413 protein-coding genes, 3 tRNA genes, 3 pseudogenes and 2 riboswitches (2 of these 421 cut by a window edge) are annotated in these 456,819 nt (G+C 71.4%); of the genes and pseudogenes, 166 read left to right on the top strand and 253 right to left on the bottom strand.

The genetic code is table 11. The features are described 5' to 3' along the window. Both OG488_RS26660 and OG488_RS26655 read right to left on the bottom strand, forming a co-directional pair. Positions 1-1,327 carry the 5' portion of an ABC transporter substrate-binding protein gene (locus OG488_RS26660; protein WP_329233167.1) on the bottom strand. Its footprint begins 353 nt before the window's first position, so the window shows 1,327 of its 1,680 coding nt (coding positions 1-1,327); the start codon lies at positions 1,325-1,327; the stop codon falls past the left edge of the window. 131 nt (positions 1,328-1,458) lie between these two features. Continuing rightward, a complete protein-coding gene (locus OG488_RS26655; protein ID WP_329233165.1) occupies positions 1,459-2,433 on the bottom strand; it encodes a LacI family DNA-binding transcriptional regulator in 975 nt (324 codons plus the stop codon). Between the two features lie 284 nt (positions 2,434-2,717). On the opposite strand from OG488_RS26655, the gene OG488_RS26650 reads away from it, so the two are divergent. Then, on the top strand, positions 2,718-4,586 hold the full coding sequence (locus tag OG488_RS26650; RefSeq protein ID WP_329233162.1) for a lectin: 1,869 nt from the start codon (positions 2,718-2,720) through the stop codon (positions 4,584-4,586). Positions 4,587-4,729: 143 nt separating this feature from the next. Here the strand turns inward: OG488_RS26650 and cimA are convergent, their stop codons facing one another. The 9 genes from cimA to OG488_RS26605 form a co-directional block, all read right to left on the bottom strand. Next, entirely contained in the window at positions 4,730-6,337 is a 1,608-nt protein-coding gene (cimA, locus tag OG488_RS26645) for a citramalate synthase (RefSeq protein WP_329233160.1), read from the bottom strand. A 278-nt stretch (positions 6,338-6,615) separates the two neighbouring features. Further along, positions 6,616-7,260, bottom strand: a complete 645-nt coding sequence (locus OG488_RS26640; protein WP_329233159.1) for a TetR/AcrR family transcriptional regulator — start codon at positions 7,258-7,260, stop codon at positions 6,616-6,618. Between the two features lie 4 nt (positions 7,261-7,264). Continuing rightward, on the bottom strand, positions 7,265-8,287 hold the full coding sequence (locus OG488_RS26635) for an agmatine deiminase family protein (protein ID WP_329233158.1): 1,023 nt from the start codon (positions 8,285-8,287) through the stop codon (positions 7,265-7,267). Between the two features lie 8 nt (positions 8,288-8,295). Continuing rightward, on the bottom strand, positions 8,296-9,978 hold the full coding sequence (locus OG488_RS26630; RefSeq protein ID WP_329233157.1) for an urease subunit alpha: 1,683 nt from the start codon (positions 9,976-9,978) through the stop codon (positions 8,296-8,298). Then, a complete protein-coding gene (ureA, locus tag OG488_RS26625) occupies positions 9,978-10,664 on the bottom strand; it encodes an urease subunit gamma (RefSeq protein ID WP_329233156.1) in 687 nt (228 codons plus the stop codon). The genes OG488_RS26630 and ureA overlap by 1 nt, the downstream gene beginning before the upstream one ends. Before the next feature lie 170 nt (positions 10,665-10,834). After that, positions 10,835-11,938 carry a branched-chain amino acid aminotransferase gene (locus tag OG488_RS26620; RefSeq protein WP_329233155.1) on the bottom strand — a complete coding sequence of 368 codons (1,104 nt, stop codon included), beginning with the start codon at positions 11,936-11,938 and terminating at the stop codon, positions 10,835-10,837. A gap of 282 nt (positions 11,939-12,220) precedes the next feature. Then, positions 12,221-13,264 carry a 3-isopropylmalate dehydrogenase gene (locus OG488_RS26615; protein ID WP_329233153.1) on the bottom strand — a complete coding sequence of 348 codons (1,044 nt, stop codon included), beginning with the start codon at positions 13,262-13,264 and terminating at the stop codon, positions 12,221-12,223. 105 nt (positions 13,265-13,369) lie between these two features. Further along, a complete protein-coding gene (locus OG488_RS26610; protein WP_329233152.1) occupies positions 13,370-13,498 on the bottom strand; it encodes a hypothetical protein in 129 nt (42 codons plus the stop codon). 279 nt (positions 13,499-13,777) lie between these two features. Further along, positions 13,778-14,377, bottom strand: coding sequence for a TetR/AcrR family transcriptional regulator (locus OG488_RS26605; protein ID WP_329233151.1), 600 nt, complete (start codon positions 14,375-14,377; stop codon positions 13,778-13,780). A 137-nt stretch (positions 14,378-14,514) separates the two neighbouring features. Between OG488_RS26605 and OG488_RS26600 the strand changes: the two genes are divergently transcribed. Beyond that, positions 14,515-16,836 (top strand): glycoside hydrolase family 3 N-terminal domain-containing protein, encoded by a 2,322-nt coding sequence (locus OG488_RS26600; RefSeq protein ID WP_329233149.1) that lies wholly within the window; start codon positions 14,515-14,517, stop codon positions 16,834-16,836. Here OG488_RS26600 and OG488_RS26595 read toward each other — a convergent pair. After that, the gene (locus OG488_RS26595; protein WP_329239032.1) at positions 16,820-17,692 is read right to left on the bottom strand and encodes a helix-turn-helix transcriptional regulator; all 873 of its coding nucleotides are present in this window, start codon (positions 17,690-17,692) and stop codon (positions 16,820-16,822) included. The two genes, OG488_RS26600 and OG488_RS26595, sit on opposite strands and share 17 nt — an antisense overlap. A gap of 149 nt (positions 17,693-17,841) precedes the next feature. Here OG488_RS26595 and OG488_RS26590 point away from each other — a divergent pair, with 149 nt between their 5' ends. Further along, positions 17,842-18,705, top strand: coding sequence for an NAD-dependent epimerase/dehydratase family protein (locus tag OG488_RS26590; protein WP_329233147.1), 864 nt, complete (start codon positions 17,842-17,844; stop codon positions 18,703-18,705). 104 nt (positions 18,706-18,809) lie between these two features. Here the strand turns inward: OG488_RS26590 and pruA are convergent, their stop codons facing one another. Next, positions 18,810-20,441 carry an L-glutamate gamma-semialdehyde dehydrogenase gene (gene pruA / locus OG488_RS26585; protein ID WP_329233145.1) on the bottom strand — a complete coding sequence of 544 codons (1,632 nt, stop codon included), beginning with the start codon at positions 20,439-20,441 and terminating at the stop codon, positions 18,810-18,812. A gap of 86 nt (positions 20,442-20,527) precedes the next feature. Beyond that, positions 20,528-21,454 (bottom strand): proline dehydrogenase family protein, encoded by a 927-nt coding sequence (locus OG488_RS26580; RefSeq protein WP_329233143.1) that lies wholly within the window; start codon positions 21,452-21,454, stop codon positions 20,528-20,530. Between the two features lie 177 nt (positions 21,455-21,631). Between OG488_RS26580 and OG488_RS26575 the strand changes: the two genes are divergently transcribed. Beyond that, positions 21,632-22,771 (top strand): PucR family transcriptional regulator, encoded by a 1,140-nt coding sequence (locus OG488_RS26575; protein WP_329233141.1) that lies wholly within the window; start codon positions 21,632-21,634, stop codon positions 22,769-22,771. 85 nt (positions 22,772-22,856) lie between these two features. Further along, positions 22,857-23,210, top strand: a complete 354-nt coding sequence (locus tag OG488_RS26570; protein ID WP_329233139.1) for a hypothetical protein — start codon at positions 22,857-22,859, stop codon at positions 23,208-23,210. 94 nt (positions 23,211-23,304) lie between these two features. Here OG488_RS26570 and serA read toward each other — a convergent pair whose 3' ends face one another. The 6 genes from serA to OG488_RS26540 all read right to left on the bottom strand — a co-directional run bounded on the left by serA (position 23,305) and on the right by OG488_RS26540 (position 32,981). Next, a complete protein-coding gene (gene serA / locus OG488_RS26565; RefSeq protein ID WP_329233137.1) occupies positions 23,305-24,897 on the bottom strand; it encodes a phosphoglycerate dehydrogenase in 1,593 nt (530 codons plus the stop codon). A 299-nt stretch (positions 24,898-25,196) separates the two neighbouring features. Next, positions 25,197-26,198 (bottom strand): ketol-acid reductoisomerase, encoded by a 1,002-nt coding sequence (gene ilvC / locus OG488_RS26560; RefSeq protein ID WP_329233136.1) that lies wholly within the window; start codon positions 26,196-26,198, stop codon positions 25,197-25,199. Positions 26,199-26,304: 106 nt separating this feature from the next. Then, positions 26,305-26,832: an acetolactate synthase small subunit gene (gene ilvN / locus OG488_RS26555; protein ID WP_103760243.1), complete on the bottom strand. Its 528-nt coding sequence runs from the start codon at positions 26,830-26,832 to the stop codon at positions 26,305-26,307. A 22-nt stretch (positions 26,833-26,854) separates the two neighbouring features. Beyond that, entirely contained in the window at positions 26,855-28,711 is a 1,857-nt protein-coding gene (locus OG488_RS26550) for an acetolactate synthase large subunit (RefSeq protein ID WP_329233133.1), read from the bottom strand. A 217-nt stretch (positions 28,712-28,928) separates the two neighbouring features. After that, complete coding sequence (locus OG488_RS26545) at positions 28,929-31,760, bottom strand: EAL domain-containing protein (RefSeq protein ID WP_329233130.1); 2,832 nt, start codon at positions 31,758-31,760, stop codon at positions 28,929-28,931. A gap of 264 nt (positions 31,761-32,024) precedes the next feature. Next, a complete protein-coding gene (locus OG488_RS26540; protein WP_329233128.1) occupies positions 32,025-32,981 on the bottom strand; it encodes a 2-hydroxyacid dehydrogenase in 957 nt (318 codons plus the stop codon). Between the two features lie 130 nt (positions 32,982-33,111). Here OG488_RS26540 and OG488_RS26535 point away from each other — a divergent pair, with 130 nt between their 5' ends. The 3 genes from OG488_RS26535 (at position 33,112) to OG488_RS26525 (ending at position 35,736) form a co-directional block, all read left to right on the top strand. Continuing rightward, a complete protein-coding gene (locus tag OG488_RS26535; RefSeq protein ID WP_329239029.1) occupies positions 33,112-34,068 on the top strand; it encodes an aldo/keto reductase in 957 nt (318 codons plus the stop codon). Between the two features lie 194 nt (positions 34,069-34,262). Next, on the top strand, positions 34,263-35,435 hold the full coding sequence (locus OG488_RS26530) for a PQQ-dependent sugar dehydrogenase (RefSeq protein WP_329233126.1): 1,173 nt from the start codon (positions 34,263-34,265) through the stop codon (positions 35,433-35,435). Between the two features lie 82 nt (positions 35,436-35,517). Continuing rightward, positions 35,518-35,736, top strand: coding sequence for a DUF6191 domain-containing protein (locus tag OG488_RS26525; RefSeq protein WP_329233124.1), 219 nt, complete (start codon positions 35,518-35,520; stop codon positions 35,734-35,736). A gap of 92 nt (positions 35,737-35,828) precedes the next feature. Here OG488_RS26525 and OG488_RS26520 read toward each other — a convergent pair whose 3' ends face one another. From OG488_RS26520 to OG488_RS26450, 15 genes and pseudogenes are all read right to left on the bottom strand, one after another. After that, positions 35,829-38,873 (bottom strand): helix-turn-helix transcriptional regulator, encoded by a 3,045-nt coding sequence (locus tag OG488_RS26520; RefSeq protein WP_329239026.1) that lies wholly within the window; start codon positions 38,871-38,873, stop codon positions 35,829-35,831. 92 nt (positions 38,874-38,965) lie between these two features. Further along, positions 38,966-39,175 carry a hypothetical protein gene (locus tag OG488_RS26515; RefSeq protein WP_329239339.1) on the bottom strand — a complete coding sequence of 70 codons (210 nt, stop codon included), beginning with the start codon at positions 39,173-39,175 and terminating at the stop codon, positions 38,966-38,968. Between the two features lie 127 nt (positions 39,176-39,302). Next, complete coding sequence (locus OG488_RS26510) at positions 39,303-39,956, bottom strand: hypothetical protein (protein ID WP_403912825.1); 654 nt, start codon at positions 39,954-39,956, stop codon at positions 39,303-39,305. Positions 39,957-40,006: 50 nt separating this feature from the next. Continuing rightward, positions 40,007-40,561 (bottom strand): GNAT family N-acetyltransferase, encoded by a 555-nt coding sequence (locus tag OG488_RS26505; RefSeq protein WP_329233120.1) that lies wholly within the window; start codon positions 40,559-40,561, stop codon positions 40,007-40,009. A gap of 27 nt (positions 40,562-40,588) precedes the next feature. Continuing rightward, positions 40,589-40,812: pseudogene (locus OG488_RS26500) on the bottom strand (hypothetical protein); the annotation flags it as partial. Between the two features lie 150 nt (positions 40,813-40,962). After that, positions 40,963-43,074, bottom strand: a complete 2,112-nt coding sequence (locus tag OG488_RS26495) for a phosphocholine-specific phospholipase C (protein ID WP_329233119.1) — start codon at positions 43,072-43,074, stop codon at positions 40,963-40,965. A gap of 196 nt (positions 43,075-43,270) precedes the next feature. Then, on the bottom strand, positions 43,271-44,779 hold the full coding sequence (gatB, locus tag OG488_RS26490; RefSeq protein ID WP_329233117.1) for an Asp-tRNA(Asn)/Glu-tRNA(Gln) amidotransferase subunit GatB: 1,509 nt from the start codon (positions 44,777-44,779) through the stop codon (positions 43,271-43,273). A 16-nt stretch (positions 44,780-44,795) separates the two neighbouring features. Continuing rightward, positions 44,796-45,029, bottom strand: a complete 234-nt coding sequence (locus OG488_RS26485; protein WP_329239023.1) for a hypothetical protein — start codon at positions 45,027-45,029, stop codon at positions 44,796-44,798. Positions 45,030-45,034: 5 nt separating this feature from the next. Further along, positions 45,035-46,537 carry an Asp-tRNA(Asn)/Glu-tRNA(Gln) amidotransferase subunit GatA gene (gene gatA / locus OG488_RS26480; RefSeq protein ID WP_329233115.1) on the bottom strand — a complete coding sequence of 501 codons (1,503 nt, stop codon included), beginning with the start codon at positions 46,535-46,537 and terminating at the stop codon, positions 45,035-45,037. Positions 46,538-46,542: 5 nt separating this feature from the next. Next, positions 46,543-46,839, bottom strand: a complete 297-nt coding sequence (gene gatC, locus OG488_RS26475) for an Asp-tRNA(Asn)/Glu-tRNA(Gln) amidotransferase subunit GatC (protein ID WP_014153935.1) — start codon at positions 46,837-46,839, stop codon at positions 46,543-46,545. 154 nt (positions 46,840-46,993) lie between these two features. Beyond that, positions 46,994-49,138: a putative bifunctional diguanylate cyclase/phosphodiesterase gene (locus tag OG488_RS26470; protein WP_329233113.1), complete on the bottom strand. Its 2,145-nt coding sequence runs from the start codon at positions 49,136-49,138 to the stop codon at positions 46,994-46,996. A gap of 336 nt (positions 49,139-49,474) precedes the next feature. Then, complete coding sequence (ligA, locus tag OG488_RS26465; RefSeq protein ID WP_329233112.1) at positions 49,475-51,670, bottom strand: NAD-dependent DNA ligase LigA; 2,196 nt, start codon at positions 51,668-51,670, stop codon at positions 49,475-49,477. 40 nt (positions 51,671-51,710) lie between these two features. Further along, positions 51,711-52,736 carry a methionine synthase gene (locus OG488_RS26460; RefSeq protein ID WP_329233110.1) on the bottom strand — a complete coding sequence of 342 codons (1,026 nt, stop codon included), beginning with the start codon at positions 52,734-52,736 and terminating at the stop codon, positions 51,711-51,713. Positions 52,737-52,856: 120 nt separating this feature from the next. Continuing rightward, a complete protein-coding gene (locus tag OG488_RS26455) occupies positions 52,857-53,546 on the bottom strand; it encodes an SDR family oxidoreductase (RefSeq protein WP_329233109.1) in 690 nt (229 codons plus the stop codon). A 15-nt stretch (positions 53,547-53,561) separates the two neighbouring features. Then, on the bottom strand, positions 53,562-54,101 hold the full coding sequence (locus OG488_RS26450; RefSeq protein ID WP_329233107.1) for a TIGR00730 family Rossman fold protein: 540 nt from the start codon (positions 54,099-54,101) through the stop codon (positions 53,562-53,564). A 65-nt stretch (positions 54,102-54,166) separates the two neighbouring features. On the opposite strand from OG488_RS26450, the gene OG488_RS26445 reads away from it, so the two are divergent. Together OG488_RS26445 and OG488_RS26440 are read left to right on the top strand one after the other, a co-directional pair. Next, positions 54,167-54,502 carry a DUF427 domain-containing protein gene (locus tag OG488_RS26445; RefSeq protein ID WP_329233106.1) on the top strand — a complete coding sequence of 112 codons (336 nt, stop codon included), beginning with the start codon at positions 54,167-54,169 and terminating at the stop codon, positions 54,500-54,502. Positions 54,503-54,578: 76 nt separating this feature from the next. Continuing rightward, positions 54,579-55,379 carry an alpha/beta fold hydrolase gene (locus tag OG488_RS26440; protein ID WP_329233104.1) on the top strand — a complete coding sequence of 267 codons (801 nt, stop codon included), beginning with the start codon at positions 54,579-54,581 and terminating at the stop codon, positions 55,377-55,379. A 55-nt stretch (positions 55,380-55,434) separates the two neighbouring features. On the opposite strand, the gene mnmA is transcribed toward OG488_RS26440, so the two are convergent. Beyond that, a complete protein-coding gene (mnmA, locus tag OG488_RS26435) occupies positions 55,435-56,568 on the bottom strand; it encodes a tRNA 2-thiouridine(34) synthase MnmA (RefSeq protein WP_329233102.1) in 1,134 nt (377 codons plus the stop codon). A 61-nt stretch (positions 56,569-56,629) separates the two neighbouring features. Between mnmA and OG488_RS26430 the strand changes: the two genes are divergently transcribed. Next, entirely contained in the window at positions 56,630-57,316 is a 687-nt protein-coding gene (locus OG488_RS26430; RefSeq protein WP_329233100.1) for an N-acetylmuramoyl-L-alanine amidase, read from the top strand. Here the strand turns inward: OG488_RS26430 and OG488_RS26425 are convergent. Both OG488_RS26425 and OG488_RS26420 read right to left on the bottom strand, forming a co-directional pair. Continuing rightward, positions 57,309-58,478 (bottom strand): cysteine desulfurase family protein, encoded by a 1,170-nt coding sequence (locus OG488_RS26425; RefSeq protein ID WP_329233098.1) that lies wholly within the window; start codon positions 58,476-58,478, stop codon positions 57,309-57,311. The genes OG488_RS26430 and OG488_RS26425 overlap by 8 nt on opposite strands. Positions 58,479-58,633: 155 nt before the next feature. Then, a complete protein-coding gene (locus tag OG488_RS26420) occupies positions 58,634-60,511 on the bottom strand; it encodes a serine/threonine-protein kinase (RefSeq protein ID WP_329233096.1) in 1,878 nt (625 codons plus the stop codon). 142 nt (positions 60,512-60,653) lie between these two features. Here OG488_RS26420 and OG488_RS26415 point away from each other — a divergent pair, with 142 nt between their 5' ends. Next, on the top strand, positions 60,654-61,247 hold the full coding sequence (locus tag OG488_RS26415) for a TetR/AcrR family transcriptional regulator (RefSeq protein WP_329233094.1): 594 nt from the start codon (positions 60,654-60,656) through the stop codon (positions 61,245-61,247). A gap of 22 nt (positions 61,248-61,269) precedes the next feature. On the opposite strand, the gene OG488_RS26410 is transcribed toward OG488_RS26415, so the two are convergent. Both OG488_RS26410 and OG488_RS26405 read right to left on the bottom strand, forming a co-directional pair. Beyond that, a complete protein-coding gene (locus tag OG488_RS26410) occupies positions 61,270-61,617 on the bottom strand; it encodes a DUF4190 domain-containing protein (protein ID WP_329233092.1) in 348 nt (115 codons plus the stop codon). A 16-nt stretch (positions 61,618-61,633) separates the two neighbouring features. Beyond that, the gene (locus OG488_RS26405) at positions 61,634-61,789 is read right to left on the bottom strand and encodes a hypothetical protein (RefSeq protein WP_329233091.1); all 156 of its coding nucleotides are present in this window, start codon (positions 61,787-61,789) and stop codon (positions 61,634-61,636) included. Positions 61,790-61,893: 104 nt separating this feature from the next. Between OG488_RS26405 and OG488_RS26400 the strand changes: the two genes are divergently transcribed. Then, positions 61,894-62,517 (top strand): TetR family transcriptional regulator, encoded by a 624-nt coding sequence (locus tag OG488_RS26400; protein ID WP_329233088.1) that lies wholly within the window; start codon positions 61,894-61,896, stop codon positions 62,515-62,517. A 10-nt stretch (positions 62,518-62,527) separates the two neighbouring features. Further along, positions 62,528-63,361 carry an alpha/beta fold hydrolase gene (locus OG488_RS26395; RefSeq protein ID WP_329233086.1) on the top strand — a complete coding sequence of 278 codons (834 nt, stop codon included), beginning with the start codon at positions 62,528-62,530 and terminating at the stop codon, positions 63,359-63,361. Here OG488_RS26395 and OG488_RS26390 read toward each other — a convergent pair. From OG488_RS26390 to OG488_RS26340, 11 genes are all read right to left on the bottom strand, one after another. Further along, positions 63,333-64,304: a helix-turn-helix transcriptional regulator gene (locus OG488_RS26390; RefSeq protein ID WP_329233085.1), complete on the bottom strand. Its 972-nt coding sequence runs from the start codon at positions 64,302-64,304 to the stop codon at positions 63,333-63,335. The genes OG488_RS26395 and OG488_RS26390 overlap by 29 nt on opposite strands. A gap of 21 nt (positions 64,305-64,325) precedes the next feature. Then, complete coding sequence (locus OG488_RS26385; RefSeq protein WP_329233083.1) at positions 64,326-65,192, bottom strand: thioesterase family protein; 867 nt, start codon at positions 65,190-65,192, stop codon at positions 64,326-64,328. A 51-nt stretch (positions 65,193-65,243) separates the two neighbouring features. Continuing rightward, positions 65,244-65,915, bottom strand: a complete 672-nt coding sequence (locus OG488_RS26380; protein ID WP_329233081.1) for a trimeric intracellular cation channel family protein — start codon at positions 65,913-65,915, stop codon at positions 65,244-65,246. 18 nt (positions 65,916-65,933) lie between these two features. Beyond that, positions 65,934-67,295, bottom strand: a complete 1,362-nt coding sequence (locus tag OG488_RS26375; RefSeq protein ID WP_329233079.1) for an ABC transporter ATP-binding protein — start codon at positions 67,293-67,295, stop codon at positions 65,934-65,936. Beyond that, on the bottom strand, positions 67,292-68,383 hold the full coding sequence (locus OG488_RS26370; RefSeq protein ID WP_329233077.1) for an ABC transporter ATP-binding protein: 1,092 nt from the start codon (positions 68,381-68,383) through the stop codon (positions 67,292-67,294). Before OG488_RS26370 ends, OG488_RS26375 begins: the two co-directional genes overlap by 4 nt. Beyond that, positions 68,380-69,369 carry an ABC transporter permease gene (locus tag OG488_RS26365; RefSeq protein WP_329233075.1) on the bottom strand — a complete coding sequence of 330 codons (990 nt, stop codon included), beginning with the start codon at positions 69,367-69,369 and terminating at the stop codon, positions 68,380-68,382. The genes OG488_RS26370 and OG488_RS26365 overlap by 4 nt, the downstream gene beginning before the upstream one ends. 91 nt (positions 69,370-69,460) lie before the next feature. Then, positions 69,461-71,221 (bottom strand): ABC transporter substrate-binding protein, encoded by a 1,761-nt coding sequence (locus OG488_RS26360; protein ID WP_329233073.1) that lies wholly within the window; start codon positions 71,219-71,221, stop codon positions 69,461-69,463. Positions 71,222-71,265: 44 nt separating this feature from the next. Next, on the bottom strand, positions 71,266-72,258 hold the full coding sequence (locus OG488_RS26355; RefSeq protein ID WP_329233072.1) for an ABC transporter permease: 993 nt from the start codon (positions 72,256-72,258) through the stop codon (positions 71,266-71,268). A gap of 356 nt (positions 72,259-72,614) precedes the next feature. Further along, positions 72,615-73,409 carry an enhanced serine sensitivity protein SseB C-terminal domain-containing protein gene (locus OG488_RS26350; protein ID WP_329233070.1) on the bottom strand — a complete coding sequence of 265 codons (795 nt, stop codon included), beginning with the start codon at positions 73,407-73,409 and terminating at the stop codon, positions 72,615-72,617. Positions 73,410-73,561: 152 nt separating this feature from the next. Next, on the bottom strand, positions 73,562-74,335 hold the full coding sequence (locus OG488_RS26345) for an enhanced serine sensitivity protein SseB (RefSeq protein WP_329233068.1): 774 nt from the start codon (positions 74,333-74,335) through the stop codon (positions 73,562-73,564). Between the two features lie 235 nt (positions 74,336-74,570). Continuing rightward, positions 74,571-75,260 (bottom strand): AAA family ATPase, encoded by a 690-nt coding sequence (locus OG488_RS26340; RefSeq protein WP_329233067.1) that lies wholly within the window; start codon positions 75,258-75,260, stop codon positions 74,571-74,573. A gap of 173 nt (positions 75,261-75,433) precedes the next feature. Next, a riboswitch (glycine riboswitch) is annotated at positions 75,434-75,531 on the top strand. A gap of 168 nt (positions 75,532-75,699) precedes the next feature. Here OG488_RS26340 and gcvT point away from each other — a divergent pair. The 6 genes from gcvT to OG488_RS26310 all read left to right on the top strand — a co-directional run bounded on the left by gcvT (position 75,700) and on the right by OG488_RS26310 (position 81,694). Beyond that, positions 75,700-76,827: a glycine cleavage system aminomethyltransferase GcvT gene (gene gcvT, locus OG488_RS26335; RefSeq protein ID WP_329233065.1), complete on the top strand. Its 1,128-nt coding sequence runs from the start codon at positions 75,700-75,702 to the stop codon at positions 76,825-76,827. 89 nt (positions 76,828-76,916) lie between these two features. Then, positions 76,917-77,294, top strand: coding sequence for a glycine cleavage system protein GcvH (gcvH, locus tag OG488_RS26330; protein ID WP_329233063.1), 378 nt, complete (start codon positions 76,917-76,919; stop codon positions 77,292-77,294). Between the two features lie 18 nt (positions 77,295-77,312). After that, positions 77,313-78,572 carry a serine hydroxymethyltransferase gene (gene glyA, locus OG488_RS26325; RefSeq protein ID WP_329233061.1) on the top strand — a complete coding sequence of 420 codons (1,260 nt, stop codon included), beginning with the start codon at positions 77,313-77,315 and terminating at the stop codon, positions 78,570-78,572. A gap of 156 nt (positions 78,573-78,728) precedes the next feature. Then, positions 78,729-80,114, top strand: a complete 1,386-nt coding sequence (locus OG488_RS26320; protein WP_329233059.1) for an L-serine ammonia-lyase — start codon at positions 78,729-78,731, stop codon at positions 80,112-80,114. 300 nt (positions 80,115-80,414) lie between these two features. After that, positions 80,415-81,014, top strand: a complete 600-nt coding sequence (locus tag OG488_RS26315) for a BLIP family beta-lactamase inhibitor (RefSeq protein WP_329233057.1) — start codon at positions 80,415-80,417, stop codon at positions 81,012-81,014. A gap of 233 nt (positions 81,015-81,247) precedes the next feature. Beyond that, the gene (locus OG488_RS26310) at positions 81,248-81,694 is read left to right on the top strand and encodes a VOC family protein (RefSeq protein WP_329233055.1); all 447 of its coding nucleotides are present in this window, start codon (positions 81,248-81,250) and stop codon (positions 81,692-81,694) included. 89 nt (positions 81,695-81,783) lie between these two features. Here OG488_RS26310 and OG488_RS26305 read toward each other — a convergent pair whose 3' ends face one another. From OG488_RS26305 to OG488_RS26290, 4 genes are all read right to left on the bottom strand, one after another. Beyond that, positions 81,784-82,809: a C40 family peptidase gene (locus OG488_RS26305; RefSeq protein WP_329233054.1), complete on the bottom strand. Its 1,026-nt coding sequence runs from the start codon at positions 82,807-82,809 to the stop codon at positions 81,784-81,786. Positions 82,810-83,107: 298 nt separating this feature from the next. Continuing rightward, complete coding sequence (locus tag OG488_RS26300) at positions 83,108-83,521, bottom strand: RidA family protein (RefSeq protein ID WP_329233052.1); 414 nt, start codon at positions 83,519-83,521, stop codon at positions 83,108-83,110. Next, positions 83,518-84,645, bottom strand: coding sequence for a mandelate racemase/muconate lactonizing enzyme family protein (locus tag OG488_RS26295; protein WP_329233049.1), 1,128 nt, complete (start codon positions 84,643-84,645; stop codon positions 83,518-83,520). Before OG488_RS26295 ends, OG488_RS26300 begins: the two co-directional genes overlap by 4 nt. Before the next feature lie 49 nt (positions 84,646-84,694). Beyond that, a complete protein-coding gene (locus tag OG488_RS26290) occupies positions 84,695-85,474 on the bottom strand; it encodes a creatininase family protein (protein ID WP_329233047.1) in 780 nt (259 codons plus the stop codon). A 62-nt stretch (positions 85,475-85,536) separates the two neighbouring features. Between OG488_RS26290 and OG488_RS26285 the strand changes: the two genes are divergently transcribed. Further along, on the top strand, positions 85,537-86,475 hold the full coding sequence (locus tag OG488_RS26285; protein ID WP_329239019.1) for an ROK family protein: 939 nt from the start codon (positions 85,537-85,539) through the stop codon (positions 86,473-86,475). A gap of 14 nt (positions 86,476-86,489) precedes the next feature. Here the strand turns inward: OG488_RS26285 and OG488_RS26280 are convergent, their stop codons facing one another. The 5 genes from OG488_RS26280 to OG488_RS26260 are packed head-to-tail and all read right to left on the bottom strand — an operon-like array spanning position 86,490 to position 91,648. Then, a complete protein-coding gene (locus tag OG488_RS26280; protein ID WP_329233045.1) occupies positions 86,490-87,362 on the bottom strand; it encodes an ATP-binding cassette domain-containing protein in 873 nt (290 codons plus the stop codon). Further along, on the bottom strand, positions 87,359-88,177 hold the full coding sequence (locus OG488_RS26275; protein ID WP_329233043.1) for an ABC transporter ATP-binding protein: 819 nt from the start codon (positions 88,175-88,177) through the stop codon (positions 87,359-87,361). The genes OG488_RS26280 and OG488_RS26275 overlap by 4 nt, the downstream gene beginning before the upstream one ends. After that, entirely contained in the window at positions 88,174-89,082 is a 909-nt protein-coding gene (locus tag OG488_RS26270; protein ID WP_329233041.1) for an ABC transporter permease, read from the bottom strand. The genes OG488_RS26275 and OG488_RS26270 overlap by 4 nt, the downstream gene beginning before the upstream one ends. Beyond that, positions 89,079-90,077, bottom strand: coding sequence for an ABC transporter permease (locus OG488_RS26265; protein ID WP_406464618.1), 999 nt, complete (start codon positions 90,075-90,077; stop codon positions 89,079-89,081). The genes OG488_RS26270 and OG488_RS26265 overlap by 4 nt, the downstream gene beginning before the upstream one ends. Beyond that, a complete protein-coding gene (locus OG488_RS26260) occupies positions 90,074-91,648 on the bottom strand; it encodes an ABC transporter substrate-binding protein (RefSeq protein ID WP_329233039.1) in 1,575 nt (524 codons plus the stop codon). Before OG488_RS26260 ends, OG488_RS26265 begins: the two co-directional genes overlap by 4 nt. 54 nt (positions 91,649-91,702) lie before the next feature. Between OG488_RS26260 and OG488_RS26255 the strand changes: the two genes are divergently transcribed. The 5 genes from OG488_RS26255 (at position 91,703) to OG488_RS26235 (ending at position 96,121) form a co-directional block, all read left to right on the top strand. Further along, a complete protein-coding gene (locus tag OG488_RS26255) occupies positions 91,703-92,569 on the top strand; it encodes an IclR family transcriptional regulator (RefSeq protein WP_329233037.1) in 867 nt (288 codons plus the stop codon). Beyond that, positions 92,566-93,615: a serine hydrolase domain-containing protein gene (locus OG488_RS26250; RefSeq protein WP_329233035.1), complete on the top strand. Its 1,050-nt coding sequence runs from the start codon at positions 92,566-92,568 to the stop codon at positions 93,613-93,615. The genes OG488_RS26255 and OG488_RS26250 overlap by 4 nt, the downstream gene beginning before the upstream one ends. Positions 93,616-93,760: 145 nt before the next feature. Beyond that, a complete protein-coding gene (locus OG488_RS26245; protein WP_329233033.1) occupies positions 93,761-94,705 on the top strand; it encodes an ABC transporter ATP-binding protein in 945 nt (314 codons plus the stop codon). Next, positions 94,702-95,670, top strand: coding sequence for an ABC transporter permease subunit (locus OG488_RS26240; RefSeq protein WP_329233031.1), 969 nt, complete (start codon positions 94,702-94,704; stop codon positions 95,668-95,670). The genes OG488_RS26245 and OG488_RS26240 overlap by 4 nt, the downstream gene beginning before the upstream one ends. Positions 95,671-95,719: 49 nt before the next feature. Further along, positions 95,720-96,121 (top strand): GntR family transcriptional regulator, encoded by a 402-nt coding sequence (locus OG488_RS26235; protein ID WP_329239013.1) that lies wholly within the window; start codon positions 95,720-95,722, stop codon positions 96,119-96,121. A gap of 158 nt (positions 96,122-96,279) precedes the next feature. Here the strand turns inward: OG488_RS26235 and OG488_RS26230 are convergent, their stop codons facing one another. The 7 genes from OG488_RS26230 to OG488_RS26200 form a co-directional block, all read right to left on the bottom strand. Then, positions 96,280-96,495 carry an EF-hand domain-containing protein gene (locus OG488_RS26230; protein WP_329233029.1) on the bottom strand — a complete coding sequence of 72 codons (216 nt, stop codon included), beginning with the start codon at positions 96,493-96,495 and terminating at the stop codon, positions 96,280-96,282. Between the two features lie 102 nt (positions 96,496-96,597). Then, entirely contained in the window at positions 96,598-97,770 is a 1,173-nt protein-coding gene (locus tag OG488_RS26225; RefSeq protein ID WP_329233028.1) for a YncE family protein, read from the bottom strand. Further along, on the bottom strand, positions 97,770-98,576 hold the full coding sequence (locus OG488_RS26220; RefSeq protein WP_329233026.1) for a polysaccharide deacetylase family protein: 807 nt from the start codon (positions 98,574-98,576) through the stop codon (positions 97,770-97,772). Before OG488_RS26220 ends, OG488_RS26225 begins: the two co-directional genes overlap by 1 nt. A 385-nt stretch (positions 98,577-98,961) precedes the next feature. Next, positions 98,962-99,477, bottom strand: a complete 516-nt coding sequence (locus OG488_RS26215; RefSeq protein WP_329233024.1) for an ATP-binding protein — start codon at positions 99,475-99,477, stop codon at positions 98,962-98,964. 251 nt (positions 99,478-99,728) lie between these two features. Then, entirely contained in the window at positions 99,729-100,496 is a 768-nt protein-coding gene (locus OG488_RS26210; protein ID WP_329233022.1) for an enoyl-CoA hydratase/isomerase family protein, read from the bottom strand. Positions 100,497-100,576: 80 nt separating this feature from the next. Further along, positions 100,577-101,827, bottom strand: coding sequence for a L,D-transpeptidase (locus OG488_RS26205; protein ID WP_329233020.1), 1,251 nt, complete (start codon positions 101,825-101,827; stop codon positions 100,577-100,579). Between the two features lie 226 nt (positions 101,828-102,053). Beyond that, positions 102,054-103,274, bottom strand: coding sequence for a L,D-transpeptidase (locus tag OG488_RS26200; RefSeq protein WP_329233018.1), 1,221 nt, complete (start codon positions 103,272-103,274; stop codon positions 102,054-102,056). A gap of 269 nt (positions 103,275-103,543) precedes the next feature. Between OG488_RS26200 and glgX the strand changes: the two genes are divergently transcribed. Then, positions 103,544-105,664 (top strand): glycogen debranching protein GlgX, encoded by a 2,121-nt coding sequence (gene glgX / locus OG488_RS26195; protein WP_329239011.1) that lies wholly within the window; start codon positions 103,544-103,546, stop codon positions 105,662-105,664. 9 nt (positions 105,665-105,673) lie between these two features. Here the strand turns inward: glgX and OG488_RS26190 are convergent, their stop codons facing one another. From OG488_RS26190 to OG488_RS26175, 4 genes are read right to left on the bottom strand one after another with little or no spacing between them, the layout of a single operon-like run. After that, positions 105,674-106,330 carry a response regulator transcription factor gene (locus tag OG488_RS26190; protein ID WP_329233016.1) on the bottom strand — a complete coding sequence of 219 codons (657 nt, stop codon included), beginning with the start codon at positions 106,328-106,330 and terminating at the stop codon, positions 105,674-105,676. Positions 106,331-106,351: 21 nt separating this feature from the next. Next, positions 106,352-107,605, bottom strand: coding sequence for a sensor histidine kinase (locus OG488_RS26185; RefSeq protein ID WP_329233014.1), 1,254 nt, complete (start codon positions 107,603-107,605; stop codon positions 106,352-106,354). Between the two features lie 57 nt (positions 107,606-107,662). Then, positions 107,663-108,433, bottom strand: a complete 771-nt coding sequence (locus OG488_RS26180) for an ABC transporter permease (protein ID WP_329233012.1) — start codon at positions 108,431-108,433, stop codon at positions 107,663-107,665. A gap of 2 nt (positions 108,434-108,435) precedes the next feature. Continuing rightward, positions 108,436-109,344, bottom strand: coding sequence for an ABC transporter ATP-binding protein (locus OG488_RS26175; RefSeq protein ID WP_329233010.1), 909 nt, complete (start codon positions 109,342-109,344; stop codon positions 108,436-108,438). Positions 109,345-109,497: 153 nt separating this feature from the next. On the opposite strand from OG488_RS26175, the gene OG488_RS26170 reads away from it, so the two are divergent. The 3 genes from OG488_RS26170 to OG488_RS26160 all read left to right on the top strand — a co-directional run bounded on the left by OG488_RS26170 (position 109,498) and on the right by OG488_RS26160 (position 115,623). Then, on the top strand, positions 109,498-111,300 hold the full coding sequence (locus tag OG488_RS26170; RefSeq protein WP_329233008.1) for an ABC transporter ATP-binding protein: 1,803 nt from the start codon (positions 109,498-109,500) through the stop codon (positions 111,298-111,300). Then, positions 111,297-113,168 carry an ABC transporter ATP-binding protein gene (locus tag OG488_RS26165; protein ID WP_329233007.1) on the top strand — a complete coding sequence of 624 codons (1,872 nt, stop codon included), beginning with the start codon at positions 111,297-111,299 and terminating at the stop codon, positions 113,166-113,168. Before OG488_RS26170 ends, OG488_RS26165 begins: the two co-directional genes overlap by 4 nt. A 418-nt stretch (positions 113,169-113,586) precedes the next feature. Beyond that, the gene (locus tag OG488_RS26160; protein ID WP_329233006.1) at positions 113,587-115,623 is read left to right on the top strand and encodes a M4 family metallopeptidase; all 2,037 of its coding nucleotides are present in this window, start codon (positions 113,587-113,589) and stop codon (positions 115,621-115,623) included. Positions 115,624-115,723: 100 nt separating this feature from the next. On the opposite strand, the gene OG488_RS26155 is transcribed toward OG488_RS26160, so the two are convergent. Beyond that, positions 115,724-117,535, bottom strand: a complete 1,812-nt coding sequence (locus tag OG488_RS26155; protein WP_443074245.1) for a SpoIIE family protein phosphatase — start codon at positions 117,533-117,535, stop codon at positions 115,724-115,726. Between the two features lie 191 nt (positions 117,536-117,726). Continuing rightward, positions 117,727-120,399, bottom strand: coding sequence for an alpha-glucan family phosphorylase (glgP, locus tag OG488_RS26150; protein WP_329233003.1), 2,673 nt, complete (start codon positions 120,397-120,399; stop codon positions 117,727-117,729). 708 nt (positions 120,400-121,107) lie between these two features. Between glgP and OG488_RS26145 the strand changes: the two genes are divergently transcribed. The 4 genes from OG488_RS26145 to glgB all read left to right on the top strand — a co-directional run bounded on the left by OG488_RS26145 (position 121,108) and on the right by glgB (position 129,053). After that, positions 121,108-123,204 (top strand): alpha-1,4-glucan--maltose-1-phosphate maltosyltransferase, encoded by a 2,097-nt coding sequence (locus OG488_RS26145; protein WP_329233001.1) that lies wholly within the window; start codon positions 121,108-121,110, stop codon positions 123,202-123,204. Continuing rightward, entirely contained in the window at positions 123,201-124,907 is a 1,707-nt protein-coding gene (gene treS, locus OG488_RS26140; protein ID WP_329232999.1) for a maltose alpha-D-glucosyltransferase, read from the top strand. Before OG488_RS26145 ends, treS begins: the two co-directional genes overlap by 4 nt. A gap of 250 nt (positions 124,908-125,157) precedes the next feature. Beyond that, positions 125,158-126,600 (top strand): maltokinase N-terminal cap-like domain-containing protein, encoded by a 1,443-nt coding sequence (locus OG488_RS26135; RefSeq protein ID WP_329232997.1) that lies wholly within the window; start codon positions 125,158-125,160, stop codon positions 126,598-126,600. Positions 126,601-126,641: 41 nt separating this feature from the next. After that, entirely contained in the window at positions 126,642-129,053 is a 2,412-nt protein-coding gene (glgB, locus tag OG488_RS26130; protein WP_329232995.1) for a 1,4-alpha-glucan branching enzyme, read from the top strand. Between the two features lie 70 nt (positions 129,054-129,123). Here the strand turns inward: glgB and trxA are convergent, their stop codons facing one another. Both trxA and OG488_RS26120 read right to left on the bottom strand, forming a co-directional pair. Next, complete coding sequence (gene trxA / locus OG488_RS26125; RefSeq protein WP_329232993.1) at positions 129,124-129,486, bottom strand: thioredoxin; 363 nt, start codon at positions 129,484-129,486, stop codon at positions 129,124-129,126. Further along, positions 129,483-129,899: a MerR family transcriptional regulator gene (locus OG488_RS26120; protein WP_329232992.1), complete on the bottom strand. Its 417-nt coding sequence runs from the start codon at positions 129,897-129,899 to the stop codon at positions 129,483-129,485. The genes trxA and OG488_RS26120 overlap by 4 nt, the downstream gene beginning before the upstream one ends. A gap of 201 nt (positions 129,900-130,100) precedes the next feature. Here OG488_RS26120 and OG488_RS26115 point away from each other — a divergent pair, with 201 nt between their 5' ends. Then, positions 130,101-130,373 (top strand): type II toxin-antitoxin system Phd/YefM family antitoxin, encoded by a 273-nt coding sequence (locus OG488_RS26115; protein WP_329232990.1) that lies wholly within the window; start codon positions 130,101-130,103, stop codon positions 130,371-130,373. Further along, the gene (locus OG488_RS26110) at positions 130,366-130,818 is read left to right on the top strand and encodes a PIN domain-containing protein (protein WP_329232988.1); all 453 of its coding nucleotides are present in this window, start codon (positions 130,366-130,368) and stop codon (positions 130,816-130,818) included. The genes OG488_RS26115 and OG488_RS26110 overlap by 8 nt, the downstream gene beginning before the upstream one ends. 90 nt (positions 130,819-130,908) lie before the next feature. Here OG488_RS26110 and OG488_RS26105 read toward each other — a convergent pair whose 3' ends face one another. After that, on the bottom strand, positions 130,909-132,276 hold the full coding sequence (locus tag OG488_RS26105) for a cation:dicarboxylate symporter family transporter (RefSeq protein ID WP_329232987.1): 1,368 nt from the start codon (positions 132,274-132,276) through the stop codon (positions 130,909-130,911). 154 nt (positions 132,277-132,430) lie between these two features. On the opposite strand from OG488_RS26105, the gene OG488_RS26100 reads away from it, so the two are divergent. The 3 genes from OG488_RS26100 (at position 132,431) to OG488_RS26090 (ending at position 135,542) form a co-directional block, all read left to right on the top strand. Continuing rightward, on the top strand, positions 132,431-134,083 hold the full coding sequence (locus tag OG488_RS26100) for a sensor histidine kinase (RefSeq protein WP_329232985.1): 1,653 nt from the start codon (positions 132,431-132,433) through the stop codon (positions 134,081-134,083). Further along, positions 134,080-134,754, top strand: coding sequence for a response regulator (locus tag OG488_RS26095; protein ID WP_329232983.1), 675 nt, complete (start codon positions 134,080-134,082; stop codon positions 134,752-134,754). Before OG488_RS26100 ends, OG488_RS26095 begins: the two co-directional genes overlap by 4 nt. 164 nt (positions 134,755-134,918) lie before the next feature. Then, complete coding sequence (locus tag OG488_RS26090) at positions 134,919-135,542, top strand: helix-turn-helix transcriptional regulator (protein ID WP_329239008.1); 624 nt, start codon at positions 134,919-134,921, stop codon at positions 135,540-135,542. Positions 135,543-135,619: 77 nt separating this feature from the next. Here the strand turns inward: OG488_RS26090 and OG488_RS26085 are convergent, their stop codons facing one another. After that, positions 135,620-136,645 (bottom strand): ATP-dependent 6-phosphofructokinase, encoded by a 1,026-nt coding sequence (locus tag OG488_RS26085; protein WP_329232981.1) that lies wholly within the window; start codon positions 136,643-136,645, stop codon positions 135,620-135,622. A gap of 241 nt (positions 136,646-136,886) precedes the next feature. Between OG488_RS26085 and pta the strand changes: the two genes are divergently transcribed. The 3 genes from pta to pyk all read left to right on the top strand — a co-directional run bounded on the left by pta (position 136,887) and on the right by pyk (position 141,708). Continuing rightward, positions 136,887-138,959: a phosphate acetyltransferase gene (gene pta / locus OG488_RS26080; protein ID WP_329232979.1), complete on the top strand. Its 2,073-nt coding sequence runs from the start codon at positions 136,887-136,889 to the stop codon at positions 138,957-138,959. Continuing rightward, complete coding sequence (locus tag OG488_RS26075) at positions 138,956-140,206, top strand: acetate kinase (RefSeq protein WP_329232977.1); 1,251 nt, start codon at positions 138,956-138,958, stop codon at positions 140,204-140,206. Before pta ends, OG488_RS26075 begins: the two co-directional genes overlap by 4 nt. A 74-nt stretch (positions 140,207-140,280) precedes the next feature. Continuing rightward, a complete protein-coding gene (gene pyk / locus OG488_RS26070) occupies positions 140,281-141,708 on the top strand; it encodes a pyruvate kinase (protein WP_329232975.1) in 1,428 nt (475 codons plus the stop codon). Between the two features lie 97 nt (positions 141,709-141,805). On the opposite strand, the gene OG488_RS26065 is transcribed toward pyk, so the two are convergent. From OG488_RS26065 to OG488_RS26050, 4 genes are all read right to left on the bottom strand, one after another. Beyond that, positions 141,806-143,104 (bottom strand): hypothetical protein, encoded by a 1,299-nt coding sequence (locus OG488_RS26065; protein WP_329239005.1) that lies wholly within the window; start codon positions 143,102-143,104, stop codon positions 141,806-141,808. Continuing rightward, positions 143,094-143,651, bottom strand: a complete 558-nt coding sequence (locus tag OG488_RS26060) for a DUF6114 domain-containing protein (protein ID WP_329232974.1) — start codon at positions 143,649-143,651, stop codon at positions 143,094-143,096. The genes OG488_RS26065 and OG488_RS26060 overlap by 11 nt, the downstream gene beginning before the upstream one ends. Before the next feature lie 92 nt (positions 143,652-143,743). Continuing rightward, entirely contained in the window at positions 143,744-144,385 is a 642-nt protein-coding gene (locus tag OG488_RS26055) for a DUF6230 family protein (RefSeq protein WP_329232972.1), read from the bottom strand. A 601-nt stretch (positions 144,386-144,986) separates the two neighbouring features. Then, a complete protein-coding gene (locus OG488_RS26050; protein WP_329232970.1) occupies positions 144,987-145,964 on the bottom strand; it encodes a tetratricopeptide repeat protein in 978 nt (325 codons plus the stop codon). 319 nt (positions 145,965-146,283) lie between these two features. Here OG488_RS26050 and OG488_RS26045 point away from each other — a divergent pair, with 319 nt between their 5' ends. Continuing rightward, positions 146,284-146,919 carry a TetR/AcrR family transcriptional regulator gene (locus tag OG488_RS26045; RefSeq protein WP_329232968.1) on the top strand — a complete coding sequence of 212 codons (636 nt, stop codon included), beginning with the start codon at positions 146,284-146,286 and terminating at the stop codon, positions 146,917-146,919. A gap of 36 nt (positions 146,920-146,955) precedes the next feature. Here the strand turns inward: OG488_RS26045 and OG488_RS26040 are convergent, their stop codons facing one another. The 4 genes and pseudogenes from OG488_RS26040 to OG488_RS26025 all read right to left on the bottom strand — a co-directional run bounded on the left by OG488_RS26040 (position 146,956) and on the right by OG488_RS26025 (position 150,977). Continuing rightward, positions 146,956-148,656 (bottom strand): acyl-CoA mutase large subunit family protein, encoded by a 1,701-nt coding sequence (locus OG488_RS26040; RefSeq protein ID WP_329232966.1) that lies wholly within the window; start codon positions 148,654-148,656, stop codon positions 146,956-146,958. 83 nt (positions 148,657-148,739) lie between these two features. Beyond that, the gene (locus OG488_RS26035) at positions 148,740-149,072 is read right to left on the bottom strand and encodes a DUF3817 domain-containing protein (protein ID WP_329232964.1); all 333 of its coding nucleotides are present in this window, start codon (positions 149,070-149,072) and stop codon (positions 148,740-148,742) included. A 50-nt stretch (positions 149,073-149,122) separates the two neighbouring features. Continuing rightward, complete coding sequence (locus OG488_RS26030; RefSeq protein WP_103760468.1) at positions 149,123-149,638, bottom strand: MarR family winged helix-turn-helix transcriptional regulator; 516 nt, start codon at positions 149,636-149,638, stop codon at positions 149,123-149,125. Between the two features lie 9 nt (positions 149,639-149,647). Then, positions 149,648-150,977 (bottom strand): annotated as a pseudogene (locus tag OG488_RS26025) (MFS transporter). A 69-nt stretch (positions 150,978-151,046) separates the two neighbouring features. Here OG488_RS26025 and OG488_RS26020 point away from each other — a divergent pair. Continuing rightward, a complete protein-coding gene (locus tag OG488_RS26020; RefSeq protein ID WP_329232963.1) occupies positions 151,047-152,033 on the top strand; it encodes an ArsR/SmtB family transcription factor in 987 nt (328 codons plus the stop codon). 19 nt (positions 152,034-152,052) lie between these two features. Here the strand turns inward: OG488_RS26020 and OG488_RS26015 are convergent, their stop codons facing one another. The 3 genes from OG488_RS26015 to OG488_RS26005 all read right to left on the bottom strand — a co-directional run bounded on the left by OG488_RS26015 (position 152,053) and on the right by OG488_RS26005 (position 154,262). Continuing rightward, a complete protein-coding gene (locus tag OG488_RS26015) occupies positions 152,053-153,378 on the bottom strand; it encodes a glycosyl transferase (RefSeq protein ID WP_329232961.1) in 1,326 nt (441 codons plus the stop codon). Positions 153,379-153,621: 243 nt separating this feature from the next. Beyond that, the gene (locus OG488_RS26010) at positions 153,622-153,915 is read right to left on the bottom strand and encodes an MTH1187 family thiamine-binding protein (RefSeq protein WP_015578763.1); all 294 of its coding nucleotides are present in this window, start codon (positions 153,913-153,915) and stop codon (positions 153,622-153,624) included. Beyond that, the gene (locus tag OG488_RS26005) at positions 153,912-154,262 is read right to left on the bottom strand and encodes a DUF3817 domain-containing protein (RefSeq protein WP_329232959.1); all 351 of its coding nucleotides are present in this window, start codon (positions 154,260-154,262) and stop codon (positions 153,912-153,914) included. The genes OG488_RS26010 and OG488_RS26005 overlap by 4 nt, the downstream gene beginning before the upstream one ends. A 209-nt stretch (positions 154,263-154,471) precedes the next feature. On the opposite strand from OG488_RS26005, the gene OG488_RS26000 reads away from it, so the two are divergent. From OG488_RS26000 to OG488_RS25985, 4 genes are all read left to right on the top strand, one after another. After that, positions 154,472-155,104 carry an AIM24 family protein gene (locus OG488_RS26000; protein ID WP_329239002.1) on the top strand — a complete coding sequence of 211 codons (633 nt, stop codon included), beginning with the start codon at positions 154,472-154,474 and terminating at the stop codon, positions 155,102-155,104. Then, the gene (locus OG488_RS25995) at positions 155,104-155,754 is read left to right on the top strand and encodes an AIM24 family protein (protein WP_329232956.1); all 651 of its coding nucleotides are present in this window, start codon (positions 155,104-155,106) and stop codon (positions 155,752-155,754) included. The genes OG488_RS26000 and OG488_RS25995 overlap by 1 nt, the downstream gene beginning before the upstream one ends. Further along, the gene (locus OG488_RS25990) at positions 155,751-156,524 is read left to right on the top strand and encodes an AIM24 family protein (protein ID WP_329232954.1); all 774 of its coding nucleotides are present in this window, start codon (positions 155,751-155,753) and stop codon (positions 156,522-156,524) included. Before OG488_RS25995 ends, OG488_RS25990 begins: the two co-directional genes overlap by 4 nt. Before the next feature lie 95 nt (positions 156,525-156,619). Next, on the top strand, positions 156,620-157,096 hold the full coding sequence (locus OG488_RS25985; RefSeq protein WP_329232952.1) for a MarR family winged helix-turn-helix transcriptional regulator: 477 nt from the start codon (positions 156,620-156,622) through the stop codon (positions 157,094-157,096). A gap of 12 nt (positions 157,097-157,108) precedes the next feature. On the opposite strand, the gene OG488_RS25980 is transcribed toward OG488_RS25985, so the two are convergent. Both OG488_RS25980 and OG488_RS25975 read right to left on the bottom strand, forming a co-directional pair. Then, on the bottom strand, positions 157,109-158,563 hold the full coding sequence (locus OG488_RS25980) for a sensor histidine kinase (RefSeq protein ID WP_329232950.1): 1,455 nt from the start codon (positions 158,561-158,563) through the stop codon (positions 157,109-157,111). Further along, entirely contained in the window at positions 158,560-159,219 is a 660-nt protein-coding gene (locus OG488_RS25975) for a response regulator transcription factor (RefSeq protein ID WP_329232949.1), read from the bottom strand. The genes OG488_RS25980 and OG488_RS25975 overlap by 4 nt, the downstream gene beginning before the upstream one ends. A 124-nt stretch (positions 159,220-159,343) precedes the next feature. Here OG488_RS25975 and OG488_RS25970 point away from each other — a divergent pair, with 124 nt between their 5' ends. Beyond that, a complete protein-coding gene (locus OG488_RS25970; protein ID WP_329232947.1) occupies positions 159,344-159,970 on the top strand; it encodes a PepSY domain-containing protein in 627 nt (208 codons plus the stop codon). 77 nt (positions 159,971-160,047) lie between these two features. On the opposite strand, the gene meaB is transcribed toward OG488_RS25970, so the two are convergent. Further along, positions 160,048-161,010 (bottom strand): methylmalonyl Co-A mutase-associated GTPase MeaB, encoded by a 963-nt coding sequence (gene meaB, locus OG488_RS25965; protein ID WP_329232946.1) that lies wholly within the window; start codon positions 161,008-161,010, stop codon positions 160,048-160,050. A gap of 31 nt (positions 161,011-161,041) precedes the next feature. After that, positions 161,042-162,244: an acetyl-CoA C-acetyltransferase gene (locus OG488_RS25960; RefSeq protein WP_329232944.1), complete on the bottom strand. Its 1,203-nt coding sequence runs from the start codon at positions 162,242-162,244 to the stop codon at positions 161,042-161,044. 134 nt (positions 162,245-162,378) lie between these two features. Between OG488_RS25960 and mce the strand changes: the two genes are divergently transcribed. The 7 genes from mce (at position 162,379) to OG488_RS25925 (ending at position 171,957) form a co-directional block, all read left to right on the top strand. After that, on the top strand, positions 162,379-162,807 hold the full coding sequence (gene mce / locus OG488_RS25955; RefSeq protein ID WP_329232943.1) for a methylmalonyl-CoA epimerase: 429 nt from the start codon (positions 162,379-162,381) through the stop codon (positions 162,805-162,807). Positions 162,808-163,008: 201 nt separating this feature from the next. Further along, positions 163,009-166,803: a polarized growth protein Scy gene (scy, locus tag OG488_RS25950; protein ID WP_329232941.1), complete on the top strand. Its 3,795-nt coding sequence runs from the start codon at positions 163,009-163,011 to the stop codon at positions 166,801-166,803. Positions 166,804-166,978: 175 nt separating this feature from the next. Beyond that, positions 166,979-167,917, top strand: coding sequence for a cellulose-binding protein (locus tag OG488_RS25945; protein ID WP_329232939.1), 939 nt, complete (start codon positions 166,979-166,981; stop codon positions 167,915-167,917). A 91-nt stretch (positions 167,918-168,008) separates the two neighbouring features. Then, positions 168,009-169,019, top strand: coding sequence for an ATP-binding cassette domain-containing protein (locus OG488_RS25940; RefSeq protein WP_329232937.1), 1,011 nt, complete (start codon positions 168,009-168,011; stop codon positions 169,017-169,019). A gap of 5 nt (positions 169,020-169,024) precedes the next feature. Beyond that, positions 169,025-169,804 (top strand): ABC transporter permease subunit, encoded by a 780-nt coding sequence (locus tag OG488_RS25935; protein ID WP_329232936.1) that lies wholly within the window; start codon positions 169,025-169,027, stop codon positions 169,802-169,804. Positions 169,805-169,939: 135 nt separating this feature from the next. After that, complete coding sequence (locus OG488_RS25930) at positions 169,940-171,070, top strand: ABC transporter ATP-binding protein (protein WP_329232934.1); 1,131 nt, start codon at positions 169,940-169,942, stop codon at positions 171,068-171,070. Beyond that, positions 171,067-171,957, top strand: a complete 891-nt coding sequence (locus tag OG488_RS25925; protein WP_329232932.1) for an ABC transporter permease subunit — start codon at positions 171,067-171,069, stop codon at positions 171,955-171,957. Before OG488_RS25930 ends, OG488_RS25925 begins: the two co-directional genes overlap by 4 nt. A 1-nt stretch (position 171,958) precedes the next feature. Here OG488_RS25925 and OG488_RS25920 read toward each other — a convergent pair whose 3' ends face one another. Beyond that, positions 171,959-172,288: an ATP/GTP-binding protein gene (locus OG488_RS25920; RefSeq protein WP_329232930.1), complete on the bottom strand. Its 330-nt coding sequence runs from the start codon at positions 172,286-172,288 to the stop codon at positions 171,959-171,961. Positions 172,289-172,503: 215 nt separating this feature from the next. On the opposite strand from OG488_RS25920, the gene OG488_RS25915 reads away from it, so the two are divergent. Then, a complete protein-coding gene (locus tag OG488_RS25915) occupies positions 172,504-173,535 on the top strand; it encodes an LLM class flavin-dependent oxidoreductase (RefSeq protein WP_329232928.1) in 1,032 nt (343 codons plus the stop codon). Between the two features lie 89 nt (positions 173,536-173,624). Here OG488_RS25915 and OG488_RS25910 read toward each other — a convergent pair whose 3' ends face one another. Then, on the bottom strand, positions 173,625-174,017 hold the full coding sequence (locus OG488_RS25910; protein WP_205022376.1) for an SCO5389 family protein: 393 nt from the start codon (positions 174,015-174,017) through the stop codon (positions 173,625-173,627). Positions 174,018-174,277: 260 nt separating this feature from the next. Here OG488_RS25910 and nucS point away from each other — a divergent pair, with 260 nt between their 5' ends. Further along, entirely contained in the window at positions 174,278-174,949 is a 672-nt protein-coding gene (gene nucS, locus OG488_RS25905) for an endonuclease NucS (RefSeq protein ID WP_099174445.1), read from the top strand. Positions 174,950-175,034: 85 nt separating this feature from the next. Here the strand turns inward: nucS and OG488_RS25900 are convergent, their stop codons facing one another. The 4 genes from OG488_RS25900 to OG488_RS25885 all read right to left on the bottom strand — a co-directional run bounded on the left by OG488_RS25900 (position 175,035) and on the right by OG488_RS25885 (position 179,906). Further along, positions 175,035-177,506, bottom strand: coding sequence for an ATP-binding protein (locus OG488_RS25900; RefSeq protein ID WP_329232925.1), 2,472 nt, complete (start codon positions 177,504-177,506; stop codon positions 175,035-175,037). A gap of 215 nt (positions 177,507-177,721) precedes the next feature. Then, complete coding sequence (locus OG488_RS25895; protein ID WP_073745281.1) at positions 177,722-178,045, bottom strand: STAS domain-containing protein; 324 nt, start codon at positions 178,043-178,045, stop codon at positions 177,722-177,724. A 242-nt stretch (positions 178,046-178,287) separates the two neighbouring features. Then, complete coding sequence (locus OG488_RS25890) at positions 178,288-179,136, bottom strand: 3-hydroxyacyl-CoA dehydrogenase family protein (RefSeq protein ID WP_329232923.1); 849 nt, start codon at positions 179,134-179,136, stop codon at positions 178,288-178,290. A 128-nt stretch (positions 179,137-179,264) separates the two neighbouring features. After that, on the bottom strand, positions 179,265-179,906 hold the full coding sequence (locus tag OG488_RS25885) for a TetR/AcrR family transcriptional regulator (RefSeq protein ID WP_329232922.1): 642 nt from the start codon (positions 179,904-179,906) through the stop codon (positions 179,265-179,267). A gap of 82 nt (positions 179,907-179,988) precedes the next feature. On the opposite strand from OG488_RS25885, the gene OG488_RS25880 reads away from it, so the two are divergent. The 3 genes from OG488_RS25880 to OG488_RS25870 are packed head-to-tail and all read left to right on the top strand — an operon-like array spanning position 179,989 to position 182,115. After that, a complete protein-coding gene (locus OG488_RS25880) occupies positions 179,989-180,804 on the top strand; it encodes an ABC transporter ATP-binding protein (protein WP_329232919.1) in 816 nt (271 codons plus the stop codon). Beyond that, complete coding sequence (locus OG488_RS25875; RefSeq protein ID WP_329232917.1) at positions 180,780-181,529, top strand: ABC transporter permease; 750 nt, start codon at positions 180,780-180,782, stop codon at positions 181,527-181,529. Before OG488_RS25880 ends, OG488_RS25875 begins: the two co-directional genes overlap by 25 nt. Before the next feature lie 13 nt (positions 181,530-181,542). Beyond that, a complete protein-coding gene (locus tag OG488_RS25870) occupies positions 181,543-182,115 on the top strand; it encodes a cob(I)yrinic acid a,c-diamide adenosyltransferase (protein ID WP_329232915.1) in 573 nt (190 codons plus the stop codon). Here the strand turns inward: OG488_RS25870 and OG488_RS25865 are convergent, their stop codons facing one another. After that, the gene (locus OG488_RS25865) at positions 182,116-182,673 is read right to left on the bottom strand and encodes a hypothetical protein (RefSeq protein ID WP_329232914.1); all 558 of its coding nucleotides are present in this window, start codon (positions 182,671-182,673) and stop codon (positions 182,116-182,118) included. It lies immediately after the preceding gene. A gap of 151 nt (positions 182,674-182,824) precedes the next feature. Between OG488_RS25865 and OG488_RS25860 the strand changes: the two genes are divergently transcribed. From OG488_RS25860 to OG488_RS25850, 3 genes are all read left to right on the top strand, one after another. Further along, a complete protein-coding gene (locus tag OG488_RS25860) occupies positions 182,825-184,021 on the top strand; it encodes a sensor histidine kinase (protein WP_329232911.1) in 1,197 nt (398 codons plus the stop codon). Then, entirely contained in the window at positions 184,018-184,668 is a 651-nt protein-coding gene (locus OG488_RS25855; RefSeq protein WP_329232909.1) for a response regulator transcription factor, read from the top strand. Before OG488_RS25860 ends, OG488_RS25855 begins: the two co-directional genes overlap by 4 nt. Before the next feature lie 155 nt (positions 184,669-184,823). Further along, positions 184,824-186,710, top strand: a complete 1,887-nt coding sequence (locus tag OG488_RS25850) for a glycoside hydrolase family 18 chitinase (RefSeq protein WP_329232907.1) — start codon at positions 184,824-184,826, stop codon at positions 186,708-186,710. A 270-nt stretch (positions 186,711-186,980) separates the two neighbouring features. On the opposite strand, the gene OG488_RS25845 is transcribed toward OG488_RS25850, so the two are convergent. From OG488_RS25845 to OG488_RS25715, 27 genes are all read right to left on the bottom strand, one after another. Further along, on the bottom strand, positions 186,981-187,427 hold the full coding sequence (locus tag OG488_RS25845) for a DUF2550 domain-containing protein (protein ID WP_014154045.1): 447 nt from the start codon (positions 187,425-187,427) through the stop codon (positions 186,981-186,983). A gap of 142 nt (positions 187,428-187,569) precedes the next feature. Beyond that, positions 187,570-187,944: a F0F1 ATP synthase subunit epsilon gene (locus OG488_RS25840; RefSeq protein WP_014154046.1), complete on the bottom strand. Its 375-nt coding sequence runs from the start codon at positions 187,942-187,944 to the stop codon at positions 187,570-187,572. Positions 187,945-188,053: 109 nt separating this feature from the next. Next, the gene (gene atpD, locus OG488_RS25835; RefSeq protein WP_103515352.1) at positions 188,054-189,496 is read right to left on the bottom strand and encodes a F0F1 ATP synthase subunit beta; all 1,443 of its coding nucleotides are present in this window, start codon (positions 189,494-189,496) and stop codon (positions 188,054-188,056) included. After that, positions 189,496-190,413 carry a F0F1 ATP synthase subunit gamma gene (locus OG488_RS25830; RefSeq protein WP_329232905.1) on the bottom strand — a complete coding sequence of 306 codons (918 nt, stop codon included), beginning with the start codon at positions 190,411-190,413 and terminating at the stop codon, positions 189,496-189,498. The genes atpD and OG488_RS25830 overlap by 1 nt, the downstream gene beginning before the upstream one ends. Positions 190,414-190,416: 3 nt before the next feature. After that, on the bottom strand, positions 190,417-191,988 hold the full coding sequence (gene atpA, locus OG488_RS25825; protein WP_073745255.1) for a F0F1 ATP synthase subunit alpha: 1,572 nt from the start codon (positions 191,986-191,988) through the stop codon (positions 190,417-190,419). 147 nt (positions 191,989-192,135) lie between these two features. Next, positions 192,136-192,951 (bottom strand): F0F1 ATP synthase subunit delta, encoded by an 816-nt coding sequence (locus OG488_RS25820; protein WP_329232903.1) that lies wholly within the window; start codon positions 192,949-192,951, stop codon positions 192,136-192,138. Further along, positions 192,948-193,493 carry a F0F1 ATP synthase subunit B gene (locus OG488_RS25815; protein ID WP_329232901.1) on the bottom strand — a complete coding sequence of 182 codons (546 nt, stop codon included), beginning with the start codon at positions 193,491-193,493 and terminating at the stop codon, positions 192,948-192,950. The genes OG488_RS25820 and OG488_RS25815 overlap by 4 nt, the downstream gene beginning before the upstream one ends. A gap of 42 nt (positions 193,494-193,535) precedes the next feature. After that, entirely contained in the window at positions 193,536-193,781 is a 246-nt protein-coding gene (gene atpE / locus OG488_RS25810; RefSeq protein ID WP_014048348.1) for an ATP synthase F0 subunit C, read from the bottom strand. Between the two features lie 77 nt (positions 193,782-193,858). Continuing rightward, positions 193,859-194,674: a F0F1 ATP synthase subunit A gene (atpB, locus tag OG488_RS25805; RefSeq protein WP_329232899.1), complete on the bottom strand. Its 816-nt coding sequence runs from the start codon at positions 194,672-194,674 to the stop codon at positions 193,859-193,861. 222 nt (positions 194,675-194,896) lie between these two features. Then, positions 194,897-195,334 (bottom strand): hypothetical protein, encoded by a 438-nt coding sequence (locus tag OG488_RS25800; RefSeq protein WP_329232898.1) that lies wholly within the window; start codon positions 195,332-195,334, stop codon positions 194,897-194,899. Between the two features lie 263 nt (positions 195,335-195,597). After that, positions 195,598-196,968: an MraY family glycosyltransferase gene (locus tag OG488_RS25795; RefSeq protein WP_329232896.1), complete on the bottom strand. Its 1,371-nt coding sequence runs from the start codon at positions 196,966-196,968 to the stop codon at positions 195,598-195,600. A 105-nt stretch (positions 196,969-197,073) separates the two neighbouring features. Continuing rightward, a complete protein-coding gene (gene glyA, locus OG488_RS25790) occupies positions 197,074-198,345 on the bottom strand; it encodes a serine hydroxymethyltransferase (RefSeq protein ID WP_329232894.1) in 1,272 nt (423 codons plus the stop codon). Positions 198,346-198,451: 106 nt separating this feature from the next. After that, positions 198,452-199,093 (bottom strand): arsenate reductase/protein-tyrosine-phosphatase family protein, encoded by a 642-nt coding sequence (locus OG488_RS25785; protein ID WP_033298366.1) that lies wholly within the window; start codon positions 199,091-199,093, stop codon positions 198,452-198,454. Beyond that, a complete protein-coding gene (locus OG488_RS25780; protein ID WP_329232891.1) occupies positions 199,090-199,737 on the bottom strand; it encodes an L-threonylcarbamoyladenylate synthase in 648 nt (215 codons plus the stop codon). Before OG488_RS25780 ends, OG488_RS25785 begins: the two co-directional genes overlap by 4 nt. A gap of 67 nt (positions 199,738-199,804) precedes the next feature. Continuing rightward, positions 199,805-200,650, bottom strand: coding sequence for a peptide chain release factor N(5)-glutamine methyltransferase (prmC, locus tag OG488_RS25775; RefSeq protein WP_329232890.1), 846 nt, complete (start codon positions 200,648-200,650; stop codon positions 199,805-199,807). Positions 200,651-200,696: 46 nt separating this feature from the next. Beyond that, positions 200,697-201,773 carry a peptide chain release factor 1 gene (prfA, locus tag OG488_RS25770; protein ID WP_205022357.1) on the bottom strand — a complete coding sequence of 359 codons (1,077 nt, stop codon included), beginning with the start codon at positions 201,771-201,773 and terminating at the stop codon, positions 200,697-200,699. A 153-nt stretch (positions 201,774-201,926) separates the two neighbouring features. After that, on the bottom strand, positions 201,927-202,151 hold the full coding sequence (gene rpmE, locus OG488_RS25765; protein ID WP_329232888.1) for a 50S ribosomal protein L31: 225 nt from the start codon (positions 202,149-202,151) through the stop codon (positions 201,927-201,929). 177 nt (positions 202,152-202,328) lie between these two features. Continuing rightward, entirely contained in the window at positions 202,329-203,432 is a 1,104-nt protein-coding gene (locus OG488_RS25760) for an LCP family protein (RefSeq protein WP_329232886.1), read from the bottom strand. A 183-nt stretch (positions 203,433-203,615) separates the two neighbouring features. Then, positions 203,616-203,765, bottom strand: a complete 150-nt coding sequence (locus OG488_RS25755; RefSeq protein ID WP_329232884.1) for a hypothetical protein — start codon at positions 203,763-203,765, stop codon at positions 203,616-203,618. A gap of 1 nt (position 203,766) precedes the next feature. Beyond that, positions 203,767-203,988, bottom strand: coding sequence for a hypothetical protein (locus OG488_RS25750; protein ID WP_329232882.1), 222 nt, complete (start codon positions 203,986-203,988; stop codon positions 203,767-203,769). Positions 203,989-204,175: 187 nt separating this feature from the next. Further along, positions 204,176-206,245 (bottom strand): transcription termination factor Rho, encoded by a 2,070-nt coding sequence (gene rho / locus OG488_RS25745; RefSeq protein ID WP_329232880.1) that lies wholly within the window; start codon positions 206,243-206,245, stop codon positions 204,176-204,178. A 388-nt stretch (positions 206,246-206,633) separates the two neighbouring features. Further along, positions 206,634-207,551 (bottom strand): homoserine kinase, encoded by a 918-nt coding sequence (gene thrB, locus OG488_RS25740; protein ID WP_329232878.1) that lies wholly within the window; start codon positions 207,549-207,551, stop codon positions 206,634-206,636. Positions 207,552-207,815: 264 nt separating this feature from the next. Next, positions 207,816-208,886 carry a threonine synthase gene (gene thrC / locus OG488_RS25735; protein WP_329232877.1) on the bottom strand — a complete coding sequence of 357 codons (1,071 nt, stop codon included), beginning with the start codon at positions 208,884-208,886 and terminating at the stop codon, positions 207,816-207,818. A gap of 6 nt (positions 208,887-208,892) precedes the next feature. Next, entirely contained in the window at positions 208,893-210,203 is a 1,311-nt protein-coding gene (locus OG488_RS25730; RefSeq protein WP_329232876.1) for a homoserine dehydrogenase, read from the bottom strand. 95 nt (positions 210,204-210,298) lie between these two features. Next, positions 210,299-211,690 (bottom strand): diaminopimelate decarboxylase, encoded by a 1,392-nt coding sequence (gene lysA / locus OG488_RS25725; RefSeq protein WP_329232874.1) that lies wholly within the window; start codon positions 211,688-211,690, stop codon positions 210,299-210,301. Between the two features lie 24 nt (positions 211,691-211,714). Beyond that, positions 211,715-212,794 carry an ArgS-related anticodon-binding protein NrtL gene (gene nrtL / locus OG488_RS25720; RefSeq protein WP_329232872.1) on the bottom strand — a complete coding sequence of 360 codons (1,080 nt, stop codon included), beginning with the start codon at positions 212,792-212,794 and terminating at the stop codon, positions 211,715-211,717. Between the two features lie 80 nt (positions 212,795-212,874). After that, on the bottom strand, positions 212,875-213,357 hold the full coding sequence (locus tag OG488_RS25715; RefSeq protein ID WP_329232871.1) for a response regulator: 483 nt from the start codon (positions 213,355-213,357) through the stop codon (positions 212,875-212,877). Between the two features lie 209 nt (positions 213,358-213,566). Between OG488_RS25715 and OG488_RS25710 the strand changes: the two genes are divergently transcribed. Further along, positions 213,567-213,638, top strand: a tRNA-Arg gene (locus OG488_RS25710). A 145-nt stretch (positions 213,639-213,783) separates the two neighbouring features. On the opposite strand, the gene OG488_RS25705 is transcribed toward OG488_RS25710, so the two are convergent. Continuing rightward, on the bottom strand, positions 213,784-214,710 hold the full coding sequence (locus OG488_RS25705) for a 3'-5' exonuclease (RefSeq protein ID WP_329238999.1): 927 nt from the start codon (positions 214,708-214,710) through the stop codon (positions 213,784-213,786). On the opposite strand from OG488_RS25705, the gene OG488_RS25700 reads away from it, so the two are divergent. Together OG488_RS25700 and OG488_RS25695 are read left to right on the top strand one after the other, a co-directional pair. Continuing rightward, positions 214,696-214,875, top strand: coding sequence for a hypothetical protein (locus OG488_RS25700; RefSeq protein ID WP_329239336.1), 180 nt, complete (start codon positions 214,696-214,698; stop codon positions 214,873-214,875). The two genes, OG488_RS25705 and OG488_RS25700, sit on opposite strands and share 15 nt — an antisense overlap. Before the next feature lie 7 nt (positions 214,876-214,882). Further along, the gene (locus OG488_RS25695; protein WP_329232869.1) at positions 214,883-215,509 is read left to right on the top strand and encodes a hypothetical protein; all 627 of its coding nucleotides are present in this window, start codon (positions 214,883-214,885) and stop codon (positions 215,507-215,509) included. Between the two features lie 525 nt (positions 215,510-216,034). Here the strand turns inward: OG488_RS25695 and OG488_RS25690 are convergent. The 6 genes from OG488_RS25690 to OG488_RS25665 all read right to left on the bottom strand — a co-directional run bounded on the left by OG488_RS25690 (position 216,035) and on the right by OG488_RS25665 (position 222,974). After that, positions 216,035-216,766, bottom strand: coding sequence for a DUF7873 family protein (locus tag OG488_RS25690; RefSeq protein WP_329232867.1), 732 nt, complete (start codon positions 216,764-216,766; stop codon positions 216,035-216,037). A gap of 56 nt (positions 216,767-216,822) precedes the next feature. After that, a complete protein-coding gene (locus OG488_RS25685; protein ID WP_329232865.1) occupies positions 216,823-217,518 on the bottom strand; it encodes a formylglycine-generating enzyme family protein in 696 nt (231 codons plus the stop codon). 81 nt (positions 217,519-217,599) lie between these two features. Further along, positions 217,600-218,559, bottom strand: coding sequence for a D-2-hydroxyacid dehydrogenase family protein (locus OG488_RS25680; protein ID WP_329232863.1), 960 nt, complete (start codon positions 218,557-218,559; stop codon positions 217,600-217,602). A 97-nt stretch (positions 218,560-218,656) separates the two neighbouring features. After that, positions 218,657-219,748, bottom strand: a complete 1,092-nt coding sequence (locus tag OG488_RS25675; RefSeq protein WP_329232861.1) for a nuclease-related domain-containing protein — start codon at positions 219,746-219,748, stop codon at positions 218,657-218,659. Positions 219,749-219,910: 162 nt separating this feature from the next. Further along, a complete protein-coding gene (glyA, locus tag OG488_RS25670; protein WP_329232859.1) occupies positions 219,911-221,191 on the bottom strand; it encodes a serine hydroxymethyltransferase in 1,281 nt (426 codons plus the stop codon). A gap of 295 nt (positions 221,192-221,486) precedes the next feature. Then, a complete protein-coding gene (locus tag OG488_RS25665; protein WP_329232857.1) occupies positions 221,487-222,974 on the bottom strand; it encodes a lipase/acyltransferase domain-containing protein in 1,488 nt (495 codons plus the stop codon). Between the two features lie 20 nt (positions 222,975-222,994). Between OG488_RS25665 and OG488_RS25660 the strand changes: the two genes are divergently transcribed. From OG488_RS25660 to OG488_RS25645, 4 genes are all read left to right on the top strand, one after another. Then, positions 222,995-227,461, top strand: coding sequence for a WD40 repeat domain-containing protein (locus OG488_RS25660; RefSeq protein ID WP_329232856.1), 4,467 nt, complete (start codon positions 222,995-222,997; stop codon positions 227,459-227,461). 243 nt (positions 227,462-227,704) lie between these two features. Then, a complete protein-coding gene (locus OG488_RS25655; protein WP_329232854.1) occupies positions 227,705-228,388 on the top strand; it encodes an RES domain-containing protein in 684 nt (227 codons plus the stop codon). A 676-nt stretch (positions 228,389-229,064) separates the two neighbouring features. After that, complete coding sequence (locus OG488_RS25650) at positions 229,065-229,472, top strand: XRE family transcriptional regulator (RefSeq protein ID WP_329232852.1); 408 nt, start codon at positions 229,065-229,067, stop codon at positions 229,470-229,472. 180 nt (positions 229,473-229,652) lie between these two features. Then, the gene (locus OG488_RS25645) at positions 229,653-231,326 is read left to right on the top strand and encodes a hypothetical protein (RefSeq protein ID WP_329232850.1); all 1,674 of its coding nucleotides are present in this window, start codon (positions 229,653-229,655) and stop codon (positions 231,324-231,326) included. A gap of 31 nt (positions 231,327-231,357) precedes the next feature. On the opposite strand, the gene ku is transcribed toward OG488_RS25645, so the two are convergent. Continuing rightward, positions 231,358-232,404 (bottom strand): non-homologous end joining protein Ku, encoded by a 1,047-nt coding sequence (gene ku, locus OG488_RS25640; RefSeq protein ID WP_329232848.1) that lies wholly within the window; start codon positions 232,402-232,404, stop codon positions 231,358-231,360. Positions 232,405-232,465: 61 nt separating this feature from the next. On the opposite strand from ku, the gene ligD reads away from it, so the two are divergent. The 6 genes from ligD to OG488_RS25610 all read left to right on the top strand — a co-directional run bounded on the left by ligD (position 232,466) and on the right by OG488_RS25610 (position 239,983). Then, entirely contained in the window at positions 232,466-233,359 is an 894-nt protein-coding gene (gene ligD, locus OG488_RS25635; RefSeq protein ID WP_329232846.1) for a non-homologous end-joining DNA ligase, read from the top strand. A gap of 184 nt (positions 233,360-233,543) precedes the next feature. Next, positions 233,544-235,673, top strand: coding sequence for a PBS lyase (locus OG488_RS25630; RefSeq protein ID WP_329232844.1), 2,130 nt, complete (start codon positions 233,544-233,546; stop codon positions 235,671-235,673). Next, entirely contained in the window at positions 235,670-235,990 is a 321-nt protein-coding gene (locus tag OG488_RS25625; RefSeq protein WP_329232843.1) for a zinc-ribbon domain-containing protein, read from the top strand. The genes OG488_RS25630 and OG488_RS25625 overlap by 4 nt, the downstream gene beginning before the upstream one ends. A gap of 82 nt (positions 235,991-236,072) precedes the next feature. Beyond that, on the top strand, positions 236,073-237,437 hold the full coding sequence (locus OG488_RS25620; RefSeq protein WP_329232841.1) for an FtsW/RodA/SpoVE family cell cycle protein: 1,365 nt from the start codon (positions 236,073-236,075) through the stop codon (positions 237,435-237,437). Then, positions 237,434-238,891, top strand: coding sequence for a peptidoglycan D,D-transpeptidase FtsI family protein (locus tag OG488_RS25615; RefSeq protein ID WP_329232839.1), 1,458 nt, complete (start codon positions 237,434-237,436; stop codon positions 238,889-238,891). Before OG488_RS25620 ends, OG488_RS25615 begins: the two co-directional genes overlap by 4 nt. 24 nt (positions 238,892-238,915) lie before the next feature. Then, positions 238,916-239,983 (top strand): amidase, encoded by a 1,068-nt coding sequence (locus OG488_RS25610; protein WP_329232837.1) that lies wholly within the window; start codon positions 238,916-238,918, stop codon positions 239,981-239,983. Here OG488_RS25610 and OG488_RS25605 read toward each other — a convergent pair. The 3 genes from OG488_RS25605 to OG488_RS25595 form a co-directional block, all read right to left on the bottom strand. Then, complete coding sequence (locus tag OG488_RS25605; RefSeq protein ID WP_329232835.1) at positions 239,968-240,813, bottom strand: hypothetical protein; 846 nt, start codon at positions 240,811-240,813, stop codon at positions 239,968-239,970. The genes OG488_RS25610 and OG488_RS25605 overlap by 16 nt on opposite strands. Positions 240,814-240,921: 108 nt before the next feature. Next, positions 240,922-241,842 (bottom strand): ADP-ribosylglycohydrolase family protein, encoded by a 921-nt coding sequence (locus OG488_RS25600; RefSeq protein WP_443074244.1) that lies wholly within the window; start codon positions 241,840-241,842, stop codon positions 240,922-240,924. A gap of 78 nt (positions 241,843-241,920) precedes the next feature. Next, positions 241,921-243,030 (bottom strand): ferritin-like domain-containing protein, encoded by a 1,110-nt coding sequence (locus tag OG488_RS25595; protein WP_329232831.1) that lies wholly within the window; start codon positions 243,028-243,030, stop codon positions 241,921-241,923. Between the two features lie 190 nt (positions 243,031-243,220). On the opposite strand from OG488_RS25595, the gene OG488_RS25590 reads away from it, so the two are divergent. The 5 genes from OG488_RS25590 (at position 243,221) to OG488_RS25570 (ending at position 249,312) form a co-directional block, all read left to right on the top strand. Beyond that, positions 243,221-244,156 carry an AurF N-oxygenase family protein gene (locus tag OG488_RS25590; protein WP_329232830.1) on the top strand — a complete coding sequence of 312 codons (936 nt, stop codon included), beginning with the start codon at positions 243,221-243,223 and terminating at the stop codon, positions 244,154-244,156. 74 nt (positions 244,157-244,230) lie between these two features. Next, positions 244,231-244,992 carry a TetR/AcrR family transcriptional regulator gene (locus tag OG488_RS25585; protein ID WP_329232828.1) on the top strand — a complete coding sequence of 254 codons (762 nt, stop codon included), beginning with the start codon at positions 244,231-244,233 and terminating at the stop codon, positions 244,990-244,992. Between the two features lie 24 nt (positions 244,993-245,016). Next, entirely contained in the window at positions 245,017-245,292 is a 276-nt protein-coding gene (locus OG488_RS25580; protein WP_329232826.1) for a hypothetical protein, read from the top strand. 71 nt (positions 245,293-245,363) lie between these two features. Further along, complete coding sequence (locus OG488_RS25575; RefSeq protein WP_329232824.1) at positions 245,364-247,997, top strand: outer membrane protein assembly factor BamB family protein; 2,634 nt, start codon at positions 245,364-245,366, stop codon at positions 247,995-247,997. A 151-nt stretch (positions 247,998-248,148) separates the two neighbouring features. Beyond that, positions 248,149-249,312 carry a C40 family peptidase gene (locus OG488_RS25570; RefSeq protein ID WP_329232822.1) on the top strand — a complete coding sequence of 388 codons (1,164 nt, stop codon included), beginning with the start codon at positions 248,149-248,151 and terminating at the stop codon, positions 249,310-249,312. Positions 249,313-249,390: 78 nt separating this feature from the next. Here the strand turns inward: OG488_RS25570 and OG488_RS25565 are convergent, their stop codons facing one another. Genes OG488_RS25565 through OG488_RS25545 form a run of 5 tightly spaced genes read right to left on the bottom strand, consistent with a single transcriptional unit; the run spans position 249,391 to position 255,056 of the window. Then, positions 249,391-250,632, bottom strand: a complete 1,242-nt coding sequence (locus OG488_RS25565; RefSeq protein WP_329232820.1) for a styrene monooxygenase/indole monooxygenase family protein — start codon at positions 250,630-250,632, stop codon at positions 249,391-249,393. Between the two features lie 36 nt (positions 250,633-250,668). Then, positions 250,669-251,319 (bottom strand): GTP-binding protein, encoded by a 651-nt coding sequence (locus OG488_RS25560; RefSeq protein ID WP_329232819.1) that lies wholly within the window; start codon positions 251,317-251,319, stop codon positions 250,669-250,671. Next, the gene (locus tag OG488_RS25555) at positions 251,300-251,713 is read right to left on the bottom strand and encodes a DUF742 domain-containing protein (RefSeq protein ID WP_103513691.1); all 414 of its coding nucleotides are present in this window, start codon (positions 251,711-251,713) and stop codon (positions 251,300-251,302) included. The genes OG488_RS25560 and OG488_RS25555 overlap by 20 nt, the downstream gene beginning before the upstream one ends. Then, on the bottom strand, positions 251,710-252,189 hold the full coding sequence (locus tag OG488_RS25550) for a roadblock/LC7 domain-containing protein (protein ID WP_329232816.1): 480 nt from the start codon (positions 252,187-252,189) through the stop codon (positions 251,710-251,712). The genes OG488_RS25555 and OG488_RS25550 overlap by 4 nt, the downstream gene beginning before the upstream one ends. Beyond that, a complete protein-coding gene (locus OG488_RS25545; RefSeq protein WP_329232814.1) occupies positions 252,186-255,056 on the bottom strand; it encodes a sensor histidine kinase in 2,871 nt (956 codons plus the stop codon). The genes OG488_RS25550 and OG488_RS25545 overlap by 4 nt, the downstream gene beginning before the upstream one ends. A gap of 372 nt (positions 255,057-255,428) precedes the next feature. On the opposite strand from OG488_RS25545, the gene OG488_RS25540 reads away from it, so the two are divergent. Then, positions 255,429-256,214, top strand: coding sequence for a protein phosphatase 2C domain-containing protein (locus OG488_RS25540; RefSeq protein WP_329232812.1), 786 nt, complete (start codon positions 255,429-255,431; stop codon positions 256,212-256,214). A 27-nt stretch (positions 256,215-256,241) separates the two neighbouring features. Here OG488_RS25540 and OG488_RS25535 read toward each other — a convergent pair whose 3' ends face one another. Beyond that, positions 256,242-256,739, bottom strand: coding sequence for a MarR family winged helix-turn-helix transcriptional regulator (locus tag OG488_RS25535; RefSeq protein WP_329232810.1), 498 nt, complete (start codon positions 256,737-256,739; stop codon positions 256,242-256,244). A gap of 302 nt (positions 256,740-257,041) precedes the next feature. Between OG488_RS25535 and OG488_RS25530 the strand changes: the two genes are divergently transcribed. After that, complete coding sequence (locus OG488_RS25530; RefSeq protein WP_329238996.1) at positions 257,042-257,794, top strand: polysaccharide deacetylase family protein; 753 nt, start codon at positions 257,042-257,044, stop codon at positions 257,792-257,794. 119 nt (positions 257,795-257,913) lie between these two features. Here OG488_RS25530 and lon read toward each other — a convergent pair whose 3' ends face one another. After that, positions 257,914-260,343 carry an endopeptidase La gene (gene lon, locus OG488_RS25525; RefSeq protein WP_329232808.1) on the bottom strand — a complete coding sequence of 810 codons (2,430 nt, stop codon included), beginning with the start codon at positions 260,341-260,343 and terminating at the stop codon, positions 257,914-257,916. Between the two features lie 338 nt (positions 260,344-260,681). On the opposite strand from lon, the gene OG488_RS25520 reads away from it, so the two are divergent. From OG488_RS25520 to OG488_RS25500, 5 genes are all read left to right on the top strand, one after another. Further along, positions 260,682-261,365 (top strand): spermidine synthase, encoded by a 684-nt coding sequence (locus OG488_RS25520; RefSeq protein ID WP_329232806.1) that lies wholly within the window; start codon positions 260,682-260,684, stop codon positions 261,363-261,365. Between the two features lie 232 nt (positions 261,366-261,597). Further along, the gene (locus tag OG488_RS25515; RefSeq protein ID WP_014154105.1) at positions 261,598-262,335 is read left to right on the top strand and encodes a response regulator transcription factor; all 738 of its coding nucleotides are present in this window, start codon (positions 261,598-261,600) and stop codon (positions 262,333-262,335) included. Beyond that, positions 262,332-263,408 carry a HAMP domain-containing sensor histidine kinase gene (locus OG488_RS25510; RefSeq protein WP_329232804.1) on the top strand — a complete coding sequence of 359 codons (1,077 nt, stop codon included), beginning with the start codon at positions 262,332-262,334 and terminating at the stop codon, positions 263,406-263,408. The genes OG488_RS25515 and OG488_RS25510 overlap by 4 nt, the downstream gene beginning before the upstream one ends. Positions 263,409-263,668: 260 nt before the next feature. Further along, positions 263,669-267,475, top strand: coding sequence for a multifunctional oxoglutarate decarboxylase/oxoglutarate dehydrogenase thiamine pyrophosphate-binding subunit/dihydrolipoyllysine-residue succinyltransferase subunit (locus tag OG488_RS25505; RefSeq protein ID WP_329232802.1), 3,807 nt, complete (start codon positions 263,669-263,671; stop codon positions 267,473-267,475). A gap of 90 nt (positions 267,476-267,565) precedes the next feature. After that, entirely contained in the window at positions 267,566-267,748 is a 183-nt protein-coding gene (locus OG488_RS25500; RefSeq protein WP_003961784.1) for a DUF6104 family protein, read from the top strand. On the opposite strand, the gene OG488_RS25495 is transcribed toward OG488_RS25500, so the two are convergent. After that, complete coding sequence (locus OG488_RS25495; protein WP_329232800.1) at positions 267,749-268,666, bottom strand: hypothetical protein; 918 nt, start codon at positions 268,664-268,666, stop codon at positions 267,749-267,751. It abuts the gene before it with no gap. A 168-nt stretch (positions 268,667-268,834) separates the two neighbouring features. On the opposite strand from OG488_RS25495, the gene OG488_RS25490 reads away from it, so the two are divergent. After that, positions 268,835-269,692 carry a DUF4097 family beta strand repeat-containing protein gene (locus OG488_RS25490; protein ID WP_329232798.1) on the top strand — a complete coding sequence of 286 codons (858 nt, stop codon included), beginning with the start codon at positions 268,835-268,837 and terminating at the stop codon, positions 269,690-269,692. Position 269,693: 1 nt separating this feature from the next. Continuing rightward, entirely contained in the window at positions 269,694-270,671 is a 978-nt protein-coding gene (locus OG488_RS25485) for a PadR family transcriptional regulator (protein ID WP_329232797.1), read from the top strand. 88 nt (positions 270,672-270,759) lie between these two features. Here OG488_RS25485 and OG488_RS25480 read toward each other — a convergent pair whose 3' ends face one another. From OG488_RS25480 to OG488_RS25460, 5 genes are all read right to left on the bottom strand, one after another. Then, the gene (locus tag OG488_RS25480; protein ID WP_329232795.1) at positions 270,760-271,332 is read right to left on the bottom strand and encodes a Clp protease N-terminal domain-containing protein; all 573 of its coding nucleotides are present in this window, start codon (positions 271,330-271,332) and stop codon (positions 270,760-270,762) included. Beyond that, positions 271,332-271,541 (bottom strand): sigma factor-like helix-turn-helix DNA-binding protein, encoded by a 210-nt coding sequence (locus OG488_RS25475; protein WP_033298277.1) that lies wholly within the window; start codon positions 271,539-271,541, stop codon positions 271,332-271,334. The genes OG488_RS25480 and OG488_RS25475 overlap by 1 nt, the downstream gene beginning before the upstream one ends. A gap of 31 nt (positions 271,542-271,572) precedes the next feature. Beyond that, a complete protein-coding gene (locus OG488_RS25470; RefSeq protein ID WP_329232792.1) occupies positions 271,573-272,118 on the bottom strand; it encodes a GNAT family N-acetyltransferase in 546 nt (181 codons plus the stop codon). Continuing rightward, the gene (locus tag OG488_RS25465; protein WP_329232790.1) at positions 272,118-273,080 is read right to left on the bottom strand and encodes a zinc-binding dehydrogenase; all 963 of its coding nucleotides are present in this window, start codon (positions 273,078-273,080) and stop codon (positions 272,118-272,120) included. The genes OG488_RS25470 and OG488_RS25465 overlap by 1 nt, the downstream gene beginning before the upstream one ends. Before the next feature lie 272 nt (positions 273,081-273,352). Then, entirely contained in the window at positions 273,353-274,579 is a 1,227-nt protein-coding gene (locus OG488_RS25460) for an NAD(P)-dependent malic enzyme (RefSeq protein ID WP_329232788.1), read from the bottom strand. A 526-nt stretch (positions 274,580-275,105) separates the two neighbouring features. On the opposite strand from OG488_RS25460, the gene OG488_RS25455 reads away from it, so the two are divergent. From OG488_RS25455 to OG488_RS25445, 3 genes are read left to right on the top strand one after another with little or no spacing between them, the layout of a single operon-like run. Beyond that, complete coding sequence (locus OG488_RS25455; protein ID WP_329232785.1) at positions 275,106-276,065, top strand: ABC transporter substrate-binding protein; 960 nt, start codon at positions 275,106-275,108, stop codon at positions 276,063-276,065. A gap of 29 nt (positions 276,066-276,094) precedes the next feature. Further along, positions 276,095-277,036 carry an amino acid ABC transporter permease gene (locus OG488_RS25450; protein ID WP_329232783.1) on the top strand — a complete coding sequence of 314 codons (942 nt, stop codon included), beginning with the start codon at positions 276,095-276,097 and terminating at the stop codon, positions 277,034-277,036. Beyond that, positions 277,033-277,794, top strand: a complete 762-nt coding sequence (locus OG488_RS25445; protein ID WP_329232781.1) for an amino acid ABC transporter ATP-binding protein — start codon at positions 277,033-277,035, stop codon at positions 277,792-277,794. The genes OG488_RS25450 and OG488_RS25445 overlap by 4 nt, the downstream gene beginning before the upstream one ends. 71 nt (positions 277,795-277,865) lie before the next feature. Here OG488_RS25445 and OG488_RS25440 read toward each other — a convergent pair whose 3' ends face one another. Further along, the gene (locus OG488_RS25440) at positions 277,866-278,675 is read right to left on the bottom strand and encodes a class I SAM-dependent methyltransferase (RefSeq protein ID WP_329238994.1); all 810 of its coding nucleotides are present in this window, start codon (positions 278,673-278,675) and stop codon (positions 277,866-277,868) included. 48 nt (positions 278,676-278,723) lie between these two features. Between OG488_RS25440 and OG488_RS25435 the strand changes: the two genes are divergently transcribed. Next, complete coding sequence (locus tag OG488_RS25435; protein ID WP_329232779.1) at positions 278,724-279,353, top strand: CGNR zinc finger domain-containing protein; 630 nt, start codon at positions 278,724-278,726, stop codon at positions 279,351-279,353. On the opposite strand, the gene sodX is transcribed toward OG488_RS25435, so the two are convergent. Then, the gene (gene sodX / locus OG488_RS25430) at positions 279,257-279,694 is read right to left on the bottom strand and encodes a nickel-type superoxide dismutase maturation protease (protein ID WP_329232778.1); all 438 of its coding nucleotides are present in this window, start codon (positions 279,692-279,694) and stop codon (positions 279,257-279,259) included. The genes OG488_RS25435 and sodX overlap by 97 nt on opposite strands. Positions 279,695-279,874: 180 nt before the next feature. Between sodX and sodN the strand changes: the two genes are divergently transcribed. Then, entirely contained in the window at positions 279,875-280,270 is a 396-nt protein-coding gene (sodN, locus tag OG488_RS25425) for a superoxide dismutase, Ni (protein ID WP_033298259.1), read from the top strand. Between the two features lie 7 nt (positions 280,271-280,277). Here sodN and OG488_RS25420 read toward each other — a convergent pair whose 3' ends face one another. After that, positions 280,278-281,432 (bottom strand): tyrosine-type recombinase/integrase, encoded by a 1,155-nt coding sequence (locus OG488_RS25420; RefSeq protein ID WP_329232777.1) that lies wholly within the window; start codon positions 281,430-281,432, stop codon positions 280,278-280,280. Positions 281,433-281,456: 24 nt separating this feature from the next. Continuing rightward, positions 281,457-281,957, bottom strand: coding sequence for a helix-turn-helix transcriptional regulator (locus tag OG488_RS25415; protein ID WP_329232775.1), 501 nt, complete (start codon positions 281,955-281,957; stop codon positions 281,457-281,459). Positions 281,958-282,077: 120 nt separating this feature from the next. Between OG488_RS25415 and OG488_RS25410 the strand changes: the two genes are divergently transcribed. The 4 genes from OG488_RS25410 to OG488_RS25395 all read left to right on the top strand — a co-directional run bounded on the left by OG488_RS25410 (position 282,078) and on the right by OG488_RS25395 (position 286,428). Next, positions 282,078-282,272 (top strand): helix-turn-helix transcriptional regulator, encoded by a 195-nt coding sequence (locus tag OG488_RS25410; protein WP_329232773.1) that lies wholly within the window; start codon positions 282,078-282,080, stop codon positions 282,270-282,272. Between the two features lie 143 nt (positions 282,273-282,415). After that, positions 282,416-283,855: a DUF3631 domain-containing protein gene (locus tag OG488_RS25405; protein ID WP_329232772.1), complete on the top strand. Its 1,440-nt coding sequence runs from the start codon at positions 282,416-282,418 to the stop codon at positions 283,853-283,855. A 313-nt stretch (positions 283,856-284,168) separates the two neighbouring features. Further along, positions 284,169-284,738 (top strand): hypothetical protein, encoded by a 570-nt coding sequence (locus OG488_RS25400; protein ID WP_329232770.1) that lies wholly within the window; start codon positions 284,169-284,171, stop codon positions 284,736-284,738. Next, complete coding sequence (locus OG488_RS25395) at positions 284,728-286,428, top strand: relaxase/mobilization nuclease domain-containing protein (RefSeq protein WP_329232769.1); 1,701 nt, start codon at positions 284,728-284,730, stop codon at positions 286,426-286,428. Before OG488_RS25400 ends, OG488_RS25395 begins: the two co-directional genes overlap by 11 nt. A 257-nt stretch (positions 286,429-286,685) precedes the next feature. On the opposite strand, the gene OG488_RS25390 is transcribed toward OG488_RS25395, so the two are convergent. Further along, entirely contained in the window at positions 286,686-287,339 is a 654-nt protein-coding gene (locus tag OG488_RS25390) for a TetR/AcrR family transcriptional regulator (protein ID WP_329232767.1), read from the bottom strand. A 106-nt stretch (positions 287,340-287,445) separates the two neighbouring features. On the opposite strand from OG488_RS25390, the gene OG488_RS25385 reads away from it, so the two are divergent. The 4 genes from OG488_RS25385 (at position 287,446) to OG488_RS25370 (ending at position 288,850) form a co-directional block, all read left to right on the top strand. Continuing rightward, positions 287,446-287,628: a hypothetical protein gene (locus tag OG488_RS25385; protein ID WP_329232765.1), complete on the top strand. Its 183-nt coding sequence runs from the start codon at positions 287,446-287,448 to the stop codon at positions 287,626-287,628. A gap of 58 nt (positions 287,629-287,686) precedes the next feature. After that, positions 287,687-288,088 (top strand): VOC family protein, encoded by a 402-nt coding sequence (locus OG488_RS25380; RefSeq protein WP_329232764.1) that lies wholly within the window; start codon positions 287,687-287,689, stop codon positions 288,086-288,088. Positions 288,089-288,147: 59 nt separating this feature from the next. Continuing rightward, entirely contained in the window at positions 288,148-288,405 is a 258-nt protein-coding gene (locus OG488_RS25375) for a hypothetical protein (RefSeq protein WP_329232762.1), read from the top strand. 97 nt (positions 288,406-288,502) lie between these two features. Further along, the gene (locus OG488_RS25370) at positions 288,503-288,850 is read left to right on the top strand and encodes a DUF1330 domain-containing protein (RefSeq protein WP_329232760.1); all 348 of its coding nucleotides are present in this window, start codon (positions 288,503-288,505) and stop codon (positions 288,848-288,850) included. 144 nt (positions 288,851-288,994) lie between these two features. On the opposite strand, the gene OG488_RS25365 is transcribed toward OG488_RS25370, so the two are convergent. The 4 genes from OG488_RS25365 to OG488_RS25350 all read right to left on the bottom strand — a co-directional run bounded on the left by OG488_RS25365 (position 288,995) and on the right by OG488_RS25350 (position 291,986). Then, positions 288,995-289,540, bottom strand: coding sequence for an HAD domain-containing protein (locus tag OG488_RS25365; protein ID WP_329232758.1), 546 nt, complete (start codon positions 289,538-289,540; stop codon positions 288,995-288,997). Between the two features lie 15 nt (positions 289,541-289,555). Continuing rightward, positions 289,556-290,248 carry a class I SAM-dependent methyltransferase gene (locus tag OG488_RS25360; protein ID WP_329232756.1) on the bottom strand — a complete coding sequence of 231 codons (693 nt, stop codon included), beginning with the start codon at positions 290,246-290,248 and terminating at the stop codon, positions 289,556-289,558. A 1-nt stretch (position 290,249) separates the two neighbouring features. Continuing rightward, a complete protein-coding gene (locus OG488_RS25355; protein ID WP_329232755.1) occupies positions 290,250-291,161 on the bottom strand; it encodes an aminoglycoside phosphotransferase family protein in 912 nt (303 codons plus the stop codon). Between the two features lie 75 nt (positions 291,162-291,236). Next, positions 291,237-291,986 (bottom strand): hypothetical protein, encoded by a 750-nt coding sequence (locus OG488_RS25350; protein ID WP_329232753.1) that lies wholly within the window; start codon positions 291,984-291,986, stop codon positions 291,237-291,239. A gap of 202 nt (positions 291,987-292,188) precedes the next feature. Between OG488_RS25350 and OG488_RS25345 the strand changes: the two genes are divergently transcribed. Continuing rightward, positions 292,189-293,544: a tetratricopeptide repeat protein gene (locus OG488_RS25345; RefSeq protein ID WP_329232751.1), complete on the top strand. Its 1,356-nt coding sequence runs from the start codon at positions 292,189-292,191 to the stop codon at positions 293,542-293,544. A gap of 1 nt (position 293,545) precedes the next feature. After that, complete coding sequence (locus OG488_RS25340) at positions 293,546-294,076, top strand: NUDIX domain-containing protein (RefSeq protein ID WP_329232750.1); 531 nt, start codon at positions 293,546-293,548, stop codon at positions 294,074-294,076. A gap of 204 nt (positions 294,077-294,280) precedes the next feature. Here OG488_RS25340 and OG488_RS25335 read toward each other — a convergent pair whose 3' ends face one another. Beyond that, positions 294,281-295,411 carry a DUF5677 domain-containing protein gene (locus OG488_RS25335; protein WP_329232748.1) on the bottom strand — a complete coding sequence of 377 codons (1,131 nt, stop codon included), beginning with the start codon at positions 295,409-295,411 and terminating at the stop codon, positions 294,281-294,283. Positions 295,412-295,603: 192 nt separating this feature from the next. Between OG488_RS25335 and OG488_RS25330 the strand changes: the two genes are divergently transcribed. Genes OG488_RS25330 through OG488_RS25320 form a run of 3 tightly spaced genes read left to right on the top strand, consistent with a single transcriptional unit; the run spans position 295,604 to position 297,219 of the window. Then, complete coding sequence (locus OG488_RS25330) at positions 295,604-295,798, top strand: hypothetical protein (RefSeq protein WP_329232747.1); 195 nt, start codon at positions 295,604-295,606, stop codon at positions 295,796-295,798. Beyond that, a complete protein-coding gene (locus OG488_RS25325; RefSeq protein WP_329232746.1) occupies positions 295,795-296,160 on the top strand; it encodes an ASCH domain-containing protein in 366 nt (121 codons plus the stop codon). Before OG488_RS25330 ends, OG488_RS25325 begins: the two co-directional genes overlap by 4 nt. A gap of 39 nt (positions 296,161-296,199) precedes the next feature. Then, positions 296,200-297,219 carry an AlbA family DNA-binding domain-containing protein gene (locus tag OG488_RS25320; protein ID WP_329232744.1) on the top strand — a complete coding sequence of 340 codons (1,020 nt, stop codon included), beginning with the start codon at positions 296,200-296,202 and terminating at the stop codon, positions 297,217-297,219. A 426-nt stretch (positions 297,220-297,645) separates the two neighbouring features. Here the strand turns inward: OG488_RS25320 and OG488_RS25315 are convergent, their stop codons facing one another. The 4 genes from OG488_RS25315 to OG488_RS25300 all read right to left on the bottom strand — a co-directional run bounded on the left by OG488_RS25315 (position 297,646) and on the right by OG488_RS25300 (position 300,933). Continuing rightward, positions 297,646-298,533: an SDR family oxidoreductase gene (locus tag OG488_RS25315; protein ID WP_329232743.1), complete on the bottom strand. Its 888-nt coding sequence runs from the start codon at positions 298,531-298,533 to the stop codon at positions 297,646-297,648. Next, positions 298,530-298,892, bottom strand: coding sequence for a DUF952 domain-containing protein (locus tag OG488_RS25310; RefSeq protein WP_329232741.1), 363 nt, complete (start codon positions 298,890-298,892; stop codon positions 298,530-298,532). Before OG488_RS25310 ends, OG488_RS25315 begins: the two co-directional genes overlap by 4 nt. 9 nt (positions 298,893-298,901) lie before the next feature. Further along, positions 298,902-299,906 carry an NAD-dependent epimerase/dehydratase family protein gene (locus OG488_RS25305; RefSeq protein ID WP_329232739.1) on the bottom strand — a complete coding sequence of 335 codons (1,005 nt, stop codon included), beginning with the start codon at positions 299,904-299,906 and terminating at the stop codon, positions 298,902-298,904. A gap of 73 nt (positions 299,907-299,979) precedes the next feature. Then, complete coding sequence (locus OG488_RS25300) at positions 299,980-300,933, bottom strand: LysR family transcriptional regulator (protein ID WP_329232737.1); 954 nt, start codon at positions 300,931-300,933, stop codon at positions 299,980-299,982. A 255-nt stretch (positions 300,934-301,188) separates the two neighbouring features. Between OG488_RS25300 and snpA the strand changes: the two genes are divergently transcribed. Continuing rightward, positions 301,189-301,872, top strand: coding sequence for a snapalysin (snpA, locus tag OG488_RS25295; protein ID WP_329232735.1), 684 nt, complete (start codon positions 301,189-301,191; stop codon positions 301,870-301,872). Positions 301,873-301,956: 84 nt separating this feature from the next. On the opposite strand, the gene OG488_RS25290 is transcribed toward snpA, so the two are convergent. The 4 genes from OG488_RS25290 to OG488_RS25275 all read right to left on the bottom strand — a co-directional run bounded on the left by OG488_RS25290 (position 301,957) and on the right by OG488_RS25275 (position 305,984). Continuing rightward, the gene (locus OG488_RS25290) at positions 301,957-302,625 is read right to left on the bottom strand and encodes a DUF6304 family protein (RefSeq protein ID WP_329232733.1); all 669 of its coding nucleotides are present in this window, start codon (positions 302,623-302,625) and stop codon (positions 301,957-301,959) included. A gap of 109 nt (positions 302,626-302,734) precedes the next feature. Beyond that, positions 302,735-303,331 (bottom strand): GNAT family N-acetyltransferase, encoded by a 597-nt coding sequence (locus OG488_RS25285; protein ID WP_329232732.1) that lies wholly within the window; start codon positions 303,329-303,331, stop codon positions 302,735-302,737. Between the two features lie 107 nt (positions 303,332-303,438). After that, positions 303,439-304,482, bottom strand: coding sequence for a family 2 encapsulin nanocompartment cargo protein polyprenyl transferase (locus OG488_RS25280; RefSeq protein WP_329232730.1), 1,044 nt, complete (start codon positions 304,480-304,482; stop codon positions 303,439-303,441). Between the two features lie 95 nt (positions 304,483-304,577). After that, entirely contained in the window at positions 304,578-305,984 is a 1,407-nt protein-coding gene (locus OG488_RS25275; protein ID WP_329232729.1) for a family 2B encapsulin nanocompartment shell protein, read from the bottom strand. Between the two features lie 269 nt (positions 305,985-306,253). Between OG488_RS25275 and OG488_RS25270 the strand changes: the two genes are divergently transcribed. Continuing rightward, entirely contained in the window at positions 306,254-307,264 is a 1,011-nt protein-coding gene (locus OG488_RS25270; RefSeq protein WP_329232727.1) for a questin oxidase family protein, read from the top strand. A gap of 6 nt (positions 307,265-307,270) precedes the next feature. On the opposite strand, the gene OG488_RS25265 is transcribed toward OG488_RS25270, so the two are convergent. After that, a complete protein-coding gene (locus tag OG488_RS25265) occupies positions 307,271-308,698 on the bottom strand; it encodes an FAD-binding oxidoreductase (protein WP_406464474.1) in 1,428 nt (475 codons plus the stop codon). Positions 308,699-308,796: 98 nt separating this feature from the next. Between OG488_RS25265 and OG488_RS25260 the strand changes: the two genes are divergently transcribed. The 4 genes from OG488_RS25260 to OG488_RS25245 all read left to right on the top strand — a co-directional run bounded on the left by OG488_RS25260 (position 308,797) and on the right by OG488_RS25245 (position 312,273). Further along, entirely contained in the window at positions 308,797-309,249 is a 453-nt protein-coding gene (locus OG488_RS25260; protein WP_329232723.1) for an RrF2 family transcriptional regulator, read from the top strand. A 128-nt stretch (positions 309,250-309,377) separates the two neighbouring features. Continuing rightward, entirely contained in the window at positions 309,378-310,574 is a 1,197-nt protein-coding gene (locus OG488_RS25255; RefSeq protein WP_329232721.1) for a globin domain-containing protein, read from the top strand. 144 nt (positions 310,575-310,718) lie between these two features. Further along, entirely contained in the window at positions 310,719-311,309 is a 591-nt protein-coding gene (locus tag OG488_RS25250; protein ID WP_329232719.1) for an N-acetylmuramoyl-L-alanine amidase, read from the top strand. A gap of 28 nt (positions 311,310-311,337) precedes the next feature. Further along, positions 311,338-312,273 (top strand): 1-aminocyclopropane-1-carboxylate deaminase/D-cysteine desulfhydrase, encoded by a 936-nt coding sequence (locus tag OG488_RS25245; RefSeq protein WP_329232717.1) that lies wholly within the window; start codon positions 311,338-311,340, stop codon positions 312,271-312,273. Here the strand turns inward: OG488_RS25245 and OG488_RS25240 are convergent. After that, positions 312,249-313,850 (bottom strand): Na+/H+ antiporter, encoded by a 1,602-nt coding sequence (locus OG488_RS25240; protein WP_329232716.1) that lies wholly within the window; start codon positions 313,848-313,850, stop codon positions 312,249-312,251. The genes OG488_RS25245 and OG488_RS25240 overlap by 25 nt on opposite strands. Before the next feature lie 35 nt (positions 313,851-313,885). Here OG488_RS25240 and OG488_RS25235 point away from each other — a divergent pair, with 35 nt between their 5' ends. From OG488_RS25235 to OG488_RS25225, 3 genes are all read left to right on the top strand, one after another. Continuing rightward, positions 313,886-314,146, top strand: a complete 261-nt coding sequence (locus OG488_RS25235) for a UBP-type zinc finger domain-containing protein (RefSeq protein ID WP_329232714.1) — start codon at positions 313,886-313,888, stop codon at positions 314,144-314,146. 230 nt (positions 314,147-314,376) lie between these two features. Further along, positions 314,377-314,790 carry an anti-sigma regulatory factor gene (locus OG488_RS25230; protein WP_014154139.1) on the top strand — a complete coding sequence of 138 codons (414 nt, stop codon included), beginning with the start codon at positions 314,377-314,379 and terminating at the stop codon, positions 314,788-314,790. 23 nt (positions 314,791-314,813) lie between these two features. Continuing rightward, positions 314,814-315,749 (top strand): RNA polymerase sigma factor SigF, encoded by a 936-nt coding sequence (locus tag OG488_RS25225; RefSeq protein WP_329238991.1) that lies wholly within the window; start codon positions 314,814-314,816, stop codon positions 315,747-315,749. A gap of 50 nt (positions 315,750-315,799) precedes the next feature. Here the strand turns inward: OG488_RS25225 and OG488_RS25220 are convergent, their stop codons facing one another. Beyond that, positions 315,800-316,249, bottom strand: a complete 450-nt coding sequence (locus tag OG488_RS25220) for a hypothetical protein (protein ID WP_329232713.1) — start codon at positions 316,247-316,249, stop codon at positions 315,800-315,802. Positions 316,250-316,398: 149 nt separating this feature from the next. On the opposite strand from OG488_RS25220, the gene OG488_RS25215 reads away from it, so the two are divergent. Continuing rightward, positions 316,399-317,367: a diacylglycerol/lipid kinase family protein gene (locus OG488_RS25215; RefSeq protein ID WP_329232711.1), complete on the top strand. Its 969-nt coding sequence runs from the start codon at positions 316,399-316,401 to the stop codon at positions 317,365-317,367. A 320-nt stretch (positions 317,368-317,687) separates the two neighbouring features. Next, complete coding sequence (locus OG488_RS25210) at positions 317,688-317,945, top strand: WhiB family transcriptional regulator (protein WP_003953983.1); 258 nt, start codon at positions 317,688-317,690, stop codon at positions 317,943-317,945. A 199-nt stretch (positions 317,946-318,144) separates the two neighbouring features. On the opposite strand, the gene OG488_RS25205 is transcribed toward OG488_RS25210, so the two are convergent. Next, positions 318,145-319,611 carry a sensor histidine kinase gene (locus OG488_RS25205; RefSeq protein ID WP_329238988.1) on the bottom strand — a complete coding sequence of 489 codons (1,467 nt, stop codon included), beginning with the start codon at positions 319,609-319,611 and terminating at the stop codon, positions 318,145-318,147. 548 nt (positions 319,612-320,159) lie between these two features. On the opposite strand from OG488_RS25205, the gene nagB reads away from it, so the two are divergent. After that, positions 320,160-320,945 carry a glucosamine-6-phosphate deaminase gene (gene nagB / locus OG488_RS25200; RefSeq protein WP_329232709.1) on the top strand — a complete coding sequence of 262 codons (786 nt, stop codon included), beginning with the start codon at positions 320,160-320,162 and terminating at the stop codon, positions 320,943-320,945. Positions 320,946-321,019: 74 nt separating this feature from the next. Here the strand turns inward: nagB and OG488_RS25195 are convergent, their stop codons facing one another. The 4 genes from OG488_RS25195 to OG488_RS25180 form a co-directional block, all read right to left on the bottom strand. Further along, on the bottom strand, positions 321,020-322,543 hold the full coding sequence (locus OG488_RS25195) for a glycoside hydrolase family 3 protein (RefSeq protein WP_329232707.1): 1,524 nt from the start codon (positions 322,541-322,543) through the stop codon (positions 321,020-321,022). A gap of 9 nt (positions 322,544-322,552) precedes the next feature. Further along, positions 322,553-323,425, bottom strand: coding sequence for a carbohydrate ABC transporter permease (locus OG488_RS25190; RefSeq protein WP_329232705.1), 873 nt, complete (start codon positions 323,423-323,425; stop codon positions 322,553-322,555). Continuing rightward, positions 323,422-324,438, bottom strand: coding sequence for a carbohydrate ABC transporter permease (locus tag OG488_RS25185; RefSeq protein WP_329232703.1), 1,017 nt, complete (start codon positions 324,436-324,438; stop codon positions 323,422-323,424). The genes OG488_RS25190 and OG488_RS25185 overlap by 4 nt, the downstream gene beginning before the upstream one ends. Before the next feature lie 123 nt (positions 324,439-324,561). Next, on the bottom strand, positions 324,562-325,860 hold the full coding sequence (locus OG488_RS25180; protein WP_329232702.1) for a sugar ABC transporter substrate-binding protein: 1,299 nt from the start codon (positions 325,858-325,860) through the stop codon (positions 324,562-324,564). A gap of 285 nt (positions 325,861-326,145) precedes the next feature. Between OG488_RS25180 and OG488_RS25175 the strand changes: the two genes are divergently transcribed. The 6 genes from OG488_RS25175 to OG488_RS25150 all read left to right on the top strand — a co-directional run bounded on the left by OG488_RS25175 (position 326,146) and on the right by OG488_RS25150 (position 333,372). Further along, complete coding sequence (locus tag OG488_RS25175) at positions 326,146-326,916, top strand: GntR family transcriptional regulator (protein WP_329238986.1); 771 nt, start codon at positions 326,146-326,148, stop codon at positions 326,914-326,916. A gap of 253 nt (positions 326,917-327,169) precedes the next feature. Then, positions 327,170-327,376 carry a DUF3311 domain-containing protein gene (locus OG488_RS25170; RefSeq protein ID WP_386856570.1) on the top strand — a complete coding sequence of 69 codons (207 nt, stop codon included), beginning with the start codon at positions 327,170-327,172 and terminating at the stop codon, positions 327,374-327,376. Continuing rightward, positions 327,373-329,025, top strand: coding sequence for a monocarboxylate uptake permease MctP (gene mctP / locus OG488_RS25165; RefSeq protein ID WP_329232700.1), 1,653 nt, complete (start codon positions 327,373-327,375; stop codon positions 329,023-329,025). Before OG488_RS25170 ends, mctP begins: the two co-directional genes overlap by 4 nt. Positions 329,026-329,143: 118 nt before the next feature. Next, entirely contained in the window at positions 329,144-329,644 is a 501-nt protein-coding gene (locus OG488_RS25160) for a GNAT family N-acetyltransferase (RefSeq protein ID WP_329232698.1), read from the top strand. A gap of 52 nt (positions 329,645-329,696) precedes the next feature. After that, positions 329,697-329,820, top strand: a riboswitch (cobalamin riboswitch). Between the two features lie 139 nt (positions 329,821-329,959). Then, positions 329,960-332,356: a ribonucleoside-diphosphate reductase subunit alpha gene (locus OG488_RS25155; RefSeq protein WP_329232696.1), complete on the top strand. Its 2,397-nt coding sequence runs from the start codon at positions 329,960-329,962 to the stop codon at positions 332,354-332,356. Then, a complete protein-coding gene (locus OG488_RS25150) occupies positions 332,356-333,372 on the top strand; it encodes a ribonucleotide-diphosphate reductase subunit beta (protein ID WP_329232694.1) in 1,017 nt (338 codons plus the stop codon). Before OG488_RS25155 ends, OG488_RS25150 begins: the two co-directional genes overlap by 1 nt. On the opposite strand, the gene OG488_RS25145 is transcribed toward OG488_RS25150, so the two are convergent. After that, positions 333,369-333,584 carry a hypothetical protein gene (locus tag OG488_RS25145; RefSeq protein ID WP_329232692.1) on the bottom strand — a complete coding sequence of 72 codons (216 nt, stop codon included), beginning with the start codon at positions 333,582-333,584 and terminating at the stop codon, positions 333,369-333,371. The two genes, OG488_RS25150 and OG488_RS25145, sit on opposite strands and share 4 nt — an antisense overlap. Positions 333,585-333,665: 81 nt before the next feature. On the opposite strand from OG488_RS25145, the gene OG488_RS25140 reads away from it, so the two are divergent. Continuing rightward, complete coding sequence (locus OG488_RS25140) at positions 333,666-334,640, top strand: GlxA family transcriptional regulator (RefSeq protein ID WP_329232690.1); 975 nt, start codon at positions 333,666-333,668, stop codon at positions 334,638-334,640. A gap of 23 nt (positions 334,641-334,663) precedes the next feature. Here OG488_RS25140 and OG488_RS25135 read toward each other — a convergent pair whose 3' ends face one another. The 9 genes from OG488_RS25135 to OG488_RS25095 all read right to left on the bottom strand — a co-directional run bounded on the left by OG488_RS25135 (position 334,664) and on the right by OG488_RS25095 (position 342,912). Next, the gene (locus OG488_RS25135) at positions 334,664-335,401 is read right to left on the bottom strand and encodes a D-Ala-D-Ala carboxypeptidase family metallohydrolase (protein WP_329232688.1); all 738 of its coding nucleotides are present in this window, start codon (positions 335,399-335,401) and stop codon (positions 334,664-334,666) included. A 167-nt stretch (positions 335,402-335,568) separates the two neighbouring features. Continuing rightward, positions 335,569-336,207, bottom strand: a complete 639-nt coding sequence (gene def, locus OG488_RS25130; RefSeq protein WP_329232686.1) for a peptide deformylase — start codon at positions 336,205-336,207, stop codon at positions 335,569-335,571. Between the two features lie 80 nt (positions 336,208-336,287). Then, positions 336,288-337,280 (bottom strand): tetratricopeptide repeat protein, encoded by a 993-nt coding sequence (locus tag OG488_RS25125; protein ID WP_329232684.1) that lies wholly within the window; start codon positions 337,278-337,280, stop codon positions 336,288-336,290. A 91-nt stretch (positions 337,281-337,371) separates the two neighbouring features. Continuing rightward, complete coding sequence (locus OG488_RS25120) at positions 337,372-338,619, bottom strand: HD-GYP domain-containing protein (RefSeq protein ID WP_329232682.1); 1,248 nt, start codon at positions 338,617-338,619, stop codon at positions 337,372-337,374. After that, the gene (locus OG488_RS25115) at positions 338,616-340,007 is read right to left on the bottom strand and encodes an HD-GYP domain-containing protein (protein ID WP_329232680.1); all 1,392 of its coding nucleotides are present in this window, start codon (positions 340,005-340,007) and stop codon (positions 338,616-338,618) included. Before OG488_RS25115 ends, OG488_RS25120 begins: the two co-directional genes overlap by 4 nt. Before the next feature lie 143 nt (positions 340,008-340,150). Then, complete coding sequence (gene rsrA / locus OG488_RS25110) at positions 340,151-340,471, bottom strand: mycothiol system anti-sigma-R factor (protein ID WP_329232678.1); 321 nt, start codon at positions 340,469-340,471, stop codon at positions 340,151-340,153. Further along, positions 340,468-341,124 (bottom strand): sigma-70 family RNA polymerase sigma factor, encoded by a 657-nt coding sequence (locus tag OG488_RS25105; RefSeq protein WP_187281824.1) that lies wholly within the window; start codon positions 341,122-341,124, stop codon positions 340,468-340,470. The genes rsrA and OG488_RS25105 overlap by 4 nt, the downstream gene beginning before the upstream one ends. 301 nt (positions 341,125-341,425) lie before the next feature. Beyond that, complete coding sequence (locus OG488_RS25100) at positions 341,426-342,079, bottom strand: alpha/beta hydrolase family protein (RefSeq protein ID WP_329232676.1); 654 nt, start codon at positions 342,077-342,079, stop codon at positions 341,426-341,428. Between the two features lie 17 nt (positions 342,080-342,096). Further along, a complete protein-coding gene (locus OG488_RS25095; RefSeq protein WP_329232674.1) occupies positions 342,097-342,912 on the bottom strand; it encodes an SOS response-associated peptidase in 816 nt (271 codons plus the stop codon). A 74-nt stretch (positions 342,913-342,986) separates the two neighbouring features. On the opposite strand from OG488_RS25095, the gene OG488_RS25090 reads away from it, so the two are divergent. The 4 genes from OG488_RS25090 (at position 342,987) to OG488_RS25075 (ending at position 346,636) form a co-directional block, all read left to right on the top strand. Next, positions 342,987-343,700: a M50 family metallopeptidase gene (locus OG488_RS25090; protein ID WP_329232673.1), complete on the top strand. Its 714-nt coding sequence runs from the start codon at positions 342,987-342,989 to the stop codon at positions 343,698-343,700. Between the two features lie 103 nt (positions 343,701-343,803). After that, a complete protein-coding gene (gene aroA, locus OG488_RS25085) occupies positions 343,804-345,183 on the top strand; it encodes a 3-phosphoshikimate 1-carboxyvinyltransferase (protein ID WP_329232671.1) in 1,380 nt (459 codons plus the stop codon). Between the two features lie 4 nt (positions 345,184-345,187). Beyond that, positions 345,188-346,204, top strand: coding sequence for a ribosome small subunit-dependent GTPase A (gene rsgA, locus OG488_RS25080; protein ID WP_329232669.1), 1,017 nt, complete (start codon positions 345,188-345,190; stop codon positions 346,202-346,204). A gap of 108 nt (positions 346,205-346,312) precedes the next feature. After that, positions 346,313-346,636: a DMT family transporter gene (locus OG488_RS25075; RefSeq protein ID WP_329232667.1), complete on the top strand. Its 324-nt coding sequence runs from the start codon at positions 346,313-346,315 to the stop codon at positions 346,634-346,636. Here OG488_RS25075 and OG488_RS25070 read toward each other — a convergent pair. Further along, a complete protein-coding gene (locus OG488_RS25070) occupies positions 346,528-347,166 on the bottom strand; it encodes a TetR/AcrR family transcriptional regulator (protein WP_329232666.1) in 639 nt (212 codons plus the stop codon). The two genes, OG488_RS25075 and OG488_RS25070, sit on opposite strands and share 109 nt — an antisense overlap. Positions 347,167-347,303: 137 nt before the next feature. Here OG488_RS25070 and hisN point away from each other — a divergent pair, with 137 nt between their 5' ends. Together hisN and OG488_RS25060 are read left to right on the top strand one after the other, a co-directional pair. Further along, entirely contained in the window at positions 347,304-348,104 is an 801-nt protein-coding gene (hisN, locus tag OG488_RS25065; protein ID WP_329232664.1) for a histidinol-phosphatase, read from the top strand. A gap of 172 nt (positions 348,105-348,276) precedes the next feature. Beyond that, positions 348,277-348,678, top strand: coding sequence for a CBS domain-containing protein (locus OG488_RS25060; protein ID WP_329232662.1), 402 nt, complete (start codon positions 348,277-348,279; stop codon positions 348,676-348,678). A gap of 95 nt (positions 348,679-348,773) precedes the next feature. On the opposite strand, the pseudogene OG488_RS25055 reads toward OG488_RS25060, so the two are convergent. Next, positions 348,774-350,222, bottom strand: a pseudogene (locus OG488_RS25055) (catalase); the annotation flags it as partial. 176 nt (positions 350,223-350,398) lie between these two features. On the opposite strand from OG488_RS25055, the gene OG488_RS25050 reads away from it, so the two are divergent. Continuing rightward, positions 350,399-350,818, top strand: a complete 420-nt coding sequence (locus OG488_RS25050; RefSeq protein ID WP_329232661.1) for a Fur family transcriptional regulator — start codon at positions 350,399-350,401, stop codon at positions 350,816-350,818. A 97-nt stretch (positions 350,819-350,915) separates the two neighbouring features. Here the strand turns inward: OG488_RS25050 and OG488_RS25045 are convergent. The 4 genes from OG488_RS25045 to OG488_RS25030 all read right to left on the bottom strand — a co-directional run bounded on the left by OG488_RS25045 (position 350,916) and on the right by OG488_RS25030 (position 356,466). After that, positions 350,916-350,989 (bottom strand) — tRNA-Met (locus OG488_RS25045). A 148-nt stretch (positions 350,990-351,137) separates the two neighbouring features. Next, on the bottom strand, positions 351,138-353,213 hold the full coding sequence (locus OG488_RS25040) for a tetratricopeptide repeat protein (protein WP_329232659.1): 2,076 nt from the start codon (positions 353,211-353,213) through the stop codon (positions 351,138-351,140). Positions 353,214-353,425: 212 nt separating this feature from the next. Beyond that, a tRNA-Met gene (locus OG488_RS25035) sits at positions 353,426-353,499 on the bottom strand. A gap of 42 nt (positions 353,500-353,541) precedes the next feature. Beyond that, positions 353,542-356,466: a UPF0182 family membrane protein gene (locus tag OG488_RS25030; RefSeq protein ID WP_329238981.1), complete on the bottom strand. Its 2,925-nt coding sequence runs from the start codon at positions 356,464-356,466 to the stop codon at positions 353,542-353,544. 127 nt (positions 356,467-356,593) lie between these two features. On the opposite strand from OG488_RS25030, the gene OG488_RS25025 reads away from it, so the two are divergent. Beyond that, the gene (locus OG488_RS25025) at positions 356,594-357,163 is read left to right on the top strand and encodes a PPA1309 family protein (protein WP_329232657.1); all 570 of its coding nucleotides are present in this window, start codon (positions 356,594-356,596) and stop codon (positions 357,161-357,163) included. Between the two features lie 21 nt (positions 357,164-357,184). Here OG488_RS25025 and OG488_RS25020 read toward each other — a convergent pair whose 3' ends face one another. The 4 genes from OG488_RS25020 to OG488_RS25005 all read right to left on the bottom strand — a co-directional run bounded on the left by OG488_RS25020 (position 357,185) and on the right by OG488_RS25005 (position 360,498). Next, positions 357,185-358,291, bottom strand: a complete 1,107-nt coding sequence (locus OG488_RS25020; RefSeq protein ID WP_329232655.1) for a YlbL family protein — start codon at positions 358,289-358,291, stop codon at positions 357,185-357,187. A 169-nt stretch (positions 358,292-358,460) separates the two neighbouring features. Continuing rightward, the gene (locus OG488_RS25015; RefSeq protein ID WP_014048224.1) at positions 358,461-358,631 is read right to left on the bottom strand and encodes a hypothetical protein; all 171 of its coding nucleotides are present in this window, start codon (positions 358,629-358,631) and stop codon (positions 358,461-358,463) included. Between the two features lie 127 nt (positions 358,632-358,758). Beyond that, on the bottom strand, positions 358,759-359,220 hold the full coding sequence (locus tag OG488_RS25010) for a molybdenum cofactor biosynthesis protein MoaE (protein ID WP_329232653.1): 462 nt from the start codon (positions 359,218-359,220) through the stop codon (positions 358,759-358,761). Between the two features lie 135 nt (positions 359,221-359,355). Then, on the bottom strand, positions 359,356-360,498 hold the full coding sequence (locus OG488_RS25005) for an SDR family oxidoreductase (protein WP_329232651.1): 1,143 nt from the start codon (positions 360,496-360,498) through the stop codon (positions 359,356-359,358). Between the two features lie 191 nt (positions 360,499-360,689). Here OG488_RS25005 and OG488_RS25000 point away from each other — a divergent pair, with 191 nt between their 5' ends. After that, complete coding sequence (locus tag OG488_RS25000; protein ID WP_329232649.1) at positions 360,690-362,141, top strand: zinc-dependent metalloprotease; 1,452 nt, start codon at positions 360,690-360,692, stop codon at positions 362,139-362,141. After that, on the top strand, positions 362,138-362,683 hold the full coding sequence (locus OG488_RS24995) for an NUDIX hydrolase (RefSeq protein WP_329232647.1): 546 nt from the start codon (positions 362,138-362,140) through the stop codon (positions 362,681-362,683). The genes OG488_RS25000 and OG488_RS24995 overlap by 4 nt, the downstream gene beginning before the upstream one ends. A 64-nt stretch (positions 362,684-362,747) precedes the next feature. Here OG488_RS24995 and OG488_RS24990 read toward each other — a convergent pair whose 3' ends face one another. From OG488_RS24990 to OG488_RS24975, 4 genes are all read right to left on the bottom strand, one after another. Further along, a complete protein-coding gene (locus OG488_RS24990) occupies positions 362,748-363,503 on the bottom strand; it encodes an AIM24 family protein (protein WP_329232645.1) in 756 nt (251 codons plus the stop codon). Between the two features lie 19 nt (positions 363,504-363,522). Further along, positions 363,523-364,203: an AIM24 family protein gene (locus OG488_RS24985; RefSeq protein WP_329232644.1), complete on the bottom strand. Its 681-nt coding sequence runs from the start codon at positions 364,201-364,203 to the stop codon at positions 363,523-363,525. A gap of 11 nt (positions 364,204-364,214) precedes the next feature. Beyond that, positions 364,215-365,822 (bottom strand): TerD family protein, encoded by a 1,608-nt coding sequence (locus OG488_RS24980; RefSeq protein ID WP_329232642.1) that lies wholly within the window; start codon positions 365,820-365,822, stop codon positions 364,215-364,217. A gap of 105 nt (positions 365,823-365,927) precedes the next feature. Further along, on the bottom strand, positions 365,928-366,551 hold the full coding sequence (locus tag OG488_RS24975) for a M48 metallopeptidase family protein (RefSeq protein WP_329232640.1): 624 nt from the start codon (positions 366,549-366,551) through the stop codon (positions 365,928-365,930). A gap of 180 nt (positions 366,552-366,731) precedes the next feature. Here OG488_RS24975 and OG488_RS24970 point away from each other — a divergent pair, with 180 nt between their 5' ends. Together OG488_RS24970 and OG488_RS24965 are read left to right on the top strand one after the other, a co-directional pair. Beyond that, positions 366,732-367,877: a TOMM precursor leader peptide-binding protein gene (locus OG488_RS24970; RefSeq protein WP_329232638.1), complete on the top strand. Its 1,146-nt coding sequence runs from the start codon at positions 366,732-366,734 to the stop codon at positions 367,875-367,877. A gap of 64 nt (positions 367,878-367,941) precedes the next feature. Beyond that, the gene (locus tag OG488_RS24965; protein ID WP_329232636.1) at positions 367,942-369,525 is read left to right on the top strand and encodes an ABC1 kinase family protein; all 1,584 of its coding nucleotides are present in this window, start codon (positions 367,942-367,944) and stop codon (positions 369,523-369,525) included. A gap of 44 nt (positions 369,526-369,569) precedes the next feature. On the opposite strand, the gene OG488_RS24960 is transcribed toward OG488_RS24965, so the two are convergent. From OG488_RS24960 to OG488_RS24940, 5 genes are all read right to left on the bottom strand, one after another. After that, on the bottom strand, positions 369,570-369,773 hold the full coding sequence (locus OG488_RS24960) for a hypothetical protein (RefSeq protein WP_329232634.1): 204 nt from the start codon (positions 369,771-369,773) through the stop codon (positions 369,570-369,572). A 143-nt stretch (positions 369,774-369,916) separates the two neighbouring features. Then, positions 369,917-370,276 carry a hypothetical protein gene (locus OG488_RS24955; RefSeq protein ID WP_329232632.1) on the bottom strand — a complete coding sequence of 120 codons (360 nt, stop codon included), beginning with the start codon at positions 370,274-370,276 and terminating at the stop codon, positions 369,917-369,919. Next, the gene (locus tag OG488_RS24950; protein ID WP_329232630.1) at positions 370,273-370,641 is read right to left on the bottom strand and encodes a WhiB family transcriptional regulator; all 369 of its coding nucleotides are present in this window, start codon (positions 370,639-370,641) and stop codon (positions 370,273-370,275) included. Before OG488_RS24950 ends, OG488_RS24955 begins: the two co-directional genes overlap by 4 nt. 170 nt (positions 370,642-370,811) lie before the next feature. Then, positions 370,812-371,144 (bottom strand): hypothetical protein, encoded by a 333-nt coding sequence (locus OG488_RS24945; protein ID WP_329232628.1) that lies wholly within the window; start codon positions 371,142-371,144, stop codon positions 370,812-370,814. A 168-nt stretch (positions 371,145-371,312) separates the two neighbouring features. Next, on the bottom strand, positions 371,313-373,535 hold the full coding sequence (locus OG488_RS24940; RefSeq protein ID WP_329232626.1) for an ATP-dependent DNA helicase UvrD2: 2,223 nt from the start codon (positions 373,533-373,535) through the stop codon (positions 371,313-371,315). A 322-nt stretch (positions 373,536-373,857) separates the two neighbouring features. On the opposite strand from OG488_RS24940, the gene OG488_RS24935 reads away from it, so the two are divergent. Continuing rightward, a complete protein-coding gene (locus OG488_RS24935) occupies positions 373,858-374,100 on the top strand; it encodes a mycoredoxin (protein WP_014154194.1) in 243 nt (80 codons plus the stop codon). 127 nt (positions 374,101-374,227) lie between these two features. Here the strand turns inward: OG488_RS24935 and nudC are convergent, their stop codons facing one another. From nudC to OG488_RS24910, 5 genes are all read right to left on the bottom strand, one after another. Further along, positions 374,228-375,175: an NAD(+) diphosphatase gene (gene nudC / locus OG488_RS24930; protein ID WP_329232624.1), complete on the bottom strand. Its 948-nt coding sequence runs from the start codon at positions 375,173-375,175 to the stop codon at positions 374,228-374,230. Positions 375,176-375,221: 46 nt separating this feature from the next. After that, a complete protein-coding gene (locus OG488_RS24925) occupies positions 375,222-376,616 on the bottom strand; it encodes a dipeptidase (protein ID WP_329232623.1) in 1,395 nt (464 codons plus the stop codon). A gap of 10 nt (positions 376,617-376,626) precedes the next feature. Further along, positions 376,627-380,172, bottom strand: a complete 3,546-nt coding sequence (locus OG488_RS24920; RefSeq protein WP_329232621.1) for an ATP-dependent DNA helicase — start codon at positions 380,170-380,172, stop codon at positions 376,627-376,629. A gap of 60 nt (positions 380,173-380,232) precedes the next feature. Then, entirely contained in the window at positions 380,233-383,595 is a 3,363-nt protein-coding gene (locus OG488_RS24915; RefSeq protein ID WP_329232619.1) for an ATP-dependent helicase, read from the bottom strand. Between the two features lie 280 nt (positions 383,596-383,875). Continuing rightward, the gene (locus OG488_RS24910) at positions 383,876-384,286 is read right to left on the bottom strand and encodes an MGMT family protein (RefSeq protein WP_329232618.1); all 411 of its coding nucleotides are present in this window, start codon (positions 384,284-384,286) and stop codon (positions 383,876-383,878) included. 216 nt (positions 384,287-384,502) lie between these two features. On the opposite strand from OG488_RS24910, the gene OG488_RS24905 reads away from it, so the two are divergent. The 3 genes from OG488_RS24905 to OG488_RS24895 all read left to right on the top strand — a co-directional run bounded on the left by OG488_RS24905 (position 384,503) and on the right by OG488_RS24895 (position 390,627). After that, positions 384,503-387,328, top strand: a complete 2,826-nt coding sequence (locus OG488_RS24905; RefSeq protein ID WP_329232616.1) for a lysylphosphatidylglycerol synthase domain-containing protein — start codon at positions 384,503-384,505, stop codon at positions 387,326-387,328. Between the two features lie 76 nt (positions 387,329-387,404). Continuing rightward, on the top strand, positions 387,405-388,997 hold the full coding sequence (locus OG488_RS24900; protein WP_329232614.1) for an alpha/beta fold hydrolase: 1,593 nt from the start codon (positions 387,405-387,407) through the stop codon (positions 388,995-388,997). Positions 388,998-389,076: 79 nt separating this feature from the next. Next, on the top strand, positions 389,077-390,627 hold the full coding sequence (locus OG488_RS24895) for an alpha/beta hydrolase (RefSeq protein WP_329232613.1): 1,551 nt from the start codon (positions 389,077-389,079) through the stop codon (positions 390,625-390,627). Positions 390,628-390,697: 70 nt separating this feature from the next. On the opposite strand, the gene moeZ is transcribed toward OG488_RS24895, so the two are convergent. The 12 genes from moeZ to OG488_RS24835 form a co-directional block, all read right to left on the bottom strand. Further along, the gene (moeZ, locus tag OG488_RS24890; protein WP_329232611.1) at positions 390,698-391,876 is read right to left on the bottom strand and encodes an adenylyltransferase/sulfurtransferase MoeZ; all 1,179 of its coding nucleotides are present in this window, start codon (positions 391,874-391,876) and stop codon (positions 390,698-390,700) included. An 84-nt stretch (positions 391,877-391,960) separates the two neighbouring features. After that, positions 391,961-392,788 (bottom strand): spherulation-specific family 4 protein, encoded by an 828-nt coding sequence (locus OG488_RS24885; RefSeq protein ID WP_329232609.1) that lies wholly within the window; start codon positions 392,786-392,788, stop codon positions 391,961-391,963. Further along, positions 392,776-393,741 (bottom strand): NAD-dependent epimerase/dehydratase family protein, encoded by a 966-nt coding sequence (locus tag OG488_RS24880; RefSeq protein WP_329232606.1) that lies wholly within the window; start codon positions 393,739-393,741, stop codon positions 392,776-392,778. Before OG488_RS24880 ends, OG488_RS24885 begins: the two co-directional genes overlap by 13 nt. Before the next feature lie 131 nt (positions 393,742-393,872). Then, positions 393,873-395,072 (bottom strand): hypothetical protein, encoded by a 1,200-nt coding sequence (locus tag OG488_RS24875; RefSeq protein ID WP_329232605.1) that lies wholly within the window; start codon positions 395,070-395,072, stop codon positions 393,873-393,875. Between the two features lie 34 nt (positions 395,073-395,106). Continuing rightward, complete coding sequence (locus OG488_RS24870) at positions 395,107-396,897, bottom strand: DUF3492 domain-containing protein (protein WP_329238978.1); 1,791 nt, start codon at positions 396,895-396,897, stop codon at positions 395,107-395,109. Positions 396,898-397,086: 189 nt separating this feature from the next. Further along, positions 397,087-398,727 (bottom strand): ABC transporter ATP-binding protein, encoded by a 1,641-nt coding sequence (locus tag OG488_RS24865; RefSeq protein WP_329232603.1) that lies wholly within the window; start codon positions 398,725-398,727, stop codon positions 397,087-397,089. After that, positions 398,724-399,713, bottom strand: coding sequence for an ABC transporter permease (locus OG488_RS24860; RefSeq protein ID WP_329232601.1), 990 nt, complete (start codon positions 399,711-399,713; stop codon positions 398,724-398,726). The genes OG488_RS24865 and OG488_RS24860 overlap by 4 nt, the downstream gene beginning before the upstream one ends. Then, complete coding sequence (locus tag OG488_RS24855) at positions 399,710-400,717, bottom strand: ABC transporter permease (RefSeq protein WP_329232599.1); 1,008 nt, start codon at positions 400,715-400,717, stop codon at positions 399,710-399,712. Before OG488_RS24855 ends, OG488_RS24860 begins: the two co-directional genes overlap by 4 nt. A gap of 2 nt (positions 400,718-400,719) precedes the next feature. Next, complete coding sequence (locus OG488_RS24850; protein ID WP_329232597.1) at positions 400,720-402,450, bottom strand: ABC transporter substrate-binding protein; 1,731 nt, start codon at positions 402,448-402,450, stop codon at positions 400,720-400,722. A 204-nt stretch (positions 402,451-402,654) separates the two neighbouring features. After that, positions 402,655-402,750 (bottom strand): Ms4533A family Cys-rich leader peptide, encoded by a 96-nt coding sequence (locus OG488_RS24845; RefSeq protein ID WP_315985674.1) that lies wholly within the window; start codon positions 402,748-402,750, stop codon positions 402,655-402,657. An 88-nt stretch (positions 402,751-402,838) separates the two neighbouring features. Beyond that, the gene (locus OG488_RS24840; protein WP_329232596.1) at positions 402,839-404,164 is read right to left on the bottom strand and encodes a DUF3152 domain-containing protein; all 1,326 of its coding nucleotides are present in this window, start codon (positions 404,162-404,164) and stop codon (positions 402,839-402,841) included. 8 nt (positions 404,165-404,172) lie between these two features. Beyond that, entirely contained in the window at positions 404,173-405,141 is a 969-nt protein-coding gene (locus OG488_RS24835) for an alpha/beta fold hydrolase (RefSeq protein ID WP_329232594.1), read from the bottom strand. 110 nt (positions 405,142-405,251) lie between these two features. Between OG488_RS24835 and OG488_RS24830 the strand changes: the two genes are divergently transcribed. The 4 genes from OG488_RS24830 to OG488_RS24815 all read left to right on the top strand — a co-directional run bounded on the left by OG488_RS24830 (position 405,252) and on the right by OG488_RS24815 (position 407,111). After that, on the top strand, positions 405,252-405,467 hold the full coding sequence (locus tag OG488_RS24830; RefSeq protein ID WP_329232592.1) for a hypothetical protein: 216 nt from the start codon (positions 405,252-405,254) through the stop codon (positions 405,465-405,467). Between the two features lie 168 nt (positions 405,468-405,635). Further along, positions 405,636-406,277 carry a TetR/AcrR family transcriptional regulator gene (locus tag OG488_RS24825; protein ID WP_329232591.1) on the top strand — a complete coding sequence of 214 codons (642 nt, stop codon included), beginning with the start codon at positions 405,636-405,638 and terminating at the stop codon, positions 406,275-406,277. A gap of 136 nt (positions 406,278-406,413) precedes the next feature. Further along, positions 406,414-406,641, top strand: coding sequence for a DUF3107 domain-containing protein (locus OG488_RS24820; protein WP_056793994.1), 228 nt, complete (start codon positions 406,414-406,416; stop codon positions 406,639-406,641). A 197-nt stretch (positions 406,642-406,838) separates the two neighbouring features. Continuing rightward, the gene (locus OG488_RS24815) at positions 406,839-407,111 is read left to right on the top strand and encodes a hypothetical protein (protein ID WP_329232589.1); all 273 of its coding nucleotides are present in this window, start codon (positions 406,839-406,841) and stop codon (positions 407,109-407,111) included. A gap of 18 nt (positions 407,112-407,129) precedes the next feature. Here the strand turns inward: OG488_RS24815 and OG488_RS24810 are convergent, their stop codons facing one another. Next, positions 407,130-407,876, bottom strand: a complete 747-nt coding sequence (locus tag OG488_RS24810) for a ferritin-like fold-containing protein (protein WP_329232588.1) — start codon at positions 407,874-407,876, stop codon at positions 407,130-407,132. A 473-nt stretch (positions 407,877-408,349) separates the two neighbouring features. Here OG488_RS24810 and OG488_RS24805 point away from each other — a divergent pair, with 473 nt between their 5' ends. Further along, positions 408,350-410,320: a DEAD/DEAH box helicase gene (locus tag OG488_RS24805; RefSeq protein ID WP_329232586.1), complete on the top strand. Its 1,971-nt coding sequence runs from the start codon at positions 408,350-408,352 to the stop codon at positions 410,318-410,320. Positions 410,321-410,426: 106 nt separating this feature from the next. Then, the gene (locus OG488_RS24800; RefSeq protein ID WP_329232585.1) at positions 410,427-411,281 is read left to right on the top strand and encodes an alpha/beta fold hydrolase; all 855 of its coding nucleotides are present in this window, start codon (positions 410,427-410,429) and stop codon (positions 411,279-411,281) included. 59 nt (positions 411,282-411,340) lie between these two features. Here the strand turns inward: OG488_RS24800 and OG488_RS24795 are convergent, their stop codons facing one another. After that, entirely contained in the window at positions 411,341-412,252 is a 912-nt protein-coding gene (locus OG488_RS24795) for an NYN domain-containing protein (protein WP_329232583.1), read from the bottom strand. Positions 412,253-412,462: 210 nt separating this feature from the next. Here OG488_RS24795 and OG488_RS24790 point away from each other — a divergent pair, with 210 nt between their 5' ends. After that, positions 412,463-412,615, top strand: coding sequence for a hypothetical protein (locus OG488_RS24790; RefSeq protein WP_014154223.1), 153 nt, complete (start codon positions 412,463-412,465; stop codon positions 412,613-412,615). A gap of 111 nt (positions 412,616-412,726) precedes the next feature. Here OG488_RS24790 and OG488_RS24785 read toward each other — a convergent pair whose 3' ends face one another. The 3 genes from OG488_RS24785 to OG488_RS24775 all read right to left on the bottom strand — a co-directional run bounded on the left by OG488_RS24785 (position 412,727) and on the right by OG488_RS24775 (position 415,048). Then, positions 412,727-413,332, bottom strand: coding sequence for a MarC family protein (locus OG488_RS24785; protein ID WP_329232581.1), 606 nt, complete (start codon positions 413,330-413,332; stop codon positions 412,727-412,729). 113 nt (positions 413,333-413,445) lie between these two features. Then, positions 413,446-414,312, bottom strand: coding sequence for a PHP domain-containing protein (locus tag OG488_RS24780; protein ID WP_329232579.1), 867 nt, complete (start codon positions 414,310-414,312; stop codon positions 413,446-413,448). A gap of 91 nt (positions 414,313-414,403) precedes the next feature. Next, complete coding sequence (locus tag OG488_RS24775) at positions 414,404-415,048, bottom strand: DUF6758 family protein (RefSeq protein ID WP_329232577.1); 645 nt, start codon at positions 415,046-415,048, stop codon at positions 414,404-414,406. 157 nt (positions 415,049-415,205) lie between these two features. Here OG488_RS24775 and OG488_RS24770 point away from each other — a divergent pair, with 157 nt between their 5' ends. Next, positions 415,206-416,438, top strand: a complete 1,233-nt coding sequence (locus OG488_RS24770) for an MFS transporter (RefSeq protein ID WP_329232575.1) — start codon at positions 415,206-415,208, stop codon at positions 416,436-416,438. 98 nt (positions 416,439-416,536) lie between these two features. On the opposite strand, the gene OG488_RS24765 is transcribed toward OG488_RS24770, so the two are convergent. After that, entirely contained in the window at positions 416,537-417,121 is a 585-nt protein-coding gene (locus tag OG488_RS24765; RefSeq protein ID WP_329232573.1) for a suppressor of fused domain protein, read from the bottom strand. Between the two features lie 412 nt (positions 417,122-417,533). Between OG488_RS24765 and OG488_RS24760 the strand changes: the two genes are divergently transcribed. Both OG488_RS24760 and OG488_RS24755 read left to right on the top strand, forming a co-directional pair. Continuing rightward, on the top strand, positions 417,534-418,649 hold the full coding sequence (locus OG488_RS24760) for a magnesium and cobalt transport protein CorA (RefSeq protein ID WP_329232571.1): 1,116 nt from the start codon (positions 417,534-417,536) through the stop codon (positions 418,647-418,649). 12 nt (positions 418,650-418,661) lie between these two features. Continuing rightward, complete coding sequence (locus tag OG488_RS24755; RefSeq protein ID WP_329232569.1) at positions 418,662-419,180, top strand: hypothetical protein; 519 nt, start codon at positions 418,662-418,664, stop codon at positions 419,178-419,180. Positions 419,181-419,204: 24 nt separating this feature from the next. On the opposite strand, the gene OG488_RS24750 is transcribed toward OG488_RS24755, so the two are convergent. Beyond that, the gene (locus tag OG488_RS24750) at positions 419,205-419,957 is read right to left on the bottom strand and encodes a hypothetical protein (RefSeq protein WP_329232567.1); all 753 of its coding nucleotides are present in this window, start codon (positions 419,955-419,957) and stop codon (positions 419,205-419,207) included. A 173-nt stretch (positions 419,958-420,130) separates the two neighbouring features. On the opposite strand from OG488_RS24750, the gene OG488_RS24745 reads away from it, so the two are divergent. From OG488_RS24745 to OG488_RS24735, 3 genes are read left to right on the top strand one after another with little or no spacing between them, the layout of a single operon-like run. Beyond that, positions 420,131-421,405: a magnesium transporter MgtE N-terminal domain-containing protein gene (locus OG488_RS24745; protein ID WP_329232565.1), complete on the top strand. Its 1,275-nt coding sequence runs from the start codon at positions 420,131-420,133 to the stop codon at positions 421,403-421,405. Next, complete coding sequence (locus OG488_RS24740; protein ID WP_329232564.1) at positions 421,395-421,973, top strand: DUF1003 domain-containing protein; 579 nt, start codon at positions 421,395-421,397, stop codon at positions 421,971-421,973. Before OG488_RS24745 ends, OG488_RS24740 begins: the two co-directional genes overlap by 11 nt. Before the next feature lie 24 nt (positions 421,974-421,997). Further along, positions 421,998-423,131, top strand: a complete 1,134-nt coding sequence (locus OG488_RS24735) for an Mrp/NBP35 family ATP-binding protein (protein WP_329232561.1) — start codon at positions 421,998-422,000, stop codon at positions 423,129-423,131. A gap of 67 nt (positions 423,132-423,198) precedes the next feature. Here OG488_RS24735 and OG488_RS24730 read toward each other — a convergent pair whose 3' ends face one another. The 5 genes from OG488_RS24730 to sigE form a co-directional block, all read right to left on the bottom strand. Next, on the bottom strand, positions 423,199-423,861 hold the full coding sequence (locus tag OG488_RS24730) for a hypothetical protein (RefSeq protein WP_329232558.1): 663 nt from the start codon (positions 423,859-423,861) through the stop codon (positions 423,199-423,201). 125 nt (positions 423,862-423,986) lie between these two features. Further along, positions 423,987-424,442 (bottom strand): sec-independent translocase, encoded by a 456-nt coding sequence (locus OG488_RS24725; RefSeq protein ID WP_329232556.1) that lies wholly within the window; start codon positions 424,440-424,442, stop codon positions 423,987-423,989. Positions 424,443-424,562: 120 nt separating this feature from the next. After that, positions 424,563-426,401, bottom strand: a complete 1,839-nt coding sequence (locus OG488_RS24720) for a S1C family serine protease (RefSeq protein ID WP_329232554.1) — start codon at positions 426,399-426,401, stop codon at positions 424,563-424,565. Positions 426,402-426,490: 89 nt separating this feature from the next. Further along, positions 426,491-427,456: an anti-sigma factor family protein gene (locus OG488_RS24715; RefSeq protein WP_329232553.1), complete on the bottom strand. Its 966-nt coding sequence runs from the start codon at positions 427,454-427,456 to the stop codon at positions 426,491-426,493. Further along, positions 427,453-428,214, bottom strand: a complete 762-nt coding sequence (gene sigE / locus OG488_RS24710) for an RNA polymerase sigma factor SigE (RefSeq protein ID WP_329232551.1) — start codon at positions 428,212-428,214, stop codon at positions 427,453-427,455. The genes OG488_RS24715 and sigE overlap by 4 nt, the downstream gene beginning before the upstream one ends. A 178-nt stretch (positions 428,215-428,392) precedes the next feature. Between sigE and OG488_RS24705 the strand changes: the two genes are divergently transcribed. After that, the gene (locus OG488_RS24705) at positions 428,393-429,058 is read left to right on the top strand and encodes an O-methyltransferase (RefSeq protein WP_078597687.1); all 666 of its coding nucleotides are present in this window, start codon (positions 428,393-428,395) and stop codon (positions 429,056-429,058) included. A 164-nt stretch (positions 429,059-429,222) separates the two neighbouring features. Here the strand turns inward: OG488_RS24705 and OG488_RS24700 are convergent, their stop codons facing one another. Further along, positions 429,223-429,390 (bottom strand): DUF3117 domain-containing protein, encoded by a 168-nt coding sequence (locus tag OG488_RS24700; RefSeq protein WP_003966491.1) that lies wholly within the window; start codon positions 429,388-429,390, stop codon positions 429,223-429,225. A 314-nt stretch (positions 429,391-429,704) separates the two neighbouring features. Between OG488_RS24700 and OG488_RS24695 the strand changes: the two genes are divergently transcribed. Then, positions 429,705-430,517 (top strand): enoyl-CoA hydratase/isomerase family protein, encoded by an 813-nt coding sequence (locus OG488_RS24695; protein WP_329232549.1) that lies wholly within the window; start codon positions 429,705-429,707, stop codon positions 430,515-430,517. Positions 430,518-430,519: 2 nt separating this feature from the next. Here OG488_RS24695 and OG488_RS24690 read toward each other — a convergent pair whose 3' ends face one another. After that, positions 430,520-431,104 (bottom strand): DNA-3-methyladenine glycosylase I, encoded by a 585-nt coding sequence (locus OG488_RS24690; protein ID WP_329232547.1) that lies wholly within the window; start codon positions 431,102-431,104, stop codon positions 430,520-430,522. Beyond that, positions 431,101-431,493, bottom strand: coding sequence for a DivIVA domain-containing protein (locus tag OG488_RS24685; protein ID WP_329238976.1), 393 nt, complete (start codon positions 431,491-431,493; stop codon positions 431,101-431,103). Before OG488_RS24685 ends, OG488_RS24690 begins: the two co-directional genes overlap by 4 nt. A 96-nt stretch (positions 431,494-431,589) precedes the next feature. Here OG488_RS24685 and folP point away from each other — a divergent pair, with 96 nt between their 5' ends. After that, positions 431,590-432,462, top strand: a complete 873-nt coding sequence (gene folP / locus OG488_RS24680) for a dihydropteroate synthase (RefSeq protein WP_329232545.1) — start codon at positions 431,590-431,592, stop codon at positions 432,460-432,462. A 119-nt stretch (positions 432,463-432,581) separates the two neighbouring features. Here the strand turns inward: folP and OG488_RS24675 are convergent, their stop codons facing one another. Together OG488_RS24675 and dapE are read right to left on the bottom strand one after the other, a co-directional pair. Next, positions 432,582-433,367: a TIGR00730 family Rossman fold protein gene (locus OG488_RS24675; RefSeq protein ID WP_329232544.1), complete on the bottom strand. Its 786-nt coding sequence runs from the start codon at positions 433,365-433,367 to the stop codon at positions 432,582-432,584. A gap of 85 nt (positions 433,368-433,452) precedes the next feature. After that, on the bottom strand, positions 433,453-434,532 hold the full coding sequence (gene dapE, locus OG488_RS24670) for a succinyl-diaminopimelate desuccinylase (protein WP_329232542.1): 1,080 nt from the start codon (positions 434,530-434,532) through the stop codon (positions 433,453-433,455). 63 nt (positions 434,533-434,595) lie between these two features. Here dapE and OG488_RS24665 point away from each other — a divergent pair, with 63 nt between their 5' ends. After that, complete coding sequence (locus OG488_RS24665) at positions 434,596-435,501, top strand: hypothetical protein (RefSeq protein ID WP_329232540.1); 906 nt, start codon at positions 434,596-434,598, stop codon at positions 435,499-435,501. Between the two features lie 307 nt (positions 435,502-435,808). Continuing rightward, complete coding sequence (locus tag OG488_RS24660; RefSeq protein WP_329232538.1) at positions 435,809-436,150, top strand: ATP-binding protein; 342 nt, start codon at positions 435,809-435,811, stop codon at positions 436,148-436,150. 114 nt (positions 436,151-436,264) lie between these two features. Here OG488_RS24660 and OG488_RS24655 read toward each other — a convergent pair whose 3' ends face one another. Further along, complete coding sequence (locus tag OG488_RS24655; RefSeq protein WP_329232536.1) at positions 436,265-437,368, bottom strand: bifunctional succinyldiaminopimelate transaminase/glutamate-prephenate aminotransferase; 1,104 nt, start codon at positions 437,366-437,368, stop codon at positions 436,265-436,267. Between the two features lie 98 nt (positions 437,369-437,466). Next, positions 437,467-437,787 carry a ferredoxin gene (gene fdxA, locus OG488_RS24650; protein WP_014154250.1) on the bottom strand — a complete coding sequence of 107 codons (321 nt, stop codon included), beginning with the start codon at positions 437,785-437,787 and terminating at the stop codon, positions 437,467-437,469. A 117-nt stretch (positions 437,788-437,904) separates the two neighbouring features. Between fdxA and OG488_RS24645 the strand changes: the two genes are divergently transcribed. The 3 genes from OG488_RS24645 (at position 437,905) to OG488_RS24635 (ending at position 441,875) form a co-directional block, all read left to right on the top strand. Beyond that, a complete protein-coding gene (locus tag OG488_RS24645) occupies positions 437,905-438,906 on the top strand; it encodes a GNAT family N-acetyltransferase (RefSeq protein ID WP_329232534.1) in 1,002 nt (333 codons plus the stop codon). Positions 438,907-438,936: 30 nt separating this feature from the next. After that, positions 438,937-439,788: a transglutaminase-like domain-containing protein gene (locus OG488_RS24640; RefSeq protein WP_329232532.1), complete on the top strand. Its 852-nt coding sequence runs from the start codon at positions 438,937-438,939 to the stop codon at positions 439,786-439,788. A 284-nt stretch (positions 439,789-440,072) separates the two neighbouring features. Next, a complete protein-coding gene (locus tag OG488_RS24635) occupies positions 440,073-441,875 on the top strand; it encodes a coagulation factor 5/8 type domain-containing protein (protein WP_329232530.1) in 1,803 nt (600 codons plus the stop codon). A gap of 76 nt (positions 441,876-441,951) precedes the next feature. Here the strand turns inward: OG488_RS24635 and OG488_RS24630 are convergent, their stop codons facing one another. The 5 genes from OG488_RS24630 to OG488_RS24610 form a co-directional block, all read right to left on the bottom strand. Then, positions 441,952-442,389 carry a VOC family protein gene (locus OG488_RS24630; protein ID WP_329232528.1) on the bottom strand — a complete coding sequence of 146 codons (438 nt, stop codon included), beginning with the start codon at positions 442,387-442,389 and terminating at the stop codon, positions 441,952-441,954. 120 nt (positions 442,390-442,509) lie between these two features. Further along, the gene (locus OG488_RS24625; RefSeq protein WP_443074243.1) at positions 442,510-444,594 is read right to left on the bottom strand and encodes a hypothetical protein; all 2,085 of its coding nucleotides are present in this window, start codon (positions 444,592-444,594) and stop codon (positions 442,510-442,512) included. 175 nt (positions 444,595-444,769) lie between these two features. After that, positions 444,770-445,231, bottom strand: a complete 462-nt coding sequence (locus tag OG488_RS24620; protein WP_329232525.1) for a DUF6113 family protein — start codon at positions 445,229-445,231, stop codon at positions 444,770-444,772. Further along, positions 445,228-446,145: an N-acetyl-1-D-myo-inositol-2-amino-2-deoxy-alpha-D-glucopyranoside deacetylase gene (gene mshB, locus OG488_RS24615; RefSeq protein WP_329232523.1), complete on the bottom strand. Its 918-nt coding sequence runs from the start codon at positions 446,143-446,145 to the stop codon at positions 445,228-445,230. Before mshB ends, OG488_RS24620 begins: the two co-directional genes overlap by 4 nt. Before the next feature lie 92 nt (positions 446,146-446,237). After that, positions 446,238-446,432: a hypothetical protein gene (locus OG488_RS24610; protein ID WP_014154257.1), complete on the bottom strand. Its 195-nt coding sequence runs from the start codon at positions 446,430-446,432 to the stop codon at positions 446,238-446,240. A gap of 166 nt (positions 446,433-446,598) precedes the next feature. Between OG488_RS24610 and OG488_RS24605 the strand changes: the two genes are divergently transcribed. Further along, positions 446,599-448,725 carry an alpha/beta fold hydrolase gene (locus OG488_RS24605; protein WP_329232521.1) on the top strand — a complete coding sequence of 709 codons (2,127 nt, stop codon included), beginning with the start codon at positions 446,599-446,601 and terminating at the stop codon, positions 448,723-448,725. Positions 448,726-448,734: 9 nt separating this feature from the next. Here the strand turns inward: OG488_RS24605 and OG488_RS24600 are convergent, their stop codons facing one another. The 7 genes from OG488_RS24600 to OG488_RS24570 all read right to left on the bottom strand — a co-directional run. Continuing rightward, complete coding sequence (locus OG488_RS24600; RefSeq protein WP_329232519.1) at positions 448,735-449,880, bottom strand: hypothetical protein; 1,146 nt, start codon at positions 449,878-449,880, stop codon at positions 448,735-448,737. Between the two features lie 203 nt (positions 449,881-450,083). Continuing rightward, a complete protein-coding gene (locus OG488_RS24595) occupies positions 450,084-451,292 on the bottom strand; it encodes an ABC transporter ATP-binding protein (RefSeq protein WP_329232517.1) in 1,209 nt (402 codons plus the stop codon). Then, on the bottom strand, positions 451,282-452,259 hold the full coding sequence (locus OG488_RS24590; protein WP_329232515.1) for an ABC transporter ATP-binding protein: 978 nt from the start codon (positions 452,257-452,259) through the stop codon (positions 451,282-451,284). Before OG488_RS24590 ends, OG488_RS24595 begins: the two co-directional genes overlap by 11 nt. Positions 452,260-452,272: 13 nt before the next feature. After that, positions 452,273-453,265, bottom strand: a complete 993-nt coding sequence (locus tag OG488_RS24585) for an ABC transporter permease (protein WP_329232514.1) — start codon at positions 453,263-453,265, stop codon at positions 452,273-452,275. Beyond that, positions 453,258-454,181 carry an ABC transporter permease gene (locus tag OG488_RS24580; protein ID WP_203182282.1) on the bottom strand — a complete coding sequence of 308 codons (924 nt, stop codon included), beginning with the start codon at positions 454,179-454,181 and terminating at the stop codon, positions 453,258-453,260. The genes OG488_RS24585 and OG488_RS24580 overlap by 8 nt, the downstream gene beginning before the upstream one ends. 128 nt (positions 454,182-454,309) lie before the next feature. Continuing rightward, positions 454,310-455,938, bottom strand: a complete 1,629-nt coding sequence (locus OG488_RS24575) for a peptide ABC transporter substrate-binding protein (protein ID WP_329232511.1) — start codon at positions 455,936-455,938, stop codon at positions 454,310-454,312. 153 nt (positions 455,939-456,091) lie between these two features. Then, on the bottom strand, positions 456,092-456,819 hold the 3' portion of the coding sequence (locus tag OG488_RS24570) for an ABC transporter ATP-binding protein (RefSeq protein WP_329232509.1). Its footprint extends 415 nt past the window's final position; the window shows 728 of its 1,143 coding nt (coding positions 416-1,143); the start codon falls outside the window, past its right edge; the stop codon is at positions 456,092-456,094.

Raw genomic sequence — 456,819 nt, 5'->3', positions numbered from 1 at the left:
CGCCGCTGTTGGTCCAGTGCAGGGTGGCGTCGAAGTTGCCGACGGCGACGTCGTTGGTCCAGGCCTCGGCGGTCTGGGTCTTGACCTTGGCCTCGATGCCCAGCTGCTTGATGCTGTCCTTGATGATCGAGAGCCCGGTGATGTAGTCGTTCCAGCCGGCCGGGTCGGTGAAGGTCAGCTTCACGGGCTTGCCGCCCGGGTCCTTCAGGACGCCGCCGCTGAGCTTGAAGCCGGCCTCGTCGAGGATCTTCTTGGCCCCCGCGACATCGGGCTTCGTGGTGGCGCTCTTGTACTCCGGGGCGAGGAACGGGTCACCGGCGGGCAGCGGGATGCCGGTCGGGTTGGTGATCTCCGGGTAGAGCGTCGCCTGCGCCTGCACGTGGATCGCGTTGCGGTCGACGACCATGGCCATCGCCTTGCGCAGCGCCGGGTTGTCGAACGGCTTGCGGGCGGTGTTGAACCACAGGCCGTGGATGCCGAGCCCCGAGGGGAACCAGAGCTTGTGGTTCTTCTGGTCCTTGGCGACGTACAGCTGCTTGTAGTTCGGCATGAAGACGAACGACCACTCGAGCTTGCCGTTCGCCAGGGCCGTGGTCGCGGCGCTGTTGTCGTTGTACGTGCTGTAGCGCAGCTCCTTGACCTTGGTCTTGCCCTTCCAGTAGGTGGGCGTCGCGGTCAGGGTGGTGGTCTGCGGGGTGAAGGTCTTCAGCTTGTACGGGCCGGAGCCGACCGGGGTGCGGTTGGGCCAGGTCTCCGGGTTCTCGACCTTCTCCCAGATGTGCTTGGGCACGACATAGGTCGAGATGATCTTGTTCTGGTTGACGAACTGCGATTCCTTGAACGTCAGGACGACCTTCTCGCCCTCGACGGCGATGCCGTCGTAGGGGATGCCGTTGCCGTTGAGCGCGGGGTGCTTCTTGAGCAGCTCGAAGGTGAAGGCGACGTCGGCCGCGGTGAGCGGCTTGCCGTCGGCCCACTTGGCCCGCTCGTCCAGGGTGAAGGTGAGCTCGGTGAAGTTGGACTCCCAGTCCCACGCGGTCGCGAGCCAGGGGTCCGCCTTGTCGGTGGGGCGGATCATGTTGGTCATCGCCAGCGGCTCGTAGATCATGTACCGGTAGCCGAGCGTGGCGCTCGCGGAGGTGGCGAGGAACGGGTTGCTGTTGTTCGTCTGCGGCCCGTCGGGCTTCCCGATGTTCAGCACGCCGGAGGCGCCGGCGCCGCCCCCCTTGTTGGCGCCCGAGTTGGCGGACGAGCAGCCCGCGGCGAGCGCGACCACGGCAGTGGCGACTGAGAGCGCTCTCAGAGTGTGACGACGGCGTACGGACATGGCGACTCCAGGAGGACTGCGGGTCTGGGAGATCCGGTGTGGACAGCGCTCGACGCGCCGGGGCGGGTGGTGCGGGTGCCGGGTGCGGCTGGTTCGGGGATGCGGACGGACGACCGGCGGGGCCGGGTCCGTTACGGCGCCGAGTGGCGCACGACCAGTTCGGTGGGCAGCACGACCGGTCCGGCCGGTACGGCGGTGCCGCCGAGGTGGGAGAGCAGCAGACGGGCCGCCGCCACACCCATCTGCCGGGTGGGCTGGTGCACGGTCGTCAGCGGCGGTTCGGTGTGTTCGGCCATCGGGATGTCGTCGAAGCCGACCACCGCGATGTCGTCGGGTACGCGGCGGCCGGCGGCTCTCAGGGCCCGCAGGACCCCGGCCGCGCTGATGTCGTTGAGGGCGAAGACGGAGTCGAACTCGGTCCCTGCGGCCAGGAGTTCCTCCACGACCAGGCGACCCCGGCGTTCCGTGAAGTCCCCGTCCACGACCAGCTCGGTGGGCAGGACCGAGCGGAAGCCCGCGAGCCGGTCCCGTACGCAGCCGAAGTGCTGCGGGCCGGTGACGACCAGCGGCCTGGTGCGCCCCGCCGCTCGCAGATGACGGGCGACGGACGCACCTCCCTCGCGATTGGTGGTCACGACGGAGGGGAATTCGGGATGGTGTCCCCGGTCGTCGATCAGGACGATCGGCAGCCCGGAGCGGTGCAGTTCGGTGAGCTGGTCGAGCGTGTTCTCCGGTTCGACGACGACGAGCCCGTCGAAGGCGCGCGCCGACACCTGGGTGGTGAAGCGCTTGACGGACTCCGCCCCCCGGGTGCACGTGAAGAGCAGCAGCCCGTAGTCGGCTGCCTCGACCGTGTCGACGATCCCCTGGAGCACCTCACCCATCCACGGCCAGGTGAACGACGGCACCAGCAGCCCGACCGTACGGCTGCGGCCACGTGCCAGCCCGACGGCGCCGGAGCTGGGTACGTAGCCGAGGTCCGCGATCACTTCACGAACACGGGCGGCCGTCGAACCGTCCACTTCGCCCTTGAGGTTGATGACCCGGGACACGGTCGTCTTGCTGACGCCGGCCTCGCGGGCGACATCGGCGATGGTGACACGCAACGGGGCCTCCAGGGACAAGGCAGGACAGGGGGTCGGACGGGCTTCGGTACCGGTTCCGGAACCGGTACCGGCGTTGCGGCTGGAGTTAACCCCGCCGGAACAGAGGCGTCAATACTTCACACCGAGATTGGTCCGTACCGATCATCGAAGCAGCTCCGACGAGGCTTTCGTTCACTTCTTGAACACCCATGTCGGAGGGACCTCTTGACGTGAGCACGTAAGAGCAGTTCACTCACGGCTCGTTCGACGGCACTTCCCCCACCCTGCCGAGAAAGGCAGCAGCCATGATTCGGACCAGCAGAACGGCGAGGGTCCTCGTCGCGACGGCGCTCGCGACCGCGGGACTCGCCGGGCTCTCCCCGGGCACCGCGCAGGCGGCCGGCGAGACCGTGAACATCGCGCTGACCACCACGGACGACTCCGGCGGCCGCCATGTCACCCGCGGCCTCCAGGCACAGACACCGGTCGCCTTCGGCGCGGGCAACGGCGGCTCCGGCACGAACATCACGGTCGACGAGAACACCCGCTACCAGACCTTCACCGGTGGCGGCGCCTCGTTCACGGACACGGCGGCCTGGCTGATGAAGGGCAGCGGGGCGCTGAGCCAGGCGACCCGCGACGCGACGATGAAGAAGCTCTTCTCGCCCACCGAGGGCATCGGACTGTCGTTCGTACGCAATCCGATGGGCGGATCCGACCTCGCGCGGTTCGGCTACACCTACGACGACATGCCGGCCGGGCAGACCGACCCGAACCTCGCCAACTTCTCGATCGCACACGATCTGCAGGACGTACTGCCGCTCACCAAGCAGGCCGAGCAGCTCAATCCCGCCCTCACGACGGTCGCCTCCCCGTGGACGGCCCCGGCGTGGATGAAGGACAACGGACGGCTCGACGGCGGCTGGCTGAAGGCCGAGAACTACGGCGCCTACGCGAACTACTTCGTGAAGTACCTCCAGGCGTGGAAGGCCCAGGGCGTCCCGGTCGACTACGTCACCGCGCAGAACGAGCCGACCTGCTGCTCCGGGTACCCCTCGATGAGCTGGAACGGGTCGGGGCTGGCCTACTTCACGAAGAGCGAGCTTCTGCCGAAGCTCCAGGCGGCCGGCCTGGCCACCAAGGTGCTGGCGCACGACTGGAACTGGGACACCTACGACGCCTACGCCGCGCAGACCGTCGACGACGCCGCGGTGCGCAGCCACCCGAACTTCGGCGGGATCGCCTGGCACGGCTACGGCGGTGACATCGCGAAGCAGACCACCGTGCACAACCAGTACCCGGGGCTGGACGCCTTCCAGACCGAGCACTCGGGCGGGACCTGGATCGCCGACCAGCAGCGCGAGGACATGCTTAACATCATCGACTACACCCGCAACTGGGCGAAGTCGGTGACCAAGTGGTCGCTCGCGGTCGACCAGAACAGGGGGCCGCACAACGGCGGTTGCGGCACCTGCGACGGACTGGTCACCGTGCACAACGGGGACAGCAGGCACGGCCAGGTCGACTACACCGTCGAGTACTACACGATGGGCCACCTGACCAAGTACGTCCGGCCGGGAGCCGCCCGCATCTCCTCCACCGCGAGCTCCACCGTGCCCAACGTGGCCTGGCGCAACCCGGACGGCTCGAAGGCCCTGATCGCCTACAACGGTTCGACGTCGGCGCAGCAGGTGACCGTCAACTGGGGCGGGCAGAAGTTCACCTACTCCCTGCCCGGCCGCACCTCGGCGACGTTCACCTGGTCGGGCACCCAGTCCGGCTCCTCGGGCAGCGGCGGCGCCCTCTCGGGCATCGGCGGCAGGTGCCTCGACGCCACGGGCAACTCCGGGGCCGACGGGACCCCGGTCCAGATCTGGGACTGCACCGGCGCGGCCAACCAGCGCTGGACGGTCGGCGGCGACGGCAGTATCAAGGTGCTGGGCGCCTGCCTCGACGTCACCTCGGGCTCCACGGCCGACGGAGCAAAGGTCCAGCTGTACACCTGCAACGGATCCGGCGCACAGCGGTGGACGTACAACTCCTCGACGGGGGACGTGGTCAACACGGCGGCGGACAAGTGCCTCGACGTGACGGACCAGTCCTCGGCGAACGGCGCGCGCGTCCAGATCTGGACCTGCACCGGGGCCGCCAACCAGAAGTGGCGTCTCCAGTAGGAGCACGTCCGGGCCCCGGTCCGGCGGAACGCGCGACGGCGGTCGCGCGTTCCGCCGGACCGGGGCCCGGGACTTCGACGGTTGACGGCAGGACCGCCCGGCCACCGGCCGGAGGGCTCGGGCGGCGGTGCCCGCCGGCCCTCCTAGTCGGTGGGCTCGACGCCGGCCCGCAGCAGGCCGTAGGTGTAGGCGTCCTCAAGCGCCTGCCAGGACGCGGCGATGACGTTCTCCGCCACACCGACCGTCGCCCAGTCCCCCGTCCCGTCGCCCGTGGTGATCAGGACGCGGGTGGTGGAGTCGGTGCCGGTGCGCCCTTCCAGGATGCGGACCTTGTAGTCGATCAGCTCCAGCTTGGCCAGCTGCGGGTAGATCCGCTCCAGGCCGACGCGCAGGGCGCGGTCCAGTGCGTTGACGGGACCGTTCCCCTCGGCGGTGGCGACGATCCGCTCACCCTTGGCCCAGAGCTTCACGGTCGCCTCGTTGGCGTGGGTGCCGTCCGGGCGGTCCTCGACGATCGCCCGCCAGGACTCGACGCGGAAGTAGCGGCGGGGCCTGCCGTCGACCTCGGCGCGCAGCAGCAGCTCGAAGGAGGCGTCGGCCGCCTCGTAGGTGTAGCCCTTGAGCTCACGCTCCTTGACCCGCTCGACGACGCGCCCGACGAGCGCGCGGTCGTCGCCCAGGTCGATGCCGAGCTCCTTGCCCTTGAGCTCGATGGAGGCCCGGCCGGCCATGTCGGAGACGAGCATCCGCATGGTGTTGCCGACGCGCTCCGGGTCGATGTGCTGGTAGAGGTCCGGGTCGACCTTGATCGCGGAGGCGTGCAGACCGGCCTTGTGCGCGAACGCGGAGACGCCCACGTACGGCTGATGGGTCGAGGGCGTGAGGTTGACGACCTCGGCGATGGCGTGGGAGATCCGCGTCATGTCGGCGAGCGCGCCCTCGGGCAGGACGGTCTTGCCGTACTTGAGTTCCAGGGCGGCGACGACGGGGAAGAGGTTGGCGTTGCCCACCCGCTCGCCGTAGCCGTTGGCGGTGCACTGCACATGGGTGGCGCCGGCGTCGACGGCGGCCAGGGTGTTGGCGACGGCGCAGCCCGTGTCGTCCTGCGCGTGGATGCCGAGTCGGGCGCCGGTGTCGGCGAGGACGGTCGAGACGACGGCCTGGACCTGGGCCGGGAGCATCCCGCCGTTGGTGTCGCAGAGGATGACGACGTCGGCGCCGGCCTCGTGGGCGGTGCGCACGACCGACTTGGCGTACTCGGCGTTGGCGCGGTAGCCGTCGAAGAAGTGCTCGCAGTCGACGAAGACCCGGCGGCCCTGCTCCCGGAGGTGGGAGACGGTGTCGCGGACCATCTCCAGGTTCTCCTCGAGGGTGGTGCGCAGGGCCAGCTCCACATGGCGGTCGTGGGACTTGGCGACCAGGGTGATCACCGGGGCGCCCGATTCCAGGAGCGCCCGCACCTGCGGGTCCTCGGCGGCCTTGCCACCGGCCCTGCGGGTGGCGCCGAACGCGACGAGCTGGGCGTGCTCGAAGTCGATCTCCTGCCGGGCGCGCGCGAAGAACTCGGTGTCACGGGGGTTGGCGCCGGGCCAGCCGCCCTCGATGAAGCCCACGCCGAAGTCGTCCAGATGCCGGGCAATGGTCAGCTTGTCCGCGACCGTCAGGTTGATGCCTTCACGCTGCGCACCGTCGCGCAGGGTGGTGTCGAAGACATGGAAGGTGTCGTCGGGGGCCGTGGCCTTGGTGGTCATGCTGATCTGACTCCTGTCGGGTGAGCGGATCCGGACGAATCGGCTCCACTTGCCCCCATCATCTCGCGTGCCTCGCCCCGGCCGTGGTGTGGGCCGGAAAACGAAAAAACCCCTCGCGGGTGCGAGAGGTCTGCGCGCGGGTCTGGGGCACGATGTCCGTTCCGTACGTGGTGGTACGGGACGGTCACTGCGGACCGGCGCGCCTGCTGCCGATAATCATGGCGAACGAGGACACGCTCGCAGTGTGGCACAGCGCCGTTCCCGCGTCTCGGGCCGTCTCAGGATGCGGGCGTGACGCCCGTCGCACGGGTGGCCGGAGCGGGGCGCGCGAGCGTCTCGTCCGCGTACGCGCGCATCTCGTCCAGCACCCGGTCCCGTCCGGTGCCGGGGATCCCGACGGTGACGTGGACGCTGAACCCGTCCATCAGGGCCCGCAGGCGGGTCGCCGCCCGGTCCGTGTCGACCGCGGCGAACTCGCCGCGCGCGATGCCGTCGGCCAGCAGCTCCGTCAGGTCGCGGTGCCAGGCGTCCTCGATGGCCGCCTGCCGGGCGCGGGCGTCGTCGTCGGCGTCCTGCGAGCGGTTCCAGACCTCCAGCCAGAGCGTCCAGTGCGGGTCGCGGTGGCCGTCGGGCACGTACAGCGCGATGTAGGCGTCGAGCCGCTCCCGGGCGGTGCCGGGCCCGGTGAGCAGGGCCCGGCGCTCGGCGCCGAGCCGTGCCTCGCTCCACTCCAGGGTCTGCAGCAGCAGTTCGTCCTTGGTGCGGAAGTAGTAGAGGAGGTGCCCGCTGCTCATCCGGACCTCGCGGCCGAGCCCCGCCATGGTGAGCCCGTCGAGCCCGCGCTCCGCGACGGTGGCCATGACGGCGGCGAGCACGTCCTCCCTGGGCGGGGCGATGTTACGACGGCGCGGGGTTCGGGTCACGGTCTCAGGTCCTGGGCTGTTGCTGCGTGATGCAGTGGATGCCTCCACCACCGGCAAAGATCGTACGGGCGTCGACGGGTGTCACCGTACGGTCGGGGAAGAGGTCACCGAGGACGGCGGCCGCCTCCGCGTCCCTCGGGTCGTCGAAGGCGCAGAGGACCACCCCGCCGTTGCAGAGGTAGTGGTTGATGTAGGAGTAGTCGGCCCATGCGCCGTCGGCGTCCCGGAGCACGGTCGGCGCCGGTATCTCCACCACCTCCAGCCGGCGGCCCCGGGCGTCGGTGGCGGCCCGCAGGAGCCGGACCGTCTCACGGGTGATCTCGTGGTCCGGGTGGGAGGGGTCGGGCTGGACGTGGGCGACGACGACCCCGGGGCGGGCGAAGGCGGCGACGATGTCGACGTGGCCGAGGGTGCCGTAGGTGCCGTAGTCCCCCGCCAGGCCCCGCGGCAGCCAGATCGCCTTCTCGGTCCCGAGGCGGGCGTGGATCTCGTCCTCGACGGCCTGCCTGCTCCAGCCGGGGTTGCGCTCCTGGCCCAGCTGGACGGTCTCGGTGAGCAGCACGGTGCCCTCGCCGTCCACGTGGATCGCGCCGCCCTCGTTGACGAGCGGCGAGCTGTGCACGGGCACTCCGGCCAGCTCGGCGACGCCCCGCGCGATGTGCCGGTCGTGCTCCCAGCGCGCCCAGCCCTGAGCGCCCCATCCGTTGAACGTCCAGTCCACCGCCGCGAGTTGACCGCTCTCGTCGTCGACCACGAAGGTCGGTCCGATGTCCCGCATCCAGGCGTCGTCCAGGGGGCGTACGGCCGTCTCGACGTCCGGGCCGAGGAGCGCGCGGGCACTGTCCTCCTGGCCGGGCCCGACGATCACGGTGACCGGCTCGAAGCGGCGTACGGCCCGGGCGACGGAGGCCCAGGCGGCACGGGCCTCGTCGAGCTCGGCGTCGGTGTCGAAGGTGGGGTTGGGGCCGGGCCAGGCCATCCAGGTGCGCTCGTGCGGGGCCCACTCGGGCGGCATACGGAAGGTCATCGCGGGTCCTAGAGGAAGTAGAGGCGGTTGAGGGAGACGGATTCGGCGGCCGGGGAGCGCAAAGGGTCGCCGTCGAGCGTGACGAGCCCGGTCTCGCCGTCGACGCCGACCTGTCCGGTACGGGAGTTGAGGCGCAGGTCGGCGGGGCCGATGCCGCGCGTCCCCCGGACGCCCACCCGGCGGCGGCGGGTGGGCATCAGGTCGGAGCCGAGCTGGGTGGCGGCCTCCGCGACGAAGGCGACGGAGAGATCGGCGGCCGTCGCCCCGTACGCACCGAACTGCGGTCCGAGGACGAGGGGTTCGCAGGTGTCCGTGGCGGCGTTGGGGTCACCGGTGACCCCGTAGGCGGGGAAGCCGGCCTTCAGGACCAGCTGGGGCTTCGCGCCGAAGAACTCGGGGCGCCAGAGGACGATGTCGGCGAGCTTCCCCGTCTCGATCGACCCGACCTCGTGGGAGAGGCCGTGGGCGAGGGCGGGGTTGATGGTGAGCTTGGCCATGTAGCGCAGCACCCGGGCGTTGTCGTCGCCGGGGCCGTCGCCCTCCATCGGGCCGAGCTCGGCCTTCATCTTCGCCGCCATGGCGAAGGTGCGGCGCACGGTCTCCCCGGCCCGGCCCATGCCCTGCGCGTCGGACGAGGTGATGCCGATCGCGCCCAGGTCGTGCAGCACGTCCTCGGCGCCCATGGTCCCGGCCCTGATCCGGTCGCGGGCCATGGCGGCGTCACCGGGGAGGTCGGTCTTGAGGTCGTGGACGGAGACGATCATCCCGTAGTGCTCGGCGACGGCGTCCCGGCCGAAGGGGAGCGTCGGGTTGGTGGAGGAGCCGATGACGTTCGGGACGCCCGCCATCTTCAGCACGTTGGGGACGTGCCCGCCGCCGCAGCCCTCGATGTGGAAGGCGTGGATCGTGCGCCCTTCGAGCACGCTCAGGGTGTCCTCCACGGACAGGCACTCGTTGAGCCCGTCGCTGTGCAGGGCGACCTGGACGTCGTACTCCTCGGCGACCCGCAGGGCGGTGTCAAGGGCGCGGGTGTGGGCGCCCATGTCCTCGTGGACCTTGAAGCCGCAGGCGCCGCCCTCGGCGAGCGCCTCGACCAGCGGGGCTTCGTGGGAGGAGGAGCCGCGGCCCAGGAAGCCGATGTTGACGGGCCAGGCGTCGAAGGCGTTGAAGGCGTGTCGCAGCGCCCACGGGGAGTTGACGCCGACGCCCCAGACCGGGCCGAACTCCTGGCCGATGATCGTGGTGACTCCGGAGGCGAGGGACGCCTCCATGATGCGCGGGGAGAGCAGGTGGACGTGGGGGTCCACCGCACCCGCCGTCGCGATCAGGCCCTCGCCCGAGACGATGGTCGTGCCCGTGCCGACGACCACGTCGACCCCGTCGAGGGTGTCCGGGTTGCCGGCCCGCCCGATCGCGGCGATCCGGCCCTCGCGGATGCCGACCGAGACCTTCCGGATCCCCAGCACGGCATCGATGACCAGGACGTTGCTGATGACGACGTCACAGGTGTCCCGGACCGCCGCGGCCTTGAGGTGCAGGCCGTCGCGGGCCGTCTTGCCGAACCCGGCGAGGAACTCGTCGCCCTGCTTCTGGGAGTCGGACTCCACGCGGACGGTCAGCCCGGAGTCGCCGAGCCTGACCCGGTCGCCCGCGCGCGGGCCGTGCACGGAGGCGTACTCGTAGGGATCCATCAGCTCTCCTCCGCACCGAGGTAGCCGCAGGCCGCCGCCCTGCGCAGCGCCTCCTCCTTCGCGCCCGGCGCGTCCAGGGGCCCGTCGACGAGCCCGGCGAAACCGATCGCGATCCGGTCGCCGCCGATGGGGACGAGCGCCGCCTCGGCGGTCTCCCCCGGGCCGAAGCGGACGGAGGACCCGGCCGGCACGCCCAGCCGCATCCCGTACGCCGCGGAGCGGTCGAAGTGGAGCCGGGGGTTGGCCTCGAAGAAGTGGAAGTGGGACGTGACGCTGACCGGGACGGTCGCGGTGTTGCGGACGGTGAGCCGCACGGCGGGCTCAGGACCCGGCGCCGCGGGCCCGGGGAGCAGCGCTCCGGGGGCCTCGTCGCCGAGCGTGCCGCCGGCGAGGGGATCGCTGACGACCGCGAGACGGGAACCGTCGTCGAACACGGCCTCCACATGGACCTCGGTGACGACGTCGGCCACGCCGGGCAGCACGTCGTCGGGCCCCAGCACGGCACGGGCGGCCTCGATCGCCTCGGCCAGCCTCCGTCCGTCCCTGGCGGCCTCGCAGACGGTGTCCGCGATCAGGGCCGTGGCCTCGGGGACGTTGAGCCGCAGGCCGCGGGCGCGCCGCGCCCGGGCAAGCTCGGCGGCGCCGAAGAGCAGCAGCCGGTCGCGTTCGGTCGGGGTCAGTCGCACGTCACGGCACCTCCTGGTCGGAGCGGCTCTCCCACTGGTTGGAGCAGCACTCTAACCATGTTTTGAGCGTCGCTCAAAACTCTGGACGCGCGGGTGCCCGGACGGGACGCGGAACGGCGAAGGCCGCGCCCCCGGTGAGGGGGCGCGGCCTTCGTGGGCGGGAGCGGTGACTAGCCGAGCTCGTGCATCCAGCCGTGGGTGTCCTCGGCGATGCCGCGCTGGATGTCCAGCAGGCGCTCGCGCAGCTTGAGGGTGACCTCGCCGGGGGTGCCGTCGCCCTGGATCCACTGGCCGTCCGCGGACTTCACGGTGCCGACGGGGGTGATCACGGCGGCCGTGCCGCAGGCGAAGACCTCGGTGAGGGTGCCGTTCTCGGTGTCGGCGCGCCACTGGTCGATGGAGATGCGGCCCTCCTCGGAGGCGTAACCGAGGTCGCGGGCGACGGTCAGCAGGGAGTCACGGGTGACGCCGGCGAGCAGCGAGCCCGTGAGGGAGGGGGTGACGATCCGCTTGCTGCCGTCCTCCTGCCCGTACACGAAGTAGAGGTTCATGCCGCCCAGCTCCTCGACCCACTTGTGCTCGACGGCGTCGAGGTAGGCGACCTGGTCGCAGCCCTGCGCGGCGGCCTCGGCCTGGGCGAGGAGGGAGGCGGCGTAGTTGCCGCCGGTCTTGGCGTCGCCCATGCCGCCGGGGACGGCGCGGACCCGGTCCTGGGAGAGCCAGATGGAGACCGGCTTCACACCGCCGGGGAAGTAGGCGCCGGCGGGAGAGGCGATGACGAGGAAGAGGTACTCGTTGGCGGGCCGGACACCCAGGCCGACCTCGGCGGCGATCATGAAGGGGCGCAGGTAGAGGGACTCCTCGCCACCGTGCGCCGGGACCCAGGCCCGGTCCTGCCGGACCAGCACGTCGCAGGCCTCGATGAAGGTCTCCGCCGGCAGCTCGGGCATCGCGAGGCGGGCCGCGGAGCGCTGGAAGCGCGCGGCGTTCGCCTCCGGGCGGAAGGTGGCGACGGTGCCGTCGGGCTGCCGGTAGGCCTTGAGGCCCTCGAAGATCTCCTGCGCGTAGTGCAGGGTCATGTTGGCCGGGTCCATCGACAGCGGCCCGTAGGGCACGAGCTGGGCGTCGTGCCAGCCGCGTCCCTCGGTCCAGCGGATCGTCACCATGTGATCGGTGAAGTAACGGCCGAAGCCGGGGCTCACCAGGATCGCCTCGCGCTCCGCGTCGGACAGCGGGGTCGAGGAGGGCTTGAGCTCGATCGTGGGCGTCGTCATGAGTGCGTGTCCTTCACCGGTCTTGTGTGTGATGGACCGCGCTCACGCCCGCTCCCGCCCGGCGGCAGCCCGGCAGGTCGTAGGACGTCCGAGCTTCACCGCGAGCCGCGGTCCCGTTCGATTATCTCCCGGGGGCGGCTCTGCACGAAATGACGTGATTGCGGTGGGGCGCGAGGGCGACGCGAAAACGCGGTCCAGGGGTCGATGGTGGCACCCGGAGACCGCGAGGTGAAGCCGCCGGGTGCGGTTGCGACCCGGCGGCTTCGAAGTGGAGGCGTCGGGTCAGCTCGCTACGCGTACCGCGAGCGCGTCGCCGATCTCGTCGGTGGTGCGTGCGTTCTGCCCGTCACGCTCCGCAAGGTCGGCGGAGACGGCCTCCTCGATGCGCACGGCCTCGGCCTCGTAGCCGAGGTGGCGCAGCAGGAGGGCGACGGAGAGGATCGTGGCGGTCGGGTCCGCCTTGCCCTGGCCCGCGATGTCGGGCGCGGTGCCGTGCACCGGCTCGAACATGGACGGGAAGGCGCCCGTCGGGTTGATGTTGCCGGACGCGGCCAGGCCGATACCGCCGGTCACGGCCGCGGCGAGGTCGGTGAGGATGTCACCGAAGAGGTTGTCGGTGACGATGACGTCGAAGCGCTCCGGCTGCGTCACGAAGAAGATCGTCGCGGCGTCGACGTGCAGGTAGTCGGTGCTGACCTCGGGGAACTCGGCCGCGACCTTGTCGAAGGTGTTCTTCCACAGGTGGCCCGCGTACACGAGGACGTTGTTCTTGTGGACCAGCGTCAGCTTCTTGCGCGGGCGGGCGGCGGCACGCGCGAAGGCGTCACGCACGACGCGCTCGACGCCGTAGGCGGTGTTGACGCTGACCTCGGTGGCGACCTCGTGCTCCGTGCCGGTGCGCAGGGAACCGCCGTTGCCCGTGTACGGGCCCTCGGTGCCCTCGCGGACGACGACGAAGTCGATCTCGGGGCGGCCGGCCAGCGGGGTCGCCGTGTTCGGGAAGAGCTTCGACGGCCGCAGGTTGATGAAGTGGTCGAAGGCGAAGCGGAGCTTCAGCAGCAGCCCGCGCTCCAGCACACCCGACGGGACCGACGGGTCCCCGATGGCGCCGAGCAGGATGGCGTCGTGGCCCTTGAGGGCTTCGAGCTCCGCGTCCGGAAGGGTCTCACCGGTGCGGTGCCATCGCTGGGCGCCGAGGTCGTACTCCTTGGTCTCCAGCTTCACATCCTGCGGGAGAACAGCGTTGAGAACCTTGAGGCCCTGGGTGACGACCTCCTGGCCGATACCGTCGCCGGGGATCACTGCGAGATCGATGCTGCGAGACATGGAGGCAGCCTAGCCTTCCGTCCCACCCCATGACATTCGACGTCCACGATACGGACATGTCGCGGGTCCGCGCGGGACCCGGCGCCATAGGGCGGGGACGCGCCCTCAGTGGCCCGTGGAACCGCCGTTGTCCCGGCGGTCGAGGGCCCGCTGCAGTGCGGCGGCGGCGTTCTTGCGCTCCGACTCGGCGGGGCGGGGGGTGTGACGGACGCGGCGGACAGAGGTCTCGGCCATGGGGGATCGACTCCTTGGGATCGCGTGGATTTCGGGATCGGGACTTCGCGCAACGGATGTCGAGATCGGGATTTCGAGGCGCCTGAGAGGGCGGGGAGCGAAGGCCGCAGGGGTTGCCTGCTTCGGGCACGCTCACGCACGCCGGTCGCTGGATCAGCGATTCGTTCGGCTCCTACAACGCTAGGACAGCTGAGGCCATCTGTCTCTACAGATACTCGGACTTCCTACTATCTGAGACGGCCGCACGGACGGACCCCGCCGGCGAGGGGCGGCAGGGCCTCAGAGATCCACGGTGAGCTGCGCCTCGATGTGCGCGCGCAGCACACCCGCCATGTCCGCCGTGCAGTCGCTGAGCAGCCACTGCACCTGGAGCCCGTCCATCAGGGCGATCAGCTGCGGCCCGGCGTCGTCGGGCTCGATGCCGGGCCGCAGGGCACCCTCCAGGCGCACCTGCTCGTAGGCGAGCCGGGCGCCCGCGACGGAGTTCGCGTAGCGGCGCACGAAGTAACCGTGGGCGGGGTGGTCGGCGGCCGTCGCCTCGGTGGAGACCACCGAGAACAGTTCGACGATCCCCCGCCGGGCGGCGTTCAGCTCGGCCAGCTCGGCGAACCGGCGCAGCCGCCGCACACCCGTGGTGCCGCCGAGGGAGAGCCACTCGTCGTCCACGTCGTCACGGTGTTCGAGCACCGCGAGCAGCAGCGCCTCCTTGGTCGGGAAGTGGTGCAGCAGTCCGGTGTGCGAGATGCCGCACCGGGTGGCGATCACCCGCAGCGACGCGCCCCGGTAGCCGGCCTCGCCGAACAGGGACATGGCCTGGTCGAGGATCTCGCGCCGCTTCGCACGGCCCTTCGCGTAGCCGCGCCTCGTCTCGGCGGTCACTCGCCACTCTCCCGGTCCGCCGGCATCGGTCCGCCCGGCACTTCGGTGCATCTGATTCCCATTCAACCCTCCGGTGGATTCCACCCCCGGGGATCCGATTCCCGGGAGATACTTACCAGGTGGTCGGTATTGACTCTATGGTGAAGGCGAACCGTGTCGCGAAAGGACCCCCCGTGTCCCCCTCCCTGCCCTACCTCGACCCCGCGCTCCCCGTGGCGGAGCGGGTCGCCGACCTCCTGGGGCGCATGACGCTGCCCGAGAAGGTCGGCCAGATGCTCCAGCTGAACGCGAAGGAAGGGGTGCGGCACTTCGTCGAGGACCTGCACGTGGGGTCGATCCTGCACACCTCCCCCGAGCGGGTCCTGGAGGCCGCCGAGCTGACCGACCGGTCCCGGCTGCGCATCCCCCTGCTCGTCGCGGAGGACTGCATCCACGGGCACTCCTTCTGGGAGGGCGCCACCATCTACCCCACCCAGCTCGGCATGGCCGCCACCTGGGACGCGGAGCTCGTGGAGCGGATCGCGCGGGCCACGGCGGTGGAGGTCGCGGCGACCGGCGTGCACTGGACGTTCTCACCGGTCCTCTGCATCACCCGGGACCTGCGCTGGGGCCGGGTCAGCGAGACGTTCGGCGAGGACCCCCATCTGATCGGGGAGCTCGCCTCGGCGATGGTGCGCGGGTACCAGGGCGACGGCCTGGCCGACCCGACCGCGGTCCTGGCCTCGGCCAAGCACTTCGCGGGCTACTCCGAGACCCAGGGCGGCCGGGACGCCAGCGAGGCGGACATCTCGCGGCGCAAGCTGCGGTCCTGGTTCCTTCCGCCGTTCGAGCGGGTCGCCAAGGAGGGCTGCCGGACGTTCATGCTCGGCTACCAGTCCATGGACGGCGTCCCCATCACGGTGAACGACTGGCTGCTCAACGACGTGCTGCGCGAGGAGTGGGGCTACACCGGGACGCTGGTGACCGACTGGGACAACGTCGGCCGCATGGTGTGGGAGCAGAAGGTGTACGCCGACTACGCCCAGGCCGCAGCGGCGGCGGTCCGCGCCGGCAACGACATGGTGATGGCGACCGAGGGGTTCTTCGAGGGCGCCCTGGAAGCGGTCGGGAACGGCACGCTGGGCGAGGCCGAGATCGACGCGGCCGTGCGCCGCGTCCTCACGCTCAAGTTCGAGCTCGGCCTGTTCGAGAACCCGCGCCGCCCCGACGCCGCCCTCCAGGCCGGGATCATCGGCAGCGCCGAGCACGCCGTACTGAACCTGGAGGCCGCCCGGCGCTCCCTGGTGCTGCTGACCAACGACGGCACACTGCCGCTGGCCGGCGGTCTCACGGCGGGGGACGACGGCCGGGCCGCCGGGTCCCCCGGCCCCCGTACGGTCGCCGTGATCGGGCCGAACGCGGACGACGCGCAGACCCAGCTGGGCGACTGGGCGGGCTCGTCGGGCCAGGTGGACTGGCTCCCGGACGGCCAGCCGCGCGCCATGATCCGTACCGTCCTCGACGGCTTCCGCGCGCACGCGCCCGCCGACTGGACGGTCTCGTACGCGCGGGGCGCCAGGATCCTCGGGGTGGGCGCGGACCCGGAGGGGCAGTTCTTCCCCGACGGCCAGCCCCGCCCGGAGGTGGTCGTCCCCGCCGAACCCGACGCCGCGCTGATCGGTGAGGCGGTCGCCGCCGCCGAGGCCGCCGACTACGTCGTCGCCGTGGTCGGCGACCGCATCGAGCTGGTCGGCGAGGGCAAGTCCACCGCCACCCTGGAGCTCGTCGGCGACCAGGTCGCGCTGCTCGACGCGCTCGCCGCGACCGGCAAACCACTCGTCGTCGTGGTCATCAGTTCCAAGCCGCTGGTGCTCCCGCCGTCCGCGCTCGGCGCGGCCGCGGTCGTGCACGCCTTCAACCCGGGGATGCAGGGCGGCCGTGCGGTCGCCGAGGTCCTGCTGGGCCTCGTCGAGCCGTCGGGCCGGCTGCCCCTCTCCTTCGCGCGGCACGCGGGCCAGCAGCCGACGTACTACAACCAGATCCGGGGCCAGCACGGCTCCCGGTACGCCGACCTGACCCAGCGTCCGGCGTTCGTCTTCGGCGAGGGCCTGAGCTACACGGACGTGGAGTACTCCGGCCTGGAGATGCTCACCGCGAGTGTCGGGGAGAACGACACGCTGCGGGCGCGCGTCACCGTCCACAACACCGGCGCGCGGCCGGCCCTGGAGACGGTGCAGGTGTACATCAGCGACACCGTGACGTCGGTGACGTGGGCGGAGAAGGAGCTCAAGACCTACCGGCAGGTGGCACTCGCGCCCGGCGAGTCCCGCGAGGTGGTGCTCGAACTGCCGGTCTCCGAGTGCACCCTCGTGGACGCGGCGGGCCGGCGGGTCGTCGAGCCCGGCGCCTTCGAGCTGCTCGTCGGCCCGTCCTCCGCCGAGGAGAGGCTCCTGCGGGCCGGTTTCACCGTGAAGGGCTGAGGTCGCCCGGGGCGTCCGGCGGCCCGTCCGCCCCGAGCTCCTGCAGCCCGACGACGCGCAGCAGCCGCAGCCGCTCGTAGGACTCGCTGCCGGGCTCCGCCGTGTGGACGACCAGGCGCTGTCCGCAGTCCGCGGTGAGCAGCACCTCGCAGCCGAGCTCCAGCAGCCCGACGACCGGGTGCAGGAACCGCTTGCGCTCCGCGCGCCGCATCGCCACCCGGTGCTCCGTCCAGAGCGTGTCGAACTCCTTCGACGCGGAACGCAGTTCGCGTACGAGCGCGAGGAGCTGCGGATCGTCGGGCCGTGCGGCGGACACGGCCCGGAGCTGGGCGACGTGGGTCAGTGACTGGGCGGCGTGGTCCTCCGGCGGGTACAGCCGGCGGGCGGTGGGGCCGGTGAACCAGGCCCGGATCACGTTGTGCCCCGGGTCGGCCTCCCCGGTGAGCGCGGTCGCCAGCGCGTTCTGCGCGAGCAGTTCGCCCCGGTCGCTGTAGACGTGCGCGGGGGCGTCGTGCAGCCGGTCGAGGATCATCAGCAGTCCGGGCCGGACGTGCTGGGCGGGGCCCGTCCCCGTCCGGGGCGGCTCCTCCCCCGCCAGGTGGAAGAGGTGGTCGCGCTCGTCCTCGGTGAGCCGCAGCGCCCTGGCGAGGGCGGCGAGCATCTGCCGCGACGGCCTGGAGCCACGGCCCTGTTCCAGGCGGGTGTAGTGGTCCACGGACGCGCCCGTCAGCCCGGCCGCCTCCTCCCGGCGGAGACCGGGCGTACGGCGCCGGGAGCCGACGACGAGTCCTACGGCGGCCGGGTCCAGGCGGGTGCGGCAGCGGCGCAGGAAGTCGGCGAGTTCGGCTCGGTCCAGGTCCATCCGTCCAGCATGGCCCGCCGGGCCCGGCCGCTCCAGGGCGTATCCGGGGACTGCCGGTCCCTGGATACGCGGGTCTCTCCCGTGATCACGGCGCCGGCCCCAGGCTGAGGCCGTTCAGGAGATCGACGAGGAGGGGACCGACGATGAGGATTCTGGTGACGGGCGCGACGGGTGAGGTGGGGCGCCGGTTCGTACCGCGGCTGCTCCGGAGGGCCGCTCCCGGTGACACGGTGCGGGTGATCGTGCGCGACGGGCGCCGGGGGGACGCCTTCGCGGCGCTGGGCGCGGAGGTCGTCACGGGCGATCTCCGCGACGCGGGCGACGTGGGCGAGGCCCTCATGGGCGTGGACGCCGTCGTGAACATCGCGGCGGCCTTCCGGGACGTCCCGGAGGACGAGATGTGGGCCGTCAACCGCGACGCGGCCGTCGCCCTGGGGCGAGCCGCCGTCCGGTCGGGCACGGGCAGGTTCGTGCACGTCGGCACGAACCTCTCGTACGGCGCCGGGCGCGGCCGTCCGCTGACCGAGGACGACCCGACGGTGCCGGGCGGTCCCAAGTGGGGGGCGTACGCACAGTCGAAGGCGGGGGCGGACGAGGGGCTGCTCGCCCTGCACCGCGCGCACGGGCTGGACGTGCGGATCGCCGTTCTGCCGTTCGTGTACGGGGAGGGTGACCCGCACCTCGCGGAGACGATGAGCTGGGTGGGCGGCTGGGCGGCGGCGCAGCGGCTGGCGGTGGTGCACCACGCCGATGTGGCCCAGGGGCTGCTGCGCCTGCTGTACGCGCGCGAGGTGGCCGGCCGCCGCTACCACATCTGCGACGACGCCCCGGTGACGGCGGTGGACCTGCACCACCTGAACGGGGTGCCGGTGCCGCCGGAACTGGCGGACCGCACCGATCCCGATCCCTGGTACGGCCAGATGTCGACGCGGCGGATCCGGGACGAGCTGGGCTTCCGGCCGCTGTATCCGTCGGTGTGGACGGCCCGGGACGCGGGGGCTCTCTGAACGGCCCCGGCGCGGAATGGAAACCGCCTCCCGGCCGGCGGGGGGAGCCGGTCGGGAGGCGGAGTGCGGGGTGGGGCGCCCGATGCGGGCGCCCCGGAGGGCGGTCAGCCCTGGTGGGGGTAGGTGTAGTCGGTCGGCGGGACCAGCGTCTCCTTGATGGCGCGGGTCAGCGTCCAGCGCTGCAGGTTCTGCGGGGCGCCCGCCTTGTCGTTGGTCCCCGAGCCACGGCCGCCGCCGAAGGGCTGCTGGCCGACGACGGCACCGGTCGACTTGTCGTTGATGTAGAAGTTGCCCGCGGCGTAGCGGAGCTTGTCCATCGTGTACGCGGCGGCCGCACGGTCGTTGGAGATGACGGCGCCGGTGAGGGCGTAGTCGGAGACCGACTCCATCTGCTCCAGCATGGTGTCGTACTTCTCGTCCTCGTAGACGTGGACGGCGAGGATCGGGCCGAAGTACTCGGTGGTGAAGACCTCGTTGGCCGGGTCGTCGCAGACGATGACCGTCGGGCGGACGAAGTAGCCGACGGAGTCGTCGTACGTGCCACCGGCGACGATCGTGCAGGTCGGGTCGGCGGCGGCGCGGTCGATCGCGGCCTTGTTCTTGGCGAACGAACGCGCGTCGATGACGGCGCCCATGAAGTGCGACAGGTCGGTGACGTCACCCATGGTGATGCCGTCGACCTCGGCCGCGAACTCCTCCTTGAACCCGGAGTTCCAGATGGAGGCCGGGACGTACGCACGGGAGGAGGCCGAGCACTTCTGGCCCTGGTACTCGAAGGAACCGCGGGTCAGCGCGGTCTTCAGCACGGCGCGGTCGGCGCTGGGGTGCGCGACGACGAAGTCCTTGCCGCCGGTCTCGCCGACGAGCCGCGGGTAGGTGCGGTAGTTGGCGATGTTGTTGCCGACCGTCTTCCACAGGTGCTGGAAGGTGGGGGTCGAGCCGGTGAAGTGGACACCGGCCAGGTCGCGGTGGTTCAGCGCGACCTCGGAGACGGCGATGCCGTCACCGGTGACCAGGTTGATGACGCCCTTGGGCAGCCCGGCCTCCTCCAGCAGCTGCATCAGCAGCACGGCGGCGTGGGTCTGCGTCGGGGACGGCTTCCACACCACGACGTTGCCCATGAGGGCGGGCGCGGTGGGCAGGTTGGCCGCGATGGCCGAGAAGTTGAACGGCGTGATCGCGTAGACGAAGCCCTCGAGCGGACGGTGGTCCATGCGGTTCCACACGCCGGGAGAGTTCGCCGGCGGCTGCTCGGCGAGGATCTGGCGCGCGTAGTGCACGTTGAAGCGCCAGAAGTCGACGAGCTCGCAGGGGCAGTCGATCTCGGCCTGCTGGGCGGTCTTGCCCTGGCCCAGCATCGTGGAGGCGGCCAGCGTCTCGCGCCAGGGGCCGGACAGCAGCTCGGCGGCGCGCAGGATGATGGCGGCGCGGTCGTCGAAGGACATGGCGCGCCAGGCCGGAGCGGCGGCGAGGGCCGCGTCGACGGCGTCCTGGGCGTCCTGCTCGGTGGCACCGGCGAAGGTGCCGATGACGGCCTTGTGGTTGTGCGGCTGCACGACGTCGACACGCTCGCCGCCGCCCATGCGCCTCTCGCCGCCGATGGTCATCGGCAGGTCGATCGGGTTCTCGGCGAGCTCCTTGAGCTTCGCCTCCAGACGGGCGCGCTCCGCGGTGCCGGGGGCGTAGGAGTGGACCGGCTCGTTGACCGGCGCGGGGACCTGGGTGACAGCGTCCATGAGTGCCTTGTCTCCTTGGTTGAGGTGGGTGGTCGGCCGGGCAGGTCAGCCCTGGTTCAGCCCTGTGGTTCGAGCTATCGGCGGTTTCAGCCCTTGGTGAGGACGGAGCGGCCGAAGAACAGCAGGTTGGCCGGCTTCTCCGCGAGGCGGCGCATGAAGTATCCGTACCAGTCGGTGCCGTACGCCGTGTAGACGCGCATCCGGTGGCCCTCGGCCGCGAGCCGGACGTGCTCCTCGCTGCGGATGCCGTACAGCATCTGGAACTCGTACTCGTCCAGTTTGCGCCCGGCCTGGCGTGCGAGCTCCTGGCCGATGGCGATGAGACGGGGATCGTGAGAGCCGATCATCGGGTAGCCCTCGCCCAGCATCAGGGTCTTCAGGATGCGGACGTACGCCTTGTCGATCTCCGGCTTGCTCTGGTACGCGACCGAGGCGGGCTCCTTGTAGGCGCCCTTCACCAGGCGGACCCGGCTGCCCGCGGCGGCGAGGCGCCGGGCGTCGGCCTCCGTGCGGAACAGGTAGGACTGGATCACGCAGCCGGTCTGCGGGAAGTCCTTCCGCAGCTCCTCGTGGATGGCGAACATCGAGTCGAGGGTGGTGTGGTCCTCGGCGTCCAGCGTGACCGTGGTGCCGATCGCGGCGGCGGCCTCGACGACGGGACGGACGTTGGCGAGGGCCAGCTCGTGGCCGCCCTCCAGCGCCTGGCCGAACATGGAGAGCTTGACGGACATCTCGGCCCGGGCGCCGAGCCCGAGCTCCTTCAGACGGCCGACGAGCTCCAGGTAGGCGTCGCGCGCGGCAGCGGCCTGCTCGGGGGTGGTGATGTCCTCACCCACGACGTCCAGGGTGACCTCGAGGCCCTTGGAGGCCGCGTCCTCGATGACGGGGACGACCTGGTCGACGCTCTCACCGGCGATGAAGCGGTCGACGACCTGCTTGGTGCCGGGCGCGGCCGAGATGAAACGACGCATCTTGTCGCTGCGTGACGCGGCGAGAATCACGGGACCCAGCACGGGGCACCTCCACGGAGTACGGACGGGGCCGGACCGGTACACGGGTGAACGGACCGGGACGGCACGGAGAACCACTGTGAAATCTAGGTACCCCCGCGATGCCGTGCCATCGACACCTGTCACGCATCCGTGGGCCGGATCTCAGACATATGTCTGAAGGGGTGCGAGAATGGCGGGGTGAAGGGCGATTACCAGGAGCTGGTCGACGAGATCTCCGCGCTGCTCAGCGCCCCCGCGACCCTGGAGAACCGCGATTTCGGGCTGGTCGCCTTCGGGGCCCACGACAGCGACGACGACACCGCCATGGACCCCGTCCGTACCCGCTCGATCCTCACCCGGCGCTCCACCCCGGCGGTGCGCGCCTGGTTCGAGGGGTTCGGCATCACCCGTGCGACGGGGCCCGTCCGCATCCCGGCCGCCCCGGAGGCCGGGGTCTTCCGGGACCGCATCTGCCTGCCGGTACGCCATCGGGGTGTCGTCCTGGGCTATGTGTGGCTGCTGGACGCGGACCCCGGACCGACGGACGCACAGCTGACGGCTGCCATGGAGGTGGCGGCCCGCATCGGCGCCCTGCTCGCCGACGAGGAGCGGGCCGGTACGGACCTGTCGCGGGAGTTCGGCGCGGTGCTCGTCGCCGGACACGGCTGGCAGCGCGACATGGCGGTGGCCGCGCTGCACGAGGCCCTCGGCGCCGACGCGGACGGGCTGCACACGGTGGTGTGCGTGGCCCCCTGGCCGGGCGAGACGCCGTCCGTGCGTACGGTGCCCTCGGCGGCGGCTCTCGCCACGGCCCCCGGAGCCGGTGCCCAGGCCCTGGCCGCCCTGGTCCGGCTGCGCTCCCCCGAGGCCCTCGGTCCGGCGACGACCGCGGCGGAGCGGCTGCGTGCCACCGCCGGGCCCGCCGCCACCGGCGGCCTCGCCGCTCCCCGCCGGGGCCTGGCGGAGCTGGCCGACTCCTGGCACGAGGCGCTGTCCGCCGCCCGCGCGGCCTCGGCGGAATCCCGCTTCGGCCCGGTCGCCGCCTGGTCGGCCATCGGCCCGTACCGCATCCTGGCGGGCCTGCCCCGCACTCCGGGCACCGCTCCCGACCCTGCCGTCCGCCCTCTGCTCGCCCCTGCCCACGCCGAACTGGCCCGTACCGCCGAGGTGTTCCTCGACCGTGCGGGCCAGGCGAGCCGGACGGCCACCGAGCTGGGCATCCACCGCCAGACGCTCTACTACCGCCTCGGCCGCGTCCAGCAGCTCACCGGCCTCGATCTGAACGACGGCGAGGACCGGCTGCTCCTTCACATGGCGCTGAAGCAGGCCCGGCTGTGAGCCACACCCCGGATGAGTACGGCGCCGCGACGGCGTGAGTACGCCGACGGAGTGATCGCGAGGTCACGCACGGTGAAATGGGTCCATGAGCACCGACGCCAGGACCCCCTTCCCCCTCGCTACGCGACCGGAGCCCGAACGGCGCTGGTGGGCGGCCCCGTTGACCGGCACCGTGCTGGCACCGGCGCTGGCCGCCGCCGTGTCGTCGGTGGAGAACACCTTCGCCGACCGGACGTTCCTGCTGACCGGAGGCCTGCTGCTCTCCTACGCGCTGATCCTGCCCAGCTGGTTCCTCGCCCGCACCCCCGCGCGTCGGCAGCGGCGCATCGGCCTCGTCCTCTCCGGCTGCGCGATCGCCGCCTGGTTCCCCGTGCTGATCTCCACGACGGGGTGGGCCGTCTTCCTGATCGCGCTCTTCACCGGGCAGGTGGACGGATAGGCCGTCGGGCCGGCCGCCCCCGGAACCACGGACGACCGCGCCCGGCGGACAGAGGGTCTCTGTCCGCCGGGCGCGGTCGTGGTGTCACTGCCGATCAGTCGGTGAGGTTCACCGAACGCGCCGAGGCGGCACCGATCTCGTCGGCGATCTCGGTGAGGACCGACTGCGGGATGGTGTCGTCGACGGTGAGGACGACCAGCGCCTCGCCGCCCGCGTCCTGGCGCGAGACCTGCATGCCGGCGATGTTCAGCCCGGCCTCGCCGAGGATCTTGCCGACGGCGCCGACGACGCCGGGGCGGTCCTCGTAGCGCAGGACGACCATGTGGTCGGCGAGCGCCAGGTCCACGTCGTGCTCGCCGATCGCGACGATCTTCTGGAGGTGCTTGGGGCCGGCGAGCGTGCCGGACACCGCGACCTCCTCGCCGTTCGACAGGGTGCCGCGGACGGTCACCACGTTGCGGTGGTCCGGCGACTCGGAGCTCGTGGTGAGGCGGACCTCGACACCGCGCTCCTGCGCGAAGAGCGGGGCGTTGACGTAGCTGACGGTCTCGTCGACGACGTCCTCGAACACGCCCTTGAGCGCGGAGAGTTCGAGCACCTTCACGTCGTGCTGGGTGATCTCGCCGTAGACCTCGACGTCGAGACGGGCCGCGACCTCACCGGCGAGGGCCGTGAAGATCCGGCCGAGCTTCTCGGCGAGCGGCAGGCCGGGGCGCACGTCCTCGGCGATGACCCCGCCCTGGACGTTGACCGCGTCGGGCACGAGCTCACCGGCGAGGGCCAGACGGACGGACTTGGCGACGGCGATGCCGGCCTTCTCCTGCGCCTCGTCGGTGGAGGCACCGAGGTGCGGGGTGCAGACGACCTGGTCGAACTGGAACAGCGGGGAGTCCGTGCAGGGCTCCTTGGTGTACACGTCCAGACCGGCGCCGGCGACACGGCCCTCCTTGAGGGCGGAGGCGAGCGCCTCCTCGTCGACGATGCCGCCGCGCGCGGCGTTGACGATGCGCACCGAGGGCTTCACCTTGTGCAGCGCCTCGTCGCCGATCAGGCCGAGCGTCTCGGGGGTCTTGGGCAGGTGGACCGTGATGAAGTCGGAGACCTCGAGCAGCTCGTCCAGCGTGAGGAGCTTGACGCCCATCTGGGCCGCGCGGGCGGGCTGCACGTAGGGGTCGTACGCCACGATCTTCATGCCGAAGGCCGACATGCGCTGGGCGACCAGGACGCCGATGCGGCCGAGGCCGACGACGCCGAGGGTCTTCTCGCTGAGCTCGACACCCGTGTACTTGGAGCGCTTCCACTCGCCGTTCTTCAGGGCGGTGTTGGCCTGCGGGATGTTGCGCGCCGTGGCGACGAGCAGACCACAGGCCAGCTCGGCGGCGGTGACGATGTTGGAGGTCGGGGCGTTGACGACCATCACGCCGGCCTTGGTGGCCGAGGAGACGTCGACGTTGTCCAGACCGACACCGGCGCGGGCGACGACCTTGAGCTTCTTCGCGGCGGCGATGGCCTCGGCGTCGACCTTGGTGGCGGAGCGCACCAGGATCGCGTCGACGTCGGCGATCGCGGGGAGGAGTTCGGCGCGGTCCGCGCCGTTGCAGTGCCGGATCTCGAAATCCGGACCCAGGGCGTCGACCGTGGCGGGCGACAGCTCTTCGGCGATGAGTACGACAGGTTTCGAGCTCACGTGTGTCCTCACAAGTCCAGTGCGGACGGCCGTCCCGACGGCCGCAGGCGGTGGAGGGGCTAGCCGCGTGGAAGACGCACGACACTGTGGGCCCTGACGCGTGTATGTGTTGAGAAGTGTAGTCATGCGGCCGGGCATCGACTGCGCCCCGGTGGAAGGATCACCCTCACGGGGTGGACGGTCTGTACAGACGTACGGCGCCGTCTCCTGCCACCCACCTCTCCCCGCAGTGACACGGGGTGTGAGGCCGGCCTTGCGCCGGGGGGCGGGCCCGTACGGACCCGCCCCCCGGCGTCAACTCAGGCGTCCTCGTTGTCGACCCAGCTCATGAGCTTGCGGAGCTCCTTGCCGGTGGTCTCCAGCAGGGACTCGCTGTCGGCCTTCTTGTACTCGTTGTACTTGGGCAGACCGTTGTGGTACTCGGCCATCCAGGCCTTGGCGAAGGTGCCGTCCTGGATCTCGGCGAGGACCTTCTTCATCTCGGCCTTGGTGGCGTCCGTGATGATGCGCGGGCCGGTGACGTAGTCGCCCCACTCGGCGGTCTCCGAGATGGACCAGCGCATCTTCTCCAGGCCGCCCTCGTACATGAGGTCCACGATGAGCTTCAGCTCGTGGAGGCACTCGAAGTACGCGATCTCCGGCTGGTAGCCGGCCTCGGTCAGCGTCTCGAAACCGGCCTTGACCAGGGCGGCGGTGCCACCGCAGAGGACGGCCTGCTCACCGAACAGGTCGGTCTCGGTCTCCTCGGTGAAGGTCGTCTTGATGACGCCGGCGCGGGTGCCGCCGATGCCCTTCGCGTAGCTGAGCGCCAGCTCCAGGCCCTTGCCGGTGGCGTCCTGCTCGACGGCCACGATGCACGGGACGCCGCGGCCCTCCTCGTACTGGCGGCGGACCAGGTGGCCCGGGCCCTTCGGGGCGACCATGCAGACGTCGACGTTGGCCGGCGGCTTGATGAAGTCGAAGCGGATGTTCAGGCCGTGGCCGAAGAACAGCGCGTCGCCGTCCTTGAGGTTGTCCTTGACGGACTCCTCGTAGACCTGGGCCTGGATCGGGTCCGGGACGAGGATCATGATGACGTCGGCCTCGGCCGCGGCCTCGGACGGGGTCACCACGCGCAGGCCCTGCTCCTCGGCCTTGGCCTTGGACTTCGAACCCTCGTGCAGACCGACACGGACGTCGACACCCGAGTCACGCAGCGACAGCGCGTGGGCGTGCCCCTGGCTGCCGTAACCGAGGACCGCGACCTTACGGCCCTGGATGATGGACAGGTCGGCATCGTCGTCGTAGAACAGCTCGGCCACTGGGTCTTCTCCTTGGTGTGCAGGTGTTGCGTCCCACCGTACGGCGGGGTGCGTCGGATACATTGCCGGGTCTCGCCATGCGAGCGGCGAGGCGGCCCGTGAGGTGTTACGCCGTACGGTCGAGTGCGCGCAGGGAACGGTCGGTGATCGAGCGCGCGCCGCGCCCTATGGCGATGGTGCCGGACTGGACGAGCTCCTTGATGCCGAACTGCTCGAGCATCTTGAGCATGGCCTCCAGCTTGTCGGCGCCCCCTGTCGCCTCGATCGTGACGGCCTCCGGGGAGACGTCCACGGTCTTGGCGCGGAACAGCTGGACGATCTCGACGATCTGGGAGCGGGTCTCGTTGTCGGCGCGGACCTTCACCAGGACGAGCTCCCGCTGGATCGCTGCGGTGGGCTCGAGTTCGACGATCTTCAGGACGTTGACCAGCTTGTTGAGCTGCTTGGTCACCTGCTCCAGGGGCAGTCCCTCGACGTTCACGACAATGGTGATGCGTGAGATGTCGGGATGTTCGGTGGTACCGACCGCGAGCGAGTCGATGTTGAAGCCGCGCCGGGAGAACAGGGCCGTGATCCGGGCGAGGACACCCGGCTTGTTCTCGACCAGGACGGAGAGGGTGTGCTTACTGGACATGGAGTCGGTCTCTCTCTGTCTCTCAGTCGTCTTCGTTGTCGCCGAAGTCGGGGCGGACGCCGCGCGCCGCCATGACCTCGTCGTTGGAGGTGCCGGCGGCGACCATCGGCCACACCATGGCGTCCTCGTGGACGATGAAGTCGATGACGACCGGGCGGTCGTTGATCGCGTTGGCCTCGGCGATGACCTTGTCCAGGTCGGCCGGGTCCTCGCAGCGGATCGCGTAGCAGCCCATGGCCTCGGACAGCTTGACGAAGTCCGGGACGCGGGTGCCCTTGGCCGCGTTGCCGTCCGCGTCCGGGCCGGAGTGCAGCACGGTGTTGGAGTACCGCTGGTTGTAGAACAGGGTCTGCCACTGGCGGACCATCCCGAGGGCGCCGTTGTTGATGATGGCGACCTTGATCGGGATGTTGTTGAGCGCGCAGGTGGTGAGTTCCTGGTTGGTCATCTGGAAGCAGCCGTCGCCGTCGATCGCCCAGACGGCACGCTCGGGCATGCCCGCCTTGGCGCCCATGGCCGCCGGGACGGCGTACCCCATGGTCCCGGCACCACCGGAGTTGAGCCAGGTCGCGGGCTGCTCGTACTGGATGAAGTGCGAGGCCCACATCTGGTGCTGTCCGACGCCCGCCGCGAAGATCGTGCCCTCGGGGGCGAGTTCGCCGATGCGCTGGATGACCTGCTGCGGCGAGAGGCTGCCGTCCTCCGGCAGGTCGTAGCCGACGGGGTAGGTCTCGCGCCAGCGGTTGAGGTCCTTCCACCAGGCGCTGTAGTCGCCGGTGTTGCCCTCGGTGTGCTCGGCCTGGACCGCCTGGACGAGGTCGGCGATGACCTCGCGGGCGTCACCGACGATCGGGACGTCGGCGGCACGGTTCTTGCCGATCTCCGCCGGGTCGATGTCCGCGTGGACGATCTTGGCGTACGGGGCGAAGCTGTCCAGCTTGCCGGTGACGCGGTCGTCGAACCTGGCCCCGAGCGCGACGATCAGGTCGGCCTTCTGCAGCGCGGTGACGGCGGTGACCGATCCGTGCATGCCGGGCATTCCCACGTGCAGCGGGTGGCTGTCGGGGAAGGAGCCGAGCGCCATCAGGGTGGTGGTGACGGGCGCTCCGGTGAGCTCTGCCAGGACCTTCAGCTCGGCGGTCGCGCCGGCCTTCATGACGCCGCCGCCGACGTACAGCACCGGGCGCCTGGCCTGGGCGATGAGCTTGGCCGCCTCGCGGATCTGCTTGGCGTGCGGCTTCGTGACCGGACGGTAGCCGGGCAGGTCCAGCGACGGCGGCCAGCTGAAGGCGGTCTTCGCCTGCAGCGCGTCCTTGGCGATGTCGACGAGGACCGGGCCCGGGCGACCGGTCGAGGCGATGTGGAAGGCCTCGGCGATCGTGTGGGCGATGTCCTCGGCACGGGTGACCAGGAAGTTGTGCTTCGTGATCGGCATCGTGATGCCGCAGATGTCGGCTTCCTGGAAGGCGTCCGTACCGATGGCGGCGGAGGCCACCTGGCCGGTGATCGCGACCATGGGCACGGAGTCCATGGCGGCGTCGGCGATCGGGGTGACCAGGTTGGTGGCACCGGGACCCGAGGTGACCATGCAGACCCCGACCTTGCCGGTCGCCTGGGCGTAACCGGTGGCCGCGTGACCGGCACCCTGCTCGTGGCGGACCAGGATGTGACGGACCCGGGTGGAGTCCATCAGCGGGTCGTACGCCGGCAGGATGCAGCCGCCAGGGAGGCCGAATACGGTGTCGGCCCCGACTTCCTCGAGAGAACGGATGAGGGACTGCGCGCCCGTGAGGTGCTCAACGGAGGCGGAGGACGGTCCGCCGTTACGGGCCCGCGGCTGCGGGTGCTGGGCCCCGGTGGCCTGCTCGGTCATCGGCATTCTCTTCTCGAAGCTGAGGGTTTATGCGGTGTTTTTACGGGGTTTTGACAGGTCCCGGTGCAACAAAAAACCCCTCGTGCCGTGAGGCAAGCGAGGGGAGCGCGCCGGTGCGGTCTGCAGGGTGTCCGTGAGTGACCCTGCTTCAGCCGACGCGCTTTCCAAGTACGAGAATTCGGGTGCGCATGGCATTGACCCTCTCTCCGGCACACACACGGTGTCAAGTGGGTGGGACGGGAGTCTCATCATGTGAGCGGCTCTGGAGCGGGATCGCACCGCCCGCCAGCACGGGTTGAGCGGCCCCTCCGGCGCCCGGGACGGGGTACTTCCCACGGATCAGCGTGTGCCGCAGCCGGTACTCGTCCAACGGGCCCGCGAAGGCCATTCCCTGGCCGTGCGTGCACCCCATGGCGCGCAGCGCGCGCACCTGCTCGGGCACGTCCACCCCGTCGGCGACGGACTGCATACCGAGGTCGCCGGCGATGCGCAGCAGGCCACTGGTGATCTTGTGGAGCCTCGCCGACTCGACGACGCCCTCCACCAGGCACCGGTCCAGTTTCAGTACGTCGATGGGGAGCCGGCGCAGGGCGTTGACGGCGGCGTACCCGCTGCCGAAGCCGTCGAGCGCGATCCGGACCCCGAGACGGCGCAGGGCGACCAGCCGCTGCTCCAGCTCGTCGAAGGAGATCCGCGGGTCGCTGTCGGCCACTTCGATCATCAGGGCCCCGGACGGCAGCCCGTGCCGGGTCAGGAGCGCCTCGACGGAGCCCGGGGGGAACGCCCGGTCGAGGAGACGGGCGGCCGACACGCGCACGGAGACGGAGACCGGATGGCCGGCCAGGAACCGGTCCGCGGCCTGCTCGACGGCCTCCTCCAGCAGCCAGGTGCCCAGCTCGGCCGCGCGGTCGCTGTCCTCGGACACCCGGAGGAATTCGGCCGGGGTGAACAGGATGCCCTGGGCGGAGCGCCAGCGGGCCTGGGCGGAGACGGCCGCGACCGTGCCGCTGGCCAGGTGCACCACGGGCTGGTGGAGCAGCGCGAACTCGCCGTCGCGCAGGGCGGTGCGCAGCCGTGTGGCGAGCTCGGAGCGGCGCACGACGTCGGCCTGCATCTGCGGGGCGTACAGCTCGACCCGGTCCTTGCCGCCGGCCTTCGCCCGGTACATGGCGAGGTCGGCGTTGCGCATCAGGTCCTTGGGTGTGATGGAGGGCTCGGCGAAGGCGACCCCGATGGAAGCGGCCACCCGGACCTCTCCGGTGCCGATCCGGTACGGCTGGGAGAGCCTGAGGCGCAGCCGGTCGGCGATCTCGTGGACCTGGCACTCACGGGCGGCCTGGTCGCGGGTGCCGTCGCCGACGATGAGCGCGGCGAACTCGTCGCCCCCGAGGCGTGCCGCGGTGTCCGAGGTGCGCACGGACTCCTGCAGGCGGCGGGCGGCCTGGACGAGGAGCTCGTCGCCCGCCTGGTGGCCGATGGAGTCGTTGACGGCCTTGAAGCCGTCGAGGTCGATGAAGAGCACGGCGGTGCCCGGGTCCCCGGCCCGGCGGCCGCCCAGCGCCTGTCCGACCCGGGCGGTGAAGAGGGCGCGGTTGGGCAGGTCGGTGAGCGGGTCGTGTTCGGCGTTGTGCTGGAGCTGCGCCTGCAGCCTGACCCGCTCGGTCACGTCGCGGCTGTTGAGCAGCAGACCGCCCTGGTGGCGGTTGACCGTGGACTCGACGTGGAGCCAGTCGCCCGTGCCCGATCCGAAGCGGCACTCGATCCGGGTGGTGGGCTCCTCGCGGGAGGGCGCGGCGAGGAAGCGCCGGAGTTCGTGGACGACTCCCCCGAGGTCGTCGGGATGGATGATCGAGGACAGCTCCGCGCCGACGAGGTCCTCGGCGTCGCGGCGGTAGACGCCGGCGGCCGCCGGGCTGACGTAGCGGAGCACACCGCTCGGCTCGGCGATCATGATGACGTCGCTGGAGCCCTGCACCAGGGAGCGGAAGTGGTTCTCCTTCTGGGCCAGTTCCTGGGTGAGCGCGATGTTGTCGAGGAGCATGATGGCCTGCCGCAGGACCAGGGCGAGCACGACCGCGCAGCCGGTGAGGACGACGACCCGGTCGACCCTCCGCCCCTCCACGACGTTGTAGAGGATGCCGAGGGTGCAGACCGCCGCGGCCAGGTACGGCGTGAGCGCGGCGAGCGAGCCGGCGATGGGGCGGCTCACGGCACGTGGCTCGGGGGCGGGGGCCTCGACAGCGTTGTCCTGGTCGCGGCGGACCCCCCAGGGGGCGTACGCGAGGATCAGCGAACCGGCGAACCACCCGGCGTCCAGCAACTGGCCCGAGTGGTACACCGAGCGCAGCAGCGGGGCGGTGAACAGGGCGTCGCAGACCACGGTCAGCGCGAGTCCGGCGATGGCGGTGTTGACCGCGGAGCGGTTCAGGTTGATCCGCCGGAAGTGCAGCGCGAGGACCATGGAGACGAGCACGATGTCGAGCAGCGGATAGGCCAGCGAGAGCGCGGCCCTGGCCACGCTCTCCCCTTCGGCGTTCGCGACGTGGGCGGTGTGGGCCAGCGCGAGGCTCCAGGAGAGCGTCAGCAGGGATCCGCCGATCAACCAGGCGTCCAGCACCAGGCAGACCCAGCCCGCGCGCGTGACGGGCCGTTTGGCGAGGACGAGCAGTCCGACGATGGCGGGCGGCGCGAAACAGAGGAAGAAGAGGTCCGCCAGGGAGGGGGTGGGCACCGGGCGCCCGAGCACCACCTCGTACCACCCCCAGACCGCGTTGCCTCCGGCCGCCATGGCCGAGGAGAGCGAGAAGAGGAGCCAGGCGGGCCGGAACCGGCTGCCGGCGGCGCGTGCGTAGAGGAAGCAGGAGACAGCGGCGATCAGGGCGGCGGCACTGAGGCCGAAGTCACCCATGAACAGGGCGAGTCCGGGCGAACCCCAGCCGACGGCGGCCCCCACGGCGTATCCGGCACAGACGGCGGCGAGGGCGAGTTGGGAGCGCAGCCCCATGGTCCGCCCGGAGGACGGCTGCTGGGAGAGCAGGGCTCCGAGGGCGCTCACCGGTGCGCTCCGTCGACGGACCCCGGCGCCCTCGCCGGCGGCCTCTCCCGCCCGCGCCGCCGCGTCGGATCGTCTCTCCACTGGCCGAACATCGATTGTCGCCCCCTCGCGTTCCGCTTCCCTCCCGGCACCGTCCCTTCCACGGCGCTGCCCTCCTGGGGACGATACACCAGAGTCGTCACTCAGGGACATAGTCTCTCTACTCTCCGTGACGACCTGGGGTGTTGGCGGAACTCCGTGCGGCCGAGCGGGTCCGGAGCGTGGTCAGCCGGTGGTGAGCACGAGGTTGTCGACCGGCTCCCCGGCGGCGAACCGGGTGAGCTGTCCGGCCAGCAGCCGCTTGGCCCGGGGCAGGAACGCGGAGGTGCTGCCGCCCACATGGGGGGTGATCAGCGTGTGGGGAGCATGCCAGAGGGGGTGGCCGGCGGGCAGCGGTTCGGGGTCGGTCACGTCGAGTGCGGCGCGCAAGCGCCCGGACTCGAGTTCGGACAGGAGGGCCTCGGTGTCGACGACGGCCCCCCGCGCGACGTTCACGAGGAGCGCGCCGTCCCGCATCGCGGCGAGGAAGGCGGGGCCCACCAGCCCTTGTGTGGACGGGTTCAGCGGAGTGGACAGGATGACGATGTCGGCCTCGGGCAGCAGGGCCGGAAGCTCGTCGATCGCGTGTACGGGGCCGCGCGCGGTTGCCCGGGCCGAGCGTGCGACGCGCACCACCCGCGCGCACTCGAAGGGTGCGAGCCGGTCCTCGATGGCCGCGCCGATCGATCCGTAGCCCACCACGAGAACGGACTTGTCGGCGAGCGCCGGGTAGAAGCCGGAACGCCACTCCTCCTTGTCCTGCCCGTGCACGAAGCCCGGGAAGCCGCGGAGGGAGGCGAGGACCAGGGCGAGCGCGAGCTCGGCGGTCGAGGCCTCGTGCACACCCTTGGCGTTGCACAGCCGCACCCCAGCGGGCAGCAGGCCGAGCCCGGGCTCCACGTGGTCGATGCCGGCGGAGAGGGTCTGGACGACCTGGACCGACCGCATCGCCTCGAGCGGACGGACCGCGACCTCGGGGCCCTTCATGTACGGGACGACGTAGAAGGCGCAGTCGGAGGGGTCCGCCGGGTACTCCCGGCCTCCGTCCCAGAAACGGTAGTTGAGACCCTCGGGGAGGCCGTCGACCTCTTCGGCGGCGAACGGGAGCCATATGTCGGTGGCGGATGCGGGTGCGGAAGTCATGGTCAGGAGGCTATGCGAAGAGCACGGAACGGCAGAGGTTACTTTGGGGTGCTGGTGGTCCCGTGATCACGGGACCGAGGAAGGGTACGGGGAGTTGGAGCGCAGGACTATCGGTGCGGCGGCACTGGCCGTGGGCGCGGTCGGGCTGGGCTGTATGCCGATGAGCTGGGCCTACACCACGTCGCAGCAGCGCGGTGACCGCTCGGTGCGGACCGTGCACGCCGCGCTGGACGCGGGCGTCCAGCTGCTCGACACCGCCGACATGTACGGCCCCTTCACCAACGAGCTGCTCGTCGGACGGGCGCTCAAGGGGCGCCGCCACGAAGCCTTCCTCTCCACCAAGTGCGGGCTGCTGGTGGGCGATCAGCACATCGTGGCCAACGGCCGCCCCGGGTACGTGCGCCGCGCCTGCGACGCCTCGCTGCGGCGTCTCCAGACCGATGTGATCGATCTCTACCAGCTGCACCGGGCGGACCCCGAGGTCCCGGTGGAGGAGACCTGGGGCGCCATGGCGGACCTGGTGACCGCGGGCAAGGTGCGGTCGCTCGGACTCTGCGCGATCGGCGCCCGCGCGGGCCGCCGGCCGGGGGCGCGGATGCACGACGGGACCATCCGGCAGCTGGAGCGTGTCCAGCAGGTCTTCCCCGTCAGCGCGGTCCAGGCGGAGCTCTCGGTGTGGTCGCCCCAGGCTCTGGACGATCTGCTGCCGTGGTGCGCGGCCCGGGGGGTGGGCGTGCTGGCGGCGATGCCGCTGGGCAGCGGCTATCTCACGGGGACGCTCAAGCCGGGCCAGGGTTTCGAACCGGACGACCCGCGGGCGAGGCACCCCCGCTTCACCGCGGAGATGATGGCGGCCAACCAGCCGGTGGTGGTGGGGCTCCGCAGGATCGCGGAGCGGCACGGCGCGACTCCGGCGCAGGTGGCTCTCGCGTGGGTCCTGCGCCAGGGCCGCCATGTGGTGCCCGTGCCCGGCGCGAAGCGGGAGCGGTGGGCCGTGGAGAACGCGGGAGCCGCGGGGCTGGTGCTCACGGACGGGGATCTGGCCGAGATGGCCGGGCTGCCGCCCGCCCGCGGCTCGTGGGACTGAGCGCGCGGCGGGAGAGGACGCGCGCGGGAGAATCGGCGGGGACGGGGACCCTGGTCGGTCGGCGGGCGGCGGCCAGCGGTCGGCTGGCGGCGGAGCTCGGGGCGGAGAATGGCGCGGATCGGGAACCCGTGACGGAGCGGCGGTGTAAGAACAGTGGAAGTGCGACCGTCGGAACCGTCGAAAGGATCGGTGCTGTGCAAACTCCCGTGCTGCGCAAGGGGGTGGTGGCCTTGCTCGCCTCGGCCTCCCTCCTGCTCTCCGCCTGTTCGTCCGGTGACGGCCCGGCGGGCGGCGGGGGCCCCTCCTCCTCCCCTGCGAGCGCCACCCCGGCCCCCGCGAGCCCTTCGGCGGACCTGCCGCCGGCCAAGGGCTCGGTGGAGGTGGTGAAGACGCTCACGGACGGCCTCGCGTCTCCCTGGGGCCTCGCGGCGCTGCCCGGAGGTGATCTGCTGGTCTCCTCGCGTGACGAGGCGACGATCACCCGGATCGACGGGGAGAGCGGCAGGAAGACCTTGCTGGGCTCGGTGCCCGGGGTCGCGCCCGCAGGTGAGGGCGGTCTGCTCGGTCTCGCCGTCGCCCCGACCTTCGGCGCGGACCATCTGATCTACGCCTACCTCACCACCGAGTCGGACAACCGCATCGTCCGCCTCCAGTACGACGAGAAGAAGCCCGCCGGCCAGCAGCTGGGAGCACCGGACACCATCCTGCGGGGAATCCCGAAGGGCTCCATCCACAACGGCGGACGGATCGCCTTCGGTCCCGACCGCATGCTGTACGCGGGCACGGGTGAGACGGGCGACACGGGCCTCGCCCAGGACAGGTCGTCGCTCTCGGGCAAGATCCTTCGGATGACACCCGACGGCGAGCCGGTGCACGGCAATCCCGAGGGCGACTCCCTGGTCTATTCGTACGGGCACCGCAACGTGCAGGGCCTGGCCTGGGACAGCGGGAAGCGACTCTGGGCGGCGGAGTTCGGCCAGGACACCTGGGACGAGCTGAATCTGATCGAGCCGGGCCGGAACTACGGCTGGCCGGACGTCGAGGGGAAGGAAGGGAAGAAGGGTTTCGTCGACCCGGTGGCCCAGTGGAAGACCTCCGAGGCCTCACCGAGCGGCATCGCGTACGCCGAGGGGTCGGTCTGGATGGCGGGGCTGCGGGGCGAGCGGCTCTGGCGCATCCCGTTGTCGGGCCGGGCCGACGGGGAACCACTCGCCGCCCCCCAGGCGTTCCTCGAAGGGAAGTACGGCCGTCTGCGCACGGTGCTCGCCGCGGGTGGCGACAGACTGTGGCTGGTCACGAGCAACACGGACGGCCGTGGCACCCCGAAGTCGGGCGACGACCGGATCCTGCTGCTGAAGGTGCGGTAGCCGACGGCCGGAGCCCGTCAGGCGCGGCCGCCGGCCCACGACCGGGGCCGGCGGCGGCACGAGGCCGGAGGGAGCACGATCTGTGTTCAGTTTCTTCGAGGAGCTGTTCGCACCGGGCCGTAAGCACGCCGCCGAGGAGGAGAAGCGGCTGGAGCTGAGCCGGGTGGACCTGGGAATCGGCGATCCCGCGCGGGGCCCGATAGACCTCACCTCGGGAAAGGTGACCCTCCACCGCCCCGCGCCCGGGGCCGCCGCCGGGGAGGACGACGACCGGCCCGGGGCCGGCGGAGAACAGCCGTAGCGGCCGCGGGCAGGACCCTCCCGTCGGCCGGGCGCCCCGGGGACCGCCCCAGGGCGTCCCGCCCCGAGGCCAGGCCCCGGGGCGGCCGTGTCTCACGCCGCCGCGTACAGGCGGAAGCGGTGCGCCAGGGCGGCCGCCTCCCCACGGCTGGAGACGCCCAGCTTGGCCAGGATGTTGGAGACGTGGACACTCGCGGTCTTCGGCGAGATGTAGAGCTCCTCCGCGATCCGGCGGTTGGTGTAGCCCGCCGCGACCAGCCGGTGCACCTCCTGCTCCCGCGAGGTCAGCCCGAACGACTCGATCGCGTCCACCACCGGCACCGGATCGCCCGGGTCGGCGGCCTCGTCCTCGGCCGCGGGGGCCGGCGCGGCGAGCGCGATACGGGCCCGGCCCGCCAGCAGCTCGACGCTCTCCGCGAGCGGCCGCGCGCCCAGTCGCAGCGCCACGGCGTGGGCTTCGCGCAGGAGGCCCGCGGCAGGAGCCCTGTCACCCGAGGCGGTGAGGATCGCCTCCGCCCAGCGGTGACGGATCTGGGCCAGTTCGTAGGGGCGCCGGAGCGGGGTGAAGGCCGCGGCGGCCCGGCACCAGTGGTCCGGGGTGTCCGCCCCTTCCGCGCGGGCCAGTTCCGCCTCGATCAGCAGGCCGTAGGCGGACCAGACGGGCACCACCATGGGCAACTGCTTGAGGTGGCCGCGTATCCGCCGCAGCATCGCGGGCCGCCCGGGGTCCGTGGCGGGCAGTCCCCGCGCGTCGGCCTCGATCGCGGCGGCGGCGTGGAGCAGCGGCAGCGCGTACCGCTGGGTTCCCGCGGGCAGGCCGGTGTCGGACTGCGCCTCGAACATGGCCCGTGCCTCGGGGATCCTGCCCTGCTGGGCCGCGAGGGTCATGGCGTGCCGGACCGGGCAGATCAGGTGCTGCGGCTGGGGGTCGTGGAGGCCGAGATGGCGTCGGTTCAGGGCCAGTTGCTCCTCGGCCTCCTCGAAGTCGCCGCGGGCCAGGGCCAGATCGGCACGGCGGGCGGCGACGAGTCCGTTCGACTTGCGGGACCGGGCCAGCGGGGCCGCGGCGTCCGCCGCCGCCCGGCTCTCCTCCCAGAGGCCGAGCGAGAAGTACGACTGGGCCTGGTTGGCCCGTACCCAGGCCTCGGACTCGGGGAGCCCGTGGCCGTTGCAGATCCGGATGCCGTGGTCGGCGGCGGTCACCGCCTCCTGGGAGCGGCCGGTGGATTCGAGCGAGGAGGGAAGATTGATGGCGGCGCGGCTCATGACGCCCACCAGGTGCAGCTCCTCGGACCGGTCCCGGACGTCGTACATCTCGGCGACGCCCTCCTCGACGCCGCCGGCGTCGATGGTGAGCCAGCCGCGGGTGAGCCTGGCGTGCAGCTCGATGGACTCCTCGCCGACGAGCCGTGCGTACTCCACGGCCCGGTCGGCCGCGACGAGGGTCTCGGGTCCCGGCCGGTGCAGGGCGCCCCAGCTCGCGACGGAGGCCAGGACGTCGGCGTGCACCGCGGACGGCTGCAGCCCTCGCACCAGCTCCTCGGCGGTGGCCAGTTCCTGTCGGCCGTCGCCCCGGGAGAGGCTCTGCATCAGCAGGGAGCGCTGTACCCAGAACCACGCGGCGCGCAGCGGGTCCCTCTCCCCGTCCAGGATGCGCAGGGCCTTCTTCGCCACGGCCAGGGCCCGTTCGCGGTCACCGCCGAAGCGGGCGGCCACCGTGGCCTCGGCCATCAGGTCGAGGTAGCGCAGCGGGTCGGCCGGCTCGCAGCCGCAGCCCGGGTAGGCCTCGGCGTGGTCGAGGGGCCGCAGGGTGGCGCGTACCGCGTCGGGGACGTCGTCCCAGAGCTCCATGGCCCGCTCCAGCAGCCGGAGCTGCTCGCTGTACGCGTAGCGGCGTCTGGCCTCCACGGCTGCGCGGAGCACGGCGGGCAGTGCCCTTACGGCGTCGTGCGCGGCGTACCAGTAGCTGGCGAGGCGTGCGGCGCGCTCGTCGGCACGTACGAGCGCGGGGTCGGCCTCCAGCGCTTCGGCGTAGCGGCGGTTGAGGCGCGTGCGTTCGCCGGGGAGCAGGTCGTCGCTGACGGCCTCGCGGACCAGGGAGTGGCGGAAGCGGTACCCGTCGGTGTCGGGGGCGGGCAGCAGGAGGTTGGCGCCGACAGCGGCCCGCAGCGCTTCGTCGAGATCGTCCTCGGCGAGACCGGCGACGGCGGCGAGGAGCGGATGCTCCACCGTGGAGCCGCCTTCGGCGATGATCCGGGCGATCCTCTGCGCGTCCTCGGGGAGTGCCTCCACCCGTACGAGGAGGAGGTCGCGCAGCGAGTCGGAGAGCCCGGAGCTGTCGCCGCAGCACTCCACGCTGCGGGCCAGCTCCTCGACGAAGAAGGCGTTGCCGTCGGAGCGGTCGAAGATGTCGTCGACCAGCGAGGCGTCGGGGACCATCGCGAGGATCCCGGTGAGCTGCCTGCCGACCTCGGAGCGGCTGAAGCGGTCGAGCTCGATGCGGCGGACCGTGCGGAGCCGGTCCATCTCGGCGAGGAGCGGGCGCAGGGGGTGGCGGCGGTGGACGTCGTCCGCGCGGTACGTGGCGATCACGACGAGCCTGCCGTTGCGCAGGACGCGGAAGAGGTACGCGAGCAGATGCCGGGTGGAGGCGTCGGCCCAGTGCAGGTCCTCCAGGACGAGGACGACCGTGCGGGTCGCGGAGACGCGTTCCAGCAGCCGGGCGGCGAGCTCGAAGAGCCGGGCGGTGCCGTGCTCGTCGGTCGGCGCCCGGTCGGCCTCGCCCAGTTCGGGCAGCAGCCGGGCGAGCTCGCCCTCCTGCCCGGCCAGGGCCTCGGCCAGTTCCTCGGGCATCGCGCGGCGCAGGGCGCGGAGCGCCGTCGCGAACGGTGCGTAGGGCAGGCCGTCGGCCCCGATCTCCACGCACCCGCCGACCGCGACGACGGCCTCACGGCGGCAGGCCGCCGTGACGAACTCCTCGACCAGCCGGGTCTTTCCGACGCCCGCCTCACCGCCGAGGAGCACGGCCTGCGGCTCTCCGGCGGCGGCACGGGCGAGCGTAGCGGTGAGCGCGGCCAGCTCTCCGGCCCGGCCGACGAAGACGGGGCTGACGGTGTTGGTCTCCACGTCGCTGAGCATCGCATACGCGTACGACACCCCGGCCACCGTTTTACGCGGGACGTCCACCGTTTTACGCGGGACGTCCACCGTTCCTCGCGGGACGTCCACCGTCACGCGGCACGGACGAACCAGCTCCGGTTCTTTCCCGCCTGCCCCTCGGTGTCGTCCCGTCCGGCACGGCGGGCGGCGCGGCGGGCACGCACGGCCTGCCGGACGGTGCGCTGCTCCTCGGCCCTGCGGATCAGCTCGGCGACGGCGAGCTGGTGGATCTCGTACTCGTACATGGTCTTCTCCCTGATGCGGAAAGACAGTTGGGGCACGGCTTCTTGCCGTGCCCCAACTGTCGTACGCCAGGGGGTTCCGCCACATCGGGCGAGTGCCGCATCTCTGCGGGTGGGGGTCCTTAGGCCCGGGTGCCGGATGCCTTAGGCGGCTGCCGGTGGGTCCTCAGCCTCCGGCGGCGGACGGCAGGGCGACGAACAGGTCGAGGTACATGCCTACGGAGATCAGCACGCCCAGCACGCCGAGCGCGACGCCCGCGAAGGCGACGGAGCGGACCCAGCCCGCCTGCGGACGGAGGGAGGGAGTGCCGAAGGCCGGCCGGACCAGGACGAAGACGCCCACGAGCAGCGCCAGCAGCGCGAAGAGCCCGTTGACGAGAGCCGTGGTGTGCCAGGCGTCGCCGTAGATCTCGGAGATCTGCTGGGCGGCGCTGCCGCCGCCGGAGGTCTTGATCTGGCCGAGCAGGGTCTCGCGCTCGGCGGCGACCCGGCCGGTCCACGCTCCGGAGAGCGAGATGACGCCGAGCCCGGCGGACACGACGGCCGCGGCGCCGGTGCCGACCCCGGCGGCCGCCGCCGCCTCGGCCTCGGCGTAGGGGTCCGGCTCCAGGTCGACCTCCAGGCCGTCCTCCGCCGCCGCGTCCGTCGCGGCGACGTCCATCTCGGTCACGTCCGACGGCGTCACACCCGGTGCGACGTCGCCCGGCACGGCGTCCTCGGCGGGGCCGGCCTTCTTCGTCAGGTCAGGCGCGGGGGCGGTCCCGGCGGCCGCCTTCTTCTCGGTGTCGTCAGTGGTCGGGGTGGAGGGGGTGGTGTTCATGCGCCGCACGCTAGGGGGCCCGTATGAGAACCTCCTTAACACTGAGCGCCTCAGCCCCGTGCGGAACGCCATTCGGGCGCCAGGACGGCCCAGATCTCTTCGTCGTGACGCTTGCCGCGGTACGGGTAGGCCTCGCGCAGCACGCCCTCGCGGGTCATGCCGAGCCGCTCGGCCACCGCGACGCTGCGGGTGTTGGCGGAGGAGGCGATCCACTCCACCCGGTGCATGCCCCGCACGTCGACGGCCCAGTCGATCAGCTTCCGTGACGCGCGGGTCACCAGGCCCCTTCCCTCGGCCGCGGACTCCAGCCAGCAGCCGATCTCGCAGTTGCCGGCCTCCGCCTCGAATATCCGGAACAGGACGCCGCCGACCAGGGTTCCGTCCAGCCAGATGCCGTAGAGCCGTCCGGTGTCGGCCGCCTGCTTGTCCGCGTAGCGCTGGAGCAGTGCCCGGGCGGAGGGGAGGTCCGTGGCGGCCGCCGCGAACGGGATCCAGGGATCGACCAGGGCACGCGCCCGGTCCATGTGCGCCAGGAACTCCTCCGCCTGCCAGGGCTCCAGCGGGCGGAGCTCCGTCCCGTCGTCGCCCAGTGACACGGTGAACACAGTGGCTCTCCTCGGTCTTCGTGATGCTCAGGGGACACGCTGCGCGACCGGCCGGTCCGCGTGGTCGCGCTCCCCCGGGATTTTCGCACGCGGTCCCGCGCGGTCCGGCGGCTCGATGCCGATGCGGGGGAGCAGCCGGTCCAACCGGGCGGGCAGCCACCGGTTCGCGCCCCGAGGAGGTGCATCAGGGCCGGCACCAGCAGGGTGCGCAGGACGAAGGCGTCGAGTACGACGGCGGCGGCCGGCGCGATGGCAGCCGACCCTGATCGCGGGTCACCTTCGTGTCCGGGTTCACACCACCGGCCTCCTCACCCGCGGCCGGCCCGGCCGCCCCCGCGCCTGCCCGAACCCGGTCAGCCGGTCAGCCGGTCAGCCGGTCAGCCGGTCAGCCGGTCAGCCGGTCAGCCGGTGACGCTCGCCCTCCCGTTCTCGATGTGCCCCATCAGCCGGCGGCGGAACGAGCCCTCCGCGTCGACCGTCACCAGCAGGTCGTACCAGCCGTGGGCATCGGCCGCCGAGTGCACGAGCGTGCGGCTGCGCCCCGGCTTGACCTTGATGGTGCGGCTCCAGTCCCTCAGGTCGTCCTCGTCGACGTAGCCGAGCGGCCGGACGGTGTAGGTCAGTGTCCGCCGGCCGTTGTTGCGCAGCGTGAGGTGCAGGTCCCGTTCGTGGGCGTCGATACGGGAGGCGAGTTCGGCGGCGCCGTCGGCCGCTCCCCCGAACTCGCGCCGGAAGCCGTTCGGGCCGGTGACGGTGAAGCGGTACCCGTCACCGGTCAGGGGCACGGTCCACTGCGCGGTGCCCCTGACGTCCCGGTGCTGCGGAGCGGGGAACTCCCCGGCGTAGGGGTGGAGCGCGAAGTGGGCGGAGGACCGGCCGGTGTTGCTGAGGCTCACCCGCAGCTCCCCGCCCACGCGCCGCGCCTGCGCGTCGGGCTGGTACGGCAGGGGCCTGGCGGGGCGGACGCCCGGCTCCTGGACGGGCATCGTCTGGACGGCGGGCGGCTTCGGCTGCCAGCGTCCGCCGAACGGCGGGATCGCCGCCGCGGGCGCCGTCTCCGGCTGCCGCCGTGCCCGGGTGAAGTCGAAGGCGGACGTGAGGTCCCCGGTGACCCGGCGCCGCCAGTCGCCGATGTTGGGCTCCTCCACGCCCGTCCAGCGCTCCAGGAGACGGATCACGGAGGTGTGGTCGAAGACCTCGGAGCAGACGTGTCCGCCGACGCTCCAGGGAGAGACGACGAGAAGGGGCACCCGCATCCCGAGTCCGGTCGGCCTGCCCTCCCACTGCTCCTCGGTCACCTCGGCGGGGGCGACCGGTGGCGGCACGTGGTCGAAGAAGCCGTCGTTCTCGTCATAGGTGACAAGGACGACGGTGCGCCGCCAGACGTCGGGGTGTCTGCCGAGCGCGTCGAGGATCTTGTAGACGATCGTCGCGCTGTGCACCGGCGAGGAGACGCTCGGATGCTCGGAGTCCAGGGCCGACGGCACCAGATAGGAGACCTCGGGCAGCGTCCCCGCCGCCACGTCCCGGGCGAACTCGTCGGCGAGGGTGCCCGTCTCGACCCGGCGGAGCCCCCGCTCGAAGAGACTGCGCTCGGCCGCCGTCAGCGTGGCGACACCGTCGTCGAGCAGACCGAGCAGCCGCGCGCGCTCGCCCGCCTCCTCCGCGTCGCGCACCGCCGCGTAGAAGGACTCCATGTAGGTGTGCCCACCGGTCCTCACCAGCGCCTTGCGGGCGATCGCCTTGAAGGTGGTGAAGAACTCGATCTGGTTGTCGGTGAAGTTCTCCCACTCCGTGTACGTCTTCCAGGTCCGCCCGGCCTTCTCCAGCCGCTCGGCGTAGGTGCCCCAGTCGTATCCGGGGTGGGTGCCCTCGTCGTAGGCGTCGTTGCCCACGGCACGCCTGCCGTCGGCCTCGTGGCCCGTCCTGCCGCTCCACAGGTGGTTGCGGTTCGGGCTGGTGGAGGTGTGGATCGAGGAGTGGTAGGCGTCGCAGATCGTGAAGGTGTCGGCGAGCTCGTAGTGCAGCGGGATGTCCCGGCGGTCGTAGTACGCCATGGTCGCGGCCGACTTCGCGGTGATCCAGCCGTTCATCCAGCCGCCGGCCCAGGCCTTGGCGCCCCCGTTCCAGGAGTGGTCGAGGGCCCCGATGTACTGCAGGTCCTTCTTCTGCGCCTCGGCCGCCCCGCGCACGGGGAACGGCAGCACGGTGGTCCCCGCCGGCCCGGGCTGCTCGAAGACGGACGCGCCGGAGGGGAGCTCGATCGCGTTGCGGTCGGCGAAGCCGCGCACCCCGCGCAGCGTCCCGAAGTAGTGATCGAAGGAACGGTTCTCCTGCATCAGGATCACCACATGCTCGACGGCGTCGAGCCCTTCGCCCCCGGCCTTCCCGTCGGCGGGCTGTGCGGCGATGGCCGCCTGGAGCGACGGAGGGAGGAACGATCCCGCCGCCGCGGCGCCGAGGGCGCCACCGCCGAGCGCGAAGAGCCGCCGCCGTGACATGTCCGTGGTCAAGTGAGCCTCCCGATTCCGTGTCTACGCCGGGAAACTAGTCAGGGCGGATGGCGGCGGGAAGACCGCCGCAGGGCGTCACGGTGAACGTCCGGCCCGCCGTCACGGGCGTCGCGGGCCGCCGGGAACAGCAGGTGGGGACGCGAAAGGGGCGGCGCACCCCGGGATGGGATGCACCGCCCCTCGGACGTATCGGGGGTCAGCCCTCGACGCCGAGCCTCTCCAGGATCAGCTCGCGCACGCGCGCCGCGTCCGCCTGGCCACGGGTGGCCTTCATGACCGCCCCGACCAGCGCACCGGCCGCGGCGACCTTGCCGGCGCGGATCTTGTCGGCGATCGCCGCGTTGGCCGCGATGGCCTCGTCGACGGCGGTGCCCAGGGCGCCCTCGTCGGAGACGACCTTCAGGCCGCGCTTCTCGACGACGGTGTCCGGGTCGCCCTCGCCCGCGAGGACACCCTCGAGGACCTGGCGCGCCAGCTTGTCGTTGAGGTCGCCGGAGGCGACGAGCTCCGCCACCCGGGCGACCTGCGCCGGGGTGACCGGCAGCTCGTCCAGGCTGCGGCCGGTCTCGTTGGCGTTACGGGCGAGCTCGCCCATCCACCACTTGCGGGCCTGGTCCGAAGGGGCGCCCGCGTCCGTCGTCGCGACGATCAGGTCGACCGCGCCGGCGTTGAGGATGGACTGCATGTCGTGCTCGTTGACACCCCACTCCTCCTTCAGCCGCTTGCGGCGCAGCCGGGGCAGCTCGGGGAGTCCCTTGCGGAGCTCCTCGACCCAGTCGCGGGCAGGGGCGACCGGCACCAGGTCCGGCTCGGGGAAGTAGCGGTAGTCCTCGGCGTTGTCCTTGATGCGGCCGGCCGTGGTGGAGCCGTCCTCCTCGTGGAAGTGCCGGGTCTCCTGCACGATCGTCCCGCCGGAGTTCAGCACCGCGGCGTGGCGCTGGATCTCGAAGCGGGCGGCACGCTCGACGGAGCGCAGCGAGTTGACGTTCTTCGTCTCGGAGCGCGTGCCGAAGGTCTCGGTGCCGTGGGGACGCAGCGACAGGTTGACGTCGCAGCGCATCTGGCCCATCTCCATGCGGGCCTCCGAGACGCCGAGCGCCTTGATGAGCTCGCGGAGCTCGGCGACGTACGCCTTGGCTACCTCGGGGGCGCGTGCGCCGGCCCCCTCGATCGGCTTGGTGACGATCTCGATGAGAGGGATGCCCGCGCGGTTGTAGTCGAGCAGCGAGTGGGAGGCGCCGTGGATGCGGCCGGTGGCTCCGCCGACGTGCGTCGACTTGCCGGTGTCCTCCTCCATGTGGGCGCGCTCGATCTGCACGCGGAAGATCTCCCCGTCCTCCAGCTGGACGTCCAGATAGCCGTCGAAGGCGATCGGCTCGTCGTACTGGGAGGTCTGGAAGTTCTTCGGCATGTCCGGATAGAAGTAGTTCTTCCGGGCGAAGCGGCACCACTCGGCGATCTCGCAGTTCAGCGCGAGCCCGATCTTGATGGCGGACTCGACGCCGATCTCGTTGACGACCGGGAGCGCGCCCGGCAGCCCGAGGCAGACCGGACAGGTCTGCGAGTTGGCGCCCTGCTTGAGCTCGGTGGAGCAGCCGCAGAACATCTTGGTCTTGGTGCCGAGCTCGACATGGACCTCGAGGCCCATGACGGGGTCGTACGTCGCGAGGGCGTCCTCGTACGACTCCAGGTCAATGACAGTCACGGTGTAACTTTCCCTCTCAGCCCAGCAGGACGTCGTCGTCGCCGAGACGCTTGAGTTCGCGGTAGAGGATCGCCAGACCGGTCACGATCGCCGCGGCCGAGACGGCGGCGTCGATCAGCCGGAGGGTGTCGTTCTCCGACCGGGCGAGCTTGGCCTGCTTCGCGACGCTCAGCGCGCCGAAGGCAGTGGTGCCGAGCGACAGGTACACGCCGGACTTGGACTTCTTGAAGTTCTTGGCCTTCTTGGTCATTGCACTCACAGTGACGGAGCCTCCTCGAGCAGCGGGTGTCCCCACTTTTCCACGAAGGCGGCCTCGACGGCGGCTCCGACCTTGTACAGCCGGTCGTCCTTCATGGCGGGGGCGATGATCTGCAGCCCGACCGGCAGGCCGTCCTCCGGGGCCAGGCCGCAGGGCAGCGACATGGCGGAGTTGCCGGCGAGGTTGGTCGGAATGGTGCACAGGTCCGCGAGGTACATCGCCATCGGGTCGTCGGCCCGCTCGCCGATCGGGAAGGCGGTGGTGGGCGTCGTCGGCGAGACGATGACGTCCACCTGCTCGAACGCCTTCTCGAAGTCCTGCGTGATGAGGGTGCGGACCTTCTGCGCCGAGCCGTAGTACGCGTCGTAGTAGCCGGAGCTGAGCGCGTACGTACCGAGGATGATGCGGCGCTTGACCTCGTCGCCGAAGCCGGCCTCACGCGTGAGGGCGGTGACGTCCTCGGCGGAGCGCGTGCCGTCGTCGCCGACCCGCAGCCCGTAGCGCATGGCGTCGAAGCGGGCCAGGTTCGAGGAGCACTCGGACGGCGCGATCAGGTAGTACGCCGAGAGAGCGAGGTCGAAGGACGGGCAGTCCAGCTCGACGACCGTCGCGCCGAGGGACTTCAGCAGCTCGACCGACTCGTCGAACCGCTGGACGACCCCGGCCTGGTAGCCCTCGCCCGAGAACTGCTTGACCACACCGACGCGCATGCCCTGTACGGAGCCGTTGCGCGCGGCCTCGACGACCGGCGGGACCGGCGCGTCGATGGAGGTCGAGTCCATCGGGTCGTGTCCGGCGATCGCCTCGTGCAGCAGCGCGGCGTCCAGGACCGTACGGGCGCAGGGGCCGCCCTGGTCGAGGGAGGACGAGAAGGCGACCATGCCGTAGCGCGAGACGCCGCCGTAGGTGGGCTTGACGCCGACGGTGCCGGTGACGGCGGCGGGCTGACGGATGGAGCCGCCGGTGTCCGTGCCGATGGCCAGCGGGGCCTCGAAGGAGGCCAGTGCGGCGGCGGAGCCACCGCCGGAGCCGCCCGGGATGCGGGTGAGGTCCCAGGGGTTGCCGGTCGGGCCGTAGGCGCTGTTCTCGGTGGAGGACCCCATGGCGAACTCGTCCATGTTGGTCTTGCCGAGGATGACGACGTCGGCCGCCCTCAGCTTCGTGGTGAGGGTCGCGTCGTACGGCGGGACCCAGCCCTCCAGGATCTTGGAACCGACGGTGGTCGGCATGTCCTGGGTGGTGAAGATGTCCTTGAGCGCGAGCGGGACGCCGGCCAGCGGGCCGAGCTTCTCGCCCGCCTCACGCTTGGCGTCGACGGCGCGGGCCTGCGCGAGCGCGCCCTCACGGTCGACGTGCAGGAAGGCGTGGACCTTCTCGTCGACGGCGTCGATCCGGGCCAGGTGGGCCTCGGTGACCTCGACGGCCGTCAGCTCGCCGGAGGCGATCTTCGCGGCGGTCTGGGCCGCGGTGAGCTTGATGATGGTGCTGATGTCCGTCATGGCTGTTAGTCCTCCCCCAGGATCTGCGGCACCTTGAAACGCTGCTGCTCCTGGGCCGGGGCGCCGGAGAGCGCCTGCTCGGGGGTGAGCGACGGACGGACCTCGTCCGCGCGCATGACGTTCGTCAGCGGCAGCGGGTGGGAGGTCGGCGGTACGTCTTGGTCGGCGACCTCGGAGACGCGGGCGACCGCGCCGATGATGTCGTCGAGCTGACCGGCGAAGTGCTCGAGCTCTTCGCCCTTCAGCTCCAGACGCGCCAGCCGGGCGAGGTGGGCGACCTCCTCGCGCGTGATGCCAGGCATGCAGCGATCCTCAGGGGTTGGTGTGCGGTTTTGGCCCAATCCTATGGGGTCGCCGGGCACCTCTGCGGCGAGCGGACCGACCCCGGCCCACGATTGAGGACAAAACGGCCACCGGGCGGCCCGTCGTCCCCGTGTGCCCGGTCCGTCCGCGGCCTCAGGCCGTGGCCGGGCCGGGATTCAGCGCGCGCCTCGCGGAACCGGGCGCCGGCTCGACGGCCGCCGCCGGGGCGGCCGCGGCCTCCCGCTCCACGGGCCGCCGCCATCCGTGCTCGCCCCGCGCCCGGAGCCAGGCCGTCGTCTCCTGCGGCGGCATCGCGGCGGCGACGAGCCATCCCTGCACCGCGTCGCAGTGCAGGTCGCGCAGCCGCTCCCAGGTCTCGTCGTCCTCGACCCCTTCGGCGACGACGATCAGCCCGAGCGAGTGGGCCAGGTCGATGGTGCAGCGGACGATCTCCGCGTCCTCGTGGTCCACCGCGAGCCGCGCCACGAACGAACGGTCGATCTTGAGCTCGCTGACCGGGAGCTTGCGCAGATGGACGAGGGAGGAGTAGCCGGTGCCGAAGTCGTCCAGGGACATCTTCACCCCGTGCCCCGTCAGTCCGGCCAGGGTGTCGGCGGCCCGCTGCGGGTCCTCCAGGAGGACGTGCTCGGTTATCTCCAGTTGCAGCGCTCCGGCCGGGACGCCGTGCCGGGCGAGCCGTGCGGCGACGCTGCCCGCGAAACCGGGGGTGTGGACGTCGCGCGGCGAGACGTTGACCGCGACGGGGACGAACAGCCCCTGGGCCCGCCACCGGGCCACCTGGGCCAGCGCCGTCTCCAGCACGTACTCGGTGAGGTGCGGCATCAGCCCGGAGGATTCCGCGATCGCGATGAACTCGTCCGGGGGGACCCGGCCACGCTCGGGGTGCACCCAGCGCACGAGCGCTTCGAGACCGGCCACCTGGCCGTCGAAGCGGACCTTCGGCTGGTAGTGGAGCTCCACCTCCTGGGCGTCCAGGGCGCGGCGCAGGTCGCCGAGCAGGCCGAGCCGGTCCGGGGTGTTGCTGTCCCGCTTCGACTCGTACACCTCGACGCCCGTGCGGTCGCGCTTGGCCTGGTACATCGCCACGTCCGCCCGCCGGAGCAGGCCTTCGGCGTCCAGCGCGTGGTCGGGGTGGACGGCGACGCCCGCGCTCGCCTCCAGGACGAGCGTGAGCCCGTCGAGGTCGAGCGGCGAGGAGAGTGCGGCGACCAGGTGGCGGGCGATCCGCTGGGCGCTGGTGGTCGAGTCCGCGGTCGGCAGCAGCACGGCGAACTCGTCGCCCCCCAGTCGCGCGGCCTCGGCGCCGCGTGGCAGGGCGAGCCGCAGCCGCTCCGCTATCTGGAGCAGGAGCCGGTCCCCGGCGAGATGGCCGAGGGTGTCGTTGACGGCCCGGAAGCGGTCGAGGTCGATGAGGACGAGCGCGGAGCGGGTGCCGGTGCCGTCCGCCTCCTCCAGGGCCGTCCAGGTGCGCTCCAGGAGCCACTGACGGTTGGGCAGGCCGGTCAGCGGGTCCCGCAGTTGCTCCTCGGCCCGGGCCCGGGCGATCCAGAGCGTCGAGTCCAGGGCGATCAGGGGGACGGCGAAGAGCGGCAGCAGCACGGGCATGGCCGACGCCACCACGCAGATCAGCGGGGCGATGCCGAGCAGGGCGACGGCGACGAGGCCCTGGCGCAGCAGCGCGGTCCGGGCGACCGTCGGCAGACCGCCGCTCTGGGACGCCCTGGCGTACCAGAGCAGGAGGCGGGTGACCAGGAGGTACGTGCCGGCGGCGAGCAGCACTTCCGGCACGGCGTCGATGCCCCAGTGGAGTGGCCGCCAGGGTGTCTCGACGGTCGGCACGTCACCGAAGGCGGACAGGACGAGGGCGGCCGCCCCTATCCCGAGTATGTCCACCGCCCCGTGCAGCAGACCCTGCCACCAGCGGTGGCGCCTGGCCGTGCCGACGAGCACCACGACGACGAGGCTGACCAGCCCGGCGGCCACCCAGCCGTAGAGGAGTAAGACGGCGAGGGTGAGGGCGGCGCCGGATCCGGTGCCGCCCCACCAGCGGTCGCGCCCGAGGGCGACCAGGTGCCCCACGATGATCCCGGTGAGCACGGCGAGCGACCAGCCCGCGGTGCCGGCGGGGAAGAGCGCGCGGCCGTCGGCGACCGTCCGGTAGAAGCCGGCGGCGAGCTGCACCGCGGCGACCGCCACGACGACGGCGCCCACTTTTGACGTGAGGCCCACGAAACCTTGCAGCCGCGACACCGTTGCGGCGCTCTCGGTCGGTTTCATTCCGTCCCTCTCACAGCCGGCGGTGCCGATGTCCCACGGTGGCCCCCGCTCCCATGCCACCACGACCCGATTCCCACCACGCGGCCGGGCACGGCAGGTGCTCGTTCAACAGTAGGCCGCCGAAGGCCCCCGCGGGCAGCGCTCTGCAGCTCTCGCCCGAATGGGGAGCTGACGCCCCTCACTGTCTGCTATGTGCCGAACGGGTGATGCGCGTGTGTGCCGAACGGGTGACGCGAACGAGGGGGAGCGGGCCCCGGCACCTCGCGTCCGCCCCGTCCGCATACTTCCCCCCACACTCGCGGCCACGCGCCGCCGTGCGTCTCGATCGCGCCTCGATCAGGCCTCGGCGGGAACGGCGGCCTCCCTGGCCGCGTCCGGCCCCTCCGCCAGGAGCACGGCGAAGCCCTCCTCGTCCAGGACGGGCACCTTCAGCTGCATCGCCTTGTCGTACTTGGAGCCCGGGTTGTCGCCCACCACCACGAACGAGGTCTTCTTCGAGACGGATCCGGTGACCTTGGCCCCGAGGCTCTGGAGGGCGTCCTTCGCGCCGTCCCTGGTGTGCGTCGCCAACGTGCCGGTGACCACGACGGTGAGCCCCTCCAGGGGCCGCGGGCCCTCGTCCTCGCCGACGCCCTCGTCCTCCATCCGGACCCCGGCCTCCCGCCACTTGCGCAGGATCTCGCGGTGCCAGTCCTCGGCGAACCACTGCTTGACGGAGGCGGCGATGATCGGCCCCACGCCGTCCGCGGCGGCCAGCTCCTCCTCGGACGCCTCGTCGATCCGGTCGACGGACCGGAACTGCCGGGCCAGCTCCACGGCGGCCACCGGACCCACATGACGGATCGAGAGGCCGGTGAGGATCCGGGCGAGCGGGGCCTGCCGGGCCTCCGCGATGCCCTCCAGCATGCCGAGGGCGTTCTTCCTCGGCTCGCCCTGCTGGTTGGCGAAGACGGTGGCGATCTTCTCCTCGCCCGTCTTCGGGTCGCGCTTGGGCAGCCCGCTGTCCGTGTCCAGGACGTACGCACGGATCGGCAGCAGCTGCTCCACCGTCAGCCCGAAGAGGTCGCCCTCGTCCAGCAGCGGCGGCTCCGCGGGCTCCAGCGGCTTGGTCAGGGCGGCGGCGGCCACATAGCCGAAGTGGTCGATGTCCAGGCACTTACGGCCCGCGAGGTAGGCGAGCCGCTCCCGCAACTGGGCCGGGCAGGAACGGGCGTTGGGGCAGCGGAGGTCGATGTCGGCCTCCTTCATGGGCCGCAGCGCCGTCCCGCACTCGGGGCACTCGGACGGCATGACGAACTCCCGCTCGCTGCCGTCGCGCAGGTCGACGACGGGCCCGAGGATCTCGGGGATGACGTCACCCGCCTTGCGGAGCACCACCGTGTCGCCGATGAGGACGCCCTTGGCCTTCACCACGTTCTGGTTGTGCAGGGTGGCGAACTCGACCTCCGAGCCCGCCACCTCGACGGGCTCGACCTGGGCGTAGGGCGTGACCCGCCCGGTGCGTCCGACGCCGACGCGGATGTTGACCAGCTTGGTGTTGACCTCCTGCGGGGCGTACTTCCAGGCGATCGCCCAGCGCGGCGCGCGCGAGGTGGAGCCCAGCCTGCCCTGGAGGGGGATCTCGTCGAGCTTGATGACCACGCCGTCGATCTCGTGCTCGACGGACTGGCGGTTCTCACCGAAGTAGGCGATGAACTCCCGCACCTCGTCGAGGGACCGGACCACCTTGTTGTGCCTGGCCGTCGGCAGGCCCCACTCCCTCAGCAGGTCGTAGGCCTGGGAGAGCCGGTCGATGTCGAAGCCCTCGCGGGCACCGATGCCGTGCACCACCATGTGGAGCGGGCGGGTGGCGGTGACCTTGGGGTCCTTCTGCCGCAGCGATCCGGCCGCCGCGTTGCGCGGGTTGGCGAAGGGCTTGTCGCCCGCCTCGACCAGCCGGGCGTTGAGCCCCTCGAAGGCCTCCATGGGGAAGAAGACCTCACCGCGGATCTCGACGAGCGCGGGGACGTCGTCGCCCTTGAGGCGGAGCGGGATCTCGGCGATCGTACGGACGTTGGGGGTGATGTCCTCCCCCGTCCTGCCGTCGCCACGGGTCGCCGCGCGGGTCAGCCGGCCGTGCTCGTAGGTGAGGTTGACGGCGAGGCCGTCCACCTTGAGCTCGCACAGGAAGTGGTACCCGCCCCTGCCCACGTCCTTGGCCACGCGCTCGGCCCAGGCCGCGAGCTCCTCGTCGTCGAAGGCGTTGTCGAGGGAGAGCAGGCGTTCGCGGTGCTCGACGGAGGTGAACTCCGTGGTGTAGGGGCCCGCGACCTTCTGGGTCGGGGAGTCCGGTGTGCGCAGCTCGGGGTGCTCGTCCTCGATGGCCTCCAGGGCGCGCATCTGCCGGTCGAACTCGGCGTCGTCGACGACCGGCTGGTCCTTCACGTAGTACCGGAAGCGGTGCTCCTCGATCTGCTCGGCGAGGAGTGCGTGCTGTTCCCGCACCTCCGCCGGCACACCCGTCAGCTGCCGCGCCTGCTGTTCGCCGGCCATCGCCTGTTCCTCCCGTTTGCCCTGTTGACTCCGCGACCCGTTACTCAGGGTTGTCCGCGAGCGACTTCGCGGCCCGGGCGCAGTGGGCGAGCGCGGCGCGCGCGTACGCGGGTGACGCTCCCGCCAGCCCGCAGGACGGGGTGATCACGACGGACTCGCTGAGAGTCCCCGGATTCAGCCCCAGCCTGCTCCACAACGTCCTGACCTCCTTGACGCTACCGCCCGGGTCCGACAATGCGGTCGAGGCGGCGTCGGTGCCGGGCACCACGCCGAGGAAGAGCTGGGTACCGGCTTCGACGGCTTCCCCGATCGCCTCCTCCTCACGCTCGGTGAGCAGGGAGAAATCGAAGGAGACCGCGTCCGCCCCGGCGCGGCGCAGCAGCGCGAAGGGCACTTCGGGGGCGCACGAGTGGACGGCCGTGAGTCCCCCGTCGTGGACGGCGAGCACCTCGCGGAGGGTTCCCTCCACGACCTGGCGGTCCACGGCGCGGTAGGTGCGGTAGCCGCTCGCCGACCTGACCCGCCCCAGCAGTACGGCGGTCAGGGAGGGTTCGTCGAGCTGGAGGACGACCTCGGCGCCGGGGATCCTGCGCCGCACCTCGGCGAGGTGGGAGCGCAGCCCTTCGGCCAGCGAGCCCGCCAGGTCGCGGCAGGCCCCCGGGTCGCCGAGCATGGCCTCGCCGCCCCGCAGTTCCAGCCCGGCGGCCAGCGTCCAGGGCCCGACGGCCTGGACCTTGAGCAGCCCCTCGTAGCCCTGGGTGAACTCCTCCAGCGCGTCGAGGTCCTCGCCGAGCCAGGAGCGGGCCCGGCGGGTGTCGCGGCCGGGGCGGTCGCTGATCCGCCAGCCGCTGGGCTCGACGTGGCCGTACATCTCGACGAGGAGGCCGATGGTCCGCCCGGTCATGTCGGCGCCGGGGCCCCGCGCGGGCAGCTCCGCCAGATACGGCATGCCCTGGCCGGCGGCGAAGGACCCGGTGACGGTCTTCGCCGCCTCCCGGGCATCTCCCCCCGGCATGGATCCGATCCCGGTGGCCGCACTCGTGCTGAACCCGCTCTTCTCGCTCACGCGGAAAGCCTACGGGCCCGGGGTGCGGGCTCCGGGCGGCCGGGTGCGGGACCGCCGGATCCCGCGTCCCGGCAGCCGGTCCCAGCGGCCGGTCCCAGCGGCCGGTCCCAGCGGCCGGTCTCAGCGGCCGGGACGGACCGTCAGGTCGTTGATCTCGGCGTCCCGCGGCAGATCGAGCGCGAGCAGGATCGTGGTGGCCACCGACTCCGGGTCGATCCAGCGCGAGGCGTCGTACTCCTTGCCCTCCTGCTGGTGGACCTTGGCCTGCATCGGGCTGGCGGTGCGGCCGGGATAGACGGAGGTGACCCTGACCCCGTTGCCGTGCTCCTCGTGGCGCAGCGAGTCGGCGAGCGCCTTGAGCCCGTGCTTGCTCGCGGCGTACGCCCCCCACTCGGCATGCGCCGTGAGTCCCGCGCCGGAGTTCACGAAGACGACCTGGCCCTGGGCGACGCGCAGTTGCGGCAGCAGCAGACGCGTCAGCTCGGCCGGGGAGACCAGGTTGGCGTTGAGCTGGAAGTGCCAGGCCTTGGGGGTGAGGTCGCCGATCGTGCCGAGCTCGACGACGCCCGCGATGTGCAGCAGCGAGTCGAGGCGGTCGGGCATGGTCTGCTGCCCGAAGGCCCAGGAGAGCCGGTCGGGGTTGCCGAGGTCGCCGACGAGCGTGCGGGCACCGGGGTGGAGGGCGGCCAGTTCCTTGGCGCGTCCGGCGTCCCGGGCCAGCAGCACGAGGTCGTCGCCGCGCTCCAGGAGGCGGCGCGCGACGGCCGCGCCGATACCGGAGCCGGCGCCGGTGATGAGGTGAGTAGGCATGCCCTCATGCTCGCATCACTGCTGACCGGCGGACTCCTCCAGGTAGGCCAGCGCCCCGACGCCGTCCTTGGCGAAGAAGACCAGCTCGGTCAGGGGCAGCGGCAGGAAGCCCTCGTCCTCCATGCGCAGGAACTGCTGGTGCAGACCGTCGTAGAAGCCGGCGGTGTTCAGCAGGACGACGGGCTTGGTGTGCTTGCCGTGCTTCTTGAGCTCCAGGATCTCCGTCGCCTCGTCGAGCGTGCCCGTGCCGCCGACCATGATCACGATCGCGTCCGACTTCTCCAGGAGCAGCGCCTTGCGCTCGGCCAGGTCCTTGGCGATCACCATCTCGTCGGCGTTCGTGCGCGCCTTGGCGGCCAGGAAGTCCACCGACACGCCCACCAGCCGCCCGCCGGACTCCTGCACACCGTCGGCGACGACCTTCATGAGGCCGCTCTCCGACCCTCCCCAGACGAGGGTGTGTCCGCCCCGGCCCAGCAGCTCGGCGAATTCGCGGGCGGGCACGGTGTAGCGGGCGTCGAGGTCGGCGGCGGAGAGGAAGACGCAGATGTTCATACGGACACCGTACGACCGGCCCCCGGCACGGGAAGAAACCGGGCTCCCGCACGGCTGAACCAGGTATGGCTTCCACCACAGGACACATCATCACCGTCGAACCCGCGGACGTACACGTGCGCGCCGTCCACGACGGGCAGGTGCTCGCCGACAGCCGCCGCCCGCTGGTGCTGCGCGAGACGGGCTGTCCGGACCGCTACTACCTGCCGCCCGAGGACGTCCGCGGTGAACTGCTGACGCCGTCGGACACCCGCACGCACTGCCCCTTCAAGGGGGACGCGTCGTACTGGTCGGTTCCGGGTGCGGCGGACCTCGTCTGGGGCTATCCGGACCCCAAGGAACAAGTCCAGGACATCAAGGGGCACTTCTGCTTCTACGCGACGGAGGTCGTGTCCGACTGACCGTGCCCGACTGACCGTCAGAAATATTTTCCCGGCGCGGCGATGAGTTCTGCGGGCCGCGGCGGTCCACCCTCACATGGACAAGACTCTCTCCCGTGACGGCACGTCGATCGCGTACCGCCGCCGCGGCGACGGGCCGCCGGTGATCCTGGTCGGCGGGGCCCTGAGCACCGCGGCCGACGGGGCGCCGCTGGCCGCTCTGCTGGCCCCGCGCTTCACGGTCGTCACGTACGACCGGCGGGGCCGCGGGGCGAGCGGCGACGGCGGGCCGTACGCGCTCCGCCGCGAGATCGAGGACCTGACGGCGGTGGCGGCCGCGACGGGTGGGCGCGTCTCGCTGTTCGGGATGCTGTCCGGCGGGGCCCTGGCCCTGGAGGCGCACGCCGCGGGGCTGCCGGTGGACCTGCTCGCGGTCTACGAGCCGCCGTACACCCCCGGTGCCACGGGTCTCCTGTACAAGTCCCGCTGCACGGCGCTGCTGCACCGGCTGCTGGCGGGCGGCGACCGGGGCGGCGCCGTCGAGCTGTACCTGTCGCGGACCGGGGTCCCGGAGGCGACGATCGCCCGCATGCGGCGCGCCCCGCTGTGGCCCGGCCTCGAAGCGCTGGCGCACACCCTCGCGTACGACGACGCGCTGCTCGGGGACGGCTCGGTTCCCACAGCGAGGTTCGGGTCCCTCACGGCCCGCACCCTGGTGGTGACGGGCGGCTTCAGCACCGCAGAGGCCCAGGAGACGACCCTCGCCCTCGCCGCCGCGATCCCCCGGGCCAGGCACCGCACGCTGACGGGCCAGACGCGCGACCTGGCACCCCATGTGATCGCCCCGGTGCTGGCGGACTTCTTCGCCAGGGACAGGATCCTGCGCGCCGCGTCCTGACGGGGGCCCTGAGCAGGGCCGGGTCGTCGCAGGGGAGCGACCCGGCCCGGAGGTGTCAGCCCGCCGCCGCGGCCGTCTCCCGGCGCACGGTCGTCGCGATGGTGGCCGAGCCGACGACCCGGGTGCCGTCGTACAGCACGACCGCCTGGCCGGGGGCGACGCCCCGGACCGGCTCGGCGAAGGTGACGGACAGGGTGCCGTCCACCAGCTCCGCCGTCACCTCGGTCTCGCCGCCGTGGGCGCGGAGCTGGGCGGTGTACGTGCCGGGGCCCGTGGGGGCGGTGCCGCACCAGCGGGGCCTGATGGCGGTCAGGGCGGTGACGTCGAGGGCCTCCGCCGGGCCGACCGTCACCGTGTTGTTCACCGGGGAGATGTCCAGGACGTAGCGGGGCTTGCCGTCGGGGGCCGGGTGGCCGATGCGCAGACCCTTGCGCTGGCCGATGGTGAAGCCGAAGGCGCCCTCGTGGGTGCCCACCTTGGCGCCCTCCTCGTCGAGGATGTCGCCCTGGGCCGGGCCGCCGAGGCGGCCGGCCAGGAAGCCCTGGGTGTCGCCGTCGGCGATGAAGCAGATGTCGTGGCTGTCCGGCTTCTTGGCGACCGCCAGGCCCCGGCGCTCGGCCTCGGCCCGGATCTCGTCCTTGGTGGTGAGGGTGTCACCGAGCGGGAACATCGCGTGGGCGAGCTGCTTCTCGTCCAGGACGCCGAGGACGTAGCTCTGGTCCTTGGCCATGTCCGAGGCGCGGTGCATCTCCCGGGTGCCGTCCTCCTTGAGCACGACGGTGGCGTAGTGGCCGGTGCACACCGCGTCGAAGCCGAGGGCGAGCGCCTTGTCGAGCAGCGCGGCGAACTTGATCTTCTCGTTGCAGCGCAGGCAGGGGTTGGGCGTGCGCCCCGCCTCGTACTCGGCGACGAAGTCGTCCACGACGTCCTCGCGGAAGCGTTCCGCCAGGTCCCAGACGTAGAACGGGATGCCGATGACGTCCGCCGCGCGGCGGGCGTCCCGGGAGTCCTCGATGGTGCAACAGCCGCGGGCGCCCGTGCGGAAGGACTGCGGGTTCGCGGAGAGGGCGAGGTGCACACCGGTCACGTCGTGGCCGGCCTCGGCGGCTCGGGCGGCCGCGACGGCGGAGTCGACTCCGCCCGACATGGCGGCGAGCACACGGAGGGGGCGCTGGGAGGTCTGAGTCATAGCTTCACCAGAGTACGGGGCGCCGGGAACCGAATGCTCGCGGATAAGCGTTGAGGAGCACATGGGGAACAACGGGAGTGCCGGCGGATCGGGTAAAAGCCCCGGTCACGGCATCAGCCGACGCTCGCTGCTGATCGGCGGCGGTGTCGCAGCAGCGGGCACGGCCGTACTGGCGGCGGACGAGATCCGGCGCGTGTGGTGGCGGGTGCCGGGTGTGGAGAAGCCACGCGAGGCCGGCGAGCTGGACTACTCCCCGGCACGCTGGGTGGCCGCCTCCGAGGCGAACTGGCGGCGGGCCGACCGCCCCGACGACTACGGCGTGGACCGGGTGATCATCCATGTCACCCAGGGCAGCTACGCGAGCGCGGTCAAGGTCTTCCAGGACCCCGCGCACCAGGCGGCGACGCACTACATCGTCGGGCAGAACGGCCGGGTGACGCAGATGATCCGCGAGCTGGACGTGGCGTACCACGCGGGCAACCGCTCGTTCAACGAGCGCAGCGTCGGCATCGAGCACGAGGGCTTCGTCGACCGCCCGCAGGACTTCACCGCGAAGATGTACGAGTCGTCGGCCCGGCTGACGGCGGCGATATGCAGGCGGTACGAGATCCCGGTGGACCGGGAGCACATCATCGGGCACGTCGAGGTGCCCGGCACGGACCACACCGATCCCGGACCGCACTGGGACTGGCCGCGCTACATGGAGCTGGTGCGCGCGGCGTCCACAGGGGGTTCCCGGGCTAGCTGAGCCCCGCCGTCCGGGCCCGCTCGACAGCAGGGCCGATCGCCCGCGCGAGCTCCTCGACGTCCTGCCCGGTCGAGGTGTGGCCGAGCGAGAAGCGCAGCGTGCCGCGCGCGAGGGCGGGGTCGGTTCCCGTGGCCAGCAGCACATGACTGGGCTGCGCGATCCCGGCGGTGCACGCGGACCCGGTGGAGCACTCGATGCCCTGGGCGTCGAGCAGCAGCAGCAGGGAGTCGCCCTCGCAGCCGGGGAAGGTGAAGTGGGCGTTGGCCGGAAGCCGCCCGCCGGGCGCGGGGTCGCCGCCGAGGAGGGCGTCGGGGACGGCCTTCAGGACGGCGGCGGCCAGCTCGTCCCGGAGCGCGCCGATCCTGCCGGCGAAGCCCTCGCGTCCGTCGGCGGCGTGCCGCCCGGCCACGGCGAACGCGGCCACGGCGGGTACGTCGAGCGTGCCGGAGCGCACATGGCGCTCCTGTCCGCCGCCGTGCAGGACGGGCACGGGGGTGTACTCGCGCCCGAGCAGGAGCGCGCCGATGCCGAACGGGCCGCCGATCTTGTGGGCGCTGACCGTCATCGCGGCCAGCCCCGAGCGGGCGAAGTCGACCTCCAGCTGCCCGAACGCCTGCACCGCGTCGGCGTGCATGGGGACGTCGAACTCGCGCGCCACCTGGGCGAGTTCACGTATCGGCATGATGGTGCCGATCTCGTTGTTGGCCCACATCACGGTGACCAGGGCGACGTCGTCGGGGTCGCGGGCGAGCGCCTCACGCAGCGCGTCCGGGTGCACCCTCCCGTACGCGTCGACGGGGAGGTATTCGACGGTGGCGCCCTCGTGCTCGGCGAGCCAGTCCACGGCGTCGAGGACGGCGTGGTGCTCGACGGGGCTGGCGAGGACGCGCGTGCGCCGGGGGTCGGCGTCGCGGCGGGCCCAGTAGAGCCCCTTCACGGCGAGGTTGTCCGCCTCGGTGCCGCCGGAGGTCAGGACCACCTCGCTGGGGCGTGCGCCGAGCGCGTCGGCGAGGGTCTCTCTGGACTCCTCGACGGTACGGCGGGCCCGGCGCCCGGCTGCGTGCAGGGAGGACGCGTTACCGGTGACGGCGAGCTGCGTGGTCATCGCCGCGATCGCCTCCGGAAGCATCGGCGTGGTCGCGGCGTGGTCGAGGTAAGCCATGGTGGTGACGATTCTACGAGCCCGTGGAGCGAAGCGTGCCGGGCGTATCGCGCTGCGGACGGCGCGGACGCTCCCGGGCCGGTGCCCTGCCGGGCAGGGCCGGGGTGGCGGGCACCCCGGACCTGCTGCGGAGGAGAGCGCTCATGGTGCTGTGGTCACAGGGCCGTCCAGCGTTGCGACGCCTCCCCCGCGCAGCTGTTCGCGGCGATGCCGCCGCCGAAGGCCAGGTCGAGACAGCCACTGTTGTAGACGCTGACGAAGCCGCCCCCCGACCCCGCACGCCAGCGGCGCGGACCCGCGCCGTCGCACGCACCCACGAAGACGGCCTGGTTGAGCATGTTCGCGGACAGGCACCGGCCGCTCTGCTTGTTGACGAGCTCGAAGCTCCCCCCGGACAGGTTCCGGACGGTCCAGGTCGCGCTCGGGTCGGCGCAGTCGCCGTCGTCCGTACTGCCGTACACGGTGACGAGGCACTTGTTGTTGTCGCCGTTGCGGTACCGGTGGGTCCCGGAGGGTGTGGTGGTGCCACCGGAGCCGGTACCGCCGCCGGACGTGGTGGATCCCCCCGCCGTGCCCGACCCACCGGAAGTGCCGGACCCGCTTCCGCCGGTACTGCCGCTTGCGCCGCTCGCGGAGCCGGAAACGCTCGCGCCGTCCGCGCCACCCGAACCGTCCTGAGAGCCGCTCCCCGCGTCGCCCGCTCCCGGGGCGGGAGAGGAAGCACCGTCCTCCGTCTCACGCTCCTCCTCCCCGGCCCCTTCGTCCTTCTCCTTGCCCTTCGGCGTCTTCCCCGGTGACGCCGACCCGGACGGGCGGGGCCCCGACGGGGACGCCGTGGGCACGGCCGGGCCTGCGGCCGACACGGACGGGCCGGCGGCCGCCGCGCGGTCGTCCGGCCCGAAGGTGTAGGGCAGGAGCTGGACGGCGAGTGTCGCTCCGCCCACCGTCACGACCACGGGAATCACGGCGAGGAACACGCGGGTCCGTCGTCGGCGCTCACGGGACTTCGGGTGCGACGCGGCCTCCTGGCCCTCCCTCCGGGAACGGGAGCCGTCCTTCCCGCCGAGGCGCAGCGTCTCCACGGACTCGGACTCGGGCAGCTCGATCTCCTGGACGTGCGCGGCGAACGCGGCCTTCTCCGCGAGGTTCCCGTTGATGGAATCCGGCCACAGCGGAGCCGGGAACGGCCCGCGCTCCGCGGCACGCCGTACCAGCTCGGACGCCGTGGGACGGGCCTCGGCGTCCTTGTCGAGACAGGCCGCGACGACCTCGGCGAGACCGGGGTCCAGCCGCCGCACCGCTTCCAGGTCGGGCTCCTCGTGCACGATGCGGTAGAGCACGGCGGGGCCGGACTCCTCGCCGAAGGGCGGACTGCCGCTCGCGGCGTACGCGATGACCGAACCCAGCGCGAACACATCGGCCGCGCCGCTCAGATCCCGCCTCGTCGTGGCCTGTTCGGGAGCCATGTAGGCCGGCGTGCCGACCACCATCCCGCTCCTGGTCAGCTGGCTCTGCTCGGCGGCCCGCGCCACGCCGAAGTCGATGACGGTGGCGCCTCCCGCGGTCAGCATGATGTTGGACGGCTTGAGGTCCCGGTGCACCATGCCCCGCTCGTGCACGGACACCAGCCCTGCCGCGGCCTCGCGCAGCAGCAGCCACAGGGTGTCGGCGGGCAGCGGGCCCCTGTGCAGCTCGATGGCCTTGCTCAGGGTGAGCCCGGGAACGTACGCCGTCGCCAGCCAGGGAGGCCGTGCGTTCCGGTCGCTGGCCAGCAGGGGCGCGGTGGCCTCCTCGGGCAGCTGGGCGAGGTTGTCCAGCTCGTGCCCGAAACGGCGGACGAAGTCCTGGTCCTCACCCGCGATCGAGGGGAGCACCTGCTTGACGGCGACGTACCGCCCCTCGTGGACACCGAGGTACACGCGGCCCATCCCACCGGAGCCGAGGCGCCCCGCGAGCGGAATTCCGCCGATCTGCCGCGGATCGTCCGCTTCCAGCGGCTTGGCCCCGCTGCCCGTCAGGTCTGACGCACCCACACTGTCTCCCCCTGCTACGCCACATCCGTTCCAGGGGAAGTCTGACCAGTGGATACTGGAAGCGGAAGCATTTTCTAGAAAGTAACTCTAGAAATTCACCGCGGAAGAGCCCCGCTTCACGAACCACAGGGACGGTCACTCGATGAGCCCCAAGCAGCATCGCGGCGAAGTGACGTCCGACGCCCTCCTGGACGCCGCGCTCCGGGTGTTCGTCACGTCGGGTGAGCAGGGCCTCACGGTCAACGCCGTCACCCGGGCCAGCGGCATCAGCCTGGGCAGTCTCTACCACCACTTCGGCAGCCTCGACGGTCTGATCGGCGCCCTCGGTCACCGCTGGCTGGGCCGGCTGCTGGGCGGTCTGGCCGAAGCCCTGAAGGACACGGACACCGCACGGGAGGGCATCGCCGCCGCCGTGGAGGCCTACCTGGCCTTCGTCCAGGAGCATCCGGGGCCCGCCCTGCTCCTGCACTCCCCGCTCTCCGACCGCAAGGGCATGGCCCAGGGCAAGGAGGTCCGCGATTCCCAGGAGGCCAGGGTCTCGGACATGGCGGCCTGGATCCGGCTGCGCGTGGACTCCGGGGAGCTCGCCCCGCTCCCGCAGCCGCTGATCGAGTCCCTCGTCCTGGGCCCCGTCGTGGCCGTCGCCCGCCGGTCGCTGTCGGGCATCGACGACGTGGACCTCGACGAAGCGGCACGCCTCCTGCCGGAGCAGATCTGGCGTTCGGTCCGGGCGTAGACCCGCACCGCGGCCGAAGGGATCAGCCCGCGAGGCTCCAGGAGACCGTGCCGTTGGCGGTGACCAGCACGGCGAGGACGGCCAGATCCGCGACCCCCAGGGCCAGTCCGAGCAGGGCGCGGCCACGGCGGGTGGTGGAGCGGGCGAGAGCCAGCAGTGCCATGACGATGGCGACCGGCCCCAGCAGGACGTTCATCACGAGCAGGCCGAGGAGCCCGAGCACGAACGAGGCGACAGCGAGCCCGTCGGCCTCCCGGCCGGCCGGGCGGGTGCCTGCCGGGCGGGTGCCGGAAGAGGGCGCGTCGACGGTGCGGGCGTCACGCGGAGCGGTGTGCGGGATGCGTCCGGTACGTGCGGTGGTGAGTGCCATGGTGGGGGCTCCTTCCTCAGCGGGTGCGGCGGGCGAGGCGCTCACGGGCGCCGAAGACCGCCAGCCAGAGACCGATCACGGCGGCGGCGGCCAGGGCCACGGGGAGCGGCAGGTGGGCGACCGCTCCGAGGACGACCCCCAGCAGGAGCAGCGCGGCGACGAGCACGAACATGTCCGGCCTTTCTGCGAGCTTTGAGAGTACGACTGTTCACTGACTCCTCAGTCTAGACCCTGCGCCCCTACCAAGACTCGGAGAACGGTTGTTTACTGAATGGCATGAGTCACACCATCGGCATCCGCCAGGCCCAGAAGCTGAAGACGCGTCAGGCGCTGCTCGACGCCGCCCTGGAGCTGCTGGAGCACCAGAGCCTCAGCAGCCTGGGCCTGCGCGAGGTCACCCGGGCCGTGGGAGTGACCCCGACCGCCTTCTACCGCCACTTCGACGGCACGGCGTCCCTGGGCGTCGCCCTCGTCGAGGAGACCCTCGGGAGCCTGCACGGCATGATCGGCGCGATCCTCACCGACACGGGGGACAGCGAGGAGAGGCTCGACCGCAGCGTCGGCCTGATAGCCCGTCATGTCACCGCACAGCCGGCCCACTTCCGCTTCATCGCCCGTGAGCAGCACGGCGGCGTGGTCCAGGTCCGCGAAGCCATCGACGCCCAGCTGCGCGGCTTCGCCGAGGAGGTCGCCCATGTCCTCGGAACGGAGCCGGAGTCGGCGGGCTGGGACCGGGAGGACCTGCTGATGCTGGGCGGCCTGTACGTCGACCACATGGTGCTCACCGCGTCGGCCCTGCTGGACGCCGGCCCCCGGGGCGAGCAGGAGGTCGTCCGGGTCGCGCGGCGCAGGCTGCGCCTGGTCACGCTGGGCCGGGCCCACTGGCTGGACACGCCGTAGGGTCGGCTCCATGAGCGACTGGACACTCGACCGGACCTTCACCAGCTCCTCGGGCGAGGTGCGCTGGACCGCCCTCGGCCCGGAACAGGCCCCTCCCGTCGTCCTCGTGCACGGCACGCCCTTCTCCTCGTACGTCTGGCGGGGCATCGCACGGGGGCTCGCCCAGGACCACCGCGTCCATGTGTGGGACCTCCCGGGGTACGGCGCCTCCGCGCAGTACCCCGGCCAGGACGTGTCGCTGGGCGCCCAGGCCGGGGTGCTCACCGAGCTCCTCGATCACTGGGGGCTCGGCGAACCGGCTTTGATCGCCCACGACTTCGGGGGCTGCGTGGCCCTGCGCGCCCACCTTCTGCACGGCGCCCGCTACCGGCGTCTGGCCCTCGTCGACCCGGTGGCGCTGGCCCCCTGGGGTTCGCCCGCCTACCGGCTCCTCGGCGGGCGGGCCGAGGTGTTCGGCGCGCTGCCGCCCGAGCTGCACCGCGCGCTGGTGACCGAGTACGTCGGCTCGGCCAGCCACCGGGGGCTGCATCCGGCGGTGCTCGACCGGCTCGTCGCCCCCTGGTGCACCGAGGCCGGGCAGCCCGCGTTCTACCGGCAGATCTCGCAGAACGACCAGAGGTTCACCGACGAGATCCAGCACCGCTACGGGGAGCTGGATCTGCCCGTGCTGATCTGCTGGGGTACGGAGGACACCTGGATCCCGGTCGCCCGCGGCCATGAGCTGGCCGGGACGATCCCCGGTGCCGAGCTGCGGCTGATCGACGGGGCGGGGCACCTGGTCCAGGAGGACGCGCCCGCCGAGCTCACGGCGGCGCTCACCCGTTTCCTGCGTACAGCTCCGTGACCGCGGCCGCGGCCTCGGCGAGCACGCGGCGCGCCCGGGGCGGGGACAGCACTTCGAGGTTCGACCCGAAGGAGAGCAGGGAACGCGCCCACGCCACCTCGGGCACGTCGAGCTCGGCGAGCAGCCACTCCCCCGCCGGCCCCCCTTCCGGCTCCGGACGGCCGGTCAGCACCCCGCCGTGGAGGCGCACGAAGAGGTCCAGCCGGGAGCGGTGGACGCGCACCCCGAGCCGTACGCCGCCCGGCCGCTCCTCGACCTGCCGGCGCAGTTCCTCCCAGACGTCGGCGAGCTCCACACCGTGCCTGCGCACCACGGGCTCCCCGGTGGGAGCCGCCCGCTCCACCCGGTCCGCGCGGAAGAGCCGGGGCGCGCCGTCCAGGTCGGCGGTCAGGTACCAGACGCCCGCCTTCACGACGAGGCCGTACGGGTCGACGGTGTAGACGCGCGGGGTGTCGGTGCCGCTGTGCCGGTAGTGGAGCGACAGCCGCCGGTCGGCGAAGACCGCGTCGTGCAGCTCGCCCACGTCGACGGCGGCCGGCGGCCCGCTCATCCAGCGGACAGGGTCCACCAGGATGCGCCGGCTGGTCTGTTCGGCGGCGGGCCGGTGCGGAGCCGGGAGCGCCGCCATCACCTTGCGCAGCGCGGACCCCAGCGCGGCGTCCAGCCCGAGCGCCGCGTGGGCGCCCTGTGCGGCGACGACGAACAGGGCGCGCGCCTCGTCGGCGGTGAGCCCGGAGACGTCCGTACGGAAGCCCGGCAGCAGGGCGATCCCCCCGTTGCGCCCCCGCTCCGCGTAGACGGGCACGCCCGAGGCGGAGAGCGCCTCGACGTCCCGGTAGATGGTGCGTACGGAGACTTCGAGGCGCTCGGCCAGCTCGCCGGCGGGCACCAGGCCACGGGTCTGGAGCAGCAGCAGGATGGAGAGCAGCCGGTCGGACTTCACCGCACCATCATGGCGCGGAGGTCAGCCGCGGGGTGCGCGGGCCAGCTGGCGGGACTGGGCGACGAGCCGGTCGGCGCTGTCCCAGACCTCCGCGTCCTCCTCCAGGAAACCGCCCGCGAGGTTGCGGGTGGTGATGGAGACGCGCAGCGGGCCGGGGGCCGGGCGGCAGCGGATGTGGGTGGTGAGCTCGATGGTGGGGGTCCAGCCCTTCAGCCCCAGCTCGAAGGAGGTGGGCGGCAGCGCGTCGACGGTGAGGAGCAGCGAGAGGGGGTCCGCGTCGCGGCCGTCCGCAAGCCCGAACCAGCCCCGCATCTCCCCCTTGCCCGAGGGTGCGCCGACGGCCCAGCCGACCGTCGCCGGGTCGAGCTTGATGTCGAGCCGCTCGGTGATGGCGGAGCTGCCGGGGATCGGCGCCGTGCCGTCGCTCGCCCCGAGGCACTGGTCCAGGGGCGGGATGGCCGGCGGCCGGGCCGTCGTACGGACCTCGTCGGTCAGGCCGTCCAGCTCGCCGTAGGTGGCCAGCACCCGGATGCGCTCGATCTCCGAGCCGTCCTCCGCGAACTGGAAGAGCGAGGCCTCGCCGGTGGAGAGGGTCCGGCCGGTGCGGACGACCTGGGTGCGGATCACGGCGGGGCCGGGCACGGAGGCCGTGAGGTAGTGGGCGGAGACCGAGAAGGGGTCGGAGTGCGGGAGCGCCTCGCCGAGCGCGCGGCCGAGCATGGCGAGCAGGTAGCCGCCGTTGACCGCGTGGATGATCGTCCAGCCCGCGGAGAGCTCCGCGTCGTAGACGCCTTCCTCCCGGAGGGCGACGGCGGTGTCGCGGTCGAACTCGCTGTCACCGATGGTCGCCTGTACTGCGCGCGACTCCTGCGCTGCTGCCTGTGCCATGGCATGCACGGTACACCGACCGTATTACTGAGCGGTAGCTTTTTGTTGCGGTCAGATGACGGCCGGACTCTCCTCCGCCGTGGCCGAGCGCCGGTTGTAGGCCCGCGGGGCCCTCCAGTGGAAGCGCATGGCCAGCAGCCTCAGGACGAACGCGGCGATGACGGCGGTGCCGCTCGTGTAGGCGTTGAGGGCCTCGAAACGGATGCAGAGGACCACCATGACGGCCCCGACGATCGCGGGCACGGCGTACAGGTCGCGGTCCCAGCGCAGCAGCGAGGGCACCTCGTTGGCCAGGACGTCGCGCAGGACACCACCGCCGACCGCGGTCGCCAGCCCGAGGGCGGCGGAGGAGGTGAGGCCGAGGCCGTAGTCGTACGCCTTGACCGTGCCGGACACGGAGAACAGACCCAGCCCCGCCGCGTCGAAGACGTTGACGCCGACCTGGATCCGCTCCACGTGCGGGTGCAGGAAGAAGACCAGACCGGCGGCGATCAGCGGGGTCAGGAAGTAGCCGAGGTCCGTGAACGCCGCCGGCGGGATCGCGCCGATCATCACATCACGGAAGATCCCCCCGCCCAGCGCTGTCACCTCGGCGAGGACCGCGATGCCGAAGACATCGAAGTTCTTGCGTACGGCGAGCAGGGCGCCCGAGATCGCGAAGACGAAGATCCCGACGAGGTCGAGCGCATGCTGGACGGAGGGGGTGAAGAGTTCGTTGAGCACCGGGCAATTGTGCCGGTACTACTCCTTCGGCTCGGCCTCCGCACCCTTGGACGGTGCGGCGGGGGCCTCACCGGACCCGCCCGACGCGGCAGGCTCGTCCGACGTGACCGGCCCAGCAGCGGCCCCGGGCTCGTCCGACGCCGCCGACTCAGCAGCGGCCCCGGTCGTGTCCGACACGACAGGCTCGGCAGCGGCCTCGTCCGGCACCTCGGCCTCGGCGGGCTTCCCCGCCGGCGCCCCGGCCTCCTCCGCCTTCGCCACCGCGGCCGGCTCGGCGGCGACCGTCGACTTCACGGTGATGCGGTCCGCGACGAGCGGCGCGTCCCCCGGTGCCTGGTCCTCGCCGTTCTCCGGGTGGTGGCACGCCACCTGGTGCCCGGTCTTCAGCTGGAGCAGTGGCGGCTCGGTCGTCGCGCAGACCTGCGTCGCCTTCCAGCACCGGGTGTGGAAGCGGCAGCCGCTCGGCGGTGAGATCGGTGACGGAACGTCGCCCTTGAGCAGGATGCGCTCGCTCTTCGCACCGCGCCGGCGCGGGTCCGGCACCGGTACCGCGGACATCAGCGCGTTCGTGTACGGGTGCATCGGAGCCGTGTACAGCGACGTACGGTCCGCCAGCTCGACGATCTTGCCGAGGTACATGACCGCGATCCGGTCCGAGACATGGCGGATGACCGACAGGTCGTGCGCGATGATCATGTACGTGAGGCCGAGCTCCTCCTGGAGGTCGTCCAGCAGGTTCACGACCTGCGCCTGGATCGACACGTCCAGCGCCGAGACCGGCTCGTCCGCGACGACCAGCTTCGGCTTCAACGCGAGCGCCCGGGCGATCCCGATGCGCTGACGCTGACCGCCGGAGAACTCGTGCGGGTAGCGGTTGTAGTGCTCGGGGTTGAGCCCCACCAGCTCCAGCAGCCGCTGGACCTCCGCCTTCACGCCGTCCTCGGGCTTGACGCCCTGGAGGCGGAAGGGGGTGCCGACGATCCCGCCGACCGTGTGGCGCGGATTCAGCGAGCCGTACGGGTCCTGGAAGATCATCTGGATGTCGCGGCGCATCGGCCGCAGGCGTCCCGCGGACATGTGCGTGATGTCGCGCCCCTGGAACTCCACCTTGCCGCCGGTCGGCTCCAGCAGGCGGGTCACCAGCCGCCCCATGGTCGACTTGCCGCAGCCCGACTCGCCGACGACGCCGAGGGTCTCCCCTGGACGCACGTCGAAGGTGAGTCCGTCCACGGCCTGGACCGCGCCGACCTTGCGCTTCAGCACGCCCTTGGTGATCGGGAAGTGCTTGACGAGGCCCTCGACCTTGAGGAGCGGCTCCGACCCGGACCCGTCCGACCCGGCCGCGGGAGACGCGGGAGTCTTCTTGTTCAGATCAGTCACAGCTTCGGCGCAATCTCTTCGGTCCAGATCCGGTCACGCTGCTCACGCGACATGTGGCACGCGGAGTAGTGCCCGTCGCTGACCTGCTGCAGCTCCGGACGCTCGGTGCGGGTGATGTTGTCCGGCGGGACGTCGGCGTACGGGCAGCGCGGGTGGAAGGCGCAGCCCGACGGGACGTTGATGAGGCTGGGCGGCGAACCCTTGACGGGGATGAGCCGCTCGGTCTGCTCCCGGTCGATGCGCGGCATCGAGCCGAGCAGCCCCCAGGTGTAGGGGTGCTGGGGCTCGTAGAAGACCTTCTCGGCGCTGCCGCGCTCGATGCAGCGTCCCGCGTACATCACGAGCAGGTGGTCCGCGATCTCGGCGACGACGCCGAGGTCGTGGGTGATCATGACGACCGCGGAGCCGAACTCCTTCTGGAGGTCGCGGATGAGGTCGAGGATCTGCGCCTGGACGGTGACGTCGAGGGCGGTCGTCGGCTCGTCCGCGATGAGCAGCTGCGGGTTGTTGACCAGGGCCATCGCGATCATGGCGCGCTGGCGCATGCCGCCGGAGAACTGGTGCGGGTAGTCCTCGTAGCGGCGGTGCGGCTCGGGGATCCCCACACGGTCGAGCATCTCGACCGCGCGCTTCTTCGCGGTCTTCTTGTCGACCTTGTTGTGGACCCGGTGGGCCTCCACGATCTGCGCGCCGATGCTGTAGTACGGGTGCAGGGCGGACAGCGGGTCCTGGAAGATCATGGCCATCTTCTGGCCGCGCAGCTTGCGCACGCGCTCGGGGCCGGCCCCGATGAGCTCCTCGCCGTCGAGCCAGATCTCCCCGCCGATGCGGGCGCGCTCCGAGGTGTGCAGGCCCATGATCCCCAGCGAGGTCACGGACTTGCCGGAGCCGGACTCGCCGACGATGCCGAGGGTCTGACCGGCCTTCAGGTCGAAGCTGACGCCGTCGACGGACTTGACCAGCCCGTCGTCGGTGTCGAAGTGGACGCTGAGATTCCGTACGGAGAGGAACTCGTGGCCGTCGCCGGACCGCGGGGCCGGGACGGTGGTGTCCGCCGCCGGGGCGTCCTTCTTGATTGCGTCGCTCATGAGAGCCTCACCCGGGGGTCGATCGCGGCGTACACGAGGTCCACCAGCAGGTTGCAGATGACGATGAAGAAGGCGGCGACCAGGGTCACGCCCATCACCTTGGGCAGGTCGGCGGTGGTCACGCCCTGGATGGCGAAGGCACCCAGCCCCTGGAAGGAGAAGACCCGTTCGGTGATGACCGCGCCGCCGAGCAGCAGTGCGAAGTCCATGCCGAAGATCGTGACGAGCGGGGTGAGCGCCGAGCGCAGACCGTGCTTGACCACGACCTTGCGCTCCTTGAGGCCCTTGGCCCGCGCGGTTCTGATGTAGTCCTCACCCATCGTCTCCAGCATCCCCGCCCGGGTGAGCCGGGCGTAGAGCGCGGAGTACAGGAGGGCGAGTGTGCACCAGGGCAGCACCAGGCTGCCCGCCCATGCGATCGGATCGTCCGCGAAGGGGACGTACTCCCCGTTGCCGAAGAGCGCCAGCACGACGAGGCCGGTGAAGAACATCGGCAGCGAGACACCGGCGAGGGCGACACCCATGGAGACACGGTCGAAGAACGAGCCCCGCTTCAGCGCGGAGACGACACCGATGGCGACACCGGAGACGACCCAGAGGACCGCGGCACCGACGGCCAGCGACAGCGTGACCGGAATGCGGTCGACGAGCTGCGGCCAGATCTCGGTGTGGGTCTTGAAGGAGTAGCCGAAGCACGGGGCGTTGCAGGTGACCGGGTCGGGACCGAACTGGTAGTCGGCGCCGACGACGATGCCCTTGACGAAGTTCCAGTACTGGAGATAGAGGGGCTGGTCGAGCCCCAGGTTCTTCTTGACCGCGGCGATCACGTCGGGGTCGGGGCTCTTCCCGACGTACTGGGCGGCCATCGAGTCGAGGGTCTGCCCGCCGAGGCGGGGCACCAGGAAGAAGATCGCGAACGTGACTGCGCTGACCACCAGCAGCAGCAACACCGCGGCGAATACGCGTCGGATGATGTACGCAGCCACAGCCGTGCGGCGCCGGGCGGGCGGGCGGGGTTACGCCCGCCGGCCCGGCGCCTTCACCTGCCTTTCAAGGGATGCTGTCGATGAACAGGTGTTACTTGCTGGACGTCAGCAGCACGTAGTCGTACATGCCGAGGTACGCGTCCGTGACCGTGACGTTCGCCGCGGAGTCCGGGCGGTACAGCAGGTTCTTGCGGTAGACGAGCGGGACGAGGGAGGCGTTCTCCATGACCTTCTGGTCGACGTCGCCCCAGGCGGCGTTACGGGCCGTGGCGTCCACGGTGCCGATGCCCTTGACCAGGGCCTCGTTGACACCCTTGTCGTCGAGCTCCATCAGGTTCGTGCCACCGGACGGCTTGATGGCCGTGCCGTTCACGATCTGGTCCAGGAAGCCGAAGCCGGTCGGCCAGTCGGCGCCCCACTGCATCATCATCATGCCGGCGTTGTTCTTGTGGACCCACTCGGGGACGCCCGCGAAGTCGGTGAAGTACTTGTCCGACGGGAACTGCTTGATCTCGGCGGTGATGCCGATCGCCTTCAGGCTGCCCTGGAGCTGCGTGGCGGCGGTGATCTCGTCAGGACGGTCGGAGCGCGCCGTCAGCGTGGTCTTGAAGCCCTTGGGCTGACCGCACTTGGTCAGGTGCTCCTTCGCCTTGGCGGCGTCGCCCTTGCTGCCCTCGGTCGGGTACAGGTCGAACTTCTTGTAGCCGGCGACGGTCGGGGGGATGACCGTGGAGGCCGGGTCGCCCTTGACCGAGCCACCGATCGAGTCGATCAGGCTCTGCTTGTCGACGGCGTACTGGACCGCCTTGCGGCACTCGATGTTGTCGAACGGCTTCACGTTGACGTTCAGCGCCATGTACTGCAGGGCGCCGGCGTACGGGTTGTCCGTCTTCGCCTTCTCGGCGGCCTTGACCAGGACCTTGGGCTGGGTCTTGGACTGCAGACCCGTGCCGTTCGCGTCCGCGGTGGTCACGTCGTTGAGCAGGTGGTCGTCGACCGTGGTGGGGTTGACGTTGAGCTTCAGCTCGATCTTGTCCGGCAGGGCCTTGCGGATCGGGTCCGTCTTCGGGTCCCACTCCGGGTTGCGGACGAGCGTCGCGCCCTTGCTCTCGTCGTACGCCGAGATCTTGTACGGACCCGAGGAGACCATCTTCTGGACGTAGCTGGCGCCCGTGTCGGCCTTCTGCTGGATCGGCGCGGTCTGCGAGAACGCGGCCAGGTAGTCCATGTCCGCGAACGGCTTGTTCAGCTTGAAGACGATCGTGTGGTCGTCCGGGGTCTCGATGGACTTGAGGCCCTCGGCGGACTTGTCCTTGTACGGACCCTTGTACTTGTCGCCGCCCTCGAGGTACGCCTTGAAGTACGTCGGGCCGTTGGACAGTGCCTCCGGCGCGAAGTTGGAGCGCTCGACGGCGTACTTGACGTCCTTCGAGGTGATCTCGGTGCCGTCCTCGAACTTCACGCCCTTGCGGAGCGTGTACGTCCAGGTCTTGGCGTCCGCGCTGGCCTTGCCGAGGCCCGTGGCGAGGTCAGGGACGACCTCCAGGCTCTCCTTGCCGGCGGCCGGCTTGAAGGTCACCAGGGAACGGGCGTACAGGCGGGAGAAGTTCTGCACCCAGCCGTAGTACGTGTTGCCCGGGTCCAGGGAGTCCGGGCCACTGGCGTGCTCGAAGGTGACCGTCCCCCCCTTCTTGTCGGTGGCGTTGACGATGCTCGTCAGCGCGGCGTCCGCCTTGGCGTTGCCCCCACCGCCGTTGCTGTCACCGCCCGAGTCGCTGCCGCTGCAGGCCGATGCGCCGAGCGATACCGCCACGGCCACGGCTATGGCCGCTGCTGTCTTTCTGTTCTGCATGCTGAGGAAAGCCCCCTCGCTAGTCCGGTGCGGCACAGCCGCGATTACTTGCCACGAGGGTCGAGTGCGTCACGCAGCCCGTCCCCCAGCAGATTGAAGGCCAGCACGGTGATGAAGATCGCCATGCCGGGGATGACCATGAACATCGGGTCCACCTCGTAGAGGTCGACCGCCTGCGTGAGCATGCCGCCCCACGACGCCTGCGGCGGTGCGATACCCACGCCGAGGAAGGACAGGGACGCCTCGAAGAGGATGTTCGTGGGGATCAGCAGCGTCGCGTAGACGAGGATCGGCGCGATCAGGTTCGGCAGCAGCTCGCGGAAGAGGATGAACGGACCGCGTGCGCCGAGCGACCTGGCGGCCTCGACGAACTCCCGCTCGCGCAGGGACAGGGTCTGCGCGCGGACGATCCGGCCGATGTAGGGCCAGCTGAAGAAGCCGATCACGAAGATCAGGACCGCGATCCGCAGCGTGAGGCCTTCCAACCCGAAGGCGTTGCCCTGCAGGGAGGCGGAGATGGAGATCGCGAAGAGGAGGAGCGGGAAGGCCAGGAAGGTGTCCATCAGGCGGCTGATGAAGCTGTCCACCCAGCCGCCGTAGAACCCGGCCACGACGCCCATGACGACGCCGATGACCACCGAGAGCAGCGTGGAGCCGACGGCGACCACGAGGGAGACCCAGGAACCTTCGAGGATGCGCGCCAGGATGTCGCGCCCGGTCTGCGGCTCGACGCCGAGGGGGTGGTCCCAACTCATGCCGCCCAGGGAACCCTTGGGCGCCAGCAGGACGGGGTCGACCAGGCTCTGGTTGAACGCGTCGGGGTCGAGCCCGAGGAGCGACTGCAGCGGCTTGGACAGCACCGCGACGAGGATCAGCAGCACGACAACGATGCCACCGGCCATCGCGGCCTTGTCCCGCTTGAAGCGCGTCCAGGCGATGCGGCCGAGCGAGCGGCCCTCGATCTCCTTGCGCCCGGCGCCTTCCAGCACCGTTTCGGGCCGTACATCCGCCCCGGTGGTCTCGATCGGTGCCGTCATTGCGCTGGAGACCCCTCTCGGCCGACGGTGGCCGGCCTGTGACCGCCGCTGTAGCGGCTCGTATCAACATGTGATGCATGTGGTGGTGCACGCCCGGACGAACCCTGTTTGAAAGAGGGATACGCGGGCATGGAGCACCTGCTGTAGGGAGTCTTCAACCACTTTGCGATCACCCGCCAGACCTGACGGGGAATGTTTGCTCAAACGTGATGCTGTCAGAGGGCTTCCGTTATCCGGACAGTCGTGCTTACTGAGCGGACCTCTCGGTCGCTAATCCGCTATAGCGGACATGCCGCCCAACAGCGTTGAACCTGTGCTTAATTGCCTCGGAGCATCCGGCGCCGCCTGACGCCGTCTCAGTACGCGCGCGGGGCCTGTCCGGTGGCCGGCGGGTAGCCGTAGCCGGGCCCGGTGGGTGCCGGGGCGTGTGCCTCGCGGTCGTAGAACGGCCGTGCGTTGGCGTTCAGCCACATCGCGACCGGGTCGTACTCGTCGGACAGCGAGACCGTGGAGACGGGCAGTCCGTCGGGGACGACGCCGATCGACTGCTGCATCATCGCGCGGACGGCGTCGACGGACGGGCGCCCGGTGTCGTAGAGGTCGAGCCCGATCGCGAGGTACGGGACCCCGAGCGCCGGCTGCACCCAGGCGCGCCGCAGCGCGCGGACGGCGGGGGTGCGGTGGGCGTTCTGCGACAGCAGGGCGTAGAACTGCGGGATCTCGACGGCGGGTTCGGTGAGCCTCAGCGGCCCCGCCGGCATCCGGTCGAGGCCGGTGGCGATGCGGCGCAGGTCCAGCCAGGGAATGCCCACTCCGCCGCCGGGGGCGTGCGGGTTGAGCCAGATGCCCCAGCGGTCGGGGAAGAGGGCGCGGGCGACGTCCCGGCCCGTGGTGACCTCGTGGGCCCTGTTCCAGCCGCTCGCCGAGAGCTCCTGGGCGGAGGTCACGCACGGGGCGTAACCCAGGCCGTCGACCTCCATGTTGCCGTACTGGGCGTCGGGGGAGCCCGCCGTGCCGTGCCAGAGCAGCATCCAGACCTGGCCGTCCGACAGTGACCGCAGCAGCGACTCGTAGGTGTCGAGGCGCCCGGGGGCCACTTGGCGCAGCATGTGCTCGACCTGCCCGGCCGCCGCGGTGCCTGACGCACTCACCTGGGTCCCGCCCCTCTTCGATCCGCTGTTCCCGCATGCCTCGCGGTGCTGTGGCGCCGCTCCCGGGCACACGGGGCGGCCTCGTCATCCAACCAGCTTATGCGCCGCCCCCGACACCGACTCGACGCCATGTGCCCGTACGGGTACGGCCCTCAGTGCCCGTCGTGCCGGTAGAACGGGCGCACCTTCTCCAGCATCCAGTCGCCGACCGGATCCTGCGCCACGTCGAGCAGGAGGAGATTGACCGGCCAGGGGACCTGGGCCCGGCCCAGCGCACGCCCCAGGGCGTCCATCGGGACGCTCTGCGTCGCCGCGTCCAGGACGGCGAGTTCGACGCCGACGAAGAGGACGGGGCTGTCGCCCTCGATGCTGGCCAGCACCCTGCGCGCGGTGCCCACGACACCGGTCGCCTGGAATTCGGCGGACACCGCGGACAGGAAGTCGACGGGGTCCTCCTTCCAGTCCGGCTCGTACAGCCGGACCCGGCCACCGCTCGCGGGGCCGTCCAGCGCGGTGCGCCCGGCCCGGCAGAGCTCGGCGACGGCGGGCGGCGGCAGGGGTATCCCGACCGCGCCGCCCGGATTGACCGCGATGCCGAGCTGCGGCGGGAGCCCGCGGGCGAACTCGCGCGCGGGTGCGACGGTGAAGGAGAGATGGGGGCCGACGCACTGGAGGAACTGCGCCTCGGAACTGAAGACGGGAACGTACGCGCCGCCCTCGATGTCGACCGTCGGCAGGTCGAGGGCGGTGCTGTCGGGTCCGCCGCCGTTCGGCAGCGGCACCCAGATCTGGCTGCGGCCGAGCACCTCGACCAGCCGTCCCCCCGCGCCGGGGACGCCGAGCGAGGCGCTGAGCACTTCTTCGAGCTCGTTGGCCGGCCATCCCTGCGACGGATGCGGAGCCTGGGCCTGAGCCGGAATGTCCACGGTGTCTGTGTCCCTTTCTCGCCGTGCGGTGCGGCTGAAACCTTAGACCGGCTCGCGCCGTGAAGGCAGTGCCGCAGGCGGGAGCGGCCTCCGGGGCCACCGCACCGTCCAGATTCCGGACACCGGACGGGAGGGGTGCGAACTGTGCGTATGCGAATGGTGACGCCTCGGACCACACCTCCGGCTGCCCCGGAACCGCACGGTCCGCCCCCGTCATGAATCGACCCCCGACCGCCTACTCCTGCGGGAGCCGGGCCGCCGGGAAGGAGATCCGGAGGATCGCCGCAGCGGCCTCGCGGTCGAGCAGGACCGCCGAGGCGCACCCCGGTGGCAGCACCCCGCTCTCGGTGTCGCGCAGCAGCCGCCCGACCGCGCGCCGGTGCCGGGCGAACGCGTATCCGGAGACTCCGCGCCCCCGCTCCCGCTGCCCCTGCCTGGCCACCCGGGGGGTGACGTCGAGCAGCACGAGGTGCAGGGTGCTGCCCCGGCGCCGGGCCTCGCGCGCCAGCCAGCGCCGCACCCAGGCCTGCGTGCCGCAGTCGTGCACGACGACGGAGCCGCCCGCCCGCAGGGCCCGCCACAGCCCGGCGTAGTGCGCGACGCGCACCAGGGGGCGGTAGAGGGCGTACGGGAGTAATCCGGGCAGGGCGGCCGCCCAGCGGTCCCTGGTGTCCTGGGAGTCGATCGCGTGCTCCAGGACCGCCCGCCGGATCAGCGTCGACTTGCCGCTGCCGGGCAGCCCCGAGACCACCACCACGTCACCGGCCGCGAAGTCCAGCCCGCGCGGACCGGCGCCGCCCTTGCCCCGCAGGTCACTGACCACCGGAGCACCCCCGTCCACCGGCTCTCGGGCGGGCACGCCCGGCTGCCGCGGCATCGCACCGCGTGCCGCCCCCGCCGTTGTCGCGTAGCGCTGCAACGTCATCGCCTTCCCCCTGCCGATTCACCCACCGACCTGTCCACGAAGTGTAAAGAAAAGGTAATGCGGCACAACCGCTTCCGGCTCCACGTGTCGGCGCCGGCACCCGTAAGGACCGGGACGCCCCACTCTCCCCCAAGGCGTGCGATGATGACCCCGCCAACTGCATACCGGCCGTTTGAATCCGCGCGGGAGAGTCCCGGTCACTGTGTGCGCCGGGCGCCGAAGGAGCAAGTTCCTCCCTTGAATCTCTCAGGCCCCGTACCGCGTGGATGAGGCAGATCTGAAAAGCGGGCCGCTGTGCGGCTCCACCCAAGGTGCAAGCCGACCCTGACGGGGCTGTCCCCGTCAGGACCCTTTCAGGGGCTCTCGGCGAACCTCTCAGGTTCCGATGACAGATGGGGAGGGAACCACCCCCCTGTCGTCATGCCCTGGAGCCATGTCCATGAGCACTGCCCCGAGCGCCGCCCCCCGCCTGACCGCCCTCGATGCCCTGCATCGCTCCCTGGGCGCGACCATGACCGACTTCGCCGGCTGGGACATGCCGCTGCGCTACGCCAGCGAGCGCGACGAGCACAACGCCGTGCGCACCCGGGCCGGACTCTTCGACCTGTCGCACATGGGCGAGATCACCGTCACCGGACCGCAGGCCGCGGCCTTCCTGAGCTTCGCGCTGGTGGGCAACATCGCCACCGTCGGCGTGGGCCGGGCCCGCTACACGATGATCGTCGCGGAGGACGGCGGGATCCTGGACGACCTGATCGTCTACCGCCTGGCCGACAGCGAGTACATGGTGGTCGCCAACGCGGGCAACGCCCAGCTCGTCCTGGACACCCTGACCGGGCGCGCCGGCGGCTTCGACGCCGAGGTGCGGGACGACCGCGACGCGTACGCGCTGATCGCCGTCCAGGGCCCCGACTCCCCCGCCGTACTGAAGTCGGTCACGGACGCCGACCTGGACGGACTGAAGTACTACGCCGGGCTCCCCGGGACGGTCGCCGGCGTCCCCGCGCTCATCGCCCGTACCGGCTACACCGGTGAGGACGGCTTCGAGCTCTTCGTCGCCCCCGCCCACGCCGAGCAGCTGTGGACGGCCCTCACCGAGGCCGGCGCGCCGTACGGGCTGATCCCCTGTGGGCTCTCCTGCCGCGACACGCTCCGCCTGGAGGCGGGCATGCCTCTGTACGGACACGAGCTGACCACCGCGCTGACGCCCTTCGACGCGGGCCTGGGCAGGGTCGTGAAGTTCGAGAAGGAGGGCGACTTCGTGGGCCGCGAGGCGCTGACCGCCGCGGCGGAGCGGGCGGAGACCGCGCCGCCGCGCAAGCTCGTCGGCCTGGTCGCCGAGGGCCGCCGGGTCCCGCGGGCGGGCTTCCCGGTCGTCGTCGGCGGGGAGGTCGTGGGCGAGGTCACGTCCGGCGCGCCGTCGCCCACCCTGGGCAAGCCGATCGCCATGGCCTACGTGGACGCGGCGCACGCCGAGCCCGGCACCGAGGGTGTCGGGGTCGACATCCGGGGCACGCACGAACCGTACGAGGTCGTGGCGCTGCCCTTCTACAAGCGCCGTAAGTGACACAGCGCCCGCGCACGTGACGCAGTCGTGTCTCACACCGTAAGACCACCGTTCATCAGCACTCCCCCGCGTACAGGAGAATTCAGGTCATGAGCAACCCCCAGCAGCTGCGGTACAGCAAGGAGCACGAGTGGCTGTCGGCCCTCGAGGACGGCGTGGCCACGGTCGGCATCACCGAGTTCGCGGCCAACGCGCTCGGTGACGTCGTCTACGCCCAGCTCCCGGAGGTCGGTGACGCGGTGACCGCGGGCGAGACCTGCGGTGAGCTGGAGTCGACCAAGTCGGTCAGCGACCTGTACTCGCCGGTGACCGGCGAGGTGACCGCGGCCAACCAGGACGTCGTGGACGACCCGTCGCTGGTGAACTCCGCCCCCTTCGAGGGCGGCTGGCTGTTCAAGGTGCGCGTCGCGGAGGAGCCGAACGACCTTCTCTCCGCCGACGAGTACACCGCGTTCTCCGGCAACTGAGACCTTAGGGACCCACTGATGTCGCTTCTCAACTCCTCCCTCCACGAGCTGGACCCGGACGTCGCCGCCGCCGTCGACGCCGAGCTCCACCGCCAGCAGTCCACCCTCGAGATGATCGCCTCGGAGAACTTCGCTCCGGTCGCGGTCATGGAGGCGCAGGGCTCCGTCCTCACCAACAAGTACGCCGAGGGCTACCCCGGCCGCCGCTACTACGGTGGCTGTGAGCACGTCGACGTGGTCGAGCAGATCGCGATCGACCGCATCAAGGCGCTCTTCGGTGCCGAGGCCGCGAACGTCCAGCCGCACTCGGGTGCGCAGGCCAACGCCGCCGCGATGTTCGCGCTGCTGAAGCCGGGCGACACGATCATGGGTCTGAACCTGGCCCACGGCGGTCACCTGACCCACGGCATGAAGATCAACTTCTCCGGCAAGCTCTACAACGTGGTCCCGTACCACGTCGACGACACCGGCGTCGTGGACATGGCCGAGGTCGAGCGCCTCGCCAAGGAGTCGAAGCCGAAGCTCATCGTGGCCGGCTGGTCCGCCTACCCGCGCCAGCTGGACTTCGCCGCCTTCCGCCGCATCGCGGACGAGGTCGGCGCGTACCTGATGGTCGACATGGCGCACTTCGCGGGCCTGGTCGCCGCGGGTCTGCACCCCAACCCGGTGCCGCACGCCCACGTCGTCACGACCACCACGCACAAGACCCTCGGCGGTCCGCGCGGTGGCGTCATCCTGTCGACGCAGGAGCTCGCCAAGAAGATCAACTCGGCGGTCTTCCCCGGTCAGCAGGGCGGCCCGCTGGAGCACGTGATCGCGGCCAAGGCCGTCTCCTTCAAGGTCGCGGCGACCGAAGAGTTCAAGGAGCGCCAGCAGCGCACCCTGGACGGCGCCCGCATCCTCGCCGAGCGCCTGGTGCAGCCGGACGTCACCGAGGTGGGTGTCTCCGTCCTCTCCGGCGGCACGGACGTCCACCTGGTCCTCGTCGACCTGCGCAACTCGGAGCTGGACGGCCAGCAGGCCGAGGACCGGCTCCACGAGCTGGGCATCACGGTCAACCGGAACGCCATCCCGAACGACCCGCGGCCCCCGATGGTCACCTCGGGTCTGCGCATCGGCACGCCCGCCCTGGCCACCCGTGGCTTCCAGGCCGAGGACTTCACCGAGGTCGCCGAGATCATCGCGGCCGCCCTGAAGCCCGCGTACGACGCCGAGGCCCTCAAGGCCCGTGTGATCGCGCTGGCCGAGAAGTTCCCGCTGTACCCCGGCGTCAAGTAGTCACCCAGGATTTGCACGCCGGGTGGGGGCACCGCGCACACTGAACACAGTGTGCGCGGTGCCCCCACCCCTTTGCCCCGCGTACCCGGGCCCACCGGCCCGTCCCCGCACCACCCGGCGGACAACGACGTCCACCAACGCCTTAGGAGTACTCCCGTGGCCCTCTCGGTCTTCGACCTCTTCTCGGTCGGTATCGGCCCGTCCAGTTCCCACACGGTCGGCCCGATGCGCGCGGCCCGCATGTTCGCCCGCCGCCTCAAGAACGAGGGCCTGCTCGTCCACACCGCGTCGGTGCGGGCCGAGCTCTACGGCTCGCTCGGCGCGACCGGCCACGGCCACGGCACGCCCAAGGCCGTGCTGCTCGGCCTGGAGGGCGAGTCGCCCCGCACGGTCGACGTCGAGGGCGCCGACGCCCGCGTCGAGGAGATCCGCGCCTCGGGGCGCATCAGTCTCCTGGGCGTGCACGAGATCCCCTTCGACGCCGACGAACAGCTGGTCCTGCACCGGCGCAAGGCCCTGCCGTACCACGCCAACGGGATGACGGTCCTCGCTTACGACCGTGACGGCGCCCCGCTGCTGGAGAAGACCTACTACTCGGTGGGCGGCGGCTTCGTCGTCGACGAGGACGCCGTGGCCGGCGAGAACCCGATCATCCCGGACGACACCGTCCTCAAGCACCCCTTCCGCACCGGCGACGAGCTGCTGCGCCTCGCCGGTGAGACCGGCCTCTCCATCTCCTCCCTCATGCTGGAGAACGAGAAGGCCTGGCGCACGGAGGACGAGATCCGCGCCGGCCTCCTGGAGATATGGCGCGTCATGGAGGCCTGCATCGCGCGCGGCATGTCCCGTGAGGGCATCCTCCCCGGCGGCCTGAAGGTCCGCCGCCGCGCCGCGAACTCGGCCAGGCAGCTGCGCGCCGAGGGCGACCCCCAGGCGCACGCGATGGAGTGGATCACCCTCTACGCGATGGCCGTCAACGAGGAGAACGCCGCCGGGGGCCGCGTCGTCACCGCCCCGACCAACGGCGCGGCGGGCATCATCCCCGCCGTCCTGCACTACTACCTGAACTTCGCGGCGGGCGGCTGCACCCAGGCCGAGAAGGAGGACGGCGTCGTCCGCTTCCTCCTGGCCGCCGGGGCCATCGGCATGCTCTTCAAGGAGAACGCCTCCATCTCCGGCGCCGAGGTCGGCTGCCAGGGCGAGGTGGGCTCCGCCTGCTCCATGGCCGCGGGAGCCCTCGCCGAGGTCCTGGGCGGCTCCCCCGAGCAGGTGGAGAACGCCGCGGAGATCGGCATGGAGCACAACCTGGGCCTCACCTGCGACCCGGTCGGCGGCCTCGTACAGATCCCCTGCATCGAGCGCAACGGCATGGCGGCGGTCAAGGCGGTCACGGCGGCGAAGATGGCGCTGCGCGGCGACGGCAGCCACAAGGTCTCCCTGGACAAGGTCATCAAGACCATGAAGGAGACGGGCGCGGACATGAGCGTCAAGTACAAGGAGACGGCCCGCGGCGGGCTCGCGGTGAACATCATCGAGTGCTGAGGCCGCACGCCCCGGCCGTCGCTCACCCCTGCGCCGCGGTCGGATCCGGGGATCGCTACCGGGCCCTGGCCACCGGTGCCGGCAGCGCGATGTACGGACGGCGGGAACTCGGCCGAACCGCACGCCCGGCCCCCGCACGGGGCGGGCGGGGGCCGGCCGGGCGGTGGAGCGTTCCCGGCCACCGGGCGGCGGGCGGAGAGCGCGGTGAGAGGCCCGGGTCCCAGGATGCCCCTGGTCGTTGTGGCCGCCATCCGTCCGAGTCGTACGCGGACGTCCGCCGCCTTCGTCAGGAGCACGCGCATGCGCCTTCGCCCTCTGGTCACCGTCGCCGTTCTGGCGGCCGCCGTGGTCGGCTCCACCGCGACGTCCTCGTCGGCCGATCCCAAGCCCGATCCGGACACGAACTACCTCACCGACACCAAGTACGACGCCGTGGCCTTCGGTATGAGCAGACAGCAGGTCGAGGCCGTCATCGGCACACGGCCGTACTGCTCCGCGATCGGGGTCGGCGGCGCCCTGGTCTGCTGGGCGAAGAACCAGTTCGTCGACCAGACGGCGTCGTTCACCTTCAACACCTCCGACCAGCTGGTCAGGAAGGAGAAGGACTATGCCTTCGCCTACGCCTGGTACACGTACGACCTGCCCCGGACCATGACCGAGGTCCAGTACGAGCAGGGGTTCGCGGTGGGTGACACGCTGGCGGAGGTCAACGCCGTCGTCGCCGGTACGGCATGCACCGACATATGGGCCGAGCGCCCCGACCACCCGTCGTCCAGCGGGTGGAAGACCATGATCCATTGCACCGGGACCGTCGAGGAGTCCTACCCGGAGATCGAGTTCTTCTTCACCGACGGCGTGCTGACGAGTAAGACCTACTCGTCCCGCGACGACGTCCGCTGACCCCGCCGGTCCGCCGGAACCCGTGTCCCGCGTGGTGAGCCGCGCGCCCTTCTCAGCGGCGGCGGCACCCACGTCCTCTTGACGTCGCGGCTTCCCGGGCCGGCCGGAGAAGACCGTGCCGCATCCCGAGAGCGGTCCCGCTCCGGACGCCGTGTGCCGGGGCGCCGTCGGTCCCGACGGCGCCCCGTACGCGGCTGCGTCCTTCCCGTACCCGGTCCGCACGGCTCGGTAGCATGCGGCGCGTGGCCATCAGACTTGAGAACGTCGGCATCGCCGTCCGCGACCTCGAAGCAACGATCTCCTTCTTCACCGACCTGGGCCTCACGGTCGTCGGCCGTGACACGGTCAGTGGGGAGTGGACCGACACCGCCGTGGGCCTGGACGGCAATCACGCCAACATCGCGATGCTCCGGACGCCGGACGGCCACGGCTGCCTCGAACTCTTCGAGTACATCCACCCCGAGGCGATCGAGACGGAGCCCACGCGTCCCCACGAGATCGGCATGCACCGCGTCGCCTTCTCGGTCGACGACATCGACGAAGCCCTTGCGACGGCCGCGAGGCACGGATGCCATCCGCTGCGTGGGGTGGCGACCTACGGTGACGTCTACAAGCTCACCTACCTCCGCGGCCCCAGCGGCATCCTCGTGATGCTCGCCGAGGAGCTGAAGAAGGGCTGACGTCCCGCATCGAAGACGACACACGAGGAGACCGCCCGGGGGCGGTCTCCTCGTGTCTGTCGTCCGGTGGGCCGGGGGACGGCGCTCGATCAGATGCGTACGGCGGCCTGGTAGCTGCCGACGGTGTCCATCGACTCGTAACGGACGTAGGCGCCCGGGTACGGCGCGTGCAGCACGGTGTTGTTGCCGGCGTAGAGGCCCACGTGCGAGGTGTTGCTGAAGAAGACCAGGTCTCCGGGCTTCAGCTGACCGCGCCCGATGCGGGTGCCCTCGTTGATCTGGGTGAACGTGGTGCGGGTGATGTCGGCACCGGCCTGGGCGTACGCCCACATGGTCAGGCCCGAGCAGTCGAAGGAGTCGGGGCCCGTGGCCGCGCGGACGTAGGGCTTGCCCACCCGTGTGTCGGCGGCCGCGAGCGCCGCCGCCCCGAGGGCGGAGGCCGGGACCTCGTTGCCCAGCTCGACCCGGTCGCCGGCGGAACGGCTGGCGCGCTGCTCCTGCTCCGCCATCTTGGCGCGCTCGGCGGTGGTGAGTGTGTTCAGCAGCTTCTGGGCCTCGGCCAGCTTGCCCTGGAACTTCTTCTTGTTCTCGCCGAGCGCCGTGCGGACCTCGGTCAGATCCGCGAGCTTGCCCTGCGCCTCCTTGCGCTGCTGCGCGAGGGTGCGCTGCTTCGCCTGGATCTTGCGCAGCGACTCGGCCTGCTTGGCCGTCAGCTGGTCGAGCGCGGAGGCCTGGTCGAGGAAGCTGTCCGGGTCCGAGGAGAGCAGCAGCTGGACCGACGGGTCGAGACCGCCGGAGCGGTACTGCGCGGTGGCGAGCGAACCGAGTTCGTTCCTCAGGGTGTTGAGCTCCTCCTGGCCGCGGGCGACGGTGTCCTGGAGCGCGTCGGCCTGCTTCTTGAGCTTGTCCTGCTGCTCCTTGGCGCCGTTGTACTTCTCCGTGGCCTCCTCGGCCTCGTGGTAGAGCTTGTCGACCTTCGCCTTGACCTCGCTCTTCGTCGGCTTGGGGTCGGCGTGGGCCGCCTGGGAGGTCAGGGCCACGGCTGCGGCGGCGGTCGCGGTGAGCACGGTCACGCGGGTGCGGCTCGGCTGCTTGGGACGACGGTGGGACGCCACGGAGGCGAGCTCCTTCTTCCTCGAGCCGCCTACCGGGCTGCGGGGGAAGCGTCCCCGGCTCCGCGCACGTCACGGACTCGGCGGTTCCTTCGCTGCCACCCCGGGTGGGCGATCAACCGTACGAAGGTTCGGAGCTCGACCTTAGTGACCATCCTGTGACCAGTTCAATGTTTCGGTGAAGATTGTCGACACACCGGGGTGATCTTTACTCACCTCGCACGCCGCGTAGCCGTGACCTGACGGACCGTCCGCTCATGGGCAAGCTTCTTGACGACTCGTCAGGTCACGCTCTGCGCTCCTACGGGACCGGTGGCGCGTCCCGGCGGAGGGCGACGACGTCGATCTCCACCAGGATGTCCATGAGGTCGGAGCCGACGGTCGTGCGGACCGGGTGCGGCGCGGTGAAGAAGGTGCGGTACACGGCGTCGTAGGCGGCGAAGTCGCGGCGCAGGTGCTGCAGATGGGCCGTGACCTTGACGACGTCCTGCGTCCCGAGACCTTCCGCCTCCAGTACGGCGCGGACGTTCCGCAGAACCTGCGCGGTCTGCTCCTCGACGGTGCCGGCGACCGCACCGGTGTCCGGGTCCTGCGGGCCGAAGCCCGAGGTGAAGAGGTAGGGGCCCGCGGCGATGCCCTGGCTGTAGGCGCCGGCCGGGTCGGGGGCGCGGTCGGTGCGGACCGCGCGCCGGGCGCCGGGAGGGGTCGCGGTCATCGGGTGAGGTCTCCTTCGCGGGCGTTGACCTCCGCGTAGTGGCGGAGCTTGTCCTCGTCGACGGTGACGCCGAGTCCGGGGCCGGCCGGGACGCGCAGGCTGCCGTTCTCGAGCGTGAGGGGCTCGATGATGTCGTCGGCGTGCAGGTAGTACATGGAGTCGATGGCGCGGGAGAGGACGGGCGTACTGGCGACGACCGCGAGATGGGCGGCGGTCGCGATGCCGAGTTCGCCGCCGCTGTGCAGGTTCATGCCGAGCCCGAAGGTCTCGCAGTGGGCCGCGAGTGCCTTCGTGGCCGCGATGCCGCCCCACTTGTAGACGTCCCCGTGGATGACGTCCACGGCTCCCAGGCGCATGGCCGGCGCGAAGTCCTCGAAGCGTACGACGCACATGTTGGTGCACAGCGGGATGCGGACCTTGGCGCGGACCTGGCTCATGCCCTCGATGCCGACGCACGGGTCCTCGAGGTATTCGAGGTCCAGCTCCTCCAGGGCTATGCCGGCGCGGATCGAGTCGGGCACGGACCAGGCCGCGTTGGGGTCGACGCGCAGGCTCACCGCGGGCAGCGCGGCGCGCAGCGCGCGGAGGATCTCGACGTCCCCCTGGACGTCCTTGGTGCCCTTGAGCTTGACGGCCCGGAAGCCTCCCTCGGTGACGACGCGGAGGGTGTGCTCGGCGAGCGCGGCGGGCAGGTCGGCCGGCCCGGCGCCGGGGGCGTCGGCCCGGGTGACGAGCGCGGTGAGCGGGACCTCCTCGCGCACCGGGCCGCCGAGGAGGTCGGTGACGGACTGTCCGGTGGCCTTGCCCATGGCGTCCCAGCACGCGACGTCCAGGGCGGCGATCGCGGCGTAGCCGAGGTAGCCGTAGAAGAAGGGCACCATGTGCTGCTTGCGGTGGAAGGCCTCCAGGGCGAAGGGGCTCATGCCGATGAGGTCCTCGGCGAGGATCTTGACGATGGCGGCGACGGGCCGGCCCCACATGGTCTCGCCCCAGCCCTCGACCCCGGTGTCGGTCCGGATGCGCACGACGGTGCGGGTCTCCCCGGTCTTCGTCTCGAAGGAGCTGGTGAACGGGTTGACCAGGGGCAGGTTCACGACGTGGACGTCGACATCGGTGATCTTCATGCTGTTCCTCGTTCGGTTCGGATGGTGCGGTGGGTGCGGGCCCGCCCGGTCACGGCCCGGTGCGGGTCGCGTTGTCGAAGGCCTGGACGGCGCGCGCCAGGCCGAGGGCGCGGTCGTCCAGGAGCCTGCGGCCGTGCGCGGCGTCGGCGCCGGAGGCGTCGTCGGTGGAGCCTCCGACGCGTTCCCATTCGCCGTGCCGCTCGACGGTGAGCCCCGGGTAGGGCGGGCGGTCGAAGAGCGGAGGCGGGTCGACCGGGGCCCGCGAGGGGACGGGCGTGCGCACCAGGGAGGGGTGCGCGGCGAGCATGAGGGAGGTCTCGAACCAGCCCGCGTGCCCGGGCGTGACGTCGGGGCGGCCGCCGTCCTCACCCCCGCCGGTCACCGTCCAGTACGAGCAGGCCGCGGCGGTGACCTCGGCGCGCAGCGCGAAGCGCTTGACGGCGAGCTTCATGATCTCGTCGTTGCCGCCGTGCCCGTTGACGACGAGGATGCGCCGGTGTCCGCACGCGGCGAGGGAGTCGAGTATCTCGCCGAGGACGGCTCCCAGCGTGGGGGCGGACAGGGTCAGGGCCGCCGCGAACAGGTGGTGCGGGCTGTGGCCGTAGGGCAGCGTCGGCAGCCGGACGAGGGACGGGGCCCCGCCCGTGGCGTCCTCGTCCAGCAGGGCGAGCGCCCGGTCCACCACGGCGTCGACGAGGAGGGTGTCGGTGCCCATCGGCAGATGCCCGGCGTGCTGCTCCTGGGAGCCGATGGGGAGCAGTGCGATGGCCCCGGGTGCCGCCTCGCGGGTCTCCTGCCAGGTGGTTTCGGTGAGGTGCCGGTGGCTCATACGGCTATCTCCCCGGAACACGGACGTGGCAGAGTCGGCGTATGGCGCATGAACGTTCTCCCTTGCGGTTGGTGCCGGAACCCGTGCCGGGTCCGGAGGTGCGGGCGGTTCCCCGCACGCTGGGGGCCGTGGAGCTGCTGCCCGGCCGGATCCGCGCGGCGCTGCTCGACCGCTCGGGTGCCGTGCTCGACCGGACCGAGGCGGAGTTCGACGCGTCGTCCCCGAGCCCCGCGGGGCCCGACGAGGCGCTCGCGCGGGTGGCGGCCGTGTTCGAGGGGCACCGTCCGTCCGGGATCGGAGTCGCCGCGGCCGGGGTGATCGATCCGGCGGGGGGCCGGGTGATCGAGGTCAACGAGGCGCCGGCGCTGCGCGGCTACCGGGTGGCCGAGCGGCTGGAGAAGCTGACCGGTGCGCCGGTGCGGGTCGAGCACCGCGCCCGGGTCCAGGTGCTCGGGGACCGGTGGTTCGGGCCGGGCCGGGGCCGGCGTTCCTTCGCCTCGGTGTCGACCGGCGAGGTGCTGGGGGTGGGCATCCTGTACGACGGTGAGGTGCTGGCCCCCGAGGGCGGCCGCAGCGGCGCCCATATGACGGTGTCGGCCAGTGGCGAACCGTGCACGTGCGGCCGGCGGGGCTGCTGGAAGACGGTGGCCACCACCCGCTGGCTGCGGCAGCGGGCCGAGGCGCTCGGCCTCGGGGCCGCGGGCGCCTCGCTCGGCGCTCTGGTGGCGTCGCGGGACGAGGCGGCGCGGACGCTGGTGGCGGAGTACGCGGAGAATCTGGTGCTGGGGCTCGCCACGGTCCAGCAGCTGTTCGCCTGCGGCCTCTTCGTCCTGCACGGGGAGGCCCGGGAGGGCGGGGAGCCGTTCCGGGCCCTGGTGGAGTCCCGGCTGCGCTCGGACGCCCTGGGCGGCGGCGAGCTCCCCCGGGTGGTGGTGAGCGAGGCGGCGGTGGACGACGTCGTACTGCTGGGCGGGGCGGGGCTCGTCCTGTCGGGCAGGTAGGTGCGGGGCGGCGCTCATGCGGTGCCGTCGTGCGCGGGGTGCGGGCCGGCCGGTGCCGTCTCCGTGCCGTCGGTGGCGGCGCGCCGGGTCCTGCGGGCCCTCGCCGGGTCCGGGATCGGTACGGCGTCGAGGAGCCGGCGTGTGTACGGGTGCTCCGGGGCGGTGAACACCTGGTGAGCGGTTCCCACCTCGACCAGGCGGCCCTGGCGCATGACGGCGACCCGGTCGGCGACCTGCTGGACGACCGCGAGGTTGTGGCTCACGAAGACGTAGGTGAGGCCGAGGCGTCGCTGGAGGTCGGCGAGCAGGTCCAGGACACGGGCCTGGACGGACACGTCGAGGGCGCTGGTGGGTTCGTCGAGGACGACGAGGCGGGGTTCGAGGCCGATCGCCCGGGCGATGGAGATGCGCTGGCGCTGGCCGCCGGAGAACTCGTGGGGGTAGCGGTCGAGGATCGTGTCGTCGAGGCCGACGGCTTCGAGGAGTTCACCGACGCGCTGCCGGACGTGGGCCCGGCCGCGCCGGCCCCGGGCCCGCGGGTCGTGGGTGACGAGGGGTTCGGCGACGATGTCGACGATCCGCAGCCGCGGGTTCATGCTGGAGTAGGGGTCCTGGAGGACGACCTGCATCTGGCGGCGGACCTTGCGCATCGCGGCGGCGTCGAGGCCGAAGAGGTCGGCGCCCTCGAAGCGCACGGTGCCCGAGGTCGGCTCCAGCAGGCGGAGCAGCAGCCGGGTCAGTGTGGTCTTCCCGCAGCCGGACTCCCCCACCAGCGCGAGGGTCTCGCCCTCACGGACGGTGAGGCTCACGTCGTCGACGGCGACACTGGTGCCGAACTCCTTGCGCAGCGAGTCGAGTTGGAGAAGAGGCGGGGCTGTGTCGGTCATCCGGCGGTCTCCAGTCGGGGTGTCGCGTCGAGCAGTCGGCGGGTGTAGGGGTCCTGGGGACGGGCGAACACGTCGTGGACGTCCCCGCTCTCGACGGCCTCGCCGTGGTGCATGACCACCACACGGTCGGCGGTCTCCGCGACGACGCCGAGGTCGTGGGTGATGAGGACGACGGCCATGCCGTGCCGTTGCTGGAGCCGGACGAGGAGGTCGAGGATCTGGCGCTGCACGGTGACGTCGAGCGCCGTGGTGGGCTCGTCGGCGATGAGGACGCGGGGCCGGGCCACGAGTGCGGCGGCGATCATGACGCGCTGGCGCAGGCCGCCGGAGAGCTCGTGGGGGTACTGGCGGTAGCGGCGCTCGGGGTCGGGGATGCCCACCTCGTCCAGCGCGGCCAGGGCCGCGGCCCTGGCCTCGGCCCGGCTGTGGCCTCCGTGGTGGCGGAGCACCTCGGCGACCTGGCTGCCGATGCGCTGCAGCGGGTCGAGGCTGGTCATCGGGTCCTGGAAGATCATGGACAGTTCGGCGCCCCGGATCCGGCCCATTTCGCGTTCACTGCGGGTGAGGAGGTCCTTGCCGTCGAGGAGGATGTGGCCGCCGGCGTAGACGCAGGGCGGTTCCGGGTTGAGGCGGAGCGCGGACAGCGCGGTCGCGGACTTGCCGCTGCCCGACTCGCCCACGACGGCGAGGGTCTCCCCCGGCGCCACGGCGAGGCTGACACCCCGGACCGCGTGGACGGTCGTGGTCGCGAGGCGGAAGTCGACGCGCAGGTCGTGGATCTCGAGGACCGGCGCTGCAAAGGTGGTGGAGGTCATCGGCGGTAGGCCTTCGGGTCCGCGACGTCGCGCAGGGCGTCGCCGGTGATGTTGACGGCGAGGGAGGTGAGCATGAGGGCGATGCCGGGGAAGACGGCGACCCACCACGAGGTGCCGAGGTAGAGCTGTCCGTCGGCGAGCATCGAGCCCCAGGTCACCGTCTCCTTGGGGACGCCGAGGCCCAGGTAGCTGAGCGAGGCCTCGGCGACGACGGCGGCCGCGATGTGGAGGGTGCCGATGGTGGCGAGCGGGGCCATCACGTTGGGCAGCAGGTGGCGGCGCATGATCGCGGTGTGGCCGACGCCGATGGCACGGGCCTCGGTGATGAAGTCCCGGGAGCGCAGGGACAGCACCTCGGAGCGTACGACGCGGGCGTACGACACCCAGCCGGTCACGCCGAGGACGAGGATGACGTACCAGAGGCCCGAGCCGAGGAAGCCGACGATCGCGAGCGCGAGCAGGATCGCGGGGAAGGCGAGCTGGACGTCGGCGAGGCGCATGAGGACACGGTCGGGCCAGCCGCCGAAGTACCCGGAGGCGAGGCCGATGACGGTGCCGATGACCCCGGCGAGCAGGGCCGCGCCCGCGCCGACGAGCAGCGAGACACGGGTGCCGTAGACGACGCGGGAGAGCAGGTCACGGCCGAGCTGGTCGGTGCCGAGGAGGTGGGCGCCGCTGCCGCCGTCCTGCCAGGCGGGCGGCCGGAGCCGGGCCAGCAGGTCCTGCGCGTTGGGGTCGGTGGGCGCGACGAGCGGGGCGAGGAGCGCGCAGATCACGACGAGGGCGAGGAAGGCGAGCGCGGCCAGGGCGAGCCGGTTGCGCAGCAGCGTCCGCAGGGCGGCGGTCCGGTGCGCGGGGGCGGCGCGGTCGGGCGCGGGAGCCGGGGTCCGGGAGGCAGTGGTCATCGGGAGGTCCTCACCCTCGGGTCGAGGAGGCTGTAGGAGAGGTCCACGAGCAGGTTCACCACGACGAAGGTGGCGGCGAAGAGCAGCACGGTGGCCTGGACGAGGGGGAAGTCGCGGTTGGAGATGGCCTCGATCGTGAGCTGTCCGACGCCCGGCCAGGAGAAGACCTGCTCGGTGAGGATCGCGCCGCCGAGGAGGCTGCCGACCTCCAGGCCGACGACGGTGACGACGGGCAGGGAGGCGTTCCGCAGCCCGTGGGTGAGGACGACCTTGACGGGTCCGAAGCCCTTGGCGCGCGCGGTGCGGATGTGGTCGGCGCCCAGTACGTCGATGAGGGACGAGCGCAGGAGCCGGGCGACGACGGCGACGGAGTACACGGCGAGGGTCACGGCGGGCAGGACGAGGTTGGCGAAGGTCCCGTAGCCCGAGGCGGGCAGGGCGTGCAGGCCGACCGCGAAGACGAGGATGAGCAGGATGCCGATCCAGAAGGGCGGGGTGGACTGGCCGAGCAGCACACCGGTCATGACGGTGCGGTCGGCGGCCCGGCCCCGGCGCATCGCGGCGACGGTCCCGGCCGGGAGGGCGACGACGAGGGTGACGACGAGCGCACCGGCGGCCAGGAGGAGGGTCGCGGGGATGCGGTCGGCGAGGACCGCGCGCACCGGCTGGTTGTAGAAGAGCGAGTCGCCGAAGTCGAGGCGCGGGATGCCCCACAGGTAGTCGAGGTACTGGGTGAGGAGGGGGCGGTCGAGTCCGAGGCCGTGACGCAGGACGCTCTCCTGCTGGGCCGTGGCGTCCGGCGGCAGGAGGACCTTGACCGGGTCGCCGGAGAGCCGTACGAGGAAGAACGCGACGGTGGCCGTGCAGAGCAGGACCAGCAGCGCGGTGCCGATACGGGACGCGGTCATGCGGAGGACGCGGAGCGCGTCGCGGCGCGGTGCGACCGGCCGCTCGGACTCATCGCCCGGGGCCGGGAGGGTCAGGAGCTCGCTCATCGGGAGACCTCCGCGCTCGCCATGTCGAGGACGCCGGCGAAGCCGGGGGTCCAGCGGGGCCTGCTGTTGCGGGCGTAGATGTTGTCGATCTGGTAGAGGGGCACGAAGGGCGCCTCCGTCCTGATCAGCCGCTGGAGGCCGGAGAAGGCGCGCCGGCGGGTCTCCGGGTCGACGGAGAGTTCCTCGAGGTCGACGAGCCGGTCGGCCTCCTTGTCGTGCCAGCGGCTCTGCCGCCGGTCGCTGCGCACGTTGGACTGGATCATGCTCTCGCCGTCGAGGGTCCAGACCGTGGACGCGGCCAGGTACATCGGGCCCAGCGCACCGTGGTTGTCCGAGGTGAGGCGCTGCGCGTAGGTGCCGGGGTCGAGGAGGTCGACCTTCGCGTGCACTCCGGCGCGGTCGAGGAGTCCGGCGATCGCCTCCGCCACGTTGGCGTCCACGTTCGACGCGGTGAGGGTCGTGACGATGCCGTCCGGGTGCCCGGCCTCGGCGAGCAGGGCGCGGGCCCTGGCGACGGAGCGGGTGAAGGGCTTGACGGACGGGTCGAAGCCGAAGGCGCCGCGGGGGATCATCGCGGGGACCTCGGCCCCCTTCCCGCCGAGGACGGCCTTGATGAGCAGGGGCACGTCGATCGCGTGGTTGAGCGCCTGGCGCACCCGGCGGTCCCGGAGCGGCCCCTCGGTGAGGGTGTCGAGGGAGAGGTACGAGGTGCGGATGCCGGTGTGGTGGTCGAGGCTCACGCCGGTGTAGCCGTCGAGCTGCTGGGCCGCGTCGGGGGTGAGTCCGGCGACGAGGTCGACACCGCCGCTCTGGAGGGCGGCGAGCGCGGAGGACGGGTTCGGGGCGGGGGTGAAAACGAGTTCGTCGACGGCCGGCCTGCCCTCCCAGTGCTTCTCGTTGGCGCGCATCCGCAGCCGGTGGTCGCGTTGCCAGCTCGCGAAGGTGAAGGGCCCGGTGCCGACGGGACGGGCGGCGAAACCCTCGTCACCGACCCGGCCGATGTAGCGCGGGGGGACCACGACTCCACCGAAGAGGGACACCTTGTCGGGCAGGATCGGGTCGTGGACGGTGGTGTGGAGGTCCACGGTGAGCCGGTCGACGACGGTGACGCCCTCGACGTAACGCAGCTCGACGATGGGCGACTTGGTCGCCGGGTCGAGGAGGCGTTCGATGCTGAAGCGCACGGCCTCCGCGTCGCAGGGCTCACCGTTGTGGAAGGTGACGCCGGGCCGCAGGCGGAAGCGCCAGACGCGGGGCGAGACCGCCTTCCAGGACAGGGCGAGGCGGGGGACCAGGGTGTTGTCCCGGCCCCGTGCCGTGAGGGTGTCGAACATGTTGACCAGGGCGTTCATCGAGATCATGTCGCCCTGCTTCTGCGGGTCCATGGTCTTGGGGTCACCCGTCTGGGAGACCCGCAGGACGTTGCCGGCGCCCTCCGCGGGATCGGTGCCGCAGCCGGTGAGCAGCGCCGGTGCGGCCGTAGCGGGGAGCAGTGCGCTGCCGTACCGCAGGATCGTGCGGCGGGAGGGGCGACTGCGGTCCCCGGTCCACCCTCCACGTATTCGTTCCATTGAACAACACATCCGTTCCGGCAGATGGAATGCAGTGGGGGTAAGCTAAGCGACATGGGGAAACCGGTCAATAGCCGTCCGAAGGAGCAGCCGCCTGCGGGCCGGGCTGTCGAACACTCCGTCATGGGCCCGGTGGACAAGGCGATGGAGGTCCTGTCCGCGCTGGTGGAGACGGGTGCGCCGCACCGGCTGGCCGATCTGGCCCGCCGCACGGGGCTCACCAAACCCACCGTGCACCGCGTGCTGCGCGGACTCGCCGCCTCCGGCTTCGCCGAGCCCGCCGAAGGAGGGAGCTACCGGGCGGGGCCCCGGCTGCTGGGCATGGCCGCCGCCGCCCTCGACAGCGGTCCGGGACTGCGCCTGATCCGGCCCGTACTGGCCGAGCTCCGCACCCGCACCGGACTCCTCGCGCACTACGCCGTGCGCGACGGGGACTCCACCGTCTGCCTGGAGGTGTCGGAACCGGCCCGGGAGTACGCACTGGAGTTGCGGCCCGGCACCCGTTCCCCGCTGCTCCTCTCCGCGCCGGGGCTCGCGACGCTGTCCGCCCTTCCGGCCGCCGAGACCGAGGAGGCCGTCGCCGCCGCCGAGGCGGCCGGCCACCCGCTGCCGGTACCCGCGGCAGACCTGCGGGCCGCGATCGCCGCGGCGGCGGAGCGCGGGTACGCGCTCGACGACCAGTACGAGCGGGAGGACCGGCGCGCGGTCGCCGCGGCGGTACGGGACGAGGAGGGCCGGGTCGTCGGGGCCCTGGCGCTGACCGGCCTGGTCTTCACCCTGGACCGGGCGGCTGTCGAGCTCTACGGCCCGATGGTCCGGGCCGCCGCGGGCGTGGTCTCCACGGGACCGGGATCCGGCGGACGGGCCCGCCTCACGGTGGCCCGCGACGGCGACACCGGCACCCCGGGCGTGGGCCTGTGAGCGCCGGGATCCCGGAGGTGACGGGCGCGGGCGGGCGTGCCGCACTGCTGGCCGAGGGCAGGGCGCGGCGCCTCTACTCGGGTGCCGCCTGGTCGGTGGGTTCCGCTCACGGCCCCGTGGACCGGGGGTCACTGGGCACCAGGAGCTGGGACGGGGCGGAGCTGGACGGCACCGACCTGTGGGACCTCGCCTCCGTCACCAAGCCTGTCATCGGCCTGGTCGTCATGGCACTCGCCGAGCGCGGCGCACTGTCCCTGACCGCCACGGTGGGGGACCTCCTCCCCCGCTACCGGGGCACCGACAAGGCGGGCCTGACCGTCACCGGCCTCCTCGCCCACACCTCGGGCCTGCCCGGCGGGGTGCCGATGTACCGCGACCACGGCACCCGGGAGTCGCTGCTCGCCGCCCTCGGCACACTGCCGCTGCTCGCGGCGCCCGGCGAGCGGGTCACGTACTCCTCCCAGGGCTTCATGCTGCTCGGCCTCATCGCCGAACAGGCGGGCGGGCAGGGGCTGGACACCCTGGTGGCCGAGCTGGTGTGCGCGCCGCTCGGCCTGAGGGACACCGGCTTCGCCCCGGGCGCCGCCGACCGGGAGCGTGCCGTCGCGACCGAGCGGTGCGCCTGGCGGGGAAGGACCGTCGCGGGCGAGGTGCACGACGAGAACGCCGCCGTGCTCGGCGGTGTCGCCGGCCACGCGGGGCTGTTCGCCACCCTCGCCGACATGGAGCGGCTCGCCGTCTCCCTGGCGGGCGGGGCCCGCGAGCTGCTGCGCCCGGAGACCTACGCCCTGATGACCGCCCCGCACACCGACGGGCTGAACCTCCGCCGCACCCTCGCCTGGCAGGGCCAGGACCCGGCCGGCTCCCCCGTCGGCCCGTCCTTCGGCCCCGCCGCGTACGGCCACACCGGCTTCACCGGGACGAGCATCTGGGTCGATCCCGGCACGGGTCGCTACGCGGTGCTGCTCACCAACCGGGTCCATCCGACGCGGGAGGGCGACGGCATCGTCGCCCTCCGCAGGGAGTTCCACTCCCTGCCGGAGTAGACCCGGCGGGAGGCCGGTCACAGGAAGCACCCGAGCTCCGGGGTCCGCACCGCGAAGGGTGTGGGCCCCGGAGCTCGTGCTTGACAGGCATGTCCCCGCATGACCATGATTCCATTAATTGACTAATGGAATTGAGGTGAGGCGCGTGGCAGGGACGGTCAACCCCGTCGGTGATGCGGGCACATGGGCCCTGGAGGCCTCCGGGCTGGGCAAGCGCTACCGGCGCGGATGGGCGCTGAGTGACTGCTCCTTCCGGCTGCCGGCCGGAAGGATCTGCGGCCTCGTCGGACCCAACGGGGCGGGCAAGAGCACCCTGCTGGGCCTGGCATCGCGTCAGATGAGACCGACGCGCGGCGAACTGCGGGTGTTCGGCGTACCGGTGGACGACCCCGGGGTGATGCCGAGGTTCGCGTTCCTCGGTCAGGACAAGCCGATGTTCAAGCGGTTCAGCGTGGCGGAGACCCTGCGGATCGGCAGCGAGCTCAACCCCGGCTGGGACGCGGAGGCGGCGGAGCGCATCGTGCGCTCGGGCGATGTGCCGATGAACGCCGCCGTGGGGACGCTCTCCGGCGGTCAGCGCACCCGGGTCGCCCTCGCGCTGGCCTTCGGCAAGCGGCCCGACCTGCTGCTGCTCGACGAGCCGATGGCGGACCTCGACCCGCTCGCCCGGGACGAGATGGGCGCCCTGCTGATGGCGGAGGCGGTCGAGCGCGGCACCACGGTGGTGATGTCCTCGCACATCCTGGCCGAGCTGGAGGACATGTGCGACTACCTGCTGGTGCTCGCCGACGGCCGGGTCCGCATGGCCGGCGACGCCGACGCGCTCGTCCCGGCCCACGTCCTGGTGACCGGGGTGACCAGGGACGGCGAGCTGCCCGCCGCCCTCTCCGCCCACACGGTCGTCGAGAAGCGCGTGCAGGGGCGTCAGTTCCGGGCCATGGTGCGGCCCGACGGCCCGCTGTCCGGTGACTGGCAGGTGGCCGAGCCCAGCCTGGAGGAAGTGCTGCTCGCGCATCTGCGCTCACCGGAAGCACCCGCGCTGTACACACCCGGCGCCGGCATCGAGACCGAGGGGACCCGGACCGCATGAGCACGACCCTGACCGGCACACCGGCCGCACGCACCGCCCGTCCGAGGATGCTGCGCGGCCTGACCTGGCTCGTCCTGCGCCAGCACCGGGCCACCCTGGGCTTCGTCCTGGCCCTGGTGGTGCTCGGATCGCTCTGGATCGTCTACCAGCGCGCCCAGTTGAACGACCTGCTGGACGCCGCGGGCTGGCCCGCGAAGGCCGTGCCCCAGCCGGTGGTGGGCGAGGGCTACCGGAACCTCACCACGCTGCTGGGCCTGTTGCCCGGCGTCCTCGCCGTCTTCTTCGGCGCCCCGCTGATCGCCGCCGACCAGGAACAGGGCACCGCCCTGCTCGTCACCACCCAGTCGGTGACCCGCCGGCGCTGGATCGTCGCGAAGGTCGGCTGGTGCCTCCTGGTCGCGCTCGTGGCCGGCTCGGTGCTCTCCGCGGTCTTCACCTGGTGGTGGCGGCCCCACCACTCGGTCCTGCCCGACATCTGGATGGACACCTCGGTCTTCGACACCACGGGCCCCGTCCTCCCCGCCTTCGCCCTGTTCCTCACGGCGGCCGGCATCACGATCGGCGTCCTGCTGCGGCGGGTCCTCGCCTCCATGGTCGTCACGTTCGTCTTCTGTGTGGCCGCCCAGGTCGCGTGGGGCATGCTCCGGGTCCACCTGGGATCCCCGCGCACGATCACCTACCCGCTGGAGGCCCCCCTCCCCGCCCGCCTCGACGGCGCGTACGAGGTGGACCGCTGGGTCGCCGACGCCGACGGGCAGCTCTACGGGTGGGGTTCCTGCGCCGAGGTGACCCAGAAGGCCACCGACGCGTGCATCAAGGAGAAGGGCATCGTCGACAACGTCTTCCAGTACCTCGAGTACGACCAGATGACGGCCATGCAGTGGACCGGGTCCGGCATCCTGCTGGCCGGCACCGCCGCGCTGACCGCGTTCGCCCTGTGGTGGGCCTCCCGGCGTCCCCTGTAGGACAGCCCGCCGTCCTCTACGTAAAGTGTCATCGATCGAGCGGAAGGTGATGTCCGTGGTCGTGTTCCGCATCGACCGGCGCAGCGGAGTGGCGACGTATCTCCAGATCGTCCGGCAGGTCGAACAGGCCCTGCGCATGGGCGCCCTGGAGGAGGGTGACCGGCTGCCCACGGCGGCGCAGGTCGCCGCCACCACGAAGGTCAACCCGAATACGACGCTCAAGGCCTACCGGGAGCTGGAGCGCGCGGGCCTCGCGGAAGTGCGCCAGGGGGCGGGGACCTTCATCACCCGCACCCTCGCCGAGCCGGGGTCCGGACCCGAGTGGCCGCTGCGCACCGCGCTGAACGAGTGGCTGCACCAGGCGCGCGAGGAGGGTCTCGGCGCCGAGGAGGTCCGGGCCCTCTTCCGGACCTCGTTCGAGAGCGCCTACCCCTCCGGCCCCGAGGGCTGAGCGCCGGGCCACCTGCGGCCGGCCTCCGCCGAGCACACCGTCAGGATCGTGGTGGCCGGCACGAAGGGCCGGCCCACCCTCACCACCGACGGCCTGGTCCACCTCAGGTAGCCGGGCCGCACACCGCACCGGGCCGGCGTCCGCCGGTCCGGTGCGGGTCAGGCCTTGTTCTGCGAGGCCCAGAACTCGTCGAACGTGAGCTCGCCGTCACCGTTGGCGTCGTGGGCGTTGATGACGGCCTGCGCCACCGTCTCGGTGACGTAGGGGTCACCGAGCTGCGCCATGGCGCTCTTGTACTCGGCGGCCGTGATGCTGCCGTCGCTGTTCTGGTCGAAGCGCTCGAATGCCTTGCGTGCCGACTCGATGTCCGCCACTGTTCCGCCCCTTCGTTGAGCCTTGCTGACGGGGGTCAGATTATCCGGCAGTCGGCGCGGCGGATCCGGCGGGCGGCGGGCAGGCCCGCCCCCGGGCGTCTCTCAGCGGAAGACCCCGGTGTGGCCCAGCGAGTAGCGGCCCGGCTGCGGGTAGACGGCCAGCCCGTGCGGCCCGCTGCCGACCGGGATCCTGGCGAGCTCCTTGCCGCTCGCCGTGTCGATGGCGTACACCTCGGCGTCGTAGCGCCCGGAGAGCCAGAGCACCTTGCCGTCGGCCGAGACCCCGCCCATGTCGGGGCTGCCGCCGCCGGGGAGGTGCCACTTCTTGGTGAGCTGGTTCCTGGCGAAGTCGAAGACCGACACGGATCCCTCGCCCCGGTTGGAGATGTACATCTCCCGGGAGTCCCGGCTCACGTAGAGGCCGTGGGCGCCCTTGCCCGTCGGCAGCAGCTCCGGGGTGGTGAACGCCTTGCCGTCGAGCACCCACATGCCGTGCGCCATCATGTCGGCGATGTAGAAGGTGCTGCCGTCGGGCGAGAGCTTCACGTCCTGCGGCATCGCGCCCTGCAGCGGCAGCTTCTGCTGCCCGACGACCTTCATCCTCTCCGTGTCGACCTTGAGCAGTTCGCCGGAGAACTCGCAGGAGACGATGAAGTACCGGCCGTCCGCCGAGAAGTCCGCGTGGTTGACTCCCGCGCAGTCCACCGGCACGGTTCTGGCGACCTTCATGGTCTGCGGGTCGCGGAAGACCAGCTCACGGTCCATCGAGGCCATGACGACGGCGTACCGGCCGTTCGGGGTGAAGTAGAGGTTGTACGGATCGGAGACGTCGACCGTCCGCCCCTTCCTCCCGGTCGCCGGATCGATCGCGGTGAGGCTGTCCCCGAGGTCGTTGTTGACCCAGAGCGTCTTCAGGTCCCAGGAGGGCACGACGTGCTGGGGCTGGTTCCCGACGGGAACGGTCTCGATGACCTTGTACGTCGCCGGGTCGATCACCGTCACCGTGTGGGAGTTGGTGTTGGGGACGTAGACACGGGAGGGGAAGTCCTTGACGGCCGGGGCCAGCTTTCCCGCGCGGTCCGCCGCGTAGACGTCCCGGGGGTCGAGCACGGGAGGCATGCCGGGCAGCCCGGGCGGGCCGGCCGGCCGGTCGGGCCGGGCCGCAGCCTCGGTGCGGGACGGCTCGGACCGGGCACCGCCGGAAGGAGCGGCGCAGCCGGCGAGCGCGGCGACGAGCAGGGTGGCGGCGGCGAGGGCGCGTGGGGAGGGAGGCATCAGGTCAACAGCTCCGTGGTGGTCACCGCGCGCAGTTGGCGCCGGTCGATCTCGGTGAGGAGGAGGGGGAGTGCGGCGACGGTGTCCCGGTAGCCGAAGTGCAGGCTCACCACGGAGCCGTTGCGGAGCTCACCGGCGACCTTCCGGGTCACGGCCGCGACCCCGGGGGACGTGAAGTCGAGGGAGTCCACGTCGTAGGAGAGCACGTGCGGGTAACCGGCCCGGCGGGCGAGGGCCTGGACGAGCGGGGTGGCGTACTGGGCGCGCGAGGGCCTGAACCAGGTGCCGGCCGAGCCGGTGAGCCGGCGCAGCCGCCGGGCGCAGCCGGTGATCTCCTCGTACGCCCGCTTCTCGTCCATGGCGTTGATGTCGAGGTGGCTCTGGGTGTGGTTGCCGAGCTCGTGGCCGCCGTCCAGGATCCGGCGGGCCATGTCCGGGTACCGGTCGAGCCAGCTGCCGACGGCCAGGACGGTGAGTCGGGCGGTGGCCCGCTCCGCTTCGGCGAGGACGGCGCGGGCCAGGCGGGGGTCCCCCTGACCGTGGAAGGTGAGGGCGACCCGGGGGCGGTCGCGGGGGCCGTGCGCGATCTGGACCGGCTGCCCGGGGAAGCGGCGTGCGGTGGCGGCCGGGCGAGCGGCCCCGTGGGCCTTCCGGACGTTCTCCGCACTGTCGGGGCTCGGCGCCCCCGGGGCGGTCCGGGGTGCTTCGCCCGGTGCGCAGCCCGCGGCGGCCGCGCCTGCCAGGAGCGCGCCCGCACCCGTACGCAGGGCGCTGCGGCGGGGCACCGGTGCCCTGCGACCGTCCATGGCCGTCCACCTCGCGGGTCGGTCGGGTGCTGATTCCCCGAGACCCGAGACACAGTAGGGCGAAATGGACTGCATGGGCGGAATATGTGAAGAGATGGGGCCACCGAGTGCTCAATGAATCACCCAGTGAAGTCATTTATTACACAAAGAATGCCAGGTTCGTGACCCATCGCACCTTCGATTCGGAAACCAAATGTGCGAGATAGGGACACTTTGCCCGTTTTGCGGCTTTGGCTCCGGGGTCGCCCGTCTGCCATAGTCGGAGGCACGACCTCCTCCGACCCGAGCCAGGTCCCCCGTGCGGCCGTGGACACACCCCCCATTCCATGGCCCCCTCAGGAGCCCCCGACGCGCCCCACACCGGCCGACCGGGGGCTTCTGCGTGTCATCGGTCCGTGGTGCGCATCTCGAACCAGGTGGTCTTGCCCCGGGGTAAGAGGTCCACGCCCCACCGGTCGGAGAGCTTGTCGACCAGGAAGAGGCCCCGCCCGCTGACGTCCATCTCACCGACGGGCATCAGACACGGCAGCCCGCGCGAGGGGTCGCGCACCTCGACGCGGATCCACCCGCGGCGCCGCAGCATCCGCAGGCCGAAGATCCGGGCCCCGGTGTGCCGTACCGCGTTGCCCACGAGCTCGGAGACCAGTAGCACTCCGTATTCGGCGGTCTGCGGCGGAAGCTGCCATTGACGCAGCATCACGCACGAGGTGATCCGCCGGGCGGTCGCCGCGGACTCCGGACGGGAGGGCAGCCGGACTTCGCCCTCCGTCGGATTTCCGAACAACTCCAGCGCCTTGAACGCCTGTTCGTCTTCGACGGCAGTCGTCCAGCGCGCCGCTGTCGCGCCACTGCGCGGTCGCGGCTGTTCCACACCCTCCAGGCCCGCCATGTCCACCATCATGGCCGCACAGAACGCTCTCCGTGACCGTTCCCGCAGAATCCCTCTCCCGGAACCAGTCATTCCGGGCCGGTTCTCCGGCATATGCCAGGGGCAGAACAGGAGCCCGTACGGCCACACCCACCTGCGGCGACGGAGGTGGACCGAGCAATTGCACGGGCGGGAAGCGCGCCGGACCTTAAGGTTCTCTTAAGGTCCGGCTGGTCCGCCCGCACGGATGAACGCACACTCCCGTGTGCGCGACTCACGCTCGGTCAGAGGAATTCGGCCTTGCCCGGGCCCTCCTCCACGAAGCTGCGCATGCCGCGCTCCCGGTCCTCGGTGGCGAACAGACCGGCGAACCAGTTCCGTTCGACCGTCAGGCCCGTGTCGATGTCCGTCTCCAGCCCCGCGTCCACGGATTCCTTGGCGGCCCGCAGAGCGAGCGCCGGCCCCCGGGCCAGCCGGGCAGCCCAGGCGTGCGCCTGCTCGTACACCTCCGCGGCGGGGACCACGCGGTCCACCAGGCCGATCGCGAGCGCCTCCTCGGCCTTCACCTGACGGCCCGTGAAGATGAGGTCCTTGGCCCGCGACGGACCCACCAGCCTGGCCAGGCGCTGGGTGCCGCCGGCGCCGGGGATGAGCCCCAGAAGGATCTCGGGCTGGCCCAGCTTCGCGTTGTCCGCGGCGATCCTGAAGTCGGCGCAGAGCGCCAGCTCGCAGCCGCCGCCCAGCGCGTAGCCGGTGACGGCCGCGACGACGGGCTTGGGGATGCGCGCCACCGCGGTGAAGGACTCCTGGAGGGCCCTGGAGCGCACCACCATCGCGGGGTGGTCCATGGCCTGCATCTCCTTGATGTCCGCGCCCGCCGCGAACACCTTCTCGCCGCCGTAGAGGATCACCGCGCGCACGTCGTCGCGTCGGCCCGCCTCCTCGGCGAGCTCGCGCAGCCGGTCCTGGACCGCGACGTCCAGAGCGTTCATGGGCGGCCGGTCCAGCCGGATCGTGCCGACGTTGTCGCGTACTTCGAGGGTTACGGTCATGGGAGGCAGGTTAACCGCCGCTAACGCGGAGGGACCCGGTGCCGTTGGTCACAGCGCCGGGCCCCTCCGTACGGCGGGATCTACTTGATCCACTCCGACCAGTCCATGTTCCAGCCGTTGAGGCCGTTGTCGGGCTGGATCACCTTGTCCTCGGAGTTCTTCACGATGACGACGTCGCCGATCAGGGAGTTGTCGAAGAGCCAGGCGGCCGGGGTCTTGCTGTCCCAGGCCCCGCGCACGTCCCGCAGACCGACGCAGCCGTGGCTGGTGTTGGTCGTGCCGAAGATGCCCGACCCGCCCCAGTAGTTGCCGTGGATGAAGGTCCCCGACGTCGACAGGCGCATCGCGTGCGGCACGTCCTTGATGTCGTACTCGCCGCCGAAGCCGACGGTGTCACCGTTCATCCGGGTCACCTTGAGCTTCTCGCTGATGACCATCTGGCCGTTGTACGTGGTCGTGGCCGGGGCACCCGCGGAGATCGGGATGTCCTTGATCTGCTTGCCGTCGCGGACGACCTTCATCCGGTGGGAACTCGCGTCGACCGTGGAGACCTGGCTGCGGCCGACGGTGAACTTCACGGTCTTGGCCTGCTTGCCGTAGACCCCGGGCCGTCCCTCGACGCCGTCGAGGTCGAGGCGCAGGGTGACCTTCGTGCCCGCCGCCCAGTAGTCCTCGGGGCGGAAGTCGAGGCGGTCGTTGCCGAACCAGTGGGGTTCGATCTCCACGGCGGGCTCGGCCGTGACGGCGATCGCCTTCTCGACGGCTGCCGGGTCGGTGATGCCGCGGGTGAAGTGGATCGACACCGGCATGCCCACGCCGACGGTCGAACCGTCCTCGGGCGTGTACTGGCCGATGAAGGTGTTCTGCGGGACCAGCGTGGTGAAACTGGTGTCCTTGGCCGACTGGCGGCCCTTCGCGTCCTTGGCGACCGCGTGCACGGTGTACTTGGTCGCGGCGGCCAGGTGGCGGTCGGGCACCCAGCTCAGGCCGTCCTTGGCGATCCTGCCCCCGACCTCCTTGCCTTTGGGGTCGGCGACCTTGACCGTGCTCAGCGTGCCCTTGGCCGCCGAGACCTTCAGTGCCCCGCTGGTCGCCACGTCGTCGGCGCCGTCCTTGGGCGCGATGGTCACCACCGCCTGCGAGGCGCTGGTGTCCTCGGTCTTCGCGCCCGCCCCCTTGCCGTCCTTCTCGGCGGCGGCTCCGCTGCCGCCGCACGCGGTCACCAGCAACAGCAGCGCGCCCAGTGCCAGTGCCGGGAGTGCGCGGGCTCCGCGCCCGCGCCGTTCCCCGCTCGCGCCGGCCCATGCCCCCGATATCGGCTGCCCGTTCAATGTGGTCGTCTCCCCTCGCACGGCCTGGCCCCGCCATGGCCCGCACTCCCGCACGCTGTACATGCGTGCTCGGCGCAAGATAATCACACCGCGCGCGAGGAGAACTCCCCCGGAATGTCACCGTTCCGTCCCAAGTGGTCCCGGACCACTGTCCGATGGTCCCGGAGGCGCCGCCTCCGGGACCGTCGCGGGCCGGACCCGGGACCTTCGCAGGTCGGACCCGGGGTCAGCGCAGGGCCGAACCCGCCTTCCACCGCGCCCAGCCGACGTTCCAGCCGCCGAGGCCGTTGTCCGGAGCGACGGTGGCGTCCGCGGAGTTGATCACCTCGACGACGTCGCCCACGAGCGTCCGCTCGAAGAACCAGCCGGCCGGTGTGTCCGAGCCGCCTCCCTTCACGTCGCGGAGTCCGATGCACCCGTGGCTGGTGTTCTCGGAGCCGAAGATGTCCGGGGACTCCCAGTAGTTGCCGTGCAGGAACGTGCCGGACTTCGTCAGCCGGATGGCGTGCGGGACGTCCTTGATGTCGTACTCACCGCCGAAGCCGACGGTGCTGCCGTCCATGCGGGTCACGTCGTGCAGCTCGGAGACCACCATCTTCCCGTTGTACGTCGTGGTCTTCGCCGCGCCCGCCGTGATCGGCACGCTGCTGACGACCTCGCCGTCGCGGCTCACCTCCATGGTGTGCGCCGCCGCGTCCACCACGGACGTCTGGGAGCGTCCCACCCGGAAGGTCACCTTCTTCCGCTGACTGCCGTACACGCCCGCCGCGCCCTCGACGTCGCGCAGGCCCACGTCGACGGTGACCTCGGTGCCCGGTTCCCAGTAGGCGGCGGGGCGGAAGTCCAGGCGGTCCTTGCCGAACCAGTGGCCGACCACCTCGACCTCGGGATCCGTGGTGATCCTGATGGCCTTCTCCACCGCGGCACGGTGGGTGACGGGCCGGTTGAAGTCGAAGGAGACGATCATGCCGGTGCCCACGGTGGAGCGGTTCTCCGGCTTGAAGTAGCCGATGAAGCGGTCCTTGGGGACCAGCGTGGTGAACGTGGTGCTGCGGGCCGAGCGATGGCCGTCGCCGTCGACGGCGACGGCCTCCACGCTGTACTTTCCGGCCAGCCCGAGCCGGTACCCGTCGTCCCGGGGCTTCCAGGAACGGCCGTCCCCGGCGATCCGGCCCGGCACCTCCTGATGCTCCGCGTCCTCCGTCCGCACCACCTTCACCCGCTCCAGGCGCCCGTCGGGGACGGTCACCTCCAGCCGGCTGCCCGCCCCGACGTTCTCGGCGCCGTCCTCGGGGACGATCCGGATGGCGTCCCCGGGTGCGCGGTCGTCCCCGAAGAACGACCCGGTCCCGGTGCAGCCGGTCAGTACGGCCAGCACGGTGAACAGTCCTGCCCATGTCAGCACGGCGGCCGAGCCGGCCCGCGCTCTCTTCGCTACGTGGTTCACGCTCCCCCAACGACACCGCCGCTCCGGGGAAACGTGAGTGCGGGCCCCCCGGTGGGCAGAACAGAGGGGAGGACACCGCCAGGAAGGCCGCGGCCGGGACGCCGCGTACTCCTCCCTACGGGTGGCCGCTCCTACGAGCCGCAGGAGGCTGAGAGGTGTCGAGCACAGCCGAGCAGGAGGAAACGCCGCGTACGACGGGGCGGGTGGTGGCGACCGGACCGGCCCTCGGGGAGGGGCCGGACAGACCACCCGTATGGCCGGGTGCCCCGATGCCGCTGGGAGCGCGCTACCGGGTCGGACCGGACGGCGTGGCCGGCACCAACTTCGCCCTCTGGGCCGGCGGGGCGGAGGCCGTCGAGCTCTGCCTCTTCGACGAGCGGGGCACCGAGACCCGGCTGCCGCTCACCGAGCTGACCCATGAGATCTGGCACGGATTCGTCCCCGGCGTGCCTCCGGGACAGCGCTACGGCTACCGGGTGCACGGCCGCTGGGACCCCTGGACCGGGGCCCGGTGGAACGCCGCGAAGCTGCTCCTCGACCCCTACGCCCGAGCGGTGGACGGCTCGTTCACCCTGCCGCCCGAGGTGTACGGCCATGTGAGGGACTGGCCCGAGCAGCACGTCGCCGACACCGTGCGTGACGACCGCGACTCCGCGCCGTACGTCCCCAAGGCCGTCGTCGTGCACGACGACGACGACTGGGCGGAGGACCGCAGGCCCAAGACACCGTGGGCCGACTCGGTCATCTACGAACTCCACGTGCGCGGCTTCACCAAGCTCCACCCGGACATCCCGCCGGAGCTGCGCGGCACCTACGCCGGGCTCGCCCACCCCGCCGCGATCGGCCACCTGCGGCGCCTCGGGGTCACGGCGGTCGAGCTGCTCCCGGTCCACCAGTTCGCGCACGAGGACCATCTGCTGCGGCGCGGACTGCACAACTACTGGGGCTACAACTCGATCGGCTACTTCGCCCCGCACGCCGGCTACGCGGCGAACGGCACCGCCGGACAGCAGGTCGGCGAGTTCAAGCAGATGGTGCGCGCCCTGCACGACGCCGGGATCGAGGTGATCCTGGACGTGGTCTACAACCACACGGCCGAGGCCGGGGAGCTCGGCCCGATGCTGTCCCTGCGCGGGATCGACAACCGCGGCTACTACCGCCTCCAGCCGGACGCCCGCCGCTACGCGGACTACACCGGCTGCGGCAACACCCTGCACGTGGTGCAGCCGCAGGTCCTGCGGCTGATCACGGACTCGCTCCGCTACTGGGTGACGGAGATGGGCGTGGACGGCTTCCGCTTCGACCTGGCGGCCGCGCTCGCCCGCTCGATGCACGACGTCGACATGCTCTCCCCCTTCCTCGCGGTGATCGCCCAGGACCCCGTCCTGCGCCGGGTCAAGCTGATCGCCGAGCCGTGGGACGTCGGCAACGGCGGCTACCAGGTGGGGGCGTTCCCGCCGCTGTGGACCGAGTGGAACGACCGCTACCGCGACGCCGTACGCGACTTCTGGCGCGGCGCGCTCCCGGACGTGCGCGACATCGGGTACCGGCTGACGGGATCGAGCGACCTGTACGCCTGGGGCGGCAGACGCCCGTACGCCTCGGTCAACTTCGTCACCGCGCACGACGGTTTCACCCTGCGCGACCTGGTCAGCTACGACCACAAGCACAACGAGGCCAACGGGGAGGGCAACCGGGACGGCACGAACGACAACCGCTCCTGGAACGGAGGCGCGGAGGGCGAGACCGACGACGCCGAGGTCAACGCCCTGCGCCGGCGGCAGCTGCGCAACCTCCTGACCACCCTCCTCCTCTCGACCGGGGTGCCGATGCTGGTGGCCGGTGACGAGATGGGGCGTACGCAGGGCGGCAACAACAACGCCTACTGCCAGGACAACGAGGTCAGCTGGCTGGACTGGTCGCTCCTGGAGGACCCCCGGTGGCGGGAGCTGACCGAGCTGACCGCCCGGGTGCTCGCCCTGCGCCACCGCCATCCGGTGCTGCGCCGCCGCGCCTTCTTCGCCGGGACGCCGCAGGCCCCCGACGGGCTGCGGGACCTGGCGTGGTTCACCCCGCAGGGCGAGGAGATGACGGACGGCGACTGGTACGCGCCGGCGGCCACGCTCGCGCTCTACCTCTCCGGGCGCGACATCCCGGGCCGGGACGCCCGGGGCGGGCAGATCACCGACGACAGCTTCCTCGCCGTCCTCCACGCGGACCACCGGCCCCGCGCCTTCCGGCTCCCCGGCCCTCCCTGGGCCCAGACCTACGAGCTGGTGCTGGACACCTCGCGCGAGGACCAGTCCACGGCGCCCGGCACCCTCCACCGGGGCGGCACGGAACTCACGGTGGAGGGGAGGTCGGTGCTGCTGCTGCGGGTGGCGGGGTGACGGACCGGGTCAGCCGAGGATGCCCCGCTCGTAGGCGGTGGCGACGGCGGCGGCCCGGTCCTTCGCGCCCAGCTTGGCGAAGACGTGGGTGAGATGGGTCTTCACGGTCGCCTCGCTGATGAACAGCTCGGCGGCGATCTCCCGGTTCGAGGTTCCCCGGGCGACGAGCCGGAGCACCTCGCGCTCGCGCGCGGACAGCGGTTCGCGCGCGGGTGCGGCCGGGGTGCGCACCCGCGAGATGAGGCGTGAGGCCACGGCCGGCGACAGCACCGCGCGGCCCTCCGCGGCCGCGCGCACGGCGGTGAAGAGCTCCTCGCGGGGCGCGTCCTTGAGCAGGTAGCCGGTCGCGCCCGCCTCGATGGCGGGCAGGGTGTCGGAGTCGGTGTCGTACGTGGTGAGGACGAGCACCCTGGACCGGGCGCCGAGCCGGGCCAGTTCGGCGATGGCGGCCACACCGCCGCCGCCGGGCATCCGCAGGTCCATCAGGACGACGTCGGGGTCCAGAGCGGCCGTGAGCTCCACGGCGGCCACCCCGTCGGCGGCCTCGCCGAGCACCTCGAAGCCGGGGGCCGAGGCGAACATCCCGCGCAGACCGTCCCGTACGACGGGGTGGTCGTCGACGACGAGCAGGGTGATGACGCGCGCGTTTCCCGTGGTCCCGGTCATGGCGGCCCAGGTTACCGGCCGTCAGTTACGCCGCACCAGCGGCACCCGGGCGGAGACGGCCGTGCCCTGCCCGGGCTCCGTCTCGATCTCGGCCGTCCCCGCGATCCGCTCGGCGCGGGCCCGCATCCCGCCGAGTCCGAAGCCTCCCGTGCCGCTGCGCGGGGGCAGGGCCGCCGGGTCGAAGCCGCAGCCGTCGTCGCGGATGTCCAGGGTGACCTCGTCGCCCATGTAGGAGAGGGTCACGCCGGCCCGTGCCGCCCCGGCGTGCCGGGCCGTGTTGGCGAGTGCCTCCTCCGCGATGCGGAGCAGGGTGGCGCCGACCTCGTCGTGGAGCGGCTCGACGGTGCCGGTGACGGTGAGGTCCGCCCGTACGCCGGTGCGCTCCGCCCATCCGGTGACCGTCTTCTTCAGCGCTCCGGGCAGGTCGTCGTGGACCAGCGCGGCCGGTACGAGGTCGTGCACGGAGCGGCGGGCCTCGCCGAGGCTGTGCCGGGCGAGCCCTGCCGCGCGGTCGAGGTGCTCACGGGCCTGGGCGGGGTCCTCGGTCGAGGTGACGGCCTGGAGCTGGGCGATGATCCCGGTGAGGCCCTGCGCGAGGGTGTCGTGGATCTCTGCGGCGAGCCGCCTCCGCTCGTCGGCCACGCCGGCCTCCCGTGCCTGGAGCAGGAGCTGGGCGTGCAGGGCCGCGTTCTCGGAGAGTGCTTGCTCCAGACGGTTGTTGGCGCGCTCCAGCTCGGTGATGGTCGCGGTCTGACGCTCGGTCCGCTCCGTCTCCCGGGCGCTGATGTTGCCGAAGAGCAGGGCGAGGGAGAAGTGCAGGACCAACAGCGCTCCGAAGGCGGCCCAGTTGGTGAGGGAGGCGGGAGGCATGCCGCTGCCGGACTGACTGCCGGCCATGGTGACGGCGGTGCAGAACAGACCGGCGCGCACGAAGCGTCCGGGCACCAGTTCGACGATGTCGAAGTAGCCGGATATGGCGAAGACGGAGAAGAACGGGTTGTACCAGCAGAGCGCGAACGCGATCAGGGTCCGCAGCACGTAGTAGCTCCGGGCGGCGGTCCCTCGCGCGGGGGCCCGGGACCTGGCCCGGCCCCACCACAGCTGGAGCGCGGAGGCCGCCACGAGGAGGCCGGCCGTGGTGTACCGGTCGGCTCCGGACATCCCGATGAGGTCCGCGGAGAGCGCGGCCATCAGGGCGCCGATGCCGAGCAGTGCGTTCGGACCGTGCCGGTGGAACTGCTCCCAGCGCTGCTCGACCGTCCTGACGCCGCCCATGACACCCCTCCCCCGGTCCCGCCCCCGGCCCAGTCTCCCCCGTACACGGTGCCGCGGTCACTCCCAGCGGAAGAGCCGGGTCGAGGCGGTGCCCAGGGCCGCGGTCCACACCACCATGACGCCGAGGTGCGCGAGGCCCGGCCAGTCGCCCGAGGCCGCCTGGTCGAGGGCCTGGGAGGCGGCGCCGAACGGAGTGAGCTCGACGATGCCGCGCAGCAGGTCCGGCATGGTCTGGACGGGCACCCAGACCCCGGCGGTGAACATCATCAGGAGGTAGGCCACCGATCCGACCGCCGTCGCGATCCTGGACGTCCGGGACAGCGCGCAGATGGTCGCGCCGAGGGCGAGGACGCAGGCGACGGCGAGGAGGAGGGCCAGCAGGTAGCCGAACACCTGCCCCGGCAGCCGTACACCGAACGCGACGCGTCCGACGGCCAGGACGAGGGCCGCGGAGCCCAGGGACGCCGCGCCGTGCAGCACGATCTGGGCGGCGAGCAGGGCCGAGGGACGCACCGGCGTGGCCGACATCCGGCGCAGGATGCCGCGTTCCCGGTATCCGGTGAGGACCGGCGGCATGGCCTGGAGCCCGGCCATGATCATGGCCAGCAGGACGGCCACCGGTACGTACAGGTCGATGACGCTGCGGCCGCCGAGGGCCTCGTCGGCCTTCCTGAAGGAGGGGATCAGGCCCAGGATCGTCATCAGGACGGCCGGGAAGACGAGGATCCAGAACAGGCTGCCGGGTTCACGCAGGAAGAGCCGGGTCTCCGTCCTGAGGACGGCGGCGAGCGGGGCGGGGCGGGGCGCGGTCGTGTTCATGGCGGTCATGGTCAGGAGGCCTGTTCCGTGAGGTCGAGGAATACGTCGTCCAGGCCCGCCTCCGCGACGCGCAGCCGGCGGGCCGTGATGCGGTGGCGGGCGAGGAGCGTGATCACGGCGTTGGCGGTGTCGTCCGTGCCGTGGATCACCACCTGGCCGCCGGGGTCGGTCATGTCGACGGAGACGGTGCCGGGCAGCGCGTCGAGTTCGGTGTACGCGATCGGCTCCGAGGGGATGAAGGAGATGGCGGTCGATCCCGCCGCTCCGCCGATCAGCCCGCCCGGGGTGTCGAGCGCGACGACCCGGCCCTTGTCGATCACCGCGACCCGGTCGCAGAGCCGCTGGGCCTCCTCCATGAAGTGGGTGACCAGCAGGACGGTCACCCCGCTGTCCCGGATCTCCTCGATGAGGCGCCAGGTGTCCCTGCGCGCGCGGGGGTCGAGGCCGGTGGTGAGCTCGTCCAGCACGACCACCCTCGGGTTGCCGATGAGCGCGAGCGCGATGAAGAGCCGCTGCTTCTGGCCGCCGGACAGCTTGCCGAAGCGGCGGCCGAGGTGCTCGGTGAGCCCGAGCCGTTCGGCGAGCGCGTTCCGGTCCGCGGGACGCGGATAGAAGGCGCTGTAGAGCTCCAGGGCCTCACCGACGGTCAGCTTGGGCTGGAGCTCGCTCTCCTGGAGCTGCGCCCCCAGCAGCTGGGTGACCGCGTGGCGTTCGGTGGCGGGATCGAGCCCGGCGACCCGGACGGTGCCCGAGTCCGGGACCCGCAGCCCCTCGACGCATTCGACGGTGGTGGTCTTGCCGGCTCCGTTGGGTCCGAGGATCCCGAAGATCTCCCCCTCCTCGACGGAGAAACCGACCCCGTCGACCGCGGGGCGGCCGCCGTAGGCCTTGTGGACCCCGTGCACTTCGATGATTGCCATGCCCGCAAGGATTCCGGCGGACGGGCGGCGCCGGTATCCGCCGTCACGCTCGGAAGCGCATCAGCCGATCGGTTGACCGGCTGCTCCGACCACCGGCGGGTGACCGGAAAATCACGTGAGCGATGTCAGTGGTGAACCATAAGCTCGGTCCTGATGCCCGAAAAGCCTGCAGAGCCCACGGAACGGTCCGCCGTGCGCTCACTCCTGCGACTGTGGCCCTACGTCAGACCGGTGCGTGCGCGCTGGATCGGTGCCGCCCTCGTGGCGGTGCTCGCCTCCTGTCTCACCCTGGTGATCCCGCTGGTCCTGAAGTGGATGGTGGACGGCCCCGTCGCGGACCGCGATCCGGGCGGGGTATGGCTGGGGGCGCTCTACCTGCTGCTGCTGGGGATCGTCGAGGCGGGGCTGTTCGGGCTCCGGCGGTGGCTCGTGGCCCGGCCGCTGGCCGGTGTGGAGGCGTCGATGCGCGCCGACCTCTACCGCCATCTGCAGCGGCTGCCCGTGGCGTTCCACGACCGCTGGCCGTCGGGGCAGCTGCTCTCGCGCGGGACCACGGATCTGATGCTGATGAGGATGTTCCTGGCCTTCCCGCTGACGTTCCTCCTGGTCAACAGCACGACGATCCTGGTCGGTTTCGTCATCCTCTTCGCCCAGGAGTGGTCCCTGGGGCTGGTGCTGCTCGCTCCCGCGGTCCCCCTGATGATCCTGTGCTCGCTCTTCGAGACGAAGTACGCGCTGGTGGCGCGCAGGGCCCAGGACCAGGTCGGCGATCTGACGACGGTCGTCGAGGAGAGCGTGCTGGGCATCCGCATCGTCAAGGGGTTCGGCCGCAACCGCAGCCAGGCGCTGGCCTTCCGCTCGCTCGCCCGGCGGCTGCGTACGACGGAGCTGGGCAAGGCCCGTCTGCTCGCGGGCATCTGGGCGCTCGTCACCGCCATCCCCGAACTGGCGATCGGCGCCGCGCTGGTGCTCGGCACGATCGAGGTCGCGGACGGCGGTCTGTCGGCGGGGACACTCGTCGCGTTCCTCTCGACGGCCCTGGCCCTGCGCTGGCCCGTCGACTCGATCGGCTTCCTGCTCGCGATGAGCCAGGAGTCGGCGACGGCCGCCGACCGCTACTTCGAGGTCATGGACGCCGCGGAGGAGCAGGAGCCCGAGGGGCCGGGCGCCGGGGCCGGGGAGGCGGGAGCGGGCATCGTCTTCGACGGGGTCGAATTCCGCTACCCCGACGCCGAGCCGGGCTCACCGCCCGTCCTGGCCCGGATCGACCTGCGGATCCGCCCCGGGGAGACGATGGCCCTGGTGGGGGCCACGGGGTCCGGGAAGACGACGCTGACGGCGCTCGTCCCCCGGCTGCACGAGGTCACCGGAGGCCGGATCCTGCTGGACGGTGAGGACATCGCCGGCATGGAGCGGTCCCGGCTGCGCGAGCTGGTGTCGGTGGCCTTCGAGGAACCGACCCTCTTCTCGGCGACCGTCGGGGAGAACGTGCTGATGGGCGCGGAGGGCGCGAGCGCGCAGGAGCTGCACCGGGCGCTGTCGGTCGCCCAGGCCGACTTCGTGCACGACCTCCCGCAGGGCGTCGACACGCAGGTCGGCGAGCAGGGCCTGAGCCTCTCCGGGGGCCAGCGGCAGCGCCTCGCCCTGGCCCGCGCCGTCGTCGGCACACCGCGCTTCCTGGTCCTCGACGACCCGCTCTCCGCCCTGGACGTGCATACGGAGACGCTGGTGGAGGCGGCGCTGCGGCGCGTACTGGAGGAGACGACCGCGGTGGTCGTCGCCCACCGGCCGTCCACCGTGATGCTGGCCGACCGGGTGGCCCTGCTGTCCGAGGGCCGGATCAGCGCCGTGGGGACCCATCAGGAACTCCTGCGCACCAACGCCGAGTACGCCTGGCTGATGTCGGGCGCCGGGGACGGACACGTCCTCGTTCCCGAGGAGGGCAGCACCCGATGACCAGCACGACCGCCGACGGACCGGCCCTCGCCGACGAGGACCTGCCCGGGAAGGGCCCCGGACGGGGCGCGGAGGGCGAGGACCCGTTCGACGCCGACGCCCTGCCCACTCCTCCCGGTGCCACCCGGTCCCTGCTCGCCTCCCTGCTGGCACCGCTGCGGGCCAGGGTGGTGGTGGCGTCGCTCCTGCTGCTCGTCCAGCAGGCCGCCGTGCAGGCCGGCCCGCTGCTGGTGGCGTACGCCATCGACAGCGGTGTACCCGCGTTCCGCGCCCACGACTACGGGCCGCTGGTGGCCGTGGGCATCGGGTACGCGGTGTGCGCGGCCGGCGCGGGGCTGCTCCAGTACGCCTTCATCCGGGCGGCCGCGCGGATCAACCAGGACGTGCTGCTCGACCTGCGCGGCCGGATCTTCCGTCACGCGCAGTCGCTGAGCGTGGACTTCCACGAGCGCTACACCTCGGGCCGGCTGATCTCCCGCTCGACCACGGACGTGGAATCCCTGCGGGAACTGCTCAGCGAAGGGCTGCAGGAGCTCATCGGGGTGGTCCTGTCGTTCGTGGCGATCTCCCTGATGCTGCTCTGGCTCGACCTCGGTATCGGCGCCATCGCGGTGGCCTCCTTCGCCCCCCTGTACCTGCTGGTGCGGAGTTACCGCCGGAGGGCCGCCGACGCCTACTCGGCACGCTCCTCGGCGATGGCCGCGGTGATCGTGAAGTTCGCCGAGACGATGAACGGGATCCGTCCGGTGCAGGCCTTCCGCAGGGAGCGCGCCAACGACGAGGACTTCGCGGTGTCCAACCGCCGCCACGAGCGGAGGAACGGCGACGCGCTGCTGGAGATGGCCCGTTACGTCGTCGGCTCCCGGCTCGTCGCCAACACGGCGGTCGCCGCGATGGTGCTGTGGGGTGCCCACCGGGTGGCGTCGGGGACGCTGGCGCTCGGCGTGCTGGCCGCGGCGGTGCTGTACCTGCGCCGGCTCTACGACCCGATCGACCGGCTGGCGATGTTCCTCAACTCCTACCAGTCGGCGGCCGCTTCGCTGGAGAAGATCGCGGGCCTGCTCGCGCAGACGCCCGCCGTGCCGGAGCCCGCCACACCGAGGACGCTGCCCGTCCTGGCCGGGGAGCACCCCGGCCGCGAGGTCGTCTTCGACGGGGTGCGGTTCGCCTACCGCACGGGGGGCGAGGTCCTGCCGCGCTTCGATCTGACGGTCCCGGCCGGCCAGACCGTGGCCGTGGTCGGCTCGACGGGCGCGGGCAAGTCGACGCTGGCCAAGCTGCTGGCCCGCTTCTACGACCCGACGGAGGGCCGGGTCCTGCTGGACGGCACCGATCTGCGCGACCTCGCCACGCCCGAGCTGCGGCGGGGTGTGGTGATGGTGACCCAGGAGGCGTTCCTCTTCTCCGGGACGATCGCCGAGAACATCGCGATCGGCCGTCCGGAGGCGACGCCCGAGGAGATCGAGCACGCGGCCAAGGCCATCGGGGCGCACGACTTCATCAGCGCCCTGCCCGACGGGTACGGGACGGACGTCCGCAAGCGGGGCGGCCGCATCTCGGCGGGGCAGCGGCAACTGGTCGCGTTCGCACGGGCCCTGCTGGCCGATCCCGCCGTACTGATCCTCGACGAGGCCACCAGCTCGCTGGACGTCCCCGGTGAGCGGGCGGTGCAGCGGGCGATGGACACCGTCCTGCACGGCCGTACCGCGGTGGTGATCGCGCACCGCCTGTCGACCGTGGAGATCGCGGACCGGGTGCTGGTGATGGAGCACGGCCGGATCGTGGAGGACGGCGCCCCGGCCGGCCTCATCGGCGGTACGGGACGCTTCGCGGGCCTGCACAGGGCCTGGCGGGAGAGCCTGGCCTGATCCCGGCCGGACCCCGGACCGACCACGACGAGGGCTTCCCGCCGGGCGCGGGGAGCCCTCGTCGTCGGGGCGGACCGGAAACTGGCCACAGTTCCTCGCCGTCTCAGCCCGTGGTCCACCTCCGCTCCACGTCTGCCAGTTCGAACACGGCACATTCGAACGGAATCTCAACTCACCCTGCGACGCAAGGCCTGTCGGCCCCTCGACACCGCCCTCGTGGCGTCCGGATGACACACGGCGAAACGTCCGCTTAACGAACACGGCATTTCCGGCAACGGACGACTTTTGGCCAATGTGTTGACGCGGTCCTGACACGCACACGCTCCGGCTGGCACTCTTCCCCCGTTCCACGCACCGCCTGCTCTGCCCGGTCCGCTCACCCAGTGGTCCGTAAGCCCCCCTCGCAGAAGGAGTCCGCGTGAGACCCACGCCCAGCCGTCGTGCCACCGCGACCGGCGCTCTGATAGCCGCAGCAGCTCTCCTCGCCGTCGGAATGCAGGGCGGTGCCGCAACGGCCGCCCCCGAAGGCGCGTCCGCGGCCCCCGCCGCCGCGGTGAAGGGCGCCGACCCCGGCGCGCTCCCCGCGAAGCTCTCCCCCGCCCAGCGGGCCGAACTGCTCCAGGAGGCCAACGCCACCAAGGCGGCCACCGCCGAGGAGCTGGGGCTCGGCGCCACGGAGAAGCTCGTGGTCCGCGACGTCGTCAAGGATGTCGACGGCACCACCCACACCCGCTACGAGCGCACCCTCGACGGCCTCCCCGTCCTCGGCGGCGACCTGGTCGTCGCGGAGAAGGCCGGGAAGACCGAGGGCGTCAGCAAGGCGTCCAAGGCGACCGGCGCGCAGCTGAAGGCGGTCGGCACCACCGCCGACGTCGCGCCGGCCACCGCCGAGAAGCAGGCGCTCACCGCGGCCCGGGCGGACGGCTCGAAGAGCACCGAGGCGAGCAAGGCCCCGCGCAAGGTCGTCTGGGCGGCGAGCGGCACCCCGCAGCTCGCGTACGAGACCGTGGTCGGCGGCCTCCAGCACGACGGCACCCCGAACGAGCTGCACGTCATCACGGACGCCTCCTCGGGCGCCAAGCTGTACGAGTGGCAGGCCATCGAGACCGGCACCGGCAACACCCAGTACAGCGGCCAGGTCACGCTGGGCACCTCGGGCTCCTCGGGTTCGTACAACCTGACCGACGCCGCGCGAGGCAGCCACAAGACGTACAACCTGAACCGCGGCACCTCGGGCACCGGGACGCTCTTCTCCGGCGCGGACGACATCTGGGGCAACGGCAGCGCGTCGAACACCGAGACGGCCGCCGCCGACGCGCACTACGGGGCCGCGGAGACCTGGGACTTCTACAAGAACGTCATGGGCCGCACCGGCATCAAGGGCAACGGCGTCGGCGCGTATTCCCGCGTCCACTACGGCAACAGCTACGTCAACGCCTTCTGGTCCGACAGCTGCTTCTGCATGACCTACGGCGACGGCAGCGGCAACCTCGCGCCCCTGACCTCGCTGGACGTGGCGGCCCACGAGATGACGCACGGCGTCACCTCCAACACCGCCGGTCTCAACTACAGCGGTGAGTCCGGCGGCCTCAACGAGGCCACCTCGGACATCTTCGCGGCGGGTGTGGAGTTCTACTCCAACACCGCCACGGACCCGGGCGACTACCTCGTCGGCGAGAAGATCGACATCAACGGCGACGGCACCCCGCTGCGTTACATGGACAAGCCGAGCAAGGACGGGGCGTCCAAGGACGCCTGGTACTCCGGCCTCGGCTCGATCGACGTCCACTACTCCTCGGGCCCGGCGAACCACTTCTTCTACCTGCTCTCCGAGGGCAGTGGCGCCAAGACCGTCAACGGGGTGTCGTACAACTCCCCGACCTCCGACGGCCTCCCGGTGACCGGCATCGGCCGGGACAAGGCGCTGCAGATCTGGTTCAAGGCGCTCACCACGAAGTTCACCACCACCACGAACTACGCGGCGGCCCGCACCGGCACCCTCGCCGTGGCGAGTGAGCTGTACGGCGCCACGAGCGCCGAGTACGCCGGCGTGGCCAACGCCTGGGCCGCCATCGCCGTCGGCTCCCGTCCCGGCGGCACCGACCCGGGCGGCAAGGTCTTCCAGAACACGACCGTCAAGGCGATCGCCGACCTGAGCACCACCAACTTCCCGGTCGTCGTCAGCGGCGTCACCGGCAACGCGCCCAGCACGCTGTCCGTGGCGGTCAACATCACCCACACCTACCGCGGTGACCTCGTCCTCGACCTGGTCGCCCCGGACGGGACGGCGTACCGCCTGAAGAACTCCTCGTCGAGCGACTCCGCGGACAACGTGGTGGCGACCTACACGGTCAACGCCTCCTCCGAGGTGGCCAACGGCACGTGGAACCTCAAGGTCCAGGACGCCTACTCGGGCGACACCGGCACCTTCAACAGCGTCAAGCTCACCTTCTGAGCACCGCCCGGGGACGCTGAGGTCCGGCGGCCCCGGAACGGACACCCGAACGCACAGGACGGCCCCGGGGAGCACGCTCCCCGGGGCCGTCCCGCGTGTGTCAGCGCGCGGAGTCCGGGCCCCGCCCGGGGATGTTCTGCTCCGCCCAGACGATCTTTCCGGTCGCCGTGCGGCACGAACCCCACCTGCGGCACAGCAGGTTGATGAGCTGGAGCCCCCGGCCGCCCTCGTCGCTGACGTCGGCGTGCTGGATCTGCGGCAGGTCCGGCCCGGTGTCCGCCAGCTCCACCTGGAGCCGCTCGTCGCACAGCAGCCGCAGCCTGCCGGGGCCGCCGCCGTACCGCAGGGCGTTGCCCACCAGTTCGCTGACCACCAGCTCCGTCACGTCCGCGAGCTCGGCGAGGCCCCACCGCGAGAGCTGTTCGGTGACCAGCTTGCGGGCGGTGGAGGCCGGGTTGCCCTCCGTGGGCAGGTCCCACTCCCGCAGCCGGACCCCGTCGGTGAGCTCGTGGCCCCCGGCGACCAGCAGCACCGCCTCGTCGAAGCGACCGTCGTCGTGCCGCGGCGAGGTGAGGGGACCCCCGGCGTCGAGCCGCTCGGGCGCCATCGCGGCCACCGACGAGCGCAGCCCCTCCAGTTGGACGTCCACGTCGTCGGTGCGCGTCTTGATCAGGCCGTCGGTGTAGAAGACCAGCCGGCCGCCCACCGGGCCGCGCACCCGCAGCGGGTCGTAGGGGATGACCCCCGCGCCCAGCGGCGCTCCGACCGGCACGTCGAGGTAGCGGGCGGTGCCGCCCGCGTCCACCAGCAGGGGCGGCGGATGGCCCGCGCTCGCGAGCGTGTAGCTCGAGTCCGCGGGGTCGTAGACGGCGCACAGGCACGTGGCGACCTGGTCGTCCTCCAGGTCGCGGGTGGCCAGGTCGAGCCGGGCGAGCAACCGGTCGGGGGCGATGTCCAGCATCATGAGCGTACGGGCGACGGTCCGCAGCCGGCCCATCGTGGCGGCGGCGGGAAGGCCGTGACCGGTGACGTCGCCGACGACCAGCGCCGTGCGTCCGCTGGGGAGCGCCACCACGTCGTACCAGTCGCCGCCCACCCCGTGCGCGTCGACGGCGGGCGCGTAGTGGGCGTGCACCCGCAGGCCGGGGGTGTGCGGGGTGGCGCGCGGGAGGAGGGAGCGCTGGAGCGAGAGGACGTGCTGGCGCTCACGCCCGTAGAGCCGTGCGTTGTCCATGAACACGGCTGCCATGGAAGCGAGTTGGGTCGCCAGCTCCAGATCGGCCCGGTTGAAGGGCGGACGGTCTCCGGCGCGTACGAAGTCGGCGGAGCCCAGCAGGACGCCGCGGGCGACCAGCGGCACGGCCAGGTAGCTGTGGACGCCCTGGCGGCGCATCGCCGCCTCCGCGCTGTCCGTCGGCGCGACGAGCGCGAAGTCCTGCGGTGTCATCCGGCTGACCAGCACGGGCCGGCCGTTGCGCAGGCATTCGGTGGTCAGCAGGGTCTCGCGGCGCTCCCGCCGGTCCACCACCTCGCCCACCGGGGAGGGTTCGAGCTCCTGCAGCGCGTCGACGGCCCGGACCGCCATGGCGCGGGTGACGGGCACCGCGGCTCCGGTGACGCGCTCGCCCTCCTCGCCGCGCAGCACGGACTCCAGCAGGTCGACGGCGGCGGCGTCGGCCAGCCGGGGGACGCTGAACGCGGCCAGTTCCTCGGCGGTCCGCTCGAGGTCGAGGGTCGTGCCGATCCGGGTGCCCGCCGCGTTGAGCCAGCGCATCCGGGCGGCGGTGGTGAAGCGGTCGACCCGGGGTGACACGTCGGGTTCCGGACTCCGGGGGTGCAGGTGCCGGGACGTCCCCTTCTGCGCGGCCAGCCGACGGGTCAGGCGTCTCGCTCGGCCTCCGCCGCCGTTCACCGTGCTGACCTCCACTCGCGTCCGCAGGACGCCTCGCTGTCACGTCGGTGGCCGCGAGGCCACACGGGCAGGGGTGTCATGGTAGCGAGATCACGGCGAAAGCACCCCCGCCGGTCGACCGGTGGCCGCGTGAGCACAGGGACGGGCCCGGCGCGCAGGACGCGCCGGGCCCACCGTGGGAACCGGGGGTGTCAGCGCAGCAGCACCCCGCCGCCGTCGCCCGTGGACGCGTTCGGCACCGCGACCAGGCCCAGTTCCGCGCCCGAGGCGAGCAGCGGGTGCGCGGGCAGGACGCGCACCGTGTAGCCGTAAGGGCCGGTGCGGTCGAGGGCGAGCGGGCCCTCGTACAGCCAGCGGCCCTCCAGGTCGTGACCGCCCGCCGGCTTGAGCGGAAACGTCTGGGCCTCCGCGATCGCGTCCCCGGAGTCGACCCGCCCGGCGACGACCTGCACCTCCACGTCCTCCGGGTCCAGGCCGCCCAGGGCGATCCGGACCCGGAGCGCCAGGGTGGACCCCAGCTCGGCGGAACCGCCGACGACCGAGTCGGCCGTGGCCTCCACGTGGTCGACGGCCACCTGCGGCCAGGCGGCCCGGATCCTGGTCTTCCAGGAGGCGAGCGCGCGGGCGGCCGCGGGCTCCAGCGCCCGGCGGGACAGCGCCGCGGGCGCGTAGAGCCGTTCCACGTACTCCCGCACCATGCGGCCCGCGAGGACCTTGGGCCCCAGGGTGACCAGGGTGCGGCGGACCATCTCGATCCACCGCTGGGGCAGGTCCTCCGCGTCACGGTCGTAGAAGCGGGGGGCGACCCGGTCCTCCAGCAGCGCGTAGAGGGCGTTGGCCTCCAGTTCGTCGCGCCGCTCCTCGTCGGTGGCGGAGCCGTCGGCGGTGGGGATCGCCCAGCCGAAGTCGGGCTCGAACCACTCGTCCCACCAGCCGTCCCGCACGGAGAGGTTGAGGCAGCCGTTGAGCGCGGCCTTCATCCCGCTGGTGCCGCAGGCCTCCAGCGGGCGCAGCGGGTTGTTGAGCCAGACGTCGCAGCCCGGATAGAGCTTCTGCGCCATCCCCATGCCGTAGTCCGGCAGGAAGACGATGCGGTGGCGCACGCGCGGGTCGTCCGCGAACCTCACCAGCTCCTGGACCAGCCGTTTGCCGCCGTCGTCGGCGGGGTGGGCCTTGCCGGCGACGACGATCTGGATCGGACGCGTCGGATGGAGCAGCAGCTCCCGCAGCCGGTCCCGGTCGTGCAGCATGAGCGTCAGCCGCTTGTACGAGGGCACCCGGCGGGCGAAGCCGACCGTCAGCACGTCCGGGTCGAGTACGTCGTCGATCCAGCCCAGTTCGGCGGTGCCCGCGCCGCGCCTGCGCCAGGAGGCGTAGAGCCGCTTGCGCACCTCGGTGACGAGCTGTTCGCGCAGACCCCGGCGGAGCTCCCAGATGTCCCGGTCGGGGACGCGGGCCACGGCGTCCCACCGTCTGGGCGTGCCCGCCGTCCCGGCGCCGGTCTCCGTGCCGACGTCGGCTCCGGCGAGGGCGTTCTCCGCGCGCTCGGAGCCGAAGGTGCCGGCTCCGAGCCGGAGAACCTCGGGTGCGACCCAGGTCGGGGCGTGCACCCCGTTGGTCACCGAGGTGATCGGCACCTCGGAGGGGTCGAATCCCGGCCACAGCCCGGAGAACATCTCCCGGCTGACGGCACCGTGCAGGGTGGAGACCCCGTTGGCCCGCTGGGCGAGCCGCAGCCCCATCACCGCCATGTTGAAGAGGTCGGGCTCACCGCCGGGGTAGGTCTCCATGCCCAGGCGCAGGATCCGCTCCACCCCGACCCCGGGCAGCTCGCCGTCGTCCCCGAAGTGACGGGCCACGAGCTGGCGTTCGAAGCGGTCTATCCCGGCGGGCACGGGGGTGTGGGTGGTGAAGACCGCGCCGGCCCGCACGACCTCCAGGGCGGCGTCGAAGTCCAGGCCCGTCTCGGAGAGTTCCCGGATGCGCTCCAGGCCGAGGAATCCGGCGTGGCCCTCGTTGGTGTGGAACACCTCGGGGGCGGCGTGCCCGGTCAGCCGGCAGTAGGTGCGCACCGCGCGCACCCCGCCGATGCCGAGCAGCATCTCCTGGAGCAGCCGGTGGTCGCTGCCGCCGCCGTAGAGCCGGTCGGTGACGTCGCGCTCCCCCGGCGCGTTCTCCTCGACGTCGGAGTCGAGGAGGAGCAGGGGGACACGCCCGACCTGGGCCTGCCAGACCGAGGCGTACAGCGAGCGGCCGCCGGGCAGGGCGAGCACCACCCTGCTGGGGGTGCCGTCGGCCTCCCGCAGGAGGGTGAGCGGCAGCTCGTTGGGGTCGAGGACGGGGTAGTGCTCCTGCTGCCAGCCGTCCCGGGAGAGGCTCTGGCGGAAGTAGCCGTGCCGGTAGAGCAGGCCGACCCCGATGAGGGGCACGCCCAGGTCACTGGCGGCCTTCAGGTGGTCGCCGGCCAGGATGCCGAGGCCGCCCGAGTACTGGGGCAGGGCGGCGGTGACCCCGAACTCGGGGGAGAAGTAGGCGATGGCCGCGGGGAGCTCCGCGCCCTGGGAGAGCTGGTCCTGATACCACCTCGGTCCGTCGAGGTACTCCCGGAGGTCCTCGGACACCTCGGTGAGCCGGCGCAGGAAGTGCTGGTCCCCGGCGAGCTCGCCGAGGCGCGCGGCGGAGACGGCACCGAGCAGACGCACGGGATCGGCGTCCGCGGGCCGCCAGCCCTCCGGGTCGGCCGCCTGGAAGAGCTGTTGGGTCTCGTTGTGCCAGGACCAGCGCAGGTTGCGGGCGAGGTCGCTGAGCGGTCGCAGGGGTTCGGGGAGGACGGGACGCACGGTGAATCGACGAATGGCCTTCACGTATCCCACCTTTACAGGGGACGTACGGATCCGAGGGGACGCACGACGGTGGGCGCCCTCTCCGTCACCCTCGACGGTAGCGGTGTGCCGCCGTACGCGACCACGGCGCGCGCCCGGCTCAGTGGGTTCCCCGCCGCGCGGTCCGGACGCCCCCGCCCCTGGCACAGCACCGTGCGCGCCCTCCCTCCGCAGGCTCCTGCGCCACTCCTGTCACGGGCTTCACGCCGACACCTGCGGTCCCTCCCGCCCCATGGGCCAGATGCGCCAGTTACGCACCCTTCTGTCACGGGCGATATGGCTGATTTCCCCTCCTCACGCGGACTTGTGGCACCCCGCACCACAGGGAAGGCTGCGGAGGTGCCCGCGTGACGGCCGGGGGACCGGCGCGCGGCCCACAGCGCGTGCGCCAGATGCACCCAGGAGTTAACACGCCGCCGGGTTGGCCGCCCGAGAACGGTGGGAAGGCTCCCCCGGTAACACCCCCCGCGCTGCACATCCCAGGTGCCCCGGTCCGAGGTCGAACCCCCGTGCACCTGCCATTCGAGTCCATTCGAGTGAACGCGGACAGGAGCGGCCATGCCCACAGCCCGCCAGCCGACGACCGAGCAGCTACAAAGGACGCAACCCCACCATCGCGGCGCGCGCGGTCAGCCCTTCACGCCCACGTCGCGCGCCGTGCATGCCGAGCTCCGACCCCCAGGTGATTCCATGATCGGTCGCATTCCCGTCCTGGACGTCCGTCCGCTCGTCGACTGCGGCAGACGGCCCGCCAAAGCCGTCGCGGGCGAGACCTTCGAGGTCAGCGCCACCGTGTTCCGCGAGGGACACGACGCCGTGGCCGCCAACGTCGTCCTGTGCGACGCCAACGGACGGCCCGGACCCTGGACGCCGATGCGCGAGCTCGCTCCCGGCACGGACCGGTGGGGCGCCGACGTCACCCCGGGGGCGGAAGGCCGCTGGACGTACACGGTCGAGGCGTGGAGCGACCCGGTCACCACCTGGCGCGACCACGCGCAGATCAAGATCCCGGCGGGCATCGACACGGAGCTGGTCCTGGAGGAGGGCGCCGAGCTCTACGCCCGCGCCGCCGAGGGCGTGCCCAAGCAGGACGGGCGCGAGGCCGTGCTGGCCGCCGTCGACGCGCTCCGCGACACGGGCCGGCCGGCGGCCTCCCGGCTCGCGGCCGCGCTGGCCGCCGAGGTGGACGAGGCGCTCGGCCGCCATCCCCTGCGCGAGCTGGTCACCGCGTCCCGGCCGCTGCCGCTGACCGTCGAGCGCCGGCGCGCCCTGTACGGCTCCTGGTACGAGCTGTTCCCCCGCTCCGAGGGAGCCCGCTGGGAGGAGACGGCACCCCCGAAGCCCGCCCGGAAGCCGCGGGCCACGAAGACGGCGAAGACGGCCGCCGCCACGCGGAGGAAGAGCCCGGCGGTCTCCGCGGAGCTCCCCCCGCCCGCTCCCCGGCTGGTCAGCGGCACGTTCCGCACCGCTGCCGAGCGGCTTCCCGCCGTGGCCGCGATGGGGTTCGACGTCGTCTACCTCCCGCCGATCCACCCCATCGGGACGACCCACCGCAAGGGCCCGAACAACAGCCTCTCCCCCGGGGCCGACGACCCCGGTGTGCCCTGGGCCATCGGCTCGGCCGAGGGCGGGCACGACGCCGTGCACCCGGACCTGGGCACGATCGAGGACTTCGACCACTTCGTCGCGACCGCCCGCACCCTGCGGATGGAGATCGCGCTCGACTTCGCCCTCCAGTGCTCCCCGGACCACCCCTGGGTGACGGAGCACCCGGAGTGGTTCCACCACCGCTCCGACGGGTCCATCGCCTACGCCGAGAACCCGCCCAAGAAGTACCAGGACATCTATCCGATCGCGTTCGACGCGGACCTGCGCGGGATCGTCACGGAGAGCGTGCGCGTCCTGAGGTTCTGGATGGACCACGGCGTACGGATCTTCCGCGTCGACAACCCGCACACCAAGCCGGTGGTCTTCTGGGAGAAGGTGATCGCCGACATCAACCGCACCGACCCGGACGTGATCTTCCTGGCGGAGGCCTTCACCCGCCCGGCGATGATGCGCACGCTGGCCTCGGTCGGCTTCCAGCAGTCCTACACGTACTTCACCTGGCGTAACACGAAGCAGGAACTGACCGAGTACGTGACCGAGCTCTCGGGCGAGAGTTCCTCGTACATGCGGCCCAACTTCTTCGTGAACACGCCCGACATTCTTCCCGGTTACCTCCAGGAGGGCGGGCGGGCGGCCTTCGCGGCCCGGGCCGTGCTGGCCGCGACGCTGTCCCCCTCCTGGGGCGTGTACGCGGGCTTCGAGCTGTACGAGAACACCCCGGTGCGTCCCGGGAGCGAGGAGTACCAGGACTCCGAGAAGTACCAACTCAGGCCCAGGGACTGGGAGTCCGCGGAACGTGAGGGCCGCTCGCTCGCTCCCCTGATCACCTCCCTCAACCGGATCAGGCGCCGCCATCCGGCACTCCAGCAACTGCGTGACGTCCACTTCCACGCGGTCGACAACGAGGCGCTGATCGTCTACAGCAAGCGCTCCGGTCCCGACACCGTCCTGGTGGTCGTCAACCTCGACCCTCACCACACCCAGGAGGCCACGGTCTCGTTGGACATGCCGCGGCTCGGCCTCGACCGGCACGAGCGCGTGCCGGTGCGCGACGAGCTCACCGGCGACACCTATCACTGGGGCAGGACCTTCTATGTGCGCCTCGAGCCGGGCGTCACGCCCGCGCACATCGCGGTCCTGCGACCGTCCCCGCCGACCGGAGGGTCACCCACACCATGATCGTCAATGAGCCTGTCCACGACCTGTTCGAGGACACTCCCGCCAAGGACCGCGATCCCGACTGGTTCAAGCGCGCCGTCTTCTACGAGGTACTCGTACGGTCCTTCCAGGACTCCAACGGGGACGGCGTCGGTGACCTCAAGGGCCTCACCGCCAAGCTCGACTACCTGCAGTGGCTGGGCGTCGACTGCCTCTGGCTGCCGCCGTTCTTCAAGTCGCCGCTGCGCGACGGTGGTTACGACGTCTCGGACTACACGGCCGTGCTGCCCGAGTTCGGCGACCTCGCCGACTTCGTGGAGTTCGTCGACGCCGCGCACCAGCGCGGCATGCGCGTGATCATCGACTTCGTCATGAACCACACGAGCGACCAGCACGACTGGTTCCAGCAGTCCCGCACCGACCCGGACGGGCCGTACGGCGACTACTACGTCTGGGCCGACGACGACAAGCAGTTCCCGGACGCCCGGATCATCTTCGTCGACACCGAGACGTCCAACTGGACCTTCGACCCGGTCCGCAAGCAGTACTACTGGCACCGGTTCTTCTCGCACCAGCCCGACCTCAACTACGAGAACCCGGCGGTGCAGGAAGAGATCATCTCGGCCCTGCGCTTCTGGCTGGACCTCGGCATCGACGGCTTCCGGGTCGACGCCGTGCCGTACCTCTACCAGCGTGAGGGCACCAACTGCGAGAACCTCCCCGAGACCCACGACTTCCTCAAGCGGGTCCGCAAGGAGATCGACGCCAACTACCCGGACACGGTGCTGCTGGCCGAGGCCAACCAGTGGCCGGAGGACGTCGTCGACTACTTCGGCGACTACACGGCCGGCGGCGACGAGTGCCACATGGCCTTCCACTTCCCGGTGATGCCCCGCATCTTCATGGCCGTACGGCGCGAGAGCCGCTACCCGGTCTCGGAGATCCTGGCGAAGACCCCGGAGATCCCGTCGGGCTGTCAGTGGGGCATCTTCCTGCGCAACCACGACGAGCTGACGCTCGAGATGGTCACGGACGAAGAGCGCGACTACATGTACGCGGAGTACGCCAAGGATCCGCGGATGCGGGCCAACATCGGCATCCGCCGGCGCCTCGCACCGCTCCTGGACAACGACCGCAACCAGATCGAGCTGTTCACGGCGCTGCTGCTCTCCCTGCCCGGCTCCCCGATCCTCTACTACGGGGACGAGATCGGGATGGGCGACAACATCTGGCTGGGCGACCGTGACGCCGTGCGCACCCCGATGCAGTGGACGCCCGACCGCAACGCCGGTTTCTCCTCCAGCGATCCGGGGCGGCTCTACCTCCCCACGATCATGGACCCGGTCTACGGCTACCAGGTCACCAACGTCGAGGCGTCGATGGCGTCGCCGTCCTCGCTGCTGCACTGGACACGGCGGATGATCGAGATCCGGAAGCAGAATCCGGCGTTCGGCCTCGGCTCGTACAGCGAGCTGCCGTCGTCGAACCCGTCCGTCCTCGCGTTCACCCGCGAGTACAAGGACGACCTCGTGATGTGCGTCCACAACTTCTCGCGGTTCGCCCAGCCCACCGAGCTCGATCTGCGGGACTTCGACGGGCGCCACCCGGTGGAGCTGATCGGCGGGGTGCGCTTCCCGGCCGTCGGCCGGTGGCCCTACCTGCTGACCCTGGCGGGGCACGGCTTCTACTGGTTCCGGATGCGGAAGGATGACCCGGTCGGCTGACCGCCGGTGACGGCCGGCTGACGGCGCCTCACCGTCGAGGCGCCACCCGCGGGGCGGTTTCCGCCGCCCCGCACGGGGCACTCTCCCCCATATCGAGCGCTTCCGGGCTCCATCGGGCTCTCCGTGGCCCCTTGATCGAGTCCGTACGGACTTTCCTCACCCGACACGTCCCGCACAGCCGGACAGCCATTGCCGCAATCCGGGACACTCTTCGCATCCTGTGGTGTGCCCGGGGAAAGGACGCGATGCCATGTCGGAGGCTGCATCCACTCGAGTCGCCCTGGCGAAGAGCACAACATCGAGAAAGACGACAAGAAGACACTCGACGAGCGCCACGGGAACGACGGCCCTGCTGCCGTCGCTCGCCCCGCTGCTCCACGAGTGGGTGCCCCGGCAGCGGTGGTTCGCGGGCAAGGGGCAGCCCGTCACCGGGTTCTCTCTCGTCGCCGCCACCGAGATACTGCCTCTGGACACCGCGGGCACGGGCCCCGGGCTGCTGCACCTGCTCGTCCGGGTCCACCAGCCGAACGGCCGCCCCGCCCCGGACCGGGGGGACTGCTACCAGCTCCTGCTCGGTGTGCGCACCACCCTGCCCCCACGGCTGGCCGACGCACGCATCGGCCAGGTCTCGGAAGGCCCGCTGGCGGGCCGCACCCTGTACGAGGGGCTGCACGACCCGCGCGTCGCCGACCTTCTGCTGGAACGATTCCGTAACCCCGGATCCCTCGGCCCGCTCCGCTTCGACCGGGCGGCACCGATCCCGCCGGGACTGACCCCGCGCGTCCTGGACACCGAACAGTCCAACTCCTCGCTCGTGTACGGCGACGCCTTCATCCTGAAGATCTTCCGGCGGGTCTTCCCCGGCACCAACCCCGATCTCGAACTGCCCCTCGCGCTCGGCCGTGAGGGCTGCGGCCGGGTACCCGCACCGGTGGCCTGGTTCGAGGCGACGACGAGTCCGGAGCCGCTCACGCTCGGCGTGCTGCAGCCCTTCCTGCGCGGCGCGCAGGACGGGTGGCAGCTCGCGCTCGCCGCCCTGGCCGCCGGGCGGGACTTCGTCCCCGAGGCGCACGCGCTCGGCCGGGCCACCGCCGAGGTGCACACGGCGCTCGCCGCCGCGTTGCCGACCCCTCCGCTGGCGCAGGAACGGACCAGGGACCTGGTGGCCGGCATGGTGGAGCGCCTGGAGGCAGCCGCCCAGGCGGTCCCTGCGCTCGTCCCGTACGTACCGGGGCTGCGCACCGCCTTCGACGCCGTCGCGGCGCTCGGGGAGACGGGGCGCGGCTGGCCCGCTCAGCGGGTCCACGGGGACCTGCACCTGGGCCAGACCCTGCGGGGCGAGGACGGCTTCTGGTCGCTGATCGACTTCGAGGGCGAGCCGGCCAGGCCGCTGCCCGAACGCCGCAGCCCGCAGCCGCCGGTGCGCGACGTCGCGGGGATGCTCCGGTCGTTCGACTACGCGGCGCGCTCGCACCATCCGTGGAACCCCGAATGGGCGGCCCGCTGCCGGGCCGCGTACTGCGAGGGCTACGCGAGCGCGGCGGGCTCCGACCCGCGCGGCGAGCCCGAGCTGCTGCGCGCCCATGAGACCGACAAGGCGGTGTACGAGGTGCTGTACGAGGCCCGGCACCGCCCCGACTGGCTGCCGGTTCCGATGGCCGCGATCCAGCGCCTGGCCGCCACACCCGCGTGACCTCCGCTCCCCACCACCCACCTTCCGAGGAGGCAGTCTCTGTGACCGCCCGCAAGCCGTCCCGCAAGTCGCCCGAACCCATCGAGGTCCCGCCCACGGCCAAGCCGGTGACCACCGAGGTCACGGCTGCCGCCCCGGCCGAACCCGCCGCCGCCCCGGCGGCCGAGCCCTCCGCCCCGTCTCCCGCCAAGCGCCCGCGGGCCCGGAAGACGGCCGCGGCGGCCACCGGCGCTCCGCCCCGCCCCCGGCGCGGGGGAGGCAGCAAGAACGTCCTGCCCGCGACCGCCCTGGACGACGCGGACCGGGGCCGGCTGCTCGCCGGTGAGCACCACGACCCGCACGGCGTCCTCGGCGCGCACCCGGTCCCGTCCGGCGTGCTCTTCCGGGTGCTGCGCCCCTTCGCGCGCTCGGTGACCGTGCTGGTCGAGGGCAAGCGGACCGGGGCCGAACTGCAGAGCGACGGCGACGGCTTCTTCTCCGGGGTGCTGGCCCTGCCGGCGGTGCCCGAGGGCTACCGTCTGCGGGTCGCCTACGAGGACGACACGATCGAGGTGGACGACCCGTACCGCTTCCTGCCGGCCATCGGTGAACTGGACCTCCACCTGATCGGCGAGGGCCGGCACGAGGAGCTCTGGAAGGCGCTCGGGTCCCAGCCGGTGGAGCACCAGGGCGTGACCGGCACCCGCTTCACCGTGTGGGCGCCGGACGCCCGCGGGGTCCGGGTCGCGGGCGACTTCAACTACTGGGACGGCACGGTCTTCCCGATGCGCTCGCTCGGCTCCACCGGCGTCTGGGAGGTGTTCGTCCCCGGTGTCGGCGAGGGCGCCGTCTACAAGTACGACATCTGCCGGCCCGACGGGTCGCACACCCAGCGGGCGGACCCGATGGCCCGCCACACGGAGGTCCCTCCGGCCACCGCCTCGGTGGTCACCGCCTCGCACCACGCGTGGCAGGACGCGGACTGGATGGCGCACCGGGGCGACCGCCCGGTGCACGAGGCACCCTTCTCCGTCTACGAGCTCCACCTCCCCTCGTGGCGGCCGGGGCTGTCCTACCGTCAGCTCGCCGCCCAGCTCCCCTCGTACGTGAAGGAGCTGGGCTTCACCCACGTCGAGCTGATGCCGGTCGCCGAGCACCCCTTCGGGGGGTCCTGGGGCTACCAGGTCACCGGCTTCTACGCGCCGACGTCCCGCATGGGCAGCCCGGACGACTTCCGCTTCCTGGTCGACGCGCTGCACGCGGCGGGCATCGGCGTCCTCATGGACTGGGTCCCGGCCCACTTCCCGCGCGACGACTGGGCGCTCGCCGAGTTCGACGGCCGCCCGCTGTACGAGCACTCCGACCCGAACCGGGCCGCGCACCCGGACTGGGGGACCCTGGAGTTCGACTACGGCCGCAAGGAGGTCCGCAACTTCCTGGTCTCCAACGCCACCTACTGGTGCGAGGAGTTCCACATCGACGGCCTGCGGGTCGACGCGGTCGCCTCCATGCTCTACCTCGACTACTCCCGCGAGGACGGCCAGTGGTCGCCGAACGAGTTCGGGGGCCGGGAGAACCTGGACGCGGTCGCCTTCCTCCAGGAGATGAACGCGACGGTCTACCGGCGCAACCCGGGTGTCGTCACGATGGCGGAGGAGTCCACCGCCTGGGACGGTGTCACCCGCGCCACGGACTCCGGCGGCCTGGGCTTCGGCCTGAAGTGGAACATGGGCTGGATGCACGACTCCCTCGTGTACATGTCGAAGGAGCCCATCCACCGCAAGTACCACCACAACGAGATGACATTCTCGATGGTGTACGCGTACAGCGAGAACTACGTGCTGCCGATCTCGCACGACGAGGTGGTGCACGGCAAGCAGGCACTGGTCAGCAAGATGCCCGGCGACTGGTGGCAGCAGCGCGCCAACCACCGCGCCTACCTCGGCTTCATGTGGGCGCACCCGGGCAAGCAACTCCTCTTCATGGGGCAGGAGTTCGCCCAGGGAGCGGAGTGGTCGGAGGGCCACGGCCCGGACTGGTGGCTGCTCGACGAGACGTACGAGGCCTCCGCCGACCACCGGGGCGTACGCACCCTGGTCACGGACCTCAACGCGGTCTACAACGCCCTGCCCGCACTGTGGCAGCGGGACACGTCGCCCGAGGGCTTCAGCTGGATCGACGGCGGCGCCGCGGAGGACAACGCCTTCTCGTTCGTCCGCTACGACGCGGACGGATCCCCCCTGATCGCGGTCTCGCACTTCTCCCCGGTGGTGCGGCAGGACTACCGCATCGGCGTTCCGGACGGCCCGGAGGCCTGGGTGGAGGTCGTGAACACGGACGCCGCCCGCTACGGCGGGAGCGACGTACGCAACGAGGAACCGCTGAAGCCGGAGGCGGTGCCGGCCCACGGCAGGGACACCAGCATCACGCTGACACTCCCGCCACTGGCGACGGTCTGGCTGCGGCCGGCCTGACGGCACGAGCGGCCGGAGGGCCCGCACCGCCCGGAGCGGTGCGGGCCCTCGCTGTGCGCGGCGCGTGGGGTCAGCCGCCGAGCGGCGCCCCGGCCGCCGCCGGAAGCACGTCCTCCAGCTCCTGGAGAAGCCGGCGCTTCGGGCGGGCTCCCACCATCGACCTCACCGGTTCGCCGTCCTGGAACACCATCAGCGTCGGCATCGACAGCACCGCGTACCGGCTGGTGATGCCCGGGTTGTGGTCCACGTCGATCTGCACGACCTTCAAGCGGTCCGCCTCCTCCCTGGCGATCGCGCCGAGCACCGGGGCCAGCTGGCGGCAGGGGCCGCACCAGTCGGCGGTGAATTCGACCAGGACCGGCAGACCGGCTCCCAGGACCTCGGCGTCGAACGTCGCGTCGGTGACCTCGGCGACACCTTCTGCGTGGATCATCCCTCGTCCTCCCAGTTCAGTTCACATCGTGGTTCGGGGCCGCCCGGAATCCCGGCGGACGCCTCCAGCTCGGCGCGGGCCAGTTGTGCGCCCACCTCGGCCCGGACGCCCTGGAGCTGGCCGATGAGCGCGTCCAGCTCACCGAGCTTGCGCCGGTAGACGGCCAGCGAGGCGGGGCAGGCGTCACCCGCCGGGTGGCCGGCGCGCAGGCAGTCGACGAAGGGGCGGGTCTCCTCCAGGTCGAACCCGAAGTCCTGGAGGGTCCGGATCTGGTGGACCAGCCGCAGATCGCTCTCGTCGTACGTGCGGTAGCCGTTCTCCGCGCGGCGTGCGTGCAGCAGTCCGCGCGATTCGTAGTACCGCAGCGTACGTGTCGTCGTTCCGGCGCGTTCGGCCAGCTCCCCGATTCGCATACCGCGACGGTAATCCTTGACGTCGGCGTCAAGGCAAGGAGTGGCGGGCGAGGCCGAGGACGGCGATACCGCTCCACGGCACCCTGCCGAACCAGCACGGAACGATCACACCGGGCCGCCCTCCGCGAGCCCCCGACCTGGCAGGCACTCACGGCTACCCGGTCGACCCCTCCGGTGTAGTACAGGTAGTACGCTGTATGCATGGGTGACACCAACGAAGTCCCGCTCCGCGAGCTGAATCAGCAGACCTCACGTGTGATGGCCCGCGTGCAGGCCGGGGAAACGCTCACCATCACCAAGGACGGTGTTCCCATAGGGGACATCGTCCCCCGGGGACTGCCGCTGGGAAGGCCCGTCTACCCGTTCCGCACCGAACCCATGGGACATCTGGACCTCCCCGACCTGGGCGGCCCCGGGCTGACCGACGACGAGATCGACGCCACTCTGCGGCGCATGGGCTCGATCGATGACTGACATCCCCGTCGCGATCGCGGACACGAACGCGCTGTACCGCCTCTTCACCCCCAAGGATCCTCGGCACACGGCGCACAGATCGGCCCTGAGCAAGGTCGGCCACCTCGTGGTGTCCCCGATGGTCCTCACCGAACTGGACTACCTGCTGACCACGAAGATCGGCGCCAGTGCCTCGATGAACGCGCTGGACTTCGTTGCGCGTCAAGTGGAGGTCCGCCGCTTCGAAATCCCGGATGTCGCGCCCCACCTGCGGAGCACCATGGCTGTCATGCGCGGGTACCAGGACGCCGACAACGGCCAGGGGGTGGGTCTGACCGACGCGATGAACGTCGTGCTCGCCGCCGCCTACCGCACAGCCGATCTCCTCACGTCCGACCGGCACTTCCGAATCATGCGTCCGCTCACCGGCCACTCCGCGTTCCGGCTCCTGCCGGACGATCTGTGAGCCGACGCCCCGGGCGGGCGGCCGAGGATGTGGGGCGGACACACGGACGCGGCCGGTACGGGAACCCCGTACCGGCCGCGTCGTCAGGTGCTACGCCTTGACCAGCGAGGGCTGTTCCTCGCCGCCGTCCCGGGCGTCGGGGACGTGCGGCTCGCCGCCGTTGTGCACGTCGTCGGTCATCGTCTGCTCGTCGAACGGGAGGGCGCCGGAGAGGACCTGGTCCACCCGCTCCCTGTCGATCTCCTTGGTCCAGGTGCCGACCAGCACCGTGGCCACCGCGTTGCCCGCGAAGTTCGTCAGGGCGCGGGCCTCGCTCATGAACCGGTCGATGCCGACGATCAGCCCGACGCCGTCGACCAGCTCGGGGCGGTGCGACTGGAGGCCGCCCGCGAGGGTCGCGAGCCCGGCGCCGGTGACGCCCGCCGCGCCCTTCGACGCGATCACCATGAAGACCAGCAGCGAGATCTGCTCACCGATGCTCAGCGGGTCGCCCGTGGCGTTGGCGATGAAGAGCGAGGCCATCGTCAGGTAGATCGCGGTGCCGTCGAGGTTGAAGGAGTAACCGGTCGGCACGGTGATGCCGACGACGGGCTTGCTGACGCCCATGTGCTCCATCTTCGCGATCAGCCGCGGCAGGGCCGACTCGGACGAGGAGGTGGAGAGGATCAGCAGGAACTCCCGGCCCAGGTACTTCAGCAGCGAGAGGATGTTGACCCCGGCCACCAGGCGCAGGATCGCGCCCAGGACCACGAACACGAAGAGCGCGCAGGTGACGTAGAAGCCGATCATGATGATCGCCAGGGACTTCAGCGCGTCCACGCCGGTCTCCCCGACCACCGCCGCCATCGCGCCGAACGCGCCGACCGGAGCCGCCCACATGATCATGGCGAGGATGCGGAACACGAGGCGCTGGATGTGGCCGATGCCGCGGATGACCGGCTCTCCGGCCGCACCCATGGCCTGGAGCGCGAAACCCGCCAGCAGGGCGATGAGCAGGGTCTGGAGGACCTCGCCCTCGGTGAAGGCGGAGACCATGGTGGTGGGGATGATGCCGAGCAGGAAGTCCACGGTGGACTCGCTGTCGCCGGCCTGCGCCTCACCCGCGGCGCGGGCCGCCTCGGTGAGGTGGAGGCTGGAGCCCGGCTCCAGGATGTTGCCGACGACCAGGCCGATGGCCAGGGCGACGGTCGACATCACCAGGAAGTAGCCGAGGGCCAGACCGCCGACGGCGCCGACCTTGGCGGCCTTCCGTACGGAGCCGACCCCCAGCACGATCGTGCAGAAGATGATCGGCGAGATCATCATCTTGATGAGGTTGACGAAGCCGGTGCCGATGGGCTTGAGCTCCACGGCGAAGTCCGGAGCCACCAGACCCACCGTGATGCCGAGCACCACGGCGGCGATCACGGCCAGGTAGAGGTAGTGGGTGCGGTCCCGTCGTGCGGCTTTCTCTGCCACGGGGGTCTCCTCGGGTATGCGTCGGCTCCCCGTCCCTGGGGGCCCCGGTGACTATTCACTGCCCTGTGACGGCCGTCACCCTTGCGTTCATATCGTTCACGGACGCTTATCGGCCACCTTGGGCGGGTGGGCCCCGCCAGGCAGACTGTGAGCCATGCGCCTGCCCCGGACCCTCCCCCGCAGCCTGGCCGGTCAGCTGTTCGCGATGCAGGCCCTGCTCGTGGCAGCGGTCGTGGCCGGATGCGCCGTCTTCGCGTACGCCTCCGGCCGCTCCCAGGCGGAGGAGACCGCGGCCCGCCAGGTGCGGGCGGCCGCCCTCGCCATGGCCGGATCACCATCGGTGCGGGAGGCGATCCGTACCCCGGACCCCTCCGCCGCACTCCAGCCGTACGCGGAGCGGGTCCGCGAGGACACCGGGATCGCGTTCGTCACGATCATGGATCCCCAGGGCGTCCGGTGGACCCACCCCGACCCCTCCCAGATCGGCCGCCGGTTCATCGGGCACACCGAGCGCGCCCTGCTCGGCGAGACGTTCGAGGAGACCTACACCGGGACGCTGGGGCCGTCGATACGCGTGGTCACCCCGGTCCGCGACGAGGGCAGGATCGTGGGCCTGGTGAGCGCGGGCATCACCGTCGAGCGGGTGTCCACGCAGGTACGGGAGCAGCTGGGCGCCCTGGGCACGGCTGCGGGCGCCGCCCTGGCGCTCGGGGCGCTCGGGACGTACGTGATCAACGCCAGGCTGCGGCGGCACACGCACGGGATGAACGCCCGGGAGCTGAGCCGGATGCACACGTACCACGAGGCCACGCTGCACGCGGTGCGCGAAGGGCTCCTCATGCTGGACGGGCAGCGCAGGGTCGCCCTGATCAACGACGCCGGCCGGGAGCTGCTGGGGCTGGCCCCGGGGTCGGTCGGGCGCCGGGTCGACGAGCTCGCGCTGCCGGCGCCGCTGACCGGCGCGCTCCTGGCGTCCGAGCCGCGGGTGGACGAGGTCCACCTCACGGCGGACCGGGTCGTCGTCGTCAACACCAGCCCGGTGGTGGGCGGTGAGCGACGGGGCACCGTCGTGACGCTGCGGGACCACACGGAGCTGCAGGCTCTGTCCGGCGAGCTGGACTCGGAACGCGGCTTCACCCAGGCGCTGCGCTCGCAGGCGCACGAGGCGGCGAACCGGCTGCACACCGTGGTCTCGCTCATCGAGCTGGGCCGGGCCGACGAGGCCGTGGACTTCGCGACGGCGGAGCTGGAGCTGGCGCAGGTGCTCACCGACCGGGTCGTGGGCGCGGTCGCCGAACCGGTGCTGGCCGCCCTGCTGCTCGGCAAGGCGGCGCAGGCCCACGAGCGGGGTGTGGAACTGGTGCTCGCCGAGGACAGCCTGATCGACGACGGGGCCCTGCCGCGCTCGCCGTCCCCGCGGGACCTGGTCACGATCCTCGGCAACCTCATCGACAACGCGGTGGACGCCGCGTCCGAGACGGCGACGGGCACCGCCGGGTCGCCCGTCCCCGCGCAGCGCTCCGCCGCGCGGGCCCTGGTCACCGTGACCGCGCGGACGGAGGCAGGGGAGCTGCTGCTGCGGGTGGCGGACACCGGCGCCGGGATCGGCCCGGACGACGCCGACGAGGTGTTCCGGCGCGGCTGGACGACCCATGGCACGGGCCGCGGCCTGGGCCTGGCCCTCGTACGGCAGGCGGTGCACCGCAACGGCGGGACGGTGACGCTGGGGCGGGCCCCGGACGGCGGCGCGGAGTTCACGGTGCGGCTGCCGCTCTCCGGGCGTACGGCGGAGGCGGTCGCGCCGTGATCCGGGTGCTGGTCGTGGAGGACGACCCGGTGGCCGCCGACGCCCATCAGCTGTACGTGGACCGGGTGCCGGGGTTCGAGGTGGCGGCCGTCACCCACTCCCGGGCCGAGGCCGTACGGGCGCTGGAGCGCACGGAGGTCGACCTGCTGCTGCTCGACCTGTACCTGCCCGACGGGCACGGTCTGCAGCTGCTGCGGTCGCTGCGGGCGGCGGGGCACGCGGCGGACGTCATCGCGGTGACGTCGGCGCGCGACCTGGCGGTGGTGCGGGAGGGCGTGTCCCTCGGGGTCGTGCAGTACGTGCTGAAGCCGTTCACGTATCCCACGCTCCGGGACCGGCTCGTGCGGTACGCCGAGTTCCGGGCGGCGGCCGGTGAGGCGAGCGGCCAGGAGGAGGTGGACCGGGCGCTGGGCGCGCTGCGGGTCTCGGACCCGGCCGCCCTGCCCAAGGGCCTCAGCGGCCCGACGCTGGAGGCGGTGACCCGGGCGCTGCGGGAGGCGCAGGACGGGGTCACCGCGGCGGCCGCCGGCGAGGAGCTGGGGATCTCCCGGATCACCGCCCGCCGCTATCTGGAGCACCTGGTGACGGTGGGGCGGGCCGTGCGGCGGCCCAGCTACGGTCAGGTCGGCAGGCCCGAGCTGCATTACCACTGGGTGGCTGAAACCCGCTGATGGTCCGGGGGGCCGCCAGGAGGCACCCTAGGAGGATCGTACGAAGGGTGAACTGATAGGAACAGCCTGTAGCCAGGCCGTTCCCGGCCTTCTACGGTGGGGCCGTGCATCCCACCCCGCCCTTCAACGCCCCCGCCGCGCGCCGCCTCCGCGAGGCGCTGGGAATGGCTCCCGGACATGTTGCGTACGGACTCGGCGCCCAGTACGGACTGCGGATCACGGCCGAGACCGTGATGGCCTGGGAGCGCGGCACCGCCCTGCCCGGCGAACGCGAACTCATGGCGCTGGCCGGTGTGCTGTGGTGCGCGCCGGGCGAACTGCTGGCCGCGGCGAGCACGTTGCGCGACCACCGGCTGGCCCGGGACGTGGCGGTGGACGACCTGGCGCGGACGCTCGGGATGACCGTCGCCGCGTACCAGCGGATCGAGGACACGGGCCGCTGGCGCGGCAACGAGCGTCAGGCCGTGTCCCTCTGCGAGGCGCTCGACATGTCGGCCGCCCAGTTCCTGACCGCGACCGGCCGCAACGAGGAGCTGGCGGGCCTGCTGACCAGGGCGGTCACGACCCGCTGGCAGGCGTACGTACGTCCCGTGGACAAGCTGGTCCCGCTGGACCGGATCCTGGTCCAGGACGTGCTGGAGCAGTTGCACAGCGACTACCAGAGCCTGATGGTGTCGACGCTGAGCTGGAACACCACGGGCCGGGACCGGGCCGGGACCGGGGGCGAGGAGGGCCGGGTGTTCCTGGACCGGGTGGTCGAGGAGTTCTGGCGGACGGCGGGCATCTGAGCCCTCCGCCTGTTCCCCCGCGGGGGAACAGGCGCGTACCGCGGGGCGTGGTCGGGAGCGCGGGGCGCGGGGCGCGATCAGAAGACGGACTCGGCCTCGTACATCCGGTCGCTGGGAACCGTCTTCAGGCGGGTCACGGCGTCCGCCAGCGGGGCCATCACGATCTCGGTCCCGCGCAGCGCCGTCATCCGGCCGAAGTCGCCGCGGTGCACGGCCTCCACGGCGTTCCACCCGAAGCGGGTCGCGAGCACCCGGTCGTAGGCGGTCGGCGTGCCACCGCGCTGCACATGGCCGAGGATGACCGGCCGGGCCTCCTTGCCGAGGCGCAGTTCCAGCTCGGCGGCGAGGCGGTTGCCGATGCCCTTGAACCGCTCGTGGCCGAACTGGTCGATCTCGCCCTTGGCGTACGGCATGGAGCCCTCCGCCGGGTGCGCGCCCTCGGCGACGCAGATGACGGCGAACTTCTTGCCGCGCGCGAAGCGTTCCTCGACCATCTTGACCAGGTCGTCGACCTGGAAGGGCCGCTCCGGCAGGCAGATGCCGTGGGCACCGCCGGCCATGCCGGACTCCAGCGCGATCCAGCCCGCGTGGCGCCCCATGACCTCGACGACCATGACCCGCTGGTGCGATTCGGCCGTCGTCTTGAGCCGGTCTATGGCCTCGGTCGCGACGCCCACGGCGGTGTCGAAGCCGAAGGTCCGGTCGGTGGCGGAGATGTCGTTGTCGATGGTCTTCGGTACGCCGACGACGGGCATCCCGGCCTCGGCGAGCATGCGGGCCGCGGTGAGCGTGCCCTCGCCGCCGATCGGGATGAGCGCGTCGATGCCGTAACGCAGGGAGAGCTCCGCGCAGTTCTCGGCGGCCTCGCGCAGCCGGTCGCGCTCCAGCCGCGCCGAGCCGAGGATCGTGCCGCCGCGCGCCAGGATGCCGCTGACCGCGTTCAGGTCGAGGGGCCGGAAGTGGCCGTCGAGCAGCCCCTTGAAGCCGTCCTCGAAGCCGATGACCTCATCGCCGTGCCCCACGACGGCGCGGTGCACGACCGACCGGATCACAGCGTTCAGGCCTGGGCAGTCGCCGCCTGCGGTGAGAATTCCGATGCGCATCCTGCTCTGTCTCCTGCTCGCTAGTGCCATGCATTCCGGGGACCCGTCGAGAAACCCCCGTACCGTGAGCCACGACGATTGTCCCACGCCGAGCCGGGCACCCGCGCTTCCGGCTCCGTCCGCGGGGACCGGCGGGTGCCCCGGGCACCCGCTCCGGGCACGGTGCCCGGGGGGCGGCCGACCTGGCCCGGTAGGTATCGTCAAAGGGACAATGCCAGCCAAAGAGGACGGGAGACCACGCGTGGCGCGCAGCGTGTACGTGACCGGGATCGACCGGGGAGACGGCCGTCAGGTCGTCGATCTGGGAGTCATGGAGCTACTGACGCGTCAGGTGGACCGGGTCGGCGTCTTCCGCCCTCTGGTCCACGACGGACCCGACCGGCTGTTCGAGCTGCTGCGGGCCCGCTACCGGCTCTCGCAGAGCGCCGAGACCGTCTTCGGCCTGGACTACCACGAGGCCTCGGCGGTCCAGGCGGAGAAGGGTACCGACGAGCTGGTCTCCCTGCTCGTCGAGCGGTTCCACCGGGTGGCCCGCGACTACGAGGTGGTGCTGGTCCTCGGCAGCGACTTCGCCGCCACCCAGCTCCCCGACGAACTGGCCCTGAACGCGCGCCTCGCCAACGAGTTCGGCGCCTCGGTCATCGCGGTGGTCGGCGGCAAGGGCCAGGACGCCGGGTCCGTACGGGCCGAGACGCGCAACGCCTACCGGGCGTACGCGGGGCTCGGCTGCGACGTCCTGGCGATGATCGTGAACCGGGTGGCGTCCGAGGACCGCGCGGGCATCGCCGAGCGCCTGAGGGAGCAGCTCCCGGTCCCCTGCTCGGTGCTGCCCGACGACCCCGCCCTCTCCGCGCCCACCGTCGCCCAGATCACCACCGCACTGGACGGAACGGTCCTGCTCGGCGACGACTCGGGCCTGGCCAGGGACGCGCTGGACTTCGTGTTCGGCGGGGCCATGCTGCCGAACCTGCTGAAGGCCCTGACCCCGGGATGCATGGTCGTCACCCCCGGCGACCGCGCGGACCTGGTCATCGGTTCGCTCGCCGCGCACAGCGCCGGCACGCCGCCCATCGCGGGCGTCCTGCTCACCCTGAACGAGCGCCCCGGCGAGGAGATACTCCGGCTGGCGACCCGCCTGGCACCGGGCACCCCGGTCGTCGCGGTGGCCGGGGGCTCCTTCCCCACCGCCGCGGAACTCTTCGCCCTCGAAGGCAAGTTGAACGCGGCGACGCCCCGCAAGGCGGAGACCGCCCTCGGCCTGTTCGAGCGCCATGTGGACACCGCCGCGCTGCTGGAGCGGATCTCCGTGGCCCGCAGCGGCCGGGTCACCCCGATGATGTTCGAGCACGAGCTGCTGGAACAGGCCCGCTCCGACCGGCGCCGGGTCGTCCTGCCCGAGGGCACCGAGGAGCGCGTCCTGCGCGCCGCGGACGTGCTGCTGCGCCGCGACGTCTGCGACCTGACCCTGCTCGGGGACACCGACGTCATCCGTAAGAAAGCCGCCGACCTGGGCATCGACCTCGGAGAGACCCAGCTCGTCGACCCCCGGACCTCGGAGCTGCGCCAGAGCTTCGCCGAGCGGTACGCCGAGCTGCGCGCCCACCGCGGGGTCACGGTGGAGCTGGCGTACGACGTCGTCTCGGACGTCAACTACTTCGGCACCCTGATGGTCCAGGAGGGCCACGCCGACGGCATGGTCTCCGGCTCGGTGCACTCCACCGCCGCGACGATCCGCCCGGCGTTCGAGATCATCAAGACGAAGCCGGACGCCTCGATCGTCTCCTCCGTCTTCTTCATGTGCCTCGCCGACCGGGTGCTGGTGTACGGCGACTGCGCGGTCAACCCGGATCCGGACGCGGAGCAGCTCGCGGACATCGCGGTGCAGTCGGCGGCCACCGCGTCCCGCTTCGGCGTGGACCCCCGGATCGCGATGCTCTCGTACTCGACGGGCACCTCGGGAACGGGCGCCGACGTCGACAAGGTGCGGGAGGCGACGGAGCGGGTACGCGCCTCACGTCCGGACCTGAGGATCGAGGGTCCGATCCAGTACGACGCGGCGGTCGAGCCGTCCGTCGCCGCGACCAAGCTGCCGGCGTCGGAGGTGGCGGGCCGGGCGACCGTGCTGATCTTCCCGGACCTCAACACCGGCAACAACACCTACAAGGCGGTCCAGCGTTCCGCCGGCGCGGTCGCGGTCGGCCCGGTCATGCAGGGACTGCGCAAGCCGGTCAACGACCTGTCGCGCGGCGCCCTGGTCCAGGACATCGTCACCACGGTGGCCATCACGGCGATCCAGGCGCAGAGCGAGGAATGACCGCGATGACCACCGACCCGACCAGCGAAGGTTCCCGCTCCATGAACGACGCCCACCGCGTACTCGTGCTCAACTCCGGCTCCTCGTCGGTGAAGTACCAGCTGCTGGACATGCGCGACCGGTCGCGGCTGGCCACCGGCCTGGTCGAGCGGATCGGCGAGTCCTCCTCCCGGCTGGTGCACACCCCGCTGACCGGCGGGGAACCCCGCGAGCGCACCGGCAGGATCGCCGACCACGAGGAGGCGCTGAAGGCCGCGGCCGACGAGCTGGCGGCCGACCGGCTCGGGCTGGACTCCCCCGACCTCGCGGCGATCGGGCACCGGGTGGTGCACGGCGGGCTGAGGTTCAGCGAGCCGACCGTGATCACCGACGAGGTGCTGGAGGAGATCGAACGGCTCGTCCCGGTGGCCCCGCTGCACAACCCGGCGAACATCACCGGGATCCGCACCGCGCAGGCGCTGCGCCCGGACCTGCCGCAGGTGGCGGTCTTCGACACGGCCTTCCACACGACGATGCCGGAGTCCGCGGCGCGGTACGCGATCGACGTCGAGACCGCCGACGCGCACCGCATCCGCCGCTACGGCTTCCACGGCACCTCGCACGCCTACGTCTCGCGCAGGACGGCGGAGCTGCTGGGCCGGCCGGTGGCCGACGTGAACGTGATCGTGCTGCATCTGGGGAACGGCGCCTCGGCCTCCGCGGTGAAGGGCGGCCGCTGCGTGGAGACGTCCATGGGACTGACCCCCCTGGAGGGGCTGGTGATGGGGACGCGTTCGGGGGACGTCGACCCCGCCGTCACCTTCCACCTGAAGCGGGTGGCGGGGATGTCGGCGGACGAGATCGACGTCCTGCTCAACAAGCGGAGCGGCCTGGTGGGTCTCTGCGGTGACAACGACATGCGGGAGATCCGGCGGAGGGTGGACGAGGGCGACGAGCGGGCCACGCTCGCGTTCGACATCTACATCCACCGGCTGAAGAAGTACATCGGCGCCTATTCGGCGGTCCTCGGCCGGGTGGACGCCGTGGTGTTCACGGCCGGGGTGGGGGAGAACTCGGCTCCGGTGCGGGAGGCTGCGCTCGCGGGACTGGAGGGCTTCGGCCTGGTCGTGGACGCGGACCGCAACGCCGTGCGGTCGGGCGAACCGCGGCTGATCTCGCCCGACGGCGCACGGGTCGCGGTCGCCGTCGTGCCCACCGACGAGGAGCTGGAGATCGCCGGACAGGCCTTCGCGCTGGTCCACAACTGAGCGGCCCTGCGCCCCTTTGTATCTTCCACCAGACGGAATATTCCGCAGTGAAACAAACCGATAGGATCCGCCTCATGCGCCGTTCCAAAATCGTCTGCACCCTCGGTCCCGCCGTCGACTCCCATGAGCAGCTCGTCGCTCTGATCGAGGCCGGCATGAGCGTGGCCCGTTTCAATTTCAGTCACGGTACCCACGAGGAGCACCAAGGCCGTTACGACCGGGTCCGCAAGGCCGCCGCCGAGACCGGCCGCGCGGTCGGTGTGCTCGCCGACCTCCAGGGCCCCAAGATCCGCCTCGCGAAGTTCGCCGAGGGTCCCGTCGAGCTGGTCCGCGGGGACGAGTTCGTCATCACGTCCGAGGACGTCCCCGGCGACAAGTCGATCTGCGGCACCACCTACAAGGGGCTGCCCGGCGACGTCACCAAGGGTGACCCGATCCTGATCAACGACGGCAACGTCGAGCTGAAGGTCGTCTCGGTCGACGGCCCGCGGGTCACCACCATCGTCATCGAGGGCGGTGTCATCTCCGACCACAAGGGGATCAACCTCCCGGGTGCGGCGGTCAACGTCCCCGCGCTGTCCGAGAAGGACGTCGAGGACCTGCGGTTCGCCCTGCGGATGGGCTGCGACATGGTCGCGCTGTCCTTCGTCCGGGACGCCGAGGACGTCAAGGACGTGCACAAGGTGATGGACGAGGAGGGCCGCCGGGTCCCCGTCATCGCCAAGGTCGAGAAGCCGCAGGCCGTCGAGCACATGGAGGGCGTCGTCGCCGCCTTCGACGCCGTGATGGTCGCCCGCGGTGACCTCGCCGTCGAGTACCCGCTCGAGAAGGTCCCGATGGTGCAGAAGCGCCTCATCGAGCTGTGCCGCCGCAACGCCAAGCCGGTGATCGTGGCGACCCAGATGATGGAGTCGATGATCACCAACTCGCGGCCGACCCGCGCCGAGGCGTCCGACGTCGCCAACGCGATCCTGGACGGCGCGGACGCGGTCATGCTGTCGGCGGAGTCCTCGGTCGGCGCGTACCCGATCGAGACGGTCAAGACGATGTCGAAGATCGTCGTCGCCGCCGAGGAGGAGCTCCTGTCCAAGGGCCTCCAGCCGCTGGTGCCGGGCAAGAAGCCCCGTACCCAGGGCGGTTCCGTGGCGCGCGCGGCCTGCGAGATCGCGGACTTCCTGGACGGCAAGGCGCTGGTGGCCTTCACCAAGTCCGGTGACACCGCCCGCCGCCTCTCCCGCTACCGCACGGCGCAGCCGATCCTCGCCTTCACCACGGAGGAGTCGACCCGCAACCAGCTCGCGCTGAGCTGGGGCGTCGAGTCCTACGTCGTGCCGCACGTGGACAACACGGACGCCATGGTCGACCTGGTGGACGCCGAGCTGCTGAAGCTGAACCGCTACAGCGACGGCGACACGATGGTCATCACGGCCGGCTCGCCCCCCGGTGTCCCCGGCACCACCAACATGGTCCGGGTGCACCACCTGAGCGGCGAGCGCGCCTGACGCCCCGCGCCGGACACGACTGTGGCCCGCACCCCCGTGAGAACGGGGGTGCGGGCCACAGTCGTGTTGCGGCTCCCGGACGGGTCCGGACCACCGGTCAGCTGTTGCCACCGGTGAAGTAGTTCTGCAGGCCGGGGACCTTGAGCGATCCGCCGAACTGGCCGGCCTGCTTCACCGTCGCGTCGGTGAAGAACGCGAACGGCACGTTCAGCGGCGGCGGGGTCTCCGGGCTGAAGGTGATGGGGATGATCCCGAAGAGGTTGCCCTTCAGGCTCTCCGTGTACATCGTCACCGTGCCGTTGCGGATGGTGGAGGTCGAGCCCTCAGCCGCCTTGACGTGGCCGGTGGTGCCGGCCGGGCCCGTCGTCAGCTGGTGGAGGTCCTTGATGTCGATGGTGTCGGCGGTGAACTTCAGCACCTTCTTGACGCTGCCGTTGTACGTCTTCACCTCGACGATGCCCGCGTAGTCGAGCCCGGTGAGCGTGAGCTTCGAGGTCTCCAGCGTCCACGGGTCGTCCGGGAGCAGCGGGATGCCCTGCTCCAGGTCGGCCGCGGCGAGCGCGTCCGGATCGGCGGTCGGGCAGGGGAAGCGCTCCTTGGCGCCGTCCGGGATGTCCTCGTCCTTCACCGGGTCGAGGCCCTTGACGTCGTCGTCGAGCTCCTCGACGTCCTCGCCCGCCTTCTCGGCCGCGTCACGGATGGCGTCGGTGGTCTTGTCGACCGTGTCCTTCGCCGTCTCCGTGGCCTTCTCCACCGGCTCGGTGGCGGCCGCGCTCTCCGACGGCTCCGGGCTCTCCGCGGTGGGCTCGGCGGACGGCTCGGCCGTCTCCTTGTCCGGTCCGTCGAAGAGGTCCTTGAGCGCGTCACCGACGCCGAGCGGGTCGAGCGGGTTCTTCGACTCGGTGGGCGTGGGAGTGGCCGAGGTGGCGGCCTTGTCCCCGGAGGTCTCCGCGGGCGTGTCCTCCTCGGACGCGCTCGCACTGGCGGAGGGCTTCGGTGTGGCGCCCGCGTCGTCCTTGCCGGCGTCGTCCTTGCCCGCGTCGTCCTTGCCCGCGTCGTCCTTGCCCGCGTCGTCCTTGCCCGCGTCCTCGGAGGCCGTGGCGCTCGGGGTCGGCTCGGCCTCGGGCTCCTGCGACTCGGACGGCTCGTCGGACCGGGTCACGCAGGGCCCGGGCGCGAAGGGGATGTCCGAGCTGTCGTCGGCCATGGCGAGCTTGGGGGTGAGCCCCATTCCCACGAAGACGGCCGTCGGCATCGCGGCGAGCGCGAACGCCTTCTTGCCCGCGGGCATGTGCAGCTTCGTCAGGAGTGACTTCCTGGGCGCCGCGTGGCGGGGCCCTCTTCGCTCCGGGACGTCCTCCGGCCCGAAGTCGTCGGTCTGCTCGTCACCCCGCACGATGCCTCCCACCGTCGGCCTCCGCCGCGGCCTCGAACAGCATGGGCTTCCGCGGGGCCTCGGCCGTGCCGTAGGTCTCCTGCGTGTACTCCGGGGCCTCGCCGAGGAGCCTCGGCTCCTCGTGGACCTCGGGCGCCGGGGCGCCCTTCGCGTCGGCCGGGGCCCAGGATATGGAGAGGGCACCACCGAGGAGCGAGAGCACGAAGCCGACGATGAAGCCGCCAATGTTGGCGACGGGTATGGAGATCAGCGCGAGCAGGATCGCGGCGACACCGGCGAACACCCGCACGATGCTGTGGAACCACATCGTGAGGCCCAGCGTGATGAGCAGGACCCCGATGATCAGCGACCCCGCACCGGCGGTGGTGGACATCGCGATCGTCATGTTGCCGAGGTGCATGTTGGCGTACGGGAAGTACGCGATGGGTAGACCACCCAAGATGGTGAACAGGCCCGCCCAGAACGGCCGGTTACCCCGCCAGGTGCGGAATCCCCGCCGGTAGACGGTGAGGTGGTGCTCGTTCTGCCCTGTGGACTCGGGGCTCATGGAAAACAGCTCCCTGGAACCGGTACTGCTGTGAGAAGAGAAGGGGTGGGTGACCGGAGACCCTCACGGAGCTCCGGCCACCCGGGCGAGTGCTAGAAGCACTCCTTGACGCCCTTGTGCAGCTTCAGGCTCAGGTTGCTGAGCTTGAAGGTGCCGGCCGTGGTCGCCCACGCCGTCTGCTCCACGTTGGACAGCGTGGCCTTCTTGGCACGCTGGGCGAAGCCGTTCGGGTTGACGGCCTTCTCCGTACCGGTCTGGATGCCGGGCTTGCCCATCGAACCGGCCGCGACGCCGATGTCGATCTGCTCGAAGTACGCGTCAGCGTCGAGCTGCGCGACGTCGAGGTAGAGGTTCGTCGCCTCGACGGGCTTCTTCGGGTCGGTGCCCGCGTTCAGCTCCAGGCTGACGCTGCCGAGACCGAAGGGCAGGTCGGGGGTGACCACCGACTGGCACATGTTGGTGATCGTGGCCTTGCTGAAGCCCGACACCGCCACCGGGTGCGCCGCGTCGTTGCCCTTGAGGTCCTTGCCGACAGCGACGCTGCCGTACTGGACGAAGTCCTCACCGACGAGCTTGTCGGTGGAGACCTTGAAGCTCTGGCCGGAGACGCTGAACGACGCGGCGAGCGCGCCCTGCGCCAGGCCGACGCCTACAGCGGCGGTCGCGACGACGCTCGGCACCATGACCAGAGCGAAACGCTTCCATCTGGTACCACCGCGAACCTGCGAACTCATAAATTTCCTCCTTCTCGGACGTACATCTCCGGTACGGGCATCGTGCCCGCCCTGGGATGGGAGAAGTGCTACGTCCTCGGGAAGGAGAGCGCCCGGACCGGAGGCGCGTACCGCATCCGAATCACCGGCGATCACCCCCGAGCGACAACCACTGGCCGCGCGTCTGCGCAACCCGTTTCGGACAGGCCCTGCCCAGGGGCAGGAACCCCCCTGTCCGCGATCGGCGCCACTGCCGCCGACCACCCGGTGGGGACCCAACGGACCCACCTGCGCCGACTGGTTGTCGGGCTGACGGGTATTGGACCGAGCGTGGCCGATCGTGGTGCATTCGCGGCCGTGACACAAGGGGGGTCGTTACTCGCTAGTAACGACCCGATAACCAGGACACGACAAAGGGGTACCGACCGGCCACACAGGGTGGCACCGGGGGGACGCGCGAATGGCGGGATTCATGTCCGAAACAGGACAGATCCATGGAGGCGGTTTACTGCCAGTAACAGTGCGTACTTTTATCAAGTTTTGGTAAAGCGGACCGGTTCCTTGTCGTTCGCCCGCGAAAACGGCCGTGGCGCCCAGAGGGCTCCACGGCCGTGTTGTCACATCAGAACAAGACGCGCGCCAGGGCGGTCCGGGCGGCGGTGACCCTGGGGTCATCGGGCCCGATCACCTCGAAGAGCTCCAGGAGCCGCACCCGTACGACATCCCGGTCGTCGCCGAAATTACGGCGGACCGTCTCGACGAGCCGGCCGAAGGCGTCCTCCACGTGGCCGCCCACGAGGTCCAGATCGGCGGCGGCCAGCTGCGCGGCCGGCGCGGCCGGGTTCTCCGCGGCCTCCTTGCGGACCTGCTGCGGGTCCATGCCCGCGACCCGGCCCAGCAGTTCGGCCTGCGCGAGGCCCAGCTTCGCCTCGGTGTTGGCCGGGTCGTCCGAGAGGACGCCCTTGTACGCCTGGACCGCGCCGTCGAAGTCGTTCTCGTCCAGCGCCTGCGCGGCCGCCTCCAGCTGCGCGTCGTACGGTCCCGCCGGCACCTCGGCGGGGGCGCTCTCCTCGCCTTCGGACCCGGCGCCCTCCTCCACGACGATCCCGGTGAGGCCGAACCGCTCCTCGCCGACCTGGATCAGCTGGTCCAGGGTCTGGCGGATCTGGCTCTCGGGGGCCGCGCCCTGGAAGAGCGGGAGGGCCTGCCCGGCCACCACGGCGAACACCGCCGGGATGCCCTGGATCCCGAACTGCTGCATCAGCATCTGGTTGGCGTCGACATCGACCTTGGCCAGCACGAAGCGGCCGTTGTACTCGGCGGCGAGGCGTTCGAGGAGCGGGCCGAGCTGCTTGCACGGCTCGCACCACTCGGCCCAGAAGTCGATGACGACGGGGACTTCGGTGGAGCGCTGGAGGACGTCGGTCTCGAAGCCCGCCTCGTCGACGTCGATCACCAGGGAGGCGGGTGCGACGGCACCGCCGCCCCCCTGCCGGGCGGACTCCGCGCGGGCCTGCTCCGCCTTCGCCTTGGCGTCGCCGGCCGCCTTCACAGCGGCGAGGTCGACGACGCCGCTCATGGACATGTTCCTAGGCTGCATACGTACATCCTCCCCCCTGGGCGCACCGTTCCGGAAAGCGATCCGTGAACCGCCTCCGTCCACAGCCACGCCGGTGTGCGCGGCGCGTGGACGGAAACGGTCCCGAGGCCCTGAATTACCCCGTGCTCGGTGCCGGGTCCCCACCCGGCGCCTGTGGCTGTCGATCGGTCGTGGCGCAACGACGGACGGACCGTCGCTTCTTACGCTACGACCCGTAGCGTAACTGTCCGCACCCCCTGCGGGGCAAGAGGGCACGGTGATCTGTCTCACGGGCTCCGGGGCCGGTCAGCTGTACTTACCGGCCGGTATGGTCACCCGCATGCTGAGCCGCAGCCCCACCGAACCCACCCGATCCGGACGTCCCCGCAGCGCCGAGGCCGACGCCGCGATCCTGGAGGCGACCCGTGCGTCGCTGGTCGACCTCGGGTGGTCGAAGCTGACGATGGGCGACGTGGCGACGCGGGCCGGGGTCGCCAAGACGACCCTCTACCGTCGGTGGGCCGGCAAGAACGAGCTGGTCGTGGACGCGGTGGCGGTGCTCTTCGACGAGCTGGAGCTGCCCGACCTCGGCAGCCTCGCGGCGGACGTGGAGGCCGTGGTCCTCCAGTTCGCGGCCCTGCTGGAGCGGCCGGAGACCAAGACGGCGCTGATGGCCGTGGTCGCGGAGTCGACGCGCGACGAGGCGCTGCGGGACCGGATAAGGAATTCGATCGTCGCCCGGCAGAAGCGGCTGGTCCTGCAGGGACGCGAACGGGCGCAGGGCCGCGGGGAACTCCCCCTCGAGCCGGACCCGGAGGCGGCGGCCCGCACCGTCGACCTGATCTTCGACGTGATCGCCGGCGCGGTGGTGCACCGCGCGCTGGTGAGCGCCGAGCCCGTCGACGCCGACTGGGCCCAGCGCTTCACCCTGCTGCTGCTCTCGGGGCTGGGAGCGGAGTCCCCGCAGGAGGACTGACCCCTCGCCAGGAGCCGGGCGGTCCCCGATCCGGCGTCAGAAGCCGGGCGGCTCCGTGTAGACGCCCCACTCGTCGCGCAGCACGCCGCAGATCTCGCCGAGCGTCGCCTCGGCCCGTACGGCCTCCAGCATCGGTGCGATCATGTTCGAACCGTCGCGCGCCGCGGCCAGCATCGCGTCCAGCGCGCCCCGCACCCTCGCCTCCTCGCGGTCCGCCTTGCGCCCGGCGAGCTCGCGCACCTGCTCCCGCTCGACCTCGTGGCTGACCCGCAGGATCTCCAGGTCGCCGGTGACGGACCCGTGGTGGACGTTGACCCCGACGACCCTCTTCTCGCCCTTCTCCAGCGACTGCTGGTACCGGAAGGCCGACTCGGCGGTCTCGCCGGTGAACCAGCCGTCCTCGATGCCGCGCAGGATGCCGGAGGTCATCGGGCCGATGGGGTGCGTGCCGTCCGGATGTGCCCGGGTCCCCCGCTCCCTGATCTGCTCGAAGATCTTCTCGGCGTCGGCCTCGATGCGGTCGGTGAGCTGCTCGACGTACCACGAACCGCCCAGCGGGTCGGCGACGTTGGCGACGCCGGTCTCCTCCATGAGCACCTGCTGGGTCCGCAGCGCGATCTCGGCGGCCTGCTCGGAGGGCAGGGCGAGCGTCTCGTCCAGGGCGTTGGTGTGCAGGGAGTTGGTGCCGCCGAGAACCGCCGAGAGCGCCTCCACGGCCGTGCGTACGACGTTGTTGTACGGCTGCTGGGCGGTGAGCGAGACACCGGCGGTCTGGGTGTGGAAGCGGAGCCACTGCGCCTTGTCGGTCCGCGCCCCGTACGTCTCCTTCATCCAGCGGGCCCAGATCCGGCGGGCGGCGCGGAACTTGGCGATCTCCTCGAAGAAGTCGAGGTGGGCGTCGAAGAAGAAGGAGAGCCCGGGGGCGAAGGTGTCGACGTCAAGCCCGCGGGAGAGACCGAGCTCCACGTACCCGAAGCCGTCGGCGAGGGTGTACGCGAGCTCCTGCGCGGCCGTGGCCCCGGCCTCGCGGATGTGGTAGCCGGAGACCGAGAGCGGCTTGTAGGCCGGGATGTCGCGGGCGCAGTGCTCCATCAGGTCACCGATGAGCCGCAGATGGGGCTCGGGCTGGAAGAGCCACTCCTTCTGCGCGATGTACTCCTTGAAGATGTCGGTCTGGAGGGTGCCGTTGAGCACCGCCGGGTCGACGCCCTGGCGCTCGGCGGCGACCAGGTACATGCAGAAGACCGGGACGGCGGGGCCGCTGATCGTCATCGACGTGGTGACGTCCCCGAGCGGGATGTCCTTGAAGAGGACCTCCATGTCGGCGGCGGAGTCGATGGCGACACCGCAGTGGCCGACCTCGCCGAGCGAGCGGGCGTCGTCGGAGTCGCGGCCCATCAGGGTCGGCATGTCGAAGGCGACGCTGAGCCCGCCACCGCCGTTGGCCAGGATGGTCTTGTACCGCTCGTTGGTCTGCTCGGCGTTGCCGAAGCCCGCGAACTGGCGGATGGTCCAGGTACGGCCCCGGTAGCCGGTGGCGTGGAGCCCCCGGGTGAAGGGGTACTCGCCGGGCCAGCCGATGCGCTCGAACCCCTCGTACGTGTCGCCGGGACGGGGCCCGTAGACGGGCTCCACCGGGTCCCCGGAGAGCGTGGTGAAGTCCGCGTCGCGCTTGCGGGCCTTGTCGTAACGGGCCTGCCAGCGGAGGCGGCCTTCCTCGATCGCGTGAGCGTCCATGGATCAAATTTACTAGGACGTCCTAGTAAATGTCGACGGCAAACCGCCCGGCGCTTCGCGCGGGGCGGTTCGGGTGGTGCGGATCAGGCCTTGACGGCCTGCGGGGAGCCCTCGGCGACCAGCGGCTCGATCTCGCGGACGACCTTCCGCTCGACGAAGAACGCGGCGGTCGGGATCGTGCCCGAGACGAGCACCCAGAGCAGCTTGCCGATCGGCCACTTCGCCTTGGAGCCGAGGTCGAAGGCGAAGACCAGGTAGATGATGAACAGGACACCGTGGAGCTGCGAGACGACGAGGGTCAGACCCTCACCGGTGTCGAATCCGTACTTGAAGACCATGCACACGCACAGGATCATCAACATGACGGCGGTGACGTAGGCCATCACCCGATAGCGGGTCAGCACGCTGCGTTTCATGACATCGAGACTAACCGGGCGGCCGGGGCGATCTTCAGGCGCCCCGCCCCTCACTCCCGCTTGTCGTCGAAGTCCTGCGCGGCCACCCGGAGCGGGCGCAGCATGGCGAAGATCTCGGCGCACTCCTCCGCGTCGTACGCCCCGAGCCCGAAGTCCATCTCCATCAGGTCCTGGCTGGCCGCCTCGACGACCTCGCGCCCCTTGTCCGTGATGGAGGCGAGGGTTCCGCGCCCGTCGTTGGGGTTGGGGCGCTTGTCGACCAGTCCCGAGCGCACCAGCCGGTCGACCGTGTTCGTCACCGAGGTGGGGTGGACCATCAGGCGCTCGCCGATCTTGGACATCGGCAGCTCACCGGCCTGCGAGAAGGTGAGCAGGACCAGCGCCTCGTACCGGGCGAAGGTCAGCCCGTACGGCTTGACCACCGCGTCCACCTCGGCGAGCAGGATCTGCTGCGCACGCATGATCGACGTGATCGCGCCCATCGAGGGCACCGGCCCCCAGCGCCGGTGCCAGAGTTCCTCGGCGCGGGCGATGGGATCGAAGGGGAGGCTGAGCGGCTTCGGCACGGCACGACCTTACCCACTGGTCACATGGCGGTCAGCCCTGTCTCGCACTTCGGTACCGGACACGCGTTCTCCGCACCTCCACGACGAGCAGGAGCGTGCAGGCGGTGCCGATCGCACCCGAGTACGCCACCACCTGGTGCACCGGGAGGAATTCCGCGGCCAGGCCGGCGAGCGCCATGCCGAGCCCCTGCACCGTCATCAGGCCGGCGGTGAGGATCGTCATGGCCCGGCCCCGCAGCTCCTCCGGGACCGCCTCGACGAACCACTGGTCGAGCCCGATGACGTACGCGGCACCGGCTCCGGCGAGCACGAGAGCCGCCAGGGCCAGGGCCGTGCCCGGGCGGAACGCGTAGAGAACGAGGGGCAGCAGGCCGAGGGCGGCGACCGGCAGGACGAGCCGGGAGCGGGCGGCCGGGCCGAGGGCGGTGCCCACGTACAGCTCGGCACCGATGTGGCCGACGGCCATCGCGCACATCAGCAGTCCGACGCCCGCGGGGCCGACGCCGATCTCGTCCGCGTACGGCGCCGCGAGCGCCTCCGGGGCGACCACGAAGAAGGCCGGTACCCAGAAGAGCAGCAGCAGGGCCCGGGTCCCGCGGTCGCCGAGGACGGCCCTGGCCCCGGCGAAGGACTCCTTGAGCAGCCCGCCGCCGGTGTCCGCGGCCGTGCGCGCGGGCCGGTCCGCCGTACCCAGGCGCAGCAGGGCGGCCGAGCAGAGGAAGGTCAGCACGGTGACGGTGATCGCCCCGCGCGGGGAGAACGCGGTGAGCAGCACCCCTCCCGCGCCGAACCCGACGAGCAGGGCGCTCTGCGAGACGAGACGGAGCAGCGAGCGCCCGAGGACGTAGAGGTCGCCCTCGCCCAGGATGTCGGCGAGGGCCGCCGTGCGGGTCCCCGTGAAGACGGGCGCCACCGCGGCCACCACGCAGCGCAGCAGGAGCAGCCCCGCGACGGGTGTGCCGGGGAGGACCATCACGGCGACGCAGACGGCGCAGACCAGGTCGCAGGTGACGAGGACGCGGCGGGCCGGGTAGCGGTCGGCGACCCCGGCGAAGAGGGTGCCGCCGACGACGTACGGGAGGAAGCCGAGCGCGAAGGTGAGGGCGGAGAGCAGGGGCGAACCGGTGAGGTCGTAGACGAGCACGGTGAGCGCCAGCTCGCTGACGACCACGCCGAGGAGCGAGAGGAGGTGCGCGGCGAAGACCGCCCGGAACTCCCGCACGGCGAACACGGCCCGGTATCCGGCGGCCGTGGCGCCCTCCGGGGCAGGGACCGGGACCGGCGCCTCGGCGGGCTCCTCGCGGGGTGTGTGCGCGTGGGTGGTGGTGTCGTTCGGCATGGACGCAGCGTGGAGCAGCTCCCCCGTCCGTCCGTACACTTTCGGCTCACGCCGAAAGTTGGGTGTCCCATGCCGTTCCATCTGCACTTCGACGAGAGCGACCTGCTCCGCTGCCGCTTCGCGCTCTCGCCGCTCTGGGAGACGCAGGAGGCGGTGCGCACCCTGCACCGGCCCGGCCGGCACGGCTACCACCTGCCCTGGCTGCGGCGGGTCGCGGAAGGCGCCGCCGGGCTGGATCTCGGACCCCTGTGGGCGCTGATGCCGGACGGCGGCCACAACCCCGACTTCATCTGCCCGCCGCCGCTCGGACCGCTCGCCACCTTCGCCGAGGAGATCGCGGCGGTACGCGCGACGGACCCGGCAACCGCCCGCGACGACATGGCGCTCGCCCTCGCCGATACCCCGGACGGCCCGCACTCCCCCGTCGGGCGGCGGCTGCTCGGCGATCCCGCCCGAGCGGTCCAGGAGCTGGCGGACCTGCTGGAGCGGGCCTGGCAGGTGATGGTCGAGCCGCACTGGCCCCGGCTGCGTGCCCTGCTGGAGGCGGACATCGCCTTCCACTCGCGCCGCCTCGCCGAGACCGGCTTCGAGCGGCTGCTCGGCGAGATCAGTCCGCAGCTGCGCTGGGCGGACTCGACCCTGACCGTGGCCGGCACCCGGGGGAACCACAGCCGGGTCCTCGGCGGTCAGGGGCTCGTCCTGATGCCCAGCGTCTTCGTGTGGCCGGATGTGGTCGGCGGCTACGAAGCGCCCTGGCAGCCTGCCGTGATCTACCCCGCGCGCGGCATCGGCGGGCTGTGGACGGAGTCCGCCGACCGGACGCCGGAGGCGCTCGCCCGGCTGCTGGGGCGGGCGCGCGCCGATGTGCTGTGCGCCCTGGGGGAACCGGCCGGGACGAGCGCGCTGGCGCACCGGCTCTCGCTCGCCCCGTCCTCCGTGTCGGCGCATCTGTCGGCGCTGCGCGCGGCGGGCCTGCTGACCTCACGGCGGTACGGCCATCAGGTGCTGTACGAGCGCACCCCGCTCGGCATCGCGCTGGCGGGCCAGGAGTCCTGAGCGCACGTGGCCGCGCGGGTCAGTGGCCTCCGGCCGGGGTGGTGGCCAGGGTGGGCTCCGCCTCCTGCGCGGGGCGCACCGGGCGCGACCGGTCCTCGACGGGGCGGCTCCCCCGGCTCCCCCGCTCGCGCACGACCGTGACGAGCAGCACCACGCACGGCACGACGGCGGTCACCAGGGGAAGTACGGCCCGGACGCCCGAGGCCGCGTGCGTGCAGGCGAGCAGGAGACTCAGCGGGGCGAGCAGGCACGTGACGGCGGCCACGGGGCGGCGGAGCAGCGTCAGGGTGTAGCCGAGCAGCCGCCCGGGCCCCACGCGGAGCAGCGCCCTCCCGTACGGCCGCAGAAGCACCCCGGCCGTCCACCGGGAGCGGTCCGGCCGGGAAGCCGCACCCTCCCCGGCCACCTGGACCTCCGCGGTCCGCACGGAACTCCAGTGCCGTCCGGTCAGCGGGTCGCGCAGGCGGTGGATCCCGAGACCGGTGGCCGGCCCGGCCGCGGCCGAGTCGTGGAAGCCTCCGGCCTGGCGCAGCGCCGCGACGCGCACGACGGTCCCGGCTCCGGCCAGCAGGGGTGTGCCGTGCCGGTTGGCCGCGCGCTGGACCAGCGTGTCGAAGCGGGTGGCCCCGGTGGCGGCCTCCGCGTCACTCCGGTCGGCCGGCGGGCCTACGACGAAGGCGGTGCCCGGGTCGTGGAAGTACCCCGTCGTCCGCTCCAGGAAGCCCGGCCGCGGGACGTGGCCGGTGTCCACGGAGGCCAGGACCTCGTAACCGTCCCCGTGCTTGGCGAGCCAGGCGTTGAGGTTGCCGTGCTTCGCGCCGGCCCGGTGCGGGCCCGCCCCCTGGTTCCACTCGGGCACCCCGAGGCGGGTGAAGTGGTGCACTCCCAGTTCGGCGCAGAGCATCCTGGCCTCGGGGTCGTCACCCTCGTCGAGGAGCCACACGTCCAGCGGGCCGGGGTGGCGCATCCGTACGGCACCCGCCAGGGTCGCCCGCACCGCGGAGAGCGGTTCCCTGCCCGGCGTGTACGTGACGAGGAAGGCGACCCCGAGGCCCGGCTCGGGCGCCATCGGGGCCGGGTCCCTCGCGACCGACACGGCGTAGGCGACGGCGACCGCGTTGACCAGCAGGAACAGCTCGATCAGACCGACGGACACCAAGGTCACGGAGTCGGCGAGCACCAGCCATCTCCGGCCTTCCCCGCGCGTGGCCCAGTGCGTGGGCCACAGGAGGTGGACCAGCAGCAGTCCGGTGAGCGCGGGGGCGAGCGCCATCAGGAGCACCGCCCCTGCCCGGTGCGCCCCCGCGCCCGGGAAGGCGCGGTGCCCCGGGGGGCGTCCCGTCACGGGCGGTTCCGCGGCACGGCCGCGGCTGTCGTGGTCGTGACCCTGCGACGGCATCACGCCTCCCATGGTCGGAATATGCCGGTACGCCCACAGAAGGGGAGATGCCGCACAGTGTCGACCCGGCAGGTCCGAGTGAGGGGATTTCTTCGCCCGAACGGGAGGAGCCCCCGCCTCCGGGGGCTCCTCGTCCGCGCAGGGCGGGGGTACGGATCGTCCGCGCGGGGCGGGGGTACGGACGGTGCGTCAGCCCGCCAGGTGCCGTTCCACCGTCTCCACCTTGGAGGTCAGGCCGTCGGTGACGCCGGGCCGGATGTCGGCCTTGAGCACCAACGAGACACGGCCCGCACGCGCCTCGACGGCGGCGACGGCCCGCTTGACGACGTCCATGACCTCGTCCCACTCACCCTCGATCGAGGTGAACATCGCGTCCGTACGGTTGGGCAGGCCCGATTCGCGGACGACGCGCACGGCGTCGGCGACGTACTCACCGACGTCCTCGCCCACACCCAGCGGACTGACGGAGAAGGCGACGATCACGCGCTGACCGTCCCCTCGGCGCGGGCACGGGCGGCGATGACGCCGTCGGCCTCGTACTTCTTGAGCAGCTTCTCGCCGTAGAGGCCGCCGAAGGGGACGACCGCCAGGAGGAAGAACAGCGCGACGCGCTTGAGCGGCCACTTGGCCTTGACCCACACGTCCACGAGGAAGATCACGTAGATCGTGAAGAGCAGGCCGTGCAGCGCGCCGAGGGGCGGCATCAGGAAGTCGATGTCCGAGACCCGCATGAGCAGCGAGCCGAAGATGAGCAGCGCCGGGAAGGACAGCGCCTCGGGAAGCGAGATGAGGCGCAGCCGGTGCAGGGCGGAAGCGGTCTTGATGTCCACGAGGGCACCTTCGGTGGGAGGGGCGTGTCGGCTTGTGAACGCAGGCACAAGCACAGCCATTGTGGCATCGGCCGCGGCCCCCGGCGGCAGGGGGTCCGCGCCCGGCGCCCACGGCACGTATCGGCCCATATCAGGGTCGTGCGGGGGCGGGGACCGGCGACCTGGCTCTGTCCGCGGGACCCTCCTGCGGCTACCGTCGCACCGTGGCGATGTTCCGACTCCAAGGCAGCAAGACGCTCGCCGTCGATCTGACGGGCGATGCCGTCAAGGCGAAGAACGGCTCGATGGTCGCGTACGACGGCCGGATGGCGTTCAAGAAGATGTCCGGGGGCGGTGAGGGCCTCCGCGGCATGGTGACCCGCCGGCTGACCGGCGAACAGATGGTGATGATGGAGGTGACGGGGCAGGGCACCTGCTATTTCGCCGACCGTGCGAGCGAGATCAACCTCGTCTCGCTGCACGGCGAGACGCTGTACGTCGAGGCCAGCAATCTGCTGGCCACCGACGCCGCGCTGCGCACCGGGACCTCCTTCACGGGGCTGCGGGGCGGGGCGAGCGGCAACGGTCTGTTCACCACGACCGTCGAGGGCACCGGCCAGGCGGCGATCATGTCGGACGGCTCGGCCGTGGTGCTGCGGGTGACGCCCCAGTACCCGCTGAACGTCGACCCGGGGGCGTACATCGCCCATCAGGGCAGGCTCCAGCAGCACTTCCAGTCCGGGGTGAACTTCCGGACGCTCATGGGTGAGGGGTCCGGCGAGTCCTTCCAGATCCGCTTCGAGGGCGACGGACTCGTCTATGTCCAGCCCAGCGAGCGGAACACCGTCGGGGGCGATGTCTGATGCCGTTCCGTGAGATCAACGCGAAGATGGTCGAGGCCGTGGTGGGGCCCGGCCAGAAGATGTACAGCCAGCGGGGCGCGATGATCGCGTACCGGGGCGAGGTCTCCTTCACCCCGAACATCCAGGGCGGGCAGGGCGGCCTGGGGTCGATGATCGGCCGGCGCATGGCCAACGAGGCGACCCCGCTGATGACGGTCGAGGGCGACGGCACGGTGATGTTCGGCCACGGCGGCCACCACATCCAGGTGATCGGCCTGGCGGGCGACACCCTCTACGTGGAGGCCGACCGGCTGCTCGCGTTCGACGGGACGCTCACCCAGGGCACGATGTTCATGGGCTCGCAGGGCGGGGTGATGGGCATGGTGCGCGGCCAGGTGACCGGGCAGGGGCTGTTCACGACGACGCTCAAGGGCCACGGCGCCGTCGCGGTGATGGCGCACGGCGGGGTGATCGAGCTGCCGATCACCCCGGGGAGGCCCGTGCACGTGGACCCGCAGGCCTACGTCGCCCACCACGGGGACGTGACCAACAAGCTGTCCACCGCGCTCGGCTGGCGCGACATGGTGGGGCGCGGTTCCGGTGAGGCGTTCCAGCTGGAGCTCAGCGGCAACGGAGCGGTGTACGTCCAGGCGTCGGAGGAGAAGCTGTGAGCACGCCCGTGATCTTCGACCCGATGACGCTGCCGTCGGACGACAACGTCAACGCCTACACCTTCTGCGTGGAGCTCAAGGGGAGCCAGTGGTTCCTGCAGAAGGGCAAGATGATCGCCTACTACGGGCGGATCGACTTCAACGGCATCGGACACGGGCGCTTCGAGCGGCTGATCCGCACGAGCTTCCACTCCCCGCTGCACGCGAGCGACTGGGTGGTGGCCGAGGGCAGCGGCAAGATGCTGCTCGCCGACCGGGCCTTCGACGTGAACTCCTTCGACCTGGAGGACGGCAACCTCACGATCCGGTCCGGGAACCTGCTGGCGTACCAGCCGACACTGGCGCTGAAGCAGTCCATCGTGCCGGGGTTCCTCACCCTGATCGGGACGGGGAAGTTCGTCGCCGCGTCCAACGGCCCGGTGGTCTTCATGGAGCCGCCGCTGCGGGTGGACCCGCAGGCGCTGGTGGGGTGGGCGGACTGCCCCTCGCCCTGCCACCACTACGATCACGGCTACATGACCGGGGTCATGGGCGGGCTCCGCTCGCTCACCGGGATCGGCGGGACCTCGGGCGAGGAGCACCAGTTCGAGTTCGTCGGGGCGGGTACGGTCCTGCTCCAGTCGACCGAGGTGCTCATGCCCGAGCAGGCCACCGGCGCCGTTCCGCACGAACCGGGGGTGCCGGGGGGCGGTCCCGGGGCCGGTCAACACGGCTCCACACCCCGCATGCCCGGTCAGCTGGGGGACCTCCAGCGTCGCTTCGGGCTGTGAACGGTAGTCTGCGGAGTGTGACGCCCGGCAGTACGTGCGAGGGGTCACACTCCCAGACTTCGTCCGTCTTTCAACATCTTAGGTAGAATCCATACATGGAGACCGAGACGGCCACTCGCTGGCTGACCGACGCGGAGCAGTGCGCCTGGCGCACCCACCTGGACGTCAGCAGGCTGCTGACGCACCAGCTGGAGAAGGACCTCCAGCCGTTCGGCCTGACCATGAACGACTACGAGATCCTGGTCAACCTCTCGGAGTCGGAAGAGCAGCGGATGCGGATGAGCGACCTCGCCGCCGCCACCCTGCAGTCCAAGAGCAGGCTCTCGCACCAGATCACCCGCATGGAGAACGCCGGCATGGTGCGGCGCCAGCACTGCGAGTCGGACCGGCGCGGACTGTTCGCGGTCCTCACGGACCTCGGCGCGGAGACGATGAAGAAGGTCGCGCCGCACCATGTCGAGTCCGTGCGCAGGCACTTCATGGACCTGCTCTCCCCCGAGGAGCTCTCCGCACTGCACGCGGCCCTGACCCCGATCGCGGACCATCTGCGCGGGCGGCGCGGCAAGCCGTAGCGGGGCCGGCCCTCAGCCGTCGCCGGCCGCCCTCGCCCCGGGCCGCCCCGGCAGCCGCAGGCTGAACCGGGCGCCGCCGCCCGGCGCCGTACCCACCGTGAGCGTGCCTCCGTGCCGGGAGGCCACGTCACGGGCGATGGCCAGACCGAGCCCTGCTCCGCCGTCGTCACGGCTGCGGGCGTCGTCCAGGCGTACGAAACGCTCGAAGATCCGGGCCCGTTCGGCCTCGGGCACGCCCGCTCCGTCGTCCGTGACCTCGACGAGCACGTCGCCCCGGTCCGCCCGCACCGAGACGGCGACCGAACGCTCCGCGTGACGCTCGGCGTTGTCCAGCAGATTGCCGACGACCCGGGCCAACTGGCCGCGTGAACCGCCGACTTCGAGCAGCTCGGCGTCCGTCACGGAAACCTCCGGCGGGATGCGGTCCGCCGCGCGCTGGGAGACCTCCTCGCGCACCAGCGCGCCCAGGTCGACCGCCGTACGCCCCGGACGCTCCCCCGCGTCCAGGCGGGCGAGCAGCAGCAGGTCGGCGGCCAGCACCTGCAGCCGTACGGTGTCGGCGACCGCTCCGGGCACGTCCAGCAGCTCCGGGTGGGCGGCCCCCACCTCCAGCTGCGTGCGCAGCGAGGCGATCGGGCTGCGCAGCTCGTGCGAGGCGTCGGCCACGAAGCGCCGCTGCCGGTCGACCGATCCCTCCAGCACCGTGAGGGTCTCGTTGGTGGTGCGGGCCAGCCGCGCGATCTCGTCCCGCGAGTCCGGCTCGGGCACCCGGCGGCCGAGGTCCTCGGACGCGGTGATCGCGGCCAGCTCCCGCCGGATGCCCTCCACCGGGCGCAGTGCGCGCCGGGTGACCAGCCAGGTCACCCCGGCGACCACGAGCAGCATGACGGGAAGCCCGGCCAGCATGGAGGTGCGTACGGTGTTCACGGCCTCCTGCTCGGCCGCGAGGGGGGCGCCCGCGTGGACGGTCAGGGTGACGTCCTTCTGCGTGGTCACCTCGACGGTGGCGAAGCGGTAGTCCGCCGTCTCGCCGTCGACCGTGGCGGTGCCGTTCGTGAAGTCCGGCGGGTCGGAGGAGACCTCGCTCCGGGGCGGGGCGGTCCCGTCGTCGTCATCGTCGTCATCCTCGTCACCCGGGCTGGGGACCGGTGCCGGGGAGGCCGGTACCACCTGTGACGCGCCCGTCCCCGAGATCGCCTCCAGGTCCTTGGAGACGGCCACCACGCGCCCCTCCTCGTCGGTCACCTGGACGGGGTGGCTGTCGTCGTCGCTCGCCTCCAGCTCCGCGTACGCCTTGCCAAGGGCCAGCTCCCCCGCCACCTCCCGCGCGGTCACCTCGGCCTCCAGGCCGGCCCGGTCCGTCAGGTTGCCGCGCAGCACCAGCAGTACGGCCAGCCCCGCGACGGTCAGGGCGACGGCGACGACCAGCGTGGCGCCCAGGGCCGCCCTGGCGCGCACGGACCTCACGAGGTCTCCAGCCGGTAGCCCGCGCCCCGTACCGTACGGATCGACGCGGCGCCGAGCTTGCGGCGCAGGGTGCTGACGTAGACCTCGACGATGTTCGGGTCGCCGTCGTAGGCGAAGTCCCAGACGTGCTCCAGGATGTCCGCCTTGCTGACCACCTCGCCCGCCCGCAGCACGAGCTGCTCCAGGACGGCGAACTCCTTGGCGGTGAGGACGACTTCGTCCTCACCCAGGCGGACCCTGCGGGCCGCGGTGTCCATCCGCAGCGCGCCGGCGGTGAGCACCGGGGAGGCGGAGCCGCCGCGACGGCGCAGCAGGGCCCGGATCCGGGCGACGAGCACCACGTACGAGAACGGCTTGGTCAGGTAGTCGTCGGCGCCCGTGTCGAGGCCCTCCGCCTCGTCGTACTCCCCGTCCTTGGCGGTCAGCATCAGGATCGGCGTCTCGTGCCCGGCGGCGCGCAGGGCGGCGCAGATCCGGTAGCCGTTCATCCCGGGCAGCATGATGTCCAGGACGACGAGGTCGTGGACGCCCTGACCGGCCAGGTGCAGGCCCTCCAGGCCGTCGTGCACGACGTCGACGGCGAAGCCCTCGGCGGTGAGTCCCCTCGCGAGGGACGTCGCGAGCCGCTTCTCGTCCTCCACGATCAACAGGCGCATGGGGACAGCTTCCCAAACCGGACCTGAAGACGCCTTCAGGTGGCTTCAGGCTGCGTTCAGCATCGCCGGGCCAGTGTGGTTCCCGTCGCTCAGCACAGCACATCCCATCGGGGAGGAACCCACCATGAAGCGCAAGATCGCCATCGCCACCCTCACCGCGGCCGTACTGGTCGGCGGCGGACTCGTCACGACCGCCGCGTTCGCGGACTCCGACAGCGGAAGCAGGGACGACCGGACGGCCACCGCGGACCGGGCGGCGGACGGCACCAAGGAGCAGCGGACCGGGCGCACCACCGTCGACGAGGCCGTCGGCGCCGCCCTGAAGGCCGTCCCCGGCACGGTCACCGAGGCCGAGCTGGACGATGACGACGACTCCCGTACGGTCTGGGAGCTCGACGTGTACGGCTCGGACAAGGTCTGGCACGACGTGACCGTCGACGCGGGCGACGGCACGGTGCTGTCCGACCGCGAGGACGACGACAACGACGACCGCGACCGCCACGCGCCCCGCTCGGCGGCCGTGTCCCTGGACGCCGCGGTGAAGGCGGCGCTCGGCGCGCAGCCCGGCACGGTGACGTCGGTGGACCTGGACGACAACGACGACGATGACGACGACGGCAAGCGCGGTGCGCCGCGCTGGGACGTCGACGTCGCGGGCAAGGGCGGCCAGGAGCACGAGCTGCACGTGGATGCCACGAGCGGCAAGGTCACCGTGGACCGGGACGACGACGGTGCCGACGACGACGACTGATCCGCCGGACGGGACGCGCTGCTCCGGGGAGGGCGGCGGTGCGGTTCCCGGGCGGCCCGCACGCCGCCCGGGGACCGTCAGTTCCCGCCCGTGAGCCCCGCGACCAGCTCGTCCGCCGCCGCGTACGGGTCGAGGCCTCCGGCCACGATCCGTTCCGCGAGGGCGTCCAGCCGGCGGTCGCCGTGCAGATCGGCGATCCGTTCGCGGAGCGCGGTGACGGCGATCGTCTCGACCTCGCGGGCCGCACGCGCCGTGCGCCGCTCGGCCAGCACGCCGTGCTCCTCCATCCACGCCCGGTGCTTCTCCAGGGCCTCGACGACCTCGTCGATGCCCTCGCCCCGGGCGGCGACCGTCTTCACGATCGGCGGCCGCCAGTCGCCGGGACCCCGGGACTCCCCCAGGCCCAGCATGTGGTTGAGCTCGCGGGCGGTGGCGTCCGCACCGTCCCGGTCGGCCTTGTTCACGACGTAGACGTCGCCGATCTCCAGGATTCCGGCCTTGGCCGCCTGAATGCCGTCTCCCATGCCGGGGGCGAGGAGGACGACGGAGGTGTCGGCCTGGGAGGCGATCTCCACCTCCGACTGGCCGACCCCCACCGTCTCCACGAGGATCACGTCGCAGCCCGCCGCGTCCAGCACCCGGATCGCCTGTGGCGCCGACCAGGCCAGCCCGCCCAGATGGCCGCGCGTGGCCATCGAGCGGATGTAGACGCCGGGGTCGGAGGCGTGCTCCGACATCCGGACCCGGTCACCGAGGAGCGCGCCCCCGGAGAACGGCGACGACGGGTCGACGGCCAGGACCCCGACCCGCTTGCCGGCCGTGCGGTAGGCGGAGACCAGCGCCGAGGTCGAGGTGGACTTGCCGACACCCGGCGATCCGGTCAGGCCGACGACGTAGGCGTGACCCGCGAGGGGTGCCAGGGCGGCCATCACCTCGCGCAGCTGCGGCGAGGCACCCTCCACCAGGGAGATGAGCCGGGCCACCGCACGCGGCCTGCCCTCCCGCGCCTGCTCGACCAGGGTGGGGACGTCCACCTTCACGCTCGGCCTCCTCGCTCGCTCGTACGGTGTACTACTTGCCCGGTACGCGGATGATCAACGCGTCGCCCTGACCGCCGCCGCCGCACAGGGCCGCCGCTCCGGTGCCGCCTCCGCGCCGCTTCAGCTCCAGCGCCAGGTGCAGCACCACGCGGGCGCCGGACATGCCGATGGGGTGGCCGAGCGCGATCGCGCCGCCGTTCACGTTCACCTTGTCGGAGGTGACGCCGAGGTCCTTCATCGACTGGACCGCGACGGCCGCGAACGCCTCGTTGATCTCGATGAGGTCGAGGTCCTCGACGCCGATGCCCTCCTTCTTCAGGGCGTGCCGGATGGCGTTGGACGGCTGCGACTGGAGCGAGTTGTCCGGGCCCGCCACGTTGCCGTGGGCGCCGATCTCGGCGATCCAGTCCAGGCCCAGCTCCTCGGCCTTGGCCTTGCTCATGACGACGACGGCGGCGGCGCCGTCGGAGATCTGCGAGGAGGTCCCCGCCGTGATCGTGCCGTCCTTGGTGAAGGCCGGGCGCAGCTTCCCGAGGGACTCCGCGGTCGTCTCCGGGCGGATGCCCTCGTCCTTGGAGAAGAGGACCGGGTCACCCTTGCGCTGCGGGATCTCGACCGGGGTGATCTCGGCCTCGAAGATGCCGTTCTTCTGTGCGGCGGCGGCGCGCTGGTGGGACAGGGCGCCGATCTCGTCCTGGTCGGCGCGGGCCAGGCCCAGGCGGGTGTTGTGCTTCTCGGTGGACTCGCCCATCGGGATGTTCTCGTAGGCGTCCGTCAGGCCGTCGTACGCCATCGAGTCGAGCACCTCGACCGCACCGTACTTGTATCCCTCGCGGGACTTCGGGAGCAGGTGCGGGGCGTTGGTCATGGACTCCTGGCCGCCGGCCACGACGACGTCGAACTCGCCGGCGCGGATCAGCTGGTCCGCCAGGGCGATCGCGTCGAGCCCCGAGAGGCAGACCTTGTTGACGGTGAGCGCGGGGACGTTCAGCGGGATTCCGGCCTTGACCGCCGCCTGGCGCGCCGGGATCTGCCCCGCCCCGGCCTGGAGCACCTGGCCCATGATCACGTACTCGACCTGGTCGCCGCCGATCCCGGCCCGGTCCAGCGCCGCCTTGATGGCGAAGCCCCCGAGGTCGGCCCCGGAGAAGCTCTTCAGCGAGCCCAGGAGACGGCCCATGGGCGTACGGGCGCCCGCGACGATCACTGAGGTGGTTCCGGTCGTTCCTGACATGAGGCGCAGCCCCTTGGATTGGTTGTGAACGAGGGTTTACCTGAATGTACTGAGCGGTACCGCGCCCGTCATCCGGCTGTCGGTGTGATCGCGCGCACGTTGCGTAACCATCACCGGGGCGCTGCACTGGTTCCATGCTGACGCGAATCGACCACATCGGAATCGCCTGCTTCGACCTCGACAGGACGGTGGAGTTCTACCGCGCGACCTACGGCTTCGAGGTGCACCACTCCGAGATCAACGAGGAGCAGGGTGTCCGCGAGGCCATGCTGAAGATCAACGACACCTCGGACGGCGGGGCTTCCTACCTCCAGCTGCTGGAGCCGACCCGTGAGGACTCGGCTGTCGGGAAGTGGCTGGCGAAGAACGGGGAGGGGGTGCACCACATCGCCTTCGGGACCGCGGACGTCGACGGGGACGCCGCGGACATCCGCGGGAAGGGCGTCCGGGTGCTGTACGACGAGCCCAGGACCGGGTCCATGGGCTCCCGGATCACGTTCCTCCATCCCAAGGACTGCCACGGCGTGCTGACCGAACTGGTCACCTCGGCGACGGAGCACTGACCCGACCGATACCGGCCCGGTAGAGTGGGTGGTTCCGGGCCGGGGCCGGGTCGGGGCCGTGCCGCGTCCTCGCCGTTGATCTGTCACCATTCCCCGGGGGGACCGCTCGTCGGCGAGCGGTACTCGCTTGGATTTGCGACAGGGTTGGGGTCTCCCCTGCTCGAACAGAGTTGAGAGCTCGGGGAAGGATGGGACCGCGCAGTGCGGGGCTACGAGAGCCAGCAGAGCCACCGAGCTGACGACGACCATCTCTCGCGGTTCGAAGCCGAGATGGACCGGCTGAAGACCGACCGGGAGAAGGCCGTCCAGCACGCCGAGGACCTCGGTTACCAGGTCGAGGTCTTGCGCGCCAAGCTGCACGAGGCGCGGCGCAATCTGGCGACCCGTCCCGCACACGACAGCGCGGACATCGGCTACCAGGCCGAACAGATGCTCCGTAACGCCCAGATCCAGGCCGACCAGCTGCGGACGGACGCCGAGCGCGAGCTGCGCGAGGCCAGGGCGCAGACACAGCGGATCCTGCAGGAGCACGCGGAGCATCAGGCCCGTCTCCAGGCGGAGTTGCACGCCGAGGCCGTCCAGCGGCGCCAGCGGCTCGACCAGGAGCTGGCGGAGCGCCGGCAGACCGTCGAGTCCCACGTCAACGAGAACGTCGCCTGGGCCGAGCAGTTGCGGGCCAGGACCGAGTCCCAGGCCCGCCGCCTCCTGGACGAGTCGCGCACGGAGGCCGAGCAGTCGCTGGCCGCCGCCCGGGCCGAGTCGGCCCGGCTGGCCGACGAGACCCGCCGCCGCCTCAACTCCGAGACCGAGTCGGCCCGTGCCGATGCCGAGTCCACGCTGCTGCGCGCCCGCAGGGACGCCGAGCGGCTGCTCGAAGCCGCCTCCACGCAGGCCCAGGAGGCCACCGCCCACGCCGAGCAGCTGCGCTCGACGGCCACCGCCGAGACCGACCGGACCCGGCAGCAGACGGCGGAGCTGAACCGCGCCGCCGAACAGCGCATGCAGGAGGCCGAGACCCGGCTGCGCGAGTCCCGGCTGGAGGCCGAGAAGGTCCTCGCCGAGGCGAAGGAGGCCGCGGTCAAGCGGCTGGCCGGCGCCGAGTCGCAGAACGAGCAGCGCACGCGCACGGCCAGGTCCGAGATCGCCCGGCTGGTCGGCGAGGCCACCAAGCAGGCCGAGACGCTCAAGGAAGAGGCCGAACAGGCGCTCGTCGACGCCCGGGCCGAGGCCGAGCGCGTCGTCGCGGAGGCCGCGGAGAAGGCCCGCACCCTGGCCGCCGAGGACGCCGCGGCACAGCTCGCGAAGGCGGCCCGCAGCGCCGAGGAGGTGCTGACCAAGGCCTCCGACGACGCCAGGTCCACGACCAGGGCCGCCGGTGAGGAGGCCGACCGGATCCGCCGCGAGGCCGAGGCCGAGGCGGACCGGCTGCGCGGCGAGGCCGCCGAGCAGGCCGACCAGCTCAAGGGCGCGGCCAAGGACGACACCAAGGAGTACCGGGCCAAGACCGTCGAGCTGCAGGAGGAGGCGCGCCGCCTCCGCGGCGAGGCCGAGCAGCTGCGCTCCGAGGCCGTGGCCGAGGGCGAGCGGATCCGCGGCGAGGCCCGCCGCGAGGCCGTCCAGCAGCTGGAGGAGGGCGCCCGCACCGCCGAGGAGCTGCTCACCGAGGCCAAGTCCGACGCCGAGGAGCTGCGGACCTCCGCCGGCACCGAGAGCGAGCGGGTCAGGACCGAAGCGGCCGAGCGCGCCGCCACCCTGCGCAAGCAGGCAGAGGAAGCGCTGGAGCGCAGCCGCGCCGAGGCGGAGAAGCTGCGCGCCGAGGCCGAGGAGCAGGCCACCGCCCTGACCGCCGCCGCGGAGAAGGCGGCCGAGGAGCTGCGTGAGGAGACCGAGCGCGGGGTCGAGGCCCGCAGGACCGAGGCGGCCGACGAGCTGACCCGGCTGCACACCGAGGCCGAGTCCCGGGTCACCGCGGCCGAGGAGGCGCTCACCGAGGCGCGTACGGCGGCGGAGCGGATCCGCCGCGAGACGAGCGAGGAGTCCGAGCGTCTGCGCGCGGAGGCGGCCGAGCGGGTCCGTACGCTCCAGGAGCAGGCCACGACGGAGGCCGAGCGGCTGCGCACCGAGGCCGCCGCCGACGCCGCGCGGTCCCGTGCCGAGGGCGAGTCCGTCGCCGTACGGCTGCGGAGCGAGGCCGCCACGGAGGCCGAGCGCCTGAAGAACGAGGCTCAGGAGAACGCCGACCGGGTGCGTTCCGAGGCCGCGGCCGCCGCCGAGCGGGTCGGCACCGAGGCCGCCGAGGCCCTCGCCGCCGCCCAGGAGGAGGCCAACCGCCGCCGCCGTGCCGCCGAGGAGGCGCTCGACTCCGCGCGCGCCGAGGCGGAGCAGGAGCGCGAGCGCGCCCGCGAGCAGAGCGAGGAGCTCCTCGCCTCCGCCCGCAAGCGGGTCGAGGAGGCCCAGGCGGAGGCCCAGCGCCTGGTCGAGGAGGCGGAGCGCCGGGCATCCGAGCTGGTCTCGGCCGCCGAACAGACCGCCCAGCAGGTGCGCGACTCCGTCGCCGGGCTGCAGGAGCAGGCCGAGGAGGAGATCACCGGGCTGCGCTCCGCCGCCGAGCACGCGGCGGAACGGACGAGGACCGAGGCACAGGAGGAGGCGGACCGGGTCCGCTCCGACGCCTACGCCGAGCGCGAGCGGGCCACCGAGGACGCCAACCGGACCCGCCAGGTCGCGCACGAGGAGTCGGAAGCGGCCAAGACCCTGGCCGAGCGGACCGTCTCCGAGGCCATCGCCGAGTCGGAGAAGCTGCGCTCGGACACGTCGGAGTACAGCCAGCGGGTCCGTACGGAGGCCTCCGACGCCCTGGCATCGGCGGAGCAGGACGCCGCGCGTGCCCGCGGCGAGGCCCGGGAGGACGCCAACCGGATCCGTACCGAGGCGGCGGCGCAGGCCGACCGGCTCATGGCCGAGGCGACGACCGAGAGCGAGCGGGTCCGCACCGAGGCCACCGAGCAGTCGGAGCGCTTCGTCGGCGAGGCGGCCGACGAGGCGGAACGGCTGCGCGCGGAGGCGGCGCAGACCGTCGGTTCCGCCCAGGAGCACGCCGCCCGCACCCGCGAGGAGTCGGAGCGGCTCCGTGCCGACGCCGAGTCCGCGGCCGAGCAGGTGCGCGCGGAGGCCCGCCAGGAGGCGGACCGGCTGCTGGACGAGGCGCGCGAGGCCGCGGCGAAGCGCCGTACCGACGCCGCCGAACAGGCCGACCAGCTCGTCGAGAAGGCCCAGGAGGAGGCGCTGCGTGCCGCCACCGAGGCCGAGGAGCAGGCCGACAGGATGGTCGGCGCCGCGCGCAACGAGGCGGTCCGCATCACCTCGGAGGCCACGGTCGAGGGCAACACCCTGGTGGAGCGGGCCCGTACGGACGCGGACGAGCTGCTCGTCGGCGCCCGCCGGGACGCCACCGCCACCCGGGAGCGGGCGGAGGAGCTCAGGACCCGGATCGAGAGCGAGATCGAGGAACTGCACGAGCGCGCCCGGCGCGAGACCTCCGAGCAGATGAAGACGGCGGGCGAGCGCGTCGACAAGCTGATGAAGGCGGCGACGGAACAGCGGGACGAGGCCGAGGCCAAGGCCAAGGAGCTCATCTCGGACGCGAACTCGGAGGCGAGCAAGGTCCGTATCGCCGCCGTGAAGCGCGCCGAGTCGCTCCTCAAGGAGGCCGAGACCAAGAAGGCCGAACTGACCCGCGTGGCCGAGAAGCTGCGTGCCGACGCGGAGGCCGAGGCCAAGCAGACGGTCGACGAGGGACGCCGGGAGCTGGACCTGCTGGTCCGCAGGCGCGAGGACATCAATACGGAGATCTCCCGTGTCCAGGACGTCCTCGAGGCGTTGGAATCTTTCGAGGCTCCGGGTGGGACGGGCAAGGCGTCTGGCGGTGGCGCCGGGGGCGTCAAGGCCGGCGCGTCGGCGGGTACCCGGTCGGGTGGCAAGGCGTCGGACGGGTAGCCGCTCGTGAACTTTGCCATGAACATTCAAGCCTTCGGGCCGCAAGTGCTCCGGGGGTCAGCCACTCAAAAGGGGTGTCATTCTCCATACCAAAGCGGCATCTTCACGTTGACACGCCGCCCAGGCCCCTAGGATTCCCTCTAACACCTCACCGGTCTCATTCGACAGGAACCCCATGAGCGACCCTTCCTCCCCCTTCGGCTTCGAGCTCGTGCGACGTGGATACGACCGCGGTCAGGTGGACGACCGCATTACCAAACTCGTCGCCGACCGTGACAGTGCTCTCGCCCGTATCACCTCTCTGGAAAAGCGCATCGAGGAACTCCACCTCGAGACGCAGAACGCCCAGGCCCAGGTCAACGACGCCGAGCCGTCGTACGCCGGTCTCGGCGCCCGCGTCGAGAAGATCCTCCGTCTCGCCGAGGAGGAGGCGAAGGACCTGCGTGAGGAGGCCCGCCGCGCGGCCGAGCAGCACCGCGAGCTGGCCGAGTCGGCCGCCCAGCAGGTGCGCAACGACGCGGAGACGTTCGCCGCGGATCGCAAGGCGAAGGCCGAGGACGAGGGCGTCCGTATCGTCGAGAAGGCCAAGGGCGAGGCGAGCACGCTCCGCACCGACGCCCAGAAGGACGCCCAGCAGAAGCGCGAGGAGGCCGACGCCCTCTTCGAGGAGACCCGCGCCAAGGCCGCCCAGGCCGCCGCGGACTTCGAGACGAACCTCGCCAAGCGCCGTGAGCAGTCGGAGCGCGACCTCGCGTCCCGTCAGGCGAAGGCCGAGAAGCGTCTCGCCGAGATCGAGCACCGCGCGGAGCAGCTCCGCCTGGAGGCCGAGAAGCTCCGTACGGACGCCGAGCGCCGTGCCCGTCAGACGGTGGAGACGGCTCAGCGCCAGGCCGAGGACATCGTGGCGGACGCCAACGCCAAGGCCGACCGGATCCGCAGCGAATCGGAGCGCGAGCTGGCGGCGCTGACCAACCGCCGCGACTCGATCAACGCCCAGCTGACCAACGTCCGCGAGATGCTGGCGACGCTGACGGGTGCCGCGGTCGCCGCCGCCGGCTCCCCGGTCGAGGACGACTCCGCCACCCGCGGGGTCCCCGCCCAGCAGACCCGCTGACCGACCGCACGTACGTCGGAAGTGCCCCTTCACGCGCCCGGTTCCGCCTTTGTGGTGGCGCCGGGCGCGCGGCCGCTCTAGCGTGAGCGGCATGATCGAGCTCGACGGCCTCACCAAACGCTTCGGCAACAAGGTTGCCGTCGACCATCTGTCATGCCGGGTCAGGCCCGGGATGGTGACCGGGTTCCTCGGCCCGAACGGGGCGGGCAAGTCCACGACCATGCGGATGATGCTCGACCTCGACAACCCGACCAGCGGCACGGTGCGCATCGACGGCCGCCACTACCGCGAGCTCCAGGAGCCGCTCAAGCACATCGGGGCGCTGCTCGACGCCAAGTCGATGCACGGCGGTCGCAGCGCGTACAACAACCTCCTGTGTCTCGCCCAGAGCAACCGCATCCCGGTGAGCCGGGTCTCCCACGTGCTCGACACGGTCGGTCTGAGCGCGGTGGCGAAGAAGAAGTCCAAGGGTTTCTCCCTCGGTATGGGCCAGCGGCTGGGAATCGCCGCGGCGCTGCTGGGCGACCCCGAGATCCTGATGTTCGACGAACCCGTCAACGGTCTGGACCCGGAGGGAATCCACTGGATCCGGAATCTGATGAAGACCCTCGCCGCGGAAGGCCGGACGATCTTCGTCTCCTCCCATCTGATGAGCGAAATGGCCCTGACCGCGGATCATTTGATCGTCATCGGGCAAGGAAAGCTGCTCGCCGACACGTCGATGGCCGATTTCATCCAGGAGAACTCCCGCAGTTTCGTGCGGATGCGCTCGCCGGAGCAGGAGCGCCTGCGCGACGTGCTGCACGCGGAGGGCGTCGTGGCGGTCGAGTCGGGCAACGGCACGCTGGAGATCGACGGTGAGGCCCCCGAGCGGCTCGGTGAGCTCGCCGGCCGGCACGGGATCGTGCTGCACGAGCTCAGCGCCCAGCGGGCCTCCCTGGAGGAGGCCTTCATGCAGATGACAGCGGGCTCCGTGGAGTACCACGCCCACTCCGAACGCGACGGTGCCCCGCCACCACAGGTGGGTCCGCACTGGGGCGAGGGGTGGAGCCCGCAGCAGACCGGCGGCCGCACGGCCGACGACGGCACGAAGGGGGCGTGACGGCGATGGCATCGGTACCCGCGGTCCTGAATTCCGAGTGGACCAAGATCCGTACGGTCTCGTCGACCACTTGGACGCTGGTGTGCGCGTTCGTCGTCACCGTCGCCATGGGGGCAGCGCTCAGCGCCCTGCTGAACAGCCAGTTCGACGATCTCTCCGACGCCGAGCGGGCCACCTTCGACCCGACGTTCGTGAGCTTCTCCGGAATGGTCCTGGGACAGCTGGCGATGGTCGTCTTCGGTGTCCTGGTGGTGGGCACGGAGTACAGCTCCGGGATGATCCGCACCTCGCTCGCGGCCGTGCCGCAGCGCGGGTCGTTCCTCTTCAGCAAGATCGCCGTGGCCGGCGTCCTCGCCCTGGTGGTCGGTCTCGCCACCAGCTTCGTGACCTTCTTCCTCAGCCAGGCGCTGCTCGGCGACCGCGGCACCGACCTCGGCGCGCAGAACGTGCTGCGCGCGGTCTTCGGCGGCGGCGTCTACATGGGGCTGATCGCGGTCTTCTCCATGGGCGTGGCCACGATGCTGCGCAGCTCCATGCTGTCGCTCGGCATCCTGATGCCGTTCTTCTTCCTCGTCTCGCAGATCCTCTCGGCGGTCCCCGGGGCGAAGAGCGTGGCCCGGTACTTCCCCGACCAGGCCGGCTCCAAGATCATGCAGGTGGTCCCGGACGCCCTGAACAGCGACCCCGCGCCCTACGGCCCCTGGGCGGGGCTCGGGATCATGGCCCTGTGGGTGGTGGCGGCGCTGGCCGGCGGCTACCTCGTACTGAAGAAGCGGGACGCCTGAGCGGCGCCCGGCGCTCCGGCGCTCCGGGTCACGGCTTGGCCGGAACCGCCGGCGGCTGGTTATCCTCCTAACTCTTACGGGGGCGTGCGGCTGAGGCCTGGGCCCCGACGACAGATAAGTCGATGGGGCTGGAGAATGATCGAGGCAGTCGGCCTGACCAAGCGCTACGGCGCGAAGACGGCCGTGCACAACCTTTCCTTCCAGGTACGGCCGGGTGCCGTCACGGGGTTCCTCGGTCCCAACGGGTCGGGGAAGTCCACCACCATGCGCATGATGCTCGGCCTGGACCGGCCGACGTCGGGACACGTCACGATCGGCGGCCATGCCTTCCGCAGCCTCCCGAACGCTCCGCGCCAGGTGGGGGCACTGCTCGACGCCAAGGCCGTGCACGGCGGTCGCAGCGCCCGCAACCACCTCCTGAGCCTGGCCCAGCTGGCCGGCATCCCCGCGGCACGGGTGGACGAGGTCCTCGGCGTCGTCGGGCTGCAGGACGTCGCGAAGAAGCGGTCCAAGGGCTTCTCCCTCGGCATGGGCCAGCGGCTCGGCATCGCGGCGGCGCTGCTCGGCGACCCGCAGGTGCTGCTCTTCGACGAGCCGGTCAACGGCCTGGACCCCGAGGGGATCCTCTGGGTCCGCAACCTGATGAAGCAGCTGGCCTCCGAGGGGCGCACGGTCTTCGTCTCCAGCCACCTGATGAGCGAGATGGCGCTCACCGCCGATCACCTGATCGTGATCGGCCGCGGGCAGCTGCTCTCCGACATGAGCGTCACCGACTTCATCTCGGCCAACTCCGCCGACTTCGCCCGGGTGCGCGTCTCGTCGGACGGCCCGGAGCTGCGGGAGAAGCTGACGGCCTCGCTGACGGAGGCGGGCGGCCGGGTCGTGTCGGAGCCGGACGGCGCCCTGCGCGTCATGGGGCTCGGGCTGCCCCGGATCAGCGATCTGGCCCACGGGGCGGACGTCCGGCTGTGGGAGCTCTCGCCGCACCAGGCGTCCCTGGAGGAGGCGTACATGCGGATGACGCAGGGCGCCGTGGACTACCGGTCGACGGTGGACGCCAAGGCGGGGCTCCAGCTGCCGGCGCCCGGCTACGGGCACCCCGGCCACGAGGCGGCCCACGGGCAGCCCGGTCGGACCCCGCAGCCTCCGCCCGAGGTCCCGCAGCAGAGCTGGTACGCCCCGCCGCCCCCGGGACAGAACCCGTACGCCGCACCCGCCGTTCCCGCGGACCGGCCCGAGCGCAAGACCAGCGAGGACCCCCGATGACGATGCCTCCGCCGCCCGCGCAGACGCCCCCGCAGGCGCACCAGGCCCCGCAGGCGCCGTACCAGCAGCCGCAGCAGGGCTGGGGCGGCCAGGCGGGCCTGTACGCCTCTCCGATCCCCGTGCGCACGCCCGGCCTCGGTGACGCGATCGCCTCGGAGTGGACGAAGATCCGCTCCGTGCGCTCCACCATGTGGACGCTGGGCGTGATGATCGTGCTGCTGATCGGCATCGGCCTGCTCACCGCGTTCGCCGTGAGCGTGTCGGACGCCGACCTGGACGGCACCCCCGTCCTCAGCCTCGGCTTCTTCGGCGTGCTGCTCGGCTCGATCTGTGTGATGACCCTCGGCGTGCTGACCATCGCGTCCGAGTACGGCACGGGGATGATCCGTACGACGCTGACGGCGTGCCCGAGCCGGGCGCGGATGCTGGTCGCGAAGTCGCTCGTCTTCTTCCTGCTCGCCTTCACGATCACCACGGTGACCACCGGGGTCGTCGGTGTCCTGCAGACGGCCATGCTGGACGGCGCCACGGCCGACGCGGCCACCTGGGTGCGCTCCACGGTGGGGGTCGGTCTCTACGTCGCGACGCTCGGGCTGCTCTCGCTCGCGCTCGGCACGCTCATCCGGCACTCGGCGGGCGCCATCACGATCATGATCGCGGTGGTGCTGCTCCCGCTGGTCCTCGCGATGTTCATGTTCTCGCCGACGCTCGCCGGTGTGCAGGAGGCTCTCTTCGAGTACTCCATCCCCAACCAGCTCGGCGCGATGTACGACGCGTCGGTGACCACGTCGGGGCCGACCGGCTGGGAACCGCTCTGGATCATCCTCGGCGTGACGGCGGTGGCCATGGCCGCCGCCCTCGTGTCGCTGGACCGCCGCGACGTCTGACTCAGTACCGCGGAGCGTTCCTGGACCGCTGCACCCGTGTGGTGCGGCGGTCCTTCGCGTTCCAGCAGGCCTTGTGCCAGTGCCTGCGGTCGTCGATCCCGCCGAACTCGGGCCAGGCGACGAGGTGCGGGACGCCGGAGGGGATCTCCTGGTCGCAGCCGGGGCAGCGGTAGCGCTTGCCCGCCGCGCTCGCGCCGCTCACCGGGCGCACGGACCACTCCTCGCCCTGCCAGCTCTCCGTGTCACCGCCCCCGCCGTACCGTTCCCCCGCGTCGCGTGCGTTGCCGGTAGGACTCTCGCCGCCTCGGGGGCGGTTGCGGCGCGGGGACACGGGACACCTCACGGGGCGGCGGTACGGGCAGTTCGTCCCGTCCAGCCTAGAGGCATCGGCTGCGGGCAGGTGTCGGGAGTGACAGGGGAGCAGCGGCGGGGCGGGTGGGTTACCGGAAAATCGCAACAACTTCGCCCTGGACCGTGCCCTTGGCACGTGTCAGACGTTGTTGCCAGTGGGGGACAGCCGCGTCGGCCGTAAGGAGGCAGAAGGCGATGCGCGTAGGAACGTTCGTACTGGCAGCACAGTTTCCGGGCCAGGGGCAGGGCGAGGCCCTGCACCGGGCCGTCCGCTCCGCGGAGGTCGCGGAGGAGTCCGGGCTCGATTCCGTCTGGCTGGCGGAACATCATTTCGTGCCGTACGGGGTGTGCCCGTCCGCCACGACCCTGGCCGCCCTGCTGCTCGGCCGCACCCGCAGGATCCGGGTGGGCACGGCGGTGAGCGTGCTGCCGAGCCAGCACCCGGTGATGCTCGGCGAGCAGGCCGCGCTGCTGCACCTGACCAGCGGCGGCCGCTTCACCCTCGGGGTGGGGCGCGGCGGCCCCTGGGTCGATCTGGAGGTGTTCGGCGCGGGGCTCGAGGCGTACGAGAAGGGTTTCCCCGAGTCGCTGGACCTCCTGCTCGACTGGCTCGGCAAGCCCCGGGTGGCCGGGCGCGGTGAGCGCTTCGGCTTCCGTGAGGTGGCCGTCGTGCCCCGGGCCGACGAGCTCCTCGGGGACGGTCCGCCGGGCCCCGAGGTGATCGTCGCGTGCACCTCGCCGAAAAGCGTGGAACTCGCCGCTGGAAAGGGTTTGCCGATGCTCCTCGGGATGCACTGCGGCGACGAGGAGAAGGCCGACATGGTCGCTCTGTGGCGCTCGGCCGCCCGCGAGGCCGGCCAGCCGGCGGAGGTCGTGGAGCGGGTAGCACATGTGTCCGCGGGGGTGACCCAGATCGCGGACAGCCCCGCCGACGCCGTGGAGACGCTCGTGAAGGCGATGCCGGGATGGCTGCGGCAGGGGCTGGGCGCCCATGTGACGGTCGACGGCCGGCACCGGGTGATGCGCGACCCCGTGGCGTACACGGAGTTCCTCTGCGGCCTGCATCCGGTGGGGCCGCCCCGGTTCGCCGCCGACCGCCTGGCGGCCACGGCGGAGCGCACGGGCATCACCCGCTTCGCCCTCATGGTCGAGGGGTCGGGCGATCTCGCGGCGACCGAGACGAACGTGCAGCGGCTGGGCACGGAAGTGTTGCCGTTGCTGGAGTGAGCCCTTCACGCCGGTGGTCCTGGTGGTGCGGGGGCTGCCGCCCCGGAGCCAGTTGCACCTCCCGCGGCCCGGAGCGGCAGCAGAAGCGTTCAGCAGTCCCGGAGTTCGGGCGACTGGTTGAGCAACTGGCCTCTCACCGAGGTGAAGCGGGCCAGTCGCTCGTCGACCGAGGCGTCCAGCGGGAACACCGCGAGGCGGTGGCAGTTCTGGAATGCCAGACGCACTCCGAAGTGCCGCTGCAGCGCGCCGCGTATCGCATCACTCGCGAGCGCGCGCAGCAGCTGACCACGTGCCTGCTCGTCCGGCGGGGGCGTCTGGTTGTCGGCGAACTGTCCGCCGTCGACCTTCAGCTGGGCCACCAGGGAGCTGATCATCTCCCATGCGTAGGGCAGGGAGGTCCGGACGCAGTCGACGAAGTCGGCTTCGTCGACCTCGCCTCGCTCGGCCTGTTCCAACAGCGCCGGTGAGACGTCGAGCGACATGGGTTCTCCTCTCGCGACCCCGACGGGTGGCCGGGGCCTTACGGGCAGGGCGGGACGGCGACGCTGCGTACACAGACGACGACCTCCTGCTTCCACGGTAAGGGCGCAGTCCGGGCCGCACCAGGAGAATGGGAACACAACCGGCCAATAACGAACGGTCGCAAAGAGGGGCAAGCCCGATAGGCGTACGTCAAGGGCCGTACCGGGCGAGGGGCCCGGGAATCGCGTGGACCACCGGTAGTCGAGTAGCGTTGCCGACCATGCGTCTCGTCATCGCCCGTTGCTCCGTCGACTACGCGGGCCGGCTCACCGCCCACCTGCCCTCCGCCCCCCGTCTGATCCTGGTGAAGGCGGACGGCAGCGTCTCGATCCACGCCGACGACCGGGCGTACAAACCGCTCAACTGGATGTCCCCGCCGTGCACCCTGAAGGAGGGCGCCGACGACAACGAGGGCGTCTGGACCGTCGTGAACAAGGCGGGCGAGAAACTGATCATCACGATGGAGGAGATCCTCCACGACTCGTCCCATGAGCTGGGTGTCGACCCGGGGCTCATCAAGGACGGTGTGGAGGCGCACCTCCAGGAGCTGCTCGCCGACCGCATCGAGACGATCGGCGAGGGCTACACCCTGATCCGCCGTGAGTACCCGACCGCGATCGGCCCGGTCGACATCCTGTGCCGGGACGCGGACGGCGCGACGGTGGCCGTCGAGCTGAAGCGGCGGGGCGACATCGACGGTGTGGAGCAGCTGACCCGCTACCTGGAGCTGCTCAACCGCGATCCGCATCTGGCTCCGGTGCGGGGTGTGTTCGCGGCGCAGGAGATCAAGCCGCAGGCCCGGGTGCTGGCGACGGACCGGGGTATCGGGTGCCTGGTCCTCGACTACGACGCCATGCGCGGCATCGAGGACGACAAGCTGCGTCTGTTCTGATCCCGGGCGCCGCCGCCTCCGACACGCCGCCGTCTCCGTCACGCCGTACGGGCCCGCTTCCCGGGCCCGTACGGCGTCGTCGTGTTCAGGCGGTCGTGGGCGAGGCCGGTCCGTCCTGGCTCGCCGACGCGGTGGCGGTCTCGGCCGGACCGCTCGCGGAGTTGGAGGTCTCCGGCTCCGTCGGCGTCTCCGTCGGGGCCGTCTCCGTGGGGGTCGGCTCGGTGGAGGGCGTGGTCGGCGAGCTCGTCGGGGGCTTCGTCGGCGGAGTGGTCGGGGGCTTCGTCGGCTTCTTCGTCGGCGAGGGGCTGCCCTCCGTGGGCCGGTCGCTCGGACTGCCGTCCGTCGGGGTGTCCGACGGGCTGGTGCCGGGGTCCGAGGTGCCCGGGGACGGCGTGCCGCTCGCGGACGGGGTGGCGGTGCCGGAGGGGCCGGGCGTGCTGGAGTCCCCACCGGCCGTGCCCTCGTCGGCCGCCGGGTCGTCGGTCGGCTCGTCCGCGGAGACGCTGTTCTCGCCGTCGTCCTCGGTCGTCGACTGCTCGGTCGTGACGCTCTGCCCCTCCGGGTCCTCTCCGCCGCCCGAGGTGGCCCCCAGGGTCACCACCGTGCCGAGGACCGCCGCCAGCAGCGCTCCCGCGCCCACGGCGACGAGATTGCGCCGGGCGCCCCGCAGCACACCCGCGGGCCCTGCGGGCCTGCCGGCGGACGGCGGGCTCTGACGGGCGATCAGGGTCGCGGAGGTCTCGGTCCGCCGGGGGAAGAGCGGTGCGGCCGGCGGGGTGCCGCCGGGAGGCGAGGCGGGCGCGTCGTGACGCGGGGCCGGTGCCTCCTCCCCCGCCGGGGTGCCGGGCACAGGCTCACCGGAGCGGTCCGAGACGAGAGCCAGCGCCCGCCGCCCCGCCACCGCACCGGGCTTGTCGGCGAGCGCCCCGCGCATGCCGATGGAGGCCTCCAGCTCGGCCCTGGCCCGGTCCAGATGGCCGGTGCAGAGCGCCAGGACACCCAACTCGTGATGGAAGTAGGCCTCTTCCGCCACCTCGCCGGCGATCCGCGCAGCCTCCTGACCGGTCCTCAGGCTCTTCTCCCAGGCGCCCCACTGCATGCCCGCCGCGAAGGCGGGTGCAGCACTGCGGGCCAGCAGGACGGCCGTACTGGCCTGTCCCGGGGCGTCACCGGGCACGAGGCGCGTCATGGAGGCGAGGACCGCGTCCGCCTCGGCGACCGCGCGTTCCGGGGTGACGGAGGGGTGCCCCGCCCACCAGGTGAAGTGCTGGGCGGCGCTGCGGGCGTGCGCGTCCGCGTCCTCGCCGTATCCGCTCGCCTCCAGCTGGGTCAGGACTCCGGCCGCCAGCCGGTAACGGGGACCCGCCGGGGAGAGCAGCCCGCTGCCGGCGAGCTCGCCCAGTGCGGCGTCGGCGTGGGTGTCCCCCACGAGGGCGGGGAGATGCGCCTGGTGCGGGACCTCACCGCCGAGCGCGACGGCGAAGCGCAGGGTCTCCCGGGCGGCCTCGCTCAGCCGGGAGGCGAGCAGGGCGGCGGGGGCCGCGCCCTCGCCGAGGCTGGGCAGCGGGAGGCCGGCCGGCTCGGACCTGCCGAAGGGGGAGTCCTCGGGGTCGTCGTCGTACTGCTCGAACGCCTCCTGGCCGGCGCGCCGGTCGTCGCGCTGGCGCAAGAGGGCGCCGGCCTGGACGAAGCGCAGCGGCAGCCCCTCGGACTCGAACCAGAGGTCTCCCGCCCAGTTCGCCTCCTCCTCGGTGAGCGCGCGCTCCACGACGTGTTCCATGAGCTCGATCGAGGCGCTGCGGCCGAGGCCGGTGAGGAACACCTCTTCGAGGTTCGCCTCGGCCGCCGGCGCGGACACGTCCGGGGTCGTGGCGAAGAGGAACGCGCACTCGGGGGTCGCGTCGAGCAGCTCCTGGAGCGCGGCGCCGCCGAGCTCCAGGTCGTCGACGAGGACGACGGCGCCGATCCCGTGGACGAGGGCGAGCAGCCCTTCGCGGTCGGGGCGGTGCAGCGGAGCGCTGTAGACGGCCTCGAACAGCCCGTGCAGCAGCTCGTTGGCGGTCCGCTTGTACCCGGAGAGCCGTACGACCCCGTCGGGCGCCAGGTCCGCGCAGTCGCCGGCGACGGCGTCCAGGACGGCCGTGCGGCCGGAGCCCGCCGGTCCGGTGAGGCAGACCGAGCGTCCCCGGGCCAGCAGCCGTACCAGCCGCTCGCGCTCGTCCTGGCGCTCCAGGAGGGGCATCTGCGGCGCGGGCGGGCCCGGAGGGACGGGCGGCGCGGCGGCGCGCTCGCGCTCCACGCGCTGGGCGGCGGTGTGCCGCACGGGCGCGTCGGGGATCTCCCCCGGCCTGCAGGCCTCGATCTCGCTGCCGTCGACCGGATTGACGGTGAGCAGGAGGTCGCCCGATATCAGCTGCACGGTGCGCGACTGCTGTGGCGTCTGGTGCCCGAAGTCGGGCGTCAGCGGATCACGGGACTGCCGTCGGCGCCCGCCGTCGTCACCGGACCGGTCGGTGCCATGCCCGTAGTCCTCCGGTCCCCGATTGGTCGGGTCCATCCTCACAGTCCCCCAGACGCGCAGCGCGCGGTCGCCCCCTCCGGCCTCGCACGCCCCGCTGTCGCTCCCGGTCCGGTGTCCGCCAGTGGGTTCTCGTCGATCGGCAGACGGCCGAACCCTAAACCTTCGCACAGTATCTACGAAGCGGCGGGGTGCCGCGCCGCCCCCGACATCACGTTCTCGTGAGGATTGTGCGTGTATCGCCCACGGCCGCCTCAGACGCGCGGCAGGGAGTCCGCGGCGATCCCGCCCTCGATGGCCAGGATCCTGTGGAGCCTGGTGGCCACCAGCAGGCGCTGCATCTGCGGCGGTACGCCGCGCAGCACCAGCCGCCGGCCGGCCCGGCCGGCTCTGCGGTGCGCGCCCATGATGACGCCCAGGCCGGTGGCGTCCCAGGAGTCCAGCTCGGTCAGGTTCAGCACGAGGTCGCCGGCTCCGTCGTCGACGGCCGAGTGCAGAACCGTACGGGCGTCCGCCGCGCTTCGGACGTCGAGGCGGCCCCCGACGACCAGCTCGGCGTGGTCGCCCCTGATGTGCATATGCGCTCCCCTGGAGTACCCCGTAGCAAGGTCGGTCTGTCTGTTTCTCTTTCTTCCTCTGCCACAACTGACTGCCGCGGCGACAGGGAAGTTGCCGTCTGTAAGCGAACCGATACCGAATTCACCCTGAGGGGTGAAAGGCTCCGGCGTCGCCCGCCGGATCCGTACGCCTGACGGCGCCGGATCCCGGATTCCCCGGTCCGCCCGACGGCGGATCAGGCGGCCCGGGGACCCGGTCGTGATCAGTAGGTGTAGAAGCCCTGCCCGCTCTTGCGGCCGATGTCACCTGCATCGACCATCCGGCGCATCAGCTCCGGGGCGGCGAACTTCTCGTCCTGGGACTCGGTGTAGATGTTGCCCGTGGCGTGCAGGAGGATGTCCACCCCGGTCATGTCGGCCGTGGCGAGCGGACCCATCGCGTGGCCGAAGCCCAGCTTGCAGGCGGTGTCGATGTCCTCGGCCGAGGCGACGCCCGACTCGTACAGCTTGGCCGCCTCGACGACCAGCGCCGAGATCAGGCGGGTGGTGACGAAGCCCGCGACGTCGCGGTTGACGACGATGCAGGTCTTGCCCACGGACTCGGCGAACTCCCGCGCGGTGGCCAGGGTTTCGTCGCTGGTCTTGTAGCCGCGCACCAGCTCGCAGAGCTGCATCATCGGGACCGGCGAGAAGAAGTGCACACCGACGACCCGCTCCGGGCGCTCCGTCACGGCCGCGATCTTGGTGATCGGGATGGCGGAGGTGTTGGAGGCGAGGACGGCGTCCTCCCGTACGACCTTGTCGAGCGTACGGAAGATCTCGTGCTTGACCTCGAGCTTCTCGAAGACGGCCTCGACGACGACGTCCGCGTCGGCCACCGCGTCCAGATCGGTGGTCGTGGTGATCCGGGCGAGCGCGGCCTCGGCGTCGGCCGCCTCCAGCTTGCCCTTGGAGACGAACTTGCCGTAACTGGCCTCGATACCGCCGCGCCCGCGGGCCAGGGCCTCGTCGGTGACATCACGCAGCACGACGTCCCAGCCCGCCTGGGCGGAGACCTGCGCGATACCGGACCCCATGAGTCCGGCGCCGATGACGGCGAGCTTCCTGGCCACGATTCGCACCCCTATGCATTCTCGGTAGTTCGCATGCTCTCCGGCGGAGATTAGTACCCGTGAGGGGCCCTGGGGCCGCGAAGAGATGCGCGTCACGTCTCACATGACGGACATCACACCGTCCGGTGTCACGCAGCCGCGCGTCGCGCGTAGTTGAGCACCTTCTCGCCGAGGAGGTCCTCCATGCCGTCGAGCAGGGCGAGCGCGTCGCGGGAGACCTCGTCGGGCTTGCGGCCCGCCACCATCTCGCCGCCTATGTACGCCATCAGGGTGCTGTGCACCCAGGAGAGCTGACCGGCCACCAGATCCGGGGCCGGGTCGTCCGGATCCGCCCCGGACTCCGCCCGCATGGTCGCCTCCAGGTGGAGCTGGGCCTCCTGCTGGATGTGCCAGAGACGGGCCTTGAGGCCGTCGGCGCCCTCGATGACCCTCATGAAGGCCGCGTACCCCTCCATGAGGCCGACCGTGGGTGAGACGCCCTCCACCTGGATGCGCAGCTCGCGCAGCACGGCGTCGGCGGCGGACTCCCCCGCCTCGCGGCCCCGGACGTAGCGCGAGAGCCGGTCGACGATGCCGCTGCCGCGGTCCAGGAAGAGGTCCTCCTTGGCGGGGAAGTAGTTGTACACGGTGTTGACGGAGACGTCCGCGGCCTGGGCGATCTCGGCAATCGTGACCGCGTCGAAGCCCCTCTCCACGAAGAGCCCGGTGGCCACGTCCGACAGGTGCTGCCTGGTCCGGCGCTTCTTCCGCTCCCTGAGTCCCTCGGTCATGGCCCCATCCTACGCAGCCGATGGGGTCCCTGCATTTTTGAAGGCATTGCATTTTTGGGGTGACTCTGTTTTTCTGGTCGCCATGGCCATCATCAGCACGTCCGGGCTCGCCCGGACCTTCACGACCAAGGCAGGGCCCGTCCACGCCGTGCGCTCGGTCGACCTGACCGTCCTGCCCGGCGAGATCGTCGGCCTCCTCGGACCCAACGGCGCGGGCAAGACCACCACCCTGCGGATGCTCACCACGCTGCTCGCCCCCACCGGCGGAGCGGCCACCGTGGCCGGCCGCGACCTGACGGCGGACCCCGCGGGGGTCCGCGAGAAATGCGGTTACGTCGCCCAGTCCGGCGGGGTGGATCCGCACGTCACGGTGCGGGAGGAGCTCGTCACCCAGGGGCGGCTGTACCGGCTGAGCAAGGCCGAGGCGATCGCGCGGACGGCCGAACTGGCCGCGCGCCTCGGCCTCGACGGGCTGCTCGACCGCAGGACGGCCGCGCTCTCCGGCGGGCAGCGCCGCCGTCTCGACATCGCGATGGGCCTCACCCACCGCCCGCCCCTGCTCTTCCTCGACGAGCCGACGACCGGACTCGACCCGGGCAGCCGGGAGGACCTGTGGGACCTGGTCCGGGGGCTGCGGGACGACTTCGGCACGACGGTCGTGCTCACCACCCACTACCTCGACGAGGCCGACGCCCTCGCGGACCGGCTGGTCGTCATCGACGGCGGCCTGGTCGTCGCCGAGGGCGCGCCGGCCGCTCTCAAGACCGAACACGCCGGCTCGCCGGACGCCTCGCTCCACGAGACCTTCCTCGCGATCACCGGCCGCGCCCCGGCCGCCGCCGAGGCCGCCCCCCTCGCCGTACAGGACGCCCGATGCTTCTCCACGACACCTCACTGATCTTCGGCCGGTACCTCCGGCAGACCGTGCGCTCCCGGTTCCAGATCTTCTTCGGGATCCTGATGCCGCTGCTCTACCTGCTCTTCTTCGGACCGCTCCTCACGGGTCTCCCGCTCCGCTCCACCGGCGACTCCTGGCAGGTCCTGGTGCCCGGACTGCTGCTCCAACTGGGCCTCTTCGGCGCTTCGTTCGCGGGCTTCTCGATCATCATCGAGAAGTCCACGGGGGTGGTGGAACGCATGCGTGTGACCCCCGTGAGCCGGCTGGCCCTCCTGCTGGGGCGAGTCCTGCGGGACGCCCTGCTGTTCATGTTCCAGGCCGTGCTGCTGGTGCTCGCGGCCCTGGTCATGGGGTTGCGCGCACCGCTGGCCGGGGTGCTCATCGGCTTCGCCTTCGTAGGCCTGCTGACCGTCTCGCTGGCCTCGCTGTCGTACGCCCTCGCGATGAAGGTGCGTACGCCTCAGGAGTTCGGGCCGGTGATCAACTCGCTCACCATGCCGGCCATGCTGCTCTCCGGACTGATGCTGCCGATGACGCTCGGCCCCGCGTGGCTGGACGTGCTGTCGCACTTCACGCCGTTCCGCTACCTGGTGGACGCCGTGCGGGACGCGTACGTCGGCTCGTACGCCACGGCGCACATGCTGTACGGGGTGCTGGTGGCGCTCGCGTTCGCCCTTCTGGCTGTGACGGCCGGCACGCGCGTCTTCCGCAGGGCCGGAGCGTAACTACGCTGGACCCATGGTCAATCTGACGCGCATCTACACCCGTACCGGCGACAAGGGCACCACCGCCCTCGGCGACATGAGCCGGACCGCCAAGACCGATCTGCGGATCTCGGCCTACGCCGACGCCAACGAGGCCAACGCCGTCATCGGCACGGCCGTCGCGCTCGGGAACCTCTCCGAGGACGTCGTGAAGGTCCTCGTCCGTGTGCAGAACGACCTGTTCGACGTGGGCGCGGACCTGTCGACCCCGGTGGTGGAGAACCCGGAGTACCCACCGCTGCGGGTGGAGCAGTCCTACGTCGACAAGCTGGAGGCGGACTGCGACACCTACCTGGAGGAGCTCGAGAAGCTCCGCAGCTTCATCCTCCCGGGCGGCACCCCGGGAGCGGCGCTGCTGCACCAGGCCTGCACGGTCGTACGGCGGGCGGAGCGGTCCACGTGGGCGGCGCTGGCGGTCCACGGCGACGTCATGAACGCCCTGACGGCGACGTACCTGAACCGCCTCTCCGACCTCCTGTTCATCCTCGCCAGGACGGCGAACAAGGAGGTCGGCGACGTGCTGTGGGTGCCGGGCGGCGAGCGCTGATCAGCGGCCCGCCCCGACCCGGTCCCTGGGTTCCTGCTTGGGCCACACCGTGTAGCCCACGGCGATGATCAGGTTGATCCCGATCACCCAGAGCATCTTCTGCTGCCACATCTGCAGCGAGCCGGTGTCGCCGTCCCCGCCGACGTACCAGATCGCCGCCTGGAGCAGGGCCATGGCGGTCCCCGCGGCCACGATCCAGCGGGCGGCGGTGCGCCACTCGTGGGCGGCCCGCGCCATCCCGTACTTCGGGGGCCTCACCGGCGGCGGGCCGCCCGCGAAGCGGTGGGCGACCCTGGCGTCGACCCACCTGATGGTGGAGTGGCCGAGCCCCACCGTGAAGCCGATGTAGACGGCGGCGAGGCCGTGCTTCCAGTCCGGCTCGGCGCCGTTCTTCAGGTCCATCGCCGTCACCACCAGCAGGACGACCTCCAGCAGGGGCTCGCACAGCAGCACGGCCGCGCCCAGCCGGGGTTTCCTCGCGACGTACCGCAGGGCGAGTCCGGCGGCCAGCAGGACCCAGAAGCCGACCTCGCAGAGCACGATCAGTGTGACGATCACGGCACTTCTCCTTCCGGTCCCTTCCAGACTCCCGTCCGTACGGCGCCGGATCGTCGTCAGCAGTGACGAAAGGCGACTGCATCCTTCGATGTAGCCGCGTCTCGGCCTGCGTACGGACGTGCCGGGGACCGGCGCCGTGTTGGATGGGAACGTGTTCTCCCTTGCGCGCCCGCATCGCGACGACGTCCTGCTCGCGGTCACCGGGCTGTCCGGCGGTGTGATCCTGTGGGTGATCGGCATCCACATCCAGAACGGCCGTCTCTTCGACGCCCCCTGGGTGTCCCTGCTGCCGCTCTTGGTGATGTCCGCCCTCGAACTGCTGCGGCGCTCCGCCCCGCTCACCGCCCTGGCCGTCGGCACCCTCGCGCTGGTGGCCGATCAGTTCACGGTGGGCAGCCTCGCGACCCTGCTGATGTTCACCGACCTCGTGTACGCCGCGGTGCTGTACGGCACGCCCGCCACCTCGCGTCGCGTTCCGGTGATCACGCTGCTCCTCACGGTCGCCACGACGGTCGGCTTCGTCGCCTGGGCCCCGTCGGCGGACGCCGTGCTCATCGGGATCGTCGTCGGCATGGTCTCCTTCGTCCCCGCCCTCACCGGTGCCAGTGTGCGCAACCACCGGGAGGCCGCCGAGGCGGCCCGTCTGCGCGCCGACCAGACCGCGCTGCTGGCCGAGATGGACCGGGTCCAGGCGGTCACCGCCGAGCGGTCCCGGATGGCCCGCGAGCTGCACGACATGGTCGCCAACCATCTCTCCGCCATCGCCATCCACTCCACGGCCGCGCTCTCCATCGACGATCCGGGCACCTCCCGCGACGCCCTCGGGGTGATCCGGCAGAACAGCGTCGACGGGCTGGCCGAGATGCGGAGGCTCATCGGGCTGCTCAGGGAGAACGGCGCGGCCGGGCCGCCGAGCGCGGCACCGACCCTCGCCTCCCTGGACGCCCTCGTGGAGCAGGCCGGAGCGAACTCGGCCTCCAGCGGGCTCGACGTCACCCTCCACGACGGCCGCGAGGAGTCCGGGCCCCTGCCCGCACCGGTGGAGCTCGCGGCGTACCGCATCGTCCAGGAGTCACTGACGAACGCGCTGAAGCACGCGGCGCCCGGCCCCGTGGCGGTCCGGCTGGGGCGGTCGCGCACCGTGCTCACGGTCGAGGTGAGCAGTGTCATCGGCGACCGGCCGGGACCGCGCGCCCCCGGTTCGGGCGCCGGTCTGGTGGGGATGCGGGAACGGGTGGCGCTGCTCGGCGGGACGATCGAGGCGGGCCCGCGGCCCGGGGGTGACGGCGTGAAGATCTGGCGGGTACGGGCCGAACTGCCCGTCGAGGAGAGGACGTACCGGACATGACGATCCGGGTACTGGTCGCCGAGGACCAGTCGGCCGTGCGCGCGGGGCTGGTGCTGATCCTGGGCAGCGCACCGGACATCGAGGTCGTGGGCGAGGCGGGCGACGGTGAGGCCGCCGTGCGCCTGGCCCGTGAACTCCGTCCGGATCTGGTGCTGATGGACGTGCAGATGCCCCGGCTGGACGGGGTCTCCGCGACGCGGCAGGTCGTGACGGAGCGGCTGGCGGACGTCCTGGTGCTGACGACGTTCGATCTGGACGAGTACGTCTTCGGGGCGCTGCGCGCGGGTGCGTCGGGCTTCCTGCTGAAGAACACCGAGGCCAAGGACCTGATCGAGGCGGTGCGGACGGTGGCGCGCGGCGAGGGCCTGATCGCCTCCGCCGTGACCCGGCGGCTCATCCAGGAGTTCGCCGGCACCTCCTCCGCCCGCGGGACGCGCGGGCCCGCCCCCGAGGCGCTCGACACGCTGACCCGCCGGGAGCGCGAGGTGCTGGGCTGTCTCGGTGAGGGGCTGTCGAACGCGGAGGTCGCGGTCCGCCTCTCGATGGCCGAGGCCACGGTGAAGACGCACGTCAGCAGGCTGCTCGGAAAGCTCGAACTGCGCAGCAGGGTGCAAGCAGCGGTGCTCGCCCAGGAGTTGGGCCTCTGAATCCGTGCGCGAATCTTTGGTCTGGACCTCTTGACGATTGGTCCAGACCTTCCTAATCTCACCGAACACGCTGCGGTGAGTACGCCATGACAAAGCGGGCTCAGGGCGACGCAGGGTTTGATCCCCGTTTGCCGGACCTCACCCGAGGAGCACCGTTGAGCACTGACAACCCCCTACGCCGGTCCCGCCCCAGATGGAGACGCGGAACCGGTTCGGCCACGAGATCCAAAGCGGTCGCGGGCCTCACCGCACTGCTGCTCCCCCTCGCCGCGATGGTCGGCCTGGCCTCCCCCGCCGAGGCCGCCACCTCCGCGACCGCCACCTATGTGAAGAAGTCCGACTGGGGCACGGGCTTCGAGGGCCAGTGGACGGTCAAGAACACCGGCACCACCGCGCTCTCCTCCTGGACCGTCGAGTGGGACTTCCCCTCCGGCACCGCGGTCGGCTCCGCCTGGGACGCCTCCGTGACCGGCTCCGGAACCCACTGGACCGCCAAGAACCTCAGCTGGAACGGCTCGGTGGCCCCGGGCGCCAGCATCAGCTTCGGCTTCAACGGCACCGGCTCCGGCTCCCCCTCCGGCTGCAAGCTGAACGGCGCCTCCTGTGACGGCGGCCCCACCGTCCCCGGTGACACCGCCCCGTCCAAGCCCGGCACCCCCACCGCGAGCAACGTGACGGACACCTCGGCGAAGCTCAGCTGGAGCGCCGCCACGGACGACAAGGGCATCAAGAACTACGACGTCCTGCGCGACGGCGCCAAGGTCGCGACGGTCACCACGACGACGTACACCGACAGCGGCCTCACCAAGGGCACCGACTACTCGTACACGGTCCAGGCGCGTGACACCGCCGACCAGACCGGTCCGGTCAGCTCCTCGGTCGCCGTGCGCACCACCGGGACCACCGACCCGGGCAACCCCGGCACCGGCGACAAGATCAACCTCGGCTACTTCACCGAGTGGGGCGTCTACGGGCGCAACTACCACGTGAAGAACCTCGTGACCTCCGGCTCCGCCGCGAAGATCACGCACATCAACTACGCCTTCGGCAACGTCCAGAACGGCAAGTGCACCATCGGTGACTCCTACGCCGACTACGACAAGGCCTACACCGCCGACCAGTCGGTCGACGGCGTCGCCGACACGTGGGACCAGCCGCTGCGCGGCAACTTCAACCAGCTGCGCAAGCTGAAGGCCAAGTACCCGCACATCAAGGTCCTCTGGTCCTTCGGCGGCTGGACCTGGTCCGGCGGCTTCCCGCAGGCGGCGCAGAACCCGGCGGCCTTCGCCCAGTCCTGCTACGACCTGGTCGAGGACCCGCGCTGGGCCGATGTCTTCGACGGCATCGACATCGACTGGGAGTACCCCAACGCCTGCGGTCTCACCTGTGACACCAGCGGCCCGGCCGCGCTGAAGAACGTCGCCTCGGCCCTGCGGTCGAAGTTCGGCGCGAGCAACCTGGTCACCGCCGCGATCACCGCGGACGGCTCCACCGGCGGCAAGATCGACGCGGCCGACTACGCCGGCGCGGCCCAGTCCATGAACTGGTACAACGTGATGACGTACGACTTCTTCGGCGCCTTCGCACCGAAGGGCCCGACGGCTCCGCACTCGCCGCTGACCTCCTACTCCGGCATCCCGCAGGAGGGCTTCAACTCCGCCGCCGCGATCGCCAAGCTGAAGGCCCAGGGCGTCCCGGCCTCGAAGCTGCTCCTCGGCATCGGCTTCTACGGCCGCGGCTGGACCGGTGTCACCCAGTCCGCCCCCGGCGGCACGGCGACCGGCGCCGCGCCGGGCACGTACGAGGCGGGCAACGAGGACTACAAGGTCCTCAAGACCACCTGCCCGCCCACCGGCACGATCGCCGGCACCGCCTACGCCCACTGCGGCACCAACTGGTGGAGCTACGACACCCCGGCGACGATCACGTCCAAGATGGCCTGGGCGAACAGCCAGGGCCTGGGCGGAGCGTTCTTCTGGGAGTTCAGCGGTGACACCGCGAACGGTGAGCTCGTGACCGCGATGGACAACGGCCTCAACTAGCCCGTCCGCGACGGCCGCCTCGGCCCGCCCCTACGAGGTGGCACGCACCCCCCGGAAAAAGCGCCGGGGAGACAGGACCGCCCCCTGTCTCCCCGGTTTTCGTGTGTCCCGCCCCCTGAAGAGGCGAGGTGGGTTCCTACTGGTTGAGGGTGCCCGGACTCGGACTCCGTCCGGGGGGACCCCCGACCAGCGAGAACCCTCTACTCAAGCCACATTGACCCTCCCCCGGACTCCGTCCGGGGGGACCCCCAACCAGCGAGAACCCTCTACTCAAGCCACATTGACTCGCTGGCCGGGCGGTGCCGCCTCCAGCCAGGCGAGGAAACCGGTCAGGGCGTCCTCGCTCATCGCCAGCTCCAGGCGTGTCCCCCGGTGGAGACAGCCGAGCACGACGGAATCGGACAGCAGCGCGAGCTCCTCCTCGCCCTCGGGCAGCCGGCGTGCGACCACCTCGATGGCGGAGCGCTCCAGACCGCGGCGCGGGCGGGGCGAGTAGGAGAAGACCCGGAACCAGTCGACGCGGTCACCGCTGTAGCGGGCGACGCCGTAGACCCAGCCCTTGCCGGAGGGATCCGGCTCCTCGGACACGTCCCACCGCAGACTGCAGTCGAAGGTGCCGCCGGAGCGCTGGATCAGCCGCCTGCGGAGGCCGAAGACGAACAGACCCACCGCGACCAGTACGACGACCAGACCGCCCACCCACAACGCGAGGACCATCTCCACCGACCTCCTCGCATCGTCGAGTAACGGATACCGAACCGAGCCGAACCGGACTGCACCTGCATTGCCTCAGCCGCGACACGGTCTGGATCTCTCCAGCTCGGGCCGCGGCTGAGTTAAAAACTCCTCGTGGGGACGCTCAGTGCGCCGCCACCGCACGCAGTCGCACGTCCGCGCGGCGCTCGGCACCGGCGTCCGTGTCCGACTTCGCACGCTCCAGCGCACGCTCGGCGCGCTGGACGTCGATCTCGTCAGCCAGCTCGGCGATCTCCGCCAGCAGCGAGAGCTTGTTGTCCGCGAACGAGATGAAACCGCCGTGCACAGCGGCGACAACCGTCCCGCCGTCGCTCGTACGGATCGTCACGGGGCCCGATTCCAGCACACCCAGAAGCGGCTGGTGACCGGGCATGACGCCGATGTCGCCGGACGTGGTACGTGCGACAACGAGGGTGGCCTCGCCGGACCAGACACTGCGGTCCGCGGCGACCAGCTCGACATGCAGCTCAGCAGCCAAGGGTGGCTCCTCGGGTCACCACCCGGCGGTCGTGCCGGGTGTCGTTTCGATTCTACGGGGCGTGGTGAGGGGGGCGGGACACACCCACCCCCCTCGGTGAGCCGGAGGCTCAGGAGACGCCGAGCTCCTTGGCGTTGGCCTTGAGGTCCTCGATGCCACCGCACATGAAGAACGCCTGCTCGGGGAAGTGGTCGTACTCCCCGTCACAGATCGCGTTGAACGCGGCGATCGACTCGTCGAGCGGGACGTCCGAACCGTCCAGGCCGGTGAACTGCTTGGCGGCGTGGGTGTTCTGCGACAGGAAGCGCTCGACGCGACGGGCACGGTGGACAACGAGCTTGTCCTCCTCGCCCAGCTCGTCGATGCCGAGGATCGCGATGATGTCCTGGAGGTCCTTGTACTTCTGCAGGATCCCCTTGACGCGGCTGGCCGTGTCGTAGTGGTCCTGCGCGATGTAACGCGGGTCCAGGATGCGGGACGTGGAGTCCAGCGGGTCCACGGCCGGGTAGATGCCCTTCTCGGAGATCGGACGGGAGAGAACCGTCGTCGCGTCGAGGTGGGCGAACGTGGTGGCCGGGGCCGGGTCGGTCAGGTCGTCCGCGGGGACGTAGATCGCCTGCATCGAGGTGATCGAGTGACCACGCGTCGAGGTGATGCGCTCCTGGAGCACACCCATCTCGTCGGCCAGGGTCGGCTGGTAACCCACTGCGGACGGCATGCGGCCGAGCAGCGTGGAGACCTCGGAACCGGCCTGCGTGAAGCGGAAGATGTTGTCGATGAAGAGCAGCACATCCTGCTTCTGCACATCGCGGAAGTACTCCGCCATGGTCAGGGCGGACAGCGCGACCCGCAGACGGGTGCCCGGCGGCTCGTCCATCTGGCCGAAGACCAGCGCGGTCTTCTCCAGGACGCCCGAGTCGGTCATCTCGTCGATGAGGTCGTTGCCCTCACGGGTGCGCTCGCCGACACCGGCGAACACCGACACACCGTCGTGCAGCTTCGCCACACGCATGATCATTTCCTGGATGAGGACCGTCTTGCCGACGCCCGCACCACCGAACAGACCGATCTTGCCGCCCTTGACGTACGGGGTCAGCAGGTCGACGACCTTCAGGCCGGTCTCGAACATCTCGGTCTTGGACTCGAGCTGGTCGAAGGCCGGGGCCTTGCGGTGGATCGGCCAGCGCTCGGTGATCTGCGCCTCGGCCTCCGGCTCGTTCAGGATCTGACCGAGGGTGTTGAAGACCTTGCCCTTGGTGATGTCACCGACGGGGACGGTGATGCCCTCGCCCGTGTTGATCACCGGGGCCTGGCGGACCACACCGTCGGTGGGCTGCATCGAGATCGCGCGGACCATGCCGTCACCCAGGTGCTGGGCGACTTCGAGGGTCAGCGTCTTACGAGCGCCGGCCTCGGCCGGGTCGTCGACCTCGATGTGCAGGGCGTTGTAGATCTCCGGCATCGCGTCGACGGGGAACTCCACGTCGACGACCGGGCCGATGACCCGGGCGACGCGGCCCGTGGCAGCGGCCGTCTCAACTGTCGTCGTCATTACTTGTCACTCCCCGCGGACGCGTCGGCCAGCGCACCTGCACCGCCGACGATCTCGCTGATTTCCTGGGTGATTTCGGCCTGGCGGGCCGCGTTGGCAAGCCGGGAGAGGCTCTTGATCAGGTCCCCGGCGTTGTCGGTCGCCGACTTCATCGCACGGCGGCGGGCGGCGTGCTCGGAAGCGGCGGCCTGCAGCAGTGCGTTGTAGATACGGCTCTCGACGTAGCGCGGCAGAAGGGCGTCGAGGACGTCCTCCGCCGACGGCTCGAACTCGAACAGCGGAAGGATCTCGCCCTTCTCGGTGCTCTCCTCCTCGCCCTTGTCGAGCGACAGCGGCAGCATCCGGCCGTCGACCGCGTTCTGCGTCATCATCGACACGAACTCGGTGAAGACGATGTGCAGCTCGTCGACCCCGCCCTCGGCCGTGTCCTTCTGGATGGACGCGATCAGGGGCTCGGCGATCTTCTTGGCATCCGAGTACTCGGGGCTGTCGGTGAAGCCCGTCCACGACTCCGAGACCTTGCGCTCACGGAAGCCGTAGTACGCGACACCCTTGCGGCCGACGATGTACGTGTCGACCTCCTTGCCCTCGGCCGCCAGCCGCTCACGCAGCCGCTCCGCCGCCTTGATGGCGTTGGAGGAGTAGCCGCCGGCCAGACCGCGGTCGCTCGTGAGGAGCAGGACCGCGGCCCGGACCGGGGACTCGGCCTCGGTGGTGAGCGGGTGCTTGGTGTTGGAGCCGGTCGCGACCGCGGTCACCGCACGGGTGAGCTCGGTCGCGTACGGCATCGACGCCGCCACCTTGCGCTGCGCCTTGACGATGCGCGAGGCGGCGATCATCTCCATCGCCTTGGTGATCTTCTTGGTCGCGGTGACGGCTTGGATGCGGCGCTTGTAAACGCGAAGCTGAGCGCCCATCGATCAGCCCTCGCCCAGGAGCTTGCCGTCCGAGGTCTCGAACTGCTGCTTGAAGGCGGCGATCGCGTCGGCGATCGACTGCAGCGTGTCGTCGGACATCTTGCCGCCCTCGGCGATGCTGGTCAGGAGGTCCTTGCGCTCACGGCGCAGGAACTCGAGCAGCTCGCTCTCGAAGCGGCGGATGTCCTCGACCGGGACGTCGTCCATCTTGCCCGTGGTGCCGGCCCAGACGGAGACGACCTGCTCCTCCATCGGGAACGGGGCGTACTGCGGCTGCTTCAGCAGCTCGACCATGCGCTTACCGCGCTCCAGCGACGCCTTGGAGGCCGCGTCCAGGTCGGAACCGAAGGCGGCGAACGCCTCCAGCTCACGGAACTGGGCGAGGTCCACGCGCAGTCGGCCGGAGACCTGCTTCATGGCCTTGTGCTGGGCGGAGCCACCGACTCGGGAGACCGAGATACCGACGTTGAGCGCCGGACGCTGACCCGCGTTGAACAGGTCGGACTCCAGGAAGCACTGGCCGTCGGTGATGGAGATGACGTTGGTCGGGATGAACGCCGACACGTCGTTCGCCTTGGTCTCGACGATCGGGAGGCCCGTCATCGAACCGGCGCCCATGTCGTCGGAGAGCTTGGCGCAGCGCTCCAGCAGACGCGAGTGCAGGTAGAAGACGTCGCCCGGGTAGGCCTCACGGCCCGGCGGACGGCGCAGCAGGAGCGACACGGCGCGGTAGGCGTCGGCCTGCTTCGAGAGGTCGTCGAAGATGATGAGGACGTGCTTGCCGTCGTACATCCAGTGCTGGCCGATGGCCGAGCCGGTGTACGGCGCCAGGTACTTGAAGCCGGCCGGGTCGGACGCCGGGGCGGCGACGATGGTCGTGTACTCCAGCGCGCCGGCCTCTTCGAGGGCACCGCGCACGGAGGCGATGGTGGAGCCCTTCTGGCCGATGGCGACGTAGATGCAGCGCACCTGCTTGTTCACGTCGCCCGAGCGCCAGTTGTCGCGCTGGTTGATGATCGTGTCGACGGCCAGAGCGGTCTTACCCGTCTGACGGTCACCGATGATCAGCTGACGCTGGCCGCGGCCGATCGGCACCATGGCGTCGACGGCCTTGTAGCCGGTCTGCATCGGCTCGTGCACCGACTTGCGGACCATGACGCCAGGGGCCTGCAGCTCGAGGGCGCGACGGCCTTCGGTCGCGATCTCGCCGAGACCGTCGATCGGGTTGCCGAGCGGGTCGACGACGCGGCCGAGGTAGCCCTCGCCGACGCCGACGGAGAGCACCTCACCGGTGCGCTGCACCGGCTGGCCCTCCTCGATTCCGCTGAACTCGCCGAGGACGATCGCACCGATCTCGCGCTCCTCGAGGTTGAGGGCGAGACCGAGGGTGCCGTCCTCGAACTTCAGCAGCTCGTTCGCCATGGCGGAGGGCAGGCCCTCCACCTTCGCGATGCCGTCGCCGGCAACGCTGACCGTCCCGACCTCCTCGCGCGAGGCCGCGTCCGGCTGGTACGACTGGACAAAGTTATCCAGTGCGTCCCGGATCTCCTCCGGCCGGATCGTAAGCTCCGCCATCTGGGGTTCCCTGCTCTCCTTGTTGGGCCCGAAGTTTCTCAAAGGGGTCTGGGGGCGACCCCCAGGAATCTTCCGCAATTTCTGCACGGCCCAACCGGGCCGCAATTCTTGCTCGTTCAGTTGGTGCGGGTGTGGCGCTGCGCGCTGTCAGCCGGCCATCCTGCGGGTGACCTCTTCGAGGCGCTCCGCGATCGTGCCGTTGATGACCTCGTCACCGACGCGCACCGAGATCCCGCCGAGGACCTCGGGGTCCACGTCCAGGTTCAGGTGCATCTGCCGGCCGTAGATCTTCGCCAGGGCGGCGCCGAGGCGCTGCTTCTGGAGATCGGACAGCGGCACCGCCGAGGTGACGACGGCGACCTGGCGGTCCCGGCGCTCCGCGGCGAGCCTGGACAGGGAGTCGAGTCCCGCTTCCAGGCTACGTCCTCGGGGCTGCGTCACGAGGCGCGTGATCACGCGCTCCGTGACGGGCTGGGCCTTGCCGCCGAGCAGGCTGCGGAGCAGCTCGCTCTTGGCGGAGCCCGTGGCCGACTTGCTGGTCAGGGCGGACCGCAGTGCCACGTCGGAGGAGACGATCCGGCCGAACCGGAACAGCTCGTCCTCGACGTCGTCGAGCACACCCGCGCGCTGGGCGGCGGTGAGGTCGGCGGTGTTCGCCAGCTCCTCGGCCGCGTCGACCAGGTCACGCGACTGCGACCAGCGGGAACGGACCATGCCGGAGACCAGGTCCACGGCTTCGCCGCCCACCTGTCCGCTCAGCAGTCGTCCGGCCAGCTCGGCCTTGGCCTCGCCACCCTGCGACGGGTCGGTGAGGACCCGGCGCAACGACACCTCGCGGTGGAGCAGCGCGGTGACGGCTGCCAGCTCCTCGGCGAGCTTCGCCGCGTCGACCGACGTGGAGTCGGTCAGTGCGTCGAGGCGCTCGCGTGCGGCGGCCAGCGCCTCGCGGCTCGCTCCGTTCATCGGACGGCCTCGGCCTTCGCCTCGAGCTCGTCGAGGAATCGGTCGACGGTGCCGCTCTGCCGGGCGTGGTCCTCGAGGGACTCGCCGACGAGCTTGCCGGCCAGGGCGGTGGCGAGGCTGCCCACGTCCTGGCGCAGCGCGGACGCCGCGGCCTTGCGGTCGGCCTCGATCTGGGCGTGGCCGGCCGCGATGATCTCCTCGCGCTGCCGCTGACCCTCCGCCCTCATCTCCTGGATGATGACGGCACCCTGCTCCTGCGCCTCCTGGCGCAGACGGGCGGCCTCGTGGCGGGCCTCGGCGAGCTGAGCCTTGTACTGCTCAAGAACGCTCTGGGCCTCGGTCTGGGCCGCATCGGCCTTCTCGATACCGCCTTCGATGGCCTCGCGGCGCTCTTCCAGAACCTTGTTGATGTTCGGGAGGAGCTTCTTGGCGAGGAAACCGAAGACGATGGCGAAGGCGATGAGGCCGATGATGATCTCAGGCACCGCGGGAAGCAGCGGGTTCTGGATCTCTTCTTCGGACGCCAGCAGTAGGGCGTTCACATCAATGCCTTTCGTCGCTTCGGGCAGTGGGAATGCCGCGAATTAGTCGACCGGGTAGACGAAGGGCATGACGAGACCGATCAGGGCGAGCGCCTCACAGAGCACGAAGCCGAGGATCTGGTTCGAGCGGATCAGGCCGGCAGCTTCGGGCTGACGGGCCAGCGCCTGGGTGCCGTTACCGAAGATGATGCCGACGCCGACGCCGGGGCCGATCGCGGCGAGGCCGTAGCCGATGGAACCGAGGTTGCCCGTGATGTTGACGGCGGCGAGGGTCTCAAGAGCGGACATGCCGTTTCTTCCTTCTCTTTCAGAACCGGTGGGGGTTGGCCACCGGACGACTATCGGGGGTGGTGCCGGGCTGCTGCTCAGTGGTTCTCTGCGAGAGCGCCCTGGATGTAGTTGCAGGCCAGAAGGACGAACACATAGGCCTGCAGCGCCTGGATGAACAGCTCGAAGGCGGTCATCAGGATGGTCATCACGAACGAGACACCGGCGTAGGCGATGCCGATGCCGTTCAGCAGGTACCAGCTGGCGATCGTGAAGATCAGCAGCAGCACGTGGCCGGCGAACATGTTGGCGAAGAGTCGCACGGCGTGGGTGAAGGGCCGGATCAGCAGGTTCGACATGATCTCGATGAGCATGACGAACGGGAGGGCCGGGCCGATCGACGGGTCGTAGCCGGAGATGTTCTTCCAGCCACCGACGAAACCGTGCCGCTTGAAGGTCAGGCTGACCCAGAGGATGTACACGATCGCGGCCAGCGCCACCGGGAACCCGATGACCGAGACCACCGGGAACTGGGCGAACGGGATGATCGCCCAGAGGTTCATGATCCAGATGAAGAAGAACAGCGAGACCATGAGGGGCACGTACTTCTTGCCCTCGCGCTTGCCGAGCGTCTCGTACACCACACCGGTGCGGATGAAGTCGTAACCCGCCTCGGCGACCATCTGGAGCTTTCCGGGCACGACCTTCGGCTTGTTGAAGGCCGCCCAGAAGAAGCCGACGACGACAACGGTGCTCAGGACCGCCAGCAGCATCGGCTTGTTGATCTCGATGCCGCCGACCGTGAACATCGGCTCGAAAACAAAGGAGTGCAGGCCAGGAGCCGGGAAGCCGCATCCGTCGAAGATGTGGCAGTCGGTCTCGAAGGCGAGCACCGTCGTCGGGTCAGCACTCACCGCGGGCTCCTTCAGCGTGGCGCATAGGTACGGCAACCTCGTTGTGTCGGCGCGGCAAGCAGCCGCTGGTCGGCACTGGACTGGTTTTACGGATGGGGGGCGGCTCAGGCATTACGCCTCGCGATGAAGCAGGCGCCGATTTTGATGCCCGCGCCCGCAGTGCCGCAGTTGGCACCGGACGATAGCAGGGTCTCGAACGCTCGCTTATCCCGGCCCTACCCCTCACGTCGAAGACCCCGTGTTCTCGGGCGTCCTGCCCGCGGACGAGTCCGGCTCGACGTAAAGGATCTTGGTCTTCATGTGCACGCGGATCTGCGCCGCGACCCACGCGAGCGTCGCTGCGATCAGCGAAGCGGCGAAGGCCCTCGGGTTGAACAGCGTCGTGTTCTGGAAGGCGGCCACGAAGACGAAGAGCAACAGCAGTTCGACCGTGTAGAGCACCAGCCCCATGGCCTGGAACAGGTGCGGCAGGGACTTCGCCGTGCGCTGCAGGACGCCGAGTCCGATCCCCATGAAGAGGATCACCACCAGCGTCCCGACCGCCGCACCGATCGCACCCTTGCCACCGGCGAGCGCAGCGCTGACAGCGACGGCGACAACACCGACGGCAGCGGTGGGCACGGCGGTGTGAAGGAGAGTCCGGACGTCGTTGGACGGCATGGCGGTTACTCCGCGTTGGCAGGGGGTGGGCAGTGGTCGTCAGGGACGAGCGTAGGCCCGGTCCGGGTCGATACCTCGGGCCGATGGACCGTGCTACTCAGGTCCTTCGGCTCCTCACCGGGCTTCGTGAACGGTATCACAAACTATTTGATGAGGTCTTTACTCAGAAAGTGTGCCAGCTGTCACACATGAGAGTTACTTCGCCCGTGTGTGCAGAACATCACGGCGCATTGTCTGGTATGGGGACTTCTGCACCGTGGTCGTCAACGCGGGGAGTCGGCACGGTCCCGATCCGCGAACCGCGAACGGGGGCCGATCGCGGTCGCTCCGTTGACGCCGGAGACGCCCACGGAGACCGAGGCCCTGTCCGGCACCGGGGAAGCCATGTGCGAGCCGTCGGGGCCCTGTTGAGACCGCGCGCTCACGTCCGCGGCGTCCGCGGACTCCTCCGCGTCCGTGCGCCGGCGCCTGCGGTAGCGCGGCGGCACGAAGGACTCGGCCCAGAGCGGGGCGCGCGGGGTGAAGCGCGGCATGAGCAGCAGGATGAGGCCCACGGCGCTGAGCCCCACGATGACCAGCACGATCCAGAGCGACGCGGAGTGGACGGAGTAGCCGACGGCGCCGAAGGCGATCAGCGCCGACCAGAAGTACATGATCAGCACGGACCTGCTGTGCGAGTGCCCGATCTCCAGCAGCCGGTGGTGCAGGTGCCCGCGGTCGGCCGCGAACGGCGACTGGCCGTTCCAGGTCCGCCGCACGATGGCCAGCACCAGGTCCGCGGCAGGGATCGCGATGATCGTCAGTGGCAGCAGCAGCGGGATGAAGACCGGCAGCATCGCGTGGGTCGCCTGCCGCTCGCTGCCCTCCAGGAAGAGCTTCATGACGTCCGGGTCGACCTGCCCGGTCACGGAGATCGCGCCGGCGGCCAGCACCAGGCCGATGAGCATCGACCCGGAGTCGCCCATGAAGATCCGGGCGGGGTGCATGTTGTGCGGCAGGAAGCCGAGGCACATGCCCATCAGGATCGCGGCGAAGAGCGTCGCCGGGGCGGCCGCCTCGATGCCGTACCCGTACCAGAGCCGGTAGGTGTACAGGAAGAACGCCGCGGACGCGATGCAGACCATGCCGGCCGCGAGGCCGTCCAGCCCGTCGACGAAGTTGACCGCGTTGATGGTGATCACGACCAGGGCGACCGTGAGCAGCGTGCCCTGCCACTGCGTGAGCGCGACCGTGCCGACGCCGGGGATGGGCAGCCACAGGATCGTCAGACCCTGGATGACCATGACGGCGGCGGCGATCATCTGCCCGCCGAGCTTGATCAGCGCGTCGATCTCGAACTTGTCGTCCAGGACGCCGATCAGCCAGATCAGGGCGGCGCCGGAGAGCAGGGCCCGGGGTTCGTTGGACAGTTCGAAGACGCTGTTCAGGTTGAACAGGTGGTCCGCGACGATCAGCCCCGCGCACAGCCCGCCGAACATGGCGATGCCACCGAGCCGGGGAGTCGGTTCCCGGTGGACGTCACGCGCACGGATCGCGGGCATCGCCCCGACCGCGATGGCGAACTTCCGCACCGGTCCGGTCAGCAGATAGGTCACTGCGGCCGTGACACAGAGCGTCAGCAGGTAATCACGCACGGGCTGCCCCACAGAATTCGCCGGCCATCTCAGCCCCACACCCTAGTCTCATGAGCAAGGACACCGAGCCACGGGTGTTGGTTGCACATAGCTCATCAGGGCCGTCTACCCCGGATACGGCGGATTGCGCTCAGCCATACCGCGCACCGCGTCCCGCAGCCCGTCGGCGTCGCCCTCCCCGCGCACGGCCGCACCGAGCAGGGACGCGATCCGTGTCATGTCGTCCGCGTCCATGCCCTGGGTGGTGACGGCCGCCGTGCCGAGCCGGATGCCGCGCGCGTCCCCGTACGGCAGCGCGCAGGTGTCCAGCACCATCCCCGCGGCCGTCAGCCGCTCACGGGCGGTGCGCGCGTCGACGCCCAGCGGGCCGGGGTCCGCGACGACGATGTGGGTGTCCGTGCCGCCCGTGGCGACCTCGAAGCCCTCGGCCTCGAGGGCGGCCGCCATGACGCGGGCGTGTGCGACGACCCGGTGGGCGTAGACCGCGAAGCCGGGCGCCGCCGCCTCCCCGAAGGCAACGGCCTTCGCCGCGACCGTGTGCATCTGGGCGCCGCCCTGGGTGAACGGGAACACCGCGCGGTCGATCCGCTCGGAGAGCTCGGCACCGCAGAGGATCATGCCTCCGCGCGGTCCGCGCAGCACCTTGTGCGTCGTGGCGCACACCACGTCGGCGTACGGCACCGGGCTGGGCGCCGCTCCCCCGGCGATCAGCCCCATCGGATGGGCGGCGTCCGCGATCAGGTACGCGCCGGCCTCGTCCGCGATGTCCCGGAACTGCTCGTAATCGGGGTGCCGGGGGTACGAGATCGATCCGCAGACGATCGCCTTGGGGCGCCGGGCCCGGGCGAGGGCGCGGACCTGCGCGTAGTCGATGAGCCCGCTGTCGGGGTCGACGCCGTAACCGGCGAACTCGAACCAGCGTCCGGAGAAGTTGCCCGGAGCGCCGTGGGTGAGGTGTCCCCCGGACGGGAGCCCCATGGCCAGCACCGTGTCACCGGGGCGCAGGAGGGCGGCGTAGGCGGCCAGGACGGCCGAGGAGCCCGAGTGCGGCTGGACGTTGGCGTGCTCGGCTCCGAAGAGCGACACGGCCCGCCGGACCGCGACGCGTTCGACGGCGTCGGCCTGTTCGCAGCCGCCGTGGTGGCGGGCCCCGGGGTAGCCCTCGGCGTACTTGTTGGCGAGCGGCGAGCCGAGGGCGGCGAGGACTGCGGGCGAGGTGAAGTTCTCCGCGGCGATGAGCTGGAGCGTGCTCGACTGCCGGCCGGCCTCGGCCAGCAGGATGCCGCCGACCTCCGGGTCCTGGCGGAGCAGGGCGCCGAAGTCCTGCGGCAGGGCGGTGTCCGGCGGCGCGGGTGCGGCGGGAGTGGTGACCGGCATCGAGGGCTCCGGGCCTGGAGGGGGGTGCGTGGCGTCAGATCCAATGTAGGCCCGCCCCGGGCGGCCTGCCCGCTGCCGGACGCCCCTCTACGCCGGTCGGCGCACCTCAGTGCGGGGCGCGTACTCCGGTCAGTGCCGTCATGACCGGATCGAGCGCCTGGCTGATCTCGTCGCCGATGGAACGGAAGAACGTGATCGGCGCGCCGTACGGGTCGTAGACCTCGTCCGCCTCCGCCGTGGGGGCCAGCAGCCACCCGCGCAGGGCCGCCGCGGCGCGCACCAGCGCGCGGGCGCGCTCGACGACGCCCTCCTCACGGGCGTCGGGCAGGGTCGCGGGGTCGATGGCCCGCACCAGCCGGGTGAACTCCTTGAGGGTGAAGGTCCGCAGGCCCGCCGAGTGGCCCATGGAGATCACCTGGGCGCGGTGGTCGCGGGTGGCGGTGAGGACCAGGTCCGCGCGGATCACGTGCTCGTCGAGGAGCTCGCGGCCGACGAAGCCGGTGGCGTCCGCGCCGAAGTCGGCGAGGACGACCTCGGCGTTGGCCTCCATGGGCGCGCCCTCGTGCCCCCAGGTGCCCGCGCTCTCCACGATGAGGCCGCCGCTGAGCGGGTCTCCGAGGCGGTCCACGAGGGCATGCCGGGTCAGCCGCTCGGTGATGGGCGAGCGGCAGACGTTGCCGGTGCTGACGTGGAGGATGCGGAAAGTGTCGTGCCGCCCCGCTATGCCACGCCCCTCAGGGGCGGTCAATTGGCCACCTCGAGGTCGGGTACCACCTTGCGGAGTTCCTCGACCGAGAGCGCGCCGGCCCGCAGCAGGACCGGGGTCTTGCCGGTGACGTCGACGATCGACGACGGGACGATGCCGGGGGTCGGGCCGCCGTCGAGGTAGACGGAGACGCTGTCGCCGAGCATCCCCTGGGCGGCGTCGCAGTCCTCGGGAGAGGGGTGTCCGGTGAGGTTGGCGCTGGAGACGGCCATCGGGCCGACCTCCGTGAGCAGCTCGATGGCGACCGGGTGCAGGGGCATCCGTACGGCGACGGTGCCCCGGGTGTCGCCGAGGTCCCACTGGAGCGACGGCTGGTGCCGGGCGACGAGGGTGAGGGCGCCGGGCCAGAACGCGTCGACGAGCTCCCACGCCTGCTCGGAGAAGTCGGTGACCAGACCGTGCAGGGTGTTCGGGGAGCCGATCAGGACAGGGGTCGGCATGTTGCGTCCGCGGCCCTTGGCGTCGAGCAGGTCGGCGACGCCCTCGGAGCTGAAGGCGTCCGCACCGATCCCGTACACGGTGTCGGTGGGCAGCACGACCAGTTCGCCGCGGCGGACGGCGGACGCGGCTTCACGCAGGCCGGTCGTACGGTCGGTCGCGTCGTTGCAGTCGTATCGCCGTGCCATCAGCCGGCCTCCTCGGACATGTACGGGTGGGGCGGGTAGGGATCGTGCGGTGCCGGCGTCCCGGTGGTCACGGCATGGCCTTGCGGGCCGTCGCGAACCGGGGGCGCTTGTTGAGGTCGGGGTGGTCGGCCGCGTCGGCCCAGCCCCGCTCCTCGGTGAAGATCCACGGCACCTGGCCGCCCTGGGTGTCGGCGTGCTCGATGACGACGAGCCCGCCGGGGCGGAGCAGCCGGTGTGCGGTGCGTTCGATGCCGCGGATGGTGTCGAGGCCGTCCTCGCCGGAGAAGAGCGCCATCTGCGGGTCGTGGTCGCGGGCCTCCGGCGCCACGTACTCCCACTCGGTGAGCGGGATGTAGGGCGGGTTGGAGATGACCAGGTCGACCTGCCCGTCGAGTTCGGGAAGGGCGCTCAGGGCGTCGCCGCGGTGGACGGTGACCCTGGACCCCTCGGCGTTCTTCCGGGTCCACCTCAGGGCGTCCTCGGACAGCTCCACGGCGTGCACGCGCGAACGCGGCACCTCCTGCGCCATGGCGAGCGCGATCGCGCCCGATCCGGTGCAGAGGTCGACGATCAGGGGTTCCACGACGTCCATCGCGCGTACGGCGTCTATCGCCCAGCCGACGACCGACTCGGTCTCCGGGCGGGGCACGAAGACACCCGGCCCGACCTGGAGCTCCAGGTAGCGGAAGAAGGCGCGGCCGGTGATGTGCTGGAGCGGCTCGCGGTTCTCGCGGCGGGCGATCGTCTCCCAGTAGCGGGCGTCGAAGTCGGCGTCCGGCACGTGGTGCAGTTCGCCCCGCTTGACACCGTGCACGAACGCGGCGAGTTCCTCGGCGTCGAATCGCGGTGAGGGGACACCGGCGTCGGCCAGCCGCTGGGTGGCCTGGGCCACCTCGGCGAGCAGCAGGTTCATCGCGGTTCTCCGTACGGGTTCACGAGCGGGGCGGGGCGGGCGCGGCTTACGCGGCGGCGAGCTTGGCGGCGGAGTCGGCGTCGACGCAGGCCTGGATGACCGCGTCGAGGTCGCCGTCGAGCACCTGGTCCAAGTTGTACGCCTTGAAGCCGACGCGGTGGTCCGAGATCCGGTTTTCCGGGAAGTTGTACGTCCGGATCTTCTCGGAGCGGTCCACGGTGCGCACCTGGCTGCGGCGCACGTCGGAGGCTTCCTGCTCGGCCGCCTCCTGTGCGGCGGCCAGCAGCCGGGACCGCAGGATGCGCATGGCCTGCTCCTTGTTCTGGAGCTGGCTCTTCTCGTTCTGGCAGGAGGCGACGACACCGGTCGGCAGGTGCGTGATGCGGACGGCGGAGTCCGTGGTGTTGACGGACTGCCCACCGGGGCCCGAGGAGCGGTAGACGTCGATACGGAGGTCGTTGGCGTGGATCTCGACGTCGACCTCCTCCGCCTCGGGGGTGACGAGCACGCCGGCGGCCGAGGTGTGGATGCGGCCCTGCGACTCGGTCGAGGGCACGCGCTGCACGCGGTGCACCCCGCCCTCGTACTTCATCCGCGCCCAGACGCCCTGGCCGGGCTCGGTGGCGCCGTTGCCGCCCTTGGTCTTCACGGCGACCTGGACGTCCTTGTAGCCGCCGAGCTCGGACTCGGTGGAGTCGATGATCTCGGTCTTCCAGCCGACGCGCTCGGCGTAGCGCAGATACATGCGCAGGAGGTCACCGGCGAACAGTGCGGACTCGTCGCCGCCCGCGCCCGCCTTGATCTCCAGGAGCACGTCCTTGTCGTCGCTGGGGTCGCGCGGGACCAGGAGGAGGCGGAGCTTCTCGGTGATCTCCTCGCGCTGCTTCTCCAGGACCTTGACCTCGGCGGCGAAGTCCGGGTCGTCGGCGGCGAATTCGCGGGCGGTCCCGATGTCGTCGCCGGTCCGCTTCCAGGACCGGTAGGTGGAGACGATCGGGGTCAGCTCCGCGTAGCGCTTGTTGAGCTTGCGCGCGTTGGCCTGGTCGGCGTGGACCGACGGGTCGGCGAGCTTCTTCTCGAGATCGGCGTGCTCGCCGATCAGTTCCTCGACCGCCTCGAACATCTTCGGGCTCCTGGTTTCTGCGTCATACGTCTGCGGGCCTGCTGGACGGTGTGCCTCCGGTGCCGCGCCTCGCGGGGCGGCCGGCCGCACAGCCGGAAAAAACGCCGGCCCCGGCGCCCGGTGAGGGGCGTCGGGAACCGGCGCAGTGGCTCGCTACTTGCTGGCGGAGCCGGCGGCCTTGCCGAAGCGGGCCTCGAAGCGGGCCACGCGGCCACCGGTGTCGAGGATCTTCTGCTTGCCCGTGTAGAACGGGTGGCACTCGGAGCAGACGTCGGCACGGATCGCGCCGCCGTCCAGGGTGCTCCGGGTGGTGAACGACGCGCCACAGGTGCAGCTGACCTGGGTCTCGACGTACTGGGGGTGAATGTCGCGCTTCAAGGTGTCTCCTAGTTTCGGGAGGGCTCCGGGTCGTTCGCGCGGATTGCGCGTCCGTGAACCGGGGCCGACGTACCAGTCTGCCAGGACCGGCCGTATCTCCCAAAACGAGGACCCTGCCGCGCATATTCCCGTGCCGTTCGGGGAACCATGCGCGGTCGCACGGTGACGGAACGTGCGTTACCGCACGACCTTCCCCGCGTCGCCCTTGTCGCCGGCCGACTTCGCGGTGGCGGACGCCGGGATGGGCTTGTCCTGCTTGAGCGCCGCCCACACCTGCTGTCCGGCCTTCTCCTGCGGCAGTACCCGGTTCGGGGACTCGGGGTCGTACTCCACGGGCAGCGTGACCATGTCGACGTTCGACGAGCCGAGGCCCTTGAGCCCGTTGGCGAAGCCGGTGAGCTTCTTGACGGAGGCCAGCTCGGAGTCGGTGGTGACGGCCTTGGTCGCGGTGTCGGCGAGCCCGAAGAGCGTCTGCGGGTCGGAGAAGACCCCGACGCTCTTCGCCTGGTCCATCAACGCCTTGACGAACGCCTGCTGGAGCTGGATACGGCCCAGGTCACTGCCGTCCCCGACGCTCTCACGCGTACGGACGAGACCGAGGGACTGCTCCCCGCTCAGGACGTGCGGGCCGGGCTTGAGCGCGAGGTGGCTGTTGGGGTCGTCGATCGCCTTCGCGGTGGTGATCTTCACACCGCCGAGCTCGTCGATGAGCTTCTTGAACCCGGTGAAGTCGACCTCGACGTAGTGGTCCATGCGGATGCCGGACATCTTCTCGACGGTCTTCACGGCACAGGCGGGGCCGCCGACGGCGTACGCCGTGTTGAACATGGTCTGCTTCTGCCCGCGGACCTGCTCGCCGGTGGTGTCGCTCGCACAGGCGGGGCGGTCGACGAGGGTGTCCCTGGGGACGGAGACCACGCTCGCCGACGTGTGGCCCTTGTCGACGTGCACGACCATCGCGGTGTCCGACCGCGCCGACCCCTCGTCCTCGCCGTACTTCGCGTTGGCGCCGGAGCGGGAGTCCGATCCGAGCACCAGGATGTCCTGCGAGCCGTTGTCCACGTCGTCGGGACGCTCGGCGCCCAGCGCGGCGTCGATGTCGACGCCCTTCAGATTCCCGTTGAGGGTGAAGTAGGCGTAACCGAGCCCGGACCCGCCGACGACCACCAGGGCGGCCGCGCCCCACAGGGCGATCCGCTTCACCCGGCGGGCCCGCGACGGCTTCCTCCGGCGGCTTCCGGTGCCACGTATTCGGCCGGTGCTCCTGCTCTGCTCGCTCATGCGTTCCCTCTTCCGCTGCTCGCTGTTACCCCCTGCCGTGGTGCACGGGCGTGGTCCGGCGTCACTCGTCAGGACGCCGGAGCAGCGAGAAGCGTTGCACAACGCGCTGTGGTCCCCGCCCGGGGACGGGGACCACAGCGGAGGTGGGCGGTTGTCCGGTCACCCCGCCGCTCACCTGGGGTTTCAGGCGATGGTGTGGTACCCGGCCCAGCCGGTTCCGATCTTCATCGCTGTGGCGAAGATCTCCGAGGCGCCCCTGCCCGTGCCCTCGGCGAGGTACAGGCCTCCGGTGGCGGAACGTGCCGGCAGGTCGGCCCTGCCGTCGCCGTTCACTTCACCCGGTGTGATCGGCAGGTTGCATGCGGACCAGTGGGAGGATGTCGCCGGTGCCGGCTCGGCGGACGATCAGGCCGCCCTTGCCGCCGCCGTTCACGTCGCCGTTCACGTCGCCGTTCACGTCGCCGGGGGTGACGATCTCGCGGACGGTCCTCCAGTTGCTGAAGATCTTCGTCTTCGCGTCGGTCGAGCTGCTCGCGGACCGGTGCAGCCGGCACACGTCCCTCCATGGAGGTCTGACGTGCGATCAAGTCCTGGCAGAGGTCACGGTCCAGATGTCGCAGGCTTCGACGTCGCCGCCCGCACCGGTGACGGCGAGTTGAACGGCAGATGCAGAAATCCGCCCCGTCACCGAAGTGACGGGGCGGATTCGAGGAACGGTTGAACTGCCCGGTCCAGGCGTTCGGTCAGTCGTTCCCGTTGCCGCTGCCGGGAGTCGTCTTCTGGATCTGGAGCAGGAACTCCGCATTCGACTGCGTCTTCTTCATGCGGTCCAGCAGCAGTTCGATGGCCTGCTGCTGGTCGAGTGCGTGAAGAACCCGGCGCAGCTTCCAGGTGACGGCCAGTTCATCGGTGCCGAGAAGGATCTCTTCCTTACGGGTGCTGGACGCGTCGACGTCCACCGCCGGGAAGATGCGCTTGTCGGAGAGCTTCCGGTCGAGCTTGAGCTCCATGTTGCCGGTGCCCTTGAACTCCTCGAAGATCACCTCGTCCATGCGCGAGCCGGTCTCGACGAGCGCGGTGGCCAGGATCGTCAGCGAGCCGCCGTCCTCGATGTTGCGCGCGGCACCGAAGAAGCGCTTCGGCGGGTACAGCGCGGTCGAGTCGACACCACCGGACAGGATGCGGCCGGAAGCCGGTGCCGCCAGGTTGTAGGCGCGGCCCAGACGGGTGATCGAGTCCAGCAGGACCACGACGTCGTGGCCCAGCTCCACGAGGCGCTTCGCGCGCTCGATGGCGAGCTCGGCGACCGTGGTGTGGTCCTCGGCGGGACGGTCGAAGGTCGAGGAGATGACCTCGCCCTTCACCGACCGCTGCATGTCGGTGACCTCTTCCGGACGCTCGTCGACCAGGACGACCATCAGGTGGCACTCGGGGCTGTTGACCGTGATCGCGTTGGCGATGGCCTGCAGGATCATGGTCTTACCGGTCTTCGGCGGGGCCACGATCAGGCCTCGCTGGCCCTTGCCGATCGGTGCGACCAGGTCGATGATCCGGGTGGTCAGGACGTTGGAGTCGGTCTCCAGGCGGAGCCGGTCCTGCGGGTACAGCGGGGTCAGCTTCTGGAACTCGGGACGGCCGCGGCCGCTCTCCGGCGCCATGCCGTTGACGGAGTCCAGACGGACCAGCGCGTTGAACTTCTCGCGGCGCTCGCCGTCCTTGGGCTGGCGCACCGCACCGGTGACGTGGTCACCCTTGCGCAGGCCGTTCTTGCGGACCTGGGCGAGCGAGACGTACACGTCGTTGGGGCCCGGCAGGTAGCCGGAGGTCCGGATGAACGCGTAGTTGTCGAGGATGTCGAGGATGCCCGCGACGGGGATCAGGACGTCGTCGTCGGCCACCTGGACGTCGGGCGCGAAGTCGTCACGGCCACGACGGCCGCGGCGGTCGCGGTAACGGCCCCGGCGGCCGCGACGGCCGCCCTCGTCGTCGAAACCGTCGTCCTGCTGGGGGCCGCCGCCCTGCGGGCCCTGGTTCTGGCCGCCGCCCTGCTGGCCCTGACGGCGTCCGCCGCCCTGCTGGCCCTGGTCGTCGCCCTTGCCGCGGCGGTCGCGCTGACGGTCCCGGCGGTCCCCGCGGTCACCGCGGTCCTGGCGGTCACCGCGACGGCCGTCCTGGCGGTCACCGCGACGGCCCTCGGCGGTGTCCGTGGCGGACTCGGCCTTCGCGTCGGCCTTCACCTCGCCGCGCTCGTCGGAGCGGTCCTGACGGCCCTCGCCCTTCGGCTCGGACTTCGGCTCCGCCTTCGGCTCGGTCCTGGCCTCGGCCTTGGACTCGCCCTTGGTGTCGGGGCTCCCCGCCTGCGCGGTGGCCCGGCGACGGCGGCGCTCGCCCGCGGGCTGCTCGTCGTTGGCCGGCTGACCGGGAATGTCGATCTGCTGCTGGGCGGCGGCCTTGTCGGCGGCCGGGGCGGCAGCGGTCTCGTCACCGGTGCGCGACTTGGACGTGGCGCGCCGCTTCGGCTTGCTCGCGGCGTCCGTACCGGCGGACGCGGCGGCCTTGGAGGCGGGGGCGGAGGAGCCTCCGGCCTGCGCCTCCTTGATGACCTCGATCAGCTGGCTCTTGCGCATCCGCGCAGTCCCCCTGATGCCGAGGCCGGACGCGACCTGCTGCAGCTCGGCCAGGACCATGCCCTCGAGGCCGGTGCCGGAGCGGCGGCGCCGTGCGGTGGTGCCAGTGGCAGCACCTTCGGCGGGCACGGAGCTGTCGACGCTCTTGTCGGCAGTCACGCCCATCAGATCGGTGGTGTCGCTCACGAAGGGTCCTTCCCTGGAGCGGACGTCGGCCTTCTGGCTCGGCGACCGGTTGTGCTGTCCGACTGCGGTCTGTTGATCGTGTCGATCGCGGACCGTGCCGGGGCGGTGGTCCGCCGGGTACGGCGGAGAGACGAATGTGCGGGGTTCCGGCGCGAGATCCCCCTGCTCGGCCCACTCCTGGACGAGCAAGAGGGTGTCGTGCCGGTTCCGGAGCGTGCTCGAAAGCTCAGGCAGGATGCTCAGGCAGTCGGGGAGGCTCCCGGAAGAGTGGTGGTCCCGGAGGGGGACACGAAGCAACGCGCCACGAAGACGTCGATTGCTGACTTGAGGTTAACACTACCGGCTCCAACAAACATTCCCCCTCTCATGCACCGGCAATCACGTGGGACTACGCGGCGAGCGGCAACACGCTCGCGCCGGCGGCGTCGAGAGCGAGCCGGTTCGCGGCCCAGCCCTCACCCGCCAGCCGGGCGACCTTGTCGGCCGAACCTTCCTCCGTCAGCGCGAGCACGGTGGGCCCCGCGCCGGAGATGACAGCGGGGACGCCGTCGGCGCGCAGCCGGTTCACCAGCTCCACGCTCTGCGGCATCGCCGGGCCCCGGTACTCCTGGTGGATCCGGTCCTCGGTGGCGGCCAGCAGCAGCTCGGGGCGCCTGGTCAGGGCCTCGACGAGCAGGGCCGCACGGCCGGCGTTGGCCGCGGCGTCCACATGGGGGACGGTGCGCGGCAGCAGGCCGCGGGCGGTCTCGGTGAGCACCGGCGTGGCCGGCACGAAGACCACCGGAACGACGGAGTCCGCGGGGTCCATCCGGATCGCCCTGGCGGCTCCGCCGTCCATCCAGGCGAGGGTGAATCCGCCGAGGAGACACGCGGCGACGTTGTCGGGGTGACCCTCGATCTCGGTGGCCAGCTCCAGCAGGGCGGCGTCGTCGAGACGGGCCTCGCCACCGGTCGTCACGGCGCGGGCGGCGACGATCCCGGCGCAGATGGCGGCGGAGGAGGAACCGAGGCCGCGGCCGTGCGGGATGCGGTTGGCGCAGACGATCTCGAGGCCGTGGGGCTGCCCGCCGAGCAGGTCGAAGGCCGTGCGCAGGGAGCGTACGAGCAGGTGGTTCTCGTCGCGGGGCAGCGTCTCGGCGCCCTCACCCGCGATGTCGATGTGCAGCCCGGAATCGGCGACCCGGACGACGACGTCGTCGTAGAGCCCCAGCGAGAGGCCGAGGGCGTCGAAACCCGGGCCCAGGTTGGCGCTGGTTGCGGGGACGCGCACCCGGACGGCGGCGGCTCGGAACGCGGGACCGGCCATCGGTTGGACGACTCTTCCTGTACGGCGGCGGGGATGTTGTGCAGGGTACTTCGATGTGCGTGGGGTGCCGTTGTGCGGGGTGCGGGGAGGCCCGGCAGTCACGACGGCTGCTGCACCGCGGCGGATGCGGCGGGGCGGGTCGTGCACAGCTTATCGAAGGAAGGTTCCGTGGCGACATAGGGCGCACAGGAGGCGCACGATGCGTGTCGCACGCCTCCTATGCGCTCTCCGCCCGGAAGGGCGGCTGAGCTGCGGCAGGGCCGGTTACGCGAGGCCCAGCTTCTCGGCCGCGGCCACGGCGTCCACCGGCACGGTGACCGGCTGCGGCGCGCCCGCGACGGCCCAGTCGGGGTCCTTGAGGCCGTTGCCGGTGACGGTGCAGACGATCTTCTGGCCGGGGTCGACCTTGCCCTCTTCGGCCGCCTTGAGCAGACCGGCCACCGACGCCGCCGAGGCGGGCTCGACGAAGACGCCCTCCTGGGAGGCCAGCAGGCGGTACGCCGACAGGATCTGACGGTCGGTCACTTCGTCGATGAAGCCGCCCGACTCGTCGCGCGCGTCCAGCGCGAACTGCCAGGACGCCGGGTTGCCGATGCGGATCGCGGTGGCGATGGTCGCCGGGTCCTTGACGATCTCGCCGCGCACGATCGGCGCGGAACCGGACGCCTGGAAGCCCCACATGCGCGGGGAGTGCGTGGAGACGCCGTCCCCCGCGTACTCCTTGTAGCCCTTCCAGTACGCCGTGATGTTGCCCGCGTTGCCCACCGGCAGGACGTGGATGTCGGGGGCGTCGCCGAGCGCGTCGACGATCTCGAACGCGGCGGTCTTCTGGCCCTCGATGCGGACCGGATTGACCGAATTGACCAGCGCCACCGGGTAGTTGTCCGAGAGGCTGCGGGCCAGGGTCAGGCAGTCGTCGAAGTTGCCGTCGACCTGGAGGATCTTCGCGCCGTGGACGAGCGCCTGCCCCATCTTGCCGAGCGCGATCTTGCCCTGCGGCACGAGGACGGCGCAGACCATGCCGGCGCGCACCGCGTACGCGGCGGCGGAGGCCGAGGTGTTGCCGGTGGAGGCGCAGATGACGGCCTGCGCCCCCTCCTCCTTGGCCCGGGTGATGGCCATGGTCATGCCGCGGTCCTTGAACGACCCGGTGGGGTTGGCGCCCTCGACCTTGAGGTGCACCTCGCAGCCCGTGCGCTCGGAGAGGACCTGCGCCGGGACGAGCGGCGTGCCGCCCTCACGGAGTGTGACGACCGGCGTCGTGCTCGTGACCGGAAGACGGTCCCGGTACTCCTCGATGATGCCGCGCCACTGGTGGGTGCCCTTGCTGGTCATGGGTCCTTACTCCCCTTCAACACGCATGATGCTGGCCACACCGCGCACGGTGTCCAGCTTGCGCAGCGCTTCGACGGTCCCGGAGAGGGCGGCGTCGGGCGCGCGGTGGGTGACGACGACGAGAGATGCCTCGCCGCCGGTTTCCTGACTGTCCGGCCGGCTCTGCTGGCGGACCGTGTCGATCGACACGCCCTGTTCGGCGAAGACCGTCGCGACCTGGGCGAGTACGCCAGGCTTGTCGGCCACGTCGAGGCTGATGTGGTAGCGCGTGACGACATCGCCCATGGGGCTGACGGGCAGGCGCGTGTACGCGGACTCACCGGGGCCGGTGGTCGCGCCGATGATGTTGCGGCACACCGCGACGAGGTCACCGAGGACCGCGGACGCGGTCGGGGCGCCGCCGGCGCCGGGACCGTAGAACATCAGCTGCCCGGCGGCCTCGGCCTCGACGAAGACCGCGTTGTACGCCTCGCGGACGGAGGCCAGCGGGTGGCTGAGCGGGATCATCGCGGGGTGCACGCGGGCGGTGACCGAATTGCCGTCGGCGGCGCGCTCGCAGATGGCGAGGAGCTTGACGGTGCAGCCCATGCGGCGGGCGGAGGCGATGTCGGCGGCGGTGACCTCGGTGATGCCCTCGCGGTGCACCTCGCCGATCCTCACCCGGGTGTGGAAGGCGATGCCGGCGAGGATGGCGGCCTTCGCGGCGGCGTCGAAGCCCTCCACGTCGGCGGTCGGGTCGGCCTCGGCGTACCCGAGCGCGGTGGCCTCGTCGAGCGCCTCGGAGTACCCGGCGCCGCTGGTGTCCATCTTGTCGAGGATGAAGTTGGTCGTGCCGTTGACGATGCCGAGCACCCGGTTGACCTTGTCCCCCGCGAGGGACTCGCGCAGCGGCCGTACGAGCGGGATGGCGCCGGCGACGGCCGCCTCGTAGTAGAGGTCGCGGCCGTGCTTCTCTGCGGCGGCGTGGAGCGCGGAGCCGTCCTCGGCGAGCAGCGCCTTGTTGGCCGAGACGACGCCCGCGCCGTGCTCGAAGGCGGTCGTGATGAGCGTGCGGGCGGGCTCGATGCCCCCGATGACCTCCACGACGACGTCGATGTCGCCCCGTTTGACCAGGGCGGTCGCGTCGGTGGTGATCAGCGCGGGGTCGATTCCCTCCCGCACCTTGGAGGGCCGGCGGACGGCCACACCGGCGAGCTCGACCGGGGCACCGATGCGCGCGGCGAGGTCGTCGGCGTGCGTCGTCATGATGCGCGCCACCTCTGAGCCGACCACTCCACAGCCCAGCAGCGCCACCTTCAGCGGACGCGTACGCATCATCCGACCTCGTTTCTCATACTTCTGATGTGTGGACCAGTCTCACTCACCGGACGGGGGTTTCTGCCACCCGTCCGGATTTTGAGATGTAAATTTCATCAGCCGACATCGAGCCGCAGGAGATCTTCCTCCGTCTCGCGCCGGACGATGACCCGGGCCTGTCCGTCGCGCACAGCGACGACCGGCGGGCGCAGGGCGTGGTTGTAGTTGCTCGCCATGGAACGGCAGTACGCGCCGGTGGCGGGCACGGCGATCAGGTCGCCGGGAGCCAGGTCGGACGGCAGGAACGCGTCCTTGACCACGATGTCACCACTCTCGCAGTGCTTTCCGACGACGCGTACCAGCATCGGCTCGGCGTCGGAGGTGCGCGAGACGAGCGCGACGCTGTACTCGGCGTCGTACAGCGCGGTGCGGATGTTGTCCGACATCCCGCCGTCGACGCTCACGTACGTCCGCAGCCCCTCCAGGGGCTTGATGGTGCCGACCTCGTACAGCGTGAACGCGGTGGGGCCGACGATCGCCCGGCCCGGCTCGACGGAGATGCGGGGGGTCCGCAGGCCGGCCGCCTCGCACTCCCTGGTCACGATGTCGCCGAGCGACTTGGCGATCTCGTGGGGCTCGCGCGGGTCGTCGTCGCTGGTGTACGCGATGCCGAGGCCTCCGCCGAGGTCGATCTCGGGGAGCTCGACACCGTGCTCGTCGCGGACCTCGGCGAGCAGCTGCACCACGCGCCGCGCGGACACCTCGAAGCCGGCCATGTCGAAGATCTGCGAGCCGATGTGCGAGTGGATGCCGATGAGCTCCAGGCCGTCCAGCGTGAGCGCCCTGCGGACCGCCTCCGCCGCCTGGCCGCCCGCCAGCGCGATGCCGAACTTCTGGTCCTCGTGGGCGGTGGCGATGAACTCGTGGGTGTGGGCCTCGACGCCGACCGTGACCCGGATCTGCACGCGCTGGCGGGTGCCGAGCCGCTGGGCGGTGTGCGCGACCCGGACGATCTCCTGGAACGAGTCCAGCACGATCCGCCCGACGCCCGCCTCGACGGCCCGCTCGATCTCGGCGACGGTCTTGTTGTTGCCGTGGAAGGCGATGCGCTCGGCGGGCATCCCGGCGTCCAGCGCGGTGGCCAGCTCACCGCCGGAGCAGACGTCGAGGTTCAGCCCCTCCTCCGTGAGCCAGCGCACCACGGCGCGCGACAGGAAGGCCTTCCCCGCGTAGAACACGTCGGCGTCCGGCCCGAAGGCGTCCGCCCAGGCACGGCAGCGCGCCCGGAAGTCCGACTCGTCCAGGAAGTACGCCGGGGTGCCGAACTCCTCGGCGAGACGGGCGACTTCCATCCCGCCGACGGTGAGCGCGCCGTCGGCGTCACGGGTGACGGTACGGGACCAGACCTTCGCGTCCAGCTCGTTCAGGTCGGTGGCCGGGGCGGAGTAGTGGCCCTCGGGAAGGACGTCGGCGTGGCGGGGGCCGGCGGGGTGTGCGGATCGGCTCATCGTTCTGCTCTCTCAGGTCTCTCGTCAGACGTGTGGGGGCGCGTGGATGCCGAGCACGAACAGGCCGCCGGCCAGCACCGTCCCGGCGGCTTCGGCAAGGGCCAGCCGGGAACGGTGGGCGGCCGAGGGTTTCTCGTCGCCGACGGGGAGCGGCGGGGTCGTGCCGTGGAAGTCGAGGAAGGCGTCCGCCACGGTCTCCAGGTGCCGGGCGACCCGGTCGGGCGCGTGCAGGCGTGCGGCGGTGGCGAGCACGCCGGGGTGGTCGGCGAGCGCGGTGTGCAGCGCGGGCGCGTCGACGTCGGTGTCGTACCCGGCGGTGAGGCCGAGCCGCGCCGCCTCACGGGTCAGCGCGCGGGCGCGGGCGTGGGCGTAGCGGACCAGGAAGAGCGGGTTGGTCTCCCCCTGTACGAGGAGGCCGTCCCCCAGGGGCGCGTGGTCGTGGGCGGCGGGCCGCTGGAGCCCCCAGAGCGCGGCGTCGCGGCCCAGCCGGTCCACCAGCGCCCCGGCCGTGGCACCGGCGGGGACGGCGCGGATCCCGGCGCTCTCCACCGTCTTCTCCGTCTCCTCGGCCCCGGGGTGCGGGCCGGTCCTGACCCCCAGCTCCTCCCAGCGGGGGCCGGGCTCCTCCGTGCAGCTGACGATCACCTGACCGCCCTGGGTGCGCAGGAGACGCGCCACGGTCTGCGCGAGTACGGCGGCCCGGATCTCGCGGGGATGGTGGAGGCGCTGGAGGCGCCCGGCCTCCGTGGTGACCCTCCCGTACCGGAGGCCCAGCTCGCGCACCTCGCGCACGCGTGCGGCGCGGGTCTCGGCGCCGGTCGTCGCGTCGAGCGTGAAGTTCAGGAATCCGGGGCCGGTGATCTCGACCCGCCCGATGCCGGGCGCGCCCGCGACCCGTTCCCGCAGGATCTCGGCCACTCCGCGCGCCGGGAGCCCCGCGGGCCCCGCCAGCTGCAGGGCCACCGCGCAGGCGTAGTCCCCGCTCCCCCCGGGCCGTGTCCTCTCCACCCGCACCCGCGCGGGGACGGGGGCGCGCAGGGCGTCCTCGTCGACCGCGCGGCGCACGGCGCGCAGCACGGTCCGGGAGAGATCGGCGGGGGTCACGGGACAAGCGTATGGGAGGACGGGGGGCACTTCGCCAACCGGTTTCGCCATGCGGGCAGGGACCCCGGCCGGACGCGCGGTCAGCCGGCCGTGCTCCCCGCCGTCCCCGCGCCGCGCCTGCCGTCGAACGGGGCGGGATCCTCCCGGCGGGCCAGCCGGCGCACCATGCGCACCAGCTCGCTCGGCTCGAAGGGCTTGGCCAGGAAGGCGTCGACCCCGGCGGCCGCGCCGGAGTCCGCCTCGTGGGGCGTACAGGCGCTGATGACGGCGACGGGAAGGTGCTCGGTCCGTGGATCGGCGCGCAGCCGGGCCGCGGTCTGCAGTCCGTCGAGCCGGGGCATCACCACATCGAGGGTGATCACGTCCGGGCAGACCTCGTGCACCAGGTCCAGGCACTCGACGCCATCGGCCGCGGTCACGACCTCGAAGCCCTCCAGCTCGAGATTGACCCTGATCAGCTGCCGGATGACCTTGTTGTCGTCGACAACAAGCACGCGGCCGTACGCCCCTGACACCCTTCGAGGGTAGGTCGAGCGGAGTACCTGCGTCCGGGTTTTGCCCACTTCCGCCCCCACGGGGGTGGCGGGCGCCCCTCCCGGGGACCGGCCGGGGGCACACCCCCGCACGCGGCCCCGCAGCCGGTCCACCGCGGTGCGGGCGCCGGTCCCGTGGCGGTTCCCGTGCCGGTCCCGGCGACGCGGAAATACCTGTTCCCGGACACCCGGTCGGAGCTGGTAGGGTTTCACTCGTCGCCGCCCAGAGCAGCGATATCGCCCCCGTAGCTCAGGGGATAGAGCATCGGCCTCCGGAGCCGGGTGCGCAGGTTCGAATCCTGCCGGGGGCACTTCGCAGGAAGTGCCGAAAAGACCTTCTGGTCAGTGGAAACACTGGGCAGGAGGTCTTTTTCCTTGCCCGGTCCTTTGTGAGGCAAAAGCAACTCCGCGCGCACCCGGCCGGAGCCGTGGGGCCGGCACTCCGGTACCGGCCCCTTAACGCCTCGGCACCCGAGCGGCTCCGTTCAGGCTGCCGCCGACCCCGACGGCGACCCGTCGGGTGAGACGAGCGTCGAGGCAGCACGGGCTGTGCGTGCGGCGTCTTCGGGGGAGGAAGCGGCTTGAACGGCCGTTCCAGGTGATGACCAGTTCATCGCGGGCGCGGGTGGCGGCCACGAAAACAAGGGAACGGGCCCGTTGTTCCTCCTGCCGGTAGCGATCCGGGTTGGCAGGACGATGCTGCTCGATGCGCTGGTGCGGAATCTGACCGTCACTCACCGAGGTCAGAAAGACGCGCTGGAACTCCAAGCCCTTGAAGCGGTACATGGTGCCGATGCGTACGGCATCTCGATCACCCCGCACGCCGTCCCTGCCGAGTTCCACAGCCGGGATGCCGAAAGGGGCACGGGCAAGCATGCCCGCCATCTGGGTGGCCGCAGCACCGTCGGGGACGCTGATCGCCATGGCCCGGTAGGGCGTGCCGTAGTTGTCGTGGTGCTCCTGAATCAGAGTGGCGACAGCCCGCATCTCGGCATGCCAGTCAGGAGCCCGCCAGAATTGGGGAGCCATGCCCGTCAGCACCGACCGGTAGCCCTGAAGGCTGTCGTCGCCTCCGTCGAGGTCGTCGAAAGTCTCACCTGTGACGAGGCCGCCCGCGCTGCGGAGGAATTCGCGTGTGGTCCGGTAGTTGAGGGTGAGCCGGCGTGCGGCGCGTCCCCGTGTCTCGATTCCGAGCCTGCCGAGGATGACATGGTGGGCGTAGATGCGCTGGTGGGCGTCGCCGACAAGGAAGATGTCGTTCGGGCCCCTCGGGACCATGGCCCGGAGCATCCGCCGGTGCGAGGCGGACAGGTCCTGCGCCTCGTCCACGACGACGTGGCGGTATCGCGGTGTATTCCGGACGGCCGGATGGCTCGCCTCCACACCACAGGCATCGCCCAGGAGTTCGACATGGCGGGCAGCAGCTCCGTCAAGCACTACGATCTGGGCGGATCCACCCCGAACCAGGAACCCCTGCCCGCGCCGGACGAGCCCGGGCGCGAGGGCGACCGATCGGACCCGGGCCGTGAGCAGCAGGAAGCGCGATAGAGGACCGATGAAAAGCTTCAGCAAGACCGCTGCCGACGAGCCGCCTGTACGCCGTCGCATGCCTGTCGCCGTCATCGTCCTGTCGGTTCTTCTCGCCTGCGCCGCCGGCACGATCGGTGTGGTCTCCTGCGTCACGGACAAGGTCTCCTCGGACTTGATGGACAAGGAGATGACCTGCTGCTGGGAAGACGGAGCCACGCCTGGCTGGATGAGCGACCGGATGGGCATCCGCATCCCGGACACGGCATCGGATCGTCGGGCGGGTTACAAGGTCGGGGAGCGCTACGACACCGGGCTCCTGTCCTTCGTGCTCCCGACCGACGAGGCGGAAACGTATACCGGCCGGCTCATCCAGGACGGCACCGAGATGATCAAAAATTTTCATCCCGAGGAGAAGGACTACCGCCCTGCGGCAGCGTTCGGCCACCTGGGGCTGCCTGAGCCGGAAACGTTCGTCCAGGGACTGCGGAGAATCAGCCTGTGCCCGGACGACCTCGCGACCCCGGAGGGCAAGTACCTCCAACGCTGCGTCGATCTCTTCGCCCACGAGTTCACACCCGGCACCACGCGGATCTACGTCCGGTCGACCATCGAACCGTCCGTGACGCCCCCTCCCGCGAGCAAGGCTCCGTAGCCTTCAGGCGTTTCACGGAGATGGGGGACGACGCCCTCGGCGGCATGTGGCACGCCCTTCCTGTCCGGCCCGGGCGTGGCGGAGCCCGGGAGTCGTATCCAGCTCCCGGGCCCCTGGGGTTGCCACCCAATTGCGCGTGCCAGCGCCGTTTAAGAGTGCGGATCAGTCGTCATACCCTCGCGTTCTTCCATTGAACTACCGCGCCGTGGCAGAGGCGCAGGCCGGATTCGAACCAGCATTCAAAGGTGTTCGTCCGTACTCGGTCGATCTGGCAGTCGATGGCGATACTGAAGCTGGAGCGAGAGTCTGAGAGTGATCGCGGCTGCCTCTGCCATGTTGGGCCACCCCGGCAGGTGGTGCCGGGGGGAGGACTCGAACCTCCACCGTTACCGCGTCTTCAGGCTGAACGTTCAGTTTCAGCTTGCGCTCGTCACACGGGGCGGACCTCAGTTCCGCCTCGTGCAGGGTGCGCACCCCCACGCCATCGCGCGGGGGCGTTCTCGGGGTGTCGCCTCGTGCCCGGGGTCAGCCGAACAGGTAGCCGAACACTGCGTCGCCGACCCGCTGGTCGGTGACCTCGGCGCCGTTGGCCTCCTCGCGGGCGAACTTCACCGCGTGCTGGAGCTTCTCGACCTTCTCCAGCAGCTCGTTGACCCGCCGGGCGGGCAGCGCGCCGGAGAACTTCACGGTCGTCCAGTATCCGATCGGCACGTCCTCGTAGTACACGTCGACCTGCGCCGGGTGCTTCTCCGTCGCCTCGGCCTTGACGTGGTTGCGGGGGACCTTCTTCGTCCGGATCGTGCGGACCGGGTCGGTCCTCCACCAGTCCGTGGACGGGTCGAGCGACCAGGACTCGGAGGCGTCGAGCACCGGGAGCTTCTTCACGAAGGTGTGCAGGTCGGTGAGCTGCTTCTCCAGGAAGAGCAGGTAGCTGACCGGGACTTCGGGGACGACGACCCGTCCGTCGACGGTCACGTCCGCGCGGGCGGAGCAGTTGGCCCAGTCCTTGGTGGCCGTCACGTCGAAGAGCCGGGTCAGCGACACCGCCATCTCCCGCACCACGTCCTCGGCCTTGACCTGTACGCGCGTGGACTCGGGCGGAAGCTGCTCGCCCTCCTCGTCCTTCGGCTGGTACGTACGCGAGATGCCGGCCAGCGGTACGGGCTTCTGCACCTTGTGGTGGGCCGCGGTGATGTCCTGGAGCGACTTGCTCTTGACACCCTTCTCCACGGCGATGATCTGGTTGAGCTTCGTCACTTCGCCCCCTTCGAGTGATCAGGAACGTACCGCACCCGATTCGGTCGGTCGCGCGATTATTCGTCGTCCCCGGCCCGGAGGCTCCGGGCCATCCGGAAGCCGAGGTCGTCGATCGCGAAGGTGGGGTGGCTGCGGCGGCGCACCGTGGCGCCGCAGCCGCGCTCCGTCTCGGCCCAGCCACCACCGCGGAAGGTGCGGTAGGCGCCGTAGACCTCCTCGTCGTAGAGGTCCCAGCACCACTCCCAGACGTTGCCCAGCATGTCGTAGAGCCCCCAGGCGTTCGGGGACCTGCCTCCGACGTCGTGGAGCCGGCCGCCCGCGTTGCCCTCGTACCAGGCGATGTCGTCGAGTTCGCCGTAGCGGTAGCCGGTGGTGCCCGCCTTGCAGGCGTACTGCCACTCCGCCTCCGTGGGCAGGCGGTAGCCGTCGGCGGCCGGGTCGCGGATCACCTCGCCGCTCACCGCGTCGTGGGAGTAGGCCGGGTCCAGTCCGACGCGGGCCGAGAAGCGGTTGCACAGGCCGACGGCGTCGAGCCAGCTGACGTTCGTCACCGGCCGGGCGTGGGACACGGCGGGATCGGGGGTGGCACCCGTCAGGGCCCAGTACTGGCCGAGGGTGACGGGGAGGCGGGCGAGCAGGAAGGGCTCCACGGTCTCCTGCCACCGCGCACCGCGGCGGTCGTCACGGAGGTCGACGGTGCCGGCGGGCATCCGGAGCATGCCCGCCGCCGTCTCGTCGTCGAGCAGGCTCACGGGGCGCCTCCCTGTCCGGAGGGCCGAAGTGCCCCCGGGCACAGGCTACTTCGACCGGTGCGCGACCGCCGGTGAACCACCTCAGCCGAGCCTGCGGACCGGCTCCCCGTCGAGCCAGGCGCGGATGTCCTCGACGGCGTCCCCGTAGTACGCCGCGTAGTTGGCCTGCGAGACGTAGCCCAGGTGCGGGGTGGCCAGGAGGCGCGGCGCGCTGCGCATCGGGTGGTCCGCCGGGAGGGGCTCGACGTCGAACACGTCGATGCCCGCCCCCGCGATGGCGCCTCGGCGCAGGACGTCCAGCAGGGCGTCCTGGTCGACGATCGCCGCCCTGGAGGTGTTGACCAGGTAGCTGCCGGGCCGCATCAGCGCGAGCTCCTTCGCGCCCAGCATCCCCCGGGTGCGCTCGCTCAGGACCAGGTGTACGGAGACGAAGTCGCTGGTCTCCAGGAGCTCCTCCTTCGACGTGGCGAGCAGGGCTCCCGCCTCCTCGGCCCTCTCCAGGGTGAGATTCTCGCTCCAGGCCACCACCTCCATGCCGAACGCGCGGCCGACCGTGGCGACCCTGCCGCCGATCTTCCCCAGGCCGAGGATCCCGAGCCTGCGGCCGTGGAGGTCGGCTCCGACGGTGGACTGCCAGGGACCGCCGTTCCGCAGGGAGTTGGCCTCGGTCACGACTCCCCGTGCGAGCCCGAGCAGCAGCGCCCAGGTGAGCTCGACGGGCGGTGTGGCGGTGCTGGCGGTGCCGCAGACGGTGATCCCCTGCTGCTCGGCGGCGGCGTAGTCGATGGACGTGTTGCGCATGCCCGAGGCGACGATCAGCCGGAGCCTGGGCAGTCGCCCGAGCAGCGTCGCGGGGAACGGCACCCGCTCCCGGAGGGTGACCACGACGTCGAAGTCGGCCAGCCGCGAGGCGAGTTCGTTCTCGGTGGCACAGTGCGCGGCGAAGCTGACCACCTCGATGTCGTCGGTGACGGGGGACCAGTCCGCGGCGGTGGCCGCCACGGACTGGTAGTCGTCGAGCACGGCACAGCGGAGTTTCATGGCGTCTTCCCCTTCGGCGGCGCGGCGACGGCACCGGCGGCGGTCGGTGCGGCAGCACTGCGGCAGCACCGGGGAATCTACCGGCCGGGCCCCGGGTTCACGCGTCCGGCCAGGCCTCCGCGTTCCGCGCGACGTCGTAGACCCGCTCCACCTGGGTGGCGGTGAGCACCCCCGTCAGCGGTGCGAGGGCGGACAGTTCGCGCTCGCGGCAGACGCGGACACCGGGCGGGGGCGCGACCACCTCCAGGGCGGTGACCCCGGTGAACACCAGCACGGTCTGCACGGGCACGTCGAAGGTGCAGTGGGCCTCCAGCGCCGCCCGGGCCCGGTGGGCGCCCGGGGAGCCGCCGAGGTCGTACGGCTGCGGGGTGCCGTCGCCGATCCGCAGTGTGCCGTCCCCGATCCGCACCGACGCGTCGGGACGGTGTTCCGTAGTCACCGCGAAGACCCCTCCGGGCCCGATGAGCAGATGCCCGATCTCCGTGCCGTCGGGAAGCGGGACGGAGTGCAGGACCCGCCAGCCGTGCCGGGTCAGGCGCTTGAGCTCCGCCCCGACCCTCCGCTCCCCCGCGAGTGCTCCGCGCCGGGGGTCGGCCTCCTTGGTCCGCCGCAGCGCCCCGGTCGCCGCCCGTACGAGGGCCCCCGTCGCGGACTCGCCGAGCTGCTCGCGCAGCCCGGCCCCCGGCCGTCGTGGAGCGAGGTCGCTCGCGGGTGTCAGCGGGGGCAGGACGGCCGGTCTCCGGCGCCGCTCCGCCTGCGGGGCGCTCGCCGGATCCGGCGCGGACCCCGCGGAGGGTGCCGCGATGGGCGCGGACGCCCGGTCCTGTACGGGCACGGAGTCGGGCTCCGGCTCCCGCACGGCCACCGGCTCCACCGCGGGTGCGGGAGGCGCGGGGTCCCGCCCGGCGCCGCCACGCTTCCGCATCCCCCGCATGGGCGGGATCCGCGGGATCACCGGCGGCGCGGGCGGACCGGGCACCACGGCCGGGGCGTCCTCGCCGACCAGGGCCGGCAGGTCCGGGACCTGGCGCGCGAGCGCGTCGGTCACGGCGTCGCGGTAGCGCGGGTGCAGGACCGTGATCGTGCCGCTGCCCCGGTCCGCCCATCCGATCGCGGTGCCGTCCGGCAGATTCACGTAGAGCCGGTCGTGCCCGAAGAGCTGCCACGACGTGACCTTGAGATCCTGCATCGTTCCCCCTCTGTTCACCCCTCCGGCGTCCTTGCTCCCCCAGCCTGTACGGCGGTCCGGCCCCCGCACAGGGCGCAGAGCGGGCGCGCGGAGTCGGGGCGGCGGCGTTCCGGAGCGGTCCGGGCCCGGCGTGCACCGGACCGGACCGCTCCGGCGCCCCGCTCAGGCCAGGGGGAGGCCGGGCGCCGGATAGGCGTCCATCATGGTCCTCACTTCGTCCCGGACCTTGGAAACGGTCGTTTCATCACCTGTACGAGCGGCGTCGACCACGAGGTCGATCCACTGCGCGACCGCTCCCATCTCGGAGGCGGGGACGCCCCGCGAGGTCAGGGCGGGGGTCCCGATGCGGATGCCGGACGGGTCGAAGGGCTTGCGGGGGTCGTACGGGACGGTGTTGTAGTTGACGACGATCCCGGCCCGGTCGAGCGCCTTGGCCGCGATCTTGCCGGAGACGCCCTTCCCCGTGAGGTCGGCCAGCAGCAGGTGGTTGTCCGTGCCGCCCGACACGAGGTCGAAGCCGCGTGCCGCCAGTTCCTCGCCCAGCGCACGGGCGTTGGCGACGACCTGGTGGGCGTACGCGGCGAAGTCCGGCCCCGCCGCCTCCTTCAGCGCGACCGCGATGGCGGCGGTCGTCTGGTTGTGCGGGCCTCCCTGGAGGCCCGGGAAGACGGCGCGGTCGACGGCCCTGGCGTGCTCGGCCCGGGTCAGCAGCATCGCGCCGCGCGGCCCGCGCAGGGTCTTGTGGGTGGTGGTGGACACCACGTCCGCGTAGGGGGCGGGCGAGGGATGCGCGCCGCCGGCGATCAGGCCCGCGATGTGGGCGACGTCGGCGACCAGCACCGCTCCCACCTCACGGGCGATGTCGGCGAACCCCGCGAAGTCGATGACGCGGGGCACGGCGGTGCCCCCGCAGAAGATCAGCTTGGGCCGCTCGGCGCGGGCGAGGTCGCGCACCTCGTCCAGGTCGATGCGGCCGGTGTCGCGCCGCACGCCGTACCGCACACCCCTGAACCACGTCCCGGTGGCCGAGACACCCCAGCCGTGGGTGAGGTGCCCGCCCATCGGCAGCGACATCCCGAGGACGGTGTCGCCGGGCTCCAGGAAGGCCAGGTAGACGGCGAGGTTCGCGGGGGAACCGGAGTACGGCTGGACGTTGGCGTGCTCCATCCGGAACAGCGCCTTGGCCCGCTCGACGGCGAGGCTCTCCACCTGGTCGATGACCTGCTGGCCCTCGTAGTACCGCTTGCCGGGGTACCCCTCGGAGTACTTGTTCTGGAGGACGGTGCCGGACGCCTCCAGCACGGCGCAGGACACGTAGTTCTCGCTGGGGATCAGGCGCAGGGTGTCCGCCTGGAGCCTCTCCTCGGCGTTCACGAGGGCGGCGAGCTCCGGATCGGCCGCTGCGAGGGCGGGGCGGCGGGCATCGGACGGCTGTACGGCCACGGGGGTTCCTCCCGGGTCGGTCGCACGGGGGCGACGTGGACCCGGATTGCCCAGGCGGACGGCCCTCCGGCGATGACGCCCCGGGCGTGCCCGGAGTGTGCCGCTCCCTCGTGGTCGTTTCCACGGAGCACCCTGCCGGGTACGCGCCAGTCGCGGCACTCCGCACCCTACTGCGGGGCGGCCTTCCGCGACAGCGTGCCGCATGCCCTCGTGCGCCGTGCGGCAGGGTGGCGCCCGGGAGGGGCGGCCGTCCGGAACGCCGCCCGGGTCCGGCGCATCTCCCCGGGCGACAGCCTCAGGGCGCCTCCTCCAGCCGGAGCGCGGGATCTGTCACGAGGACGACCTGAGCGACCCGGAACCCGTCCCGTGTCCGGGCCTCCACCCGGTGCAGCCCGGGCGTGGCGACGGTGACCCGGACACCCACGCCTCCGTCCATCCACCCGGGCGCCAGTTCCCGGGAGGTGCCCGGATCCTCGACGTCCTGGATGCGGCAGGTGAGGCCGGCCAGCGAATCGACCCCGCTCAGGGACAGGGTCCACGTGCTGCCCGCCTCCGCCATGTCCGGGGCCGTCAGACCGCAGCCGAACTGCCCCTGAGGAGGACCCAGATGCGTGTCCCCGGAGAGGATCTCCTCGACCGCGTCGAGCGCCGTGTCCTCGATGGCGAGCGAGCCGTGCTGCACGGGCAGGGTCGTCGCGGCGTGGGTGATCTCCGCCGACTCCTTGTAGACGGTGCCGTCCCCCTGCACGGTGAAGTAGCGCAGCCTGTCGTACCGGTCCCGGACGAAGGTGCCGTCACTGTTCTGCCGGACTCCGTCGGGGAAGGCCTCGACGCGGCCGTCCCGGATGGTGAGGCTCTGCGAGGTGGGCTGGTTGATCCCGACGACGGACCTGTGGTCGGGCAGTTCGACACGGTGCTGGTCCGCGTGGAAGTCCAGCGCACGGGCGGCCAGTTCGGCGTTGCCGCCGATGGCGGACACGTCCCCGGGCGTGAGGTGACGGACGTCGTCGGCCTCACGGACGCTCCGGTACCGGGGCAGCAGGTCGTGCAGTCCCGGCATGGTGGCACACAGCGAACGCAGCTTGCGCCGGGGAAGAGGCACCGGAGCCCCACGTCCCGTGTTGAGGATGACCGCGGCCTCGACCGCGCCGCTGAACGGCGTACCGAGGGTGATGACACCCCGGGTGTCGGCGGCCAGGTCGCTGTCGTGGCCGCCGTCCAGAGCGGCCCGGGTCACCAGTCCGCCCATGGAGTGGGCGACGAAGACCAGACGGCCGGGTCGTTCGTCCACGCGGTGCCGGCGCGCCCGGTCGTGGGCCTCGTGGTCCCGCCAGGCACTCAGGTGCCGGCGGGCCGCTTCGGCGAGGACCCGCGCGTTGGCCGCCACGGGCAACCGCCAGTCGTAGGCGAAGGGGAGGATCGCCGCCTCGTGCGCGACGCACTTCCTGACGCGCTCGATCAGGGCCGTGTAGGGCTCGTGACCGCGCAGATAGGGCGTCCACGCCGTCGAGGTGAGCAGTCCGGTGGCCCGGATCCGGCCGGTCCGCCCTTCGAGCTCGTCCTCGGTCAGGTGGAGTTCCTGGAGCCCTTCGGGTCGGGTCCACGCCTTGATGTACCAAGAGGCCCTGCCCAGCCCCCAGAGATGACGCCCCGTCACGGCGTCCTCGAGTGTGCTGCCCATGATGCCCGGCACGACCACCACCGCGTCCTGCGTGACCCTCTCCGGGAGCGGCTGGTCGTCGGCGGACTGCGGAAACGGGGATCGGTGCTGCGGACGGTCCATGGTTGTGCAGAATAGGGACGATGCGGGGGGAGCGGGTGGAGATCGAGTTAACCGGCCGGCCTCGGCAGTCGGCAGCCGGGCGGGGACAGGGATCCGCCCCTGCCGGCCTCCTGGTCATGCTGGCCGTCGAGGACGGTACGCAGGCGTTCGACGCCGCGGTCGACGAGCAACTGCGGTCCGTACGGGCCTGGTGGCAGGACGGCCCGCCGGGAGCACGCTTCGACGTCATCGAGACACGCGAACCCCGGCGTCGGCACGATGTCGAACTCTTCCTGGAGAGCACCGGGTTGCGCGAGGCCGAACCGGACGTCCCGCTGGTTCTCTTCGTCACGGGACACGGCTTGGCGGGTACGGGATCGCGTCACTACCTGCTCCTCCCGGAGTCGGATCGGGGCCGCCTGCTGGCGACGACCCTGCCCACCTGCGACATCGTCGTCGCGGCCCTGGACTCCTGTGCGCAGGACGTCCTGGTCATCGTCAACCTGTGCGAGGCGGCCGGTATCGGCAGCGAACTGTTGTCCTCCATGCGCGACCTGGCGCCCGGCCGCGAGCAGAAGAACAGGCTCAACGTCCTCGCCACCACCGGTGACCGGACAGCTGTGCTCGGTCTCGAGTTCGCGACGATCCTCCGGGAGGCGCACGCGTGGTCGCGGAGGGCGGGCGGGATCACCCGGCCCCATCTGTCCATGGCCGAGTTCATGGAAGCGTTACGGGCGGCGACGGACACCGTCAACCTGAGGGACCACCGCAGGATCGAGGGTCCCCGCCCCATCCTGACGGCGAGCCTCGACTCCCCCACGGCCTCGATCCCCAATCCGGGCTACCTGGCCCAGGTGTCGCCGCTCGACGACGACCTGGAACCGGGGAGCTCCGGGGCCGGCGGGCCGGAACCCGGCCACTGGCTGGAGAAGGCCAGTGGCCGCCCCAGACCGGAGGACACCGGCTGGTACTTCTCGGGCAGGGAGGACCTCAACCGGGAGGTCGCCGATTTCCTCCAGGGTCCGCCAGGTGTCCTGATCGTCACCGGCACGGCGGCGAGTGGGAAATCGGCGGTGCTCGGGCGGGCGGTGACCCTGAGCGCGCCGGCCTTCCGGCTCTCCGAGGGGTACGACGCGGCGGTACGGGACTCCCCGCCGGCGGCCGTGCCTCCCGACGGCGCGATCACCGCCGCGGTCAGCGCACGGAACCGCAGCTCGTTCGACCTTCTGGAGGCCCTCTGCGCCGCACTCGGGGCCGGGGACCGGCACGTGGAACAGGGCGACGTGCGCCAGGGCCAGGACGATCTGCGCGCCCTCCTCACGGATTCCGCCTCCGTGGTCACGATCGTGGTGGACTCCGTCGACGAGGCGCTGAGTCCGGCCCGTTGTGTGAGTGACGTCCTGGCTCCGCTGGCCGCTCTGATCGTCCCCGGACCGGCTCTCGGCCGGGTACCGGACCAGACCGGCCCCAGGCCGCGGGGTCCCCTGGGCGGCGGCCTGCGCCTCCTGCTGGGGGTGCGCAGCTCGAGTCCGGGCCCTCTCGCCCCTGGGGGGCTCCGCGGGACGAGCCTCACGTCCGTGCTGCACGCCGCCTTCCCCTCGGCCCGGGAGCTCCGTACGGACGGCGAGGGTACGGAGAGCGACATCGACCGGTACACCCGTGCTCTGCTGGAGAACGCGGCCGGCTGGGGCGAGCCGGAGCGGGCCGAGGCGGCAGGTCTCGTGGCCCGGCAGGTCCAGCCGTCCTTCCTGGATGCCCAGCGCGCCGCGGAGCAACTGCGCGTGGGCGGACCGTCCTTGCTGCGCGACCGGGAGTGGCTGGCCCAGCTCGCCGATGGAACGGCGGGGCTTCTGACGGCCGACCTGCGCGCGGCCGCGCGCGATCTTCCCCCTGCGGAGGCGCTCGCCCTCCTGCGTGCGACGGCGTTCGCACAGGGCCGGGGCATGGCCTGGGGCGAGGTCTGGCCGGCCGCGGCCGGCGCGGTTCTCGGCCACCCGCTGGCGGGGGCCGACGGCAAGATCGACAGGCTGCTCCACGGCTCGCTCTCCGGATATCTCAGCCATGACGTGGAGGACGAGCGCGTCGTCTACCGCCCTGCCCACGCACGCCTGACCGACATCCTGCGGCGTAGCCCGCCCTGGACCGACGACACGGCCGACGGGACCCCCGCTGCCGACGACGCGGAACGGAGGTCCGACGGCCCGGCCGCCGGGGACGAGCGAGCGGCCCACGCCGCGATCAGCACCGCCCTGGCACGCACCTCGGAGCGGACGCAGGGGGACCCGCCTCCCCCGTACATCCGGCGCCACCTCGCGGAACACGCACGGCTGGGCGGTGTGCTGGACGACGCCCACGTGCCGGTCTGCGTACTGCCGTGGGAGACGAGTGGAAGCATCCGCGGGCTGCTCGCCTCCACCACGGGTGGCGGGCCTCGCGGCTGGCTGGAGGCGTACGCGGTCATCGAGCCGTACGTGACGCGGGCGGACGCGACGTCACGGCTCGCCGGCCTGCACCTCGCGCACACCGCGCTGAACCATCCCGGTGTGCCCCACTCCCTGCTGCCCGCCGGTTCCGTGCCGACCGGGTCCCTCCTGAAGGTCCTGTGGTCCCGGTGGACGCCTCCCACCAACGTGCTAGCCACGACCGCGTACCGGGTGAACGCCCTCGCGCCCGTCGTCGACGCCGACGGCGAGACGCTCCTGGCCGCCGGGGACGAACGGGGTGGCATCGAGTTCATCGATCCGGCGACCGGAGGACGCGTCGGTGACCGGCTGCTCGCGCACGACGGTGCGGTGCGCTCCCTGACGAGCGTCCGGCACCCCGCCGGCCTCGTCCTCGCTTCGGGAAGCGGGGACGGCACCGTGCGGATCCGGGACATGCTCACCGGCGGACTCGTCAGCCAGGTCGGCACTCCCGGAACGCTCTGGGCCGATGATGTGACCGGCTATCTGGACGGTGACGGCCTTCCCGTGGTGGTGTCCGGAAAGGGGGACGGCACTCTGACCCGCTGGAGCGAGTCGGGCGGGGTCCGTGCTCCGGTCCCCGTCGGACGTGCGGCCAGAATCTGCGTCACGACCGTCCGCCGCGAGGACGGAAGTCTGCTCCTGGTGAGTGCCGGTGAGTCCTTGATAGCCTGGGCGCCCTCCGGCGGGGAGGCACTCCACACATGGCCCCTTCCCGGACAGCCCGGGCAGGAGCTGCGGGTCCTCGCACCCACCCGGCGCCCGGGGGAGGTCGCGGCCGGACACGCGGACGGCACGGTCGTCGTGTGGGACGTCGCCACGGGCGGGCGGAGGGTCCTCGGCGGCCCGGGCCACCCGGTGACCGCGTTGGTCGCGCTGGACATCGGCGGGCGTCATGTGCTCGCTGTCGGCAACGGTGGCGTGATCGACCTCTGGGAGACCACAGGCACCCGCCGGGCCGGCCGCCTGTGGGGGCACTCGGGCGCGGTCACGGCGCTGGCCGCTCTTCGGCTGTCGGGTGCGGACGTCCTGGCTTCTACGGCCGAGGACAGGACGGTGCGGCTCTGGGACCGGGCCGCCCTGCTGCGCGCCCTGGACGGCGGCGGGGCCGAGTCCCGGCCGCCCGCGGTCGCGGCACTCTCCGCCGGCGGGGACGACACCCCCTTGCTGGCCGTGGCCACGACGGAGTCGGTCGCTCTGTGGGACCTGGAGACGGGAGCGTCCGAAGGCGGAATCGACATCGGCCGGACCACAGAGCCGCCCGCCCTCGTCTGGGCACGTCGCCGGTCGGGCCGGACCCTGCTCTGGGCGGCGCCCGACCACAGCGTCCGTCTGTGGGACGCGGCCGCGCGCAGGAGCCCGGCCGTCGGACTCAAGGGGCACACACAGCGGGTGACCTGCCTCGCGTCCTGCACCACCGCCGGGGGCCGTGAGGTCGTACTCAGCGGCGGACGCGACCACCGGGTCGCCCTGTGGGATCTCGACGGACCGGCGCTGATCCGCACGTGGAGCGCTCACAAGCTGCCCGTCCTTGCGGTGGCGGCGGCTTCCGGCCCGAACAACGACTGGTTCGCCTCGGGCGGTTCGGACGGCACCGTGTGTCTCTGGAGCCTCGACGGCAGTGCTCCGACAGCCGTGATCGCCTGCGATCAGGGCATGGTGAAGTCCCTGGCCGTCAACGCGCTCCCGCAGGCGGGCCTGCCGCCCTACCTGGCCAGTGGGGGGAGCGACGGATCGGTGCGCCTCTGGGACCTCCTGACGGCCGGGCCGCTCGGTCCGCCCCTGCCGGGGCACACCGCTTCCGTCGATGCCGTCGCAGCGTGGTCCGCCGAGGGTGTGGGGCCCTTCGTGGCGAGCGCGTCACGGGACGGGACGCTCCGGATCCGGGACGCGGCGACCGGCCGCGCCCTCCTTCGGCTCGCCATGACCGTGCCCGTGCGCACGCTCACGGCGTGCCCTTCCGAGGCGGAACCGGGTCGCGTCACCCTCACCGCCGCCGGGCACGCGGGCGCCGTCGTCATGGAGCTGGATCTCAGGGATCTTTGACAGCCGGCCGGTGCCTGAGTGTGCGCCCCCCAGAAGCTTGTGTGCGCCCCTCGTTCTTTGCGTGGGCGGGCCGCGCAGGAGCGAACCGCGCATAAAAATGATCGTCCCGCATCTGAGGCTGTCGCTTTACGCGGAGCCGCCCCGACCGACAGTTCCGCCCGTCCGGCGACGCGCCACCCGAGGCGGCCAGCAGCATGGTGACCAGCGCTTCCGTGCGCCGTCCACCCGAGTGAGGAGCCGTGCATGACCGTACGAGGAGACCAGCCGGATGTCAGGCTGATCCCCGCACCCGAGCGGGGCGTCTGGCGGCTCGGAAAGGTCCGCGAACCCCTGAGGTACGAGCAGATCAGGCGCGACGACGCGGACAGCTCCGCCGGTAACCAATGGAGCCTGGTGGGCTACGGGACCCTCTACTGCGCCTCCGAGCAGGACGGCTGCCTGGCCGAAGCCCTCGCGCCGTTTCGCGTGCACCCCGACTGGCGGGACCTGGCGGCCGCCGACTGGGAGGACGGCGCGCCCGGCCTGGTCCCCCCGGACTGGCCGACGCGGCACACACTGGAGCGCTTAGAACTGTCCAAGGACGCCAGGTTCTTGGACGTCGACGACGAGCGCACCCTGACGACCCTGTCCGACGAGCTCAGGGAGACCCTGAGACTCAACGGGGTGGACAAACTCGCTCGCAACCACATCGAGGGCTTCAACCGGAAGATCACCCGCGCCATCTCCGCCTGGGCCATCAGCCAGCGGGAACCCGAGCAGGGCGGCCGTCTCGTCCACGGGATCGCCTACCGGTCCCGGCTCGGCATGCACCAGTGCTGGGCGGTCTACAACGACGTCGCCTTCACCCGGATCGAATCGAACCTGATCTTCCCGGAGGACCCGGCGCTGCGCAGAGTGGTGGAGGCGTACGACCTCCGCCTGCGATGACACCTGCGGGACCGGCGGACCCCCATCGGGAAACCACTGGAAAACCACTGGAAGCCCATGGGGAAACCACCCGGCAAACGCCGGACGCTACGTCACACCCTTGCCCCGAAGAGGTGAACATCCCCGGTGCCCACGGCGCCCAGATCCCTCACCGCCGGGCCGAACCAGCAGGTCATCACCCCAACACGCCGTCCCACACGTCAACTTGACGCTTTCTTACGTGTCTGAAACAACAGTCAAAGCGGTGGAGTTGAACAGACTTGATGGGTAGTCTAAATGCATCTTCTTCAGATGGGGGTTCGATCATGAGTGAGCAGAGGACTGTCTTAGGCGTGGCCCCAAGGCCGCCTTTCTGTGCGCTGCGGCCGCACCGAATTGCCGGCCGTCACATCGACACGGCCGCGCACCAGCCTCCATGCACCGGATCCCCGACGACCGGCAGGCATCGAGACTGAGGAGCTGGCGCGCACCAGCTCACCCCACCCGTCGCGGTCACGCTTCCCCACGGGTGCGCACCAAGAAGCGTTCCCCTTTACCCGGCACGGGTTCCCGCGTCTCATCCGGTAGTCGGCGCGCGGCGCCTCACGGTGCCTTCGCACCGCCCGTGCCCATCACCCGTCGTCCGGCACGCGACCGCCCTCCAAGGCGTGCAGCCATGACAACGAGGGAGACCCCTATGACCACCACCATGACGCAGACCGTCACGCGCACACCTCGGAGCACCGACCTCGCCGAGATCGCGCACGGCACGACCACACGCATGCGCATCGCCGAGATCGCGCGTTTCCTGCAGGAGAATCTCGGGCCTCGCATCACCGCTCGCATCACACGGGTCAGCGACCCCCGTCAGGTGGGCAAGTGGGCCGCCGGTGACACACGGCCCCGCGACGAGGCCGAAGAGCGCCTCCGCGCAGCCCTCCAGACTTTTCACGTCATCCAGAGCGCCGAGGACAACCACACCGCCCGCGCCTGGATGATCGGCATGAACCCGCAGCTCGAGGACGAGACGCCCGCCCAGTGCATCGCGGACGGCCGCTTCAAGGACGTCATGGTCGCCGCCCGGGCGTACGTCGACGGCTGCTGATCCCGCCGCAGGCCGCAGCGCGCTCTCCGCGGCCTGCGGCAGCCGCACACCTCCCCGACGGATCCGCCTGGCCGCACCATCTCGTACCAATGCCGCACGGACGTCCCGAGGACGCGTGAACGGGCAGGAAACCGGGCAGCTTCCCCGGGACCTGACGAGGTTCGACGGTGGGGGGCCGTGATGGAATCACGCGATCAGTCGGAGACACCTGAGCCCAGACCCGGGGCCGGGTGGGAGACCGTGCCGGAGCATGCCTGGGGGGACGCCGGGCCGCCCCCGCCTCCCGCCCGGCCGCCGGTGGCCGGACCGCCCCCGCCGGGTGCCGTGCCGAGGGCCGTCGTCGCGGGGCTGCTGAATCTGTCCGGCCTGGGCCTCGGCCATGCCCTCCTGCGCCGCTGGGGCAGAGCCGCGGTGAGCTGGGCGGCCACCGCCCTCCTCCTGCTCGTCGCGCTGCCCGCCGATCCGGACGGCGTGCCCGCCGCCCTCGTCGCCGGCTACCTCCTGCTGCTCGTCCTCGCGGCTGCCGACGCGGCCCGCATCGCCCTGCGTACGGATCCCGGCCGGTCGCCCCGGCCGGTCCTGGCGGCGGTGCTGGGGCTGCTGCTGCTGGGCGTCCCGGCGGCCGGCACCCTCGCCTACGGCTCCGCACGGGACGAGGCGGTGGAGCAGGAGCTGCTCGGCAGGCTGGAGGAGGGCGACGATCTGGTCGCGAAGGCGGCGAAGAACTCCTTCGTCCTCTCCGGACCCGACTACCGCCATGCGCTCTCCCTCTACCGGGAGCTGGCCGAGGACCACCCCGGCTCACGCGCCGCCGCCCTCGTGCCCGAGCGCCTGGAGGCCTATTACGCGGCGGTCGCCACGCCGTACCGCGCCGACCGGCACTGCGAGGCGGTCGAGCCCCTGACCTATCTGCGCACGCTGCCCGACACGGTGGACCGGAAGCTGCTCGGCGACCTCGTCGCCTGGCCCGACACCCCGCTCGCGGAGTCGTTGTACGGCTGCGGGGTCTCCCGGCTCGACGGTGCGGGGACCGAGTCCGGCAGCAAGGAGCTGAGCACCCTGCTGCGTACGTTCCCCGAGTCCTCGCAGGCCGGGAAGGTGGGCCCGGCCGTCAGCGCGAAGATACGACAGCAGGTGGCGGGCCTGAAGGGCGCGGAGCCCTGCGACGTCACCGACGAACTGCGCCGGACGAGCACCCTGGTCGCCGAGCTCCCCCCGACCTCCGTGCCCTCGCTGAGCCGGGAGGCGGGCACCGGTGTCCAGGACGGTGTGTACGCCTGCGGCGTGGACGAGTTCAAGGACAAGCAGTTCACCGAAGCACGGCAGACCCTGACGGACTTCGCGGACACCTACAAGGAGGACCGGCGCAGGCAGCACGCCCGGAACATCGCCATCGCGGCGGAGATCGCCGAGGACCGGCCCTCCGCGGGCACACGGCTGCCCGGGAGCGGCACGCCGGGCGGCACCCGCATGGAGCTCGTCATCAGCAACGGCGCTCCCAACGAGGTCGAGGTCCTCTACACGGGTCCCGTCACCGGCACGGTGAAGCTGAAGCCCTGCGGGAGCTGCGAGCGGTTCAGCAGCGAGGCCGCCGGTTCGTCCGGCGCGTGCAGGGCGAGCGGCACCTCGTACCCGAAGGCGCGGCTGCGGCTCCCGGCGGGCGAGTACCACTTCCTGTACAAGCACGGCACGGGGGCGACGGCTGCCGTGGACAGCTACTCCTCCGGCTCTCGCGTCCAGCCCGGCTACACGTACACGAGTTGCACGTACGTCGTGGAGAGGGACAGGTACGGGCTCGACCTCCCCACCGTGCCCGACCTGTCCGACCTGTTGAAGCCCGCGTCCGCTCCCTGAGCGGCGGGCCTCGGCCCGGCGCGGGACCGCGTCAGGCCGAGGTCCGCTTCCGGGTGCCCGAGGCGGTCTTCTTCGCCGTGGTCTTCTTGGCCGTGGTCTTCTTCGCCGTCGCCTTCTTCGCCGTCGCCTTCTTGGCGGCGGCCTTCTTCGCGGCGGCCTTCGCGGGAGCCTTCTTCGCGGGCGCCTTCTTCGCGGGGGCCTTCTTCCCCCCGCTCCTGCGTGCCGTCCCCTCCGAGGCGCCGGACCGGGTCGTGCGGCCCTCGATCGGGTGGACGTCGGCGTCCTTGCCGCCCTCCGTGTCCCCCTTCGAGTCCTGGGCGGCCCGCACACTGCTCTCCAGGGCCGCCATGAGGTCGATCACCTTGCCGCCGGGCTCCTCGGCCTCCTCCTCCGCGACGGGTTCACCGGCCGCCTTCGCCGCGACGAGCTCCTCGACCGCCTCGCGGTAGTCGTCGTGGAGGGTGTCCATGTCCGCGTCACCGAGGGTGTTCATCAGCGCGTCCGCCAGGTCGAGTTCCGCGTCGCGGACCTTGACCCCCGCGTCCGGGGCGACGCCTTCCGGAGCGCGGATCTCGTCGGGCCACAGCAGGCCGTGCATCGCGATCACGTCGTCGACCACCCGCAGCATGCCGAGCCGTTCCCGCCCGCGCAGCGCGTACTTCGCGACGGCGACCTTGCCGCTGCGCCGCAGGGCCTCGCGCAGCAGGGCGTAGGGCTTGGCGGCCGGGACGCCGTTGGCCGAGAGGTAGTACGCCGAGTCCAGCTGGAGGGGGTCGATCGCCGACGCCGGCACGAATCCCTCGATCTCGATCGTCTTGGCGGTGTGGAGCGGCAGCGAGGCGAGGTCCTCGTCGGTCACGGGGATCACCGTGCCGTCGGCGTCCTCGTACGCCTTGACCGTCCCGGAGGGCGGCACCTCCTCCTCGTCGAGCTCGCAGACCTTGCGGTAGCGGATGCGTCCGCCGTCGGCGAGATGGATCTGCCGGAAGGAGATCGCGTGGTTCTCCGTGGCGTTCATGAGCTTGACCGGGATGCTGACCAGCCCGAACGAGATGGAACCGTTCCAGATCGACCTCACCGTTTCACCCCTCGCCGCCCGCAACACCCTTATTCATGCGATTTCATGTGATTCTTATCGTATGACGCCGATCACGGAGGTGGAGGGGCGGCGCCTGGCGCTCAGCAATCTCGACAAGGTGCTGTACCCGGCCACCGGCACGACGAAGGGCGAGGTGCTGCACTACTACGCGGCCACGGCGGCGAGCGCGATGCTGCCGCACCTGCGTGACCGTCCGCTGTCGTTCCTCCGGTATCCCGACGGCCCGGAAGGGCTGCGCTTCTTCACGAAGAATCCGCCGCCCGGTACACCCGACTGGGTGCGGACGGCCCCGGTCCCCCGCAGCGACGACCCCGGTGCCCGCCAGGTGCTGGCAGAGGACCTCCCGTCGCTGATGTGGGCGGCCAACCTGGTCGTGGAGTTCCACACCCACCAGTGGCGGCAGGACTCCCCCGCCGTGGCCGACCGCATGGTGTTCGACCTGGACCCCGGGCCCCCGGCCGGCGTCGTCGAGTGCTGCGAGGTCGCCCTCTGGCTCCGGGAGCGGCTGGCCGAGGACGGGCTGTCCGCGTACGGCAAGACCTCGGGGTCCAAGGGGCTGCATCTGCTCGTGCCCCTGGAGCCCACCCCCTCCGAGGAGGTGACGGCCTACGCGAAGAAGCTGGCGGTCCAGGCGCAGGGCGCGCTGCCCGAGCTGGCCGTGCACCGGATGACGCGCGCGCTGCGCCCGGGAAAGGTGTTCGTGGACTTCAGCCAGAACGCCGCGGCGAAGACCACCGCGGCGCCGTACACCCTGCGGGCGAAGGGCAGCCCCACCGTGTCCGCGCCCGTCACATGGGACGAGATCGAGGCGTGCGGCGCCCCGGACGACCTGCTCTTCCTCGCCGGTGACATGGCCGCACGGCTGGAGCGGTACGGGGATCTCCTCGCTCCGCTGACCGATCCCGGACAGTCCCGGGCGCTCCCCCGGGACTGAGGAGGAGCGGGCGGGAACAGGGTGCTCACAGCACCTTCACAGCCCCGGGCCGGCGCGGCGAGGAAAGGCCGCAAGTGGAGGGTGGATTGTCCGGGCCGTGGTGCACACTCTGCCCAGACGCTGCTTCACGGCACGGTTCTCCGCCGTGTGGGGGCGCGGAAGGAAGACACGGGGAGGGTGTGGCGTGTTCACGGGGATCGACGAGGTCGGCTGGGCCTCGATGAAGCATGCCTACGGTCCGGCCGACGACGTGCCGGGCCTGCTGTACGGACTCGCCTCCGCCGATCCGGCGGAGCGGGAGACCGCGCTCGACGGGATGTACGGCGCGGTCCACCACCAGGGCAACGTGTACGCGTGCACGCTCGCCTGCATCCCGTTCCTCTTCGAGCTGGCGGCCGACCCCGGCATACGTGACCGGGGCGGCATCGTGGAGCTGCTCACCAGCATCGGCGGCATCGAGCTGGACGAGGACGAGGAGGACGGGCTCGACGAGCTGGACGAGGACGAGATCGAGGGCGTGGCCAACTACGCGATGGCGGCGGCCGCCGTCTCGGCGGGCTCCCCGGTCTTCTTCGAGCTCGTCGCCGACGAGGACCCGGGGGTACGGCTCGCCGCCCCGCTGGCGCTGGCCACCCTGCACACCCGGCCGGGCAGGGTGCTCGCGCTGCTGCGGGAGCGGCTGCCCGTGGAGGCCGACGACGAGGTGCGCCTCGCGCTCGTCGAAGCCGCCGGCCGGATCGCCCTGCGCCACGGACGGCTGGCGGAGCGGGTGGCGGACTGGCTGAGCCGGCTCGCGGCGGAGGCGTATCCGCCCGGACTGCGGCTGGCCGCCCTCGCGCAGCTCGCCAGGTGCGCCCCCGACGCGCTGCCCGGCGATGTCGTGCGGGTGGTGTCCGGCCTGCTGCGGGAGCTGCGCTCGGGGCCCGCCCGCGCCGAACCCTCCGCCGCCGAGCCGCCGGGCGGCGACGAGGGGGCGTCGGACCTGAGCACCGCTCCGACGCTGGTGGGGCAGTTGCGGGAGCTGTCCGCGGAGGAGCCCTCCGGGCGCGGCACCCCCTGGGCCACCGACCTGCTGCGGACCCTGCACGTCGGCCTGGACGACCGTGTGGCGGACCGTACGGCACTGCTGACGGACCAGCTGGGCAGCCCTGACCCCTGGCAGCGCGTCGACGCCGTACGGATGAGCAGTGGGCTGATGCGGGCCTGGCGCGGGGTGTACGAGGACCTGGTGCGGCTGATCGGCGCGCAGCTCGCGGATCCGGAGCCGCGGCTGGCCGAGGCGGCCTCGTACGCGCTGGAGGACCTGTTCGCCCTGGCCGCGCCCGCCGGTGACGCCCTGGCGGGGCGGGTGGCGGCGGATCCCGGGGCGTGGGTGAAGGAGTGGCCGAGCGGGCCTCCGGGGCTCGGCTCGGCGGTGAAGGCGCTGGCCAGGCTGGGGGACGCGCGGGCGCTGCCCGCCCTGGCGGCGGCCCTGGAGCGGCCGGAGGTGCCGCACGACGTGGGCTTCGCGATCAGGTGCCTGGGTGCTGCCGCCGACCCGCTCGCCGGGGCGCTGCGGCGCAGGCTGGGCGAGGTCGCCCTGGACGAGAGCGCGTACGACCGGGCGAGCCCGCTGCTCGCGGGGCTGACGGCGCTGCGCGCGGGCGAGGCCGCCCCCGAGGTGCTGCGGGTGCTGCGGGGGGCGCCCGAGTACCGGGGTGAGTGGCTGCGGACAGCGGCCCTGCGGGCGCTGGGCTCGTTCGGGCCGGCCGCGGGCTGCGCGGTCCCGGAGCTCCGGCGGCTGGCCCGCGGCCCGGGGGTGGCGGCGGCGACCGAGGCGGCCGAGGCGCTCTGGGCGGTCACAGGCGACGCCGACGCGGTGCTGCCGGTGCTGGCCGAGGGGCTGTGGGCGGAACAGGCGCGCGACTGCCGGGCTGCGGCGAGCGCGCTCGGTGCGCTGGGGCCCCGGGCCGGGGCGGTGGCGCCGCGGCTGCGGGCCCTGCTGGCGCACGACGAGCTGTGGCTCCGGGTCGAGGCCGCGATCGCCCTGTGGGAGATCGCGGGACGGACCGCCGAGGTGGTGCCGGTGCTCCTGTCGGCGTGGGAGAAGAACTGCCATGTCAGGGTCCGGGTGGCGGAATGCCTGGCGCGGATGGGCCCCGGCGGTGCAGGCTCTGACGCGACACGGGTGCTGCGCGCCGAGCTCCTGTCCGTACGCCGCCACAAGGCGATGGACGGCGGATACGGCAGCCACGACACTTATGAGGACGAGAAGCTGCTGGCACTCTGCCGGCGGGCGCTCCTGGGAAACACGGGGAAAGGAACCACATCATGATCATTTTCGGTACGCGGGGCTATCTCTACCAACTGGCGGTCCTGACGATGGTGTGCGGCTGGTGCGGGAACCCCGCGGCGCACACCCTCCGGAAGCGGGTCACCAAGTTCACGCTGTTCTTCGTGCCGCTGTTCCCCTTCTCCACGAAGTACGCGACGCAGTGCACCTTCTGCGGAGGGGAGCGGCAGATACCGAAGGAGCAGGCCGAACAGCTGCTGGCACAGGCCCAGGGCGGGCAGGACGGCACTCCGTACGGGACGCCGCAGCAGCAGCCCGGTTACGCGCCCCCCGGCGGCCAGAACCCCTACCAGAGCTGATCCGTCGGGCGGCTCCGGTCGAGGAAGTGCCACGAAGCTGACATAAGGGAAATAACACCCGCCTCTTGCTACGTTGCGGGGCATGACCGCACCGACGGCGGAAGCACGCCCGCCCGAGCTACGCCTGCCCAAGCGGCGCGGGGTCGAGCTCTCGCTCCTGATCGGGGCCGTGCTCATCTCCGTCTACGGCTACGCCGCCGTCGGCCTCGCCCGGAACGACGCCGTCCCACCCGATGTCGCCGGATACGGCGCGGGGCTCGGCCTCCTCGCCCTGCTCGCCCATCTCGCGGTCCGCTTCCGCGCCCCGTTCGCCGATCCGCTGCTGCTGCCCATCGCCGTCCTGCTCAACGGGCTGGGCCTGGTGCTGATCTACCGGCTCGACCTGGAGACCCCGAGCGACCGGGCGGCGACGACGCAGCTGATCTGGTCCACGCTCGGGGTCGCCCTCTTCATCGCCGTCGTCGTCCTGCTCCGGGACCACCGCGTGCTCCAGCGCTACGCCTACCTCTCGGTCGCCGCGGCGCTGGTGCTGATGATCGTGCCGATCTTCTTCCCCGCGGTGAACGGGGCGAAGATCTGGATCCGGATCGGCGGCCTCTCCTTCCAGCCGGGCGAGTTCGCCAAGATCCTGCTCGCCGTCTTCTTCGCCGCCTACCTCGCGGCGAACCGCAACGCGCTCGCGTACACCGGCCGCAGGATCTGGAGGATCCAGTTCCCCACGGGCCGGGTGCTCGGGCCCATCGTCGCGATCTGGCTGCTCAGCGTCGGCGTCCTCGTCCTCGAACGGGACCTCGGCACGTCACTGCTCTTCTTCGGTCTCTTCGTGATCCTGCTGTACGTGGCCACCGGCCGGACCGGGTGGATCGCCGTCGGGCTGCTCCTCGCCGCCGCGGGCGCCTTCGTCGTCGGCTCGTTCGAACCCCATGTGCACAGCAGGGTGGAGGACTGGCTCGACCCGTACGCCACGATCGACGCGGGGCAGGGGCCGAGTCAGCTCGCCCAGTCGCTCTTCGCGTTCGCCGCGGGCGGCATGCTCGGCACCGGCCTCGGGCTCGGCCACTCCATCCTCATCGGGTTCGCCGCGAAGTCGGACTTCATCCTGGCCACCGCGGGCGAGGAGCTCGGCCTGGCGGGCCTCACCGCGATCTTCCTGCTGTACGCCCTGCTGGTGGCCCGCGGCTTCCGCGCGGGCCTGGCCCTGCGGGACCCCTTCGGGCGGCTGCTGTCGATCGGCCTGGCCTCGATCCTGGCGCTCCAGGTCTTCGTCATCGCGGGCGGGGTGATGGGCCTGATCCCGCTGACCGGGATGGCGATGCCGTTCCTGGCCCAGGGCGGCTCGTCCGTCGTCACCAACTGGATCATCGTGGCGCTCCTCATCCGGGTCAGCGACGTGGCCCGCACACCCGACCCCGACACCGGAACCGTGCCGGCCGCGGAGGACCAGTGATCCGCTACATCCGGCACGCCGCCGGCTTCTGTCTGCTGCTGCTCCTGGCCCTGCTGGCGAACGCCGCGCGCGTCCAGCTCTTCGAGGCCGACGAACTCAACTCGAACTCCGCCAACCGCCGTACCACCATCGACCGTTACGACCAGCCGCGCGGCAACATCCTGGTCGGCGACGAGCCCGTCACCGGCTCGAAGGACACCGGTGAGCAGCTCGCGTACGAGCGCACCTACCGCCACGGTCCGCTGTACGCGCCGGTGACGGGCTACGCCTCGCAGACGTACGGCACCACGCTGCTGGAGAACGCCGAGGACCCGATCCTCTCCGGCGCCGACCCGATCCTGGCGCCGCTCCCGCTGTGGGGCGACGTCACGCGCAGCCTGCAGCCGGGGGGCGATGTCGTCACCACCGTCGAGGATCGCGTGCAACGCGCGGCGTACGAGGGCCTGGACGGCCGGCGCGGCGCGGTCGCGGCCCTCGACCCGGCGACCGGGCGGATCCTGGCGCTGGTCTCCTCCCCCTCGTACGACCCCGAGGTCCTCTCCGGGACCGGCCCCTCCGTCACCGACGCGTGGGCGCGGCTCAACCGCGCGCCGAGCCGGCCGATGCTCAACAGGGCCCTCCGGCAGACCTATCCGCCGGGCTCCGCCTTCAAGATCGTGACCGCGGCGGCGGCGCTGGACGCGGGTGTGGTCACCGATCCGGACGCGGAGACGGACACCCCGTCGCCGTACGTGCTGCCGGGGACCTCGACCGTGCTGCCCAACGAGGCGAAGGGCTGCGAGAAGGCGTCCCTGGCGGAGGCGATCCGGGTGTCCTGCAACACCGTGATGGCTCATCTCGGCGTCCAGGTCGGGCTGGACGGGATGCTGGACGCGGTGGCCGGATTCGGGTTCAACGACGACGACCTCGAGATCCCCTCCCGGGTGGCCCGCAGCAACTTCGACGAGGACATGAGCGACGACCAGCTCGCCCAGTCCTCCATCGGCCAGTTCGACACCGCGGCGACCCCGCTCCAGATGGCGATGGTCGCCTCGGCGGTGGCGAACGGCGGTGAGCTCATGCGTCCGCACCTGGTGGAACGGGTGACCACCGACGACGGCGACACGGTCCGGCAGCAGGGGTCCGACTCCTACCACCGGGCGATGGACCCCACGACGGCACGGCAGCTCCAGCGGATGATGGTCGACGTGGTGGAGAACGGCACCGGCGCGAACGGGGCGATCGACGGGGTGACGGTCGGCGGCAAGACGGGCACCGCCCAGCACGGCGTCGACAACTCCGGGACTCCGTACGCCTGGTTCATCGCCTGGGCGCAGGCGCCGGACTCCGGGCGTCCGGCGGTCGCCGTGGCGGTGGTCGTGGAGGACGCGGCGGCCGACCGGGCCGACGTCAGCGGCGGCGGCAACGCGGCCCCGATCGCCCGCGCGGTGATGGAGGCGGCGCTGCGGGAGTGAGGCCGGCTCGATGACACTGGGTCCATGACATCGGCTCTGGCGGCGGCCCTCGACCGGATCGACCGGCGCGACCGGGACCTGTGCGCGTTCACCGAGGTCTGGCACGAGGAGGCGCGGGCACGGGAGGCGGACGCGTCCCGGCTCCCGCTGGCAGGGCTGCCGTTCGCCGTGAAGGGACCCGCGGGCATCCGCTCGTACACGGCCCGCCGCCTGATCGCCGCGGGCGGGATCCCGGTCGGTGCGACCTCGGTCCCCGGCCCGGGCACCCGCTGGCAGACCTGGGGGCAGGGGGCGCACGGCCGTACGGTCAACCCCTGGCGCCCCGACCGGACTCCGGGCGGGTCCTCGGCGGGCTCCGCGGTGGCGGTCGCGGCGGGCATGGTGGACGTGGCGACGGGCAGCGACGGCGCCGGGTCGGTGCGGATCCCGGCGGCGTGGTGCGGGGTGTTCGGTCTGCGGACGACGAGGGGTCTGCTCCCCTCCCCCGACTCCACGGGGCTCGCGTCCGCCGGCCTGCTGGCGAGCTCGGCCCGGCGCGCGGAGAGCTGTCTGCGCCATGTCCTGGACGGATACGTGCCGCGGCCCGCGCGACTCCCCGTCCCCGCCGTGTTCAGCCCGGATCTGGGCTTCGCCCGCGTCGACCCGGAGGTCGCGGAGGTGACACGGGCCGCGGTCGGCCGGCTGGTGGCAGCCGGGGCCGTACGCCTGGTGCCCGGCTCCTGCGAACTGCTGGACCCGGCGGACGCCTGGCTCGCGGTGCGCGCGGGGGCCCGGACCCCGTCCACGGAGCGGCTCCGTGAGGCCAACGACCGGACGCTCGACGCCCTCTTCGCCCGGACGCCCCTGCTGCTCGCCCCGGTCACGCCCAACCGGCCGCACGGCCACGACGGGCCGGGAGACGTCTACTCCACCGCGCTCACCTGGGCGTTCAACCTCAGCGGCCATCCGGCGGCGAGCCTGCCGGCCGGGTTCACCCCGGACGGCTGCCCGGCCGGTCTCCAGTTGGTGGCCGGCCGGGGAAGGGACGCCGAACTGCTGGGCGCGGCCGTCGCGCTGGAGCGCCACCTGCCCCGGTCTCAGCCGATCGGCTGACGGATCTCCGCCCGCACCTTCAGCGTCTCCTCGGCCGACTTCTCCAGGTCGATGGCGTCCGGGTCCTTCGTCGCGTCACCGGCACGCACCACGGCCACCATCGCGGCCGTGTTGCCGTCGCCCCAGGCGCACATGGGCATGCTGGCCGTCCCGCCGACATCCGTGTACTGCACGACCTGGCACTCCACGACGAGGCCGGACCCGTCGGGCCTGAACTCCCTCGCCGGCACGGCGACCTTGCCCCCGTCCGACTCGGCGGCCCCCTCAAGGATCTTGGTCCGCGCGAGCGCCGGACTGGCCAGACTCCCGTACATGCCGGAGACCACCAGCACTCCGCCGTCCTCGTCCGACGCGTACTGCCCGATCGCCGCCTTCGGGTCCCGGATGCTCGGGTCGTAGGTGTCCTCGATCTCCTTGCCCTCCGTGTCCGACAGGTCCTGGCTGAGGGTGAACTCCTCCTCCAGCAGGGTCTTCGGCACCACGAGCTTGTGCGTGGTCTCGGGGAACGCCAGGTCCGCCCCCTTGTCGGCGAGCTGGAACCCCCCGAATCCGATGGCCGCGAGGAGGGCGACCACCCCCAGCACGATGCCGACGACGAGCCAGCCGCGGTTCTTGCGCGGCGGCTGCGGCTGCCCCCACGGACCGGGAGCGTGGGGTGCGCCGGGGTACGGCTGCGGCGGGTAGGCGTAGGCCGGCTGCGGCGCCTGGTACGGGCCGGGCGGGGGCTGCTGCCCGTACGGAGGGTGCTGCGGGGGCTGTTGCCCGTACGGAGAGGGCTGAGGGGGAGGCGGCCCGTACGGACCCTGCGGCGGCTGCGGCGGCATGCTCATGCGCTCACGTTACGTCACCGGACGAACATGAATTCGACGTACGCACGGCCGGAAGCAGGCCGGGAGGCCCGGCCCGCAACCCGCCCGGTCACTCCGCCCCTTCGTCCGTCAGCCCGGATCGCTCCGCGTCCGCCACCATCGGGCCAGCGGTTCCCTCCGCTGCCGCCACTCCGCGGGAGCGCCCTCCACCCCGGTCCGCGCGCCGACGACGCCCCCGGTGATCGCGCAGGTCGTGTCCACGTCCCCGAAGCCCTCGGCCGTGGACCACAGCGCCTCTTCCAGGTCGTCCGGGTGCCGGGCGGCGGTCCACAGCGCGAACGGCACCGTGTCGTCGGCCCGGATGCGCTTCCCGTTGCCCAGGAGATCGGCGGCCTTCCACGGTTCCGTCGTGAACGGCACCTCCGCGGCACGGAGCACGCCCTCCCGTACGAGCCCTTCCGGCGTGCGCCCGGCGACGGCCTGCAGGGTGAACTCCCCGCGCACGGACAGCGCCGCGGCGACCGCGACGGCCACCGCGCCGGCGACGCCCTCCGGATGGGCGTGGGTGACGGCCGCGGAGAGCGCGGCCTGTTCGGCGACGTGGCCGAGGTCCGCGTGGAAGCGGGCCCCGAGCGGCGCGACCCGCATCGCCGCGCCGTTGCCGAGACTGCCGCCCTCGAAGAGCCCGGGCGCCAGCGTCCGCCAGTCTGCCGGCGAGGTCAGCAGCTCCGGCAGCAGGATGTGCATGCCGTGCCCGTAACCGCGGGCGCGGTCCGCTTCGAAGGCCAGGGCGTAGTAGAGGGCGAGCCGGTCCTGGACGACCTCCCCGTACTCGTCCAGCACCCGTTGCAGGGCGAGCGCCAGCGCGGTGTCGTCGGTCCAGTGCCACTCGGGCTCGTGCGGGGTCCGGCGCGCACGGACCTCGGCGTAGGCCTGCCGGGGCGGCCGGAAGAGCGGGAACCAGCGCTCCCCGAAGGCGTCACCGAGCGCGAGCGCTTCCAGGCTGCGGCGCGCCGCGGCCGTGTCCCCTGTTCCGGAGGTCGAGTTCATGCGTCTCATCCTCCCCGCACGGCCCGGACACGTACATCGGTTTCCCCCACGACGGGCGCCGCACGTGCCGTGAGCCCCTCACCCGGGGGTGCCGCCCTCCGCTATCGCGTCCGCGACCTCCTCGACCCGTGTCCGCTCCTCCACGGCGAAGCGGTCCCGGTCCAGTTGTTCGGCGATCTCCTCGTCCTGGGCCATCAGCAGGTCCAGATTCGAGTCGCCCAGCTCGAACACACCCATGTCGACGTAGGCCTTCTGGAGCCGTTCGCCCCAGAGGCCGATGTCCTTGACGCAGGGGACGATCCGGCTGAACAGCAGCTTGCGGAAGAGCTGGAGGTACTCCGAGTGCTCGGAGAGGTCCTTGGCCTCCTGCTTGCCGATGCCGAAGTTCTCCAGGACCTCGACGCCGCTGAGACGGTCGCGCATCAGGTAGCAGCCCTCGATGACGAACTCCTCGCGTTCGCGCAGTTCGGCGTCGCTCAGCTGCTTGTAGTAGTCGCGCAGCGCCATCCGGCCGAAGGCCACGTGCCGGGCCTCGTCCTGCATGATGTAGGCGAGGATCTGCTTGGGCAGCGGCTTGGTGGTGGTGTCGCGGATCATGCCGAACGCGGCGAGCGCCAGCCCCTCGATGAGGACCTGCATGCCGAGATAGGGCATGTCCCAGCGGGAGTCGCGCAGGGTGTCGCCGAGCAGCCCCTGGAGACTGTCGTTGACCGGGTAGAGCATCCCGACCTTCTCGTGCAGGAAGCGCCCGTAGATCTCCGCGTGCCGCGCCTCGTCCATCGTCTGGGTGGCGGAGTAGAACTTCGCGTCCAGGTCGGGGACCGACTCCACGATCCGGGCGGCGCAGACCATGGCGCCCTGCTCGCCGTGCAGGAACTGGCTGAACTGCCAGGAGGTGTAGTGCTTGCGCAGCTCGCCGCGGTCCCGCTCGGTCATCTTCGCCCAGTGCGGGGTGCCGTAGAGGGTGAGCGCCTCGTCCGGGGTGCCGAGCGGGTCGGCGGGATCGACCTCGAGGCTCCAGTCGATGCGCTTGTTGCCGTCCCACTGCTTGTCCTTGCCCTTCTGGTAGAGGGCGAGGAGACGTTCGCGGCCGTCGTCGTAGTCCCAGTTGAACCGGGCCGCCCCCGTGGCGGGGACCTGCCATGTGGGAGCGGTGGGTGCGGTGGTGTAGAGGTCGTGTGTCGACACGGACAGCTCCTTCGCCTGGCGAGGATCGTACGTTCCGTGGTGCTGACGTCAGTTGGCAGGTTCACACGTTGGTAGACGCGCGGTCAACAAGTCGCGCACAAGGGATTGACTGTCTTGCTGACAAGCAGTCTCATAATTCGTGACCAGAAACCTGACCGCTGGTAACCCCACGTGCGAGGTGCCTTCAGCCATGACGACAGTGACCGACCAGGACATCCAGGCGCTGCGCGATGCGCTCGGCCCGCTCAAGGACCGCGAACAGGTCGCTGCCCGCCTGCTCGAGGCCTCGGCCAAGCACTCCTTCGATCCGGACACCGAGCTGGACTGGGACTCGGCCGTCGAGGACGGCAAGTGGTTCTGGCCCCCGGAGCTGGTCTCCCTCTACGACACCCCGCTGTGGCGGAAGATGTCGGAGGAGCAGCGGATGGAGCTGGCCCGGCACGAGGCGGCGTCGCTGGCCTCGCTCGGGATCTGGTTCGAGATCATCCTGATGCAGCTGCTGGTCCGCCACATCTACGACAAGTCCGTGACCAGCAAGCACGTCCGGTACGCCCTCACGGAGATAGCCGACGAGTGCCGGCACTCCATGATGTTCGCCCGCATGATCGAGTGGGGCGGCGCGCCCAGCTACCCGGTCCCCCGGCGCTACCACAACCTGGCACGGGTGCTGAAGACCATCTCCACCACCCCCGGTTCCTTCGCCGCGACCCTGCTCGGCGAGGAGATCCTGGACTGGATGCAGCGGCTCACCTTCCCCGACGAGCGCGTCCAGTCGCTGGTGCGCGGAGTGACCCGCATCCACGTCGTCGAGGAGGCCCGGCACGTGCGCTACGCCCGCGAGGAGCTGCGCCGCCAGATGGTCACCGCGCCCCACTGGGAGCGCCGCCTCACCCGGCTCAACTGCGGGGAGGCGGCCCGCGTCTTCTCCGTCTGCTTCGTCAACCCGCAGGTCTACGACAACGTGGGCCTGGACCGCCACGAGGCCGTCGCCCAGGTGCGGGCGAGCGGCCACCGGGCGGAGGTCATGCAGACGGGAGCGAAGCGGCTCACGGACTTCTTCGACGACATCGGTGTGCTCAACGGGGTGGGACGCAGGCTGTGGAAGAGCTCGGGTCTGCTGGCCTGAGGCCGCCCCCTTCGCGCGTGCCGGCCCGCGCGACGCCGCCCCCTCGCGCGCCGGGCGGCCGTAGGCTTCGGGGTATGACCTCCGCACCCGCAGCACCGCCGGCCCGCGCGTACCGACGGCTCGGTGTCGAGGAGCGCCGTGCCCAACTGCTCGGCGCGGCGCTCACCCTCTTCGCCCACCGGGCCCCCGACGACGTCTCCATCGACGAGGTGGCGGCCGCGGCCGGGGTCTCCCGGCCCCTGGTCTACCGCTACTTCCCCGGCGGCAGGCAGCAGTTGTACGAGGCCGCCCTCGGGTCGGCCGCCGAGCAGCTGACGCTCTGCTTCGCCGAACCCGCCGTCGGCCCGCCCACCGAGCGCGTGAGCCGGGTCCTGGACCGCTACCTCGGCTTCGTCGACGAGCACGACGCCGGCTTCAGCGCGTTGCTGCGCGGCGGGAGCGTGGCCGAGACCTCGCGTACGTCGACGATCGTGGACGGCGTGCGCCGGTCGGCGGCCGAGCAGATCCTGCTCCACCTCGGCCGCGGCGGCGGCCCGGGCCAGGAACCCGCCGGCCCGCGCCTGCGGATGATGGTGCGCACCTGGATCGCGGCCGTGGAGGCGGCGTCCCTGATCTGGCTGGACGAGGGGAAGCAGCCGGACGCCTCCGACCTGCGGGGCTGGCTGGTCGACCATCTGATGGCCCTGCTCGCGGCCACCGCCGCCTCGGACGGGGAGACGGAAGCCGTGGTGGCGGAGCTGCTGGGCAAGGAGACCGCCGACGGCCCCGCCGGCCGGCTCGCGACGCTGATCATCCCGGTGGCCGGCCGTGCCGCGCACCTGCTGCCGCCGGGCTGAGGGCCCCTGGGTCAGACTGGCACCGTGAAAAGCGAGAACACGTCCTTCCGCGGCGGCCCCCTGGACGGCCGGGTGCTGCCCGTCCTGCTCGGGCCTACCGGTCATCCGCCCAAGTGGTACGAGGTCCCGGTGCCGGACGCCGACGGCGGCCCCGCCACCGTGCACGCCTACCGGCGCGCCCCGTCCGGCTTTTCGAAGCGGCTCGGGCTGCAGCGCGGCTGGGTGTACGAGTACGCCCCCGGCGGACGGGAGCGTTTCACCCCCAAGTGGCCCTGGACCAGGCCCCGCAGCGGGTCCTGAGCGGCATCCGCGTGCGCGGCCGTAGGATCGGCGGTCAGGTGCCGAGGGCACGGTGACAAGGGGGGTGCGCCATGGAGGCGCTGCGTCAGGACGATCCACGCCGCTTCGGCCCGTACACGGCGCTGGCGCGCTTCCGCGAGAGCGCGGGCTCGGTGCACTTCCTGGCCCGCGGCGCGGACGGCGACGAACTCGCCGTGGTGACCGCCGCACGCCCCTCCCTCGCCTCCGTACCCGCCTTCCGGCGCCGTTTCCGGGCCGAGGCCCGTACCGCCGAGCGCCTGGCCGGCGGCTGGGTGCAGCCGCCGCTCGCCTCGCCGGAGGACGACGCCCTGTGGACCGCCGCTGCCTACGTGCCCGCGGTGACGCTCGCCGAGGCGATCGGCCTCGCCGGTCCCCTGCCCGAGCGTGCCGTACGGATCATCGGTGCCGGGCTGGCCGAGACCCTCTCCCGCGTGCACGCCACCGGGGCCGTGCTCCAGGGGCTGGCACCGGAGACGGTGCTGCTGGCCGAGGACGGACCCCGCCTCACCGCGTTCGGCCCCTTGGGAGCGGCGGCCTCCGCCGAGTCACGGGAGGGCGGGCAGCTCTCGGTGCGGCTGGGCTATCTCACCCCGGAGCAGGTGGAGGGCCAGGAGGTGGGCCCGGCGTCCGACCTGTTCGTCCTGGGCCTGCTGCTGGCGTACGCGGCGACCGGGACGACCCCGCTCGCCGACGGCCCCGCCGACGAGGCGGCCGAGCGCATCGCCCACGGTTCGGCCGAACTGGGCTCCGTTCCGGACGAGTTGCGCGCCCTGATCGCGGGCTGCCTCGCGAAGGACCCGGACGACCGGCCCGGTGCGGGAGCGGTGGCGGCGGAGCTGGCGCTGGAGGGCGCCGCGGGCCTCGCCAAGGGCGGCTGGCTCCCCGGGCCCCTGTCGGCCGCGGTGACGGACCAGGGGGTCAGGGCCCGGGCCCTGACGCCTCCGGTGGACCCGCCGCAGGACGCGGCCCCGGATCCTGCGCAGGACTCGGTACCGGACCCGGCCCAGGACCCTGCCCCGCATCCTGTCCGGGACGCGGTTCCGGCGGACAGCGGGGCAGCCACAGGGGCGCCGGGGAGCGGGGACGTCGGCGAGGACAGCCGGACGACGCGCTTCCTGGGCACCGGGGCACGCGCACCGCACTCCGACCGGGCGACGACCCAGCTCGCCCTCCCCCGGGAAGCGACCGGATCGGCGCCCCCGACCCCCGCACCGGCCCTCGCACCCGCACCCGCACCCGCACCCGCACAGCCCTACCCGTACGCGTACCCGGCCGCCCCCGCACCCCAGGGGGTGCCCGCGCCCGCCCCGCTCCCCCTGCCCACCGCCGCGCCCACCGCCGTACCGCCCGGCGACGGGGCCGCCCCGGTCACCAGCCGCCGGGCTCTGCTCACCGCCGTCGCCGCCGGCGCGGCCGGGCTGGTCCTGGGCGGAACCGCGGTGGCCGCCCTCGGGCCGGACGATCCCGCCACCGCCGCCGACGACAAGCCGGCCCCCCGGCCCGGCCCCACCGTCCCGGGCCGGGCGCCGGCGCCCCGGTGGATCTACACCCACCCGGCCGCCTCGCCGGTCCCGCTCACCGCGGGCATCTGGCGGGACAGGCTCCTGGTGGTGACGGACGAGGAGCGGGCGACCGCCGTCGACCTGCGGACCGGGCGGAAGATCTGGGAGCGTGCCGACGCGGCGGGCGCCCAGGCGGTCCTCGCGGCCGGTGACGGCCTCTGCTTCCTGGCGAGCCCGACGGAGTTCCTCTGGCTGTCGGCGAAGGACGGGAAGGTCGCCCACCGGGTGCGCTTCGTCGACCAGTTCGCCGGCGTACCGAACATGAAGGTGGCCACCCTCACCGGACTGTCCGGCTCCGTCCTCTGGTTCACCGGCTCCCACACCGTCACCGAGAAGGCGCCGAAGCCGAAGAAGGGCAAGAAGCCCGGCAAGGACAGGCAGGTCGTCAAGGCCTACCTCTTCGCGTACGACCTCGTGCGGCGCAAGGAACTCTGGCGCACCGCCGTCCCCGCCGGCCGGGCCCCCGGCACCCCGGTCCACCGTCTGACCGCCGTCAGGGACACCGACTTCGTCGTACGCCAGGACGCCGGCACGCTCACCCCCGCCGACGTCGCGGCGGGCAAGGGCAAGGCGTCCTTCCGGTGCTTCGACCGCGCCACGGGAAAGCTGCTGTGGGACCGGCGGTTCGGCGCGGTCGCACCGGCCGGCTCGGCGGCCGGTGACGAGCAGGGCCGGCTGTACGCCGGGGTCGGCGACGACATGCAGGCGTTCGAGACGGGCACCGGCAAGCCGGTCTGGACGCTCAACGGCACGGCGTCGTCCGTCTTCGGCACCCCCCTTCCGGCGGGGGCGGTGCTGCACACCACGAACCGGAACCAAGAGGTCGCCGCGGTCGGGAGTGCGACCGGGAAGCTGCTCTGGCGACGGTCCACCGAGGTCCCGCCCGGCTCCTACGCGCCCGCTCTGACCCTCAGTGGCGGTGGGAAGACCCTGCTCGCCGCGGACGCCTCGCAGGTGACGGCCTTCGACGCGGCGGACGGACGCCGGCTGTGGAAGTTCCAGGACATCGGGGTCCAGGACCCGAAGGGTGCCACCGTCACCGGGTGGTACCGGGTGCTGGCCACCGGGAGGACCGCGGTCGTCCGGCGGGAACGGGCCTTCTACGCCTTCCCCGTGGAGTGACACCCGGGCGTCCTCCGTTCGGGGCACGACCCGGACGGCGCGCGGGACGGTCCTTGCATCACCTCCGGCCGAGTGACCGGATGGTCAAGATCCGACCGTTCGTGGGGTAATCCGATTAATCGGTATCGCCCTTGTCACCGGAGGTGATGTCGTGTCAGGAAGACTCGCACGTACCCTCTGCACCGCGGCGCTGGCCGCGGTCGTCGCCGCCTCGCCCGCCTTCGCCGGACCGGCCCCGGGGCCGGTCCCGGCCGGCGGCCCGGACCCCGCCCCGGCCGCCGGAGCCCCGCAGCAGAGCGTGGCGGGACTGCTGACGCAGTTGCAGACCCTGTACCGGAAGGCCGAGGAGGCCGGCGAGCTGTACAAGGGCACCGAGAAGGAGCTGAAGAAGCGGACGGCCGCGGCCGGGAAGCTGCGCGCCGAGCTCGCCCGGGCCCGGACGGCACTGGACTCGGGCCGTCGTGACGCCGGGCGCCTGGCGCGGGACCAGTACCAGGGGCGCACCGACTTCTCCGTCTATCTGCGCCTGCTGCTCGCCGAGGACCCGGCTCGGGCCCTGGAGCAGAGCCACGTCATCGAGCGCGCCCAGGCCGGCCGGTCGGCCGCGGTGGACCGGCTGACCGGCGCGGAGAAACACGCCGAGGAGCTGTCGGCCAGGTCCCGGACCGCACAGGACCGGCAGCGGGCGCTGGCCGCGCAGCGGAAGAAGCAGCGCGACACCGTGGAGACGCGGCTGAAGGGCATCGAGGCGATGCTCGCCTCGCTCTCGGCGGATCAGCTGGCGGCCGTCTCGGCACTGGAGAAGAAGACCGTCGGCGAGGCCCAGGACGCGCTGACCGCATCCGGAGCGCTCAGCTCGGTCCGGCCGCCGACCGAGGAGGGCGGCGAGGCCGTGCGGTTCGCGGTCGAGCAGATCGGCAAGCCGTACGTCTGGGGCGCCGAGGGGCCGGAGTCCTTCGACTGCTCCGGGCTCACCTCGCAGGCCTGGTCGGACGCGGGGCGGACGATCCCTCGGACCTCGCAGGAACAGTGGCGGCAGCTGCCGAGGGTTCCGGTCGGCTCGCTGCGCCCCGGCGACCTGGTGGTCTACTTCCCGGAGGCGACGCATGTGGCGCTGTACATCGGCAACGGCCTCGTCGTCCAGGCCCCCAGGCCCGGAGCCTCGGTGAAGGTGTCGCCCCTGGCCTCCAACCCCCTGCTGGGCGCCGTACGCCCGGATCCGGACGGCGAGCCGCTGAGCACGTACACCCTGCCGGAGCTCCCCGCGGACGCCACCTCCGGATCGGACACCGGGTACGACGCCCCGGACGCATGAGAACCGGGCCGCCACGTCCGTCGCTGCCTGCCTGACGGATGTGACGGCCCGGTTCCCGGGTGCGCCGGTGCGCGGGTGTCAGCCCTGGGCGCCGGTGAGCGAGCCCAGGTACGCGTTCGTCTTCTCCGGCTCGAAGAAGAAGTTGTCGAAGTCCGCCGGGTCGTTGAACCCGTTGGCGAAGCGGTCGGCGGCCGGCTGGAGCTGGCCGGAGGCGCCGATCAGGTTCAGCACGTGCTCCGGCGGCGGGCCGAGCATCGCGTTCGTCCACTTCACGACGTGCTGGGTGTTCTCCCAGTGACGCTCGAAGGTGGCCTCCATCCACTCCTCGTCGAACGGCCGGTCGCCGTGCTCGAGGATCGAGTGCAGGTAGGAGTGCGCGCACTTGGACGCGGTGTTGGAACCCTGACCGGTGATCGGGTCGTTGGCGACGACCACGTCCCCGACGCCGAGGACCAGACCCCCGCCGGGCAGCCGGCCGACGGGCTTGCGGACGGTCGGGGCGTAACGGCCCGCCAGCGTGGCGTTGGCGTCGGTCAGCTCGACCTTGGTGGCGCGCGCGTACTCCCACGGCGTGTACGTCTCCATGAGCTCCAGCGTCTTGGCCAGGTGCTCCGAGGGGTCCTTGATGCCCTGGAAGGCGTCGAGCGGACCGCCGGGGATGCCCTCCCAGAACAGGATGTCCGCGCGGCCCGACGTCGTCAGGGTCGGCATGATGAAGAGCTCACCGACCCCCGGGACCAGGTTGCAGCGCACCGCGTCGAACTCGGGGTGCTCCGGACGGGGACCCAGGCCGTGGACGTAGGCGACGGCCAGCGCGCGCTGCGGGGCGTCGAACGGCGAGCGGGAGGCGTCCCGGCCGAACATGGAGACGAGCTCGCCCTTGCCGGCCGAGACCATCACCAGGTCGTAGGTACGGGAGAAGTAGTCCAGGTCGGAGACGGCGGCACCGTGGATGACGAGCTGCCCGCCGCGCTGGGCGAAGGTCTCCATCCAGCCGGCCATCTTCACGCGCTGGTCGACGGACTGCGCGTAGCCGTCGAGCTTGCCGACCCAGTCGATGACCCGCGAGGAGTCGGGGCCGGCGACCGAGACGCCGACGCCCTCGATCCGCGGGGCCTGCGACTCCCAGAAGTTGAGCTGCAGGTCGCGCTCGTGCTGGAGGGCCGTGTGGAACATGCACTGCGTCGACATGACCCGGCCGGACCGGATCTCGTCCGCGGTGCGGTTGGACATCAGGGTGACTTCGTACCCGCTGGACTGCAGTCCGAGGGCCAGTTGGAGACCGGACTGGCCGGCTCCGACTATGAGTATCTTCCGCATCGCGGTTCTCCGTTACGTGTGCTGGGCGCGTCCGTCTTACTCGGGGGCGATGTCGAGTGCGTGGCCCACCAGGGCGAGCAGCGACTCGACGACCGTGATCCTGTTACGCGCATCCATGATCACAACAGGCACGTGCGGGGGCACGGTCAGGGCCTCCCTGACGTCCTCCTCGCCGTAACCGGTCGTCCCCTCGAAGTGGTTGACCGCGACGATGTAGGGAAGGCCGCAGCTCTCGAAGTAGTCGAGCGCCGCGAAGCAGTCGGCGAGCCGCCGCGTGTCGGCCAGGACGACCGCGCCGATCGCGCCGCGCACGAGGTCGTCCCACATGAACCAGAAGCGCTGCTGACCAGGGGTGCCGAAGACGTACAGGACGAGGTCGTCGTCGAGCGTCAGGCGGCCGAAGTCCATCGCGACGGTCGTGGTGACCTTGTCGGGGGTGGCCGTGAGGTCGTCGGTCTCCTCGCTGGCCTGCGTCATCAGCGCTTCGGTCTGGAGCGGGGTTATCTCGGAGACCGAGCCGACGAACGTCGTCTTGCCCACGCCGAACCCGCCCGCGACCACGATCTTGGTCGCGATCGGTGCGCGCGTGTGGTCGAGCTGCCAGGCCTGGACCGACTCACCGGGCCCGTCCTGCGGCCCCCGCTGACGCGGAGTGAAGAGCGGCGCCTCAGAGACGGCGGAGTCCATTGAGCACCCTTTCGAGCAGTGCGCGGTCGGGCTGGCCGGTGCCGTGACCGGTTCCGTACACGCGGATCTTTCCCTGGTCGGCCAAGTCGCTGAGCAGCACCCGGACCACGCCGAGCGGCATCTTCAACAGGGCGGAGATCTCGGCGACCGTACGCATACGGCGGCAGAGTTCGACGATGGCGTGCAGCTCCGGCATGACGCGCGAGGCGAGGTTGCCGTTCGTGAGCTCACGGCGCTCCTCGGGAGCGTCCAGCGCGGCGACGAAGGTCTCGACGAGCAGGACGTGCCCGAAGCGGGTGCGGCCGCCGGTGAGGGAGTACGGACGGACCCGCGCGGCCTTCCGGTCGGCACCCCGGACGGGGAGTTTTCGTACGGGTTCAGCAGCTGACGTCACTGGGTGCTCTCCATCGATTTGCGCAGCTCACTGCGGAGTTCGGGGGTGAGTACGTGTCCGGCACGGCCGACGAAGAGCGCCATGTGGTAGGCGATGACGCTCATGTCGCAGTCGGCGGTGGCGTGCACACCGAGCAGGGAGCCGTCACTGATCGACATGACGAAGACGCTGCCCTCGTCCATCGCGACCATCGTCTGCTTGACGCCGCCGCCGTCCATCAGCTTGGCGGCGCCGATCGTGAGGGACCCGATGCCGGAGACGATGGTGGCGAGATCGGCGCTGGAGCCCCTGGGGCCCGTCTGCCGTCCTGCCGTCCTGGCCGTCGCGAGACCGGGGTCCGAGGAGAGCAGCATCAGTCCGTCGGACGAGACGACGGTGACCGAGTGGACCCCTGGCACCTCCTCCACGAGATTGCTCAGCAACCAGTGAAGGTTCCGGGCCTCGGTGCTCAGCCCGAATGTGCTGGGCGCAGTCAACTGCGTGCCTCCTCGACTGTGTCCCCCGTCTCATCGATTCGACCGTCGGTACGGTCGTGGTCGGTCTGTGGGCCGCTGTCGGCGATCTCCGCCTCGACATCGCGGCGGCCGTCCTTCGCACCCTGGTGGAAGCCGCCGAGCCGACGGCGCAGGGCCTCCTTGTCCAGGCTGCCCTTCCGCTCGGTGACCGGGGCCGACGGAGGCGCGGAGATCTTCGGGGTGCGCTTGGGTAGTCCCTTGTCGGTGAGGCGCTCGGGCGAGGGCGCCGGGTCGGGCACCTCCTCGCCGAGTCCGGTCAGCGGCTGCCGGGGGCCCGGGACGGCGTCGGCGGCCGGAGCGGGAACGGGAGCCGTCGCGGGGCTGGTGTCGGCGGCGCGCTCGTGGCGGTCGGGCCCGATGGCGTACGGGCTCGGCGCGTCCTTCTGCGCGGGGAGCCGGACCTGCATGGTGGTCTCGGCGTCGGACTCCTCGCGGGCGGCGGGGGCGGCGGGCTCCGGCTGGGCCGCGGGCTCCGCGTCGGGTACGGGCCGCTCGTCGGGCGCGGGCTCCTCGTGCGCCCCGGCCTCGGCGGGCGCCGGCTCCACCGGCTGGGGCGCCGCGGGCTCCGTGCCCGTCGCCTGCAGGGTGCGCTCGGCAGCCTCGATCAGCGGGTCACCGGCGGGAAGGGCCGAACGGGTCGGCAGAGCGTTGGAGTTGGCCTCGGCCACCGAGCCCGGGAGGTTCAGGGTCGGCGCGTCCCCCGGCCGCGTGACGGGCGGCGGGGACGCCGCGGGCGGCGCCTTGGGCAGCAGCGCCTGCGGAAGGACGACGACCGCGGTCACCCCGCTCCCCTTCTGTTCGCGCAACTGCACCCGTACGCCGTGGCGGGAGGCCAGCAGCGAGGTCACCTGAAGACCCAGCCCGGCCCCGTCCGCGGCTTGTTCGCCCGCCTCGAAGGACGCCGGGTCGGCAAGCCTGGCATTGAGTTCGCCCATCCGGACCGCCGACATGCCGATGCCCTCGTCCTGCACGGAGAGCATCACCTCACCGGTCTCCAGCAGCCATCCGGAGAGCTCGACATGGGAGTCGGGCGGGGAGAAGGACGTCGCGTTCTCCAGGAGTTCGGCGACGAGGTGGCTCAGGTCGTCGGCGGCGAAGCCCGCGACCTGGGCGTGCGGCGGCAGGGACTGGATGGTCACCCGCTCGTACCGCTCGATCTCGCTGACCGCCGCGCGCAGGACGTCGACGAGCGGGATCGGCCCCGCGTGGCCCTGGTTGTGATCGGCGCCGGCGAGGACCAGCATGTTCTCGCTGTGGCGCCGCATGACGGTGGCCATGTGGTCCAGCTTGAAGAGGGTCGCGAGGCGCTCGGGGTCCTGCTCGCGCTCCTCCAGGCCCTCGATGACGCCGAGCTGCCGCTCGACCAGGCCGAGGGTCCGCAGCGACAGGTTGACGAAGGTGTGGTGGACCGTGTTCCGCAGCCGTTCGAGCTGCTTGGCGAGTTCCGCCACCTTGACCTGAAGTTCGGCCCGCTGGAGCGTGAGTGCCTCGCGGCCCGCGATCAGTTCGCCGCGCTCCGTCTGCATGCTCTCGAGTCGGCCGGTGACGTCGTGGTGCAGTCCGTGGAGCTTGCCGTGCAGGGCGTTGATGGACCGTACGACCTGCGCGAACTCGTCGTTGCGTCCGGTGTAGCGGACCGGTTCGGCGGTCTCGGGTTCGGCGGCGATCCGGCCGGCACCGATCCGCAGGACGGCGAGCGGCTGGGTGAGCGTGCGGGCGACGGCCGTGGAGACACCGACGGCGATCAGCAGACAGCCGCCGAGCAGGGCGAGGCGGAGCTCCAGCGCGGTGACGTCGTCGTCGCGCAGCCCCTCCAGGCGCTTGACCTGCGCGGTGCCCAGGGCGGACTCGACCGAGCGCATGCGGTCGATCCGCGCGGAGAGCGCGGCCTCGACCTTCTCGGGGTCGGCCGCCCGGTCCTCCTCGGACAGCTCGGGACGGTCGGTGAACCGGGTGAGGTACTTCTCCGCCCGGGTGACCTCGGGGCCGGTGACCGTGGAGGCGAGCCTGTCCCGGGCGGAGGGCCCGGCGGACTGGTCGAAATCGGCGAGGGAGGCGAGCTCGCGCACCCGGGCCTGCTGGGCGGCGGCGCTCAGCTCGTCGCGGTCGCGGTCGTCCTCGTCGCTGCCCGTGTCCTGGCTCCGGACGGGCAGGCCGGTGAACGGGTCGATCTGCTGCTGCGGCTCGGTGCCGGGCACGGCGAGCGCGGCCAGGAGCAGCCCCCTGGTGGCGGAGGCCTGTTCCACCGCGCTGCCCAGCGCGAGCGGCGCGCGGGTGGCGTCGGCGGCCCGCGGCGGGGTCTTCTCGGCGAGGTCGTCGGCGAGGTCGTGGAGCTTCGCGATGACCTCGGAGTAGGCCTGGTAGGCCTCCGTCGCCGAGCCCTTGCCGGTGAGGGCGGTCCGGCGGAGCGAGGGGATCTCGGCGAGGTCCCGGCGCAGCGCCGCGGGGGCGGCCTCCCGGATCTCGTCGGCCTGCTGGTCGACGCGGGCCGCGGGGCCCGTGGTGCCGTCCTCGGCGTCCTTCTCCTCACGGCCGCCCGCGATGTGGGCGGTGACCTCGTCGCGCTCGTCCGCGAGGGAGTGCGCGAGGGTGATCGCCTGCTGGTTCAGCTCGGCGAGCGTGACCAGCCGCTGGGACTCGTTGAGATCGGAGGATGCGCCGAGGGCCGCCGGGGCGCCCGCCGCGATGACGGTGATCCCCACGACGGCGACGCCGGCGACGAGCCGGCTGCGTACCCGCACGGTCCGCTTGGCGGCACCCGCTGCCTGAGGCATCGCCCCGGACTCCTCGCGCGTGCTGTCCTTGCTCCGAGGCCGCTTCTTCTGCACCGGTGCTCGCAATCTTGACTCGTCCGCCCTTGAAGCAGAGGTGACGCGCAGTCACGTGAATGGGCGCCCCGCCCTGGTGGGCACCGTACGGCTTCTGACCATTCCAGCGCTTTTGGGAGGGGAGCCGCGCATCAACCGCTCCGCCACTCGAACGAGTGAACATCAATCCGGAGTTGGCGAACAAGTCTCCCCACGCGCGCCTCCGGGCATGCACGGACCACCGGGTGGAACTTCGGGCCAGGCTTTGGGAGTATGCCCGCCCGCATATGCGGGGAGCCGCGGATCCCACGCCTGGTGGCCATTCTGACCTGCTGGTACGGTCCAACCCCGTGATCGTGCAGGCTCCGTGAAGGCATCGTGCAGACTGACCGGATGCGCATCGAACTCACCACCGAGCCGGGTGACCCCGAACGCCCCAACGAGGACTGGGTATCGACCGTGACCCCTGCGGAAGGCCGGGGTGGCGCGCTCGTCCTGCTGGACGGCGTGACACCTCCCGTCGGCAGCGACGGCTGTGTGCACTCCGTTCCGTGGTTCACGGCGCGGCTCGGGGGCGCCCTGGCCGAACTGTCCGCTTCGCGGAGGGATCTGACGCTCACCGAGATCCTCGCGAAGTCCATCCGGCGCACCGCCGACACGCACCGTTCCCTCTGTGACCTTTCTCACGTCCGCACGCCTCAGGCGACCGTGGTCCTGGCGCGTTGGGACGACGAGCGGGTCGAGCACCTGGTGCTCTCCGACTCGGCCCTGCTCGTCGAGGGGCCCGACGGCGCGGTCAGGCCGCTGCTCGACGACCGGCTCGACCGGCTACCGCCGGGCTCGCTCGCCTCGGAGGAGATCGCGGACGCGCGCGTGCGGAACAAGGAGGGCGGCTTCTTCACGGCCGCCGCCGACCCCCTGGTGGCGTCACGCGCGGTGACCGGCGAGACCCCCCGGGCGGAGGTCAGGGCGCTGGCGGCGCTGACCGACGGGGCGAGCCGCTGGACGGAGAAGTTCCGGGAGGGCGACTGGAAGGCCACCCTGGGAGTGCTGCGCAAGGAGGGGCCCCAGGGGCTGATCGACCGCGTCAGGGAGCTGGAGCGGGCCGACACCGACCGGGTGTACCTGCGCCGCGGCAAGACGCATGACGACGCGACAGCGGTCCTCGTCGAGCTGTAGCGGCCCCGCTCCGCACCCGGGCGCGCCTCACTCCTCGGCGCGCTCGTTGAAGTGGTGCAGCAGGCGCGCCAGTTCCGCGACCTCGGTCCGGTCCCAGCCCGCGAGATTCCGGGCGTAACGGCCGCGCCGGGCGTCACGGACGCTGCGGAAGCGCGCGAGGCCCTCGTCGGTGAGGCCGACCAAGGAGGCGCGGGCGTCCGCGGGGTCGGTCTCCCGCGCCACCAGACCGAGGCCCTCCAGGGCCCGCAGCTGCCGGCTCATGGTCGCCTTGCCCACCCCGAAGTAGGCGGCGAGATCCGTGGCGCGCTGACGCCCGGCCGACTCCAGCCGTACGAGGAGCCCGTACGCCGCGGCTTCCAGATTCGGATGGACCTCCCGGGCCATCTCCCCCGACGTGGCCCGCGCGCGGCGCAGGAAGACCGCCAACTCCCGCTCCAGCGCGAGGAACTCATGGTCCACGCCGCTCCCGGCCACCACGCCGGGTTCACTGCCGCTTCCGCTCCCGTGCACGTCAGCACCCCTCATACGCTTTCCCGCCGATGAAATTCTCTTTCAACTCCGGTCATCGCCGCAGCTGGGCCAGTATTTCGCAGGCGCGGGCCTCCGGCGGCTGCCAGGCCCTGGCACGGGACACGGGTCCGCGTCCGTAGCGACGCGGATGCCCTGGGCGGGACGTCCGCACCGCCCGCCACACACACCGTCGACGGTCCCCCTCCCTCCACTATGCACTGCACGTATACGCACTATGTATAGTCGCGGCGTGCCGCACCACCGGTGTGCGGCCGAGCCCTGGGGAGTGACGTGCTGTGTCTGTTGTGCCCGGAAAGATGACGCCCTTCGGCGCGGGGTTGGCCGCCGCCCTCGTGACGCTGCTCACGCTGACGCTCGGCGGCTGCTCGATGGAGACCACGGCTCCCGGGTCCGCCCGCGGCGACGCCGCGTCCGACGCCAAGGGCTCGTTCGGACCGGTGGACTGTCGCAGGGCCAAGTGCATCGCGCTGACCTTCGACGCGGGGCCCGCGGAGGACACCCCGCACCTGCTGGACGTCCTCAAGGAGAAGAAGGTGCCGGCCACGTTCTTCCTGCTGGGGAGGAACCACGTGCTGAAGCACCCGGAGACGGTGCGGCGCATCGCGGCCGAGGGCCACGAGGTCGCCAACCACACCTGGTCGCACGAGATCCTGACGGGGCGGAAGCCGGACGAGATTCGAGCCGAACTGGAGAAGACCCAGCTGGCGATCGAGAGGATCACCGGGAGGAAGCCCCGGCTGATGCGGCCTCCGCAGGGCCGTACCGACGACACCGTCTCCGGGATCTGCGAGGAGCTCGGACTCTCCCAGGTCCTGTGGAGCGCGACCGCCAAGGACTACTCCACGAACGACTCCGCGCTGATCAGGAAGCGGATACTCGACCAGGCCGGCAAGGACGGGATCATCCTGCTGCACGACATCTACAAGGGGACGGTGCCCGCGGTCCCGGGCATCATCGACACCCTGAAGAAGCGGGGCTTCACCTTCGTGACCGTCCCGCAGCTGATGGCCCCCGCCGAGCCCCGGCCCGGCACGGTCTACCGCCCCTGACCGGCCCCTGGCCCCTCGCCGCGCCGGGAGCCGCACGCGGAACGGTCCGCCCTCCAGGAGGAGGACGGACCGTCCGTACCGGCCGTCGGCATGGTGCCGCGCCCGTCACTGCGTGACGCCTACGCGGCGGCCGGGAGCCTGTCCCTCACCCCGGCCGAGGCCGGGGCGAGCGCGATCTCCAGCACCTGGCGGACATCGGTCACCGGGTGGACCTCCAGGGTGTCGAGGACCTCGGCCGGGACGTCGTCCAGGTCGGCCTCGTTGCGCTGGGGGATCACCACGGTGGTGATGCCCGCGCGGTGGGCGGCCAGCAGCTTCTGCTTCAGACCGCCGATCGGCAGCACCCGCCCGGTCAGTGAGACCTCGCCGGTCATCGCCACGTCGGTACGGACCAGCCGTCCGGAGAGCAGCGAGGCCAGCGCGGTCGTCAGGGTGATGCCGGCACTCGGGCCGTCCTTGGGGACCGCGCCCGCCGGGAAGTGGATGTGCACGCCCCGGTCCTTGAGGTCGGCGACCGGAAGCTCCAGCTCCGCTCCGTGCGAGCGCAGGAAGCTCAGCGCGATCTGCGCCGACTCCTTCATCACGTCGCCCAGCTGACCGGTCAGGGTCAGCCCGGACGCACCGGTCTCCGGATCGGCGAGCGACGCCTCGACGAACAGCACGTCGCCGCCGGCTCCCGTCACCGCGAGCCCGGTGGCCACGCCGGGCACCGCGGTGCGGCGCTCGGCCGGGTCCTGCGCGGACTCGGGTACGTGGTGCGGCCGTCCGATCAGACCCCGCAGGTCCTGCTCGGACACCGTGGACGGGAGCTCCCGCTCGCCCAGTTCGTGCTGGGCCGCGACCTTGCGGAGCAGCCGCGCGACGGCCCGCTCCAGGTTCCGCACCCCGGCCTCCCGGGTGTACTCGCCCGCCAGCTTGCGCAGCGCGGACTCGTCGAGGTCCACCTCGTCCTTCTCCAGACCCGCTCGCTCCAGCTGGCGCGGGAGCAGGTGGTCCCGGGCGATGACGACCTTCTCGTCCTCGGTGTAGCCGTCCAGGGTGACCAGCTCCATGCGGTCGAGCAGGGCCTCCGGGATGGAGTCGAGGACATTGGCCGTGGCCAGGAACACGACGTCGCTGAGGTCGAGTTCGACCTCCAGGTAGTGATCCCGGAAGGTGTGGTTCTGCGCCGGGTCGAGCACTTCGAGCAACGCGGCCGCCGGGTCGCCCCGGAAGTCCGAACCGACCTTGTCGATCTCGTCGAGCAGGACGACCGGGTTCATCGAACCGGCCTCCTTGATCGCCCGGACGATGCGCCCCGGAAGCGCGCCGACGTACGTACGCCGGTGGCCCCGGATCTCCGCCTCGTCCCGGACACCGCCGAGCGCGACCCGGACGAACTTGCGTCCCATGGAGTGCGCGACGCTCTCCCCGAGGGAGGTCTTCCCCACACCGGGCGGGCCGACCAGCGCCAGCACCGCGCCGCCGCGCCGGCCGCCGACCACACCGAGGCCGCGGTCCGCGCGGCGCTTGCGCACCGCGAGGTACTCGGTGATGCGCTCCTTCACGTCCTGCAGACCCGCGTGTTCGGCGTCGAGGACCTGCTGGGCGCCGCGGATGTCGTAGGCGTCCTCGGTCCGCTCGGTCCAGGGGAGCTCCAGGACGGTGTCCAGCCAGGTCCGGATCCAGGACCCCTCGGGGCTCTGGTCGGAGGAGCGCTCCAGCTTCTCGACCTCCTTGAGGGCGGCCTCACGGACGTGCTCGGGGAGATCCGCCGCCTCGACGCGGGTCCGGTAGTCGCCGGACTCGTCCTCCGGATCGCCGTTGAGCTCGGAGAGCTCCTTGCGCACGGCGTCGAGCTGGCGCCGCAGCAGGAATTCGCGCTGCTGCTTGTCGACGCCGTCCTGGACGTCCTTGGCGATGGACTCGGCTACGTCCTGTTCGGCGAGGTGCTCGCCGAGCCACTGGACGGCCAGCTTCAGGCGGGCGACCGCGTCCGCGGTCTCCAGCAGCTGGACCTTCTGGGCGGTGGTGAGGAAGGGCGAGTAACCGGAGTTGTCGGCGAGGGCGGAGATGTCCTCGATCTGCTGGACCCGGTCGACGACCTGCCAGGCACCGCGCTTCTTCAGCCAGCTGGTCGCGAGGGCCTTGTACTCCTTGGCGAGCTCGGCGGCCGAGCCCGGCAGGGGGTCGGGGAGGGACACGTCGATCCGGGTGCCCTCCACCCACAGGGCGTTCCCGGGCCCACTGGTCCCGGCACCGATCCTGACCCGGTCACGCGCCCGGATCAGGGCGCCCGGGTCACCGTCCGACAGGCGTCCGACCTGTTCGACGGTGCCCAGGACGCCGGTCCCGGTGTAGTTCCCGTCGATACGCGGCACGAGCAGCACCTCGGGCTTGCCGCCCCCGGGCCGCGCGACGGCCTGCGCTGCCTCCACGGCTGCGCGCACCTCCGCGTCCGACAGGTCGAGCGGCACCACCATTCCGGGCAGTACGACCTCGTCGTCCAGCGGCAGCACGGGCAGGTCGATCGGCGTGGACGCCTTGGTCGCGTTGGACTCTGCAGTCATGATCTCCCCTTCGGCAGGCAAGTTGAGCTATGTGGACTCAATGCTTGTGAGCCCTTACATGTTCCCCGGACCGTGTTCGCTCTCAGCGATCGTCCACGCCACCCGCCCCCACCTGCGCCGTTCCGGGGCCACGCCAGGTCCCGCTCCGAGCACCCGCCTCTACCGCAGCACCCGGCCGGCCACCGCCATTCCCGGCACGTCCGGGCCGGAGCCGCAGACCGCCCCGTCCGCCGGGAGGGTGACACCCCGGGAAACCGGTGGTCCAGGGACACGAGGCCGAGGAAGGATGGACCGCCGACGAACGCCCTGCCCCCTGCCGGAGAACCGGAGACCGCGCCATGCCCGTCACAGACGCCCCCAGCCCCGTCGTCCTCGACCGGCGCGACGGGCCGTTCGGCGAAGTGGTCCTGCGTCAGCGCGGCGACGACTTCGAGATCATCGCCAACGGGTGCTTCCTGATGGACACCTCCGACGGGCGCTCCGAACGCCTCCTCGTCGACGCGGCACTCGCCGCCCTGCCTGCCGGGCGGCCGGATCCGTCGGTGCTGATCGGCGGGCTCGGCGTCGGGTTCTCCCTGGTGCGCGCGGCCGACGAGCCCCGCTGGGGCCGCATCGCGGTCGTCGAGCGGGAGCGGGCCGTCGTCGACTGGCACCTCGACGGACCGCTCGGCCGGATCTCCGGGCCGGCGCTGGCCGATCCGCGCACCGAGATCCTCCGCGCGGACCTCGTGACCCACCTCCTGGCGACCACGGAGCGTTACGACGCCCTGTGCCTGGACATCGACAACGGCCCCGACTGGACCGTCACCCAGGACAACGAAAGCCTCTACTCGCCCGCCGGTCTCGCGGTCTGCCGGGAGCGTCTGACGCCCGGCGGAGTCCTCGCCGTGTGGTCCGCGCAGCCGTCCCCGGACTTCGGGAAAGCCTTGCGGAATGCCGGATTCCACGCAGTAACGACCGAAGAAGTAGCCGTTGCCCGAGGTGTTCCGGACGTGGTCCATCTCGCACTCCGGAGCGACTGAACCCCCACCCGGTATGCGCATCCCGGTCCTGCCACGGATCAGGCACCACAACTCCGCCGATCCGTCTCCTTTCCGCGGGTAACACCTTCACGACGGACAACACCCTGCGTAGCCGAGAGGCGTCCTCTGCCTTTACGCTGCTGACCGGCACAAGGGATCACCGACGAAATCCACAAGCGACAACCGTGCCTCCGGGGGAATGGCCTCCGCGAGAACGGGCAGGGGCGGGGCGATGGAACAGACACACACCACCCACAACGGCGTCGCGGCCACCCCCGGGGCTCAGCGCCGGGTGCTGGTGGTCGAGGACGACGCGACAATCGTCGACGCCATTTCCGCCCGGCTGCGGGCCGAGGGCTTCCTGGTGCAGACCGCACTGGACGGGCCGGCGGCCGTGGACGCGGCCGAGGCCTGGCAGCCCGATCTGATGGTGCTCGACATCATGCTTCCGGGCTTCGACGGCCTGGAGGTCTGCCGTCGCGTGCAGGCGCAGCGCCCCGTACCGGTGCTGATGCTCACCGCACGCGACGACGAGACCGACATGCTGGTCGGGCTCGGGGTCGGCGCCGACGACTACATGACCAAACCGTTCTCCATGCGGGAGCTGGCGGCCCGGGTCCACGTGCTGCTGCGCCGGGTCGAGCGGGCCGCGCTGGCCGCGGTGACGCCGCGCAGCGGCATCCTCCGCCTCGGCGAGCTGGAGATCGACCACGCGCAGCGCCGCGTCCGGGTGCGCGCCGACGACGTCCACCTCACGCCGACCGAGTTCGACCTGCTGGTCTGCCTGGCCAACACACCGCGTGCGGTGCTGTCCCGGGAACAGCTGCTGGCCGAGGTCTGGGACTGGGCCGACGCCTCCGGGACCCGTACGGTCGACAGCCACATCAAGGCGCTGCGCCGGAAGATCGGCGCCGAGCGGATCCGCACCGTGCACGGCGTCGGCTACGCCCTGGAGACACCCGCGCCATGACGCGGCCCGGCTCAGGACTGCGGCCGTTCTCGATCAAGGCCAAGCTGGGCACGCTCGTGGTGGTCTCCGTGTTCATCACGACCGGACTGCTGATCGTCGCCCTGCGGACCAGGACCGAATTCCGGTTCATCACGGTCTTCTCGGTGATCGCCACCCTGCTGATCACCCAGTTCGTGGCGCACGGACTGACCGCGCCGCTGGACGAGATGCGCGCCGTGGCGCGGTCGATCTCGCACGGCGACTACACGAGACGCGTGAGCGGCGCCGGACGCCGCGACGAGCTCGGCGACCTGGCGCAGACGATCAACCGCATGGCGGACGATCTGGAGGCGGAGGACCGGCACCGCAAGGAGCTGGTGGCCAATGTCTCCCATGAGCTGCGCACACCCATCGCCGCACTCAGAGCCGTGCTGGAGAACGTGGTGGACGGGGTGTCCGCCGCGGACCCCGAGACGATGCGCACGGCCCTGAAACAGACCGAGCGCCTCGGCCGGCTGGTGGAGACCCTGCTGGACCTCTCCCGGCTGGACAACGGGGTGGTGGCCATCAAGGCGCGCCGCTTCGAGGTGTGGCCCTACCTGTCGGGCGTGCTGAAGGAGGCGAATCTCGCAGCCTCCCAGCGCCGCCTCTCCTCAGGTTCCGGCAACCACTCCCGTACGGACGTCCATCTGCATCTCGACGTGTCACCGCCCGAGCTGACGGCGCACGCGGACGCGGAACGCCTGCACCAGGTGGTCGCCAACCTCATCGACAACGCCGTCAAGCACAGCCCCCCGCACGGCCGGGTCACGGTGCTGGCGCGGCGCGGGGAGTATCCCGAGTCGCTGGAGCTGGAGGTCGTCGACGAGGGGCCCGGCATCCCGGAGGCGGAGCGCCACCGGGTCTTCGAGCGCTTCAACCGCGGCCAGGCGCCCTCCCCACACGGCCCCGGCAGCGACGGCGGTACGGGGCTCGGGCTCGCCATCGCCCGCTGGGCCGTGGATCTCCACGGCGGCCGCATCGGCGTGGCCGAATCCGCCCGTGGCTGCCGAATCCAGGTCACTCTTCCGGGCATGCATCAGCTGCACGATTGACCCCGCGTTCGAAGCGGAGGGCCCCGTTTCTCCTTCCAGGCCGGGAAAGAGATACGGTCGAAGGGGCCGTACCACCGGCCTCGCGTACCCGAAGGGCAGCGGAACCCTGCTTGTTTCCCGCCATTTCATGCGCCGAAACCCGGCTTCCGATGTGATGTGCACGACGAAGACCGGCCCGGCCTGCACGTAACGGCTGCGGAGGCGTAGCCTTGATTTCCGCTGTCCATCACCTTGTGAAGCGGAAGAGGGCGGTTGCCGCCGTGTCGTCTCAGTCCCCCAGTAACTCGAGCATCTCGACCGATCAAGAAGCAGGCTCCGGGTCCAACCCGGCGGCCGCTTTCGGCCCCAATGAGTGGCTCGTCGACGAGATCTACCAGCAGTACCTCCAGGATCCGAATTCGGTCGACCGTGCCTGGTGGGACTTCTTCGCCGACTACAAGCCGGGTACGTCCGGCACGGCGGACAAGCCCGTCCCCGCACCTGCGGGAGCGGTGACCCCGGCTCCGGCCGCCACCGCTGCGAGCGCAGTGAACAACACCGCTCCGGCGCAGGCCGCGGCGCAGGCTCCGGCCGCGCCCCCGGCTGCCCCTGCCGCACCCGCGGCCGCCGCACCGGCGGCTCCGGCCGCCCCCGCCAAGGCAGCGCCCGCGAAGGCGGCCCCGGCCGCCGCGAAGGCGGACGCCTCCACCGAGGCCCCGGCCGGCCCCGAGTACGTGACGCTGCGCGGCCCGTCGGCCGCCGTCGCGAAGAACATGAACGCCTCGCTGGAGCTGCCGACGGCGACGTCCGTCCGCGCCGTGCCGGTGAAGCTGCTCTTCGACAACCGCATCGTCATCAACAACCACCTGAAGCGGGCGCGTGGCGGGAAGATCTCCTTCACGCACCTCATCGGGTACGCGATGGTGCAGGCCCTCAAGGCCATGCCGTCGATGAACCACTCGTTCGCGGTCAAGGACGGCAAGCCGACCCTGGTCAAGCCCGAGCACGTCAACCTCGGTCTGGCCATCGACCTGGTGAAGCCGAACGGCGACCGCCAGCTCGTCGTCGCGGCCATCAAGAAGGCCGAGACGCTCAACTTCTTCGAGTTCTGGCAGGCCTACGAGGACATCGTCCGCCGTGCGCGCGTCGGCAAGCTCGGCATGGACGACTTCTCCGGTGTCACGGCCTCCCTGACCAACCCCGGCGGCATCGGCACCGTCCACTCGGTGCCCCGCCTGATGCCCGGACAGGGCCTCATCATGGGCGTCGGCGCGATGGACTACCCGGCGGAGTTCCAGGGCACCTCGCAGGACACCCTGAACAAGCTCGGCATCTCGAAGGTCATGACCCTGACCTCGACGTACGACCACCGCGTGATCCAGGGTGCGGCGTCCGGCGAGTTCCTGCGCGTGCTGGCCCAGCTCCTGCTCGGCGAGAACGAGTTCTACGACGAGATCTTCAAGGCGCTGCGCATCCCCTACGAGCCGGTCCGCTGGCTCAAGGACATCGACGCCTCGCACGACGACGACGTCACCAAGGCCGCGCGGGTCTTCGAGCTGATCCACTCCTACCGGGTCCGCGGTCACGTGATGGCCGACACCGACCCGCTGGAGTACCGCCAGCGCAAGCACCCCGACCTGGACATCACCGAGCACGGCCTCACCCTGTGGGACCTGGAGCGCGACTTCGCGGTCGGCGGCTTCGCCGGCAAGACGATGATGAAGCTCCGCGACATCCTCGGTGTCCTGCGTGAGTCGTACTGCCGCACCACCGGCATCGAGTTCATGCACATCCAGGAGCCGAAGGAGCGCAAGTGGCTCCAGGACCGGGTGGAGCGTCCGCGCCCCGCTCCGGAGCGCGAGGAGCAGCTGCGGATCCTGCGCCGCCTCAACGCCGCCGAGGCGTTCGAGACGTTCCTGCAGACCAAGTACGTCGGCCAGAAGCGGTTCTCGCTGGAGGGCGGCGAGTCCGTCATCCCGCTGCTCGACGCGGTCATCGACTCCGCCGCCGAGGCCCGCCTCGACGAGGTCGTCATCGGCATGGCCCACCGCGGCCGGCTGAACGTCCTGGCGAACATCGTGGGCAAGTCGTACGCGCAGATCTTCCGGGAGTTCGAGGGCAACCTCGACCCGCGGTCGATGCACGGCTCCGGCGACGTCAAGTACCACCTGGGCGCCGAGGGCACCTTCACCGGTCTGGACGGCGAGCAGATCAAGGTCTCGCTGGCCGCCAACCCCTCGCACCTGGAGGCCGTCGACCCGGTCCTCGAGGGCATCGCCCGCGCCAAGCAGGACATCATCAACAAGGGCGGCACGGACTTCACGGTCCTGCCCGTGGCGCTCCACGGCGACGCGGCCTTCGCCGGCCAGGGCGTCGTGGCCGAGACGCTCAACATGTCGCAGCTGCGCGGCTACCGCACCGGCGGCACCGTGCACGTGGTGATCAACAACCAGGTCGGCTTCACCGCCGCCCCGGAGTCCTCGCGCTCCTCGATGTACGCCACGGACGTGGCGCGCATGATCGAGGCGCCGATCATCCACGTCAACGGCGACGACCCGGAGGCCGTGGTCCGCGTCGCGCGGCTCGCCTTCGAGTACCGGCAGACGTTCAACAAGGACGTCGTGATCGACCTCATCTGCTACCGCCGTCGCGGTCACAACGAGGGCGACAACCCGGAGTTCACCAACCCGCAGATGTACACCCTGATCGACAAGAAGCGCTCGGTGCGCAAGCTCTACACCGAGTCCCTCATCGGTCGTGGCGACATCACGCTGGAAGAGGCCGAGCAGGCCCTCCAGGACTTCCAGGGCCAGCTGGAGAAGGTCTTCGCGGAGGTCCGCGAGGCCACCTCGGCGCCGTCCCAGCCGCATGTCCCGGACGTGCAGGCGGAGTTCCCGGTCTCGGTGGGCACCGCGGTCTCCTCGGAGGTCGTGAAGCTGATCGCCGAGTCCCAGGTCAACATCCCCGACGGCATCACGGTGCACCCGCGCCTGATGCCCCAGATGCAGCGCCGCGCCGCCTCGGTGGAGAACGGCACGATCGACTGGGGCATGGGCGAGACCCTGGCCATCGGCTCGCTGCTCATGGAGGGCACCCCGGTCCGGCTCGCCGGCCAGGACACCCGCCGCGGCACCTTCGGCCAGCGTCACGCGGTGCTCGTCGACCAGAAGACCGGCGAGGACTACACCCCGCTGCTCTACCTCTCCGACGACCAGGCCCGTTACAACGTCTACGACTCGCTCCTCAGCGAGTACGCGGCCATGGGCTTCGAGTACGGCTACTCGCTGGCCCGCCCGGAGTCCCTGGTGATCTGGGAGGCCCAGTTCGGTGACTTCGTCAACGGCGCCCAGACCGTCGTGGACGAGTTCATCTCCTCGGCCGAGCAGAAGTGGGGCCAGACGTCCGGCGTCACCCTGCTGCTCCCGCACGGCTACGAGGGCCAGGGTCCGGACCACTCGTCCGCCCGCCCGGAGCGTTTCCTGCAGATGTGCGCGCAGGACAACATGACGGTCGCGATGCCGACCCTCCCGTCGAACTACTTCCACCTCCTGCGGTGGCAGGTGCACAACCCGCACCACAAGCCGCTGATCGTCTTCACGCCGAAGTCGATGCTCCGCCTCAAGGCGGCGGCGTCGAAGGTCGAGGAGTTCACCACCGGCGGCTTCCGCCCGGTGATCGGCGACGAGACGGTCAAGGCCGAGTCGGTCCGCAAGGTCGTCTTCGTCTCCGGCAAGCTCTACTACGACCTGGACGCCGAGCGCGAGAAGCGCGGTGACACGGAGACGGCGATCATCCGTCTCGAGCGTCTGTACCCGCTGCCGGGTGCGGAGATCCAGGCCGAGATCGCCAAGTACCCGAACGCCGAGAAGTACCTCTGGGCCCAGGAGGAGCCGGCGAACCAGGGTGCGTGGCCGTTCATCGCGCTCAACCTGATCGACCACCTGGACCTGGCCGTCGGCGCCGATGTGCCGCACGGTGAGCGCCTGCGCCGCATCTCGCGTCCGCACGGCTCGTCCCCGGCGGTCGGCTCGGCCAAGCGTCACCAGGCCGAGCAGGCGCAGCTGGTCGCCGAGGTCTTCGAGGCCTGATCAGCGGCTGTACGGCACCGGAGGGCCCGGCCCCGCGAGATGCTCGCGGGGCCGGGCCCTCCGGCTTTCCGGCCTCGTTATCCTGGTGCCATGTACTTCACGGACCGTGGCATCGAGGAACTGGAGAAGCGGCGCGGCGAGGAGGAAGTCACCTTCGAGTGGCTCGCCGAGCAACTGCGTACGTTCGTCGATCTCAACCCCGACTTCGAGGTCCCCGTCGAGCGCCTCGCGACCTGGCTGGCCCGCCTGGACGACGAGGACGAGGACGAGTAGTCAGCCGCTGTTGCGGGGGTTTCCTCCCGCCGCGCCCCTGACGTGGTTGTACGCGAGTCCCAGCACACCCTGCACGAGAAGCACCAGGCCGGCCGCGATCCAGCCGCCGCTGCGGCGGCGGGCTCCCCACAGGGTGAGCGGGAGGCCCGCGGCCACCTGGACCACGGCCGCCGCGCGGGCCTTCGGCCCGAGCATCCAGGGGCCGAGGCTGCCGCTCTCGACGGCGTCGAGCTCCACACGCACGGCATCGCGCCAGCCGGCCCATTCGATCAGTTCCGCCCGCGGGAGGACCTTCGCGACCGAGCGCAGCCGGTCCGCGGGCTCACCGGGTGTGAGGCCGGGCGGCAGTTCCACCCCCGCACGGGTGAGCACGGCGAGCAGTCCGCGCAGCCGGGCGTCGGCGTCGGCCGACGGGTCCGCCCGGGTCAGTGCCTCCAGTTCCTGGACGTCCAGGACGGGGTCGAGACCGAGCCGGACGGCGGACGTCCGCATGGCTTCCTCCTCGGCCGCCGGGGTTCCGTCGGCCAGCCAGATGTAGCCGACGGGGCGGCGGAATCCCGAGGCGAGGGTGTACCCGGACCGGTCCCCGTCCCACCACAGCGCGAGCACCGGCCAGGTCGAGCCCACTGCGAGGGCGGTGGCCCATCCTCCGACGACACGGTCGACGGGTTCGGCGCCCCCGTCGGCCGCGCTCCCGGGGCTCCCGCCGGCCGGCGCTCCCGCGTTCCCGTCGGCCGCCGTTCCCGCGCTGCCCTCCGGGACGTGCTTGCGCCAGGGCTTCCCCTCGGGGACGAGCACACTCCAGCCGTCCCCGGCGGGCACGAGCAGCATGCGCTCCTGCAGCAGATGGGCCACGGGCCGTACGGTCTCGGGGTCGGCCCGGCACAGCAGCAGGGCGCCCACGGATGTCGTGGTCATGGTCCATACGCTAGGGCAGTTCAGCCATATATGAGCGCTTTTATGCGATTGCCCCTTGCTCCGCGAGCACCCTCTCGATTCCACCCTTGACTTCCGCGATCCACGATATATCGTGTTCCCAGGAGACGCGATATATTGCGTCATGCCACCCAGCGGGAGGTCAGATCCATGCCTGAGTCGACGTGGACCGTCGCCGAGCCCCGAAGGCTCGCCTTCGACGAACCGGTGACCGCACTCGACGTGCGCGTCGTCGACGGTGCGATCAACATCGTCGGCACGGACGAGCCCACAGCCCGTCTGGAGGTGTCGGCGATCGACGGGCCACCGCTGATCGTGACCCTGCGAGGGGGCATCCTCACCGTCACCTACGAGGACCTGCCGTGGCAGGGGTTCCTCACCTGGCTCGACCACCGACGTCCGCGCCGCAGTGCTGTGGTCTCCCTCAGCGTGCCCGCGGGCGCGGCGGTGAAGGTCGGGGCGATCGGGGCCGAGGCGGTCGTCTCGGGGATCCGAGGGCGCACCGAGCTGAGCGGCATCTCCGGCGACAGCACCCTGGTAGGCCTTTCGGGAGCCGTCAGGGCCGAGACCGTGTCCGGCGGCCTGGAGGCCCAGACCGTCACCGGCGACCTCCACTTCCAGTCCGTGTCGGGCGATCTGACGGTCGTCGAGGGCACCGGCACCTCGGTCCGCGCGGAGTCCGTCACGGGCCACATGGTGCTCGATCTCGGCACCTCGTCGCAGCCGACGGACATCAGGCTGACCTCGGTGTCCGGCGAGATCGCCGTCCGGCTGCCGCACCCGGCGGACGCGAAGGTCGAGGCGAACACCGCCGGCGGCACCATTTCCAACGCCTTCGAGGACCTGCGCGTGGGGGGCCAGTGGGGAGCGAAGAAGATCACCGGAACGCTGGGAGCGGGCACGGGAAGACTGAAGGCGACCACCGTCTCGGGTTCGATCGCCCTGTTGCGCCGTCCCCCCGCCCAGGACCACGCCCACGATGCCGAGCCGACCGGAAAGGTGCTCTGACATGGCCCCCGTATTCGCCCACGGACGCCTCCGCCTCTACCTCCTCAAGCTGCTGGACGAGGCACCCCGTCACGGGTACGAGGTGATCCGCCTCCTGGAGGAGCGCTTCCAGGGGCTGTACGCACCCTCGGCCGGCACCGTCTATCCGCGGCTGGCCAAGCTCGAGGCCGAGGGTCTGGTCACCCACGCCACCGAGGGCGGCCGCAAGGTCTACTCCATCACCGACGCCGGGCGCGCCGAGCTGGCAGGCCGGGGTGGCGAACTGGCCGATCTGGAGCTGGAGATCCGGGAGTCCGTCTCCGAGCTCGCCGCCGAGATCCGTGAGGACGTACGGGGCGCGGCGGGCCGCCTCCGCAGCGAGATGCGTGCCGCGGCCTCCGAGTCCCGCCACACCTCTTCGGGCGACAGGAGCGGCTGGGATCCCGGTTTCGGGGAGAAGGAGGCCTGGCGCACGGCGAAGGAGGAGCTGCGGAAGGCCAAGCAGGAGTGGAAGGAACAGGCCCGCAGGGCGAAGGACGAGTCCCGCAAGGCCCGTGAGGACGCGGAACAGGCCCGCCGTCAGGCCCAGGAGGCACACGAGAAGGCGCGGGAGCAGGTGCAGAACGCCGCGCGCCAGGTCCAGGAGCACTTCGCGCGGGGCGACTGGCCCGCTGGGGTGCGGGACGGACTGGCCGAGATCACCGGCCAGCTCGGCGGCTTCGCCAGGACCGGCACCTGGCCCTCGTACAGCCGGCCCGCGCCCGAGGAGCCGGACATCGAGTGGGCGGCCGACACCGCGAGTACCGGCGATCCGGCCCGCGACCTGGACCGCCTGCTGGACCGCTTCCGGGACGACATCCGTGACGCCGCCCGGGACCGCGGGGTCAGCGAGGCCCAGCTGTCGGAGGCCCGCGGCCATCTGGCCGCAGCCGCCACCCACATCGACTCACTGCTGCGCGGTAGGTCCGGCGGGGCGAAGGGCGCGTCCGGCACCACCTGACCCCGTACGCGCCCCGACCGGCCGGACACCGGCCGCCGGTGGGGCGCGGTCCGGACCGCGAGGCACGGTCCGGCCGGTGGAGCCGAGGTCAGCTCGCCCGGGCCTGGCCCCCGCCCTCGCCGCCGTACAGCGCGCGCTCCACCGTCGCGTAGGTCGCACCGTGTTCAGCGAGTACGTCGGCGGCGACGCCGGGGCAGGCGGTCAGGGCAAGCAGCAGGTGCTCCTCACCGATGAAGCGGTCCCGGCGACCCAGCGCGATGCGCAGGGACTTCTCCAGGATGCTCTTCGCGCCGCCCGTGAAGGGGCGGTGCCCGGTCCGCCACCGGCGGTTCGTGCGGTCGCCCGCCAACGCCCCTTCCCCGTGGGCGCCCTCGACCCGGGCCACGATCTCGCCGACATCGATGCCGATGCCGGCGAGCGCCTCGGTGTCGGCCCTGGTGAGCCCACCCCGGCGGCGCGCCTCCGTGAGCGCCGTCTCCACGGAGGCGCGTCGGCCGGTGAGTCCGAGGGAGGCGACGGCGAGGGAGGCCCGGCTGCCCTCCTGGTCCAGCAGGGAGAGCAGCAGGTGCTCCTCCGTGACCGAGTCCGCCCCGATCCGTTCCGCGTGGGTCACCGCGCCGGTCACGACGGCCCGGGCGCCCTTGGTGAATCGCTCGAACATCAATGCCTCCCGTACTTCTTGTGCACGGCCTGCCTGCTGACACCGAGCTCGGCAGCAATCTCCTGCCACGACCATCCCTGGACGCGGGCGCTTCTCACCTGGACGGCTTCGAGCTGTTCGAGCAGCCGCCGCAGCGCGGCGACGGCCCGCAGGCCGACCCGCGGGTCGTGGTCACCGGCGCGGGCGGCGAGGTCCGTTGCTTCGGTCATGACGTCAACCTACGTTGACACGCGACCTCTGTCAACCTTCATTGACATGATCGGTGGCGAGGCGCGCGTGGCGCTCCACGTCGTACCGGACATCCCCGTAGCGGAGCTTCTCCCGGTCGATGCCCTCGGGGACGAAGCCGGCCCGGACGGCCACGGCGCAGGACGCGGGATTGTTCGTACGGTGCCCGAGCTCCAGCCGGTGGAGCCCCAGGTCGTCGAAGGCCCAGCGGGCGAGTGCCCGCACGCCCCCGAGGGCGACGCCCGTCCCGCGCGCCTCTTCGACCGTCCAGTACGAGACCCAGCCGGTGTCATGGACGCGGTTCACCGCCGCTACGGACACATGGCCGAGCGGCACTCCGTCCCGGACGACCGCCCAGGTGTACGCCGTGCCGGCCGCCCGTTCGCTCTCCCGCTCCGCGACCCACTCCAGCGCCTCGGCGCCGGTCGTGACGGGCCGGCCCGCCTGCCGCGCCATCTCCAGGGGCCGGAACGCGCGGAGCAGCGCCGGAGCGTCGTCGGCCCGCCAGGTCCTCAGCGTGAGGCCGCCGGGCGCGGGCAGTTCCCCCGGTGCACTCATCAGGGAGTGAGGACGATCTTCCCGAACAGGTCTCCGGCGGCGAGCCGCTCGAAGCCTTCGCGGGCCCGGTCGAGCGGCAGCGTCGCGTCGATGACGGGCCGCACCCCGGTGGCCGCGCAGAACGAGAGCAGGTCCTCCAGCTCGTCCTTGGAGCCCATCGTCGAGCCGACGACCTTGAGCTCGAGGAAGAAGATGCGCGTCAGCTCGGCGTGCGCGGGCCGGTCACCGCTGGTGGCACCCGAGATGACCAGGGTGCCTCCGGGCCGCAGCGACTTGACCGAGTGGGACCAGGTCGCGGCACCGACGGTCTCGATGACGGCGTCGACGCGCTTCGGCAGCCGCGCGCCCGGCTCGTAGGCCTCCATCGCACCCAGCTCGACGGCCCGCTTGCGCTTGGCCTCGTCGCGGCTGGTGGCGAACATCCGCAGCCCTGCGGCCTTGCCGAGCACGATCGCCGCCGTGGCCACACCGCCGCCGGCACCCTGCACGAGGACGGAGTCGCCGGGCCGCACCCCGGCGTTGGTGAACAGCATCCGGTAGGCCGTCAGCCAGGCGGTCGGCAGACAGGCGGCCTGCTCGAAGGTGAGTTCCTTCGGCTTGGGCAGCACGTTCCAGCTGGGGACGGTGACCAGCTCCGCGAAGGTGCCCTGATAGCGCTCGGTGAGGATGGAGCGCGGCTCGTCCGGTCCGACGCCGTGCCCCGTCTGGCCGATGACGGAGTGCAGGACGACCTCGTTGCCGTCCTGGTCGATGCCCGCGGCGTCGCAGCCGAGGATCATGGGCAGCTTGTCCTCGGCGAGGCCGACGCCGCGGAGGGACCAGAGGTCGTGATGGTTGAGCGAAGCGGCCTTCACCTGGACGGTGGTCCATCCGGACCGCGCCTCGGGGGCCGGGCGTTCGCCCAGTTCGAGTCCGTCGAGGGGCCGGTCACGGTCGATGCGGGCTGCGTAGGCGGCGAACATGGCCATGACGATAGGCCGTGACGCGCCGTGACGTAACCGTTCGGAGGTGTGACACACGCCCCAGCCCGGATGCGACACGCGCCCAGCTCGCCGACGGGTGAGGGAGCCTCCGTGAGCGGACCGGCCCGCCGGCCACCGGACGGGGTCCGGAGCGGCCGACGGGCCGGGGTGAAGCATTCACCCGATGAGGGGCGGGCCCCCGCGAACCCGTGACGGTCCCGCGGTGGAGGGGCGCCCGGTCCTGCGATGGGCGCCCCTCCCCCTGCACGGGGTCAGCGCCGTGCGACGCCCTCGGCGCGGGCGGCGGCGGCCACCGCGGCGGTGACGGCGGGAGCGACCCGCTCGTCGAACGGCGACGGGATCACGTAGTCCGCGGCCAGTTCGTCCCCGACGACGTCCGCGAGCGCGTTCGCCGCGGCGATCTTCATGCCCTCGGTGATCCGGGAGGCCCGCACCTGCAGCGCGCCCGCGAAGATCCCGGGGAACGCCAGCACGTTGTTGATCTGGTTGGGGTAGTCCGACCGCCCGGTCGCCACCACGGCCGCGTACTTGTGCGCGACGTCGGGGTGGACCTCGGGGTTCGGGTTGGCCATGGCGAACACGAACGCGCCGGGTGCCATCGAGGCCACGGCCGGCTCGGGGACCGTGCCGCCGGAGACGCCGATGAAGACGTCGGCGCCGGCCAGCGCCGTCTCCAGCGGGCCGGTGATGCCGGCCCGGTTCGTGATCTCCGCCAGCTCGCGCTTGACGTCCGTGAGGTCGTCGCGGTCGCCGCTGACGATGCCCTTGCGGTCGGCGACGGCGACGTCACCGATGCCGGCCTCCAGCAGGAACTTGGCGATGGCCACACCGGCCGCGCCGGCGCCGGAGATGACGGCGCGCAGATCACCGAGCGTGCGGCCGGACAGCTTCGCCGCGTTGCGCAGGGCCGCGAGGGTCACCACGGCGGTGCCGTGCTGGTCGTCGTGGAAGACCGGGATGTCGAGACGTTCCTGGAGCTTGCGCTCGATCTCGAAGCACCGCGGCGCCGAGATGTCCTCCAGGTTGACCCCGCCGAAGGACGGCGCGAGGCGGACGACGGTGTCGACGATCTCGTCCGCGTCGGTCGTGGCGAGTGCGATCGGCACCGCGTCGACCCCGCCGAACTGCTTGAAGAGGATCGCCTTGCCCTCCATCACCGGGAGGGAGGCCTCGGGGCCGATGTCCCCCAGGCCCAGGACGGCGGTGCCGTCCGTGACGACGGCCACGACCTGCGACTTCCAGGTGTAGTCGTGGACGAGCTCGGGATTCTCGGCGATGGCGCTGCACACCTTCGCCACGCCGGGGGTGTACGCGAGGGACAGGTCGTCCTTGTCGCGGATCGGGACGGTGGCCTGCACGGCCATCTTCCCGCCGCGGTGGAGGGCGAAGGCCGGATCGAAAGGCTCGTCCGCACCGATGGGCCCGGCCGTGCCGTGCGTCTTGCTGTCGCTGCGAGGATTGACGATCTCCGCTGCCATTGTGTTGACCCCTTAAGTCTTCATCAGTTGAGGGTGGCCACTCCTGGTTGAGGAGGGGTGGGCGGGCACCGCGTACGTTCCCGGCACTGAGCGGTTGGCCCGCTCCGGCAGGGGAGACACATACGCGCGGGCGCGCCGCACACGCGCCCTGAGCCCCGGATGAGGGGTGTAAAGGTCTTTCTTACCGGACGGACCAGGACTCTTACGAGTCGGTATCGACTCGGTGACATGCCTCATAGCCGAATATCTGGACAAGTCCACTAAGGGCTACAAAGGTCGTCCGTAGGTCGAGACGCACCGGAGATTCTCCGGAGGAGCGCTCAATTTCCAGCAGATGGTCCGGCCTTGCGGTCCCGGCCCGTTGAGCTTCGGGGGTCACCCGTTATCCGATTTTGACATGCCTGGCCCCCTGATCGGGTGAGTCCGAATGGCAAGATGCCCTAATCACACAAGGTGGCGACACTCGAAGGTGCGTGCGTGCCCACCTGACCAGCACTCTTTCCCTCACCGCCGGAGGATTCCGATCATGACCGCAAGCACCCTCTGTCGTACGGCCGCGAAGTCCCGGATTGCCGCCGTCTGCGCAGTCGCGGTCGCCGGCACCCTGCTGCTGACCGCCTGTGGAGACCAGACCGACAGCGCCGCGAAGAAGGACTCGGGCACCGCCTCCGCCGACAAGGCGCCGCTCGCCGACCTCGTCCCCCAGGCCATCAAGGACAAGGGTGAGATCAAGGTCGGATCCGACATCGCCTACCCGCCGGTCGAGTTCAAGGACAAGTCCGGCAAGACGGTCGGCATCGACCCCGACCTGGCGGACGCCCTCGGCAAGCAGCTCGGGGTGAAGTTCGTCTTCGAGAACGGCACGTTCGACACCCTGCTCACGGGCCTGCGCTCGAAGCGCTACGACCTGGCGATGTCGGCCATGACCGACACCAAGGACCGCCAGGACGGCGTCGACTCCGAGACGAAGAAGAAGGTCGGCGAGGGCGTCGACTTCATCGACTACTTCACCGCGGGCGTCTCCATCTACACCAAGAAGGGCGACGACAAGGGCATCAGCACCTGGTCGGACCTCTGCGGCAAGAGGCTGGTCGTCCAGCGGGGCACCGTCTCCCACGACCTCGCCAAGGCCGAGAGCGCCAAGTGCGGCGGCAAGGGCAAGATCTCCATCGAGGCCTTCGACAACGACCTCGAGGCCCAGACCCGCCTGCGCGGCGGCGGCGCCGACGCCGGCTCCTCCGACTTCCCGGTCGCCGCGTACGCGGTCAAGACCTCGGGCGGCGGCAACGACTTCCAGCTGGTCGGCGACCAGGTCGAGGCGGCCCCGTACGGCATCGCCGTCGCCAAGGGCAACGACGAGCTCACCAAGGCCATCGAGGCGGCCCTGAACGCGGTCATCAAGAACGGTGACTACGACAAGGTCATCGCCAAGTGGGGCGTCGACGCCGGCGCGGTCACCGAGGCCAAGATCAACGGCGGGTCCTGAGCCGGAACCGGCGCTGAAAGGCATCACCTGTGACTGACATCAAGAAGGCGGGGCCGACGGACACCCCGCCCACCCCGTCGGCGGGGCCGGAGGCGATCAAGGCCATACCGGTGCGCCACTACGGCCGGTACGTCTCGGCGATCATCACGCTCGGCCTCCTGGCCACGCTCGTCTACGCCTTCGCCCAGGGCGACATCAACTGGGCTGCGATACCGGACTACTTCTTCGACGACCAGATCCTCGAGGGTGTCAAGAACACCGTCATCATCACGGTCCTCTCGATGATCATCGGCGTGGTGCTGGGCATCGTGCTGGCCGTGATGCGGCTCTCCAAGAACCCGGTGACCACGTCCATCGCGTGGGGCTACATCTGGTTCTTCCGCGGGACCCCCGTCTACGTGCAGCTCCTGGTCTGGTTCAACCTGGGCATCGTGTTCGAGTACATCAATCTCGGGCCGATCTACAAGGACGAGTGGTCGTCCTTCATGACCCCGTTCCTGTGCGCGCTGCTCGGCCTCGGCCTCAACGAGGCGGCGTACATGGCGGAGATCTGCCGGGCCGGCCTCCAGTCGGTCGACGAGGGGCAGACCGAGGCGGCGCACGCCCTGGGCATGAGCCACGGCAAGACGCTCCGCAGGATCGTCGTCCCGCAGGCCATGCGCGTGATCGTGCCGCCGACCGGCAACGAGGTCATCAACATGCTGAAGACCTCCTCGCTCGCGGTCGCCGTGCAGTACACCGAACTGCTGCGCTCCACCCAGAACGTCTCGCAGACCTCGGGTGCGACCGTGGAGATGCTGTTCCTGGCGGCCGCCTGGTACATGGTGCTCACCTCCGTGCTCAGCATCGGCCAGTACTACCTGGAGCGGTACTACGCACGCGGCTCCAGCCGCAGCCTGCCGGACACCCCGTTCCAGAAGATCAAGGCGAACATGCTGTCGCTCGGACGCCCGAAGGGAGGTGCCGCATGACCGCCATGGTGAAGGCCGAGGGCGTACACAAGTCCTTCGGCCCCGCACACATCCTCAAGGGCATCGACCTCGAGGTCGCCCCGCGTGAGGTCTTCTGCCTGATCGGCCCCTCCGGTTCCGGCAAGTCGACGTTCCTGCGGTGCATCAACCACCTGGAGCAGATCAACGCCGGCCGGCTGTACGTCGACGGCGATCTGGTCGGCTACCGCCAGAAGGGCGACAAGCTCTACGAGCTCAAGGACAGCGAGGTCGCGCTGAAGCGCCGGGACATCGGCATGGTCTTCCAGCGCTTCAACCTGTTCCCGCACATGACGGCCATCGAGAACGTCATGGAGGCACCGATCCAGGTGAAGGGCGAGGCCAAGGCCGTCGCCCGGGCCCGCGCGGAGCGGTTGCTGGACCGGGTGGGCCTGTCCGACAAGGCGAAGAACTATCCGTCCCAGCTCTCCGGCGGTCAGCAGCAGCGCGTGGCCATCGCCCGCGCCCTGGCCATGGAGCCGAAGCTGATGCTCTTCGACGAGCCCACCTCGGCGCTCGACCCGGAGCTGGTCGGCGACGTCCTGGACGTCATGCGCGGACTGGCCGAGGACGGCATGACGATGATCGTCGTCACGCACGAGATGGGCTTCGCCCGTGAGGTCGGCGACGCGCTGGTCTTCATGGACGACGGCGTGGTGGTCGAGTCCGGCCACCCCCGCGACGTCCTGACGAACCCGCAGCACGACCGGACGAAGTCCTTCCTGTCCAAGGTGCTGTAACAGCGTCGCGCGCAGCGAGGAGGGCGGTACGGACCCGGTCCGTACCGCCCTCCTCGCTTTCTCCGCGCGCCCTACTTCACGGCGAGGACCAGGCTGTCCGACGGTGAGGCCCAGACCGCGCGCGCCTCGCCGAACCCGGCCTCGCGGAGGGTGCGGGCGTGCCAGCCGGCGGACGGCATGTCGCCGTCGGCGTGTTCGCCGTAGATCGCGAACCGCTCGGCGGTGGGTGCCGCGAGGGCCGGGTCCTTCGCCGCCAGGGCCCACCACTCCCGCCAGTCGACGGCGCCTGTGGCCTTGGCCCGGTCCATGACGGCGTGCCGGTGGGCACGTTCGGCGGCGTTGATGCGGGGGGTGTCCGCGTCGATCATGTGGTCGGCGTTCATGAAGACCCCGCCGTCCCTGACCAGTCCGCCGATCCTCCCGTACAGGGCCGCGAGCGGTCCGCTGTGCAGCCAGTGCAGCGCGGTGGCGGTGAGCACCGCGTCGTACGAGGCGTGGGGCAGCCGCTCGGTCCAGGTGGCGTCCTTCAGGTCGGCGGTGACGAAGGTGACCCGGTCGTCCCCCTCGAAGGTGCCGCGCGCGATGGCGAGCAGCGCCGGGTCCAGGTCGACGCCCGTACTGGTGGCGTGGGGGAACCGCTTGAGGAGCCGGTCCGTGATACTGCCCGTACCGCACGCGAGGTCGAGCACTCTCGGTTCGGGCCCCACGAAGGCCTCCACCATGTCGAGCATCACCCGGAACCGCTCCTCGCGGTCCGGCATGTACCACTCCTGCTGCCGGTCCCAGCTCTCCTGCCAGGACTGCCAGTCGGTGCCTGTCGCCGTCACTCGAACCTCCACCTGTACGTACGTCCGTAAGACCCGATACACGCGACCACCCATTACACTGGTCGGCACACCGACCATAGACCGACGCCGTAAGGACTACAAGTGGAACTGGCCTATTACTCGGACTACGCCGTGCGTCTGGTCAACACCGAGGAGCCGGCCCGCAACAAGGACTCGCTCACCACGGTCGAGTCCGTCCGTGAGCTGTTCGGTGCGAACGCCCAGGCGGCCCGCCGCGCGACCGACGCGGACGTGACCCGCTTCCGGTCCGTGCGCGGCCGGCTGCGCGCGGTGTTCGAGGCGGCCGACAACGGCGAGGAGACCCTCGCGGTCGACCTGCTCAACTCACTCCTGCTGGAGTTCCCGGTGAGCCCGCAGATCTCCGGCCATGACATCCGGGACGAGGACGACAAGCCGGACTGGCACATGCACCTCGCCGACCATCCGTCGAACGCGACGGCGGGCTTCGCCGCGATCGCGGCGATGGGCCTCGCCTTCCACCTCACGTCGCACGGCGTGGACCGGCTCGGCCTGTGCGAGGCGGCGCCGTGCCGCAACGCCTACCTCGACACCTCCACCAACCGCTCGCGGCGCTACTGCTCCGACCGCTGCGCGACCCGCGCCAACGTCGCCGCCTACCGGGCCCGCAAGCGCCTGGAGACGGAGCGCTCCGCCGACACGCGCCGTACCGCGGACACCGCCCAGCGCAGCACCCCGGGCAGCGACCGCTGATCCTTCCTCAGGGGCCGGTAGCGGGCCCGCACACGGGCCAGCACGAGCTCCCCGGGCACCGTCCCGTAGTCCGTGCTGTCCCCGCCCGCGTACGCGTTGTCGCCCAGCACCCACCAGCCGCCGTCGCGCCGCTCCGCCGCGCGTTTGACCACCAGCAGATCCTGCTGGAAGGGATGACGCAGGATCACCACGTCCCCCGGGCGCACCGGCGCCCCGCGCTGCACGAGCAGCCAGTCCCCGTGGTAGAGCGTGGGCACCATCGACGGCCCCGTCACCTCGACCACCTGGAACGCCCTGCGCTCCGCCCGCCCGCTCCACGGCTCCTGCGCCGGTTCCGGCATCTGTGGCACCTCCCGGTCCATCCTCCCGTGCACGGCTGCGCGCACCGCTTCGTATTTTCGGCCACAGGTCCCGTCCTCGCCCCGGACTTTTGGCCTAAGCCCTAGGGGGCAGCCGCAAAAAGCGGCTCCCCACGGAGTAATGTCCCACCTGAGAAGACGATCACGAGGAAGGACAGCTCCATGCTTTCCCGCCTGTTTGCCCCCAAGGTGAAGGTCAGCGCTCACTGCGACCTGCCCTGCGGTGTGTACGACCCGGCCCAGGCCCGCATCGAGGCGGAGTCCGTCAAGGCCGTCCAGGAGAAGTACCAGGCCAACGAGGACGCGGACTTCCGCACGCGCGCCGTTCTGATCAAGGAACAGCGTGCCGAGCTCGCGAAGCACCACGTCTCGGTGCTCTGGAGCGACTACTTCAAGCCCCCGCACTTCGAGAAGTACCCGGAGCTGCACCAGCTGGTCAACGACACCCTGAAGGCGCTCTCCGCGGCCAAGGGCTCGAATGACCCGGCCACGGGCCAGAAGGCTCTGGACCTGATCGCCCAGATCGACAAGATTTTCTGGGAGACCAAGAAGGCTTGATCTCTGGTTAGGCCGTCTGACCTGCGGTTTCGCTGGTCGGACTCCCTACCCGTCCGCACCCGGTCCGCAGGCCGCCGAGCACGGCGTCCATCACGGACCGGGTGCGGTCTTCTTCGCCCGGCCACAGATGCGCGTAGATCCGCAGGGTGATGACTGCGGACGCGTGGCCGAGGACCATCTGGACCTGCTTGACGCTCGCACCGCCCGCGATGAGCGCGGAGGCGTAGAAGTGCCGCAGGTCGTGGGTCACCATGTGCGGCAGCCCGACGGGCTTGCGGCCCTCACGCTTGGCTGCTTCGCTCTCCGCCGCCTGGAGCGCCCTACGTGCGCAATTCCACTCGGTTTTCCAGCGGCGGTAGTTGAGCGGTTCCCCCTCCTCCATCGTGAACAGCCACTCCATGGAGGGGCGCGCGGCGAGGTGCCCGAGGAGCGCGTCGGTGACGACCTCCCCGACCGGAACCGTACGCCGGGACTTCGCGGTCTTCGGCGGGCCGATCTTCCCCGACTGGAGCCGCTGCCGCTCCACGCGAATGCTGCCGGCCTTGAAGTCGACGTCCGACACCTTCAGGCCCAGCAACTCACCTATGCGCAAGCCTGACCCTGCGAGCACGACGACGGCTGCCCGGATGTACGGCGGCATCACGCGTGCCATGGCCTCGACCTGAGCGACGGTGGGCGGGGTGACCTCCTCGTCCGGAATGACCGGAAGGGTGATCCGGCGGCACGGGCTGGAGGCGATGACCTTGTCGTCCACGGCCGCCGTCATGACGCGCACGAGGACGTCGTGGACGTTCCGGACACTGCCCGGACCGAGCTGGTCGGACAGGTGCTTGAACAGCACTTGTATGTCGTTGCGGCGTATCGCCGCCAGGGAGCGGGCACCCAGCGCCGGTACGAGGTGGAGCCGGAGCGCGTTGTCGGTGATGCGCTCACCCGCCTCGCTCGCGATGAGCGAGCCCTGCCACCTCTCGGCGTACTTCTCGAAGGTGACGCGACCGGCACGCGGGTCGACGTACTGACCGGTGACCACGCTGGTCGTGACCTCGTCGAGCCAGCGCTGGGCGTCGAGCTTCCGGTCGAAGTGGCGGGCGTGCTCCTTGCCGTCGAGGTCGCGGTATCGGGCACGCCATTTGCCGTTGGGGCGCTTCTGGATGTTCGCCAAGTGGCTTCTCCTTCGTGCTGGTTGTCAGTAGTGACCCCCGTCCTCGATGTCGCCGCTGAGGACGCGGGCGTCCCGCTCGTCGCCCATGAGGCGGAGGCACTGCTCGTGGATCGCCCGCGAGCTGTCGGGGTGGGCCTTGATATGGCCGGCGACGGCGACCACAGCACGGTGCAGGCGGTCGCGGGCGTCACGGGTCTCGTAGAACGCTTCGACGGCTTCCTGGACGAGCCGTCGGCTGTCGACGTCGAGCCCTTCGAGGGGCGGCGACATCAGCTCTTCGAGGGGGAGCTCGAAGACGCGGGAGAAGGCGAGCGCCTCGTCGAGGTTGATCCGGCGACGGGGTGAGCCGTTCTCGATGCGCCACACGGCCGTCTGGTTCATCTTCACGCCGGCTCTGGTCACGCGCTCAGCCAGCTCGGTCGTGCTCCACCCTCTGACCTCGCGCTCCAGGGCCACGCGGCCCGCCACGTTGCCTTCGCTGTAGAGCAGCGGCACCTCGCCACCCTCGGTCTTCTCGCTTGCCATCGAACCTCCATCGCGACCGTCGCTATCCAAATTGAAACATGAGCTTCCCGGTTTGGCTAACCGCCGATCATGAGGTACAGATTATGCAGATCGAATCGCCACCTAGCCGAAAGGGAACGCATGCGATACCTGACCACCGCCGAGGTCGCCGAGCGCTACCGCACCGCTGAGAGCACCGTCCGCTACTGGCGCCAGCTCAAGAAGGGGCCGCGCGGCATCAAGGTCGGCAAGCGGGTGCTCTACCCCGAGGCCGAACTGCTGCGCTACGAGCGCGCGCTGATCGACGGCGGAGAGGACTGGGGCCTGGCCTCATGAGCCGCCGGACCGCCCGGACACGGGAACGGCCCTCGGCGCGCCTACGCCGAGGGCCGGAGATCCCCTTGCACCTCGCCCATCCCTGAACGAACTGGTCGGGGGCGAGACCTTGCCCGTCTCGCCCCCACCTGAGAGGAACATCTATGAAGGACCCTACGTCCCCCGCCACCTCGAAGGCATCCGGTGTTGCCTGGCCACCGATCGCGGTCCCGGGCCAGGGTCTGCCTCGCGACCGAGAAGCACGCCCCGCCATCGGAGGCCCGCCCGCCGATGCTCCGAGCCGGAGCTCACGCGATTCCCGACCTGCCGAAGCTAGTGCCCCGACAACAGCGTCGGACAGCGCAGGCGTTCCTGCTCCAGGCGGACCAGAGTCCCAAGATAGCGGCGGGCCGGCAGGCGAAGGCAGCGCGCTGCTGGACGATCTCCGCACGGCGATCGGGCGGTACGTGGTGCTGCCGAGCGACGAGGCCCTGACCGCCGTCACCCTCTGGGTCGCGGCCTCCCACTGCCAGCCTGGCCTCCAGCACGCGCCGCGGCTGGCGGTGGTCGGGCCGACCAAGGGGTGTGGCAAGTCCCGCCTCCTGGACGTTCTCTACGAGACCGTCCACCAGCCGATGATGACGGTGAACACCTCCCCCGCGGTCGTCTTCCGCGTCATCGGCAAGAACCCGCCGACGCTGCTGGTGGACGAGGCCGACACCATCTTCGGCCCCAAGGCGGGCGACAAGGAGGACCTGCGCGGCCTTCTGAACGCCGGGCACCAGCGCAACCGGCCCGCCTGGCGGATCTCCGGGCCGGAGCACAAGCCGACCGCGTTCCCCACCTTCGCCATGGCGGCGCTGGCCGGCATCGGCGACCTGCCGGACACGATCATGGACCGGGCGATCGTCATCCGCATGCAGAAGCGCAAGCCGGGTGAGCGGATCACCCCGTTCCGATCGCGATACTCCGTACCGGAACTGCACGCGATTCGCGACCGGCTGGCCGACTGGCTGGTCCCGCAGCGCGGCACCGTCGCGGGCGCGGTGCCGAAGATGCCCGTCGAGGACCGCGCCGCCGACACATGGGAGCCGCTCGTCATCGTCGCCGACCTCGCCGGCGGGCACTGGCCCGCGCGGGCACGTGCCGCCTGTCTGGCGATGACGCGCAACGAGGTGGTCCAGGACGAGCAGACGACGCTGAAGACACGGCTGCTGCGTGACATCCGCCGCGTCTTCGACCAGGAGGGCAGCAAGGAGGCACTGCGCAGCCAGGACCTGCTCGCCGCCCTCATCCAGGACGCCGAGGCCCCGTGGGCCGAGTACGGCACCAAGGGGCTCAACGCCTACCACCTGGCGAATCTGCTGCGCGACTTCGGCATCAGCCCGGCCAACCACCGGTTCGAGAACGGCAGGCAGGCCAAGGCGTACGCCCGCAACCAGTTCGTGGACGCATGGGCCCGCTACTGCCCCGACCCCGCCCCGTCGGCACCCACCGCCGAGGTCCCGGCACGTCCGGCCCAGGGCAGGCCGCCCGCCCCTCCGTCCGGGGCGCTGCCCACCGGCCCGCCGGGAAGGCCCGCAGGGCCCAGGCCCACTCGCTGACACCAGGTCCGCATCAATCCGTCGCATCCGTCCCCGCGCAGGTCAGCGCGGGGACGGACCTCCTCGCCGTTACGGATCGATCCGTACCTGCGGCCCTCTCCGTACCTGTGCTGACCAGCCACGCGACGGATGCGACGGATGCGACGGCACCACCCCTCACGACTGACGGAGCACCACCATGCCCGAATCGAACTCCGACGACACCACCTCCCGCCGCCGTAGGAGCCTGTTCAGGCTCACCCGACGACCAGCAGCAAGCTGGAGCGAACGAGCCTCTAACGAGGCTTCGTCCGCGCTTGCCCCCGCCCCAGGGGTGGCAGAGGACAAGGCCGAGCGCCAGGGGGCGCCCGAGCCGGAGGAGGGGGTGGCCGAGGGCTCCGGCCAGCCCGCAGCCGACTCCGCTCCTCGCAGTACGCCGGCCGATGCCCCACCGCTTGTCGAGCAGCCCTCCTGGCGGGATCTCGACTCCCCCGCCCTGCCCGCGCAGATGAACCGCAAGCGCACCGTGGAGAAGCGCGACCAGGAGAAGACCATCCGCTTTACACGCACCGCAGTCCAGGTGATCAGCGCCGCCGCTCACCAGCGCGGTCAGAGGTTCGCCGGATTCGTCGGGGACGCAGCCCTGGCTGTTGCGCAGGGCAAGGCGGCGATGGTCGGCAGCCCGGAGGACGATCCTCTCCGCCCGCTGATCGAGGCCGTCGAGGCGCACACCGTCGCGCTGAACCGCATCGGCGGCAACCTCAACCAGATCACCGCAGCCATCAACCGAGGAACCGTGCCCGAGCACGCCGAGACGGTTCTCGACCGCGTCGAGCAAGCAGCACAGAACAGCTTCCACCTCATCGACCAGCTCCTCGCGAACGGCACGCCCCATGGTTCCTGACGTCTCCACCGGCTCCGACAGCCGCGGACTGATCGCCTACCTCTTCGGCCCTGGGCGCCGCGACGAGCACACCAACCCCCACATCGTCGCCGCATGGGACATGGCCGGCGCTCCCGACCCCGGCCGCGACCCGGCAGCCACCTACTCCCAGCTCGCCAGGCGACTCGACCACCACGTCGATCTCCGCACCCGCGAGCTAGGCGGCAAGAAGCCACCGCAGCACGTCTGGCACTGCCCGGTCCGCACCGCGCCCGGCGACCGCTACCTCACCGACGCCGAGTGGGCCGAAGTCGCCCGCCGCGTCGTGCACGCCACGGGCATCGCCCCCGACGGCGACGAGCGGGCCTGCCGATGGATCGCGGTACGCCACGCCGAAGACCACATCCACATCATGGCCACCACCGTCCGCGCCGACGGACGCCGCCCACGCACCCACCAGGACGGCCGACGAGCTCAGGCCGAGTGCCGTCGGATCGAAGCTGAGTTCGGTCTGCGCCGCCTGAAGTCCGGCGACCTCACCGCGCCCCGCACCCCCACCGGTGCCGAACGCGCCAAGGCCGAGCGCCAGGGCCAGACCGTGACGGCACGGCACTGGCTGCGCGAGCGGGCATACGCGGTCGCCGCCGCAGTACACACCGAAGCCGACTACTTCACCGTGCTGCAGTCCCTCGGCATCAAGGTCAAGACACGCCTCGGCCCCGAGAGCGGCGACGTGATCGGCTACAGCCTCGCCGCACCCGGCGACACCAACAGCGCTGGCGAACCCATCTGGTACGGCGGCTCGAAACTCGCCCCCGACCTCTCCATCAACCGCCTCCGCGAACGCCTCCCCGACCAGGAGGTAACCGACCGCCCCAGGTTCGCGGCAGATCCCGCCGAGCCGTGGCAGCACACCATCACCGCGATTCAGACGGCGCACTTCGCCCTCGACTCCGACGACCATGCCGCCGCCCAAGGCCAGCTCGCCGCCTTCGGCGACGTCCTCTACAACATCGCCAGCGCCACACCCGGCCCGCACCGCGCAGAGCTACGCGCAGCGGCCTCGGCGTTCAACCGCGCCCGTCGCTCCGCCACCCGCGCCGACCACCAAGCAGCCCACGCCCTGCGCCAAGCCGCCAAGGAACTCGCCTATGCCTCCAACGAACCCGGCGGACTCGCCATAGCCCTGCTCTTCGCCACCGTGCACCTGGCCCGCGCCGCCGCCAAGTGGCACGAGCAGCGCGGCCACGAACAGCAGGCCGCAGCCGCCGACGAAGCCTTCCACCACCTCCAGGCCGGCTACGAGCAGGCCGCCGCGCCCGCCTTGGCGGAGCTTGCCCACCGTGCACCACAAGCCGCGAGCGCCAGCCGCTTCGAGCGGGACGTGCGCGCCGCCCTCCCCGACCACGCCGACCGAATCCTCGCCGACCCCACTTGGACCGCCCTGACCACAACCCTGGCTCAAGCCGAAACCGCCGGCCACAACCCTCGACGTCTCCTGATCGAAGCGAGCGCCCAACGAGAGCTCGACAGCGCCGAGCGCCCCGCTGAGGTCCTCAACTGGCGTATCGCCGCCCAACCGAACCGGCGGACGCAAGCAGCTCGCAGCCGAAGCACCCTGAGGAGCGTCTCGCCCGAGTCCGCCGTCATCCGTCCTTCGACCTCACCACCGATAGGCAGCAGGTCCGAAGAACGCAGTCGAAGCCGCTAAGCCCGCCAGCCGCCCCACCACTGCCATGGTGGGCCGTTGAACGTCTGAGTGCGTGCGAGGGGCAGCAATCCGAGCCGGGCCTGTCGCCGAGTGCTCACGGGCCTTGCCCCTCCGGAGAGCCCCCGCGGAGCCCTCCGCCACAAGCGGTCAGGCCGGAGGAGCCGCAGTGTCTACTCAAACAGCATGAGCGTCTCTGCTGAATCACGTTTGCCGCCAGGGTCCGGGCTGTGCCGGAACGCCGACGAGCGACGCGTGGCTCACGCCACGGCGTAGTCGGCGAGCGAGGGTTCCAACAGGCCGAAGGCGGTGTCCGCCTCCACGATGACAGTGGCGGAGATCCGGGCGTTGCCCTCGCCGGCGAGGGTGAGCTCCTGGATGCGCTGGAAAAGGGTGCGGTGCACGGATCCGAGCAGGGCGGCGGCGGTGCGGGGGGCGATGTCGCCGCGGGATGCGCCGACGGCGTCGGCCAGGGCATCGGCCAGGGCTGCCTCGCGCAGGTCGTGTAGATCGCGCAGGCGAGCGGAGAGGGTGGGGCTGTCGGCGACCATTCGGGCGAAGTCGGGGCCGGAGAACCCGGCGACCGGGTTGGCATCCGTGGCCGCGTCCAGGAAGGCGCGGCGCAGGGCCGACAGGCCCGACTCGCCGACCCGACGGCCCGTCACGGTGTGGGCCAGGGAGGCGGTGAAGGCGTCCTGATGGTCCAGTGCCAGGTCCTCCTTGCGTGGGAAGTAGTTGGTCACCGTCTTCTTCGCCACCCGTGCGGCGGCGGCGATCTCGGCGATGGTGGTCCGCTCGAAGCCCTGGGTGAGGAACAAGCCGGTGGCGACGTCGGAGATGAGCTGCCGGGTCTCTTGCTTCTTCGATTCCCGCAGGCCGGCAGGGGGTGCGGACGAGGTGGCGTTTGTAGTCATGAGGCAATCTTACCCTCGTGGCATTTATATGTTGACTCCCCGCCGAGGTTCGGGTTAAGTTTACGTCCGTCGCAAGTTTTCCACGAAACTAAGAATGGATGTGCCCATGCTCGAACTCCGCCCTGTCGCCGTTCTCATCGCACCCGTCAAGATCGGCCCGGTCCTGACCGAGCGCACCAGCCGTACCCCGTCACTGCCTCGCGGAAAGCGCCCCACCCGCGCCATCCCCGCTCCCACCCGCCAAGTTCCCCCGAAGGCCCGCAATCTGCCGCGCCGCTCCGGCTACTGACCTGCACCCACCCGGCACCCGTCCTTTCGCCTCCCGGAAACCACAGAGGAGAATCACCTTGCAGATCACCGCCTCCACCATCTCGCTCACCGTCGACGACGTCGCCGCCTCCCAGGCGTTCTTCACCACCCGCCTCGGCTACACCGAGCAGGCCGCCGCCGACGGCTTCGCCTCGCTCACCCGGCCGGACGCGGCCGCCGACATCGTCCTGCTCGCCGGCGGCATCGAGATATTGCCGCCCGAGCAGCGGGACCAGCGCGCCTCCGGCCTCATCCTCGCCTTCACCCTCACCGCCGGAATCGAGGAGGAGGAGAAGCGGCTGCGCGCCGAGGGCGTGGACATCACCATGCCGCTGCGCGAGGAACCCTGGGGCGAGCGGCTCTTCCAGGTCACCGATCCCAACGGCGTGATCGTCCAGTTCGTCGAGTGGGTCACGCCGTCCAGCTCTGAGAACGCCTGACAACCCTCCACCCCGCGTGGCCACATCGCATCCACACTCGGCACCACACGCCCCTCATCATGTGGGACAACCCGCAACCCGGCAGCCGCGGCATCCTTGCCCGCTCGGCAAGGTTCATCCGGTCGTGGATGCCGCACCAGATCGAGGTGTTCACCTCGATGCGGCTCGTGAAGGTCATCGTGTGGAAGGCGGAGAGCGCCGGCAGCTTCAGTCCGGCAGCCACCATCTTCCCCAGCGCGATATTGATCAGAGCGACTGGGCGGTTCGTCTACGCGGCCTCGTTGCGGAACACCGCCTCAGCGATCTGCCCTGCCTGAAACTGCGTGTACTTCGCCCACCCGCTGGCGCGCCTCAGCACGTTGCCGCTCAGCGGTGCGGCTCGTCTCGTGCAGCCCGACCGACCGTAAGGACGCCATGCCCGCCTACGCCATAGCTCACCTGCAAGAGGCCGCACCACACCCGGAGATCGTCGAATACATCGAGCGCATACCCGCCACCTTCGAACCGTACGGCGGCCGCTTCCTCGTGCACGCCACCCAGCACGAGGTGAAGGAGGGCAGCTGGCCCGGACACGTCGTGGTGATCGGCTTCCCCGGGATCGCCGAGGCGCGGGCCTGGTGGGACTCACCCGCCTACCAGGCGATCGCACCGCTGCGCTCACGGCACATCGAAGGCGACATCATCCTGGTCGAAGGCGTTTCCGAGGACTACGACCCGACCGCCACCACAAAGGCTATGAGGGAGGCGCTGCCTGCCCATTAAGCCCGGGCCCCAGGCTGCAGAGCCCGCCTCCGCCGGCCCGAGCTCGTGAACAGACTCACCCCCCGAGGCCCAACAGGCGAGGTACGGCTCGTCGGTTCCGCCTATGCGTCGGTCGCAACAAGGTGACATCGAGGCCAGGAGTATTCAGGCGGCGTCGCCCGCCGACACCCGAGACACCCACGACGCAGCCTCTTTCAGATGTCCCGGCTGCAGTCCCACGTACGGATCAGGCTCGATGAGGAGAGTCGCCACTCCCCGGGCGGTGCGCTCCGCAGCCCAGTCGTAGTCAAGGCTGCTGAAGTCGTCATCGATCCATACGGTCAGAGCTTGGCCCAGCCACGCGTCGACGTGATCGCGCTTCCACAGGTAGCCGTTGGGATGGCTGGTGGTGATCGGCAGGCGCGGGAGGTCGACGTACGGCAGGTCTGGCAGGCCCAGGAGGGGTCCGATGAGGGTGGCGGCATCCTGCCGCCAGCTGGTGCACCAGACCGGGGTGAACAGGCCGGTGCGGATGACGTCCAGGAGCAGGCGGCCGTGCTCGGGGTTGAGCCAGACGGTGACCGGGTTGTCGGCGCTCCGGCCTTCGGGGACTACGTCGTGGCGAGTGTGGGTGGCCGGGGTCGAACCGTCTGCGGCGGGGAAGGGTATGAGGACGCCGTCGACATCGAGGAGCAGGTAGGACGAGCGCATCGGTTCCTCCAGCGGTCAGAGCTTGTGGGCGCGGATCAGCAGAGTGGCGGGCGAGCGGCCCATACGGAGGTCGTGGAACTCCTCTGCGGAGCTGAGGCGGAAGCCGCTCCGGCTGAGGTGCCGCTCCCAGCGTTCGGCGTCGAACTCCCAGCGGGCGATGGGGAGACGGGTGCGGTCGGGCAGAGTGACGAAGTCTCGGCGAGGCCGGTCGTCGCCGGAAGCGCCGCGCCCACGGCGCTGCGGGTGCGGGACGGAGAAGGCGAGCACCCGACCGGGCTTGAGGCGTTGAGCGATGGCTGCCAGCAGGAGCTCGGGAGCGACGAGCCCCACCGCGCCGAAGACGGAGTAGATCGCGTCGAACTGCTCGTCGGAGGCGTGCAGATAGTGCAGAGCGTGCCCGGCAACGAAACCGAGGTTGTTCAGTCGGCCGTAATGGGAGCGGGCGCGGCGAACCTGAAGTCCGACGAAGTCGACGCCGGTGACGTGAGCACCGTGGCGGGTGGCGAGGTGGGCGGCGTTGTGGCCGGGGCCGCAGCCGAGTTCCAGTAGGCGCTTGCCGCGTGGGGCCGGGCCGAGGATCTCGGCGGCGGGGCCTTGGCCGGGTCTCGTGGTCCATTCCATCCGGGCGGGCACGGCCAAGGGTTCGGCGAGCCCGGCGGCGGTGCGCTGGATGGCGTGGGCGTGCCACGGCGAGGTCTGGGCGAGCACGTCAGATCTCCAGGAGGTGGAGCACGTCGGTGAGGTGGCGGCGGACGACCTTGATGTAGCCGGGGTCGGTGGCAGGGTCGTTGATCCAGCGAACCGACTGCTCCATGAACCACTCGACGGCCCACATGCGGTGCCAGCCCAGCGCCCAGTTCTCGGCGGTCAGCCCGCCCCGCGAGACGAGAGCGTCCGGAGTGCCGCCGGCAACGACGTACTGCTCCAGAAAGACGCGCAGCCGCAGGGGATGCGGAGGCTCGATGGTCCCGTGCCAGCTGGCGAGGTCGAGCAGGCCGGGACCGGTGAAGGCGCGGGCGAAGTCGAGCAGCCACCACCCGCGCTCGCCGACATGCAGGCTGGTGGGGTGGAACTCCGAATGCACCCATCCGAAGGGCGCCAGCGTCGCTCCGGCCGAGCGAGCTTCCGCGGCCTGAGCGATTCGGTCGAGCGCCTTCTCGACATCGTCGGCGTCCTGCCACCGGTCGGCCTTGCGTAGCCGTTCGAGATGCTCCAGCGCTCGGACAGGCAGCATACGTAGCCGCTCCTGGTCGAGGACCGGCAGGGCGGAAGCCGTACGGGTGCTGTGCAGGACCACAGCCGCGGCGACGCCGTCGAGGTCATCGGCATCGCGGGCGGACGGCCCGAGATCTTCCATGAGCATCCCGAGCCAGCCGTCGAGAACGGCGGAGGTGTGGAGCTGGGGCACGGGGACGCCAAGCGTGCGGGCCAGGCGAAGGGCTTGGTCCTCGCTGTCGAAGGGCTTCTTGGCGTACTTGAAGATGGCCGTGGAGCCTTCGGGGAAGGTGACGCGCTCGACGCCGGACATAGACCACACCCGCACCTCCTCCCGTCGGACAGTGGGCTGGCCGGTCGCGGTGAGCAGGTTGTCGAGGAGTTCGGCGCTGGGGTTCGTGGGCATGTGAGGGCTCCGGGGGATGGTGGCGTCCGGGGCGGGCGAGGGAGGCCGGCCCGCCCCGTAGCTTGATCGGGTGGGTTACGCGGCGGGATTCACGCGGTGGGCGTAGACCTGCTCGATCCAGCCCGCCTTGAACGCGGCGAGGTCGTCGCGGAACCTGGCCATCGACGCCCCGTAGGGCGCGACCACGCCGCCGGACTGGTCCGGCACGGACTGGCAGCCGTGCACGAGCCGGCCGCCGAGGGCGGCGTGGGCCTTGATCGACTCGATCCGGCGGTGCTCGTTGAACCAGCCACCGTGGTAGACCTCGTCGAGCATCCCGCCCATCTCGTCGTCCAGGTCGAAGACGACGGAGGTGGCGGCCGGGAAGAACCAGCACGGGCCGATGTTGGAGATGTGCCCGTCCAGCTCGACTTTGTTGAGCGCCATCAGCGTGGCCGCCTCACGGAGCATCCTCAGGTGCTCGACGGTGATCTGCGGGAGGCCGAGGCCGGCCAGGTGCTCCTCGCGGAAGAGGTACGAGTACACCTCGTACGCCGTCGCCAGCACGCGGGCCGCGTCGGAGGTGGACTCGCCGTGGTTCTTGATGAAGTCAAGCGCGAGCTGCTCGACCGCGCTCTCGGTCGTCTCGTCCACGTCGAGGAGCTGAGTCTTGATCAGCTCCCAGTCGGCGACGAGCCAGGTGTTCGACTCGAAGCGGAAGAAGTACTCGGCCGGGTCGATGGTGATGCGCCGGCCGTCGACCTGAATGCCGGGCAGGCGGTTCCAGCGCGGGTCGAAGGCGTCGGGCAGCTCGACCGTGATGGTTGCGGTGTCGATGGTGGTCACCGTGTCTCCGTCTCTGATCGTCCGGGGCGAGGCATAGGAATGCCCGAACCCGTTGGGGCGCACGGAACTTGGGAGCCGCCCGGCCCGCGATGCCGTGAGTGGGGCGGCTGTCGATAAGTGAACCGCCCGCTACGCAGAGTGGGTACGGTGTGAGCGAGGTCAAGCGGTATACACGGTTTACGGATACGGAGCGGAGGCGATCGTGCCGGCACCGACCAGCGCCAACTCCCGCCTGCGCGACACGATCAACGCCGTCGGGTGCACGTACGAGGCACTCGCCAGGGACGTACGCCGGATCGCTGCCGAGAACGGCGAACTGCTCCAGACCAACAAGTCGGCCATCTCCCACTGGGTGGGCGGTGCCCGCACGCCGTCCGGCAGGGCCGGCCAGTACCTTGCCGAAGCCCTCTCCCGGCGGCTGGGCCGGGTCGTCACTCGAACCGAGCTCGGCCTCCACTCACCCGATACGGAGTCGCCACCGGACACCGACCCCGTCACCGCGGTCACCGACCTCGGCCGCGCGGATGTCGAGCGCCGCCGCTTCCTCGCCATCGCCGCTTTCACCACGGCCGGCGTGGCCATGCCGCTCCTGCACGACCACGAGGCCACCTCGCGGATGCTCCGCGCCCGCACCGCCCGTTCCCTCGTCGGCAGCGACGACATCGACGTCGTACGGCAGATCACGGCGGCCTTCAGCGCCGCCGACGAACGCCTCGGCGGCGGCCACGGCCTCACCACAGTCACCGCCTACCTCGCCGACACGGCAGCCCCCATGCTGCGCGGCCGCTTCCCCACAGAAGCCTTACGCCAGGCAGCCTTCGGCGCCGTCGCCGAACTCGCCTACCTCGCAGGCTGGAAGCACCACGACCTTGGACAAGAAGGCGCTGCCCAGCGCTACTACCAGGTCGGCTACCAGCTCGCCTGCGAAGCCGACCCCCACGGCCACGCCGCATGGATGATGCGCGCCCTCGCCCACCAGTCCCTCAGCCTCAAGCAACCCCACCACTGCGTGGACCTCGTCAAAGGCGCGCTCGCCCGCGGCCTCGGCCACGTCGACGGCCAGACGGAAGCGCTCCTCCACATCACGCACGCCCGCGCCTACGCAGCCGTCGGCGAGAACCCATTGGCCGCTCGTGCTCTGCTCGCCGCCGAAGACGCCCTCCTCCGCGAGGACGGTCCCCAGCCCAGCTTCTCCCGCGTCAGCGGCCCCGCCGCCGGCACCGTGGCCAGCCACACCGCCCGCACGCTGACCGACCTCGCCGACCACATCGGCACGGAACAACAGCACCGCGACGCGCTCACCCGCTGGGACCCGGAGAAGTACAAGCGCGTCCACGCACTCACCCACGCCGACCTCGGCGACAGCCTCGCAGCCCAAGCCCGAGCCGATGAAGCCGTCGCCGCCTGGACACAGGCCCTGGTCCTCATGGAAGGCATGACCTCAAACCGCACCCGCAAGGCGATCACCTCGCTCCGCTCCACGCTCGCGATCTACCAGCGCCGCCGCGTCCCCGGGGCCGCAGATCTCGCCCGCCGCGCCCGCGAGGCCCTCGCCTAACATGCCCAACAACCCGCCCGACGAAGGGAACCCCGTGGCCCAGCAGACCGACAACCGCCCCCCGGCCCTCAAGCCGGCACTCGACTCGATGACCCTGCTGGTCGCGGCCGTCATCGTCCACGACACGGCCACCAACCGCGTCGTGCTCCTCCAGCGCAGCGAGAACGCGAAGTTCGCCCAGGGGATGTGGGACCTGCCCGTCGGCAAGAGCGAACCGGGCGAGCCCATCACCGAGACGGCAGTCCGCGAGCTCTACGAGGAGACCGGCCTCACGGTGAAGCCGGAGTCCCTCAAGGTCGCCCACATCATTCACGGCGCCTGGGGCGTCGAAGCCCCCAACGGCTTCCTCACCGTCGTCTTCGCTGTCCACGAATGGGCTGGCGAACCCGAGAACCGCGAACCCCGCAAGCACTCTCAGGTCCAGTGGGTCGACGCCGACGCAGTACCCGAGAATTTCGTCGACACCACTTCAAGTGCCCTTCACCGATACCTCACGGGAGGCCCTGAGGTCTCCCTCGACGGCTGGCATTAGAAGCGTCAACTGCGGCTCGACCAGTTGCCAGGGCGGCACTTCGCCAATTGAACCCGCCTCCTGGAAGGGCGGCGATCCCGTTCTCAGCGAAGTATGCATGAGTGGAGGACAGCAGAACCCCTCGTCGAGGACACCGGTGCGATCTTGCAAAACTCCCCCGCGCGCCCACCCAATGCGAAGCCAGTGGCAAGCAAACGCTGCCAGTCAACGGCTGGGATTCTTCCTCTGCATGCGCTTCACAATTCGCTCCTCAGTGCGATCAATTTCGACTTGCGCATCCGCGAAGGCCCGCGAACAAGCCGACCTCATTTCCTCAATCGCCCGCATGCAAAGAAGCACCTCAACATCTGGACCTTCCGGAGCTCCGCTAACCGCAAGAGAGAACGTAACTTGAATCAACGAGTTGAGCGCCATGATCGCCGGATCGATAAGCCCTACATTGACCTTTCCGACATCCCGCAGGACAAGCCCTCGGTATTCTATGAAGTTCTGACCGAGCCCCCTCGCACCACAATGCACCTCACTGCTTGCCCATTGATAATAGGGGCGCACATGACTCAGGGAGGTTTTCTCCTCCAGCTTGCGAAGATTATCGTCGGGTGAAAACCTCTTAGCCCATCCGTAATCACGCTTGAAGCCCTGTCCATATTTCAAGAGCACTTCAGCGTATCGCTTTTCAAGTTCGTCAACGTACGCCTGCTCAAGCGGTTCCTCGCCAAGAGTCGCGTGATCCCTTTGGAACTGGAGAGCGTCACGCCTCAAGCCGACGATCTCGTGATCAAGAAATCGTTCGGCCAGGTCATGGTGGTCAGGGTCGGCGGCTGCGTCTGCAATCACGCAAGCGATGACAGCCGTCTCGTGAAGCATGCGGCATCGCGCCATGGCACCCCTTGGATGCCCATGCGAGAGAAGGGTAAAAACCTCGCCTGCTACGCGGCAGGCGGTGACATGAAGACCCGTAAGGGATTCCAGCGTGTACTCCTGAGCGGGCGCCAGGCTCTCCCTCTTCTTACGCGCTTCCTTCTCACCCAATTCGGCACACACTGAATGAAGGACCCAGTAAAGATCGAGGGCTTTACCCCACTTCTTCTGGAGCCTCCGATCGAACCTACGATCTATACGCTTATTCGCTCGGAGCGTTCGCTTGTCTTTCATCATCGCGGCAGCCAACTGAGGCGCCAATTCGTTGATCACATCGGGGACCGCGGTGGAGATAAGGTCGCTGACGCGCTCAGGATCCAAACCTTTTTGGATCTGGTCCAGCACAGCATCTTCGATTGCGCACGTGAGAAAATCGCCGTCGACGTGACGCGAACGTTTGAACTTTCCGAGCATGATGGTCCCTCTGGAGTGAGTTCTGCCGTACCTTAACTCGGGACGGCTGAGACTGCACACATTTTCCGATCCTGATCAAATCGGCAGGAGCGAGCCAGTTGCCCGGCGGCTCCACGCCGCTGAAGCCCCTGGTCGTGACCATCGCCGGCGTCAAGCTGTCGAATATCCGTCACATGAGAAGGCGGTGCCCCCTTGCCTGAGGGCGCTGCCCCTTGGACGCTCGACACCCGGCCGTGGCCCGGCACCGTCACCGAGTACGCCGACCAGTTGCTCGCCATGACCGAGACCCTGCTCTCCGACCCCCGCCACTTCTTCCGCTCGTACTCGGCCGCCGAGATCGGCCGCCTGATCACCGCACCATCCCCCAGGAGCGTTCCTTCCCGATGACCGACCGCACCGCCCGCGTCCGAGAGCTCAACCTCTACCGCCAGTACTTCGAGCTCGTCGCTGCGGGCGCCAAGACCATCGAGGTGCGGGTCAAGTACCCGCACCTCGCCGACCTCACCGCCGGTGACACCATCCGCTTCCGCATCAAGGGCACCGACGAGACCTGCGACGTAAAGGTCCTCCGCGTCACCGAGTACCCCGACTTCGAAGCCCTCCTCGACGGCGAGGGCCCGACAAACGTCAACCCGACCGCCACCAGCGACCAGCAGCTGGCCAACATCCGCACCATCTACGGGCCCGAGAAGGAAGCCCTTGGTGCCCTCGCCATCAAGATCTCCCGATCGGAACAGCCATGGGCATAAGGCGTTTACGCGGGCAGTCCCGCCGTCCATGCTGAGCCCGTGAACATTGATGACGTGCGCCAGGCGCTCAGCACCGGTGACCTTGAAGCGCTGATAGGGCTCGAAGAGTCCGACTGGATGGACGTCAAGTCCATGCCGTACGCGGTCGACCAGGACGCCCATCACAAGGAGGAACTCGTCAAGGACGTGGCAAGTTTCGCCAACGCCCTCACCGGCGGGCTACTCATCATTGGCTTCAAGACAAGCACAGCCAACGCAGTCGAGACCGTGTCTGAGGTCAATCCCGTGCCGCGGGAGCGAGTGAACGTCGACACGTACAGCAAGCTGATCGACGAACGGGTCTTCCCGCAGATTCAAGGGTTGAGGCTGGAATGGATCGACCGAGGCGACAACAAGGGGGTGCTGAGCATTGATATCCCGGCCCAGCCACACGCTGCGCGCCCCTTCGTCATCCCCGCCCCCACCGGGAAGAATGGCGGCTCGGTCGGCGTCGCCATCCCTGTGCGGCGTGGAGACCGAACGGTCTTCTGGAGTCCTCCGGAAGCCCACCGACACCTCTCGGCAGGGTGGATGGTCATTGGCGCTCCGCCCGAAGACGAGGCAGGCGCACCAGAGGCTGTCAAGGAACCGCCGGCGGCCTTGGACCGCACCAAGGCCCAGCGGATCCTCACTGCCGTGCCCTTCGAAGCTCAGTGGTTGCGGTTCGTGCAGAGCCAGCCCCCAATGCGACGGGTGAAGTACGAGTACACGCAGGCCGTCGGGAAGGCGCTTGACGAGCTTCGTTACGACGACGTTGCGTTCATCGACTCCGAACTGGCACACATGCACGACGCGTTCCTGAGCAGCCTCGAGCGCCTGCACGCCGAGCTAGAGGGCATGTTTCCCCCCGAAGATGGGCCGAGCCTGCCGTTGTACGTCGAAGTGCCTCCCGAGTGGAAGCGATCCGACCGTCAGCGATACGAGCAGGCTCTGGCTGACCTGTCTGAAGCACGTGACGACTTCTTGAAGGCACGTGCCGAACTCATGAACGCGCTCAACCTCAAGGGGCTGCTGAGCTGAGGACAGTCGCTGCCACCAGATAGCGACTACGGAGATCCGCCCACAGCCCGACGGGGGAGCACTGAGCGCCTCGGCAGTCCGCACACAGTCCGCAGGACACCCGATCAGGACCGTCGTACCCCATCGCCAGCCAACAGTAAAAAGCCAGGTCAGCGACCTACAGCTATCATCGCCGCAGGTCACCGACCCACCCCATTACTTGGAGACCAAGAAGGCCTGATCTACGGTTAGGCCGTCTGACCTGGGAGTTTCACCGGTCACGTCGCCTACCTGTCCGCACCCGGCCCATCGTCCGCCGTTCACGGCGACCCCGATGGGCCGGGTGCGGTCGTGTTCCCGCCGGACGCCCGGCCGCCCGGCCGCCCGGACGCCCCGGTAGGGCAGGGCGGCAGGGCACGGCACGCTACTCCCATCCGCCCTGAGGAATCAGGAGTCCGAGCCCGCCAGCAGGTGGCGCCAGCTCGCCGGGTTCTCTCGGAGGTAGGCGGACAGGCTCTGCGCCGGGCGGCCCGTGAGTGTGGGTACGGCGTCCGAGACCCTCTCCAGTTCACCCGCGGCGATCGCCTCGTACGACGTCACCCAGCCGGCCACTTCCCAGTCCTCGGCGCCGTGGTGGGCGCGTGAGGCGTACGCCTCCTCCCTTGTCTCGGGGACGTACCGGATCACTCGTCCCGTACGGCGGCTCAGCTCGGCGGCCGCCTCCGCCAGGGTGATCGCCTCGGGGCCCGTCAGGTCGTACGTCCTGCCGTCGTGGGCGGTTCCCTCGTCCAGCAGGACTGCTGACGCCGAGTCCGCGATGTCCTCGTGGGAGACGGCCGACACCCGCCCTTCGCCGCCCGGCCCGCGCAGGATGCCGTCGGCGTCCGTCATCGCGGGGAACGCCGCCAGGTACCAGCTGTCGCGGAGGAAGGTGTGGCGCACTCCGGTCATCCGGATGTGTGCCTCGGTGTGCCAGTGGTCACGGGCGAACGTGAACGTCGCGTCCGGTGCCGCACCGAGGAACGACACGTAGACGATGCGCTCGACGCCCGCGGCGAGAGCGGCGTCCACCGCCGTGGTGTGCTCCAGCACCCGGCCCGGGCTCTCGTGCGCCGAGACGAGGAACAGGGTGTGCGCGCCGTCGAGCGCGCGCCGCATCGCCTCCCCGTCCCCGTACGGCGCCGGGGGCGCGGTGTCCGTGCCGGGGAGCCTGGGGAGCCGGGAGGGGTCCCGGCCGAGGAGGCGCACGGGGACGCCGGTCCGGGCCAGCCGCTCGGCCACCCGGCCGCCGACCGCCCCGCTCGCACCGGTGACCGCGACGAGGGGACTGATCACCGGGCCCCGCCCTCCCCGCGCACGGTGCGTGCGGATCGGGCGGCCCAGGTGCGCATCTCCACGACCGCGTCCGCCGGCAGCGGTCCGTAGAGGTGCGGGAACTCCTCACCGCCGGGCTCCATGGCCTCGTACCTCACGGGCGACCCGAGCCGTGCGGCATCGATGACGAGCACCACCAGGCCCTCGTCGTCGGACCCGTACAACGCCCGTGCGACGGCCGGGAGCTGATGGGGCAGCGAGCAGTGGATGAACCCCTCCTCCCGGAGGGTGCGGCCCCGTGTGGACATCTCGTACGTCCCCGCTCTGCGGGCGGCCTCCCACAGGGGCTCTTCGGTGAGGTGCAGCAGCTCTTCGGTCATCGGGCCACGCTAAGCGCTGTCGGGTGAGGCGAGGAGCTTCGCCTCCGTCCGCGCGTCGAGACCGAGGACCGGCCGGTCGGGCCGCTGCGGGGCGGTGCCTCCCAGACCGCGCAGCCAGGCCCAGGTGTCGGCGACGGTCTCCCCGACGGGTCTGCACCGCAGCCCGGCGGCGTGCGCCTTGGTGCCATCGCCCCTGTGCAGGGTGTCGTGGAGCTCCCCGGCGGGCAGCCAGACCGGCAGGTCCGTCCATGGTTCGACACCCGCCGCGAGAAGCACTTCGGGGTCGGTCCAGCGCAGCCGGGCCCGCGATCCGGTGACACGGACGCAGGTGTCCAGGAACTCCCCCATGGTGGTGTGCCCCGGACGGCTCACCGTGTTGTACGCCCCTGACAGGCCGTCCGCCGAGGCGTCCAGCAGCCAGTCCGCCAGATCGCGGGCGTCGATGTACTGGAGCCCGGCGTCCGGCGGCCCCGGCGCGATCACGTCCCCGCCCCGGGCCGTCCGGCCCAGCCACCACGGCAGACGGCCGATGTTCTCCCCGGGGCCGAGGATGAGGCCGGCACGGGCCAGCAGCGCCCGGTCACCGAACGCGTCCTGCGCCGCCAGCTCCCCGCCTCGTTTGGCCAGGGCGTACGAGACGTCGGAGCCGGCGTCGGGAGAGGCTCCGGCCACGAGCGGACCGTCCTCGTCCAGCCCCGCCGGGGCGGGGTACTCGTACACGGAACGGCTGGAGACATAGCTGAAGTGCCCGGCACGGCCCGACAGCAGCCGGGCGGCGTCCCGCACGGCCGAGGGCGCGCCGCTCCAGGTGTCGACCACCAGGTCCCAGGTGCCGTCGGACAGCTCCGCGAGGCCCGCCTCACCAGCCGTGCGGTCACCGGTCAGCGTCCGCACCCCGGGTGGTGCCGCGTGGCGGCCTCGGTGGAAGACCGTCACCTCCCATCCGCGCCCGAGAGCCGCTTCGGTGACCGCGCGTCCCACGAATTCCGTACCGCCCAGCATCAAGAGCCTCATGCGGGGGTCCTGCCCGTCGTCGCGGCCGGAGGAAACGGGATGTCGCTCTCGGCAGAACGGGGAACCATCCCGCTCAGGACGTGTGCGCGAGAGGGCTGCTGTGGCGCAGCAGCCACCGGTGGTACTCCTCCGCCCGCCGCGCCGCGTCGCGGTAGGCCGCCTCCAGTTCCTCGTACACGGCATCCATGTCCGCTCCCGGCCTCGAGACCAGGAGCAGCCGCACCGCCAGCGGGTCCCCGCGCAGCGGGCGGATCGCCATGTCGTCGCGCGGGCCCGAGGTCGGCTGGCAGGGGGCGACCGCCTCCCCGAGGACGACGAGGGAGGCGGCCGTGAGGTAGTCGCCGTGCAGGACGGGCGGATCGAGACCGGCGGCACCGAGGACGCGGCGGACCCCGTCCCATTCACCGTCCACCGAGGGGTCGACCATCCACCGGTCGCCCGCCAGGTCGTCGAGGTCCACCACGGCACGTCCGGCCGCCGGGTGGTCCCGGGCCAGGGAGATGAACTGCGGTTCGCGCTCCACGAGTACGCGCTGGATCAGCCCGTCCGGGACGGCGAGCGGACAGCCCTCCACCTCGTGCACGAAGGCCACGTCGAGCCGGCCGGCCGCCACCGCCCCGAGGAGCGACCGGGCCGAGACGTCCACCCGGAGCGAGATGTCGGTACCGGGCAGCCTCACCCGAAGTCCGCGCAGCCAGCCGCCGATGACCCGGCTCGCGGTCGACCCGATCCGGAGGCGGGGGCCGCCCGCCCGGGCGGCCTCGGCCTCCGCCAGCGCGGCACCCACCAGGGCCGACATGCCGTCCACCAGCGGGCGTGCCCGGCTGAGGACGGCACGGCCCAGGAGGGTGGGCCGGCAGCCCGTCCTCTCCCGGCGGAACAGTTCCGCCCCCATCGTCCTCTCGATCCGCTGGAGCTGGGTGGTCAGGGAGGGCTGGCTGACGCCCAGCATCCGCGCCGCCCGGTGCAGGCTGCCCGTGTCCGCGATGGCGCAGAGCGCCCTGAGGTGTCTCACCTCGAGCTCCATGACGGCGAGGGTATGGCTGTTCGCACGTCGAGCACCAGATGTCCCAACCCCACCAAAGGGGGACGGTTCAGGGGGTGTCGGGGCGACCGGCACGTGCTGATTCCGTGTGCGTCATGCCGGGGTGATAAGGCGGCGCTATCGCCGGTTGACATCATCCGCGGGGGCCCGCCCGGCCGGAGACTCTGTCCGTACCCCCCACCCGTTCCCCGCCCGGTCCCCGGGCGGGGTTCTTCGGACAGGCAGGAGACACCCCCCATGAGACACCTCAGGACAGCTGTCATGTCGGCCGTGGCCGGTCTCGGACTCGCCGCCGCACTGGGCACCGCACCCGCGGTCGCCGCCGACGCGGGTCCCGCGTCCTCCGCCGGCACCGCGCGGGCCGGCTCCACCGCACAGGCCGGCTTCGCCGCGTACGCCGGTTCGAGCGAGAACGCCGCCGCCAACAAGGCCTTCTTCGACGCCGTCATGAAGTCCGTGGCCGAGAAGCGGGCCGCCAAGCCGGGCGCGCAGGCGGTCACCGTGGTCTACAGCACCACCAACGCCCCCAGCTTCCGCAGCCAGATAGCGAGCAGCACCAGCATCTGGAACAGCTCGGTCTCCAACGTCAAGCTGCAGGAGGGCTCCAACGCGGACTTCTCCTACTACGAGGGCAACGACTCCCGGGGCTCGTACGCCAGCACCGACGGCCACGGCAGCGGCTACATCTTCCTCGACTACGCGCAGAACCGGCAGTACAACTCGACCCGCGTCACCGCCCACGAGACGGGGCACGTGCTCGGACTGCCCGACCACTACACGGGACCGTGCAGCGAGCTCATGTCGGGCGGCGGCCCCGGCACCTCCTGCACGAACGCCTATCCGAACGCCACCGAGCGCTCACGGGTGAACTCCCTGTGGCAGAACGGCCTCGCGGCCGCCCTCGCCCGCGCCACCTCCTGACACCCGGCACCACGCATCACGCATCACGCACCGAGGGGGCCGTTCCGTCTGTGCGGAGCGGCCCCTTCGGGGTGACGGGAACCGTCAGGCGAGCTCCAGGGGGAAGGCGCCGCGATGCCCGGTGCCGGCGCCGTGCGCCGGGCGCGGCTCGAACTCCCGGCAGCTCCAGATCTCCTGGACGAATCCGGTGCGCCGGTCCCACAGGCCGGCGACGTCGTCGCCGCCCTCCACGTCACGGTAGGCGTCCTTGGCCCCGCGGAAGCAGGCGAGCCCACCGGACAGGCCCCGGACGGGGGCGGGGAAGTAGTCGGAGAAGGCGCAGGCTATGCAGGTCTGCAGATGCATGTCCGGCGGCAGGATCCGCTGGATCGTGGCCAGCGCGGCGGCGAAGTCGCCCTCGGCACGGTTCGACTCGTACACCGCCCCGTCCAGATGGAGGGCGAGATACAGATCCGGGTCCTCCCTGCGCAGGGAGAGCAGACAGCCGAGGGTGGCCTGCCGGACCGTGCCGGACACGAGCACCGGCAGCGGGAGGTCCCACTCCAGTACGCAGTCGTCGAGCACACCGTCGACCAGGTCGAACAGACCCTCCTGGACCGGTGCGCCCGCCACCGGGCCCAGGCCGTCGAAGCTCTCGCCCTCGAAGTCCGTGCCCCGGACGCGGATGCGGAGCTGCTGTCCGTCCGTGGTGAGGATGACTGCCTCGGAACCACGACGGTCCCGGTACCAGCCTGCCCACGACTCATCTGTCATGAGCAGGGACTGTAGCCGTGCCCCGGGACCCGCCCGGCGGCACCCTCCCCTTCCGCGGCCCTGCCCTGCGGCATCCTCCTCTTCCGCGGCCCCGTCCGCCGGGTCCCGCTCATCCGCCCTGGGGCTCACGCCACATGGGCCACATCGGCGGGCCGTCGGGAAGGTCGACCGTCCGTCCCGTGAAGGTGAATCCGAGGCGTTCGTAGAGCGCACGGCTGCGCGCGCTGCTCGCCTCCAGATAGGCGGGGGTCCCTTCACGGTCGCACCGTTCCAGGACGCCTCTGATCAGCGCATCGCCCAGGCCCTCGCCCTGCCGCTCCGGGGAGACGCCGATCATCAACAGGTACGCGTGCGCACGGTCGTGGGGGTGGACGGCGCCCGTCAGCCTCCCCACCAGCTCGCACCGCTCGTTGCCGGGGTCCGCCGTCTCCCGCATGAGGGCCGGCGTGTCGTCCTCCTCCTCGGGCGCACCCGCCGGCACGGAGAGCCAGAGGGCGGTCGCCGTACCGTCCTCCAGCAGATCGATCCGGCCCTCTTCCAGCGTGACGTCGGCGAAGACACCGAGGAACTTCCCGTGCACCGCGCGCCGGTGCTCCTCGTCCGGGAAGACCCAGCTGCTCACCGGATCGTCGTGGAACGCCTCCTCCAGGATCCGTACGACCAGGTCCCTGTCCCGCCCGTCCGCCTGCCGAACGCGTACGCCCATGGCCGGCCCCGCCCCCTTCGTCCCGTGGTGATGAGGGAAGGATGCCCCTCCCGACCAACGCACGGAATACTAGAGTTGGGGACGGCGGCGGCCACGGGCGGCCCGCCTCAGTGGGTTCTTCGGGTGACGAACTCGGCCAGTGCCAGCAGGTCTCCGGCGGCGTCCGGCGCGGGCACGGCACGGGACAGGTGGTGGACGGCCCGGGCCATCCGGTCCGCAGCGGCGGTCTGCGCCCAGTCCCGGCCACCGGCCCGGTCGACCGCGTCGGCCGCACTCCCCACCTCCCCCGAGGTGTTCAGGGCACCCCGGTAGAGGGCGGCGAGCTCGGTGGCGGCCGGTGTGTCCGAGGTCAGCGCCGCGACCACCGGAAGGGACTTCTTGTGAGCGGTCAGGTCCGCCCCGACCGGCTTGCCCGTGCGGGCCGTGTCCCCCCAGATGCCGATCAGGTCGTCGATGAGCTGGAAGGCGAGGCCCGCCTCCCGGCCGAAGCCGTCCATCGCCCGGACCTCCTGCTCCCCCGCCCCCGCGTAGAGCGCGCCCAGGGCGCAGGCGCAGCCGAGCAGGGCGCCCGTCTTGGCCATGGCCATGGCGAGGCACTCGTCCAGGGTGACGTCCTCGGGGCCGCGCTCCTCCAGGGCGCAGTCGGCCTGCTGGCCGGCGCAGAGCTCGATGACGCAGGTGGAGAGCCGGACCGCGGCCTGTGCGGACGCGGGGTGCGGGTCGTCGGCCAGCAGCCTCAGGGCGAGGGAGGACATGGCGTCCCCGGTGATCACGGCGTCCGGCACCCCGAACACCGCCCAGGCCGTGGGCCGGTGCCGCCGCGTGGTGTCCTCGTCGATGACGTCGTCGTGGAGCAGGGTGAAGTTGTGCGCGAGCTCGACGGCGACGGCCGCCCGCATCGCCGCCTCCGGGTCGCCCCCCAGGGCACGGGCGGCGGCCAGGACGAGTGCCGGTCTGATGGCCTTGCCGGCCTGCCCGGACGCCGGTGTGCCGTCGGCGTTCTGCCAGCCGAAGTGGTACATGGCGACCCGGCGTATCGCCCCGGGCAGCGTTTCGACGGCGGCGCGAAGGTGCGGGTCGACGGCGCTGCGCGTGTGTTCCAGCAGCGTGGCGGCCTTGTGCCCCTCCATCGCGGCATCCGAACTGGTCATGGTCACGGTCACTCCTTCCGGGTGCCTCGGGGCACCTTGGTCGCGGCCTCGGCCCTGCCGGGGCCCGGGCGGTCGCCGCCCGGGCCCGGGGAGCGTCACCGCCAGCGGCTCACCTCCACGTTCTCCAGGACACCGAGCGCGTCGGGCACCAGGACGGCGGCGGAGTAGTACGCCGTCACGAGGTACGAGATGATCGCCTGCTCGTCGATGCCCATGAAGCGGACCGAGAGGCTCGGTTCGATCTCGTCCGGGATGCCGCTCTGCTGGAGCCCGATGACTCCCTGGTCCTCCTCACCGGTCCTCATGCAGATGATGGAGGTGGTACGGGCGTCGGTGACGGGGATCTTGTCGCACGGGAAGATCGGCACACCGCGCCACGAGGACACGTGGTGTCCCCCGACCTCGATGGTCTCCGGCACCAGGCCCCGCCTGTTGCACTCACGGCCGAACGCGGCGATGGCCCGCGGATGGGCGAGGAACAGCTTCGATCCGCGCCGCCGCGACAGGAGCTCGTCCATGTCGTCCGGTCCGGGCGCCCCGTCGTGGGGCTGGAGCCGCTGCCCGTAGTCGCAGTTGTTGAGCAGGCCGAACTCCCGGTTGTTGATGAGCTCGTGCTCCTGGCGCTCGCGCAGCGCCTCGACCGTGAGCCGCAACTGCTGCTCGGTCTGGTTCATCGGCTGGTTGTAGAGGTCGGACACCCTGCTGTGGACCTTCAGCACGGTCTGGGCGACGCTCAGTTCGTACTCGCGGGGCGCCGACTCGTAGTCGACGAAGGTGTGCGGGACGACGCTCTCCCCCACGTGGCCCGCCGAGAGGTCGATCTCCGCCTCGCCGTAGCGGTTGGTCCGCTGGTGGGGGATGGCGAGCAGCCCGGCGAGGTGGTCGCGGAGCGAGTCCGCGCGGGCCGCGAGGTTGAGCACGTCCGACCGGCGCAGGGTCAGCAGCGTGCAGGCGGTCACCGCGCGGGCCGTGTACTCCCAGTTCGCGTCCCCGTCGATCAGGACGTGGTCGCCGAAGTAGGCGCCGTCCGCGAGGACTCCGAGCACGGTCTCGTCACCGTACGGCCCGGTGCCGATCTTCTCGACCTTGCCGTGGGCCAGCAGATGGACGCGGTCCGCCGCGTCACCGGCCGCGACGAGCACCTCGCCCGCCGCGACGTCGCGCTGTTCGCACCTGCGCGCCAGCTCGGCCAGTACCTCCTCGTCACCGAAGTCGCGCAGGGCGGGGAGCTCGCCGAGCTCGGCGGGGATGACCGTGACCCGGTCACCGGTCTGGACGAAGGTGACCCTGCCGTCCCCGACCGAGTAGCTCAGCCGGCGGTTCACCCGGTAGGCACCGCCCTGCACCTGTACCCACGGCAGCATGCGCAGCAGCCACCGTGAGGTGATCTCCTGCATCTGCGGGGCGGACTTGGTGGTCGTCGCGAGGTTCCGCGCAGCCGCTGTGCCGAGACTCTGCTGCTGCGGCGGCTGCGTGTCGCGAACCTCTTCACCAACGGACATCCGACATCCTCTCGATCATGGGCTGACCTGCGAGAAGCACACTTCCAGCCCGAGGACACCGCGCGCTATTACACAAAAGAGTGTGACTAATCGGGTGTGGAACGGGAACGTTGCCCGCATCCGGGCGCCCGCGTACGGACCGGGCGCGAACCGTGCGAGGCGGTCGCGGACCCAGGGCCGCCGGCCCGGGGACCTAGGTCCTCAGCCCGTCACGCGCCCCGGACCTCCGCCCGTTACGGCGCCGGGGACGGCGGCCTAGCGTTCTCGTCATGGATACGACAGGCACCCTCGACGAGGCGCTCCAGCGCTTGCACCGCTCCGGTCCCGAGCGCCTCGGCCGGCTCACCAACCACGCGCCGATGGCCGTCGAGGCCCTCGCCGCCCACGGCCGGCCGGAGGCCGTGCACCGCTGGCTCGACGTGTACGCGTCCCGGCTCGAGGAGTTCCCGTCCGGCGTGGAGCCCGTCACGGACGCCGACTGGCGCTCCGCGCTGGGCGACCCGCGCCGCGCCGCCGACTGGATCGGCCACTTCGGCCGCGAGATCGCCGAGCGGCCCTGGCGCGACGTGCTCGCCCAGTGGTGGCCCCGTCTCCTGCCCGGCATGTACGGCGGGTCGACGCACCCGGTGATCCGCGTGGGCCACGCCGTGCGCACGCTCCTGGCCGGCGAGAGCACCGAGCCGCGGCTGAACGAGCTCGCGCACGGCCTCGGTTACTGGGCGGCCCGCCACCACGCCGTCACCGGCCTCGTCCCGGTGACCGGTGCCGACAGCGCGAGCGCGGCCCTCGACGCGGTACGGCCCGTCGCCGGGCGGGAGGGCGGCTTCCCCGACCGGCTCGGCCGCGTCACGAGCCTGCCGGTGTGGGCCGCGTCGGTCACGGACCCGGACGAGGCGCACCGCCGGCTCACCGAGCTGGTACGGGCGGCCACCCACCGGTACGCCACGCACGGCCACGGCGAGGAGACGATGCTGGTGCACGCGGCCACCGCGCCGAACGCCGTCCTCCGGACGCTCCCCGCGCTCCCGCGCGCCCTGTGGGTGCCGAGCCTCCGGGCCGCGTGGACCGCCTCGGCCGCGGTCACCGCCATGTACGCGCCGGACGCCCCGGTCGCGTGGGTCCCGCCGGGCGCGGTGACGCCCGAGGAGGTCTTCGAGCTGGCCCTGGCGCACGGCGACGAGCACGTCATCAAGCTGACCGACACGGCCCTCGACGTCGGCGACGAGCGGGCGCTCGCGGCGGCGCTGCGGGCCGTGGAGCTCAGTGAGCCCCTGCGGTAGGGCGGGTCAGCCGGACAGCGGTGCGCCCGAGGTGACGACCTTGCCCGGGTTGAGGATGCCGTGCGGATCCAGGGCGGCCTTGACCGCCCGTTGCATGGCGAGGTTCACGGGGCCCACCTCCCGGCCCATGCCGCCCATCTTCAGCAGGCCCACCCCGTGCTCACCGGTGACGGTGCCGCCGAAGGAGATCGCCGCGTCGAGGATGTCCTCGAAGGCGAGCTGGGCGCGGGCGCGGGCGGCGTCGTCCCCCGGCTCGGTGATGATGAGGGGGTGGAGGTTGCCGTCGCCGGCGTGGGCGATGTTGGCGATCAGGACGTCGTACTCACCGGCGATCTCCTCGACCCGTGCCAGCATCTGCGGGACGCGGGACCGCGGCACGACCACGTCCTCGGTGAGCACCGGCCCCAGGCGCTCCAGGGCGGGGTAGGCGAGGCGGCGGGCCTGGAACAGGGCGTCCGCCTCCGCCTGGTCGGTGGAGACCTCGGCCCAGGCGGCGCCGGCCTCCGCGAAACAGGCCCGTACGGCCTCGGCCTCGGCGTCACCCGCGGCCCCCGGGGTGTCGACCCGGCCGAGCAGGATGGCGTTCGCGTCCGCCGACAGCCCCATGTTCTTCCACTCGTCGACGGCCTTCAGGCAGTGCCGGTCGAGGAGTTCGAGCGCGGAGGGCACGATGCCCGCGGCCGTCACCCGGCTCACGGCGTCACCCGCGGCGACGACCGAGTCGAAGAAGCCCGCCACCGTGCGCTCGGCGGGACGCGCGCCGCGCAGCTTCACGGTGATCTCGGTGATCACGCCGAGGGTGCCCTCGGAACCGACGAACAGCCCGCACAGGTCGTACCCGGCGACACCCTTCGCGGTCCGCCGGCCCATCCGCACGACCTCACCGAGGCCGTTGACGGCCTCCAGCCCGAGCACGTAGTCGCGGGTGACGCCGTACTTGACGCAGCACATGCCCCCGGCGTTGGTGGCGGTGTTGCCGCCGATGGTGGACCAGGGCGAGCTCGCCGGGTCCGGCGGGTACCAGAGCCCCTCGGCGGCGCAGGCGGCGCGCAGGTCGTCGTTGACGACGCCCGGCTGGACGACGGCGATGCGCTCCACCGGGTCGATGCGCAGGATCCGGTTCATGTCCTCGAACGAGAGCACGACGGCGCCGTCCACCGCGTTGGCACCGCCCGAGAGGCCCGTACCGGCGCCGCGCGGGACCACCGGGATCCGGCGTCCGGCGCAGTACGCGACGACGGCCCGTACCTCGTCGGTGTCCTGGGGCCGGACGACGGCGAGGGGCGTCCCCGCCGGGGCCCACTCCGCCTCGTCGTGCGCGTAACGGCCCAGGCTGTCCGGGTCGGTGATGACCTTGCTCGCCGGAATCCCGTCGGCTGCGTTCGGCTTCGGCACGGCCGCTGACCACCTCTCTCGCACCACGCGACCCCGCATCCGTCACGGAGCCGCTCCCTCCATCATGACCCTCCCCCTCGGGCCGGGGACGCCCGCCCTAAGTTGCATCCCCTATGCAACTTACCTACGCTGCGGCCATGCGGCTGACGCGATTCACCGACGTGGCGCTCCGGGTTCTCATGCGCCTGACCACCGTCGCGGAGGGCGAGGACCCGCCGACCACCCGCGAGGTGGCGGCCACCATGCAGGTGCCCTACACCCATGCGGCGAAGGTCGTCGCCCGCCTCCAGCACCTCGGCCTGGTCGACGCGCGACGCGGCCGGGGCGGGGGCCTCACCCTCACCACCGCCGGACGGTCGGCGTCGATCGGCGCGCTGGTGAGGCGGCTGGAAGGACCGGGCGAGGTCGTCGAATGCGAGGGCAGCACCCCGTGCCCCCTGCGGTCCGCCTGCCTGCTCCGCTCCGCGTTGCGCCGGGCCGAGGAGGCGTTCTACGCCTCGCTCGACCCCCTCACGGTCGGCGATCTCGTCTCGTCCCCCACCGGTCCGCTCCTGCTCGGCATCAGCCGCGGCGGGCCCGCAGCCGACTGATCCGGCCACAGCCCGGCGGACCCGTCCCACCGCACCCATGGGCGGGCACGCCCGGCCAAAAATATGCATCCCAGATACCAACATGCGGACCGCACGCGCGGCCCGCCTCCCCACCGAGGAGTCGACCGATGCTCTCCGACACATCGACCGCCACTGTCCGAGCCACGCTTCCCGCCGTGGGAGCGGCCGTCGGGGACATCGCGGACCTCTTCTACCGGAAGCTGTTCGACGCCCACCCGGAGCTCCTCCGCGACCTGTTCAACCGGGGCAACCAGGCTTCCGGCACACAGCGCCGGGCGCTCGCCGGCTCCATCGCCGCCTTCGCCACGCACCTGGTCGAACACCCCGGCACCCGGCCCGACGTGATGCTGGGCCGCATCGCCAACAAGCACGCCTCACTGGGCATCACCGCCCCGCAGTACGCGATCGTCCACACCCACCTCTTCGCCGCGATCACCGAGGTGCTCGGCGACGCGGTCACGCCCGAGGTCGCCGCGGCCTGGGACGAGGTCTACTGGCTGATGGCCAACGCCCTGATCGCCTTCGAGGAGCGGCTCTACGCGCAGCGGGACGTGACGGCGGGCGACGTATGGCACGAGTGGACGGTGACCTCCCGCACCGAGGACACCCCCGACGTCGCCACCTTCACGATCACCCCCGCCGACGGCACACCGGCACCCGCCTTCCGGTCGGGCCAGTACGTCTCCGTCCAGGTGGAACTCCCCGACGGCGCTCGTCAGATACGCCAGTACAGCCTCACCGGGGCCCCCGGCCCGGGCCCGCGCTCCTTCTCGGTCAAGCGGGTGCGGGGCGCGGAGGGCCCGGAGGGCGAGGTCTCCGCCCACCTGCACGCGAGGCTGCACGCGGGCGGCCGGCTGCGCGTCTCGGCACCCTACGGCGACCTGGTGCTCGACGACTCCGACGCCCCCCTGTTCCTGGCATCGGCCGGTATCGGCTGCACCCCGATCCTGTCGATGCTGGAGCACCTGGCCGAGGCGGGTCACCGTGCGCCCGTCACCGTGGTGCACGGTGACCGGTCGCCCGCCGACCACGCGCTGCGCGCCCGTCACGGGGCACTCGCCGCCGGCCTCCCCGGCGGCTCGTCCCACTTCTGGTACGAGACCCCGGAGCCCGGACACCCCGCCGAGCGCACCGGGAGGGTCGATCTGGGCGGACTGGAGGTCGCTCCGGGCACCCACGCCTACCTCTGCGGCCCGTTGCCCTTCATGCGCGCGGTCCGCTCCCAGCTCCTGGACAGGGGCGTCGCTCCGGCCGACGTCCACTACGAGGTGTTCGGCCCCGATCTCTGGCTCGCCCAGGACTGAACACAACGCCTCGTGGCCACGTACGGAGTGTCCGGATCGAGTCGCACACGACACGAACAGTGCCCGAACAGGTTTGCCGGAGCCTCCTGTTCCGGTACAAGCGCTGTACGGACACACGCTCCACCCGTATCGAAGGAGTAGGCCATGTCCTCACCGATGTCCGCGAGCAGCTTCCTCAAGGCCCTGAAGGACGAAGGACTCACCGTCGTCCAGGTGGGCGACTGGCGTACGCACAACCGCAACCACAAAGGTCCCTGGGGACCCGTGCACGGGGTGATGCTCCACCACACCGTCACGAAGGGAACCGCCCGCACCGTCGAGATCTGCCGGGACGGCTACTCGGGCCTGCCGGGCCCGCTCTGCCACGGTGTGATCGCCAAGGACGGCCGGGTCCATCTGGTCGGCTACGGCCGGGCCAACCACGCCGGTCTCGGCGACGACGACGTCCTGCGCGCCGTCATCGCCGAGACGCGCCTGCCGGCGGACAACGAGTCCAACACCGACGGCAACCGGCACTTCTACGGCTTCGAGTGCGAGAACCTCGGCGACGGCAAGGACCCCTGGCCCGCCGTCCAGCTGGAGGCCATCGAGAAGGCCGCGGCCGCCGTCTGCCGCTTCCACGGCTGGGACGCCCCCTCGGTCATCGGGCACCGGGAATGGCAGCCCGGCAAGGTCGACCCGCGCGGCTTCTCGATGACGGGCATGCGCAACCGGATCCACGACCGGCTGAAGTAGGGCGGTACGGGCAGCACACAATGAAGGCATGGACGACGACGCTCTCGACCTCTCCCGGCTGCAGCCGGTGCTCCCCTCACCCCTGCAGCCGGCCGAGGACGAGCGCTTCGCGCGGCACGGCGTGACGCTGCTGCTCAAGCGCGACGACCTGATCCACCCGGACCTCCCGGGCAACAAGTGGCGCAAGCTCGCCCCCAGCCTCCGTGCCGCCGCCGGCCGTACGGTGCTGACCTTCGGCGGGGCCTATTCGAACCACCTCAGGGCCACGGCCGCCGCCGGGCGGCTGCTGGGCTTCCCCACCGTCGGCGTCGTACGGGGCGACGAGCTGGCCCACCGCCCGCTGAACCCCTCGCTGGCGCGGTGCGCCGCCGACGGCATGCGCCTGCACTTCGTGGACCGCGCGACCTACCGCGCGAAGACCTCCCCCGGCGTCCTGGAAGGCCTGCTGAGGCTCTTCGGGGACTGCCTGGTCGTCCCGGAGGGCGGCAGCAACGCACTCGCCGCACAGGGCTGCACAGAGCTCGGCCGCGAACTGTGCGGCCCGGCCGGGACCGTGGCGGTCGCCTGCGGCACCGGCGGCACCCTCGCGGGTCTGGCCGCCGGGCTCGGCCGGGGGCAACGCGCCCTGGGCGTCCCCGTCCTGCGTGGCGGCTTCCTGGGAGAGGCGGTGCGCGACCTGCAGCGGGAGGCGTTCGGCGGACCGGCCGGGGAGTGGTCGCTGGACGAACGCTTCCACTTCGGCGGGTACGCCCGCACGACCCCGGAGCTGCACGCCTTCGCCGACGACTTCGAGGACCGGCACGGCCTGCCCGTGGAACGGCTCTACGTGGCCAAGCTCCTGTACGGGCTGACCGTCCTGGCCGGGGAGGGCGCGTTCGCCCCCGGGTCCACGGTCACCGCGGTCGTCACGGGACGTCCCGGGCCGGCCGAGGACCACGCTCAGGGGCCGTCCGACTCCCGGTAGGCGGCGGCCTCCTCCAGGTCCAGCCGCCGCAGGAGGGCGCGCAGCATCTCGTCGTCGATCCGCCGCTCGTCCCTGAGGCGTACGAAGACCGCGCGCTCGGCGGCGATCATGTCCCGCGCCAGCCGCCGGTAGGTGTCGTCCACCGACTCCCCGGTGACCGGATTGGGCGCGCCGAGCCGCTCCCACACGGCGTTGCGGCGCCGTTCCATGACGGCCCGCAGCCGTTGGGTGAGGGAGTCGGGGAGTTCGTTGCGCGGGTCGGCCAGCAGCGCCTCCAGCCGCTCGTCGGCCGCCGTGGAGGCCTCGCTCTGCGCCTGCGCCTCCGCCAGGGTCTCGGCGCGTTCGCTGCGCCCCGGGAGCTTCAGCACGCGCACCAGGAGGGGCAGGCTGAGCCCTTGGACGACCAGCGTCCCGATGACGGTCGTGAAGGTCAGGAAGAGCACCAGGTTGCGCGCGGGGAAGTCCTCGCCGTCGTGCGTGACCATGGGGATGGAGAAGGCGATGGCGAGGGAGACGACGCCCCTCATCCCGGCCCAGCCCACGATCAGGGTCGAGTTCCACGGGGGCACCCCCTCGCGTTCCCTGATCCGCCTGGAGAGCCGGGGCGGCAGATAGGTCGCCGGGTAGACCCAGACGAAGCGCACCACGACCACGGCCAGGAACACGAGGACGGCGTAGCCGAGGGCCTCGGCCACGCCGTACGCACCCAGCCCCTTGAGCACGAAGGGCAGCTGCAGCCCGATGAGCGCGAAGACCGCGGACTCCAGGACGAACGCGACCATCTTCCAGACGGCCGCCTCCTGGAGGCGTGTCGCGAAGTCGACCTGCCAGGAGCGGTGCCCCAGGTAGAGGGCGACGACGACCACGGCGAGCACCCCGGAGGCGTGCACCCGCTCCGCCGCCGCGTAGGCGACGAAGGGGATCAGCAGCGACAGGGTGTTCTGGAGCAGCGCCTCCTTGAGGTGGGTGCGCAGCCAGTGCAGCGGCACCATCAGCAACAGGCCGACGGCGACGCCGCCGACCGACGCGAGCAGGAACTCACCTGCCCCGGCGCCCCAGCTCATGCCCTCGCCGACGGCGGCGGCGAGGGCGACCTTGAAGGCGGTGATCGCGGTGGCGTCGTTCACCAGGGACTCACCCTGGAGGATCGTCGTCACCCGTGCGGGCAGACCGACCCTGCGGGCGATCGCGGCGGCCGTGACCGCGTCCGGCGGGGCGACCACCGCACCGAGCACCAGGGCGGCGGCGAGGGGCAGGTCCGGCACGAGGAGATAGGCCAGCCACCCCACGGCGACCGTCGCGAAGAGCACGTACCCCACGGAGAGCAGCGCGACCGGCCTCAGATTGGCCCGCAGGTCGAGGTACGAGCTGTCGACCGCCGCCGTGTACAGCAGCGGCGGGAGCAGCAGGGGCAGCACGATGTGCGCGTCGAGCGTGTAGGTCGGCACCCCCGGCAGGTACGAGGCCAGCAGGCCTGCGGCCACCAGCAGCAGCGGTGCGGGGACCGGGGTCCGGCGCGCGGCCCCCGCGACCGCCGCGCTGGCCGCGATGAGCGCCACCAGCGGCAATGCGTCCATCTCACTGTCCTCACATCCGACGTAACGTGGCCATCATGAGTGAGTGCGCCCACGTATCCGAATTGCCGCGCCCCGAGCCCGCCCCGCTCCACGACACCTGTCGGGAGTGCGTGGAGGCGGGCACCCATCCCGTGCAGCTGCGTCTCTGCCTCGTCTGCGGGCACGTCGGGTGCTGCGATTCCTCGCGCCTGAAGCACGCCACCGCGCACTACCGGGAGACCGGGCATCCGGTGATGCGCAGCTTCGAATGCGCCGAGAGCTGGCGCTGGTGCTTCGTGGACGGTTCGATCGTCTGACGCCTGGGTACGTCAAACCGGCGCCGGTTCTTCGCAATTGACCGCCGCAGACCTCTAGCCACTGTGCGTACTCGTGTGCCTACCATGAGTGACGGTGGGGTTGCGGTCTCGGCGACACGGCATCATGGGTCGCGACAGCGTCGCCGAACCACAGAACCGGCGACGGTCCGCATGGCCCCGGGCGTTCGTCCCGGAGCCTCGAACGAGTTTGTGCCACCTTGGAGGTGAGGGTGTCCCAGATCGCAGGCGAGCCCGGGAACCAGGACTTCGTAGAGGTCCGGCTGCCCGCTGCGGGTGCCTACCTGTCGGTGCTGCGTACGGCCACGGCCGGTCTCGCAGCGCGCTTGGACTTCACTCTCGATGAGATCGAGGATCTCCGTATCGCGGTCGACGAGGCCTGCGCGATCCTGCTCCAGCAGGCCGTGCCGGGCTCCGTGCTCAGTTGCGTGTTCCGCCTCGTCGGCGATTCCCTCGAGGTGACCGTCTCGGCCCCCACGACGGACGGCCGCGCCCCGGAACGCGACACCTTCGCGTGGACGGTGCTCTCCGCACTGGCCGGCAAGGTCGACTCCACGGTCGCCGACGACCGTACGGTCAGCATCAGCCTCTACAAACAGCGCGGCGCGGGACCCGGGCCGGCGTGAGCGACGGGAACGGGGACGGTCCTGTGCGGGACGAGACGATCCGGTCGGAGGCGGTGCGCCCAGCGGCCCTCCCGGAACAGCAGGCCCGGCCGCACCCGGAGGGCGGGCCGGACGGTGCGGACGGCGCGCAGGGCCGTCCGGTCGCGGTGGAGCAGTCGCAGGCGGAGCGGGCGGGCCAGATGAGCGAGCACAGGCACCACGATCCACACGACCGCAGCGGGGCGCGGGCGCTCTTCATCGAGCTCCGGGAGCTTCCCGACGGCTCGGCGGAGAAGGCCGAGCTGCGCAACCGGCTGGTGCGGATGCACCTGCCGCTGGTCGAGCACCTGGCCCGCAGGTTCCGTAACCGCGGCGAGCCGCTGGACGACCTGACCCAGGTCGCCACGATCGGCCTGATCAAGTCGGTGGACCGGTTCGACCCGGACCGCGGCGTCGAGTTCTCGACGTACGCGACCCCGACGGTCGTCGGCGAGATCAAGCGCCACTTCCGGGACAAGGGCTGGGCGGTCCGGGTGCCCCGGCGCCTCCAGGAGCTGCGGCTGTCGCTGACCACGGCCACCGCCGAGCTCTCCCAGCAGCACGGCCGCTCCCCCACCGTGCACGAGCTGGCGGAGCGCCTGGGCATCTCCGAGGAGGAGGTCCTGGAGGGGCTGGAATCGGCCAATGCCTACAGCACGCTCTCGCTGGACGTCCCGGACACGGACGACGAGTCCCCGGCGGTCGCGGACACGCTGGGCTCCGAGGACGAGGCGCTGGAGGGCGTCGAGTACCGCGAGTCGCTCAAGCCGCTGCTGGAGGACCTCCCGCCGCGCGAGAAGCGGATCCTGCTGCTGCGCTTCTTCGGCAACATGACCCAGTCGCAGATCGCCCAGGAGGTCGGCATCTCCCAGATGCACGTCTCCCGGCTCCTCGCCCGCACGCTGGCACAGCTGCGCGAGCGGCTGCTCGTCGAGGAGTAGCGGCCGGAAGGGTCCCGGGGACGGGCCGGGTGCCCCGGCCCGGACGCGGGTCAGGCGTCGGGGGTCGTCCGCGACCTCCGGATGCCCAGCGCCTTCGTGGTCGCGGGGTCGAGCACCAGGACGAGCGCCGTCACGGCGACGGCGGCCAGGACGATGCCGGCGGGGATCAGCGCGCCCTGGGCCCGCAGCAGGGTCCAGGCCACCGGCAGCGCCATGAGCTGGGTGATGAGCGCGGGGCCACGGCTCCAGCTGCGCCGCAGCAGCAGCCCGCGGGCCGCGAAGAGCGGGATCAGGCCGAGGGCGACCAGCGTCAGTCCGCCCATCTCGGCCTGCTGCATGTCGTCGGGGGTCCCGAACAGCCCGACGGCCAGCATGTAGATCCCGCCGACGACGAGCGCCGCGCCTTCGAGCGCGTTGAGTGCGGCCAGGGCGGCGATCCGGCCCGGCTTCTCCGCGTCGGCCGAGGGCGACGGAGAGGGCGTGTTCTGCTGAGTGCTCACGTCTTTCAGATTCGCATCCCGGCCGCCCGATCGTGAAGCCGGGGCCGCGCCGGACACGACACGGCGATCCGGTCACCCAGCGTGACCGCTCGCGGACCCCCTGGATCGTGACTTCAGGGCGGTGGCGCGGCGTAGGTACTCTGGCGGACATGCGCGCACTCCTCGTGGTCAACCCAGCTGCCACCACTACCAGTGCGCGGACCCGTGACGTACTGATCCACGCCCTGGCCAGCGAGATGAAACTCGAGGCCGTGACCACCGAGTACCGCGGGCACGCCCGGGACCTGGGGCGACGGGCCGCCGACTCCGACGACATCGACCTGGTGGTCGCGCTCGGGGGTGACGGCACGGTCAACGAGGTGGTCAACGGGCTGCTGCACGACGGCCCCGATCCGGAGGGCCTGCCGAGCCTCGCCGTGGTCCCCGGCGGGTCCACCAACGTCTTCGCCCGGGCGCTGGGCATCCCCAACGACGCCGTCGAGGCGACGGGCGCCATCCTGGACGCCCTCGCCGACCGCAGCGAGCGCACGGTGGGCCTGGGCCTGGCGGCCGGCACCCCGGGCACGGCGGACGAGGCCGTTCCGGGACGCTGGTTCACCTTCTGCGCGGGGCTCGGTTTCGACGCGGGCGTCATCGGCAGGGTCGAACAGAAGCGCGAGCGGGGCAAGCGGTCGACCCACGCCCTGTACGTGCGCCAGGTGCTCCGGCAGTTCATGGAGGACCCGCACCGGCGCAACGGGCTGATCACCCTGGAGGTGCCCGGCCAGGACCCGGTCACGGACCTCGCGCTGTCGATAATCTGCAACACCGCGCCCTGGACCTACCTGGGGAACCGCCCGATATACGCCTCCCCGAAGGCCTCCTTCGACAGCGCCCTGGACATCCTCGCCCTCAAGCGCCTCTCCACCCCGGCCGTGACCCGGTACGCCACTCAGCTGCTCACTTCGAGCCCCGAGAAGGGCCCACACGGCAAGCACGCCGTCTCCTTGCACGACCTCACGGACTTCACCTTGCATTCAAAGGCTCCACTGCCCTTCCAGATGGACGGCGACCACCTGGGACTGCGTACAAGCGTGACGTTCACAGGCGTACGCCGTGCACTGCGTGTGATTGTGTGAGTAGAAGGGGCGAAAGTCCTTTGACTCGAACGTTTGGGCTGGCCCCCACCCCTTAGAAGTACGGCTGTGACCTAGTCGACACCGAGGAATCAAAAAAAAGTTTCCAGAAGGGGTTGTATCCGCCGCCGAGGTTTGCGAATCTCTACATGGCGATCGGGACGGCCCGCAACATCGGCCTCCACTGAGAGCCAGAACCCCTCCTCACCACAACAGGACCACATCCAGTTCATCTGGGCGTCGGACCTTCGTCTGCGGGGGGATTCGTGAAAGCGTTCACATTCACAAGCACCAGCATGTAATACCAAGGAGAGGTAGCAGCCATGGACTGGCGTCACAACGCCGTTTGTCGTGAGGAAGACCCCGAGCTGTTCTTCCCCATCGGCAACACCGGTCCTGCGCTGCTGCAGATCGAGGAAGCCAAGGCCGTCTGCCGTCGCTGCCCCGTCATGGAGCAGTGCCTGCAGTGGGCGCTCGAGTCCGGCCAGGACTCCGGCGTCTGGGGTGGCCTCAGCGAGGACGAGCGCCGCGCAATGAAGCGCCGTGCCGCTCGCAACCGGGCGCGTAACGCCAGCGCCTGACCGACGCCCCCCGCACGACGAGCCTCAGCCCGGCGGCGCGTACAGAGCGTACGCACAGCCCCGCCTTCGAGTCGCAGCGCGCAGTACCCCCGAAGCGCATCGCACCGTGAGCACCACGCAGTGGGCCCGGACCGTTACAACGGTCCGGGCCCACTGCGCTTCTACGGGTGACGGCGGTGGCGACCGCCGTACAGCCGGCCTACTTGTCGTTCTGCACGGGGATGTCGAGCACCACCTGGGTGCCGCGTTCGGGGGCCGGGACCATGCCGAAGGTGCCGCCGAGCTCACCCACCACCAGCGTCCGTACGATCTGGAGGCCCAGGTTGCCGGCCCGCTGGGGATCGAACCCTTCGGGCAGCCCGCGCCCGTCGTCCGTCACCGTGATCAGGAGCCGCCCCTCGGCCGGTGAGCCGCCGCGCACCGCGGAGACCTCCACGGTGCCGTGTTCGGCCACGGTGAACGCGTGCTCCAGCGCGTTCTGCAGCACCTCGGTGAGCACCATCGCAAGCGGAGTGGCCACCTCCGCGTCGAGGATCCCGAAGCGCCCCGTGCGACGGCAGGTGACCTTCCCTGGTGAGATCTCGGCGACCATCGCGATCACCCGGTCGGCGATCTCGTCGAACTCGACCCGCTCGTCCAGATTCTGGGACAGCGTCTCATGGACGATCGCGATCGAACCGACGCGCCGTACCGCCTCGTTGAGAGCCTCACGGCCCCGCTCCGAGTCCATCCGACGCGCCTGGAGACGCAACAGGGCGGCCACCGTCTGCAGGTTGTTCTTCACCCGGTGGTGGATCTCCCGGATGGTGGCGTCCTTCGTGATCAGTTCCCGCTCACGGCGCCGTAGTTCGGTGACGTCGCGCAGCAGCACCAGCGACCCGATGCGCACCCCCTTGGGCTTGAGCGGAATCGCGCGCAGCTGGATGACCCCGCCCGCGCCCTCGACCTCGAACTCCCTGGGCGCGTACCCGCTCGCCACCTTGACGAGGGCCTCGTCCACCGGGCCGCGCGACGGGGCGAGTTCGGCGGTCGTGGCGCCGAGGTTGTGGCCGACGAGGTCCGAGGCGAGGCCCAGCCGGTGGTAGGCGGAGAGGCCGTTGGGGCTGGCGTACTGCACGACGCCGTCGGCGTCGAGCCTGATCAGCCCGTCACCCACGCGCGGCGACGCGTCCATGTCGACCTGCTGGCCGGGGAAGGGGAAGGACCCGGCGGCGATCATCTGGGCAAGGTCGGAGGCGGACTGGAGATAGGTGAGCTCCAGCCGGGAGGGCGTGCGCACGGTGAGGAGGTTGGTGTTGCGGGCGATGACCCCGAGGATCCGGCCCTCCCTCCGCACGGGGATCGACTCGACCCGGACGGGCACCTCCTCCCGCCACTCCGGGTCCCCCTCGCGCACGATGCGGCCCTCGTCCAGGGCGGCGTCCAGCAGCGGCCGGCGGCCGCGCGGCACGAGGTGGCCGACCATGTCGTCCTGGTAGGACGTCGGGCCGGTGTTGGGCCGCATCTGCGCCACGGAGACGTAGCGGGTCCCGTCGCGGGTGGGAACCCACAGGACCAGGTCGGCGAAGGAGAGATCGGAGAGCAGCTGCCACTCCGAGACCAGCAGGTGGAGCCACTCGAGGTCGGTGTCACTGAGGGCGGTGTGCTGGCGGACCAGATCGTTCATGGAGGGCACACGTGCGAGCGTACCCGTGGAAAGGAAGAGGTTCCGAACCGATCGGCGCCCGGATACGTGACACTGTGAGGGGCGGCCCGGACGGGAGATTGTCCGCGCCCATGGATGGACACGGCCTATTGGTCTAGTCCACAATGCACCACGTGGGGACATGACGGGCAGGGCCCGTCCCCGCGCGACAGACCTCCGCTCTCCCCGCACAGGAGAGCGGACCGAGGCACCCGGCGCTCTCTGCCCTGACTGCGCCGGTGCCTCCAGTGGCCGGAGGCACCGCACACCGCCGGCCAGGTAGCTCCGGGCTGCGGTGCCGGACGGGCTGAGGGTCCCGTCCCGGCGCCGCGGCCCGCGGGTGTTTCCGGGGGTGTTCTCCTCTCACGGACGAGGGCCGCTCCCCCTCACGGACGGACCGTCCGCCGACAGGGCGACAACCGGTGCCCCACTCACGGACGGTTCACCTCCGCACCGCCCCGTTCTGCTAGATTGGGACCCACAATTGGTCTATACCACATGACGCCACTCTCCAGATCGGCAGGCACAGCGTGGAAGTTGTCATCGTCCCGGACGCCACGGCAGGCGGCGAGCTCATCGCGGAGGCCATCGCCGCCCTGCTGAGCCGCAAGCCCGACGCCCTGCTCGGTGTCGCCACCGGCTCGACCCCGCTGCCCATCTACCAGGCCCTGACGGCGAAGGTCCGCTCCGGCGCCGTCGACGTCTCGCGCGCCCGGATCTGCCAGCTCGACGAGTACGTCGGACTCCCCGCCGGCCACCCCGAGTCCTACCGCTCGGTCGTGCTCCGCGAGGTCATCGAGCCGCTCGGACTGTCCGAAGCGTCCTTCATGGGCCCGGACGGCTCCGCCGAGGACGTCCAGGCCGCCTGCGAGGCGTACGACAAGGCGCTCGCCGAGGCCGGCGGGGTGGACCTCCAGCTGCTCGGCATCGGCACCGACGGGCACATCGGCTTCAACGAGCCGTGCTCCTCGCTCGCCTCCCGCACCCGGATCAAGACCCTCACCGAGCAGACCCGGATCGACAACGCGCGCTTCTTCGACGACGACATCGAGCAGGTGCCGCACCACGTCATCACCCAGGGGATCGGGACCATCCTGGAGTCCCGCCACCCGGTCCTGCTGGCCACCGGCGAAGGCAAGGCCGACGCCGTGGCGCAGACCGTCGAGGGCCCGATCGCCTCGATCGTGCCGGCCTCGGCACTGCAGCTGCACCCGCACGCCACGGTCGTGGTCGACGAGGCGGCGGCGTCGAAGCTGAAGCTGGCCGACTACTTCCGCGCCACGTACGCCGCGAAGCCGCCGTGGCAGGGCCTGTAGCCGTTCGCCGTACACGCATGAGGGCCGGGCCACCGTGACGGTGGCCCGGCCCTCGTGCGTCGTCCCTCCGGGGCTCAGGCCCCCGTCCCCGTGATCGCCTCCGCCGCCGCGACCCCGCACACCCGTGCGGCGCCGTGGGTGACGATGTGCAGCGCGCCCCGGGGCGGCGCCTCGGGCAGGCCCATCTCGACCACGACCGTGTCGGGACGGGCCGCCAGCACGGCGTCCAGCGCCTCGCTCATCCACGCGTGCCGGTGGGCGTCGCGGACGACGGCGACGATGCGCCGCTCCCCCGCCGCCCTGAGCACCTCGGCGCCCGGCTCCGGGCTCCCGCCGTCGTAGGTGTCCGTCTCCGTGCCGGGCAGGATCCGCGACAGCTCGGCCGCCACGCCCCAGGGCGTCTCGTGGCCCACCGCGATGTTGGCGACCGGGGTGAGGGCGGCGACGTACGCCGGCTCGGTCAGCGGTTCGGCGGTACCCGTGATCCTCACGGCCCGTCGGGCCGCGACCAGTCCGATCCCGGCTCCGGCGCCGGGCGCGGTCCCCTCCTGCATGTCCGCGCCCGGCTCCGGGGCAGCCCCCCTGACCCTCTGCGTCCAGGACGCGAGGGCCCGTACACGTGCGGCCGCGTCGGCCAGCCGCTCCTCGGGCAGTTCACCGGTCCGTACCGCCGCCACCAGCGCGTCGCGCAGCCGCAGCACGGTGTCCTCGTCGGCCAGCCCGCCTCCGACACAGATGGCGTCGGCGCCCGCGGCGATGGCGAGGACGGATCCGCGCTCGATGCCGTACGTCCCGGCGATGGCGTCCATCTCCATGCCGTCGGTGACGATCAGCCCGTCGTAGCCCAGCTCCTGGCGCAGCAGACCGGTGAGGATCTGCGGGCTCAGGGTCGCCGGACGGGTCGGGTCGAGTGCGGGAAGCAGGATATGTGCACTCATCACCGATTTGGAACCCGCCGCGATGGCCGCGCGGAAGGGCACCAGCTCACGGGCGTGCAGGGTGTCCAGGTCCACATCGATGCGGGGCAGCGAGTGGTGCGAGTCGACCGCGGTGTCGCCGTGCCCGGGGAAGTGCTTGGTGCAGGCGGCGACGCCGGCGGCCTGGAGCCCCTCCACGTACGCGGCGGTGTGCCGGGCGGCGAGCGCGGTGTCGGCACCGAAGGACCGCACACCGATGACCGGGTTGCCCGGATTGGAGTTGACGTCCGCGGACGGGGCCCAGTTGAGGTTGACCCCGCACTCGGCCAGCCGGCGGCCGAGCTCCTGGGCGACGGCCCTGGTCAGGTCCACGTCGTCGACGGAACCGAGGGCGAGGTTGCCGGGGAAGGAGGAGCCGTTGCGGACCTCCAGCCGGGTGACGTCGCCGCCCTCCTCGTCGATCGCGACGAGCACGTCGTCCCGCTCGGCGCGCAGCCGGGCCGTGAGGGCGGCGAGCTGCTCGGGAGAGTGGATGTTCCGGCCGAACAGTCCGACGGAGGCGAGACCTTCGCCGACCCTGCGCAGGAGCCAGTCGGGGGCGCTCGTACCGGTGAAGCCCGGCTGGAGGACGGCGAGAGCGTCGCGGGTGACGGTGTCCGTGGTGGATACGAGGGTGGTCATGGGGCTGCGTTATCCCTTCACGGCGCCGGAGGTGAGCCCCGTAGCCATCTTCCCCTGGATGATCATGAAGAAGATGACGACCGGGATGGAGATCAGTGTGGAGGCCGCCATCAGGGCGCCGTAGTCCGTTCCGCGCTCCGTGGTGAAGGTCATGAGCCACACGTTGAGCGTGTACTTGGAGTTGTCGTTGATCAGGATGTACGCGAAGAGGTACTCGTTCCACGCGTTGACCAGCGCGAAGATGGACGCGGCGGCCAGTCCCGGTGCCAGCAGCGGGAAGATGACCCGGCGGAAGGCCCCCATGCGGGTGCAGCCGTCCACCATCGCGGACTCCTCGAGCTCCACCGGGATGTTGATCACGAATCCGCGGATCATGATGGTCGCGAACGGGAGCGTGGACACCAGGTAGACGACGATGAGTCCCCAGTACTCGTCGATGCCTCCCAGCGCGTTGAGCTGGAGGTAGATCGGGATCAGCATCGCGGTCGGCGGCAGCATCTGGACGAGGATCATGATCATCATCAGCGCCTTCCGTCCGAAGAAGCGGAAGCGTCCGATGGCGAGCGCCGCGAGGGTCGCGATAATCATCCCGCCGACGACGGCGGTGACCGAGACGATGAGACTCGACTGGATCGCCGTGCCGAAGTTGTCCTGCTTCACCGCTCGCGCGAAGTTGTCGAAGGTGAGGGAGGACGGCCACAGCGTCTGGTCGTAGGACCGGATCTCGTGGTTGGGCCGCAGTGAGCTGACGATCAGCCAGTAGACCGGGAAGGCCATCAGCGCGGCCGTGACCAGTGCCAGGACGTTGTAGCCGAGGCGGTTCCGCTTGCGGTCGGGCCTCAGGACCTGGGCCGGCCTGTCCGTGGTCGTGGAGGCACTCATTCGACCTCTCCCGTCTTGATCAGCTGGCGCAGGTAGTACACGGCGACACCGGAGAGCATCAGGACGGTGATCAGCGCGATCGCGCTGCCCTGACTGAACGAGGTGGACTCGAACGCCTTGGAGAACGAGTAGAGGCCGAGGGTCTCGTAGTCGGGCTCGGGCTTGTTGCCGCGCAGCAGCCAGATCTGGCCGAACACGTTGAAGTCCCAGATGACCGAGAGCGTGGCGACCATCGTGAAGACCGGCTTGATGACGGGCCAGGTCACGTAGCGGTAGACGCCGTACGCCGTGGCCCCGTCCAGGGAGGCGGCCTCCTCCAGCTCCTTGGGGACCTGGGTGAGGGCCGCGTACATCGTGATCACGACGAACGGGATGGCGCCCCAGACGACCAGCAGCGTGATGATGCCGAAGCCCTGCCAGGGGTCGAGGAACCAGTTGTGGCCGAGCCACCGGTCCTCGTCGCCCGTGATGTTCGCGAGCAGCGTGTTGATCAGGCCGTAGTCGGAGTCGGAGAGCCAGCGGAAGACCGACGCGGCGACCATCAGCGGCATCGACCAGGCGGCGATCAGCGCCACCGTGAGGACGATCCGCACCCAGGTGGAGACCCGGAGCATCATCAGGGCGATCAGCAGGCCGATGCCCATCGTCAGCACGACGCAGATGGTCATGAAGACGACGGTCCGGCCGACGACCGCCCAGAAGTCCGGGTCGCCGAGGATGTTGGTGAACTGCTCGAAGCCGACCCACGGGGTCTCGCCGTTGCCCCAGAGCGCCGCCCGTCCCAGGTCCTGGAAGGACATGATCACGGTCTTGACCAGCGGGTAGACGTAGACGGCGGCGATCGCCAGGATCGCCGGCAGGATCAGGAGATAGGGAAGCAGCTCTCCCTTCCTGCGCTGTCTCTTCGGGCGCGGCCCGGCGGCTTCCTGCGGGGCGGGCGAGGTCCCGGTCTTCTCCGGGACACGCGGTACGGGGACCGGTGGACCGGCGGCCTTGGTGTCGGCAGCAGTCACGTGACTGACCTTCCATCGGGACACCCGGGGTCTCTACCCGGGAATCACGGCGTTCTCAACCTAAGAAAGGGACGGGGGCCCGGTGTTCGCCGGGCCCCCGCCTGGAGAGCCGAAGGCTCGTGACTACTTGTTGATCAGCTCGTTGATCTTGTCGTCGGCCTTCTTGGCGGCGTCGGCCACCGAGGTGCCCTTGAGGATCTCCAGGAGCATGTTCTCCAGGACCTCCTCCTTCTCGATGGAGGTCCAGCCCGGCGCGATCGGCGTGAACCAGGCGTCCGGCACGGCGTTGGCGACGGCGGCCGTCTCCGGCTTGGACTTCAGCGGCTCGAGCTGCTTCTCGTTGTTCGGGAGGATGTTCTTGGAGGTGAGCACCTCCTGCGACTTCTCGCTGGTGAAGAGGGAGACCCACTCCTCACCCAGGTCGGTGACCTTCGACTTCGCGGTCACCGCGAGGTCGGAGCCGCCGATGAAGGACGGGAGCGCCTTGCCGTCCGGGCCGGGCATGCCGGCCGTTCCGATCTTGCCCTCGAGCTTCGGGTTGCCGTTGTTGGCACCGTCGACGACCGAGCCGGCCTCCCAGCCGTTGCCGTAGATCAGGGCCGTCTTCTCGTTGGCCATGACGTTGGCGTGGTCCTGCTCGTCCTTGGTCTGGTCGGCCTTGTTGTACTTCTTGACCAGGTTGACGAAGTGCTCGATGCCCTTCTGGGACTCGGGGGAGGAGAGGTTGCCCTTCCACTCCTTCGCACCCTCGTCGTACTCGGCGATGGAGCCGCCGTAGCCCGCGACGTAGGACATGGCCGCGTACCAGTAACGGCCCGGCAGGTAGAGGGACGAGAAGCGCTTGTCCTTCTTGTTGTACTCCGCCGAGACCTTGTCGAGCGCGGTGAGCAGCTCGTCCTCGGTCTGCGGGAGGACATCGCTGCCCGTGCCCTTCTTGAGCATGTCCTTGTTGTAGATCGCGACACGGGCGCCCGCGTAGTAGGGCACGCAGAACTGCTTGCCCTCGAAGGTGCAGGTGTCCTTCAGACCCTTGATCCAGGTGTCCGAGTTGTCGTACTTCTTGGGGTCGATCTCGGCCAGCGCGCCGTTGAGGATGTACTGCATCGTCTCGGTGTTGCCGAGCTCGACGACGTCCGGGAACTTGTCGCCACCGAGGGCCGTGTCGAGCTTCTTGGCCTTGTCCGCCCACTGCTGGTACTGGACGTTGACCTTCACCTTGGGGTACTTCTTCTTGAACTGCGCGTTGACGTCCTTGACCAGTTCCGGCCAGGTGCTCTGCGCGTCGACCATGAGCCAGACCGTCAGGCTCTCGGTACGGTCCTTCGGGTCCTTCGAGGCGTTGTCATTACTGTCCCCACCACACGCCGCGATTCCGGTCATCATCGCTGCGACGCCTACTGCCGCAATGAGCTTGCGCTTCATGCCACACCCTCCTCAGGGATACCAGCAACCCCCCGCCCACCGCGAAGACGTACGCCGGCGCTACCTGTGGGGCTGGGACCTGGTCTTTAATGGTTTAGACCAGTACCGGGAGCTTGGCCTAGACCTTTAGGGGTGTCAAGGGTGTATAAGAAGTGCACTCGCGTCCGTTATCGGACCGACACCTGAGGGAGGGCGACGAGCCGTGACCGGACCGTGCCACCATGTGAGCCGCGACAGACGGAGGAGCCGGTGACGGCAGCAACGCAGCAGTCGGGAAGGCGGGCCATGGGTGCCGACGGGGGCAGCAGTACGAGCGAGACCGGCACGGGTGCGGGTGCGCGTACGGCACGCGTCCCGAAGTACTACCGGCTCAAGCGCCATCTCCTCGACATGACGGACACCATGCCGCCCGGCACCCCCGTGCCGCCCGAGCGGACCCTGGCCGCGGAGTTCGACACCTCGCGCACCACGGTGCGCCAGGCCCTCCAGGAGCTGGTGGTCGAGGGCCGGCTGGAACGCATCCAGGGCAAGGGCACCTTCGTCGCCAAGCCGAAGGTCTCCCAGGCCCTGCAACTCACCTCGTACACCGAGGACATGCGCGCCCAGGGCCTGGAACCCACCTCCCAGCTGCTGGACATCGGCTACGTCACGGCGGACGACACGCTCGCCGGGCTGCTGGACATCACGGCGGGCGGGCGGGTGCTGCGGATCGAGCGGCTCCGGCTGGCCAGCGGCGAACCGATGGCCATCGAGACGACACACCTCTCGGCCAAGCGCTTCCCCGCGCTGCGCCGTTCACTGGTGAAGTACACCTCGCTCTACACCGCTCTGTCGGAGGTGTACGACGTCCGGCTCGCCGAGGCGGAGGAGACCATCGAGACCTCGCTCGCCACGCCGCGCGAGGCCGGGCTGCTCGGCACGGACGTCGGCCTCCCCATGCTCATGCTGTCCCGGCACTCGATCGACGGGCACGGCGAACCGGTGGAGTGGGTGCGCTCGGTGTACCGGGGCGACCGGTACAAGTTCGTGGCCCGCCTGAAGCGTCCCACCGACTGAGACCTTCCGGACCTCCGGCGCGACCGATCCCCCTGTCCACACAGGGGGATCAGTCATTTCGGGCGACACCGGACCGTTGCAGGACCGCAATGCGGACGGGGGGTGACGATGGGCGGACCTCTCGCCTAGATTTCCTGCGCATTACACCAGGTGATCAGCGAGGGGACGGAGTCGCCACATGCCAGAAGAAACCGATGCGAACCCACCGGCAACACCGGCAACACCGACAGCACCGACGGTGACACCCGCGAGGGTGGTCATCGCGCTCTGCCTCGTCGCCCCGTTCGTGGCGATGCTCTGGGTGAGCTCGTACGCGAAGGTCGAACCGACCTTCATCGGCATCCCGTTCTTCTACTGGTACCAGATGCTCTGGGTGCTCGTCTCGACCGCGCTGACCATGATCGCGTACAAGCTGTGGCAGCGTGACCAGCGCGCCCGCAAGGGAGGTGCGTCCGCGTGAAGGACGGCGTCAACGGTGTGGCACTCGCCGTGTTCATCTTCTTCTTCCTGGCCGTCACGGTCGTCGGATTCATGGCCGCGCGCTGGCGCAAGGCCGAGAACGAGGCCAGCCTCGACGAATGGGGCCTGGGCGGACGGTCGTTCGGCACCTGGGTCACCTGGTTCCTGCTCGGCGGCGACCTCTACACGGCGTACACCTTCGTCGCGGTGCCCGCGGCGATCTACGCGGCGGGCGCGGCCGGCTTCTTCGCGGTCCCCTACACGATCCTCGTCTACCCGCTGATCTTCACCTTCCTGCCGCGCCTGTGGTCCGTCTCGCACAAGCACGGCTACGTCACCACCTCGGACTTCGTGCGGGGCCGGTTCGGCTCGAAGGGGCTCTCGCTGGCGGTCGCCCTCACCGGCATCCTCGCCACGATGCCGTACATCGCGCTCCAGCTGGTCGGCATCCAGGCCGTGCTGGACGTCATGGGCGTCGGCGGCGGCGAGACCACGCACTGGTTCATCAAGGACCTGCCGCTGCTGATCGCGTTCGCCGTGCTCGCCGCGTACACGTACTCCTCGGGACTGCGCGCACCCGCGCTCATCGCGTTCGTCAAGGACGGCCTGATCTACCTGGTCATCGCGGTGGCCATCATCTACATCCCGATCAAGCTCGGGGGCTTCGACGACATCTTCGCCAAGGCCGGTGAGGCGTTCGCCCAGACCAACGAGGCGACGGGCAAGCCTCGCGGCGCACTCGTCCCCGGGGAGATGGGCCAGTGGGGCTACGCCACGCTGGCACTCGGCTCTGCGCTGGCGCTCTTCATGTACCCCCACTCGATCACGGCGACGCTCTCCAGCCGCAGCCGTGAGGTGATCCGGCGCAACACCACGATCCTGCCGCTGTACTCACTGATGCTCGGCCTGCTCGCCCTGCTCGGCTTCATGGCGATCGCCGCCGGGATCAAGGTGGACAACGGCCAGCTGGCGATCCCCCAGCTGTTCGAGAACATGTTCCCCGACTGGTTCGCGGGCGTGGCCTTCGCCGCGATCGGCATCGGCGCCCTGGTGCCCGCCGCGATCATGTCGATCGCCGCGGCGAACCTCTTCACCCGGAACATCTACAAGGACTTCATCAAGCCCGACGCGACCCCGGCGCAGGAGACCAAGGTCTCCAAGCTGGTCTCGCTGCTGGTGAAGGTCGGCGCGCTCGCCTTCGTCCTCACCATGGACAAGACGGTCGCGATCAACTTCCAGCTGCTGGGCGGCATCTGGATCCTCCAGACGATGCCGGCCCTGGTGGGCGGTCTGTTCACCCGGTGGTTCCACCGCTGGGCCCTGATCGCCGGCTGGGCGGTCGGCATGCTCTACGGCACGGTGGCCGCGTACGGCGTGGCCAGCCCGACCCAGAAGCACTTCGGCGGGTCCTCGAAGGAGATTCCGGGCATCGGCGAGATCGGCTACATCGGTCTCACCGCGATCGTGCTGAACATCGTCGTCGTGGTCGTGCTGACCTTCGTCCTGAACGCGCTGAAGGCCCCGGCCGGCGTGGACGAGACCTCTCCGTCCGACTACACGGCGGACGTCGGCGACCCGGGCGTCAAGGCCGAGCTCCCGCCGGCCACGGTGGGCGCACCGGGCGACGACGAACCGCTGCAACGGGTGTAGGACCCGATGGCGTACGTCCCGGCGGGGTCCGCCCCGCCGGGACGTTCCTCTGTGTGCGCAGAGCGCGGCCCCGGAAAAGGCGTGCGCCCGGCGCGCGGGCGGGGGGAGACTGACGCCCATGGATGTCTCGATCAGACCGGTCCACGCCGAGGAGCACGAGGCCCTCGGTGAGATGACCGCCCAGGCGTATCTCGACGACGGGCTGCTGGACTTCGGCGCCGACGACCCCTATCTGGAACAGCTTCGCGCCATCGGGCGACGGGCCGCCGAGGCCCTGGTACTGGTCGCGGCGGACGCCGACGGCGATCTGCTGGGCGGGGTCACCTATGTCCCGCCCGGGAGCCCCTGGGCGGACATCGCCGGGGAGGACGAGGCCGAGTTCCGGATGCTGGCCGTCTCCGCGAAGGCGCGTGGGCGCGGTGCGGGTGAGGCGCTCGTACGGGCCTGCGTCGAGCGGGCACGTGCCACCGAAGGGCTCTCCGGGATCGTCCTGTCGACCCGGTCGTCCATGGAGGCCGCCCACCGGATCTACCGCCGCCTCGGCTTCGTACGGACGCCGGAGCGGGACTGGAGCCCTCTCCCGGGCTTGCCCCTCCTCACATTCCGCCTGGCCTTCTGAGCCATCACGACACTACATGTGGGGGCTGCCATAACTGGCGGCCCCCACATGTATGCTCGACCTCGCTGTCGCCGCAGGGGAATCCGGTGCGAATCCGGAACTGTCCCGCAACGGTGTGATCGGTGTGCTTTCGCGCACCGCGGAGTCCGAAGACCTGTCGGCAGCGCGTCCGGCTCGACCGAACCGGGCGCAGAGACGTCCGGGCCCCGCGGAGGGCCGGTGGACGCCGTGCGCGCCGTGCTGCCCTCCCCCGGGTGTCCACGTGTCCGGCCCCCCGCTCCCGCAGGCCCTGAGCCGAGCGAGGGATAGCCCCAAGTGACCATCGCGCCAGCAGACCCGGTTTCAGCCGCGGAATACGAAGGCCGCACGACCGACGCGCCCGGGACCGCACTCCTGCGGACCCTGACCGGTCTCACCGCCGATCTGCCCGACACCGACCCCGGACGGGTCGCCGCCGCCGCGCTGCGTGGCCGCAACGCCCGGTCGGACGAGGCCGAGCTGCGCTCGCTGGCCACCGAGGCCGCCGCCGGCCTGATCTCCGAGGACCCGGCGTACTCCCGGCTCGCGGCCCGGCTCCTCACCCTGGCCGTCGCCGACGAGGCCGCCGGTCAGGGTGCCGTCTCCTTCTCGGCGTCGGTCGCCGTCGGACACCGCGAGGGCCTGATCGCGGACCGGACGGCCGAGTTCGTCACGCTGCACGCCGCCGCCCTCGACGCCCTGGTCGACCAGGCCCTCGCCGACGGCGCCGACGACCGCTTCGGCTACTTCGGGCTGCGGACTCTGCACAGCCGGTACCTGTTGCGTCACCCGATCACCCGGGAGGTCGTCGAGACGCCGCAGCACTTCATGCTGCGCGTCGCCGCCGGGCTCGCCGAGGACACCTCCGAGCGCGCCCTGGGCGAAGTCGCCGCGCTGTACAACCTGATGAGCCGGCTCGACTACCTGCCGTCCTCCCCCACCCTCTTCAACTCCGGCACCCGGCACCCGCAGATGTCCTCCTGCTACCTGCTGGACTCGCCGCTGGACGAGCTCGACTCGATCTACGACCGTTACCACCAGGTGGCGCGCCTCTCCAAGCACGCGGGCGGCATCGGCCTCTCGTACTCCCGCATCCGTGCCCGGGGTTCACTCATCCGGGGGACCAACGGGCACTCCAACGGCATCGTCCCGTTCCTGAAGACGCTGGACGCCTCGGTCGCCGCGGTCAACCAGGGGGGCCGCCGCAAGGGGGCCGCCGCCGTCTACCTGGAGACCTGGCACGCGGACATCGAGGAGTTCCTGGAGCTGCGCGACAACACCGGTGAGGACCAGCGGCGCACGCACAACCTCAACCTGGCGCACTGGATCCCGGACGAGTTCATGCGCCGCGTGGACGCGGACACGGAGTGGTCGCTGTTCTCCCCGGCGGACACCCCGGAGCTCGTGGACCTGTGGGGCGACGAGTTCGACGCGGCCTACCGCGCGGCCGAGGCGAAGGGCCTGGCCCGCAGGACGATGCCCGCCCGTGAGCTGTACGGCCGCATGATGCGCACGCTCGCGCAGACCGGCCAGGGCTGGATGACGTTCAAGGACGCCTCCAACCGCACGGCGAACCAGACGGCGGAGCCGGGCCGGGTCGTGCACTCCTCGAATCTCTGCACCGAGATCCTGGAGGTCACCGACGACGGTGAGACCGCCGTCTGCAACCTGGGTTCGGTCAACCTCGGCGCGTTCGTCGCCGACGGTTCGATCGACTGGGAGCGGCTGGACGCGACCGTCCGTACGGCGGTGACCTTCCTCGACCGCGTCGTGGACATCAACTTCTACCCGACCGAGCAGGCCGGGCGCTCCAACGCCCGCTGGCGGCCGGTGGGTCTGGGCGCGATGGGACTCCAGGACGTCTTCTTCCAGCTGCGCCTGCCCTTCGACTCGCCCGAGGCCCGCGCGCTCTCCACGCGGATCTCCGAGCGGATCATGCTCGCCGCCTACGAGGCGTCCTGCGACCTCGCGGAGAGGTCGGGCCCGCTGCCCGCCTGGTCCGAGACCCGCGCCGCGCGCGGCGTGCTGCACCCGGACCACTACGACACCGAGCTGAACTGGCCGGAGCGCTGGGAGGCGCTGCGCGCCCGGGTCGCGAAGAGCGGCATGCGCAACTCCCTGCTGCTCGCCATCGCCCCGACGGCGACGATCGCCTCGATCGCCGGGGTGTACGAGTGCATCGAGCCGCAGGTCTCCAACCTCTTCAAGCGCGAGACGCTCAGCGGCGAGTTCCTCCAGGTCAACGCCTACCTGGTCGACGAGCTGAAGAAGCTCGGCGTCTGGGACGCCCGCACCCGCGAGGCGCTGCGCGAGGCCAGCGGGTCCGTGCAGGGCTTCGCCTGGATCCCCGAGGACGTGCGGGCGCTGTACCGCACGGCGTGGGAGATCCCGCAGCGCGGCCTCATCGACATGGCGGCGGCCCGTACGCCGTTCCTCGACCAGAGCCAGTCGCTCAACCTGTTCCTGGAGACGCCGACGATCGGCAAGCTCTCCTCGATGTACGCGTACGCCTGGAAGCAGGGGCTGAAGACGACGTACTACCTGCGGTCGCGGCCGGCGACCCGGATCGCCCGCGCGGCGTCCGGGACGGCTGCCGCCGCCGCCCCGATCCCCGTCCAGCAGGCTTCCGCCCCCGACGCGGACGCGATCGCCTGCTCCCTCGAAAACCCCGAGTCCTGCGAGGCCTGCCAGTAATGAGCACCAACGAGAACAAGAACCTGCTCGACCCGGGCTTCGAACTGACCCTGCGTCCCATGCGCTACCCGGACTTCTACGAGCGGTACCGGGACGCGATCAAGAACACCTGGACGGTGGAGGAGGTCGATCTCCACTCCGACGTCTCCGACCTCGCCAAGCTCTCGCCCGGTGAGCAGCACATGATCGGCCGGCTCGTCGCCTTCTTCGCGACGGGCGACTCGATCGTCTCCAACAACCTGGTGCTGACGCTCTACAAGCACATCAACTCCCCCGAGGCGCGGCTCTACCTGTCGCGCCAGCTGTTCGAGGAGGCCGTGCACGTCCAGTTCTACCTGACGCTGCTCGACACCTACCTGCCCGACCCGGAGGACCGCGCGGCGGCCTTCGACGCGGTCGAGGAGATCCCCTCGATCCGCGAGAAGGCCCAGTTCTGCTTCCGGTGGATGGACTCGGTCGAGAAGATCGAGCGGCTGGAGACGAAGGCCGACCGCCGCCGCTTCCTGCTGAACCTCATCTGCTTCGCCGCGTGCATCGAGGGGCTGTTCTTCTACGGCGCGTTCGCGTACGTCTACTGGTTCCGCTCGCGCGGGCTGCTGCACGGCCTCGCCACGGGCACCAACTGGGTGTTCCGTGACGAGACCATGCACATGAACTTCGCCTTCGAGGTCGTGGACACCGTCCGCAAGGAGGAGCCGGACCTCTTCGACGACGAGCTCCAGCAGCAGGTCACCGACATGCTGAAGGAGGCCGTCGAGGCGGAGCTGCAGTTCGGCCGCGACCTGTGCGGCGAGGGCCTGCCCGGCATGAACACCGAGTCGATGCGCCAGTACCTGGAGTGCGTCGCCGACCAGCGGCTCACCCGCCTCGGATTCCCGCCGCTCTACGGTTCGGAGAACCCGTTCTCCTTCATGGAGCTCCAGGGGGTGCAGGAGCTGACGAACTTCTTCGAGCGCCGCCCCTCCGCGTACCAGGTGGCGGTGGAGGGGTCCGTCGGCTTCGACGACGACTTCTAGACCCTCGCCCACGACCTGAGGTGGGGGCGCCGCGTGGCCGGGACCGGCCGCGCGGCGCCGGTCGTTCCCGGGGGCGCGGCGGCTTCCCCGTTCCGTCGTGCCTCCCGCAGTTCGCGGTCGATCCGGCGCTCCCGCGCGAACCCGAGGACGGCGGGCAGCAGGACGAGGGCGAAAAGTGCGGCTATGGCCAGGTAGCTCAGGAATGTGTTCATGGCTCCACTGTCGTCCGTGCGCCCGGATTCCGGCAGTGGCAGGACTGTCACACACCATCGAATTGCTGCCACACTGGCGTCATGCTGAAGAATGTCGCCGTTCTGCTCCTCGACGAGGTCCATCCGTTCGAACTCGGCGTGCTGTGCGAGGTGTTCGGCCTCGACCGGTCCGAGGAAGGCCTGCCCGTGCAGGACTTCGCGGTGGTCTCCGCCGAGGGACAGGCCCTGCGGACCCATGCCGGATTCACGATCAGCACACCGCACGGGCTGGACCGCCTGGAGGAGGCGGACCTCGTCGCCGTCCCGGCCGGCGGCAGTTTCGTGGCCAGGGAGTACCCCGAGGAGGTCCTCGCGGCCCTGCGGCGGACCGTGGCGCGCGGCGCGCGGGTGCTGAGCGTCTGCTCCGGCGCCTTCGTCCTCGGTGCCGCCGGGCTCCTGGACGGCCGCCGCTGCACCACGCACTGGCGGCACGCCGACGAGCTGGCCCGCCGCTATCCCGAGGCCCGGGTGGAGCCGGACGTGCTGTACGTGGACGAGGGCCCGGTCATCACCTCGGCGGGGACGGCCGCGGGCATCGACGCCGCCCTGCACCTGGTCCGCCAGGCGCACGGCCCCGCCGTCGCCAACGCCATCGCCCGCCGCATGGTCGTACCCCCGCACCGGGACGGCGGCCAGGCGCAGTACGTGAAGCGCCCGCTGCCGCGCACCCGGTGCGACACGGTCGGCGAGACCCTCGCCTGGATGGAGCACCACCTCGACCAGGAGCTGACCGTCGAGCAGCTGGCCGACCGCACCCACATGTCGCCCCGGACCTTCGCCCGCCGTTTCCAGCAGGAGACGGGGACCACGCCGTACCGCTGGCTGCTCCGGCAACGCGTCCTGCTGGCGCAGCACCTGCTGGAGACCTCGGACGAGACCATGGACATGATCGCGGGACGGACCGGCTTCGGGAACGCGGCGGCCCTGCGCCACCAGTTCGTACGCTCCCTGGGCACGACGCCGAACGCGTACCGCCGCACCTTCCGGGGGCCCTCCGACCTGACCGAGGTGGCCTGAGCGGAGAACCCCCGGGGCGGGTGTCAGATGCCGCAGCCGGAGGCCGACCAGAAGTGGCTCGGCCCCTGGTTCACGTGGATGTGGTCGCTGTGGCCCGCGTACCCCGGGCCGAGGATGCCGTTGAAGCCGTGGTTGCGGGCCTGCTTGGCGATGGTGCAGAGCGAGTGCGGACCGGAGCCGAGGTCGACGGCGTCGCCGTACAGATGGCGGCTGTTCGTCGCTCCGCCGACCGCCGAGTTGCAGGAGGTGGAGCGGAAGCCGCTGGTGACACGGATCGACTGGTCACCGAGCGCGTGCCGCAGGGCCTCCAGCTTCCACATGCTGCTCAGCGCGTTGGCCTTGGCCGTTCCCGCAGCGACCGCCCCGCCCGCCCAGGTGCTGTTGCACGTGTTGAGCTCGGGGTACGTGAAGTGGATGGGGGTGCAGTCGTCGTCCTGGAGCGCGTACAGCTTGGACTGTGTGGCAGGTCCGGCGACACCGTCCGCGGCGAGGCCGTACGCGGACTGGAAGCGCTTGACCGCCGCCGTCGTGGCGGGGCCGTACGAGCCGTCGACGGCCAGCACCGAGTTGTATCCCGGGTAGCCCGCCACCCGGATCTGGAGCTGGGTGACATCGTTGCCCGTGGCGCCCGGGGACAGGGTGCGCGTCCAGGTGTAACAACCGTCGGCCTGCGCGGTGCCGGCCGTGACGACGGCCCCGCCGATCGCAAAAGCCATGGTCATGACAAGGCCGAGCAGCAGATGTGCGGTGCGTCTGATCATGGGGTTCTCCCTGCACGGTGAGGCGTGGTGGAGCGGTGTGAGGGTGAGCCTGTCGGACGGGTCGACGCGCGTCAACCACGCCCGGGAGAACACCGGTCGGCGCCCCGTGCCCCTGCGGACACGGAGAGGGGGCCCCGCCGTCGGCGGGGCCCCCTCTCCGGAGGCGATCAGTCGTTCGGAACGACCTCGTAGCGCGGGGTGCCCTCCGCCATCTGCTTCAGCGCGTCCTTGCGGTCACGCTTCGAGAGCCGGTCGATGTACAGGTAGCCGTACAGGTGGTCCGTCTCGTGCTGGAGGCAGCGCGCGAAGTAGCCGCTGCCCCGCACCTTCACCGCGTTGCCCTGGGCGTCCTGACCGCGCACGACCGCGTAGTCGGGACGCGCGAGCGCGGCGTACGCCGTGGGCACGGAGAGGCAGCCCTCGTTGGAGTCGTCGAGGTTGCGCTGCTCCGGCGCGAGGTCCTCCAGCACCGGGTTGCAGATGGCGCCGACGTGCCGCACCCCGTCGTCGTCCGGGCAGTCGTAGACGAAGACCTTGCGGTTCACACCGATCTGGTTGGCGGCCAGGCCCACGCCCTCCGCCGTCCGCTGACTGGCGAACATGTCGTCGATCAGCTGCGCGAGCTCGTCGTCGAACTCCGTGACGTCGCTGCACTCCTTGTGCAGGACCGGGTTGCCGACCACCGTGATCGGGCGGGAGGTGCCGCGCTCGCGGTGCGCCGCCTCGCGCGCCTCGCAGTCCTCGGTGTCCACGAGGAATCCCTCGTCGTCCACACCGGCCTGCTGGTCCGTCTCCTGCTGCGACATGTCCGCCGTACGCCTTCCTGCAACCTGAACCCGTGAGTACCCGCACCCGCATCGGTGCCCGTACAGCCTACGGGCACCGGTCAGCAGACTTCTTCCAGATCCCGCCACTCGCGGCTGTCCGGGCTGTCCGCGACCCAGCCGTCCAGCAGTCCGCGCACCAGCCCGGCGGGGGCCGCTATGCCGCACTCACGCTCCGGCACCCAGAGGTCGCCCGCGGTGCGGTGGCCGAGGGGGCCCGGGTGGCCCGGCTCGCTGTGGTCGTGCGGGTCCAGGTGCTCGCCGTCGCCCTCGTCGCTCTCCATCCGGCTCTCCGAACAGGCGCGGCAGAGCAGCCGCACGGAGGACGACCAGTCCTCGGCGGCGAACCCGGCGTCGGAGGCGAGCCGCTCCAGCGCGTCCCGGTCGGCCTCGGTCGCGGCCTCCAGGAGCACCACCCAGGTCGGGACGGGAGAGGGGGCCCACAGCTCGATCTCGTCGAAGACCGGGTAGGACGGCCCGGCGGCGGTGACCCGCTCACCGTTCGGCACCCCGTCGTGCAGGACGACCTCGCCCCAGCGCCGGCCGGACGACGGCAGCGGGATCGACAGCACCTCCAACCGTGCCGGATCCAGCCTGCGGCCCCAGACCACCTCGGCCTCGCCCTCGGGCGAGAGCCGCACGGCGGCGCTGCCCAGCTCCATGCCCGTGGGCTCGCTGTTCGCCGCCGCGTTGTGCTGGCCGCTGCCCGGCACCTTCAGCCCGTACGCCTGCCAGGCCCGGCGCGCCAGCGGCCAGTCCTGGAGCGCGGTGGCCGCGATCCCGACGTTCCACCAGTCCGGGGCTCCGGACTCCCGGTCGAGCAGGGCGACGGCGCGCAGACCCGCGGCCCTCGCCTGTTCCCAGTCGTGCCGGAACTTGTGCAGCAGCGCCAGATTGAACCAGGACTCGGAGAGCCAGGGCTCCAGATCCGCCGCGCGCGTCAGAAGCGCCCCCGCGTCCTCGTACCGGCCGTCGCCGATCAGCGTGAACGCGCGGTCCGTGGCCTGCCGCCAAGAGGCGGACGGCCGATGCCGTACCTTCCCGAAGATCCTCACGATTCCCGCCTGTCCCGACTGGACACCCTCGTTTTCCGCTCTCCTTCGCATCCAACCATGCCCGGCCGGACGCTCGCTCATTACCCATGGGTTACCCCGCCCCGACCGGGGTCAGACCGCCCCGCGCCAGGACTCTGGCCAGCGCCTCCACCACCTGCGGCTGGTAGTCGCGGCCGGTGCCGAGCCTGAGCTGCTCCAGCGCCCCCAGGGGCCCTTTGACGCCTTCCCCGCACAGGTCGTCGTACGCGTTCACCGCACGGACGATCCTGGCGGCGGTCTGCTGTTCCCGGTACGGATCGGCCTGCTGCTCCACCACCAGCGCGACCGCGGGATCCACACCCGTCTGCCGGACCACCGCGCCGCCGAGCAGCGCGATCCGGCGCTGCTCGGCGGCCGGGAGGACGGCGGTCGCCCCGTCGGCGACCGGGTCGACGAGCGAGAGCTGGCCGATGTCGTGCATCAGCGCCGCGTACTCCAGCACGGTCAGCTCGGGGCCGGCGAGCCCCAGCTCCCGCCCGACGGCCGTCGAGAGGTCGGCCACCCTGCGGGCATGGCCGTGCGGGGTGTACCCGGCGATCTCCGTGGACCTGGCCAGCGACGCGATGGTCTGCCGGTAGGTCGTACGCACGGCGGCGTACCGGCGGAACGACACCTGGGTGAGCAGCAGCGGCACGCAGAGCACGGGCAGTGCCCAGAGCCCCGCGACGGCCACCCCGAGCGCCATGACGGCACCGGTCGCGCAGACCGCCGAGCCGATGCCGCTGAGGGCGCGCAGCTCGTCGCGGAGCTGAGGCCCGTACGGCCGGGACGTGCCCGCCGTGAGCGCCGCGAGGACGGCGTCGCACAGGGCGGTCAGGGCCAGCAGCAGGAGCAGGAAGAGAGCGAAGTACGGCCCCTCGCCGAACCAGCGCTCCGACCGGCCCGTGTGGTGGAGCGGCTGGAAGCACAGAGCCGCGAAGGCCGCGGCCAGGACGCGGCGGGCCGCCTGGTCGGGCCCGGGGCCGCTGCCGCGCGCCACGTGCGGCACGGAGGCCAGCAGCTGCGCCGCGACGACGACGGTGACCACCTGGAGGACACCGTGCGCCGTCTCCTGACCGGCGCTGCGTCCGAGCAGCGCGTACGCGAGCGCTCCGGCTGCCCCCAGCGGCGCGGGCTCGCGCTCCTCGGGCAGGGCGCCCCAGCGTGCCAGCTCGCCGACGGCGACCAGGACCCCGAAGGCGAGGGCGTGCCCCGGCTCGACGACGCCGTTCCACAGGGTGTGTCCGAGCGCGACGAGCGCGAGGAGCAGCGCGGCGCCACGGACCGCGAGGACCGGCGGCGACGGGTGGCCCGGGGTCACCGGTGCCGTCCCCGTCGGCGGTCCGGGGACCCGGTGGCGGGCGGCCGTGCGCCCGCCCGCGGTCTCGGCAGTCCGGCCGGCTCCTCGTCCGAGGTGACCGTGTTGGCGGCCGCGGACCAGCCGTGGCGGTCCAGGGCGCGGGCCAGCGCCCGCACCATACGCGGGTCGAACTGGCTCCCCGCGCAGCGCTCCAGCTCCTCCACGGCCGCGGGGACGGGCCGTCCGCGCCGGTAGGAGCGCGTGGAGGTCATCGCGTCGAAGGCGTCCGCGACGGCGACGACCCGGGCGAACTCGGGGATCGTGTCACCGGAGAGGCCGTACGGATAGCCGCTGCCGTCGAGCCGCTCGTGGTGGTGCAGGATCGCCGCGCGGGCCTCGTCCAGGAAGCCGATGCCCCGGACGATCTCGTGGCCGTACTCGGGGTGCAGCTCGATCACGCGGCGCTCATCGGGTGTGAGCGGCCCGTCCTTGCGCAGGACCCGCGTCGGGACTCCGAGCTTTCCGACGTCGTGCAGGATGCCGGCGAAGCGGAGCGCCTCCATCCGGTCCTCCTCCATGCCGAGTTCACGGGCGATCAGCTCGGAGGCGCGCCCCACGCGTTCGCTGTGGCCCCGGGTGTAGCCGTCCTTGATGTCGACCGCCTGGACGAGTGCCCGGATCGTGGCGCGGTGGGCGGCGTGCCGGCGGTGGTACTGCGCGAACACCCAGCAGGAGATGTACATGGGCAGCAGGACGACCAGTGCCGACAGCGGGCCGTAGGAACTGCGCCACAGGACCGCCATCATCAGCCCCGCGAGCGCGTGCACCAGGTGCGGCCCCACCGACCGGGCCGGCAGCCCGCGCCAGGCGTGCCTGACGGCCACGCGCTCGGCCGTGACGAGGATGCCACCGTCCAGCGCGGCCAGCACGAGGCTGAGGACGAGCGCCGTCGCGCAGGCCGGGAGGAGGGCGTACGGAAGACGGGGAACGCCTCCGTCCGAGGGGCCTCCGAGGGTGGCGGGGCCGCCCAGGAAGGCGTACACCCATGAGGAGGCCCCGACGGCCAGTGCCAGCTGGGCGGCCCGCCAGAGACGGCGGGCCGTCGCGGGGGGCCTCTCCACCCGGCCCGCGAGTGCGCCGGGTACGGCGACGAGAACGGCGGCGGACGGCGGCAGCAGGAACGCGGCGGCCAGCAGCAGGGGGAAGAAGGATCCCGCGCTGACCGGCACGGAGCTGCCGAGGACACGGCAGCGTCCCGGCAGTTCACAGGCGAGATGCAGCGCGGCCAGGAGACCGAGCGTGCCCCACGGGGTGGCGGCCCCCGGGGACAGCGCGGGAAGCGCGCCCAGTACGGCGCAGACCGCCGCGCAGAGGATGAGGACGCGCGCCGCCCCCGGTGTGCCCCTCACCCGTACCGCCCGCCCCCAGCCTGGTCGATGGAGGCGCCAGGCTAGTCAGTGGGGGGTCGGCCGGGGCCCGAACGGGCCGGATTAGCACATTCGGGTGACACGACCGGGGGTTCAGCGCTCGGGGTACGGCGGGGTGAGCACCGTCACTCGGCGGCGGCGGCCGGACGGTCGGCGCCGCCCACGGCCACGTCCTGCTCGGGCACGGCCTGCCCCGAACGGATCAGGTCGATCCGTCCCATCACCTTCGAGCGCAGGTCGGCGGGGACGTCGTCCTGGCCGCAGCAGCGCTTGACCAGCTTCTTCACGGCCTGCTCGAGGCCGTACTTCTCGAGGCACGGGGAGCACTCCTCGAAGTGCACCTCGAACTTGGTGAAGTCGCCCTCGGGCATCTCGTGGTCGAGGAACTCGTAGAGATGGTCGAGAACCTCTGAGCAGTCCGTCTCGTGCGGCTCTCCGCAGCTCATGAGGCCGAGCCTTTCGTGTCGTCCGACTCACCGGCTCCGGCCGGGACGAGTCCGCGCTCACGCGCGTAGTCCTCCAGCATGCCGCGCAGCTGACGGCGTCCCCGGTGCAGCCGGGACATCACCGTACCGATGGGTGTCCCCATGATGTCCGCGATCTCCTTGTAGGCAAAGCCCTCTACATCGGCGAGATACACGGCGATGCGGAACTCTTCGGGGATCGACTGCAGCGCGGACTTCACATCGGAGTCCGGCAGGTGGTCGAGCGCCTGGGACTCCGCCGAGCGCAGGCCCGTCGACATGTGCGACTCCGCACGTGCCAGCTGCCAGTCCTCGATCTCCTCGGCGGCGCTCCGCTGGGGTTCACGCTGCTTCTTGCGGTACGAGTTGATGAAGGTGTTGGTGAGGATGCGGTACATCCACGCCTTGAGGTTCGTACCCTCGCGGAACTGGTGGAAGGAGCCGTACGCCTTCGCGTACGTCTCCTGGACCAGGTCCTCGGCGTCAGCGGGGTTGCGCGTCATGCGCAGCGCGGCCGAGTACATCTGGTCGAGATATCCGAGGGCGTCCCGCTCGAAGCGCGCGTTGCGCTCCGCGGTCGTCTCCTGCGCACGGCCGTCGTCGGTCCCTGTGTCGGTCCCAGTGACCGGACCCACCTCCTCCAACGATGTCACGGGGCCGAAACCGGACCCGCTCGCATCGGAGAATAGTCGACCTTGCTTCTGCGCGGGCTGTCGATCGGCTCCGCCCGGGGCGCGCGCCGGAGTGCTCTTGGCCGCGTGAAGCACCGTCCACTCCAGCTCTGCGGCGTTCGAGCGGCTCGGGCAGATGGTCGAACCCATGCGACGGACTCCCTCTCCACGTAGGTCGTTGTTGTACCGACACCAGCCACAACAGACGTCCCGCACGGCGCATTCCCGGGGCCGGCCGGGCGACGGGGCCCGAGGGGGCGAGGGGCTAGGAGAGCCCCTCCAGCCACCGGCCCACCGCCCCGGTGAGGGTCTCCAGGGCCTGATCCTGGGTCAGCGGCGCCTTCTTCGGTACGGCGAACCCATGATCCGCGTACGGCACCTCGACGAGCCCGTGGTCCCCCGGAGGGAACTCCTCCGGACGGCCGAACGGGTCGCGGCCGCCCTGCACGACGAGGGTGGGGGCGCCCGCGCCGAGCAGCTCGTCCGCGCGCGACTTCTCCGGCCTGCCCGGCGGGTGCAGGGGGAAGCTCAGGGCGAGCACGGCGTGGGCGCCCAGCTCCGCCGCCGTCCGGCAGGCGACCCGGGCCCCCGCGCTGCGCCCCCCGGCGACGACGGGGAGTCCCGGGACCGTCAGCGCGGGCCACAGCCCGCGCCAGCCGGTGTCCAGGGTCCGGGGCGCCGGTGCGAGCTTCTTGCCGGCCACCCGCCACGGCTGCTCCACCAGCGCCACGGTCACCCCGTGGCCCGGCAGTGCCGCGGCCAGGGCCTGGAGGTCCCGCGCCTCGATCCCGCCCCCGGCGCCGTGGCCGGCGGCGAGCACCAGGCGGGGCGCCTTCGCGGGGAACCAGGTGATCCTGGCCTCTCCGGCGTCGGTGCCGACGTTCTCCGTCTTCTGCGTTGTCCCTGTCGTACGGCTCACAGCACCATCCTGCCGGGTCAGAAGAGCGTGCCCACCTCCGGCGCGGCGAGCTCCTCCAGGAGTTCCGGGCCGTTGTTGCGCACGTTGCTGACGGCGGTGGCCACCGGATAGGCCCGCATCAGCCCGCCGGGCGGCGGCTCCAGCAGCGCCTTCAGTCCCTCGACGTCGGTGTGCGACGGGTCGAGCCAGTCGTCCCAGCGGTCCGGGGTCAGCATCAGCGGCATCCGGGGGTGGATGTCGGACAGCGATCCGGGTCCCTCGGCGGGGGCCACGGCGAGGGGGGCCGTCTCCGCCTCGGTGGTGATCACCGAGCAGGTGACCCACCAGGCCTGCGGATGGTCGTCGGGGAGCGTCCGGTCGCGCCAGAACTCGTACAGGCCCGCCATGGCGAACACGGAGCCGTCGGCGGGGGTCACGAAGTACGGCTGCTTGCGCGGCCGCTTCTTCCTGCCCTTCTCCTCCAGCTGGCGCTCGTCGGCCCCGGTGACCCACTCGTAGTAGCCGTCGGCGGGCAGGATGCAGCGCCGCGACACGAAGGGGCGGCGGAAGGACGGCTTCTCGTGGACCGTCTCGGCGCGGGCGTTGATCATCCGGGCGCCGCCCTCCGGCGACTTCGCCCAGGACGGTACGAGCCCCCACTTCAGGGCGCGAAGCTGGCGAACCGGCCGCTGGTCGTCCGCGTCCTTCACAGGACGGTCCAGGACCGCGTAGACCTCCTTGGTGGGCGCGACGTTCCAGTCGGGCTCCAAGGTCTCCGTGGGTTCCCACTTCTCCACGCCGAAGAGCCCGGTCAGATCCTCCGGCCGCCGACTCGCTGCATACCGTCCGCACATAAGTGCCAGACTGCCACGACCCGCCACCCGAGTGGACGCCGATCCCTCAAGCACTCCAAGGAGCCGCCCCCACCATGGACAGCACCGAACTGGGAGATCTGTGGGATCGCGTCTCCGGGATCCAGCCCGCCCCCGAGCAGTGGCTGGTGGTGGTCACGGCCACGGCGGCGCTCGTCGCCGTCGTCCCGAACCTCATATGGCGGCTCTCACGCAACGCGGTCACCATCGCGCACGAGGGCGGCCACGGGCTGGTCGCCCTGCTCACCGGGCGGCAGCTCTCCGGGATCCGGCTGCACTCGGACACCAGCGGCCTCACCGTCAGCCGCGGCAAGCCCACCGGCGTCGGCATGATCCTCACGGCGGCGGCCGGCTACACGGCACCGCCGCTGCTCGGACTGGGCGGCGCCTGGCTGCTGACCAACGGCCGGATCACCCTGCTCCTGTGGCTGGCGACCGCGCTCCTGGCCGTGATGCTGGTGATGATCCGCAACCTGTACGGGGCGCTCACGGTCATCCTCACGGGTGCGACCTTCCTGCTGGTGTCCTGGCTGACCTCGGCCGACGTCCAGTCGGCGTTCGCGTACACGGTGGTCTGGTTCCTGCTGCTCGGCGGCGTGCGCCCGGCGTTCGAGCTCCAGTCCAAGCGCAGGTACGGCGGGGCCCCCGACTCCGACGCCGACCAGCTCGCCCGGCTCACGCACGCGCCGGCCGCGATGTGGCTCTTCCTCTTCCACGCGGTGTCGCTCTGCTCGCTGATCGGCGGGGGACGCTGGCTTCTCGGGCTGTGAGGGTGCGGGGTGGGAGCTCGCCCCTACCACCCTTGCGTTACGCCCTTATTTCCTCCCTTTTGTTCAGGATCTGGGTTTGCGCTGAGCCACTAAAGTGAGGGGCATGACCGAAAGTTCCGTGCACCCCGCCCTCTGGCCCGCCCCCCTTGCGACAGGGGCCGTCGACGCGACCGTCACCGTGCCCGGATCGAAGTCGGTCACCAACCGCGCTCTCGTCCTCGCCTCGCTCTCCTCCGAGCCCGGGTGGCTGCGCCGCCCGCTCCGCAGCCGCGACACCCTGCTGATGGCCCAGGCGCTCCGCGCGATGGGCGTCGGCATCGAGGAGGGCGTCGGCCCGGACGGCTCGGGTGAGGCCTGGCGCGTCATCCCCGCCGGCCTGCACGGCCCTGCCCGGGTGGACGTGGGCAACGCGGGCACCGTGATGCGTTTCCTGCCTCCCGTGGCCTGCCTCGCGGACGGCCCCGTCCACTTCGACGGTGACCCCCGGTCCTACGAGCGGCCGCTGCACGGCGTGATCGGCGCCCTGAAGTCGCTGGGAGCCCGGATCGACGACGACGGCCGGGGCACGCTGCCGCTGACCGTGCACGGCGCGGGCGCGCTGGACGGCGGCCCGGTGTCCATCGACGCCTCCTCCTCGTCCCAGTTCGTCTCGGCGCTGCTGCTGTCCGCCCCCCGGTTCAACCAGGGCGTGGAGGTACGCCACACCGGCTCGGCCCTGCCGTCCATGCCCCACATCCGGATGACCGTCGACATGCTGCGCTCCGTCGGCGCCCAGGTCGACGAGCCGGAGTCGGGCGGCGAACCCGATGTCTGGCGGGTCTCCCCCTCCGCCCTGCTGGGCCGCGACCTGACCGTCGAGCCCGACCTCTCCAACGCCCAGCCGTTCCTGGCCGCGGCCCTGGTGACCGGAGGCCGTGTCACCGTCCCCGACTGGCCGCTGAGGACCACCCAGCCGGGTGACGCGCTGCGCGAGATCTTCACCGCAATGGGGGGCGCGTGCGAGCTGACCGAACGCGGTCTCACCTTCACCGGCTCAGGCACGGTCCACGGCATCGACGTCGACCTGAGCGAGGTCGGTGAGCTGACACCGGGCATCGCGGCCCTCGCCGCCCTCGCCGACTCCCCGTCCACCCTGAGCGGCGTGGCCCACCTGCGGCTGCACGAGACGGACCGCCTGGCGGCGCTCACCAAGGAGATCAACGGTCTCGGCGGCGACGTCACGGAGACCGCCGACGGCCTGCGCATCGACCCGCGCCCGCTGCACGCGGGGACCTTCCACACGTACGACGACCACCGGATGGCGACCGCGGGCGCGATCATCGGTCTCGCCGTCGCCGGGGTGGAGATCGAGAACGTCGCCACGACGGCCAAGACCCTCCCGGACTTCCCGGAGATGTGGACCGGCATGCTCGGGGAACCCTCGGGCACCGTCGGCGTCTCACCCGGGGCGCGCGGCGCCGCGCCGGCGAGGCGCGGGGTCTGAGGGCATGCGCCGCTACGGGAAGAACCCCGACGAGGACGACATCCGCGTCCGCCCCAACCCCAAGGGCAACCGGCCCCGTACGCACACCCGCCCCAAGCACGAGGACGCCGAGGACGGCATGGTCCTCACCGTCGACCGGGGCAGGCTGACCTGCCTGGTCGAGGACCGTACGGTGGTGGCCATGAAGGCCCGCGAGCTGGGCCGCAAGGCCGCCGTGGTGGGCGACCGGGTCTCGCTGGTGGGTGACCTCTCCGGCGACAAGGACACCCTGGCGCGCATCGTGCGGATCGGTGCCCGCACGTCGGTGCTCCGCCGCACGGCGGACGACGACGACCCGTTCGAGCGGGTGGTCGTCGCCAACGCCGACCAGCTGGCCATCGTCACGGCGCTCGCCGACCCGGAACCACGCCCGCGCATGATCGACCGCTGCCTCGTGGCGGCGTACGACGGCGGGCTGACCCCGCTCCTGGTGCTGACCAAGTCGGACCTGGCCTCGGCGGACAAGCTCCTGGAGGCGTACACCCCGCTGGGTGTCCCCTACATCGTGACCAGCCGCGAGGAGCTGGAGAACGGTGACGCCGCCGACCGTGTGCGCGAGCTGCTGAACGACCGGGTGACCGCTTTCGTCGGACACTCCGGGGTCGGCAAGACGACCCTGGTCAACGCCCTGGTGCCGAAGGACCGGCGTCGTACGACCGGGGTGGTCAACGCCGTCACGGGCCGCGGCCGGCACACCACCACGTCGGCGCTCGCGCTGCCGCTGCCCGACGGCCGCGGCTGGGTGGTCGACACCCCGGGCGTGCGGTCGTTCGGACTGCACCACGTCGACCCCTCGCGCGTCATCAACGCCTTCCCCGATCTGCAGCCGGGCACGGAGAACTGCCCGCGCGGGTGCACCCATGACGGCCAGGAGCCGGAGTGCGCCCTGGACGCGTGGGTCGCGGAGGGCCATGCGGATCCGGCGCGGCTCGACTCGCTGCGCAGGCTGCTCTCGACCCGGGAGCGGCGCGAGGGCGACTGAGGCCGACGCCGGGCCCCGCGACGCGCGCGTTTGCGGGCCGTGCCTCTTGGTAAGGGCATAATCGCGTCGAGTGGGACGAAGCGTCACCTATGTGGGAGGCACCTGACGATGGCGTGGTTGCTGGTCGTGGTCGCCGGACTGCTCGAGACCGGCTTCGCCGTGTGTCTGAAGCTCTCGCACGGCTTCACCCGTCTCTGGCCGACGATCGCGTTCTGCGCGTTCGCCCTCGGCAGCTTCGGTCTGCTCACGCTGGCCCTCAAGAAGCTCGACGTCGGACCCGCGTACGCCGTATGGACGGGTATCGGGGCGGCGGGGACGGCGATCTACGGGATGATCTTCCTCGACGACGTGGTCTCCGCCCTCAAGCTGGTGTCGATCTCCCTGGTCATCATCGGCGTGATCGGTCTGCAGCTGTCCGGTTCGGCGCACTGATCCGCTGCGTCCGCCGGTACGAGCGCGTAGGAGAGGGCGAGCCGCAGCGCGATCTCGCAGGCCAGCCGCAGCTCCCCCGGCTCGCGCGGCGCGGGACCGCGCTCCAGTTCGGCGACGGCCCGGTCCCGGACGAGCGCGAGCAGTTCGGTGGGCGTGGGAAGCGGCACGCCGGGCCCGGCGGCGGGAAGGGCTCCCGGGGCGGGTAGGCGGTCGGCCCAGACACCGGTCAGCAGCGCCTTGACGAGCACGTCGGCGCGGGCCGCCGCGACCGTCCAGCGGGCCAGCTCCGCCGGCCCCGTCACCCCGGCCCGGTGAGCGCCGAGCGCCTCCTCCGCGCCGGCCAGATACCTGTCCGCCGCGCGCCGGATCAGCGCGCGGGCCAGGCCGCCCTTGCTGCCGAACTCGTTGTAGAGGGTCTGCCGGGAGACTCCGGCCGCCGCCGCCACGTCGACCATGCGCACGGCCGTCCAGGGCAGCGCGGAGAGCGCCGAGTGTGCGGAGTCCAGCAGTGCTTCTCGCGCCGATGGCATCGTCGCCTCCCACGCCGGGGACCTGCGATGCAGAGTCGACGCGCCCAAGGGCACTGTCAAGGGTCCGCGTACCGCGGGACACCCGGCCCGCACGGGTCCGTGTAGCCCGGGCGGGTGGCGGTGGATACTGTGACGGCATGCCCGACTACCACGATGATCTGCGCCTGGCCCATGTCCTGGCGGACGCCGCCGACGCGGCGACGATGGACCGGTTCAAGGCTCTGGACCTGAAGGTCGAGACCAAGCCGGACATGACTCCGGTCAGCGAGGCCGACAAACACGCGGAGGAGCTGATCCGCGGTCACCTGCACCGGGCACGCCCACGCGACGCGATCCTGGGCGAGGAGTACGGCATCGAGGGCACGGGCCCGCGGCGCTGGGTCGTCGACCCGATCGACGGCACCAAGAACTACGTACGGGGTGTCCCCGTCTGGGCGACGCTGATCTCGCTGATGGAGGCGGGCGAGGACGGCTTCCAGCCCGTGGTCGGCGTGGTGTCGGCCCCCGCGCTGAACCGCCGCTGGTGGGCGGCGAAGGGTGCCGGCGCCTTCTCGGGCCGCAGCCTGACGTCCGCGACCCGGCTGCACGTGTCCAAGGTCGAGCGCATCGCCGACTCCTCGTTCGCGTACGCCTCGATGACCGGCTGGGAGGAGCAGGGCCGACTCGACGGATTCATGGATCTGACACGGGCCTGCTGGCGCACCCGCGGCTACGGGGACTTCTGGCCGTACATGATGGTCGCCGAGGGGTCGGTGGACATCTGCGCCGAGCCGGAGCTCTCCCTGTGGGACATGGCGGCGAACGCGATCATCGTCCAGGAGGCGGGCGGGCGGTTCACCAGCCTGGACGGCGTCTCCGGGCCGGGCGGCGGCAACGCGGCGGCGTCCAACGGGCTGCTCCACCACGAGCTGCTCGGCTACCTCAACCAGCGCTACTAGGGCTTTCGGCGGGGGCCGGGCGCGCGCTCGCCCCCGGCCCGCCGGAGCGCGCCCGCCCCCTTGTCGAGCCCGGTCCCGGGTGCCACTCTGGGAGTCCCCCCCACTTGTGAACTTGTGAATTGGCTCACGAGGGCCGCTTCGCAGCTCACTCCCCAAGGAGGTGGCTCCCCTCATGCTTGTCCGTGACGCCATGAGCACCCTGGTCCTCACCATCGGCCCGGCCCACACGCTCCGCCAGGCGGCCCGGCTGATGTCGGCCCGACGTGTCGGAGCAGCCGTCGTCCACGACCCGGACACCTGCGGTCTCGGCATCCTCACCGAGCGCGACATCCTCGACGCCCTCGGCGCCGGCCTGGATCCCGATGTCGAGACCGCTTCCACCCACACCACGACCGACGTGGTCTTCGCCTCTCCCGCCTGGACCCTCGAGGAGGCCGCGGAGGCCATGACGCACGGCGGCTTCCGGCACCTGGTCGTGCTGGACGGGGACGGGCCGGTCGGCATCGTCTCGGTGCGCGACATCATCAGGTGCTGGATCCCGTCCCGGAGGCAGGCCGCGAGCATGGCGCTCTGAGGGGCAGCCCTTGCCGGGCCCGCACACGCCTGCGGGCCGGACCCCTGGGCATCCAGGGGAATCCGGCCCGCCGCCGACGGCGAGCGTCCGCCCTCACCGCGCAGGGCCTGGACCGCGGCGTCCAGCCGCTTGCCGAAGTCTCCGTCGGCCTGACGGAAGTTGCCGATCGCACGCTCGGCGATGTCGTCGCGCGAGACCTTGGCGATGAACCCGGCGAGGTTGTCGACCAACCGGACCTTCTCGTCCTCCGACAGCAGCCGGTAGAGGTTGCCGGCCTGCACGAAGTCGTCGTCCTCCGCGTGCGACGGCGCCTCGTGGTTGCCCGTGCCGCCGGTGACGGGGACGGGCTGCCAGAGCGGCCGGCCCGTCTGCGACGGGCCGCCGAAGCTGTTCGGCTCGTAGTTCTTCGCACCCTTGTGGCGGCCGTCGTACAGGTGGCCGTCACGGCTGTGGGTGCGCGCCTCCGTGGCGTGCGGGCGGTTCACCGGCAGGTGGTCGGCGTTGACCCCGACGCGGTAGCGGTGGGCTTCGCCGTACGCGAAGAGGCGGCCCTGGAGCATCTTGTCCGGGGAGGGGCCGATACCGGGGACGAAGTGCGCCGGGCTGAAGACCGACTGCTCGACCTCGGCGAAGACGTTCTCGGGGTTGCGGTCGAGCTCGAGCTTCCCGATCTCGATCGGCGGGTAGTCCTCATGGGGCCACACCTTGGTGAGGTCGAACGGGTTGAAGCGGTACGTCGCCGCCTCGGCCGCCGGCATGATCTGGACCTGCACGGTCCACGTCGGGAAGTCGCCCCGCTCGATGGACTCGCGCAGGTCGCGCTGATGGCTGTCCGGGTCCACGCCGGAGAGGCGGACGGCCTCCTCGGTGGTGAGGTTCTTGATCCCCTGGTCGGTCTTGAAGTGGCACTTGACCCAGAAGACCTCGCCGGCCTCGTTGTTCCACTGGTAGGTGTGCGAGCCGTAGCCGTTCATGTGGCGGTACGAGGCCGGGATGCCCCGGTCGCCGAACAGCCAGGTCACCTGGTGCGTGGACTCGGGCGACAGCCCCCAGAAGTCCCAGACGTTGTCCGCCTCCTGGGAACCGGTGTACGGGTCGCGCTTCTGGGTGTGGATGAAGTCGGGGAACTTGATGGCGTCCTTGATGAAGAAGACCGGGGTGTTGTTGCCGACAAGGTCGTAGTTGCCCTCTTCGGTGTAGAACTTCAGCGCCCAGCCACGGGGATCCCGGGCCGCGTCGGCGGAGCCGAGGTTGCCCGCGACGGTGGAGAAGCGCAGGAAGATCTCGGTCCGCTTCCCGACCTCCGAGAGGAAGCCCGCCCGCGTCCACCGCGAGACGTCCCGGGTCAGCGTGAAGGTGCCGTACGCACCGGCTCCACGGGCGTGCACGACACGCTCCGGGATGCGCTCCCGGTTGAAGTGGGCCAGCTTCTCGAGCAGCGCCTGGTCCTGGACGAGCACCGGTCCACCCGGGCCGGCGGTCTCACTGTTCTGGTTGTCGGCCACCGGTGCACCGGCCTCCGTGGTGAGCGGTCCCTGGGTCACGTGCGCCTCCTGCGTCGTTCCCCGCACAGCGTCGCTCCCTGCACGGTCCGTTCTCGGCCGCAGCCGGCCCTTGGCCGATTCACCATCGATCCCACATTGGACTTTGTCCAAATCAAATGAGGATCTAAAGTCACACCTACTCGGGACTCGGCCGATCCACTGTTAGGCTGGGCCCCATGAGTGACCTCCTGGAACGACTTCGTGGACGCGGCTGGCGCATGACGGCACAGCGGCGCGTGGTGGCCGAGGTTCTCGAGGGGGACCATGTGCACCTGACGGCGGACGAGGTCCACGCGAGGGCCGTCGAGCGGCTCCCCGAGATCTCACGCGCCACCGTGTACAACACGCTGGGCGAGATGGTGTCCCTCGGAGAGGTCATCGAGGTCTCCACCGACCGCCGGGCGAAGCGTTACGACCCCAACGCCCACCGCCCCCACCACCACCTGGTGTGCGGGCGCTGCGGTGCCATCCGGGACGTACACCCGGCCGGCGACCCCCTGGCGGACCTGCCGGCCGACGAGCGTTTCGGCTTCACCGTCTCGGACGTCGAGGTGACCTACCGGGGCATCTGCCCGAACTGCGCCGCCACGGCCTGAGAGGGCACCCGCCCCGCGTCCGTCCCGGCGGGTGCGTTTGCGAGGGCATATGACAGAGGCCCGGATCCTTGGAAGGATCCGGGCCTCTGTCTTTCAGTAGCGGGGACAGGATTTGAACCTGCGACCTCTGGGTTATGAGCCCAGCGAGCTACCGAGCTGCTCCACCCCGCGCCGTTGTGAGTGCAACACTACGGCACCTTCACCGGCCGGAGCAAATCACTTACCCGGACACCTGTGCGCACGGCTGACGGCCGGGCGGATACCTGCGCGCGTGGCCCGGGCCGGGCGGACCCCCGTGTGTACGGGGCCGGGGCCACCGTCAGGCGGTGAGCTCCTGGTGCAGCGCCTCGAGCAGCCGCGCGGCCCGCTCCGCCACCTCCGCCGGACCCAGCTCGACCGCACGGGCACACCAGCGCTGCCCCTCGGTGAGCTCGCCGCGCCGCGCGGCGAGCAGCGCGAGGCGCAGGGCCGCCCGGCCGTGGCCGTCGTTGGCGGCGCGGCTCCACCACAGGGCCGCCTCGCGTTCGCTGCCCTCCCGGGCGAGCAGCAGGCCGAGGTTGAAGGCCCCGTTGCGGCTTCCGGACTCCGCAGCCTCGCGGTACCAGCGGGCGGCGCTCACCATGTCGCCGCGCGCGGCCGCGAGCATCCCGGCCCTGACCTGGGCACGGCGGTGGCCCTGCTCGGCAGCCCTCTCGTACCACTCCTCGCACTCGGTCTTCTCCGGCATCGGCTCTCCCAGCGCGGGCGGCCCGGGGGCCGGCTGGCGCAGGTCGAGGACACCGGCCAGCCGGAAGGCCGCCTCGGCGCTGCCGCCGCCCGCGGCGCACCGGAGGTGGCGTTCGGCCGCCTGCTCCTCGCCGTCCCTCAGCAGGGCCATGCCGACCTGGAGCGCGGCATCGGTGTGCCCGGCGGCCGCCGCCCGCTGGTACCAGCCGAGCGCCGTGCGGTCCTCGTCCCGCCCGGCGTGCAGGATGCCGAGGTTGAAGGCGGCGTCCACGCTTCCGGCCTCGGCCGCCTTGGAGAACCAGGGCTCGGCCCCCGTCGCGTCGCCCGCCTGGAGCAGCAGCACGGCCAGCGCGTTGGCCGCCTCACGGTGCCCGGCGTAGGCGGCCCGGCGGTACCACTGCTCGGCCTGGGGGATCCGGTCCTGAGCGGCGCAGAGCAGGCCGAGGTTGTACGCCCCGTTGACGTCACCGGCGTCCATCGCGGCCCGGTACCAGCGCTCGGCCGTCTGCTGCTCACCCCTGGCGGCGTGCAGCGCACCGAGGGCGTTGGCGGCGTTGCCGTCGCCGTCCTGGGCGGCACGGAGCCACCAGACGGCCGCGCTCTCCTCGTCACCGGCGTCGCGCAGCAGGAAGCCGAGGGCACAGGCCGCGCGGGCCTCACCGTCCTTGGCCGCGGTGAGGTACCAGCGGCCGGCCTCCTTCAGCTCCCCGCGCTGTTCGAGGATCGATCCGAGGTGCAGCGCGGCACGGCGGTGACCGCGCGCGGCAGCCTGGCGGTACCACTGCTCGGCCTCGCCGACCCGGCCGGAGTCGGGGCCCGCGACGGGGCTGTCCCGCTTCGACGGCGCACCGCTGTCGAGCACCCGCCGGCCTTCGCCCATGCCGCGGCCCATCCCACGGCCCAGGCCGAAGGCGTCATGGGCGTCGCCGACCGCGTTGCGCTCGATCGTCCGCGCGAGTCGGTACGCGGCCTCCCGGTGTCCCTGTTCCGCCGCCGCGCGCAGCCAGCGCTCGGCGCCCACGTCGCCGCGGTGCTCCAGCAGATCGGCCAGGGCGTACGCACCCAGCGCGTGACCCTGCTCGGCGGACTGACGCAGCCAGTACTCGGCGCCGGGCTCGTCCCCGCGCTCCCGGAAGTGGCGCCCGAGGGCGTGCGCGGCCGCGGCGGAACCGGCGACGGCGGCGATGCGCCACCACCCGGCCGCCTCGTCCGCGTATCCCCTCTGATGGAGAAGGACGCCGAGGTTGTTCGCGGCGGCGCGGTCGCCCTCGGCCGTCGCGGCGCGCAGGTGGGCCTCGGCGCCGTCCAGGTCCCCGCGGCGCAGCAGGAGAGCGCCCAGGACGCTCATCGACGCCGTGTCGCCGGCCTCCGCTCCCCGCCGGTGGCGGGCCTCGGTCTCGTCGGCGTGATCCGCGGTGTCGGTGTCCGTGGTGTCCGCGCTCCCGGTGGCGTCCGTGCCTCCGGCGGCGCCGGCGCTCTCGACGGCGTCGGTCGCATCGATGATGTCCGCGGTGACGACGGCGGCCTCGAGAGCACCGTCGGCGGTGTCAACGGTCCCGGCCGGGGCAGCGGCGAATGCCGCATCTGCCTCTTTTTCCGTCGTCCGGCCGCGTCGCTGCACAAACCGCCCTGTCTCCAACAGAGTTGCCCTGTCCCCCATAAATACCATCGTCCCACCACCCGCAACCCGCGTACACCTGGAATACCGCGGCCAGTGAGGTCACTTCGGCGCTTTGTCGACATGCCCACAGAGAGACAAGTGAAACACGGTTGATCCCAACTCGTGCCCCGCGAACCGCACTTCACTCCGACAAGTTGAGAAAACGACTCACGACATGACAAAGGCCCGGATCCCAAAGGATCCGGGCCTTCACCTTTCAGTAGCGGGGACAGGATTTGAACCTGCGACCTCTGGGTTATGAGCCCAGCGAGCTACCGAGCTGCTCCACCCCGCGTCGTTGTGTTCAAACCATACCACGACGCGGGGTGGACCTTTCTCAGCTGCCCTGGTCGTCGCCCGCGGGCTTCTCCGCACCCTCGGCCCCTGGGCCGGAGCCGGACTCGGGCTGGGCCGCGGCCGCCTTCTCCAGGGCTTCCTGCAGGGCCTCCTGGGCCTTGCCGTAGGCCTCCCAGTCCTGCTCCTTGAGGGCCGCCTCACCGTCCGTGTACGCCTGCTGGGCGTCCGCGATGGCCTTCTTCAGGGCGGCGTCCCCGGTGGCCGGCGGCTCCGTGGTGTCACCCGGTGGCTCGGTCGGCTCCGTCGGTGGCGTGGTCGGATCGGACCCCTCGACCCCGAAGACCGCGTTGAGCGCCTCCCCGAGACTGTTCTCGAAGACGATCTTCGACCCGTACGAGGCGGCCACCTTGCGCAGCAGCGGATAGTTCTGCGTGCCACCGCGCGTGTACACCGGTTCGATGTAGAGGAAGCCCCCGTCGAGCGGCACCGTCAGCAGGTTGCCGTACTCGATGTCCGAGTCGGTCCCCTTGAGGTTTCTCACGAACTCGGCGACGTCGTCGTTGCCGTTGAGCTCACTCTGTACCTGGCCGGGGCCCTTCACGGTGGTGGTGACTCTCAGCAGTCTTATCGTGCCGTAGTCCTTGCCCGCCGCGTCCGCGTCCACCGCCATGAACGCCCCGAGGTTGGGCCGCCCTCTCGGTGTGAACGTCGTGGTCAGGGAGAACTTCTGCGTGTCCTGGCCCGGCATCTTCATGCTCAGGTAGTACGGCGGGACGGCCCCGGGCTCCTTGTTGGTGGGGTCGTCCGGCACCTGCCAGGCGTCACTGCCGCTGTAGAACTGCGCGGGATCCTCGACGTGGTAGCGCGTGAGGAGCTCCCGCTGGACCTTGAACAGGTCCTGCGGGTACCGCAGGTGGTCCATCAGGTCCTGCGGGATGTCGCCCCGGGACTTCACGGTCCCGGGGAAGGCCTTGCGCCACGTCTTGAGCACCGGGTCCTTGGTGTCCCACTCGTAGAGCGTGACCTTGCCGGTGTAGGCGTCGACGGTGGCCTTCACCGAGTTGCGGATGTAGTTGACCTGGTTCTGCTGGGCGACGACCGCGCGCTGGTTGGTGGTCAGCGAGTCGGCCGTGGTGTCACCGAGCGTCGTACGCGAGGCGTACGGGTAACCGTTGGTCGTGGTGTACGCGTCGACGACCCACTGGATGCGCTTGCCGACGACCGCCGGATAGGCGTCGCCGTCGATGGTCAGCCAGGGGGCGACAGCCTCGACGCGCTCCTTGGGTGTCCGGTTGTACAGGATGCGCGATCCCTCGCCGATGGCCCCGGAATACAGGATCTGCGGCTCGCTCATGGACACCGCGTAGGCGGCGCGGTTGAAGGCGTTGGAGAGACTGACCCCGCTGTCACCCTTGTAGCTGGTGGTCTTCTCGCCGTCCTCCTCGTAGTCGAGCTCCTTCTGGGGCCCGCCGACGATGGAGTACTGCTCGGTCTTCTCGCCGTAGTAGATCCGCTGCTCGTACTCCCCCAGCTCGCCGGTGGTCGGGAGACCCGACTCCGTGAAGTCCGGGGACCCGGCCGGGTTGGTGCCCGTCGTGGTGCCCCGGGCCGCGATGGCACCGTAGCCGTGGGTGTACGTGAAGTGGTCGTTGATCCAGTTCCGCTTCGGGAGACCGTCGAGGTTGAGCTCGCGCAGGCCGATGACGGTGTCCTGCTCCTTGCCGTCCTCGCCCTTGTAGCGGTCGACGTCCAGCGTCCTGGGGAACTGGTAGTAGTTCCTCCTCTGCTGGAGCTGCTGGAAGGCCGGGGAGACGACGTTCGGATCCATCACCCGGTAGCTCGCGGCCTCGCCCGCGGCGGTACGGAGCGCGGCTTCGTCCGTCGTGGTGCTCTTGCCGGAGTAGTCGTCCACCTGCGCGTCGTCGATGTCGTAGGCATCACGCGTCGCGTCGATGTTCTTCCGGATGAACGGCGCTTCCTTGGCCTGTTCGTTGGGCTGGACCTGGAACTTCTGCACGATCGCCGGATAGAGGCCGCCGATCAGGATCGCCGACAGGACCATCAGCCCGAAGCCGATCACCGGCAGCTGCCAGGTGCGCCGCCAGAGGGTCGCGAAGAAGAGCACGGCGCAGATCACGGCGATGCAGAACAGGATCGTCTTCGCCGGCAGATAGGCGTTGGCGTCGACGTACCGCAGGCCGGTCCAGTTGTCCGTGGCCTTGAAGTCACTGGACTTCACGGCCAGGCCGTACCGGTCGAGCCAGTACGCCACGGCCTTCAGCGCGACGAAGACGCCGAGCAGCACGGAGAGGTGGCCGGTGGCCGCACCCGTGGCCCGCGCGCCAGGGCTGGTGACCCGCAGCCCGCCGTAGAGGTAGTGGGTCAGCGCAGCCGCGATCAGCGACAGCACCACGGCGGCGAAGCCGAACCCGAGCAGGAAGCGGTACCACGGCAGGTCGAAGGCGTAGAAGGAGACGTCCAGCTTGAACTGGGGGTCCTTCTGCCCGAACGACACGCCGTTGACGTACATCAGCCATGTGCGCCACTGGCCCGACGCGGAGGCACCGGCGATCAGCCCGACGAGGGCGGTGACCGCGAGCAGCACCCACTTCTTGTAGGGGGCGACACTCATCCGGTAACGGTCCAGGCTCTGCTGCTCCAGCGACATCGCGCTCAGCGGCGGCCGGAGCCGGTGCGCGAGCCAGACGTTCACACCGATGGCGACGGCCATCAGCAGTCCGAAGACGAGGAACAGCCCGATCTTGGTCCACAGAGTGGTGGTGAAGACGGATGAAAACGCGACCGACCTGTACCAGAGCCAGTCCGTCCAGAACCCGGCGAACATGACGAAGGCCATGGCGAGAACCGCCAGGACGCCCAATGTCATGAGCAGGGTACGGACGCGCCGGGACGGGCGGCCGACTCTGATCCGTGGCCCGGTCGGGCCTCCGCCGCGGTCCGGCATCTGGAAAGCCAACGTGCGCACCTCGAAGTTCGCGGTCGTGTGGAGCAGGCCCAGCGATCGTAGAGCCCACCTATGCAACTTACTGAGGCTTTACCTAGTTCCCGTTCCCGGGGCAGAAGGAGGCAGGATGTTGGGCATGCCCAACGTTTCCCCCTCAGGCCCTCCGATGGCCGCGAGCCCACTCACCGTCGCCGTCCTCGAAATCGACACCTATGCGGCCAGTCTCGGCTGGGACCAGCCCGCCCGGCTGTTCGCCTTGGTCGACACCGCCCGGCTGCGTGCCCACGAGCCGGGCCTCGCCGCCCAGCTCGGCCTCGACGACACCGCTTCCACGACCGCCGCCCTCACCCCCGTCGAGCAGGAGGAGCTTCCCGCCGGCACCGCGCTGGACGAGTTCCTCGCCACGATCGCCTGGCCCGACGCCGTGGTCGGCTGTGCGATGACCGTGGAGCGGATGATGCTGCCGCCGTCCGCGGAGGCCTCCGTACCGGACGGCCTGTCCGACGCCCAGCTGACCAAGTGGGTCTCCGGGCACCCGGACCGGCAGGAGGTCCGGATGACCGTGGCGGTCCTGCGGGACGGCGCCAGGGACTCTGCGGTGCGCCTGCGGGAGAAGGACTCCCCGACCGAGGTCCTGACCGGTGCGGGGCTGGTCCCGGGGCTGGCCGAGGCGCTCGCGGCCACCTTCGAGTCCTGACCCCCGCGGCGGGGGCCGGCCTCAGCCCGCCGAACAGCCCGGCAGGCCGGCCGTGTCCCCCGCCCGGATCTTCTCCAGGGACTTCTTCGCGTCGTCCAGGGTCTTCACCCTCACCAGGGTGAGGCCGCCCGGGGTGTCGGACGCCGCGGCGGCACAGTTGTCGTCCGGGGTGAGGAAGTACCTGGCGCCCGCGTCGCGCGCGCCGACCAGCTTCATGTTGATGCCACCGATGGGGCCGACCTTGCCGTCGTCGTCGATGGTGCCGGTGCCCGCGATGAACTTGCCGCCCGTCAGCTTTCCGGGTGTCAGCTTGTCGATGATGCCCAGCGAGAACATCAGGCCGGCGCTCGGTCCGCCGACGTCGGCGAGCTTGATGTCGATCTCGAACGGGAAGGTGTGGTCGGTCCCTGCCTGGATCCCGACGATCGCCCGGTCCTCGGAGGGGTTAGAGGGGTCCTCGGGCGCCTTCCGCGTGGTGAGGGTGACGTCCTTGGAGCCCTCGGGCTCCTTGCCCGCCTTCTCGGCGGCGGCAGCGGTCTTCGCGGGGATGACCGTGAAGACGACGTCCTCTCCGGGCTCGTGCTTCGTGACGAGCTTCGCGACGTCCTCGGGCCGCTCGACGGCCGCGCCGTCGACGGCCTTGATCACATCGCCCGCGTGCAGCACGCCCTCGGCGGCGCTGTCCTTCACGACGGTGGAGACGACCACACGGGAGGTGACGGGGATCTTCAGCTCCTCCAGGGCCGCCACCTTGGCGCTCTCCTGGGACAGGCTGAACTCCTCGGCGTTCTCCTGGGTCGACTCCTCCTCGGTCTTGCCGTCCGGGTAGAGGGTGTCGTGCGGCACGACCACGCTGTCGTGGGCCAGCCAGCCGTACACGGCCTCGACGATGTTCATGTCGTAGTCCGCGCCGGTGACCCGGACCGTGGTCATGTTGAGGTTCCCGGACGTCGGGTACGTCTTGTGCCCGCTGATGTGCAGCACCGGCTCGCCCCGTGCGTCGCCGAGCGTGTTCACGGTCGGACCGGGAGACATCTCCGAGTACGGCACGCGGATCAGCACGCCTGCGCAGAGCAGCGCGATCAGGATGAGGGTGGAGGCGAGCATCGTCGCGGTGCGGCGTGGCATGGAACGACAGTACGGGAACGGCCTGTCAGTGCACCGTCGGGGCCGGTCCGTACGGGGCGGACGGCCGAGGTGTCCGGCAGGTCCGGGAGGCGTCGCGTGCGCGCTCGTCGCGCGGGCTGCGCCCGGCGGAGCGAATGCGGAATTGGCAACCGCGTACGGCTGCGGAGTCTCAGACGGCCTCGGAACCGGAGTGCGACTTCTCCATCGCTTCACGGAACCTGGCGTAGCCGGCGAGTTCGGTGACGTCGCCGGTCGTTCGATTGCGGGCTGCCCACCCTCCCCATATCGCCGCGCCGAGAGCGGCTATAAGTGGAATCAACAGCCAAGCGAGTGCTGCCATCACGACCTCCCTGCCCCATGAGCGACCGCAACTGACGATCAGAAGATTAACCAGTTGCAGGACCAACGCTCACGGCAGGGGTGCGGTTACGCAAATCGGGGCTGATGCGGCCCGGGGCGGTTTGCGCTCAGCAGGCGCCGACCCACTCCTCCGTGCCGTCGGAGAAGTGCTGGTGCTTCCAGATCGGGACCTCGTGCTTGAGGTCGTCGATCAGCTTGCGGCAGGCGTCGAAGGCCTCACCCCGATGGGCGCAGGACACGGCGACGACCACGGCCAGATCGCCGATACCCAGTTCACCCACCCGGTGGACGGCGGCAAGGGCCCGCACAGGGAACTCCGCCACCACTTTCTCGGCCACCCTGCGGAGCTCGTCGGCGGCCGTCGGATGGCAGGAGTACCCGAGGGAGCCGACGTCCTGACCGTCGTCGTGGTTGCGCACCGTGCCGACGAAGAGCGCCATGCCGCCCGCCGCGTCGTCCCCGACCGCGCGGAAGATCTCGTCTACGGAGAGCGGTGTGTCGCGGATGTCCAGGAGCCGGATCGGGTCCAGGGCCGCCTGCTCGCCGGGGTGGTCGTGGGTGCGTGCCATGGGGCCATCGTGCCGCACGTCAGCGGTATCGCGGAATAGCGCTTTCGACCGGTGGGGTGCCGGCCTGCTTGGAGCCTCCTACCAGGCGGGGCCGCCCGGCCCGCTCCACGGACCGGCGCCCGGGCCTCCGCCCGGTCAGAAACGACGGCGTGCCTTGCGGGCCCGCCGGACCAGCGCCGCCGTACCGAGCAGCGCAACGGTCGCCCCCGCCGCCCCCGCCGCGGTGGCGTCCTTGCGGCCGAGCCGCCGGCCGGCGACCGTGTGGCGCCCCTCCACCTCTTCCAGGAGCGCCGCCAGGACCTCCTCGTTGGTCCACCTGGGGCGCCATCCCGCGTCGTGCAGCCGGCTCACACTGACCACCCAGGGGTGCATGGTGTAGGCGAGGTCGCCCGCCGGTGAGGGAGTGAGGCCGATCCGGTGCAGCCGGGCGGCGGCGCCGAGGGCGACGGCGGACGGCAGTTCCATGCGCCGTACCCCGGAGAGCTCCTCCACCTCCTCCTGTTCGAGCCAGCCGTCGCAGCCGACCGCGAACTCGCCCTCGATCTTCTCGAGAGCGGCGTACTCCAGGGCGGTCACCAGGTCGTCCACGTGACAGAACTGCCAGGCCGGCCGGGACCCGGCGACGACCAGCAGCCTGGGGGACTCGAAGTACCGGGTGAGCGCCGTGTCCGTCCCGCCGACCAGGACCGTGGGGCGCACCACCGTGACGTTGAGGCCGGGGTGGGCGCGCGGGGCCCGGCGGCCGAGCCGCTCGATCTCCAGCAGGTCGCCGACCCCGGTGGCCTCTGCGGTGGCCCGCAGCTCGGCGTCCTCGGAGAGTGGGATGTCGTTGTCGGGCAGAGCGCCGTAGACCATCGCCGAGGTGCACAGCACGACCCGGTGGACGCCCACGGCAGCCGCCGCCGTCAGCACGGTCTGGGTACCGCGCACGTTGTACGCGGTACGGGCCGCGGGGTCGGTCTCCAGGTCGAGGTCAAGTGCCATGTGCACGACGACGTCCGCGCCGCGCAGCTTCTCGGCGATGGCGGGGTCCCGGACGTCCAGGATGTGCCAGGTCGCCTCGGAGACTTCTCCCCGGCGCTCGTCGATGGCGATGACCTGCTTGATCGCGTCGGATGCGGCGAGGTGGGCGGTGAGCAGTTCACCGACACCGGTCGCGGCACCGGTGACCGCGACGACGGGGCCGCGGCTTCGGGAGAGATTTTTCGTGGGCTTGCTTTCGGGCGAGGGGTCGGCCAGGTTTCGCGCTGCGCGAACCTGCGGATCTGGGGAACTCACCGGGCGTCTCCAGCGGTTGTCTTCAGTACGTACCCGAATGACGCGTGCGTACCAGGTGGCGTCCATCCTGCCGCAGGCCGGGAGCCGGCGGAGCACTGAGGGCCCGAGCGGGCTTTGGTGTCTACGCTGGATGGTGATGTCGGGCAGTCGCCGTCGGTTCGAGCCGGCGGCCCTACGAGCCGAGGAAACCCGTGAGTGACACCCCATTCGGATTCGGCCTTCCGCCGGAGGAGCCGGAAGACGGCGACGAAGGCAAGAAGAAGGACCCCACCGGTGGTGGGCAGGGCTCGGGCGGGCCGGCGAACCCGTTCGCCTTCGGGCCCGGCGCGGGCGGGGACAACCCGTTCGCCGCGATGTTCGGCTCGATGAACCCGAACGACCTGGGTGCGGCCTTCCAGCAGCTCGGCCAGATGCTGAGCTACGAGGGCGGTCCGGTCAACTGGGACATGGCCAAGCAGATCGCCCGCCAGACGGTGTCGCAGGGCACCACGGACGGCAGCAAGGACGCGAGTGTCGGTCCGGCGGAGCGGTCCTCCGTCGACGAGGCGCTGCGTCTCGCCGACCACTGGCTGGACGGCGTGACGTCGCTGCCCTCGGGTTCCGTCTCGACGGTGGCCTGGAGCCGCGCCGAGTGGGTGGAGGCGTCCCTCCCCGCCTGGCAGCAGCTGGTGGACCCGGTGGCCGAGCGCGTCGGCCTCGCCATGGGCGATGTCCTGCCCGAGGAGATGCAGGCCATGGCGGGCCCGCTGATCGGCATGATGCGGTCGATGGGCGGCGCCATGTTCGGCCAGCAGATCGGGCAGGCCGTGGGCGTGCTCGCCGGCGAGGTCGTCGGCTCGACCGACATCGGCCTCCCTCTGGCGCCCGCGGGCAAGGCCGCACTGCTTCCGCTGAACGTCGAGCGGTTCGGCAAGGATCTGAGCGTGCCGCAGGACGAGGTGCGGCTCTACCTGGCGCTGCGCGAGGCGGCCCACCAGCGGCTCTTCGCCCATGTCCCGTGGCTGCGCTCGCACCTGTTCGGCGCGGTCGAGGCCTATGCGCGCGGCATCAAGGTCGACACCAGCAAGCTCGAGGACGTCGTCGGTCAGTTCGACCCCTCGCAGCCGGAGCAGTTGCAGGACGCACTCCAGCAGGGCATGTTCCAGCCGGAGGACACCCCGGAGCAGAAGGCGTCGCTGGCCCGTCTGGAGACGGCCCTCGCCCTCGTCGAGGGCTGGGTGGACGCCGTGGTGCACGAGGCCGCGAAGTCGCGGCTGACCTCGGCGGACGCGCTGCGGGAGACGATGCGCAGGCGCCGGGCCTCCGGCGGTCCCGCCGAGCAGACCTTCGCCACGCTCATCGGGCTCCAGCTGCGGCCGCGCAGGCTGCGGGACGCCTCCCGGCTGTGGGCCTCGCTCACGGACGCCCGGGGCGTCGACGGCCGTGACGGCCTGTGGGAGCACCCGGACATGCTGCCGACCGCCCAGGACCTGGACGACCCCGACGGTTTCGTGCATCACGAGCAGCTGGACTTCTCCGAGCTGGACAAGATGCTCGGCGAAGCCGCGAAGGGCTCCCCGAAGCTCCCGGCCGAGGAGCAGGGCAAGGGCGAAGAGCCCGAGGACGGCCCGGAGAGCGACGGCAAGGACGACACCGGCCGGTGAGCCTGCACGACGACGCTGTCGCGGTGCTCGAGAACTACGACGAGGCCGACGCACAGCAGAAGGAGCTGCGCGGGACGTACCTGGACCATCTGGCCGGGCACCCCGACGGCATGTGGAAGGCGTGCGGGGCCGGGCATCTGACGGCCAGCGCACTGGTGGTCGACCCGGAGCGCGGCAGGGTCCTGCTGACGCTGCACAGGAAGCTGCGGATGTGGCTGCAGATGGGCGGACACTGCGAGCCCCAGGACACCACGCTGGCGGCCGCGGCCCTGCGTGAGGCGACGGAGGAGTCGGGCATCGCCGGGCTGGCCCTGCTGCCCGGCGGGCCCGTGCGGCTCGACCGGCACCCCATCCCCGCGCCCTGCCACTGGCATCTGGACGTGCAGTACGCGGCGACCGCGTCGGCCGGGGCGGTCGAGCGGATCAGCGACGAGTCCCTCGACCTGCGCTGGTTCCCGTACGACGAGGTGGCCTCGGTCGCGGACGCCTCGGTCGTCCGTCTGCTGGAGAGCACCCGCGCACGGCTGGGTCACGGCCGCTAGACAGCGGTGAGGGGCGGTTTCCCGTGGGAAGCCGCCCCTCACCGCTGCTCTCCGCCGGAGCGGTTCAGTTCCAGGCGTTGTTCTGGTTCTGGCTGCGCGCGCCGTGCTGACCCACACCGAACTGGGCCGCGGCCCCCTGGCCGATCTGGGTGTTCTGCGGGGGCAGCACCTCGCTCGGCTGGACGAGGGCGAAGCCCTGGCCCAGGAAGCTCAGCTCCCAGCCCTCACCCGTGTTCCCGCGGCGCCGGAAGACGCCCGAGGAGTGGGTCTGGGCCTGCATCTGGACCCTCAGCCCGCTCGACCAGGCGACGATCGCGTCGGCGTCGACGTTGATGTACTTGTCCGGGGTGACCTGCATCATCAGCGGCTGGCCGGAGGTCATCAGGGCGACCTTGCCGGTCCCGGAGATGTTGAGCTGGTACTTGCCGGTCCCGGAGATCCCGTACTGGCTGTCCACCGCGATGACCTCGGTGTGCAGCGAGGAGTCCAGCGCGAGGACGTAGGCGCTGTCGACCGTCATGCCCTCGTGGCCGACGTCGACCACGTGGATGTACTGGGCGAGGTTGGCCAGGTAGACCGTGCCCTGCCCGGAACAGCGCATCAGGTCGAGGCCCTCGCCCGTGTTCCTGCGGGCGCGGCGCTGGCCGTGCGACTGGTACTCGCCGTCGAACTCCATGAGCCCCTGGTAGGCGACCATGGCGCCCTTGCGGGCGAGGACGTCGTCGTGACCGGTCAGCGAGACCCTCAGGAGCTGCGGATTCTGGACGGCGTAGCGGTCCTGGGTCTGTTGTTCGGTGTGGCTGAAAAGCGGACTCTGCATGATGTGGTTCCTCCCCCGCTCAGTTCCGGACCCGGAGGCGGTCGGTACTGTCCTCGCTCGGCTGGACGACGACGATGCCCTGCCCGGAGAAGGCCATCTGGAACGCCTCTCCGCTGCCCCGGCCGATGAGCGAGCTCGCCTTGAAGCTGCGCTTGCCCTTCACCTTGAGGTTCGGGGACCACGCGACGAGGGCGTCGGGGTCGACGTACGTCTCGTCCTCTCCCCGGCCGCAGTCGACGACGATCGGCGTGCCGCGTGAGGTGATGGCGACCCATCCCGTGCCCTGGATCTCGACGTTCCACAGGCCCTGGCCGGCGAACTTGGCCAGTCCCTTGACCCGCTCCACACCCCAGGTGAGGTGGCCGTCGAAGGCCAGGAGGTTGGTGCCGTTGACCGAGAGCGACTCGTTGTTGAGATTGATGACGACCACGTCGGCGCCGTAGTCGGCCAGGTAGAGGAGTCCGTCACCGGCGCACTTCATGAGGGGCGCGCCCTCGCCGGTGATCCACTGGGAGGCGATCTGGCGTACGGCGGGCGGGTTGGGTTCGTACTGGATGAAGCCCTCGTAGGCCACCATCGAGCCGGTGCGCGCGTAGAGGTCCTGGCCGGTGGCCATGGCGACCTTGAGCATCGTACGGCCGTGGTTCTCCATGCGGGCCGTGACGGGGGTCGGGGCGAAGCCCGCGAGCTGGTGATTCATGACGGGCTCCCTCAGACCTCGTAGGGCTGGACGACGATGAAGTTCCCGGGCGCTCCCCGGAACTGGAGGTTCACGGTCTCTCCGCTGTGCCCCGGGTACGCGTTGCGGCGCAGCCGGACCTGGCTGGAGAGGATCACCTGGGACGCGGACGACCAGGCCACGACGGCGTTGCAGTCGGCGAAGGTGGTCGGCGTGACCGGAAGGACGACCGGCACCCCGTGGGTCTTGACGACGACGGTGCCGGTGCCCTGGAACTGCATGGTGAACAGGGCGCCACCGGGGATGCCGTGCCCCTCGATCCTCCGGACCTCGTACTGCAGGGACTCGTCGAACGCGAGGACGCTCTCCGCGGAGACGCAGATGCCGTCGCCCTGCAGCTCGATGGGGTGCAGATGTGCCCCTTCCTCGGCGAGGAAGACCTGACCGCGGCCGGTGCAGCGCATCAGCTGCATCTCCTGGCCCGTGGCGTTGCCGACCATGCGGCCGGCGAACCCGGCCCCCTTGTAACCGAAGTCGACCTTGCCCTGGTACATGACCATGCTGCCCTGACGGGCCAGCACCGGCATACCGCCCATCGTGAGGTCGACACGCATGAGCTGCTGGTTCTGCGAGGTCCAGCGCTGGCCGGTGGCCGCCTCCTTGTACGGCTGGAGGGCGGCCTGCAGACCCGCACCGGCCGCCGGGAGCCCCTGGGGGACACCCTGGGGCATACCGGGCTGCGCGCCGGGGGGCTGCTGACCGAACGCGGCGGGAGGCTGCTGGCCGAACGGAGGAGCCGCCGGGGGCTGCTGGCCGAACGGCGGGGCCGTCGGCACGGAGCCCTGCCCCGGGACCTGCCCGAACTGCGGCTGCTGGGGTGGCTGCCCGTACGGGGACGGCGCCTGCGGCGCCGGTGAGGTGGGCGCGGCGATGGTCGGCGCGGCGTGCATCGGCTGCTGCGGCGCGGGAGCCGGTGCGGGCGGGGCGCCGAAAGAAGGTGCCGGCTGCGGCGGCTGGGGAGCCGCGGGAGCACCGAAGGCGGGAGGCGCGGAGGCCTGGCCGGGGGGCGCGAACGAGGGGGCGGCGCCCTGCGCGGGCACGGCCGGGGCCTCCTCCGCGACTTCACCGCCGAAGTTCTTCAGCAGCGCGTCGAGTCCGCCGTCGAAGCCCTGACCGACCGCGGCGAACCGCCAGACGTCCTTGAGGTAGAAGTCGCCCAGCATGACCGCGCGCTCGGTGGTGAACTCGGAACCGGTGAAGGCGTACTTCACCACTTCCTCGCCTCCCGCGACGATCCGGATATACCCGGGGCCGACCTGCGACATCTGCCCGGCACCGTCGAGAGTCGCGGTGAAGGACAGCTTGTGGATGTTCGCCGGAATGCGGTCGAGTGTGACGCGGAACGACTCGGTGTCACCTGCCTGGGCACCGAGAAGCTGAATGGACTCCTCAGGCGATTTCGGCTGGTTGAAGAAGATGAAATACCGGTCGTCGGAGAGCTGCTCGTTGGCGTCGAGACCGAAGCAGCTGATGTCGAACGTCAGGCCCGAGCCTGCGATCTGCACACCTACGTACAGATCCGTCCCTGACGTGAGATCACTGATCTTGGCCTTGTGGCCGCGTTGAAATTCCCTGGCCATGCGTAACGACCGTCCCCCATCCCGAAGGTGAATGCTCGCGTCAGGCTAACCGCAAACCACGACATCGAGCCAAGCCGGTACAGACCCGGTACAGAATCGGCAAGGTCACTCCTCGCGGGCGCCCGGCAGATGCGGAAGCCGGTCGGCGGCCACCACTCCTTCGAGGTAACCCCGCGCGCGCTCGGTACGGGGGTACGCCTCCAGCAGCCGCCAGAAGCGCGGTCCGTGGCCGGGGACCAGCAGATGCGCCAGCTCGTGGAGCAGGACGTAGTCGAGGACGTACTCCGGCATCCCCTGCAGCCGGTGCGACAGGCGGATGCTGCCCTCGGCCGGGGTGCAGGAACCCCAGCGGGTGTTCTGATTGGTCACCCAACGCACGGAGGCGGGCCGTGCCCGGTCCCCCAGGTACTGGCCGGAGAGCCGCTCCGCGCGGTCCGCGAGCTCACGGTCGCCGATGACGCGCTTGCTCTCCTGCGCGGCGAGCTTGTCGAGCATCACGCCGACCCAGCGCTGCTCCTCGGCCTCCGACATCCGGGCCGGAATGAGGACGATGGTGCGGTCGCCCTCCCGGTACGCGGACACCGTTCTGCTGCGCCGGGCACTCCTGCGGACCTCGACCGCGCTCATCACCGATGCGCGGGACTGGCGGGTGGCTGCGCTGCGCTGTGAGCGTCCGGCGCTGCGCGCAGGGGCTTCCCCGGCGAGACCGGGAGAGGAGTCGGCTGGCACGACACGACGTTACCCGCTGGCGACGGGGGAAGTCCCGCCTCCGCGACGGTTCAACGTTGATCCACTTCTCGGCTTGCACCATTTGAACGACTAATACCCCAGCCTGTGGATAACTTTCGGCCCGTTTCGCCGCCACGTTGCATTCTGGCAACGGATCCCGACACCGACCTGGGAGAAGTCATGCACCCGATGCTGAAGCCCGCACTCCGCCGGGCTTGGCGTGGACGGAACACCGTGCAATTCGGTGTGACACCCGCGCACGCGGTAACGCTGGGACCGATGGATATCGCGACCGGCAGCTTTCTGGAACTCCTCGACGGAACACGCGGACTTCCCCTGCTCCGCGAAGAGGCCCGGGCCCTGGATCTGTCGGACCGTCATGTGGACATTCTCGTATCGCGCCTTGCGGAAGCCGGTCTGCTGGACGATCCGGACGCCGGCGGCCCGGAGGCGGACGCCTTACGCCGACGGGCGGAGACCCTCGAGCGGCAGCGGCCCGACGCGGCGTCCCTCTCCGTGGTCCACCCGGCGCCCGGCAGCGGGCTGCGCAGACTCGCGGCCCGGCGGGCGATGCGGGTGCAGGTGCGCGGCGCGGGCAGGGTCGGCGCAGCGATCGCCGCGGTGCTGTCCGGATCGGGGGTGGGTCACGTCGAGGTGCTCGACGGGGGCCGCACCGAACCCTGGGACGTGGCTCCGGGCGGACTCCCCGCCTCGTCGGTCGGAGAGCGCCGGGACACGGCTGCCCGGCAGCTGGTGCGCAGGTCGGCGGCGGGCAGCCCTCCGCGGCAGGACCGGGCCGGCGGGGCTCCGCCGTCGGGCGAGCCCGCGCTCTCCTTGATCGTGGCGGCGCCCAGGGACGGCCTCTCGGTCTACGCGCCCGATCCGGACACGACCGCGCCCTGGATCGCTTCGGGTACGCCTCATCTCTACGCGGGAGTGATCGAAGCCACGGGAGTGGTCGGACCGCTGGTGCTGCCAGGAGGCACCGGGTGCGCCGGCTGCCTGGCACTGCGCCGCGCGGACGCCGATCCCCAGTGGCCTCGGATGCTCGCGCAGTGGAGGTCGGGGCGGCGCTCGTGCGTACAGGCCTGCGACCTGGCTCTGGCGACGGCGGTGGCCGGCCTCGCCGCGGCCCATGCGCTGTCCTTCCTCGACGGAGAGCTCCCCGCCAGTACGGGGACACGCTGGGAGGCCGCCATGCCGTTGCTGGACTGGCGGTCGGAGCGGCTGGTGCCACATCCCGACTGCGCCTGCGGTGCCGCCGGGCACACTGAGGCGGAGCTCACCTCCGCGGCCGGCGCCGGGCAGGACACAATGGCGGGGTGACCGCCGCCGACGGAGCGGAGCCGGATACTCCCGCGGCACGGCAGTCTGGGAACTGGAGGGGCACATGTCTGATCTTCCCCGGAAGGCGGTCACCCGTACCGCGAAGCTGGCGGCCCTGCCGCTGGGCTTCGCCGGCCGTGCCACGTGGGGTCTGGGCAAGCGGATCGGCGGCAGATCCGCCGAGCTGGTCGCCCGCGAGGTCCAGCAGCGCACGGCGGATCAGCTCTTCAAAGTGCTCGGCGAGTTGAAGGGCGGTGCGATGAAGCTCGGACAGGCGCTGTCCGTCTTCGAGTCCGCACTGCCCGAGGACGTGGCGGGCCCCTACCGGGCGGCGCTGACCAAGTTGCAGGAGGCGGCACCCCCGATGCCGACCCGCACCGTCCACGGGGTGCTGGCGGAGCGGCTCGGAGAGGACTGGCGGGAGCTGTTCACCGAGTTCGAGGACCAGCCGTCCGCCGCGGCCTCGATCGGGCAGGTCCACCGGGCCGTGTGGCACGACGGACGTGTTGTCGCCGTGAAGGTGCAGTATCCGGGTGCCGGTGAGGCGTTGCTGTCGGACCTCACCCAACTCAGCCGTTTCGCCCGGCTGCTCGGTCCACTGGTTCCCGGGATGGACATCAAGCCGCTCATCACGGAGCTGCGCGAACGGGTGGCGGAGGAGCTGGACTACGAGCTCGAGGCCGCGGCCCAGCAGGAGCACGCGGCGGAGTTCGAGGACGATCCGGACGTCGTGATCCCGGGAGTGGTGCACCGGTCCGAGCAGGTGCTGGTGACGGAGTGGATCGACGGCATACCACTCTCACGGGTGATCGCCGACGGCACGGCGGAACAGCGGGACCGGGCCGGCCAGCTCCTGGCGCGCTTCCTGTTCTCCGGGCCCGCGCGAACCGGCCTGCTGCACGCGGACCCCCATCCTGGCAACTTCCGGCTGCTCCCCCCGGCGGACGCGGACGCCGGGGATCCCGACGACTCCCACGACTCCGACGCGTCCGACGGGGAACAGGGCATGTGGCGGCTGGGAGTTCTGGACTTCGGGACGGTGGACCGGCTTCCGGGCGGCTTGCCGGGGACCATCGGCGACGCCCTGCGGATGACGCTGGACGGCGACGCCGATGGGGTCTACGCGATGCTGCGCGAGGCAGGCTTCGTCAAGGAGTCGGTCGAGCTCGAGCCGGACGCCGTACTCGGCTACCTGCTCCCCATCATCGAGCCGGCGCAGGCGGACGAATTCACCTTCACCCGCTCCTGGCTGCGCAGTCAGGCCGCCCGCATCGCCGATCCGCGCTCCCCGGCACATCAGTTGGGCAAACAGCTGAATCTGCCTCCGGCCTACCTGCTGATCCACCGGGTCACGCTGAGCACGATCGGAGTGCTGTGCCAGCTCGGCGCGACCGTCAGACTGCGGGACGAACTGGAGTCCTGGCTGCCGGGGTTCGTCCTCACGGACGAGACCGGGACCACGGCCGAGACCGGGACCGAGGCTGAGACCGGAGCCGGGGCCGAGACCGGAGCGGAGGCCGGGACCGGGGCCGAGGCCGGAGCGGAGCCCGAGGCCGGGACCGAAGCGCGGCACCGGGCAGAGGGCCGGGCGGCCGGTGCCGAGGCGGACGAGGACAGCACCGAGGAGGGCGCGCCGGTCGAGGCGTAGCGGGCGCCGCCTCCTCGTACCCGGGTCACCACCTCGCCCCCGGGTCACCACCAGACGGAGTCCAGCCGGCTCTCGATCGCCCTGATGTGAAGGCGGGCGCAGTCGTCGCAGAAGTACTGGCGCCTGCCGTCCTCCACGGCGCGGACCCAGGTCGGAGGCGGGACGTCCGATTCCGCGGTGGCGCCGCAGCGGGCGCACACCACAGGGCCGGCGAGCGGTTTCCCGGGGTGATGAGTCTCCTCGTCCACCTCGCGACGATAACGCCGCGGGCCGGGCGGCGCCCGCCGTAACGCACCGCGGGGCCGGCCTGTCCGGGCCGGCCCCGCGGAAGGGGAGGTGGCTGCTTCGAGGGCGGAGCGATCGCCCTGCAGCCATACTGCTGGTGGAGCTGTCAGTGCATGACGGCCATGGCGAGCGCACGGCGGGCGCGCATCGAGGCACGCTCCGCACGGCGCTGCATCCGCCGGGCGGACACCAGGCGTGCGGCCTGGCGCCCCTCCTCGGCCTCCCTCATGCGGTCGTGCATATGCGCACGGGCCATGGCTTCTGGGATGAGTTGCATCTCGCGGGTCCTGTTCTGACGCGAGTCGTTCGCGCCGATGATGGTGACGTCCGGGGTCGCGGAGCCGACGGGCTCCCTCGTGGTGGTGGTCATTGGTGCCTGATTCCGGGGGTCATGAGTCTGGGGACGGTCGATGGTTCCGATGCGGTGCGTTCGTGCGGGGGCCATGACCCCCAGGCCGGCGGTCACGCCGCGACCGGGTTCTTGCGCGGACGGCCACGCGGACGCTTCCGGGCGACGACGACGCCCTGGACGAAGAGCTCGCCACCCCAGACGCCCCACGGCTCGCGCCGCTCCTTGGCACCGGCGAGGCAGGCCTCGACCAGCGGACAGGTCCGGCAGAGGGACTTGGCGTACTCGACGTCGGCCGGCGACTCCGCGAAGAAGACCTCCGGGTCGTAGGAGCGGCAGGGGACGGGCACACCGAGGTTCTCGATGGCGTCGTCGAGCGCGGTGAGCGTGGTGAGGGGGAGCAAGGTGGAGTCCTCCGTGAGGCCGGGCGGGGAGATCGTGTCGGAAGGCGGTACGGACGGGGCGTGCGTCTCGAGTTGCACGGTGGCGTTGTCCTCGTCTGGTCGTGCCGGCCTGTTGGCCGGTTGGCGGCTGGTACCAGGTCCTGCTGTCCCGAGGCTCCTCCGTCTCGTCTCGTCCGTTCGGACAAAACAAAAGGGCCGCGGATCCCGAGTGGGGTTCCGCGGCCCTGAAGGCGCCGGCCTGATGCTGATCAGGCTGGATCACTCCAGGGTTCAGGCCCACGGAAGGCCCACATCGTGTGGTGGTGCTGCGTCGTCTGCTTCTTGGCTCCGGCACCGGCTGCGGCTGCCGTAAAGGCATAGGCCGAGGCCTGTCCCTTCACTACGGCTGCTTCCGGTGCCCCGGTCGGTCGCTCATTGCGCTCCCGGACGGGCAGGCTCGCCAGGGACAGCGGGCTGACCAGGGAGACGCCGGACGCACCGGTGCCACGGAGCGAGAGCTCCGAAGAGCGGGTGAGGCCGAGCGAGCAGGTGGAGACGATCGACGGATCGGTCATTTTGATGGTGTTGATGATGCTGATCACGGACAATCGCCTCCTCTCGGCGTCTCAGGGGACCGGCCGGGGCCGATCCTTCGGTATTCGGATAAGTACAGCACGGAATCAGGGCTTCAGAGAAGTCGCTGTTCCCGTGGTTAAGAACCTATGGTGATGACTGCTGCGGGCGCAAACTATTTTTTCGACGAGTTTTTCTCACACGTCGCCGTCGCCCTCCCCCGGCTCCTGACCCACCGTCCGGCCTGCGCAGATGTCCAGCACGTCGGCCCCGAACCTGGCCAGCTTCCGGTTGCCGACACCGGCGATGACGACGAGCTCGCCCTCGCTGCCCGGCGCCGCCTCCGCGATCGCCATCAGTGTCTTGTCGGTGAAGACGCAGAAGGCGGGCTGGCTGATCTCCTTCGCCCGGTCCGCGCGCCACTCACGCAGCCGCTCGTACAGCCCTTCGTCCATGTCGGAGGGGCAGTCCTCACAGCGCATCAGCTTCATCTCACCGGCTTCGGTGAGCGTCCTGCCGCAGACCCGGCACCGCACCGGGCCCCGCCGCCCGGGCCTGGCAGGCTTCTCCGCGCCGGCGACGGCCGTCCCCGCGCGCGATCCCCGGTCGATGCCGCCGCCGCCTCCGGTTCCGCCTCGTGCGCCGAGCCCGGCCGAGCCGGGACGCAGTCCGTTGAGGAAGCGGGTCGCCCTGCGGTTCCCCCGGCCGCCGGGCGAGCGGGAGAGGGCCCAGGACAGCGAGAGGTGGAAGCGGGCCCGGGTGACACCGACGTACAGCAGCCGGCGCTCCTCCTCGACCTGTTCGTCCGTCTTGGCGTAGGCGATCGGCATCATGCCCTCGGTGAGCCCGACGAGGAACGCGGCGTCCCACTCCAGGCCCTTCGCCGAGTGCAGCGACGCCAGGGTGACGCCCTGGACCGTGGGCGCGTGCTGGGCGGCGGCCCGCTCGTCGAGCTCGGCCACGAGCGCGGACAGCGTCGCTCCCGGCCTGGCCTGTTCGAAGTCCTCCGCCAGTCGCACCAGCGCGGCGAGGGACTCCCACCGGTCTCGCACCGCCCCAGAGCCGGCGGGCGGCTTGGAGGTCCACCCCTTGGTGGAGAGCACCGCCCGCACCTCGGAGGGCAGGTCGTCGGCGCCGTCGAGCAGCGAGTCGTTGCCCCCCGCCCGGGCGGCACCGCGCAGGGCGACTCCGGCCTCCCGCACCTCGGGGCGGTCGAAGAAGCGCTCGGCGCCGCGCAGCTGGTAGGGCACGCCCGCGTCCGCGAGGGCCTGCTCGTAGACCTCGGACTGCGAATTGACCCGGTACAGCACGGCGATCTCACCGGCGGGGACTCCGGCGGCGATCAGGTCGCGGATCCGCCGCGCGGTGCCCTCGGCCTCCGCGGGCTCGTCCGTGTATTCGGTGTAGACGGGTTCGGGGCCCTTGTCCCGCTGCGAGACCAGCTCCAGCCGGTGCTCGGCCGCCCTGCCCCGCGCCTGGCTCAGCAGGCCGTTGGCCAGGTGGACGACCTGGGGGGTGGAGCGGTAGTCCCGCACCAGCTTGACGACCGTCGCGTCCGGATGACGCGTGCGGAAGTTCAGCAGGTGGTCGGGGGTGGCACCGGTGAAGGAGTAGATCGTCTGACCGGCGTCGCCGACGACGCAGAGGTCGTCCCGGTCGCCCAGCCAGAGGTCGAGGAGACGCTGCTGGAGCGGGCTGACGTCCTGGTACTCGTCGACGACGAAGTGCTGGTACTGGCGACGGACGTGGTCGGCGATGTCGTGGCGGTCCTGGAGGATGCCGACCGTCAGCAGCAGCACGTCCTCGAAGTCGATCACCGAGCGGTCGCGCTTCAGCTGCTCGTACATCGCGTAGATCTGGGAGAGCTCGGCCGGGTCACGCGGGGCGTCCCGCTGGGTCTTGGCGACGGCGGCCGGGTAGTCGGCGGGCACCGTCTGGGTGACCTTGGCCCACTCGATCTCGCTGGTGGCGTCCCGGAGCTCGTTGCGGTCGAGGCGGATCCCGCAGCGCGCCGCGGCCTCGGCGACGAGCTGGACCTTGCGCTCCACCAGACGCGGGAGCTCACCACCGACCGCTTTCGGCCAGAAGTACTGGAGCTGGCGCAGGGCGGCGGAGTGGAAGGTCCTGGCCTGGACGCCGGTGGCGCCGAGCTGGCGGAGCCTTCCCCGCATCTCCCCTGCCGCCCGGTTGGTGAAGGTGACGGCGAGCACGGTCGTCGGCTGGAGGATCCCGGCACGCACCCCGTAGGCGATGCGGTGCGTGATCGCCCGCGTCTTGCCCGTACCGGCTCCGGCCAGCACGCACACGGGTCCGCCGAGGGCCAGCGCGACCTCGCGCTGCTCCGGGTCGAGGCCGTCGAGGACGGCGTCCGCGGAGTCGGGGACCTGTGGGAAGAGGGTGGAACGCGTTGCTGCTGTCACCCTGCCATGCTGCCAGGTCGCGAGGGGCCGCCGAGGCGGTTGTCCCCAGGGGCTGCCGTTCGTCGTACCGGTGGGAGGGGCTGCGGCCCCGGCAGGACGGGCATCGGCCCCCGAAGGGACGGGCTGCGGCCACCCGGCAGGACGGGCATCGGCCGCGAAGGGAGCGGGGCCGGGAATGGTGGTCGGGTCACGGACGTTCCCTCGATGCGGGACGGTGCGCGGGCGGGCTCGCCCCGCCTCTCTCCGGCGAGATCTCTCCTGCCGGACACCAGCCCGGCCGGACACACCAGCGGGACACACGAGACAAGGGAGCACCGACGACATGCCGGGCACTGTGACGATGTACAGCACCACGTGGTGCGGCTACTGCCGCCGGCTCAAGGGCCAGATGGATCGCGAGGGCATCGCGTACACCGAGGTCAACATCGAGCACGACCCGGATTCGGCCGCTTTCGTCGAGAAGGCGAACGGCGGGAACCAGACGGTACCCACCGTGCTCTTCCCCGACGGTTCGACGCTGACGAACCCCTCGCTCGCGCAGGTCAAGCAGAAGATCGGTGCCTGACCGGCGCCGTCCGTGACGAAGGCCCCCGCCTCGGCGGGGGCCTTCGTGATGCGCGGGACGGGCGCTCAGCCGCCCGGGACCGGCGCAGCCCGCCCGGGACCGGCGGGTCAGGCCACGGGACGGGCGGTCAGAACACCGTGCCCGGCTTGGGGAGCGGCTTGCCGTACCAGAGCTCGATCAGACGCGCGGCGATCGAGACGCCGAACGGGGGCAGCACCTCGCCCGAGTCGAACGCCGCGGTGAGGTCCTCACGGGAGAACCAGCGGGCCTCCTCGATCTCCTCGCCGTCGACGGTGATCTCCGAGGACACGGCACGCGCCATGAATCCGAGCATCAGGCTGGACGGGAACGGCCAGGGCTGGCTGGCGACGTACTCGACCTCGCCGACGGTGACCCCCGCCTCCTCGAAGACCTCGCGGGCCACGGACTGCTCGATCGACTCCCCCGGCTCGACGAAGCCGGCGAGGGTCGAGAAGCGGCCCTCGGGCCAGTGCACCTGGCGGCCCAGCAGCGCACGGTCCTGGTCGTCGGTGACCAGCATGATCACCGCGGGGTCGGTCCGGGGGTAGTGCTCAGCCCCGCAGGCCTGGCAGCGGCGGATGTGGCCGGCCGCGGCGATGACGGTGCGCTCGCCGCAGCGTGAGCAGAAGCGGTGCAGCCGCTGCCAGTTCTCCAGGGCGACCGCGTGCACCATCAGTCCGGCGTCACGAGGGCCGAGGAGCAGACCCGCCTCACGCAGTCCGGCGGGACGTGCGGACTGGTCCATGCGGCCCGGCAGCGAGTCCTTCTGGAGCGCGAAGTAGCGCACGCCCTCCTCGTCGGTGCCCAGGAAGTAGCGGTGGGTCTCGGTGAGAGGTGCCTCGAAGGCGGGGGTCATGACGAGCTCGGTGCCGCCGTCGGGGGTGTCGTCGACGAGCGCCTGGCCCCCGGACACCACGAACACTCTGGTCGTCGGGTGGCTCCAGGCCGCGGCGAGCCAGGCCTCGTCGAGCCGGTGGTGTGCGGCTCGGTCGATGCCGCTGGGCGCGGTGAAACCGATGGGACGGTCCGTGGTGGCGTTGTCGAAGGTACTCACAGGTGCTTCCTACTCCCCCGGGGGTGGATCGGGCGTTTCAGAGGATTCAGCGGAGCGCGTCGGCCAGCTCGCCCCACAGATGGGCGGCGGTCTCCGCGCCCTTGAGGAGGAGGTCGAGCTCGGCCTTCTCGTCGGGGCCGTGCCAGCCGTCGGACGGTACGGAGGTGCCGAGGAAGAGGACGGGGGCGCCGAGCACGTCCTGCAGGTCGGCTGCGGGGCCCGAGCCTCCCTCGCGGGTGAAGAGGATCTTCGTCCCGAAGGCCCGTCCCATGGAGCGGGCCACGGCCTGGAGGGCGGGATGGTCCAGGGGCGTCAGACAGGGCCGGATCGCGGGGGCGAAGGTGACGCGGTGGCGGACGCCGGCGGGGATCCGGGCCTCGGCCCAGCTGCGGACGGCCTCCTCGATCCGCTGCGGGTCCTGGCCGGACACCAGCCGGAAGCTCAGCTTCACCAGGGCGGACGAGGGGATGACGGTCTTGCTGCCCACTCCCTGGTAACCACCGCCGATGCCGTTGACCTCGGCGGTGGGCCTGGCCCAGATCCGCTCCAGGGTGGAGTAGCCCGCCTCACCCGCCGTGGCGTGGGAGGCGGCCGTACGCAGCCAGGCGGCCTCGTCGAAGGGCAGCTGGGCGAAGAGGTCCCGTTCGGTCGCGGTGAGCTCGGCGACCCCGTCGTAGAAGCCCGGGACCGCGACCCTGCCGTCGGTGTCGTGGAGGGCGGCGACGAGCCGCGCGAGTGCGGTCGCGGGGTTGGGGACGGCACCACCGAAGGACCCCGAGTGGAGGTCCTGGTCCGGGCCGTACAGCTCGATCTCGCATTCCGCGAGGCCGCGCGTGCCGGTGCAGACGGTGGGGGTGTCCTCGTCCCACATGCCGGTGTCGGAGACGATCACGACGTCGGACGCGAGACGGGCGGCCCGCTCCTCCGCCAGCGCGCGGAAGTGCGGCGAGCCGGACTCCTCCTCGCCCTCGACCAGGAGTTTGAGGTGCACGGCGGGGGTCGTGCGGCCGGTCGCGGCGAGGTGGGCGCGGACGCCGAGTGTGTGGAAGAACACCTGGCCCTTGTCGTCGGCCGCGCCCCGTCCGTACATCCTGCCGTCGCGGATCACCGGGTCGAACGGGTCGGTGCTCCAGCCGTCCTCACGCGCCGCGGGCTGCACGTCGTGATGGCCGTAGACGAGGACGACGGGTGCGTCCGGGTCCTCCGAGGGCCACTCGGCGAAGACCGCCGGCGCCCCGGGCGTCTCCCAGATCTCCGTGACCGGGAACCCGGTCTCCGCGAGCTTTCCGGAGAGCCACCGCGCACTGCGCCGTACGTCCCCGGCGTGCTCCGGCTGAGCCGACACCGACGGGATGCGCAGCCACTCGGCCAGGTCGTCGAAGAAGGCCGTGCGGTGCTGCTCGGTGTACGTACGGACGGCGCTGTCCGGGGTGTCGCTCATGCTCATGAGCCTATCGGCCCCGCGGAGCCGGCTCGTCCAGCAGGAGCCTCTCCAGCTCCTCCCGGCCCGGCAGCGCGGCCGGACGGGAGGTCTCGCCCGTCCGGACGTAGAGGAAGGTCGCGGTGACCGCCTCCAGGGGCAGGCCGTGGAGCTCGGCCCAGGCGAGACGGTAGACGGCGAGCTGGAGCGGGTCGGCCGTGCGGTGCCGGGTGGTCTTCCAGTCGACGATCTCGTACGTCTCACCCGTGCGGTAGACGGCGTCGATCCGGCCGCGGATCACCCGGCCACCGAGCGTGATCTGGAACGGGGCCTCGACGCGGTACGGGGTGCGCCGGGCGTACGCGGTGCGCTCGAAGGCCTCCTTGAGCTCGGCGAGGTCACGCTCGTCGGCGATGTCCGCGTCGTTCTCGTCACCACCGGGGAGTTCCTCGGGGCCCAGCATGGGCAGCGGGAGTTCCTCGAACCGCGATTCGACCCAGGCGTGGAAGCGGGTGCCCCGGCGGGCGGCGGGCTGCGGGGGCCGGGGCATGGGGCGGGCGAGCTCCCGCGCGAAGCCTTCGGGGTCGTCCGCGAGGTGCAGGAGCTGGGTGGCGGAGAGCGTGGCGGGCACGACGACGTCGTGCACCGTCGCCCGGGCACGGCGCAGCTCACCCGCGAGGGCGTCGAGGTCGCGGTCCCAGGAGGCGAGCGTGCGGGACTCCTCCGGGGTGAGGCCCGCGTCCGCCGGGGCGCGAGCGGCGGGAACGTGCGGGGCGGGGGAGGCCGTGCCCGGGGCCGGGCCCACACCGTCCGGGACCGGGGCCGAGGACGGAGACGACGGAGACGCCGACGGAGACCGGGCGCCGTCCGGAGCTGGCTTGTCGTACGGGGACGCGTCGCGGTACGGGACCGGGCCGCCGTCCGGGAACGGGTCGTCGTACGGGGCGTCCGCCTCGTCGTAGGGCGGCGCCTCCTCCTCGTAGGGGGGCTCGTCATCGTAGGGGGGCTCGTCCTGGAACTCCCCCGCGTGGGCCGGCGCCTCGTACACGTCGGGCACGGGCGTGGCCGCGAGAGCTTCCAGGTGGGCCAGCACCGTGTCCCGGGCGGCGCGGCGGCGGGCCAGGGCCGTGGCGTCCAGGGGGAGCGGCCACGCCTGGTCGGCGTCCCGCTCCTGGAGCGCCGGATTCTCCTCGTCCTCCCCCGGCTCCTCCTCCCAGACCTCGATCTCGCCGTGTCCGGCCGCGCAGTGCTCGTACAGCGCGTCCAGGAAGGCCGACGGCCCGCGCGGCTTCTTCTGGGACGGTCCCCACCAGTGGCCCGAGCCGAGGAGCAGGCTGCGGGGCCGGGTGAAGGTGACGTAGCCGAGGCGGAGCTCCTCGGTGTGCTGGTGCGCCTTCATCTCCTCCTTGAACGCCTTGAGGCCCTTGGCGTCGAAGGAGTCGAGGACGGGGAGCGTGGGCGCGTCGCCGCGCAGGGCGTGCGGCAGGACGTGGGACTGCGAGGTCCACGCGTCCCGGGACTGCGTGCTGGGGAACTGGCCGGTGACGAGGCCCGGTACGGCGACGACGTCCCATTCCAGGCCCTTGGACTTGTGGGCGGTGAGGACCTTCACCGTGTTCTCGCCGCCGGGCAGCGCGTTGTCCAGTCCCTTCTCGTACTGCGCGGCGGTGCGCAGGAAGCCGAGGAAGGCCAGCAGGGTCGCCTCCCCGTCGACCGCGGCGAACCCGGCCGCGACGTCCAGGAAGTTGGCGAGGGTCTCGCGGCGTCGGGCGGCCAGGGCGTGCGGCGAGGCGGAGAGTTCCACTTCGAGGCCGGTCGTCGCCAGGACGCGGTGCAGTACGTCCATGAGCGGGTCGGCCAGCGCGCGGCGCAGGTCGCGGAGCTCGGTGGCGAGGCGGGCGAAGCGGACCCGCGCCTCGGCGGAGAACGGCAGTTGGTCGTCCTCGGCCCCGCCCGACTCCAGGAAGGTGTCGAGGGCGTCGGCGAGCGAGATGACCTCGGCGGGGTCGATGCCCTCGACGGCTTCGGCCAGGCGCCGGTCCGGGTCGGTGTCGTCGCCGGGGGCGGAGCGGTGGACGAGGAGGCGGGCGCGACGCCCCAGCAGGGCGAGGTCACGGGGCCCGATCCGCCAGCGCGGTCCGGTGAGCAGCCGGACCAGGGAGGCGTTGGCCCCGGGATCCTGGAGCACCTCGCAGACGGCGACGAGGTCGGCGACCTCGGGGAGGTGCAGCAGCCCGGACAGGCCGACGACCTCGACCGGGATGTCCCGGGCGACGAGCGCGGCCTGGATCCGGGGGAAGTCTCCCGCCGTCCGGCACAGGACGGCGATCTCCCCGGGCGGCGTGCCGGTCCGCACGAGGTGGGCGAGGGAGTCGCCGAGCCAGTCGATCTCCTCCGCGTGGGTGCGCAGGAGGGCGCAGCGGACCGCGCCGTCCCGCTCGGCCCCGGGTGCGGGGCGCAGCGCCTCGACCCCCTCGTGCATGGCGCGCAGGGGTTCGGCGAGGCCGTTGGCGAGATGGAGCAGCCGGCCTCCGCTGCGGCGGTTCTCACTCAGCGAGTAGCGGGTGGCCGGGGTCCCGTCGGCGTGCGGGAAGTGGTGGGGGAAGTCGTCGAGGTTGGCCACGGAGGCGCCGCGCCACCCGTAGATCGCCTGGCAGGGGTCGCCGACGGCCGTGACCGCGTGCCCCGTCGTGCCGTCCCCGCCTCCCCCGCCGAAGAGGGCGGCCAGGAGCAGCCGCTGGGCCACGGAGGTGTCCTGGTACTCGTCGAGCAGGACGACCCGGAACTCGTCGCGGAGGACGGCGCCGACCTCGGGCCGTGTGAGGGCCAGCTCGGCGGAGAGGGCGATCTGGTCGCCGAAGTCCAGCAGGTCGCGGCTGCGCTTGGCCGCGCGGTAGCGCCGGGTCAGCTCCAGGAGCTCGCTGCGGGCCCCGGCCGTCTCCGGGATCTTGCGCAGCTCGGCGTTGGTGAGCCGGGCCGTCTCCAGGGCCTGGAGCAGGCCGGTGTCGTGCTCCGCGAGCTGGTCGGGGCGTACGAGGTGTTCGGCGAGCTCCGCGTCGAGCGCCAGCAGGTCGCTGACGAGGGTGGGGAAGGACCGGGTCAGCGCCGGGTAGGGCCCGGGTGCCTCGCGCAGCACCCGGGCCGCCAGCTGGTAGCGGGTGGCGTCGGCGAGGAGCCGGGTGGTGGGTTCGAGGCCGATCCGCAGGCCGTGGTCGGTGAGGAGCCTGCCGGCGAAGGCGTGGTAGGTGGAGATGCTGGGCTCGCCCGGCGGGTTGTCGGGGTCGATGACGTCCGGGTCGGTGACCCCCGCGGCGACGAGGGCCCTGCGGACGCGCTCGGCGAGCTCACCGGCCGCCTTGTTCGTGAACGTCAGGCCGAGGACCTGCTCCGGGGCGACCTGTCCGGTGCCGACCAGCCAGACGACGCGGGCCGCCATCACCGTGGTCTTCCCCGAGCCGGCTCCGGCCACGATCACCTGCGGGGCGGGCGGCGCGGTGATGCACGCCGTCTGCTCCGGGGTGAAGGGGATCCCGAGGAGCTCCTTGAGCTGCTCGGGATCGGTGATGCGGGAGGACACTCCACAGAGGCTAACCGGACGCGCCGACAACGTGGTCCCGCACCGAGGCGGCCGGGAAGATCATTCGATGATCTGACGGCCTTCCGGCTGGGCGCTGCACGACGCCTTGAAGGAGCAGTGGGTGCAGTGCTGCCCGGTCGTCGGCGTGAACCGTTCGTCCAGGACCCGGCCGGCCGCCGTGGCCAGCAGGTCGGAGACCCATTCCCCGGACAGCGGCTCCTGTGCCTGCACCTTGGGGACGGCGTCCCCGCCCTCCTTCTTCGGGGCGGGCTGGCGCAGTTGTACGAGTTCGGCGCCGCCGGTTTCCGGGCGGCGGCCGTCGAAGACCTCGTCGACGGCGCCTTCCCTGACCGCCAGCTGGTAGACGGCGAGCTGGGGGTGGGCGGCCACCTCGTCCCTGGTCGGCGCCCCCTTGCCGGTCTTGAAGTCGACAACGTAGGCCCGGCCGTCCCCGTCCTGTTCGACGCGGTCCATGGAGCCCCGGATGCGCACGGCGTACTCGCCCGCTTCGAGGGTGACGTCGAAGTCGTGCTCGCTGGCGGCGGGGGTGCGTCCCGCGCGGTCCATGACGTGCCAGCGCAGGAAGCGCTCCAGTGCGGCGCGCGCCTGGTCCTTCTCCTGCCGGGACTTCCAGGGCGCGTCGAAGACCAGGCCGTCCCAGACGGAGTCCAGGCGCTCCATCAGGACGTCCAGGTCGGCGGCGGTGCGCCCGGAGGCCACCTCGTCGGCCAGGACGTGGACCACGTTCCCGAAGCCCTGTGCCGCCGTCGCCGGGGCGTCGGCCTTCACCTCGCGGCCGAGGAACCACTGGAGGGCGCAGGTGTTGGCGAGCTGGTCGAGCGCGCTCCCGGAGAGCGCGACGGGGCGGTCCCGGTCGCGCAGCGGGATCTCGGAGCGGGTGGGTTCGTCCAGCCCCCACCAGCGGTACGGATGGGCCGCGGGCACCAGCGGCTGGCCCTCGTCGTCGGTGAGCGCGGCGAGCCGGGCGAGCCTGTGGGCGGCGGCGTCGCGCAGGGCCTCCGAGGCGGCGGGGTCGACGGTCGTCGCCCGGAGCTCGGCGACGAGCGAGGCCACCGCGAGCGGGCGGCGGGGGCGCCCGGTCACGTCCCGGGGCTCGACGCCGAGCTCGGCGAGGAAGCGCGAGGGCTGGTCGCCGTCGTCGGCGGGAGCCTTGACGGCGGTGACGACGAGACGTTCACGGGCCCGGGTCGCGGCGACGTAGAAGAGGCGGCGCTCCTCGGCCAGGAGCGCCCCCGGGGTGAGGGGTTCGGCCAGTCCGTCGCGCCCGATCCGGTCCGCCTCCAGGAGGGATCCCCGGCGGCGCAGGTCGGGCCAGAGCCGCTCCTGGACCCCGGCGACGACCACCAGGCGCCATTCCAGCCCCTTGGAGCGGTGCGCCGTCATGAGGCGTACGGCGTCGGGGCGCAGGGCACGCCGGGACAGGTGGTCGGCGGCGATGTCCTGGGCGTCGACCTCTTCCAGGAAGTTGAGCGCGCCGCGTCCCCCGGTGCGCTCCTCGGCCCGCGCGGCGGTGTCGAAGAGGGCGCAGACGGCGTCGAGGTCCCGGTCGGCGTTCCGGCCGCCCGCACCGCCGCGCAGGGCCGCCCGCTCCAGCCGGCCGGGCCAGGGGGTGCCGTTCCACAGGGTCCAGAGGGCCTCCTCCGCGGTGCCGCCGCCCTCGAGGAGCTCACGGGCCTTGCGCAGGAGCGCGCCGAGCCGCTGGGCCCCGCGGGCGTACGCCGGATCGTGCGTGGCGAGCCGCTCGGGCTCGGCGAGTGCCCGGGCCAGCAACTCCCCGGACGGCGGCGGTACGCGGTTTCCGGCGGCCCGTTCCTCGTCGCGCAGGGCGCGCCCGAGACGGCGCAGGTCGGCGGCGTCCATGGAGCCGAGGGGGGAGGTGAGGAGGGCCAGGGCGGTCTCGGTGTCCAGCGCGCCGGGCGGCGCCACCTCGTTCCCGCCGTCGGCCCCGTCCTCCTGGTCGTCGGGTCCGGCACGGTGCAGCGCCGCGGTGGCGACGGTGCGCAGTGCGGTCAGGAGCGGGGCGACCGCGGGCTCGTGGCGCAGCGCGAGGTCGTCACCGTCGACCTCCAGGGGGACTCCGGCGGAGGTGAGCGCCCGGCGCACGGCGGGGATGGAACGGCCGCCGGCGCGTACGAGGACGGCCATGTCCCGCCAGGGCACGCCCTCCTCCAGGTGCGCGCGCCGGAGCAGATCGGCGATGTTGTCCAGCTCGGTGGAGGGCGTCGGATAGGTGTACGTCTCGACCCGGCCGCCGTCGCGTACGGCGGACAGCTCGCGGTGGGCGCGGACCTTGTCCGACGGCAGGCGGGTGAGCGGCATACGGCGGGTGAGCAGCCGGGTGGCGTCGAGCAGGCTCGCCCCGGAGCGGCGTGAGGTCGTGAGGACACCGACGGGAGCGGGCCCGCCGTCGGCCCGGCGGAAGGTGTCGGGGAAGTCGAGGATGCCGTTCACGTCGGCGCCCCGGAAGGCGTAGATCGACTGGTCGGGATCGCCGAAGGCGATCAGCGTCCGGCCACCGCCGGTGCCGGGCGCGGCGCTCCCCCGGTTCCCTGCCAGTGCGTGCAGCAGCCGCACCTGGGCGGGGTCCGTGTCCTGGTACTCGTCGACGAGGACCAGGTCGTAGCTCCGGGCCAGCTCCGCGCCCACCTCCGGCCGTTCGGCGAGCAGGACCGCGCGGTGGACCAGCTCCGCGTAGTCGAGGACGCCCTGGGCGTCCAGGACGTCCAGGTACTCGGCGAGGAACTGCGCTGCGGCGCTCCAGTCCGGGCGGCCGGTGCGGCGGGCGAAGGCGGCCAGCGCGTCCGGGCCGAGGCCCAGCTCCCGGCTGCGGGCCAGCACCGCGCGCACCTCGTCGGCGAAGCCCCGGGTGGTCAGGCAGGCCCGCAGTTCGTCGGGCCAGCGGACGTGGGCGAGTCCGGACCGCTCCAGGCCGAGCTGGCCGGCGAGGAGCTCGCGGACGGTGACGTCCTGTTCGGGGCCGGAGAGCAGGCGCAGCGGATCGGCGAAGAGATCGGCGTCCTGGTGGGCGCGGACCAGGGCGTAGCAGTAGGAGTGGAAGGTGGTGGCCTGCGGGCCCCTCGTACCGCTGAGCCGGGCCGCCATCCTGTCGCGCAGTTCGACCGCCGCCTTGCGGCTGAAGGTGAGCACGAGGATGCGGGCGGGGTCGGTCCCCCGGGCCACGTGTCGTGCGACCGCCTCGACCAGGGTCGTGGTCTTGCCGGTGCCGGGTCCGGCGAGGACCAGCAGCGGGCCGTCCCGGTGCTCGGCCACCGCGCGCTGCGGTGCGTCCAGGAGAGGGGGGGCCACGGAGCCCGGTGACGTGCGCACCAGCCGGTACGCGCCCGGGGCCCGCCGCCGTGCCTGACGGTGCGGGCCGTTCCGGGTGGTGAAGGAGGAGCTCACGTGGGTCGCCGGTCCTGGTGGGTGTACGGGGTCTGCGCGGGGGCCTGGCCCGGTGGTGACGGCCGCCCGGGTTCGGGGTGCCGGGGTGGCCCGGTCGCGACCGACAGGGGTGGGCCGCGTGGGGACGACGCTACGCCAGCGGCGGGGCGGACAGAGGGCGATGGACCGCGCGCGGACCGCGTCCCGCGTCACATGTGGCCCCTCGCCCGGCCCCGGCAGGCCGGTGCGTCCCGGCCACCGGCCCGTCGTCCGTCCCGGCGGGGCGCGATGGCGGAAGCTGTCAGGTGTGAGCTTCCTCGCCCGGACCTCCGGTCACTCCGTCCCATCGGGCGCGCTTCATGTCGAGCCGCGGAACATGTCCGTCCGCTTCGCGCGGGGCCCCGCGCAGCGGTGTGCCCTCCTCGCGGTAGTGGCCGAGCGCCCGCAGTTCGTGGCCCGGCAGCAGCACCCCGTCGGACCGCACCACACGCCACCAGGGCGCCGCGGAGCCGTACAGGGCCATCACCCGGCCGACCTGTCTCGGCCCGCCGTCCTCCAGCCACTCCGCGACGTCCCCGTAGGTCATGACGCGCCCGGGTGGAATGAGGTCCGCCACATCCAGGACGCGTTCGGCGTACGCGGGCAGCTCGGCGGTCGCGGGGTCCGCGGGCGCGGCACCGGCCCCGCCGCCGCTCGTCCGGTCTTGGCTCATCCGTCCCATCCTGCCGTACGCCACCGACAACGGGCCTCCGCCGGTGTCGACCTGGTCACACTCCGTGCGGGCGGGGGCGGAGCAGCGTATGTTGCGCATCGCGCCCGCGCAATGCACCCTGATGCCCCCCTCTGTCTGCAGGCCGTGCCACCATCATGCGGGCGGTGACCGGTGATACGAGAACACGAAGATCCATCAGAGGTTAAGGAGCAGGGCGTGCAGCCACCGAAGGCGGCGGACGCCTCCGACGCGGAGCCGCGCCCGGAAACGCCCGACGAACCGGACGCCTCGGGCACGACGGACGCCTCGGGCACGACCGGCACGGCGGACGCCTCGGGCACGACGAGCACGTCGGACACCTCGGGCACGTCGGACACCGAGGAGGAAGCCTCCCGCTCGGCCCAGGGGCATCTGGCGGGCTCGACGCTCGCCTCGTCCGAAGCCGCTCTGAACGACCGTGTCTCGGGTGACGAGCCGCTGCTGCCCGCCCGGGTGCACCGCCCCTCCGATCTCCTGCGGCTCCTCGTCGGGGTCCTCGCGATCGCCCTGCTCTTCTTCATCGCCGCCTTCGCCCAGGGGACCACCACCGGCCTCGAGGACGACATCTCCAAGGGCACCGACCAGGCCCCCGATCTACTGATCAAGCTCGCCGGCCTGGTGTCCAGCATCGCCGTGCTCCTCGTGCCGGTCGCCTTCGCGATCGAGCGCCTGGTCAAACGCGACGGGCTGCGGATCGCGGACGGCGTGCTCGCCGCCGTGCTCGCCCACGGGGTGACCCTGGCCACCGACCTCTGGGTGGCCCGGTCGGCCCCCGGGACCATCCGGGAGGCGCTGACCCAGCCCCAGCCGGGGGACGCGCTCACCGACCCCGTGCACGGGTATCTCGCACCCGTCATCGCCTATATGACGGCGGTCGGGATGGCCAGGAGACCGCGCTGGCGGGTCGTACTGTGGGTGGTGCTGCTCCTGGACGCCTTCGCGATGCTCGTCGGCGGATACACCACACCGTTCTCGATCGTCCTCACCGTGCTCATCGGCTGGACCGTGGCGTACGGCACGCTGTACGCGGTCGGCTCGCCGAACGTCCGTCCGACCGGCCAGCACCTGATGGCCGGTCTCCGCCACGTCGGCTTCCGCCCGGTGGCCGCGATGCGCACCGAGGACACCCCCGACAACATCGACCAGAGCGACCGCGGCCGACGCTATCTGGTGACCCTGGAGGACGGGCCACCACTGGACGTGACGGTCGTCGACCGTGAACAGCAGGCCCAGGGCTTCTTCTACCGGGTGTGGCGCAGGCTCACCCTGCGCAGCATCACCCAGCGCCGTTCCATCCAGTCGCTGCGCCAGGCCCTGGAGCAGGAGGCGCTCCTCGCGTACGCGGCGATCGCCGCCGGGGCCAACGCGCCCAAACTGATCGCCACGTCCGAACTCGGACCCGACGCCGTGATGCTCGTCTACGAGCACATCGGCGGGCGCTCGCTGGACGCGCTGGAGGACGAGGAGATCACCGACGACCTGGTGCGGGGTGCGTGGCGACAGGTGCGGGCCCTCCAGTCGCGGCGGATCGCGCACCGCAGGCTCACCGGCGACGCCATCCTGGTGGATCGTTCCGGCACGGTGTTCGTGACCGACCTGCGGGGCGGGGAGATCGCGGCCGGTGACCTGATCCTCCGCATGGACGTCGCCCAGCTGCTCACCACCACCGGCCTGCGCGTCGGCGCGGAACGGGCCGTCGCCGGGGCACTCGCCGTGCTCGGTCCGGACGCCGTCGCCGACTGCCTGCCGCTGCTCCAGCCGATCGCCCTGAGCCGTTCCACCCGGGCGACCCTGCGCAGGCTCGCCCGGGAGCGTTCGCAGCGCGAGCGGGAAGCGGTGCTGGAGGCCTCGCATGCGGCGAAGCTGAGCAAGGCCGAGGAGCAGGACGTCTCGGCTGCAAACGACCGCAAGGCCGTCCGCAAGTCGCTGCGCACGGAGAAGCAGGCCGAGAAGCGGGCGATGGACGATGCCCTGGAAGAGGCCCGCGAGGAGGACATGCTGGCCCAGATCCGCCGCGAGGTGCTGCTGATCAGGCCGCAGGCCCCGGTGGAGCCGGTCCGGCTGGAGCGCATCAAGCCGCGCACCCTCTTCAGCTTCATCGCGGGTTCCATCGCCGCGTACTTCCTGATCTCGCAGGTCACCGAGGCCGACTTCGGCACGGTCGTCGAGCAGGCGGAGTGGGGCTGGGTGGCCGCCGCGCTGGGCTTCTCGGCTCTGAGCTACATCGCCGCGGCCATGAGCCTGCTCGGGTTCGTGCCCGAGCGGGTGCCCTTCGGGAAGACCGTGCTGGCACAGGTGGCCGGATCGTTCGTGAAGATCGTGGCACCGGCGGCGGTCGGCGGCGTGGCGCTGAACACGCGCTTCCTGCAACGCGCCGGGGTGCGCCCGGGGCTCGCCGTCGCGAGCGTGGGCGCCTCCCAGCTGTTCGGCCTCGGCTGCCACATCCTGCTGCTGGCCCTCTTCGGATATCTGACGGGTACGGAGAAGACCCCGGATTCGCTCACCCCGTCGAGGACCGTCATCGCGGGCCTGCTCACGGTCGCGGTGCTCGTGCTGGTGGTGACCGCGATCCCGTTCCTGCGGAAGTTCGTCGTCACCCGGGTGCGGTCCCTGTTCGCCGGCGTCGTACCGCGCATGCTCGACGTGGTGCAGCGCCCGCAGAAGCTGGTCACGGGCATCGGCGGCATGCTGCTGCTGACCGGGCTGTTCGTGCTGTGCCTGGACGCGTCGATCCGCGCGTTCAGCGGACCCGACGTCCCCCAGCTGAGCTACGCCAGCATCGCGGTGGTCTTCCTCGCGGGCAACGCCCTCGGATCGGCGGCGCCCACCCCGGGCGGCATGGGCGCGGTCGAGGGTGCGCTGACCCTGGGTCTGATCGCGGTGGGCCTGCCGAAGGAGGTCGCTGCGCCGGCCGTGCTGCTGTACCGCGTGATGACGCTGTGGCTGCCGGTGCTCCCCGGCTGGATCTGCTTCAACCAGCTGACCCGTAAGGGCGAGCTCTAGAACGTACGAGCGGGGCGCGCCACTCGCATGGACCGCGCCCCGCGCGTTCCCCCGCGCTCCGCCCCACGATGGGGTCATGAGGACCTCTCCCGCGCTGCGTGCCGCTGCCCTCGTCGCCACCGTCACCACGCTGCTCCCGCTGGCCGCCTGCTCGGACGACGACGGGGGAACGGAGACGGCGACGCCGTCGGCGGCCTCGACGGCATCGCCCACGGCGACACCGGAGAAGCTGTCCTCCCAGAAGCTCGACTGGGAGCCCTGTCCGGCCCCGAACGCGGCCCAGGGCAGCGGCACGTCCCCCTCACCGCTCCCGGGCGGGGCGTCCTGGCAGTGCTCCTTCATGGACGCACCCCTCGACTACGGGGATCCGGGAGGCCGGACCATCGAGCTGGCGCTCATCCGCGCCGTCGCCAGGAACCAGGACCGCCGGATCGGCTCACTGATCTTCAACTTCGGCGGGCCGGGCGCCTCCGGTGTCGCCACGCTGCCGTCCTTCGGCACCGACTACGACACGCTCCGCACCCGCTACGACCTGGTCAGCTTCGACCCGCGCGGGGTCGGGCGCAGCGAGGGCGTCGAGTGCTCGGACGACGAGACGCTCGACGCCCGGTACGAGCAGGACGGCACCCCGGACGACTCCGAGGAGGAGAAGGCGTTCGTCGACGACCAGAAGGCGTACATCGCGGACTGCGAGGACACCTCCGGCGACGAACTGCCCTACGTCGGCACGACGAACGCGGCCCGGGACATGGACCTGCTGCGCCAGGTACTCGGCGACGACAAGCTGTACTACTTCGGGATCTCGTACGGCACCGAACTGGGCGGCGTCTACGCACACCTGTACCCGAAGAACGTCGGCCGGGCCGTCCTGGACGCGGTGGTCGACCCCACGGAGGACTCCCTGGAATCCTCGATCGGCCAGGCAGAGGGCTTCCAGCTCGCCCTGGACAACTTCACCGCCGACTGCGCCGAGCGGGACGACTGCAAACTGCCGGGAGCCACCTCCCAGGAGGTCCAGGACTGGATCGCCGATCTCCTCGCGAAGCTGGAGAAGAAGCCCGTCCCGGGGCTCGGTGAACGGGAACTGACCGAGACCCAGGCCACCACCGGCATCGCCTCGGCCCTCTACTCCAAGGAGACCTGGCCGCTCCTCGAACAGGGCCTCGACGAGGCGGACGGCGGCAACGGCGGGCTGCTGCTCGCCCTCGCCGACTCGCTGAACGGCCGCTCCGAGGACGGGCACTACGACAACTCCAACGCGGCGAACGCGGCCATCAACTGCGCGGACTCCAAGCAGCGGTACACCCTGGAGCAGACCCGGAAGGCGCTCCCCCGGTTCCGCGAGGCCTCCCCCGTGTTCGGCGACTACCTGGGCTGGGGGCTCATGTCCTGCACCGGCTGGCCCGTCGCCGGCGCCTGGGACACCCCGGACGTCAGCGCGCCCGGCTCGGCCCCGATCCTGGTCGTCGGCAACACCGGCGACCCGGCGACGCCGTACGCCGGGGCGAAGGCGATGGCCGCCGAGCTCGGCAAGGGGGTCGGCATCGAGCTCACCTACAAGGGCGAGGGCCACGGGGCGTACAACGGCGGCAGCACGTGTGTGCAGAGGGCCGTGGACGGTTATCTGCTCGAAGGGAAGGTCCCGAAGTCGGGAACGGTCTGCGCGTGACCGCTCGTTGGACAGCAGGACATCGGGGACACCGGACCACTCCGGGCGTCGCCCGCCGGGCACGGGGGAGGAAGCGCCCATGCGCGTACGTGGACGGACCCGCGCGGGCGCGGCGCTGGCCGGGGCGGCCCTGCTGGTGACGGCGGTCCTCACGGGGTGCGACGCCGGCCCGGAGACCCAGCGGTCGTCGAAGGGCTCGCCGCCCCGGGCGTCCGAGGAGCCGCCCGGGAGCACACCCGCTGCGGTCCGGCCGCTGGAATGGAGGCGCTGCGACGCACCGGAGGGCGGCAGCGCGCCCGGTTCCGCGTGGCGGTGCGCGACCCTCGACGTGCCCCTGGACCACGCGGAGCCCGGCGGGGAGACGATCGGTATCGCCCTGATCCGCAGAGCTGCCACGAGAAAGAGCGAGCGGCTCGGGTCGATGCTCTTCAACTTCGGCGGACCCGGCGGCTCCGGCGTGGACATCCTGCCGCGCGCCGCCTCCTCGTACAGGGCGCTCAACACCCGTTACGACCTGGTGGGGTTCGACCCGCGCGGCGTCGCGGCCAGCGCCGGGGTGCGCTGCCGGGGCGACGAGGAGCAGGAGAAGGCCTACCGCGAGGTCGACATGACCCCGGAGACGGCCGCGGAGGAAGCCGCGTTCCTCGCGGACGGCAGGGACTTCGCCGCCGGCTGCGCACGTCTCTCCGGCCCGCTCCTCCCGCACGTCGGCACCACGAGTGCCGCCCGTGACATGGACGCGATCCGCCGGGCGCTCGGGGACGAGAAGCTGTCGTACTTCGGCGTCTCCTACGGCACGGAGCTCGGCGGGACCTACGCGCACCTCTTCCCGGAGACCGTGGGACGGGTCGTGCTGGACGCCGTCGTCGACCCGACGGCGGACACGGTGGGCCACGCCCGCAACCAGGCGACGGGCTTCCAACGGGCCCTGGAGAACTACCTGAAGGCACGCGGCCAGGACCCCGCGGCGGGCACGCGGCGTATGGCGGCGCTGCTGGAGCGCATCGACGAGGACCCGCTGCCGACCGCCTCCGGGCGCGAGCTCAACGAGTCGCTCGCCGTCCTCGGCATCGTGGCCCCCCTCTACTCCAGGAGCAGTTGGCCGACCCTGACGGCCGCGCTCGACGAGGCCGGGAACAGCGGCAGGGGCGACCGGCTGCTCCGGCTCGCCGACTCGTACAACAACCGCGACGGGGACGGGCACTACGGCACCCAGAGCCACTCGCAGCGGGCGATCTCCTGCGCCGACGCCAAGGCGAGGCCGACGGCGGCCGAGGCCCGGGCGCTGCTCCCCGAGTTCCGGAGGCTGTCCCCGGTCTTCGGCCCGTTCCTGGCCTGGGACACGGCCGGATGGTGTGCGGGGTGGCCGGTCGAAGGGGAGCACGACACGCCCGAGGCGAGTGCCCCGGGCGCCGCTCCGGTCCTCGTCATCGGCACGACCGGCGACCCGGCCACCCCCTACGAGGGCGCGCGGCGCATGGCCGGCGAACTGGGCGAGGGCGTCGGCGTCATGCTGACCAACGAGGGCGAGGGGCACGGCTCGTACGGCGAGAGCGCGTGCGTGACCTCACTCGTCGACGCCTACTTCCTGGAAGGGAAGGTCCCGGCGGACGGACGCGTCTGCTCCTGACCGCGTCGGGGCGTGCGAAGGGGCCGGCCCCGTCGCCGGAGCCGGCCCCTTCGTACGTCGTTCCGCGGGTCTAGTAGACCGGCTTCTCCGGCTCGATCTGGTTGACCCAGCCGATGACGCCGCCGCCGACGTGCACCGCGTCGGCGAAGCCCGCCGACTTGAGGACCGCGAGGACCTCGGCACTGCGGACGCCGGTCTTGCAGTTCAGGACGATGCGCCTGTCCTGCGGAAGGTCCTGGAGGGCGTTGCCCATCAGGAACTCGTTCTTCGGGACCAGCCGGGAGCCCGGGATCGCGACGATCTCGTACTCGTTCGGCTCGCGGACGTCGATGATCTCGATCTTCTCGTCGCCGTCGATCCACTCCTTGAGCTGCTTGGGAGTGATCGTGGAACCGGCCGCCGCCTCCTGGGCCTCCTCGGACACGACGCCGCAGAAGGCCTCGTAGTCGATGAGCTCGGTGACGGTGGGGTTCTCGCCGCAGACCGCGCAGTCGGGGTCCTTGCGGACCTTGACCTGGCGGTACTGCATCTCCAGCGCGTCGTAGATCATCAGACGGCCGACCAGCGGGTCACCGATACCGGCGAGCAGCTTGATGGCCTCGTTGACCTGGATGGAGCCGACGGACGCGCAGAGCACGCCGAGGACACCGCCCTCGGCGCAGGACGGGACCATGCCGGGGGGCGGCGGCTCCGGGTAGAGGCAGCGGTAGCAGGGACCGTGCTCGGACCAGAAGACGGACGCCTGGCCGTCGAAACGGTAGATCGAGCCCCAGACGTACGGCTTGTTCAGCAGGACCGCGGCGTCGTTGACCAGGTAGCGGGTGGCGAAGTTGTCCGTGCCGTCCACGATCAGGTCGTAGTCGGCGAAGATGCCCATCACGTTCTCGGCTTCGAGCCGCTCCTCGTGAAGGACCACGTTCACCAGGGGGTTGATCCCCTGCACGGTCTCCTTGGCCGACTGGGCCTTGGACTTGCCGATGTCGGCCTGGCTGTGGATGATCTGGCGCTGCAGGTTCGACTCGTCGACCTCGTCGAACTCGACGATGCCGAGCGTGCCGACACCGGCCGCGGCCAGGTACATCAGGGCCGGCGAGCCGAGGCCGCCGGCGCCCACACAGAGCACCTTCGCGTTCTTCAGCCGCTTCTGTCCGTCCATCCCGACATCCGGGATGATCAGATGGCGGGAGTACCTGCGGACCTCATCGACGGTGAGCTCAGCAGCTGGCTCGACCAGGGGTGGCAGCGACACAGGAACCTCAACAATGCAGGTGGTCGGTTTCTACGTACTTCATCTACGTACGGTTGTTCTCCCGTAACACTGCCACGCCGCTCCTCATTCCGAGATACCGGGTCCGATCCGCGAGACGAATTCGTCCCAGTAGCTGGGCGGTGCCGCGAATGGGTCGGTTTGCCCCTTCGTACCGTCCCGGTCCGTGAAGAAGATCGTGCCCGCGCCCTGCCAGCGGGCGATGCGCATGGCCTCCTCCAGGTGGGTGCGCGGGACCCCGTGGACGAAGTGGGCGAAGCGGCCCGGTGGGTACGAGGCGGTCCACTCGGCCACCTGCGACCAGCGGTAGTCGGTCCAGGCGCCCCGGAAGGTGACCAGTTGGTCGGCGGCCTCGGCGTAGCCCGGATGCGGGTGGGTGCCGTGGCCCAGGACCAGCCGCCCGCCCTCCTCGTCCGCGCTGTCGCTGTCGGACAGCAGGGCGGCGAGGGTGCTGGTCAGCCGGCGGACGGCCGGGAGGCCGTCGCGCTCGGCCGGGCAGCGGTCCAGGTAGAAGCCGCCGACGCGGTACCAGTCGAGGTAGGACCGGGCGTCGGCGACCAGCTCGCCGAAGGGGCGGCTGCCGAAGGCCAGGTCGATGTGGCCGAGCAGCCTTCCCCCCGCGGCCCGGACGGTGTCGCCCGGCACCTCCCCGTGCAGAGCCCGCTCGCGGGCGTTGCGCAGACGCCCGGCCGCCTCCAGGCAGTGCGGGTCGGGCCGGGCACCCGGCCCGTTGTCGATGTTGAGGACCGCCCAGTGGAGCGGGGTGCCGGGCCGGTTGAGCCCGGCCCATTCGGCGGGCGCCAGCAGCGGATGGGCGTACCCGGGCACACCGACGCCGAGCTGTTCCGCCGAGCCGGTCCGCAGGGTGGATCCGGTACTGGTCAGATACGGCACGCCGCCTCCATCCAGATGTCGGCGAGGGACTCCTCCAGATTGATCCTGGGCCGCCAGCCGAGCCGGTCCCGTGCGGTGCGCACATCGGCCTGCTGCCAGGCACCGCAGCCGTCGGGATAGGGGGAGGGGGTCGCCGCGAGGTGCTCCACGACGGACTCGGTGGAGGCGCGGGGGGCACCGATGGGGAGCCGGGCGGGGGGTGTGTCGAGCTCGTGGAGCGCGCCCGCGTATCCGGCGACCCTGGCGAGGACCGCCGCCGCGTCGCGCAGCCGGACGGCCCGGCCGGTGCCGATGTTGACGACTCCCTGGGCGGCGGAGAGCGAGGCCGCGTGCACGGCGCGCGCCACGTCGCGTACGTCGACGAAGTCGCGCTGCACCCCGAGGCCGCTGAGCTTGAGCTCGGGGTCGCCGGTCTGCATGGCGCGGCGCATCGTCTCGGCGAGCCGGCCGAGCGGGGAGCCGGCCGGGGTTCCGGGGCCCACCGGCGAGAAGACCCGGAGCACGACCGCGTCCAGCCCGGAGCCGAGCACCAGTTCCGTGGCGGCGAGCTTGCTGACGCCGTACGGACCGCCGGGGCGGGGCACCGCGTCCTCGGCGGTGGACGAGCCGGGCTGCGAGGGCCCGTACTCGGAGGCGCAGCCGACCTGGACGAGCCGTGCGCTGCACCCGCTGCGGCGCATGGCCTCGCAGACGGTGGCCACGGCGACGGTGTTGTGGCGCGTCAGGTCCCGGGCACCGCCGCGGGTGGCGCCCGCGCAGTTGACGACGACCCCGGGGTGGACGGCGTCCAGGAAGCGGGTGAGCGCTCCGGGGCTGCCGCCCGCGAGGTCGAAGCGCACGTCGGCGTCGTCGCCTCGGCCGAGGGCCGTGAGGTGCACCGCGGGGTCGGCGAGCAGGCGGTCGGCGACGAAGCGGCCGAGGAATCCGTTGGCTCCGAGCAGCAGAACCCTCATCGCGCACCCCCTCGGTGCCGACGGCACGCTGCCGGTGCGGGGGATTGGGGGGTCATGTCCGGTGTCTCCTTGAGGAAGGTGTGTGCGGTACGGGAAACCCGCGGCGTCGGCTCCGCGGGGTGGAGCGGGCCTCAGGCCGAGGCATGGGCGGACGCCCGGGTGAGCGTGACCGATGCGTGGATCAGGAGCCCGAACGCGGCGAGGCCGCAGGCGAGGACCTGTACGCCGCCGGGGCCGGCCGAGGCGACGACGGCGTCGACCGGCCGGGCGAGGAGGTCGAGGCCGGGCAGCCGCCCGGCCAGGACCAGGAAGGGGGCCGCCACTTCGACGGCGCAGGCCGCGGCGAGTCCGGTGGCCGCGGGTTCCGGGAAGCCGTGGACGGCCAGCAGCCGGGCCAGGAGGAGCAGGGCGCCGAGAGCGGCCGGGCCCACCGGGCTGCTCCCCGGGCCGGGGTGGCCGAGGTCGGCGAGGTACAGCAGGGCGGTCAGTGCGCAGAGGAAGAGCGCGAGGACGCCGAAGAGCAGGGGGCGCACACCGGCGCCGAACTCCGACAGGGCGTGGGAGCCGGCCAGCCGGTGGCGCGCGTGCCCGGTGAACAGATGGGCGCACCAGGCCGCGGGTGCCAGGGCGAGCGCCAGCCCGAGCAGCGGGGCGGGGGCGGCGGTCCAGTGACCGTCGGGGCCGCCGCTGACGACCTGGGCCAGCAGGTCCTCGCCGTACACGGCGTAGCCGAGGAGCCAGCAGACGTACAGCGCGACTCCCCCGGTGCCGTCCGGCACGCGCAGCGGGCCCCCGCGCAGACAGAGACGGAGTCCGAGGAGGACGAGCAGCGCGCCGACGGCGGTCACCGCGAACCGGGCCTCACCGCCGAGCACCCCCTCGGTGGCCCTGAGCGTCCCGGCGGTCGCCAGACAGGCGGCCCCGGGCAGCAGCGCGGAGAGCGTCCATCCGGCCCGTGTGCCGCTGCCCGGGTACGGCCCCGGCCGCGGGGCGCGGGGGGCGTGCCTGCCCGCGCCGGGCACGCGGGCGTAGAGCTCCTCGGCGAGCGAGAAGACGTCGCGGTGCCGGTAGCGCGCGGCGGTCCGGTCGGTGAGCCCGTGGGCCTCCAGACCCGCGGCGATCTCCAGCGGGTCGACGGCGTGCTCGCAGAGGTCCCGGTGCCGGTGCATGAGCACCTTGACGGGGTCCGCGGTTCCGCGCCGGACCGCGGGTCCGCGGGCCGGGTGGTAGGCGATCTCGGGCGCCCGGACGGCGGAACGGACCGCCCCCTGTCCCTCGCCCGTCACCCCTCCCCCGGCGTCCGGGGCCGGGGGGTCCGTCGGTCTGCCCATCGGGGCTCCTCCGTGGTCGTGGCCGCTCGTCTCGTCACGCATCGCCGTCCCCCGCACCGCGTGCGCCCGCGCACACGCCCTCCGCGCCGACGGCCCAGCTCGGCACCCGGGGCGCACGGACACCCGCGGAGACCGGCTCCGGGAGCAGGGCTCCCCGCACATGGGCCTCCGGGGGTGTGGCGAAGGGGCGCGGCGGGCCGGTGTGGTCCCGGGAGCCGGCCGGGGAGGCCCACCGGGCGGGGGCGTGCCCCACCAGGTCCAGGTAGATCCCTCGGAACGCCGTGAGGTTCTGCTCGACGGTGAAGAGTTCGAGTGCCCTGGCACGCGCTGCCGCGCCCAGGCGCGCACGGCGCTCGGGGTCGCGCAGGAGCGCGACGCAGGCGTCGGCGAGCGCCCGTGGATTGCGCGGGGGCACCACCAGTCCGGTACCGCCGACGACCTCGACCACGGCTCCCACGTCCGTCGAGACGGTGGCCCGGCCGCAGAACATCGCTTCCACCAGGCTGATGGGAAAGCCCTCGACGACGCTGGAGAGCACGACGACTCCGCCGGCGGCGTAGGCCTCGGCGAGGTCGGGCACCTCGGGGCCGCCGATCTCCTCGAAGGTGACCGGGGTGCCGCCCTCGGCATGGGCGTCGGCGGCCTCGTCGGGGAAGAGCTGGGCGGCGAGGGCCCTGCAGTGGGCCAGGTAGGTCCCGCCCTCGCCCTCCTGGACCGGAGCGCCGAAGATCCGCAGCCTGGCGCCCGGTTCGGCCCTGCGCACCTCGGCGAACGCGTGGAGCAGGGCGATCAGGTCCTTGGAGGGTTCGATCCGTCCGATCCACACGAGCGTGCCGGGTCCGCCCCCGTCGTCGGCATCGCCCACGGCCCGGAAGCGCTCCGCCTCCATGCCCGGGTAGACCGTGCGGAGCTTGCCGCGGTCGGCACCGAACCGCTCCTGCCAGCGGCGCACATGGGTGTTGCCGGGGGTGATGAGCGCGGCCTGCCGGTACACCTCGGAGGCGAGCAGCCCGTGGAAGTTGGCCAGCAGGGCGCGCACGGGCGCGCCGGGCGCCGCTTCGGGCGCCGTGAGGTAGTGGGCCCGCAGCGGCACCCCGTGCTCCGTGACCAGCAGCGGTACGCCGAAGAAGCGTTTGGCCAGCAGTCCCGGGAGGGCCGCCGCGCCGCCGGAGGCGGCATGGCAGAGGTCGACCTCGCCGAGCGCGTCCTCGTCGTACCAGTCGAGGGAGAGGGGGCGCAGGGCGCGCTCCAGCTCCGTCGCGAAGGCGAGGTAGTCGGGCACGGTCGCGCTGTGGACCGTCCTCCCCGTCCCCGGAGCGCGGCAGGCCGACTCCACGATGCGTACGGTCGTCTCGGAGCGCAGGGCCGTCCGCAGCCCGCCCCCCTCCCGGGCCAGTTCGGCGAGGCCGTAGAGGCCGTCCGTGAAGAGGCCGGACGCCGCCGCGACGTCCGCGCCGTCGGATTCCGCCCCGGTCTCCGTACCCGCGCGGACCGCCCCGACGAGCGCCGTCACATGCGCCGTGAAGCGCCGCCTGTCCCGGCGCCCGTACGCGCGCCCGAGGCCGGTGGCGAGTCTGCCGGTGACGCCTCTGGGGCGGCCGGGGTGCCGGGCGTCCTCCCCGTGTGTCCACATCGGCGCCGTACGCACCCGCCCGATCCGGTCGGGGAGCCGGACCCAGCCCTGTTGTTCCTGGTCGGCGGAGCGGCTGAGCGCGAAGAGGTCGAACTCGTGCTGGGGCAGACCGCGCACCAGGCGGTCGCACCAGAGTCTGGACTCACCGGTCGCATACGGATAACCACCGTCCGTGAGGAGTCCGATCCGCACGAGCACACCCCCGATCTCCCTTGTGGGCAGCCGCCGTTGATCGGCGACTCACAGCGGGACGACCGTATGCGGATACAGAGGTGGTGCGACGGACGGTTGTCCGTCGCACCACCGAAAGGGGTGAACCGGCGTAACTTTCCCGCTCCAGTCGCGTTCTGTTGCGAACTGCGGGGCTTCAGTGACGCTGCGTCAGGCTGCGGCCAGCTCCGCGCGGGTCGCCCGGCGTTCCGCGGCACGCGCCGGATCGAGGGCGGGTACCGCTGCCAGGAGCTGCTTCGTGTACGGGTCGCGGGGCGATCCGTAGACCTCGTCGACGGCGCCCTGCTCGACGATGCGGCCCTGCCGCATCACCGCCACGCGGTCACTGACCTGCCGTACGACGGCCAGGTCGTGGGCGATGAAGACGAGCCCGATGCCCAGCTCCCGCTGGAGCTCCGCGAGCAGGGAGATCACCTGGGCCTGGGTCGTGACGTCGAGCGCGGAGACCGGCTCGTCGCAGACGATCAGCCGGGGCTCGGCGGCGAGCGCACGCGCGATGCCGATCCGCTGGCGCTGCCCGCCGCTGAACTCGTGCGGATGGCGCTCGTACCGCCCGGCGTCGAGCCCGACCCGCTCCAGCAGTTCGCGCACCCGGTCCCGGATCCGGGACTCGTCGGTCTCCCCCGCCGCGCGGAGCGGATCCGCCACGGACTCACCGATCGAGCGGCGCGGGTTGAGCGAGGCGACGGGATCCTGGAAGACCATCTGGAGCTCCCGGCGGAACGGACGGATCTCCCGCTCCGGCAGCGAGCCGATCTCCCGTCCCCCGTACCGGAGCCCGCCGTCCGTCGGGTCGAGCAGCCGTACGAGCATGCGCCCGAGGGTCGTCTTGCCGCTGCCGCTCTCCCCCACGATGCCGAGCGTCTCCCCGGCGTGGACGGTGAGCGAGACCCCGTCCACCGCGGTGACCCGGCCGGCGCCCCGGCCGAACTCACGCCGGAGGCCGACGGCTTCGAGGAGCGGCACGGCGTCCGGGGACGCCGTCCTCGGGCCCGGGACGTGGGCCCGCTTCTCGTCGATCCGGGGTACCGACGCCAGGAGCTCGCGGGTGTACGGCTCCCGGGGCGCGCCCAGCACCTCGGCGACCGGGCCCCGCTCCACCGCGCGGCCGTGCCGCATCACCAGGATGTCGTCCACGCTCTCCGCGGCGACGCCCACGTCGTGGGTGACCAGCAGCAGGCCCATGCCCGTCTCGCGGCGCAGGTCGTGCAGCAGGTCCAGGATCTGGGCCTGCACGGTGACGTCGAGGGCGGTGGTCGGCTCGTCCGCCACGATGAGCCGGGGCTCGCAGGCCAGGGCCATCGCGATGAGGGCCCGCTGCCGCATCCCCCCGGAGAACTCGTGCGGCCGGGACCGGGCGCGGCGCGCCGCGTCCGGGATGCCGACCCGGTCCAGGACCTCGACGGCCCTGGCCCGCGCCGCCCGGCGGGAGACGGAGTTGTGCACCCGGTACACCTCGGCGATCTGGTCGCCGACCGCGTAGTACGGGTCGAGCGAGGACAGCGGGTCCTGGAAGACCATCGCCGCCTTCGCCCCCCGCAGGGCCCGCAGCCCTGCCTCGTCCGCGGCGCCCACGTCGGTGCCGGCGACCCGGACGGTGCCGGTGACCCGGGCTCCCGTGCCCCGGTGGAGTCCGAGCAGGGCGGACGCCGACGCGCTCTTGCCGGAGCCGGACTCGCCGACGACGCCGAGGGCCGCGCCCGCCTCCAGCGTGAAGGAGAGCCCGTCCACGGCCCGGACGTCGCCGAAGTCGACGGTGAGGTCCTCGACCTGGACCAGCGGTGTTGTCATGACAGGACCACCCGTCGGTCGGCCAGCGCGTACAGCATGTCCGCGACGGCATTGGCGAGCACCACGAAGAAACCGGTCACCAGCACCATGCCGACGACCACGGGCAGGTCGACGACCTTGACGGCGTGGACCAGTTCGCGCCCGATGCCCGGGATCCCGAAGAGGGACTCGGTGAGGACCGCGCCGCCGAACATGGAGCCGACGTCGAGCGCGCTGAGCGCGATCACCGGGGCGAGGGCGCCGCGCAGGGCGTGCCGCCCGATGACGGCGCGTTCGCCGACGCCGTACGCGCGGAAGGTGCGCACGTGGTCCTCGGCAAGCGTCTCCAGCATGGAGCTCCTGGTCAGCCGCGCGTACTTGGCGGACTCGATGAGCGCCAGGGAGACCCAGGGCAGCAGGAGACCCCAGGCCCACTGCTCGGGGTCCTCGGTGAACGGCACGTACGTCGGCGACGGCAGCCACTGGAGTGTGGAGCAGAAGACGATGATGAGCAGCAGCCCGATGACGAAGACGGGCGTGGCCGTCCCGGCCAGGGTGAGCCAGGTGAGGACCCGCTCGGTGATCCGGCCCCGCCGCCAGGCGGACAGCACGCCCGTACCGACGCCGAGCAGGATCCACAGGACGAACGCCCCGATGACGAGCGAGCCGGTGACCGGCAGCTTGGTCAGGATCAGCCGCGTGACCTGCTGGTCGCTCTGGTAGGACACCCCGAGGCAGGGCGCGGGGCAGTGGTCCGTGCCCGTGCCGGTGGAGAAGTCCCGCCCGGCGACGATGCCCTGGAGGAAATGCCAGTACTGCGTGTACACCGGGTCGTCGAGCCGGAGCTGCTCGGTGACCTGGGCGACCTGGGCGGGTGAGCAGCGCGGACCGCAGGCGATCTGGGCGACGTCGCCGGGGGCCACGTAGAAGACCGCGTACAGGATGACGGTCAGGGAGAGGAGGACGAAGACGGCGCCGCCGAGCCGCCGCAGGAGGAACCCGGTCACGACGTCTGCTCCTTCGTGCGTTCCGCGCGCTTCTCGCGCCCGGTGCCGATCCGCAACCGGGAGGCGGCCCGCGGGTCGAGTGCCGTGCGGACGCCTTCACCGAGGACGGTCAGGGCGAGCACGGTCACGAAGAGCAGCCCGGCGGGGATCAGGAGGTAGGTGGGGGCCGACTGGTACCAGGTGTCGGCCTCCGTGAGCATCTGCCCCCAGGACGGGGTGGGCGGTTTGATGCCGACCCCGAGGAAGGACAGGGCGGCCTCCACCGTGATGTTGACGGGGAAGAGCAGCGCGGCGTAGGTGATGACGGGCGCGGCGAGCGAGGGCAGCAGTTCCCGCCGGGCGATGCTCCAGCGTCCGCGTCCGGCCAGCTGCGCGGCGGAGACGAAGTCGAGGGACTTCAGGGCGAGCGCCTGGGCCCGGACGATCTTGGACGTGCCGGCCCAGTTGATGCCGCCGATGACCAGGGCGATCAGCACGGGCCGGGGGAAGGAGGGCGGCACGATCGCGAGCAGCCCCAGGGCGATGACCATGAGCGGCAGGGCGACGTTGATGTCGGTGATCCGGCTGAGGACCTGGTCGACCCAGCGGCTGCCGAGGGCTGCCGCCAGCCCCACGATCACGCCGATGGTGACCTGGAGGACGGTGGCCGCGACGGCGACGCCGAGCGAGACCCGGGCCCCGTACACGACGCGGGCGAAGAGGTCGCGGCCCGTCTGGGGTTCGACGCCCAGCCAGTGGTCCGCGCTGATGCCCCCGAAGGAGCCGATGGGGACCCCGCCGGCCGCCGAGTCGACGAGGTCGGGGTGGTAGGTCTGGGGGTCCTGTCCCGCGAGCGCGGCGAACAGCGGCGCTCCGATCGCGGTCAGGAGGAGCAGGAGGACCACGACCGCCGCGACGGCGGCCGCGCGCTGTGCGCGCAGCCGCCGCCAGAACTGCCGGGCCCCCGAGGCGGGGGCGGCGACCGGCGCCGCTCCCGCCTCCTGGACCAGAAGTGCTTCCGACATGACTACTTGACCGCGGCCTGGGAGATGTCGAGAACGCCGGTCCAGTCGCTGATGACGACGTTCTTGACGTCCTGGCCGAAGAGCCGCTTGTAGACCGGGTGGAAGAGCGGCACGGTCAGCGCCTGCTCACCGATCTTCTTGTCGAGGGCGCCCCAGCGCCGGGCGGCGGCGTCCAGGTCGGTGAGCTTGTTGATCTCGTCGATCTCCTTGTTGACCGAGGCGTCGTTCAGGAAGCCGGTGTTGAAGTTGGCACCGTCCTTCACGATCTGCCGTCCGTCGAAGATCGGCGCGAGGAACGGGCCGCCCGAGGGCCAGTCGGCACCCCAGTGGGCGAGGAAGAAGCCCGGCTCCTTGGACGCGCTGTGGATGGTGTCGGAGTAGTCGTTGCCCTCCAGCCCCTTCAGCTCGACGGTGATGCCCGCCTTCTTGAGGGCGGCCTGGAGAGCCGTGGCGATCTCCGGGCTGGTCTCGAAGTCCTTGTCGTTGGAGTGCGTGAGGGTGACCTTCAGGCCGTTCGGGTGACCGGCCTCCTTCAGCAGCTCCTTGGCCTTCGCCGCGTTGCCGGTCTCGCCCGCCGGGAAGTGGTCGTAGGCCGTGTAGCCGAAGGACTTCTGGTTCGGCAGGTAGGTGGTGGCCGGCTCGGCCAGGGACGAGCCGCCCGCCGCGTTGATCACCGAGGAGCGGTCGACGGCGTAGGAGATCGCCTGCCGCACCTTCGGGTCGTCGAACGGCTTCACCTTCGGGTTGAAGGCGATGTAGTTCGTGTAGCCGAAGCGGCCGGTGCCGACGCGGGCGGCGAGCTTCTTGTCACCCGACACCTTGGCGAGCTCGGCCGGGCCGAGGTTGGTGTCGGTGGTGACGGCGGCCGCGTCGGCGCCCTGGGAGGCGGAGAGACGCTGGTTGATGACGGCGGAGTCCAGGCCGGAGCGGACGTCGATCCTGTCCGGGTAGGCCTTGCGCTCCTCGTCCGTGGCGGCGGACCAGTGCGGATTGCGCTCCAGGACGAGCCGCTCACCGTCGTTCTCGTTCGACACGACCTTGTACGGGCCCGAGGAGACCGGGTGCTCCTCGTACTTGGTGCCCGTGTCCTTGGCCTGGGGCACCGGGGTCGTCTGGGTCTGGGTGGCGAGGTAGGGGAACTCGCCCTCGGGCTTGTTCAGGTGGAAGACGATGGTCTTGTCGTCCGGCACCTCGATCGAGTCGAGGCCCTTCTTGTCCTTGTACGGGCCCTGGTAGTCGGCCCCGCCGATCAGCCAGTCGCGCAGGTAGGGCGCGCCGCCGGAGAGTTCGGCGGCGAAGGACCGCTCGATGCCGTACTTGATGTCCGCGCTGGTGATCGCGGTGCCGTCCTCGTACTTCAGCCCGTCCTTCAGGGTGTACGTCCAGACGGTGGCGTTCTTGCTGGGCGTGCCCAGGTCGGTGGCGAGGTCGGGGACGACCTCGGCGCCGGCCGCGCCGTTCTCACGGTTGCGGGTGGTGAGCGTGCGGAAGACGAGGGAGGGGACGTTGCCGCCGCCGGAGGTGTAGAGCCGCGCCGGGTCGAAGTCCTCCTGCGGGTTGCTGTTGAGGACCGTGAGGGTGCCCCCCTTCTGCGGCTTGCCCGAGGCGCCGGACCCGCCGCCGCTCTCCCCGTCGTCCTTGGGCCCGGCGCAGGCCGCGAGGCCGGCGACCAGGGCGAGACTGACGGCGGCGGTGGTTGCCACGCGGCGCGATATGACGGACGGCTGACTCATCGGAAGATGACCTCTCGGTGTGCTGCGGCGGGGAGGAGGGAGCAGGTCCGCACGGACGCAGCCGGTCCCGCCCCGGTGCGGGGAGGGGAACCGGATACCGAAATGCCGCGCCTGCGGACGGAGTACGCCCGGGCGCGGCGGAGAAACGGCCCGAGGAGCCCGGAAGGGGCTCGTCGGGGAGGCCGACGCGCGCTCGAGCAGGCGTCAGCGACAGAGAATGTCGGCTACGCAGTGCCCGGCCACGCCGAGGAGCGCCAGCTCAAGGGCGGCGCGCTCGGAGGATGCGGGGCTGCGTGACATGCGGAGAAATATGAACGACCCCTCCCCCGATGTCAACGCGCAGTGAGACGCCCGTCCCACATTGCGGACAGGGCGCCTCCCTCACCGGTCAACTTCCGGGATGGACCCAGGGGTTGGGCCGACACTTGATGCCGTCGATGTCCAGGGTCTTGGTCTGCTGCTGCATCACGGGCGCCAGGGCTCCCGGAGTGCGGCAGCTCACATGGTTGTGTCCCAGCCGGTGGCCGACCTCGTGGTTGATCAGCATCTGACGGTAGGCCAGGAGCTTGTCCTTGCCGAAGGTCGAGGCCCCCTGCGCCCACCGGTACGCGTTGATCATCACGCGGTCCGTGGCGGCCGAGTCGCAGGAGACGTTGTCCTCCGTGGTGTCCAGGCCGGACTTCTCGCACCAGACCCCGGTGGTCCCCGGACTCGCGAGGGTGATCACGAAATCGGGTTCGCCGGAGGAGATCCGCTCGAAGGTCATGGCACCGTTGTGCGCCCAGCTGCGGTCGTCGTTCAGCGTCTTCTGCACGGCTTCGGCGAACAGCCCGGTGTCGAGGCCGAGTCCCTTCTCGACGTCGATCCGGTACCGGTACATGCGCCCCTTGCCGGGCGCCTTCGCCAGCCCAGCGACCGCCTCGAACGACCCGGAGCCCTTCAGGTCCGCTGCCAGCGGGAAGGCGGTGGCCATCTTCTGCGCGTACGAGAGGGTCTTGACCTCCTGCCGCTGCATCCGGGGGGTGGGGCGGTCCACCGAGCGGGAGGCGTCCTCCGAGTCCTGCCGGTCGACGCCGGAGGGCTGCGGACCGTCGCCCGTGCTCCCGGGGTCCTGTGCCACCTGCCCGGCCACCACGACAGCGAGGACCGTGGTCACGGCGGCGGCCGCGATCCCGGTGAAGGTGCGGCCCTTGCCGCCCTTCGGCGCACGCGTGCGCCCGTCGCCCTGGCCTCCGTCGGCCCCGTCCGGCTCGGGAGAGGCCGGGGTCGTGTCCTCGGGCGGGACCGGCGGCGCGGGGTGCGAAGCCGTCGTGTCGAACGCTTCCAGGAACTCCCTGCGCGGGCCCGGTATCAGAGCGGCGCCGCCGGACCGCGGCCCTGGGGTACGGCGCTCCGCCTCCTGCTGGGCCGCCTGCTGCCTGGCCATGGCGGCCTGCCGGGCGCGGAAGACGTCCTGGCCCCCCGGACCCGCCGGATCCCGCCGGCTGTCGTGCGGCGGCTGCGGCGCGGTCCCCCAGCCACCGCCGGGCTCACGCTGCTCGGGGTGTCCGCCCCGCACCTGCGGAGCGTCGCGGAAGGGGCCGTGCGCCTCCCGCGGGGGCGGCGTGGCGGAATCCCGCCCGCGCCTGCCGGTACCGCGCTCCGCACCGGCTCCGGCCGCGGCCCCGGTCTCGCGCTCTCTGGCCTCGGGGCCTTTTCGGCTGTGTCGTCCCACGCCCCGGATCAGCTCCCACCACGTTCGTCGAGCAGTTCCCGGAAAGCCTGGGCGATCGTCTCCGGGTACTCCATCATCGCCACGTGCCCGGCGTCGGGCAGTGTCAGCAGGCGCGAGTCGCGGAAGGCCGCGGACGCCCTGCGTGCCATCCGGTACGAGACGAGCTGGTCCCGTCCGCCGTACACCAGCAGGGTCGGTGCGAGCACCCGCTCGGCCTGGCGCCACAGCCCGTGCTGTCCTCCCAGCGTGTAGGCATCGACGATGCCCCGTGCCGAGCGCGTCATGGCGTCCCAGAAGTACGGCAGCTCCAGCCGTCGCTCCATCTCGGCCACCGCGTGACGGAAGGCTTCGTCGGAGATTCGTGCCGGATCGCCGTAACAGAGTGCCATGGCACCGCGGGTGCGCTGTTCGGCGGTCCAGTCATGGGTGAGCCGGGCGAACAGGGATGCGACGCCCGGGAGTGCGAGCAGGGCGGTCGGCACGGCCGGCCGCTGGACCCGGATCTCGGGCAGGGCCGGGGAGATCAGCGTGAGGGTGCGCACCAGATCGGGCCGGACGGCCGCGACCCGGGTGGCGACGGCGCCACCCAGGGAGTTACCGAAAAGGTGGACGGGCCCGCGCCGGCCGGCGTCGAGCAGCCGGATCACCGCCCGGGCGTGTCCGGTGACCGAGTAGTTGCCGTCGTCCGGCGGCGGGGAGTCCCCGAAGCCGGGCAGGTCGACCGCCTCGCTGTCGAGGGTGTCCGCCAGCAGCGGCATCAGGGCCGACCAGTTCTGGGAGGAGCCGCCCAGTCCGTGCACGAAGAGGGCGGGGGCCGGTGCCGCCGTCTCCGCCGGACGGGAGCGGACGCTCAGGGTGAGGCCGGGCAGCGCGACGGAACGCAGCTTCTCCCCCTCGGCGACCCTGACGGCACTGACCGTGGGAGCCACCGCGGCGGCGGCGGCGGCCTGGATACCGGGCAGCTCGGTCGAAGACATGCGGCAATGTTACGAGACGATCACGCGGTGGTTCATGTGTTCGCGGTCACAGGCCGCATAGCGCCCCTGCGGGGTTGCTCCTAGGCTGCAAGGGAAGGAAGGGAGCCATCATGACGGTCGACCCGAGCGACCCGGAGACCTTCGAGGACCCCCAGCCGGACGAACCGGACCCGGAAGCCCCGGAAGCCGACAGCGCCGAACAGCAGGCCCCCGTCCTGCCGGAGCACGACGAACCCCTCAGCGGCGTCGACCGCGGCACCGCGAACGAGGCGGATGCGGCCGAACAGGCCCGTGTCATCACACAGGATGAGGACGATTACCGGTAAAACGCACCGCTATGCGGCATGGGCCGACGAATCTGCGGCTACCGCAGCCGTCCGGTCCGTGAAATTCTGCGTCCGCGCCGCGCACACCCGGGTTACTCAAAAGTACGATGGCCCCACGGCGCAGCGTGCACGGTACGACTGTGTTCGACCACGAAATTGGGAGGCGGCGTGACAGCCATCGAGCAGACAGAGGCGGCGCGCCCGCGGGGCACCCGGCTGCCTCGCCGTGCCCGACGCAATCAGCTGCTGGGCGCCGCCCAGGAGGTCTTCGTCGCGCAGGGCTACCACTCCGCGGCGATGGACGACATCGCCGAGCGGGCGGGCGTCAGCAAGCCGGTGCTCTACCAGCACTTCCCGGGCAAGCTGGAGCTCTACCTCGCCCTGCTCGACCAGCACTGCGAGTCACTGCTCCAGGCGGTCCGCACGGCGCTCGCGTCGACGACGGACAACAAGATGCGCGTCGAGGCGACGATGGACGCCTACTTCGCGTACGTGGAGGACGAGGGCGGCGCCTTCCGCCTCGTGTTCGAGTCGGACCTGACGAACGAGCCGGCGGTCCGCGAGAGGGTCGACCGGGTCTCCCTGCAGTGCGCGGAGGCCATCTCCGACGTCATCGCCGGAGACACGGGCCTGTCCAAGGACGAATCGATGCTGCTCGCGGTCGGCCTCGGCGGTGTCTCCCAGGTCGTGGCGCGTTACTGGCTCTCCAGCCGCTCGAGCATTCCGCGTGACACGGCCGTGCAGCTGCTCACGTCGCTGGCCTGGCGGGGCATCGCGGGATTCCCCCTGCACGGCGTCGATCAGCACTGAGCCCCGGCGGGCGCGAGGCCCGGTGTTCGCTGCGGGCGTTGCCGGTCGACCCGTGGTCCGTCCCTTCACCGGGCTAATGTGTGCTGCGTACGGCGCGGTTCACCGCGCAGAGACGGACCGTCGGAGGGACATAGCCGTGGAGGTCAAGATCGGGGTGCAGCACACGCCCCGCGAGATCGTTCTGGAGAGCGGACTTTCCGCCGAAGAGGTCGAGAGCGCGGTCGGCGAGGCGCTCAGCGGCAAGGCGCAGCTGCTCAGCCTCACGGACGACAAGGGCCGCAAGGTCCTGGTGCCGGCCGACCGGATCGCCTACGTGGAGATCGGTGAGCCCAGCACCCGGCGGGTGGGATTCGGCGCGCTGTAGCCCGCGCGACGCGGCAGCAGAGGTGGAGGCCCGGCGGAATCATCCGCCGGGCCTCCGCCTCTTCCCCTCCGGACCTGCTTCCGGTCCGTCCCTCGGTGGGGTTCACCGAGAGCGGAGGAGGGTTGTGTTCCGCAGGCCCCGGGTAAGACGGCCTACGACCGACCGACCGCAGCGCCATCAAGCGAGGTGACCCCTCTGTGCTCTGGGAATCCATCAGCTCCGTCGTGCTCGGACTCGCCCTGTCCTGGGTCGCGCTCCACACGCTGCACGGCCGGCTCCCGTCCTCCCGCGTGGTGTTCGTCACGGGCGGGCTGGGCGCCCTGTTCGGTGCCTATCTGACGCATTCGACGCTGGGCTCCGGCCATGTCCTGGCGACGCCCCTGGGCGCCGTCCTGGTCGGGGCGGTGACCCTGTCCCTGCTGATCCGCCCGCGGGGCGGCCGCCGGGTGCGGTCGGCCGCGGTCCAGTAGGACCCGCCGCCGGTCCGCTCAGGCCGCGAGACCGAGCGCGGCCATCCGCTTGGTGTGCGCCTCGGTGATCCGGGAGAACATCCTGCCGACCTCGGCGAGGTCGAAGCCGTCCGCGACGCCGCCCACGAGCATCGTCGAGAGGGCGTCGCGGTCGGCGACCACCCGCTGGGCCTGCGAGAGCGCCTCGCCCATCAGCCTGCGCGCCCAGAGCGCGAGCCTGCCGCCGACCCTGGGTTCCGCCTCGATGGCGGCCCGTACCTTCTCCACCGCGAAGTTCCCGTGCCCCGTGTCGTCGAGCACGGAGAGGACCAGGGAGCGCGTGTCCGTGTCCAGGCGGGCGGCGATCTCCCGGTAGAAGTCACTGGCGATCGAGTCACCGACGTACGCCTTGACCAGCCCTTCCAGCCAGTCGGACGGGGCCGTCTGGCGGTGGAACTCGTCCAGCGGCTTGGCGAACGGCTCCATGGCCGCGGTGGGCGACTCCTCGACGGCCGTGAGGCGGTCGGTCAGCTGCTCGAAGTGGTGGAATTCGGCGGACGCCATCTTCGCCAGGGCGGCCTTGTCACCGAGTGTCGGCGCGAGTTTGGCATCCTCCGCGAGACGCTCGAAGGCCGCGAGCTCCCCGTAGGCGAGCGCGCCGAGGAGGTCCACGACCGCGGCGTGGTACTGCGGGTCGGCGGACGCGGTGGCCCAGTCCTGGGCGGCGATTCCGGTCGGTGCGGGCGCTTCGGCGGATGCTTCAGTGGCGTTGTCAGGCGTCTCCATGGAGCGCAGAATAGCCCGCTCCGAGGGGGACCGAAGGGCCTGGTCACCAGGAGACATCACACCGTTCCGATGAATTCGCCCAACACGCATGCGCGAATCCGGGGTACAGTGGTATTGCGCTTGCTGAGCATTTTGGTGTGCCAGGAGCGCGACCTTGAATGAGGATGCCCGGTCGGTGGCCCGATCGGCTCCGACCCGACAGCCCTCCACGCGGGGCGTACACCACGTACGACCGCAGATGAGGGGCCCCCTCAGCGGCACGAGCGCTCGAGCGACGGCAGTGGTCCCGCGCCACCCGGCCCATAACGGCCGGATGACCAACCCCGGCACGGTACGACCCCCAGCGTTCGCCTCGGGCCGCGTCTCACAGAAGAGGCAGCACCCTGACTACCTTCCGCGACCTCGGAATCCTTACCGAGACGGCCGAAGCCCTCGAGGCGGTCGGCATCACGTCCCCCTTCCCCATCCAGGAGATGACCCTCCCGGTAGCGCTCTCCGGCTCCGACGTCATCGGCCAGGCCAAGACCGGCACCGGCAAGACGCTCGGCTTCGGACTCCCGCTCCTCGAGCGCGTGACCGTCCCCGCCGACGTCGAGGCCGGCCGGGCCGCGCCCGAGAAGCTGACCGACGCGCCGCAGGCCCTGATCGTCGTCCCCACCCGTGAGCTCTGCCAGCAGGTCACCAACGACCTCCTGACCGCGGGCAAGGCCCGTAACGTCCGCGTTCTCGCGATCTACGGCGGCCGCGCGTACGAGCCCCAGGTCGAGGCCCTCAAGAAGGGCGTCGACGTGGTCGTCGGCACCCCGGGCCGACTGCTCGACCTGGCGGGCCAGCGCAAGCTCGACCTCTCGCACATCCGTGTCCTCGTCCTGGACGAGGCCGACGAGATGCTCGACCTGGGCTTCCTGCCCGATGTCGAGCGCATCATCACCATGCTGCCGCCGAAGCGCCAGACGATGCTCTTCTCGGCCACCATGCCCGGTGCCGTGATCAGCCTCGCCCGCCGCTACATGTCGCAGCCCACGCACATCAACGCCACCTCGCCCGACGACGAGGGCACGACCGTGAAGAACACGGTCCAGCACGTCTACCGCGCGCACAACATGGACAAGCCGGAGATGGTCTCCCGCATCCTGCAGGCCGAGGGCCGCGGGCTGGCGATGATCTTCTGCCGCACGAAGCGGACGGCCGCCGACATCGCGGAGCAGCTGGAGAAGCGCGGATTCGCCTCCGGCGCGGTCCACGGCGACCTCGGCCAGGGCGCCCGTGAGCAGGCGCTGCGCGCCTTCCGCAACGGCAAGGTGGACGTCCTCGTCTGCACCGACGTCGCCGCGCGCGGCATCGACGTCGAGGGTGTGACCCATGTCATCAACTACCAGTCGCCGGAAGACGAGAAGACCTACCTCCACCGCATCGGCCGTACCGGCCGCGCGGGTGCCAAGGGCATCGCGATCACGCTGGTCGACTGGGACGACATCCCGCGCTGGCAGCTGATCAACAAGGCTCTGGACCTGAAGTTCCCGGACCCGCCGGAGACGTACTCCACGTCCCCGCACCTGTACGAGGAGCTCAACATCCCGGCCGGCACCAAGGGTGTCCTGCCGCGCACCGAGCGGACCCGTGCGGGTCTGCGCGCGGAGGAGATCGAGGACCTCGGCGAGACCGGCGGCCGCGGCCGCAAGTCCGCCGCCTCCGCCCCGGCCCCCCGCGAGGAGCGCCCGCCGCGCACGCCGCGTCAGCGTCGTCGCACGCGGGCCGGCAGCGCCGCCGACGAGGCCGCCGCAGCCGTCACCGTGCCCGCGCCGGCCGCCGAGTCGGCCGTCGAGGAGTCGACGGAGCCGCGCACCCCGCGCCGTCGGCGCCGTACCCGCGCCGCCGTCACCGAGGCGGCGGTGGCCGTCGCCGAGGCCGCCGCCCCGGTCGTCGTCGCCGAGGCACCGGTGGTCGTCGCCGAGCCCGCTCCCGCTCCCGAGGCCGAGCCGGCCGCGGAGGCCAAGCCGCGCCGCCGTCGTGCCCGCGCCACGGCCACGAAGCCCCTGGCGTCCGTGCCGGCGGCCGAGCCCGTGGTCGACTTCCAGACCGTGGCGATCGCCCCGGTGGCCGCGGAGCCCGTGGCCACCAAGCCGCGCCGCCGCACCCGGGTCGTGAAGCCGGCCGACGAGGTCGACTTCCAGATCGCGCCGGTCTCGGAGCCCGTGACCGAGACCAAGCGCCGGCGTCCCCGCGCCGCCGCGAAGCCGAAGGCGGAGGCCGTGGCCACCACCGCGGTCGCCTCCGAGGACGCCGTGGAGGCAAAGCCGCGCCGTCGCCGGCCGCGCGCCGCGGCCGCCGACACGGCGGAGGCCGTCACGGTCGCCGAGGCCGTGACGGACGGCGAGGCGCCCGCGAAGCCGCGCAGGCGTCGCTCCCGCGCGGCCGCCGCCGCCGAGTCGGCCGAGGGCTGATCACCGGCCGCAGCCACCTCCGTACGGCCCCGGTTCCCGCCTCGCGGGGGCCGGGGCCGTACGTCTGCCCGGGCGCGTCGGGGCACCCGGCGATACGCTCGGCCCCATGAGCAGGCCGCCCACCTTCACCCCGCCCTCCTGTGCCCGTGCCCGTGTACTGCGTACCGAGCGCGGGGACTTCGCCGTGCTGGACGCGGCGCCGCCCTCCGGTGCCCACTCCACCGCTCTCCTGCTGCCCGGGTACACCGGCAGCAAGGAGGACTTCATCGCGCTGCTCGAACCGCTGGCCGAGGCCGGTTTCCGGGTGCTGTCCGTCGACGGCCGAGGACAGTACGAGACGGAGGGGACGGGTCGTCAGGAGTCCTACGCACAGGCGGAGTTGGCCCGCGACGTGCTGGCCCAGGCGGCCTCCGCCGACGATGCCGGGCTCCCCGGCGGCCTCCATCTGCTCGGCCACTCCCTGGGCGGTCAGATCGCCCGCGCCGCGGTGCTCATGGACGCCGCGCCCTTCCGTTCACTGACCCTGATGTCGTCCGGGCCCGCCGAGATCGACCCGGCACAGCAGAACAAGGCGCGGCTCCTCGGGGACGCGGTGGGCCGCTGGAGCATGGACGAGGTGTGGCGGATGATGCGGGCGATGGACCCGCCCGAGGACGCGGACACCGGCGACGGCGAGGACCTGCGCCGGCGCTGGCTGCGCCACGACCCGGCGCAGCTGACCGCCACGGGCGCCCAGTTGTCGTGCGAGCCGGACCGGGTGGCCGAACTGGCCGCGCTGCGCCTTCCCGTGCACGTGATCTCGGGCGAGCGCGACGACGTCTGGCCGGTGCCGCTGCTCGACGCGATGGCCGAACGGCTGGGTGCCTGCCGGACCGTGATCGGGGGCGCCGAGCACTCCCCCAACACGGCCCGTCCCGTGGAGACCGCGGCCGCACTCGTCTCGTTCTGGAAGGGCGTCTGACGTCCGTCCGCACGGGCCGGCCCACCCGCGGGCCGGCCCGTCCACCGGGACCGCCGGTGTCAGTACTGCGCCTGCAGGTGCTGCCAGAAACCGTCGCGCAGCGCCCGGCGCAGGTGGGCGTGGCCGCGCAGTGAGTGCTGGAGGAGCCGTTCGGCCTCGACGAGCAGGTCCTGGTCGACGGAGCCCGGGAGGTAGGGGTGTCCGGGCAGCAGGTCGGCGAGAGCCTCACGGCCGCGCGTCGAGAGCCAGCCCGCGGCGATCTGGGCACCGACGAACCGCACGTCCTCGCGTGCGGGCGCGGGGCTGTCGTCCTCGTACATCGTCACGGAGCGCCGGGTCACGTAGGGGCGGCAGAAGTCGAGGTCGAAGGTGCGCTGGCTGTCGACCTCCCAGAGCAGCGGCTCGGCCTGGTTGCGGCCCTCGCCGGCCTCGATGCCCCAGAGGTGCACCCGGGCGCCGTAGCCCTGGGCGGCCTCCACGGCCGAGACCAGGTCCTCGTCGCCGCCGACGAGCGCCGCGTCACTGATGGCGCGGTGCCGTGCGAGCGACTCGAGGTCGGTGCGGATGAGTGAGTCGACGCCCTTCTGCTGGTTGTTGGCGTTGAGATTGCCCAGCCTGACCTTGACGTCGGGGAGTTCGGCGATGGACTGCTGCTCCACGGTGTGGATCCGGCGCCTGGCCCCGTCGTACCAGTACACGCGCAGCAGCCTGCTGTCGGCGAAGATCGTACGGGCCTTGTCGATGAAGGCCTCGATCAGCCCCTCGGCGTCCAGGTCGAAGGACCGGCGGTCCTCGGTGCCCGTGACGAGGAGCCCGGCCGCCGCGTAGACGTAGCCCGCGTCCACGAAGATCGCATGGGTGGAGGGGGTCTTCGACACCTCGGCGAGGACGCGCTGGAGCAGCTCGTTGGTGCGGTCCAGCTGTTCGCGGATGCCGGACTCGTCGTCCGTCCGCGGGTCCGCGTGACTCATGCGGGCCTCATCGTCTGCGTATGGCCGGTGACCGACGGGTACTTAGACATCCAAAAAATTTCCTTAGCGTAGGGAATGTTTGCGGTAGGCAAGTCGTTGTACCCCCTGTGGAGCGCGAGACGCAGACGCCTTGCGCTCCCCATCCTTGCGGACGGCCAGCCCGTCCTCCCAGTAGTTCTCCAGCAGGAGGATCAGACGAAGGGAAGCCGTATGCGCTTCGAGATCATGCGACTCGACGATGTCGACGGTACCGCCGTGGACAGCACCGTCGTGGACGCCGCCTCCGTCAACCGGATCGTGCAGCAGGCCGCGGCAATGGGTCAGCGCATCTACATCCGGCCGGCCGACACGTCGGCTTCATAACACCTCGCAGTGCTTTTCGTCGCTGACCCCGAGCGCATGACGAGCTGAAGAAAGACGAAGCGCCCCCGCACGGAAGGCCCGTGCGGGGGCGCTGTGGCGTCCGGGGCCGGATCAGGCGTTCTGGATGACCTGGGTGACGCCGTTGATGATCTGCTGCACGGCGATGGCCGAGAGCATCATTCCGGCGAGCCGGGTCACCAGCACGACGCCGCCGTCCCTGATGATCCGGATGATCACCAGCGAGTAACGCATGGTCAGCCAGAGCACGACGTGCATGGCGAGGATCGCCGTCCAGACCGAGATCTGGCCACCCACGCCGTCGGCGTGCTGCACCGCGAGGATCACGGAGACGATCGCGCCGGGCCCGGCGAGCAGCGGCATGCCGAGCGGCACGAGGGCGACGTTGACGTCCTTGGTCTGCGTCGGCTCGTCCGTCTTGCCGGTCAGCAGGTCGAGCGCGATGAGCAGCAGGAGCAGCCCGCCCGCGATCATCAGCGCGGGGACGGAGACATGCAGGTAGTCGAGGATCTGCTGGCCCAGGAGGCCGAAGACGGCGATCACGCCGAACGCGACGGCGACGGCCTGGAGGGCCATCCTGCGCTGCACCTTGGCGGGGCGGCCCGCGGTGAGGGCCAGGAAGATCGGGGTGATTCCGGGCGGATCCATGATCACGAAAAGGGTGAGGAAGAGGGATCCGAAGACAGCGATGTCGAACACGGTGAGCCTTGCGAGAGAAGAGCGGGCCGAACAGGGGAACGCGCGCGCCGGCGCGTCAAGGGGACGCCCGGCCGCGTGGGGGTGCGACGGAGAAGAGGGGAAGGAGAGCCCCGTTACGCGGGGACGGGTCCACCGGCGCCCGGCACGGGGAACGCCCCCGTGGCGCGCCGGGTGATCTCGCCGTAGATCTCGGGGTCGGTGGTGTACTCCCCGAGCCGGACCGTCTTGCGGCTGCCGTGGTAGTCGCTGGACCCGGTCGGCAGCAGTCCCAGCTCGGAGGCGAGACCCCGCAGCCGGGCCCTGGCGGGCTCGTCGTGGTCCATGTGGTCGACCTCGATGCCGTCGAGCCCCGCGGCGGCCAGCCGGGCGATCACGGACTCCGACACCACCTCACCGCGCTTGACGGCGAGCGGGTGGGCGAAGACGGTGACGCCGCCCGCGGCCTTGACCAGCCGGATCGCGTCCAGCGGGTCGAGCTCGTGCTTGTCGGCGTACGCGCGGCCGCCGTTGCCCAGCCAGGCCGGGGTGAAGGCGTCGGAGACCGAGTCGACGACCCCCAGCTCCACGAGTGCGGTCGCGACGTGCGGGCGCCCGACCGAGCCGTTCCCCGCGATCCGCGCGACCTGCTCCCAGGTGATCGGGACGTCCAGCTCCTGGAGCTTGCGCACCATGGCCTGCGCCCGCGGCACCCGGTCGTCCCGTACGAGCTCGCGCTCACGGGCCAGTTCGGGCTCGGACGGGTCGAAGAGGTAGGCCAGCATGTGCAGACCGATGCCGTCGACGCGGCAGGAGAGCTCGGCGCCGGTGACGAGGGTGAGGCCCTCGGGCAGGGCGGCCGCCGCCTCTCCGTGGCCGCCCACCGTGTCGTGGTCGGTCAGGGCGACGACGTCGAGACCGGCCGCGGCGGCGTTGACCACCAGCTCGGCGGGGGTGTCCGTGCCGTCGGAAGCGGTGGAGTGGGTGTGCAGATCGATGCGCACGACGCGTACTCCGGTGCTGGCGGACGGACAGGGGACGGTCAAGGATAACCGCCGGGCGTCACCTGCCCGGCCCCTCCGCACACCGCCCCGGTCAGGGCGGCGTGAGCAGCCGGGGCGTGAGGGCCCCGCACGGCAGGAGGTCCACTTCCCCGCCGGCGTCACGCAGGTCGGTCAGCACCAGTTCGTCGTACATGAGGAGTCCGGACTGTTCGGGCCAGACGATCGCCCAGAGCCACAGGCCGCGCGCCTCACCCGCGAAGACCGCCCGGTCGGCGGGCGCGTCCTTGACGTGCCAGAGGGCCGTGGGCCGCCCCGCCGCGAGGACCTTGGCGTCGGGTGCGGTGTCGACACTCAGGCCGGAGCCGGGGTCGAGGCCGTCGATGCCCGCGTACCGCGCGCCGAGTCCGACGCCGAGCTCCTCGGCGACGAGAAGCAGTTCACCCATGCCTCCGAGCGGCCCGGGACCCGAACACGCGACGGCGGTAGCCCGGCCGCCGCTCCGGTCGTCACCCGCGTAGGCCGCACCCGTGAACAGCCAGCCCACCGGGAGCGGCCAGGGCATCCACACCGGCACCTGGGCCCGGTGCACCACCACACCCAGCGCCTCGACGCCGGGCGGGACCACCGGCTGCATCGGGTACACCTGGCCGTGCGCGGAGCACTGCCAGGCATCGGCGAAAAGACCGGGCGCCCTGACCCGGCCACCGCACTTCGGGCAACTGGGTTCGCCCCTCATAACGCCCAACGGTCCTCTCCGGTCGTCGCCGCGTCAAGGACGATCACCCGTCCGCAGCGCGGCTCCGACCAGGAGAGATAGATGTAAGTTGCACTTATTAGGGTGGCTAATTTATTCTGTGCATAACGCAACTACCTAGCGGAGAGCGAGAGAAGCCATGCGGGGAGAGGATCCGTTCGACGAAGGGGCGACCAGCATCCTGCGTCAGCCGAAGGCCGTCTGGGCCACGGCGGGCGCCTCGGTGGTGGCCTTCATGGGGATCGGCCTGGTGGACCCGATCCTGCCGTCCATCGCCAAGGGGCTCGAGGCCACACCCAGCCAGGTCTCCCTGCTGTTCACCTCGTACTTCCTGATCACCGCGGTCGCGATGCTCGTGACCGGCTTCGTCTCCAGCCGCATCGGCGGACGCAAGACCCTGCTCGCCGGCCTCGCGCTGGTCGTCGTCTTCGCCGCGCTCTCCGGCACGTCCTCGTCCGTCGCCGAACTGGTCGGCTTCCGGGCGGGCTGGGGCCTGGGCAACGCGTTGTTCGTCTCGACCGCCCTCGCGGTGATCGTCGGCGCCGCCGCCGGCGGCAGCGCGGCGGCGATCCTGCTGTACGAGTCGGCGCTCGGCCTCGGCATGGCCTGCGGCCCCCTGGTCGGCGCCCTGCTCGGTGACGCCAGCTGGCGCTACCCGTTCTTCGGCACCGCGGCCCTGATGGCGATCGGCTTCCTCTGCATCACCGCGTTCCTGAGGGAACAGCCCAGGCCTGCCCGGAAGACCTCCCTGCTGGACCCGATCAGTGCCCTGGGCCACGGCGGACTGGCATCCGTCGCCACCTCGGCGTTCTTCTACAACTACGCGTTCTTCACGATCCTGGCCTTCACGCCGTTCGTGCTCGACATGTCGCCGTACAGGTCGGGTGCGGTGTTCTTCGCCTGGGGTCTGCTGCTCGCCGTCTTCTCGGTGCTCGTCGCCCCGCGCCTGCAGCGTCGCTTCGGCTCGCTGAAGGTGGTCGGCGGCTCCCTGGTGCTGCTCGCCGCGGACCTGGTGGTCCTCGGATACGGCAACCACACGACGGCCATCGTCTGCACCATCGTCTCGGGCGCCTTCATCGGCATGAACAACACCGTCTACACCGAGCTGGCCCTCGGTGTGTCGGACGCGCCGCGCCCGGTGGCGAGCGCCGGATACAACTTCGTCCGCTGGTTCGCCGCGGCGGCCGCACCCTACCTCGCCCCGAAGATCGAGGAGTGGAGCGACATCCACATCCCGTTCGTGGTCGCCGCCGTCGCGGCCCTCGTCGGCGCGGTGGTCGTGGGGATCCGGCGCACGGCGCTCACGCACGAGGCGCAGGAGCTGGAACCGCGCCACGCCACCGAGGACGGCGTCGCCGTCCTCGCCGACTGAGCGTCGCCGTCTTCGCCGTCCGACCCGGCGGTCCACGTTCCGGCCCCGCCCGCGGCTCCCCTCCCGGCCGCGCGGCGGGGCTTTCCGCGTTCCGGGCGTCAGTCCAGCGGTACGGACGCGCGCAGCGGGTCCCGCAGGTCGGTCCCCTGCGAGAGCCAGCGCTCCTGGAGCTCCTGCGCGCCCCTGACCCGCTTCCAGGCCGCCTCGTTGTGCGTCATCGGCAGCAGCGGCAGGAAGCGCACCGGGTCCATCGGGGCATCCAGCTCCAGGTCCTCGACCAGCCCACCCGGCTCGGCGACCAGGACGGAGCTGAAGGGGGCCCCGGTCCACAACGGCTGCCCGAGGTCCAGCGACGCGCCGGGAGCCACGATCAGCCCCTCGACCTGCGGGGAGGCCGCGAGGACCGCGAGGGGCCGCAGCACCTGGTCGGTCCCGGCGAGCCCGGCCCGTACGGACAGGACCAGCTCGGCGCGCGGCCCCTTCACCGGGTCGGCGAGGGGCGACGTCGGGTCGGCCATGGGCTGGGCGGACATGCCGAGTGTGGCGTAGCGCACGACGTCGCCGTCGACGAAGCGGAGCACCTCGATGCGGTCCGTACCGAGGAACGTCACCTCGGCGCGCGCGTCCGGCTCCCCCAGGGCCGTACGGAGCCGGGCTTCGACCAGATCAAGAATTTCTCCCATGCCGCGAGCATAGAACGCGTAGCGAACGGGCAAAGGAAGGGATTGGCTCCTCACCTGGCTGATAGCCTGAGGCGTCGGTCGGGACAGCACGCAGAAGCGTCGCTCTCAGTCCTGACAACACGTGATCCCCCACGGGGGACCGGCCGGAGGAGGTGGGGCTGCGGTGGATCCAAGTCGACCGTGCAGTACCGACCGCCCTTCCGCACGACGCCTTCCTTCTGTGTTCTGACGCCCTTCCCGGCCGTCACCACGGCAGTTCGCGCACCGGAAGAGCCCCGCGTTTTTGCCTGTCTGTAGCGAACGCCGTCATCGTGCACACGCGGTGCCGCCCGCTTTGCGGACGTGAGCGCACGTCCCCATTCCGGGCTGTTCCACGTGCCCGCCGACGGCCCTCCGTGAAGAGGAGCCAGCCATGTCGATGATCCGTGACCTGCGCGCCGCCGTGCGCCCGTCCCTGCGCAAGAGCAACACCCCGTACAACAGCTACGACGCCACCCGTGACCCGTCGGCCTCCAGCGCCGTCGTCGACTGCGCGGTCTACCGCGACGGGCGCCGTCTCGACGACGCCGCCTGCCAGACGCCGCGCGAGGCGATGCTGCGCGTGCGGGAGGAGGGCGGCTTCGCCTGGATCGGCCTGCACGAGCCGACCGAGGAGGAGTTCGCCGGTATCGCCAGGGAGTTCGGACTCCACCCGCTCGCCGTCGAGGACGCCGTCCACGCCCACCAGCGGCCCAAGCTGGAGCGCTACGACGACACGCTGTTCACGGTCTTCAAGACGATCCACTACGTCGAGCACGCCGAACTGACCGCGACCAGCGAGGTCGTCGAGACCGGTGAGGTGATGTGCTTCACCGGGCGGGACTTCGTCATCACCGTCCGGCACGGCGGAAAGGGTTCGCTCCGCGCCCTGCGCCACCGGCTCCAGGAGGACCCCGAGCTGCTCTCCAAGGGCCCCTCCGCCGTGCTGCACTCCATCGCCGACCACGTCGTCGACGGCTACATCGCGGTGGCGGCCTCGGTGCAGGACGACATCGACGAGGTGGAGATCGACGTGTTCTCCACCCCCGCCAAGGGAAGCCCGCGCGGGTCGGACGCCGGCCGGATCTACCAGCTGAAGCGCGAGGTGCTGGAGTTCAAGCGCGCCGTGTCACCGCTGCTGCGGCCGATGCAGCTGCTCAGCGAGCGCCCGATGCGGCTGATCGACCCCGACATCCAGAAGTACTTCCGCGACGTGGCCGACCACCTGGCCCGGGTGCACGAGGAGGTCATCGGCTTCGACGAGCTGCTCAACTCGATCCTCCAGGCCAACCTCGCGCAGGCGACCGTCACGCAGAACGAGGACATGCGCAAGATCACGTCCTGGGCGGCGATCATCGCCGTACCGACGATGATCTGCGGGGTCTACGGCATGAACTTCGAGCACATGCCCGAACTGCGGTGGACGTACGGCTATCCGATGGTGCTCGCGCTCATCGGCGTCGTCTGCTTCTCGATCCACCGCACCCTCAAGCGCAACGGCTGGCTCTAATAGAGTGCGCGCATGACTGCTGCTGACGTGTTGCTTGCCCGGGCTCTCGTCGAGGAGGCCACCAAGAAGTCCGGCCTGATCTGGGTGCGGGGCTCGGGTGCCTCCCGGGCGCTGTGGCACGTGTGGCACGAGGGTGCGGCCGTGCTCGTCGGTGACGGCCCCGGGGAGCAGCCGCTCCCCGACGGTCTGGACGCCGGCGCCGCCGCCGAGGTGACCGTACGCAGCAAGGACAAGGGCGGCAGGCTCGTCGCCTGGACCGCCGCCGTCACGGTGCTGGAGCCGCACTCCGAGGAGTGGGAGGCGGCGGTCGGTGAGCTCAAGGGCAAACGGCTGAACGCCCCGGACGCCGAACGGCTGACGGAGCGCTGGGCGCGCGAGTGCCGCGTCGTCCGGCTGGCCCCCGGCGCGTCGAGCACCGAGCTGCCGGACGGCTCGCTGGCCGCGCCGCCGCTGCCCACCTGGGCGACCACACGGAGGACGGCTCCCGCCGCGCTCCCCCGGCTGCTGCTGAAGCGCCGCGGGAAGCGCTGAGGGCGGGGACGGCGGCCGGCCCGGTCAGCCGGACGACCTGGGCAGTTCGCCGCCGTAGTCGACCGTGTCGTCCTCGGAAGGCGCTTCCAGCGGGAAGCTCTCGCCCCAGTCGCCGAGGGTGACCGTGCCGCCGCCACCGCCGCGGGCCACCCGCAGGGGGTAGGGCGTGCCCTTGAGCGAGACGTCCAGTGCGCCGCCCTCACCCTTTCCCCCCATGATCTGCACGGTGCGCACCCCGCCGACCGTGTCCCGGCCGCCCTTGTTGATCTTCCCGTGCAGGGCGAGCATCCCGTCCAGGAGCGTCTTCTTCTCCGTGAAGCCGCGCAGCTGCTGGTAGGTGGGGTCGTCCTCGGGGACCTTCACGTACATGCCCTCGAGCTTGCCGGCGGCCTGGTCGCTCCCCTCGTCGGCCTGCTCGTCCTTCCAGAAGCCGGCGTCGGCCTTCAGGAAGAGCTCGTCCCCGATGCGCAGCAGCTCGAACGTGTTCTGCTTCGACGTGACCGACCCCGTGCCGCCGTCACCGCTGAGCTGCATGTTCAGCGTGTACGTCCCGCCCTTGCTGACCAGTTTGCCCGTCAGCCGCACGGCCTCGGCGGCGTCCGCGGCGGCCCGCGCCTTCTTGTCGATCCCGTCGGCCGTCAGCTTGCCGACGCCGTTGGTCCCCTTGTCCGGGTCCTCGCCGGCGCATGCCGTGAGGGCGACGGTCAGCCCCGCGCAGAGCACCACGGCGAAGGCGTTCCGGCGGCGGGCCCTGCCGGCCGGGGCGGAAGAGGTCACGGGCGCACTGCCTCTCATCTGTGTGTCGGGGGTTGGCAGACGGCAGCGTACCCGTGCCGCGTACGCCATTCGGCAGAGTGCCGGACGGACGGTCCGCCAGGGCGCCCCGGACCGGTACGGGCTAGCCTGATCACGGCAAAGGAGGACGCGGAACCCGGACGGAGGCGCAACGGATGGCGGCAGGTACTCCCAGGGTCTTCGTCTCACACCTCTCCGGCGTACCGGTGTTCGACCCGAACGGCGATCAGGTCGGCCGCGTCCGCGATCTGGTGGCGATGCTCCGGGTCGGCGGCAAGCCGCCCCGTCTGCTCGGCATGGTCGTCGAGGTCGTGAGCCGACGGCGCATCTTCCTGCCGATGACGCGGGTGACGGGCGTCGAGTCCGGCCAGGTCATCACCACCGGCGTGGTCAACATGCGGCGCTTCGAGCAGCGCCCGACCGAGCGACTCGTCCTCGGTGAGTTCCTTGACCGGCGGGTGCGCCTCATGGAGACCGACGAGGAGGTGACCGTCCTCGACGTCGCCATCCAGCAGCTCCCGGCCCGCCGCGACTGGGAGATCGACAAGTTCTTCGTGCGCAAGGGCCGCGGCGGTGCCCTGCGCCGCAAGGGCGAGACCCTGACCGTCGAGTGGTCGGCGATCAGCGGCTTCTCGCTGGAGGAGCACGGGCAGGGCGCCGAGAGCCTCGTGGCGACCTTCGAACGGCTGCGCCCGACCGACGTCGCCAACGCCCTGCACCATCTGACGCCCAAGCGCCGGGCCGAGGTGGCCGCGGCCCTGGACGACGACCGGCTCGCCGACGTCCTGGAGGAGCTCCCCGGGGACGACCAGGTGGAGATCCTCGGAAAGCTGAAGGAGGACCGCGCCGCGGACGTCCTGGAGGCGATGGACCCGGACGACGCGGCCGACCTGCTCTCGGAGCTCCCGGAGGCGGACAAGGAGCGCCTGCTGGCCCTGATGCGGCCGGACGACGCGGCCGACGTACGGCGTCTGCTGGCGTACGAGGAGCGGACGGCGGGCGGCCTGATGACGACCGAGCCGATCATCCTGCGGCCCGACGCGACGGTCGCGGACGCCCTGGCCCGGGTCCGTCAGCAGGACCTGTCGCCCGCCCTGGCCGCCCAGGTGTACGTCTGCCGGTCGCCCGACGAGACACCCACCGGCAGGTACCTGGGCACCGTGCACTTCCAGCGGCTGCTGCGGGATCCGCCGTACACCCTGGTCAGCTCCATCGTCGACAGCGACCTCGTCCCCCTGGCGCCGGACACCCCGCTGACCGCCGTGACCAGCTACCTGGCCGCGTACAACATGGTCTCGGTGCCCGTGGTGGACGAGAGCGGCTCCCTGCTGGGCGCGGTGACCGTCGACGACGTGCTGGACCACCTGCTCCCCGAGGACTGGCGCGAGACCGACTTCCTGGGCGAGGAGGAGATCACCGGTGGCCGCTGAGGACCGTTCGCGGGCCGTGCCGACCGGCGCCTCGGGCATCGTGCGCCCGCCCCGCTTCCGGCTCGACCAGCCGAAGGCGCCCCGGCGCCGGCTGCTGCCCGAGTACGACCCGGAGGCGTTCGGCCGGTTCTCCGAGCGCATCGCCCGCTTCCTCGGCACCGGACGGTTCATCGTCTGGATGACGCTCATCATCATCCTGTGGGTGGTGTGGAACATCTTCGCGCCGGAGAACCTGCGGTTCGACGAGTACCCGTTCATCTTCCTGACCCTGATGCTGTCCCTCCAGGCGTCCTACGCCGCCCCGCTGATCCTGCTCGCGCAGAACCGCCAGGACGACCGGGACCGGGTCACCCACGAGCAGGACCGCAAGCAGAACGAGCGGTCCATCGCGGACACCGAGTTCCTCAGCAGGGAGATCGCCGCTCTCCGGATGGGCCTCGGGGAGGTCGCCACCCGGGACTGGATCCGTTCGGAGCTGGAGGCCATGGTGAAGGACATGGAGGAGCGCCGGGTGGTCCTGCCCTCGGAGGGTGACGAAGCCGACCGTGGAGGGGCTACCCGCCCGTAGGCACCGGCGCCGTACCATCGTCCTATGGCTACGGAAGACGCGGTGCGTGAAGCACTGGCGACAGTGAACGACCCGGAGATCCACCGACCGATCACCGAGCTGGGCATGGTGAAGTCGGTCGAGATCGATCCTGACGGTGTAGTCGCTGTCACCGTGTACCTCACGGTCTCCGGCTGCCCGATGCGCGAGACGATCACCAAGAACGTGACCGACGCGGTGGCCCGCGTCGAGGGCGTCTCGCGGGTCGAGGTCACCCTCGACGTGATGAGCGACGAACAGCGCAAGGAACTCGCCTCGTCGCTGCGCGGCGGCACGGCGGAGCGCGAGGTGCCGTTCGCCAAGCCCGGTTCGCTGACCCGTGTCTACGCGGTCGCGTCGGGCAAGGGCGGCGTCGGCAAGTCGTCGGTGACGGTGAACCTCGCGGCGGCGATGGCGGCCGACGGCCTCAAGGTCGGTGTGGTCGACGCGGACATCTACGGGCACAGCGTGCCCCGGATGCTCGGGGCCGACGGCAAGCCCACCCAGGTCGAGAACATGATCATGCCGCCGTCCGCGCACGGCGTGAAGGTGATCTCCATCGGGATGTTCACCCCGGGCAACGCCCCGGTGGTGTGGCGCGGTCCCATGCTGCACCGCGCGCTGCAGCAGTTCCTCGCCGATGTGTACTGGGGCGATCTGGACGTCCTGCTGCTCGACCTGCCCCCGGGCACGGGTGACATCGCGATCTCCGTGGCGCAGCTCGTGCCCAACGCCGAGATCCTGGTGGTCACGACCCCGCAGCAGGCCGCCGCCGAGGTCGCCGAGCGGGCCGGCTCCATCGCCGTGCAGACCCACCAGAAGATCGTCGGTGTGGTCGAGAACATGTCGGGCATGCCGTGCCCGCACTGCGACGAGATGGTCGACGTGTTCGGTTCGGGCGGGGGCCTGCGGGTCGCCGAAGGGCTGACGAAGACGGTCGGCGCCGAGGTGCCGGTGCTCGGGTCCATCCCGATCGACGTACGGCTGCGGGAGGGCGGCGACGAGGGCAAGCCCGTCGTCCTGTCCGACCCGGACTCCCCCGCGGGCTCCGCGCTCCGCTCCATCGCGGAGAAGCTGAGCGGCCGTCAGCGCGGTCTGTCCGGCATGTCGCTGGGGCTCACCCCGCGCAACAAGTTCTGAACGCACCGACGGGCGGGGGCGGCCTCCTGGTCAGGAGGCCGCCCCCGCCCGTCGGTTTCCCGGGTGCTCAGTTCTCGTACGAGGCGATGTCGCCGATCACCGCGAATCCCAGGCCGTAGGCGCTCATGCCGCGCCCGTAGGCGCCGATGTGCACCCCGTCGGGGGCCGAGCCCGCGAGCACCCAGCCGAACTCGGACTCGCGGTAGTGGAAGTCCACCGGTACGCCGTCCACGGGCAGGGACAGGGTCGACCAGGGCGCGCGGTCCAGGTCGTCCGCGATCTCGAACGCGGTTTCGGTCTGCTGGTTCAGCCATTCGCCACGCAGGGTGTGGTCCATCTGCGGGGGCCAGGTGCAGTCCAGCAGGCCGGAGCCCGCCAGCCAGGCCGCCGACGAGACCGTGGTCGCGTCGAGCACCCCCGTGCCGTCGTCGCTGTGCCGTACGGGGCTGCTGCCCACGGTCACGACCACGGCGAAACGTGCCTTCTCCGCACCGGCGTCCGCCCGCACGACGGGCTCCTCGCCGTGCCCGGTGGAACCGTGCTGCACCGTGTCGTCCGCCGCCGCTGTGACGTGCATCAGCCAGCGCGGCCCCGTGAACGCCTCGTCCAGCCCGTACCAGGGGAACGGCGCCTTGAGATAGCCGTCGACAGTACGCCGGGTCGCCGGCAATCCCTCCGCGGTGACTGTGCTGGGCGCACCGTCCGCCCCTGCCCGACTCGTCGTCTCCACTGTCCGGCCGCCTCCTCGATCATTCGCTGATCCGGAGCGGCCCTCCCCCCGTGGGCATGGGCAACCTCGCAACCGGACAGATGGAGAATAGCCATACCGTCCGGACGAGCCGGGATTGACCGGTCTCAGGTGGCGTCTGCGTCGAAGGGCGGGCGGTTGTCCTCGGCGGGCGGCGCGGGCTTCTTCAGGAGGTCGGGCGCGGCCGCCGCGCTGGCGCCGGACTCCGTGGCCGTGCCGGTCGACGAGGCGCTCTCGCGGCCGTTCACCGCGTCGGTGACCTCGGCCATCTCCTTGCGCAGGTCGAAGCTCTCGCGGATCTCCTTCAGCCCCAGCTCGTCGTTCCCGTCCATGAGCTGCTTGCGGACGAACGTCTTGGGGTTGAGGTCCTCGAACTCGAAGTCCTTGAACTGCGGTCCGAGCTCCGAGCGGATGTCCTCCTTCGCGCTGTCCGAGAACTCACGGATCTTGCGGATGGTCCGCGTGACGTCCTGGATGACCTTCGGCAGCTTCTCCGGGCCGAATACGAGCACGGCGAGAACCACGAGCGTCAGCAGCTCGAGTGCGCCTATGTCATTGAACACCTTGCTGCTCCTCGTGTTCTCTGCGTGGTCTCCGCGTGGTCTCCGCCGCCAGGTCGTCAGGGGCCCGGACCGCTCCACGGTACCCGGCGAAGCTGTCCGTGCGGTACCTGCCGGTGGCCGTCAGGTGCCGCTCGCCGAACCGAGCGTCAACGTCATGGCCAGGTCCTTGCCCCCGCGGGTGAGGACGAGCGCCAGCCGGTCACCGGGCCGGTGGGCGCGGATCTTGACGATCAGTTCCTCGCCGCTGTGCACACGCTGGCCCTCCACCTCGGTGATGACGTCGCCCGACCGGATGCCCGCGTCGTCGGCCGGTCCGCCCTCGGTCACCGCCGCCCCGCCGTCGGCGGTCCTGCCGCCGACCTTGGCCCCGTCGCCGGTGAACTCCATGTCCAGCGTGACGCCGATCACGGGGTGGGTGGCCTTGCCGGTGTTGATCAGCTCCTCGGCGACCCGCTTGCCCTGGTTGATCGGTATCGCGAAACCGAGGCCGATGGAGCCGGACTGGCCGCCTTCGGCACCGGATCCGCTGTCGGCGGCGCGGATGGCGCTGTTGATGCCGATCACCCGGGCCTCGGCGTCCACCAGGGGGCCTCCGGAGTTGCCGGGGTTGATCGGCGCGTCGGTCTGGAGGGCGTCGACGTAGCTGACGTCGGTCCCGTCGCCCTTCTCGCCGCCCGCGGTGATGGGCCGCTCCTTGGCGCTGATGATGCCGGAGGTGACCGTGTTGGACAGGTCGAACGGCGCGCCGATGGCCACCACCGGGTCGCCCACCCGCACGTTGTCGGAGTTCCCGAGCGGCAGCGGCTTGAGGCCCGAGACACCGGTCACCTTGACGACGGCCAGGTCGTAGCCGCTGTCCTTGCCGACGAGCTCGGCGGGCGCGCTCTCCCCGCTGCTGAACGTGACGGTGATGTCGCCGGTGGAGCCCGCGGGGGCGACCACGTGGTTGTTGGTGAGGATGTGGCCCCTGCCGTCGAGGACGAAGCCGGTGCCGGTGCCGGACTCTGCGGAGCCGTTGACGTGCAGGGTGACCACGCTGGGCAGCGCGCTGGACGCGATTCCGGCGACGCTGTCGGGTGCCCGGCCGCCGTCGTCCCGGCCGGCCTGCGGCAGTTCGACCGTGGTCAGGCCGCCGTTGCGCTCGACGTAGGCACCGATTCCCCCGCCGATCCCGCCCGCGACGAGGGCGAGCAGCGCCGCTCCGACCAGGACCGTTCCCCGGCGGCCCCCGCGTGGCCGGGCGTCCGGGGCCGGGCCGGGGTGGCTCAGCGGCTGCTGCGGGAGCGTGCCCCAGGGGTCGTAGCGCAGCCACTGCGTGGCCGGCTGCGGGGACTGCGGGGCCTGGGCGGGGTGCTGGGAGGTCCCGGGCGCCGCGGGCTGCTGCGGCACCGTGGGGGACGCCGGCGGGGGCACGTAGGCCTCGGCGTGCCCCTGGCCGCCCTGGGCGGGGGCGACGGCGGGAGGGGGTGCGGGCACACCGTGGCCGTCCGTCCCCGCGTACGGCGGCGGTACGGGGGTCCCGTGGGCCGGGGTCGGCACCGGGCGCTGCACCGGCGGGGCGGGCGCCCAGGGGCCCGGGCCACCGTAGGGCGGGGTGCTGTACTCGTCGGGTGCGTGCAGCGGCCGCGCACGGGGCACCCGGTGCTCCGTGGCGAGCAACCCGGGCGGCTCGGCGGCCCCGGGCTCGCGTGCCGGAGCCCGGGGCACGGCGGCCGGGGGTGCGGTGACGAAATCCCCGGTGGGCGGGGCAGGGGTGAAGTCGCCGTCCGGTGTCACCGCCGCGGGCGGCTCCCCGGCCCGGAACGCGGGGGCCTCGTCGGCGCGCGCCTCCGCGGGTTCCGTCGCCTCCGTGCCGGCCACGGGCGACGCGTCGCCGTCCGGCCCGGCCGGACGGTTCCGCTCCGTCGAAGGACGGCTCCACCACTTCGTCTTCGGCCCGCTGGGCTTCCCGTCGTCCATGCTCTCCCCGCAACTGGCCCTCGCACGCCTCACGGAGGCGTCCCTGCCGGAATTCAACCAGGTTTGCGAATCCGCGCGCAGGGCCCGGGTCAGCGCAGCGGGGTGAGGGACACCGCACGGTCCCGCAGCGGCGGGGCGGAGGCCGTGGCGGACGGTGCGGACCGCTCGGGCTCCGCTCCCCCGCCGAGCGCGGCGGAGTAGAGCGGGCCGGCCCCGGTCGGGCGTATCAGCGGGGGCACGGCGACGTTCAGTGCCGGGAAGGCGTACGTGCCCCCGGTGACGGCCGAGGTGCTGAGGCCGAGCAGCGAGGGTGCGGAGGCGGGCGCGGGACGTGCGGACGCGGACGGAGCGACGCCGGGCAGGGCGCCCCGGTCGTCCCCCAGCGCGAGGGCGCCTCCGCCGCCGCGGCTGACCGCGGCGGCGCCACCGGTCCGGTCCACCGCGTCGAGTGCGGGCGTGGTGCTGCCCGCGCCCTCGGCGCTGAGGGGCGGCTCGGGGCCGTAGTCGAGCGGGAGGGAGCCTCCCAGCGCGATGGCCGCGAGCGAGACCGCGCTGGCGGCGACGAACGCGAAGCGCCGGGCGCGCCAGGGCGAGCGGTCCGCGTCCCGGCCGACGTCGTGGATGCGGAAGCCGGGGGCGGACGGGCCGCCCGGCAGCGCGGTGGTCGAGCCGTGGGGTGCGGGGAGGTAACCGAAGCCGTCCAGCGGTGAACGCTCCGGCTCCGAGGGCCCGGTGTGCCTCGGTACGGGGAAGATCCCTTCACCGAAGCGCCTGCCCGCGCCGAAGCCGTCACCGTGGCCGTCGTCCCCGCTGCTGGGTCCCCCGGGGAGGCCCTGGAGACGGGCCAGGAAGCCCTCGGAGGGCGAGGGGGCGGCGGAGGTCGCGAAGGCGCTCTTCAGCCGCCGCTGGGAGTCGGCCTCGGCCTTGCACCTGGCACAGGTCGCCAGGTGTGCCAGGACCCGCTCCCGGGCGTCGTGTTTGAGCTCACCGTCGACGAGCGCGGCGAGCCGGTCCCCCAGGTGCTGTTCCGCGGGGGTCGGACCTGTGCCACTCACGCCGTACCGCCCTCCCCCGCCAGGACCGCGTCCGCGAGGGAACGCTGCTCGGCGCGGGCCTCGGGCGAACGGTGCTGGAGTGCCTTGCGCAGGTGCGAACGGCCCCGGTGGATACGGCTGCGCACCGTCCCGAGCTTGACGCCGAGGGTGGCGGCGATCTCCTCGTACGAGAGGCCCTCGATGTCGCAGAGCACGACCGCGGCACGGAATTCGGGCGCGAGGGTGTCCAGCGCCTGCTGGACGTCCGCGTCGAAGTGCGTGTCGTTGAAGACCTGCTGCGGGGAGGGCTCACGGCTCGGCAGGCGTTCGGCCGCGTCGTCGCCGAGGGAGTCGAAACGGATCCGCTGCTTGCGGCGGACCATGTCCAGGAAGAGATTCGTCGTGATCCTGTGCAGCCAGCCCTCGAAGGTGCCGGGTGTGTAGGTCGACAGCGACCGGAAGACGCGGACGAAGACTTCCTGGGTGAGGTCCTCGGCGTCGTGCTGGTTACCCGTCAGCCGGTAGGCGAGGCGGTACACACGGGCGCTGTGCGTGCTGACGATCTCTTCCCATGAGGGCGGGGTCCACGCCTGGGAATCCGCATCTGAGGCGAAGGTCGCGGTCGGTGCGGAATCGTTGGAAGAACGGTCAGCAATGTCGGTCACGGATTTCGGCTCACCAGCCGACCTGAGAAAGCGCCGCAGCGCACCTCTCCGATCCACAGGCGCAGCCGCACCTCCCCTATCGGCTCTGGTGGTGTCCAGTGGAGCCCCTACCATAGCCACCTCGCCCGTTAGCTCCGGATAAGCCTTTTTACCTGCTCATGCCCCGGTGTCCCGGGGGGCAAGAGGAACATTCCGGACCCGGCCCCCTGGCCCGGTCCGCGCGTTCCCCTCTGCCCCTTCCTAACGCCCGGTCCCATCAGCGGGTTCCCGGGTCCAGCGGATACAGTCACCGTTGCGCCAACTACGGGGACAGGAGAGGGTCATTACCGCCAACCGGCAGACGAGCTGGGCATTCGCCGACGCCTTTGTCGCCGAGGAAGAAGCTCTGCTCTGGGCCCGGGACCGGGCACACGAGACAGGGCTCCGCCCGGTGTCCTCGGGCACCGGTGCGGCACTGCGCCTGCTCGCTGCCACCGCGGACGCCAAGGCGGTCGCCGAGATCGGCACCGGAACCGGCGTGTCCGGCATCTACCTGCTGCAGGGCATGCGCCCGGACGGCGTACTGACCACGGTCGACCCGGAGCCCGAGCGCCAGCAGTTCGCCCGCGAGGCCTTCCGTGCCGCGGGCTTCGCGACGAACCGGTCCCGCTTCATCCCGGGGCGCGCCCTCGACGTGCTGCCGCGGCTCGCGGACGGCGGGTACGACCTCGTCTTCTGCGACGGCGACCGGCTCGAGAGCCTCGACTGCCTCGCTGAATCGTTGCGCCTGCTGCGGCCCGGCGGCCTGGTCTGCTTCGAGGGCGTCTTCGCGGACGGCCGCACGATCGACTCCGCCGCACAGCCGGCCGAGGTGCTGCGCCTGCGGGAACTGCTGCGGGCCGTGCGCGAGAGCCAGGAACTCATGGCGACCCTGCTGCCGGTGGGCGACGGGCTGCTGTGCGCGGTGCGGCGCGGCTGACCGCGGCACGGCTGAACCCGCGGTGCGGCACGGCACCCCGGCCGCCTGACGCGGCACCGCTCGCGTCCGCCCCGCGCAGGACGTGCACCGGAGCGGGCCCCGACGCACTGCTGCCCCGGCACGGAATCCGTGCCGGGGCAGCAGTGAAGTGTGGGCACTACGCCTCAGCCGACGACCTTCTTCAGCGCGTCACCGAGTGCATCGGCCTCGTCCGGAGTCAGCTCGACGACAAGCCGACCGCCGCCTTCGAGCGGAACGCGCATGACGATGCCCCGCCCCTCCTTTGTCACCTCGAGCGGGCCGTCGCCCGTCCGCGGCTTCATGGCCGCCATGCTCGTTCCCCTTCCTGAAACCAGCTCATCGCAGCCGGCGGCCCCATGACAGGCGCTGCCTCACCGGCGTCGAACACAATGCTTCCTCCGCATTATCCCGCATCGGAGACCCCGATGACCAACATCGGCCGGCATCGCTTGTGCAACGCGCTCTCTCAAAACCGCCCAATTCGGCGATCCGGCTGCGATACTGCGCCGCTGCCGGCCCCCAGCCGAGGTCCAATCGTTAGACGCAGGTCACATGTCCGGCCCGCCCGGAGTCCGCCATGCTTGCCTGGACAGGCACAACGCCGGAGCCGTAAGGGGACTGAGGAATGGCCGACACCATGGCTGACGCCGTGCTCACGGACGTGAGCGACGGGCTCGCGACGATCACGATCAACCGACCCGACGCGATGAACGCCATGAACACCGCGGCCAAGGTCGCGCTCCGCGACGCCCTTCGGGCGGTCGCCGACGACCCCGCCGTACGGGCGGTTCTGCTCACCGCCACCGGGCGCGCCTTCTGCGTCGGCCAGGACCTGAAGGAGCACGTCGCCAAGCTCTCGGAGGCGCGCGAGTCGGACGGCGGCAACGCGCTGAGCACGGTGCGGGAGCACTACAACCCCATCGTCCGGGCCCTCACGGAGATGGAGAAGCCCGTGGTCGCGGGGGTCAACGGGGTGGCCGCCGGAGCGGGCTTCGGGTTCGCGCTCGCCGCGGACTACCGCGTGGTCGCCGACACCGCCTCCTTCAACACGTCCTTCGCGGGCGTGGCGCTGACCGCCGACTCGGGCGTCTCCTGGACCCTGCCCCGGCTGATCGGTGCGAGCCGCGCAGCCGACCTGCTGTTCTTCCCACGCTCGATCTCCGCGCAGGACGCGTACGAGCTGGGGATCGCGAACAAGGTGGTCCCGGCCGCCGACCTGGCGAAGGAGGCACACGCGGTGGCCCGCGCCCTGGCGGACGGTCCGACGGTGGCCTACGCGGCCCTGAAGGCCTCCGTGGCGTACGGCGCCGGGCACACGCTCGCCGAGACGCTGGAGAAGGAGGACGAACTCCAGACGAAGGCGGGCGCGTCGCAGGACCACACGATCGCGGTCGAGGCGTTCCTCGCCAAGCAGAGGCCGAAATACCTCGGCAGGTAGGACTACCGGCCGCCGCCCCGGGCCACGCAGTCGGCCAGGTGGTCGTCGACCAGGCCGCAGGCCTGCATCAGGGCGTACGCGGTCGTGGGGCCGACGAAGCGGATGGACCGCTTCTTCAGGTCCTTGGCCAGCGCCGTGGACTCGGGGGTGACCGCCGGGACGTCACCGAGGGCGCGCGGGGCCGGACGCGTGGCGGGGTCGGGGGCGTACGACCAGATGAGCGCGTCCAGCTCCCCCGCTCCCCAGCCGGCCAGGACCTTGGCGTTGGCCAGCGTGGCGTCGATCTTCGCCCGGTTGCGGATGATCCCGGCGTCGGCGAGGAGCCGTTCCTTGTCGGCGTCGGTGAACTCCGCCACGGCGGAGATCTTGAATCCGGCGAACGCGCTGCGGAAGCCCTCGCGGCGGCGCAGGATCGTGAGCCACGACAGGCCGGACTGGAACGCCTCCAGGCAGAGCCGCTCGAAGAGGGCGTCGTCGCCGTGGACGGGGCGGCCCCACTCGGTGTCGTGATAGGCGAGGTAGTCCTCCGTGGACAGGCCCCACGGGCAGCGCGGGCGCCCGTCGGCCGCCGGCTCGGCGCCGCTCACCGCGCGCTCTCCTCGTCCTGGGGGCCACCCTCGGCGGCGGGCGGCTCTCCGGGGCGCTTGAAGAGGTCGGGGCCGTTCACCGCGGTCGCCTGGGCGCCGGCGAGCGCCGACTCGAGCTCGGCGATGTGGGCGTCCCGCTCGGCCAGTTCGGCGCCCAGCCTGCCGAGGGCCTCGTCGACGTCCGCCATGCGGTAGCCCCGCACGGCCATCGGCAGCCGCAGGGACTCGACGTCGGCACGGCCGACGGGCCGGTTCGTGGGCAGCGGGTCGGTGAGCCTCTCGGGCTCGACGTCCTGCAGCACCGCGCTTCCGCCTCCCCCGACCACCGCCAGGGTGACCGCGGCCACGACCACGGCCATCGTGAGCAGCAAGAACCAGAACACGTGCATCTCCCCGGGAGCGGAATACCTGTCCAGGTCAGATCGTGCCATGCGCCACCGACAGTTAGGGTCGCAGGCGCAGGCGAGCTACAGGAGGAACCAGGGATGCGAAGCGCGGCGCTCAGGCTGGGGCGGCGGGAATTCGGGCCGGACGAGCGGGTGATCATGGCGATCGTGAACCGGACCCCCGATTCCTTCTACGACCAGGGCGCGACGTTCCGCGACGAGCCCGCTCTCTCCCGGGTCGAGCAGGCCGTCGCGGAGGGCGCGGCGATCATCGACATCGGCGGGGTGAAGGCCGGCCCCGGCGAGGAGGTGACGGCCCAGGAGGAGGCGCGCCGCACGGTCGGTTTCGTCGCCGAGGTGCGCCGGCGCCATCCCGACGTGGTGATCAGCGTGGACACCTGGCGCCACGACGTGGGCGAGGCCGTCTGCGAGGCGGGTGCGGACCTGCTGAACGACGCCTGGGGCGGCGTCGACCCGAAGCTGGCGGAGGTGGCCGGGCGGTACGGGGCGGGGCTCGTGTGCACGCACGCGGGCGGCGCGGAGCCCCGTACGCGGCCGCACCGGGTCGCCTACGACGACGTGATGGCGGACATCCTGAGGGTGACCCTGGGGCTCGCCGAGCGGGCGGTGGAGCTCGGGGTCAGGCCCGACGGGATCATGATCGACCCGGGTCACGACTTCGGGAAGAACACCCGGCACTCCCTGGAGGCGACGCGCCGGCTGGACGAGATGACGGCGACGGGCTGGCCGGTCCTGGTCTCGCTCTCCAACAAGGACTTCGTCGGGGAGACGCTCGACAGGCCCGTGAAGGAACGCGTGATCGGGACGCTCGCGACGACGGCCGTGTCGGCCTGGCTGGGGGCCCAGGTGTACCGGGTGCACGAGGTGGCCGAGACCCGCCAGGTCCTGGACATGGTCTCGTCCCTCGCGGGCCACCGGCCGCCGGCGGTCGCCCGCCGCGGGCTGGCCTGAGCCCTCCCCGGGCGCGCCGGCGCCCCGGGCCTTCCCGGGCCCAGGGCCCGGGAAGGCTTGCCCGTGGCCCCGGGAACCCTTACCGGGCCCGCCCGCGGCCGCGAGCCGGACGGGAGCCCCTACCGGCCGACCTCCTTCGTCACCAGCCGGACCGCCTCGTCCACGTCGTCCGTGACGTGGAAGAGCATCAGGTCGTGCTCGGAGGCCTTGCCCCCCGCGACGACCGTGTCCCGCAGCCAGTCCACCAGGCCGCCCCAGTACGCCGTGCCGAACAGGACGATGGGGAAGCGGGTCACCTTGCCCGTCTGCACCAGGGTCAGCGCCTCGAAGAGCTCGTCCAGCGTGCCCAGGCCACCGGGCAGCACGACGAACCCCTGGGCGTACTTCACGAACATCGTCTTGCGGACGAAGAAGTAGCGGAAGTTGACGCCGATGTCGACATGTGGATTCAGCCCCGACTCGAAGGGCAGCTCGATGCCGAGTCCGACGGAGACCCCCTTGGCCTCCCGCGCCCCCTTGTTCGCCGCCTCCATCGCCCCGGGGCCGCCGCCCGTGATGACGGCGAACCCCGCCTCGACGAGCGCCTTGCCGATCCGGACGCCCGCCTCGTATTCCGGCCCGTCGGCCGGGGTGCGCGCGGAGCCGAAGACGCTGATGGCGCTGGGAAGTTCCGCCAGCGCGCCGAAGCCCTCCACGAACTCCGACTGGATCCGCATGACCCGCCACGGGTCCGTGTGGACCCACTCCGAATCACCTTCGGAGTCCAGCAGCCGCTGATCGGTCGTGCCCGGCTGGACCTGGTCCCTGCGACGCAGTACCGGACCCAGTCGCTGTTCCTCGGGCTTCACCGCGCCCTCGGGAATCTGCGCGCCCTCGGGGATCCGTGCGTCCTCCGGGTTGCCCATGACCTGCTCCCTCCGCCGACCTGCGATGTGCGTGTGTCGCTTCAGCGTAGATCGGCGGAGGTTACGCGCAGGGGAATGCCGTGAGTCAGCTGGTGAGCCAGGAGCGGAGGCGCTCCTCGCAGTGGGTGATCCGGTCGACCGCCACGTGCTCGTCCCGCTTGTGCGCGAACAGCGCGTCCCCGGGGCCGTAATTCACCGCGGGGACACCGAGCGCGCCGAAGCGGGACACGTCCGTCCAGCCGAACTTGGGCTGGGCCGTGCCGCCGACCGCCTCCATGAAGGCCTTGGCGGCGGGATGCGAGAGCCCGGGCATCGCGGCACCGGAATGGTCGTCGAGGATGAATTCGGCGACGCCGCAGTCCGCGAAGACCTCGCGGACGTGCGCCTCCGCCTGCTCGGGGGTGAGGTCGGGCGCGTACCGGTAGTTGACCACCACGGTGCAGGAGTCCGGGATGACGTTGGTGGCGACCCCGCCCTCGATGCCCACGGCGTTGAGCCCCTCCCGGTACTCCAGGCCGTCGATGACCGGGCGGCGCGGCTCGTAGGCCGCGAGCCTGGCCAGGACGGGCGCGGCGGCGTGGATCGCGTTGGAACCCATCCAGCTGCGTGCGGAGTGGGCCCGCTCGCCCGTCAGCCGCAGGTGCGCCCGGATCGTGCCCTGGCAGCCGCCCTCGACCTGGGCGTCGCTGGGCTCCAGGAGGACGGCGAAGTCCGCGTCGAGCCACTCGGGGTGCGCCTCGGCGACGTGCCCGAGGCCGTTGAGGTGGGCGGCGACCTCTTCGTTGTCGTAGAAGATGAACGTGAGGTCGCGGTTGGGCTCCGGCACCGTCGCGGCGATCCGCAGCTGGACGGCTACGCCCGACTTCATGTCGGAGGTCCCGCATCCCCACAGCACGCCGTCGTCGTCGAGCCGGGACGGGACGTTGTCCGCGATCGGGACGGTGTCGATGTGCCCCGCCAGGACGACGCGCTCGGCGCGTCCCAGCCGCGTCCTGGCCACGATGTTGTTGCCGTGGCGCTCGACGGTCAGGTGCGGCAGCGGGCGCAGGGCCGCCTCGATGGCGTCGGCGAGGTCCTTCTCCTGCCCGCTGACCGAGGGGAAGTCGACCAGCCGGGCGGTGAGCTCCGGACCGTCCAGGGCGAGGTCGAGCGTGTGTCCATCCATGGCCCCGAGCCTAAGGGACCACGCTCTCGGCCCACGCTCGTACCCTCCAGTACGGTGGGCCCCGTGCCCCGGACCAGCTCCTCTCCCCGCCGTAGCCGCCTCTTCCGTGTCGTGGCCGCCTTCGCCGTGCTCGTGGCCCTGGCCGGCTATCTCGCCGTGCAGTACCTCTCCGGGCACAAGGGGGCACCGAGCTGCACCGTGGGCCCCTCCGACGGGGGCGAGGGGCGTACGTACGAGCTGACCCCGGACCAGGCCGCCAACGCGGCGACGGTCTCCGCCGTGGGCACCACGCGCGGACTGCCGGAGCGTGCGGTGACCATCGCGCTGGCGACCGCGCTGCAGGAGTCCGCCCTGCGCAACATCGACCACGGCGACCGGGACTCGCTGGGACTCTTCCAGCAGCGCCCCTCGCAGGGCTGGGGAACTCCCGCGCAGATCATGGACCCGGTGTACGCGTCCGGGAAGTTCTACGAGCACCTCGCCGAGGTCCCCGGCTACTCTCGGCTGCCCCTGACCGTCGCGGCCCAGCGGGTGCAGAAGAGCGGGTTCCCGCAGGCGTACGCCAAGCACGAGCCGGACGCGGCCCTCCTCTCGGCCGCGCTGACCGGACGCGCCCCCGCCTCGCTGACCTGCTCGCCGTCGACGGCGACAGCGGAGAACCCGGGGGACGCGGCCGAGGTCCGGTCCGATCTGGCGCGCGCCTTCGGGAAGGACGTCCTGCCGTCCGCCGCGTCGGCGGGCGCGGCCGCCACGAGCACGGTGTCGGTGCCCGTGCCGGCCGACGACGAGGCGACGTCCAGGCGCGGCTGGGAGCTCGCCCACTGGGCGGTCGCCCGCGCGGGCACCCTGCGGATCGACGAGGTCGCGTACGCGGGCAGGGTGTGGACCGCCGGCACGGGCTGGCGGACGGAACGCGCGGAAGGCGAGAAATCGCCCGCACACACCGTCCGAATGAGGCTCGCTCAGTAGTACGGCCTGTCATCCGTAGGGGCCGTTCGGCGTCCACTCGGCCGCCGCCCGCGTCACCCTTCCGGCACCCCTGTCCGATCGAGCGATTCCCTTGGGGACAAGGGAAAGTGACGGCTCGTCATGCACCCGCCACGTGCACCGTTCGCCCGGGTTCCACCGTTTCGGATTATCCGACGCATTGCCCACTCTTTACCTCGGTGCCCCGCAACCTTCCCCGCCCCCGGACCTGTTGTTCAGTGCGTCCGATCACCGGACAGGCGGATTCCGTATCCGCCGCGACCCGTTGACGTCCCGCCGAAGGAGCATCATGTCCCTCCCCCTGTCCCGTCGGATCGCCCGTGCCGCGCTGCTGATCGCCGCAGGTGCGGCACCCGTGGTCGGCGCGGCCGGTGCCGCGGGTGCCGCGGGGCTCCCGCAGACCCCCGCGCTCGGCGGCCTCACCTCGCTCGACGGCGCCGGCGGCACGCTGGACTCCACCGCCAAGCAGGGGGCCGAGGTGGCCAACGAGACCGGCGGCAAGGTGGTCGGCACGACGCTGCCCGCCGCCGGCAAGACCCTGGAGAAGGCGGGCGACGCCGCGGGCGGCGAGTTGTCCACCGACTCCCTGCCGACCAAGGGTCTGCCCACCAAGGGCCTGCCGATCGGCTGATCCACCGGTGCCCGTGCCCCACGGCACGGCGAGGGGCCCCGGGAGTGCGCACTCCCGGGGCCCCTCGCCGTGCGGGGACCCCGGGGGACCCCTGGGACACCCGCCCGGCCGCGACTAGGACAGCCGCTTGACCGCCGCGTCCACGCGCTCGTCCGAGGCCGTCAGCGCCACCCGTACGAAGCGGTCCCCGGCCGGCCCGTAGAAGTCACCGGGCGCCACGAGGATGCCGAGCTCCGCGAGGTGCGCCACGGTCTCCCAGCAGGGCTCGTCACGGGTGGCCCAGAGGTAGAGGCTCGCCTCGCTGTGCTCGATCCGGAAGCCGTGGGCCTCCAGCGCCGCCCTCAGCGCCGTGCGCCGCCGTGCGTAGCGCTCCCGCTGCTCGGCCACGTGCGTGTCGTCGCCCAGCGCCGCGACCGTCGCCGCCTGGACGGGGGCCGCGGTCATCATCCCGCCGTGCTTGCGGATCTGGAGCAGCTCGCCCAGGACCGCGGCGTCGCCCGCGACGAAGGCGGCACGGTAGCCGGCGAGGTTGGAGCGCTTGGAGAGCGAGTGGACGGCCACGATGCCCTCGTACGTCCCACCGCAGACGTCGGCGTGGAGCACGGAGACGGGCTCCGCCTCCCAGCCGAGCTCCAGGTAGCACTCGTCACTGAAGACCAGCACCCCGTGCTCGCGCGCCCAGGCGACGATGCGGGTCAGCTCGTCCTTGGGCAGCACCCGGCCCGTCGGGTTCGACGGGGAGTTGAGCCAGAGCAGCTCGAGGCCCTCCGGGTCCAGCTCCGTCGGGTCGTCGTAGACCACCGGCTCGGCGCCGCAGAGCCGCGCGCCCACCTCGTACGTCGGGTAGGCGAGCCGGGGGTAGGCGACCTTGTCCCCGGCGCCGAGACCGAGCTGGGTCGGCAGCCAGGCCACGAGCTCCTTGGAGCCGACGACCGGCAGCACGTTCTCGTGACGCGCACCCACCGCACCGAGCCTGCGCTCCACCCAGCCGGTCAGGGCGTCGCGCAGCGCCTCGGTCCCCCACACCGTCGGATAGCCGGGGCTGTCCGCCGCGGCGATCAGCGCCTGCTGGATCAGCTCGGGCACCGGGTCGACGGGCGTGCCGACCGAGAGGTCCACGATGCCGTCCGGGTGGGCCACGGCCGTCGCCTTGTACGGCGCGAGCTTGTCCCAGGGGAAGGCGGGGAGGCGGGAGGAGACGGGAACTGCTGCGGACACGGAACTCTGCTTTCTCGTACGGGTCGTGGCGGCCGGGAAACACCTCGGCCCCGCACGGTGACGAGCCGTACGGGACCGGGCGGCGCTCGTGCGGCCGCTTACTGGTTCTGCGGCGGCAGCGCGGCGATGAAGGCGTGGTCGCGCTCGATGAGACCCAGCTTGGAGGCGCCACCCGGCGAGCCGAGGTCGTCGAAGAACTCGACGTTCGCCTTGTAGTAGTCCTTCCACTCCTCCGGGGTGTCGTCCTCGTAGAAGATGGCCTCGACCGGGCAGACCGGCTCACAGGCTCCGCAGTCGACGCACTCGTCCGGATGGATGTACAAGGACCGGGAGCCCTCGTAGATGCAGTCGACGGGGCACTCTTCGATGCAGGCCTTGTCCTTCACGTCGACACAAGGCTGCGCGATGACGTAGGTCACGCTGTCGTTCCTCCTCGGTAGGGCGTTGGCTCTCGCGCGGGAGCGCGGCGTCGTCGATGCCCGCCCCTAGTATCTCCGTTCCGGGGCACGATCCGAACAGGAGGGGCAGACAGAGCTGTGGAATTCACCATGGGCGGACGGCTCGAGGTTCGCATAACACCTGCTGACGTGGGAAAACGCGTCTCGGTACGGCGCGTCGCCGGCCCTGCGGGCGAGGGCTCGAAGTTCACCGATACGGTCGGGGTTCTCACATCGTGGGACGACGGTGTGCTGTCGGTCACCACGAAGAGCGGCGAGGGTGTCCGCATCCCGGAATCCTCGCTGGTGGCGGGCAAGGTGGTGCCCCCGGCCCCGGCGCGCCGCCGCGGTCCGGCGGCCTCCTTCGGTGAACTCGCCCTGACCACCGCGCGCGCCTGGCAGCCCGTGGAGAGCGAGCCCCTGGGCGACTGGCGGCTGCGCGCGGCCGGCGGATTCACCCGCCGCGCCAACTCGGTGCTGCCGCTCGGCGATCCGGGTCTCCCCCTCGGCGAGGCGCTCGACACGGTGCGGCGCTGGTACGGCGAACGGGGCCTGCCCGCCTACGTCCAGACCGCCACCGGTGCCGAGGGAACGCAGGAGCGGCTCTGCGCGGACCTGGAGGAGCACGGCTGGCGGCGTGAGGTGACGGCCGACGTGCGCGTCGCGTCCCTGGCGCCGATCGGCGACCTGGACCGCGACGTCTCGGCCGTCCGGACGTCCAGGGAGGCCGACTCCACCTGGCTCTCCCGCTACCAGCGCTTCGACACCCCCGGGCCCCACGTGCTGAAGGTGCTGGGCAGCGGCCCTTCGGTGTGGTTCGCCTCCGTGCCGGGCGACGACCCGGCGGGGGTGCCCGCCGCGATCGGACGCTGCGTGGTGGACGGCCGCTGGGCCGGCTTCATGGCCGTCGAGGTGGGTCCGGAGCACCGGCGGCGCGGCCTCGCGACGGCGGTCATGACGGCGCTGGCCCGTACGGCGCTGGACGAAGGCGCCTCCGCCGCGTGGCTCCAGGTGGAGGCGGACAATGAAGGTGCCCGTGCGCTCTACGACGGCATGGGCTTCGCCACCCACCACAGCTACCACCACTTCCGGTGCGCGTAGCGGAGACGGCAGCGGGGATACGTGTCACACATGAGCTCCGATGATCCCGGCAGGTCCGAGCGGCGGCAGCGGTTCGCCGAGGAGGCGCGCGCCGACCGGCCGGACCTCGCGCTCCTCTGCCTGCTGCTGGGCGCGGAGGCCTCGCCACCCACGGCGGGGGACGCCGACCCGTACGGCGTCGACGCGGCGCAGATCGAGCTGGACCGGCTGGCCGGCCTCCTCCCCTACGGAGCCCGCGACGCCCGGACGTGGGCGTCGGCGCTCGCCGAACTGCTCGGCGAGCGCTGCGGTTTCGCGGGTTCCTCCCCGGACTACCAGCGGCTGGACTCGTCGGTGCTCCAGCAGGTGCTCCGGCGTCGCCGGGGGCTGCCGATCCTGCTGTCCGTCGTCTGGATCGAGGTCGCGCGGCGAGCCGGGGCACCCGTCTACGGGCTGGCGCTCCCGGGCCACTACGTGGTCGGGTTCGGCGATCCGGCCGAGCGGGTGCTGGCCGACCCCTTCGCCGGCGGTGCCCCGCTGAGCGGTGAGGACGCGGAGGCGCTGGTGGCGGGGGCCACGGGAGCGCCGCTGGAGATGTCGACGCCGGTGCCGGCCAGGCCGCTGGAGACGGTCCTGCGGATCCTGAACAACATCCGGGCCTGGGCGGCGGCACGCCCCGAGCGCACGGACGTGGCGCTGTGGGCCCTCGAACTCTCCCTGCTGCTGCCCTCCCACCCCGCCAGGCTCCGCTACGAGCGGGCCCAGCTCCTCGTGCAGCGAGGGGAGTTCCTGCGCGGAGCGGCGGAGATGGACGAGTACGCCGAGATCGTCGACGGCATCGAGCCGACGGCCGCCGAGGCGATCCGCCACCGCGCCCAGGCCGCCAGGGCGCTGCTCAACTGACGCGGCCCTCAGGGCGGTCCCGGGGGCGTCCGGCCGCCGGGACCGGGCGGGCGCGTGCGGTCATCTTGTGAACTCGGGGCGGACGCGATCTGCGCACAGAACGCCCCAATCGGCGCACGGCCGACGCCACCTGTTGCCCCCGCATCGATCGCACGAGACTCATCACGCACACCTCTTGACGTGTCCAAGGCAACAGGGGTTACATCGGCGACACGAGAGAGCGCTCTCTCGCATCTCTCTCAGTTCCGTCGTGCACCCGTACCACGACTCAGGAGACGTCATTCATGCACGTTCCCCCCACGCACCACACGCACCACACGCCCCCCACGGCACCCCGCAGGCACCGCAGGTCCAGAGCGTTCGGCTTCGCCGCGCTCGCCGTCTCGCTGCTCATGGCCTTCCCCACGGCCCAGTCGGCGTTCGGCGAAGAGGCCGCGGAGGTGGCCGGCGGCGGTGACCTCGGCCCCAACGTCCTGGTCTTCGACCCCTCGACCCCGGACATCCAGGGCAAGGTCGACGAGATCTTCAAGAAGCAGGAGTCGAACCAGTTCGGCACCGACCGGTACGCGCTGATGTTCAAGCCGGGTACGTACGACAACATCAACGCCCAGATCGGCTTCTACACCTCCATCGCCGGCCTCGGCCTGAACCCCGACGACACCACCTTCAACGGTGACGTCACCGTCGACGCGGGCTGGTTCGACGGCAACGCCACCCAGAACTTCTGGCGCTCGGCCGAGAACCTCGCCCTCAACCCCGTCAGCGGCACCAACCGCTGGGCCGTCTCCCAGGCCGCCCCCTTCCGCCGCATGCACGTCAAGGGCGGCCTCAACCTCGCGCCCGACGGCTACGGCTGGGCCAGCGGCGGCTACATCGCCGACAGCAAGATCGACGGCCAGGTCGGCCCCTACTCCCAGCAGCAGTGGTACACCCGCGACAGCTCGATCGGCAGCTGGGGCAACGGCGTCTGGAACATGACGTTCTCCGGTGTCGAGGGCGCCCCCGCCCAGAGCTTCCCCGAGCCGCCGTACACCACGCTGGAGACCACCCCGGTCTCCCGCGAGAAGCCCTTCCTCTACCTCGACGGCGACGCCTACAAGGTCTTCGTCCCGGCGAAGCGCACGAACGCGCGCGGTACGACCTGGGCGGGCGGCACCCCGCAGGGCGAGTCCATCCCTCTCGACCAGTTCTACGTGGTCAAGCCGGGCGCGACCGCCGAGACCATCAACGCGGCGGTGGACCAGGGGCTGCACCTGCTGTTCACCCCGGGTGTCTACCACGTCGACCAGCCCATCGAGATCGACCGCGCGAACACCGTCGCCCTCGGGCTCGGCCTCGCCACGATCATCCCGGACAACGGGGTGACCGCCATCAAGGTCGGCGACGTCGACGGCGTCAAGCTCGCCGGGCTCCTGGTCGACGCGGGCCCGGTCAACTCCGAGACCCTCGTCGAGGTCGGCCCCGACGGCGCCTCGGGCGACCACGCGGCCAACCCGACCTCGCTGCAGGACGTGTTCGTGCGGATCGGCGGCGCCGGCCCCGGCAAGGCCACGACCAGCATCGTCGTCAACAGCGACGACGCGATCATCGACCACACCTGGGTCTGGCGCGCGGACCACGGCGAGGGCGTCGGCTGGGAGACCAACCGGGCCGACTACGGCGTCCATGTGAAGGGCGACGACGTGCTGGCCACCGGCCTGTTCGTCGAGCACTTCAACAAGTACGACGTCCAGTGGTCCGGCGAGAACGGGAAGACGATCTTCTTCCAGAACGAGAAGGCGTACGACGCCCCCGACCAGGCGGCCATCCAGAACGGTGACATCAAGGGGTACGCCGCCTACAAGGTCGACGACTCCGTCACCACCCACGAGGGCTGGGGCATGGGCAGCTACTGCTACTTCAACGTCGACCCGACCATCCGCCAGCAGCACGGCTTCCAGGCCCCGGTGAAGCCCGGAGTGAAGTTCCACGACCTGCTCGTCGTCTCACTCGGCGGCAAGGGCCAGTACGAACACGTCATCAACGACACCGGGTCCCCCACATCCGGTGACACCACCGTCCCGTCCCAGGTGGTCTCCTTCCCGTAGACCGGGGAAAGGCAGGGGCCCGGCCGCGGACCGATCGCGGCCGGGCCCCTGCCTCGTCCGCGCCCCGTGTGCCGCTTCAGAGCACGCAGAACTCGTGGCCCTCCGGGTCCGCCATCACCACGTGGTCGGGCCGCCCCCGCAGCGTGTGCTCCTGGATCACCGTGCCGCCGGCCGCCGTCAGCCTCTCCACCGCCCCGGCCACCCGGGGCCACCGGACCTCCCACGGGGTCTCACGGCCCCCGCCCGCCTGCACGTCGAGGTGCAGGCGGTTCTTCGCCGTCTTGGCCTCCGGGACCTTCATGAAGGAGAGGCTCGGGCCCACGCCGTCCGGGTCGGAGAGGTAGGCGCCGTCGTCCCACTCCTCCTCCGGGACGTCATGGTGGACGAACCACTCCTCCCAACTGCCGAATCCGGCGGGCGGCGGCTTCTCCGCGTACCCCAGGGCAAGCGCCCAGAAGCGCGCCAGCGCCTTCGGGTGCGCGCAGTCGATCGTCAGACTCCACCGGGTGGACATGTAACCGCCTCCTTCGTGGACCGGCCTTCTCCGCGAGCTTCCCGCACGCCGGGTCCGTACGACACCGCCCCCGCCCGGATTCCCGGGCGGGGGCGGTGTCGTACGGTGCGGCCGGGCCGGTCAGCTCTCGCCGTTCAGGTCGATCGCGACGGTGCGCTCGGCGGGCGTCCTACCCAACAGCGCACCCTGCATGGCCTGGGCCACGTCGTCGGCGCTGACCTCGTGCTTCTTGCCGTCGCCCTTGGTGATCATGATGCCGTCGAAGACGCCGTCCAGCAGGGTGTTGATCGCCTGCTTGTCGTAGACCTCGACCAGCCTGCCGTCGACCGGCTTCATGGACAGGATCTGCGGCAGGGACCTGGCGGGACCGAAGTCGATCTGCTTCTGCCCGGCCTTGATGGTCACCAGCCCGGACATGGCCGGCTCGGCGAACTCCTTCATCGCCCGGTCCAGTTCGGCCTTGGTGATGGTGGGCTCGTGGGCGGACACGGGCAGTTCGACGACAGCCGCCTCACCGGTCTGCACCTGCGCGCGGTAGGCGTCCCGCACGGAGATCAGGGACCGGTTGACGTCCAGCGACTGCCCCGCCTTGCCGGGGACGGCCACGGCCTTGTTCGGTTCGAACTTGATCGTGCCGTCGCTGGCGGAGCCGGAGACACCGGCCAGGTCGGTGAGGGCGACCCCGAGCTTCTCCTCGTCGACCGGGATCACCGGGTCGGCGGGGCGCGCCCCGCCGAACAGGGAGCCGATCACCGAGACCGGGTTGTAGTCGCTGCCCGCGGCGCCGCGGACGGTCTCCTGGCTGTCCAGGGTCAGACCGGCCTTCTCGGGGTCGAGCTGCTCCTCCTTGCCGTCCACGGACAGCTTCAGAGGCGTCTGGGCGCGCTTGCCGAGGGCGGCCTCGAGCTTGGTGACCGCCTCCTCCTTCGTGCCGCCGCCGATGTCGACACCGAGCACGCTGGTGCCCTTGGGGACCTCGGAGTGGTTCATCAGCAGGCCGGCGCCGTAGGCGACACCGGCCAGCACGACGACGGCCACACCCAGGAGGACCAGCTTGGAGCGGCCCTTCCTGGCAGGCGGCGCGGCCTTCGGAGCGGGCCGCGGGGCGGGCGCCGGAGCACCCGGATCACCCGGCCCTGTGCCCCTGGGGCCTTCGGGCGGCCGGACGGCGCCGGGTCCGCCCGGGAACGCGGAGCGGGACTCCGAGGGGATGACGGGGATACCGCTGGTGAGCGTGTCGCCGGAGACGTTGCCGCCGTTGCCCGGTCCGGGGGCCGGGGCGGGCACCTGCGGCGTCAGGATCGCGGTGTCGTCCGACATCCGGGGCGGTACGCCGCCGGGGCCGCCCGGCCGGGGACCGGACGGGCCACCGGGGCCCGCCGGGCCGCCGGCTCCGGGAAGACGGTCGAGGTCCGGCGTCAGCGACGAACTCCCGGTGACCGGGCCGGTAGTGGGCCCGGAGGGGCCAGGACCGGCCGGCGGCCGCACGGCGGGGTTCGGCGTGGACCGCGGACCGGCCGGGCCGCCCGCGTCGATGTCGTCGAACGCGCTCCGCCCGGGGCGGGGCGCGCCGGGCTGCTGCGGGCCGTCCGAGAAGTACGGCGCGTCCGTACGGGGCGGCGTCGGCCCGGTGCCGCGGTCCCCTCCGGGCGGGCCGGAAGGGGCTCCGCCGGGACCCTGGCCGGGGCCGGGCGCTCCCGCGGCCGAGGCTGCCGGAGCCGCGCCCGCACCGGGGACGGGGGCCGGGGACTTGCGCGGGGCGAACCAGTCGCTGCCGCTCTTCTCCCTGGCCGGCTTCTCCGCCGGAGCCTCGGCGGCGGGGCCGCCGTCGCCTCCGGCCGGGCCGGCGCCGGGCACTCCGCCGGACGACGGCGCGGGTGCGCCGGGCCTCGGGGTGCTGCCGGTGCGCTCGGTGTCGGGACGGCCGCCCGACGGGTCCGTGTCACTCATCGGCGTACGCATGACGACAGGCGGGATCGGACGCGAGCCCGGGATGTTGATCCGGATACGCGTCGTCAGCGTGGTCTCTGTTCTGGGCTCCTCGGGCTGAGGCGGATCCGCAGGCTCCGGAGTCTCCTCCGTCCCGTCCTGAGACGGGTGCAGCGACGGATACTGGCGTGATCCGTACGGCGGCGTACCCGACGGGTACGCGGCTCCGCCGCGCCCCTGGGGCCCGGAGGACGAACTGTCAGTTTCACGACTCAAAGCAGGTTCTCCCGATTGGCTCCGCCGCCCGTACTTCCCCCATGCCGCAGGCCAGGGGACGGCTCGGCGCGCGCACCACCATACTGGCCGCCACCGTAAGACTCTCCGTGCCGGGGGGAAACAAGGATGCACGCACTCCTGCGCGAAGGAGCAATCCGGGGGCGGTCATAGCACATCACGTGCCGGATCGGCCGGTGTCGTTGGCCGGATCAGGCAGCCGCGACATGGTGGCACAGATCACAGCGGCGGCCATCCCTCCGAGCATGAAGAGGGCCAGGCCGACCTCCTGACCGAAGACGTAGTCGCCCTCGGGCCGTCCGCCGAGGAGGACGATGACGGCGATGAACCAGCCCACCGCCGGTACCAGGGCGCCGAGCTGCGTGCGGGTCAGCACCCGGCCGCCGTAGAACAGCCCCGCCGACGCGGCGAGCGCGAGCAGCAACCCGCCCGGGAACAGGGCGGCCTGGACCAGGGTGCCCGTGATCCCGACGGCCGCTCCGAGCACCGCGAGAGCGGTGTACAGCGGGATCCGCCGGGGGTTCGGGGGCGCGGCGAGCCCGGTGGGCGCGGCGCTCCTGGGCGGGGCGTTGGTGCGGGGGGCCTGCGACGAGGCACGCGGCCTCTGCCTGCCGCTCATGTCCGCGCTCCCGGCGCGGGGGCCGTCTCGGGCACGCCCGCGAAGAGGTCGCGCTCCCGCTCCCCGCCGTCCACGCCGGGGGCACCCCGCACCAACTGGTAGTACTCGGTGGTGAGAAGGGGCTGCCCGAGGTCGTTCGAAAGAGCGAAGAACGGCTCCTCGACGGCGATCTGGGTGGCGTGTGCCCGCATGGCGGCGGCCTTCGCCGCGGCGTACGCCGATCCGTCGATCTCCGCCGTGACCTCCGCGTCGTCCACGACACCGGGTACGTCGTCGGTCGCGGCGATCCCCGGGAAGACGTCGGATGCGGTCTCCCGCAGCCGCGCGAAGGCCTCCTCGACCACGGGGCGGGGCACCCGGTTCCAGTAGATCTTGGCGACGGCGTGCGGGGCTCCGGCCCCGTCGTCGTACGCGGGATCGGCGGCCAGGTCCGCCGCGCGCATGGCGACGCGGTGCGCCTGGATGTGGTCGGGGTGGCCGTAACCGCCGTCGGGGTCGTACGTGATCATGACCTGGGGGCGCAGGGAGCGGATCACCGGGACGAGGTGGCCGGCCGCCTCGTCGAGGTCCGCGCCCCAGAAGGCACCGGGCCGGTGATTCTGCTCGGTGCCCATCATCCCGGAGTCGCGGAAGCGGCCGGGGCCGCCCAGGAACCGGTGGTCGGTGACCCCCAGCTCCCGCATCGCGGCGGCGAGTTCACCGACGCGGTGGTCGCCGAGGCCGCCTGCACGGTCCTCGGCGAGGTGCGCGAGGTCCGGCGGGATGACCTCGCCCGCCTCGCCGAGGGTGCACGTCACCAGGGCGACGTGGGCGCCCTCGGCGGCGTACCTGGCCATCGTGGCGCCGTTGTTGATCGACTCGTCGTCCGGGTGCGCGTGCACCAGGAGCAGCCGGCGGGCGGGAAGGTCCTTCATGGGACCACCCTACGAGGAGGCCGCCCCGCAGGCCGAACGCACCACGGGATCCGGTGCGCCCGGCGGGATCCGGTGCCCCGGCGGCGCATCCGTCAGAACTTGATCCCCCCGATCATGCCTGCCACGTTCGACGTCACCTCCGAGATGGTCGGTGCGATCGACGAACTCGCGAGGTAGAACCCGAGCAACATGCAGACCACCGCGTGTCCGCCCTTCAGTCCGGATTTCCGGATCAGCAGGAAGACGACGATCGCCAGCAGCACCACCGCCGAAATCGAGAGTGCCACGGCGGTTCACCTCCATCAGTACGGTCGGGACGGGCAGCACACATGGAGCCAGCAGGTTCATACCCACCGAGCGCTACGGATCATAACTATCCGTGCCGACGCATTGATCGGGGCACAGCAGCACGAGGGGCGCACGGACCGGCCCTCGCGGACTAGGTTCGGTGCCATGACCTCGCAGAAGCTGTCCTTTCCCCTCCAGCACGCCCGGACCCAGCGGTTCACTCTCGGCGCACCCCGGGCCTTCACCGTCTCACCGGATGGGACGCGGGTGCTCTTCCTCAGGTCCTCCTCCGGCACCGACCGGACGAACCGGCTCCTGGTCCTGGACACGGCGACGGGTGAGGAGCGGGTGGCCGCCGACCCCGACGCCCTGCTGGGCGGTTCCGCGGAGAAGCTGTCGCCCCAGGAGCGGGCACGGCGTGAGCGGACCAGGGAGGGCTCGGCGGGCATCATCGGCTACGCGGTGGACGACGCCGCCGAGTTGGCGGCCTTCGCCCTCTCCGGCAAGGCGTACGTCGCCGAGTTGACGGCGGGGACCGCGCGCGCCCTCCCGGTGCCGGGCCCGGTGATCGATCCGCGTCCCTCCCCCGACGGCCGGCACGTCGCCTACGTGTCGCGGGGCGCCCTGCGCGTCGTGGGAGCGGGGGGCGAGGGCGACCGGGCGATCGCCGAACCGGAGGACGCGCACACCTCGTACGGCCTCGCGGAGTTCGTCGCGGCCGAGGAGATGAGCCGCTACCGGGGTTTCTGGTGGTCGCCGGAGTCGGACCGCCTGCTGGTCGCCCGGGTCGACGACAGCGCCGTACAGCGGTGGTGGATCGCCGATCCGGCGCACCCCGGGAACAGGCCCGCCGAGGTGGGCTATCCGGCGGCCGGGACGGCCAACGCCGAGGTGCGGCTCTTCCTGACGGATCTGGACGGCACCCGCACGGAGGTCGTCTGGGACCGGGCCCGCTTCCCCTACCTGGGCCGGGTCCACTGGTCCTCGCACGGTGCTCCGCTGCTCCTGGTGCAGGCCCGCGACCAGCGCAGCCAGCTGCATCTGGCCGTCGACACGGAGAGCGGCACGACCCGCACGGTGCACGTCGACGAGGACGACGTATGGCTTGATCTTTTCGCCGGGGTGCCCGCCTGGGCTCCGGACGGGCGGCTGGTGCGCATGGCCGACGAGGGGGGCGCGCGGGTCCTCTCGGTCGGCGACCGGCCCCTGACCGGCGACCGGCTGCACCTCCAGGCGGTGCTGGACATCGGGGAGTCGGACATCCTCGTGCAGGCGACGGCGGGCGAGGGCGCACCGGACCCCGAGACGGGGCAGAGCCACGTCTACCGGGTCAACGAGCTGGGCGTGGAGCGCGTGAGCGAGGGCGCCGGGGTCCACTCCGCCGTGCGCGCGGGCGGGGTGACCGTTCTGGTGTCCACGTCCCTGGATCGCCCAGGGACGGCCGTACAGGTGCTGCGGGACGGCAAGCGGATCGCCGGGGTGGAGAACCTCTCCCAGGAGCCGGTCCTGACCGCGAAGCCCCGGCTGACGGAGGGGGGCGCACGGCGGATCCCGTGCGCCGTCCTGCTCCCCACCGACTACAAGGAATCAGACGGTCCGCTTCCGGTCCTGATGGATCCCTACGGCGGTCCTCACGGCCGACGCGTGGTCGCCGCACACAATCCGTACCTCACGTCCCAGTGGTTCGCGGACCAGGGATTCGCGGTGATCGTCGCGGACGGACGGGGCGCGCCGGGCCGCTCGCCCGCATGGGAGAAGGCGGTGCGGGACGACTTCACCCTGACCCTCGACGACCAGGTCGAGGCCCTCCACTCGCTGGCCGGGCGCTTCCCGTTCGACCTCTCGAAGGTGGCGATGCGCGGCTGGTCGTACGGCGGCTACCTCTCGGCGCTCGCGGTGCTGCGCCGTCCCGACGTCTTCCACGCGGCCGTCGTCGGCGCACCGGTGGCGGACTGGCGGCTCTACGACACCCACTACACCGAGCGCTACCTGGGCGACCCCGCGCGGCAGCCCGAGGTGTACGCCCACAGCTCCCTGGTGACCGACGAGGGGCTCTCCGAGCCGGCCGACGAGGTGCGGCCGATGATGATCGTGCACGGTCTCGCCGACGACAACGTGGTGGTCGCCCACGCGCTCCGGCTCTCCTCCGCGCTGCTCTCCGCCGGACGCCCGCACGAGGTCCTGCCGCTGAGCGGAGTGACGCACATGACCCCGCAGGAGCAGGTGGCCGAGAACCTCCTGCTGCTCCAGGTCGACTTCCTCAGGCGGTCCCTCGGGCTGCCGCGGGACTAGGGCGGCGTCTCACCAGCCGGGCGGCGGGGACGCGGGCGGCGGCGGGGACCCGGCGCCGCCGCCCGGCGGGTGACCGTTGCCGGGGCCTCCGGACTGCGGGTGGCCAGGGCCGCCGGACTGCGGATACCCGTAGCCGGGACCGCCGGACTGCGGATACCCGTAGCCCGGACCGCCGGACTGCGGATATCCGTACCCCTGCGCGTCCGTCTGCGGGTAGCCGTATCCGCCGTACTCCTGGTCCCGGCCGTCCGCGTCCTCGAAGCCCCTGCGGGCGAGGGCCAGCAGGCCCGTGGCGCCCGCGAGGGCGAAGAGGACCGAGGTGAGCACCGTGAGCTGCTGCTCGGCCCCCAGGTCCCCGAAGTGGTCCACCATCCGGTGGTGGTGGGCCCGGGCGATCCCGCAGACGCCCGCGACCAGGAGGAAACCTGCGGCGGTCATCCCGAGCGGCCGTGCGTGCACGGCGCGGAAGAGCGCGGTCCACGCCACCACCAGGCAGGAGACCGCGAGGGCCATGCTGCTCCAGCCGGGCGGGGCGGCGGTCAGCCCCGTCAGGATGACCCGTCCGCCGATGAACCAGTCCGGATAGAGCTCGGAGGGCAGGGTGACGAACTGGCGGATCTCCCAGGCGATCATGACGACGCCCGAAGCGCCGAACACCAGGAACGCGACGACCCCGGCCCCCTGGCCAGGCCTGGTGGGACGGGGTTCGTGGGAGCCGGCCGGCTGCCTGCGTCCGGCGGCTCCGGTGACGATCAGCGCGAGCCCGGCGCCCAGAGCGACGAAGGTCCCGACGAGCGCCCGGGTGCGCAGCTCGTCGCCGTACCGCCCGTCCATCCAGGACCCGCCGATGGTCCAGACACCCGGCAGCCGGAGAGCGAAGGTGACGATGCCCGTGACGACCAGCGTGGACGCGGCGACGGAGGAGCGCAGCGCGGCGAGGAAGGCGCAGACGTAGACCACGAGGAGCACGGCGTCGGCCTGCAGGGTGGCGGGCTGTCCCTCGGGCCGGGAGCCCGTGTAACCGGCCCAGTAGCGCAGCAGGTCCTGCGGCTCGCCGGCCGCGCGGACGTCCCGCACGATCCAGCCCAGGACCATGGCAGCGAGCACGGCCGACAGCACCGCTCCGGTGATTCTGGCTCCCCGTGTGAGTATCACCCGAGCGATACTCCACCGCGGTCCGCCGATGGACAAGAGGACCTGTGGGGAGGGACGGACACGGGTAACCGGCCGGGGCGACGTGATGAACGCCCCGGCCGGTTCACGGCACCCGCACGGCCGTACGCTCTCTATGGTGGGACGTCCGTATATCGGTGCGACGACGGTCAAGTTGCCTCTGTGTTAACGGACATGAGGCCCTTTTACCGCCCTTCGTCACCCGGTTCCGGCTCCTGGACCCCCGGGTCCGCCCGCTGCGGGGAGAGCGGCGAACCGTCCTCCGGACCGGGCTCCTCGCGCGGCACCACCTGCTTCTCCTCGGCGAAATGGCACGCCGAGTCGTGCCGTGCCGGGGTGTCCGACTCGCGGAAGACCGCCGGGACCGCCAGCAGCGGCACCTCCAGCGCGCACCGCTCCTGCGCCTTCCAGCAGCGGGTGCGGAAGCGGCAGCCCGAGGGGATGTTCGCCGGCGACGGCACGTCCCCGTGCAGGATGATCCGCTCGCGGTGCTCGCGGGCGGTCGGGTCGGGCACCGGGACGGCCGACAGAAGCGCCTGGGTGTACGGGTGCGTCGGGTGGTCGTAGATCTCCTCGTCCGTGCCGATCTCCACGATCCGGCCGAGGTACATGACACCGACCCGGTCGGAGATGTGGCGGACGATCGACAGGTCGTGCGCGATGAACAGGAAGCTCAGGTCGAACTCGGCCTGCAGCCGGTCCAGCAGGTTGACGACCTGGGCCTGGACCGACACGTCGAGCGCGGAGACCGGCTCGTCGGCGACGATGATCTCGGGGTTGAGCGCGAGGCCGCGGGCGATCCCGATGCGCTGGCGCTGACCGCCGGAGAACTGGTGCGGATAGCGGTTGATGTACTCCGGGTTCAGACCGACCACGTCGAGCAGGTCCTGCACCTTCTGTCGCCGGCTCCCCTTGGGCGCCACCTCGGGGTGGATCTCGTAGGGCTCCCCGATGATGTCGCCGACCGTCATGCGCGGGTTGAGCGAGGTGTACGGGTCCTGGAACACCATCTGGATGTTGCGGCGTACGGCCTTCAGCGCACGGCCGGACAGCTTGGTGACGTCCTCGCCCTTGTAGCGGATCACGCCCCCGGTGGGCGGCTCCAGGTGCACCAGCATCTTGGCGACGGTCGACTTGCCGCAGCCGGACTCCCCCACGATCCCGAGCGTCTCGCCCGCCGCCAGGTCGAAGTCCACGCCGTCGACGGCCTTGACGGCGCCGATCTGCTTCTTGAAGAGGATGCCCCGGGTCAGCGGATAGTGCTTGACCAGGCCGCGCACCTCCAGGATCGGGTCACCCTCGGCGAACGGCCGTGTCCGGTCCGCCTCCCGTGCCTCGGAGAGCAGCGTGGAGCCTCCTGAGCCGTTCCCGCGTTCCGCGTCGTCAGCGCGCATCGAGCGTCTCCTTCCAGAAGTGGCAGGCGCTCCGGCGTTCCTCGTCCACGGTGTACAGCGGGGGGACGTCCGTACGGCACACGGCCTGGGCCATGGGGCAGCGCGGATGGAAGGCGCAGCCGGGCGGGATGTGCAGCAGGTTGGGCGGCAGGCCCTTGATCGCGTAGAGCTCCTGGCCCTTCTGGTCCAGCCTCGGGATCGAGCGGAGGAGCCCCTTGGTGTACGGGTGGGCGGGGGCCTTGTAGATGTCGTGGACGGGCGAGGTCTCGACGATCCGGCCCGCGTACATCACGGCGATCTTGTCGGCGACGTCGGCGACGACACCGAGGTCGTGCGTGATGAGGATGAGCCCCATGTTGAGCTCGCGCTGGAGCTCCGCGAGGAGGTCCATGACCTGGGCCTGGACGGTCACGTCGAGCGCCGTGGTGGGCTCGTCCGCGATGATCAGGTCGGGCTCCAGGGCCAGCGCCATCGCGATCATGATGCGCTGGCGCATGCCGCCGGAGAACTGGTGCGGGAAGTCGCCGACCCGCTGGCGGGCGGCAGGGATGCGCACCCGGTCCATCAGCTCGATGGCCTTGGCCTTCGCGTCCCCGCGGGACATCCCGCGGTGCACGACGAACATCTCGCCGAGCTGCTGCCCGACGCTCAGCACCGGGTTCAGCGAGGACAGCGCGTCCTGGAAGATCATGGCCATCTCCTGGCCACGGATCCGGCGGCGCGCCTCGGGCTTGAGCTTCAGCAGGTCCTGGTCCTTGAAGAGGATCTCGCCCCCGCTGATCTTTCCCGGCGGCATGTCGAGGATGCCCATGATCGCCTGGGCCGTGACGGACTTGCCGGAGCCGGACTCGCCGAGGACGGCGAGCGTCTCGCCCTCGGACACCGAGTAGTTGACCCCGTTGACGGCCTTGGCCACGCCGTCGCGGGTGTGGAACTCCACGTGCAGATCGCGTACTTCGAGCAGCATGGCAGCGGGCTCCTCAGCGCAGCTTGGGGTCGAGGGCGTCGCGCACCGCGTCGCCGAGCATGATGAAGGCGAGCACGGTGACGGCCAGTGCCCCCGCGGGCCAGAGCAGCATGTGCGGCGCGTTGCGGACGTACTGGGAGGCGGCGGAGATGTCGATGCCCCAGGAGACGGCCGGCGGTTTCAGGCCGACGCCCAGGTACGAGAGGGTCGCCTCCAGCGAGATGTACGTCCCCAGGGCGATGGTGGCGACGACGATCACCGGCGCGATGGCGTTGGGCATGATGTGGCGCAGCATCATCCGTGAGTTGGAGGCTCCCAGCGCCCTGGCCGCCTGGACGTAGTCGTTCTGTTTGGCGGTGATGACGGAGCCGCGCGCGATGCGCGCGATCTGGGGCCAGCCCAGCAGGACGATGAAGCCGATCACGGGCCAGATGGTGGAGCTGGTGACGACGGAGAGGAAGACCAGTCCGCCGAGGACCACCGGGATGCCGAAGAAGACGTCCGTGACGCGGGACAGCACGGCGTCCCACTTGCCGCCGAAGAATCCGGCGAGGCCGCCGAGGACACCGCCGAGCAGCGAGACGCCGACGGTGGACAGGACGCCGACGGCGACGGAGGTCCGCGCTCCGTAGACGGTGCGTGTGTAGACGTCGCAGCCCTGTCCGTCGAAGCCGAAGGGGTGGCCGGGCTGGGACCCCTCCTGGGCCTTGGCGAGGTCGCAGTCGAGCGGGTCCTGGTCCGCGATCAGGGACGGCCAGATCGAGATGATCACCAGGAAGAGGATGACCAGCCCGGAGATGATGAAGACCGGGTTGCGGCGCAGGTCGCGCCAGGCGTCGGACCAGAGGCTGCGCGGTTTGCCGGCGGGCCCGGTGCCCTCGGGGCCGCCGGGCGTCTTCTCCAGCGTGGCGCCCTCGTCCATCGCGAGGTCCATCCCCCCGCCGGCGCCGGCCCCCGAGATGGCTCCGCTGCCCGTCGCGTCGTCCCACGGCTTCTGCTCAGGCATAGCGGATCCTCGGGTCGAGTACGGCGTACAGGAGGTCGACGATCAGGTTGGCGGCCAGGAAGACGAGGACCAGGACGGTGACGAAGCCGACGACGGTCTGGGAGTTCTGGCGCAGGATGCCCTGGTAGAGCTGGTAGCCGACCCCGTGGATGTTGAAGATGCGCTCGGTGACGATCGCCCCGCCCATCAGGGCGCCCACGTCGGTACCGATGAAGGTGACGACGGGGATGAGGGAGTTGCGCAGCAGGTGCCGCACCACCACCCGGCGCCTGGGGAGGCCCTTGGCCACGGCGGTGCGGACGTAGTCGGCGCGGGCGTTCTCCGCGATCGAGGTCCGGGTGAGCCGGGTGACGTAGGCCAGGGAGACGGAGGCCAGGACGAGTCCGGGCACGATGAGTTCGTCGACGGGCGCCTCCGAGGAGACGGAGGGCTTGATGATGCCCCACTCCACGCCGAGGAGGAGCTGGAGCAGCAGGCCGGTGACGAACGTCGGTACGGCGATGACGACCAGGGTCAGGATGAGCACCACGGTGTCGACGGGCCGCCCGCGGCGCAGGCCGGTGACGACGCCGAGGCTGATGCCGATGACGATCTCGAAGACGATCGCGACGACGGTGAGCCGGATGGTGATGGGGAAGGCCGTGGCCATCAGCTCGGTGACCTTCTGGCCGTTGAAGGCCGTGCCGAAGTCACCGGTGAAGATGTTGCCCATGTAGGTCAGGTACTGCTGCCACACCGGCTTGTCGAGGCCGAACTCGGTGCGCAGCTGGGCGGCGGTCGCGGGGTCGCACTGGCGGTCGCCGCAGAGACCCGCGATGGGGTCGCCCATCACGTTCACCATGAGGAAGATCAGCAGCGTGGTGCCGAAGAAGACGGGGATCATCTGCAGCAGCCGCCGGATCACATAACGTCCCATGAGGGCTCCGGGGGTCTAGGGATGTCCTCCCGGCACGGCCGGCTGGACACCTCTCAGGCGAACGGGCGGAGGACCGGAAAGCCGGGCGGCCGGTGCGGTGTCCCGCACGGCCACCCGGCTTCAGCGGGTCACTTGACCTTGATCTGGTCGTACACGGGGACGCTGAAGGGGTTCAGCGAGACGTTCTCGACCCGGTCCGAGTAGCCGGCGCTGCCGTTCTGGTACCAGAGCGGGATGACGGGCATCTGCTCGACGAGGACCTTCTCCGCGTCCTGGAAGGTGGTCACGGCCGTCGCCTTGTCGCTCTCCCCGTTGGCCTTGTCGACCAGGTCGTCGAACTTCTTGTCGCTCCACTTGCCGTCGTTGGACGGGGCGTTGGTGTAGTAGAGCGGCTGGAGGAAGTTCTGGATCAGCGGGTAGTCCATCTGCCAGCCGGCGCGCCAGGCACCGGTCAGCTTCTGGGTGGAGACCTGGCTGCGGAAGTCGGCGAAGGTGCCGACGGGCCCGCCGACGCACGCCTTGTTGTTGCCCATGACGTTGTTGATGCTGTTGCAGACCGCGTCGACCCACTCCTTGTGGGAGCCGGTGTCGGCGTTGTACGAGATCTTGAGCTGGCCGCCGGGGATGCCGCCGCCCTCCTGGATCAGCTTCTTGGCCTGCGCCTTGTCGTACTCGCACGACGGGCCGCAGAGGCCCTTCTTGAAGCCGCCCTCCTCGCCGAGGACCGGCGAGGTCCAGTCGGAGGCGGGGGTGCGCGTCTTCTGGAAGATCTGGCTGGTGATCTGGTCACGGTTGATCGCCATCGACAGGCCCTGGCGGACCTTGATCGCTCCGGGGGTGTCCCAGGCCTTCTCGTAGAACGGGAAGGCGAGGGTCTGGATGATGCCGGCGGGGGTGTTGATGTACCGGTCGCCCAGGTCCGACGAGACGTTCTTGAGCTGCGCGGCGGGCACGTCGTCGACGAGGTCGAGGTTGCCCGCCGTCAGGTCGGTGTAGGCGGTGTTGTTGTCGGTGTAGACCTTGAGGTCGATGCCGCCGTTCTGCGCCTTGTCCGCACCCGGGTAGTCGTCCCACCTGCGCAGGCTCATCGACGAACCCTTGGCGTACTGGTCGATGGTGTAGGGCCCGTTGCCGACGGGCTTGGAGAGCCAGGCGTCGTGGTCGTCGTAGAAGGCCTTGGGCAGCGGTACGAAGGCCGCGTAGCCGAGGGTGTCCGGCCAGAGCGAGAACTTCTGCGACAGCTTGGCCGTGAAGGTCGTGCCGTTGACGACCTTGAGCCCGGAGAGCGTGCCGGCGGAGGCCGAGCCCGACTCGGGGTGGACCTTGTCGTAGCCGTCGATGTACTGGAAGAAGTACGCGTTCTTCTGGTTGTTCTTGAGGGCGGCGCCGTAGTTCCAGGCATCGACGAACGACTTGGCGGTGATCTTCTCGCCGTTGCTGAAGGTCCAGTTGTCCTTGATCGTGATCGTGAAGTTCTGGGAGTCCTTCGACTCGATCTTCTCGGCGATCTCGTTCTTGGCCTCGCCGGTCTTGGGGTCGTAGCGCACGAGCCCGCGGAAGACCATGTCGAGGACCTTGCCGCCCTGCACCTCGTTGGTGTTCGCGGGCTCCAGCGGATTCTGCGGGTCCCCCCAGGACGAGCTCACGATCCCGTCGGCACCACCGCCGCCACCGCTGTCCCCGCCGCCGCAGGCCGTGGCCGTCAGGGCGACAGCGACGGCGCATACGGCCCACCTGGCCTGTGTGGCTCCGCGCATGGAGTGCCTCCTAGGGTTCCCTTGAGTGGCTCAATGCCTCATATCACCTCATATGACACTGCGTCGCATGTCTTCGTCCGCCGTACGGGGCCGCGAACGCGAGGACGCCCGGCCCCCACTCGGGGGCCGGGCGTCCTCGTCGGACCGATCGGGCTACGCCGCGTGGACGACGTCCTTCTCCTCGGCGAAGTGGCACGCCGACTCGTGCGCGGCCGGGGTCTCCGAGGCCTTGAAGCGCTCGGGGATCGCCAGCAGCGGCACCTCGGTGGCGCACTTGTCCTGCGCCTTCCAGCACCGCGTACGGAAGCGGCAGCCGGACGGCGGGTTCGCCGGCGACGGGACGTCACCGGCGAGGATGATCCGCTCGCGGCCCTCACGGGCGTCCGGGTCCGGAACCGGGACCGCCGACAGCAGCGCCTGGGTGTAGGGGTGCGTCGGGTGGTCGTAGATCTGCGTGTCCGTACCGATCTCGGCCATCTTGCCGAGGTACATGACGCCGACCCGGTCCGAGATGTGCCGGACGATCGACAGGTCGTGCGCGATGAAGAGGTAGGAGAGGTTGAACTCGTCCTGGAGCTTCTCCATCAGGTTGATGACCTGGGCCTGCACCGACACGTCGAGCGCGGAGACCGGCTCGTCGCAGATGATGATCTCCGGGTTCAGCGCGAGGCCGCGGGCGATCCCGATGCGCTGGCGCTGACCGCCCGAGAACTGGTGCGGGTACCGGTTGATGTACTCCGGGTTCAGGCCGACGACGTCGAGCAGGTCCTGCACCTTGCGGCGCCGCTCGCCCTTCGGAGCCGCCTCGGGGTGGATCTCGAAGGTCTCCCCGATGATGTCGCCGACCGTCATACGCGGGTTGAGCGAGGTGTACGGGTCCT

The organism is Streptomyces sp. NBC_01460 (assembly GCF_036227405.1).
Classification (GTDB): domain Bacteria; phylum Actinomycetota; class Actinomycetes; order Streptomycetales; family Streptomycetaceae; genus Streptomyces.
Note: the sequence above shows the minus strand (reverse complement) of the source record. Positions and strands in the feature narration are given on the sequence as shown.

Bases quoted from the DNA above. Each gene is read 5' to 3' on its own strand.
- OG488_RS26650 (WP_329233162.1), top strand. From the start codon at position 2,718: ATGATTCGGACCAGCAGAACGGCGAGGGTCCTCGTCGCGACGGCGCTC.
- cimA (WP_329233160.1), bottom strand. From the start codon at position 6,337: ATGACCACCAAGGCCACGGCCCCCGACGACACCTTCCATGTCTTCGAC.
- OG488_RS26635 (WP_329233158.1), bottom strand. From the start codon at position 8,287: ATGACCTTCCGTATGCCGCCCGAGTGGGCCCCGCACGAGCGCACCTGG.
- OG488_RS26630 (WP_329233157.1), bottom strand. From the start codon at position 9,978: ATGGATCCCTACGAGTACGCCTCCGTGCACGGCCCGCGCGCGGGCGAC.
- OG488_RS26620 (WP_329233155.1), bottom strand. From the start codon at position 11,938: ATGACGACGCCCACGATCGAGCTCAAGCCCTCCTCGACCCCGCTGTCC.
- OG488_RS26615 (WP_329233153.1), bottom strand. From the start codon at position 13,264: ATGTCTCGCAGCATCGATCTCGCAGTGATCCCCGGCGACGGTATCGGC.
- OG488_RS26610 (WP_329233152.1), bottom strand. From the start codon at position 13,498: ATGGCCGAGACCTCTGTCCGCCGCGTCCGTCACACCCCCCGCCCCGCC.
- OG488_RS26600 (WP_329233149.1), top strand. From the start codon at position 14,515: ATGGTGAAGGCGAACCGTGTCGCGAAAGGACCCCCCGTGTCCCCCTCC.
- OG488_RS26590 (WP_329233147.1), top strand. From the start codon at position 17,842: ATGAGGATTCTGGTGACGGGCGCGACGGGTGAGGTGGGGCGCCGGTTC.
- pruA (WP_329233145.1), bottom strand. From the start codon at position 20,441: ATGGACGCTGTCACCCAGGTCCCCGCGCCGGTCAACGAGCCGGTCCAC.
- OG488_RS26570 (WP_329233139.1), top strand. From the start codon at position 22,857: ATGAGCACCGACGCCAGGACCCCCTTCCCCCTCGCTACGCGACCGGAG.
- ilvN (WP_103760243.1), bottom strand. From the start codon at position 26,832: ATGTCCAGTAAGCACACCCTCTCCGTCCTGGTCGAGAACAAGCCGGGT.
- OG488_RS26550 (WP_329233133.1), bottom strand. From the start codon at position 28,711: ATGCCGATGACCGAGCAGGCCACCGGGGCCCAGCACCCGCAGCCGCGG.
- OG488_RS26540 (WP_329233128.1), bottom strand. From the start codon at position 32,981: ATGACTTCCGCACCCGCATCCGCCACCGACATATGGCTCCCGTTCGCC.
- OG488_RS26520 (WP_329239026.1), bottom strand. From the start codon at position 38,873: ATGCTCAGCGACGTGGAGACCAACACCGTCAGCCCCGTCTTCGTCGGC.
- OG488_RS26510 (WP_403912825.1), bottom strand. From the start codon at position 39,956: ATGAACACCACCCCCTCCACCCCGACCACTGACGACACCGAGAAGAAG.
- OG488_RS26485 (WP_329239023.1), bottom strand. From the start codon at position 45,029: ATGACCAAGAAGGCCAAGAACTTCAAGAAGTCCAAGTCCGGCGTGTAC.
- gatA (WP_329233115.1), bottom strand. From the start codon at position 46,537: ATGACGGACATCAGCACCATCATCAAGCTCACCGCGGCCCAGACCGCC.
- gatC (WP_014153935.1), bottom strand. From the start codon at position 46,839: ATGCCTGGCATCACGCGCGAGGAGGTCGCCCACCTCGCCCGGCTGGCG.
- OG488_RS26470 (WP_329233113.1), bottom strand. From the start codon at position 49,138: ATGAAACCGACCGAGAGCGCCGCAACGGTGTCGCGGCTGCAAGGTTTC.
- ligA (WP_329233112.1), bottom strand. From the start codon at position 51,670: ATGGCCGGCGAACAGCAGGCGCGGCAGCTGACGGGTGTGCCGGCGGAG.
- OG488_RS26455 (WP_329233109.1), bottom strand. From the start codon at position 53,546: ATGCCTACTCACCTCATCACCGGCGCCGGCTCCGGTATCGGCGCGGCC.
- OG488_RS26450 (WP_329233107.1), bottom strand. From the start codon at position 54,101: ATGAACATCTGCGTCTTCCTCTCCGCCGCCGACCTCGACGCCCGCTAC.
- OG488_RS26445 (WP_329233106.1), top strand. From the start codon at position 54,167: ATGGCTTCCACCACAGGACACATCATCACCGTCGAACCCGCGGACGTA.
- OG488_RS26440 (WP_329233104.1), top strand. From the start codon at position 54,579: ATGGACAAGACTCTCTCCCGTGACGGCACGTCGATCGCGTACCGCCGC.
- mnmA (WP_329233102.1), bottom strand. From the start codon at position 56,568: ATGACTCAGACCTCCCAGCGCCCCCTCCGTGTGCTCGCCGCCATGTCG.
- OG488_RS26430 (WP_329233100.1), top strand. From the start codon at position 56,630: ATGGGGAACAACGGGAGTGCCGGCGGATCGGGTAAAAGCCCCGGTCAC.
- OG488_RS26425 (WP_329233098.1), bottom strand. From the start codon at position 58,478: ATGGCTTACCTCGACCACGCCGCGACCACGCCGATGCTTCCGGAGGCG.
- OG488_RS26415 (WP_329233094.1), top strand. From the start codon at position 60,654: ATGAGCCCCAAGCAGCATCGCGGCGAAGTGACGTCCGACGCCCTCCTG.
- OG488_RS26410 (WP_329233092.1), bottom strand. From the start codon at position 61,617: ATGGCACTCACCACCGCACGTACCGGACGCATCCCGCACACCGCTCCG.
- OG488_RS26405 (WP_329233091.1), bottom strand. From the start codon at position 61,789: ATGTTCGTGCTCGTCGCCGCGCTGCTCCTGCTGGGGGTCGTCCTCGGA.
- OG488_RS26400 (WP_329233088.1), top strand. From the start codon at position 61,894: ATGAGTCACACCATCGGCATCCGCCAGGCCCAGAAGCTGAAGACGCGT.
- OG488_RS26395 (WP_329233086.1), top strand. From the start codon at position 62,528: ATGAGCGACTGGACACTCGACCGGACCTTCACCAGCTCCTCGGGCGAG.
- OG488_RS26385 (WP_329233083.1), bottom strand. From the start codon at position 65,192: ATGGCACAGGCAGCAGCGCAGGAGTCGCGCGCAGTACAGGCGACCATC.
- OG488_RS26370 (WP_329233077.1), bottom strand. From the start codon at position 68,383: ATGAGCGACGCAATCAAGAAGGACGCCCCGGCGGCGGACACCACCGTC.
- OG488_RS26360 (WP_329233073.1), bottom strand. From the start codon at position 71,221: ATGCAGAACAGAAAGACAGCAGCGGCCATAGCCGTGGCCGTGGCGGTA.
- OG488_RS26355 (WP_329233072.1), bottom strand. From the start codon at position 72,258: ATGACGGCACCGATCGAGACCACCGGGGCGGATGTACGGCCCGAAACG.
- OG488_RS26340 (WP_329233067.1), bottom strand. From the start codon at position 75,260: ATGACGTTGCAGCGCTACGCGACAACGGCGGGGGCGGCACGCGGTGCG.
- gcvT (WP_329233065.1), top strand. From the start codon at position 75,700: ATGAGCACTGCCCCGAGCGCCGCCCCCCGCCTGACCGCCCTCGATGCC.
- gcvH (WP_329233063.1), top strand. From the start codon at position 76,917: ATGAGCAACCCCCAGCAGCTGCGGTACAGCAAGGAGCACGAGTGGCTG.
- glyA (WP_329233061.1), top strand. From the start codon at position 77,313: ATGTCGCTTCTCAACTCCTCCCTCCACGAGCTGGACCCGGACGTCGCC.
- OG488_RS26315 (WP_329233057.1), top strand. From the start codon at position 80,415: ATGCGCCTTCGCCCTCTGGTCACCGTCGCCGTTCTGGCGGCCGCCGTG.
- OG488_RS26310 (WP_329233055.1), top strand. From the start codon at position 81,248: ATGCGGCGCGTGGCCATCAGACTTGAGAACGTCGGCATCGCCGTCCGC.
- OG488_RS26300 (WP_329233052.1), bottom strand. From the start codon at position 83,521: ATGACCGCGACCCCTCCCGGCGCCCGGCGCGCGGTCCGCACCGACCGC.
- OG488_RS26295 (WP_329233049.1), bottom strand. From the start codon at position 84,645: ATGAAGATCACCGATGTCGACGTCCACGTCGTGAACCTGCCCCTGGTC.
- OG488_RS26290 (WP_329233047.1), bottom strand. From the start codon at position 85,474: ATGAGCCACCGGCACCTCACCGAAACCACCTGGCAGGAGACCCGCGAG.
- OG488_RS26280 (WP_329233045.1), bottom strand. From the start codon at position 87,362: ATGACCGACACAGCCCCGCCTCTTCTCCAACTCGACTCGCTGCGCAAG.
- OG488_RS26275 (WP_329233043.1), bottom strand. From the start codon at position 88,177: ATGACCTCCACCACCTTTGCAGCGCCGGTCCTCGAGATCCACGACCTG.
- OG488_RS26270 (WP_329233041.1), bottom strand. From the start codon at position 89,082: ATGACCACTGCCTCCCGGACCCCGGCTCCCGCGCCCGACCGCGCCGCC.
- OG488_RS26265 (WP_406464618.1), bottom strand. From the start codon at position 90,077: ATGAGCGAGCTCCTGACCCTCCCGGCCCCGGGCGATGAGTCCGAGCGG.
- OG488_RS26260 (WP_329233039.1), bottom strand. From the start codon at position 91,648: ATGGAACGAATACGTGGAGGGTGGACCGGGGACCGCAGTCGCCCCTCC.
- OG488_RS26255 (WP_329233037.1), top strand. From the start codon at position 91,703: ATGGGGAAACCGGTCAATAGCCGTCCGAAGGAGCAGCCGCCTGCGGGC.
- OG488_RS26240 (WP_329233031.1), top strand. From the start codon at position 94,702: ATGAGCACGACCCTGACCGGCACACCGGCCGCACGCACCGCCCGTCCG.
- OG488_RS26235 (WP_329239013.1), top strand. From the start codon at position 95,720: ATGTCCGTGGTCGTGTTCCGCATCGACCGGCGCAGCGGAGTGGCGACG.
- OG488_RS26225 (WP_329233028.1), bottom strand. From the start codon at position 97,770: ATGCCTCCCTCCCCACGCGCCCTCGCCGCCGCCACCCTGCTCGTCGCC.
- OG488_RS26220 (WP_329233026.1), bottom strand. From the start codon at position 98,576: ATGGACGGTCGCAGGGCACCGGTGCCCCGCCGCAGCGCCCTGCGTACG.
- OG488_RS26215 (WP_329233024.1), bottom strand. From the start codon at position 99,477: ATGATGGTGGACATGGCGGGCCTGGAGGGTGTGGAACAGCCGCGACCG.
- OG488_RS26210 (WP_329233022.1), bottom strand. From the start codon at position 100,496: ATGACCGTAACCCTCGAAGTACGCGACAACGTCGGCACGATCCGGCTG.
- glgX (WP_329239011.1), top strand. From the start codon at position 103,544: ATGCCGCTGGGAGCGCGCTACCGGGTCGGACCGGACGGCGTGGCCGGC.
- OG488_RS26190 (WP_329233016.1), bottom strand. From the start codon at position 106,330: ATGACCGGGACCACGGGAAACGCGCGCGTCATCACCCTGCTCGTCGTC.
- OG488_RS26185 (WP_329233014.1), bottom strand. From the start codon at position 107,605: ATGGGCGGCGTCAGGACGGTCGAGCAGCGCTGGGAGCAGTTCCACCGG.
- OG488_RS26180 (WP_329233012.1), bottom strand. From the start codon at position 108,433: ATGACCGCCATGAACACGACCGCGCCCCGCCCCGCCCCGCTCGCCGCC.
- OG488_RS26175 (WP_329233010.1), bottom strand. From the start codon at position 109,344: ATGGCAATCATCGAAGTGCACGGGGTCCACAAGGCCTACGGCGGCCGC.
- OG488_RS26170 (WP_329233008.1), top strand. From the start codon at position 109,498: ATGCCCGAAAAGCCTGCAGAGCCCACGGAACGGTCCGCCGTGCGCTCA.
- OG488_RS26165 (WP_329233007.1), top strand. From the start codon at position 111,297: ATGACCAGCACGACCGCCGACGGACCGGCCCTCGCCGACGAGGACCTG.
- OG488_RS26145 (WP_329233001.1), top strand. From the start codon at position 121,108: ATGATCGGTCGCATTCCCGTCCTGGACGTCCGTCCGCTCGTCGACTGC.
- treS (WP_329232999.1), top strand. From the start codon at position 123,201: ATGATCGTCAATGAGCCTGTCCACGACCTGTTCGAGGACACTCCCGCC.
- OG488_RS26135 (WP_329232997.1), top strand. From the start codon at position 125,158: ATGTCGGAGGCTGCATCCACTCGAGTCGCCCTGGCGAAGAGCACAACA.
- trxA (WP_329232993.1), bottom strand. From the start codon at position 129,486: ATGATCCACGCAGAAGGTGTCGCCGAGGTCACCGACGCGACGTTCGAC.
- OG488_RS26120 (WP_329232992.1), bottom strand. From the start codon at position 129,899: ATGCGAATCGGGGAGCTGGCCGAACGCGCCGGAACGACGACACGTACG.
- OG488_RS26115 (WP_329232990.1), top strand. From the start codon at position 130,101: ATGGGTGACACCAACGAAGTCCCGCTCCGCGAGCTGAATCAGCAGACC.
- OG488_RS26110 (WP_329232988.1), top strand. From the start codon at position 130,366: ATGACTGACATCCCCGTCGCGATCGCGGACACGAACGCGCTGTACCGC.
- OG488_RS26100 (WP_329232985.1), top strand. From the start codon at position 132,431: ATGCGCCTGCCCCGGACCCTCCCCCGCAGCCTGGCCGGTCAGCTGTTC.
- OG488_RS26090 (WP_329239008.1), top strand. From the start codon at position 134,919: ATGGCTCCCGGACATGTTGCGTACGGACTCGGCGCCCAGTACGGACTG.
- OG488_RS26085 (WP_329232981.1), bottom strand. From the start codon at position 136,645: ATGCGCATCGGAATTCTCACCGCAGGCGGCGACTGCCCAGGCCTGAAC.
- OG488_RS26075 (WP_329232977.1), top strand. From the start codon at position 138,956: ATGACCGCGATGACCACCGACCCGACCAGCGAAGGTTCCCGCTCCATG.
- pyk (WP_329232975.1), top strand. From the start codon at position 140,281: ATGCGCCGTTCCAAAATCGTCTGCACCCTCGGTCCCGCCGTCGACTCC.
- OG488_RS26060 (WP_329232974.1), bottom strand. From the start codon at position 143,651: ATGAGCCCCGAGTCCACAGGGCAGAACGAGCACCACCTCACCGTCTAC.
- OG488_RS26055 (WP_329232972.1), bottom strand. From the start codon at position 144,385: ATGAGTTCGCAGGTTCGCGGTGGTACCAGATGGAAGCGTTTCGCTCTG.
- OG488_RS26050 (WP_329232970.1), bottom strand. From the start codon at position 145,964: ATGCAGCCTAGGAACATGTCCATGAGCGGCGTCGTCGACCTCGCCGCT.
- OG488_RS26045 (WP_329232968.1), top strand. From the start codon at position 146,284: ATGCTGAGCCGCAGCCCCACCGAACCCACCCGATCCGGACGTCCCCGC.
- OG488_RS26040 (WP_329232966.1), bottom strand. From the start codon at position 148,656: ATGGACGCTCACGCGATCGAGGAAGGCCGCCTCCGCTGGCAGGCCCGT.
- OG488_RS26035 (WP_329232964.1), bottom strand. From the start codon at position 149,072: ATGAAACGCAGCGTGCTGACCCGCTATCGGGTGATGGCCTACGTCACC.
- OG488_RS26020 (WP_329232963.1), top strand. From the start codon at position 151,047: ATGCCGTTCCATCTGCACTTCGACGAGAGCGACCTGCTCCGCTGCCGC.
- OG488_RS26000 (WP_329239002.1), top strand. From the start codon at position 154,472: ATGTTCCGACTCCAAGGCAGCAAGACGCTCGCCGTCGATCTGACGGGC.
- OG488_RS25995 (WP_329232956.1), top strand. From the start codon at position 155,104: ATGCCGTTCCGTGAGATCAACGCGAAGATGGTCGAGGCCGTGGTGGGG.
- OG488_RS25985 (WP_329232952.1), top strand. From the start codon at position 156,620: ATGGAGACCGAGACGGCCACTCGCTGGCTGACCGACGCGGAGCAGTGC.
- OG488_RS25975 (WP_329232949.1), bottom strand. From the start codon at position 159,219: ATGCGCCTGTTGATCGTGGAGGACGAGAAGCGGCTCGCGACGTCCCTC.
- OG488_RS25970 (WP_329232947.1), top strand. From the start codon at position 159,344: ATGAAGCGCAAGATCGCCATCGCCACCCTCACCGCGGCCGTACTGGTC.
- OG488_RS25960 (WP_329232944.1), bottom strand. From the start codon at position 162,244: ATGTCAGGAACGACCGGAACCACCTCAGTGATCGTCGCGGGCGCCCGT.
- mce (WP_329232943.1), top strand. From the start codon at position 162,379: ATGCTGACGCGAATCGACCACATCGGAATCGCCTGCTTCGACCTCGAC.
- OG488_RS25945 (WP_329232939.1), top strand. From the start codon at position 166,979: ATGAGCGACCCTTCCTCCCCCTTCGGCTTCGAGCTCGTGCGACGTGGA.
- OG488_RS25940 (WP_329232937.1), top strand. From the start codon at position 168,009: ATGATCGAGCTCGACGGCCTCACCAAACGCTTCGGCAACAAGGTTGCC.
- OG488_RS25935 (WP_329232936.1), top strand. From the start codon at position 169,025: ATGGCATCGGTACCCGCGGTCCTGAATTCCGAGTGGACCAAGATCCGT.
- OG488_RS25930 (WP_329232934.1), top strand. From the start codon at position 169,940: ATGATCGAGGCAGTCGGCCTGACCAAGCGCTACGGCGCGAAGACGGCC.
- OG488_RS25925 (WP_329232932.1), top strand. From the start codon at position 171,067: ATGACGATGCCTCCGCCGCCCGCGCAGACGCCCCCGCAGGCGCACCAG.
- OG488_RS25915 (WP_329232928.1), top strand. From the start codon at position 172,504: ATGCGCGTAGGAACGTTCGTACTGGCAGCACAGTTTCCGGGCCAGGGG.
- OG488_RS25910 (WP_205022376.1), bottom strand. From the start codon at position 174,017: ATGTCGCTCGACGTCTCACCGGCGCTGTTGGAACAGGCCGAGCGAGGC.
- nucS (WP_099174445.1), top strand. From the start codon at position 174,278: ATGCGTCTCGTCATCGCCCGTTGCTCCGTCGACTACGCGGGCCGGCTC.
- OG488_RS25900 (WP_329232925.1), bottom strand. From the start codon at position 177,506: ATGGACCCGACCAATCGGGGACCGGAGGACTACGGGCATGGCACCGAC.
- OG488_RS25895 (WP_073745281.1), bottom strand. From the start codon at position 178,045: ATGCACATCAGGGGCGACCACGCCGAGCTGGTCGTCGGGGGCCGCCTC.
- OG488_RS25885 (WP_329232922.1), bottom strand. From the start codon at position 179,906: ATGACCGAGGGACTCAGGGAGCGGAAGAAGCGCCGGACCAGGCAGCAC.
- OG488_RS25880 (WP_329232919.1), top strand. From the start codon at position 179,989: ATGGCCATCATCAGCACGTCCGGGCTCGCCCGGACCTTCACGACCAAG.
- OG488_RS25875 (WP_329232917.1), top strand. From the start codon at position 180,780: ATGCTTCTCCACGACACCTCACTGATCTTCGGCCGGTACCTCCGGCAG.
- OG488_RS25870 (WP_329232915.1), top strand. From the start codon at position 181,543: ATGGTCAATCTGACGCGCATCTACACCCGTACCGGCGACAAGGGCACC.
- OG488_RS25855 (WP_329232909.1), top strand. From the start codon at position 184,018: ATGACGATCCGGGTACTGGTCGCCGAGGACCAGTCGGCCGTGCGCGCG.
- OG488_RS25845 (WP_014154045.1), bottom strand. From the start codon at position 187,427: ATGGTCCTCGCGTTGTGGGTGGGCGGTCTGGTCGTCGTACTGGTCGCG.
- atpD (WP_103515352.1), bottom strand. From the start codon at position 189,496: ATGACGACGACAGTTGAGACGGCCGCTGCCACGGGCCGCGTCGCCCGG.
- OG488_RS25830 (WP_329232905.1), bottom strand. From the start codon at position 190,413: ATGGGCGCTCAGCTTCGCGTTTACAAGCGCCGCATCCAAGCCGTCACC.
- atpA (WP_073745255.1), bottom strand. From the start codon at position 191,988: ATGGCGGAGCTTACGATCCGGCCGGAGGAGATCCGGGACGCACTGGAT.
- OG488_RS25820 (WP_329232903.1), bottom strand. From the start codon at position 192,951: ATGAACGGAGCGAGCCGCGAGGCGCTGGCCGCCGCACGCGAGCGCCTC.
- atpE (WP_014048348.1), bottom strand. From the start codon at position 193,781: ATGTCCGCTCTTGAGACCCTCGCCGCCGTCAACATCACGGGCAACCTC.
- OG488_RS25800 (WP_329232898.1), bottom strand. From the start codon at position 195,334: ATGCCGTCCAACGACGTCCGGACTCTCCTTCACACCGCCGTGCCCACC.
- glyA (WP_329232894.1), bottom strand. From the start codon at position 198,345: ATGCCGGTCACCACTCCCGCCGCACCCGCGCCGCCGGACACCGCCCTG.
- OG488_RS25780 (WP_329232891.1), bottom strand. From the start codon at position 199,737: ATGGCACGGCGATACGACTGCAACGACGCGACCGACCGTACGACCGGC.
- prmC (WP_329232890.1), bottom strand. From the start codon at position 200,650: ATGAACCTGCTGCTCGCCGAGGTGGCCCAGGCCACCCAGCGGCTGGCC.
- prfA (WP_205022357.1), bottom strand. From the start codon at position 201,773: ATGTTCGAGGCGGTCGAGGAACTGATCGGCGAGCACGCCGATCTCGAG.
- OG488_RS25760 (WP_329232886.1), bottom strand. From the start codon at position 203,432: ATGAGCGAGCAGAGCAGGAGCACCGGCCGAATACGTGGCACCGGAAGC.
- thrB (WP_329232878.1), bottom strand. From the start codon at position 207,551: ATGGCCGGTCCCGCGTTCCGAGCCGCCGCCGTCCGGGTGCGCGTCCCC.
- thrC (WP_329232877.1), bottom strand. From the start codon at position 208,886: ATGACCAGCAAGGGCACCCACCAGTGGCGCGGCATCATCGAGGAGTAC.
- OG488_RS25730 (WP_329232876.1), bottom strand. From the start codon at position 210,203: ATGATGCGTACGCGTCCGCTGAAGGTGGCGCTGCTGGGCTGTGGAGTG.
- lysA (WP_329232874.1), bottom strand. From the start codon at position 211,690: ATGAGCCGATCCGCACACCCCGCCGGCCCCCGCCACGCCGACGTCCTT.
- OG488_RS25700 (WP_329239336.1), top strand. From the start codon at position 214,696: ATGGCTCGCCTCCACACCACAGGCATCGCCCAGGAGTTCGACATGGCG.
- OG488_RS25695 (WP_329232869.1), top strand. From the start codon at position 214,883: ATGAAAAGCTTCAGCAAGACCGCTGCCGACGAGCCGCCTGTACGCCGT.
- OG488_RS25680 (WP_329232863.1), bottom strand. From the start codon at position 218,559: ATGAAACTCCGCTGTGCCGTGCTCGACGACTACCAGTCCGTGGCGGCC.
- OG488_RS25675 (WP_329232861.1), bottom strand. From the start codon at position 219,748: ATGCAGGATCTCAAGGTCACGTCGTGGCAGCTCTTCGGGCACGACCGG.
- OG488_RS25665 (WP_329232857.1), bottom strand. From the start codon at position 222,974: ATGGACCGTCCGCAGCACCGATCCCCGTTTCCGCAGTCCGCCGACGAC.
- OG488_RS25660 (WP_329232856.1), top strand. From the start codon at position 222,995: ATGCGGGGGGAGCGGGTGGAGATCGAGTTAACCGGCCGGCCTCGGCAG.
- OG488_RS25655 (WP_329232854.1), top strand. From the start codon at position 227,705: ATGACCGTACGAGGAGACCAGCCGGATGTCAGGCTGATCCCCGCACCC.
- OG488_RS25650 (WP_329232852.1), top strand. From the start codon at position 229,065: ATGACCACCACCATGACGCAGACCGTCACGCGCACACCTCGGAGCACC.
- OG488_RS25645 (WP_329232850.1), top strand. From the start codon at position 229,653: ATGGAATCACGCGATCAGTCGGAGACACCTGAGCCCAGACCCGGGGCC.
- ligD (WP_329232846.1), top strand. From the start codon at position 232,466: ATGACGCCGATCACGGAGGTGGAGGGGCGGCGCCTGGCGCTCAGCAAT.
- OG488_RS25625 (WP_329232843.1), top strand. From the start codon at position 235,670: ATGATCATTTTCGGTACGCGGGGCTATCTCTACCAACTGGCGGTCCTG.
- OG488_RS25620 (WP_329232841.1), top strand. From the start codon at position 236,073: ATGACCGCACCGACGGCGGAAGCACGCCCGCCCGAGCTACGCCTGCCC.
- OG488_RS25610 (WP_329232837.1), top strand. From the start codon at position 238,916: ATGACATCGGCTCTGGCGGCGGCCCTCGACCGGATCGACCGGCGCGAC.
- OG488_RS25605 (WP_329232835.1), bottom strand. From the start codon at position 240,813: ATGAGCATGCCGCCGCAGCCGCCGCAGGGTCCGTACGGGCCGCCTCCC.
- OG488_RS25600 (WP_443074244.1), bottom strand. From the start codon at position 241,842: ATGAACTCGACCTCCGGAACAGGGGACACGGCCGCGGCGCGCCGCAGC.
- OG488_RS25590 (WP_329232830.1), top strand. From the start codon at position 243,221: ATGACGACAGTGACCGACCAGGACATCCAGGCGCTGCGCGATGCGCTC.
- OG488_RS25585 (WP_329232828.1), top strand. From the start codon at position 244,231: ATGACCTCCGCACCCGCAGCACCGCCGGCCCGCGCGTACCGACGGCTC.
- OG488_RS25575 (WP_329232824.1), top strand. From the start codon at position 245,364: ATGGAGGCGCTGCGTCAGGACGATCCACGCCGCTTCGGCCCGTACACG.
- OG488_RS25565 (WP_329232820.1), bottom strand. From the start codon at position 250,632: ATGCGGAAGATACTCATAGTCGGAGCCGGCCAGTCCGGTCTCCAACTG.
- OG488_RS25560 (WP_329232819.1), bottom strand. From the start codon at position 251,319: ATGGACTCCGCCGTCTCTGAGGCGCCGCTCTTCACTCCGCGTCAGCGG.
- OG488_RS25540 (WP_329232812.1), top strand. From the start codon at position 255,429: ATGCGCATCGAACTCACCACCGAGCCGGGTGACCCCGAACGCCCCAAC.
- OG488_RS25535 (WP_329232810.1), bottom strand. From the start codon at position 256,739: ATGAGGGGTGCTGACGTGCACGGGAGCGGAAGCGGCAGTGAACCCGGC.
- OG488_RS25530 (WP_329238996.1), top strand. From the start codon at position 257,042: ATGACGCCCTTCGGCGCGGGGTTGGCCGCCGCCCTCGTGACGCTGCTC.
- lon (WP_329232808.1), bottom strand. From the start codon at position 260,343: ATGACTGCAGAGTCCAACGCGACCAAGGCGTCCACGCCGATCGACCTG.
- OG488_RS25520 (WP_329232806.1), top strand. From the start codon at position 260,682: ATGCCCGTCACAGACGCCCCCAGCCCCGTCGTCCTCGACCGGCGCGAC.
- OG488_RS25515 (WP_014154105.1), top strand. From the start codon at position 261,598: ATGGAACAGACACACACCACCCACAACGGCGTCGCGGCCACCCCCGGG.
- OG488_RS25510 (WP_329232804.1), top strand. From the start codon at position 262,332: ATGACGCGGCCCGGCTCAGGACTGCGGCCGTTCTCGATCAAGGCCAAG.
- OG488_RS25500 (WP_003961784.1), top strand. From the start codon at position 267,566: ATGTACTTCACGGACCGTGGCATCGAGGAACTGGAGAAGCGGCGCGGC.
- OG488_RS25495 (WP_329232800.1), bottom strand. From the start codon at position 268,666: ATGACCACGACATCCGTGGGCGCCCTGCTGCTGTGCCGGGCCGACCCC.
- OG488_RS25490 (WP_329232798.1), top strand. From the start codon at position 268,835: ATGCCTGAGTCGACGTGGACCGTCGCCGAGCCCCGAAGGCTCGCCTTC.
- OG488_RS25485 (WP_329232797.1), top strand. From the start codon at position 269,694: ATGGCCCCCGTATTCGCCCACGGACGCCTCCGCCTCTACCTCCTCAAG.
- OG488_RS25480 (WP_329232795.1), bottom strand. From the start codon at position 271,332: ATGTTCGAGCGATTCACCAAGGGCGCCCGGGCCGTCGTGACCGGCGCG.
- OG488_RS25475 (WP_033298277.1), bottom strand. From the start codon at position 271,541: ATGACCGAAGCAACGGACCTCGCCGCCCGCGCCGGTGACCACGACCCG.
- OG488_RS25470 (WP_329232792.1), bottom strand. From the start codon at position 272,118: ATGAGTGCACCGGGGGAACTGCCCGCGCCCGGCGGCCTCACGCTGAGG.
- OG488_RS25465 (WP_329232790.1), bottom strand. From the start codon at position 273,080: ATGTTCGCCGCCTACGCAGCCCGCATCGACCGTGACCGGCCCCTCGAC.
- OG488_RS25460 (WP_329232788.1), bottom strand. From the start codon at position 274,579: ATGGCAGCGGAGATCGTCAATCCTCGCAGCGACAGCAAGACGCACGGC.
- OG488_RS25455 (WP_329232785.1), top strand. From the start codon at position 275,106: ATGACCGCAAGCACCCTCTGTCGTACGGCCGCGAAGTCCCGGATTGCC.
- OG488_RS25445 (WP_329232781.1), top strand. From the start codon at position 277,033: ATGACCGCCATGGTGAAGGCCGAGGGCGTACACAAGTCCTTCGGCCCC.
- OG488_RS25440 (WP_329238994.1), bottom strand. From the start codon at position 278,675: ATGGGTGGTCGCGTGTATCGGGTCTTACGGACGTACGTACAGGTGGAG.
- sodX (WP_329232778.1), bottom strand. From the start codon at position 279,694: ATGCCGGAACCGGCGCAGGAGCCGTGGAGCGGGCGGGCGGAGCGCAGG.
- sodN (WP_033298259.1), top strand. From the start codon at position 279,875: ATGCTTTCCCGCCTGTTTGCCCCCAAGGTGAAGGTCAGCGCTCACTGC.
- OG488_RS25415 (WP_329232775.1), bottom strand. From the start codon at position 281,957: ATGGCAAGCGAGAAGACCGAGGGTGGCGAGGTGCCGCTGCTCTACAGC.
- OG488_RS25410 (WP_329232773.1), top strand. From the start codon at position 282,078: ATGCGATACCTGACCACCGCCGAGGTCGCCGAGCGCTACCGCACCGCT.
- OG488_RS25405 (WP_329232772.1), top strand. From the start codon at position 282,416: ATGAAGGACCCTACGTCCCCCGCCACCTCGAAGGCATCCGGTGTTGCC.
- OG488_RS25395 (WP_329232769.1), top strand. From the start codon at position 284,728: ATGGTTCCTGACGTCTCCACCGGCTCCGACAGCCGCGGACTGATCGCC.
- OG488_RS25390 (WP_329232767.1), bottom strand. From the start codon at position 287,339: ATGACTACAAACGCCACCTCGTCCGCACCCCCTGCCGGCCTGCGGGAA.
- OG488_RS25385 (WP_329232765.1), top strand. From the start codon at position 287,446: ATGCTCGAACTCCGCCCTGTCGCCGTTCTCATCGCACCCGTCAAGATC.
- OG488_RS25375 (WP_329232762.1), top strand. From the start codon at position 288,148: ATGTGGGACAACCCGCAACCCGGCAGCCGCGGCATCCTTGCCCGCTCG.
- OG488_RS25370 (WP_329232760.1), top strand. From the start codon at position 288,503: ATGCCCGCCTACGCCATAGCTCACCTGCAAGAGGCCGCACCACACCCG.
- OG488_RS25365 (WP_329232758.1), bottom strand. From the start codon at position 289,540: ATGCGCTCGTCCTACCTGCTCCTCGATGTCGACGGCGTCCTCATACCC.
- OG488_RS25355 (WP_329232755.1), bottom strand. From the start codon at position 291,161: ATGCCCACGAACCCCAGCGCCGAACTCCTCGACAACCTGCTCACCGCG.
- OG488_RS25340 (WP_329232750.1), top strand. From the start codon at position 293,546: ATGCCCAACAACCCGCCCGACGAAGGGAACCCCGTGGCCCAGCAGACC.
- OG488_RS25335 (WP_329232748.1), bottom strand. From the start codon at position 295,411: ATGCTCGGAAAGTTCAAACGTTCGCGTCACGTCGACGGCGATTTTCTC.
- OG488_RS25325 (WP_329232746.1), top strand. From the start codon at position 295,795: ATGACCGACCGCACCGCCCGCGTCCGAGAGCTCAACCTCTACCGCCAG.
- OG488_RS25310 (WP_329232741.1), bottom strand. From the start codon at position 298,892: ATGACCGAAGAGCTGCTGCACCTCACCGAAGAGCCCCTGTGGGAGGCC.
- OG488_RS25305 (WP_329232739.1), bottom strand. From the start codon at position 299,906: ATGAGGCTCTTGATGCTGGGCGGTACGGAATTCGTGGGACGCGCGGTC.
- OG488_RS25300 (WP_329232737.1), bottom strand. From the start codon at position 300,933: ATGGAGCTCGAGGTGAGACACCTCAGGGCGCTCTGCGCCATCGCGGAC.
- snpA (WP_329232735.1), top strand. From the start codon at position 301,189: ATGAGACACCTCAGGACAGCTGTCATGTCGGCCGTGGCCGGTCTCGGA.
- OG488_RS25290 (WP_329232733.1), bottom strand. From the start codon at position 302,625: ATGACAGATGAGTCGTGGGCAGGCTGGTACCGGGACCGTCGTGGTTCC.
- OG488_RS25285 (WP_329232732.1), bottom strand. From the start codon at position 303,331: ATGGGCGTACGCGTTCGGCAGGCGGACGGGCGGGACAGGGACCTGGTC.
- OG488_RS25280 (WP_329232730.1), bottom strand. From the start codon at position 304,482: ATGACCAGTTCGGATGCCGCGATGGAGGGGCACAAGGCCGCCACGCTG.
- OG488_RS25275 (WP_329232729.1), bottom strand. From the start codon at position 305,984: ATGTCCGTTGGTGAAGAGGTTCGCGACACGCAGCCGCCGCAGCAGCAG.
- OG488_RS25270 (WP_329232727.1), top strand. From the start codon at position 306,254: ATGGATACGACAGGCACCCTCGACGAGGCGCTCCAGCGCTTGCACCGC.
- OG488_RS25265 (WP_406464474.1), bottom strand. From the start codon at position 308,698: ATGCGGGGTCGCGTGGTGCGAGAGAGGTGGTCAGCGGCCGTGCCGAAG.
- OG488_RS25260 (WP_329232723.1), top strand. From the start codon at position 308,797: ATGCGGCTGACGCGATTCACCGACGTGGCGCTCCGGGTTCTCATGCGC.
- OG488_RS25255 (WP_329232721.1), top strand. From the start codon at position 309,378: ATGCTCTCCGACACATCGACCGCCACTGTCCGAGCCACGCTTCCCGCC.
- OG488_RS25250 (WP_329232719.1), top strand. From the start codon at position 310,719: ATGTCCTCACCGATGTCCGCGAGCAGCTTCCTCAAGGCCCTGAAGGAC.
- OG488_RS25245 (WP_329232717.1), top strand. From the start codon at position 311,338: ATGGACGACGACGCTCTCGACCTCTCCCGGCTGCAGCCGGTGCTCCCC.
- OG488_RS25240 (WP_329232716.1), bottom strand. From the start codon at position 313,850: ATGGACGCATTGCCGCTGGTGGCGCTCATCGCGGCCAGCGCGGCGGTC.
- OG488_RS25235 (WP_329232714.1), top strand. From the start codon at position 313,886: ATGAGTGAGTGCGCCCACGTATCCGAATTGCCGCGCCCCGAGCCCGCC.
- OG488_RS25215 (WP_329232711.1), top strand. From the start codon at position 316,399: ATGCGCGCACTCCTCGTGGTCAACCCAGCTGCCACCACTACCAGTGCG.
- OG488_RS25210 (WP_003953983.1), top strand. From the start codon at position 317,688: ATGGACTGGCGTCACAACGCCGTTTGTCGTGAGGAAGACCCCGAGCTG.
- OG488_RS25205 (WP_329238988.1), bottom strand. From the start codon at position 319,611: ATGAACGATCTGGTCCGCCAGCACACCGCCCTCAGTGACACCGACCTC.
- OG488_RS25195 (WP_329232707.1), bottom strand. From the start codon at position 322,543: ATGACCACCCTCGTATCCACCACGGACACCGTCACCCGCGACGCTCTC.
- OG488_RS25190 (WP_329232705.1), bottom strand. From the start codon at position 323,425: ATGAGTGCCTCCACGACCACGGACAGGCCGGCCCAGGTCCTGAGGCCC.
- OG488_RS25180 (WP_329232702.1), bottom strand. From the start codon at position 325,860: ATGAAGCGCAAGCTCATTGCGGCAGTAGGCGTCGCAGCGATGATGACC.
- OG488_RS25175 (WP_329238986.1), top strand. From the start codon at position 326,146: ATGGGTGCCGACGGGGGCAGCAGTACGAGCGAGACCGGCACGGGTGCG.
- OG488_RS25160 (WP_329232698.1), top strand. From the start codon at position 329,144: ATGGATGTCTCGATCAGACCGGTCCACGCCGAGGAGCACGAGGCCCTC.
- OG488_RS25150 (WP_329232694.1), top strand. From the start codon at position 332,356: ATGAGCACCAACGAGAACAAGAACCTGCTCGACCCGGGCTTCGAACTG.
- OG488_RS25145 (WP_329232692.1), bottom strand. From the start codon at position 333,584: ATGAACACATTCCTGAGCTACCTGGCCATAGCCGCACTTTTCGCCCTC.
- OG488_RS25140 (WP_329232690.1), top strand. From the start codon at position 333,666: ATGCTGAAGAATGTCGCCGTTCTGCTCCTCGACGAGGTCCATCCGTTC.
- OG488_RS25135 (WP_329232688.1), bottom strand. From the start codon at position 335,401: ATGATCAGACGCACCGCACATCTGCTGCTCGGCCTTGTCATGACCATG.
- def (WP_329232686.1), bottom strand. From the start codon at position 336,207: ATGTCGCAGCAGGAGACGGACCAGCAGGCCGGTGTGGACGACGAGGGA.
- rsrA (WP_329232678.1), bottom strand. From the start codon at position 340,471: ATGAGCTGCGGAGAGCCGCACGAGACGGACTGCTCAGAGGTTCTCGAC.
- OG488_RS25095 (WP_329232674.1), bottom strand. From the start codon at position 342,912: ATGTGCGGACGGTATGCAGCGAGTCGGCGGCCGGAGGATCTGACCGGG.
- OG488_RS25090 (WP_329232673.1), top strand. From the start codon at position 342,987: ATGGACAGCACCGAACTGGGAGATCTGTGGGATCGCGTCTCCGGGATC.
- aroA (WP_329232671.1), top strand. From the start codon at position 343,804: ATGACCGAAAGTTCCGTGCACCCCGCCCTCTGGCCCGCCCCCCTTGCG.
- rsgA (WP_329232669.1), top strand. From the start codon at position 345,188: ATGCGCCGCTACGGGAAGAACCCCGACGAGGACGACATCCGCGTCCGC.
- OG488_RS25075 (WP_329232667.1), top strand. From the start codon at position 346,313: ATGGCGTGGTTGCTGGTCGTGGTCGCCGGACTGCTCGAGACCGGCTTC.
- OG488_RS25070 (WP_329232666.1), bottom strand. From the start codon at position 347,166: ATGCCATCGGCGCGAGAAGCACTGCTGGACTCCGCACACTCGGCGCTC.
- hisN (WP_329232664.1), top strand. From the start codon at position 347,304: ATGCCCGACTACCACGATGATCTGCGCCTGGCCCATGTCCTGGCGGAC.
- OG488_RS25060 (WP_329232662.1), top strand. From the start codon at position 348,277: ATGCTTGTCCGTGACGCCATGAGCACCCTGGTCCTCACCATCGGCCCG.
- OG488_RS25050 (WP_329232661.1), top strand. From the start codon at position 350,399: ATGAGTGACCTCCTGGAACGACTTCGTGGACGCGGCTGGCGCATGACG.
- OG488_RS25040 (WP_329232659.1), bottom strand. From the start codon at position 353,213: ATGGTATTTATGGGGGACAGGGCAACTCTGTTGGAGACAGGGCGGTTT.
- OG488_RS25030 (WP_329238981.1), bottom strand. From the start codon at position 356,466: ATGCCGGACCGCGGCGGAGGCCCGACCGGGCCACGGATCAGAGTCGGC.
- OG488_RS25025 (WP_329232657.1), top strand. From the start codon at position 356,594: ATGTTGGGCATGCCCAACGTTTCCCCCTCAGGCCCTCCGATGGCCGCG.
- OG488_RS25020 (WP_329232655.1), bottom strand. From the start codon at position 358,291: ATGCCACGCCGCACCGCGACGATGCTCGCCTCCACCCTCATCCTGATC.
- OG488_RS25015 (WP_014048224.1), bottom strand. From the start codon at position 358,631: ATGGCAGCACTCGCTTGGCTGTTGATTCCACTTATAGCCGCTCTCGGC.
- OG488_RS25010 (WP_329232653.1), bottom strand. From the start codon at position 359,220: ATGGCACGCACCCACGACCACCCCGGCGAGCAGGCGGCCCTGGACCCG.
- OG488_RS24990 (WP_329232645.1), bottom strand. From the start codon at position 363,503: ATGCAGAGTCCGCTTTTCAGCCACACCGAACAACAGACCCAGGACCGC.
- OG488_RS24985 (WP_329232644.1), bottom strand. From the start codon at position 364,203: ATGAATCACCAGCTCGCGGGCTTCGCCCCGACCCCCGTCACGGCCCGC.
- OG488_RS24980 (WP_329232642.1), bottom strand. From the start codon at position 365,822: ATGGCCAGGGAATTTCAACGCGGCCACAAGGCCAAGATCAGTGATCTC.
- OG488_RS24970 (WP_329232638.1), top strand. From the start codon at position 366,732: ATGCACCCGATGCTGAAGCCCGCACTCCGCCGGGCTTGGCGTGGACGG.
- OG488_RS24965 (WP_329232636.1), top strand. From the start codon at position 367,942: ATGTCTGATCTTCCCCGGAAGGCGGTCACCCGTACCGCGAAGCTGGCG.
- OG488_RS24935 (WP_014154194.1), top strand. From the start codon at position 373,858: ATGCCGGGCACTGTGACGATGTACAGCACCACGTGGTGCGGCTACTGC.
- OG488_RS24925 (WP_329232623.1), bottom strand. From the start codon at position 376,616: ATGAGCGACACCCCGGACAGCGCCGTCCGTACGTACACCGAGCAGCAC.
- OG488_RS24910 (WP_329232618.1), bottom strand. From the start codon at position 384,286: ATGAGCCAAGACCGGACGAGCGGCGGCGGGGCCGGTGCCGCGCCCGCG.
- OG488_RS24900 (WP_329232614.1), top strand. From the start codon at position 387,405: ATGAGGACCTCTCCCGCGCTGCGTGCCGCTGCCCTCGTCGCCACCGTC.
- OG488_RS24895 (WP_329232613.1), top strand. From the start codon at position 389,077: ATGCGCGTACGTGGACGGACCCGCGCGGGCGCGGCGCTGGCCGGGGCG.
- OG488_RS24880 (WP_329232606.1), bottom strand. From the start codon at position 393,741: ATGAGGGTTCTGCTGCTCGGAGCCAACGGATTCCTCGGCCGCTTCGTC.
- OG488_RS24875 (WP_329232605.1), bottom strand. From the start codon at position 395,072: ATGGGCAGACCGACGGACCCCCCGGCCCCGGACGCCGGGGGAGGGGTG.
- OG488_RS24865 (WP_329232603.1), bottom strand. From the start codon at position 398,727: ATGACAACACCGCTGGTCCAGGTCGAGGACCTCACCGTCGACTTCGGC.
- OG488_RS24855 (WP_329232599.1), bottom strand. From the start codon at position 400,717: ATGTCGGAAGCACTTCTGGTCCAGGAGGCGGGAGCGGCGCCGGTCGCC.
- OG488_RS24850 (WP_329232597.1), bottom strand. From the start codon at position 402,450: ATGAGTCAGCCGTCCGTCATATCGCGCCGCGTGGCAACCACCGCCGCC.
- OG488_RS24845 (WP_315985674.1), bottom strand. From the start codon at position 402,750: ATGTCACGCAGCCCCGCATCCTCCGAGCGCGCCGCCCTTGAGCTGGCG.
- OG488_RS24835 (WP_329232594.1), bottom strand. From the start codon at position 405,141: ATGTCTTCGACCGAGCTGCCCGGTATCCAGGCCGCCGCCGCCGCCGCG.
- OG488_RS24830 (WP_329232592.1), top strand. From the start codon at position 405,252: ATGACGGTCGACCCGAGCGACCCGGAGACCTTCGAGGACCCCCAGCCG.
- OG488_RS24810 (WP_329232588.1), bottom strand. From the start codon at position 407,876: ATGGAGACGCCTGACAACGCCACTGAAGCATCCGCCGAAGCGCCCGCA.
- OG488_RS24805 (WP_329232586.1), top strand. From the start codon at position 408,350: ATGACCCTCCCGGTAGCGCTCTCCGGCTCCGACGTCATCGGCCAGGCC.
- OG488_RS24800 (WP_329232585.1), top strand. From the start codon at position 410,427: ATGAGCAGGCCGCCCACCTTCACCCCGCCCTCCTGTGCCCGTGCCCGT.
- OG488_RS24795 (WP_329232583.1), bottom strand. From the start codon at position 412,252: ATGAGTCACGCGGACCCGCGGACGGACGACGAGTCCGGCATCCGCGAA.
- OG488_RS24790 (WP_014154223.1), top strand. From the start codon at position 412,463: ATGCGCTTCGAGATCATGCGACTCGACGATGTCGACGGTACCGCCGTG.
- OG488_RS24775 (WP_329232577.1), bottom strand. From the start codon at position 415,048: ATGAGGGGCGAACCCAGTTGCCCGAAGTGCGGTGGCCGGGTCAGGGCG.
- OG488_RS24770 (WP_329232575.1), top strand. From the start codon at position 415,206: ATGCGGGGAGAGGATCCGTTCGACGAAGGGGCGACCAGCATCCTGCGT.
- OG488_RS24765 (WP_329232573.1), bottom strand. From the start codon at position 417,121: ATGGGAGAAATTCTTGATCTGGTCGAAGCCCGGCTCCGTACGGCCCTG.
- OG488_RS24760 (WP_329232571.1), top strand. From the start codon at position 417,534: ATGTCGATGATCCGTGACCTGCGCGCCGCCGTGCGCCCGTCCCTGCGC.
- OG488_RS24755 (WP_329232569.1), top strand. From the start codon at position 418,662: ATGACTGCTGCTGACGTGTTGCTTGCCCGGGCTCTCGTCGAGGAGGCC.
- OG488_RS24745 (WP_329232565.1), top strand. From the start codon at position 420,131: ATGGCGGCAGGTACTCCCAGGGTCTTCGTCTCACACCTCTCCGGCGTA.
- OG488_RS24735 (WP_329232561.1), top strand. From the start codon at position 421,998: ATGGCTACGGAAGACGCGGTGCGTGAAGCACTGGCGACAGTGAACGAC.
- OG488_RS24720 (WP_329232554.1), bottom strand. From the start codon at position 426,401: ATGGACGACGGGAAGCCCAGCGGGCCGAAGACGAAGTGGTGGAGCCGT.
- sigE (WP_329232551.1), bottom strand. From the start codon at position 428,214: ATGGTAGGGGCTCCACTGGACACCACCAGAGCCGATAGGGGAGGTGCG.
- OG488_RS24700 (WP_003966491.1), bottom strand. From the start codon at position 429,390: ATGGCGGCCATGAAGCCGCGGACGGGCGACGGCCCGCTCGAGGTGACA.
- OG488_RS24695 (WP_329232549.1), top strand. From the start codon at position 429,705: ATGGCCGACACCATGGCTGACGCCGTGCTCACGGACGTGAGCGACGGG.
- OG488_RS24685 (WP_329238976.1), bottom strand. From the start codon at position 431,493: ATGCACGTGTTCTGGTTCTTGCTGCTCACGATGGCCGTGGTCGTGGCC.
- folP (WP_329232545.1), top strand. From the start codon at position 431,590: ATGCGAAGCGCGGCGCTCAGGCTGGGGCGGCGGGAATTCGGGCCGGAC.
- OG488_RS24675 (WP_329232544.1), bottom strand. From the start codon at position 433,367: ATGGGCAACCCGGAGGACGCACGGATCCCCGAGGGCGCGCAGATTCCC.
- dapE (WP_329232542.1), bottom strand. From the start codon at position 434,532: ATGGATGGACACACGCTCGACCTCGCCCTGGACGGTCCGGAGCTCACC.
- OG488_RS24660 (WP_329232538.1), top strand. From the start codon at position 435,809: ATGTCCCTCCCCCTGTCCCGTCGGATCGCCCGTGCCGCGCTGCTGATC.
- OG488_RS24640 (WP_329232532.1), top strand. From the start codon at position 438,937: ATGAGCTCCGATGATCCCGGCAGGTCCGAGCGGCGGCAGCGGTTCGCC.
- OG488_RS24635 (WP_329232530.1), top strand. From the start codon at position 440,073: ATGCACGTTCCCCCCACGCACCACACGCACCACACGCCCCCCACGGCA.
- OG488_RS24630 (WP_329232528.1), bottom strand. From the start codon at position 442,389: ATGTCCACCCGGTGGAGTCTGACGATCGACTGCGCGCACCCGAAGGCG.
- OG488_RS24620 (WP_329232525.1), bottom strand. From the start codon at position 445,231: ATGAGCGGCAGGCAGAGGCCGCGTGCCTCGTCGCAGGCCCCCCGCACC.
- mshB (WP_329232523.1), bottom strand. From the start codon at position 446,145: ATGAAGGACCTTCCCGCCCGCCGGCTGCTCCTGGTGCACGCGCACCCG.
- OG488_RS24605 (WP_329232521.1), top strand. From the start codon at position 446,599: ATGACCTCGCAGAAGCTGTCCTTTCCCCTCCAGCACGCCCGGACCCAG.
- OG488_RS24595 (WP_329232517.1), bottom strand. From the start codon at position 451,292: ATGCGCGCTGACGACGCGGAACGCGGGAACGGCTCAGGAGGCTCCACG.
- OG488_RS24590 (WP_329232515.1), bottom strand. From the start codon at position 452,259: ATGCTGCTCGAAGTACGCGATCTGCACGTGGAGTTCCACACCCGCGAC.
- OG488_RS24585 (WP_329232514.1), bottom strand. From the start codon at position 453,265: ATGCCTGAGCAGAAGCCGTGGGACGACGCGACGGGCAGCGGAGCCATC.
- OG488_RS24580 (WP_203182282.1), bottom strand. From the start codon at position 454,181: ATGGGACGTTATGTGATCCGGCGGCTGCTGCAGATGATCCCCGTCTTC.
- OG488_RS24575 (WP_329232511.1), bottom strand. From the start codon at position 455,938: ATGCGCGGAGCCACACAGGCCAGGTGGGCCGTATGCGCCGTCGCTGTC.